The organism is Sporofaciens musculi (assembly GCF_009830285.1).
Taxonomy (GTDB): domain Bacteria; phylum Bacillota; class Clostridia; order Lachnospirales; family Lachnospiraceae; genus Sporofaciens; species Sporofaciens musculi.
Map to the genome: position 1 here is coordinate 3,765,473 of NZ_WUQX01000001.1, position 461,373 is coordinate 4,226,845.

At 45.6% G+C, this 461,373-nt stretch carries 441 protein-coding genes, 6 tRNA genes, 3 rRNA genes, 30 pseudogenes, 1 riboswitch and 1 other annotated feature (1 of these 482 running past the window's edge); of the genes and pseudogenes, 137 read left to right on the plus strand and 343 right to left on the minus strand.

From position 1 onward, the window contains the following. Positions 1-108: 108 nt before the first annotated feature. From GN277_RS19150 to ald, 16 genes are all read right to left on the minus strand, one after another. Positions 109-3,017, minus strand: a 23S ribosomal RNA gene (locus GN277_RS19150). Positions 3,018-3,612: 595 nt separating this feature from the next. Then, positions 3,613-3,730, minus strand: a 5S ribosomal RNA gene (gene rrf, locus GN277_RS19155). A gap of 114 nt (positions 3,731-3,844) precedes the next feature. Further along, positions 3,845-5,375, minus strand: a 16S ribosomal RNA gene (locus GN277_RS19160). The 16S, 23S and 5S rRNA genes sit together here, the layout of an rRNA operon. A 478-nt stretch (positions 5,376-5,853) precedes the next feature. Then, positions 5,854-6,732: a hypothetical protein gene (locus GN277_RS19165; protein ID WP_159752732.1), complete on the minus strand. Its 879-nt coding sequence runs from the start codon at positions 6,730-6,732 to the stop codon at positions 5,854-5,856. Between the two features lie 176 nt (positions 6,733-6,908). Continuing rightward, on the minus strand, positions 6,909-8,321 hold the full coding sequence (purF, locus tag GN277_RS19170) for an amidophosphoribosyltransferase (RefSeq protein ID WP_159752734.1): 1,413 nt from the start codon (positions 8,319-8,321) through the stop codon (positions 6,909-6,911). A 61-nt stretch (positions 8,322-8,382) separates the two neighbouring features. Continuing rightward, a complete protein-coding gene (locus tag GN277_RS19175; RefSeq protein ID WP_159752736.1) occupies positions 8,383-10,140 on the minus strand; it encodes an ammonium transporter in 1,758 nt (585 codons plus the stop codon). A gap of 29 nt (positions 10,141-10,169) precedes the next feature. Further along, positions 10,170-10,475 (minus strand): hypothetical protein, encoded by a 306-nt coding sequence (locus GN277_RS30415; protein WP_244324790.1) that lies wholly within the window; start codon positions 10,473-10,475, stop codon positions 10,170-10,172. Positions 10,476-10,810: 335 nt separating this feature from the next. Next, entirely contained in the window at positions 10,811-13,360 is a 2,550-nt protein-coding gene (locus GN277_RS19185; RefSeq protein ID WP_159752738.1) for an ABC transporter permease, read from the minus strand. A 13-nt stretch (positions 13,361-13,373) separates the two neighbouring features. Next, a complete protein-coding gene (locus tag GN277_RS19190; RefSeq protein WP_159752740.1) occupies positions 13,374-14,039 on the minus strand; it encodes an ABC transporter ATP-binding protein in 666 nt (221 codons plus the stop codon). Positions 14,040-14,156: 117 nt separating this feature from the next. Further along, positions 14,157-15,449, minus strand: coding sequence for an ATP-binding protein (locus tag GN277_RS19195; RefSeq protein WP_159752742.1), 1,293 nt, complete (start codon positions 15,447-15,449; stop codon positions 14,157-14,159). Next, positions 15,446-16,156: a LytR/AlgR family response regulator transcription factor gene (locus GN277_RS19200; RefSeq protein WP_159752744.1), complete on the minus strand. Its 711-nt coding sequence runs from the start codon at positions 16,154-16,156 to the stop codon at positions 15,446-15,448. The genes GN277_RS19195 and GN277_RS19200 overlap by 4 nt, the downstream gene beginning before the upstream one ends. Positions 16,157-16,173: 17 nt before the next feature. Then, complete coding sequence (gene radA / locus GN277_RS19205) at positions 16,174-17,532, minus strand: DNA repair protein RadA (RefSeq protein WP_159752746.1); 1,359 nt, start codon at positions 17,530-17,532, stop codon at positions 16,174-16,176. 124 nt (positions 17,533-17,656) lie between these two features. Further along, positions 17,657-18,070, minus strand: coding sequence for an endosialidase (locus GN277_RS19210; RefSeq protein ID WP_159752748.1), 414 nt, complete (start codon positions 18,068-18,070; stop codon positions 17,657-17,659). 39 nt (positions 18,071-18,109) lie between these two features. Then, the gene (locus GN277_RS19215; protein ID WP_159752750.1) at positions 18,110-20,563 is read right to left on the minus strand and encodes an ATP-dependent Clp protease ATP-binding subunit; all 2,454 of its coding nucleotides are present in this window, start codon (positions 20,561-20,563) and stop codon (positions 18,110-18,112) included. Between the two features lie 50 nt (positions 20,564-20,613). Then, on the minus strand, positions 20,614-20,988 hold the full coding sequence (locus GN277_RS19220; RefSeq protein WP_159756951.1) for a GntR family transcriptional regulator: 375 nt from the start codon (positions 20,986-20,988) through the stop codon (positions 20,614-20,616). 205 nt (positions 20,989-21,193) lie between these two features. Next, the gene (ald, locus tag GN277_RS19225) at positions 21,194-22,312 is read right to left on the minus strand and encodes an alanine dehydrogenase (RefSeq protein WP_159752752.1); all 1,119 of its coding nucleotides are present in this window, start codon (positions 22,310-22,312) and stop codon (positions 21,194-21,196) included. Positions 22,313-22,682: 370 nt separating this feature from the next. On the opposite strand from ald, the gene GN277_RS19230 reads away from it, so the two are divergent. Further along, a complete protein-coding gene (locus GN277_RS19230; protein WP_159752754.1) occupies positions 22,683-23,540 on the plus strand; it encodes a MurR/RpiR family transcriptional regulator in 858 nt (285 codons plus the stop codon). 58 nt (positions 23,541-23,598) lie between these two features. Here GN277_RS19230 and purD read toward each other — a convergent pair whose 3' ends face one another. The 19 genes from purD to GN277_RS19320 all read right to left on the minus strand — a co-directional run bounded on the left by purD (position 23,599) and on the right by GN277_RS19320 (position 40,642). After that, positions 23,599-24,870 (minus strand): phosphoribosylamine--glycine ligase, encoded by a 1,272-nt coding sequence (purD, locus tag GN277_RS19235; protein ID WP_159752756.1) that lies wholly within the window; start codon positions 24,868-24,870, stop codon positions 23,599-23,601. A gap of 3 nt (positions 24,871-24,873) precedes the next feature. Further along, positions 24,874-25,515: a phosphoribosylglycinamide formyltransferase gene (gene purN / locus GN277_RS19240; RefSeq protein WP_159752758.1), complete on the minus strand. Its 642-nt coding sequence runs from the start codon at positions 25,513-25,515 to the stop codon at positions 24,874-24,876. After that, entirely contained in the window at positions 25,509-26,534 is a 1,026-nt protein-coding gene (gene purM / locus GN277_RS19245) for a phosphoribosylformylglycinamidine cyclo-ligase (RefSeq protein ID WP_159752760.1), read from the minus strand. Before purM ends, purN begins: the two co-directional genes overlap by 7 nt. A gap of 46 nt (positions 26,535-26,580) precedes the next feature. Then, complete coding sequence (gene purE / locus GN277_RS19250) at positions 26,581-27,087, minus strand: 5-(carboxyamino)imidazole ribonucleotide mutase (RefSeq protein WP_159752762.1); 507 nt, start codon at positions 27,085-27,087, stop codon at positions 26,581-26,583. A gap of 50 nt (positions 27,088-27,137) precedes the next feature. Next, on the minus strand, positions 27,138-29,183 hold the full coding sequence (locus GN277_RS19255) for an aminopeptidase (RefSeq protein WP_159752764.1): 2,046 nt from the start codon (positions 29,181-29,183) through the stop codon (positions 27,138-27,140). Between the two features lie 18 nt (positions 29,184-29,201). After that, positions 29,202-29,594, minus strand: coding sequence for a DUF6142 family protein (locus tag GN277_RS19260; RefSeq protein WP_159752766.1), 393 nt, complete (start codon positions 29,592-29,594; stop codon positions 29,202-29,204). Next, positions 29,557-30,042 carry a VanZ family protein gene (locus GN277_RS19265; RefSeq protein WP_159752768.1) on the minus strand — a complete coding sequence of 162 codons (486 nt, stop codon included), beginning with the start codon at positions 30,040-30,042 and terminating at the stop codon, positions 29,557-29,559. Before GN277_RS19265 ends, GN277_RS19260 begins: the two co-directional genes overlap by 38 nt. Before the next feature lie 38 nt (positions 30,043-30,080). Then, positions 30,081-30,233, minus strand: a complete 153-nt coding sequence (locus tag GN277_RS29515) for a hypothetical protein (protein ID WP_204162764.1) — start codon at positions 30,231-30,233, stop codon at positions 30,081-30,083. Positions 30,234-30,304: 71 nt separating this feature from the next. Next, on the minus strand, positions 30,305-30,982 hold the full coding sequence (pyrE, locus tag GN277_RS19270; protein WP_159752770.1) for an orotate phosphoribosyltransferase: 678 nt from the start codon (positions 30,980-30,982) through the stop codon (positions 30,305-30,307). Continuing rightward, a complete protein-coding gene (locus tag GN277_RS19275) occupies positions 30,955-31,353 on the minus strand; it encodes a hypothetical protein (protein WP_159752772.1) in 399 nt (132 codons plus the stop codon). Before GN277_RS19275 ends, pyrE begins: the two co-directional genes overlap by 28 nt. Positions 31,354-31,406: 53 nt before the next feature. Next, positions 31,407-32,312 (minus strand): dihydroorotate dehydrogenase, encoded by a 906-nt coding sequence (locus GN277_RS19280; RefSeq protein WP_159752774.1) that lies wholly within the window; start codon positions 32,310-32,312, stop codon positions 31,407-31,409. Beyond that, a complete protein-coding gene (locus tag GN277_RS19285; RefSeq protein ID WP_159752776.1) occupies positions 32,312-33,097 on the minus strand; it encodes a dihydroorotate dehydrogenase electron transfer subunit in 786 nt (261 codons plus the stop codon). The genes GN277_RS19280 and GN277_RS19285 overlap by 1 nt, the downstream gene beginning before the upstream one ends. Before the next feature lie 89 nt (positions 33,098-33,186). Next, positions 33,187-34,113 (minus strand): orotidine-5'-phosphate decarboxylase, encoded by a 927-nt coding sequence (gene pyrF / locus GN277_RS19290; protein ID WP_159752778.1) that lies wholly within the window; start codon positions 34,111-34,113, stop codon positions 33,187-33,189. Between the two features lie 72 nt (positions 34,114-34,185). Further along, positions 34,186-35,472, minus strand: a complete 1,287-nt coding sequence (locus tag GN277_RS19295; RefSeq protein WP_159752780.1) for a dihydroorotase — start codon at positions 35,470-35,472, stop codon at positions 34,186-34,188. Positions 35,473-35,547: 75 nt separating this feature from the next. Continuing rightward, entirely contained in the window at positions 35,548-36,717 is a 1,170-nt protein-coding gene (locus GN277_RS19300; protein WP_159752782.1) for a S41 family peptidase, read from the minus strand. 65 nt (positions 36,718-36,782) lie between these two features. Further along, positions 36,783-37,922: a murein hydrolase activator EnvC family protein gene (locus tag GN277_RS19305; protein WP_159752784.1), complete on the minus strand. Its 1,140-nt coding sequence runs from the start codon at positions 37,920-37,922 to the stop codon at positions 36,783-36,785. A gap of 30 nt (positions 37,923-37,952) precedes the next feature. Continuing rightward, the gene (ftsX, locus tag GN277_RS19310; protein WP_159752786.1) at positions 37,953-38,861 is read right to left on the minus strand and encodes a permease-like cell division protein FtsX; all 909 of its coding nucleotides are present in this window, start codon (positions 38,859-38,861) and stop codon (positions 37,953-37,955) included. Next, positions 38,851-39,537, minus strand: a complete 687-nt coding sequence (gene ftsE, locus GN277_RS19315) for a cell division ATP-binding protein FtsE (protein WP_159752788.1) — start codon at positions 39,535-39,537, stop codon at positions 38,851-38,853. The genes ftsX and ftsE overlap by 11 nt, the downstream gene beginning before the upstream one ends. A 16-nt stretch (positions 39,538-39,553) precedes the next feature. Next, on the minus strand, positions 39,554-40,642 hold the full coding sequence (locus GN277_RS19320) for a PucR family transcriptional regulator (RefSeq protein ID WP_159752790.1): 1,089 nt from the start codon (positions 40,640-40,642) through the stop codon (positions 39,554-39,556). 294 nt (positions 40,643-40,936) lie between these two features. Between GN277_RS19320 and GN277_RS31225 the strand changes: the two genes are divergently transcribed. Together GN277_RS31225 and GN277_RS19325 are read left to right on the plus strand one after the other, a co-directional pair. Continuing rightward, a complete protein-coding gene (locus GN277_RS31225; RefSeq protein WP_322101262.1) occupies positions 40,937-41,401 on the plus strand; it encodes an AAA family ATPase in 465 nt (154 codons plus the stop codon). Between the two features lie 2 nt (positions 41,402-41,403). Further along, a complete protein-coding gene (locus tag GN277_RS19325) occupies positions 41,404-42,369 on the plus strand; it encodes a PD-(D/E)XK nuclease domain-containing protein (protein WP_322101263.1) in 966 nt (321 codons plus the stop codon). 104 nt (positions 42,370-42,473) lie between these two features. On the opposite strand, the gene GN277_RS19330 is transcribed toward GN277_RS19325, so the two are convergent. The 9 genes from GN277_RS19330 to GN277_RS19370 all read right to left on the minus strand — a co-directional run bounded on the left by GN277_RS19330 (position 42,474) and on the right by GN277_RS19370 (position 47,454). Next, a complete protein-coding gene (locus GN277_RS19330) occupies positions 42,474-43,145 on the minus strand; it encodes a WecB/TagA/CpsF family glycosyltransferase (protein WP_159752792.1) in 672 nt (223 codons plus the stop codon). A gap of 122 nt (positions 43,146-43,267) precedes the next feature. After that, positions 43,268-43,462: a small, acid-soluble spore protein, alpha/beta type gene (locus tag GN277_RS19335; protein WP_159752794.1), complete on the minus strand. Its 195-nt coding sequence runs from the start codon at positions 43,460-43,462 to the stop codon at positions 43,268-43,270. A 178-nt stretch (positions 43,463-43,640) separates the two neighbouring features. Further along, complete coding sequence (locus tag GN277_RS19340; RefSeq protein ID WP_159752796.1) at positions 43,641-43,835, minus strand: PspC domain-containing protein; 195 nt, start codon at positions 43,833-43,835, stop codon at positions 43,641-43,643. Positions 43,836-43,895: 60 nt separating this feature from the next. Then, positions 43,896-44,711 carry a DUF4097 family beta strand repeat-containing protein gene (locus GN277_RS19345; RefSeq protein ID WP_159752798.1) on the minus strand — a complete coding sequence of 272 codons (816 nt, stop codon included), beginning with the start codon at positions 44,709-44,711 and terminating at the stop codon, positions 43,896-43,898. Then, the gene (locus tag GN277_RS19350; RefSeq protein ID WP_159752800.1) at positions 44,712-45,512 is read right to left on the minus strand and encodes a DUF1700 domain-containing protein; all 801 of its coding nucleotides are present in this window, start codon (positions 45,510-45,512) and stop codon (positions 44,712-44,714) included. It lies immediately after the preceding gene. After that, positions 45,509-45,832 carry a PadR family transcriptional regulator gene (locus GN277_RS19355; RefSeq protein ID WP_159752802.1) on the minus strand — a complete coding sequence of 108 codons (324 nt, stop codon included), beginning with the start codon at positions 45,830-45,832 and terminating at the stop codon, positions 45,509-45,511. Before GN277_RS19355 ends, GN277_RS19350 begins: the two co-directional genes overlap by 4 nt. 187 nt (positions 45,833-46,019) lie before the next feature. Beyond that, a complete protein-coding gene (gene greA / locus GN277_RS19360) occupies positions 46,020-46,523 on the minus strand; it encodes a transcription elongation factor GreA (protein WP_159752804.1) in 504 nt (167 codons plus the stop codon). A 76-nt stretch (positions 46,524-46,599) separates the two neighbouring features. Continuing rightward, positions 46,600-46,815, minus strand: a complete 216-nt coding sequence (locus GN277_RS19365) for a helix-turn-helix domain-containing protein (protein WP_159752806.1) — start codon at positions 46,813-46,815, stop codon at positions 46,600-46,602. A 150-nt stretch (positions 46,816-46,965) separates the two neighbouring features. Further along, complete coding sequence (locus GN277_RS19370; RefSeq protein WP_159752808.1) at positions 46,966-47,454, minus strand: hypothetical protein; 489 nt, start codon at positions 47,452-47,454, stop codon at positions 46,966-46,968. Positions 47,455-47,571: 117 nt separating this feature from the next. On the opposite strand from GN277_RS19370, the gene GN277_RS19375 reads away from it, so the two are divergent. Continuing rightward, a complete protein-coding gene (locus tag GN277_RS19375) occupies positions 47,572-48,267 on the plus strand; it encodes a SanA/YdcF family protein (protein WP_159752810.1) in 696 nt (231 codons plus the stop codon). A 26-nt stretch (positions 48,268-48,293) separates the two neighbouring features. On the opposite strand, the gene bioB is transcribed toward GN277_RS19375, so the two are convergent. Further along, positions 48,294-49,259, minus strand: a complete 966-nt coding sequence (gene bioB, locus GN277_RS19380; protein ID WP_159752812.1) for a biotin synthase BioB — start codon at positions 49,257-49,259, stop codon at positions 48,294-48,296. Positions 49,260-49,632: 373 nt separating this feature from the next. On the opposite strand from bioB, the gene GN277_RS19385 reads away from it, so the two are divergent. The 3 genes and pseudogenes from GN277_RS19385 to GN277_RS19395 all read left to right on the plus strand — a co-directional run bounded on the left by GN277_RS19385 (position 49,633) and on the right by GN277_RS19395 (position 53,610). Continuing rightward, positions 49,633-50,844, plus strand: a complete 1,212-nt coding sequence (locus GN277_RS19385; RefSeq protein WP_159752814.1) for an iron-containing alcohol dehydrogenase — start codon at positions 49,633-49,635, stop codon at positions 50,842-50,844. 22 nt (positions 50,845-50,866) lie between these two features. Next, positions 50,867-52,246: an aldehyde dehydrogenase gene (locus tag GN277_RS19390; RefSeq protein WP_159752816.1), complete on the plus strand. Its 1,380-nt coding sequence runs from the start codon at positions 50,867-50,869 to the stop codon at positions 52,244-52,246. Between the two features lie 150 nt (positions 52,247-52,396). Beyond that, a pseudogene (locus GN277_RS19395) lies at positions 52,397-53,610 on the plus strand (IS256 family transposase). Between the two features lie 349 nt (positions 53,611-53,959). On the opposite strand, the gene GN277_RS19400 reads toward GN277_RS19395, so the two are convergent. The 9 genes from GN277_RS19400 to GN277_RS19440 all read right to left on the minus strand — a co-directional run bounded on the left by GN277_RS19400 (position 53,960) and on the right by GN277_RS19440 (position 58,779). Further along, the gene (locus GN277_RS19400; protein WP_159752817.1) at positions 53,960-54,727 is read right to left on the minus strand and encodes a DpnI domain-containing protein; all 768 of its coding nucleotides are present in this window, start codon (positions 54,725-54,727) and stop codon (positions 53,960-53,962) included. A 333-nt stretch (positions 54,728-55,060) separates the two neighbouring features. Next, entirely contained in the window at positions 55,061-55,243 is a 183-nt protein-coding gene (locus GN277_RS19405; RefSeq protein WP_159752818.1) for a hypothetical protein, read from the minus strand. Between the two features lie 240 nt (positions 55,244-55,483). Beyond that, positions 55,484-55,759 (minus strand): DUF2442 domain-containing protein, encoded by a 276-nt coding sequence (locus tag GN277_RS19410; RefSeq protein WP_159752819.1) that lies wholly within the window; start codon positions 55,757-55,759, stop codon positions 55,484-55,486. A gap of 13 nt (positions 55,760-55,772) precedes the next feature. Next, positions 55,773-56,033: a DUF4160 domain-containing protein gene (locus GN277_RS19415; protein ID WP_159752820.1), complete on the minus strand. Its 261-nt coding sequence runs from the start codon at positions 56,031-56,033 to the stop codon at positions 55,773-55,775. Positions 56,034-56,247: 214 nt separating this feature from the next. Further along, complete coding sequence (locus tag GN277_RS19420) at positions 56,248-56,388, minus strand: hypothetical protein (protein WP_159752821.1); 141 nt, start codon at positions 56,386-56,388, stop codon at positions 56,248-56,250. Between the two features lie 65 nt (positions 56,389-56,453). Beyond that, on the minus strand, positions 56,454-56,777 hold the full coding sequence (locus GN277_RS19425) for a sigma factor (RefSeq protein WP_159752822.1): 324 nt from the start codon (positions 56,775-56,777) through the stop codon (positions 56,454-56,456). Positions 56,778-57,065: 288 nt separating this feature from the next. Beyond that, positions 57,066-57,776 (minus strand): recombinase family protein, encoded by a 711-nt coding sequence (locus GN277_RS19430; RefSeq protein ID WP_159752823.1) that lies wholly within the window; start codon positions 57,774-57,776, stop codon positions 57,066-57,068. Between the two features lie 469 nt (positions 57,777-58,245). Continuing rightward, complete coding sequence (locus GN277_RS19435; protein ID WP_159752824.1) at positions 58,246-58,476, minus strand: hypothetical protein; 231 nt, start codon at positions 58,474-58,476, stop codon at positions 58,246-58,248. A gap of 24 nt (positions 58,477-58,500) precedes the next feature. Then, positions 58,501-58,779 (minus strand): hypothetical protein, encoded by a 279-nt coding sequence (locus GN277_RS19440; RefSeq protein ID WP_159752825.1) that lies wholly within the window; start codon positions 58,777-58,779, stop codon positions 58,501-58,503. A gap of 88 nt (positions 58,780-58,867) precedes the next feature. On the opposite strand from GN277_RS19440, the gene GN277_RS30420 reads away from it, so the two are divergent. Next, a complete protein-coding gene (locus tag GN277_RS30420) occupies positions 58,868-59,146 on the plus strand; it encodes a transposase (protein WP_244324759.1) in 279 nt (92 codons plus the stop codon). A 17-nt stretch (positions 59,147-59,163) separates the two neighbouring features. After that, the gene (locus tag GN277_RS19445) at positions 59,164-60,021 is read left to right on the plus strand and encodes an IS3 family transposase (RefSeq protein ID WP_244324987.1); all 858 of its coding nucleotides are present in this window, start codon (positions 59,164-59,166) and stop codon (positions 60,019-60,021) included. 4 nt (positions 60,022-60,025) lie between these two features. Here the strand turns inward: GN277_RS19445 and GN277_RS19450 are convergent, their stop codons facing one another. The 7 genes from GN277_RS19450 to GN277_RS19480 form a co-directional block, all read right to left on the minus strand. Next, the gene (locus GN277_RS19450) at positions 60,026-60,331 is read right to left on the minus strand and encodes a hypothetical protein (protein WP_159752827.1); all 306 of its coding nucleotides are present in this window, start codon (positions 60,329-60,331) and stop codon (positions 60,026-60,028) included. A 205-nt stretch (positions 60,332-60,536) separates the two neighbouring features. Beyond that, complete coding sequence (locus GN277_RS19455) at positions 60,537-60,959, minus strand: sigma-70 family RNA polymerase sigma factor (RefSeq protein ID WP_159752829.1); 423 nt, start codon at positions 60,957-60,959, stop codon at positions 60,537-60,539. A 431-nt stretch (positions 60,960-61,390) separates the two neighbouring features. Next, positions 61,391-63,445: an FtsX-like permease family protein gene (locus GN277_RS19460; protein ID WP_159752831.1), complete on the minus strand. Its 2,055-nt coding sequence runs from the start codon at positions 63,443-63,445 to the stop codon at positions 61,391-61,393. 4 nt (positions 63,446-63,449) lie between these two features. Next, positions 63,450-64,202 (minus strand): ABC transporter ATP-binding protein, encoded by a 753-nt coding sequence (locus GN277_RS19465; protein ID WP_159752833.1) that lies wholly within the window; start codon positions 64,200-64,202, stop codon positions 63,450-63,452. A 101-nt stretch (positions 64,203-64,303) separates the two neighbouring features. Next, complete coding sequence (locus tag GN277_RS19470; protein WP_016307575.1) at positions 64,304-65,317, minus strand: sensor histidine kinase; 1,014 nt, start codon at positions 65,315-65,317, stop codon at positions 64,304-64,306. Continuing rightward, positions 65,314-65,985 carry a response regulator transcription factor gene (locus GN277_RS19475; protein WP_159752835.1) on the minus strand — a complete coding sequence of 224 codons (672 nt, stop codon included), beginning with the start codon at positions 65,983-65,985 and terminating at the stop codon, positions 65,314-65,316. The genes GN277_RS19470 and GN277_RS19475 overlap by 4 nt, the downstream gene beginning before the upstream one ends. Continuing rightward, positions 65,972-66,166 (minus strand): DNA-binding protein, encoded by a 195-nt coding sequence (locus tag GN277_RS19480; protein WP_159752837.1) that lies wholly within the window; start codon positions 66,164-66,166, stop codon positions 65,972-65,974. The genes GN277_RS19475 and GN277_RS19480 overlap by 14 nt, the downstream gene beginning before the upstream one ends. A 169-nt stretch (positions 66,167-66,335) precedes the next feature. Here GN277_RS19480 and GN277_RS19485 point away from each other — a divergent pair, with 169 nt between their 5' ends. Further along, positions 66,336-66,692, plus strand: a complete 357-nt coding sequence (locus GN277_RS19485; RefSeq protein ID WP_159752839.1) for a helix-turn-helix transcriptional regulator — start codon at positions 66,336-66,338, stop codon at positions 66,690-66,692. A 40-nt stretch (positions 66,693-66,732) separates the two neighbouring features. Here GN277_RS19485 and GN277_RS29520 read toward each other — a convergent pair whose 3' ends face one another. Continuing rightward, positions 66,733-66,978 (minus strand): hypothetical protein, encoded by a 246-nt coding sequence (locus tag GN277_RS29520; protein WP_204162864.1) that lies wholly within the window; start codon positions 66,976-66,978, stop codon positions 66,733-66,735. Then, a pseudogene (locus tag GN277_RS19490) lies at positions 66,944-67,576 on the minus strand (relaxase/mobilization nuclease domain-containing protein); the annotation flags it as partial. The gene GN277_RS29520 and the pseudogene GN277_RS19490, both read right to left, overlap by 35 nt. Positions 67,577-67,659: 83 nt before the next feature. Here GN277_RS19490 and GN277_RS30425 point away from each other — a divergent pair. After that, the gene (locus GN277_RS30425) at positions 67,660-67,938 is read left to right on the plus strand and encodes a transposase (protein ID WP_244324759.1); all 279 of its coding nucleotides are present in this window, start codon (positions 67,660-67,662) and stop codon (positions 67,936-67,938) included. 17 nt (positions 67,939-67,955) lie between these two features. Beyond that, positions 67,956-68,813 carry an IS3 family transposase gene (locus tag GN277_RS19495; RefSeq protein WP_244324963.1) on the plus strand — a complete coding sequence of 286 codons (858 nt, stop codon included), beginning with the start codon at positions 67,956-67,958 and terminating at the stop codon, positions 68,811-68,813. Positions 68,814-68,853: 40 nt separating this feature from the next. On the opposite strand, the pseudogene GN277_RS19500 reads toward GN277_RS19495, so the two are convergent. The 8 genes and pseudogenes from GN277_RS19500 to mobV all read right to left on the minus strand — a co-directional run. Next, positions 68,854-69,639 (minus strand): annotated as a pseudogene (locus tag GN277_RS19500) (relaxase/mobilization nuclease domain-containing protein); the annotation flags it as partial. 56 nt (positions 69,640-69,695) lie between these two features. Continuing rightward, positions 69,696-69,905 carry a hypothetical protein gene (locus tag GN277_RS19505; RefSeq protein WP_159756954.1) on the minus strand — a complete coding sequence of 70 codons (210 nt, stop codon included), beginning with the start codon at positions 69,903-69,905 and terminating at the stop codon, positions 69,696-69,698. Further along, positions 69,892-70,932: a PDDEXK nuclease domain-containing protein gene (locus GN277_RS19510; protein ID WP_159752841.1), complete on the minus strand. Its 1,041-nt coding sequence runs from the start codon at positions 70,930-70,932 to the stop codon at positions 69,892-69,894. Before GN277_RS19510 ends, GN277_RS19505 begins: the two co-directional genes overlap by 14 nt. Before the next feature lie 207 nt (positions 70,933-71,139). Continuing rightward, positions 71,140-72,054, minus strand: coding sequence for an IS3 family transposase (locus tag GN277_RS19515; protein WP_322101295.1), 915 nt, complete (start codon positions 72,052-72,054; stop codon positions 71,140-71,142). Continuing rightward, complete coding sequence (locus tag GN277_RS30430) at positions 72,015-72,293, minus strand: transposase (RefSeq protein WP_244324759.1); 279 nt, start codon at positions 72,291-72,293, stop codon at positions 72,015-72,017. The genes GN277_RS19515 and GN277_RS30430 overlap by 40 nt, the downstream gene beginning before the upstream one ends. A gap of 84 nt (positions 72,294-72,377) precedes the next feature. After that, positions 72,378-73,379: pseudogene (locus GN277_RS19520) on the minus strand (IS1182 family transposase); the annotation flags it as partial. An 81-nt stretch (positions 73,380-73,460) separates the two neighbouring features. Continuing rightward, positions 73,461-73,859, minus strand: a pseudogene (locus GN277_RS19525) (ParB/RepB/Spo0J family partition protein); the annotation flags it as partial. Positions 73,860-73,867: 8 nt separating this feature from the next. Next, positions 73,868-74,833: a MobV family relaxase gene (mobV, locus tag GN277_RS19530; RefSeq protein WP_159752843.1), complete on the minus strand. Its 966-nt coding sequence runs from the start codon at positions 74,831-74,833 to the stop codon at positions 73,868-73,870. A gap of 42 nt (positions 74,834-74,875) precedes the next feature. Here mobV and GN277_RS19535 point away from each other — a divergent pair, with 42 nt between their 5' ends. After that, positions 74,876-75,052: a hypothetical protein gene (locus GN277_RS19535; protein WP_159752845.1), complete on the plus strand. Its 177-nt coding sequence runs from the start codon at positions 74,876-74,878 to the stop codon at positions 75,050-75,052. Between the two features lie 193 nt (positions 75,053-75,245). Here the strand turns inward: GN277_RS19535 and GN277_RS19545 are convergent, their stop codons facing one another. The 3 genes and pseudogenes from GN277_RS19545 to GN277_RS19555 all read right to left on the minus strand — a co-directional run bounded on the left by GN277_RS19545 (position 75,246) and on the right by GN277_RS19555 (position 77,375). Beyond that, positions 75,246-76,241, minus strand: coding sequence for an AAA family ATPase (locus GN277_RS19545; protein ID WP_159752847.1), 996 nt, complete (start codon positions 76,239-76,241; stop codon positions 75,246-75,248). A gap of 152 nt (positions 76,242-76,393) precedes the next feature. Continuing rightward, a complete protein-coding gene (locus tag GN277_RS19550; RefSeq protein ID WP_159752849.1) occupies positions 76,394-76,867 on the minus strand; it encodes an RNA polymerase sigma factor in 474 nt (157 codons plus the stop codon). Between the two features lie 98 nt (positions 76,868-76,965). Continuing rightward, a pseudogene (locus GN277_RS19555) lies at positions 76,966-77,375 on the minus strand (RNA polymerase sigma factor). A gap of 544 nt (positions 77,376-77,919) precedes the next feature. Between GN277_RS19555 and GN277_RS19565 the strand changes: the two are divergent. The 3 genes and pseudogenes from GN277_RS19565 (at position 77,920) to GN277_RS19575 (ending at position 79,488) form a co-directional block, all read left to right on the plus strand. After that, positions 77,920-78,618, plus strand: coding sequence for a helix-turn-helix domain-containing protein (locus GN277_RS19565; protein WP_159752853.1), 699 nt, complete (start codon positions 77,920-77,922; stop codon positions 78,616-78,618). A 103-nt stretch (positions 78,619-78,721) separates the two neighbouring features. Beyond that, positions 78,722-78,916, plus strand: a pseudogene (locus GN277_RS32480) (IS3 family transposase); the annotation flags it as partial. A 95-nt stretch (positions 78,917-79,011) separates the two neighbouring features. Beyond that, positions 79,012-79,488, plus strand: coding sequence for an IS3 family transposase (locus GN277_RS19575; RefSeq protein WP_159752855.1), 477 nt, complete (start codon positions 79,012-79,014; stop codon positions 79,486-79,488). Positions 79,489-79,597: 109 nt separating this feature from the next. Here GN277_RS19575 and GN277_RS19580 read toward each other — a convergent pair whose 3' ends face one another. Genes GN277_RS19580 through GN277_RS19590 form a run of 3 tightly spaced genes read right to left on the minus strand, consistent with a single transcriptional unit; the run spans position 79,598 to position 80,895 of the window. Next, the gene (locus GN277_RS19580; protein ID WP_159752857.1) at positions 79,598-79,774 is read right to left on the minus strand and encodes a cysteine-rich KTR domain-containing protein; all 177 of its coding nucleotides are present in this window, start codon (positions 79,772-79,774) and stop codon (positions 79,598-79,600) included. Positions 79,775-79,783: 9 nt separating this feature from the next. Beyond that, the gene (locus GN277_RS19585; protein WP_159752859.1) at positions 79,784-80,332 is read right to left on the minus strand and encodes a flavodoxin family protein; all 549 of its coding nucleotides are present in this window, start codon (positions 80,330-80,332) and stop codon (positions 79,784-79,786) included. Between the two features lie 17 nt (positions 80,333-80,349). After that, positions 80,350-80,895, minus strand: coding sequence for a flavodoxin family protein (locus GN277_RS19590; RefSeq protein WP_159752861.1), 546 nt, complete (start codon positions 80,893-80,895; stop codon positions 80,350-80,352). Between the two features lie 138 nt (positions 80,896-81,033). Here GN277_RS19590 and GN277_RS19595 point away from each other — a divergent pair, with 138 nt between their 5' ends. Further along, positions 81,034-81,372: a winged helix-turn-helix transcriptional regulator gene (locus tag GN277_RS19595; RefSeq protein ID WP_159752863.1), complete on the plus strand. Its 339-nt coding sequence runs from the start codon at positions 81,034-81,036 to the stop codon at positions 81,370-81,372. 44 nt (positions 81,373-81,416) lie between these two features. Here the strand turns inward: GN277_RS19595 and GN277_RS19600 are convergent, their stop codons facing one another. The 4 genes and pseudogenes from GN277_RS19600 to GN277_RS19615 form a co-directional block, all read right to left on the minus strand. After that, complete coding sequence (locus tag GN277_RS19600; RefSeq protein WP_159752865.1) at positions 81,417-81,791, minus strand: TnpV protein; 375 nt, start codon at positions 81,789-81,791, stop codon at positions 81,417-81,419. Beyond that, positions 81,772-82,613, minus strand: a pseudogene (locus GN277_RS19605) (SNF2-related protein); the annotation flags it as partial. The pseudogene GN277_RS19605 and the gene GN277_RS19600, both read right to left, overlap by 20 nt. Before the next feature lie 35 nt (positions 82,614-82,648). Beyond that, a complete protein-coding gene (locus GN277_RS19610; protein WP_159756957.1) occupies positions 82,649-83,818 on the minus strand; it encodes a recombinase family protein in 1,170 nt (389 codons plus the stop codon). Next, positions 83,763-84,158 carry a recombinase family protein gene (locus GN277_RS19615; protein WP_322101264.1) on the minus strand — a complete coding sequence of 132 codons (396 nt, stop codon included), beginning with the start codon at positions 84,156-84,158 and terminating at the stop codon, positions 83,763-83,765. Before GN277_RS19615 ends, GN277_RS19610 begins: the two co-directional genes overlap by 56 nt. A 233-nt stretch (positions 84,159-84,391) precedes the next feature. Here GN277_RS19615 and GN277_RS19620 point away from each other — a divergent pair, with 233 nt between their 5' ends. The 7 genes and pseudogenes from GN277_RS19620 (at position 84,392) to GN277_RS19655 (ending at position 89,683) form a co-directional block, all read left to right on the plus strand. Then, positions 84,392-85,375: a DUF6017 domain-containing protein gene (locus GN277_RS19620; RefSeq protein WP_159752869.1), complete on the plus strand. Its 984-nt coding sequence runs from the start codon at positions 84,392-84,394 to the stop codon at positions 85,373-85,375. A 23-nt stretch (positions 85,376-85,398) separates the two neighbouring features. Further along, positions 85,399-85,620 carry a DUF5348 domain-containing protein gene (locus GN277_RS19625; RefSeq protein ID WP_159752871.1) on the plus strand — a complete coding sequence of 74 codons (222 nt, stop codon included), beginning with the start codon at positions 85,399-85,401 and terminating at the stop codon, positions 85,618-85,620. A gap of 41 nt (positions 85,621-85,661) precedes the next feature. Further along, complete coding sequence (locus GN277_RS19630; RefSeq protein ID WP_159752873.1) at positions 85,662-86,138, plus strand: PcfB family protein; 477 nt, start codon at positions 85,662-85,664, stop codon at positions 86,136-86,138. Continuing rightward, a pseudogene (locus GN277_RS19635) lies at positions 86,135-86,668 on the plus strand (type IV secretory system conjugative DNA transfer family protein); the annotation flags it as partial. The gene GN277_RS19630 and the pseudogene GN277_RS19635, both read left to right, overlap by 4 nt. A 61-nt stretch (positions 86,669-86,729) precedes the next feature. Further along, complete coding sequence (locus GN277_RS19640) at positions 86,730-88,493, plus strand: recombinase family protein (protein ID WP_159752875.1); 1,764 nt, start codon at positions 86,730-86,732, stop codon at positions 88,491-88,493. Between the two features lie 606 nt (positions 88,494-89,099). Further along, positions 89,100-89,402: a DUF6809 family protein gene (locus GN277_RS19650; protein WP_159752877.1), complete on the plus strand. Its 303-nt coding sequence runs from the start codon at positions 89,100-89,102 to the stop codon at positions 89,400-89,402. Further along, on the plus strand, positions 89,399-89,683 hold the full coding sequence (locus tag GN277_RS19655; RefSeq protein WP_159752879.1) for a DUF6809 family protein: 285 nt from the start codon (positions 89,399-89,401) through the stop codon (positions 89,681-89,683). The genes GN277_RS19650 and GN277_RS19655 overlap by 4 nt, the downstream gene beginning before the upstream one ends. Before the next feature lie 4 nt (positions 89,684-89,687). Here the strand turns inward: GN277_RS19655 and GN277_RS19660 are convergent, their stop codons facing one another. After that, complete coding sequence (locus GN277_RS19660) at positions 89,688-89,954, minus strand: hypothetical protein (RefSeq protein ID WP_159752881.1); 267 nt, start codon at positions 89,952-89,954, stop codon at positions 89,688-89,690. A 120-nt stretch (positions 89,955-90,074) separates the two neighbouring features. Here GN277_RS19660 and GN277_RS19665 point away from each other — a divergent pair, with 120 nt between their 5' ends. The 12 genes and pseudogenes from GN277_RS19665 to GN277_RS19710 all read left to right on the plus strand — a co-directional run bounded on the left by GN277_RS19665 (position 90,075) and on the right by GN277_RS19710 (position 98,379). Continuing rightward, complete coding sequence (locus GN277_RS19665) at positions 90,075-91,148, plus strand: AAA family ATPase (RefSeq protein ID WP_159752883.1); 1,074 nt, start codon at positions 90,075-90,077, stop codon at positions 91,146-91,148. Positions 91,149-91,324: 176 nt separating this feature from the next. Further along, complete coding sequence (locus GN277_RS19670; RefSeq protein WP_159752885.1) at positions 91,325-92,575, plus strand: plasmid recombination protein; 1,251 nt, start codon at positions 91,325-91,327, stop codon at positions 92,573-92,575. A gap of 308 nt (positions 92,576-92,883) precedes the next feature. Further along, positions 92,884-93,054 (plus strand): transposon-encoded TnpW family protein, encoded by a 171-nt coding sequence (locus tag GN277_RS19675; protein WP_159752888.1) that lies wholly within the window; start codon positions 92,884-92,886, stop codon positions 93,052-93,054. A gap of 30 nt (positions 93,055-93,084) precedes the next feature. Next, a pseudogene (locus GN277_RS19680) lies at positions 93,085-94,017 on the plus strand (VirD4-like conjugal transfer protein, CD1115 family); the annotation flags it as partial. A 441-nt stretch (positions 94,018-94,458) separates the two neighbouring features. After that, complete coding sequence (locus GN277_RS19685) at positions 94,459-94,665, plus strand: hypothetical protein (RefSeq protein WP_159749052.1); 207 nt, start codon at positions 94,459-94,461, stop codon at positions 94,663-94,665. After that, positions 94,649-96,475: a reverse transcriptase domain-containing protein gene (locus GN277_RS19690; protein WP_016295882.1), complete on the plus strand. Its 1,827-nt coding sequence runs from the start codon at positions 94,649-94,651 to the stop codon at positions 96,473-96,475. The genes GN277_RS19685 and GN277_RS19690 overlap by 17 nt, the downstream gene beginning before the upstream one ends. A gap of 90 nt (positions 96,476-96,565) precedes the next feature. Then, positions 96,566-96,907 (plus strand): annotated as a pseudogene (locus tag GN277_RS19695) (hypothetical protein); the annotation flags it as partial. After that, complete coding sequence (locus GN277_RS29525; RefSeq protein WP_002569167.1) at positions 96,894-97,064, plus strand: hypothetical protein; 171 nt, start codon at positions 96,894-96,896, stop codon at positions 97,062-97,064. The pseudogene GN277_RS19695 and the gene GN277_RS29525, both read left to right, overlap by 14 nt. Positions 97,065-97,160: 96 nt before the next feature. Further along, positions 97,161-97,421, plus strand: coding sequence for a hypothetical protein (locus GN277_RS29530; RefSeq protein WP_204162765.1), 261 nt, complete (start codon positions 97,161-97,163; stop codon positions 97,419-97,421). Positions 97,422-97,475: 54 nt separating this feature from the next. Continuing rightward, entirely contained in the window at positions 97,476-97,634 is a 159-nt protein-coding gene (locus GN277_RS19700) for a Maff2 family mobile element protein (protein WP_159752892.1), read from the plus strand. Between the two features lie 135 nt (positions 97,635-97,769). After that, the gene (locus GN277_RS19705; protein WP_103241946.1) at positions 97,770-98,042 is read left to right on the plus strand and encodes a helix-turn-helix domain-containing protein; all 273 of its coding nucleotides are present in this window, start codon (positions 97,770-97,772) and stop codon (positions 98,040-98,042) included. Then, the gene (locus GN277_RS19710; protein WP_159752894.1) at positions 98,002-98,379 is read left to right on the plus strand and encodes a TnpV protein; all 378 of its coding nucleotides are present in this window, start codon (positions 98,002-98,004) and stop codon (positions 98,377-98,379) included. Before GN277_RS19705 ends, GN277_RS19710 begins: the two co-directional genes overlap by 41 nt. A 39-nt stretch (positions 98,380-98,418) precedes the next feature. Here GN277_RS19710 and GN277_RS19715 read toward each other — a convergent pair whose 3' ends face one another. Next, a complete protein-coding gene (locus GN277_RS19715) occupies positions 98,419-98,745 on the minus strand; it encodes a helix-turn-helix domain-containing protein (RefSeq protein ID WP_101870687.1) in 327 nt (108 codons plus the stop codon). Between the two features lie 139 nt (positions 98,746-98,884). On the opposite strand from GN277_RS19715, the gene GN277_RS19720 reads away from it, so the two are divergent. The 3 genes from GN277_RS19720 (at position 98,885) to GN277_RS19730 (ending at position 100,133) form a co-directional block, all read left to right on the plus strand. Then, the gene (locus GN277_RS19720; RefSeq protein WP_101870686.1) at positions 98,885-99,073 is read left to right on the plus strand and encodes a hypothetical protein; all 189 of its coding nucleotides are present in this window, start codon (positions 98,885-98,887) and stop codon (positions 99,071-99,073) included. Further along, on the plus strand, positions 99,025-99,243 hold the full coding sequence (locus GN277_RS19725; RefSeq protein WP_244324794.1) for a SymE family type I addiction module toxin: 219 nt from the start codon (positions 99,025-99,027) through the stop codon (positions 99,241-99,243). The genes GN277_RS19720 and GN277_RS19725 overlap by 49 nt, the downstream gene beginning before the upstream one ends. Before the next feature lie 107 nt (positions 99,244-99,350). Continuing rightward, on the plus strand, positions 99,351-100,133 hold the full coding sequence (locus GN277_RS19730; RefSeq protein ID WP_101870684.1) for an aminoglycoside phosphotransferase family protein: 783 nt from the start codon (positions 99,351-99,353) through the stop codon (positions 100,131-100,133). Positions 100,134-100,240: 107 nt separating this feature from the next. On the opposite strand, the gene GN277_RS19735 is transcribed toward GN277_RS19730, so the two are convergent. After that, positions 100,241-101,050 carry a helix-turn-helix domain-containing protein gene (locus tag GN277_RS19735; protein ID WP_159756966.1) on the minus strand — a complete coding sequence of 270 codons (810 nt, stop codon included), beginning with the start codon at positions 101,048-101,050 and terminating at the stop codon, positions 100,241-100,243. 197 nt (positions 101,051-101,247) lie between these two features. Between GN277_RS19735 and GN277_RS19740 the strand changes: the two genes are divergently transcribed. The 31 genes and pseudogenes from GN277_RS19740 to GN277_RS19895 all read left to right on the plus strand — a co-directional run bounded on the left by GN277_RS19740 (position 101,248) and on the right by GN277_RS19895 (position 127,253). After that, positions 101,248-101,427 carry a hypothetical protein gene (locus GN277_RS19740; RefSeq protein WP_155886792.1) on the plus strand — a complete coding sequence of 60 codons (180 nt, stop codon included), beginning with the start codon at positions 101,248-101,250 and terminating at the stop codon, positions 101,425-101,427. 153 nt (positions 101,428-101,580) lie between these two features. Continuing rightward, on the plus strand, positions 101,581-101,772 hold the full coding sequence (locus GN277_RS19745; protein ID WP_031275812.1) for a hypothetical protein: 192 nt from the start codon (positions 101,581-101,583) through the stop codon (positions 101,770-101,772). Beyond that, a complete protein-coding gene (locus tag GN277_RS19750) occupies positions 101,762-102,097 on the plus strand; it encodes a helix-turn-helix domain-containing protein (RefSeq protein WP_159752896.1) in 336 nt (111 codons plus the stop codon). The genes GN277_RS19745 and GN277_RS19750 overlap by 11 nt, the downstream gene beginning before the upstream one ends. After that, a pseudogene (locus tag GN277_RS19755) lies at positions 102,094-102,388 on the plus strand (DUF3847 domain-containing protein). The gene GN277_RS19750 and the pseudogene GN277_RS19755 overlap by 4 nt, the downstream one beginning before the upstream one ends. Then, positions 102,385-102,900: a DUF5720 family protein gene (locus GN277_RS19760; protein ID WP_159752898.1), complete on the plus strand. Its 516-nt coding sequence runs from the start codon at positions 102,385-102,387 to the stop codon at positions 102,898-102,900. Before GN277_RS19755 ends, GN277_RS19760 begins: the two are co-directional and overlap by 4 nt. Before the next feature lie 2 nt (positions 102,901-102,902). Next, complete coding sequence (locus GN277_RS19765) at positions 102,903-103,115, plus strand: hypothetical protein (RefSeq protein ID WP_159752900.1); 213 nt, start codon at positions 102,903-102,905, stop codon at positions 103,113-103,115. 78 nt (positions 103,116-103,193) lie between these two features. Beyond that, a complete protein-coding gene (locus GN277_RS19770) occupies positions 103,194-103,949 on the plus strand; it encodes a GNAT family N-acetyltransferase (protein ID WP_159752902.1) in 756 nt (251 codons plus the stop codon). A gap of 139 nt (positions 103,950-104,088) precedes the next feature. Next, positions 104,089-105,201 (plus strand): annotated as a pseudogene (gene mobQ / locus GN277_RS19775) (MobQ family relaxase); the annotation flags it as partial. 82 nt (positions 105,202-105,283) lie between these two features. Next, the gene (locus tag GN277_RS30435; protein WP_244324639.1) at positions 105,284-105,526 is read left to right on the plus strand and encodes a transposase; all 243 of its coding nucleotides are present in this window, start codon (positions 105,284-105,286) and stop codon (positions 105,524-105,526) included. 52 nt (positions 105,527-105,578) lie between these two features. Continuing rightward, entirely contained in the window at positions 105,579-106,436 is an 858-nt protein-coding gene (locus GN277_RS19780) for an IS3 family transposase (protein WP_244324962.1), read from the plus strand. Between the two features lie 64 nt (positions 106,437-106,500). Further along, positions 106,501-106,953: a hypothetical protein gene (locus GN277_RS19785; RefSeq protein ID WP_244324795.1), complete on the plus strand. Its 453-nt coding sequence runs from the start codon at positions 106,501-106,503 to the stop codon at positions 106,951-106,953. A gap of 125 nt (positions 106,954-107,078) precedes the next feature. Then, positions 107,079-107,726: a CHC2 zinc finger domain-containing protein gene (locus GN277_RS19790; RefSeq protein WP_016304300.1), complete on the plus strand. Its 648-nt coding sequence runs from the start codon at positions 107,079-107,081 to the stop codon at positions 107,724-107,726. After that, the gene (locus GN277_RS19795; protein WP_204162843.1) at positions 107,692-109,035 is read left to right on the plus strand and encodes a virulence-associated E family protein; all 1,344 of its coding nucleotides are present in this window, start codon (positions 107,692-107,694) and stop codon (positions 109,033-109,035) included. The genes GN277_RS19790 and GN277_RS19795 overlap by 35 nt, the downstream gene beginning before the upstream one ends. A gap of 253 nt (positions 109,036-109,288) precedes the next feature. Further along, the gene (locus GN277_RS19805; protein WP_024728179.1) at positions 109,289-109,486 is read left to right on the plus strand and encodes a hypothetical protein; all 198 of its coding nucleotides are present in this window, start codon (positions 109,289-109,291) and stop codon (positions 109,484-109,486) included. Between the two features lie 6 nt (positions 109,487-109,492). Then, a complete protein-coding gene (locus GN277_RS19810; RefSeq protein ID WP_159752906.1) occupies positions 109,493-111,157 on the plus strand; it encodes a recombinase family protein in 1,665 nt (554 codons plus the stop codon). Between the two features lie 94 nt (positions 111,158-111,251). Next, positions 111,252-111,335, plus strand: a pseudogene (locus GN277_RS19815) (Maff2 family mobile element protein); the annotation flags it as partial. A gap of 19 nt (positions 111,336-111,354) precedes the next feature. After that, positions 111,355-112,227, plus strand: coding sequence for a VirB6/TrbL-like conjugal transfer protein, CD1112 family (locus GN277_RS19820; protein ID WP_159752909.1), 873 nt, complete (start codon positions 111,355-111,357; stop codon positions 112,225-112,227). 177 nt (positions 112,228-112,404) lie between these two features. After that, entirely contained in the window at positions 112,405-112,806 is a 402-nt protein-coding gene (locus GN277_RS19825) for a PrgI family protein (RefSeq protein ID WP_002569171.1), read from the plus strand. Then, a pseudogene (locus tag GN277_RS19830) lies at positions 112,757-115,194 on the plus strand (VirB4-like conjugal transfer ATPase, CD1110 family). The gene GN277_RS19825 and the pseudogene GN277_RS19830 overlap by 50 nt, the downstream one beginning before the upstream one ends. Next, the gene (locus GN277_RS19835; protein WP_159752911.1) at positions 115,191-116,150 is read left to right on the plus strand and encodes a DNA-methyltransferase; all 960 of its coding nucleotides are present in this window, start codon (positions 115,191-115,193) and stop codon (positions 116,148-116,150) included. The pseudogene GN277_RS19830 and the gene GN277_RS19835 overlap by 4 nt, the downstream one beginning before the upstream one ends. A 35-nt stretch (positions 116,151-116,185) precedes the next feature. Then, positions 116,186-118,254: pseudogene (locus GN277_RS19840) on the plus strand (CD1108 family mobile element protein). A gap of 42 nt (positions 118,255-118,296) precedes the next feature. Next, positions 118,297-118,574 (plus strand): annotated as a pseudogene (locus tag GN277_RS19845) (DUF4315 family protein). Beyond that, positions 118,567-119,283, plus strand: coding sequence for a DUF4366 domain-containing protein (locus GN277_RS19850; protein WP_159752913.1), 717 nt, complete (start codon positions 118,567-118,569; stop codon positions 119,281-119,283). Before GN277_RS19845 ends, GN277_RS19850 begins: the two are co-directional and overlap by 8 nt. Next, positions 119,280-119,468 carry a hypothetical protein gene (locus GN277_RS19855; RefSeq protein ID WP_159752915.1) on the plus strand — a complete coding sequence of 63 codons (189 nt, stop codon included), beginning with the start codon at positions 119,280-119,282 and terminating at the stop codon, positions 119,466-119,468. The genes GN277_RS19850 and GN277_RS19855 overlap by 4 nt, the downstream gene beginning before the upstream one ends. Positions 119,469-119,483: 15 nt before the next feature. Further along, positions 119,484-121,571, plus strand: a complete 2,088-nt coding sequence (locus tag GN277_RS19860) for a DNA topoisomerase (protein ID WP_244324796.1) — start codon at positions 119,484-119,486, stop codon at positions 121,569-121,571. Positions 121,572-121,809: 238 nt separating this feature from the next. After that, positions 121,810-123,842 (plus strand): annotated as a pseudogene (locus tag GN277_RS32485) (antirestriction protein ArdA); the annotation flags it as partial. Positions 123,843-124,057: 215 nt separating this feature from the next. Next, complete coding sequence (locus GN277_RS19870; RefSeq protein WP_159752917.1) at positions 124,058-124,240, plus strand: hypothetical protein; 183 nt, start codon at positions 124,058-124,060, stop codon at positions 124,238-124,240. Between the two features lie 54 nt (positions 124,241-124,294). After that, positions 124,295-125,727: pseudogene (locus tag GN277_RS19880) on the plus strand (YodL domain-containing protein); the annotation flags it as partial. 3 nt (positions 125,728-125,730) lie between these two features. Continuing rightward, a pseudogene (locus tag GN277_RS19885) lies at positions 125,731-126,683 on the plus strand (hypothetical protein). Continuing rightward, positions 126,680-126,891, plus strand: a pseudogene (locus GN277_RS19890) (transposon-transfer assisting family protein). Before GN277_RS19885 ends, GN277_RS19890 begins: the two co-directional pseudogenes overlap by 4 nt. Further along, complete coding sequence (locus GN277_RS19895) at positions 126,888-127,253, plus strand: cysteine-rich VLP domain-containing protein (protein WP_159752921.1); 366 nt, start codon at positions 126,888-126,890, stop codon at positions 127,251-127,253. The pseudogene GN277_RS19890 and the gene GN277_RS19895 overlap by 4 nt, the downstream one beginning before the upstream one ends. 256 nt (positions 127,254-127,509) lie before the next feature. On the opposite strand, the gene GN277_RS19900 is transcribed toward GN277_RS19895, so the two are convergent. The 4 genes and pseudogenes from GN277_RS19900 to GN277_RS19915 form a co-directional block, all read right to left on the minus strand. Continuing rightward, positions 127,510-128,070 carry a hypothetical protein gene (locus GN277_RS19900; RefSeq protein WP_159752923.1) on the minus strand — a complete coding sequence of 187 codons (561 nt, stop codon included), beginning with the start codon at positions 128,068-128,070 and terminating at the stop codon, positions 127,510-127,512. Positions 128,071-128,130: 60 nt separating this feature from the next. Continuing rightward, positions 128,131-129,473: pseudogene (locus tag GN277_RS19905) on the minus strand (relaxase/mobilization nuclease domain-containing protein). Next, positions 129,434-129,763 carry a plasmid mobilization protein gene (locus GN277_RS19910; RefSeq protein WP_004081247.1) on the minus strand — a complete coding sequence of 110 codons (330 nt, stop codon included), beginning with the start codon at positions 129,761-129,763 and terminating at the stop codon, positions 129,434-129,436. The pseudogene GN277_RS19905 and the gene GN277_RS19910 overlap by 40 nt, the downstream one beginning before the upstream one ends. Before the next feature lie 268 nt (positions 129,764-130,031). Then, positions 130,032-130,384 (minus strand): annotated as a pseudogene (locus GN277_RS19915) (transcriptional regulator). Between the two features lie 189 nt (positions 130,385-130,573). Between GN277_RS19915 and GN277_RS19920 the strand changes: the two are divergent. The 8 genes and pseudogenes from GN277_RS19920 to GN277_RS30465 form a co-directional block, all read left to right on the plus strand. Further along, complete coding sequence (locus GN277_RS19920; RefSeq protein ID WP_159752925.1) at positions 130,574-131,221, plus strand: TetR/AcrR family transcriptional regulator; 648 nt, start codon at positions 130,574-130,576, stop codon at positions 131,219-131,221. Positions 131,222-131,329: 108 nt separating this feature from the next. After that, positions 131,330-131,569 (plus strand): hypothetical protein, encoded by a 240-nt coding sequence (locus tag GN277_RS19925; protein WP_159752927.1) that lies wholly within the window; start codon positions 131,330-131,332, stop codon positions 131,567-131,569. A 255-nt stretch (positions 131,570-131,824) separates the two neighbouring features. Further along, positions 131,825-133,270: an ABC transporter ATP-binding protein gene (locus GN277_RS19930; protein WP_244324801.1), complete on the plus strand. Its 1,446-nt coding sequence runs from the start codon at positions 131,825-131,827 to the stop codon at positions 133,268-133,270. A gap of 517 nt (positions 133,271-133,787) precedes the next feature. After that, positions 133,788-134,228 (plus strand): RNA polymerase sigma factor, encoded by a 441-nt coding sequence (locus GN277_RS19940; RefSeq protein WP_159752929.1) that lies wholly within the window; start codon positions 133,788-133,790, stop codon positions 134,226-134,228. Beyond that, on the plus strand, positions 134,209-134,469 hold the full coding sequence (locus GN277_RS19945) for a helix-turn-helix domain-containing protein (protein ID WP_002569189.1): 261 nt from the start codon (positions 134,209-134,211) through the stop codon (positions 134,467-134,469). Before GN277_RS19940 ends, GN277_RS19945 begins: the two co-directional genes overlap by 20 nt. Before the next feature lie 472 nt (positions 134,470-134,941). After that, on the plus strand, positions 134,942-135,109 hold the full coding sequence (locus tag GN277_RS19950) for a transposon-encoded TnpW family protein (protein ID WP_244324802.1): 168 nt from the start codon (positions 134,942-134,944) through the stop codon (positions 135,107-135,109). 100 nt (positions 135,110-135,209) lie between these two features. Next, positions 135,210-136,744 (plus strand): annotated as a pseudogene (locus GN277_RS19955) (DUF4368 domain-containing protein). Between the two features lie 719 nt (positions 136,745-137,463). Continuing rightward, positions 137,464-137,715 (plus strand): annotated as a pseudogene (locus GN277_RS30465) (tyrosine-type recombinase/integrase); the annotation flags it as partial. Positions 137,716-138,124: 409 nt separating this feature from the next. On the opposite strand, the gene GN277_RS19965 reads toward GN277_RS30465, so the two are convergent. The 6 genes from GN277_RS19965 to GN277_RS19990 form a co-directional block, all read right to left on the minus strand. Continuing rightward, a complete protein-coding gene (locus tag GN277_RS19965) occupies positions 138,125-138,532 on the minus strand; it encodes a type II toxin-antitoxin system TacA family antitoxin (protein WP_159752931.1) in 408 nt (135 codons plus the stop codon). A gap of 220 nt (positions 138,533-138,752) precedes the next feature. After that, positions 138,753-139,145: a 30S ribosomal protein S9 gene (gene rpsI, locus GN277_RS19970; protein ID WP_159752933.1), complete on the minus strand. Its 393-nt coding sequence runs from the start codon at positions 139,143-139,145 to the stop codon at positions 138,753-138,755. A 26-nt stretch (positions 139,146-139,171) separates the two neighbouring features. After that, on the minus strand, positions 139,172-139,600 hold the full coding sequence (rplM, locus tag GN277_RS19975; protein ID WP_159752935.1) for a 50S ribosomal protein L13: 429 nt from the start codon (positions 139,598-139,600) through the stop codon (positions 139,172-139,174). A gap of 208 nt (positions 139,601-139,808) precedes the next feature. Next, positions 139,809-140,669 carry a M15 family metallopeptidase gene (locus tag GN277_RS19980; RefSeq protein ID WP_244324804.1) on the minus strand — a complete coding sequence of 287 codons (861 nt, stop codon included), beginning with the start codon at positions 140,667-140,669 and terminating at the stop codon, positions 139,809-139,811. A gap of 365 nt (positions 140,670-141,034) precedes the next feature. Next, complete coding sequence (tyrS, locus tag GN277_RS19985) at positions 141,035-142,258, minus strand: tyrosine--tRNA ligase (protein WP_159752937.1); 1,224 nt, start codon at positions 142,256-142,258, stop codon at positions 141,035-141,037. A 227-nt stretch (positions 142,259-142,485) separates the two neighbouring features. Continuing rightward, positions 142,486-143,124, minus strand: coding sequence for a DUF3267 domain-containing protein (locus tag GN277_RS19990; RefSeq protein WP_159752939.1), 639 nt, complete (start codon positions 143,122-143,124; stop codon positions 142,486-142,488). 52 nt (positions 143,125-143,176) lie between these two features. Next, positions 143,177-143,448, minus strand: a binding site (T-box leader). Between the two features lie 372 nt (positions 143,449-143,820). Here GN277_RS19990 and GN277_RS19995 point away from each other — a divergent pair. Continuing rightward, positions 143,821-144,180: a YccF domain-containing protein gene (locus GN277_RS19995; protein WP_159752941.1), complete on the plus strand. Its 360-nt coding sequence runs from the start codon at positions 143,821-143,823 to the stop codon at positions 144,178-144,180. A 42-nt stretch (positions 144,181-144,222) separates the two neighbouring features. Further along, positions 144,223-144,432: a zinc ribbon domain-containing protein gene (locus GN277_RS20000; RefSeq protein WP_159752943.1), complete on the plus strand. Its 210-nt coding sequence runs from the start codon at positions 144,223-144,225 to the stop codon at positions 144,430-144,432. Between the two features lie 58 nt (positions 144,433-144,490). On the opposite strand, the gene GN277_RS20005 is transcribed toward GN277_RS20000, so the two are convergent. The 22 genes and pseudogenes from GN277_RS20005 to GN277_RS20110 form a co-directional block, all read right to left on the minus strand. After that, positions 144,491-145,207: a DUF5714 domain-containing protein gene (locus GN277_RS20005; RefSeq protein ID WP_159752945.1), complete on the minus strand. Its 717-nt coding sequence runs from the start codon at positions 145,205-145,207 to the stop codon at positions 144,491-144,493. Positions 145,208-145,266: 59 nt separating this feature from the next. Next, positions 145,267-146,436: an N-acetylglucosamine-6-phosphate deacetylase gene (gene nagA, locus GN277_RS20010; RefSeq protein WP_159752947.1), complete on the minus strand. Its 1,170-nt coding sequence runs from the start codon at positions 146,434-146,436 to the stop codon at positions 145,267-145,269. A gap of 16 nt (positions 146,437-146,452) precedes the next feature. Next, a complete protein-coding gene (locus tag GN277_RS20015) occupies positions 146,453-147,295 on the minus strand; it encodes a MurR/RpiR family transcriptional regulator (protein ID WP_159752949.1) in 843 nt (280 codons plus the stop codon). 36 nt (positions 147,296-147,331) lie between these two features. After that, positions 147,332-148,222 (minus strand): ROK family protein, encoded by an 891-nt coding sequence (locus tag GN277_RS20020; RefSeq protein WP_159752951.1) that lies wholly within the window; start codon positions 148,220-148,222, stop codon positions 147,332-147,334. Between the two features lie 55 nt (positions 148,223-148,277). Continuing rightward, complete coding sequence (locus GN277_RS20025; protein WP_159752953.1) at positions 148,278-148,727, minus strand: YhcH/YjgK/YiaL family protein; 450 nt, start codon at positions 148,725-148,727, stop codon at positions 148,278-148,280. A gap of 91 nt (positions 148,728-148,818) precedes the next feature. Then, the gene (locus GN277_RS20030; RefSeq protein WP_159752955.1) at positions 148,819-150,324 is read right to left on the minus strand and encodes a sodium:solute symporter; all 1,506 of its coding nucleotides are present in this window, start codon (positions 150,322-150,324) and stop codon (positions 148,819-148,821) included. Positions 150,325-150,347: 23 nt separating this feature from the next. Next, positions 150,348-151,268, minus strand: coding sequence for a dihydrodipicolinate synthase family protein (locus GN277_RS20035; RefSeq protein WP_159752957.1), 921 nt, complete (start codon positions 151,266-151,268; stop codon positions 150,348-150,350). 31 nt (positions 151,269-151,299) lie between these two features. Continuing rightward, positions 151,300-151,989, minus strand: a complete 690-nt coding sequence (locus GN277_RS20040; protein ID WP_159752959.1) for an N-acetylmannosamine-6-phosphate 2-epimerase — start codon at positions 151,987-151,989, stop codon at positions 151,300-151,302. A 369-nt stretch (positions 151,990-152,358) separates the two neighbouring features. After that, a complete protein-coding gene (gene lgt, locus GN277_RS20045) occupies positions 152,359-153,219 on the minus strand; it encodes a prolipoprotein diacylglyceryl transferase (protein ID WP_159752961.1) in 861 nt (286 codons plus the stop codon). A 17-nt stretch (positions 153,220-153,236) separates the two neighbouring features. Further along, positions 153,237-154,337, minus strand: coding sequence for a redox-regulated ATPase YchF (ychF, locus tag GN277_RS20050; protein WP_159752963.1), 1,101 nt, complete (start codon positions 154,335-154,337; stop codon positions 153,237-153,239). A gap of 33 nt (positions 154,338-154,370) precedes the next feature. Beyond that, on the minus strand, positions 154,371-155,042 hold the full coding sequence (locus tag GN277_RS20055; RefSeq protein ID WP_159752965.1) for a thiamine diphosphokinase: 672 nt from the start codon (positions 155,040-155,042) through the stop codon (positions 154,371-154,373). After that, positions 155,035-155,697 carry a ribulose-phosphate 3-epimerase gene (gene rpe, locus GN277_RS20060; protein ID WP_159752967.1) on the minus strand — a complete coding sequence of 221 codons (663 nt, stop codon included), beginning with the start codon at positions 155,695-155,697 and terminating at the stop codon, positions 155,035-155,037. Before rpe ends, GN277_RS20055 begins: the two co-directional genes overlap by 8 nt. 2 nt (positions 155,698-155,699) lie before the next feature. After that, positions 155,700-156,578, minus strand: coding sequence for a ribosome small subunit-dependent GTPase A (rsgA, locus tag GN277_RS20065; protein ID WP_159752969.1), 879 nt, complete (start codon positions 156,576-156,578; stop codon positions 155,700-155,702). Between the two features lie 9 nt (positions 156,579-156,587). Continuing rightward, positions 156,588-158,747: a Stk1 family PASTA domain-containing Ser/Thr kinase gene (gene pknB, locus GN277_RS20070; protein ID WP_159752971.1), complete on the minus strand. Its 2,160-nt coding sequence runs from the start codon at positions 158,745-158,747 to the stop codon at positions 156,588-156,590. Next, a complete protein-coding gene (locus tag GN277_RS20075) occupies positions 158,744-159,484 on the minus strand; it encodes a Stp1/IreP family PP2C-type Ser/Thr phosphatase (protein WP_159752973.1) in 741 nt (246 codons plus the stop codon). Before GN277_RS20075 ends, pknB begins: the two co-directional genes overlap by 4 nt. Further along, positions 159,462-160,530: pseudogene (gene rlmN, locus GN277_RS20080) on the minus strand (23S rRNA (adenine(2503)-C(2))-methyltransferase RlmN). Before rlmN ends, GN277_RS20075 begins: the two are co-directional and overlap by 23 nt. A gap of 66 nt (positions 160,531-160,596) precedes the next feature. Next, on the minus strand, positions 160,597-161,898 hold the full coding sequence (gene rsmB, locus GN277_RS20085) for a 16S rRNA (cytosine(967)-C(5))-methyltransferase RsmB (protein ID WP_159752975.1): 1,302 nt from the start codon (positions 161,896-161,898) through the stop codon (positions 160,597-160,599). An 18-nt stretch (positions 161,899-161,916) separates the two neighbouring features. Then, the gene (locus GN277_RS20090) at positions 161,917-162,612 is read right to left on the minus strand and encodes a zinc metallopeptidase (RefSeq protein ID WP_159752977.1); all 696 of its coding nucleotides are present in this window, start codon (positions 162,610-162,612) and stop codon (positions 161,917-161,919) included. A 101-nt stretch (positions 162,613-162,713) separates the two neighbouring features. Further along, positions 162,714-163,652 (minus strand): methionyl-tRNA formyltransferase, encoded by a 939-nt coding sequence (fmt, locus tag GN277_RS20095; RefSeq protein WP_159752979.1) that lies wholly within the window; start codon positions 163,650-163,652, stop codon positions 162,714-162,716. Continuing rightward, entirely contained in the window at positions 163,653-164,126 is a 474-nt protein-coding gene (gene def / locus GN277_RS20100) for a peptide deformylase (protein ID WP_159752981.1), read from the minus strand. A gap of 51 nt (positions 164,127-164,177) precedes the next feature. Beyond that, positions 164,178-166,406 (minus strand): replication restart helicase PriA, encoded by a 2,229-nt coding sequence (gene priA, locus GN277_RS20105; RefSeq protein WP_159752983.1) that lies wholly within the window; start codon positions 166,404-166,406, stop codon positions 164,178-164,180. A gap of 34 nt (positions 166,407-166,440) precedes the next feature. Continuing rightward, the gene (locus tag GN277_RS20110; protein WP_159752985.1) at positions 166,441-167,898 is read right to left on the minus strand and encodes a UDP-N-acetylmuramoyl-L-alanyl-D-glutamate--2,6-diaminopimelate ligase; all 1,458 of its coding nucleotides are present in this window, start codon (positions 167,896-167,898) and stop codon (positions 166,441-166,443) included. A gap of 207 nt (positions 167,899-168,105) precedes the next feature. Here GN277_RS20110 and pepT point away from each other — a divergent pair, with 207 nt between their 5' ends. Beyond that, the gene (pepT, locus tag GN277_RS20115) at positions 168,106-169,323 is read left to right on the plus strand and encodes a peptidase T (protein WP_159752987.1); all 1,218 of its coding nucleotides are present in this window, start codon (positions 168,106-168,108) and stop codon (positions 169,321-169,323) included. A gap of 64 nt (positions 169,324-169,387) precedes the next feature. Here pepT and GN277_RS20120 read toward each other — a convergent pair whose 3' ends face one another. Further along, positions 169,388-170,251 (minus strand): YitT family protein, encoded by an 864-nt coding sequence (locus GN277_RS20120; protein WP_159752989.1) that lies wholly within the window; start codon positions 170,249-170,251, stop codon positions 169,388-169,390. A 123-nt stretch (positions 170,252-170,374) separates the two neighbouring features. Continuing rightward, positions 170,375-170,614, minus strand: a pseudogene (locus tag GN277_RS20125) (GxxExxY protein); the annotation flags it as partial. Positions 170,615-170,761: 147 nt separating this feature from the next. Here GN277_RS20125 and GN277_RS20130 point away from each other — a divergent pair. After that, positions 170,762-171,622, plus strand: a complete 861-nt coding sequence (locus tag GN277_RS20130) for a pyridoxamine kinase (RefSeq protein ID WP_159752993.1) — start codon at positions 170,762-170,764, stop codon at positions 171,620-171,622. An 84-nt stretch (positions 171,623-171,706) separates the two neighbouring features. On the opposite strand, the gene GN277_RS20135 is transcribed toward GN277_RS20130, so the two are convergent. Next, positions 171,707-174,760: a glycoside hydrolase family 2 TIM barrel-domain containing protein gene (locus GN277_RS20135; protein WP_159752995.1), complete on the minus strand. Its 3,054-nt coding sequence runs from the start codon at positions 174,758-174,760 to the stop codon at positions 171,707-171,709. Between the two features lie 125 nt (positions 174,761-174,885). On the opposite strand from GN277_RS20135, the gene GN277_RS20140 reads away from it, so the two are divergent. From GN277_RS20140 to GN277_RS20185, 10 genes are all read left to right on the plus strand, one after another. Continuing rightward, positions 174,886-175,692, plus strand: coding sequence for a helix-turn-helix domain-containing protein (locus tag GN277_RS20140; RefSeq protein WP_159752997.1), 807 nt, complete (start codon positions 174,886-174,888; stop codon positions 175,690-175,692). A 39-nt stretch (positions 175,693-175,731) separates the two neighbouring features. Next, a complete protein-coding gene (locus tag GN277_RS20145; RefSeq protein ID WP_159752999.1) occupies positions 175,732-176,244 on the plus strand; it encodes a hypothetical protein in 513 nt (170 codons plus the stop codon). Positions 176,245-176,497: 253 nt separating this feature from the next. Further along, on the plus strand, positions 176,498-177,835 hold the full coding sequence (locus tag GN277_RS20150) for an extracellular solute-binding protein (RefSeq protein ID WP_159753001.1): 1,338 nt from the start codon (positions 176,498-176,500) through the stop codon (positions 177,833-177,835). 110 nt (positions 177,836-177,945) lie between these two features. Beyond that, a complete protein-coding gene (locus GN277_RS20155; RefSeq protein WP_159753003.1) occupies positions 177,946-178,839 on the plus strand; it encodes a carbohydrate ABC transporter permease in 894 nt (297 codons plus the stop codon). 16 nt (positions 178,840-178,855) lie between these two features. Then, the gene (locus GN277_RS20160) at positions 178,856-179,662 is read left to right on the plus strand and encodes a carbohydrate ABC transporter permease (protein WP_159753005.1); all 807 of its coding nucleotides are present in this window, start codon (positions 178,856-178,858) and stop codon (positions 179,660-179,662) included. Between the two features lie 163 nt (positions 179,663-179,825). Next, the gene (locus GN277_RS20165) at positions 179,826-181,658 is read left to right on the plus strand and encodes a hypothetical protein (protein WP_159753007.1); all 1,833 of its coding nucleotides are present in this window, start codon (positions 179,826-179,828) and stop codon (positions 181,656-181,658) included. Beyond that, complete coding sequence (locus GN277_RS20170; protein ID WP_159753009.1) at positions 181,631-181,849, plus strand: hypothetical protein; 219 nt, start codon at positions 181,631-181,633, stop codon at positions 181,847-181,849. Before GN277_RS20165 ends, GN277_RS20170 begins: the two co-directional genes overlap by 28 nt. A 149-nt stretch (positions 181,850-181,998) precedes the next feature. Beyond that, positions 181,999-182,073 (plus strand) — tRNA-Pro (locus GN277_RS20175). A gap of 7 nt (positions 182,074-182,080) precedes the next feature. Further along, positions 182,081-182,151, plus strand: a tRNA-Gly gene (locus tag GN277_RS20180). 31 nt (positions 182,152-182,182) lie between these two features. Beyond that, a complete protein-coding gene (locus GN277_RS20185; RefSeq protein ID WP_159753011.1) occupies positions 182,183-183,130 on the plus strand; it encodes a D-2-hydroxyacid dehydrogenase in 948 nt (315 codons plus the stop codon). Positions 183,131-183,188: 58 nt separating this feature from the next. On the opposite strand, the gene GN277_RS20190 is transcribed toward GN277_RS20185, so the two are convergent. The 9 genes from GN277_RS20190 to GN277_RS20230 form a co-directional block, all read right to left on the minus strand. Then, entirely contained in the window at positions 183,189-183,665 is a 477-nt protein-coding gene (locus GN277_RS20190; protein ID WP_159753013.1) for a signal peptidase II, read from the minus strand. A gap of 13 nt (positions 183,666-183,678) precedes the next feature. Further along, a complete protein-coding gene (locus tag GN277_RS20195) occupies positions 183,679-183,969 on the minus strand; it encodes a hypothetical protein (protein WP_159753015.1) in 291 nt (96 codons plus the stop codon). Positions 183,970-184,004: 35 nt separating this feature from the next. Then, complete coding sequence (locus GN277_RS20200) at positions 184,005-185,708, minus strand: S8 family peptidase (protein WP_159753017.1); 1,704 nt, start codon at positions 185,706-185,708, stop codon at positions 184,005-184,007. 99 nt (positions 185,709-185,807) lie between these two features. Then, positions 185,808-187,241, minus strand: a complete 1,434-nt coding sequence (gene clpX, locus GN277_RS20205; RefSeq protein ID WP_159753019.1) for an ATP-dependent Clp protease ATP-binding subunit ClpX — start codon at positions 187,239-187,241, stop codon at positions 185,808-185,810. Between the two features lie 118 nt (positions 187,242-187,359). Next, the gene (gene ligA / locus GN277_RS20210; RefSeq protein WP_244324805.1) at positions 187,360-189,324 is read right to left on the minus strand and encodes an NAD-dependent DNA ligase LigA; all 1,965 of its coding nucleotides are present in this window, start codon (positions 189,322-189,324) and stop codon (positions 187,360-187,362) included. Further along, positions 189,272-190,018, minus strand: a complete 747-nt coding sequence (locus GN277_RS20215; RefSeq protein WP_159753021.1) for a pseudouridine synthase — start codon at positions 190,016-190,018, stop codon at positions 189,272-189,274. Before GN277_RS20215 ends, ligA begins: the two co-directional genes overlap by 53 nt. Beyond that, complete coding sequence (locus tag GN277_RS20220; RefSeq protein ID WP_159753023.1) at positions 190,011-191,183, minus strand: DHHW family protein; 1,173 nt, start codon at positions 191,181-191,183, stop codon at positions 190,011-190,013. The genes GN277_RS20215 and GN277_RS20220 overlap by 8 nt, the downstream gene beginning before the upstream one ends. 25 nt (positions 191,184-191,208) lie before the next feature. After that, positions 191,209-192,591, minus strand: coding sequence for an MBOAT family O-acyltransferase (locus GN277_RS20225; protein WP_159753025.1), 1,383 nt, complete (start codon positions 192,589-192,591; stop codon positions 191,209-191,211). Beyond that, positions 192,591-193,388: a GDSL-type esterase/lipase family protein gene (locus GN277_RS20230; RefSeq protein ID WP_244324806.1), complete on the minus strand. Its 798-nt coding sequence runs from the start codon at positions 193,386-193,388 to the stop codon at positions 192,591-192,593. Before GN277_RS20230 ends, GN277_RS20225 begins: the two co-directional genes overlap by 1 nt. A gap of 191 nt (positions 193,389-193,579) precedes the next feature. Here GN277_RS20230 and GN277_RS20235 point away from each other — a divergent pair, with 191 nt between their 5' ends. After that, on the plus strand, positions 193,580-194,059 hold the full coding sequence (locus GN277_RS20235; protein WP_159753027.1) for a DUF5721 family protein: 480 nt from the start codon (positions 193,580-193,582) through the stop codon (positions 194,057-194,059). Positions 194,060-194,201: 142 nt separating this feature from the next. Next, positions 194,202-196,166, plus strand: a complete 1,965-nt coding sequence (locus tag GN277_RS20240) for a methyl-accepting chemotaxis protein (protein WP_159753029.1) — start codon at positions 194,202-194,204, stop codon at positions 196,164-196,166. 90 nt (positions 196,167-196,256) lie between these two features. On the opposite strand, the gene htpG is transcribed toward GN277_RS20240, so the two are convergent. From htpG to GN277_RS20270, 6 genes are all read right to left on the minus strand, one after another. Further along, entirely contained in the window at positions 196,257-198,326 is a 2,070-nt protein-coding gene (gene htpG, locus GN277_RS20245) for a molecular chaperone HtpG (protein WP_159753031.1), read from the minus strand. A 178-nt stretch (positions 198,327-198,504) separates the two neighbouring features. Beyond that, positions 198,505-200,919, minus strand: a complete 2,415-nt coding sequence (locus GN277_RS20250) for an ABC transporter permease (protein WP_159753033.1) — start codon at positions 200,917-200,919, stop codon at positions 198,505-198,507. Further along, a complete protein-coding gene (locus GN277_RS20255) occupies positions 200,895-202,094 on the minus strand; it encodes a coiled-coil domain-containing protein (RefSeq protein WP_159753035.1) in 1,200 nt (399 codons plus the stop codon). The genes GN277_RS20250 and GN277_RS20255 overlap by 25 nt, the downstream gene beginning before the upstream one ends. 9 nt (positions 202,095-202,103) lie before the next feature. Continuing rightward, entirely contained in the window at positions 202,104-202,808 is a 705-nt protein-coding gene (locus GN277_RS20260; protein WP_159753037.1) for an ABC transporter ATP-binding protein, read from the minus strand. 24 nt (positions 202,809-202,832) lie between these two features. Next, on the minus strand, positions 202,833-203,351 hold the full coding sequence (locus GN277_RS20265; RefSeq protein WP_159753039.1) for a HEPN domain-containing protein: 519 nt from the start codon (positions 203,349-203,351) through the stop codon (positions 202,833-202,835). Further along, positions 203,344-203,715, minus strand: a complete 372-nt coding sequence (locus GN277_RS20270; protein WP_159753041.1) for a nucleotidyltransferase family protein — start codon at positions 203,713-203,715, stop codon at positions 203,344-203,346. Before GN277_RS20270 ends, GN277_RS20265 begins: the two co-directional genes overlap by 8 nt. A 133-nt stretch (positions 203,716-203,848) precedes the next feature. Here GN277_RS20270 and GN277_RS20275 point away from each other — a divergent pair, with 133 nt between their 5' ends. Continuing rightward, entirely contained in the window at positions 203,849-204,373 is a 525-nt protein-coding gene (locus GN277_RS20275) for a GNAT family N-acetyltransferase (RefSeq protein ID WP_159753043.1), read from the plus strand. Positions 204,374-204,473: 100 nt separating this feature from the next. On the opposite strand, the gene GN277_RS20280 is transcribed toward GN277_RS20275, so the two are convergent. The 4 genes from GN277_RS20280 to GN277_RS20295 form a co-directional block, all read right to left on the minus strand. After that, on the minus strand, positions 204,474-205,916 hold the full coding sequence (locus GN277_RS20280; protein WP_159753045.1) for a beta-N-acetylhexosaminidase: 1,443 nt from the start codon (positions 205,914-205,916) through the stop codon (positions 204,474-204,476). Between the two features lie 47 nt (positions 205,917-205,963). After that, complete coding sequence (locus GN277_RS20285; protein ID WP_159753047.1) at positions 205,964-206,902, minus strand: helix-turn-helix domain-containing protein; 939 nt, start codon at positions 206,900-206,902, stop codon at positions 205,964-205,966. Positions 206,903-207,247: 345 nt separating this feature from the next. After that, positions 207,248-208,030, minus strand: coding sequence for a type 1 glutamine amidotransferase (locus GN277_RS20290; RefSeq protein WP_159756980.1), 783 nt, complete (start codon positions 208,028-208,030; stop codon positions 207,248-207,250). 62 nt (positions 208,031-208,092) lie between these two features. Continuing rightward, the gene (locus GN277_RS20295) at positions 208,093-209,424 is read right to left on the minus strand and encodes a Mur ligase family protein (protein ID WP_159753049.1); all 1,332 of its coding nucleotides are present in this window, start codon (positions 209,422-209,424) and stop codon (positions 208,093-208,095) included. Positions 209,425-209,615: 191 nt separating this feature from the next. Between GN277_RS20295 and GN277_RS20300 the strand changes: the two genes are divergently transcribed. Next, a tRNA-Ser gene (locus GN277_RS20300) sits at positions 209,616-209,701 on the plus strand. Here GN277_RS20300 and GN277_RS20305 read toward each other — a convergent pair. Genes GN277_RS20305 through GN277_RS20325 form a run of 5 tightly spaced genes read right to left on the minus strand, consistent with a single transcriptional unit; the run spans position 209,683 to position 215,927 of the window. Next, on the minus strand, positions 209,683-210,660 hold the full coding sequence (locus GN277_RS20305; RefSeq protein ID WP_204162766.1) for an ABC transporter permease: 978 nt from the start codon (positions 210,658-210,660) through the stop codon (positions 209,683-209,685). The genes GN277_RS20300 and GN277_RS20305 overlap by 19 nt on opposite strands. Before the next feature lie 32 nt (positions 210,661-210,692). Continuing rightward, the gene (locus GN277_RS20310; protein WP_159753053.1) at positions 210,693-212,030 is read right to left on the minus strand and encodes an efflux RND transporter periplasmic adaptor subunit; all 1,338 of its coding nucleotides are present in this window, start codon (positions 212,028-212,030) and stop codon (positions 210,693-210,695) included. 2 nt (positions 212,031-212,032) lie between these two features. After that, a complete protein-coding gene (locus GN277_RS20315) occupies positions 212,033-212,881 on the minus strand; it encodes a carbohydrate ABC transporter permease (protein WP_159753055.1) in 849 nt (282 codons plus the stop codon). 3 nt (positions 212,882-212,884) lie between these two features. Continuing rightward, a complete protein-coding gene (locus tag GN277_RS20320) occupies positions 212,885-213,724 on the minus strand; it encodes a carbohydrate ABC transporter permease (protein WP_244324807.1) in 840 nt (279 codons plus the stop codon). Further along, positions 213,714-215,927 (minus strand): ABC transporter substrate-binding protein, encoded by a 2,214-nt coding sequence (locus GN277_RS20325; protein ID WP_159753057.1) that lies wholly within the window; start codon positions 215,925-215,927, stop codon positions 213,714-213,716. The genes GN277_RS20320 and GN277_RS20325 overlap by 11 nt, the downstream gene beginning before the upstream one ends. 158 nt (positions 215,928-216,085) lie before the next feature. Here GN277_RS20325 and GN277_RS20330 point away from each other — a divergent pair, with 158 nt between their 5' ends. From GN277_RS20330 to GN277_RS20340, 3 genes are all read left to right on the plus strand, one after another. Continuing rightward, entirely contained in the window at positions 216,086-216,778 is a 693-nt protein-coding gene (locus tag GN277_RS20330; protein WP_159753058.1) for a response regulator transcription factor, read from the plus strand. After that, positions 216,775-218,085 (plus strand): sensor histidine kinase, encoded by a 1,311-nt coding sequence (locus GN277_RS20335; RefSeq protein WP_159753060.1) that lies wholly within the window; start codon positions 216,775-216,777, stop codon positions 218,083-218,085. Before GN277_RS20330 ends, GN277_RS20335 begins: the two co-directional genes overlap by 4 nt. Positions 218,086-218,209: 124 nt before the next feature. Then, positions 218,210-219,271, plus strand: a complete 1,062-nt coding sequence (locus tag GN277_RS20340) for a helix-turn-helix domain-containing protein (RefSeq protein ID WP_159753062.1) — start codon at positions 218,210-218,212, stop codon at positions 219,269-219,271. On the opposite strand, the gene GN277_RS20345 is transcribed toward GN277_RS20340, so the two are convergent. From GN277_RS20345 to GN277_RS20355, 3 genes are all read right to left on the minus strand, one after another. Then, on the minus strand, positions 219,251-219,991 hold the full coding sequence (locus GN277_RS20345; RefSeq protein WP_159753064.1) for a nitroreductase family protein: 741 nt from the start codon (positions 219,989-219,991) through the stop codon (positions 219,251-219,253). The genes GN277_RS20340 and GN277_RS20345 overlap by 21 nt on opposite strands. 15 nt (positions 219,992-220,006) lie before the next feature. Next, complete coding sequence (gene proC, locus GN277_RS20350) at positions 220,007-220,801, minus strand: pyrroline-5-carboxylate reductase (protein WP_159753066.1); 795 nt, start codon at positions 220,799-220,801, stop codon at positions 220,007-220,009. 101 nt (positions 220,802-220,902) lie between these two features. After that, positions 220,903-221,892, minus strand: a complete 990-nt coding sequence (locus GN277_RS20355; RefSeq protein ID WP_159753068.1) for an ornithine cyclodeaminase family protein — start codon at positions 221,890-221,892, stop codon at positions 220,903-220,905. A gap of 184 nt (positions 221,893-222,076) precedes the next feature. On the opposite strand from GN277_RS20355, the gene GN277_RS20360 reads away from it, so the two are divergent. Beyond that, entirely contained in the window at positions 222,077-222,745 is a 669-nt protein-coding gene (locus GN277_RS20360; RefSeq protein ID WP_159753070.1) for a GntR family transcriptional regulator, read from the plus strand. On the opposite strand, the gene GN277_RS20365 is transcribed toward GN277_RS20360, so the two are convergent. The 5 genes from GN277_RS20365 to GN277_RS20385 all read right to left on the minus strand — a co-directional run bounded on the left by GN277_RS20365 (position 222,722) and on the right by GN277_RS20385 (position 227,756). Then, complete coding sequence (locus GN277_RS20365) at positions 222,722-223,414, minus strand: anaerobic ribonucleoside-triphosphate reductase activating protein (RefSeq protein ID WP_159753072.1); 693 nt, start codon at positions 223,412-223,414, stop codon at positions 222,722-222,724. The two genes, GN277_RS20360 and GN277_RS20365, sit on opposite strands and share 24 nt — an antisense overlap. Before the next feature lie 35 nt (positions 223,415-223,449). Further along, positions 223,450-224,034: a TetR/AcrR family transcriptional regulator gene (locus GN277_RS20370; protein WP_159753074.1), complete on the minus strand. Its 585-nt coding sequence runs from the start codon at positions 224,032-224,034 to the stop codon at positions 223,450-223,452. A gap of 32 nt (positions 224,035-224,066) precedes the next feature. Then, on the minus strand, positions 224,067-224,336 hold the full coding sequence (locus GN277_RS20375; RefSeq protein WP_159753076.1) for an acylphosphatase: 270 nt from the start codon (positions 224,334-224,336) through the stop codon (positions 224,067-224,069). A 129-nt stretch (positions 224,337-224,465) separates the two neighbouring features. After that, positions 224,466-226,841, minus strand: coding sequence for a trans-4-hydroxy-L-proline dehydratase (gene hypD / locus GN277_RS20380; protein ID WP_159756986.1), 2,376 nt, complete (start codon positions 226,839-226,841; stop codon positions 224,466-224,468). Between the two features lie 6 nt (positions 226,842-226,847). Beyond that, complete coding sequence (locus tag GN277_RS20385; protein WP_159753078.1) at positions 226,848-227,756, minus strand: trans-4-hydroxy-L-proline dehydratase activase; 909 nt, start codon at positions 227,754-227,756, stop codon at positions 226,848-226,850. A 318-nt stretch (positions 227,757-228,074) separates the two neighbouring features. Here GN277_RS20385 and GN277_RS20390 point away from each other — a divergent pair, with 318 nt between their 5' ends. Both GN277_RS20390 and GN277_RS20395 read left to right on the plus strand, forming a co-directional pair. Beyond that, positions 228,075-228,281, plus strand: coding sequence for a transposase (locus GN277_RS20390; RefSeq protein ID WP_244324808.1), 207 nt, complete (start codon positions 228,075-228,077; stop codon positions 228,279-228,281). Further along, entirely contained in the window at positions 228,250-228,504 is a 255-nt protein-coding gene (locus tag GN277_RS20395; RefSeq protein WP_159753080.1) for an IS66 family transposase, read from the plus strand. Before GN277_RS20390 ends, GN277_RS20395 begins: the two co-directional genes overlap by 32 nt. Positions 228,505-228,588: 84 nt before the next feature. Here the strand turns inward: GN277_RS20395 and GN277_RS20400 are convergent, their stop codons facing one another. From GN277_RS20400 to GN277_RS20445, 10 genes are all read right to left on the minus strand, one after another. Beyond that, positions 228,589-229,092 carry an RNA polymerase sigma factor gene (locus GN277_RS20400; RefSeq protein ID WP_159753082.1) on the minus strand — a complete coding sequence of 168 codons (504 nt, stop codon included), beginning with the start codon at positions 229,090-229,092 and terminating at the stop codon, positions 228,589-228,591. Then, positions 229,085-229,273 (minus strand): hypothetical protein, encoded by a 189-nt coding sequence (locus tag GN277_RS20405; RefSeq protein ID WP_159753084.1) that lies wholly within the window; start codon positions 229,271-229,273, stop codon positions 229,085-229,087. Before GN277_RS20405 ends, GN277_RS20400 begins: the two co-directional genes overlap by 8 nt. Continuing rightward, entirely contained in the window at positions 229,270-230,667 is a 1,398-nt protein-coding gene (locus tag GN277_RS20410; RefSeq protein ID WP_159753086.1) for a radical SAM/SPASM domain-containing protein, read from the minus strand. The genes GN277_RS20405 and GN277_RS20410 overlap by 4 nt, the downstream gene beginning before the upstream one ends. Positions 230,668-230,722: 55 nt before the next feature. Then, positions 230,723-231,052, minus strand: coding sequence for a hypothetical protein (locus GN277_RS20415; protein WP_159753088.1), 330 nt, complete (start codon positions 231,050-231,052; stop codon positions 230,723-230,725). 143 nt (positions 231,053-231,195) lie between these two features. Further along, positions 231,196-233,397 carry an NHLP bacteriocin export ABC transporter permease/ATPase subunit gene (locus tag GN277_RS20420; RefSeq protein WP_159753090.1) on the minus strand — a complete coding sequence of 734 codons (2,202 nt, stop codon included), beginning with the start codon at positions 233,395-233,397 and terminating at the stop codon, positions 231,196-231,198. A 19-nt stretch (positions 233,398-233,416) separates the two neighbouring features. Beyond that, entirely contained in the window at positions 233,417-235,597 is a 2,181-nt protein-coding gene (locus GN277_RS20425; RefSeq protein WP_159753092.1) for an NHLP family bacteriocin export ABC transporter peptidase/permease/ATPase subunit, read from the minus strand. A 15-nt stretch (positions 235,598-235,612) separates the two neighbouring features. Next, a complete protein-coding gene (locus GN277_RS20430) occupies positions 235,613-236,095 on the minus strand; it encodes a hypothetical protein (protein ID WP_159753094.1) in 483 nt (160 codons plus the stop codon). A 189-nt stretch (positions 236,096-236,284) separates the two neighbouring features. After that, entirely contained in the window at positions 236,285-237,259 is a 975-nt protein-coding gene (locus GN277_RS20435) for a DUF1848 domain-containing protein (protein ID WP_244324809.1), read from the minus strand. A gap of 27 nt (positions 237,260-237,286) precedes the next feature. Beyond that, entirely contained in the window at positions 237,287-237,838 is a 552-nt protein-coding gene (locus GN277_RS20440; RefSeq protein WP_159756992.1) for an HD domain-containing protein, read from the minus strand. A 22-nt stretch (positions 237,839-237,860) separates the two neighbouring features. Next, on the minus strand, positions 237,861-241,691 hold the full coding sequence (locus GN277_RS20445) for an efflux RND transporter permease subunit (protein ID WP_159753096.1): 3,831 nt from the start codon (positions 241,689-241,691) through the stop codon (positions 237,861-237,863). Between the two features lie 173 nt (positions 241,692-241,864). Here GN277_RS20445 and ymfI point away from each other — a divergent pair, with 173 nt between their 5' ends. Then, complete coding sequence (gene ymfI, locus GN277_RS20450) at positions 241,865-242,599, plus strand: elongation factor P 5-aminopentanone reductase (protein WP_159753098.1); 735 nt, start codon at positions 241,865-241,867, stop codon at positions 242,597-242,599. A 58-nt stretch (positions 242,600-242,657) separates the two neighbouring features. Here ymfI and xth read toward each other — a convergent pair whose 3' ends face one another. From xth to GN277_RS20615, 34 genes are all read right to left on the minus strand, one after another. Continuing rightward, complete coding sequence (gene xth, locus GN277_RS20455) at positions 242,658-243,410, minus strand: exodeoxyribonuclease III (protein WP_159753100.1); 753 nt, start codon at positions 243,408-243,410, stop codon at positions 242,658-242,660. A gap of 16 nt (positions 243,411-243,426) precedes the next feature. Beyond that, positions 243,427-244,161 carry a tRNA pseudouridine(38-40) synthase TruA gene (gene truA / locus GN277_RS20460; protein WP_159753102.1) on the minus strand — a complete coding sequence of 245 codons (735 nt, stop codon included), beginning with the start codon at positions 244,159-244,161 and terminating at the stop codon, positions 243,427-243,429. A 200-nt stretch (positions 244,162-244,361) separates the two neighbouring features. Beyond that, a complete protein-coding gene (gene nrdR, locus GN277_RS20465) occupies positions 244,362-244,811 on the minus strand; it encodes a transcriptional regulator NrdR (protein ID WP_159753104.1) in 450 nt (149 codons plus the stop codon). A 108-nt stretch (positions 244,812-244,919) separates the two neighbouring features. Next, positions 244,920-246,698 carry a sensor histidine kinase gene (locus GN277_RS20470; RefSeq protein WP_159753106.1) on the minus strand — a complete coding sequence of 593 codons (1,779 nt, stop codon included), beginning with the start codon at positions 246,696-246,698 and terminating at the stop codon, positions 244,920-244,922. Beyond that, positions 246,695-247,378 (minus strand): response regulator transcription factor, encoded by a 684-nt coding sequence (locus GN277_RS20475; protein ID WP_159753108.1) that lies wholly within the window; start codon positions 247,376-247,378, stop codon positions 246,695-246,697. Before GN277_RS20475 ends, GN277_RS20470 begins: the two co-directional genes overlap by 4 nt. Before the next feature lie 275 nt (positions 247,379-247,653). Beyond that, positions 247,654-247,818, minus strand: coding sequence for a hypothetical protein (locus tag GN277_RS20480; RefSeq protein ID WP_322101265.1), 165 nt, complete (start codon positions 247,816-247,818; stop codon positions 247,654-247,656). Positions 247,819-247,900: 82 nt separating this feature from the next. Beyond that, complete coding sequence (locus GN277_RS20485; protein ID WP_159753110.1) at positions 247,901-249,196, minus strand: hypothetical protein; 1,296 nt, start codon at positions 249,194-249,196, stop codon at positions 247,901-247,903. A 14-nt stretch (positions 249,197-249,210) separates the two neighbouring features. After that, a complete protein-coding gene (locus GN277_RS20490) occupies positions 249,211-249,582 on the minus strand; it encodes a hypothetical protein (protein ID WP_159753112.1) in 372 nt (123 codons plus the stop codon). Between the two features lie 24 nt (positions 249,583-249,606). Beyond that, a complete protein-coding gene (locus GN277_RS20495) occupies positions 249,607-251,049 on the minus strand; it encodes an FkbM family methyltransferase (RefSeq protein ID WP_159753114.1) in 1,443 nt (480 codons plus the stop codon). After that, complete coding sequence (locus GN277_RS20500; protein WP_159753116.1) at positions 251,027-251,944, minus strand: hypothetical protein; 918 nt, start codon at positions 251,942-251,944, stop codon at positions 251,027-251,029. Before GN277_RS20500 ends, GN277_RS20495 begins: the two co-directional genes overlap by 23 nt. Positions 251,945-252,042: 98 nt before the next feature. Further along, on the minus strand, positions 252,043-252,249 hold the full coding sequence (locus GN277_RS20505) for a hypothetical protein (protein WP_159753118.1): 207 nt from the start codon (positions 252,247-252,249) through the stop codon (positions 252,043-252,045). 24 nt (positions 252,250-252,273) lie between these two features. Then, positions 252,274-253,236, minus strand: a complete 963-nt coding sequence (locus GN277_RS20510) for a hypothetical protein (protein WP_159753120.1) — start codon at positions 253,234-253,236, stop codon at positions 252,274-252,276. Continuing rightward, the gene (locus GN277_RS20515; RefSeq protein WP_159753122.1) at positions 253,184-253,477 is read right to left on the minus strand and encodes a hypothetical protein; all 294 of its coding nucleotides are present in this window, start codon (positions 253,475-253,477) and stop codon (positions 253,184-253,186) included. Before GN277_RS20515 ends, GN277_RS20510 begins: the two co-directional genes overlap by 53 nt. 23 nt (positions 253,478-253,500) lie before the next feature. Next, positions 253,501-255,198, minus strand: coding sequence for a nucleoside-diphosphate sugar epimerase/dehydratase (locus GN277_RS20520; protein WP_159753124.1), 1,698 nt, complete (start codon positions 255,196-255,198; stop codon positions 253,501-253,503). A gap of 151 nt (positions 255,199-255,349) precedes the next feature. Then, on the minus strand, positions 255,350-256,468 hold the full coding sequence (locus GN277_RS20525; RefSeq protein ID WP_159753126.1) for a glycosyltransferase family 2 protein: 1,119 nt from the start codon (positions 256,466-256,468) through the stop codon (positions 255,350-255,352). Further along, a complete protein-coding gene (locus tag GN277_RS20530) occupies positions 256,434-257,699 on the minus strand; it encodes a methyltransferase domain-containing protein (protein ID WP_159753128.1) in 1,266 nt (421 codons plus the stop codon). The genes GN277_RS20525 and GN277_RS20530 overlap by 35 nt, the downstream gene beginning before the upstream one ends. A 5-nt stretch (positions 257,700-257,704) precedes the next feature. Next, positions 257,705-258,637, minus strand: coding sequence for a WavE lipopolysaccharide synthesis family protein (locus GN277_RS20535; RefSeq protein WP_204162767.1), 933 nt, complete (start codon positions 258,635-258,637; stop codon positions 257,705-257,707). A gap of 95 nt (positions 258,638-258,732) precedes the next feature. Continuing rightward, complete coding sequence (locus GN277_RS20540; RefSeq protein WP_159753132.1) at positions 258,733-259,026, minus strand: hypothetical protein; 294 nt, start codon at positions 259,024-259,026, stop codon at positions 258,733-258,735. Next, on the minus strand, positions 259,023-259,592 hold the full coding sequence (locus GN277_RS20545; protein WP_159753134.1) for a hypothetical protein: 570 nt from the start codon (positions 259,590-259,592) through the stop codon (positions 259,023-259,025). The genes GN277_RS20540 and GN277_RS20545 overlap by 4 nt, the downstream gene beginning before the upstream one ends. Beyond that, positions 259,573-260,850, minus strand: a complete 1,278-nt coding sequence (locus tag GN277_RS20550) for a hypothetical protein (RefSeq protein ID WP_159753136.1) — start codon at positions 260,848-260,850, stop codon at positions 259,573-259,575. The genes GN277_RS20545 and GN277_RS20550 overlap by 20 nt, the downstream gene beginning before the upstream one ends. A gap of 63 nt (positions 260,851-260,913) precedes the next feature. Further along, positions 260,914-262,554 (minus strand): radical SAM protein, encoded by a 1,641-nt coding sequence (locus GN277_RS20555; RefSeq protein WP_159753138.1) that lies wholly within the window; start codon positions 262,552-262,554, stop codon positions 260,914-260,916. Beyond that, positions 262,551-262,985, minus strand: coding sequence for a dTDP-4-dehydrorhamnose 3,5-epimerase (rfbC, locus tag GN277_RS20560; RefSeq protein WP_244324810.1), 435 nt, complete (start codon positions 262,983-262,985; stop codon positions 262,551-262,553). The genes GN277_RS20555 and rfbC overlap by 4 nt, the downstream gene beginning before the upstream one ends. A gap of 150 nt (positions 262,986-263,135) precedes the next feature. Continuing rightward, positions 263,136-263,909, minus strand: a complete 774-nt coding sequence (gene rfbF / locus GN277_RS20565) for a glucose-1-phosphate cytidylyltransferase (RefSeq protein ID WP_159753140.1) — start codon at positions 263,907-263,909, stop codon at positions 263,136-263,138. Continuing rightward, positions 263,906-264,817 (minus strand): NAD-dependent epimerase/dehydratase family protein, encoded by a 912-nt coding sequence (locus tag GN277_RS20570; RefSeq protein ID WP_159753142.1) that lies wholly within the window; start codon positions 264,815-264,817, stop codon positions 263,906-263,908. Before GN277_RS20570 ends, rfbF begins: the two co-directional genes overlap by 4 nt. A gap of 2 nt (positions 264,818-264,819) precedes the next feature. Further along, a complete protein-coding gene (locus tag GN277_RS20575) occupies positions 264,820-265,557 on the minus strand; it encodes a glycosyltransferase family 2 protein (protein ID WP_159753144.1) in 738 nt (245 codons plus the stop codon). Continuing rightward, a complete protein-coding gene (locus GN277_RS20580) occupies positions 265,557-265,868 on the minus strand; it encodes a cupin domain-containing protein (protein WP_244324811.1) in 312 nt (103 codons plus the stop codon). The genes GN277_RS20575 and GN277_RS20580 overlap by 1 nt, the downstream gene beginning before the upstream one ends. A 31-nt stretch (positions 265,869-265,899) precedes the next feature. Next, positions 265,900-266,535: a PI-PLC domain-containing protein gene (locus GN277_RS20585; RefSeq protein WP_159753146.1), complete on the minus strand. Its 636-nt coding sequence runs from the start codon at positions 266,533-266,535 to the stop codon at positions 265,900-265,902. Beyond that, positions 266,516-267,256 carry a glycosyltransferase family 2 protein gene (locus GN277_RS20590; RefSeq protein ID WP_159753148.1) on the minus strand — a complete coding sequence of 247 codons (741 nt, stop codon included), beginning with the start codon at positions 267,254-267,256 and terminating at the stop codon, positions 266,516-266,518. The genes GN277_RS20585 and GN277_RS20590 overlap by 20 nt, the downstream gene beginning before the upstream one ends. 16 nt (positions 267,257-267,272) lie before the next feature. Then, complete coding sequence (locus GN277_RS20595; protein WP_244324812.1) at positions 267,273-267,893, minus strand: HAD family hydrolase; 621 nt, start codon at positions 267,891-267,893, stop codon at positions 267,273-267,275. Positions 267,894-267,910: 17 nt separating this feature from the next. Next, a complete protein-coding gene (rfbG, locus tag GN277_RS20600; protein ID WP_159753150.1) occupies positions 267,911-268,987 on the minus strand; it encodes a CDP-glucose 4,6-dehydratase in 1,077 nt (358 codons plus the stop codon). A 23-nt stretch (positions 268,988-269,010) separates the two neighbouring features. Further along, entirely contained in the window at positions 269,011-269,604 is a 594-nt protein-coding gene (locus GN277_RS20605; protein ID WP_159753152.1) for an SIS domain-containing protein, read from the minus strand. Continuing rightward, positions 269,601-270,023, minus strand: coding sequence for an aminoglycoside phosphotransferase family protein (locus GN277_RS30470; RefSeq protein ID WP_244324813.1), 423 nt, complete (start codon positions 270,021-270,023; stop codon positions 269,601-269,603). The genes GN277_RS20605 and GN277_RS30470 overlap by 4 nt, the downstream gene beginning before the upstream one ends. Before the next feature lie 27 nt (positions 270,024-270,050). Continuing rightward, the gene (locus GN277_RS20610) at positions 270,051-271,112 is read right to left on the minus strand and encodes a nucleotidyltransferase family protein (RefSeq protein WP_244324814.1); all 1,062 of its coding nucleotides are present in this window, start codon (positions 271,110-271,112) and stop codon (positions 270,051-270,053) included. 560 nt (positions 271,113-271,672) lie between these two features. Beyond that, a complete protein-coding gene (locus GN277_RS20615; protein ID WP_159753154.1) occupies positions 271,673-272,986 on the minus strand; it encodes a zinc ribbon domain-containing protein in 1,314 nt (437 codons plus the stop codon). Between the two features lie 331 nt (positions 272,987-273,317). Between GN277_RS20615 and GN277_RS20620 the strand changes: the two genes are divergently transcribed. Further along, positions 273,318-274,367 (plus strand): TylF/MycF/NovP-related O-methyltransferase, encoded by a 1,050-nt coding sequence (locus tag GN277_RS20620; protein WP_159753156.1) that lies wholly within the window; start codon positions 273,318-273,320, stop codon positions 274,365-274,367. Positions 274,368-274,480: 113 nt separating this feature from the next. Here GN277_RS20620 and GN277_RS20625 read toward each other — a convergent pair whose 3' ends face one another. The 5 genes from GN277_RS20625 to GN277_RS20645 form a co-directional block, all read right to left on the minus strand. Continuing rightward, positions 274,481-274,969: a superoxide dismutase family protein gene (locus tag GN277_RS20625; RefSeq protein ID WP_159753158.1), complete on the minus strand. Its 489-nt coding sequence runs from the start codon at positions 274,967-274,969 to the stop codon at positions 274,481-274,483. 101 nt (positions 274,970-275,070) lie between these two features. Further along, complete coding sequence (locus GN277_RS20630; RefSeq protein WP_159753160.1) at positions 275,071-276,021, minus strand: ArsR/SmtB family transcription factor; 951 nt, start codon at positions 276,019-276,021, stop codon at positions 275,071-275,073. A 28-nt stretch (positions 276,022-276,049) separates the two neighbouring features. After that, positions 276,050-276,838, minus strand: a complete 789-nt coding sequence (locus GN277_RS20635) for an ABC transporter permease (RefSeq protein ID WP_159753162.1) — start codon at positions 276,836-276,838, stop codon at positions 276,050-276,052. Next, complete coding sequence (locus tag GN277_RS20640) at positions 276,783-277,871, minus strand: ABC transporter ATP-binding protein (RefSeq protein WP_159753164.1); 1,089 nt, start codon at positions 277,869-277,871, stop codon at positions 276,783-276,785. Before GN277_RS20640 ends, GN277_RS20635 begins: the two co-directional genes overlap by 56 nt. Positions 277,872-277,887: 16 nt before the next feature. Next, entirely contained in the window at positions 277,888-278,694 is an 807-nt protein-coding gene (locus GN277_RS20645; RefSeq protein ID WP_159753166.1) for an ABC transporter permease, read from the minus strand. A gap of 244 nt (positions 278,695-278,938) precedes the next feature. On the opposite strand from GN277_RS20645, the gene GN277_RS20650 reads away from it, so the two are divergent. The 5 genes from GN277_RS20650 to GN277_RS20665 all read left to right on the plus strand — a co-directional run bounded on the left by GN277_RS20650 (position 278,939) and on the right by GN277_RS20665 (position 283,104). Beyond that, positions 278,939-279,658 carry a LytR/AlgR family response regulator transcription factor gene (locus GN277_RS20650; protein ID WP_159753168.1) on the plus strand — a complete coding sequence of 240 codons (720 nt, stop codon included), beginning with the start codon at positions 278,939-278,941 and terminating at the stop codon, positions 279,656-279,658. A 248-nt stretch (positions 279,659-279,906) separates the two neighbouring features. Continuing rightward, positions 279,907-280,953 carry an ATP-binding protein gene (locus tag GN277_RS20655; protein ID WP_204162768.1) on the plus strand — a complete coding sequence of 349 codons (1,047 nt, stop codon included), beginning with the start codon at positions 279,907-279,909 and terminating at the stop codon, positions 280,951-280,953. A gap of 148 nt (positions 280,954-281,101) precedes the next feature. Further along, positions 281,102-281,272 carry a hypothetical protein gene (locus tag GN277_RS29535; protein ID WP_204162769.1) on the plus strand — a complete coding sequence of 57 codons (171 nt, stop codon included), beginning with the start codon at positions 281,102-281,104 and terminating at the stop codon, positions 281,270-281,272. A gap of 1 nt (position 281,273) precedes the next feature. Continuing rightward, entirely contained in the window at positions 281,274-281,981 is a 708-nt protein-coding gene (locus GN277_RS20660) for an ATP-binding cassette domain-containing protein (RefSeq protein ID WP_159753172.1), read from the plus strand. Then, positions 281,965-283,104: a hypothetical protein gene (locus GN277_RS20665; protein WP_159753174.1), complete on the plus strand. Its 1,140-nt coding sequence runs from the start codon at positions 281,965-281,967 to the stop codon at positions 283,102-283,104. Before GN277_RS20660 ends, GN277_RS20665 begins: the two co-directional genes overlap by 17 nt. On the opposite strand, the gene GN277_RS20670 is transcribed toward GN277_RS20665, so the two are convergent. Beyond that, the gene (locus GN277_RS20670) at positions 283,101-286,244 is read right to left on the minus strand and encodes a hybrid sensor histidine kinase/response regulator (protein ID WP_159757001.1); all 3,144 of its coding nucleotides are present in this window, start codon (positions 286,242-286,244) and stop codon (positions 283,101-283,103) included. The genes GN277_RS20665 and GN277_RS20670 overlap by 4 nt on opposite strands. A 466-nt stretch (positions 286,245-286,710) precedes the next feature. Here GN277_RS20670 and GN277_RS20675 point away from each other — a divergent pair, with 466 nt between their 5' ends. Beyond that, positions 286,711-288,087, plus strand: a complete 1,377-nt coding sequence (locus GN277_RS20675) for an IS66 family transposase (protein WP_159753176.1) — start codon at positions 286,711-286,713, stop codon at positions 288,085-288,087. A gap of 288 nt (positions 288,088-288,375) precedes the next feature. Then, positions 288,376-288,678, plus strand: coding sequence for a DUF4253 domain-containing protein (locus GN277_RS20680; RefSeq protein ID WP_244324815.1), 303 nt, complete (start codon positions 288,376-288,378; stop codon positions 288,676-288,678). Between the two features lie 74 nt (positions 288,679-288,752). On the opposite strand, the gene GN277_RS20685 is transcribed toward GN277_RS20680, so the two are convergent. From GN277_RS20685 to GN277_RS20705, 6 genes are read right to left on the minus strand one after another with little or no spacing between them, the layout of a single operon-like run. Then, on the minus strand, positions 288,753-289,112 hold the full coding sequence (locus tag GN277_RS20685; protein ID WP_159753178.1) for a VOC family protein: 360 nt from the start codon (positions 289,110-289,112) through the stop codon (positions 288,753-288,755). A gap of 2 nt (positions 289,113-289,114) precedes the next feature. After that, positions 289,115-289,903 carry a nucleotidyltransferase domain-containing protein gene (locus tag GN277_RS20690; protein WP_159753180.1) on the minus strand — a complete coding sequence of 263 codons (789 nt, stop codon included), beginning with the start codon at positions 289,901-289,903 and terminating at the stop codon, positions 289,115-289,117. Further along, the gene (locus GN277_RS20695; RefSeq protein ID WP_159753182.1) at positions 289,900-290,937 is read right to left on the minus strand and encodes a nucleotidyltransferase domain-containing protein; all 1,038 of its coding nucleotides are present in this window, start codon (positions 290,935-290,937) and stop codon (positions 289,900-289,902) included. The genes GN277_RS20690 and GN277_RS20695 overlap by 4 nt, the downstream gene beginning before the upstream one ends. A gap of 21 nt (positions 290,938-290,958) precedes the next feature. Further along, positions 290,959-291,891, minus strand: a complete 933-nt coding sequence (locus GN277_RS20700) for a hypothetical protein (protein WP_159753184.1) — start codon at positions 291,889-291,891, stop codon at positions 290,959-290,961. Between the two features lie 18 nt (positions 291,892-291,909). Beyond that, the gene (locus tag GN277_RS31000; RefSeq protein ID WP_280178622.1) at positions 291,910-292,035 is read right to left on the minus strand and encodes a hypothetical protein; all 126 of its coding nucleotides are present in this window, start codon (positions 292,033-292,035) and stop codon (positions 291,910-291,912) included. Continuing rightward, a complete protein-coding gene (locus GN277_RS20705) occupies positions 292,022-292,495 on the minus strand; it encodes a Panacea domain-containing protein (protein WP_159753186.1) in 474 nt (157 codons plus the stop codon). The genes GN277_RS31000 and GN277_RS20705 overlap by 14 nt, the downstream gene beginning before the upstream one ends. A gap of 211 nt (positions 292,496-292,706) precedes the next feature. On the opposite strand from GN277_RS20705, the gene GN277_RS20710 reads away from it, so the two are divergent. Genes GN277_RS20710 through GN277_RS20725 form a run of 4 tightly spaced genes read left to right on the plus strand, consistent with a single transcriptional unit; the run spans position 292,707 to position 296,048 of the window. Further along, entirely contained in the window at positions 292,707-293,267 is a 561-nt protein-coding gene (locus GN277_RS20710) for an RNA polymerase sigma factor (RefSeq protein WP_159753188.1), read from the plus strand. 24 nt (positions 293,268-293,291) lie between these two features. Beyond that, positions 293,292-294,086, plus strand: a complete 795-nt coding sequence (locus tag GN277_RS20715) for a hypothetical protein (protein WP_244324816.1) — start codon at positions 293,292-293,294, stop codon at positions 294,084-294,086. Next, entirely contained in the window at positions 294,074-294,976 is a 903-nt protein-coding gene (locus GN277_RS20720; RefSeq protein ID WP_159753190.1) for an ABC transporter ATP-binding protein, read from the plus strand. The genes GN277_RS20715 and GN277_RS20720 overlap by 13 nt, the downstream gene beginning before the upstream one ends. Next, positions 294,945-296,048 carry an ABC transporter permease gene (locus GN277_RS20725; protein WP_159753192.1) on the plus strand — a complete coding sequence of 368 codons (1,104 nt, stop codon included), beginning with the start codon at positions 294,945-294,947 and terminating at the stop codon, positions 296,046-296,048. The genes GN277_RS20720 and GN277_RS20725 overlap by 32 nt, the downstream gene beginning before the upstream one ends. A gap of 53 nt (positions 296,049-296,101) precedes the next feature. On the opposite strand, the gene GN277_RS20730 is transcribed toward GN277_RS20725, so the two are convergent. From GN277_RS20730 to GN277_RS20800, 15 genes are all read right to left on the minus strand, one after another. Further along, positions 296,102-297,067, minus strand: a complete 966-nt coding sequence (locus tag GN277_RS20730; RefSeq protein ID WP_244324817.1) for an acyltransferase family protein — start codon at positions 297,065-297,067, stop codon at positions 296,102-296,104. A gap of 94 nt (positions 297,068-297,161) precedes the next feature. Beyond that, positions 297,162-297,530, minus strand: coding sequence for a DUF1667 domain-containing protein (locus GN277_RS20735; RefSeq protein WP_159753194.1), 369 nt, complete (start codon positions 297,528-297,530; stop codon positions 297,162-297,164). A gap of 4 nt (positions 297,531-297,534) precedes the next feature. Then, on the minus strand, positions 297,535-298,824 hold the full coding sequence (locus tag GN277_RS20740) for an NAD(P)/FAD-dependent oxidoreductase (protein ID WP_159753196.1): 1,290 nt from the start codon (positions 298,822-298,824) through the stop codon (positions 297,535-297,537). Between the two features lie 20 nt (positions 298,825-298,844). Further along, complete coding sequence (locus GN277_RS20745; protein ID WP_159753198.1) at positions 298,845-300,287, minus strand: NAD(P)/FAD-dependent oxidoreductase; 1,443 nt, start codon at positions 300,285-300,287, stop codon at positions 298,845-298,847. Next, entirely contained in the window at positions 300,280-300,438 is a 159-nt protein-coding gene (locus tag GN277_RS20750; protein WP_159753200.1) for a hypothetical protein, read from the minus strand. The genes GN277_RS20745 and GN277_RS20750 overlap by 8 nt, the downstream gene beginning before the upstream one ends. Continuing rightward, positions 300,420-301,916, minus strand: a complete 1,497-nt coding sequence (gene glpK / locus GN277_RS20755) for a glycerol kinase GlpK (RefSeq protein ID WP_159753202.1) — start codon at positions 301,914-301,916, stop codon at positions 300,420-300,422. The genes GN277_RS20750 and glpK overlap by 19 nt, the downstream gene beginning before the upstream one ends. A 46-nt stretch (positions 301,917-301,962) precedes the next feature. Beyond that, positions 301,963-302,532 carry a glycerol-3-phosphate responsive antiterminator gene (locus GN277_RS20760; protein WP_159753204.1) on the minus strand — a complete coding sequence of 190 codons (570 nt, stop codon included), beginning with the start codon at positions 302,530-302,532 and terminating at the stop codon, positions 301,963-301,965. 180 nt (positions 302,533-302,712) lie between these two features. Further along, entirely contained in the window at positions 302,713-304,266 is a 1,554-nt protein-coding gene (locus GN277_RS20765) for a tetratricopeptide repeat protein (RefSeq protein ID WP_159753206.1), read from the minus strand. Between the two features lie 233 nt (positions 304,267-304,499). After that, the gene (locus GN277_RS20770; RefSeq protein WP_159753208.1) at positions 304,500-306,020 is read right to left on the minus strand and encodes a DNA methyltransferase; all 1,521 of its coding nucleotides are present in this window, start codon (positions 306,018-306,020) and stop codon (positions 304,500-304,502) included. A 12-nt stretch (positions 306,021-306,032) separates the two neighbouring features. Continuing rightward, positions 306,033-306,983: an AvaI/BsoBI family type II restriction endonuclease gene (locus tag GN277_RS20775; protein WP_159753210.1), complete on the minus strand. Its 951-nt coding sequence runs from the start codon at positions 306,981-306,983 to the stop codon at positions 306,033-306,035. 218 nt (positions 306,984-307,201) lie between these two features. After that, positions 307,202-308,470: a 6-phosphofructokinase gene (locus GN277_RS20780; protein WP_159753212.1), complete on the minus strand. Its 1,269-nt coding sequence runs from the start codon at positions 308,468-308,470 to the stop codon at positions 307,202-307,204. Between the two features lie 75 nt (positions 308,471-308,545). Further along, positions 308,546-308,695, minus strand: a complete 150-nt coding sequence (locus GN277_RS20785) for a hypothetical protein (protein WP_159753214.1) — start codon at positions 308,693-308,695, stop codon at positions 308,546-308,548. Between the two features lie 118 nt (positions 308,696-308,813). Then, a tRNA-Arg gene (locus tag GN277_RS20790) sits at positions 308,814-308,887 on the minus strand. 96 nt (positions 308,888-308,983) lie between these two features. After that, the gene (galT, locus tag GN277_RS20795; RefSeq protein WP_159753216.1) at positions 308,984-310,474 is read right to left on the minus strand and encodes a UDP-glucose--hexose-1-phosphate uridylyltransferase; all 1,491 of its coding nucleotides are present in this window, start codon (positions 310,472-310,474) and stop codon (positions 308,984-308,986) included. Between the two features lie 48 nt (positions 310,475-310,522). Then, the gene (locus GN277_RS20800; protein WP_159753218.1) at positions 310,523-311,689 is read right to left on the minus strand and encodes a galactokinase; all 1,167 of its coding nucleotides are present in this window, start codon (positions 311,687-311,689) and stop codon (positions 310,523-310,525) included. A 144-nt stretch (positions 311,690-311,833) separates the two neighbouring features. Between GN277_RS20800 and GN277_RS20805 the strand changes: the two genes are divergently transcribed. Next, positions 311,834-312,736 carry a helix-turn-helix transcriptional regulator gene (locus GN277_RS20805; RefSeq protein WP_159753220.1) on the plus strand — a complete coding sequence of 301 codons (903 nt, stop codon included), beginning with the start codon at positions 311,834-311,836 and terminating at the stop codon, positions 312,734-312,736. Here GN277_RS20805 and GN277_RS20810 read toward each other — a convergent pair. The 8 genes from GN277_RS20810 to GN277_RS20845 all read right to left on the minus strand — a co-directional run bounded on the left by GN277_RS20810 (position 312,731) and on the right by GN277_RS20845 (position 322,133). Beyond that, positions 312,731-313,159 carry a 4Fe-4S binding protein gene (locus GN277_RS20810; RefSeq protein ID WP_159753222.1) on the minus strand — a complete coding sequence of 143 codons (429 nt, stop codon included), beginning with the start codon at positions 313,157-313,159 and terminating at the stop codon, positions 312,731-312,733. The genes GN277_RS20805 and GN277_RS20810 overlap by 6 nt on opposite strands. Further along, the gene (locus tag GN277_RS20815) at positions 313,143-315,248 is read right to left on the minus strand and encodes a molybdopterin-containing oxidoreductase family protein (RefSeq protein WP_159753224.1); all 2,106 of its coding nucleotides are present in this window, start codon (positions 315,246-315,248) and stop codon (positions 313,143-313,145) included. Before GN277_RS20815 ends, GN277_RS20810 begins: the two co-directional genes overlap by 17 nt. Before the next feature lie 12 nt (positions 315,249-315,260). Then, a complete protein-coding gene (locus tag GN277_RS20820) occupies positions 315,261-316,931 on the minus strand; it encodes a DUF4091 domain-containing protein (protein ID WP_330587389.1) in 1,671 nt (556 codons plus the stop codon). Positions 316,932-316,978: 47 nt separating this feature from the next. Continuing rightward, complete coding sequence (locus GN277_RS20825) at positions 316,979-317,815, minus strand: carbohydrate ABC transporter permease (RefSeq protein ID WP_159753228.1); 837 nt, start codon at positions 317,813-317,815, stop codon at positions 316,979-316,981. Then, entirely contained in the window at positions 317,815-318,693 is an 879-nt protein-coding gene (locus tag GN277_RS20830) for a carbohydrate ABC transporter permease (protein ID WP_159753230.1), read from the minus strand. Before GN277_RS20830 ends, GN277_RS20825 begins: the two co-directional genes overlap by 1 nt. 60 nt (positions 318,694-318,753) lie before the next feature. Then, complete coding sequence (locus tag GN277_RS20835; protein WP_159753232.1) at positions 318,754-320,082, minus strand: ABC transporter substrate-binding protein; 1,329 nt, start codon at positions 320,080-320,082, stop codon at positions 318,754-318,756. Between the two features lie 177 nt (positions 320,083-320,259). Next, a complete protein-coding gene (locus tag GN277_RS20840) occupies positions 320,260-321,066 on the minus strand; it encodes an acyltransferase domain-containing protein (protein WP_159753234.1) in 807 nt (268 codons plus the stop codon). Next, a complete protein-coding gene (locus GN277_RS20845) occupies positions 321,063-322,133 on the minus strand; it encodes a uroporphyrinogen decarboxylase family protein (protein WP_159753236.1) in 1,071 nt (356 codons plus the stop codon). The genes GN277_RS20840 and GN277_RS20845 overlap by 4 nt, the downstream gene beginning before the upstream one ends. A gap of 214 nt (positions 322,134-322,347) precedes the next feature. Between GN277_RS20845 and GN277_RS20850 the strand changes: the two genes are divergently transcribed. From GN277_RS20850 to GN277_RS20860, 3 genes are read left to right on the plus strand one after another with little or no spacing between them, the layout of a single operon-like run. Then, the gene (locus GN277_RS20850; protein ID WP_244324818.1) at positions 322,348-323,676 is read left to right on the plus strand and encodes an ABC transporter substrate-binding protein; all 1,329 of its coding nucleotides are present in this window, start codon (positions 322,348-322,350) and stop codon (positions 323,674-323,676) included. A 9-nt stretch (positions 323,677-323,685) separates the two neighbouring features. Beyond that, complete coding sequence (locus GN277_RS20855) at positions 323,686-324,573, plus strand: carbohydrate ABC transporter permease (RefSeq protein ID WP_159753238.1); 888 nt, start codon at positions 323,686-323,688, stop codon at positions 324,571-324,573. 12 nt (positions 324,574-324,585) lie between these two features. Then, positions 324,586-325,395 carry a carbohydrate ABC transporter permease gene (locus GN277_RS20860; RefSeq protein WP_159753240.1) on the plus strand — a complete coding sequence of 270 codons (810 nt, stop codon included), beginning with the start codon at positions 324,586-324,588 and terminating at the stop codon, positions 325,393-325,395. Here the strand turns inward: GN277_RS20860 and GN277_RS30475 are convergent. The 18 genes and pseudogenes from GN277_RS30475 to GN277_RS20945 all read right to left on the minus strand — a co-directional run bounded on the left by GN277_RS30475 (position 325,328) and on the right by GN277_RS20945 (position 342,330). Further along, positions 325,328-325,660, minus strand: coding sequence for an Rpn family recombination-promoting nuclease/putative transposase (locus GN277_RS30475; RefSeq protein ID WP_244324988.1), 333 nt, complete (start codon positions 325,658-325,660; stop codon positions 325,328-325,330). The genes GN277_RS20860 and GN277_RS30475 overlap by 68 nt on opposite strands. Then, a complete protein-coding gene (locus GN277_RS30480; protein WP_244324819.1) occupies positions 325,572-325,907 on the minus strand; it encodes an Rpn family recombination-promoting nuclease/putative transposase in 336 nt (111 codons plus the stop codon). The genes GN277_RS30475 and GN277_RS30480 overlap by 89 nt, the downstream gene beginning before the upstream one ends. A 293-nt stretch (positions 325,908-326,200) precedes the next feature. Then, positions 326,201-327,076 (minus strand): nucleoside hydrolase, encoded by an 876-nt coding sequence (locus tag GN277_RS20870; protein WP_159757013.1) that lies wholly within the window; start codon positions 327,074-327,076, stop codon positions 326,201-326,203. Positions 327,077-327,086: 10 nt separating this feature from the next. Then, positions 327,087-328,019 (minus strand): ABC transporter ATP-binding protein, encoded by a 933-nt coding sequence (locus GN277_RS20875; RefSeq protein WP_159753242.1) that lies wholly within the window; start codon positions 328,017-328,019, stop codon positions 327,087-327,089. A gap of 42 nt (positions 328,020-328,061) precedes the next feature. Continuing rightward, on the minus strand, positions 328,062-328,874 hold the full coding sequence (locus GN277_RS20880; RefSeq protein WP_244324820.1) for an ABC transporter permease: 813 nt from the start codon (positions 328,872-328,874) through the stop codon (positions 328,062-328,064). Between the two features lie 20 nt (positions 328,875-328,894). After that, the gene (locus GN277_RS20885; protein ID WP_159753244.1) at positions 328,895-329,764 is read right to left on the minus strand and encodes an ABC transporter permease; all 870 of its coding nucleotides are present in this window, start codon (positions 329,762-329,764) and stop codon (positions 328,895-328,897) included. After that, complete coding sequence (locus tag GN277_RS20890; protein WP_159753246.1) at positions 329,764-331,005, minus strand: ABC transporter substrate-binding protein; 1,242 nt, start codon at positions 331,003-331,005, stop codon at positions 329,764-329,766. Before GN277_RS20890 ends, GN277_RS20885 begins: the two co-directional genes overlap by 1 nt. Before the next feature lie 29 nt (positions 331,006-331,034). After that, a pseudogene (locus GN277_RS20895) lies at positions 331,035-331,706 on the minus strand (TIGR04283 family arsenosugar biosynthesis glycosyltransferase); the annotation flags it as partial. Between the two features lie 3 nt (positions 331,707-331,709). After that, positions 331,710-333,914 (minus strand): TIGR04282 family arsenosugar biosynthesis glycosyltransferase, encoded by a 2,205-nt coding sequence (locus tag GN277_RS20900; RefSeq protein WP_159753250.1) that lies wholly within the window; start codon positions 333,912-333,914, stop codon positions 331,710-331,712. Next, a complete protein-coding gene (locus GN277_RS20905) occupies positions 333,911-334,339 on the minus strand; it encodes a hypothetical protein (RefSeq protein ID WP_159753252.1) in 429 nt (142 codons plus the stop codon). Before GN277_RS20905 ends, GN277_RS20900 begins: the two co-directional genes overlap by 4 nt. 96 nt (positions 334,340-334,435) lie before the next feature. Beyond that, positions 334,436-335,572 (minus strand): sulfurtransferase, encoded by a 1,137-nt coding sequence (locus GN277_RS20910; RefSeq protein ID WP_159753254.1) that lies wholly within the window; start codon positions 335,570-335,572, stop codon positions 334,436-334,438. After that, entirely contained in the window at positions 335,569-336,294 is a 726-nt protein-coding gene (locus GN277_RS20915) for a TVP38/TMEM64 family protein (RefSeq protein ID WP_159753256.1), read from the minus strand. Before GN277_RS20915 ends, GN277_RS20910 begins: the two co-directional genes overlap by 4 nt. Positions 336,295-336,310: 16 nt before the next feature. Next, on the minus strand, positions 336,311-337,084 hold the full coding sequence (locus GN277_RS20920; protein ID WP_159753258.1) for a rhodanese-like domain-containing protein: 774 nt from the start codon (positions 337,082-337,084) through the stop codon (positions 336,311-336,313). 178 nt (positions 337,085-337,262) lie between these two features. Next, complete coding sequence (locus GN277_RS20925; RefSeq protein WP_159753260.1) at positions 337,263-337,826, minus strand: energy-coupled thiamine transporter ThiT; 564 nt, start codon at positions 337,824-337,826, stop codon at positions 337,263-337,265. Then, a riboswitch (TPP riboswitch) is annotated at positions 337,824-337,930 on the minus strand. It overlaps the preceding gene by 3 nt. Before the next feature lie 28 nt (positions 337,931-337,958). Beyond that, positions 337,959-338,969, minus strand: coding sequence for an aminoglycoside phosphotransferase family protein (locus GN277_RS20930; RefSeq protein ID WP_159753262.1), 1,011 nt, complete (start codon positions 338,967-338,969; stop codon positions 337,959-337,961). 55 nt (positions 338,970-339,024) lie between these two features. Next, positions 339,025-340,620, minus strand: a complete 1,596-nt coding sequence (locus tag GN277_RS20935; RefSeq protein ID WP_159753264.1) for an ASKHA domain-containing protein — start codon at positions 340,618-340,620, stop codon at positions 339,025-339,027. 11 nt (positions 340,621-340,631) lie between these two features. Next, positions 340,632-341,648: a uroporphyrinogen decarboxylase family protein gene (locus GN277_RS20940; protein ID WP_159753266.1), complete on the minus strand. Its 1,017-nt coding sequence runs from the start codon at positions 341,646-341,648 to the stop codon at positions 340,632-340,634. 31 nt (positions 341,649-341,679) lie between these two features. Next, positions 341,680-342,330: a corrinoid protein gene (locus GN277_RS20945; RefSeq protein WP_159753268.1), complete on the minus strand. Its 651-nt coding sequence runs from the start codon at positions 342,328-342,330 to the stop codon at positions 341,680-341,682. Between the two features lie 199 nt (positions 342,331-342,529). On the opposite strand from GN277_RS20945, the gene GN277_RS20950 reads away from it, so the two are divergent. Next, positions 342,530-344,002, plus strand: a complete 1,473-nt coding sequence (locus GN277_RS20950; protein ID WP_159753270.1) for a DDE-type integrase/transposase/recombinase — start codon at positions 342,530-342,532, stop codon at positions 344,000-344,002. A 39-nt stretch (positions 344,003-344,041) separates the two neighbouring features. Further along, positions 344,042-344,245 carry a hypothetical protein gene (locus GN277_RS30490; RefSeq protein ID WP_244324821.1) on the plus strand — a complete coding sequence of 68 codons (204 nt, stop codon included), beginning with the start codon at positions 344,042-344,044 and terminating at the stop codon, positions 344,243-344,245. Between the two features lie 47 nt (positions 344,246-344,292). On the opposite strand, the gene GN277_RS20960 is transcribed toward GN277_RS30490, so the two are convergent. The 13 genes from GN277_RS20960 to GN277_RS21015 form a co-directional block, all read right to left on the minus strand. Next, on the minus strand, positions 344,293-345,159 hold the full coding sequence (locus GN277_RS20960; RefSeq protein WP_159753272.1) for a uroporphyrinogen decarboxylase family protein: 867 nt from the start codon (positions 345,157-345,159) through the stop codon (positions 344,293-344,295). Between the two features lie 102 nt (positions 345,160-345,261). Beyond that, the gene (locus tag GN277_RS20965) at positions 345,262-346,362 is read right to left on the minus strand and encodes a uroporphyrinogen decarboxylase family protein (RefSeq protein WP_244324822.1); all 1,101 of its coding nucleotides are present in this window, start codon (positions 346,360-346,362) and stop codon (positions 345,262-345,264) included. A 47-nt stretch (positions 346,363-346,409) separates the two neighbouring features. Continuing rightward, entirely contained in the window at positions 346,410-346,679 is a 270-nt protein-coding gene (locus tag GN277_RS20970) for an AEC family transporter (protein WP_159753274.1), read from the minus strand. 126 nt (positions 346,680-346,805) lie between these two features. After that, positions 346,806-347,672, minus strand: a complete 867-nt coding sequence (locus tag GN277_RS20975; protein WP_159753276.1) for a MetQ/NlpA family ABC transporter substrate-binding protein — start codon at positions 347,670-347,672, stop codon at positions 346,806-346,808. 68 nt (positions 347,673-347,740) lie between these two features. Further along, positions 347,741-348,409: a methionine ABC transporter permease gene (locus GN277_RS20980; RefSeq protein ID WP_159753278.1), complete on the minus strand. Its 669-nt coding sequence runs from the start codon at positions 348,407-348,409 to the stop codon at positions 347,741-347,743. Beyond that, positions 348,409-349,413 carry a methionine ABC transporter ATP-binding protein gene (locus tag GN277_RS20985; RefSeq protein WP_159753280.1) on the minus strand — a complete coding sequence of 335 codons (1,005 nt, stop codon included), beginning with the start codon at positions 349,411-349,413 and terminating at the stop codon, positions 348,409-348,411. The genes GN277_RS20980 and GN277_RS20985 overlap by 1 nt, the downstream gene beginning before the upstream one ends. Positions 349,414-349,647: 234 nt before the next feature. After that, the gene (locus tag GN277_RS20990) at positions 349,648-350,808 is read right to left on the minus strand and encodes a double-cubane-cluster-containing anaerobic reductase (protein ID WP_159753282.1); all 1,161 of its coding nucleotides are present in this window, start codon (positions 350,806-350,808) and stop codon (positions 349,648-349,650) included. Positions 350,809-350,918: 110 nt separating this feature from the next. Beyond that, positions 350,919-352,142 carry a PucR family transcriptional regulator gene (locus GN277_RS20995; protein ID WP_159753284.1) on the minus strand — a complete coding sequence of 408 codons (1,224 nt, stop codon included), beginning with the start codon at positions 352,140-352,142 and terminating at the stop codon, positions 350,919-350,921. A gap of 158 nt (positions 352,143-352,300) precedes the next feature. Then, positions 352,301-352,423, minus strand: a complete 123-nt coding sequence (locus GN277_RS31005) for a hypothetical protein (protein ID WP_280178623.1) — start codon at positions 352,421-352,423, stop codon at positions 352,301-352,303. Then, positions 352,407-352,829, minus strand: a complete 423-nt coding sequence (locus tag GN277_RS21000; protein ID WP_159753286.1) for a potassium channel family protein — start codon at positions 352,827-352,829, stop codon at positions 352,407-352,409. Before GN277_RS21000 ends, GN277_RS31005 begins: the two co-directional genes overlap by 17 nt. 13 nt (positions 352,830-352,842) lie before the next feature. Next, complete coding sequence (locus GN277_RS21005; protein ID WP_159753288.1) at positions 352,843-353,361, minus strand: HdeD family acid-resistance protein; 519 nt, start codon at positions 353,359-353,361, stop codon at positions 352,843-352,845. Positions 353,362-353,403: 42 nt separating this feature from the next. Continuing rightward, the gene (locus GN277_RS21010) at positions 353,404-354,645 is read right to left on the minus strand and encodes a chloride channel protein (RefSeq protein ID WP_159753290.1); all 1,242 of its coding nucleotides are present in this window, start codon (positions 354,643-354,645) and stop codon (positions 353,404-353,406) included. Then, complete coding sequence (locus GN277_RS21015) at positions 354,623-355,426, minus strand: hypothetical protein (RefSeq protein ID WP_244324823.1); 804 nt, start codon at positions 355,424-355,426, stop codon at positions 354,623-354,625. Before GN277_RS21015 ends, GN277_RS21010 begins: the two co-directional genes overlap by 23 nt. A gap of 290 nt (positions 355,427-355,716) precedes the next feature. On the opposite strand from GN277_RS21015, the gene GN277_RS21020 reads away from it, so the two are divergent. Both GN277_RS21020 and GN277_RS21025 read left to right on the plus strand, forming a co-directional pair. After that, on the plus strand, positions 355,717-356,478 hold the full coding sequence (locus tag GN277_RS21020; RefSeq protein ID WP_244324990.1) for a LytR/AlgR family response regulator transcription factor: 762 nt from the start codon (positions 355,717-355,719) through the stop codon (positions 356,476-356,478). Further along, entirely contained in the window at positions 356,475-357,800 is a 1,326-nt protein-coding gene (locus GN277_RS21025; protein WP_159753294.1) for a GHKL domain-containing protein, read from the plus strand. The genes GN277_RS21020 and GN277_RS21025 overlap by 4 nt, the downstream gene beginning before the upstream one ends. Positions 357,801-357,807: 7 nt before the next feature. Here GN277_RS21025 and GN277_RS21030 read toward each other — a convergent pair whose 3' ends face one another. The 26 genes from GN277_RS21030 to GN277_RS21155 form a co-directional block, all read right to left on the minus strand. Beyond that, positions 357,808-358,014 carry a helix-turn-helix transcriptional regulator gene (locus tag GN277_RS21030; RefSeq protein WP_159753296.1) on the minus strand — a complete coding sequence of 69 codons (207 nt, stop codon included), beginning with the start codon at positions 358,012-358,014 and terminating at the stop codon, positions 357,808-357,810. A 10-nt stretch (positions 358,015-358,024) separates the two neighbouring features. Beyond that, positions 358,025-358,342 carry a DUF6442 family protein gene (locus GN277_RS21035; protein WP_159753298.1) on the minus strand — a complete coding sequence of 106 codons (318 nt, stop codon included), beginning with the start codon at positions 358,340-358,342 and terminating at the stop codon, positions 358,025-358,027. An 86-nt stretch (positions 358,343-358,428) separates the two neighbouring features. Then, positions 358,429-359,832 carry an ATP-binding protein gene (locus GN277_RS21040; protein WP_159753300.1) on the minus strand — a complete coding sequence of 468 codons (1,404 nt, stop codon included), beginning with the start codon at positions 359,830-359,832 and terminating at the stop codon, positions 358,429-358,431. A 175-nt stretch (positions 359,833-360,007) separates the two neighbouring features. Further along, positions 360,008-360,565 carry a hypothetical protein gene (locus tag GN277_RS21045; RefSeq protein WP_159753302.1) on the minus strand — a complete coding sequence of 186 codons (558 nt, stop codon included), beginning with the start codon at positions 360,563-360,565 and terminating at the stop codon, positions 360,008-360,010. A 3-nt stretch (positions 360,566-360,568) separates the two neighbouring features. Next, a complete protein-coding gene (locus tag GN277_RS30495; RefSeq protein ID WP_159753304.1) occupies positions 360,569-362,752 on the minus strand; it encodes an ATP-binding protein in 2,184 nt (727 codons plus the stop codon). Between the two features lie 29 nt (positions 362,753-362,781). Beyond that, positions 362,782-364,731: a hypothetical protein gene (locus GN277_RS21055; RefSeq protein ID WP_204162770.1), complete on the minus strand. Its 1,950-nt coding sequence runs from the start codon at positions 364,729-364,731 to the stop codon at positions 362,782-362,784. A gap of 33 nt (positions 364,732-364,764) precedes the next feature. Beyond that, positions 364,765-367,476, minus strand: coding sequence for an adenylate/guanylate cyclase domain-containing protein (locus tag GN277_RS21060; RefSeq protein ID WP_159753308.1), 2,712 nt, complete (start codon positions 367,474-367,476; stop codon positions 364,765-364,767). Between the two features lie 15 nt (positions 367,477-367,491). Next, the gene (locus tag GN277_RS21065; protein ID WP_159753310.1) at positions 367,492-367,875 is read right to left on the minus strand and encodes a DUF4280 domain-containing protein; all 384 of its coding nucleotides are present in this window, start codon (positions 367,873-367,875) and stop codon (positions 367,492-367,494) included. Between the two features lie 25 nt (positions 367,876-367,900). Then, positions 367,901-368,641: a hypothetical protein gene (locus tag GN277_RS21070; RefSeq protein WP_159753312.1), complete on the minus strand. Its 741-nt coding sequence runs from the start codon at positions 368,639-368,641 to the stop codon at positions 367,901-367,903. A gap of 1 nt (position 368,642) precedes the next feature. Next, complete coding sequence (locus tag GN277_RS21075; RefSeq protein WP_159753314.1) at positions 368,643-369,221, minus strand: DUF4255 domain-containing protein; 579 nt, start codon at positions 369,219-369,221, stop codon at positions 368,643-368,645. A gap of 31 nt (positions 369,222-369,252) precedes the next feature. Continuing rightward, positions 369,253-371,058: an MORN repeat-containing protein gene (locus GN277_RS21080; RefSeq protein ID WP_159753316.1), complete on the minus strand. Its 1,806-nt coding sequence runs from the start codon at positions 371,056-371,058 to the stop codon at positions 369,253-369,255. A 24-nt stretch (positions 371,059-371,082) separates the two neighbouring features. Next, on the minus strand, positions 371,083-371,964 hold the full coding sequence (locus tag GN277_RS21085; RefSeq protein WP_159753318.1) for a hypothetical protein: 882 nt from the start codon (positions 371,962-371,964) through the stop codon (positions 371,083-371,085). Between the two features lie 5 nt (positions 371,965-371,969). Then, positions 371,970-373,697 carry a phage tail protein gene (locus GN277_RS21090; protein ID WP_159753320.1) on the minus strand — a complete coding sequence of 576 codons (1,728 nt, stop codon included), beginning with the start codon at positions 373,695-373,697 and terminating at the stop codon, positions 371,970-371,972. A 5-nt stretch (positions 373,698-373,702) separates the two neighbouring features. After that, positions 373,703-374,848 carry a phage tail protein gene (locus tag GN277_RS21095; protein ID WP_159753322.1) on the minus strand — a complete coding sequence of 382 codons (1,146 nt, stop codon included), beginning with the start codon at positions 374,846-374,848 and terminating at the stop codon, positions 373,703-373,705. Positions 374,849-374,863: 15 nt separating this feature from the next. Continuing rightward, entirely contained in the window at positions 374,864-376,993 is a 2,130-nt protein-coding gene (locus GN277_RS21100; RefSeq protein WP_159753324.1) for a baseplate J/gp47 family protein, read from the minus strand. Between the two features lie 24 nt (positions 376,994-377,017). Continuing rightward, a complete protein-coding gene (locus GN277_RS21105; RefSeq protein WP_159753326.1) occupies positions 377,018-379,933 on the minus strand; it encodes a baseplate J/gp47 family protein in 2,916 nt (971 codons plus the stop codon). A gap of 6 nt (positions 379,934-379,939) precedes the next feature. After that, positions 379,940-380,353, minus strand: coding sequence for a GPW/gp25 family protein (locus GN277_RS21110; RefSeq protein ID WP_159753328.1), 414 nt, complete (start codon positions 380,351-380,353; stop codon positions 379,940-379,942). Positions 380,354-380,366: 13 nt separating this feature from the next. Further along, entirely contained in the window at positions 380,367-381,146 is a 780-nt protein-coding gene (locus GN277_RS21115; protein WP_159753330.1) for a phage baseplate assembly protein V, read from the minus strand. Next, the gene (locus GN277_RS21120; RefSeq protein WP_159753332.1) at positions 381,143-382,204 is read right to left on the minus strand and encodes a phage late control D family protein; all 1,062 of its coding nucleotides are present in this window, start codon (positions 382,202-382,204) and stop codon (positions 381,143-381,145) included. Before GN277_RS21120 ends, GN277_RS21115 begins: the two co-directional genes overlap by 4 nt. Positions 382,205-382,233: 29 nt before the next feature. Then, entirely contained in the window at positions 382,234-382,899 is a 666-nt protein-coding gene (locus GN277_RS21125) for a CIS tube protein (RefSeq protein ID WP_159753334.1), read from the minus strand. 34 nt (positions 382,900-382,933) lie between these two features. Further along, a complete protein-coding gene (locus GN277_RS21130; RefSeq protein WP_159753336.1) occupies positions 382,934-386,749 on the minus strand; it encodes a hypothetical protein in 3,816 nt (1,271 codons plus the stop codon). After that, the gene (locus tag GN277_RS21135; RefSeq protein ID WP_159753338.1) at positions 386,739-387,179 is read right to left on the minus strand and encodes a phage tail protein; all 441 of its coding nucleotides are present in this window, start codon (positions 387,177-387,179) and stop codon (positions 386,739-386,741) included. Before GN277_RS21135 ends, GN277_RS21130 begins: the two co-directional genes overlap by 11 nt. A 33-nt stretch (positions 387,180-387,212) precedes the next feature. After that, on the minus strand, positions 387,213-387,392 hold the full coding sequence (locus GN277_RS21140) for a DUF6760 family protein (RefSeq protein WP_204162865.1): 180 nt from the start codon (positions 387,390-387,392) through the stop codon (positions 387,213-387,215). Positions 387,393-387,394: 2 nt separating this feature from the next. Then, positions 387,395-387,763, minus strand: coding sequence for a phage tail assembly protein (locus GN277_RS21145; RefSeq protein ID WP_159753341.1), 369 nt, complete (start codon positions 387,761-387,763; stop codon positions 387,395-387,397). A 101-nt stretch (positions 387,764-387,864) separates the two neighbouring features. Continuing rightward, positions 387,865-388,290: a phage tail protein gene (locus GN277_RS21150; protein WP_159753344.1), complete on the minus strand. Its 426-nt coding sequence runs from the start codon at positions 388,288-388,290 to the stop codon at positions 387,865-387,867. A 44-nt stretch (positions 388,291-388,334) separates the two neighbouring features. Continuing rightward, positions 388,335-390,071, minus strand: a complete 1,737-nt coding sequence (locus tag GN277_RS21155; RefSeq protein WP_159753347.1) for a phage tail sheath family protein — start codon at positions 390,069-390,071, stop codon at positions 388,335-388,337. Between the two features lie 270 nt (positions 390,072-390,341). Between GN277_RS21155 and GN277_RS21160 the strand changes: the two genes are divergently transcribed. From GN277_RS21160 to GN277_RS21175, 4 genes are read left to right on the plus strand one after another with little or no spacing between them, the layout of a single operon-like run. Then, the gene (locus GN277_RS21160) at positions 390,342-392,225 is read left to right on the plus strand and encodes a MalT transcriptional regulator family protein (RefSeq protein ID WP_159753350.1); all 1,884 of its coding nucleotides are present in this window, start codon (positions 390,342-390,344) and stop codon (positions 392,223-392,225) included. A 40-nt stretch (positions 392,226-392,265) separates the two neighbouring features. Next, on the plus strand, positions 392,266-393,075 hold the full coding sequence (locus GN277_RS21165) for an AfsR/SARP family transcriptional regulator (protein WP_159753353.1): 810 nt from the start codon (positions 392,266-392,268) through the stop codon (positions 393,073-393,075). Continuing rightward, a complete protein-coding gene (locus tag GN277_RS21170; RefSeq protein WP_159753356.1) occupies positions 393,068-394,984 on the plus strand; it encodes an ATP-binding protein in 1,917 nt (638 codons plus the stop codon). Before GN277_RS21165 ends, GN277_RS21170 begins: the two co-directional genes overlap by 8 nt. Beyond that, on the plus strand, positions 394,968-395,768 hold the full coding sequence (locus GN277_RS21175; RefSeq protein WP_159753358.1) for a hypothetical protein: 801 nt from the start codon (positions 394,968-394,970) through the stop codon (positions 395,766-395,768). Before GN277_RS21170 ends, GN277_RS21175 begins: the two co-directional genes overlap by 17 nt. Positions 395,769-395,808: 40 nt before the next feature. Here GN277_RS21175 and GN277_RS21180 read toward each other — a convergent pair whose 3' ends face one another. Then, positions 395,809-396,399, minus strand: a complete 591-nt coding sequence (locus tag GN277_RS21180; protein ID WP_159753360.1) for a hypothetical protein — start codon at positions 396,397-396,399, stop codon at positions 395,809-395,811. Continuing rightward, positions 396,389-396,871, minus strand: a complete 483-nt coding sequence (locus tag GN277_RS21185) for an RNA polymerase sigma factor (RefSeq protein WP_159753362.1) — start codon at positions 396,869-396,871, stop codon at positions 396,389-396,391. Before GN277_RS21185 ends, GN277_RS21180 begins: the two co-directional genes overlap by 11 nt. A 146-nt stretch (positions 396,872-397,017) precedes the next feature. On the opposite strand from GN277_RS21185, the gene GN277_RS21190 reads away from it, so the two are divergent. After that, positions 397,018-397,713, plus strand: coding sequence for an L-2-amino-thiazoline-4-carboxylic acid hydrolase (locus tag GN277_RS21190; protein ID WP_159753364.1), 696 nt, complete (start codon positions 397,018-397,020; stop codon positions 397,711-397,713). A gap of 63 nt (positions 397,714-397,776) precedes the next feature. Here GN277_RS21190 and GN277_RS21195 read toward each other — a convergent pair. The 3 genes and pseudogenes from GN277_RS21195 to GN277_RS21205 all read right to left on the minus strand — a co-directional run bounded on the left by GN277_RS21195 (position 397,777) and on the right by GN277_RS21205 (position 400,116). Continuing rightward, positions 397,777-399,018, minus strand: a pseudogene (locus GN277_RS21195) (ATP-binding protein). Between the two features lie 266 nt (positions 399,019-399,284). After that, positions 399,285-399,905 carry an NUDIX hydrolase N-terminal domain-containing protein gene (locus GN277_RS21200; protein WP_159753366.1) on the minus strand — a complete coding sequence of 207 codons (621 nt, stop codon included), beginning with the start codon at positions 399,903-399,905 and terminating at the stop codon, positions 399,285-399,287. Further along, complete coding sequence (locus GN277_RS21205; RefSeq protein WP_204162771.1) at positions 399,895-400,116, minus strand: hypothetical protein; 222 nt, start codon at positions 400,114-400,116, stop codon at positions 399,895-399,897. Before GN277_RS21205 ends, GN277_RS21200 begins: the two co-directional genes overlap by 11 nt. A gap of 189 nt (positions 400,117-400,305) precedes the next feature. Between GN277_RS21205 and recQ the strand changes: the two genes are divergently transcribed. The 3 genes from recQ to GN277_RS21220 all read left to right on the plus strand — a co-directional run bounded on the left by recQ (position 400,306) and on the right by GN277_RS21220 (position 407,253). Beyond that, entirely contained in the window at positions 400,306-402,168 is a 1,863-nt protein-coding gene (gene recQ / locus GN277_RS21210) for a DNA helicase RecQ (RefSeq protein ID WP_159753368.1), read from the plus strand. Positions 402,169-402,465: 297 nt separating this feature from the next. Further along, positions 402,466-404,877 (plus strand): hypothetical protein, encoded by a 2,412-nt coding sequence (locus GN277_RS21215; protein ID WP_159753370.1) that lies wholly within the window; start codon positions 402,466-402,468, stop codon positions 404,875-404,877. A gap of 348 nt (positions 404,878-405,225) precedes the next feature. Next, complete coding sequence (locus GN277_RS21220) at positions 405,226-407,253, plus strand: methyl-accepting chemotaxis protein (RefSeq protein WP_159753372.1); 2,028 nt, start codon at positions 405,226-405,228, stop codon at positions 407,251-407,253. A gap of 53 nt (positions 407,254-407,306) precedes the next feature. Here the strand turns inward: GN277_RS21220 and GN277_RS21225 are convergent, their stop codons facing one another. From GN277_RS21225 to GN277_RS21345, 25 genes are all read right to left on the minus strand, one after another. Beyond that, complete coding sequence (locus GN277_RS21225) at positions 407,307-407,813, minus strand: methylated-DNA--[protein]-cysteine S-methyltransferase (protein ID WP_159753374.1); 507 nt, start codon at positions 407,811-407,813, stop codon at positions 407,307-407,309. A gap of 93 nt (positions 407,814-407,906) precedes the next feature. Beyond that, the gene (locus GN277_RS21230) at positions 407,907-410,087 is read right to left on the minus strand and encodes an ABC transporter permease (protein ID WP_159753377.1); all 2,181 of its coding nucleotides are present in this window, start codon (positions 410,085-410,087) and stop codon (positions 407,907-407,909) included. Between the two features lie 5 nt (positions 410,088-410,092). Further along, the gene (locus tag GN277_RS21235; RefSeq protein WP_159753379.1) at positions 410,093-410,770 is read right to left on the minus strand and encodes an ABC transporter ATP-binding protein; all 678 of its coding nucleotides are present in this window, start codon (positions 410,768-410,770) and stop codon (positions 410,093-410,095) included. An 84-nt stretch (positions 410,771-410,854) separates the two neighbouring features. Next, a complete protein-coding gene (locus tag GN277_RS21240) occupies positions 410,855-412,051 on the minus strand; it encodes a sensor histidine kinase (RefSeq protein ID WP_159753381.1) in 1,197 nt (398 codons plus the stop codon). Next, positions 412,036-412,719, minus strand: coding sequence for a response regulator transcription factor (locus GN277_RS21245; RefSeq protein WP_159757025.1), 684 nt, complete (start codon positions 412,717-412,719; stop codon positions 412,036-412,038). The genes GN277_RS21240 and GN277_RS21245 overlap by 16 nt, the downstream gene beginning before the upstream one ends. A gap of 24 nt (positions 412,720-412,743) precedes the next feature. Beyond that, on the minus strand, positions 412,744-414,252 hold the full coding sequence (cobA, locus tag GN277_RS21250; RefSeq protein ID WP_159753383.1) for a uroporphyrinogen-III C-methyltransferase: 1,509 nt from the start codon (positions 414,250-414,252) through the stop codon (positions 412,744-412,746). 62 nt (positions 414,253-414,314) lie between these two features. Further along, complete coding sequence (hemC, locus tag GN277_RS21255; RefSeq protein WP_159753385.1) at positions 414,315-415,208, minus strand: hydroxymethylbilane synthase; 894 nt, start codon at positions 415,206-415,208, stop codon at positions 414,315-414,317. A gap of 19 nt (positions 415,209-415,227) precedes the next feature. Next, a complete protein-coding gene (locus GN277_RS21260; RefSeq protein ID WP_159753387.1) occupies positions 415,228-415,806 on the minus strand; it encodes a biotin transporter BioY in 579 nt (192 codons plus the stop codon). Between the two features lie 70 nt (positions 415,807-415,876). After that, complete coding sequence (locus GN277_RS21265; RefSeq protein WP_159757028.1) at positions 415,877-416,605, minus strand: NAD-dependent protein deacylase; 729 nt, start codon at positions 416,603-416,605, stop codon at positions 415,877-415,879. A gap of 20 nt (positions 416,606-416,625) precedes the next feature. After that, the gene (locus GN277_RS21270; RefSeq protein WP_159753389.1) at positions 416,626-417,081 is read right to left on the minus strand and encodes a MarR family winged helix-turn-helix transcriptional regulator; all 456 of its coding nucleotides are present in this window, start codon (positions 417,079-417,081) and stop codon (positions 416,626-416,628) included. Between the two features lie 55 nt (positions 417,082-417,136). After that, the gene (locus tag GN277_RS21275) at positions 417,137-418,198 is read right to left on the minus strand and encodes an NAD(P)H-dependent flavin oxidoreductase (RefSeq protein WP_159753392.1); all 1,062 of its coding nucleotides are present in this window, start codon (positions 418,196-418,198) and stop codon (positions 417,137-417,139) included. A 32-nt stretch (positions 418,199-418,230) separates the two neighbouring features. Then, on the minus strand, positions 418,231-419,958 hold the full coding sequence (locus GN277_RS21280) for an acetyl-CoA carboxylase carboxyltransferase subunit alpha (RefSeq protein ID WP_159753395.1): 1,728 nt from the start codon (positions 419,956-419,958) through the stop codon (positions 418,231-418,233). Next, complete coding sequence (locus GN277_RS21285) at positions 419,955-421,304, minus strand: acetyl-CoA carboxylase biotin carboxylase subunit (RefSeq protein WP_159753398.1); 1,350 nt, start codon at positions 421,302-421,304, stop codon at positions 419,955-419,957. The genes GN277_RS21280 and GN277_RS21285 overlap by 4 nt, the downstream gene beginning before the upstream one ends. A gap of 9 nt (positions 421,305-421,313) precedes the next feature. After that, positions 421,314-421,742, minus strand: coding sequence for a 3-hydroxyacyl-ACP dehydratase FabZ (gene fabZ / locus GN277_RS21290; protein ID WP_159757031.1), 429 nt, complete (start codon positions 421,740-421,742; stop codon positions 421,314-421,316). 16 nt (positions 421,743-421,758) lie between these two features. After that, on the minus strand, positions 421,759-422,271 hold the full coding sequence (gene accB / locus GN277_RS21295) for an acetyl-CoA carboxylase biotin carboxyl carrier protein (protein ID WP_159753401.1): 513 nt from the start codon (positions 422,269-422,271) through the stop codon (positions 421,759-421,761). A gap of 15 nt (positions 422,272-422,286) precedes the next feature. After that, positions 422,287-423,525 carry a beta-ketoacyl-ACP synthase II gene (gene fabF / locus GN277_RS21300; RefSeq protein ID WP_159753404.1) on the minus strand — a complete coding sequence of 413 codons (1,239 nt, stop codon included), beginning with the start codon at positions 423,523-423,525 and terminating at the stop codon, positions 422,287-422,289. Between the two features lie 74 nt (positions 423,526-423,599). Beyond that, positions 423,600-424,340 carry a 3-oxoacyl-[acyl-carrier-protein] reductase gene (gene fabG, locus GN277_RS21305; RefSeq protein ID WP_159753407.1) on the minus strand — a complete coding sequence of 247 codons (741 nt, stop codon included), beginning with the start codon at positions 424,338-424,340 and terminating at the stop codon, positions 423,600-423,602. A 19-nt stretch (positions 424,341-424,359) separates the two neighbouring features. Further along, a complete protein-coding gene (gene fabD, locus GN277_RS21310) occupies positions 424,360-425,280 on the minus strand; it encodes an ACP S-malonyltransferase (RefSeq protein ID WP_159753410.1) in 921 nt (306 codons plus the stop codon). After that, a complete protein-coding gene (fabK, locus tag GN277_RS21315; RefSeq protein ID WP_159753413.1) occupies positions 425,273-426,211 on the minus strand; it encodes an enoyl-[acyl-carrier-protein] reductase FabK in 939 nt (312 codons plus the stop codon). Before fabK ends, fabD begins: the two co-directional genes overlap by 8 nt. A gap of 27 nt (positions 426,212-426,238) precedes the next feature. Then, positions 426,239-426,466 (minus strand): acyl carrier protein, encoded by a 228-nt coding sequence (gene acpP / locus GN277_RS21320; RefSeq protein WP_159753416.1) that lies wholly within the window; start codon positions 426,464-426,466, stop codon positions 426,239-426,241. Between the two features lie 61 nt (positions 426,467-426,527). Beyond that, on the minus strand, positions 426,528-427,550 hold the full coding sequence (locus GN277_RS21325) for a beta-ketoacyl-ACP synthase III (protein ID WP_159753419.1): 1,023 nt from the start codon (positions 427,548-427,550) through the stop codon (positions 426,528-426,530). Positions 427,551-427,728: 178 nt separating this feature from the next. Further along, positions 427,729-428,472 carry a metallophosphoesterase family protein gene (locus GN277_RS21330; protein WP_159753422.1) on the minus strand — a complete coding sequence of 248 codons (744 nt, stop codon included), beginning with the start codon at positions 428,470-428,472 and terminating at the stop codon, positions 427,729-427,731. Positions 428,473-428,624: 152 nt separating this feature from the next. After that, entirely contained in the window at positions 428,625-429,776 is a 1,152-nt protein-coding gene (locus tag GN277_RS21335; protein ID WP_159753425.1) for a double-cubane-cluster-containing anaerobic reductase, read from the minus strand. 141 nt (positions 429,777-429,917) lie between these two features. After that, entirely contained in the window at positions 429,918-431,666 is a 1,749-nt protein-coding gene (gene mutY / locus GN277_RS21340; protein WP_159753428.1) for an A/G-specific adenine glycosylase, read from the minus strand. 52 nt (positions 431,667-431,718) lie between these two features. After that, a complete protein-coding gene (locus GN277_RS21345) occupies positions 431,719-432,585 on the minus strand; it encodes a radical SAM protein (RefSeq protein ID WP_159753431.1) in 867 nt (288 codons plus the stop codon). A gap of 234 nt (positions 432,586-432,819) precedes the next feature. Between GN277_RS21345 and GN277_RS21350 the strand changes: the two genes are divergently transcribed. After that, positions 432,820-433,248 (plus strand): MarR family winged helix-turn-helix transcriptional regulator, encoded by a 429-nt coding sequence (locus tag GN277_RS21350; protein WP_159753434.1) that lies wholly within the window; start codon positions 432,820-432,822, stop codon positions 433,246-433,248. Beyond that, complete coding sequence (locus GN277_RS21355) at positions 433,241-434,101, plus strand: NmrA family NAD(P)-binding protein (protein WP_159753437.1); 861 nt, start codon at positions 433,241-433,243, stop codon at positions 434,099-434,101. Before GN277_RS21350 ends, GN277_RS21355 begins: the two co-directional genes overlap by 8 nt. A 109-nt stretch (positions 434,102-434,210) precedes the next feature. Here GN277_RS21355 and GN277_RS21360 read toward each other — a convergent pair whose 3' ends face one another. From GN277_RS21360 to GN277_RS21405, 10 genes are all read right to left on the minus strand, one after another. Next, on the minus strand, positions 434,211-434,747 hold the full coding sequence (locus GN277_RS21360) for a flavodoxin family protein (protein ID WP_159753439.1): 537 nt from the start codon (positions 434,745-434,747) through the stop codon (positions 434,211-434,213). 478 nt (positions 434,748-435,225) lie between these two features. Then, the gene (locus GN277_RS21365) at positions 435,226-435,732 is read right to left on the minus strand and encodes a DUF3368 domain-containing protein (RefSeq protein WP_159753442.1); all 507 of its coding nucleotides are present in this window, start codon (positions 435,730-435,732) and stop codon (positions 435,226-435,228) included. After that, positions 435,722-436,015: a UPF0175 family protein gene (locus GN277_RS21370; RefSeq protein WP_159753445.1), complete on the minus strand. Its 294-nt coding sequence runs from the start codon at positions 436,013-436,015 to the stop codon at positions 435,722-435,724. The genes GN277_RS21365 and GN277_RS21370 overlap by 11 nt, the downstream gene beginning before the upstream one ends. 153 nt (positions 436,016-436,168) lie before the next feature. Then, positions 436,169-436,242: transfer RNA gene (locus GN277_RS21375), tRNA-Pro, on the minus strand. A gap of 62 nt (positions 436,243-436,304) precedes the next feature. Further along, positions 436,305-436,375, minus strand: a tRNA-Gln gene (locus GN277_RS21380). A 212-nt stretch (positions 436,376-436,587) separates the two neighbouring features. Beyond that, positions 436,588-437,802: an LL-diaminopimelate aminotransferase gene (locus tag GN277_RS21385; RefSeq protein WP_159753448.1), complete on the minus strand. Its 1,215-nt coding sequence runs from the start codon at positions 437,800-437,802 to the stop codon at positions 436,588-436,590. A 23-nt stretch (positions 437,803-437,825) separates the two neighbouring features. Continuing rightward, positions 437,826-438,746, minus strand: a complete 921-nt coding sequence (dapF, locus tag GN277_RS21390) for a diaminopimelate epimerase (protein WP_159753451.1) — start codon at positions 438,744-438,746, stop codon at positions 437,826-437,828. Positions 438,747-438,765: 19 nt separating this feature from the next. Further along, the gene (locus tag GN277_RS21395; protein ID WP_159753454.1) at positions 438,766-439,314 is read right to left on the minus strand and encodes an ANTAR domain-containing response regulator; all 549 of its coding nucleotides are present in this window, start codon (positions 439,312-439,314) and stop codon (positions 438,766-438,768) included. Positions 439,315-439,333: 19 nt separating this feature from the next. Further along, positions 439,334-440,665 (minus strand): type I glutamate--ammonia ligase, encoded by a 1,332-nt coding sequence (gene glnA / locus GN277_RS21400; RefSeq protein ID WP_159753457.1) that lies wholly within the window; start codon positions 440,663-440,665, stop codon positions 439,334-439,336. A gap of 245 nt (positions 440,666-440,910) precedes the next feature. Further along, entirely contained in the window at positions 440,911-441,123 is a 213-nt protein-coding gene (locus GN277_RS21405; protein WP_244324824.1) for a hypothetical protein, read from the minus strand. Between the two features lie 172 nt (positions 441,124-441,295). Here GN277_RS21405 and GN277_RS21410 point away from each other — a divergent pair, with 172 nt between their 5' ends. Beyond that, entirely contained in the window at positions 441,296-441,940 is a 645-nt protein-coding gene (locus tag GN277_RS21410; protein ID WP_159753461.1) for a PduL/EutD family phosphate acyltransferase, read from the plus strand. Here GN277_RS21410 and GN277_RS21415 read toward each other — a convergent pair. From GN277_RS21415 to GN277_RS21425, 3 genes are all read right to left on the minus strand, one after another. Next, positions 441,927-442,175, minus strand: a complete 249-nt coding sequence (locus GN277_RS21415; RefSeq protein WP_159753464.1) for a TM1266 family iron-only hydrogenase system putative regulator — start codon at positions 442,173-442,175, stop codon at positions 441,927-441,929. The genes GN277_RS21410 and GN277_RS21415 overlap by 14 nt on opposite strands. A gap of 15 nt (positions 442,176-442,190) precedes the next feature. Further along, positions 442,191-442,964, minus strand: coding sequence for a polysaccharide deacetylase family protein (locus GN277_RS21420; protein WP_159753467.1), 774 nt, complete (start codon positions 442,962-442,964; stop codon positions 442,191-442,193). A 108-nt stretch (positions 442,965-443,072) separates the two neighbouring features. Then, the gene (locus tag GN277_RS21425; RefSeq protein ID WP_159753470.1) at positions 443,073-443,897 is read right to left on the minus strand and encodes a Fic family protein; all 825 of its coding nucleotides are present in this window, start codon (positions 443,895-443,897) and stop codon (positions 443,073-443,075) included. A 210-nt stretch (positions 443,898-444,107) separates the two neighbouring features. Here GN277_RS21425 and GN277_RS21430 point away from each other — a divergent pair, with 210 nt between their 5' ends. Both GN277_RS21430 and GN277_RS21435 read left to right on the plus strand, forming a co-directional pair. Further along, a complete protein-coding gene (locus tag GN277_RS21430; protein ID WP_159753473.1) occupies positions 444,108-445,160 on the plus strand; it encodes a sensor histidine kinase in 1,053 nt (350 codons plus the stop codon). 98 nt (positions 445,161-445,258) lie between these two features. Continuing rightward, positions 445,259-445,979: pseudogene (locus GN277_RS21435) on the plus strand (response regulator). Between the two features lie 156 nt (positions 445,980-446,135). Here the strand turns inward: GN277_RS21435 and pepI are convergent. Then, the gene (gene pepI, locus GN277_RS21440; protein WP_334296663.1) at positions 446,136-447,023 is read right to left on the minus strand and encodes a proline iminopeptidase; all 888 of its coding nucleotides are present in this window, start codon (positions 447,021-447,023) and stop codon (positions 446,136-446,138) included. Between the two features lie 561 nt (positions 447,024-447,584). Between pepI and GN277_RS21445 the strand changes: the two genes are divergently transcribed. After that, positions 447,585-448,796 carry an IS110 family RNA-guided transposase gene (locus GN277_RS21445; protein ID WP_159753482.1) on the plus strand — a complete coding sequence of 404 codons (1,212 nt, stop codon included), beginning with the start codon at positions 447,585-447,587 and terminating at the stop codon, positions 448,794-448,796. 156 nt (positions 448,797-448,952) lie between these two features. Here the strand turns inward: GN277_RS21445 and GN277_RS21450 are convergent, their stop codons facing one another. The 12 genes from GN277_RS21450 to GN277_RS21505 all read right to left on the minus strand — a co-directional run. Further along, a complete protein-coding gene (locus GN277_RS21450) occupies positions 448,953-450,191 on the minus strand; it encodes a hypothetical protein (protein ID WP_159753485.1) in 1,239 nt (412 codons plus the stop codon). A 13-nt stretch (positions 450,192-450,204) separates the two neighbouring features. Continuing rightward, a complete protein-coding gene (locus tag GN277_RS21455; RefSeq protein ID WP_159753488.1) occupies positions 450,205-450,564 on the minus strand; it encodes a hypothetical protein in 360 nt (119 codons plus the stop codon). Positions 450,565-450,620: 56 nt separating this feature from the next. Next, positions 450,621-451,205 (minus strand): SIS domain-containing protein, encoded by a 585-nt coding sequence (locus tag GN277_RS21460; RefSeq protein WP_159753491.1) that lies wholly within the window; start codon positions 451,203-451,205, stop codon positions 450,621-450,623. Next, a complete protein-coding gene (locus GN277_RS21465) occupies positions 451,202-452,758 on the minus strand; it encodes a sugar phosphate nucleotidyltransferase (RefSeq protein WP_244324826.1) in 1,557 nt (518 codons plus the stop codon). Before GN277_RS21465 ends, GN277_RS21460 begins: the two co-directional genes overlap by 4 nt. A gap of 5 nt (positions 452,759-452,763) precedes the next feature. Next, positions 452,764-453,897, minus strand: a complete 1,134-nt coding sequence (locus GN277_RS21470; RefSeq protein WP_159753494.1) for a glycosyltransferase — start codon at positions 453,895-453,897, stop codon at positions 452,764-452,766. After that, the gene (locus GN277_RS21475; RefSeq protein ID WP_159753497.1) at positions 453,898-455,277 is read right to left on the minus strand and encodes a radical SAM protein; all 1,380 of its coding nucleotides are present in this window, start codon (positions 455,275-455,277) and stop codon (positions 453,898-453,900) included. Positions 455,278-455,317: 40 nt separating this feature from the next. Next, positions 455,318-456,346, minus strand: coding sequence for a 3-deoxy-7-phosphoheptulonate synthase (locus GN277_RS21480; protein WP_159753500.1), 1,029 nt, complete (start codon positions 456,344-456,346; stop codon positions 455,318-455,320). 15 nt (positions 456,347-456,361) lie between these two features. After that, complete coding sequence (locus tag GN277_RS21485; protein ID WP_159753503.1) at positions 456,362-457,543, minus strand: Gfo/Idh/MocA family protein; 1,182 nt, start codon at positions 457,541-457,543, stop codon at positions 456,362-456,364. A 15-nt stretch (positions 457,544-457,558) separates the two neighbouring features. Beyond that, positions 457,559-458,737 (minus strand): ATP-grasp domain-containing protein, encoded by a 1,179-nt coding sequence (locus GN277_RS21490; protein ID WP_159753506.1) that lies wholly within the window; start codon positions 458,735-458,737, stop codon positions 457,559-457,561. Between the two features lie 35 nt (positions 458,738-458,772). Continuing rightward, positions 458,773-460,059 carry a glycosyltransferase family 2 protein gene (locus tag GN277_RS21495; RefSeq protein ID WP_159753509.1) on the minus strand — a complete coding sequence of 429 codons (1,287 nt, stop codon included), beginning with the start codon at positions 460,057-460,059 and terminating at the stop codon, positions 458,773-458,775. A 95-nt stretch (positions 460,060-460,154) separates the two neighbouring features. Further along, the gene (locus GN277_RS21500) at positions 460,155-461,246 is read right to left on the minus strand and encodes an FkbM family methyltransferase (protein WP_159753512.1); all 1,092 of its coding nucleotides are present in this window, start codon (positions 461,244-461,246) and stop codon (positions 460,155-460,157) included. Between the two features lie 60 nt (positions 461,247-461,306). Next, on the minus strand, positions 461,307-461,373 hold the final stretch of the coding sequence (locus GN277_RS21505) for an FkbM family methyltransferase (RefSeq protein WP_159753515.1). 143 nt of this gene lie beyond the right edge of the window; only the last 67 of its 210 coding nucleotides appear in the window; the start codon falls outside the window, past its right edge; its stop codon occupies positions 461,307-461,309.

A 461,373-nucleotide genomic window follows, 5' to 3' on the forward strand; every position in this document is an offset into this window, starting at 1 on the left:
AATTACCTTCTCTTACATATCTATATTATGTACCCTCAAAACTGCACACAAGAAACTCTATTCTAAGCTCTATCTGATCTTCCATCTTCTTCCTTTACCTATCCACCTTTGGTCATGCCCTCGACCGATTAGTTGCGGTCAGCTCCATACATTACTGCACTTCCACCTCCGCCCTATCTACCTTGTCGTCTTCAAGGGGTCTTACTACACTTGGTAGGGATATCTCATCTTGAGGGGGGCTTCACGCTTAGATGCCTTCAGCGTTTATCCCCTCCCGGCTTGGCTACTCTGCCATGGCCTTGATTAGCCAACAGATCCACCAGCGGCCAGTCCATCCCGGTCCTCTCGTACTAAGGACAGCTCCTCTCAAATATCCTACGCCCGCGCCGGATAGGGACCGAACTGTCTCACGACGTTCTGAACCCAGCTCGCGTACCGCTTTAATGGGCGAACAGCCCAACCCTTGGGACCTACTTCAGCCCCAGGATGCGATGAGCCGACATCGAGGTGCCAAACCACTCCGTCGATGTGAACTCTTGGGAGTGATAAGCCTGTTATCCCCAGGGTAGCTTTTATCCGTTGAGCGATGGCAATCCCACTTTATACCACCGGATCACTAAGTCCTACTTTCGTACCTGCTCCACCCGTCGGTGTCACAGTCAAGCTCCCTTCTGCCTTTGCGCTCTGCGAATGGTTTCCAACCATTCTGAGGGAACCTTTGAGCGCCTCCGATACCCTTTCGGAGGCGACCGCCCCAGTCAAACTCCCCACCTGACATTGTCCCCAGACCGGCTTACGGCCTCTGGTTAGAAATCCAATACTGCAAGGGTGGTATCCCAACAGCGGCTCCATGGCAACTGGCGTCACCACTTCCTAGCCTCCCGCCTATCCTGTACATGCAATACCGAATCCCAGTATCAAGCTGGAGTAAAGCTCCATGGGGTCTTTCCGTCCTGGCGCGGGTAACCAGCATCTTCACTGGTACTTCAATTTCACCGGGTGCATTGTCGAGACAGTGCCCAAATCATTACGCCTTTCGTGCGGGTCGGAACTTACCCGACAAGGAATTTCGCTACCTTAGGACCGTTATAGTTACGGCCGCCGTTTACTGGGGCTTCAATTCTAGGCTTCGCTTTCGCTAACCTCTCCTCTTAACCTTCCAGCACCGGGCAGGCGTCAGCCCGTATACTTCACCTTTCGGTTTTGCACAGACCTGTGTTTTTGCTAAACAGTTGCTTGGGCCAATTCTCTGCGGCCAGTCTTACCTGGCACTCCTTCTCCCGAAGTTACGGAGTCATTTTGCCGAGTTCCTTGACAATGCTTCTCCCGTCGGCCTTAGGATTCTCTCCTCATCCACCTGTGTCGGTTTACGGTACGGGCACAATTCAAACTATAGCGGCTTTTCTTGACGCATGGCTCACATACTTCCCTACTCTTAATTCGGTCCGCATCACGTCTTCAGATTGATACACGGATTTGCCAATGTACCTCCTACCTCGCTTGCGCCGGTTTCTTCATTCCCGGCTTATGCTTTCCACACGTGTCCCCACAGTTCTGTTAAATTGTGGTACAGGAATCTCAACCTGTTGTCCATCGGCTACGCCTCTCGGCCTCGCCTTAGGTCCCGACTTCCCCAGGGCAGATCAGCTTTACCCTGGAAACCTTGGATATTCGGCCGGAAGGATTCTCACCTTCCTCTCGCTACTCATTCCGGCATTCTCTCTTCGATACCGTCCACAGCTCTTTTCAGTACTGCTTCCTCCAGTATCCAATGCTCCTCTACCAATCATTTCTGATTCCTAAGCTTCGGCAGTATGTTTCAGCCCCGGACATTTTCGGCGCAGGACCTCTCGACTAGTGAGCTATTACGCACTCTTTGAATGTATGGCTGCTTCTAAGCCAACATCCTAGTTGTCTTTGAAATCCCACATCCTTTTCCACTTAACATACATTTTGGGGCCTTAGCTGTAGGTCTGGGCTCTTTCCCTTTCGACTACCCAACTTATCTCGTGCAGTCTGACTCCCATACATCATCTACGCGGCATTCGGAGTTTGATATTCTTCGGTAAGCTTTGACGCCCCCTAGGAAATTCAGTGCTCTACCTCCGCAAGACTTGTATGAGGCTAGCCCTAAAGCTATTTCGAGGAGAACCAGCTATCTCCGGGTTCGATTGGAATTTCTCCCCTATCCACACCTCATCCCCACCCTTTTCAACGGATGTGGGTTCGGACCTCCATTGCCTTTTACGGCAGCTTCATCCTGGACATGGATAGATCACCCGGTTTCGGGTCTACTCCGACTGACTCTTGCGCTACCCTATGGGTATCGCTTGCCCTATTAAGACTTGGTTTCCCTTCGGCTCCATCCCTTAAGGACTTAACCTCGCCAGCCGGCGTAACTCGCCGGACCGTTCTACAAAAAGTACGCGGTTCATCTCATATGGATGTTCCACAGCTTGTAAACATATGGTTTCAGGTTCTTTTTCACTCCCCTCACGGGGTTCTTTTCACCGTTCCTTCACAGTACTATGCGCTATCGGTCACTAAGGAGTATTTAGCCTTACGGGGTGGTCCCCGCATATTCCCACAAGGTTCCACGTGTCTCGTGGTACTCTGGATCCCGCCATGTCATTTGTCTTTTCGCTTACGGGGCTTTCACCCTCTTTGGCCGGCTTTCCCAAAACCGTTCTGCTAAGACTCATGAATCAATTACGCGGTTCGAACCCCAGCGTGCACGCACACTGGTTTAGGCTCATTCCATTTCGCTCGCCGCTACTTTGGAAATCGAAGTTTCTTTCTTTTCCTCCGGCTACTTAGATGTTTCAGTTCACCGGGTTCCCTTCCTTAACTTATGAATTGGGTTAAGGATACTTGAGGTTTGCTCAAGTGGGTTTCCCCATTCAGAGATCTCCGGATCGTAGGATATTTGCTCCTCCCCGAAGCTTTTCGCAGCTTATCACGTCTTTCATCGGCTCTTAGTGCCAAGGCATCCACCATACGCTCTTTCTAGCATGACCAACTGAACTTGCGAAAACGGGATGTTTTGCTTGTTCTCACCGGTATAGCGTTACCGGCGTTGGCTTATAGGTTGTTTTTTGAATTCGTTTTCTCGAATTGGATATAATCTAAATGTATTTGGCATAACTGCCAAACATCATTCACACTAACACCTTTGCTTTTGCATTTGTGAAGTGTTCATTTAAATTACCTCGGATGTCTTGATTAAGATATTTATCTTATCATTTATTTCTTGTATGCGGTTTTCAAGGTACATGTTGACTGCTTTTTATCAGTCATTAGAAACCTGAATACTTAGCGAGGTCCCCCACGAGCTTAGTATGAAGATTGTTCTAAAGCCTCTGCTTTAAAACTTCCTCTATTCAAATCTCTAATCACTGGTAAAACCAGTTATCAGAACAGCACTGCCCTGCTGATTGGGTTGGCGTTGATAAGTTGTTGCTCATCCTTGCCTGTATCTATACCTAAAGACTCGGCGTAATCTTATCTTACGCACTCTGTCGTTTCAGGATGTTCACCTTACCTTTGCTTGGTGAACCACTTAAAAATCCAAACTCGACCTGCGCTTCGCCTGTTCTCATTAAGATTTTTAAAGTCTGGCGGCCACCTGCTCTCCCACACCGTCTCCAGTGCAGTACCATCGGCCGCTTAAGGCTTAACCTTCGTGTTCGGGATGGGTACGGGTGTTTCCCTCAAACGCGTCGCCACCAGACATTGCCATCATGGCTTTTAACAGCCTTGACAACTAAACAATAGACAACAATCCCTTACTCCTTTTCCGTTTTAGTTGGATTGCTCCAGACGAAAAAGTTTCTCTTTTCCTTAGAAAGGAGGTGATCCAGCCGCACCTTCCGATACGGCTACCTTGTTACGACTTCACCCCAGTTATCGGTCCCACCTTCGACGGCTCCCTCCTTTCGGTTGGGTCACCGGCTTCGGGCGTTACTGACTCCCATGGTGTGACGGGCGGTGTGTACAAGACCCGGGAACGTATTCACCGCGACATTCTGATTCGCGATTACTAGCGATTCCAGCTTCATGTAGTCGAGTTGCAGACTACAATCCGAACTGAGACGTTATTTTTGGGATTCGCTTGCACTCACGTGTTCGCTTCCCTTTGTTTACGCCATTGTAGCACGTGTGTAGCCCTGGTCATAAGGGGCATGATGATTTGACGTCATCCCCACCTTCCTCCAGGTTGTCCCTGGCAGTCTCTCCAGAGTGCCCACCCGAAATGCTGGCTACTGAAGATAAGGGTTGCGCTCGTTGCGGGACTTAACCCAACATCTCACGACACGAGCTGACGACAACCATGCACCACCTGTCTCCCCTGTCCCGAAGGAAAACTCCCATTACGAAGCTGTCAGGGGGATGTCAAGATCAGGTAAGGTTCTTCGCGTTGCTTCGAATTAAACCACATGCTCCACCGCTTGTGCGGGTCCCCGTCAATTCCTTTGAGTTTCATTCTTGCGAACGTACTCCCCAGGTGGACTACTTATTGCGTTGGCTGCGGCACCGAATGGCTTTGCCACCCGACACCTAGTAGTCATCGTTTACGGCGTGGACTACCAGGGTATCTAATCCTGTTTGCTCCCCACGCTTTCGAGCCTCAACGTCAGTCATCGTCCAGCAGGCCGCCTTCGCCACTGGTGTTCCTCCTAATATCTACGCATTTCACCGCTACACTAGGAATTCCGCCTGCCTCTCCGACACTCTAGCATGACAGTTCCAAATGCAGTCCTGGGGTTGAGCCCCAGCCTTTCACATCTGGCTTGCCAAGCCGTCTACGCTCCCTTTACACCCAGTAAATCCGGATAACGCTTGCCCCCTACGTATTACCGCGGCTGCTGGCACGTAGTTAGCCGGGGCTTCTTAGTCAGGTACCGTCATTTTCTTCCCTGCTGATAGAGCTTTACATACCGAAATACTTCATCGCTCACGCGGCGTCGCTGCATCAGGGTTTCCCCCATTGTGCAATATTCCCCACTGCTGCCTCCCGTAGGAGTCTGGGCCGTGTCTCAGTCCCAATGTGGCCGGTCACCCTCTCAGGTCGGCTACTGATCGTCGGCTTGGTAGGCCGTTACCCCACCAACTACCTAATCAGACGCGGGCCCATCTTACACCACCGGAGTTTTTACCACCAAACCATGCGGTTTTGTGGTCTTATGCGGTATTAGCAGTCATTTCTAACTGTTATCCCCCTGTGTAAGGCAGGTTGCCCACGCGTTACTCACCCGTCCGCCGCTCAGTCACAAGAATCCTCATCCGAAGAATCGTATTCAAGTGCTTCGCTCGACTTGCATGTGTTAGGCACGCCGCCAGCGTTCATCCTGAGCCAGGATCAAACTCTCGTCTAAAAAGCTTAGGTTTGGTCTTTCACAAACCTTAGCGTTTAGACGCTACACAGTTCTTAGCGAGGTTTCCCACGAGCTTAGAGCTGTGTAGCATCCTTTTCGTTTAATCTCGGTCAAGAAAAATGCTCGCTTTTTCTTTTCCCGTTATTACTGTTTATAAGGTTGGTTTTAAACTTCTGAACCATCCGGCTAAGCCAGACTTTTTCTTTCATTTAAAACCACGTTCTGAAATTTCTCTCAAGAAATTTTCAGGGTTGTTGTCTATTGTTTAATTATCAAGGTTCTTTGCTGTTCGTTGTTCTCTTGCGACAGCTATATTAGATTATCACATCTTTCGTCGCTTGTCAACAACTTTTTTCAAGTTTTTTCAAACTTTTTTTGCTGTCGTTCTTTGTATTTCTTTGCTCACCTGACAGCTCAATTAGATTACCATATATGTCATATATTGTCAACAGCTTTTTTTAATTTTTTTAAATATTTTTTATCTACCCGCCGGATAAGCAATTTCTTCCCCATATTTTGCGTACAAAATCCCGTCTATACTATAACAATAGGGATTCTCGTCTGCCACTTCAATGTACATAAGATTGGTAAAACCGTCAAAAGCTCCCTGTTCAATTTCGCATATATTCGCCGGAATATAGATTTCAAACACATCTTCTCCCACACCGCAAAATGCATCTGCCTTGATTCCGACACATTTTTCGTCTGAGGCAATCGCCAAAATCCCATCCATTAATACAAGAGAATCCGTAATTCCGACAATATATCCCTGACGATCTACAAGAAATCCGCCAATATCTCTGATTTCGTCAACTATATCCGTAACCTCCCCATCTTCTTGAATTGGCGGCGCATCAACAAGCGGAGCATCAACAGCAGCATTATCCTCCGGTTCTGCTATCCCTGTATCCCAGGAATTCTCCAGTGACCATATATCCTTTTCTGGCCACAGCTTCTCCGTCCAGCCAAAGTTCCATGAATCTACTTCTTCATCCTTTATATCTACCGTGTTCATCTGCTCTGGATACTCCACCCGACCTCTGATTCCTACGATCTGCCGATACTCCTCTATCATCTTCCCTGTCACGTTTTTCGAGTCCTGTCCACACATCTCCATGGGCGTATTGCCTGCATTTCCAACAATGGGTTCTGCCTCCCCATAAACCAAACCACAGCTTTTCATCATCGTCCCGCCATATACTCCAGTATCCTCTGACATTATTCTGAAATCTACCCCATAGCTTCTGATACAGCAGTACAAAAGCACTGAAAACACAATGAGCAGGCTTGCTCTGGCAACCCGCTCACAGTGTACAGTACTCACACCAGGCATCCTAAGTCTGAGAACCATCTCCATAACAATCTACTCCTCCAAAACTCACTTTTTTTGATTTCCGTTTACCATCTCCTTCTATCTTGATACTTCTTTCTGCTATATATGTCAAGTTTTTTTCCAAATTTTTCCAAAAAATATGTAACAGTTCAGCCTTCTGGCTTCACTGTTACTCATATATGCACCTCTTTATCCCAAACCTATTCAGACAGTTTCCTCTCAAAACGGTCCTTACGCGGGTCTGCCGGAATTTTAGTCGGATATTCCCCCTGAAAGCAGGCAGCGCAATAATCCTCACTGTCTATCAGTTTATCCAGCTTTTCTACTGGTAAATATCCCAAAGAATCTACTCCAATGATCCTTGCAATCTCGCCCATACTATGATGGCATGCAATCAGTTTTTCCTCTGAATCAATATCCGTACCGTAATAACAGGGATATAAAAATGGAGGGGCAGAGATTCTCATATGGATCTCTTTCGCTCCGGCATCACGCAAAAGTTTTACAATACGTTTGCTGGTCGTCCCTCTGACAATGGAATCATCAATCAGTACAACTCTTTTTCCATCAATTACCTTCTTGACAGGACTCAGCTTAATCCTGACCTTATCCAGACGTTCATTTTGTCCCGAAGAGATGAATGTCCTTCCGATATACTTATTTTTGATCAGCCCGATCCCGTAGGGAATACCGGATTTTTTCGCATACCCCAATGCCGCGTCCAATCCGCTGTCTGGAACGCCGATCACGATATCCGCGCATTTTGGATAGCTCTCTGCCAGTAATTCTCCGGCTTTCATCCGGGATTCATGTACGGATATGCCGTCTATAACAGAATCTGGTCTTGCAAAATAGATGTATTCAAAAATGCAGATTCTCCGTCTCTGTTTTTCACAGTGTTCCCGCCTTGATTCCACACCGTTTTCCGTAAATACCAGAATCTCTCCCGGCAGCACATCACGGATAAACTCTGCTCCTACCGCTGACAGAGCACAGCTTTCAGATGCAGCCACATATGCCCCGTCCGCCGTCTTTCCATAGCAAAGCGGCCGGAACCCATATGGATCTCTTGCCGCAATCATCTTTGTAGAAGAAATCATCACCAGCGAATAAGCGCCTTCCAATAAATTCATGGTATTGCTGACTGCTTCCTCAATGCTTGGCGTCACAAGCCTTTCTCTCGTAATCACATAAGCGATGGTTTCTGTATCACTGGTTGTATGGAAAATGGCTCCCGATAATTCCAGCTTATCGCGAAGCTCCAATGCATTGCTTAGATTCCCATTGTGCGCCAGCGCCATCTTTCCTTTCTGGTGATTGACTTCAACAGGCTGGCAGTTATTTCTTGTATTTCCTCCGGTTGTTCCATATCTTACATGTCCCACCGCCATATTTCCCATCGGAAAATGGGTGAATGTATCTTCAGAAAATACTTCACTGACAAGTCCCAGATCTTTATAAGAAGAAAATACGCCGTCATCATTCACAACAATCCCACAGCTCTCCTGTCCTCTGTGCTGCAGGGCATACAGCCCATAATAAACAATGCCTGCCACATTTCCTTTTTGGGTACCCATCACTCCGAATACACCGCATTCTTCATGAATAGCCATAACCTCATTCCCTCCTGCTATATAGAGTATTCTGCACAAAAGTCGCAAAATGTCCTGACTTTTATTCCACATCCTGAAGGGCGTCAAAACCTTCTTCACCGGTTCTTACTTTTACCACATTTTCCACATCATAAACAAAGATCTTTCCATCTCCAATGTGTCCTGTGTAAAGTACCTTCTTCGCTGTGTCAATCACCTTGCGGACCGGAACGGCGCTGACTACGATATCCACCTGTACTTTTGGAAACAGATTCGCCTCAACCTGTACGCCGCGGTAATATTCCGGTTTACCTTTCTGAATCCCGCATCCTAAGACATGGGATACTGTCATACCAGTAATCCCAAGCTTCATAAGCGCATTCTTTAATGCTTCAAATCTGGATTCCTTACAGACAATCTCAATCTTTGTAAACTTCGGAGTTCCTTCTTCAAATGCAGGAACTTTCTTAACAGGGATCGCTTCCGCAACCGGAATATCACCGGATACCGCCACAGGATCATTTCCCTCTTCAATATACTCTGGAAGCATTGCAAAACCTGCATATGCAGAAGGGAGACCATGTTCTGCCGCATCAAGGCCGGCCATCTCTTCTTCTCTGTCTGCACGAAGACCCGCAATCGCTCTGATCACAAGAAATGTAATCGTTATAGTAACCGCCGTCCATGCTGCGACACTGACAAAACCGATAAGCTGAAGTTTTAATAACTCAAAACCGCCGCCATAAAACAGACCAGTTAAAGTTTCTCCCGAAGCATTTGCAATACTGTATCCAGGAGCCGTATCTGTAGCAAATAATCCGACTGCCAGTGTACCCCAGATCCCATTCATGCAATGCACTGCAACTGCTCCGACCGGATCGTCAATACGAAGTACATGGTCAAGAAGCCAAACACCAAACACGACCAAAAAGCCTGCAACTACTCCAATCACAACCGCACCGAATGCATCCGTCACATCACACGGCGCTGTGATTGCCACAAGTCCTGCCAAAGATGCGTTCAGACACATGGAAACATCCGGCTTTCCATATTTTATCCATGTAAAGATCATACAGACAACTGTTGCAACAGCCGGTGCGACTGTTGTTGTCAGGAATATAGAACCAAGCTGCGCAATAGAAGTTGCAGCCGCACCATTAAATCCATACCAGCCGAGCCAGAGAATAAACACTCCAAGCGATCCAAGTGCAATGCTGTGTCCCGGAAATGCATTTACTTTCAAAACTTTTCCGCTCGTATCCCTGGTAAATTTTCCGATACGGGGACCAAGAATTTTTGCACCGATCAATGCGGAAATACCGCCTACCATATGAATCGCACAGGAGCCGGCAAAATCGTGGAAGCCAAGCTGCGAAAGCCATCCTCCTCCCCAGATCCAGTGTGCTTCGATCGGATAGATCAGCGCAGAAATCACACCGGAATAAATACAATAGGAAAGAAATTTTGTACGTTCTGCCATTGCACCGGAAACGATGGTCGCCGTTGTAGCACAGAATACAAGGTTAAATACAAAGCTTGAAAAATCAAACTCTGCATATGCCGTAAACAAATCGAATCCTGGCTTTCCGATAAATCCAAACAAGTCTTCTCCCATCAGCAAACCAAAGCCAATCAGTATAAATACTACGGTTCCAATACAAAAATCCATCAAGTTCTTCATAATGATATTTCCTGTATTTTTTGCCCTGGTAAAACCTGCCTCTACCATTGCAAAACCTGCCTGCATCCAGAACACTAATGCGGCTCCAATTAAAAACCAGACTCCAAACACTTCGCCGGATACTGCTTCCTGCACAAGTTCTTTCATAGCTTCATCCATATTTTTTTCCTCCAATCAGGTTAAATTTATCAACTTATTTTACGCCAAACAGTAAATTCTACGTCTTCCGCACCTGTAAGCCGCATCGCTGTTTCTTCCAATTCATCGGTCTTGACCGCAATCTGTTCTTCCAATCTTGCAAGTTTTTTTAGAAGTCCCTCCCATCTGGACTTAAGCTCCGGCATCCGTACATTCTTTTCATCCAGCAAATGCGGCATACAATCCGGTGTTGTACGGTAAAGCGGCTGGAATACTTTACATCCAAAAAATCTGATACATTCTTCATAATCCCACTCCTTCCAATTTGAAAATAAAAAGGCAAGGATGGCTTTCATGACGCTTTTCCCTGCGCCGCAAAAGACCCCCTTGCCTTTTATATCAAATCGTGTATTTTCATTTGTAAAGTAAAAAGCGTCTCTGAGAACTTCATCTCAAAGACGCCCTTGCCTTTACATGTTGGATGATACACCCTTTAAAATCATTTGTCAATCCTTTTTTAATTTTTCTATCGTTTTTAAGTAACAGTTCAGCCTACCGGCTGGACTAACTGGTATTACACCGGCTAAAATATAGCCGGTGTACCCATAAATAATTTCTTCAGCGCGTCTATGGACTTCCGTTTCATGGCACCTTTTGACTATGTGAAGGCTGAACTGTTACAAAAATATTATTAATCCGCCATTCGCAGCCGTTCCACTACACTCTGCTTCTCAAGATTTTTAAAACAGATATATGGAATCAAAACTGCAAGCGCCAGTAAAAAGGGCGTACATCCAATCAGCGGCAGCAAGGTAAACCGGAACGTAGAATAACCATCCGCCACCAGCGCCCGCACAAGCACACCGACCACAACGACGCTCAATACATAAGAAACCGCCAGTGTCATACCTGCATAATAAAGCCCTTCAAAGGTCAACAGCCTGCGAAGCTGCCGCTTCGTCATTCCCACACTCTGAATCATGGCAAATTCCTTCTTTCTGGAAATAATCGCTGTAACCATGCTGTTGACAAAATTCAATATTCCTACCAGCGCAATTACAACACTGATTGCGTACCCCGTCACAGCAGAGGAACGGGTTTCCGCTTCGTACTGTTCTTCGATGGACTTCCTTGAGACAATGTTCATTCCCGCTGCCTTTGTCTGCTGGTATTCCTTAAGAAGCTCGGACGCACTCTTTGTCTGACTGTCGGCTACATTGAAATAAAATTTCCTCAGATTGCTTTCCTGCCATAACTGGGTAAATGTATCCGCCGGAATCACCAACGGAATATCGAAGACTGCCCTGGTTCCCTTTACCATCGGACTTAACGGAAGCAATACTGCCATGACCGTAAATTCTCTGCCTTCTATCTGAAGCTTTTCTCCCACAGAATAAGTGGGAAGGAGTTCTTCTCCTTCTGCCGACGGACCAATGGCAAGGACATATTCTCCGCCTGCGAATTTCTCTGCATCATATTCTCCTGCCGCCACATACTGCTTGTCAACAGCCGCCTCAAGAATCAATCCGTCAGCTCCGTAGACCGTATGAACAGCCTCGCCGCCAGAGAGCATCTCGTCGTATTTCTTCTTCCATTCCGAAAATGTAGGGTCAAAGGAAGCAAAATCCTCCAAAGTTTCCTCTGTATAAAAAGTCTTGAAGTTCTCACAAGCCTGTTGGCTGACAGGCATACTTATCTCGCGGCTGTACAGGCGTCCGGTTTCCTCAAGTCCCTCCAGCTTTGAAATATCCCCAATCAGGCTAATGTCAATCGTAGGGCTTGCCGGGTCATAACCGCTCACACGTTCATTTGTCGCATCGTCAATCTGAAAATCTGCCGCCGCATATTCAATTAAATATTTCTCCATATCAAAACTTGCATTTTTTGCATAGAAGAAGCTCATCAAAACCATCCCAAGGGTCAATGAACCAACCACTAGAACCGTCCGCTTCCGGTTGCGCCAGAGATTTGCCCACGCCATCCCAAAAAGCGACGCGCCGTTTTCACTCTTTCTGCTTTTTCTCTTAGAACCACCGTCCCGATCCGTATACCTAAGAGCCTCCACAGGGGAAACCTTTCCCGCCGCCCGCGCAGGCAACAGGCAGGAGGACAGTACAGTGGCCAATGCAAACAAGGCCGAACCAATAAAGATGATGGGATTTGCGGAAACCAACACATCCATCTCTGGACTGGAAACCAATATTGGAAACAGCCGAATCCCAAGCAGATAACCAAGGAGTAGCCCCGCCGGAATCCCTGCCAACGACACCAGGCACCCTTGTCCAAGTATCATCCTGCGAAGCTGCCTCTTCGTCATACCCAGAGTCTTTAGCTTTCCATAAAACTGAATATCCGAGGCAACGGATATTTGGAATATATTGAAGATAATCAAATATCCGGCAATGAATACCAGCGCCATCCCTCCATACATAGAAAGATTTTCCGTCAAAATACTCTTCTGGACCTCATCAGAGTATGCCAGATTCATATTGAACTCAAGCTCATTTAGCCCGCAGTCTGAAAGAACCTTTGCCGTTTTTTCCTCAATATTTTTCGTATCACTGAAGGAAATACCCGTCATACGCATACCGCAGAACTGACCGTCCTGAGGTTTTTCGGCGCCGCCGCAGGCTTGTAGGGCGAATTCCTCACTAACCCACGCCATACTTGCATAGGTGGAAAGGTTTCCCTCCCAGAAGCCGCAGAGGGTAAAGGTACTCTCCGTCATTTCATCGGACTTATAATCCTTCTTCCACATAAGGGTCACCTGTTCTCCCAGCTCACAGTCGCCCCCAAGCCTTTGAAGGGTCAAGGTGTCAAGGGCAATCTCCCCGCTGTTTTGCGGCATCCTTCCCACAGACGGATAAGCGAAATCATCCCTTGCATACTGTTCGCTAGCATAGCGAATCTCCACCTGTCGTCCGGCAATACTCTGATTCTCGGCTACCCCTACCACAATACTCCTTCCAATTTTCTTCACATCCGGATGCGCCGCGATTTTTTCAATCTGGTCGTCTGTAATCTCCTTGCAGGTTGCATGAGCGCTGGTGCCGGACTGGTGCAGATACATTTCCGTCATAGTCTTTCCCAAACTCTGGGTCAGAGTAAACAATGTGGTAAACATCATCGTTGTCATGATAACCGCCAGTACTGCCACCAGATTCCTGCCTCGGTTCTTTTTAAGGCTTCGCATCGTCAGTATTCCTACCATTCCCTGCTGCTCGTTTGCTGTCTTTTTCATATTCTTCACCGCCTTACTCACAAATCCTGCCGTCCTCAATCCGGATACAACGGTCTGCCTGGGCCGCAATCTCCGGATTATGGGTAATCATAACGATTGTCTGGCTGTATTTCCTGCTTGTAACCTTCAAAAGCTCAATCACCTCGTCGCTGGTGCGGCTGTCTAAGTTTCCAGTCGGCTCATCCGCCAGCACAATCGCAGGCTTCCCTGCCAGCGCCCGCGCAATCGCCACCCGCTGCTGCTGCCCGCCGGACAGGGTGTTTGGCATGTTGTAGATTTTTTCATCAAGACCAAGCAGGGAGATAATCTCTCGGATGAATTTTCTATCCGGTTTCTTACCGTCAAGGCGGATCGGCATGGTAATGTTTTCATATACATTTAAAACGGGAACCAGATTATAGTTCTGGAAGATAAAGCCAATACGCTGGCGGCGGAAAACCGTCAAATCTTCGTCGTTTAGCTTCCCAAGTTCAAAATCGTCCACTCGTACGCTTCCAGAGGTTGGGCGGTCCAGACCCCCAAGCATATTGAGAAGAGTAGATTTTCCGCTTCCGGAGGTTCCGATAATCGCCGCGAATTCTCCCTGCTCTATGGAAAGATCGATACCCTTTAAGGCGTTTACCACATTTGGCTCTTTTCCGTATTGCTTCGTAAGATTTGTTGTGCTCAAAATACTCATAACAGATTCCTCTTTTCTATATTTGCTATGCAAATATCCTACGTCATTTCCCCGATTTCCGCCACATGAAATGATTAAACTAATATCTATGAGGTAAAATCTATTATGTAAACCTATTTACTCCGGAATCGGAATCATAACCTTAAGCACGAATTTCCCGTCCCTTGCCTTTACCGTACACTGGCCGTCATATTTTTCTACCGCCTTCTCAATATTGGACAGTCCAAACCCATGAAGGAAGGCATCCTCCTTGCTGGTCTTACGTTCCCGCGGCAGCTCCATCATCATATTATTCTCCACAGCCACCACCAGCATATCGTGAATTCGGGACGCCTTTGCCGTAATAAGCCGCATACTCTCAGAGAGCTTCTCACTGGCTTCAATCGCATTGTCCAGGGCATTTCCAAAAATAGCGCTGATATCCAGAGGCTCCAGAAAGTCACTTGCCTCAAAGCGGATAACTGCCTGAAAATCAATCTGCTTCTCTCTTGCTTTTTTCATCTTATCTCGGATAATGATGTCCAGGAAATCATTTCCCGTATGATAGTAGGCTTCATAATCCTCTATTTCCTCCCTAAGCTTCTCTATGGACGCCCCCACCTCCTTGGAATGGCCCTCCTGGGCCTCAAGCACAAGCAGGTGGTTCTTCATATCATGATAAATACTCCGCACCCGTTCTTCTTCGCTGACTTTATCGTGCAAGTATGCAAGCTTCATCTCCAACTCCCTGGCTCCGTATTCGGTTTTCAGGGAATTGCTGATATAAGCCGCCAGATAAATACCCCCAAAGCTGGAAAATATGGCCGCCCCGCAGATAGGATATACGATGGCCATCTCCTCCGGCATAAAATAGATAATCGTGAAAATAGATACCACAGGGGCAAGCAGCAGGATATCCACCAGCATCCACATGCGCGGAGTAAGCTTCTTCATAATCTGAAGCAGATATTTCCGCAAAACTATTGACGCAGCCAGCCAGAACAACATCCTAAGAAGGAGAAAGCAGGTATGGACAAAGGTACTTACAAGCCAGGTTTCTCTAGTCCATCCGTCATAGGTATAACCCGGCGCATCAGTCAGCCTAAAAAACAGCCTTGACCCTGTATCCTCCATGAGATAATTCACTGCGATCACAGCCGGATAGAATACCATCACAGCCGTCAGCTTTTCCATCCATCCGCCCTTATAAAACAGTGCAATATACAGGATAAATCCAACCAGAGGCCAGAGAAGCCCCGCTAGATCGTTGGAATATACCACAACATTAAAAAGCATAGGACATATCAGAAATGCCCCAATCTCCAATACAAAAGGCTTCCTCATAGGCAGAAAAGTACGAAGCATCCGGAAAATGACCAATGCATTTCCCCACAGTAAGAGAAAAGAAATCAAATCCAGTAATCTAATCATAGCCTGTCACCCCAGTATTCCGTCAGTTGCTCCATAAATTCCTTTCGTTTTGGCTGGCTGATGGTCAGTGTCTCTCCCGTTATCAGAGAAATCTCCAATTTTTTTACCCCCTTCACATAGGACAGATTCACCAGACAGCCGCTGTGGCACCGCACAAAGCCATGGGGCGCCAATTCCTGGGCCACCTCCTTCATACTCTTGTAGCAGATAATATTTTCCTGTTCCGAATAGAACAGTAGGTTTCGGTTAAATGTCTCCACATACCGGAGGCTATTCAGCAGGATTTTGTATTTACCTGAGTCATTATTTACAACGATAAACGGGCTTTCCTCCTTCTGCCGGCGGGAAAGGAATCTGTCCAACTCTGATTTCAGGCGGGCGTATTTCAAAGGTTTGATTATGTAGTCCAACGCCTGGTACTTGTACCCTTCCAGACCATACTGGGTTAAGGTGGTCAGAAAGATAATACCCACTCCCTCATCCAGCTTACGAAGCTGCTTTGCAGTCCTAAGCCCGTCTAAGAGCTTCATCTGGATATCCAGGAAAATCAGGTCGATGGTGGTATCGTATTTCTCAATCAGCTCAAGTCCGTCGTAATAAACGGTAATCTTAATCTCCACGCTTTTTTCCAGCCCGTATTGTCTGATTAATTCCTTTAAGGAATCCACCAGCGCAGATTCATCGTCACAGATTGCTATGTGTATCATAATCTTTTATCTCCTTACTACAGTCCGACGCTGATTGCCTCCCCCACGCTCTTTACGCCGATTATCTTTACTCCGTCCACCTTCCCTACTGTTTTCACGGATACCTCTGGAATCACACAGGTAGTAAAGCCAAGCTTCTTCGCCTCCGCCACCCTTTGCTCAGGCATGGATACGGCCCGCACTTCGCCGCTCAATCCCACTTCCCCAAATACGATTACCTCCTCCGCAATGGGACGATTCTTGTAACTAGAGACAATGGCCAGCACAATTCCTAAGTCCGCCGCAGGTTCGTTTAACCGGATTCCTCCGGCAATATTTACATAAGCGTCATAACCGGACAGAGGCAGCCCAAGCCTTTTTTCTAGTACTGCCATCAGAAGATTAACTCGATTATAGTCTAATCCTGCCGCCGTCCTTCTGGGCATCCCAAAATTCGTCTTACACACCAATGCCTGAATCTCCATGAGCATGGGCCTGGTTCCTTCCATGGCACAGGCCACCACAGAGCCGGACGCGTACTTTGGCTTTCCGCTTAACATGAACTCAGACGGATTCTTAACCTCTGTAAGCCCCTCCTTTCGCATCTCGAAGACGCCAATCTCATTGGTAGAGCCAAAGCGGTTTTTCACTCCCCGCAGAATCCGGTAAGAGGCATGGCGGTCCCCCTCAAAATACAGGACCGTATCCACCATATGCTCAAGCACCCTGGGGCCTGCAACCGTTCCTTCTTTTGTCACATGCCCCACGATAAAGATGGAGATATTCAATCCTTTCGCAAGCTGCATGAAAATATTAGTGGACTCCCGCACCTGGGATACACTTCCCGGCGCAGAACCTACTTCTTCGTTGTACATGGTCTGGATGGAATCGATTACCACCATATCCGGCTTTTGCTGCTCAATGATTCCCCGTATGATATCAAGGCTGGTCTCACACAGAAGATACAGATTCTCCGTAAACTCTCCCATCCGGTTTGCCCGAAGCTTAATCTGTTTTAAAGATTCCTCGCCAGATATGTAAAGAAGCTTCCGCCCTGCCCCAGAGAGACGCTGACAGACCTGCAATAGCAGGGTGGATTTGCCGATTCCAGGATCGCCTCCCACCAATACCAGAGATCCCTTTACAATCCCCCCTCCCAAAACCTGATCCAATTCCTCGATACCGGTTATCATTCGGTCGTCTTCATCCGTCTCAATACTTGACAAGGTTACAACTTGGGCATCCCTTCTCTCTTTTACCGTCTTCGCTGCCGCCGGCGTTACCTTTTCCTCCACGAAAGTATTCCATTCCCTGCACGCCGGACACTGTCCAAGCCATTTCGACTCCTCGTGTCCGCAATTCTGGCAGAAATATACGTTTTTCTTTGCTTTTGCCATGTCTGCTTCTCCTTTATATCATTAACGCTCAAAAAAGGGCCGCTTTACGCAGCCCCTATTTCTTAAATTTTACTCTTAATGCCTGTATCTACAGTCATTATGCATTATTTTCAGTCAATCCAGATTACTTTCTGACTACTTTAACTGCTACCCGACGATTGGGCTCAAGCTCCGCACTGACGCTTAACTTCCCGCTTAAGTTCGTCTTCATAACCCCAACGTTCGCCTCATCCAGATATACCTCGTATTCGCTGTCTGCCCCAAGCTCCAGCGTAAACTGTGCATCCTTCATACCAGATACCTGAAAAGAAACCTTATCTTCATCCGCCTGAAAATTCTCCACAGCGGTTCCCGGAACCGACTCGTATACAAACATGCCGTTCTTTTCTAACTTTGTAATCTCAGCAAAAGTCTTAACTTTGTATATGTCGCCCTGAAACTCGTATCCGTCCAGCTTCGTCTTGCTTGCCAGCGTATAGTCTCCAAAACTAAGGGTTCCATCTTCTTCAGTCTTTAACAATTCTTTTACTGCTGCCATATTTATCTCTCCTCCTGAGGTTCTTCTTTTGTACCCCTATTATATCTCAATTTCGTCTGAATTTGTAGTCTTTGGCATAAATTTTATTTCTTTTTTAGACAGTCCGATCACCACTTCCGAATCCCTTAAAATCTGGCCGTTTAGGATTGCCTCAGCCAGTCCGTCCTCCAACTGGTTCTGGACTGCACGGCGAAGGGGACGTGCGCCGTACTTTTGGTCTGTCCCTGTCTCTACAATGTGCTTCTTCACAGAATCACGGATGTAAAGTCGAATGCCAAGCTGTTCTTCCGCCCGCGTTGTAAGCTCCCTGCACAAAAGCCCCACAATCTTTTTCATCTGCTCTGTGTTCAGCGGATGGAATACCAGAATCTCGTCGATTCGGTTTAAAAACTCTGGCCGGAAGATTAATTTAATCTCCTTCATGACATTGCCTTTCATCCGCTTATAGTCTCCAGCCGCATCCTCCTTAACATTAAAGCCAAGCTTCTTCGGGTCAATAATCGTCTGGGCTCCTGCATTGCTGGTCATAATAATCACTGTGTTACGGAAATCTACCTTTCGCCCCTGAGAATCCGTGATATGCCCGTCATCCAGCACTTGCAGAAGAATGTTGAACACATCCGGATGGGCCTTCTCAATCTCGTCAAATAAGATCACGGAATAGGGCCTGCGCCTTACCCGTTCGCTCAACTGCCCGCCGTCGTCGTGACCGATGTATCCCGGAGGCGCCCCAATCATCTTGGCGACGCTGTGCTTCTCCATATATTCCGACATGTCTACCCGTATCATAGACTCTTCATTTCCAAAAAGGGCTTCTGCCAGCGCCTTTGACAACTCCGTCTTTCCTACGCCGGTTGGCCCAAGGAACAAAAAGGAGCCAATCGGACGTTTCGGGTCTTTCAGTCCCACTCTCCCTCTCTTAATCGACTTCGCCACCGCAGTTACAGCCTCATCCTGTCCAATCACCCTCTGATGCAGTACCTTCTCAAGCCGGTTAAGCCTGGCGCTCTCGGTCTCTGCAAGTCTCTGCACCGGAATCTTTGTCCATTGGGAAACGACTTCTGCAATATCCTCCTGCGTCACTGCAAGCTGCCTTTCCTGATTCTTCTTTTGAAAACGCTTCTTTATCTGGGAAAGCTTCTTCTCTGCTGCCTCCTGCTCTCTGTGAATACGGGATGCACAAGAAATATCTCCGCTGCGGATTGCTTCCTCCAAGGCATTAGTCAATTCCTCAATCTCCGTCTCCATCTCCACAATATTCTCCGGAATCTTAAATCCTCTAAGGCTTACCTTTGAACATGCCTCATCCAGTACGTCAATGGCCTTATCCGGAAGAAATCGGTCATTCACATACCGGTTAGCCAGTTTTACCGAAGCCTTAAGCGCATCATCTTCAATCTCTACATGATGATGAGCCTCATATCGCTTCTTAAGTCCCTTTAAAATGTCAAGACAATGTTCTTCTGTAGGTTCCTCCACCGTGACAGGCTGAAACCTCCGTTCCAGAGCCGCATCCTTTTCAAGATATTTGCGGTATTCTGTAATCGTAGTCGCACCAATTAACTGCACCTCTCCCCTGGCCAGGGACGGCTTCATGATGTTGGACGCATTGATGGCCCCTTCCGCGCCTCCTGCTCCTATAATTGTATGCACCTCGTCCAGAAACAGGATGACATTGCCAGAAGACTTTACTTCCTGCAAAAGCCGCTTCATCCGTTCCTCAAATTCCCCTCGGTATTTTGAGCCGGCAATCATTCCCGCCAGGTCCATCGTCAGAATCCTCTTATCCTTCATTCCCTCCGGTACGTTTCCCGCGGCAATGCGAGCGGCGAGTCCCTCGATTACAGCCGTCTTCCCAACGCCTGGCTCTCCCACCAGACAAGGGTTATTCTTAGTCCTTCTGCTTAATACCTGGATTAGACGGTTAATCTCCTCCTCTCTTCCGATGACAGGGTCAAGCCTTCCTTCCTCCGCCTGTGCGGTCAAATCTGTTCCGAACTGCTCAAGCATTCCTTCCCGCTTCCTGCCGCCCTGAAGCATCTCATCCTGATACTCCTTGGGGTCGCCTCCCAGGACTGAAAAAATGTCCTGATATAGCTTCTGCATATTTATGTTCAGTGTCAGGAGTATGCGGGTCGCCACGCAGTCCGAATCCCGCATAAGGGCAAGCAGCATGTGCTCTGTTCCAATCTTGTCTGAGTGAAAATGGGCTGCCTCCACCTTACTCTCCTCCAGAATATACTCAAGCCGCGGACTGGTCTCAGGATGATGGGCTAAAGCTGCCTCCCCCACCGGACATACCAGCTCATCCACCACTTTGCGGATACTTTCCTCCTCTACCCCGTTCATTGCCAGCACCTGCCCTGCAACACCGGTATAGACCTCCCTAAGCCCAAGGAGGAGATGCTCTGTTCCGACGTAGGGGTGATTGAGCTTCCTTGCCGTATCCCTCGCTATCTTCAAAACCTTATTCGCCTGTTCCGTATAATTCATGAATGTTCTTTCCTTTCCTGCCGTTTGCACTGTTTCTTCTATTCTTAATTTTACAGTCTGCCATATTCCTCGTATATCTCGTCTACCAGGGCATGCACTTCCTCTTTGGAAATGTTCTTACACCTTCCCCTTGCCAGCAGCACACGAAGCTGCTCCTTCATCTCAATCAGAGCCCTTGCCTGGTCCATGTCAATAGCTATGACCGCGCCTCTCCTGCGGTCAAGCTGGATAAAGCCCTCCTGCTTTAAGACCGCATAGGCTTTGTTCACAGTATGCATATTGATTCCCACCGTATTCGCAAGCTGCCGGACGGAAGGCAGGGAATCCCCCTCTCGAATCAGGTTCATGGCTATTCCCATGATAATCTGGTTCTGAAGTTGGACGTAGAACGCTTCATCACTGTTAAAATCAATCTCTATCAGCATTAGTATCACCTTTTCTTCTATGTCTGATTCTTTTGTTATAGGCATACTATAACATAAATAGAGAGAGCTTACAAGTTATTTTCTTACATTCACAACAGGCTCTCCTAATATCACTGTATAATATTTCAGGGTATATTTAAAAATATATTTTTAAATATACCCTGTTATACTGTTATGTCTAATCTAAAATGAATTTTTTATTTCTTTAGTTTACAAGACTTTTCACATCCACGTACTCATATCCTTCAAAACTATCCGCCACATTCTTACATGTAAGCTTCCCGTCATAGGTATTGATCGCAGAATAAATCGTCTCGTTCTCCCTGCAGGCCTGCTCAAGCCCCTTATTTGCAATCTGCAATCCGTAACTTAATGTTGCATTGGTCAGTGCAATGGTAGACGTCCGCGGAACTGCCCCCGGCATATTACCCACACAGTAATGCACCACCCCATCTACAATATAGATGGGAGCATCATGGTAAGTCACCCGCGTTGTCTCGCCGCATCCGCCCTGGTCAACGGCAACATCCACAAATACAGCGCCCGGCCTCATCTCTTTCAGATACTTCTTCTTAAACAGCTTCGGAGCAGCCTTTCCCGGAATCAGCACTGAACCGATTACAAGATCCGCCTCTTTGACCGAATTCTCAATGTTGGCGTCATTGGAAGCAAGGGTCTGAATTCTCGCTCCGAAAATGTCGTCCAGATACGCAAGCCTCTGAAGATTCACATCCAGAATGGTGACATTGGCTCCCATACCTACTGCAATCTTGCAGGCATTGGTCCCCACAGAGCCTCCTCCAAGGATGACCACATTCGCCTTGGGGGTTCCGGGAACTCCTGCAAGAAGAACCCCTTCCCCGCCATAGATCTTCTCAAGGTACTTAGCTCCCTCCTGCACGCTGAGGCGTCCGGCAATCTGGCTCATGGGCGCAAGAAGGGGTAAGCCGCCGTTTCGATCCATCAGCGTCTCATAAGCGACTCCCTTCACCTTTGAGGAAAGCAAAGCGTCGGTCTGGGGCTGGTCAGCCGCCAGGTGAAGATAGGTGTAAAGAATCAGCCCTTCATGGAACAGAGGATACTCGTCTGGCAGCGGCTCCTTCACCTTAATCATCATCTCTACCGTGTCCCATACTTCTTTCGCCGTATCAAGCAGCGTCGCGCCTGCGGCTTTATATTCCTCATCCGTAAAGCCAGAACCTGCGCCTGCACCCTTCTCAATATAAACCTGGTGTCCTGCATTCACATAGCTTTTCACATTGTCCGGTATCATCCCTACACGGAACTCATTGTTTTTAATCTCCTTAACGCTTCCAACTTTCATCTTTGTCTACCTCCATACCATAATCGATTTAACCTGCTCTCGGAGTTGGTCCTTCACACCTGTCACAAATTCGATCGAAATGCTTCCTGCTCACAGGCATACTCCGTCCGCATATAGAATAATATTTTTCATTAAAAATAATAATGAAGAATATTATTCATTTTCTTTTCAATAATACTAACATACGTCAGAAGATTATTCAACAAAAGTTATTTTTTTCACAGACTCTTTTAACTTTCTATAAAAAAGCTAAATTGTATTTACAATTTCTCTTGCATATTTCTGCCATTCATGCTTAAATCATAGTATGATTCCTTTTGGAATATTTAAACATATATTTACCAAATCGTGAAAACTTCGGAGGTACTCTATGAGCGAACTGAGTGAATTAATCCATAATGCCAATCTGACCAAGACCCAGAAAATGATAGCCAAATACATTCTGGACCATTCTGCCGACGCCTGTTTTATGACTTCTACCGAAATTGCCCTGAAACTAAACGTCAGTGAATCCTCTGTCATTCGTTTCAGCAGGTCCTTAGGCTTTGGCGGATTTATGGATTTTCAGAAAATGCTGAGAAAAGAATATCAGGACAAAGTCTTAAGTATATCAAGCTCCATCACCGTCCCCGCCCAGCGTGTGGCCAAGCGTGCGAAGCTTGAGAGGAATTCAGATTATATCAACCGCCATTTTAAGAACGCCGTCCAGAATCTGGAAACTTTGTTCACCACCAATACATTAGCGGCCTTCGAGGATGCCGCCGACGTGATCGTTGCCGGCAAACGCAAGTATATCGCCGCCTCCCGCGGCAATGCATGTCTTGGGGATTATTTTCTCCTGTACTTAAAACATATACTGCCTCATGTGTCCTCCACCAACACCGCTGCCTTAAGTCCCATTGACCATATGTGCAACATTACAAAGGAGGACTGTCTGATTGTTTTCAGTTTTCCCAGGTATTCCTCCCTTGACAGAGTGACTACGGAGATGGCAAAGGAAGCAGGCGCAAGTATTGTAGTAATCACGGATAAGCCCAGCGCTCTTTTGGCCCAGTATGCCACTGTGCTGATTACCGTTCCGGTTGACAGCAACGCATTCTTCAACTCCCTGATTGGCCCCCAGTTTGTGGCCGAGATTCTGCTCGATACCATCAGCCATAAGGTGACTGGTATTGAAAAGCGTTTGAAGAAGATTGATAAATACCTTGATAAACTGGGAATATACTAAAAATCGGGGTTGTCGGGCCATGACTGATTCCTGTCATCTCCCAACAACCCCGTTTTTCCTATGCCTCATCAATCGCCTTTCCAATATCATGACGCATATATTTATTGTCGAATTTCACCCACTTCGCCGCCTCATAAGCGTTGGCCCTGGCTTCCTTCAAATCCTTCCCTTTCGCCGTAACGCCGAGCACACGGCCTCCGTTTGTCACAATCTGTTCCCCGTCAAATTTCGTCCCTGCATGGAAGCAGTAATATCCCTCATGCTTCTTAAATTCCTCCAGCCCGCTAATCGGAAGTCCCTTGTCATAAGCCACAGGATACCCTTCGCTGGCAAGAACAACGCAGACTGCGGCATTGTCTTCAAACTGCAGGTCCACCTGATTAAGAGTACCGTCGATACACGCCTCCACCACTTCGATAATGTCGTTCTTCATTCTAGGCAGGACAACCTGAGCCTCCGGATCTCCAAACCTGGCATTGTACTCCAATACCTTAGGCCCTTCCTTTGTCAGCATCAGCCCAAAGAAAATCACTCCTTTAAAGGGTCTGCCCTCTGCTTTCATTGCGTCAACGGTAGCCTGGTAAATATATTTGTTACAGAACTCCTCCACCTCCTTGGTGTAGAAGGGGCTTGGCGAAAATGTTCCCATCCCTCCGGTATTTAGCCCTGTATCTCCATCGCCTGCGCGCTTGTGATCCTGAGCCGAAGTCATGGTCTTAATGGTATCTCCGTCCACAAAGGACAGCACAGACACCTCGCGGCCCGTCATGAATTCTTCGATTACCATCTCATTTCCTGCGTCGCCAAATTTCTTGTCCAGCATGATGGTTCTGACGCCCTCCTTCGCCTCCTCAGGGGTATTGCAAATCAGCACGCCCTTTCCAAGAGCCAGCCCGCAAGCTTTCAGGACAATGGGGAATTTTACCGTCTCAAGATACTCAAGCGCCTTGCCCGCATCGGTAAAGTTCTCGTATGCCGCCGTAGGAATCTGGTATTTTTTCATCAGGTCTTTGGAAAATGCCTTTGAGCCTTCCAGAATCGCCGCATTCTTCCGCGGTCCAAACGTACGGATGCCTGCTGCCATAAGCTCGTCCACCAGTCCGCCTACCAGCGGGTCGTCCATACCTACAATTACAAGGTCTACTTCCTTTTCTTTGGCAAATGCAACGATTTTATCAAATTCCATGGCGCCGATAGGAGCGCACTGGGCATACTCTGCAATTCCTGCATTTCCAGGAGTACAGTATATCTCGTCCACCTTCCTGCTCTTCGACACACAATAGGCAATGGCATGCTCTCTGCCGCCGCTGCCCACAATCAACACCTTCATCTTTCACTCTCCTCCATTCTCACATGAAATAACAGCCAATCCATCTCTTACCGACACCCTCCCATTGGCAATCAGATTAATCGCTTGCGGCAGAAGCTTCCACTCTGCCTGCTCCATCACCCGTTTCTGAAGAACCTCTGGGGTATCTTCTGCCTTTACCTCCACAGCTTTCTGAAGAATAATCGGACCAGTATCCGTTCCTTCGTCTACAAAATGAACGGTGGCGCCCACTACCTTGACGCCTCGTGCAAGCGCTGCCTCATGTACCTTCAGCCCATAGAACCCTGTTCCGCAAAAAGAAGGAATCAGCGACGGATGGATATTAATAATCCGGTTCCTGTATTTTTCAATCATAGCCGGCGGAATCACAACAAGAAAACCAGCCAGGACAATCAAGTCCGGCTTCCATGAATCCACGGCTTCCATAAATTCTTTGTTAAATTCTTCTCTGGAAGCAAAATCCTTGGGTGAGATGCATCTACCGGCAATCCCGTGTCTTTTTGCCCGCTCAAGGGCAAAGGCATTCTTATTATTGCTGAGCACGCCTGTGATTCGAGTATTCGTAATCCTACCCTCCTCAATAGCATCAATGACTGCCTGTAAGTTCGTTCCGCCTCCTGATACAAGTACCACTACCTCTAGCATAACGTAACTCCCTTTTCTCCTGCCTCAACATGGCCTACCACATACGGCTGCTCGCCTGCCGCCTTGATTGCCTCCAAGGTTTTCTCCACATCCCCAGACTCAACAGCAACAACCATTCCCAGACCCATGTTAAACGTGTTATACATCATCTCCTCTGAAATCTCTCCCTTCTTAGCCAGAAGTTTGAAAATAGCGGGGACTTCGTAACTGCCCTTCTCAATAACTGCCCTCGCGCCCTTTGGCAGCATTCTCGGAATATTTTCATAAAAACCGCCGCCTGTAATATGGCTTACGCCTTTGACCTTAACGCCGCAGTCCTTAATGCTTTTTAACGCCTTCACATAGATTCTGGTAGGCTCAATTAACGCCTCTCCCAGCGTCTTGCCCAATTCCTCATAATATGTATTAAGGGACTCCTTCGTCATGTCAAACACCTTGCGCACAAGGGAGAAACCGTTACTGTGGACGCCGCTTGACGCAATACCAATCAGCACGTCCGAAGGTCTGATATTTTCACCATTAATCATCTCCTTCTTATCCGCAACGCCAACCGCGAAGCCGGCTAAATCGTATTCCTCCTCTGGCATAAGTCCCGGATGCTCTGCGGTCTCACCGCCAACCAGCGCACATCCGGACTGCTTGCAGCCTTCTGCCACACCGCTTACAATGGCCGCAATCTTCTCTGGATAATTCTTCCCGCATGCAATATAATCCAGAAAGAATAATGGCTCGCCGCCTGAGCACACAATATCATTCACACACATTGCTACCGCATCAATACCGATGGTATCATGCTTGTCCATAATAAACGCAAGCTTTACCTTGGTTCCGCACCCGTCTGTTCCTGACAGGAGAACCGGCTCGTCCATCTTCTTGATTCCGCTTAAATCAAAGGCGCCTGCAAACCCCCCAAGACCTCCTAAAACCTCCGGCCTCATAGTCTCCTTTACATGCTTCTTCATCAATTCTACTGATCTGTATCCGGCTTCGATATCCACTCCAGCATTCTTATAATCCATATCTTTGTCTCCTTATCCCTGACTTATGAAATAATCCCAATACCAGCTATCCCAAATACGCCTCATATCCAATCTCATCTAACTTTGCTGCCTTCGCCTGGACCGTCTCCTTCATCTCCCTGGAATAATCCTTAAGCTTGTTCAAAAGTTCATCGTCCGACGTGGCCAGAATCTTCGCCGCAAGTATGGCTGCATTCATACCTCCGTCAATGGCAACCGTTGCAACGGGAATTCCCGGCGGCATCTGTACGATAGAAAACAGAGCGTCCTCTCCCGCCAGATTCTTCCCCGACATGGGCACGCCGACTACCGGCATAGGGAATAATGCCGCGCACATCCCCGGCAGATGCGCCGCCATACCTGCTCCTGCGATAATCACCTTCATACCTTTTCCTTCCGCAGCCTTAGCCCACTCAAAAAATACATCCGGCTCACGGTGGGCAGAGATAATCGTCATCTCGTAATCAACCCCTAATTTCTCCAGCATCGCAGCCGCCTTGCTCATGACCTTAAGGTCTGAGTCGCTGCCCATTACAATTCCTACTCTTGGCATACCTTTTCATCCTTTCTTATTTCTGTATATTTTTATGGGTTCATAATACCTTATTTGTCTCCATTAATCAATGGTTCATTTAGAATCTCCGTCCCTGCAAGCACGAATCTTCCGTCTTCAAGAATGGCAAGCTTGCAGCCATCCCTGGTAATTACATCAATCCGCTTCAATTCTTCATAGGGAATGGTAATATCCGTGTGGCACTGATAATAGGCTTTTGACACATCTTCTTTGCGCAGGATGGACACCGAATTATCCTTGGCTATAATCTCCTTGCCGTTGGGATTAAACACCCTGACCTCCTCACTCCAGCTATAGCAGGTATCTCCTACTGCAAAATGGGGACCCATTTTCTCAGCAATGAGGATCGTAAGCTTCTCCTCAATCCCATACTTCTTTGCCGCCACATATGCCGTGGTATTCGTTCCAATGGCAAACTCACCCAGAGGCAGCGTGGGATGCTTATGGAGAATATTGTCGTAAATATATTCCCTGTTCTTATTCTCCTCGTCAAAATTGGAGCAGCGGTAATCCTGAATCATCCCATCTTTAAATGTAATCTCCAAATCCTGATACTGTAATTCATGCAGATATACCTTACTGACATGAAGGACTCCGTTCGTCCCCTCAAGCACAGGAGATGTGAAAACCTCTCCCACTGGAATATTTACATCCGCTACACAATTTTCAAACGCCGTCTCCTTTTCGGGATTGTCAATCTCATGAATTCTGACCTTAAGGTCCGTCCGATTTTTGCCTCCTCCAAGGATATGGACGTATTCCCCTTGATCCAGCGCATCAATCATCGCCTGCTGCACCTTCTCATAAGTCTTGGAATCCAGGGTATTGATTCGGATAATTTCGTCAAAAATCTCCTCATACTTCTCCCCAATCTCCGGCACAGGATAGGATATAATGGTAAAGCTGCGTTCATCCCCTCGGATATACTGGTTCATAATCTGGCCCTGGCGGCTGTAAAACTGAACCTGCAGCTCCTCCTGTTTCTTCGTAAGCTTAATTACCTCCTCCTTCTGTTGGGGTATAAAGGGTTCTTCCCCAAACATGTCTATACATGCGGGTCCGGCATACTTGCCCGCCATCTCCTTATGATGCTCAAAGGTTGTCTTTATTACCTCAAGCTTCCTTTCCACGAACTTCTTATCCAGGAACAGTGCCTGGTCATTTCGGTGGTCATACTCAAACTGCTTGTTGGCGATTGCGCCGTAATAACCCACCTTCGACTGTCCTCGCTTTGTCAGGACACTGACTCCGGCACGATAGAGCACCGGCTGTAAGCCCATTACTTTAAAATTCTGGATCGCCTGTCTAACCACACGCTCAAACCCAAGGACATAACGGATATCTACAACCTCTTTTTTTGACAGGTCCTTACCCGTATTGACAAAGCCCTTCCGGTAGCCTTCTGTGTAAACGTCTGCCATCTTCTGGATTACCTCTTTCGGAAGCTCTAACAGATGCCTTGCGGTACGCAGTTCATTTTCACTGATATATTCTCCAAACTGATACAGATAGCGCAAATCCTCAAGTTCACAATTCTGAACCATGTCAACGGCAAAGGATTCAGACGGGTCAATCTGTACCCTAACTCTGTCCGCGGCAAATACATCACAGTAATCACTGGCATACCAGTAGATACTCTCCTTAATCCGGTCCGCCTCCGGCTCTCCTGCCTCAAACTGATTATAAATCTCAATCAATAGTTCAAACAAAATATCAAGATATTCTGTCTTCTGCTCAAATACGTACGCAATGCATCCCCGAAGCTCTGTATAGAGAAAGCTTAGAAGCTGTCCATACTCCTCTCCCAACTGACTGACAGCGTATGCTGGATTCCCATAGCTTGTCCCGTATGCATCGGGCAAAATATCCTCATACAGCCGATGATTCCATTCTTCAAGTTTGGCAAGCTCAAGCTTCTTGTAAGTTCCGTCTGCAATCAGAGCCTTAACCTCATGAATCATCAAAACAAACTCTGCCGTCTTTTGGAAGAATTCCCGAAAGGGAGCCTCCACTGTATCCTCAACCATCATCTGTCGGATACGTCCCACCGCCAACTCGTATCTTTCGTCTATCATAATGAATACCCCCTTACGTCATCTGACCAGCCCTCTTGTGAAAATGGCTGCAAGTCCCAGAAACACCGTCATATTGATGCCAATCCCAACCTTACATGTTATGTAATTCTTCTCCCGCTCTTTTAGCCCGCGGCTTCCAAGCCAGACGCCGATTCCTGCAAGAGCGATGGTACCCAGGCCCACGAACCCAAGCAGCATACCAATCTCTCCCTTTTCTCTGTAAGAGATGGATACCATCAAAAACAACAGAAGAAGAACCACAAAAGCATAGCAGCAGGAGTAGATTCCCTTCCTCGCATGGCGGGGCTTTGCCTGCCCGTACTTTGTAATTCTCTTTCGCTGCTTCTCCCTGGCTTTCGCCAAAGCTTTTGCCCTATCTTCTTCTGTAACAATCTTTCTTCCTATTAACATATCTTCTCCTTACTGCCGCACAGACTACAAACATAACATAACCCGCAAGCCCTCCTATGGTATTCAGCAGAAGGTCATCCACATCGAAGCTTCCTACCTTCGTGATTAGCTGGAATGTCTCCACGCAAAGACTCAGTCCAAAACTATAGAACACCGTAGAAAAGAAGCTTCTGTACCTGCTGGCCATAGGCATAAAGAACCCAAACGGCATAAAGATGATTACATTTCCAAACAAATTCGTAAACATGGCGAACATTCCTACTTGATCCCGATAATTCCAGAATCTCTTAATCTCCTTAAAGAGCACAAGGTTATAGTGGTATTCCTCCATCTCCCCTGTTCGTCCGTACCAGTCCGAAAATATCAAAAAATAAATGATAAATGCAATATATAATACAAATAATATTTTCCCTAAAAATCGGATTCTCTTATTACGCTTAAAACTCAAATATCAGGCTTCCTTTCTATCCAAACTTTAACTCAGGCTTAAAAAGTAAGTCCCCGCTTCTCTTTCAGCAGACGCGCACCGCCTACAATCGTAATAACTCCTGCCGTAACTCCCACCAGCGCTACAATAATGCCAACCACAATACCTGATATTCCGGCAAAATTCATCGCCTTATATGCCTTCTCGTTCATAGATTGCCCCTCCTGCTTCCTTTGACTCAATCTGTACAGCAGACAGATTGACAAGCTTATCGTCACATTGTTTATCTTACGCCATACGTTTTATAATATGCGTCGATTGCCCTTTTTAATGTATCATCAATGATAATTCTTCCCTGACATTGCCTATTATACAGATAATCCACCACCTCGTCCATGGTTACAATCGCCTTTGCCGAAAAACCGTACAGCTCAGTAATCTCGTCCAGAGCACTCTTCTTACCGCCCTTTCCAACCTCCATACGGTTCAGAGATACCATCAGCCCCTTAATCTCTATATCGCCCTGAGCCTTAAGTATTGGAAATGTCTCCTCGATGGACTTCCCTGAGGTGGTTACATCCTCAATAATTACCACCTTGTCCCCGTCCTTAAGACTGCTTCCAAGCAGGATGCCCGTATCGCCATGGTCCTTCACTTCCTTGCGGTTTGAGCAGTATCGAATGTCTTTGCCGTATAATTCACTAATCGCCATCGTCGTCGCCACACTCAATGGTATTCCCTTATATGCCGGCCCGAACAGTACGTCAAAATCAAGCCCATAATTATCGTGTATCGCCTTAGCATAGTATTCTCCAAGTCTGCGAAGCTGGGTGCCGGTCACATATGCACCGGCATTCATGAAAAATGGGGATTTTCTCCCGCTCTTTAATGTAAATTCACCAAATTTTAATACATTGGATTCTACCATAAATTCTATGAATTCCTGCTTGTATTGTTCCATGATGTAAAATCCTCCCTTATCTCTATTGCTTTTGCGTATATCAGATTCTTCTGATATTCCGGCAAATCAAAATCTCGCCCATTAGCCGTGTTTATCATATGCATGGAGTTATCCAAAGCTCTGTAGAAGTCGTCTTGACTCCCTTTCATCTCAAACCTGCCAAAGAGACACGCAAACATTTTTGATTCCCCATTCAACAGATACAGCCTGTGGCAATCCTCTATATTCTCATCTACACACGTGATATTCTCTGGGTTCTCTGCGTGAAATGCTGTACTCCACTCCTTAAGCGCCTTCTCCCGCTCTCTTAACAGAACCTCTAATTCTTCATTGACCTTAGATAACTTTACTTCTGCTTCCTGTAATGTCATTCGTCCTCACCCCCTAATCTTAAGAATCTGAATCTTAACTCTAAACCCTTTTATTATGCCTGAACTGCGCCCACCAAGTCTTTCACATCTTCCATATGATTTTCTTTCAGATACGCCTCAATCCCTTCTATAATCTCCAATGTGACTGTAGGATTATGGAAATTCGCTGTACCCACTGACACGGCGCTTGCCCCTGCCAGCATCATCTCAATGGCATCCTCGGCGCATGCAATCCCGCCCATGCCTATAACCGGAAGCTTCACCGCCTGGGCCGCCTGATAGACCATGCGTACAGCAATGGGATGGATGGCCGGTCCAGAGACGCCTCCGGTCTGGTTCGCCAGCGCAAATGTCCTCCTTCGGATATCAATCTTCATTCCAGTCAATGTGTTAATCAGCGATACCGCGTCTGCACCGCCTGCCTCCACAGCCTTCGCCATCTCTCCAATATCCGTCACGTTCGGGCTAAGCTTCATGATTACCGGCTGCTTCGCATACTTCTTAACCGCCCTGGTAATATCCTGGGCCGCCTTGGGATTCTGTCCAAAAGCAATCCCACCCTCCTTCACGTTAGGACAAGAAATATTAATCTCCAACATATCCACGTCTTCGTTTCCAAGGCGCTCTACCACCTCACAGTAGTCCTCCTCGGACCTTCCGCAGACATTTACAATAATCTTCGTATCATACTTCCGAAGAAACGGTATATCTCTCTGACAGAAAAGCTCAATTCCAGGATTCTGCAGACCTATGGCATTCATCATACCGCCGCAGGTCTCCGCCACCCTTGGCGTTTGGTTCCCCTGCCATGGAACACTGGCAACCCCCTTCGTCGTCACGGCTCCAAGCCTGCTGATATCCACGAAATCTGCATATTCCGCGCCAGAGCCAAAGGTTCCCGACGCCACGGTTACAGGATTCTTCCACTCCACTCCCGCTATATTCACTGTCATATTCATCAGATTTCCACCTCCGTTGCCAGAAATACCGGACCATCTTTACAGATTCGGGCATTATGCACATTCGTGTGATGGTCGCGCTGACTCGTACGACAGACGCACCCAAGACACGCCCCGATTCCACATGCCATCCTCTCCTCCAAGGAAATATAGCATACTATCTTTTTTTCTGCGGCATATTCCTTAATTGCCCGTAACATAGGAGTCGGACCACAGGCGTAAATCACATCCGCACTCAAGCCATTTTCACGGATCGCGTCCAATACATTGCCCTTCGTTCCCACGCTTCCGTCCTCCGTGGAAATGTAAAGCTCGCCGTTTTGCTCAAACTCTTTCTTTAAAAATGTCTGTGCATCCCGATATCCTGCTACAATCTGCTTCTTTTCGCACTCAATCTCCTTGGCCAGCTCTAAGATTGGGGGAACGCCAATCCCCCCGCCCATTAAGAACACCTTCTTCCCCTTTGCTTCCTCCACCGGAAATCCATTTCCCAAGGGCCCAATCACCGAAATCTTATCACCAGCCTTCATCCGAGAAAACTGCTCGGTTCCCGTGTTCTCTCCCGTCACACGATACACCACACGAAGTCTTCCATTCTCCTTATCAATCTCACAAATACTGATGGGTCTTGGAAGCAGCCTGCCAGAATCGTTGGTATACATAGACAAAAACTGTCCGCATCTTGCACACTTAGCCGCCTCTGTCTCAATCCACATACTAAAAATCCCATCCGCAATGGATTCCTGGGACACTACCTTCCCAATCTCTTTCTTCATCTTCGCCATGTCTGTCTCTCCTGCTTATACTCCACTGTCAAATTCCTGTCCTTTACTGCTATTTGCGGCACAAATATCTATCGCCAAACATAAAAGGCTTAACGAAGGTTAAGAGCCTCTATGATATCTGCGGCCATGTCCTCGACTGCTGCCCGTGAGGCTTCTGCAAATCCTTCCTCCCCATACTTTCCATACTTCTCCTGCTTGTATGCCGCGATAATTCCACGGGAGGAATTTACAATGGCGCCCAGTCCGTCTTCATTAAAGAAATGTGCCAAATCCTTGCCCTTTCCGCCCTGGGCGCCGTATCCTGGTACAAGAATGTAAGCCTTAGGCATAATCTTCCTGAGAACTTTTCCCATCTCTGGGTAGGTAGCTCCCACGACTGCACCCACATAACTATACTCGTCTCCCATCAGCTCGTCTCCCCAGGCGGCAACCTTCTCGCCCACCAGCTCATATAAAGGTCTTCCGTCAACTGGCTGGTCTTGGATTTCCCCACTGGACGGGTTTGACGTCTTTACCAGCACAAAGATTCCCTTCTTTTCTTCCCTGCATACCTTTATAAACGGATTTATTCCGTCAGAGCCCAAATATGGATTCACCGTGGCAAAATCCTCTCCAAAAGGAAGGCAGGACTTACTTCCAACCTGGACGTGTCCCAGATGGGCGATTGCATAGGCCGCCGAGGTAGAGCCAATATCCCCGCGTTTGACGTCCCCGATTACCACCAACCCTTTTTCCTTACAGTAGTCCACCGTCTTTTTAAACGCCCCAAGTCCTGGAAGCCCAAACTGCTCATACATGGCAATCTGGGGCTTTACCGCCGGAATCAAATCATAGGTCCCGTCCACGATTGCCTTATTAAACTGCCAGATTGCTTCTGCCGCGCCCTCAAGCGTCTCTCCGAATTCCTGAAAAGCTTTATCCTGTACATGCTTTGGCACATAATCCAGCATGGGGTCCAGACCAACCACAATGGGGGCTTTTGTTTTCCTGATATTTGCTACTAATTGATTAATCATATGCTAATCCTCCTGTTTTTGCATACCGTCCGTTATAACCATCGAATCCCGCCATTTATATCCCTACTTGCATTAATCCGACAAAGTATCGTATACCACCTTACCGTCCACAAGGGTACACACCACCTCGCCCGTCACTTCAAACCCGTCAAAAGGTGTATTCTTCCCCTTTGACACAAAGGTATTCTTATCAATCTTATAGGTTCTTGTCGGGTCAAAAATCACAATGTCGGCCGCCTTCCCCTGGGACACGCTTCCTCTGTCTGAAAGCCCAAGAATCTTCGCCGGATTAGCGCTCATCTTCTCCGCCATATCCATCATACTGAGAACCCCCGTTTTTACCAATGAGGTAAATGTAAGGGCGGCAGACGTCTCAAGACCTACAATCCCGAAGGCTGCTTCTGCCATGGACTTGTCCTTTTCTTCCCTGGCATGAGGCGCATGGTCTGTGGCAATCACATCCATTACCCCGTCCTTTAATCCCTGACGCAGCGCCTCCACATCCGCCTTGCTGCGAAGCGGCGGGTTCATCTTGTAATTCCCGTTATCCTCTTTGATATCGTCTGAGGTTAAGATAAAATGATGAGGACACACCTCCGCTGTCACAGAAAGTCCCTCCTCCTTGGCCAGACGCACCATCTTCACACTGTCCGCCGTAGAACAGTGGCACAGATGAAGCTTAACGCCCGTCTCCTTGGACAGCAAAATATCTCTGGCAGTAATCACATCCTCCACAGAATTGGTGATTCCTCTTAGTCCAAGGCGTTTGGCGTTCTCATCTGCATTCATGACCCCATTCTCTACAAGGGTCTGGTCCTCACAGTGGGCAAACACCGAGATTCCACACTCCTTGGCAGCTTTCATTCCCTGCCGGTATAGAGAAGTATTCATCACAGACTTGCCGTCCTCGCTGACTGCGTGGCAGCCTGCCTTAGCCATTCCACAAATATCCGCCAGTTCCTCTCCCTTCTGCCCTTTCGTGACAGCTCCCAACTGGATTACGTGGGTAAGCGCTTCTCCTTTGGCACGTTCATGGACACTGGCAACCTTCTCCCCGTCGTCAATGACAGGATTCGTATTTGGCATGGCGCACACAGTCGTCACACCGCCCTTTACCGCAGCCCTCCCCCCTGTAGAAAGCGTCTCTTTGTATTCCAGTCCCGGATCTCTGAAATGCACATGCAGGTCAATAAGACCCGGCAGCACATAACAGTCCTTGGCATCAAGCATCCGGTCTGCATCTTCATCTATATGTTCTGCGACCTTTTCGATTCTCCCATCCCTAATCAGCACATCGTAACAACCGTCCATTCTCGTAAGCGGGTCAACCACATGCCCGTTCTGAATTAAAATCGTCATATTCCCTGTCCTTTCTTTATATTGTATCTTATTTTATCATATAGGGCCAAAAAAGGGAATGATAAATATCATTCCCTACATCTTCTCCCGCAGTACCTCCATGGCTTTATCAAGCTGGTTATCCGCCTCAGGTTTCTCCTTATTTTCCTCGTACTCAACCTCCACGTCCGGCGTAATCCCCTTGCCATGAATATTTCTCCCCTTAGCCGTAAAATATTCGGCAATGGTCAGCTTCACGCTGGTTCCGTCTTTTAAATCGAAAATCTGCTGCACAACTCCCTTGCCGTAGGACTGCGTTCCTACAATCGTACCAATCCCATAATCCTGGATTGCACCTGCATAGATCTCTGATGCGCTGGCGCTGTTTCCGTTCATCATCACAACCAGAGGCAGCTCAAACTGATGTTCATCATCCGAGAATTTCTCATCCTTGTTTCCAGCCTTATCCTTGGTGTAAACGATAAGCCCCTTTGGAAGCATTAAGTCCAGAATATCACACACTGTATCGTAGTTTCCGCCCGGATTATTCCTAAGGTCTACGACAAGACTCCTCATCCCCTGACTCTCAAGTTCTTCTAGCGCCTGCTTATATTGGTCATAAGTCACAAGGTCAAACTCGGAGACAGCTATATACCCAATACCGTCATCCACCATACGGTGCGCCACAGTCTGGGCCTGAATCGTATTTCTCACAGCCGTAACCGTAATCTCCTCATGGTCTTCACCCCGATATACGGTAAGCCTCACTTTTGTACCTTTATTACCTTTAATATGGGTCACGACTTCTGACAAGTCTTTCCCTGTCACCTCCAGGTCCTCTACTTTATACAAGATATCATTGTCCTTAAGCCCCGCCTCCATGGCAGGAGAACCTTCATAGATTTGTACTAGGGTCACGATACCTGTATTGATATCTTGGCTCAGAACAGCGCCGATTCCGTCATACTCACCCTCTGTCGCCTCAATCATCGCCCTTGTCTCGTCTTCATCATAGTACACGGAATAAGGATCCTCAAGTCCGCCTATAAAGCCCTTGTAAATCCCTTCCCGCAGTTCCTCCTCCTGAACGTCTCCCATATATGCCTGGTCAATCAATTTCTTAAGCGTCCCAAGCTTTCCTGACGTATTCTCAGAAGTATTCTCGCGGCTGTATGCCTTAAGCCCGCAGGACATTAGCCCTGCAATCAATAATATAGCAAGGGCGCCGCAAAGCGCCCCCTGCATAAAACTTTTCTTATTCTTCATGTGACCTCAACCTTTTTGTTTTGCTGCATCCCATGGACTCCCCAAAGAATGGAAACCCTAAATCCCTATAAATAGTTGCGCGGATTCACCGGTGTGCCGTTTTGCATAACCTGGAAATGCAGATGAGGGCCTGTGGACTGTCCTGTAGAGCCTACGGCAGCAATGTTCTGTCCCTTGCTCACCGTCTGCCCTTCCGACACATACAGCGCGCTTGCATGCATATAATAAGTCTGCAATCCGTTACCATGATTGATTACGACCCAATTTCCTGCACTGTTACTGTACCTGGCAGTTGTGACTGTTCCGGCTGCCGCCGCATAGATGGGAGTACCTGTAGGCGCCGCCAAATCCATTCCCTTATGGTTATTGCTTGCTCCGGCAATGGGCGCCTCACGCCATCCAAATTCACTGGAAATCCGAGAGTATCCAGGACATGGATGAGTAAACATTCCATTCCCCGATACCACTGAAGCGCCTGCGCCGCCGCTTACGTTCCCACCGGCATTGGACTGAGCCTTGGCAAGCCTTGCCAGTTCCTCTTGCTTACGCGCCGCCGCTTCTGCCGCTTCCTTCAACTGCTTAAGCTTCTCCTGAGTCGCACCCAGATCCGCGCTAATCTTCTCAAGTTCTTCTTCCTTGCCCTCAACCAGCTCATTTAACTCCTCCTGCTTCGCAATCAGGCTGTCCTGCATGGTTTCCAGCTCTGCATATTCCGCCTTCAGCGTTTCCTCCTGCTCGGCAACCGCCTGAACAATCTGCTGGAACTCTGTCAGCATATTTCTGTCATACTGAGAGATCGTCGTAATGTACTCCGCATTGTTCAGAAATTCCCCAATACTCTTGGACTCGCACAGAATCTCAATAAACTGTGAATTTCCATTCTCATACATGTACTTGATTCGCTTTTTCATGCTTTCGTACTGATCATTCTCGTCAATCTTTGCCTGGACAAGTTCTTCTTCCTTCTCGCGGACCTCGATCTCCTTGGCCTCAATCTTCGCCTTCGTCTCATCCATCTCCGTGAGAATCCCATTCAACTGCTTCTCAAGAGACTCCTTCTCCCCTTCTGCCGCCTTCTTCTGCTCCTCCAGCTCCTTGGCTTTCTTCTCTGTCTCACTGATCTCTGATGCATCCGCGTTGACCGCCATTCCAAAGCAAAGGATAAATACCATCAGAAGACTGACAATCTTCTTTCTAAGTATCATATGTCCCCTCCAATTATTTTATACATGCTCTTATACTTTCAAATGCTTGCGAATCGTAAAGAAACTTCCTATAAAACCGATTCCCACTCCCAGCGCAATCCCCACAGGAAGCAGCGTCTTGTACACGTCAAACACCGGAAGAAAATCTACAATATTGTTCAGGAGGCTGAACTTCGTCATAATATATGTAACAGCCTTATCATACATAAAGTACAAAAGTAAAAGGGGAATCACGGCGCCAACCACACCAATCAGCAGACCTTCAATTACGAACGGCGCCCTTACAAATCCGTCCTTTGCCCCTATATATTTCATAATCGCAATCTCCTCACGCCTTACCGTAATACCCATGGTAACCGTATTACTGATTAGGAACACAGAGACAGCAAGCAAAATGGCGATAATTGTAACGGAGACATATCCCACCAGCTTATTCACACTGGTCAATGTCTTAGCCACAATATCTGACTTATTCACTTTACGTACCCCCTGGAGGCTCTTGGCAAACTCAACCACATCCTTCTGCTTCGACACATCAGCCATGTATACTTCATAGTTATCTGAATTGCCAAGAGGATTATCAGACTTAAATCCATCTGCAAGGTCTACGGACTCTTTAAAATAATCGTCCTTAAACGTCTCCCACGCCTTCTCGGCGCTGACATAATTTACCTCAAGAACACCTTCCGCATTCCTTAACTGATCACCAATCTTGTCCTTTGCCGCCTGTGTGGTCTCCTCATTAAAAAATACGGTGATGGCCACGCCTTCCTCCGCCTTCTTCACAATGTAGTTAAAATTCACCACAATGGAAAAGAACAGTCCGAACAAGAAGATACATGCCGACATGGTCGCGATGGACGCGATGGAAAACATCTTGTTTCTTCCTATGTTCTTAACCCCTTGTTTCATAGAATATCCGAATGTACTAATTCTCATTTTTATACCCACCTTTTTTCTCGTCGCTTACAATGACTCCCTTTTTCATTGTAACAACCCGCTTCTTCATTGCGTTCACAATCTCCTGATTATGTGTGACAACCAGCACCGTTGTCCCTCTGTCGTTAGCCTCCTCCAGAAGCTTCATAATCTCCCATGAATTCGTTGGGTCCAAGTTACCGGTCGGCTCATCCGCCAGAAGAAGGGCAGGCTCATTCACGATGGCCCTGGCAATGGCAACCCTCTGCTGCTCTCCACCTGACAATTCCTTGGGAAATGACTTATATTTCTGTGCAAGACCCACCAGTGACAGCGCCGCCGGAACCTTCTTCTTGATGATTCTGGTAGGCGTCTCCGTAACGCGTTGTGCAAATGCAATATTATCATAAATATTCCTGTCCTTCAACAGCCGGAAATCCTGGAACACAACTCCAATTCCCCTCCGGTACATGGGAATCTTACGCCGCTTCATCCGGTTTAAGTTCTGCCCGTTGACAACGATTGAGCCGGACGTAGGCGCAAGCTCCTTCATTATAAGACGGATCAGCGTAGACTTTCCAGAACCGCTGTCCCCCACGATAAATACAAATTCACCCTGCTCTACCTTAAGATTCACGCCGTTTAAGGCGGCAACCCCTTTTGAGTATTCTTTCGTTACTTCTTTTAATTCAATCATACTTTCCTCCTGGTGATTAATACTCCATCGATTCCATATATTTCATGTATCTGACAACCATTAGCGCAATCTTAAATGTAATGGCGTCTTCAAACACTCGCAGATCAAGCCCCGTACTCTTCTGCAGCTTGTCGAGCCGGTATACCAGCGTATTCCGATGGATATATAATTGTCTGGATGTTTCAGATACGTTCAGATTATTCTCAAAGAATTTGTTGATTGTGGTCAGCGTCTCCTCATCGAAATCATCTGGCGATTTCCCCTCAAAAATCTCACGTATGAACATCTTACACAGTGGGATTGGCAGTTGATAGATTAAACGCCCAATTCCCAAAGTACTGTACGCAATCACGCTTCTGTCCCCAAAGAAAATCTTGCCAACATCCAGCGCAAGCTTCGCTTCCTTGTAGGACTTTGAAACCTCCTTAATATCATTCACAATCGTTCCATATGCAATCAGAACGCCCTCCTCTCCGTCCTCCAAAAGAAGGGTATATAAGCTCTGTGCTGTCTTCTCTAACTCTGCATGTCCATCACTTGGCTCTAACTCCTTTACAACTATAATATTCTTCTCATCCACCGCCGTCACAAAATCCTTTGCCCGATTCCCCAGAAGATTGCGTACATTGTCAAGGGCATTGCTGTCTTTTTCATGCTTGGTCTCAATAATAAAGATAACACGTCTGACCTCAGTGTCAATATGTAATTTTTTGGCGCGGTTATAAATATCCACCAACAGCAGATTATCAAGCAGAAGATTCTTAATAAAGTTGTCCTTGTCAAACCTCTCTTTATATGCAACCAGCAGATTCTGAATCTGGAAGGTTACGATCTTCCCCACCATATAGACATCATCGCTGCCGCCATTGGCTAAAAGTATATATTCTAACTGGTGTTCATCAAAAATCTTAAAAAACTGATTCCCCTGCACAACCTGGCTGTCTGCCGGGGAGTCAACAAATGCGACCACCTCTTCCTCATAATTACGCTGCTCTGAGAATGTCGTTGCGAGAGATTTGCCGTCTGTGTCCATGACACAGAAATCAATCCTTGTAATTCCTTTCAAGCCTTCAATCGTATTTTGAAGTATTTGATTAGATATCATATTCTATATCCTCCCCTCATTTCAATATGCATAATTCACAACAAAAAAAGGGCGTATCTGGCTAAAATGCATATCACTAGACTCTATATTAATATATATAGACAAAAAAATAAAGAGGAAATCACACATTTTTGTTAATTTACTCAAGTTTTAAGAAATTCTTTCGATTTATGTTCATGTACATAGTGACGAAAACTTATCCGGCGTCCTCTCTTGCCAGAATAAAATATTGCCGATATAATTATAGTAAAACAAGTAAACCCTGCATCGATTTATTTTAGGAGGAATATAGGCATGGGACTATTTTTAAACACCACAATTCCATATGATTCCTACAAGATTACCGCATCTGACAGATACTTTGTTGATAAAACCGAACTGCTTGCAGAGCTTATTCCTGCTCTCGGTACAAGTCAGCGTTTCTTATGCATCACAAGGCCCCGCCGATTCGGAAAAAGTGTCATGGCGAATATGGTGGGAGCGTTCTTTGGAAAAGCTGTCGATTCCTCAGATTTATTTAGCAAACTAAAGATTTCTTCACAAGAGATTTCAGAGAAGCTAAAAAAATCCGCCTGTAAAAACTATCAGGAGTATCTAAACAGCTATAACGTCATATATATTGATTTCAGTGAGATACCGGAAAACTGCGCTTCATACCTTACTTATATTAACCGTATTCTCCATGGGATTAAAAAAGATTTAAACCTGCTATTTCCGGAATCCTGCCAATCGCCAAATACTCAGACGGCTCTGATCTAAATATGTTTGTTGAATATAATATGGCGACTGCCAAGCGCTTCAGCAAATACTTTGGCTTCTCCGACTTTGAGGTGGACAATCTCTATGCAGCCTATCTGCAAACCTCAGAAGGGCCGGAGTTTACCCGCGACGACCTGCGTATCTGGTACAATGGTTACCATACTGCCGGCAACGAACAGTTATATAACCCCCGCTCAATCGTATGTGCGCTCACCAATCATCAGTTAAGGAATTACTGGACCAGCTCTGGAACCTATGATTCCGTATTCCGTTATATTAAGGCTAACATCGATGGGGTTCAGGATGACCTTGTTCTTCTTTTTGCCGGCGAGGGAATCTCGTCAGACATTCAGGAGTACGCCACAACCTCCATGCGGCTTAAAACAAAAGAGGAAATCTACTCCGCTATGGTTGTCTACGGCATGCTGACTTATAAAGACGGCAAAGTATTCATTCCAAACCGTGAGCTGTCAGAAAGTTTTTCTTCTATGATGAAAAAAGAAGAAGCTCTGGGATACATCTACCAACTGGCAAATGTTTCAAAAAAGATGCTTACTGCCACATTGAAGGGAAATACACGGGAAATGGCTGAAATTCTGAAATATGCACATGATACAGAGTCTCCTATATTTTCTTATAACAATGAGCTTGAATTGTCCGCAGTCGTGAACCTTGTCTATCTGGCGGCGCGGGACAGCTACCGTGTCAAACGCGAAGATAAAGCAGGGGAAGGTTACGCAGATTTTATTTTCTATCCTGACCAGAAGGATATGGACGCCCTCATTCTTGAATTAAAGGTTGATGGCACTCCTGATGATGCAATTCAACAGATTAAAGATAAAAAATATGCGCTTCGCTTCAAAGGCAAGTTGGGCGAGACTCCCAAATATACCGGCCGTCTTCTTGCGGTGGGAATCAGTTATAACAAAAAGACAAAAGAACATTCCTGTAAAATCGAAGAATTATAAAAAGGGCAGACGTTCTGGTATACACAGATGCCAAACAGCAAATCGGGGCCGCTGGAAAATCTCTTTCTCCAACAACCCCGATTTATATATATCTTGCAGAAGTCTTATCTGCGTTTACTCTTCTCAATCTCTTTTTTGAAGATTCGCTTTATAAAAAACTGGGCCAGCCGGCACTGTCCAATCCCCGTCCGCGTCACAGGAATGTATTCTTTCCCAAGGCCAAGCCACAGTCTGACATCCAGAAGGCTTCTGTTCTTCACAATGAACTCCTCCTGAAGAGGAGAGCCAAGAGCTGCAAGGATGCAATCCGCCTCTGTGCCGTTAATGTCATTCACCAGCATATCATCCGCCCGATTCTGTGCGGATACCTTGGCTAACCCCACTACCTGCTGGCCATAGTAATTCCGCTGCAGATAATCAAAAAATGTCTGCCCTTCCTCCTCGGACTCCACCAGAAGATAAATCCGCTTGTGGTTCTTATGCAGATATCTCATAAACATCCGCAGAAATACACGTCCCTCCGTCTCCTGGAGACACTTCCTGTCTGTAATGTCCGCAGCCTCCAGAATCGTCTTATCCCCTGCAAGAACCATGTCAAACCTGCAGATATCCTCCTTGAGCTGTTCCATGCTGTCCATCTGCATTAAACCGTTGACCGTCGCCATCTCCACAACGTTCACCGGATCTGTCCCCATGTATTCCACGGTCTTTTTCATCGCTTCTTTTGCTGAACAACTATCTATATTAATATCCAAAACTCTAATCTTACTGTCCATATTCTCACCTGTCAATGATTATTACCAGTTTTTCGATTATAGCAAATGGATCTTTTCTTTTCAACCTTTATCGCTAAATGTTCACACTAATTAATATATTTAATATTTTTGTTACTTTTTCGTCAATCGTTGTTCATCTCCTTTTTCTTCTTTGTCATAAGTCCGCCGATTCTGCCCGTCTCTTTCGATGAGAGAGATTTCCAGCCGTCTGTCATCACTCTGTCAAGAAGTCCTAATTCTTCGGCAATTTCGTACTTTAATTTTTCTTCCTGTGTCAGTTCCTCTAATTTAATCGGCTTGCTTTTCTTTGCTGCCATGAATATACCCCTTTCCTGTCATTGGATTAAGTAGTTTCCTATTCAGTATTGACAGGGGTATGGGAAAATATACAAAGGATTTTTCCAGTGATTTTATGAGTCTGTTTGGCAGACCCAGTTATAGGGATATGGAAAATCATATCTCTCCATATCCCTATAGCTTTCCATCCTATTCAGACTAATATCTTGAGGGCGCATCCGGAATAATAATAGCGGCAAGAATGTATGCAAAGATTCCGGTTCCTGTGAACGCGAAGATTGCCAGCACCAGCCTGATTAAAGTTGCATCTACATTAAAGTACTCTGCTACCCCTCCGCATACTCCGCAGATCATGCGATTTTCTCTTGAACGATATAATTTTCTCGGTTCCATACTGTCTCCTCCTGATTCATATTCATAAATAATATAGTTTCATAATGTTACGGCATATGCCTATTCTCTGCTAATGTCAAAGTCTATAATCACAGAGCCCACGCCGCCTTCGATGGATATATCTTTATCTGCATTATTGTCGATATGCCTGTCTTTGCCAAGCCCTGAGTAGGAGTTATCTCCGCATATAACCTCACCGACACCGCACTCGATATCATAGTTGTATTCCTCCTCGCGTCCAGACGCGGTATATGCGATGCTTCCCACCCCACAGTGGATATCCGCCAAGCTTCGGACGTCTCCGCTGGCCGTAATACTTCCGGCACCACATTCAAATTCCGCCTCGTCAGCCTGAAACTTGTTAATCACTACTTCTCCAGCGCCAATCTCCACAGAAAAGTCTCTGGCATAAATCTCGTATACCTCCAAGCTTCCGGCGCCCATGCTCAAGGAAACCTCCTCAAACGTCATCTCCTTTGGTATATAGACTGTAATCGTCCCTCTACCTATATTATTAACGCCGGAAAATCTTTTTTTGCTGGTAAGTTTTAACTCATTGCCGTCCATATAGCACTTGAAGCCAAGACGCTGACTTAAGTTATCTGTATCCACACGTACCTCGCTGCCTTCTCCCTGTACGAAATACACCTCTCCGGCAGCCAAATCCATATCAATCTCCGTCACACCGGTAAAAGTCTCATGTATATTCTCCGCTGTCGGCCCTCTGTCATCGCTGACCCAGCCAATCCCGTTAGGAAACCTGTTATATATCATATCTGTCGTTATCCCCATGACCCATGCGATTGCACAGAATAAAAAACCGATTGCTATCGCTGCGCCGCACACAATCCAAAATATCTTCCATCCTCTCCTCATCTAAACCACCGCCCTTCTCTGAAATGGCTTTCTTAAAATCCATACACATCCACGGCAGATTCCTGGAAGAACGATGATACACAGTCTTACGCTGGCCACTGTCGCCACAACTCCAATAACCGTCAGAATAATTCCTGTCCCAATCAGGGCTAAGCCTACCGCCAGCTCTGGCACCAGACTTACCAGTCCTGCAATGAACACACACACTCCGGCAAATGCAACTGCCACAGACGCAATCACTAATGATCCGAATACCGCAATCAATGAAATGATTCCTGCGAAAATGACTACAATAATTGCTATGGAAACCGGAAGTACAATAGGCAGACCCACGATCACAAGCATGATAATCAGAAATACCTTCAATACATTATTCGTCCTGGGCGGTGTCTGTCCGGCACTTTCATAACCGTGTCCCTGATATTCTTCATTACTGTAGCCTCCCTGATAGCTGTTATCCTGATAATTATGTCCACGGTAGTTATTCTCCTGGCTGCTGCCATAACGGTAACTGTTCTCCTTATCTTCTCTTCCCACTGGCATCTCTTTGTGCTCGAATCTCGAATCACTGTAGCCCTTCTCCGTAAATTCACCGTGTTCCTTCGATGAGCTTTCAAGATCTGCCTTAATGGTGGCCGCTACCTTTGCCGGACTTTCCAATTCTTCGACTACCTGGGACTCATTTTCTTCTCCGGCATCGTCAAAATAATCGTTGTAATACTTCATCGCATCTCTACGTTCCTCTTCCGGAACATCCTGTAATAATGCTGCCAACTCTGTCATAAACTCTATGCGATTCATACAGATATCCCTCCCTCAAATAAATCATTAATCTTGACCGAATAATTCTTCCACTCTACCCGATATAGATCCAGTTGTGCACTGCCCCTCACCGTTATCTTATAATAACGCCGGTTCCGTCCGTCAATCTGCCTGTCGTATACCTCCAGGCATTCATCCTTCTGGAGCCTTCGCAGCACAGGGTACAATGTGGATTCTGATACTTCGATGGTCGTCCTGACATCCTGAGTAATCTTGTATCCGTAAGTCCCTTCTTTTTCACGGGATACAACCGCCAGTACGATAGCATCAAGGAGGGCTGCTCCGGTGTTAAATACCATGTTCTCACTCCTTTGCTTAAAATATAATAATATATGTCTTAACTATATTGTTTTGATGCTTATATTATATTCCGTATAATATAATTTGTCAACCCATATTATTAATAAAATTTTATATACCAGTCAGGGGGTGAGGAAAAGCAAAATTGCTTTTCCTCACCCCCTGAAGAATACTCTCTTTCCGGCATTAATATTTACGAAGTGTATCATTGGAGTCGTCCGTAGTCTTATCAATCCTTTTGATTACCACATAATATCCGTTCTCACCGTTGGTCTTTACCTTCACACGGTCACCCGCTTTATGTCCCCGAATCGCTTTTCCAAGGGGGGATTCGATACTAATTAATCCTTGCAGCGAATTCCCGCGCACGCTGGTGACAAGTCGATAAACTTCCGTCTCATCATCATCCTCAAAATAAACCTCCACAGTATTATTGATTCCCACCTCATCATCTCTGGAAGCATCTGAGACAATCCTGGCATTTTTAAGCATCTTCTCCAGATAGCGGATTCTGCTCTCATTACGATTCTTGTCCTGCTTTGCCGCCTTGTATTCAAAATTCTCACTTAAATCTCCCTGGGCTCTTGCCTCCTTAACCGCCTCAAGCTCTTTTTTACGCACCACCAGTTTCCGATATTCAATTTCTTCCTTTATCTTCTGTACGTCACTCCTAGTCAGTTGTTCTCCCATGCTCATTTCACTCCCCTTTCATTACGCATCTTTCTATATTCTACTCTGTATCCTGATTTTCGTCCAGTATAACATTTCACAGCTTTTCTTCCCGCTGGTACTCCAATATATCTCCCGGCTGGCAGTCTAGCACGTCACAGATGGCGTCCAGAGTCGAAAAACGGACTGCCCGCACTTTTCCAGTCTTTAGATTGGAAAGGTTCACATTCGATATGCCTACTTTCTTTGCCAATTCATTCAAAGACATCTTGCGGTCAGCCATAACTCTGTCAAGCCTTAATATAATTGCCATTTCTGTACTCCTCCTGTCTTTGAGCGCTGTATGAAGCCTTCTACAAAGTTTCATCTGAAAATTCTTGAAACTCACAGCCCTGCTTTAAAATATCCCCTGCTAGGAGTACGACCACTCCGGAAAATATTAAGGAGAATTCTAAGGGATTCATCAGATATGGTCTGTGAAAAGCCAGAAGCCCAATCCCCATTTGCAAAATCCCTGTCCCGAAAACCCTGTCAGAAGCAGTAACCGCCCGATAAGCTGTGTATCAATTACACTCTGAGGGACAAAGGGAGAATGTGAATTCCTAATCCCATTCAGCATCCTCCTAAGACAGAGCAATATAATCAAAAACGGCAAATCCTTCGTCAGATATGACAGCAGCGTAAAAGCAATACAGAAGGCTTTATTACTCACAAGCTCCATTCCTGTCATAAGCTCATCATAACGATACTGGCCATATCCCAAAGCCATTTCAAAACGATAAGAATATCCTGTATCTACCAATTCTATCTCCGATTCGGGCAATGCACATAATCCAACAACATTTATAAGCATTAACACAAATCTTAGAATCATGAATAATAATGCCCCCGTCACGAGCAGCCGGCATATACGGCTGTGGGCTAAATCTTTCTTTTTACTGCTCTTGTACACTTTTATAGGGCAGACAAATTGCTTAATATTCTCTTAACCTGGTTGCACCCTGCCTGGAAATCTTCTATACTACTCACTATAATAAAGAACATCAGATATAAATACGGGGAGAAAAATATGTTCAAAAAGAATACCAAAAGTTTCATCAAATATGGGTGTTTCATTGCCATAATCGGCGCAGTTATTTTGTTCGGCACAGATATCTATGTGAAGCATAAGGCTGGAGATGCCATCTCATCAGAAGAAGCGCTCCTACAATCCAAGGAGAAGGCTGACGCTATTCTTGTATTGGGTGCTCAGGTGAAGCCTGACGGTACTCCATGTCTTATGTTAAAAGAAAGGCTGAATACTGGAATTCAGTTATATAAGGAGGGCGCAGCGGACCGAATCATCATGAGCGGAGATCACGGAAGCGACGACTATGACGAGGTCAATGCAATGAAATCCTATGCCATAGACCAGGGAGTGCCATCTGAATGTATTTTCATGGACCATGCAGGTTTCTCTACCTATGACAGTATATACAGGGCAAAGGAAATCTTTCAGGCAAAGAGCCTGGTTGTGGTGACTCAGGAATACCATCTGTACCGCGCTGTCTATGACGCCATGGCATTTGACCTTAATGTACGGGGCGTTCCATGTGATACAGCAGTCTACAAGGGGGATACCTATCGGAAATCCAGAGAAGTATTAGCACGCTTGAAGGACGTAGGCTTTACTCTGGTGAAGCCAGAGCCGGCGCTTCTGGGAGACACAATCTCTCTAAGCGACAGCGGAGACGTGACGAATGATAAAGGCAATACTGACAGCTAAGGCTGTCAGTATTGCCTTCTTGCCTGTCAGATCAGGCCTACTTCATATCCCAGCCGGTGCAGCATCTCCATATCCGTCTCGATCGTATACCCTGCCGTCGTCAGCATATCTCCGGAAATGGCAGCATTTGCTCCAGAGCCAAAGCATCCCTCTCCCTTATCCTCCATCAATCCTCTTCCTCCTGCAAGCCGAATAGACCCATCCGGCAGGATAAAACGGTAGACTGCCACAATCCTTCTCATATCCTCCACGGTCAGTCGAACATTTCCCTCATAGGGCGTCCCTGATATTGGATTCAGCATATTAACTGGAACACTCTTGATTCCAAGCTCTCTTAAGGTAAACGCCATATCAATCCGGTCCTCCACCGTCTCGCCAAGCCCCATGATGCCGCCGCTGCATACGCTTAATCCTGCTGCCATCGCTGCCTTGATGGCTTGAACCTTATCCTCGAATGTATGGGTGGTACAGACATTCGGGAAATTCCTGCGGGATGTTTCCAGGTTGTTATGTACTCTGGATGCGCCTGCTGCCTTTACTGCGCCAAACTGCTCCTCGTTAAGCAGCCCGAAGGAAACGCAGACCTTAATATCCACCTGCTCTCTGACCACGCGAATCGCCTCGCACATCTGCTCTAATTCTGAAGCCTTTAAAGCCCTGCCTGATGTCACGATAGAATAACGAAGCACACCTTGCTGTGCATTATATTTTGCCTGACGCACAATCTCCTTTGTGTCAAGGAGAGGATACTCCTTAGCAGAGGTGTGGTAGTATGCTGATTGGGCGCAATATTTACAGTCCTCCGAGCATTTTCCACTCTTTCCATTGATAATCGTACAGATATCAAATCTATTTTGGCAAAAATGTTCCCGAATCTCATTCGCTGCCTGGCAAAGCTCCTCCAAAGGCTCCTGGTACAGCAATATTGCCTCCTCCTTTAGAATATCGTCGCCACTCCATATTTTTTCTTTCAGTTGTTCAATAAATGTCATATTCTGATCTACTTCCTTATCTTTATTTTATAATCTGAGATAACTATATCGTATACTTTCCCCGAATGTCAACCTATCTTTTGATATATGTTTACATTTTAGTAACAGTTCAGCCTGCAACCGTGCACTTGCTGCGCGGTTAGCAGCCAATGAATTGGAGCAGCTGGGAATCCGCCTCTTTGCCGCAGGCAAACTTTAAAATGGGCGGATTCCGTAACAGTGAAGCCGGAAGGCTGAACTGTTACACATTTTGACCTTACATTTCCATTCATACTTATTATAATGAAAGGTTTTCCAGCGTTTCTTATTGACAAATCAAGGTTTCACTGGTATAAAATTCAATATGATTATTCCAGAAAGGATGCTGTCTACCATGAATCAACTAAGAAAACTCTATTGCAGAACATTTCAGGCAGGACTTAAAATTGCTCTGCCCTTTCTCCCCTACCGGAAACCGGATATTGTGGGCAGCGTGAAAGCGCTTCCAGAAATTTTACGAAAACACGGATGTGAACGTATTCTCATTATCACAGACTCCGGAATCATGGGCCTTGGGCTAACTCGACGCCTTGAGAGAGTCCTTACACAGAACCAAATCTCCTATTATATCTACGACAAGACTGTCGCCAATCCTACCACTGTAAATGTCGCTGAAGCGCTTAATATGTACCAGACAAACGACTGCAGCGGCATCATCGGGTTTGGAGGCGGTTCCAGTATGGACTGTGCCAAGGCAGTTGGAGCACGTATTGCCAAGCCTAAGCAGTCCCTTGCCAAAATGAAGGGAATCCTGAAGGTACACAAAAGGCTTCCTCTCCTGATTGCTGTCCCAACCACCGCCGGAACTGGAAGTGAGACAACCCTCGCTGCCGTTATCACCGACGCTGAGACGCGATACAAATATGCGATTAACGATTTTCCTCTGATTCCGCGGTATGCTGTCCTTGACCCTAAAGTGACTTTAAGCCTGCCGCCATTCATTACTGCAACCACAGGAATGGATGCGCTGACCCATGCGGTGGAGGCTTATATTGGAAGGTCCACCACCTACGGCACAAGAAAGAATGCATTGATGGCAGTCAGCCTTATTTTCCAGAATATTGACAAGGCTTATACTCAGGGCAATGATATGGACGCACGGCGGAATATGCTGCACGCTTCCTTCTATGCCGGATGCGCATTTACCAAATCCTACGTGGGATATGTCCATGCAGTGGCTCACTCCTTAGGCGGAGAGTACAACGTGCCTCACGGTCTTGCAAATGCAATCCTGCTTCCATTTGTGCTGGAGGTATACGGTTCACGCATACATAAAAAATTATACCATTTGTCAGTGGCAGCGGGTATTTCTGTTAAAGGCACACCCTATGATGTAGCTGCCAAAGAGTTCATTGAGGCAATTAAGGATATGAAGAAACGCTTTGACATTGGAGATACCGTGAAAGAAATTCGTGAAGAAGACATTCCCAAGCTTTCCCACTATGCAGATAAAGAGGGAAATCCTCTCTATCCTGTACCTGTACTGATGGATGCAAAGGAGTTGGAAAAATTTTACTATATGATGATAGAAGATTTGTCAATGTAAAAATTTCAAAAGGAGACACGCTATGAATGAACAGGAAATTAAAAATATCGTAACCAATCAACGTAAATATTTTTACACAGGCGCTACTCTTGACGTTGACGCAAGGCTTCAGGCATTGAAGAAATTACGGGCAAGCATTTTGAAGCATGAAGATATGATCAATGAGGCACTGAAAAGGGATCTTGGCAAAAGCGGTTTTGAGAGCTATATGTGCGAAATTGGACTCGTTCTCAGTGAAATCAATTATATGCTGAAGCATGTCCGCTCCTTTGCAAAGGAGAAAACTGTGCCAACTCCCCTTGCACAATTCTATTCCAGAAGCTATAAGAAGCCCTCTCCTTATGGGACGGTGCTGATTATGAGCCCCTGGAACTACCCGTTTCTTTTGACTCTTAGTCCTCTTGTGGACGCAATCGCAGCAGGGAATACGGCTGTACTGAAACCAAGTGCATATTCGCCATGTACCAGTAAAATTGTAGACTCTATGATTAAAGAATGCTTCGATGAGAAATATATCTGTGTTGTTACGGGTGGACGGGCTGAAAACACCTGCCTTCTTAGGGAGCATTTTGATTATATTTTCTTTACAGGAAGCCAGTCAGTGGGTAAGGAGGTTATGAAGCATGCTTCCTGTCGTCTCACTCCTGTGACTCTTGAGCTTGGCGGAAAAAGCCCCTGCATTGTGGATAAAAGTGCAAACCTTAGACTTGCCGCGAAAAGGATTGTCTTTGGCAAATTCTTAAACTGCGGGCAGACCTGTGTTGCACCGGACTATATTTACTGCGACAGGACGATAAAGGATAGGCTGGTCAAAGAGATAAAAAAACAGATACAAAGACAGTTTGGCAAACAGCCTTTGGAAAGACCGGATTACGGGAAGATTATTAATGAGAAGCATTTTGACAGAATTACCGGACTGATTGAGCCCCAAAAGGTAACCTGGGGCGGAAAATCGGACCGCGGGACGTTAAAGATTGAACCGACTGTAATAGATAATGTTACGTTTGGCGATCGGGTGATGCAGGAAGAAATCTTCGGGCCGCTTATGCCGATTCTGACCTTTGATTCTCTGGATGAAGCGATTCGCAACATTCAGTCTATGGCTCATCCTTTGGCCCTTTATATTTTTTCAAACGACCGGCAGGCGGTAAAAAAGGTGACTTCTCGGTGTGGGTTTGGCGGCGGATGCGTCAACGATACCATTATTCATCTTGCTACCTGCGAAATGGGCTTCGGCGGATTTGGCGAGAGCGGTATGGGGGCGTATCATGGGAAGGAGGGCTTCCGAACATTTACACATGAGAAAAGTATTGTGGATAAAAAGACATGGCTTGATCTGCCCATGAGGTATCAGCCTTATAGGAAAATCAATGGGCGGTTGATTAAGATGTTTTTGAAATAGATCTAAACAAAAAGGGGAAGCTTTAACATTTATTGAAGCCTCCCCCCAAATGATAAGGTAGTGTAGAATAATTTGTGTCTTTGGAAAAAAATACCTCTTTTTTGGTAAGAATCAAGATATGACAATTCTTATCGAAAAGGAGGATTTTTTATGCCAGCAACAAAAGAACAGATTCGACAGATTATTGCAGATAACAACCTAAACAGCGTAGCTGATGTCTACAGCCTGCTCAGAGACAGCTTCAAGGATATCCTTCAGGAACTCATGGAGGCAGAATTGGATGCGTCTCTCGGTTATGAAAAGAATCAGAAAAGAGAGGCTCCTACATCCAATAAGAGAAATGGACATACCCCTAAAACATTGAAGAGTCAGTATGGTGAGTTCCAGATCGATGTCCCAAGGGACAGGGAAGGGGAATTTGAGCCAAAACTGATCCCAAAATACCAGCGGGATATTTCCGGGATAGAGGAAAAAGTGATATCCCTCTACGCAAGGGGCATGAGCACAAGAGACATCCATGACCAGATACAAGATCTTTACGGGATGGAACTGTCAGCAGAAATGGTCAGCAAGATCACAGACAGGGTCCTGCCGGAAATAAAGGAATGGCAGTCACGTCCGTTGAATCCGATCTATCCTTTTGTGTTCATGGACTGCATCCATTACAAGGTCAGGGAGGATGGGCGCATCTTAAGCCGGGCGGCTTATATCGTGCTGGGCATCACAGCAGATGGTTACAAAGATATCCTGAGCATCACAGTAGGAGCTAATGAAACGAGCAAGTTCTGGCTGGGCATGTTAAATGATCTGAAAAACCGCGGTGTACAGGATGTACTGTTCTTCTGCGTGGACGGGCTTCCCGGTTTTAAGGAAGCGATAGGGGCAGTCTATCCGGATGCCCAGATCCAGAGGTGTGTCATCCATATGCTACGCAATTCTTTCAAATATGTCAATTACAGTGACCTGAAGAAATTTTCCTCAGATTTCAAGGCAGTATATAATGCCCCCAATGAAACATCTGCTCTTTCAGAACTGGAAAAGATCAAAGAAAAGTGGGGAAGGAAATACCCCTATGCGATAAGTAACTGGGAGAATAACTGGGAAGACATCAGTTCCTTCTTTCAGTTTTCAGATGATATCCGGCGTATCATGTATACTACAAATATCATAGAAGGACTGAACCGCCAGTATCGGAAAGTGACAAAGACAAAGAGTGTATTCCCCAGCGACAGCGCGTTGGAAAAGATGCTTTATCTTGCCAGTGGAAATGTGATCAAAAATGGACACAGCGTTACAGAAACTGGGACCAGGTGCTGAACCAGCTGATCGTCCTGTACGGGGAGAGGCTTACCCGGTACCTGTAAAATGAAAAGCCGGAACGACATATCGCATCAAAACGTTCCGGCCTTATTTCATCGGCATTAGCAGTATTGCCAGAAATTCCCGGTCTTATTCCGGAGGCCGGGTGTGGGCAGAGCCCACGGAAAGAGTTTCTGCTGCTAATGTCTGATTGGTGTGCCAAAAATCAATAAATATGTATAAAACCTGACTATCTGGTAATACTATTATCATAAAAAGAATTCGACAACATAAAAGTAATGATATTCGACAGCAGATTTCTACATATCTGATTCCTACCAGTAAAGATTATTTCTCCAAAGACACAAGATTATTTACAGTCTCAATGATAATTATACACCATTTCTCATCATACTAACATTTCTTATAATGACCGCTTCCTTTAAATTCTATAATTCCTTTATCTCTTAAAATTTGCAGTTGTTGCCTTATTTTATCCTTGATATAATGATTCTCCGGATGTTTTAATGCCAAGCTTTCTACAAAATGATATATCTGATTCAATGTAAATTCATCCCCATCTATTTTATTAATGCAGTTTAATATATCAATTATCCATCCTCTTGCATCTATTTTAAATTGCTTTATAAAAATTGTTTTCTTAACATTTGCAATAATACTGTCAATGGGCTGCTCAATTTCATCCTTGATGATGTATATTCTTCCCTCGCAAGGAATCTGTCTTAAGACGATATTACACCCTACCCACCCTGCTCGTCTCGCTGTATCAGCTAACGGATTCCTCTTTTCTATTATACTTGGCACAAAGAAATGCTTTGGAACCATTATAAAATTTTTCACTTTAAGATCTTCTTTTCCATAATGCAAAAAAAAGAAATTTGGATTGTTAATAGAGTTAATTCTCTCTATCATTGTGTCATATGCCCCACCTGCAATCTTGTTATTAATAGAAGCCTTTTTACTTTTCAATTCATATTCTTCTAAACAATTCGGACAATAAAAATCTGCCACAGGCCTATTATTCTCAAATTGTCTTATATATGTATTTCCACAATATGGACAAAATAAATTGTTATTCACCCAAGATTCTGTAATAACTCGTATCTTTTGCGCATTACTATGATATTCCCAGGCAACTCTATCATCCATTTGCAAATTCATATTTTTACACCATCTACCTTTCACACTCTATCTAAAACCAATATAAATATATCACATTACCCTCATAAAAAAGAGGTAAGAAAAGGGAAATAGGAATCTTTCATTCTGTAACAATAAAAATAGCATTGCAGTACTTTTTCACAAACACACAGACACTATATAAGCCAAGAAATGGCTAATCAGACATGGAACAGCCGCTTCTCCCTTTTCACTCATTTTATTTTAATCATCCCATTCAAAATATGATTTATGTCCGTCAAAACAATTCGGATTCCTCTTTTATTTAGCCTGATCACCTTTCTCACAATACCTTTTATTTCTGCTGACAGTTTATCATTTAAAGAGATTCCTTTCTATTACCTGTCTCTGCCTCTTTTGCAGAAGAAAATCACCCACCATTTCATAAAAACTTCTTTGTTCTTCTGTTTCGGCCTCCAATACAAGCTGTAAAGTGTCTTCCGGCTGCAATTTTTGTATATCCTCATAGATTTTTTCATATTTTTTAACATCACACATAATATCACCTCCATAGTACGTTGCATTTATTATACCCCTAATCACCTGAAAAGTTAAGATAAAAACTCCGCAGGATAACCTGCGGAGTCCATATTCTTGCATCTGTATAATTGTTCTGCTTATCTCTTACATAATTTCAAAGCCTTATTTTCCGGCATTTTCAAGGAATGTGTCAGTTACCTGTCACTTACCCGTATGATTTCATAGCGCCACATACTATCCACTCAAGTATTCTATGCTCTATGCAATGGCATCTTTGGCAAGCGGCAGTGCATACAATGTGTCCGGATCAATATCAAGACATGTTGTATTATCCCAATTTCCACTGATATCCCAAGCAAGTGTATCATTCATTACGGTACACCTGTCCATAAATAATTCAACATCCTTTAAGCAGCAAAAAGCCTCTTTCTCAATCATCTGTAACATATCATAATATACAATTTTTCCATCTTCAAAATATACATATACCGAGTAATCCCGCATTGGTATCACCTGTACCACCTTTGGAAACATACCATCACCTCCGTTACACCAATGGATTAATTCTGTTCAAAGGTTTCCCATCCTTCGATAGTTCCCAATTCTGCATCAATTCATCCTGATGCAGAACACACCATGCCAAAATCAATTTTAACTGTCTTGACGGCAGTGCTCCCTTTATCACTCTTGCTTCATCAATTCCAATAATTGCTTTATTCCCATTATATTCAGCATGAAAATGCGGCGGGTTATGGTCGTCATAATACATGGTCACTCGTATCCCATAAAACAATGAAATTTCCGGCATTTCTTGTTCCTCCATTCTTTCCGATTCTAAAATAAATATACCACAGTTTATTCTATAAAAAAACCCACAAACAAAATCTGTCTGTGGGTTTTCCATATCTTTTCTGTTCGTAAAAGATTGCTTATCTCTTACATAATTGTGTACCCTTGAAAATAAAGGCTTTTCAGCTATATATGGTGTTACAATAGAGTTACGCTTTACATTTAACCGCTATTTACAGACACTTTCTTTTTCTCTGCTCAAGCATAATTTCTACCTGTCTTTTGTGCTTTTCATACTCTGCCTGTAATGCTGCCCTGCGTAAAGCGATATACTCCACCGTAGAAGTAAACCCATGCTCATTGAATTTATTCATACTGTTTCTATATGCCCCGGCTTCCACAATATCAAATTTTTCTAATAATTCACGCTTTGCCTTGCCTATCCGTAACCGCCGCAGTCCTTTTCCTTTATCTGGCGTATTCTGTCTATGGTTACGCCCTGTTCTCTGGCTACTGCTGCCATTGTCCGATTATTTATGAATATCTCTTTTATTATGCTGTTCTCTCTGTCGGTTGTGTAACGCTCCACAATACCCCATAATCCGAAGTAGGCTTCCTGTAATAAATCCTCCATAGGCTCATAGGCGGTATATGGCTTTATGAATTTCTTAATCAATGGCAGATTGCTTTCATACAGTAATTGCATAGAATCCGTTACAGAATAACCGTTCCTAATTTCAGAAACAATTTGCTCATTCGTCATTGCAATGCACCTACCCATTTGCTATAATTTCAGTAGATGCAGGATATAAAGAGAAGTCAGCCCACAAAAGCAACGACTTCTCTTCTATTTTATCACAAAACCGCCTTTTTGAAAATTTTAAAATATTTCAGAATGGCAACAAGACTAAGTCTTTTTGAAAATGCCCGGCAGAAAAAGGCACTAACTACCCCTATGCGACGTTTCCCTATAAGACTCCCACGGCATGATATTTAATGCAAAACAAAAGGGTATCTATGTAGCCGATATCCTCAATAGGTTTATGTGTTATTAGGCTATTTCTTCTTTCAATTCTTTCTTGTATTTGTAGTATGTTCCTTTTGATGTGTTATGCAAATATTCCCTCAATATCTTAGCATCGGAATACTTACCGTCAAAATCCTTTGATAAATCCCTTATAGTTTGCTTTATATGATCTGCTTTATCTGTCTTTATATTGCAACTTCCCTCTGGCCTGCCCTGCCTCTTACTTGAAGTAGCCTTACCCTCTGTCACTCGTTTAATAAGAAACTGTCTCTCATGCTCTGCCTGTTCAAACGCAAGCCGGATATTGTCTTTCAAGTTCTCCTGCTCAAACGCTGCCACAAGTTCCAGTATTCCGTTTATGAGGTTATCCATTTTCTTATTACTGGATGATACTTTCTCTATATGCTTTTGTGTCCGGCGTTTGTATTCGTCTGTATCTATATGCCGCTCTTTCAGAAACACAAGGGAAATACCCTTACTCAAAAATTCCATATACAGAGAAAAGCCTTCATCAGCATTTCTTGACATTCTACTGACCTCATCAAATATTATTGTATCTCCCGGCTTTACCTTATTCAGCAGTTTTTTAAACTCTGCCCTGTTATCTATGTCTTTGCCAGATTGCTTTTCGGATATAATGATTGCATCCCCATTGAATCCTATAATATTGTTTATCTGCCTTTCTACTTTCTGTTGGATTGTAGAAACTCTTACATAACCGTATATTTTACACATAAGCCGTTCCCTCTCATTCCCTAAAATAGTCCAAAAATAATTATAAATAAATTTATACCAAAATCATACTTGTTGTTGCTGTTATTGTCAACAGAAAATGGTATAATTTAATTAATAATATTTTTAGACTATTCAAAAGAAAAATAATACATGTGGGGAATCTGGGAATTGTCATAAAAGAAAGAATATGATAGAATATCAGAGAGGAACAAGCGAAAATAAATAAGCCTACCTTGTCACTTGGCTGGTGAAGGTAGGCTTATAACCTAGTCGGAGGTCAACCACTTTGTGGGCGGTTGTTTCCTCTTTTGTATCTATAATATAGCATAATCCCCAGATAAATTCAAGAATAAATTCCGTTAATGCAAACCGTTTGGGAAGTAATAGACTGCTGCCCTCTGTGGCTCTACAGGCTTGAAATACTCGTCCGGGTTTTCTCCGGCTTCTATCAATTCCTGTCTGCATTGCTCTATCCGCTGTAAAAGTTCTTCCCGGTTATCGCCACCACATCATCTAAAGAGAAATACTCATGCTCATTAAATGCAAATGCAAGGCTCATTCTCAAACCGCTGTAAATAACTTCTAATGACAAATCATAGTTCTGTATACCATCATCTATAATCGGTTCTAATTCGGCTCTGGTAACGCCATATTTGCCATAATTCGCAAGCAAATTATCTATAAGTGTGTCCTTATCCATAATGTGATCTACCTCGTTTTCTCTTTATCGTCCAAACAGAGCCATATTTTCAGCTATCGCCTTATGCCTTGCCCTTATGTCTGGAATTGCCAAAATTTCACTGCGTTTTTTCTTTTCTTCTTCTAACCACTTAATATATTGCTTTTTCGCTGGATTTTTACGTCCAAAACCCGCTCCCATCTGTTCAGCATAATAGGCATATCTTTCAGGATTGTTTCGCCTGAATTTAAAAAGTATACTATTTTCCCCACATCTTAACGCTTTTATAAAATCCTCATAGCTTGTAATCTTCTTTTCGCCCATTGTATCTACTGGTGTTAGTATATAAGTGTGGACAGGAAAAGTTGAACAACCTATACTATCAAGTGAAAAAGCAAAGGAGATGTTTTACATGGCGAAAAACCAGAAATCTTACACTCCGGAATTCAAGCAGCAGATCGTGGATCTGTATAATGCCGGAGGAACCTCGTATCCGCAACTGGAGCGTGAATATGGCGTAAATCGAAGCACACTCAGCAACTGGGTAAAACAGCTCTCCCCCATCAAAGTATCCGGGGAGGAGACGGTCACCCTTAAGGAGTATAAGGCTCTCCAGAAAGAAATCCAACGCCTTAAGATTGAGAATGAAATATTAAAAAAAGCGACCGCCTTATTCGCGAAAGAACTATAGCCGAGATTGTTTCCTTTATCCAGAACAACTTAACCCGCTACTGTGTATCTCAGCTTTGCAGCGCTCTGAAATTCCCAAGGAGTACCTATTACAAGGCTCTGGTTTGTGTACCCTCGAATAAGCAGAAGGCATATGCGGAATTCGGCAGGAAAGTGAAACAGGCATATGATGACTCAAAACAAAGGTATGGGGCTGTCAAAATATGCCGTGTGCTGAATGATAATGGTACACCTTGCAGCGTCAAGAGGGTGCAGAGGCATATGGCAGAGCAGGGACTGCGCTCTATCGTAGTAAAGAAGTACAATCATCATGCCAACCATGGCAGCATCCCGGAGGATAAGAAAAATATCCTGAGGCGTGATTTTGGGACGGAGACCATCAACCAGAAATGGTGTACGGATATCACTTACATCCATGTACAGAAAGAAGGATGGACCTATCTGGCTTCTGTCATGGATCTGTGCAGCCGAAAGATTATAGGGTATGCCTATGGCACATCTATGACGGCGGAACTGGCGGTTAAAGCGGTAGAAAACGCATGCCTGAATGTCAGGGATACCGAGGGGATCATCCTTCATAGTGATCTTGGAAGTCAGTATACGAGCCAGACATTTGAAGACTGCCTGGGCAGTAAAGGAATCCTGCATTCATTTAGTCGTAAGGGAAATCCATACGATAATGCCTGTATGGAATCTTTCCATTCCGTACTGAAAAAGGAAGAAATCTATCTTCATACTTACCAGGATTTAAAGGAAGCTCGCAGAGCAATCTTTAAATACATAGAGGGCTGGTATAACCGTAAACGGATCCATAGCTCTATCGGTTATCTGACACCACAGCAAAAGGAGGATGAGGAACTCAAAAAAGCAGCATAATCTTTCAACTTTTTTTGTCTAAAGTATTGACATAGATCCAATCTGACTTTGAAAAGAAAGCTGTATCCACATTGCGATCTGCTGTTGCTAACAGTAAATGGGTACAGCTTTCCTGATCTAATCGGTTATTTTTCGCCACATTTGCCACGCACCCCTGACGATGGGGGCACTTCTGGTCTCCGCTGGCGCGGCTGTCATAACTCCGCAGCGTCGTTTTACTCGTGCGCCGCAGGGTTCCTCCCAAGTCTTTAGGAGGCCGTGAAGAAGTATCTTTAAGCCCCCATGCAGTCACCGCGCCCTGAAGTGCCATCTCCAGGTTCCAGGCTTACGTTGATCGCTCAAGACAGCCGATTCATCACCTCCTTGGCTTGTCCTTCTTGGCGGCGCGCCTGATTCGCTCATACATGGGTTATGTACCAGAAATGCCGTCTATTCAGTTGTCAATGTGCCAATGAAGGGGAAAAATTGTCCTTCTAATAGTAGTGAAGAAAACAGCGATATTTTGGCCATGTAAATTAAACTTTTTCCATTTTCTTGGCCAGATACTTTAAGCCGCGCTTGATGCTCTTATATACCCAGCTGAGATCAACACCATCAGCCTGGGCAATTTCCTTGACGGTCATGCCCAGGTAAAACCGGGCATAAATCCACTTGGCCTGTTTGTCCGGTAGCTCCATCACCGCAGCATAGAGCTGATCACGGAGCTGCTTGTCCTCCAGAATTTCTTCCGGGGTCGGTGGGTACTGCACCACTGCCTTCTCAATGCCATTGTCGCAGTCAAGAGAGTAGTGCGCTTTGTAGTTATACATCTGGCGCAGGTATCGTGCTTCAGCTCGTTTATCTGCCAGGAACACAGCTTGTACTTCATCGGTCACTTCCAAAAAAGTATCTGTTTTATAAATATCGGGATACAGCTCCCGAAGATTGATTTTCTGCATTATGTACCTCCATTTCGGTTCACGGGTCCAGTTGGCGAGTGAGCCGAAATGGGGCGGAGAACGGCACCGGCACAATTCGGGGCTATTCCACAAAAAACGACAAAAGAAAACGCCAGTCTCCCAAAGCTGGAAACTGGCGTCATATTTATTCCATACCTTCTGATTGCCGATTAACCAGTAGGATGCTGCCGGTGGTGGTGCGTAAGAGGTCGCTGCATGAGAAAGGCTTTTTTTGATGAATTACATATTACTGCTCTCATGGCGACTCCCTTTCTAGGCCGCCAATCTTGGTATCACACTCCTTCGGGCATAATAAAGCGGCGGCCTTGATTCCTCAAAGCCGCCGCTAGTCATATAGGCGTGTCAAAAAAGTTGCTGTACGACGGCTTTTTTCTTTTGCCGTCGTCCGGCAGATGAAGTTTTTATTCTGTTTATTTCTCCAATGTCATGGGGATTATTTCTTTCCTCATAGTTTGAGAAGTGATAAACATATAAAGGAAATAAATGAGTGTAAAAATCAGTAAAGCACTTATAACAACAGACGCTATCAATGCGACTAGATTATCAAATACAGGCACATCATAAGAAGCCACAAAAAGCGCATCGCTCATTGATTTTAATAAGCAGCTACCTACGACCAAAGCAGGAACAAGTGGCAGAGTAAAATAAAGGAAAATATGCTTTCTCAACATTTTTTCAAGAACAACCACTTCATTTCCCATTGTTCGTATTACATCATATTGACGCTTTATTGTTTTAACTTCCGTCAAAAGCTGGACAGCGAGTATTACAATGCTAATTATGCCGATAACCAGCGACAAGTAGCACAATGGCAAAATAATTAAAATAGCTTGGCTGGTAGGTGTACTTGCTAATTTGCCCGTGTAATAATAGTTTCCTTTATCGAGGATTTTTGTTGTGTATCCGTTTTCCCCGGAAGCAACCACATTGGAGTTCAATGACATAACTTGCGGAAATTCGTTTTCCAATTCAGACATATCAATCACTGTTTCGGATTGGGCAACATAGAGGCTGTACATTGCTTCCATATTTTCAATATAGTGATCCGGGACAACGATTACAAAATCTTGGCCATTACCATATCCACCATACTGTGAGAACGCCTCAGTAAAAATATCCTTGCAAACCAGAGTGCCTTTTTCAATCTGAAAATTTGCAAATGTATCTTTCAGATATGGCAGACAATGAATGATGTACTGCTCTTCTGACAATGGTATTTGAGGCAGGCCCAACATTGCCCGCAAATTACAATAATCACTATATTTCATAAAGGCATCGTACTGGTTTTCTGCAATAACATAGTCGTTGATTGACACGGTTTTGCCTGCCCTGTTCCAGTATTCTGTTAAGACTCGATTTCTAATGTCAGTAAATTGTGTGCTTTTATCCGTATATAAGCAATAGGAATATTGGTTGTCTACATCAATGCGTTCATTCAAGAATGAGGAATATTGGCTATAATCACTGTTCTCACCTACATGAACAATCTCAAGGCCGAATGGCTGCATAACAACTGCTTTCTCCATCACTTGATAAAAAGCATTTGTCATACCGATACAAACGATGGTGCAGGTGAATAAGATTGAGATCACACCTAATGAGAAACTCATTTTATTGGATTTTGAAAGGAACATTCGTAAGGTAACTAAACGACTTCCTTTGTATTTCCAGTTTCGAGATTTATTGAACATTTCGTGTATGATATAAATAAATCCTCGAAAGAAGAACAACAGCCCCAACATTGCCGAAACTGCACCTGCGGTAATGCTTGCCACTGTCTGTTTTGTTCCCGCAAACAAATAGAAACTTACAATGAGCATTACCATAGAAACCAGCAAAAACATGAAGCCAGTTTTAGATTGGTGTTCACAAACACTACTGTTATTCCGACTGTAATTCAACAGATCTATCAATTTAATCTTTTGCACTTTTCTATTCGTCTTAATCAGTGCGATTATATAGACAATGCAAAATTCGATGCAAGTCAAGCCGACTGCTGATACAGAAAGAAAAGCTAATAATGCTTCTTGAAAGTGGAATAAATTTGAAACAAAACTTTCTAATATTTTAGAAACTAAAATCCCAAAGCCAAAGCCCACAATAACAGCCATAAGGCCCAAAAAAGCATTTTCCTTAAATATCATTTTGCAAATGTCGCTTTTTTCTACACCCAATATCATATAAGTGCTAATTTCCTTGCTGCGACGCTGCAAGATGAAGTCCATCATGTAGCTGATAAACCACCCAAATGCAAATACAACGACGGCAGAAAAAAGGGTGGCAATCACGCCAATATCACCGTTTCCACTCTCGGCAAATAGACGAAAAAGCTGTTGCATAGTACGAGAAACAATAAGAGAATTGAACGCATACATAAGGGCAACAACGCCGATAAGGGAAAACCAAAAAATCTTGTATTCACTTAACTGCCGTTTCATATTACGATGTGAAAGACTTGCAAGCATAATTTCAATTCCCTCCCATCATGGTGAGGACATCCAAAATCTTGTTAAAGAAAGTCCTGCGAGAATCGTTGCCTTTGCGAACTTCCGTAAAAATCATGCCGTCGCGCAAAAAGAGAATACGATTTGCGTAACTTGCGGAAAAGGCGTCGTGCGTCACCATCAGAATGGTTGCTCCTAGGGTTTCATTGATACTCTGAATGGTGGAGAGCAGCATCTGGGACGAATGGCTGTCCAGTGCGCCGGTGGGTTCGTCCGCCAGAATCAGCTTGGGATTGTTGATGATGGCTCTGGCGCAGGCGCACCGCTGCTTCTGGCCGCCGGACACCTGATAGGGGTATTTGTCCAGAATATCTGTGATGTTCAGCTTTCTGGTTATTTCCCGCACCCGACCATCGATCTCGCCTGCGGAGACCTTGTTGATGGTCAGCGCCAGGGCGATATTTTCGGAGATGGTCAGGGTGTCCAGCAGGTTAAAATCCTGAAACACAAAGCCCAGGTTCTCCCGGCGGAACCGGGCAATCTGCTTTTCGTTGATTTCGGTCACATCGGTTCCATCTAAATAGATATGTCCCGCGCTGACGGTATCAATGGTGGAAATGCAGTTGAGCAGGGTGGTCTTGCCGGAGCCGGACGCGCCCATGATCCCCACAAATTCCCCTTCCTCCACGGAAAAGCTGATGTCCTGAATGGCTTTTGTGACATTCCCGCCGTTACCGTAATATTTCTGGATATGTTCCAGCTTCAATACTTCTTTCATAACTATCACCTCTGCTCTCTATTGTAAAATAGTGCGAACGGCGTTTGTATCAAGTTTTCTTACAAAGTTCTAACAAAAATGTAAGAAGTGCAGGACTACAATCAGCCCTGCACTTCATGGATCAGACAGTTGATGTGAAACGCCAGGGAAATGGCGGTTCCTTGTCCCGATGATTCCGCCGCAATGCCGATGCCCAGCTTGTCACAGAGCCGTTTGCACAGGTACAGGCCGATGCCCGTGGACTGCTGGACCATGCGCCCGTTCTGCCCGGTAAACCCCTTCTCAAAGACGCGCGGCAGGTCGGCGGGAGAAATCCCGATGCCGTTGTCCTCCACCACGAGGATTACCTGATCCTGCTGCCTGCGGGTGGAAAAGCGGAGAACCGGCTGTCCGGACCGATACTTGACTACGTTGGCAATCAGCTGGTTCAGGATAAACCGCACCCATTTTTCATCGGAATAAACCGTATCCGCCATTTCCTCTACTTCCAGCCGCACCCCGCTCTGAAGCAGCAGGTATTTGTTGTCCGCAATCGCCTGATGCACCACTTGGGACAAGGACATTTCCCGGACGGAATAATCCTTCTCGGTGTGTTCGCTGCGGGCATAGTAGAGCGCCTGTTCGGTAAAGCGGTTGGTCTTTTCCAGTTCCAGAAGAAGTTCCTTTGTCCAGTCCGTCCGGTGATTTTCGCATAACAGCTTCATGGCGGTGATAGGCGTCTTGATCTCGTGAATCCACTGCTCAATGTACTCCTTGTATTCCAGGCGCTCCCGCCGAACCTCCCCGATCTGCTCCAGCATAGACTTCCCGGCCATTTTCAAAAGCTGGTAGTACACCTGATCCTCTGCCTGCTCCGGCAGCTCCATCACTTCGGAAATAAGATAGCGTTCCGACAGCCATCCAGCCATATCTAAAAGTTTTTGCATCTGCTGTTTCCGTTTCCAGTAGGTGAGGAACAGTCCCGACAGCAGAACCACCGCCCACACCACGAGAATCAGAAGCACCACCGAGATGGAGTTACCGCACACCAGCAGGAACACGATGAGGGCCACCATGCAGATCAGGTTGGTTAGCAAAAACGGGATTCTGTTTTTCCAATATCGTCTGCTATTCATATCATGTACCCTTGCCGGTGCTTGGTCTTAATAAAATCGGTTAGTCCAATGCCCGCCAATTTCTCCCGGATGCGGTTGATGTTGACGCTCAAGGCGTTGTCATCCACATAAAGTTGGTTGTCCCACAAAAACTCTACCAGATCTCCGCGGGCGCAAATTTTCCCCGCATTTTTGAACAGGTAATAGAGGATTTTCAGTTCGTTCTTGGTCAGCTCCACACTCTGCCCGTCATAGTCCAGACTGCTGGATTCCAAGCGCAGCACCGCACCCCCGCAGGTCATTTGCTCGCTTTGCTGTACCGGATATGCTCGCTTGAGCAGGGAGGCAATCTTCGCCAGCAGGATGGCCGTATGATAAGGCTTCGTAATAAAGGCGTCGCCGCCCAGCATGATACTATTGAGTTCATCCATATCGGTATTGCAGCTTGTCACAAAAATAATAGGGATATTTGAATTGCTGCGAATTTGAGAACAGATAGAAAAGCCGCTTTCATTTGGCAATTTAATATCTAATAAGACAAGGTGTGGTTCTTCTGTTCTAAACGTATCGTTCACCTTTGAAAAATTCTTTACTGAAACAGCAGTATAGCCATTGCCGCGCAAAAGAGTTTCCAATTCACCTTGAATAACAGGATCATCTTCAATGATCAATATTTTATATGGTTTCATGTTTTAATTCCCTTCCTTGTTTCGTTCGCATATCCACAGGCTTTTCTGCCTCTTTTGGAATTAGCCAGACACCGGCCATTTTGACAGTACCAGGTATGCGTCCATCGGTACAGTAATAATTGATCTGTCGGGATGAAACTCCCCATTTTTCGCTAGTTTCTTTTAATGTCATATAGTCCATCTTTGCACCTCCTGCAACCCATTTTATTATATTTCCATTGCTCGAAGAATACAAGCCTACAGCCATGCTATCAATAAGAAAATCGGTATAATCATACCGGCAAACCGGAATGATAAGGTTATTCCTCAAATTAAACCGGAACGATACAATATTATTGAGGTGAACGATAATGCCGATTGACGATTTGACCGCTTTGGGAGATGCGCTCCGAGCAGCACGAAAACAAAAAAATCTGACGCAGGAACAGCTTGCAGATGAATCCCATGTTTCTACCAAACAGATTGCTGATATTGAGAAAGCCAGGAGAAATCCTTCCTATCTGATTTTGAAAGCATTAGCAAAGGTGGTTCATCTTTCACTGGATTCGCTTATATGCCCGGATCTTTCGCCGGACGAAGCAGGGCAGAATGAGATGAAGCTACTCTATATGAACTGTCCGCCAGAGATGCGTGAAACATTGTTGCGCCACACTCGTGGATTTGTAGAGGAACTAAAGGAACTCTCCAAGAAACTTGAAACAAAGTAGGCCAGTGAGCGAAATTTGAAGGTTTCGTCACTGGCTTATTTTATTCCTGCGGGAAAGAGGCAAGCAATGCCGGTGTTAATACACACCGGCCACAGAGCGGAAAATCCCTGCCGGGATTTCCGTTCTGTTTGCTTGTTGAGGGCAGCGCCCCCAAGCCCCTTTGAACACAGAATTTCATTCTGTGGCTGCGCGTTCCTGCGGAACGCTTTTCATCTGCCTGCGGCGGTGAGAAAATACGAAAAAACGGAGCGTCAACGGTCCTGCCCTTGTTCTTTTTCCCGGTCATTCTGACGTTCCTCCCCGTATCCCATCAGCCGGTCCACATTGGCTTTCGCGGTCAGCAGTTCCCGCATTTCCTCGCGGGATCGCCGGTACTCGGCATAGTCTTTTTTCTTTCCTTCCAACAGCTGGGCATACTCGGCCTGCAAGCTCTTGACAGTAGGCAGCTTCTTGATACCCAAATCGTCAAATGCCTGCTTTGCCGCCTTGTGGATCAAAATCTCCGATTCATGTTCTGCTAAAAATTTCTTGGAATACCCAGCCTTGCGATAGGCCGTATAGACCTCGCGGGTTTTAACGTAATTGACGATGTGGGTCCGCAGTACGGCGATTTCCGCCATGCGGGTTTCCGCCGCCTTAATCTGGGCCGACAGCTCATTGTGACGGGCCGTAGCCGCTGCCGCTTTTTCCTCCAAAACTGCGTATTCCAGCAAACCATGCTCGGTGAGATAGTTCATTGTCTGCGCCATCTGTTTGAGATTAAATACCTTTGCCCAGCGCGCATAGCCAGCGCCTTTTCCGGCCTGCAATTTTGCCTGAATATCCACCAGAAGATTGACCTTCGGAGTGGGAGTTGAAACTGCATCTTTTCTGCGGGGTGTATGCTGCTGGTGTTAGTATATAAGTGTGGACAGGAAAAGTTGAACAACCTATACTATCAAGTGAAAAAGCAAAGGAGATGTTTTACATGGCGAAAAACCAGAAATCTTACACTCCGGAATTCAAGCAGCAGATCGTGGATCTGTATAATGCCGGAGGAACCTCGTATCCGCAACTGGAGCGTGAATATGGCGTAAATCGAAGCACACTCAGCAACTGGGTAAAACAGCTCTCCCCCATCAAAGTATCCGGGGAGGAGACGGTCACCCTTAAGGAGTATAAGGCTCTCCAGAAAGAAATCCAACGCCTTAAGATTGAGAATGAAATATTAAAAAAAGCGACCGCCTTATTCGCGAAAGAACTATAGCCGAGATTGTTTCCTTTATCCAGAACAACTTAACCCGCTACTGTGTATCTCAGCTTTGCAGCGCTCTGAAATTCCCAAGGAGTACCTATTACAAGGCTCTGGTTTGTGTACCCTCGAATAAGCAGAAGGCATATGCGGAATTCGGCAGGAAAGTGAAACAGGCATATGATGACTCAAAACAAAGGTATGGGGCTGTCAAAATATGCCGTGTGCTGAATGATAATGGTACACCTTGCAGCGTCAAGAGGGTGCAGAGGCATATGGCAGAGCAGGGACTGCGCTCTATCGTAGTAAAGAAGTACAATCATCATGCCAACCATGGCAGCATCCCGGAGGATAAGAAAAATATCCTGAGGCGTGATTTTGGGACGGAGACCATCAACCAGAAATGGTGTACGGATATCACTTACATCCATGTACAGAAAGAAGGATGGACCTATCTGGCTTCTGTCATGGATCTGTGCAGCCGAAAGATTATAGGGTATGCCTATGGCACATCTATGACGGCGGAACTGGCGGTTAAAGCGGTAGAAAACGCATGCCTGAATGTCAGGGATACCGAGGGGATCATCCTTCATAGTGATCTTGGAAGTCAGTATACGAGCCAGGCATTTGAAGACTGCCTGGGCAGTAAAGGAATCCTGCATTCATTTAGTCGTAAGGGAAATCCATACGATAATGCCTGTATGGAATCTTTCCATTCCGTACTGAAAAAGGAAGAAATCTATCTTCATACTTACCAGGATTTAAAGGAAGCTCGCAGAGCAATCTTTAAATACATAGAGGGCTGGTATAACCGTAAACGGATCCATAGCTCTATCGGTTATCTGACACCACAGCAAAAGGAGGATGAGGAACTCAAAAAAGCAGCATAATCTTTCAACTTTTTTTGTCTAAAGTATTGACATAGATCCACTGCTGTTCTCCGGCAAGGACCGCCCGTATTTCATCTTCACTGTATCCCTTGCCCAGCTTTCCATCCATGCGGGCAACATTCTTCCAGCCGGGGGCTTTGAGCCGGATTGCCTGTCCCCGGCGCGACACTTCACAGCCCATTTCCGCAAGCAGTTTTAACAGCCCGTCAAAGTCTGCCGGTTTCTGTTCCAATGCCTGGTCAATCATCATACGGAGCTGTTCCCGGTGGGAGGGCTTTGCCTGATCCCCCAGCCACTTGTTATAGCTTTTTCCATGCGGTTTTGGGTCCTCTACAATGGAATAGCCGTTCTCAACGCAGATGGTATCGTTGAGCCGCCGGACCGCGCGGGTGCTGCCCCAAAAGTTTCGGAATTTCCGGTCACAGTTCACATTGACCGCGTTCCAGATGATGTGATTATGGATATGGGACTTGTCGATATGGGTGCAGACCACAAAGGCGTGATTACCCTTTGTGAACCGTTTGGCAAACTCCACGCCCAGCCGGTTGGCTTCTTCTGGGGTAATCTCGCCGGGGACAAAGGACTGCCGGACATGGTAGGCCAGCACATCGTCCGCGCCGCGTACCCGGCCAGTGGTGGAAATGTACTCCCGTTTTGCCAGCAGAAACTCGGCGTCGGCTACCCGGCTGTCACACGCAAAGCCGGTGACAAGCCTGCCGTTATCTGTCTTTTGCGGGTTGGCTACATAGTCGATAATGTCACTGACCGCTTGACTTTCGGTGCGGTCCTTGCCGATGTGCAGCGGCATGATGCGTGTGGTTGCCATGATAGAATCCTCCCTTCATAACAAAACGGCCTGCATACGCAGACCGCTTGTTTCTTTTATTCACCATTTTTATATCGGATGACCGGAATTTGTTTGACCTTTTTTCCAATGGTCCGGCGTTCTAACGCAAAGACCATATCACTGGTACGCTCAAAAAATCCGATGTCCTTTTTCCAGCTTATCCCGCATTTACAATGCTGTAAGCCGATGAATTGCTGTTTCATTTTTCTGCCGCAGTCGGGGCAGACTTTATTACTGGTTCCCATCGTTTTTGTCATGCCATTTTTTCAGAACCGCCTCTACCTGTGCGACCAGCTGCTCCTTGTCTGGCATATAGAGGACATAGCGGGATGCAAAGATATTGTTGGATAAACCGCCCAGCGCATATTCTGCCGCCACACCCTCCTTATCGGTACAGAGGATAATGCCGATAGGCGGATTGTCATCATGGTCATTGACTTCCGCCGCATAGTAGTTGAGGTACATATTCAGCTGTCCGGCAGCCTCCGGCGTCAGTTTTTTTGTTTTCAATTCAATCAGCACATAGGCTCGCAGGATTTTGTTGTAGAAAACCATGTCCACATAGTAGTGGGTATTGTTTAAGGTGATCCGCTGCTGAGTTCCTACAAACATGAATCCCCGGCCAAGTTCCAGCAGGAATTTTTCAATCTGCATCACAAGCGCCCGTTCCAGATCACTTTCCAGGTAAGGCTTGTTTTCTGGAATCCCTAAAAACTCGAATACATAGGGATCGCGGATAATATCGGCTGGCTGTGCGATTTCAATTCCCTTTTGTGCCAGCGAGAGAACCTTTTCTTTGTTGGCGTCGCCACTGGATAATAAGAGGCGTTCATACAAGGAGCTTTCAATCTGCCGTTTCAGCTCCCGTACCGACCAGCCGGAATTGACAGCCTCTTTTTCATAAAAGCTGCGTTTGCTCTCATCGGAGATCGTCAAAAGCTCGCAGTAATGGGACCATGACAATTTAACAGACGCTGTCTGTTGAATTGGGTAAGACTGATAAAACCGCCTCATAAATTGAATGTTGGAAACAGAAAAACCCTTGCCAAACTCCCTTGTCAGTTCTTTGGAAAGTTCTTTTAAGGTCTGCCTTCCATACTCTGCGCGAAGCTGGCTTTGCTGCTCATACTCCACGATAATCCGGCCAATGTTCCAATAGGTTGTAAGCAGCTCAGTATTGACCTGTTGAGCGATATTATTTCTTGCGTTTTCCAGTAATTTTCTGATTTCCAAAATCATCGGATTGTCCGGTGATAACTGATGATTATCCATATATACACTCCTCTATGAAAAAGCCCGTCCGTTTGCGGGGGGGTCTACACTTTGACCTTTATCAGTATATCCTATTTCATGCCGAAAGTAAATCGTCAAAGCTATATGGCGTTTCCTTTTTCCCACTTCTCCAAACGGGATTGGCACAGTGCGGCAATTTCAGCTTGTGGATCTATGTCAATACTTTAGACAAAAAAAGTTGAAAGATTATGCTGCTTTTTTGAGTTCCTCATCCTCCTTTTGCTGTGGTGTCAGATAACCGATAGAGCTATGGATCCGTTTACGGTTATACCAGCCCTCTATGTATTTAAAGATTGCTCTGCGAGCTTCCCTTAAATCCTGGTAAGTATGAAGATAGATTTCTTCCTTTTTCAGTACGGAATGGAAAGATTCCATACAGGCATTATCGTATGGATTTCCCTTACGACTAAATGAATGCAGGATTCCTTTACTGCCCAGGCAGTCTTCAAATGCCTGGCTCGTATACTGACTTCCAAGATCACTATGAAGGATGATCCCCTCGGTATCCCTGACATTCAGGCATGCGTTTTCTACCGCTTTAACCGCCAGTTCCGCCGTCATAGATGTGCCATAGGCATACCCTATAATCTTTCGGCTGCACAGATCCATGACAGAAGCCAGATAGGTCCATCCTTCTTTCTGTACATGGATGTAAGTGATATCCGTACACCATTTCTGGTTGATGGTCTCCGTCCCAAAATCACGCCTCAGGATATTTTTCTTATCCTCCGGGATGCTGCCATGGTTGGCATGATGATTGTACTTCTTTACTACGATAGAGCGCAGTCCCTGCTCTGCCATATGCCTCTGCACCCTCTTGACGCTGCAAGGTGTACCATTATCATTCAGCACACGGCATATTTTGACAGCCCCATACCTTTGTTTTGAGTCATCATATGCCTGTTTCACTTTCCTGCCGAATTCCGCATATGCCTTCTGCTTATTTGAGGGTACACAAACCAGAGCCTTGTAATAGGTACTCCTTGGGAATTTCAGAGCGCTGCAAAGCTGAGATACACAGTAGCGGGTTAAGTTGTTCTGGATAAAGGAAACAATCTCGGCTATAGTTCTTTCGCGAATAAGGCGGTCGCTTTTTTTAATATTTCATTCTCAATCTTAAGGCGTTGGATTTCTTTCTGGAGAGCCTTATACTCCTTAAGGGTGACCGTCTCCTCCCCGGATACTTTGATGGGGGAGAGCTGTTTTACCCAGTTGCTGAGTGTGCTTCGATTTACGCCATATTCACGCTCCAGTTGCGGATACGAGGTTCCTCCGGCATTATACAGATCCACGATCTGCTGCTTGAATTCCGGAGTGTAAGATTTCTGGTTTTTCGCCATGTAAAACATCTCCTTTGCTTTTTCACTTGATAGTATAGGTTGTTCAACTTTTCCTGTCCACACTTATATACTAACACCATTTCCTCCGGGACAGATGAATCTGTCATCCTTTTCATCATACTGAAAATCTTTCCTTTGAAATTCTGTAGTTCCTCTTTTTTGCTCCGTTCTTTCAGGCGTATAAAAATTTATGCCTCTTTCTGATAACTGTTGGTTGATAAGGTTTGTGTCATAGCCACTGTCGGCACATGCTTCCTGTATTTTCAAACCCAGGTTTTTCTCAATATAATCAATCCTTTTGATATACGGCTGGCTGTCAGGCACATTACCGGCTGTAGCTGCCACATCGATTATAATTCCGTTTTTAGAGTCCACGGTTTCATGCGACAAGTAGTGCATCCCCTCCGCTTTCCCTTTCCTCTTGTAAAATCCAGATTCGGGGTCTGTCCTGCTTTCACGGCGGCGAATGGTTTCCGTTTTTTCCTTCCGTTTCTTGCATCTGATGGGCTTGATTTTCCCTTCTGATTCCAACTGGGCCCGTACCGTTTCTTCATACTGGTCTAGTTCTTTGAGGTATTCATTTGTAACTTCTTCTGTTTGCTTGATGTATTCTGTTTTCCGGGATGCGTTTGCCTTTATGTGTGTCGAATCCGTAAAAACCAGCTTGCCGTCTGCCAGACCCTTTTCTATGCATATGGAAACAATTTTCTGAAAGATATTCCGAAAAAGATCGCTGCCGTTGAAACGGCGGCGTCTGTTCTGGGAAACCGTAGAATGGTCTGGAACTTTATCCATGACATCAAGACCAAGAAACCAACGGTATGCCATGTTCACCTGAATCTCTTCTGATATTCTTCTTTCGGAATTGATGCCATAAAGAAAACCGATGAGAAGAAACTTGATCAAGACCACTGGATCAATAGATGGACGCCCATTGTTATGACAGTACATATTTTCTACTTCGTTATATATGAATGAAAAATCAATGATATCATTTACTTTCCGAAGCAAATGATCCATAGGGACTAAATCTTCAATTGTTATCAAATGCATTTCTATCTGTTGGTTTTCTCTTTTCGTCATCATAATGTATCACCTCAAGGATTCATCTACACATATATTTTCTTATATGCAAATCTTTTTGGCAAGAGGTTTGTCAACAGCTCGAACTTGTGACGAGGTTAAGTCTGTGCGGAAACCCTGCCGCTTCATGGCTTCGGATTTCATCTTGTAGGCAAACGCCCGCTCGCTCGGCAGGATATTTTCTCGTTGCAAATTGCTGTCTACAAGGGTGATGATGGCTCGGTCACGGTCTAAGGGCAGGACAAAAGCGGGGATTGTGTTTATCCCTGCAAGCTCCGAAGCACGGACACGCCGCTGTCCTGCAATGATTTCATAACCATTCCCGTCCTCTTTCGGGCGTGTGATGATTGGCGTTACGATTCCAAACTCTTTGATGCTCTCCGCCAATTCTGACAGCATTTCATCCTCCACTACATGAAACGGGTTATCGGGAAACGGATATAAATCTGCGGTCTTTAATACCTTAAAATCCTGTTTCATCATTCACATCCCTACCTTTCTTTTGGTCTGGTTCTGCCTGTTTTCTGTAATTCTTCCAATACCTCTGGCGGTATTTTTTTCAATAACCTTTCCATCTGCTGATTGGTTTTCTGCAATTCAAATATCCTCTGGTTGGCTTTCTGTACCTTTAATTCCTGTTCGTACTTTTCATCACGCATACGCCCCGCATAGTCGGATTCCTGCCCGATTCTCTCTTTCAAGCTGTCGATATACACTTGCTGTTTCCCGATTTCCTTAGAGAATTTCTCCACGTCTGGGAGCCATGCCGCAATCAGTTCCAGAGCCTTGTCACGCTTCTTTCCTGCGTTAAAGGCGTTAATGTCGGAGAGGGCAGACACGATTTCTTCATACTGTTTATCCAGTCTGCCGCCTAACTTGTAGAGCCATGTGGGGATGTGCTTCCGCTTCGTTTCCATTGAGGACTGCCCACGTTCAAGCTGATTCCACCGTGCGGACATACGCTCATGGTAGGCAGTCTGCCACTCGGATAAGGATTTTTGGTTGCCTAAAATAGATTTTGCTGACAGCTTGTTGTTGGGCGTAAGCGGCACAAAGCACAGGTGCATATGGGGCGTTCTTTCGTCCATGTGGACGACTGCGGAGAGGATATTCTGCTTCCCTACACGCTCCGAAATGAAGTCAAGAGCCGTCTGGAAATAGGCTTTTTGTTCTTCTGGCGGTAAGCTGTTCATAAATTCGGGCGAAGCGGTGATGAGCGTTTCCACCATCATCACGCTGTCCTTTCTTACCTTACAGCCTGCTTCTTTTACCATTTGGTTTATCTCTTTCTTGTAGGTGTAGCGGGGCGGATTCACAAGATGGTAGTTATCTTTGGAGCGTTCCATATCAATATCTGGGTTGCTTTTATAGGCTTCTTTCTTCCGCTCGTTGTGGCGTTCGCAAGCCGCAACGCCGCCTGCCTTGCGTTTCTGGAAACGCAGGATTGCATAGGACATAGTTCATCATCTTCCTTTCTTCGGCGGGTAATCTCCCAAAGGGTGACGGTTGGTGACGGTGGTGACGGTGTTTTTGGGATACCCCCACGGAAGCCGCCGACTGTCACCGCACATTCTTCCATCCGAAGCCGCAAGGCAGAGGATGGGCAGGGCGTAAGCCCTGCTTTAAGGGAGTCCAGAGGGAACGTCTGGCACACGACTTTGCAGGGCAAAGTGTAGTGTGTTACACCCTGTAAACGCAGTCGGAAAAATCTTTAGATTTTTCTGACCGCAGGGGTGGATAGACACGCCGCAAGCGGCGGGGAAATCCCACGCCTGCATTTTGCGTTTACGGGGTGTTCTCCCGAAGGGCGGAGCCGCCGACTTCACATACATTTGCTATGACGGTGACACTAGCAGGGGGTATCCCAAACTAACCGTCATCACCGTCACCACCGTCACCCGACTGCCTTGTGAGGGAAATCTCCCTGCACCCTTTCTTCCTGTGGTAGCCGTAACGGATGTTGTTTTCGCTTAGGAAACTGGCACGGTATTCGTTGAGCCGCTTCGTCATGATGTTGGGCGGCGTTCCCGTTTCCCCCATCTGTTCCAGAAGCTCCGTTGCCGTCCCAGTCCATCCCTCCCTGCCCTGCATGAAATCCACCAGCCGAAAAAGGACGTCTGGTATCGCTTCTTTTGCAAGCTGTTCCTGCTCCTTACGCTCCACCAGTTCCCAACTGCAATCATGGAAACGGAGCGTAAACTCCTGATAGGGCGTGTCCCTGCCCGTCACATACAGCTTTGCGGCATTGGACGCACGGCTTTCCTGCTGAAGGACAAAGGTAGCATCTGCACTCCCCGTCAATCCCGTCGTGCCAGACACTTTGTTGAACACGTCGCTGTCGTTCTGCTTTCGGATGTGGTGTACAACAATGACCGCCAATGAGTGCCTGTCGGCAAAGTCTTTGATAAGAGAGATGTCCCCATAATCGCTTGCATAGGCGTTGTCTTTGGATGCGGTGCGGACTTTCTGCAAGGTGTCAATCACAATGAGCCTGCTGTCGGGATATTCTTTCAGATAATCTTCCAACTGCACGATAAGACCGTCTGACAGCTTGTCGCTCGCCACCGCAAAGTGAAGCCGCCCGCTCGCTTCGTCCGTCAAGCGGAACAATCTGTCCTGTATGCGGCAGAACGTGTCCTCAAGGCAGAGGTAAAGCACGTCGCCCTCCTGCGTGGGCATATCCCACAAGGGGATTCCCTGCGATACGCAGAGGCAGAGCTTTAGCATGAGCCAGCTCTTGCCGATTTTCTGTGAGCCGCAGAACAGGGTTAATCCCGTGGGTATCAGACCGCCCACCACAAAGGACGGCTTCTCAAGCGGCTCATAAAGGAGCGTGTCGGCGTTGACCGTCTGAAGCTTATGCATGGGATTCCTCCTTTCGGGCGGTGTCTTTGGTTTTGTTGCACATAGATGTGACCTCCTTAAAATAGATTTACTCCCACGAAAAAGAGTGAGAGTATGTAATGCCGCCAGTCCCCACGCCGATAAAAATGGATTTCTTTTTCGGACAGTAATCGTTAAGGTTGGAAATACTTCCTCATTTCTGCCTTGACCTTTTCCCTTGCAACCGAAACAGACTTTTGGACAGCGGAAGCGGTGCAATGCTCCATTTCCCCGATTTGGTAAAAGTTAAAATCATACTCGTAATAGAGCAGGAAACGCCGCCTTTGTATCTCTGGCAGTCGGGCAACCGCTTTATAAAACAGTTCATTCCGTTCTTTCTCAATCATTCTTTCATCAAGCGATTTAGGCACTCTCAAAGCACGTCTGTAAAGCGTTTCGTCCCACACCTCGTTAAACTCCCTGTGCCGCTGGTTCCATTGCTGAAGGTTTCTGTTTTTCCGCTCCATCTGCCGAAATTCAACAAATAGCTGTTCTGACACTTCCAGTTCGTGGTGTTCCCCCTGCCCGTCCTTAAAGCTGATAAAATACCTTTTGCCGCTTTCCGTGGATTCCTCCCGAAGCGTGTATGTCTTTGCCCCGTATGCCATTTCCTTTCCTCCCGAAAAAAATTGAGCGGGAGGATTGCCCTCCCACCCAATAGCCCGTGGAAATGGTTAAATTTCCCCGAAAGGATAAAAAATAGGCTTTAATTTTTGCGTAACCGTTCAAGGCGTTTGTAGACCGCCCTTTCGGTAAGCCCTGCCACCGCCGCAATCTCCTTAGTGGAATACCCCTGCATTTTAACAGGAGAATGAGCAGGGTATGCTTGTCCACCGTAAGCAATGCCTGATACAGCTTCTCGTCCTCAATCTCGTCCAGTAAGTCCGCAACGGTATTCGGCTCTGCCTGCTGTTCGTTGTCCGCCATTCCCTCAAGGTATTCGCCGAAGTCGCTCGTCCATCGGTAAAACCGCCTATTGGAATTAAAGTCCGCCCTGTCCTCCATGCGGATTTGCTCAATGACCGCTTCATCAACGCCATGCTCACGCAGCACTTTTTCCTCGGCTTCTTTCCAGATACGCCATTTCCTGTCCTCACGTCCGTGGTTGTATGCCATTCCTTATTTCCTCCAATCCGAATTTTTGAAAATGTAAAAATCCAGATTGGAAAGGCGGCGAACGGCAGCCAACAGCAGAAACAGCACTGCGGCACATTCCGATAAAAAACGACAAAAGAAAAACCGCAAAGGCTCTGTGACCTCTACGGTTATAGGAGATATATATTCTGTTAAGTGGAGATTCTACTTCTTGTTTCATGGTGAGAAGTAGCGTTGCATAAACAGGAATTTTTTTAACTGACTTCCTGCCATTCCCCAATATGCTATGTATGGATTAACTCTGCGTTGCATGAGCAGATGGATAACTGCCCGAAAAAAGAACATAAAAAAACCTCCAAACTTTAAAACAGGTCTGGAGAGTGTCTGTTAAGTCTTTTCGGGTATAGCAATACCGCCCACCAATACACCGTTTTTTTATATGGTGGGCGTTTGCCTTAAAACCTTATGAAATGAAAAAGAGCCAATAAACTGTGATTTTGATATGCTCCCCTTATGGTAGACAGATGAAATAATAAAACTGTCACTATAAGGAGGAGCATATTTTATGGGACAACATTCAAAATACTCTTTTGAAATGAAATTAGATGCCGTTACAAAATATTTGGAGGGAAGCTGTTCAACAGAAAGTATCGCCCGAAGCCTGGGAACAAATGGAACACGTATCGTCGAGTGGGTGACCTTGTATCAGTCTTTAGGAATAGAGGGGTTAAAAACAACTCCAAAACTCCGTATCTATTCCGCCGAAACAAAACAAAATGCTGTTGCCGATTACCTTTCCGGCAAAGGAACATTAAGGGAAATCCAGAAAAAGTATGGAATCCGCTCAGATAAGCAGCTTCGCAACTGGATTATGAAGTATAATGGTCATGAGAAGTTAAAGACTTCTGGAACAGGAGGAACCAGCGTCATGACCAAAGGAAGAAAAACCTCATATGAGGAACGGGTGGAAATTGTAACATACTGCATAGAGCATGGAATGGATTATGCCCAGGCAGCAGAAAAATACCAGGTATCCTACCAACAGATTTACCAATGGACAAGGAAATACCAGTCAAACGGCGTAGAAGGGCTTATTGACAAAAGAGGGAAAAGAAAATCTGAAACAGAAATGTCGGAACTGGAGAAGCTGCGTGCGGAAAATAAGCTTCTTCAAGCGGAAAAGCGCAGAGCCCAGCTGGAGGTTGCTTTCTTAAAAAACTCGACGAAATCGAAAGGAGGCGGTTCTAAGCCAGACACAAAATGAAACGGTTTATCTGGCGATACAGGAAATATATGACGAGCAGGGATGTTCAATATCAGAACTCTGCAGATTTGCGGGAATTTCGCGTTCTGCTTATTATAAATGGCTGAACCGAAAACCAAGTGAAAATGAGAAATTCAACCAGAAATTATGTGTCCTTATCAGAGATGCGTACGAGGAAAAAAGCGGGATTCTGGGTTACAGGCAGATGACGATTAAATTAAACCGTGAAAATGAATTTCAAGTCAACGCAAAGAGAATCTTGCGCCTTATGCGGATTTTACATCTGAAATCTGTGTGCCGGCGCAGGAGAAGAAACTATGTAAAATCAACGCCAGAGGTTACTGCCGAAAACATCTTAAACCGGGAGTTCCATGCGGAACGTTTTGGGGAAAAATGGCTTACGGATGTAACGGAGATGAAATATGGAGCCAGTGGGAAGGCATACCTGAGGCCATTCTGGACTTGTCAGATAAAAGTATTGTTTCCTTTGTCATTGGACATTCCAATAATAATGCCCTTGTTTTTGAAACCTTTGACACTGCCCATGAAAACCATCCAGATGCAAGGCCTTTATTCCACAGTGACCGTGGATACCAATACACCTCAAAATACTTCCGTAAAAAGCTTAACAAAGCGGGAATGACACAAAGCATGTCAAGAGTATCCAGATGTATTGATAACGGACCAATGGAAGCGTTCTGGGGGATGCTGAAATCAGAAATGTATTACCTGAAGAAATTTCAAACATATGAGGAGCTAAAGGAGGCTGTATCAGATTACATAGATTATTATAATAATCATCGGTATCAGAAACGCTTAAACTGTATGACACCGATAGAATATAGAAACTATTTGAAAGATGCTGCATAAAAGCTCTGCCAGTCCTCTTTGCGACTGGCAGGTAAAAATTTTTATTTTTTTAACTGTCTACTTGACAGGGAGCGGTTCATTTTATTTCACAAGTTCATCGGCTCCGCATCTATGTGTCTGGCTCTGTGATGACTATTGTATGTAAATTTTTTACTTCAATTAGCGTTTTCTTCTTACACTTTGGACAATAGAGAGGGTAGTTCTTCAAAACGGTATCTTTTCTTATTCTGTCACGGGTTTTGTTACCGCAAACAGGACATAACAGCCAAACGGTATCTTTATTCATTTTCTAATTTTATTGAATGGACACACCAAGCTGATATGCTTCATCCAATTTTTCATTCTCTGAAATATCACCAACATTCATAACCCCGCCACAAAGAACCTTTCCTATACTTTTCCATCCAAGGTGCTTTTCAAGACGGTCATACCAATATTCGCTTTCTTCAAAACCATACCCTTCTGCCGCCATAATCAGAGCCATATCCTTTTTAGGGTTTCGATAATTAGGATTACACTCCGCAACAGCAAACAGCCTGTCAAATGCAGTTTTTAATTGCCCGCTAATTGTCCAATAATATAAAGGCGATGCAAGAATTACAATATCCGCTTCTTGATAAACAGGATAAATTACGTCCATATCATCCTTCTGCACACAAGGACTGTTACAATCTTTACCACCGCCGAAACATCCTTTGCAACCATTGATATTCATTTCTCCAAGGAAAAATTCTGTAACCTGATTTCCTGCTTTTTCTGCTCCCCTTTTAAATGCAGCCGTTAATGTAGCTGTATTCCCTTTTTTACGTGGACTTCCATTCAGTATTATTATTTTTTTGCTCATATACCCAACCTCTTTTCTTATATGCTTTTTGCAAGAGCGATTGCTTTTTTGCAACCATCCGTTTTTTCAATATCACCAACATTTAACACTCCAGGCACAAGTACTTCGCCTACCATATTCCATTTCAGCAAAGCCGCCGAACGCTCGATTGGAATACGGACACCATCAAAAACAGACATATCATCTTCTTCACAACAAGCAATCAAGGCACACTCTTTTCCTGCTATATCTTTACCGCCTACCACGAAAGAAAACAATTTATCAATCACGCATTTAATTTGTGCAGGAATGGAATACCAATAGACGGGCATTGAAAAAACAATCATATCTGCATGAAAAATATCAGTTGCAATTTTATTAAAATCATCATCAAAACTGCAAGCTTTTCCCGAATGATAGCAGGTTTCACAAGCGTGACAGCCTCCAACATTGCTTTGTGCTGCATCAAACCTTATAATGGAATGCCCATTTTTAGTCGCCGCTTCAATAAATGCTTCAGTCATACTTAAACTATTCCCTTTTTTACGCGGACTTCCAGTAATTACTACAATTTTTTTACCCATTCTACAATCTCCAATCTATTTTATAATTTGTGGAACACGTTGACTTCCGTGTCTCTCCATATTATAATCATAGCAAGAATTATCTTTTAATCAAGTACGCACATTATTGTTATATACTTACCAAAAGGAGAGTGTAAAATGAACGAACATTGTATTTCAAAAGAATGTTTAGCAACAACAGGTTTCAGTTATACATTATCGTTGATAAATGGAAAATACAAAATGACAATTCTATATACACTAATGGAATTTGGCGTTGTCCGATTCAATGAAATGAAAAAATATATCGGTGGAATTTCTTTTAAAACACTAAGTTTGTCTTTAAAGGAACTGGAAGCAGACCAACTTGTACATAGAGAAGAATATCCCCAAATCCCTCCAAAAGTTGAATATAGTTTAACTGAACGTGGAAAGTCACTCATTCCTATTTTAGATGGTATGTGTGAGTGGGGTGATAAGAACAGAATAATAAAATAACACTTAAAACGGCGGTAGTTCAATCCCTACCGCCGTTAGTCTGTCTATTGATAAATCAATTCCCTCTCAACAAGCTCCCTCGCACAAGCTCTTATGTTATTCATTCTTCCAACCCATTCTAAGGCATTTTCTTCTTTTAGTCGTTCCGTTATGCCCTGTGCCTGTTTCATGCCCTCTATGAGCCTTTCAAAGCGTTCCTGCGCCTGCCTGTCAATGTCGGCAAGGTAAGTATTCAGCCTGCCGCTTGTGAGAAGATTGGTGTATGTAACCTTGCGGTACTGTTTCAGATAGTCCAGATGCCGCTGTCCCCATGTGCCTATCGGCTGTTCTTCTTCGGCGGGTAAAGCTATACATGGAATTAAATAGTCACCTTGCCTTTCGTATCTGCCACCCATTTCCTCAAAAATCGTCTTTGCCATTGTCTGTTACCTCCACATTCTTTTTATTTTGAATGTCCGCAAAATCCGTCCTACATCTCCGGGCCTCCAGGGGCAGTCCAGATCGTGAAGGGCCACCAGCAAATCCTGTACGTTGGTTCCGGCCCCCATCTTCTGGGTAGAGCCTAACAGGACGCGCACCTGGCCGGAGCGGACTTTGGAAAACAGCTCCTTTTTGCGGACTTCGGTATTTGCTTCATGGATAAAAGCAATCTGGCTGGCGGGCATACCCTGTGCGATGAGTTTCTGCCGGATGTCCTCATAGACCGTAAAGGCCAGCGGTTTCTCCGGCTCTGGAACCGCTTGTTCCAAAGCATGAAGTATCGGGTTATCCAGCGTTTTAGCCACCTTTTTGGAGCCAGCCGCCTGGGGTGTGGAAATATCGCAAAACACCAGCTGGGTCAGCTTTTCCGGCTGTCCGTCCCGCCAGATTTGCAGGATATTGTCCACGCACTGGTTGACCTTGGTGCCGGGTTCGTCCGGCAGAATGGGATTGATAATGCGCTGGTCCAGCCCCAGCTTGCGGCCATCCGAGGTGATTTTCAGCATATTGTCCTCCGATGGGTCAACGGTTCCCGAATGGACTCTGGCGGCGCGCTCGGAGAGGGCCTTCACCATATCCTGCTGGTGTTCGGTGGGCTTTACTACGATGTTGTGGTATTCCACCTCCGGGGTGGGCAGGTCCAGCTGGTCGGCGGTCTTGATGTCCGCAACCTCTTTGAACAGGTTCATCAGCTCCGGCAGGTTAAAGAATTTGGAAAACCTTGTCCGCGCCCGGTAGCCGGTCCCCTCCGGGGCCAGTTCCCTGTCCCCAGTTTTATAGATACATAAATGGATTTTTAATTGATTTCCCCAACAAACTTGTAGAAAATCCTGATATTCTGGACTTTCTCTCCATTGATGGTCTGAGGTTCCGAAACCTCAATCTTTTCGATCAGACGGTTGACGATCTCTGTGGTCAGCTCCTTAATCTCGGCACACTCCGCCATTTCATTGGCAAGGCGTTCCGCTTTATCTGCACTGTCCTCCAGATTTTCAGCCATCGCTCTTAACTTTTCGATTTGCTCCGTATAGTGTTTCTTTTCCTGCTCAAAATGTGCAGACAACAGCCGGAACTGCTGCTCTGATATTATCTGCTTTGACCAGTCCCCATACAACTTGATGAATTGATTATCAGATTCTTTTAATTTTTTCTCTAAGACAGCCACTTTCTTGTCAATATTTGCCCTGCTGTTTGCCGATGAAGTATTCATCTGACCAAGCACTTTCCGCATGAATTTCTCCCGATCCTTTATGACCTTTCCTGCATGGAACTGGATATCGGAAAGCACCAGTTCCTCCAAATCTCCGGCGCTGATGCGGTGCTTACTGCAGAACTTCGCTCCCCTTACACGGTAAATCCGGCATAGGTAATACGTCCTTTCAAGCAATGGTCTGTCCGGATTCCTTCCATCCGTATGGATTGTCAGGTTATTACCACAATCGGCACATTTTAAAATTCCACGGAACTTATTGTCATAACCAGAAGTGCAAGGTTTCACCTTTGTATGCCTGTCAAGGATTTCCTGAACGGTATTCCATGTATGCTCGTCCACAATGGCTTCATGGTCGCTGGGTATGGTTACACGTTCCTTAATCGGGATATAACCTCTTGTCTGCTGTTTAAAATGCTTCCTGTCATACCTCTGTACCCAAAAATAACCTTTATACAGAGGATTCCGGAGTATACGGATTATCGTAGACTGTTTCCAATTATAAATATCATCCTCAGCGATCAAAAACTTTCCGAAAACTTCCTGATTGTAATAAGCTGGCTTCGGAATTTTTTCTTCATAAAGGATTTTCCCGATTTTATTGTTTCCGTAGCCTTCCAACGCAAGCTGGAAAATATAGCGGACAGTCGGCGCTGTTTCTTCATCCGCAATCAGGTGGTTCTTGTCTGCCGGGTCTTTTTTATAACCAAACGGTGCATAAGCCCCCCATAAATTTCCCCTGACTGGCTCGGATATACCTTCCCGTCTTTACCTTTTTTGAAATATCCCTCGAATAAAATTCGTTCAGGATATTCTTAAATGGGGTAATGTCCATCTCACCGGTGTTTGCCGAATCTACGCCGTCATTGACAGCGATATAACGGACATGGTGATTCGGGAAAAATACCTCGATATATGCCCCGCTCTCCAGATAATTCCTGCCGAGCCTTGATAAATCTTTGGTTATGACACAATCCACATGCCCCGCCTCGATATCCCCAATCATTTGTTGAAAAGATGGTCGATTGAAAGCTGACGTTAGATAACGATACTTTTGAAAACACTGGAAAATCAAGGTTTTTCGAGCGACGGACAAGCAGGGTATTGTACTAAAAACTGAATACGACGCAGAAGCGGCGTTTCTTACTCTCTATACGGGAGAACAGGAACGCCGCTTTTCATGCCCTTTGTTACGCAGTAGGGGCAGAAAAAGCCTTGCTACAAGCGGTTTTCCGGGCGCGTATCTGGCGCGGCAAGGGATTTATACCTTATCCCCCCGAAACCGCGCTTCTACTGCGTAACAAATCCAAAGCAAAGGAGCTATGAACTATGGCAGTTTTCAGAGTGGAACGAAACAAGGGCTACACTGTTATGAGCAACCACCACCTACGCAACAAGGAGCTATCCCTAAAAGCAAAAGGGCTGTTGTCGCAAATGCTGTCACTCCCCGAAGATTGGGACTACACCTTGAAAGGCTTATCCCTTATCAACCGGGAGAAGATAGACGCTATCCGCGAAGCCATTAAGGAACTTGAACGCGCCGGGTATATCGTCCGGTCAAGGGAGCGCGACGAGAAAGGACGCTTGCGGGGCGCGGACTATGTGATATTCGAGCAGCCGCAGCCGCCTACGCCGGATTTACCTACATTGGAAAATCCAACATTGGATAATCCAACGCAGGAAAAACCAACATTGGAAAAACCTACGTTGGAAAATCCAACGCAATTAAATAAAGATATACAAAGAACTGACTTACCAAAAAAAGAAAAATTAAATACAGATTTATCAAGTACCCATTCCATTCCTATCCTTTCCCCTAACCCCTCACCTTGCGGGGAAGCGGCTGCGCCGCCAGAACGGAAAGGAACGGAAGCGGCAGCACAGAGCGCAGTAGAGATATACCGGGAAATCATCAAGGACAATATCGACTACCACATTCTCAAACAGGATATGAAGTTTGACAGTGACAGGCTTGACGAGATTGTAGACCTCATGCTTGAAACGGTATGCACCGCCAGAAAGCGGGTGCGGATTGCGGGGGACGACTACCCGGCAGAGCTTGTGAAATCTAAGTTTATGAAACTGGACGGCGAACATATCCGCTTTGTGCTTGACTGTATGCGGGAGAACACAACCAAAATCCGCAACATCAAGCAATATCTGAAAGCCGCCCTTTTCAATGCCCCGTCCACAATCGGCAATTATTACACTTCCCTTGTCGCCCATGACATGGCAAGCGGCGCACTGTCACCGAAAAAGCCGCAGTACGGCGACCCGGACTATTATTCATACAACGAGGGCGAAAGCCTGTAAAACAACAAAAGGAGGATTTTATTATGGCACAGAAAATGACAGGAGCATTGGTATTTGACGAGCGCACCGACCGTTACGACATTCGCTTTGACTTAAACAGCTACTATGGCGGGCTGCATTGTGGAGAGTGCTTTGACGTATTCGTGCGGGGCAAGTGGAAGCCGACCCGGATGGAGTACGGCGACAACTGGTATCTTGTGGGTATCAGAGCCGAGGACTTGAACGGGCTGCGGGTGCGTATCTGACCGCCGCCCTATAAAGAAACGAGAAAGGAGGACGCGAGGAATTGCAGGACGAAGTAAACGAAAAGACCATAGCCCTTTACATCAAGACCGGGAAACTGACCGCGCAGACGCTCCAAAAGGCAATGAAAGCCATACTGTCAAAGGGCAAAAAGCAGCTTGCAAAACCGCCACAGGGAAAGCAGAGCTTAAAGCAGCTTATGAAGCAGAACGCGGGCGTTTCCAACATTGAGATTACCGAGGGCAATATCAAAGCCTTTGAGGGTACGGCGAAAAAGTACGGTATCGACTTTGCGCTGAAAAAGGACGCGACGGAAAGCCCGCCCCGCTATCTGGTTTTCTTCAAGGGGCGGGACGCGGACGTGCTGACCGCAGCCTTTAAGGAGTTTTCCGCAAAGAAGCTGACACAGGAGAAAAAGCCCTCTATCCGAAAGCTGCTCTCAACCCTTAAAGAAGCCGCACAGGGCAAGAACGCGGAACGTGCGAAAGTCAAGAACAAAGACAGGGAGGTATCGCTATGAAGCCGGAAATCAAGAAGCTGCTTATCCTAAATCTCCCGTATCTGCTCTTTGTCTGGCTCTTTGATAAAGTGGGCGCGGCTGTCCGTCTATCCCCCGGCGCGGACGCAAGCGCAAAGCTGCTACATCTTGGGGACGGTTTTACCGCCGCCTTTTCCAGTATCGCGCCGAGCTTCCACCCGGCAGATTTAGCTTTAGGCATTGCGGGGGCGGTCATTGTCCGGCTGATTATCTACACCAAAGGCAAGAACGCGAAGAAATACCGCCGCGGGACAGAATACGGTTCGGCGCGTTGGGGCGGGGCTGACGACATAAAGCCGTACACCGACCCGGTATTTGAGAATAATATCCCCTTAACGCAGACGGAACGGCTTACCATGAACAGCCGACCGAAGCAGCCGAAATACGCAAGAAACAAAAATATCCTTGTAATCGGCGGTTCCGGCAGCGGCAAGACCCGGTTCTTTGTGAAACCGTCGCTCATGCAATGTACGTCAAAGGATTTTCCAACGTCGTATATCGTCACTGACCCGAACGTGATAGTGTTATAAGGAACTAAAAAGCGTTACATCATAACAGAACGGGGGTTATATAATGAGCAAACAATTAAACAGTATCAAGATTACCGCCCTGTATGAAAGGCTCTCCCGCGACGACGAATTACAGGGCGAATCCAACAGTATCACGAACCAGAAACATTTCTTAGAGGACTACGCAAGGAAGAACGGCTTTGTCAATATACGCCACTTCACCGACGACGGAGTGAGTGGGACGACATTCGACCGGGAAGGTTTCCAGTCCATGATAGCCGAAGTGGAAGCCGGAAACGTGGCTGTCATTATCGTAAAAGATATGAGCCGGTTTGGGCGCGACTATCTGAAAGTAGGGTTCTATACCGAAGTCATGTTTAAAGAAAAAGGTGTCCGGTTCATAGCAATCAACAATGGCATAGACAGCAGCAATCAGCAGGACAGCGATTTCACGCCGTTTTTGAACATTATGAATGAATGGTATGCACGCGATTCCAGCCGCAAGATACAGGCTATCTTTAAAGCCCGTATGCAGGAAGGGAAGCGGGTTTCTCCCAGTGTCCCCTACGGCTACCGACGTGACCCGGACGACAAGCAGCAGTTGATTATTGACCCGGAACCGGCGGCAGTTGTCCGGCGCATTTTCAAGCTGGTTCTGGAAGGGAATGGAGTCAATCGGATTGCCGATATTCTGTACGCTGACAAGATATTGATTCCCTCGGCATATGCTGAAAAATACTATCCTGAAAACCAGCATAGCAAGAGTTTCCACGACCCTATCCGCTGGACAAATCAAACAATCATTCATATCTTGGAAAAGCGGGAATATATGGGGCATACGGTACTCGGCAAGACTATCAGTGAATCCTATAAAACCAAAAAGCGCCGGAAAGCTACAGAGGACGAATTGATGATATTTGAGAACACCCACGAAGCAATCATTGACGAAGAAACATGGAATAATGTACAACGCCTGATAGAAACAAAACGCCGACCGAAAAAGAACGGCGCTCCCCCTTGCCGTTTAAGTGGATTGCTCTACTGCGCGGACTGTGGCTCGAAGCTGTCACACCGGTATAATTCCAGAAACAAATATGACGCTGACAATTCTTATGGCTGCTCCAGCTACCGGCAGTATACCCGGAACTGTACCATGCACTATATCCGGGTATCTGTAGTAGAAAAATTGATTTTGGAAACTATCCGGGAAGTCAGCGCCTATGCCCTCTCAAACGAAAAGGAGTTTGTCAAGAAGGTACGGGAAGCGTCAGACGTTCAGCAGGAAGCCACTATGAAAGAATACCGCCGAAGATTGGGAAAGGCAAAGCGGCGGCATGAAGAACTGGACGACCTGGTGAAAAAGCTATATGAATCTTTTGCTACCGGGAAGATTCCAGAAAAGCACTTTGACCGTCTGCTATCCGGGTATGACAACGAACAGACCACACTTGAAGCAGAAATGCAGGAATTACAGACCGGGCTTGACCGTTACGGCGCGGACAGTGTGAGGGCTGACCGGTTCCTTGAATTGGTGAAAAGGTACACGGATTTTTCAGAACTTACCACTCCTATGTTGAATGAATTTATAGAAAAAGTAGTTGTCCATGAAGCGGACAAATCAACCGGGGACAGGGTGCAAAAGGTAGACATATATCTAAACTTTATCGGGGCATTTACTGTACCAAAAATGGAAGCTGCCCTGACCGCCGAACAGGAAGCAAGGGAACAAAGGAAGCTGCAAGCCCGCAACAGGGAACGCGAACAAAACCGGCTGCGTATGCAACGGTACAGGGCGCGACAGAAGGAACTGGCAGCGGCGGCAAATTAGCATAAGGGGAACCAGAAAGAGGACGCAAGGCAGAAAGCAGCGTCCTCTTTTATGCGCCACGCCAACGGCGGGCGTAAACCCTCGGAGAGCCCACGCCGGCACTTTGCAACGCGAAGCGGTGAAAGTGTCAGAGTGGGTCATATACTTGATAAAAGTATATGAAAATATCCTCGGCAATCGAAACAGTTACCCTTCTATGAAAGAAATATAGCTTGCATATTGACTTAATGGCTGACATCAATTATACTATTATTGTCAGCCAACAATCTTACAAGGGGGTGATGTTATTACTAAGAAAGTTGGACGACCTTATTCTGAAAATCCAAAAGAAATACGGCTTACAGTTCGCTTGGATAAAAAACATAATGATATTCTTGAACGATATTCAAACGAAAATGGCATTACAAAAAATGAATCTGTAAGGCGGGGAATTGAAAAATTGGAGGATAAGGAAACGGAATAAGTAAGAAGTGGCGTTACCCTCTCACAAGCAGCCGCCACTTCCCACCTTGCAACTACCACAAGGGCAGACCGCGTAAATATTATACACTGCACGGAACCGTCTTGCAAGTAGTTGTTAAATCCATAAGGAAAGGACGGAAACGAATGGGAAAAATTTTAGAGGCAATCGCAACAGACCACCTTTGCGTTGAGCCAGTGATTTATGAAGGGGATTCCAAATTTAACCGGGCAAGAAACCGGTACTGCACCCTCGGAGAAAAGCTGATGGCGAAACTCAATGAGGAAGAACGAAAAATGCTGGATGACTACAGCGCGGCACAAAGCGAAGAAAGCGTTCTCTATGGGATTGACCGTTTTGTTAAAGGCTTCCGGTTAGGGGTACTTATGATGATTGAGGTCATTTCTGATGAAGATGATTTAATTCTCCATGAGGGGGAAAGCGTATGAGCATTTTAGAACGCCTTTACGATGGGAAAGTCTACCCCTGTGAAGAAATCCTTCCACAAAACTACGCGGAGTACCGCGCTATTTCTGGACAAGTGGGAAATGATTATGAATACTTCCTAAAAGAATTATCACCAGAACAGCTTAAACGGTTTGAGGAAATGGATAAAGGAAGGACAAAGCTTTCCACTATACAAGCCTACGCCAACTTTGAGTACGGTTTCAAGTTGGGTGCAATGCTGATGAATGAAGTTTTCAGCAATCATCAAGAAGAAAAAGAATAGACAGTCAGACAGAAGAAACGGTGCGCCTGACCGTGCCGCTTCTCCTATCCAACCGGTCAAGGTACGGGTCGTATTTCCGCCGCTCTGCTCTGGAAATCTCCACCCTTTCCCCCTTGACCGTCTGGATTTTTGCCGTGCTATGGCTGCGCCGAAAACGGGGAACAGGAAAAAGAACTGTTTCCCGTTTTTCGTCCCAACCATTGTACGGCAAAACCGGCTCCGCTGGTGTACTGGCGGCGGGAGTTTTCCTGCGGTGGCTCTGCCCCCACACCCCCGACCTCCTCCAAAGAACAGAATAAAAGACGATTCAAGCCCTGTAACGGTTGCTAGCGCTGTTATAGGGCTTTTTATATAGATAACTGAAAGCAGAATGAAAAGGAGTGAACAACTTATGAAAGAAATCAAAACCTTGTCCGTCATTGACGGGAAAAGCCTGTTAGGGCTGGACGTGGAACCGCCTAAATTTATCATTGCCGGGCTTATGCCGGTGGGGTTGCATATCTTATCCGGCAGCGCCAAAATCGGGAAGTCATGGCTTTCTTTATGGCTCTGCCAGCAAGTATCCACCGGTGGGAAGGTATGGGAGTTTGAAACGCGCAAATGCGGGACGCTCTACCTGGCATTGGAAGATACCATTGACCGGCTCCATTTCCGGCTCTCCCACATCACCGACGACGGCTCGGAACAAAGCTATTTTGCCACGGAAGCGGATAACCTGTCCGGCTCCCTGATACCACAACTTGAAACCTTCATGGCGGCTTATCCAGACACGGGGCTTGTGGTGGTTGACACGCTCCAACGGGTACGCGGGGCGGTGAATGATAAGAACGCCTATGCCAATGACTACGACGAAATCGGGCGAATCAAGTCCTTTGCCGACCGCTTCAAGATTGCCGTGCTGCTGATTCACCACGTCCGCAAGATGCCGGACAGCGACCCCTTCAACATGGTTTCCGGCTCGGTAGGGATAATCGGCGCGGTTGACAGTATGTATGTGCTGGAAAAGGACAAACGGACAGCCAACAAAGCGACCCTTCACGTTACCGGGCGCGATATAGAGGATATGCAGCTTTTACTGGAATTTGACCGGGATATGACCGTCTGGCGGTTCGTGTCCTACCTTTCCGGGGAACCGGCAGCCGATACACTCACGCCGGTTCTGGTGAAGTTCCTTTCCAGTAAGAAAACATTCAGCGGGACAGCTACGGAACTGTTAGACAGCCTGAAAGGGATAGACAGCAGCGTTTCCTGTTCTCCCAACAGTTTAACCCGGCTGCTGAAGGAACACGCCCTGATACTGGAAAAACAGCACCATATCTGTATGGGCTTCACCCGGACAAAGAGCGCCCGCCTTGTTTCCCTCTCTATGGGTGACGATGACGATAAAAATATATATAGGGGTGCGGAAGGAATACCGTCATCTACGGCGGGTGACGATACCCTCAAAACAGGGGTACATAGATAAATACCGTCATCGTCATCAGACAGGCGGCAACAGGGGGCATATGTTACGCAATAGGGGCTTGAAAAGTGCCTGTTTACAGGCGTTTCCAGCCCCTTTTCCATGCCCGGCGGGGGTTTATACCAACTGCCCCCAAAACGGGTTTCTAAAGCGTAACATAGCCCCGGAAAGGAGCATTTATGGGAAAGACTGACCGCTGTGTTGTGCGGAACAAAGCCTACCGCAAAGCCGGGCTTGGAATCCGGGAACGGCACAACGAACGCAAGAACAGCGGATATGCAAACACGGACATTGACCGGGCGCGCGCTGCCCTGAACGTGCATTTCAAGCGCTGTGAGGGAAGCTATGCGGAAACATTTGAGCGTATGGTGGAAAACGGCACAATCAGCACAAGGGGGCTGAAACAGGACGCTAAAGTAGTTGACGAAATGGTGTTTGACGTGAACTCCGCATATTTTGAGCGGAATGGCGGCTATGCGTATGCAAAGCGGTTCTTTGAGGAAGCCTACCGGCTGGCAGTGAAGGAAGCCGGGGGTGAGGAATATATCCTCTCGGCAGTCATGCACGCGGATGAACGGAACCGGGCGCTCTCTGAACAGCTTGGGCGCGACATCTACCACTATCATCTCCATGTGGTGTATGTGCCGGTGGTGGAAAAGGAAGTCAAGTGGACAAAGCGCTGCAAAGACCCGGCTCTTGTGGGGACGACAAAGGAAGTGATTCATCAGGTCAGTCATAGCAAGAAATGGGCATCTGAAAAGGCGCTGGATAAAGAAGGGAACATTCAGCGGGACGAAAACGGGAAAGCCCTCCTAATCAACGCTTATTCCCTCCTACAAGACCGTTTTTTTGAGCATATGCAGGCGGCAGGGTTTAAAGACTTTGAGCGCGGGGAACGTGGCAGTACAGCGGCACATCTGGGCGTGCTGGAATACAAGATAAAGCAGGACAAGGAGCGACTTGCCGGGCTTGCCGGTGACGTTGCCGACAAAGAGGAACAGGCGGCGGCTCTGGATAAAACCTTGAAGCAGAAAGGCAAGCAATTAGCCGGGCTGGACAAACAGCTTACGGTCACGGAGAAAGCCAGCGCAATGTATAGCGAACTGGAACGCATGGGAAAGAAGAACCTTTGGGGACACATGGAACTACTCCCGGAAGAATTTAAGAAGCTGCTGACCCTTGCAAAGTCCGGGCTTGCGTCACAAGGGAAACTCCTTGAATTGCAACGGCAGCTTACCGAAGCGGTGAAGGGGCTGGAAATCTACCGTACCCGCTGGCAGGACTTGAAGGGCAGGACAAAAGACTACATGGAACTGGAACGGCTGCACCCAGAACAGACAAGGAAGGCACTGGAAAGCCTGAAACGGCTGGAACCGGAAACCTCCGCGCCCACGCAATCCCCCAAAAGGAAGCGGCAACAGGAACGCTGACCCTCCCTCCTGTTCTTTGGATGAGGTCGGGGGTGTGGGGGCAGAGCCACCGCATAGCACTAACGCCGCCGGTACACCAGTGGAGCCGGTTTTGCCGTAGAATGGAGCGGACGACAGCGGGAAACAGTTCTTTTTCCTGTTCCCCGTTGTCGGCAGCGCAATGGCACGGCAAAAATCCAGACTGTCAAGGGGGAAAGGGTGGAGATTTTCAGAGCGGAGCGGCGAAAATACGACCCGACCCTTGACTGGCTGGATAGGCGGAACGGAAGGGAAAGACAAAAACTTGAATCAGCAGAAAGGAAATCTAAATGAATAGAGCAGATACAACAACTATCACCACAAGACAGGAAGCGCCGCGACTTATCCGGCGGATAGGCACGACCACTTATGAGGTATCTATACATTTCAGTGATACCAGCAAGGAAACAATGGCTGATAAAATCAAGAGATTGATTGAACAGGACATTCAGCTTGTGTAACGGTAAATATGTCCTTGACACACCGTCCGAAAAGGAACACTGATTTTGGAAACCGGGAAAATGTTGCAGCGGTACAAATACCGTATCAAAGTGTTAAATACGATTAACTTCAAAAAATCCATGAAATACAATCCCTTTGCCTATCTGCGGAGCGAAAAGGACATTTTGAAGTTAGTCAATACCATTATCGCCAACACCAAAGGCGACGGGGAAAAATCCGGCGAGGATTTCTGGGTGAAAGCGGAAAAGCTCTACTACACCGCACTAATCGGCTACATCTGGTATGAAGCCCCGGAGGACGAGAAGAACTTCACGACGCTGCTTGAAATGATAAATGCGTCGGAAGCCCGCGAGGACGACGAGGATTTCCAGAACCCGGTTGACCTCATGTTTGAACGTCTGGAAGAAAAAGACCCGGAACATTTTGCAGTCAAGCAGTACAAAAAATACAAACTGGCGGCGGGCAAGACCGCAAAAAGCATACTTATCTCATGCGGCGCGAGGTTAGCCCCATTCGACATTAAGGAGCTGCGGGAACTGATGGAAACCGACGAAATGGAGCTTGACACCATAGGCGACAGAAAGACCGCCCTTTTCGTCATTATCAGCGACACCGACGATACCTTTAACTTTGTCGTGAGTATTCTCTACACACAGCTATTCAACCTCTTGTGCGACAAAGCAGATGATGAATACGGCGGGCGGCTTCCCGTCCATGTTAGGTGCTTACTTGATGAATTTGCGAATATCGGGCAGATACCAAAGTTTGAAAAGCTCATTGCAACGATACGGAGCCGGGAAATATCCGCGTCAATCATCTTGCAGAGCCAGTCACAGCTAAAAGCCATTTACAAAGACAACGCCGATACCATAGTCGGCAACTGCGACACCACGCTTTTCTTGGGCGGCAAGGAGAAAACCACCCTTAAAGAAATATCGGAAATTTTAGGAAAAGAAACCATTGTGCGCCCGTTAGGGTGTATGCCATAAACCGCCTTTAGCAAGCGGTAGACAAAGATATCAAAGAAAGGACGGTGAAAATTTATAGTCTATCATTCCACGACTTATCCGTGAGGGGAAACCCTCTGGGGAGTGTAGCATGTCGTTGTTATAGCCGCCACTATTAACGCTATAACTGGCATAAAACGGCGCAATCTTCTAACCGCTGTTTTATGTGGGGATGAAAATCCGTGTATGAGGATGAAAGCTAAACTGCTTGATTGGTAGCCGGAGCCTGGGAGTATCTGGCCTACGTGCGAAAGAAGATGAAACGCACGGTGCTTTGGCGTCTGTCGCTCAATCGTCGGCAGACGTGCGATATCCAAAGCAGGGCAAGCCTTAGATTAGGTTGAACGGCGAACGCCACATATCTACAAAGATTACCGACAACACGGAACGCTAAGTATGGCATACGCTACCGGGGATGACCTAAACCCGCCCATATGCGGGCATGGTTACACAGCTCCCATAGTAGCCCGTGGACTCTGGATTTACAGGGATAGCCGTAAAAACGGAAGCGGGAGAGCCGCCCACATGACGAAGGGGAGCAGTATGCTTTTAATACAGAGAAAGAAAGGAAGGTGCGTGAGGCATCATGAGAAATCCAACTGATGTATTGAATAGCCTAAACAAACAGTCTAAAGATTTATCGTATAGGTTCCAAAGGCTCTACCGGAACCTGTACAACCCGGAGTTTTACCTTTTGGCATATAGAAATATCTACGCCAATGAGGGAAGCATGACGCCGGGTGTGGATGGTGAAACACTGGACGGAATGAGCAGTCCGAGAATAGAGCGTATCATCAGCGCATTAAAAGACCGTTCTTACCGCCCAAAACCTGCACGGCGTACATATATTGCAAAGAAAAACAGCAGTAAGAAGCGTCCGCTTGGGATTCCTTCCGGGGATGACAAGCTGGTGCAGGAAGTAGTCCGAATGATATTGGAAAGCATTTATGAGCCAACCTTCTCCGACTATTCCCACGGATTCCGCCCGAAAAGGAGCTGCCATACAGCCCTCGAACAGATACAGCGGACATTTGCGGGGGCAAACTGGTTTGTGGAAGGTGACATTCAGGCATGTTTTGACAGCTTCGACCACCATGTTATCATTGATATTCTGCGCAGGCGCATTGATGACGAAGCTTTTATCTCATTGATGTGGAAATTTCTGAAAGCCGGATATATGGAACAATGGCAGTACAACAGGACTTACTGCGGCACTCCGCAGGGTTCCGGTATCAGTCCCATATTGGCAAATATTTACCTGCATGAATTGGATATGTATGTGGAGGAATACAAAGAAGGCTTTATAAAAGGGAACCGGGTAAACCGTAAAGTGAACCCGGAATACGCCAGACGGAACCGTGAAGTGCAGAAGTTCATGCGCCAGAACAGGGAAGTATGGGATACGCTTACCGAAGCCGAAAAGAAAGAACGTGCCGGGGAATTACGCAGACTGCGGGAGAAACAGAGGGAAATCCCGTCTAAGCAGTTCAGGGATGAAACCTATAAAAACCTGCAATACGTCCGTTATGCGGATGACTTTATCATAAGCATTATCGGGAGCAAAAGGGATGCGGAAGAATTAAAAGCAGACCTTGCTGTATTCCTCAAAGAAAAATTAAACCTTACGCTGTCAGTGGAGAAAACCAAAATCACCTATGCTACTGACCGGGCGAGATTCCTCGGCTATGATATCTCTATTTCAAAGAGCCGGGAAATCACAAAACGCCAAGGCAGGAAAGTGAAGGGGTACAGCGGCGCAGTAAAGTTATACATGCCGCATGAAAAATGGGAATCAAAACTGTTGGAGTATGGCGCAATCCGTATCAAGAAGGACAAAGTTACACAAAAAGAGCATTGGAAAGCCATTCACAGACCACAGCTCATTAACCGTAAGGATATCGAAATCCTGTCAAAGTACAACTCTGAAATCAGAGGTTTGTACAACTATTACTCACTGGCATGTAATGTATGCGCAATGAGCAAGTATGCGAGTTTAATGCATTATAGTATGTTGAAAACATTCGCAAATAAATACCGCACAAAGACCAGAAAAATCAAAAAGAGATATTTCAGAAATGGACGGTTTACAGTCATTTATAAGACAAAAGGCGGTATGAAGGAGAGCGTATTTTACAGAGGGCCTTTTATCCGCAAGGACAAGCCTAATGTGCCGCAGGCAGATATCCTGCCCGCCTATAAGCGGTATGATAAACCGAACCGCATAGCGGCAAAACTGCGCTCCAAAACCTGTGAACTCTGCGGACAGTACACAAATGACGTGGAGATTCATCAGGTGAAACGGCTGAAAAGCCTTAGCGGTAAATATGAGTGGGAAAAAGTTATGTTAAAGAACCATAGGAAAACGCTGGCAGTATGCCCGGCGTGCCACCGTGAGATACACGGAAAAGACTGATTTTGTTAGTTGATGGCATATGGAGAGCCGTGTGCATCGAGAGGTGCCCGCACGGTTCGGGAGGGAGCGTCCACGAGGCGCTTACCTCATGACAGCTTCAACACTTCCGAAACCAGAGGGCGGGAGCTTTCGCATGGGCTGAACTATCAGAAATTGGGAAAGCAGCTTATGACGGAAGATGAAATCGCAGTCATGGACGGAGGGAAATGTATCTTGCAGCTACGCGGGGTGCGCCCGTTCTTTTCGGACAAATTCGACATAACGAAGCACCCGAAATACAAGTACCTGTCCGACGCAGACCCGAAGAACGCCTTTGACATGGAAAAGCACCTTAAACGCCGCCCCGCCATTGTCAAGCCCGACGAGGTTTTTGACTATTACGAGATTGACGCGGCAGACTTACAGGAGGACGCAGACCATGAGGAAACGTAGCGCAGAGGAAAAACAAAAGCAGCTTGAACGGTTTTTAATGAATGTTGCGGAAGCCGCCGACGCTGCATTATGGGAGTATTGGCGGGAAAAGGAAGCGGAACACCGCCGTTTTGCAACGGAGTATGTCACGCGCCGGGGGCTTATCCCGCAACAGTGACAGCATGGCAGACCGCCGGGAGACAGGGGAAGCTACACTTCCCCTACGCTGCCTTGCGGCAGCTACCCCTTTGTGAACTTGCGGGAAGCGAACACCTTGCTACGCAAGCTATTCACTTCCCGCAAGTCTGAAAAAAACGTCCGGCAGCACAGCGGGACACAGAAAGGAGCGATTGAAGCAATCACATCTATCCATACCGGCTACATGATACGCGCCCCCACTTTCCGGCGCAGTACACAGCGGCAGGAGCCGCACCCCTTACAACTGAATACCGCCGCGCCGCAGAACTTACGCAGCGCGGGGACAGCCGCCTTTACCAGAGGGCGGTTTTTTTATGCGGCGGCGACCATACGCTGACCGCCTTTTGTCCGCTTGCCGGACAGCCGCAGACGCGGCAGAAAGGATATATTTATGGCATTTTTCAATAGCGCAGTAGACGTTTTGCAGACCCTTGTTGTAGCACTTGGAGCCGGGCTTGGTATCTGGGGCGTAATCAATCTGATGGAGGGCTACGGCAATGACAATCCGGGTGCGAAAAGCCAGGGCATGAAGCAGGTCATGGTTAATTAGATGTAATCAAAAGAGGAAAGGAAAAGCACAATCCAGACGGAACCGGCGATACCGTCAAGAAATATTTGTGAGTTAGCAAGAATCCTGATATAATGGGGGCAAGCGCCCATCCGGGGCAGAAAGGCAGGGAGAAAAATGCACATCAGCTACAAACCGCTCTGGCACACACTGATAGAGCGAAACATGAGGAAAGAGGATTTAAGGCTTGCCGCTGGACTGACCACAAATATGATAGCCAACATGGGCAAAGAAGGGAAACATATCAGCATGGACACGCTGGCACGAATCTGCGAAACGCTGGATTGTGGCATTATGGATGTGATTGAGCTGGCCAGTGACGAGCCTTCCACCACAGGAGGGAACGACAATGGAAAAACTGAAAGAAAGAATCACAGAGAACGGTATTGACTATATTCTGGCAGGCGATTACTATATTCCGGACTTGAAGCTGCCGGAGGAGAACCGCCCCATCGGACGCTATGGGCGGCTGCACCGGGAATATCTCAAACAGGAACACCCGGCACGGTACAGCTCCCTTATCCTGACCGGGAAATTATGGACGTACCTTGCCGACCTGAACGAGCAGGCAGAGAAACGGCGTGACTTAATCATAGAGCAGATGAAAGCCGCCGAGGGAGTGACCGAGGAACTGAAAGCCCGGAACCAGCTTGAATGGGTAGGCCGGATGAACAATATCCGCAACCGGGCGGAGGAAATCATAAACAGCGAGTTGATTTATATTTGATTGGATATGCAAAGGCCAGCCGATTACCGGCTGGTCTTTCTAATCTTCCCTGCGCTCCAATACCGCCCGAATCATGGCAACGGCGATTTCCTGTTGGCTGGGCGAAGTGCTTTCCCACAATGCTGCCAGTTCTCGTATTTTACTGACCTCATTATCTTCCAGCGCATCCCGCAGCAGATAATCCGGAGAAATTTTCAGTGCGTTGCAGATATTGATAAATACAGGCAGGCTGGGAATCTTTGTCCCGCCTTCAATCTGCCGGAGGTAGGTTGCGTTTATACTGCATAATTCTGAAAGCCTGTCAGCCGTGAATCCCCGGTCTTTCCTCACCATGTTGATACGTTTGCCCAATCCTTTTGTTTCCATAATGCCCACCCATTTCATAAGCTATTAGCATTTATTTTGTTAACTTTTAGACTACATCACACATAGGGATTGCAATAGCTTCTAAAAGACTATATAATATTAGTCTATAGACTATAAACTATGAATGCGGAACAACACAATGGAACTGAACTATTTTAGGGACAAACTTTTTGATTTGCTGAATGACAGCGAAGGGATGAGGATTGCCGATCTGAACACAGACGAGCGGAACAGCCTGCTCAATGTCAGGACAGAGGACGGGGATGTATTTGAAATCGTATGCCGGCAGGCAGCGGGGAAGGAGGACGGATGGACGACCGCAAACTGACCGTTTATAATGGGCGAGGTGCTTTCAAGAAATCGCCGCCGCAGATTCTTTTACAGGGAAACTGGCTGGAGCAGGCCGGATTCTCCGCAGGGGATAAAATCACCGTAAAATGCCAGCAGGGGAAGCTTATTATCACAAAAGACGGAACAAGAGCGGATTCAGTGGGATAATATCTATTGCAGCTAAATGAATTTTTTGTAAAGTCTATTCCATCAGGAAAGTTATTGCGATATAATGGAGCCAGTGACAAATCGGAATATGAATGGGAGAAAAATATATGATTCAAAAAGAAGTTTTACATGGCGGAAGAAGAGGTAAAATATCAAAAGAAGAAGATAAAGTAATTCGCCCAGGAAATAAATGGACTTCGCATGTACAGTCATTTTTATCGTTTATGCATGAAAACGGGTTTAATAATATTCCTAAACCATATGGAATTAACGAATCTGGAATGGAAATGGTTTCTTTTGTGGATGGCACTGTTTATAATGACAGTTTACCGAATGAGATTCTAACAGATGAGATTTTGGTTGAAGTGGCAAAATTACTTCGTCGGTATCATGATATTGGCGAAAAGTATGTTCATCGATTAACGGGAGAAGAAGTTTGGATGCTGCCCAAACAATTACCAGTAGAGGTTATGTGTCATGGGGATTTTGCACCTTATAACATAACTTTTGTTGACGGGTGTGTGCATGGGATAATCGATTTTGATACATTACATCCAGGACCAAGAATTTGGGATGTTGCATATGCAGTATATAGATGGATTCCGTTTGTTTCACCGAAAAATCCTGATTATTATTATAATTTATATGAACAGATTCGTAGATTAAAGTTATTTGCAGACGCCTATGATTTAAAGAATAATGAAAGAGAACAGTTGCCCAATATGATAATTCAACGGATAAACAGTCTTGTTGCATATATGAGAAATGAGGCAGATTCTGGAAATGAAGATGTTCGGAAAAATATAGAAGATGGACATTTGAATTTGTATTTGGATGATATTCAATATATAAAAGAGTCTCAAAAGAATATACTGGAAGGAATATTGTAGCCTTGTTAGCAAACTTCCTGTTTATCGAGCCATGTTCTCAACTAAATACCGCCAGCACGAAACCGCTGCTGCATGGAAACATACACAACCATGCAGCAGCGGTTTTCCTATTTCCGTTTCTTCCTCTGGCCGACATAGCTCTTGAAGTATTTGGACTTTTCAAGGATATGCACAAGCTGCCGGAATTCCACATCAGACAGCTTGTTATAATTGATACCCAGCCGCTTGCAGTAAAGCGCAGCCTGTTTTTCAAGAGGGCTTCCCTTGAAATTTGCAACATCCTCCAAATCCTGTTTCAATTCTTCGGCAATGGTAGTTGGCGGCGCACTCTCACTGTCAGACTTATGTGCAGCACGAATATCCCGGACGATTACGCTTATATCGTCCTGTATCATGTGGCTGAAATATTCGTCATCCTCAATGTGTGCAGCCTGTAAAATCCGCAGGTACGGGTCATCTTCTCCGGGGCGGTGGCGTTCTATAATTTCGTGCCGGACAGTATCGACAAGGGAGTTGAGGTTTTGAATCTGCATGGAAGCAATCCCATCCACATAAACCTCAATATCAGCCAAAAACTTTATAAAATCCTTGTGGGTGGCAAGTTCGCACAGCAGACGGTTGTTAATCCGGCCACTTTTCAGAAGAGCAACCATTTCATCACTCAAATGCAATTCTGTTAAAGGCGTGTTGGCCTGCTCCCTGTTTTCTGTCCGGCATAGCAGATAATCAATGGACACTCCATAGAAATCCGCCAGCGTGATAAGATTGCCATGATTGATTTCTTTATTGTCCTTAGATTCATAGCTGGCAAGGGCAGATTTTGAAATCTTTGTCAGTTGTGCCAGTTCTTCCAGATTCAGCCCTTTGTCCTTGCGCAGTTCCCAAAGGCGTTCCTGTATGGTAGTCGCTCCTTTCATGGGCGCACGCTCCTTTCTGGCGGCTGCTTCCCTGCCGCTTAACTGGATTATACCATACTTTCCACAATCGTGGAAATTTCCGATATTTGCCCTTAATTCCTTTTTTGTGGACATACGGCACAAGGCTCAAAAATGTTCTATGATACAGGTAGTTCATCGATGGATTATTCCAATCGAATGACCGGCCTGTATGGGATATGCTCCCCGGCGATGTAGCGCAACGACTTCCGGCAGGGAAACGGAGGAACCCTGACCGGAACGAGCGTACCAAGGAGAGCGAAACGCCGCCAAAGACGGGGGCAGGAACGACAGCAGAGGGAACCGGCAAAAATGAACACCAAAACGATACCGAAACACAACAATATCACAGGGCATAGTCTGCCCTGTCCGTAATAACAAGGGGGATTTTGGGGCGGCTCTACGGCTGTATTTCCCCTGAAAATCGCCCCGAAACGATACACAAAAAACCACTGTCCGCCCATTCCGGCTGTTACTGCTGAAACGGGCGGTTTTTCTATGAAGGAGGCACCATGCCGAGAATGTCAAAAAAGTTGAAGAAAGAACTTGCTTTCTTCCTGAATGACCGGGGGCGCAGAAGCCACAATGAACTCTGCCGGAAATGCCAGCATGAATGTAAGCAGAGTTTTCGGGCTGTCATGATCGACTGCCCCCGCTATCTATCCAAACGAGCCAAAAGGAGGACACCACCCAATGAATTATGAATTTATGATAGCCAGTACACCCCTGCCGCCCTGTATGCCGCTCCCAAAGGCAATGCTCCGGCTTCCGGTCAGCAATACAGCAAAGGTCATGTATGCCCGCCTGCTGGATGAAATCCTGACAAAAGGAACCGAGGACAGCAACGGGATTCTGTTCATCCGCTTCCCCGTCATGGAGATAGCGGCGGCACTCTCCCGAAGCCCCCAGACCTGCAAGCGTTCCCTGAACGAGCTGGAACAGGCCGGGATGATTATGCGTGTCCGTCAGGGAATCGGGGAGGTCAGCCACATCTATATCCTGCTCCCCAGGGGAGGACGCTGCCCATGAATGAGAAGCTGGAAAAACTGAACCATGAGATTGAAAAGACCGAAGCCAGACTGCGGCGGGCGCAGCATAAAGAAAAAAATGCTGGAACACCAGATAAAGACCCTGAACCGGAAGGAACGGACGCACCGGCTATGCACCAGAGGGGCAATGCTGGAAAGCCATCTCCCCCACCCGGAATCCGTGACGGACGGGCAGGTCAGCACCATCTTAAAAGTCCTGTTCTGCCGGAGCGACACCAAACGTCTTGTGGAACAGGTTCTTGCAGAAAACCGGAAGGAGGACGCAGAGTGAAATTTTCAAAAAGTGAACTGGACATCATCTATCAATATGCCGCACCGACCAAGGCGGAAACCCTTGCGGGCATGAAGGAAATCGTGCCGGTAATAAAAGATATATTGACAAAGGCAATCGTGGAGAACGCCGTCCGAAAACTGGAACGGATACCGGAGCCGGAGTGCAGCCAGTTTATCGCCGCCACAAAAGCACGGTTCCTTGCAGAGCGTGACAATTCCATACGCCAGCGACTTGCGGCAGCAAAGTTGCAGGAGCCAATCATGCAGGGGCATGACCTGTCAGGAAAAGAACGGTTCCACCCGGAAACCCGCCATATGATTACGTTGGAAGTACAGAAGGATTGTTTTGTTGGCTTTAAGGGGGAGCGGTTCCGTTTCTATCTCTCTGATGGGGGCTACCGCAACGCAAAGCACAGCGAACAGGATGGGGAAATCAAGATAAAAAGCCATGCAGCCGTTGTTGCCGGGAAGTTATATCCTGATAAGAAACCCAGACAGCAGGAGCGGTAAAAATGCCAGAAAAACGGAAACCCGGAAAATCCCCCTCTGAAAGAGGGCGCAATTATACACCACTTGGGGAAGTGGTGCATTGCGCCCTGCCGGGGGCGTCCTGCGGACAGCGGATGATTTCCGTAGATTTCCAATCTACTCCAATCATCACAGGGGAAGCTACCCTTCCCCTGCGCTGGCTTTGCCAGCTACCCCTTTGTGGGCTTGCCACCTGAAAATCTTACAGAGAACCTATTTCATTTAGCAAGTTAAAGCTGTATAATAGTACCAGTTTTGTTTGGGAGGTTGTAGGAATGAATATGAAAATGATTATTAAGAAGAAAATGGAAGAATTATTATCAAAGGAATTTTATTGCAGTCCGAACGAACTAAATGGAAAATCAACGGTGTATACTGTTAACTTCAATGCAAAACAACCATATATTAAAATACTAGCCTATAGAAATTGTATTGTGGTTTGTACATCAGAGAATTTGCATTATAAAGTTCGAGAACTTTTACAAAGCAAGAATAGAGATGAAATATTTGAACTTCCTTTGGTTTATGGGCAGACAATACATTATGTTCCTAATGACAATTATTCAGAAGATGTATTGATTTCATCGAATTGTGAGTGCGAGTATCTTTTTGGCAGAGATATTTTATCCCTTACGGGCTTGACTGGTTTTGAAAATTCCTTAGCATATGATGAAAATGGTTCTACATCAACAAAAGGTGTTTATATTGCAAAGGACAATAATAAAATTATTGGAGTAGCAGGTGCCGCAGAATCATCAACAGATGGTGTATGGGAAATAGGTATAGATGTTATGGAAGAATATAGAAATGCCAAATTGGGAACGTATTTAGTGAGGGGATTGACAAAAGAATTACTGGCACGAAATATTATTCCATTCTATTCTGCTTCTATAACGAATATTGGTTCGCAGATGGTAGCAAGTAGATGTGACTATATACCGTTATGGGTTGATACATTTGGAACTATTCTTGATGGGAGTTCAGTATACAATGATATGGTTGAAGGTTTATCATTGGAATTTGCTGAATGAAAACTTCCTGTTTGTCGAACTGACAATCCATCAAAAAACTAAATACTTGCCGCTATCCAACGGCACACCCAAGCAGGAAACTGAAAAAGTTATCCTGCTCTTTTTTTGCCCGGAATCCGGGAGAAAGGAGGGCGCACACTTGCCATGCCCGCACTGTAAAATCACCATCATCAAGCGGAGCAACAATGAATCCGCTGTTTCTGCCGCCGCCTACCAGAGCGGCGAGAAGCTGTTCTCTGAATACGACCAAGAGCAGAAATATTATCCCTACAAGAATGAAGTCACCCACAAGGAAATCCTGCTCCCACCCCATGCGCCGCCAGAGTTTGCAGACCGCAATACCTTATGGAACTCTGCCGAAGCGCAGGAAAAACAATGGAACTCCCAGCTTGCCCGGAGGTTCGTGCTTGCCATTCCGAGGGAAATCCCGCCGGAACAGTATGCCGGCCTTATCCGTGACTACTGCCGGGAGTTTTTTGTTTCCAAAGGCATGATAGCCGATTTTGCCATCCATGACAAAGGGGACGGGAACCCCCACGCCCATATCCTGCTCACCATGCGGGCGATGGACGAAAAAGGGAAATGGCTCCCCAAGAGCCGAAAAGTATATGACCTTGATGAGAATGGGGAACGCATCCGGCTCCCGTCCGGCAGATGGAAAAGCCACAAGGAGAACACCGTAGATTGGAACGACCGGAAATACGCTGAAATCTGGCGGCAGGGATGGGCGGACACGGCCAACCGCTATCTGGAAGCCAACAGCCGCCCGGAACGGCTTGACCTGCGCTCCTATGCCCGACAGGGGATTGATAAAATCCCCACCGTCCACATGGGGCCTGCCGTCTGTCAGATGGAGAAGAAGGGAATCCAGACCAACATCGGCAACCTGAACCGGGACATCAAATCCGCCAACTCCCTCATGCAGTCCATCCGCCAGATGGTGCGCCACTTAAAAGGCTGGATTGCCGATTTAAAAGAGAAAAAAGCCGCTCTGATGGAAGCATTGGAGCAGACGAAGGAACCGACCATACCGGAGCTGCTCTCACAGTATTTAGAACTGCGGAGCGGACAGCGTGCCGACTGGACTTCCAGAGGGAAGCTCAAAGGCACAGTTGCCGACTTCAACAAGGTACAGGCGGCAATGGATTTTCTGCGGAAAAAAGGAATCTCCACCGTGGAGAGCCTTGACACCCGGCTGGACGAAATCAGCCAGACCGCCGTTTCTGTCATGGAGGGCGTGAAAAAAAGCGAGAAGTGGTGTTAGTATATAAGTGTGGACAGGAAAAGTTGAACAACCTATACTATCAAGTGAAAAAGCAAAGGAGATGTTTTACATGGCGAAAAACCAGAAATCTTACACTCCGGAATTCAAGCAGCAGATCGTGGATCTGTATAATGCCGGAGGAACCTCGTATCCGCAACTGGAGCGTGAATATGGCGTAAATCGAAGCACACTCAGCAACTGGGTAAAACAGCTCTCCCCATCAAAGTATCCGGGGAGGAGACGGTCACCCTTAAGGAGTATAAGGCTCTCCAGAAAGAAATCCAACGCCTTAAGATTGAGAATGAAATATTAAAAAAAGCGACCGCCATATTCGCGAAAGAACAATAGCCGAGATTGTTTCCTTTATCCAGAACAACTTAACCCGCTACTGTGTATCTCAGCTTTGCAGCGCTCTGAAATTCCCAAGGAGTACCTATTACAAGGCTCTGGTTTGTGTACCCTCAAATAAGCAGAAGGCATATGCGGAATTCGGCAGGAAAGTGAAACAGGCATATGATGACTCAAAACAAAGGTATGGGGCTGTCAAAATATGCCGTGTGCTGAATGATAATGGTACACCTTGCAGCGTCAAGAGGGTGCAGAGGCATATGGCAGAGCAGGGACTGCGCTCTATCGTAGTAAAGAAGTACAATCATCATGCCAACCATGGCAGCATCCCGGAGGATAAGAAAAATATCCTGAGGCGTGATTTTGGGACGGAGACCATCAACCAGAAATGGTGTACGGATATCACTTACATCCATGTACAGAAAGAAGGATGGACCTATCTGGCTTCTGTCATGGATCTGTGCAGCCGAAAGATTATAGGGTATGCCTATGGCACATCTATGACGGCGGAACTGGCGGTTAAAGCGGTAGAAAACGCATGCCTGAATGTCAGGGATACCGAGGGGATCATCCTTCATAGTGATCTTGGAAGTCAGTATACGAGCCAGGCATTTGAAGACTGCCTGGGCAGTAAAGGAATCCTGCATTCATTTAGTCGTAAGGGAAATCCATACGATAATGCCTGTATGGAATCTTTCCATTCCGTACTGAAAAAGGAAGAAATCTATCTTCATACTTACCAGGATTTAAGGGAAGCTCGCAGAGCAATCTTTAAATACATAGAGGGCTGGTATAACCGTAAACGGATCCATAGCTCTATCGGTTATCTGACACCACAGCAAAAGGAGGATGAGGAACTCAAAAAAGCAGCATAATCTTTCAACTTTTTTTGTCTAAAGTATTGACATAGATCCAAAGCGTATCAAAGCCATCGACACCATGCTGTCCTACATTGACAAATACGAAGCCAACAAGCCAGTCCATAAGGAGTACGCCGCCATCGGCTGGAAGAAGAAAAAGGAGCAGTTTGCGGAGAGCCACCGGGAGGAACTGGACGCTTACAATGCCGCCATCCGGTATTTGAAAGCCAACCTGAAAGGCAACTCTTACTCCCGCAAAGATTTGGAATCCGAACGGGAACAGCTTGCTTCTGCCCTGCCGGAACAGGGGGAGGAGCTGGAAGCGGTTCAGGCAGATGTAAAAGTGCTGCGGGATGTGCGCCGCTGGCTCAATCAGGTATTGCCGTCCGAGCAGTACCGCCAGACCGCCGAGCCGGGGAAGAAACCGTCCGTACAGGGGAACCTGAAAGGGCGGCAGGAACGCATCCGGCAGGAGCAGGCAGAGAAACGCCAGCCACCCCGGACACAGAAACAACAGAATATGGAACTTTAAACAGGCACTTGTTTTGTGATTGGAAATCGCTGGCAGGTGCTTTTTCATTTTAAACAAGATGGATTTACAGACAACGTGAACGACATTGTGTCGCTCACGTTGGGATTATCAGGAGGAAACGCCTATTGAACGTATTTGAAGCCGTGAAGCAGTCCGTCACCACAAGGCAGGCTGCGGAGCATTATGGAATCCATGTAAACCGGAATGGGATGTGCGTCTGCCCGTTCCACAACGACAAGAACCCAAGCATGAAGGTTGACCGCCGCTTTTACTGTTTCGGCTGCGGAGCCACCGGGGACGTGATTGACTTTGTTTCCCGTTTTTATGGAATCGGCAGTAAGGAAGCCGCCCTCATGCTGGCGCAGGACTTCTCCATCCCCTATGAGGACGGGAGGAATGCCGGGAAGCCGCCCATCCGGCCACGTCTGCGGAGGGAAACGGAGGAACAGAAATTTAAGCGTATGGAGCGGCATTGTTTCCGGGTGCTGTCCGACTATTACCATCTCCTGCGCCGCTGGAAGGAGGAATACGCCCCACGCCAGCCCGATGAAGCATGGAACCCCCGGTTTGTGGAAGCCATGCAGAACATGAGCCGGGTGGAATACCTGATGGACGTGCTTCTCTCCGGGGATATTCAGGAGCGGGCGGCGCTTATAACAGGACACGGAAAGGAAGTGAGGAACCTTGAAAGACGAATGGCAGAATTTACCGCCCCAGATACGGCAGGAAATAGTGAACATGACAGACAGCACCGAACCGCCCCGGAGCGTTGAAGAAGTAAAGGCTATGCTGGAAACCACCGAAAAAGGCGGCTTCCGCAACAGCATAAGCAACTGCCTGACCGTGTTCCAGTGCGACCCGCTCCTGTCCGGGGCGGTTGCCTACAACCTGCTGACTGACCGCACGGATATTTTAAAGCCTGTCGGCTACAAGAGGAATCAAGGCAGCCCCATGACCGATACGGACATGAAATATATCCGTCTGTATCTGGAAGAAACCTACGGCCTGACAAGCGAAAAAAAGATACAGGATGCCGCCGACCTTGCCGCCCACCAGAACAGCTACCACCCTGTCCGGGAGTATTTAAACAGCCTGACATGGGACGGAACCGAACGGATACGCTCCTGCCTGCGGCATTTTTTAGGAGCCGGTGAGGACGAGTATACTTTCCAATCCCTGCGCCTGTTCTTGTTGGGAGCCATCCACCGGGCATTTTCTCCCGGCTGCAAGTTTGAAGTCATGCTCTGTCTGGTAGGCGGGCAGGGAGCCGGGAAGTCCACCTTCTTCCGTCTGCTGGCAATCAAAGATGAGTGGTTCTCCGATGATTTGCGGAAGCTGGACGATGACAATGTATACCGGAAGCTACAAGGTCACTGGATAATCGAAATGTCGGAGATGATTGCCACCGCAAATGCAAAGAGCATAGAGGAAATCAAGTCCTTTTTGAGCCGCCAGAAGGAAGTCTACAAAATACCCTACGAAACCCACCCGGCAGACCGCCTAAGACAGTGCGTGTTCGGCGGCACATCCAACGCCCTTGACTTCCTGCCCCTTGACCGTTCCGGCAACCGCCGCTTTATCCCCATACAGGTATGCCCGGAACAGGCGGAAACACACATTTTAGAGGATGAAGCCGCTTCCAGAGCCTATTTAAACCAGGTATGGGCGGAAGCGATGGAGATTTACAAAAGCGGCAGATGGAAGCTGACATTCAGCCCGGAAATGGTGCGCTATCTAAAGGAACGCCAGCGGGACTTTATGCCGGAGGACACCAAGGCCGGGATGATTCAGGCTTTCCTTGACAGCTGCCCCGGCGATACCATCTGCTCCAAACAGCTTTACAAAGAAGCCTTAAACCACGCTTTTGACGAGCCGAAACAATGGGAAATCCGGGAAATCAACGAGATAATGAACCAGTGCGTCACCGGCTGGAAGTATTTCTCCAATCCCCGGATGTTCGCCGGGTACGGCAGGCAGAAAGGATGGGAACGGGAAAAATCGGCAACGGACACTGGCAACGGGGCGGGAAAAACCCCAGAAGGATTTACGCCTGTGCCGGAGCAGATGGAGCTTCCTTTCTGAAAAAATCCGGCAAATGACAGCCCGTTGCACACTTCGTTGCTATCCCGTTGCCGGGCCGGTTGCCGGGGAAAATCCCGTAACTGTCGGCTTTTCTCCCCTTTAACAACCAAAGCAACAGAAAAATAAAAGAAAAAGTATAAAATAACCCAACCGCCAGACAAGGATTAGTTCCAAGGTTTTTTGAAGCCCGTTGCCGGACTTCGTTGCCGACCTTCCCTGTCTGGCTGTTTTCATGTATGGAGGACAACTGCCTATGGCGAAAAATAAAACAGAGATTCATGTCACCACAGTATTTGACGGCGAGCTGGACGCTACGGACGTTTTCGTGAGCCTTATCGCACAGAAACACAGCAGAAAAACAGATAAAGATTATCTTGCTAAATCACAAGAAATAGGATATAATAAAGGTGAGGTTCCAAGTGACCGTGTTCCGTCTGGATTGTGCGGGTAAACGGTTATGATGAACACTTTTGGATATACAGGAATGGACACACTTCTTGCCGGGAGCTTCCGGGCAGCTATCTATTGCAGGCTGTCCAAGGACGACGACCTTGACGGGACGAGTGCCAGTATCGAGAACCAGCGGGATATGCTGGAAAAGTTCTGCCAGAAGCAGGGATGGGAGGTTACGGCAGTCTATCAGGACGACGGCTTCACCGGTTTGAACATGGAACGCCCCGACCTGAAACGGATGTTGAAAGCCATTGAGCGGAAACAGGTAAACCTTGTGATTACAAAGGATTTATCAAGATTAGGACGGAACTACTTGCAGACAGGGCAGCTTATCGAGGACTTCTTCCCAAGAAACGGTGTGCGCTACATCGCCATGAATGACGGTATCGACACCATGCGGGACAACAACGACATTGCGCCCTTTAAAAATATCCTGAATGAAATGTACAGCAAGGATATTTCCAAGAAAGTCCATTCTTCCTATGTGCTGAAGGCGCAGAAAGGCCAGTTCACCGGCTGTATCGCCCCGTTTGGCTACAAGAAAGACCCGGAGGACAAGAACCACCTTCTCATTGACGTGGAAACCGCCCCGGTTGTCCGGCTGATTTTCGGATATGCGCTGGACGGCCACGGCCCCAACTACATCCGGCGCAGGCTGGAGGAAGGGAAGCACCCCTGCCCCACATGGTGGAACCGGAAGCGGGGACACCGGAACATCCGCACCAAATGGGAAAAGAAAGACCCGGAGAACGGGCGGTACGTCTGGGACTTCTCCGTGATTAAGGAAATCCTGATGAACCCCGTTTACACAGGTGCAATCGCTTCCCAAAAGACCGAGTACCGCTTTAAAATCGGCACTATCCGGGATAAGAAGCCGGAGGACTGGATTGTGGTGGAGGGGACGCATGAGCCACTGGTGGACAAAAAGGACTTTGCGATTGTGCAGGAAAAACTGAAATCCCGCCAGCGACCGGGCAAATCCGGGGAAATCAACCTCTTTGCAGGGCTGATAAAATGTGGGGAGTGCGGAAAGGCTCTTACTATCCGCACCACGCATGAGAAGTTCCCGAAGCGGATTTTCTCCTGCAAGACCTACAATGCCTATGGGAAGCAGCACTGCACACAGCACCGGGTTGAGTTTGACACGCTCTATTCCCTTGTGCTGAACAAAATCCGGGAGTGCGCCGCCGCTGCCCTGACAGACAGTGAAGCAGTAGCCGGACGGCTGACCGATACCTGCCATGCCAGACAGAAAGACCAGCGGGAAGCGATGGAGCGCACCCTTGCCAAAGACGAAGAACGGATTGAAGTGCTGGAAAAGATGGTATTGCGGCTCTATGAGGATATGGTAGCCGGACGAATCACAGAAGAAAACTTCAATCTCCTGCTGGAAAAGACACAGAAGGAACAGGCGGAATTAAAAGCCAAGGCTGAGGAAGGCCGGAAACGCCTTGCCGATGAAATCCGGCTTGCCGTGGACGCAAGGCAGTGGGTGGAATCCATACAGGAATACCGGGACATCACCGAGCTGGACGCTTCCACCTTAAACCGCCTGATTAAAGAAATCGTTGTCCATGAAACCATAGACAGCGACAAAACAAGACACATTTCTATCGAAATTCATTTTAATCTCAAACCCATACCGGAAGTGGAGCAGGTCACAGGCTGACCGCTCCCCTGCTCCGGGGGATTCTTTAAAAACTCCATATATATTTCTTGACGTGCCGCCGCCCGCCAGAAAGCTGTATTGTTCCTACTAATTGGGGATAACACAGCTTATGGCGGGCGGCGGCGTTGCCCTTATCGGCATGACCCTTGTACCGCTGCTTTCCGGCTTGTTCGGTTAAGAAGCGCGGGTAAAGGCTTATGCAGAGCATACTTGACGCGATTAACGAATGGATAAAGGAAATCCTCATAGGAGCCATAAACGGTAATCTGTCAACTATGTTCGGGGACGTAAACGAAAAAGTCGGCACTATCGCCGCAGAGGTAGGGCAGACCCCGCAAGGGTGGAACGCAAATATATTCTCCATGATACAGACCCTTAGTGAGAATGTAATCGTACCCATTGCGGGGCTTGTCATTACCTACGTCCTATGCTATGAGCTTATCAGCATGGTAACGGAAAAGAACAATATGCACGACGTTGACACTTCCATGTTCTTCAAGTGGGTGTTCAAGGCGTTTGTGGCAGTCTACCTTGTGACGCACACCTTTGACATCACTATGGCGGTGTTCGATATGGCGCAGCACGTTGTTTCCGGCGCGGCGGGGGGGGTTATCGGCGGCAGCACAGAGATTGATGTTGCCGCCGCCCTTGCTTCCATGCAGGACGGGCTTGACGCTATGGAAATCCCCGAACTGCTCTTACTTGTCATGGAAACAAGCCTTGTGAGCTTGTGCATGAAAATCATGTCCGTACTGATAACCGTTATCCTCTACGGAAGAATGATAGAGATTTACCTTTACTGTTCGGTATCGCCTATCCCGTTTGCAACTATGACGAACCGGGAATGGGGGCAGATAGGAAACAACTACCTCAAATCCCTGTTCGCTATCGGTTTTCAAGGCTTCCTCATAATGATATGCGTCGGCATTTACGCCGTACTGGTGAACAACATGATAATAGCGGACAATCTGCACAGCGCGATATTCTCCCTTGCAGCCTATACCGTTATCCTCTGTTTCTCCCTGTTCAAATCCGGCGCACTGGCGAAGTCGATATTCTCCGCGCATTAGCGGCGTGTCAAGGATAGGGTGGAGATTTTCAGAGCGAAGCGGCGAAAATACGACCCGACCTTGACGCGGATAACCCCCATAAAATACGGGCGGGCAAAGGGCATAAATTGACCTTTGCCTTGATTACCCTTATGGGAGATTACAGCAACACCAAACCCAGAGAAAGGAGGTTTTCACTTGGCGTATGTACCCGTACCCAAAGATTTATCCAAAGTCAAGACAAAAGTAGCGTTCAACCTTACCAAACGGCAGATTGTATGTTTTGCGGCGGCTCTCCTGTTCGGCTTGCCGCTTTTCTTTCTGCTCAAAGACAGCACAGGCACAAGCCTTGCGTCTATGGCTATGATTGCCGTCATGCTGCCCTGTTTCCTGTTCGCCATGTATGAAAAGCATGGACAGCCCCTTGAAGTGGTGGTGAAGAACATAATTCAGACGAAATTCATAGCCCCCAAAGAACGACCATACAGGACAGACAACTTTTATTCCGTCTTAGAACGGCAGAGAAAACTTGAAAAGGAGGTATCAGCGATTGCAAAAGGAAACACGAAGAAACAGCGCGGCGGGAAGCGCAAAGCCTAACCCGCCCCGCAAGCTCACCCGCGCCGAGAAAAAGCAGATTGCGGAAATCATCAGACAGGCAAAGGGCGACGGGAAAGCGCACACCGCGCAGCAGACAATCCCCTATATCCAGATGTACCCGGACGGTATCTGCAAGGTTACGGGACGGAAATATTCAAAGACCGTCGCCTTTGAAGATATTAACTATCAGCTTGCACAGGCAGACGACAAGACCGCCATTTTTGAGAACTGGTGCGACTTCCTAAACTACTTTGACGCTTCCGTTTCGGTGCAGCTCTCTTTCATCAATCAGGGGACGCAGCGGGGCGAAGCGGAAAAAGCGGTCAATATCCCGGCACAGGAGGACGCTTTCAATTCTATCCGAACAGAATACCGGGATATGCTGAAAAACCAGCTTGCAAAGGGCAACAACGGGCTTGTCAAAGCAAAATATATCACCTTTGCCATTGAAGCCGACAGTCTGGGCGCGGCGAAATCCCGCCTTGCCCGTATCGAAACGGACGTACTGAACAACTTTAAGCTCTTGGGCGTAGCTGCCCGCCCCATGACAGGCTATGAACGCCTTAAAATGCTGCATGGCATTTTCCACCCGGAGGGCGGGCAGTTTGCCTTTGATTTTTCATGGCTTGCCCCGTCCGGGCTTTCCACAAAGGACTTTATCGCCCCGTCCTCTTTCCGTTTTGGCGAGGGGCGGTATTTCCGCATGGGGCGCAAAATCGGCGCGGTTTCATTCCTTGAAATCCTTGCGCCGGAATTAAACGACCGTATCTTATCGGATATTCTGGACTTGGAAACGGGCGTTATCGTCAATCTGCATATCCACAGTATCGACCAGACCGAAGCCATAAAGACAATCAAGCGGAAAATCACCGACCTTGACAAAATGAAAATCGAGGAACAGAAAAAAGCGGTACGCAGCGGCTATGACATGGATATAATCCCGTCCGACCTTGCCACTTTCGGCAGCGAAGCGAAAAATCTCTTACAGGACTTGCAGAGCCGGAATGAAAGAATGTTCCTTTTGACGTTCCTTGTGGTGAACATGGCAGACACAAAAAGGAAACTGGAAAATGACGTGTTCGCGGCGGCGGGTATAGCACAGAAGAACAACTGCGCCTTAACCCGCCTTGACTACCAACAGGAAGCGGGGCTTATGTCCTCTGTACCGCTTGGGGAGAACCTTATCCCCATTCAAAGGGGCTTACCACGTCAAGCACCGCTATCTTTATCCCCTTTATCACACAGGAGCTTTTTCAATCTGGCGCGGCTTTATACTACGGCTTAAACGCCCTGTCTAACAACATGATACTCTGCGACCGCAAGCAGCTTAAAAACCCCAACGGCTTAATCTTGGGTACGCCGGGAAGCGGGAAATCCTTTGCAGCCAAACGGGAAATGACAAACGCTTTCCTCATTACAGACGACGACATAATTATCTGCGACCCGGAAGCAGAGTATTTTTCCCTTGTGCAGCGGCTTGACGGGCAAGTGATACGCTTGTCGCCTACGGGCAAGGGCATTGACGGGAAACCCCAGTATGTAAACCCTATGGATATTAACCTTAATTACAGCGAGGACGACAGCCCCCTTGCGCTGAAATCCGACTTTATCCTCTCCCTCTGCGAGCTTGTCATAGGCGGCAAGGAGGGCTTGCAGCCCGTCGATAAGACCGTCATTGACCGCGCCGTTAGGAACGTGTACCGCCCTTTCCTTGCAGACCCCGCCCCGGAGAAAATGCCGATTTTGGGCGACCTCTACGACGAGCTTTTGAAGCAGCCGGAGCCGGAAGCGGCGCGTATCGCGGCGGCATTGGAGCTTTATGTTTCCGGGAGCCTTAACGTATTTAACCACCGTACCAACGTGGAACTGAACAACCGCCTTGTCTGCTTTGACATCAAGCAGCTTGGGAAGCAGCTCAAAAAGTTAGGTATGCTCATTGTGCAGGACCAGGTATGGAACCGCGTCACCGTCAACCGGGCAGAAAGGAAATCCACCCGGTATTTTATGGACGAATTTCATCTTCTCTTGAAAGAGGAACAGACCGCCGCCTATTCCGTTGAAATCTGGAAGCGTTTCCGTAAATGGGGCGGCATACCCACAGCCATTACGCAGAACGTCAAGGATTTGCTTGCTTCCCGCGAAGTGGAGAATATCTTTGAAAACTCTGATTTTGTCCTCATGCTCAATCAGGCGGCGGGCGACCGGGCTATCCTTGCAAAGCAGCTCAACATCTCCCCGCAGCAGATGAAATATGTCACCCACACCGAAGCGGGCGAGGGGCTTATCTTCTACGGGAACGTGGTGCTGCCCTTTGTAGACCGTTTCCCGAAAGACACCGAGCTTTACCGGGTAATGACGACGAAGCCGGAGGAAGTGGGCGAAGCATGAACGGGCTGAAAACTGACACCATCATCAACCGGGACGCGCTCTATGCCTTGCGGGAGCTTCCAGAGGAAAGCGTACACTGTTGCGTCACAAGCCCGCCCTACTACGCACTTAGAGATTACGGGCTTGATATGCAGATTGGGAGGGAGGACACGCCGGAGCAGTACATTGACAGGCTGACCGAGGTTTTCCGCGAGCTGCGCCGGGTACTGCGTTCTGACGGCACTTTCTGGCTGAATATCGCGGACACCTACTGCGGCACAGGGAACAAGGGCTACCATGCAGACCCGAAGAACCCGAAAGGGAGGAACGGACAGCAGATTGCAAGAAACAACCGCGTTTCCGGCTGCAAACAAAAGGACTTAATCGGTATCCCTTGGCTTTTAGCTTTTGCCCTACGCGCTGACGGGTGGTATTTAAGGAGCGACATTATCTGGCAGAAAGAAAACCCCATGCCGGAGAGCGTGAAAGACCGCCCTACCCGCTGCTATGAACATATCTTTCTGCTTACGAAGTCAAAGAAATATTTCTATGACGCAGCCGCCATAGCCGAGCCGTTAGCCCCCACAACGGCGGCGCGGTACCGCACCGGGCGCAGCGCGGGACAGAAATATGCGGACGAAGTACCCGGACAGGGGAACGTACAGGGGCTTAACCGGGCGAGAAGCGGCAGCTACTACGACGAAGCCCTCATGCCGACCATGCGGAACAGGCGGGACGTGTGGCTTATCAATACCGTTCCCTACAAGGGCGGGCATTTCGCCGCGTTCCCGCCAAAACTTGCCGAAACCTGTATCAAGGCGGGCTGTCCGAAAGGCGGCGTTGTGCTTGACCCCTTTTTCGGCAGCGGCACGACGGGGGCAGCCGCAAAGCAGCTTGACAGGCATTATATAGGCATTGAGATAAACGCCGAGTATTGCGCCCTTGCAAGGGCGCGGATTGGAGGGACAGACACATAAAACAATATAAAGCGCGTGAAAAAGTCACGCAGAAAATGACCCGCGAGGGGGCTGTCGAGGTAAACGCCGCCACCGGGAAAAAGAAACGTATCAGCAAGCGGATAAGGGACGCGGACTTTGCAAAGACCGAAGCCCCGCCGCAGCCGGAACAGGCAGCGCAGCCCCTACCGGGCGGTGCAACTTCCCCGCCCTTAACCGACACGCCGCCGCTTCCCCATGTGCCGGGGGCAGAACGGGAACAGGACACCGCCGCAGCCGAGCGCGTCTTGGAGCGTATCGACGGGGCGCGTACCAGAAAGGCGAGCAAAAAGGCGGCGAGGAAGGCACAGGCAGAAGCCACAGCAAAAGAAAAATCTTCCCGTTTGCAGTTTACCGACGAGGAACGGGCAACGCCGGAGCTTGAAAAGTATATCCGAAAATCGGACAAAGCAGCCGACCGTCTGGACGCTGCAAAGGCGGCTATCCCCAAAGAAAAGAAACTTGTACGGGAGCGCACCTTTGATGAAACCACCGGGAAAGGCAAGACCCGCCTACGCTTTGAGGAACGGGAAAAGCCCATAGGAAAGAACAAACCCCACCATAACCCGCTATCCCGCCCCGCACAGGAAGCGGGTATTTTCGTCCACAACAAGATACATTCCGTTGAAAAGGACAATTCCGGCGTTGAGGGGGCGCACAAATCCGAAGAACTGGCAGAGCGCGGCGCAAAGTACGGGGCGCGGAAAGTCAAGGAGGGCTACCGCAGCCACAAGCTGAAACCCTACCGGGCGGCGTCAAAGGCAGAGAAAGCGGCGTTCAAGGCGAATGTGGATTTCCAGTACCATAAAGCCCTGCATGACAATCCGCAGATTGCGGGCAATCCCCTTTCCCGCTTCATGCAGAAGCAGCAAATCAAGCGGCAGTATGCAAAGGCAGCGAAAAAAGGGGGCACAGCCACAGCAAAAAAGGCAGCGGAGAATACAAGGAAAGCGGCAAAGAAAACCACCGAGGAAACCAAACGGGCAATCGCTTTTGTAGGGCGGCACCCGGCGGGCGTATGTATCGCCGTTGCCGCGCTGCTCTTATTCATCATGGTATCGGCGGGGCTTTCCTCTTGCGGTTCCATGTTCTCCGGCTTGATGAACGGCATACTTGGGACTTCCTACACGTCGGAGGACAGCGACCTTGTGGCGACGGAAAATAATTACGCCGCAAAGGAAAACGAGCTTCAGCAGCAGATTGACAATATCGAAAGCACCCACCCCGGCTATGACGAATACCGCTATGACCTTGACAGTATCGGGCATAACCCCCATGAGTTAGCGTCCTACCTCACCGCCCTTTTACAGACCTACACCCCGCAGAGCGCACAGGCAGAATTAAACCGCGTCTTTGCCATGCAGTACACTTTGACGCTGACGGAAGAAACGGAAATCCGTTACCGCACAGAAACAAGCACCGACCCGGAAACAGGGGAAACCACCACCGAGGAAGTACCCTACGAGTACCATATCCTCAACGTGAAACTGACGAACAAGCCCATTTCCGAGATTGCGGAGGAACTTCTAACGCCGGAGCAGCTTGAAATGTACCGCGTCTATCTGGAAACAAGCGGAAACAAGCCGCTGATTTTTGGCGGCGGCTCCCCCGATATGGGCGCGTCCGAGGATTTAAGCGGCGTACAGCTTGTAAACGGCACACGCCCCGGCAACACCGCCGTTGTAGACCTTGCGAAGCAGCAAGTCGGCAACGTGGGCGGGCGACCCTTTGGAGCTGGTACGGATTTAACAGCCGCGTGGAATGGTGCGCCTGTTTCGTTTCATGGTGCTACAATCAAGCCGGAAAGAGCGAGCCGCGCTTTGCCGGGTGCCAGTCACAGGGCGTACCCTGGTTCCAGTCACGCGGGCAATGGGGCGCGAGGGGCTATGAGAATATCGCCCCCGGCGACGCTATCTTTTTCGACTGGGACGGGGACGGGAGCGCAGACCATGTGGGGCTTGTTATCGGAACGGACGGGGAGCGCGTCTATACCGTCGAGGGCAATTCCGGCGACGCCTGCAAGATAAAGAGCTACCCCGTTAATTACTCCTGTATTAAAGGCTACGGGCTGATGAACCGGAACTAAAAACAAACATAACACAGAAAATCTGAAAGGAGAAATTTATTGATGGCTATGAACAAAATTGAACGTATCGACAAGGAGATTGCAAAGACCCGCGAGAAAATCACCGAGTACCAGAACAAATTAAGGGGCTTGAAGCGCAGAAAACCGAAGCGGAAAACCTGCAAATCGTACAGCTTGTGCGCTCCATGCGCCTTTCCCCGCATGAGCTTTCCGCTATGCTTTCCGGGGGCGGTATTCCGGGCATGGAAGCCGCGCCGGGCTACCCCGCAGAACCCGCAGACCACGACAACGAAGAAATGGAGGACACCGAGAATGAATAAGAAAATCCTTAGACCACTGACCGCACTTTGCGCCGCCCTTGTACTTATGGGCGGCTTTTCCGTTACCGCTTTTGCACAGACCCCGGAGGGAGAGGACGACACCAACGACAGCGGCGTTGTCTACGAGGAACCCCAAAAGGAAGAACCCCTTACCCCGGACGGGAACGCGACCCTTGTAGACGATTTCGGCGGCAACAAGCAGCTTATCACCGTAACGACCAAAAACGGCAATTACTTTTATATCCTCATTGACCGGGACGACGAGGGCGAGGACACCGTACATTTCCTTAATCAAGTGGACGAAGCCGACCTCTTAGCACTTATGGAGGACGGAAGCACCGAAGCAGCCCCGCCCGCCGTTTGCAGTTGTACCGAGAAATGCGAAGCCGGGAAAGTGAATGTGAGCTGCCCCGTCTGCAAGGACAACATGACCGCTTGCAGCGGCAAGGAAGCGGAGCCGGAAACCGAGGAACCAACAGAGCAGCCCAAAGAGAAAGGCAATACAGGCGGGCTTGTGCTTTTCCTTGTCGTGGCACTTCTTGGCGGCGGGGGCGCGTTCTATTATTTTAAGTTTATGAAACCGAAGCAGAGCGTCAAGGGCGACACCGACCTTGAAGATTTCGATTTTGACGATTACGACGAGGACGAGCCGGAGCCGGACGAGGGGGACGGGCTTTCTGATGAAGAACAGGAGGACGAGGAAGCATGACCCTGTTTACCGACAATCCCTTTGAAAAGATGATGATACAAAGACCGGGCGGGCGGCGTGACAATGCGCCGCCCGTTCCCCATTCCCCGGCTTGCGCTTCCTGCCCGTACAAAGGGCAGCTCCCTTGTGTGGGCTACTGTCTGAAACAGATACAGGAGAAAAAGGCAAGCGAGCCGGAACGCTGAAAGGAGGATTTTTTCATGGCACTTAGACTTGTGATTGCAGAAAAACCGAGCGTGGCGCAGACTATCGCCGCCGCGCTTGGCGTTAAAGAAAAGAAAGACGGATATATCGAGGGCGGCGGCTACCTCATTTCATGGTGCGTCGGGCATTTGGTACAGCTTGCGGAAGCTGCCGCCTACGGGGAACAGTACAGGAAATGGCAGCTTGACAGCTTACCCATTCTGCCGGAGGAATGGCAGTACACCGTTGACCCGGACAAGGGGAAGCAATTCAAAACCCTAAAAGAGCTTATGCACCGCGCCGACGTTTCCGAAGTGGTAAATGCGTGTGATGCGGGGCGCGAGGGTGAATTGATTTTCCGCTTTGTCTACGAAACGGCGGGCTGCAAGAAGCCCATGCGCCGCTTGTGGATTTCCTCAATGGAGGACGGGGCGATTAAGGCGGGCTTTGCTTCCCTCAAAGACGGGCGGGACTATGACGCGCTCTTTGCGTCTGCCCTCTGCCGCGCAAAGGCTGACTGGCTTATCGGCATTAACGCCACCCGGCTTTTCTCCTGCCTGTATGGAAAGACCTTGAACGTGGGGCGCGTCCAGACCCCGACCTTAAAAATGCTCACCGACCGGGACGTGGCTATCTCCCATTTCCAGAAAGAAAAATATTATCATGTTCGCCTTGATTTATCCGGCGCGGAAGCGGCAAGCGAAAGGATTTCAGACAAGGCAGAAGCCGACGCGCTGAAAGGAGCTTGCGAAACAGAAACGGCGGTATGCGTTTCCCTTACCAGAGAGAAGAAAACCGCAGCCTCGCCGAAGCTCTTTGACCTTACCTCTTTGCAGCGGGAAGCGAACCGCATTTTCGGCTACACCGCAAAGCAGACCCTTGACCTTGCACAAGCCCTTTATGAAAAGCGGCTCCTTACTTATCCGAGGACAGACAGCAGCTATCTTACTGACGACATGGGCGGCACCGCAGCGGGCATTATCGCGCTGCTTTGTGACAAGCTCCCCTTTATGGCGGGCGTAAATTTCACGCCGGAGGTTGCAAAGGTATTAGACAGTAAAAAGTATCAGACCACCACGCAATCATTCCCACTATGGAGCTTGCAAAGGCTGACCCGGACACGCTGCCGGAAAGCGAAAAATATCCTTACCCTTGCGGGGGCGCGTCTGCTCCTTGCCACCGCCGAGCCGCATATTTATGAAGCGGTTACGGCGGTTTTCTCATGCGCCGGGACAGACTTCACCGCAAAAGGAAAGACCGTACTTGCGGAGGGTTGGAAAGAGCTTGAACGCAGATACCGGGCGACGCTGAAAGACAAGCCCGAAGCAGAGGACGGGGAAAATGCAGACGTGACGCTGCCGGAGCTTTCCGAGGGACAGGGCTTTGAAAACCCCGCCGCAAAAGTAACGGAGCATACCACAACGCCGCCGAAGCCCCACAGCGAAGCAAGCCTTTTGTCGGCTATGGAACGCGCCGGGAACGGGGACACTGACCCGGACGCGGAACGCCGGGGGCTTGGCACTCCCGCCACCCGCGCCGCCGTCATTGAAAAACTGGTAAAGGGCGGCTTTGCGGAGCGCAAGGGGAAGCAGCTTATCCCCACGCAGAACGGAGCCGCCCTTATATCAGTGCTGCCGGATATGCTCACTTCCCCACAGCTTACCGCAGAATGGGAAAACAATCTGACGCAGATAGCAAAGGGAGCCGCAGACCCCGGCGAATTTCTGTCCGGCATTGAAGCTATGGCGCGGGAGCTTGTGCAGACACACGCCGCAGCACTGGACGGGAAAAAGGATTTGTTCCGGGAGGAAAAGCCCTCTGTCGGCAAATGCCCCCGTTGCGGCTCTCCCGTCCATGAGGGGAAGAAAAACTATTATTGCGGCAACAAAGAATGTGCCTTTGTCATGTGGAAGAACGACCGCTTTTTCGAGGAACGCAAGACCGCTTTTTCCGCGAAGATTGCCGCCGCGCTCCTTAAATCCGGCAAGGCGAATGTGAAGAAGCTCTACTCCCCGAAAACAGGCAAGACCTACGACGGAACTATCGTTTTGGCTGACACTGGCGGGAAATACGTCAACTACCGTATCGAAGTACAGAAGAACTAAAAACTTGAATAGCAAGCATAGGAAGCGGGTACCCACTTCCGTAAATCCCTGTCCTGCCGCTGACGCGCCGGACGGGGATTTTGCTTGTTGGGAAGTTTCCCAAACCCTCTTTTTGCGGAGGGCTTCACCCTCTGAAAATTTTCATAAATCTTTGGCAGAAATGCGGGTGTGCCGTAGTAGGCTATGCAGCCAAAAATGCAGCTTGTGACGCTGACGCAGAGAAAGGAGGTTTTCATTTATGGCAAGTTTACGGGACACCGTAAAGGACTATCAAGACGAGCTTAGGGACGGTATCGCATGGGTAGCGTTCTGGAAACAGGGGCGTTCATGGAACGCGGAATATTTTCATCTTGATATGGACGACACCCTCTACCCGGAGGACAGGAGCCGGTTAGAGGAAATCAAAGCACCGACCCCGCCGCCGTTATCTTAAACGGCTATTACTGCGGGCATTTAGGCGAGGACATGAGCCTTGACGAGCTGACCGCCGGAGTGCGCTACCACTACGAAAACAGCATGAACGACATTGACGGTTTTATCGGGGCGCATGACGACAGGCTTCCCCCGGAGGTTATCGAGGAAGCGAGAGCCGCCGCCCATGAAGCGGGGCTTCCCTTTTCCGAAAAGCCCTACCGGGACGGTGAGGATTTTAACCCCTATGTATTTGACGGGAGCACAGAGCATTGAAGATTACGAGCTTATGCACCGCATGATGAACGAAGAAAGGAGCAGAACAAATGGCAGAACCGATTTTAAGCGGCTATCTTTCCAATCTTGGAAAGTACACCGAGGGCAGACCCGCGGGCGAATGGGTGACGTTCCCCACGACTGCCGAACATCTGAAAGAAGTCTTTGACCGTATCGGGATTGACTTCAAGCACTATGAGGAATGGCATTTCACAGAATTTCAATCCCCTATCCCCGGCTTGACGGAACATTTAAGCGAGTATTCCCACCCCGACGAGCTGAACTATTTAGGAAAGCTCTTGGAAATGCAGTTTGACGACGACCGGGAGAAATTCATTGCAGCCATTGAATACGGCGACCATGCCGACAGCTTACAGGACATCATCAACCTTGCACAGAACCTTGACTGCTACTGGCTTTATCCGTCCGTCCACAGTGAAGAAGAATACGGGCATTATCTGGTTGACGAACTGGAAGAACCGGAGCTATCCGACGAAGTGAAACGGTATTTCATGTATGAGGAATACGGGCGGGACGCTTCCATTAACGACGACGGTATGTTTACCGAAAAGGGCTATATCTACAACAACCGCAACACCTTTACAGAATGGTACGACGGGCGCGACGTGCCACAGGAATACCGGGTAACGCCGCAGCCCCCGCAGCCAGAACGCCCCGACCCGGAAAAAGAAGATTTTGACGCTGCCGCAATGCAGCCCGCCCGCTGCCGAACCGCGCCCGGTTATCCCGATTATCCCTACCGCCGACACTTCCGACGGGAAGCTGAAAGAGATTGCCGCCCACCTGGAACGCGGCATTACAGAACTGTTTGACAGTGAACGCTATGCGGACTATCTGCGCGTCATGTCAAAGTTTCCAACGTACAGCTTGCGGAACACCGTCTTAATCGCCATGCAAGCCCCCGACGCTACCCATGTCATGGGCTTCAACGCATGGAAAGACCCGCTTATCAACCGCCATGTAAAGGCAGATGAAAGGAATACGGATTATCGCCCCTACCGAAAAGACCATACGGAAGCAGGTAGAAAAACTTGACGGACACGCAGCAGCCCATAATCGGCGCGGACGGAAAGCCCGTCACCGAAGTACAGGAAATCAAGATACCAAAGTTTATTGTCGTTTCTGTCTTTGACGTGGCGCAGACTTGGAAAGAACAACTTGCCGCCGAGCTGACGGGCAATGTGGAACAGTACCCGGATTTTTTTGCCGCCCTTGAAAAAACGTCGCCCTTTGCCGTTGGCTTTGAAAACAGGCAGCATAAAAGGACGCCCTATGAGGAAAGAAAAAATCATCAACGAGGGCATGAGCGAATTACAGAATATCAAGACTGCTATCCATGAAATCGCCCATGCAACGCTACATGATACCGCTATCGACGCGCCGGAACGCCCCGACCGTCGCACCCGCGAGGTACAGGCTGAAAGTATCGCCTTTACCGTCTGCCAACATTACGGGCTTGACACGTATTATTCCTTCGGCTATTTCGCCAGGTGGAGCAGCGGACGGGAGCTTGCCGAGCTGAAAAGCTCTCTTGAAATCATCAATTGCACCGCTGCAAAGCTGATTGAAGCCATTGACGGACATTTTGAAACCAAAAGGAACAGGCAAAAGGACATTTTTTCGCAGCCCTTGAAACAGACCGGACCCCCCGTTCCTATCGCCTTTGAGAACAAGCGGACACAGGCGGAAACCCGCAGCGAAGCCCTACAGGAAACCAGCACAGGAGGACAAGCCGCCCCATTTCTATCAACGAAACCGCCGCCCGCCGCGCAAAGGATATGAGCAGCTTTTACGATTACAAACCGGGCAGCGCAACGGCAGAATACCGCAGCTACATTGACGAAGCTGTACAAATCGCGGAACGGCAGAAAAAACGTGTTGACCCTACGTACCATGAAAAGATTGACAGTCTGCTTGACACATTGACCGGAAACTGGCGGCGAATATGTCAAGGGCTATGAAAGCGGCGCCTCTATCTTGATTCGGAGGTGCCAACAAAAGCAGGGCCACCGACCGGAATACAGGTACCGGACTACAGGGCTTCTTTAAAATCCGGCTATGGCGCCGGGTGGATTAGCAGTCGAGGAACTTCAAAAGAAACTTGCGGAGCTGAAAAGCTCAGGAAACCTTGAAAGCAGATACGCAGCGCAAGCCGCCTTGAGATTTATCAATTCAATAGACGAAAATCTTGCGAGAGCTGGAAAATGGGCGTTATAGAACAACAAGCAGACCGCCGGTCAAAGAGCAGCCCACAGAGAAAGGAAAGGCAGTTGGGAGCCGGAGCAGCCGCAGCCGGAAGCCCCAGCCAAAGGCAGATGCAGCCGGGAAAGAGAAGCGAAGCGGCCGCACGGGAAAATCCGGCGCACAGGAAAAGGCGGTGCCGCCCCGAAAGAAGCCTTTACCCCGGAAACGATTTACAAGGTGCGCCGGAACCCTTACAGCGACAGCCGGGAAAACAGCTACCTCTTGCAAGCCTATGTGACACAGGAGAACGGGCGGGCGAAAATGGGCGACGTTCTTTATACGGGAACGCCGGAGAAATGCCGCGAGCTTATGGGGCAGCTCAAAAGCGGCGAGCTGACCGAGGGCGACGTAAAAGCAGCTTTACGCAAAGGCACAGGAAACGGCGCAGACCGCCGGACAGGACAAAGACACCTTTTCCATTTACCAGATAAAAGGCGGGGACGAAACAAGGGATTTCCGCTTTGAGCCTTACGACCGCCTGCAGGCGGCGGGGAATGTGGTTGACAGGGCGAACTATGAGCTTGTCTATTCCGCGCCCCTTGCGCCGGAAACTTCCCTTGAAGATATTTACACCCGTTTCAATATCGACCACCCCAAAGATTTTAAGGGACACAGCCTTTCCGTTTCGGACGTGGTAGTGCTTCATCAGGACGGACAGGACGCGGCGCATTTCGTTGACAGTGTAGGTTTCCGGGAAGTGCCGGAGTTTTTACAGGAGCAAAAGCAGCTTACCCCGGACGACTTGGAAACGGGCGAAACTGTCAAAACACCGAGAGGGACTTTCCATGTAACCGCCATGAGCCGGGAGCAGATAGAAGCCGCCGGATATGGCTTTCACCACCAGTCGGACGACGGAAAGTATCTGATTATGGGGAATGGGACGCGGGCGTTTGCCGTTGCCGCAGAACAGGCGCAGCGGGACAATCCCTTGAAAACCGCCGAGCAGACCACAGAGCAGAACGGGAACATGATTGACGGTATCATCAACAACACCCCCACCGTTGACGAACTGGAAGCAAAGGTAAAGGCGGGCGAGCAGATTTCCCTTGTTGACCTGGCTAACGCTGTCAAAGCCGACAAGGAGCGCGGCAAGGGAGCGAAGCCGGAAAAGAAGCCCTCTATCCGGGCGCAGCTTAGAGCCGACAAGGAAAAGGCACAGAAGAAAAACGCAAAGCAGAAGTCACAGGACTTGGAAAGGAGCTGACCCATGCCGGAACAGAGCAAATTTGAAAACGTGGATTTGTTCGCTTCCCTTGAAGCGATTATGAAGCAGAACACAGGCTTTTACCAGAGCGACTTAGACATTGACAAAGAGATTATCGCAAAGGCGGCGGCAAGCCCCCACAGGGAGGACAAGACCCTTTTGTGGTTCTGCCGCCCGTCCGGGACGCACTGTTTCCGGGAGCGCGACGTTTTCCTCAAAGACACCGCGCCCCACAACACATGGCGTTTCTACATGGAGCAGACAAGCGACCGCGTTCTTGCCTATGCAATCGAGCTGACGGGAAAGGAGCGCGGGAAAATCAAGGGCAATCTGTACGAACTGGACTACGCTAAACATTATGAGCGTGTCAAGGAAAAGGAGCTGCCCGCCGATACGGTGAAGCTGATTTATGAGCATGGGGAAAGGGAGATACAGGAAGCCGGACGGTTCTTCAACGGAACCCAGACCCGCAGCTTGGGAAGTTTGAACGCTTTGAAGCCCTACCCAACGACCCGGACGCGCTGCAATCTATTTTACAGGAAGAACGGCGCAGCCGGGAGCAGCTTTCGCCGGGGGACTTCAAGGCGCATATCACAGCCTTGCGGGACGGGCTGATTGAAACGGAAGCGCGGCGCATTGTGCGGGAAATGAAGCGGCACGACGAGCCGAACAGCCCGAACAAGACCCATTTCATGGCAGAGCTTTCCCCGGCGTTCATGCGGCTTGGGGACAAAGGACACTGACCGCCTTTTCTCCATGCTGCCCTACAAGACACTTTCCTTTTCCAAAATCGAGGGCAGACATGGGACGTATGCGCTAATTGACAAGGGGGAGAACCGGGACAGAGAGATAAGGAAGCCCCGCCCCTCTATCCGGGCGCAGATTAAAACGGACAAGGCAAAGACCGCCCCGAAAAAGGCGGTGGCGAAAACAAAAATCACGATATGGAGGTATGAGCATGATTAGACTGACTGTTGAAGAAACAAACCTTTTGAGCATTTACAAGAGGGCGGCAAGCGGGCTTTGATTGATGAACGTCAACGCGCGCTGCCCTACATGGACGCGGATATGCGGGAGCTTGCAAAGCGCACCCTTTCCAAAGTGGACGCTTTGACCGAAGCGGAATTTGCAGAGCTTCCCATTTACGCCGCTGATGAAGCATGAGTGGGGTTAAGCGGCTGACGCCGCCCCAAAGCCGGAAAGTAAACGCCCTTGTGCGCCGGACGTGCTGCAATTATGATAACGGGAACTGTATCTTACTGGACGACGGGGACGAGTGCGTATGTCCGCAGCTCATTTCCTATTCGCTTCTCTGCAAGTGGTTCCGGGTTGCGGTGCTTCCCGCCGACAGGCTGCTTTATGCGGAGCTTTACCAGACAGGGGATAAGAAGAAATGTACCGAGTGCGGCGCGTTCTTTGCGTCAACCTCTAACAGCGTCAAATACTGCCCCGTCTGCCGGAAACGTATCACCCGCAGACAAGCCGCCGAGCGCATGAGGAAAAGACGCGCCCCTGTTACGCAGTAGGCGCGGAAAATCCCTTGATTTACAGGGCTTTCCGGGCGTGAAAATCAGAAAGGCGATACTTTATACCTTTACCCCCGAAAATGGCGTTCTACTGCGTAACATTCACGAAAACAGCACCCACAAAAAGACAGGGCGCGGAAGTCATATACTGGCTTCCGCGTCCTGTTCTTTTATTTGGGAAACATATAAATGTATTGAACCACTGGATAATCATGTTTTGAATTTGGCATCCAAAAATTTATGTAGTATACGGTTTTTAATATGTCTGATAGAGAAAGGCTTTCAGAGTATTTAATATCATCTGTTTTTCTTCAAAATCATTTATTGTGCCTAATTCATATCTTCCACTTCGATTGTTTATAAGATACAATTCGCATATCTCTTGTAAAGTTTTTTCTTCTAATGGAAGATGTAAATTTAACTGAAAAGCATATGAGGATTGTTCTGGTATATTAACAGGTAAATACAATTTGTCACCCGATATTTCATATATCTCATTCCATTCATAATCACTTTTTGAGGTATCAGCAATTTCAACATCTATCCTGTCTACTGGCTGTACTAAATTTGATTTATTAGTTATTGTAATAATTAGAGGTATATTCAAATATGCTTCATCTTCATTTATGACACATTCAATCATCCTATTCTTTTCAAATCCCTCTGAAAGAATTATGTTGATTTTATCGTATTTTACTTGATTATATACTGTAAAAATAAGTGTAGAAAATGATACAATCAGTGCAATTAGACTTATTACATTATAAAAAACTTGTGAACGCAAAATGTTTAATACTTTTTTTCCTTGATTTTTCACGTTACCCCTCTTTCCTAAAATCATTATAATGAATTTTTTTAAAAAATCTACACAAATATATCATCGTTCCGTTTCTTTTTCCCGTTCCGGCTGTCTGTCTGCCTGTAAAATGCTGTCAATGTTCTGCTTGATAATGTCATATTCCCGGACTTTCTTTTTCAGCTTCCCATAGTCGGCGTAAAGGGCTTCTTTCTGCGCTTGGAGGGCTTCATACTCCGATTGCAGCGCGGCGAGGTTCGGGAGCTTTGCAATGCCCGCCGCTTTCAGCGACCTTGCGGCGGCTTCATGGAGGATAATTGCCTGTTCCTGTCTGGCGCGGTATTTCTCCCTGTTCCTTGCCTTGCGGTATGCGTCATAGACGGGCTTTGTCTTTTGGTAGGTGGAAACATTCTTGATAAGCACCGCCATTTCCGCAAGCCGCTTTTCGGCGTTCTTCAATGCGTCTGCCGCCTGTCCGCTTTCCGCTGCCATTTCCTCTATCCGGCTGACTAAATCTGCGTACTGCTCAATCTTATGTTCCGTCAAGAAATTCATTGTTTTCGCTGCCTGTTTCAGATTATGGATTTTCGCCCACTGTTCATAGCCCTTACTCTGCGCCGCCTTGATACTGTTCTCAATGTCGATAAGCAGCGACACGCCGCGCTGTTCTCTGGGAGCTTTCACCGCTTTTGTCCGTCTGCCCGCTATCCGTTCCCTTATGGCTTCCTCTGTATAGTCTGCGCCGAGGGTTTTAAGGCGTGTGAAGCGTTCCTGTCCGGGGCGCGGCATGACACATATTTCCCCGGCTTTATCTCATAGCCCGCCGCCTGTAACCGCGTTAGCAATTCCTCAAAACTGGAAACTTGGGGGATAAGCGCGTCAAGGGCGGTTTTCAGTTTGCCTTTCCAACTGGTACCCGTCTTTTCTGCCTGGTACTCCGCATAGCTCTTTCCCTTGCTGCCCTTGCCGGGAACGCCGACGGACAAGCCATTCTCCCGGCACAGCTTGTCGCTCATGTTCCGTATGCCGTAATAGCTCCTTTTGTTGGAATTGTATTTGTGGTGGTCTACGAAATTTACGGCGCAGAAAATAATGTGATTGTGGACGTGTCCTTTGTCAATGTGCGTCGTGAGTACATATTCATGCTGCCCCTTTGTTACCGCGTCGGCAAGCTGCTTTCCGATTTCATGGGCTTTCTGATAATCTACTTCCCCCGGCTCAAAGGACTGTATCAGATGAAAGGCTAAATTGTTCCCCTTTTGGAGTGCTTGGGACAAGGTATATTCAAACTCAATATCTGCCGTTTCATAGGAGCAGCCGAAAGAGGACACAAGCATTTTCCCGTCTGTCTTGTCCGGGTTTTCGATATAGTCAAGGGCTTTGCTTAGAGTGCTTTTAATAGGCTTAATCTTTGTAACCGCCATATCTCCGCAAGCACCCCCTTTATTTCCTCTATGTCCTCTTGGTATGCGTTCCCCGTCGCGTTTACGCGGCGTGCTATCTGGTTGACGTTGACACCGATTTTCTGTATCTCTGCGGTCATTGCCTTAATGTCGCTATGGTCTATCTGAATGATGTACCCGTCAATGGCAATCTTCCGCAGATATGCCGCCATGTTCCGGGTGGGTACGAGCTTCATTTTTTCCAGTATTAAATCCCGTTCCGCTTCCGTCACTCTGAATTTGATTTGCACCGTCCTTTTCCGTCCGTCCATGTATTCGCTCCTTTCCTTTCCGTTCCGAGGGTTTGGGACACTTCCCAACAAGCCATTTTCAACCGACGCGCCGCAGCGCGGGAGGGGGAAAATACGGAAGTGGGTACCCGCTTCCTATGCTTGCTACGAATGTTTTTATCCTTTAGGCTCTTATCCTCTACTACGGAGAAAAAGCGATTTTGCCAAACTTCCACAAAAGAAAAACGCTGCAATCTCAAAAAAGATTACAACGCTCTCTAAATCCTGTTCAGTTTTAAGCCGGACATTCCTATTCGCCCTCTTTTTCGACTTCGGAAATCTCTTTTGCTGTTGCGGTCACAATCCGTATGCCCGTATCGCTCATACCGTCAAGGAGCGCGTCAAGCTGCCGCCGCTTTGTATCCTTTGCGGCGGGCGTGTCTAACAGGAATTGGTCTACGGATATATGGTAACGCTGTATCAGCTCAAAAATATCTGTAAACTTGGGTGTTGCCCCTTGTTCTCAATGTTCGCAAGATAGCGCGGTGAGATAAACATTTCGTCGCCTACTTTCTTGCGGCTCTCCTTGCGCCCCTCACGCGCTGCCTTTATCGCTGCCCCAAAAGCCTTGAAGTCGTATTTTGGTACTGGTCTTTTTGCCATAATTATTCACCCTATTACATTCTACTGTTCACCTTTGCTTTTGGATATGCCTACACAGTTCTATTAGTTAGCCAAAATAAAACATATTATTCTGCTTTACAATTAAATACCGTCTGAATGTATCTTGACAAGCAGACGCAAAAAGAATATAATACATACCAAACGAATGAAATGGGAGGTGGTAGATACATGGCGCGTAATAAATATCCTGAAATAACCGTTGAAAAGATATTAGAAGTGTCACAGCGGTTATTCATGGAAAAAGGGTACGACAATACAACTATTCAAGATATTGTAAATGAACTTGGTGGATTGACTAAAGGAGCAATTTATCATCATTTCAAATCGAAAGAGGAAATTATTGACGCATTAGGGGGGAAACTCTTTTTTGACAACAATCCATTTGTTACCGTACAAAATCAGAAGAACCTAAATGGTTTAGAAAAAATGCGTGAAGTCATTAAGTTAAACCATGCAGATAATGATAGGACTGAACTTGGAAAACAGAGTATTCCTCTTTTGAAAAATCCCCGCTTGTTGGCTGAACTGGCTGATACAAACAGGAAATTGATTGCCCCTCTTTGGTTGCAACTTATTCAAGAGGGAATAGAGGACGGCTCTATCCAAACCGAGTATGCAAAAGAACTATCTGAACTTTTGCCATTACTTACAAATTTTTGGTTAATTCCCTCTGTCTATCCTGCAACCCCGGAAGAACTGCTTTCAAAGTTTGCATTTATTAAATATTTGTTAGATAGTATGAACTTGCCGATTATTGATGATGAAATTTTCGATATGGCACAGAATTACTTTGAACACTTAAACGTAGGCGAATAGATAAAATTGCCTTGCAAAAGGCAGTTTTATTTTCAAACTATACATTCATTCGTAAGGTATTATTTTTCGACAGATACATACCGTCTTAATGTATGAAAGGAGAATACTATGTCAAATTTAGACCAAAAAATCGAAAATGCTGCAAACAAAATTGAAGTTGTCGCAAATGAAGCATGGAAAAAGCGGTCATTCCGCATTGTATCTAAGTCTATATCTGCTGCGGCAGAAATGGGTCTGATGATAGGGGCTGCACATTTATCCGAAAAAGGCTATAAATCAGCCGCCACCTGTCTGTTTGGTTTAGGGGCAGTAGGACTTGCCTGCGATTTACTTTTTAACAGAAAATAGGAGGACACCGCTATATGATACGATACTTAAAACAATACAAATTTTTGCTTTTTCTTACCATATTATTTACTGCAATCAGTTCTCTATCTTATGTATTTATTGCTATCTTATTGCAACAAGTTATGGATATTGTAGATATGGGCGATATGGACGGCTTTATCAGAATACTACTCTTTTCTTTAGCCTACTTTGCACTTATGGGAGTATTCATGTACCTACAATCTTTGTTTAGCAAAAAAATTTGTCTGTAAAATTATGAAAGCTGTCCGTTCTAAAACCTTTATAGGAATTGAACGGCACACGATAGAGGACTACTCTAAAAATAATACTGCTGATTATTTATCCGCAATTACGAATGATGTAAAAATGATTGAAGATAACTATTTACTTCCCCTGTTGCAAGTTATCCAATATACGATTATTTTTATAGCTTCCCTTGCTGTAATGATTTATTTTGACATTATCGTTACAGTCTGCGTGATTATCGCAATCGCTATCATGCTTATTGTACCCAGTCTATTCGGAGGACTACTCTCCAAACGACAGGATAAATATTCTGATATGCTATCCGATTTTACAAACCATGTAAAAGACCTGTTATCCGGTTTTGAGGTTATCAAGTCTTATCGAATGAAAAAATATGTCCTCTCACGATTTGAAATAAGTAACGAGGACACTATAAAAGCAAAATATTCTGTTGACAAGGCGATTGCAGCAAATGAAGCGGTTTCTATGGTGCTTGCGCTTCTTGTTCAAGTGGTTGTTGTTTTTCTTTCTGCATACTTCATTATTATTGGTCGTATCAGTGCAGGAGCCTTGTTAGGCATGGTACAGGTAAGCAGTAACCTTGCAAATCCATTACTGATTATTTTTAGCAATATTCCAAAAATCAAGAGTATAAAACCAATTACACAGAAGTTAAATAACCTTTCAGATTACAAAGAACAGGACACAAATACGAAAAAACCACCCTCTTTCAAAAAAATGATTTATGTAGATGATTTGCATTTTTCCTATGATAAAGAAAACGAAGTCATAAACGGTATTTCACTATCCATTGATAAAGGAAAAAAATATGCTTTTGTCGGTAAAAGTGGGTGTGGAAAGTCTACGTTTATTAAGTTGATTGCCGGATATTACTCTAATTTCAAAGGTAATGTACTATATGACACAGATAGTCTTTCCGTTTTGGATATTGATAAAATAACTGCGCTATCGTCGGTCATTCATCAGAATGTTTATATGTTTGATGAGAGCATTTTTGATAATATTTGCCTACACGAAGATTTCAGTAAAGAAGAATTGCAATCCGTATTGTCTGATAGTGGTTTATCACAGTTTATTGAGCAAGTACCAAACGGACTTAAATATCACGTTGGAGAAAATGGAGATAACCTTTCCGGCGGACAGAAACAAAGAATTGCCGTAGCAAGAGCTTTAATTCGCAAGAAGCCACTGTTGATTTTAGACGAGGGTACGTCTGCTATTGATATGCAAACTGCGTATGATATTGAAAGTAGGCTATTGGCAATATCTGATTTAACGCTACTTACTATCACTCATAATATGAGCAGCGATATTCTTACACTCTATGACGAAATTGTATTTATGGCAGACGGAAAAATAATTGAACATGGCACATTTGAAGAACTTATTACTAAACACGCTGCATTTTATGACTTCTACCAACTAAAGAAGTAGGTATCTTTAGAGGAAAGTTTTTTTGAACTGTACACAATCCTTAAATAATATTATCTGCTCCCTTAACGGGGAAAGAAAAAAACCGTTAGAGGAGCAGATGTTTTTGTATGCCTTTTTACGCAATATCTAATCTATCGGCGGTTTTGAAATATCAAATCCGCCGTTTCTTTATCTTCTCAAGGAATGACGCGGTATCACTGTTGAAATCGGCGGCTAAAGGAGGTAGCCGCCATGAAGCAAAAAGCATATCGACAAAATCCGACAGTTATTGACTTATCAAAAAAAGCCCGCCCACCACCGGGGGAAACTACGCTTATATATATGAACTGTCTAATCATCTGAATACTGCTTACAATGCCTATGCGCCCGTCCGGGCTTTTCGGACGGGCGCATTTTGTACGTTCAAAAAATTTTTGAAGAAATTTCAAAAAATCTTCGGCGTTTTTGAAAAACGCCGTATTGCCCCGCGAAAAGGGGGAAGCACCACCAACTTTCCAACGAGAAAGGAGGTGAGAATGTGGAACCTAACAGCAGGGAGTTTTACAAACAGTGTGCTTTTCAGAAGTTTTGTAATACGGTATTGCACAATGAAGCGTGCGACACTCATAGAGAGCTTCGCAGACACAAGGCAAAGGAAGTGACCTTTTCCGACATGACCTTAGACGAAGCGCGACAGCTTCATACGTTTGATGAATATTTCAAACGGGAAACTGCCGAAACCGCCTTTGAGAAAGCCGGGAAGAAAATCACGCCAAAGCTGCTTCTTGAAGCAATCCGTACTTTGCCGGAAGAAAAGCGCAAAGCCATATTGCTGTATTACTTCGAGGGAATGAACGATACCGAGATTGCAGAACTGTTCAATACGTCGAGAAGCACGATACAGTACAGGCGGACAAGCTCTTTTGAGCTGCTAAGAAAATATCTGGAGGAAAATGCTGATGAATGGGACGAATGGTAACGAACCCGGCTACCCGGAAAACGCCCTTGTTCCCTATCCTGTCATTGTGGCAGCGACAAAGGGCGACCCGGACGCCATGAAGATTGTCTTGCAGCATTTCAGCGGCTACATAGCCCGCCTTTCCATGCGGAAGCTGTACGACGAGCGCGGGAACGTCTATTTCGGCGTAGACCACGACATTCGGGAACGGCTGCAAGCAAAACTGATGATGGCTGTCCTCACCTTTAAGGCAGAGGAATAACCGCAGCGGCGGGACGCTTTCTCTAACCCCCTTTTCCGTTCCGCTGCTGACGCGGCAGCACAGCCATTTTGAACCTTGAAAAAGAAAGCGGCGCAAGATAACGGCGGCGCAGCATAGGGCAAATCGGATACGTTCCTTTTGCGCCGAGCCATACGGCGGGTGCGCCATGACGCTATCCGGGTGAGGTTATCCCCGCCCGGACAGCCGAGCGACCAACACCGCGCCGGAAAGCAAGTGTAGCGGCTTGCGGGCGACGACACGCAGAATATACAATGATACTTCCTTACAGCCACAGTCCGAGCGTTAAGAGCGTCGCAGGCAATGGGTAGGGCTGCATGAGAACCATGCGGGGTGCAATTCCCATGAGGTTATGCTGATAACCGTCCGATTAAAGCCTTTGATTTATTGAATAGTGGACTTGCTGCTATTCATAGACTGTATTATATGTTTGCGAAAGAAAGGGGGATTTTCTTTGACGCAAAACCAAACGCCCGTTACCACAACGGAGCATAAAATAGGAAAAGTTACTTACCTTGTATGTTCGTCCGCAAGTGAACGCGCGACGGACACACTGGATAAAAAGATAAAAAAGCTCATTCGCAAAGACATGGAGCTGAACCCCACAAACGCCCGAAAATAGGGCGTTTCTTCACATTTTATACATGACACAGGCAGCGGTATGTGGTATAATATAGACAGTACAAATACCATGCTTGTCTGTCGTCGGAAAGGAGGACAAAATGTTACAGACAGACAAGATTACCGCTTTATATTGCAGATTGAGCCAGGAAGATATGCAAGCCGGGGAAAGCGAGAGCATACAGAACCAAAAGCTGATTTTACAAAAGTACGCTGACGAACACCACTTTTTCAATACGCGCTTTTTCGTAGACGACGGATTTTCCGGCGTGAGCTTTGAGCGTGAGGGGCTTCAAGCCATGCTGCATGAAGTTGAAGCCGGAAACGTGGCGACCGTCATAACAAAAGACCTTTCCCGTCTGGGACGTAATTATCTGAAAACCGGGAGCTGATAGAGATTGTCTTTCCCGAATACGAAGTGCGCTACATTGCCATTAACGACGGTGTAGACACAGCAAGGGAAGATAACGAGTTTACCCCTCTGCGGAACTGGTTCAACGATTTTTATGCTAAAGACACAAGCAAAAAGGTGCGGGCAATCAAACGGGCGCAAGGACAGGCGGGGGAACACCTGACAAAGCCGCCCTATGGCTACATAGTAAGCCCTACGGACAAAAAGCAATGGATTGTAGACGAGGAAGCCGCCGCTGTGGTGAAACGGATTTTTGATTTATGTATCGGTGGGAAAGGTCCCATGCAGATAGCAAAAATCCTCAAAGAAGATAAGGTACTGACTGCCAAAGCCCACTACGCAAAGAAAAAGGGAAAAGCTTTTTCCGAAAATCCCTATGATTGGAGGGATAGTACCATTGTTGGTATTTTGGAGCGTATGGACTACTGCGGACATACCGTAAATTTCAAAAGCTATTCCAAATCCCACAAATTGAAAAAGCGGATTCCAACCACAAAGGAGCAGCAGGCTATCTTTTTCAATACCCATGAAGCGATTGTAGAGGACGCCGTTTTTGAACGGGTGCAGGAACTAAGGGCAAACAAACGCCGCCCCACAAAGGCAGAGCGGCAAGGTTTATTTTCCGGCTTGGTATATTGTGCGGACTGTGGGAGTAAGCTACATTTCGCTACTTGTAAAAGTTTTAACGGTTCACAAGACCATTACCGCTGTGCAAAGTACAAGAGCAATACGGGAAGCTGTACGGCTCACTTTATCCGCGAGGAAGTGTTGAAGCAAATCGTATGGAGCAGGATATTTGACGTGACTGCCCTTTTCTTTGATGACATCATGGCTTTCCATGAAATGATGTATCATCAACGCTCCGCTGAAACAGAAAAGGAAATGAAGCGCAGGAAACGTGAGGTCGGACAGGCGAGGAAGCTGTCCGCAGAATATGAAGCGGAACAGCGGGAACTGGAAGAAAAGGTCAAGGCAGACCAGCAGGAAGTGGATACCTACGAACAGAACAAGAGCGATTTTGACAGCTTCGCCGCAATTATCCGCAAGTATGTGGGGATAAAGGAACTCACTCCCGCAATCGTCAATGAATTTATCAAGAAAATCATAGTCCATGCACCGGAAAAGGTGGACGGGAAACGAGTACAGAAAGTAGATATTGTTTTCAACTTTGTAGGGGAAATCAATTTCCTTTCTGCCACGCAACCGAAACGGCAAGGCGCATAGGAACTCGAAAAGACGGTACAGCCCCTGTAATTGGGGCTATACCGCCTAATCCGAAATTACTTCCCTCTAACCGTAAACATTTGATTTTCCGGGCTTTTTGAGCCGTTTTGATAAAATTTAACTCTTACATAGTTTCAAACCCTTATTTTCCGGCATTTTCAAGGCATTTGTTTATTACCTGTTTATTACCGGAAAAGTCTCATATGCTCCGCTATTGTTTTATTATACATCGGAATCATGATTTTTGTAATACTTTTTCCGGATTTTACAACTGTTCAAACTGAACGTGTTCAGACAGTCCAGAGAGATAGTGGTCGTCAATCGTCCTCACCATCTTCATTGTCAGTCAAGCCACCGACGACCACTCCGTTTTCATCCCATACGGTGAGAACCTCGTCTTTCGCTGCTGCCAGTACATTTTTTAATGTCTTTTATTCTTTGCACTCCTCTTTCTTGAACTCCGTTCCCTTGCCTAAATAGTATAACATGATTTCGTCCTCCTTACTTTTTCAGATATTTACATCCTCATGTTGATATATTCCGGATGCCGTATCTCGGAACTGCTCGACCTAAAGAAAGAACATGTCAACCTTGAGGAACGCTATTTCAATATCGTCTAGGCGAAAACCGCAGCCGGAATCCGTGTTGTTCCGATTGCTGACAAGGTTCTCCTATTTTTTGAATACTGATATGTACATAGCAAATGTGAATACCTCCTCTGCACCCCGGACGGCGGACATTTCATATACCGTAATTATTATGATTCGTACTGGTCTTCTTTGGTTGAGGTTCTAAACATCGACCACACGCCACACTTCACCCGGCACACCTGCATTTCAATGCTGACCGTCGCAGGTGTCGATGATAAGGTCATCAAAAAAATTGTCGGTCATAAAGGGCAGAGTGCGACGGAGGTTGTATATACCCACTTTGAAATTGAGGAACTAATCGACGCAATCAACAAGATATGACAACAGGCAGGTTCAAGCCTGCCTATTGTATGTTCTCACATTATCTCATATCGCCTCACACTATCCCACAAACGATTTTACCCTTGAACTCTCCGCCTTCTTATGGTATATTATAAATACAAAAAGACAACCGCCCACAAGGTGGGTTGACCAAATGAATAAAGATAGAAAAATCCACCCTTGCACTCGGTCAAAGTTTTGGGGTGGTTTTTCTATGTAGACCTACTTACAAAACGTAAAAACGAATGTAAGCAACGCCAAAAGGAACAGACCAAAGGTCATAATGTCCTTAAAATCAAAATGATTTTTCATAGGCATCACCCCATTCTATAAAAATGAGAGGTCAGCCCACCCTGCAACACGGTTGTCATGTCGTATTTTATCATATTTTCTTATGTTCTACAATCTTTTATTTTTTATGTGTCTTTCCAATTACCCGCCGAACCTCGGAAGTCTTTTCACAATGGATGCTCCTGCTGCCAGTCACATCATTTATGAATCCATCCTTGAGATATATGAAATATCCCTCCTCCTTTGAATAGGACATATCCTCAATCATATCATAATATTTTTTCGGAACTTGCCACTTTTCCAACATGCGACGCTGCTCCTCATTGAATCCCTGCTTTTTCTTCCCGAACTTACTTTCCCCGGATGCAAGGTCATTACATATCAGTGCATAGAGATATTCGTTGACCGACATCCCGATTGCGGATGCTGCTGCCCGTATTCTTTCTTTTTCCCCTATTGGTATTCTGAAATTTATCCGGTCGTAATGCTCTTTTGCGTGTTGGTTCTTATACTCTGTCCGGTTCACTGATACCGCCTCTTTTCCTGTTTTTTTGCATTATAACATTGTCGTGCGCACGACACAAGAAAAAGATTTTCTCATTTGTCACTTACCTGTTACTTACTTGTTACTTACCGTTGGAATTTTGTGTGATTTTGTGCTGTCTCATAAGAATTTCAGAATACAAGAAAACCCCGGAAACGCGCTGTTTCCGGGGAATGTCTCTCTTTTGCAATATTCGCTTGAATTATCGCTTGCTGAACTGCGGAGCGCGACGAGCCGCCTTGAGGCCGTATTTCTTACGCTCTTTCATACGTGGATCACGTGTCAAATATCCTGCCTTCTTAAGCACCGGCCTGTAATCTGCATCTGCCTGAAGAAGCGCTCTTGCGATACCATGACGGATTGCGCCTGCCTGTCCTGTATATCCGCCGCCCTTTACATTAACAATAACGTCAAACTTGCCGTCTGTCTCTGTTGCAACCAGCGGCTGACGAACAACAACCTTCAATGTCTCTAATCCGAGATAATCATCGATATCTCTTTTATTTATCGTAACCTTACCTGTTCCTGGTACTAAATACACTCTTGCGATTGATTTTTTTCTTCTTCCTGTTCCGTAGAATCTTGCATTAGCCACTTTAATATCCTCCTCTCAACCTTCTCTTACAGTTTCAGTTCAACCGGCTTCTGAGCCTGCTGATTATGCTCTGGTCCGGCATATACATGAAGCTTCTTGATCATGGATCTTCCCAAAGGTCCTTTTGGAAGCATACCCTTAACAGCAAGTTCAATCACTTTCTCAGGCTTCTTGTCCATCATCTCTGCCAATGTAGTCTCCTTCATGCCTCCTACATAGTCAGAGTGATGGTAATAGATCTTCTGCTCCATCTTCTTGCCTGTTACCTTAATCTTTTCAGCATTGACAATTACTACATAATCGCCGGTATCAATATGCGGAGTAAATTCCGGCTTATTCTTACCTCTTAAAATCTTAGCCACTTCTGATGTGAGACGACCCAACGTACATCCCGCAGCATCAACTACATACCATTTTCTTTCAATCTTATCTGGATTCGCCATATAAGTTTTCATCGGTCTACCTCCTGTGAAACATTAACATATTCATGATAATTATACGAAGACAATCTGCCCAAGGCAATTCTTACGCATATTATGGTATCGAAATCAATAAGGCTCCGGGGCTTTGGTTCCTCACTGTTTCTCTTTTTGTCATACTGTTAAATTATATTATACGGTGCCGCGTGTGTCAACCATTTTCTTCTATTTTATCAGCAGAATTTTACCCCAAATTCTTCTCAAAATGCTGATAATCGATAGGGTCTGTCCAATCCCCGCCCCATGTAAAGCCATACCTGGTAAAAATCTGATAGCAGACATCCTCATGCCCAATCATATGCGGCTCTCCGTTTGCCCTGTCGATAAACCGTTCCATCTCCGGATAGATTTCTCTGAAGCTTCCATCTGCATTGTACGCCACATAAGGATTCTGGAGAGGATTAATGTCGATTGCATATCCCAGGGCATGGTTCGACAGTTGGTCCGTTCCTGCAATAGTCCTGTAGTTAAATGCCGACGTATTGTTATTTTCAATAGAACTCCGATCCGATGAGCTGCCGTCCCCTGTCCAGAAACGCTCGATTAGGTACATAGATTGTATCTCATACTCCTGCTCAAACAGTTCACGGAAAATATTCCTTACATCCTCCGCTATGTTTGCATTCACAATCAGCTCGCCCACCTGTACCTCATGGTTAAAATTATAGTGAAGCACCTTGATATAGCGTAGCTGCTCTCGACTGATGTTCGGATTCTCCACATAAGACATACCATTAATAAATTGGAAAATATCTTCGCTAATCTCATTTGCAACAAAATACTGATCAAGCTGTCCCATGTCTACCAAAGCTCTGTCAACAATAGCCCCTGCTTCCATATTCGGAATTAACGGCATGTCAACAGGAACATCCGAAGCCGGCTCACCGTCGGCTGTCTGCTCTGACTTCGCTTTACTCTTGGCATCGTCGGAATCTTTCTTGTCACTGTCCTTCATTTTAAAATAAATCACGGCTGCAAGCACAATAATCAACACTACAAGCACCGCCGCCATGATCCGTGTGATGGTACGTAATTTTCTCTCCACCCTTCCCCGCCTCCTTATTACCTTACTTATAAGGTAATATACTACGATTTTCATCTTTCTGCCATATATTTCTAAAAAATTTCTATATTCATTGTGCATATTGGTTACTGGTTTACACCTTGTCGCGCACTTGCTGCATGACATCTTTCCATAATAGTGATGGGGCGGGAATCCGTCCCCTTGCCCTCAGACAACGTTCAATGGGTTGGATGCCGTTACTGTGAGCACACTGTCAGAGTGAGATCAGCAACGCATATTGCGTAACAGTCTCAAAAATAATCAGGCATAGTACGCCGAGCATATTAGACTTTCCTCTGCACAAATCAGGGGCACGGCAAAATAAATTCAGCCACGCCCCTAAATCACTATTTTATAACTACTTTCCTAAAGTTCTTCTTACCCTTTTTCAGCACGACTCCCTCTCCCGACAAGTCCTCTGCCGAAAATTCCGTATGAATATCGCTGATTTTTTCTCCATCAACTGATACACCTCCCTGGGTTACTGCACGGCGGGCGTCTGACTTACTGGAAACCAGACCTGATACTGTCAGCATTGTCAGAATGTCGATTTTACCATCCGTAAGCTCGCCTTCGGTAAGCTCTGCGCAAGGCATATCTGCCGCAGCACCTTGGCTAAACAGTGCCTTCGCCGCAGCCTGCGCCTTCTGCGCTTCCTCCTCACCATGGACCATCCTGGTCAGTTCAAACGCAAGGATTTCTTTGGCCTGGTTCAACTGAGCCCCTTCCCAGGAAGCCATCTTGTCAATCTCCTCAAGGGGAAGGAAGGTCAGCATACGGATACATTTTAAGACATCGGCGTCAGCCACATTTCGCCAGTACTGATAGAACTCAAATGGGGAAGTTTTGTCCGCGTCAAGCCATACCGCACCCTTCTGCGTCTTGCCCATCTTGTTTCCCTCGGAATTCAGAAGCAGAGTAATGGTCATAGCGCATGCATTTTTTCCCAGTTTACGGCGAATCAGTTCAGTTCCCCCTAACATATTACTCCACTGGTCATCGCCGCCAAACTGAAGGTTACAGCCGTATTTTTGGAACAGTGCGTAGAAATCGTAGCTCTGCATAATCATGTAGTTAAATTCTAGGAAGCTTAATCCCTTCTCCATCCTTTGCTTGTAACATTCCGCGGCCAGCATACGGTTCACACTAAAATGGGCGCCAACCTCCCGCAGCACCTCGATGTAGTTCAAATCATTCAGCCAGTCTGCGTTGTTGACCATTATCGCCTTTCCTTCTGAAAAATCGATGAAACGGCTCATTTGCTTCTTAAAACATTCACAGTTGTGCTGGATTGTCTCCTCTGTCATCATCTGGCGCATGTCCGTTCTTCCGGATGGGTCGCCTACCATCGCCGTACCTCCTCCAATGAGGGCAATAGGCTTATTTCCCGCCTCCTGAAGACGCTTCATCAGACACAATGTCATAAAATGTCCTACATGAAGGCTGTCCGCCGTAGGGTCAAAGCCGATGTAAAATACTGCCTTTCCGTTGTTAATCAGCTCTCTGATTTCATCTTCGTCTGTGACCTGTGCAATCAATCCTCTTGCCTTTAGTTCTTCATAAATTCCCATACTAATATCTTCCTTTCTTTTTATACCTTGCTGGACGTAGTCCACCCACCCGAAGGGTATGCTTTACGGTGTGCCCTTGGGTATACCTTGCTGGACGTAGTCCACCCACCCGAAGGGTATGCTTTACGGTATGCCCTTGGGTATACATAATGAAACGATATCTACCTGCCCCGTCAGGGGCGTCCTTTAGCATACGCAAAAGGCAGCCTCTCTTTCTTCTGTCATACTTACTTTAAAAATGCCACAAAACCACACTTCTCAGGATGGTCCAAAATATAACAGTCCTTCCTGCCCAGATATTTTGCCAGCATATTCATAATCATTGTATCGCCGCCGGCGCTTGAGACATTACTTACGCTAAGTACCAAAAGCATCGGGCTTCCTGATATAATTGCTGCAATAAAGAAACCGATTCCCAAAACTAAAAACGGTGCAGCGCAGCCAATCAGATAATGCACTGGCTTAAGCGGCTCCTTACAGTGACAGTAGGGGTTCATATATTCCTGCATGATTCCCAGATGTATGCTTTTAAAGCCCTGTTTTCCCCAGACCATCCAGCCTATGCCATGCAGAAGTTCATGAATGAATATACACAGCATAAACAAGACTACATAGCAGGTAATATCCCACATTGAAAAGTCTGCTGAAAAAATATTTCCTAACTTTATCCACACAATGAGTTCCACGAGAACAAACGGACCTGCCGTCACAAATGCCATGACATTCGCCTGCTTAATAGAGATTGTCTCCTGCGTTTCTTTATAACCTGCCTGCAGATAACGCTGCTTCTGCAACTCATAATTCTCCAGAATCTCTTTCGATACAGCGGATTTATCGCCTTTTTCTTTTCTCAGATCTTCCGGCATATACATCCCCTCCTTTTATTCAGATATAAAAAAACCGCCCCTATCATTTTCAGATAAGGACGGATATTATATCTCCGTGGTACCACCTTGCTTCACCGACAACTCTCATTGCCAGCCTCATTCGGTTGCGTATTCACAACCTCTGCACAGTAACGTGTGCCTTCCGTCACAGCCTACTCGCTTACACTCTTGTAACAAAACGTAATCTTTCGGTGTGCAGCTCAAAGATGTATTCATAATCCATTCCTTCATGCGCCTCTCATCAACCGGCGGCTTTCTGTATGGGTGTATGGGATTACTACTTCTTCTTTTCAAAGCCTTTCCTCTATACTTGCCAACGTCAGACTAATCTTTATCTGTTGCTTACATAAAAGCCTAACGTATTTTAAGGATTTTGTCAAGATAAATTTATATTGACATTTCTCTCTCTTTGTAGTATATTAGTTTTAGCAGATAAAGGGGAGTAGCCGAACACCATTTAACAGGTGTATTTGAAAGCGTCACCCGATACCGAGAGGTATCCGTATCAAATGAGAAGTGCAAGACTTTTATCGTGGCAGATGTCATGGTAAGAGTCTTTTTTTATTATTTCATGACTGCATCGGCTAATTATTGCCGACATATAAATATGACATCAGCCCCAAACGTTATACTCACATAAGTCTGTGGCACACAAAAGAAAGGAGGAATGATATTATGGGATGTCTTGGCAATCTACTATGGTTTATTTTCGGAGGCTTTCTAAGCGGCCTTAGCTGGGCGTTTGCAGGCTGCCTCTGGAGTATCACCATTATTGGTATCCCCATAGGAGTACAGTGCTTTAAACTTGCCGGCCTGTGTTTCTTTCCCTTTGGAAAGGAAGTCACTTACGGCGGCGGGGCAGGGTCCTTCCTGCTGAATCTGGTATGGCTTTTGGTCTCTGGCTTCTGGCTCGCCCTGGAATCAGCGGTAATCGGAGTCCTGCTCTGTATTACAATTATCGGTATCCCCTTTGGTCTGCAGCAGTTTAAACTTGCCAAGCTGGCATTAATGCCTTTTGGAACGACAGTTTATTAAGAAATCTTATCAATTTTCAAAAACAGGAAAAGGAGAAAAACTATGGAAAGACAGCAATATGTATGCCCCAAATGTGGAAATATGCACTACGAAAGCGATCAGTTTCAGGCAACCGGCGGAAATTTTGCCAAGGTTTTCGATATTCAGAATAAGAAGTTCGCTACTGTTACCTGCACCCGCTGCGGTTTTACAGAATTGTACAAACGAATGAATTCTGACGGATGGGATATCATTGATTTTCTGATTGGATAAAAAAGAATGAAAGACAGAGCTGGCAGGACAAAATTACAACCTGCCGGCTCTGTCTTTTTCATTTGTAATATGGACAATGCTTCTTCAAACACTGGTGGTTCTCACTGGAAAAATCGCACTCAAGCTTCTCATCAAGCTCCATCTCCACCCCAAGTTTTTCCTTCACAAATATCACTGCCTCCTTAGCCGCCGTAAAGGAATCCCGCTTACAGCATCTGGGGCCTCCCAATTCTGCAACTGCACCTAAGGCACGGGAGGTCATCTGATTAGAAAGCCGCCAAGAATTACCCGTAAGCGGCGTTGCCTTGGTAATAATACTCATAAATATACCGGCGCTGACCGCTGCGCCGCAGCATCCCCACAGCCCGCATGCGCCTCCCGGATATTCGCTTCCCCGCGCCCGCATCTCCTCTAAGGCCTCCTCAAATGCCTCCTGACCGCCACAGTTATCATATCCCTTGCAGTTCTTATACGCCGTAAGCAACGCTGCCCCCACCATAACATGATGCTCAGGACCGTGCATATATATGTAAGGATTTTCCATTAATTCCCGCATGATGGCAAGCGGATTCTTCTCTCCGCTTGCCCTGCATCCCTCCATAATAACCTCTATCCCACGTCTGGCGTGACAGTCATCACAGATATAATGGCCGTCCTCACAGCTTGCATGACTCTCAAACTCTCCATGGCACATGACACATTCCATCTTCTGGGCCTTCTCATAATACACAATCGGTTTCCCGCATACCAGACATGCCCCTTCATCTCTTGCCATCTATTTAACCTCCATACACGAAAATTCTCTGGTATATCGAATATTAAGGGTTCAATATACTACCGGATTCTCATCCCGTCCTTCACAACCGCTTTCAAATTCAACTCCTTATCAAGCAGCACAACATTCCCTTTCTTTCCTGGCGTAAGGGAGCCGTACGCATCATAGATTCCCAGACATTTTGCAGGATTCATAGTCGCGCAGGCAACTGCCGTCTCAAGGGAAATTCCCATCTTCTGAACCACAGTCTTCATACATTCCATTAGGTTAGTGGCTGAACCTGCCAGCGCGCCGTTTGATACAAGCGTTGCCCGACCGTCCGCCACATTAACATCCAAGCCGCCTAAAGTGTACTGTCCCTCCGGCATCCCTGTGGCCCGCATACTGTCGCTAATCAGGACAATCCGGTGGGCGCCAAGCATCTTAAAGGTCGCCCTCACCACGGAAGGATGAATGTGGATTCCGTCACAAATCATCTCTGCATTAACATGGGTGCTGTCGGACACAGCTCCCACGACTCCCGGCTTTCTGTGGGTAAATGCAGGCATAGCATTATACAAATGAACCGCATGATCCGCCCCTGCGTCAAAAGCCGCCATTGCCGTATCGTAATCCGCATTGGTGTGGGCCAGAGAAATGTGTACCTGATCCTTCATCTTCCGGATAAACTCGGATGCATCCTCGTTGCGCTCCGGCGCAATTCCTACGAATTTCACAAGCCCTTCAGAAGCATCCAGAAAACGCTGGCAGATATCCGAATCACAGGTAATAATGTTCCTCTCATCCTGCGCTCCCTTCTTCTCCTCACTGATAAAGGGCCCCTCCATATTCACCCCTACCAGGTCTGCCGCCACGTCTGTGCCTATTGCTTTTTTCTTGGCCTCTTTCCTGTAATTGGCCGCAACTGCAAGAATCTCCTCCAGTTCATTGACCGGAAGAGTCATGGTTGCAGGAGAAATGGCAGTCACGCCAATAGATGCCTCATATTCTGCAATCTTCCTGATGGCTTCTTGCGTACCGTCGCAGAAATCATATCCTTTACATCCATGGAAATGAATATCAATCAGACCAGGAAGCGCATAACAGCCCTCCCCGTCAAGTATCGTATCATCCCCAGTGACCAAATCCGCCGATGGGCCTACAGACTCAATCCGCCCGTCTTGAATGGCAATCTCACCATCCACGAATCTCTTATCCTCTGTATAAACCTTTACATTTCTGATAATCATTGATTTACCTCCTAAATTACTCTAATACCTGCCGGCGTCTTTTGCTGCCTTCCTCCAATGCCCGCAGCGTATTGTCATGCAGGATTTCCTTTGCAAATTTATCCTGTTCCACATAGTAAGAATAGATGATATCAAGCATCACCAGAATCGGAAACTGAGGAGAAATCACATTTCCATGGTTCAAGTGGCGAAGGGAGGGCAAAAGGACGATCTCATCACAGAATTCCTCAAAAACTCCTTTATTCTTTGCCGTCAGGAGTACCGTCTTTGCGCCTCTTTTGTGAGCCTCATTGAGCAGATACAGTACATCCTCCTTCTCGCCGCTGATACTGATTCCAAACACCAGGCTTTCCCTATCCTGGAATACAGCCTGCATACGCATCAGGTCCGCATCCTTTATTGAATCAATATCAACGCCGATTCTCATAAACCTAAACTCCATCTCCTCTGCCGTAAGGCCAGAGCTTCCGATTCCGCACACAAAAACCCGATTCGACTGATTCAGATATCTGCCAATTCGGGCAATCTGCGTCTCATCCACCAGATTGTAGGTCTTGTTAAGCAACTCCTGGTATGCGTTCAGAACCATTCTCGTATTGCCAGTCATGGATTCCTGCTTCTCCACAAAGGTTTCTTCATACTGGTACATGAATTCACGATATCCCCGATAACCGCACTTCTTGGCAAAACGGGAGAGAGACGCCTCCGAAACATACAAAAGCTCAGAGATCGCTTTTGCGGAAAAATCCAATCGTTTGCGGTTCCGTATGAAAAAATCCGCAATCGTCCTCTCCACCAGCGTAAAATTATCATAATTCGATTCAATCATCGGCACTACAGATTTTACATAGTACTCCATCGTATTTCATCCTTTTTCTGTTTCCGATTAAGAAAATTATTGAAGCGACTGACGCTGCATGAAATGATAGAACGCCCCCAACATCCCTGCATTGTTCCTATGCTTCGCAAATGCAATCCTTGTGCGGGATGCGATGCTGGGAATCAGGTACTTCTCCACTGCCTTCTCTACTCTGCCCTTCAGGTATTCCTCCTGTGACATAATTCCCCCGCCAAGCACCACAACCTCAGGATTTAGCACATAGCAGATATTGGCAATTCCCTGCCCCAGTACGTCAGTCATCTCGTCGATTGCCCGTATACAGAGGATATCCCCTTTTAAAGCGTCGTTAAAGATACGGTATCCATTCCACTTTTCCGTTGGCTCATTCTTCCACTCTGCCACCTTTCTTGAAAGGATGCTTGCCGCCCCTAGTGTCTGAAAATCGCTGCCTGCCATATGCATATAGCCTACCTCGCAGGCGCTGTTGCTGAAACCGCGAAACACCTTGCCGTCTATAATCGCGCAGCCTCCAATGCCTGTCCCCACAGTCAGCATGAGAGAGGAGGTGCTCCCCTTCGACGCACCGGATACAGCTTCAGCAAGCCCTGCGCAGTTGACGTCATTCTCCACCTCACAGGGAATATGAAACCGGTTCTCCATAGTCTCCTTAAACTTGATTCCGGCATACCTGGGGATTAGAGGAGCCGCATGAAAAATCTCCCCCTTATTTGTATCCACCATTCCTGCCGTAGAGATACAGATGCCGTCCACAGCCTCGGTCTCGCAATACCGCTCCACGATCCCCACTGCTTTCGCCAGAATGGACATGCCGCCCTTATAGCTCTCTGTGCGCATTTCTTTTCGACATACCAGCTCCCCGTTTCCGTCCAAAACCCCGTATTTGATCGCCGTCCCGCCTATATCTATGCTTACATATCTTTTCATATCTGTACCTTTCTATTATAATATATTCCTGCCATTTCCGCAATCCGTACAAAAATTATATCTGCAGCTTGAAAATGGCCTTTTTAATCTTCTCTGAACCGTCCACTGCCACCGCCGTACGGTGAGCGTCACTGGGATAACAGATTAGAAAATCCCCTTTCCCCAGTACCACAGAACCATTTTTTCCTCCCTCCATCGGCAGAAAATCCTCCTCCGGCACGTAATCCTTTACATCCATATTCTGAATGAAATTCAAATCAATCTGCTCTGCGCCGTCCAGCATCAAATGAATATCCAGGTAATCCTTGTGAGCCTCCCAGAAACGTTTCTCTGCCTCAACAGTCTCATACTCCACTATGTTGACAAACAGACGTTTTCCGTCTATCTCATGGCTGCCCTTTTCATATTTACTTAAATCATTCTCCTTGGCATAACGGAAGCACTCAAATACTCCGTCCTCCAGAAAAAAATATTCCTTAAGGTTCTGAATATTGCCGAATATCATACTCTTTTACTCCTTCTTGCATTAATATATTTCCTGGGTTAAATTCCTTCTTCACGGCAGGACATGTATTCCCTTATGTCCTGCCTGTGACCTAATTTTTATAGATCGTCGTATAAGGAGCCGGTACGGAAGCGTCCCCCTTTGCTTTCCTGTAAATAATACTTGCCGGTATCCCCACTGCCAATGATACTGCAATAGAAATCAGTGAGTAAGACCAAATGGACACCGCCTGCGCCGGAACAAAATACTTAATCCCCACCATAACCAGAGACGCCGCGATAAATGCCAACGTTGCCCCAAACGTATTAGCCACCTTTGTAAACGCCCCCAAAATAAAGGTTCCGATTAAGATTCCAAGCACCAGTCCCATAAATCCGTTAAACCACTCGTATGCAGATTTAACGCCGCCATTTGCAAGCACCATGGCTACCGCGATAGAAAAAATTCCCACAATCAGGGACACATACTGACCAATCTTCGTCTGTGTCTCAAAGCTTAACTCCTTCTTCGTCAAACGGGCCTGAATATCAAGCGTCCAGCTTGCAGCAACAGAGTTAAGACCTGTTGAGAGCGTAGACTGAGACGCCGCATAAATCGCCGCCAAAAGCAGTCCTGTGATACCTACAGGCAACTCAAAGGCAATGTAGGATGCGAAAATCTGGTCCTGAGCCGCTGCCGGCGGAAGTGCGTTCTGCTGGTAGAATACATACAGCCCTGTTCCAATCAGGTAAAACACGGTTGCAATAAAAATGGACAGCGCTCCGTTTGTCAGCATCATCTTATTTAATTTCTTTGTATCCGTCGTCGTCGTAAAACGCTGCACAATATCCTGACTTGACACATAAGAGCCCATCGTATTAAAACCAGCGCCCACAATTAAAATAAACACGCTGTCTTTGAAAATGTTAATGTTAAAAATCGGCTGATCTGTGGCAAGGAATTTATGCTCCGTCGTAAATGCAGAGAATACCGCTCCGATTCCTCCGTCAATATGTGCCAGAAGGAATACCAGTGAGAAGGTGACGCCAATCAGCAGCACAGAGCCTTGAATAAAGTCAGTCCAGAGTACAGATTTTAATCCCCCTGTGTACGAGTAGATAATCGCAATCACTCCCATGATAATAATCAATATGTTTACGCTGATTCCTGTCAAGCTTCCTAATACCATACAGGGAAGATACATGATGATAGACATGCGCCCTACCTGGTACACAATGAACATCACAGCGCCCAGAACTCGAAGCCCTTTACTCCCGAATCTAAGCTCAAGATAATGATATGCTGTATCAATATCAAGCTTGCTGTAGATTGGCAGGAAAAATTTAATGGTCAGCGGAATGGCAAGCAGCATACCGAGCTGTGCAAACCACATAATCCAGGTTCCCGCATAGGAATTTCCCGCAAGAGATAAAAAGGAAATTGGGCTAAGCAGGGTGGCAAATATGGATACGGAGGTCACCCACCAAGGCACAGTTCCGTCGCCTTTAAAATATTCCTTCCCTTTCATATCCTTCTTTGCAAAATGAAGTCCGGCAAATAATACTGCTGCCAGATATACGATTAATATAACCAGATCTATTACTGTAAATCCTTGCATTTTTTATCCTCCATCCAACTTTTTCAGACTTGATACTTCTCCTTTGTATCACGAATCATCTGTGCAGCTTCTTTCACAATTTCCATGTCACTCTTAACCAGCGACGGCAGCGGTTCTCTTACTCCTCCGAGCTCAAGACCTTCATTCATCTTTAAGACTTCTTTGATGACCCCGTACATATTTCCATGTGCTGAACACATTTTATAGATAATCTCATTAACATCATATTGGAGTTTTCTTGCCTCTGTCATCTTGTTTGACTTCACATATTCCTCAAGCTTAAGGAACAGCTTGGGCATTGCTCCATAGGTTCCGCCGATACCTCCCTCTGCCCCAATCGCAAGACCGCTGATAAACTGCTCGTCCGGTCCGTTAAATATAATGTAATCATCGCCTGCCGCCTGTTTAAACATCTGAATATCCTGCACTGGCATGGAGGAATTCTTTACGCCGATGACTTTTGGATTCTTGCGCATTTCCTCGAACAAGCCCATGGTCAGGGCTACGCCCGCAAGCTGAGGAATGTTGTAGATTACAAAATCTGTATCCGGCGCAGCTAAACTTATGTCGTTCCAGTATTTCGCAATCCCATACTCCGGCAGCCGGAAATAGATTGGCGGAATAGCAGCGATCGCATCCACTCCCAGGCTTTGGGCATGTCTGGCAAGCTCCATACTGTCCTTAGTATTGTTACATGCCACATGTGCAATGATTGTCAGCTTTCCTTCTGCCGCTTCCATGACATTTTGAAGAACAAGCTTCCGGTCCTCCACGCTCTGATAGATACATTCTCCGGAGGAACCGTTTACATAAAGTCCCTTCACTCCTTGTTCTACAAAATATTTGGTCAAAGCCTGCACTCCCTTGGGACTAATATTGCCCTCCTTGTCATAACATGCATAAAATGCGGGGATTACTCCTTTATACTTAGTTAAATCTCTCATTGCTTCTTCTCCTTTTCTTTCTTTTTGAGCCTTATTTTGCCATACCTTCTACAAATGCTTTTGTGATTAGCTGCGGTCTTGTAATGATGGAGCCTACTACCACACAGAATGCCCCAAGCTCAATAACCCGTTTTGCTTTTGCCGGCGTATCAATATTGCCTTCTGCGATCACCCGATGTTTTACCTGCGCCAGTATCTTTCTGATAATCTCAAAATCATTTGCCTCAATACGATCCCCTCTGCTCTGTTCGGTATACCCGACCATTGTTGTCCCGATAAAGTCAAATCCAAGCTCGTCCGCATGAACCGCCTCCTCAATGGTGGAACAATCTGCCATCAAAAGCTGGTTCGGATACCGTTCCTTCACCTGCCCGAAAAATTCGTCAAGTGTGAGCTTTCCAGGTCTCAAGCCTTTGGTGGCATCCATGGCGATAATCTCAGGCTCTACTTCCATTAACTCGTGAATTTCCTTCATCGTGGGGGTGATGTATATGCCGCTGTCCTCGTAATCACGCTTAACAATCCCGATGATAGGGAGGGTCGTCTGTGATTGTATTTCACGAATATCCTCCTTGGTGTTTGCCCGTATTCCTGCTGCCCCGCCCTGCTTCGCCGCCAGCGCCATCCTTCCCATGATAAAAGATGAGTGAAGAGGCTCTTCTGGCAATGCCTGGCATGATACCACCAGCTTTCCTTTTAGTTGTTCTATACATTCCTCCATACTTTTCTCCTTTCCTGTGTGTTTCCTTGTTTCTGCCACTCAGTATACCCACAGTTGATTTTATTTTCAATAGTTTCGGAATGTTTTGAAACTTCTTTCAAAATTTTCAAAACAGACCATTTCTTTAGGTTGATTTTATAGGATTTTTTGGTAATATTGCACAATTATAAGTTACTTCTTTCCATCTATGAAAGTACCCTCAACGTACTTACTTGAAATACATTGAGGGTACCTTAGTTATTTGTAATTTGCAAAAAAATATACGTAAGAGGGACTGTCAGGTGTACATTCATGTTTACATCAAAATACACCTGACAGTCCCTCTTACGTATATTTTTAAAGCTTGAAATTTTTGTAATATACAAAGACTTAGTCAAAATATCTTTCCTTATGCCAGTGATACAAAATGAGAAGCACCGATGCCGCCACCAACACTCCTGCTAAAAGCTGCGATACCGGAAGCCCAATCCCAGGAAGCAGAAGCTGGTCCGTACGAAGCCTTTCAATCCAGAAACGCCCGAAGCCGTACCCTGCCAAATAAATCAGAAATATCTCGCCGTTGAATTTCTTATGCTTGCGGTACAAAAGCAGAAGAATCAGAATCAGCAGACACCACAAGGACTCATAGAGAAATGTAGGATGTGCCTGAATATAGGATACCCCGTCCTCTGTCTCCATATGCTTACGCATAAGCTCAGTAATGTCTGAGCCCCGAACCGCGTCCACAGGCAGCCGCATGGCAAGAAGTCCGTCCGTATATTCCCCGAATGCTTCGCGGTTGAAGAAATTCCCCCACCGTCCAATCATCTGGCCTGCCACCAGTCCCAGCACCGCTGTATCCAGAAGCAGCGGCGCGGACAGATGCTTTTTATTGGCGAATACGAATACAGTTATGACTGCTGCAATCACTCCTCCGTAGATTGCAAGCCCGCCCTGGCGAATATTAAAAATACTAAGCAGATGATCCTTATACATATCCCAGGAAAAGATTACATAATAAATCCTCGCCCCGATAATCGCAAATATTACAGCATAAATTGCCAGGTCATAGTAATCCTCCGGATTCTGCTTTGTCCGCTTTGCCTCCAATGCTGCAATCAGAATCCCCACCAAGATTCCGAGTCCAATAATCATACCGTAATAGGCAATGTCAAACCCAAATACCGTTATATGGTCGCCAACCGATTTCAGATGAATTCCGATATTTGGAAAATCTATAGTTCTGTGCATGTTTCCAGTCTTCCTTCCTATACATTAAACCTAAACAGCATAATGTCCCCGTCCTTCACAACGTAGTCCTTTCCTTCCAGCCTGATAAGCCCCTTCTCTTTCGCTGCGCTGTGGCTTCCACACTCCCTCAAGTCGTCATAGGATACCACCTCTGCACGGATAAAGCCCCTCTCAAAATCAGAATGAATCTTTCCCGCCGCCTGAGGGGCTTTGGTTCCTTCTGTTATAGTCCATGCACGTACCTCTGGTTCTCCCGCTGTCAGGTAACTAATCAGCCCCAGCAGACGATAGCTTGCCTTAATCAGCTTCTCAAGTCCTGACTCGGATAGGCCAAGGTCCTCCAGAAACATCTTCTTTTCATCGTCCTCAAGCTCTGCAATCTCCTGCTCAATCTGTGCGCAGACCACAAAAACCTCACTTAGCTCCTCTTTTGCATATTCACGGACAGCCTGTACACCTCCATTAGAAGCGCCGTCATCTGCCAAGTCATCCTCTGTCACATTTGCAGCGTAAATCACAGGCTTATAGGTCAAAAGATTATAGCCCGAAAGCCATGCCGTTTCTTCCTCATCGTCTACGCCGGCAAATGTTTTTGCAAGCTTTCCTTCCTCCAGATGCGCCTTAATCTTCTCTAACAGCGCTAACTCCTTGGCTGCCCCCTTGTCATTCCTGGCCATCTTTACCGTCTTGGATATCCTTCGCTCAAGTATCTCCAAATCGGAAAAAATCAACTCCAGGTTAATGGTCTCGATGTCGCGGAGTGGATTGATACTTCCGTCCACATGGACAATATTGCTGTCCTCAAAACATCTGACTACATGGACAATGGCATCCACCTCTCGAATATTGGCCAAAAATTGGTTCCCAAGTCCCTCACCCTTGGAAGCACCCTTCACCAACCCTGCGATATCTACAAATTCAATAGCAGCCGGAATAATCTTCTTTGTGTGATACATCTCGCCCAGCACCCCAAGCCTCTCGTCCGGCACAGTGACCACTCCCACGTTAGGGTCAATGGTACAGAACGGATAATTGGCCGACTCTGCACCCGCCTTAGTCAGCGAATTGAACAGCGTACTTTTTCCTACATTGGGTAATCCCACAATCCCTAGTTTCATTTTTCAATACTCTCCTATATAATCTTATCTTCTCTATTCTTCCTTATCCCGTGTCTCCATCAAAATCACCTTTCCCGACATGAAGCTGATTACAGCCTCATCCGAGTCCTCTGCAATCTGGTTGCTCACACACAGACTATTATACGGCGTCAGCGTATGGTTTTTAAGGGGATATTTTGCGCCGCTGATATTGAAGCCAAACACATCTTCTCCAAAGGGAAATACGGAAAAATACGTTCCAAAGGCCTCATCTCTCCGGATATAAGTTTCCCCGTCCCCTATAATGGTAATCATATTCTGACTGTCAAGAATCTTCGCGTCTATCCCTGCCTTAAAAGGAATCATAAGACTCTGGACATTGGCCCAGAGATGGTCAACCCTGCCTCCGGTAGCGCCAAGGATTAACATCTCACGGCTCCCTAACGTCATGGCGAGCCTGATTGCAATCTCCGTATCAGAGGCGTCCTTAACCGGATTATACTCCCGCACAGGAACATTCGTTTCATTCTTATAATAATCTCGAATCTCCTCCTTCGTGCTGTCAAAATCACCTACGATATAATCCGGCATAATCTGATGATAATACAGGAACTCTACCCCTCTGTCTACCCCGATTACACATCTGTCCTCCTTATCATTCAGGACTGACAGTGTCAACGCCTCGTCAAGCTCTCCACCGCTGATTATGATACTTCTCTTACTCATATTCTCTCAATATCTCCATAAAATCACTCGTGTTCTTCTCTGGATCTCCTCCGAATACAGCAGACCCCGCTACAATAACATTGGCTCCCGCGTCAAGCACCTGACGGACATTGGTAAGATAGATTCCACCGTCCACCTCAATATCCACTGAAAGTCCCTGTTCCTCTATCATCTGACGGATACTTCTAATCTTATCCAGTGATTCCGGAATAAACTTCTGTCCGCCAAATCCCGGATGAACACCCATAACCAGTATCATATCCACATCCTTCAGATAAGGCTCTACCGCCAAAGCTTCCGTCTCCGGACAGATGGACAGTCCTGTCTTCAACCCACAGGAATGTATCTTCTCTATGGTGGCCTTCACATCCTCACATGCCTCAAGATGAATCGTCACCAAATCGGCGCCGGCTTTTTTGAAATCTTCAATATACCGGATCGGCTCTTGCACCATCAAGTGTACATCCATCACCTGTCCAGTCAAACCCTGAATGGACGCAAGCACCGGCATACCAAAGGAAATGCTCGGCACGAACATTCCATCCATCACATCAAAATGAAGATATGCAGCACCATGCTGCTCTGTCTTTTTGATCTCCCTGCCCAGCTCCTTGAAGTCTGCCGCCAAAATTGACGGTGCCAATATGTAGTCCATATTCAATACCTCCTTCTATTCTTCAACTCTTTGTACATCTCTATATAACTCCGATACCGAATGGAATGGATTCTTCCATCCTCCACCGCCTCTTTCACCATACATCCAGGTTCATGCACATGGTCGCATCCCTGAAAACGGCATGTTCCCTCATATTCGATGAATTCCGGAAAATACTTCTTAAGCTCTTCCTTCTCAAAATCATTGACATACAGCGAGCTAAATCCCGGCGTATCCATAATATAGGAAGCTTTGTCTATGGGAAATAACTCCGAGTGTCTGGTTGTATGCTTGCCCCTCTCAATCTTCCGACTGATGGAGCCAGTCTCCATATTCGCCGTCGGCGTAAGCACATTAATTAGCGAAGACTTCCCTACACCGGAAGGACCGGCTATGGCCGTAGTCTTTCCTTCTAAAATCGTTCTGACATAGTCTATATTCTTCCCTTCCAGAGCACTTGTAAATACCAGAGGATAACCACACTTTTCATATATTGCCTGAAGTTCTTTAATCTGTTCTTCTTTCGCAATGTCTGCTTTATTAAAACACAAGACCACTGGAATCCCTTTTCTCTCCATCATCACCAGAAAACGATCCAGCAAGTTATAATGGGGAGTCGGACGAAGTACGGCAAATAGCACCAATGCCTGGTCAATATTGGCAACTGCCGGACGTACCAGCTCATTCTCTCTCGGAAATATATGGATAATATTCCCCTGCTTTTCTGCCTCCTTTAACACTTCAATCTCTACATTGTCTCCAACCAGAGGTTTAACCTTCTCTTTACGAAATATTCCTTTTGCCTTACATTCATAAACACCGGATTCTACTACATGTACGTAGTAGAATCCGGCAATTCCTTTCACAATCTTCCCCTGCATAAGCTTCCTCTACTCCCAAGATGTAGCGTCATCGTCGTCCGGCTCAGGAGTTGTAGGCTGCTGGTTTGGTCCTCGGCTCACTACCATATCGACAGCCGTTCCTTCCTCCACGCTGCTTCCCACGCCAGGGCTACAGCTTATAACACTTCCTGACGGTATCGAATCATGATTCTGATAACTTACGTTACCCGTCCGAAGGCCCGCGCTGCTTAGAAGCTGCTTCGCATTATCCAGAGAAGTATTAGTTACAGGCGGCACGCCCACCTTTTCAGGCGGTTTTGGTCCCTGGCTTACCACCAGCCCCACAGAAGTACCTGCTGATACCTTCTTGCCTCCATCAATACTCTGGGATACAACCTGTCCTTCCGGTACGCTGTCATGATAATCATAGGTCACGGTGCCTACGTTAAGCCCCGCCGCCAGAATAGCATTCTGCGCATCTGCATCTGCCTGTCCGATGACATTAGGAACCGTCTTCTTCTCCGCACCCTTGCTGACCTTCATTACAATCTGCGTATCCTCCGTTGCTTTTGCATGTGCGGCAGGAGTCGTCTCGATAACATCCCCCTCTGCCACGGTGTCGCTGAACGCAAACTCAGATGATATCTTTTTAAAGCCTGCCTGAGTCAGCATATTATGTGCTTCGCTCTCATTGTGACCCTTGACATCCGGTACCTCGATCTCGTTGCCCACCAAACCGGAGCTTACCACCACCAGAATGGTGGTATTCTTGTCAACCTTCTTTCCTGCCTCAGTCTTCTGCTCTGAAACCGTTCCTTCTTCGTATTTATCGGATTCCTTACGGGCAGTAACCCTAAATCCAAGCTTAAGAGCATTCAGCTCCTTCTTCGCTTCCTCCTCCGTCTTTCCAACTACATTTGGAACCTTAACCTGTTCTTCTTCCTTCTTCTCAGTCTTAATGCTCGGCGTGAATTTGAACACTCCCGCAGCCTTTCCAATCACAAAAATCAATATAAACACAATGATGACAGCAACCACAATAGTGAGAATCTTCATGACCTTATTCATACGTGGATTCACATCGTCAGAGTCTCTCCTCCTTCCGCGTGAATCGTAATCATCATCATCGAAATCATAGTCATAGTCACTATCTTCATCTTCATCGTCGTCATCATAGTCATGATCCTCTCCGTACTCGTCGTCATCATAACCATGGACGTCGTAGTCATCGCGGTCGTCATACCCATCGTCACTGTCATAATCACTCCCGCCATAGTCGTCATAATCATCCTCATCGTCATAGCTTCGGATATCATCCAACTCATCACCGGTAATGATCATAGTATTCATGCCGTGAAGGGGCGGTATTACGACAAAATTCCCGTCCGGATCAACCAGGGAACGCTTTAAATCCTGAATCAGTTCATCCGTGTTCCGATATCTCCTCTCGCTGTTCTTCTGGGTACATTTTAAAATAATCCGTTCCAGACTGTAGGGGATATCCGGTACTAACTCTGAGGGCGGCGTAATCTCCTCCTGGAGATGCTTGATTGCCACCGAAACCGTAGATTCTCCGTCAAAGGGTACCTGTCCGGTCACCATCTCATACAGTGTGATACCCACAGAATAAATATCACTCCTCTGGTCACTGAAGCCGCCTCTCGCCTGCTCAGGGGATGTATAGTGAACAGACCCCATGGCATTGGAGCTCACTGTATTGGACGTAGTCGCCTTTGCAATCCCAAAGTCCGTCACCTTCACCTTGCCGTCTTTGGAAATAATAATATTCTGGGGCTTAATATCCCTGTGAATAATGTCTGAAGCATGGGCGATTCCAACCCCTGTACACATCTGGATTGCAATGCTGATTACCTCTTTATGGGACAGTCTGCCCTTTTTCTCTATATATTCCTTAAGCGTAATCCCCTCCACCAGCTCCATGACCATATAGTACAGTCCCCGATCCTCACCGACGTCGTATACATTGACAATGTTTGGATGAATCAAGCCTGCCGCCGCCTGGGCTTCCGAGCGGAACTTACGCACAAAATTCTCATCTTCTTTGTATTCCTTCTTCAAAACCTTGATGGCCACGTAACGGTTCAGCATGCGGTCCCGACCCTTGTACACGTCTGCCATCCCGCCTGCTCCCACCTTACTGAGCACCTCATATCGCTTTCCAAGAATAATACCGTCTTTCACACTCATACACTCACCTCGTCTGCAAGTGGCTCTGCTATAACAACCCCTATGTTATCTCTCCCGCCATTGCTGTTTGCCTTCTCAATCAACATCTGCACAGCCTCCACCACATCCCTGGAGCCACGCACGATATCAAACATATCCTCATCCTCCACCATATTACTCAAGCCATCTGTACACATCAGAATGATGTCGCCCTTCTTCAGTCGAAATTCGTAGATGTCTGCCTCCACGCCTTCCTTTACTCCGATTGCCCTTGTAATGATGTTCTTGTCAGGATGGTTTCTGGCTTCCTCCGCCTTGATGCCTCCAAGCCTTACCATCTCCTCCACCAGAGAATGGTCTTTGGATATCTGACGAATCTTATCATTAATTAAGTATAGCCGGCTGTCTCCCACATTGGCAAAATACAAGGTATTGCCAACAACCGTTGCCACTACCAAGGTAGTTCCCATTCCTTCCAGTTTGATATCCGCAGATGCGACTTCGATTAATTTATCATTTGCAATGCTGACTACATTACGCAGAATCTCTTCCGGCTTATTAAGAGGGGTACTCTCCAATTCCTCCCTCAATACGCCCACCGTATATTTTGACGCAAAATCTCCTGCCTTGTGACCGCCCATACCGTCGGCTACCGCAAGAAGATTCGGAAACGGCCCAATGGGCTTGTCCGTCACATATACATAGTCTTGATTGACTTCACGTTTTCTCCCTACATCAGTCATTGCAAATATCTTCATCTGGTTCTCCCGTCCGCGGCCGCATAACGTCTCCGAAGCTGACCGCAGGCTCCGTCTATATCTGAGCCTCTTTCCCTTCTTATAGTAACATTAATTCCACTTTTTTCAAGTTTATTTTTAAAAACAGAAGCATTTTTACTGTTTGGCTTTCTATATTCCCTCTCTGTAACCGGATTCACAGGAATCAGATTCAGATGGCAGTTTCTTGGCTTCAAGATTGCCGAAAGCTCCCTTATATCCTCCGGTTGGTCGTTCACACCCTCAATCAGACTGTACTCAAAGGTCACCCTTCGTCCCGTTTTGTCAAAGTAATCGTCACAGGCTCCAAGCACTTCCTCAAGGTCATACTTTTCTGCCACTGGCATCAGCTTCCTTCGCTTCTCTTGGTTAGAGCCATGGAGGGATAAGGCCAGCGTAATCTGAAGCCCTTCTAATGCCAGCTTGTGCATATTGGGGACAATTCCGCAAGTGGATGCTGTGATGTTCCTCTGGCTGATATGTAAGCCGTGTTCATCGCTTATCATTCGGATAAATCTGACGAAGTTCTCATAATTATCAAGAGGTTCTCCGGTTCCCATCACAACTACATGAGAAACCCGTTCTTTCGTTACTCTCTGAATCTGATAGATCTGCCTTAACATCTCTGAGGGAGCAAGACCGCGCTTAAGCCCACCGATAGCGGAGGCACAGAAACGACACCCCATCCGGCATCCTGCCTGGGATGACACGCATACAGAATTGCCATAAGGATGACGCATCAGTACACTCTCAATCATATTGCCGTCTAAAAGTCCGAACAGGAATTTCTCCGTGGAGTCAGCCTTCGATATCTGACGCTCTATTAGCTCTACCTTGGGAATTACATACGCTTTTGATAATTTTTCCCTTAAAGCCTTAGAAAGATTCGTCATTTCTTCAAAATCAGCGGCCAATTTTACATGAAGCCATTGGTAAATCTGGCGGCTGCGAAATGACTGCTCCCCAATACTGCAAATCTCCTCTGCCAATTCGTCATAATCAAATGAGCAGATATCTTTCTTAACCATCATATTATCCATTGAATCTCTTGCCATAAATCTATATCCATCCGTTCTATTAACCTTTTCCAATTCCTACGTTCTTCTGAACATTGCAATATAGAAACCGTCGCCCAAAGAACGATTGGGTAAGTTCTGACACTCACGAAGCATATGGAATTGGGGAAACTGTCTTTCAAACCACCGGGCATTCCTCTCATTTTCTTCTCTGTGTATTGTACATGTACTGTAAATAAGCGTTCCGCCGGCCTTCACATATTCTGCCGTCACAGACAGAATCTCCTGTTGAAGCTTCACCAACTCCCGCTGTGTCTCCTGAGTCATCTTGTATTTTAAATCCGGCTTCCTGCCCAGCACGCCAAGGCCGGAGCAGGGCAGATCCGCAATTACAATATCCGCCTTCCCCACAGACGCCTCGTCCCTTACACGAGCATCCCTCTGTACTGCTTCTATGTTCGTCATACCGCTTCGCCGGATATTGTCCCATATAAGCCCTACTTTATATTCTGTCAAGTCCCGCGCCTCCACGTGACCGGTTCCCCGAAGCATCTCCGCAAGATGAATCGCTTTGCCGCCAGGTGCTGCGCAGACATCAATGATGTAGTCGCCCTCTTTTGGGGAAGCCCACATTGCCACCTGCATAGAGCTTTTGTCCTGTACCTGGTAGTACCCTTTTTTAAAACTTTCAAGCTTCATCAGATAGTCAACATCCGAAAGATAAAGAGCACAGGATATACCTTCGACCTCCCTGACGCTGACTCCTTCTGCCTTTAGCATCTTAAGAAGTTCCTCTTTTGATATCCTGTCTGGATTAAACCGGACTGTCAAAGGTCTCTCATTCAGGAACTCCTCTGCCATGGCGCATACCGTCTCCTCCTCATACTCCAAAAGCCATTCCTTAAGTATCCATTCCGGTAAGGAGTATTGCACAGACAGCGCGCGAAGCCTCTCCTTCTTTGGAGGCCCTTTGACATCAGACAAGTTTCTGGCAATATTGCGAAGCACTCCATTGACAAAGCCCCGAAGACTGCCAAAGCCTCTGTTGACCGCCAGCTTGACCGCCTCATTACATGCCGCGGAAGCCGGAACGCTGTCCATATATTTTAATTGATATACCGCACTCCTTAGTATTGTCCGAATCACTGGCTTCATCTTGTTCACCTTGACCTTGGAGAACTGGTCGATGATATAATCCAGCTCAATCATACGCTCTAAGGTGCCGTTCACCACTCTCGTGATAAATGCCCTGTCCTGCTTTTTTAGATACTGATACTGGTCTAAGGCATTCTTAAGCGCAATATGGCTATATTCCCCGTCACGGGTAATCTGAAGCAAAATCTCCAAAACCAAGTCACGGGTATTTGTGGACTGTGCCATAAAAAATCCTCCGCCTTATTATCGTCTCCGATTATTTGCCAGCAAAATGATACGCAAAAGCTGTAATGCCGCAGAAACAGCACCTGCCACATAGGTAAGCGCCGCTGCAAACAGCACCTTCTTCGTAGCGTTGACCTCGTCCTCATAGAGAATTCCGCTGCCGCCTAAAATACGGATGGCACGGCTTGACGCATTAAACTCAACCGGAAGCGTCACAATCTGGAATAAGACTGCCAGCGAAAATGCCAGAATCCCCAGATTCAAAAACAACATAGAGGACTGACTGTTAAAAAACAGTCCAATCAAAATCAAAGGCCATGCAATGGCGCTTCCAAAATTCACCACCGGCACCAGGGCGCCTCTAATCTGAAGCGGCGCATAGCCTGTATCATGCTGGATTGCATGTCCGCACTCGTGAGCAGCCACTCCAAGAGCCGCAACGGACACAGAATTGTAGGTTGCATCCGACAGTCGCAGAACCTTTGACCGCGGGTCATAGTGGTCCGTCAAATCTCCCGCAATATGCTCGATCTGTACGTCATAGATACCAGCCTGCCTCAAAATCTGCTCTGCCGCCTGCCGACCGGTTATGCCAGAATGATTCCTGACCTTGGAATACTTGCTGAAGGTAGACTTCATCTTCGCCGACGCCAGCAGACAGATTACAAGACCAATCACTACCAAAATATATGTGGGATCCATTCCATAATACATTAAGCTACACCTCCTAGACTATTACCATTCAACAACATATACAAAGTATTATATATGAAAAACAGGCAAATTACCTGTTTTTCATACAAATTTAACAATTCTTAATGATTTCCTAAAATCGTCCCCTCTTTCATTGTATACCCTCGAAGGAACGCTCCTGCCTCCATCCGCTTCTTTCCTGGTATCTGTAATGCCAGCACTTTAAGAAGTCCACATCCGGTCTGAACGAAGAAGCCATCCTTTTCAACCTTAACAACCGTTCCCACAGCCTCTTTCGTCTCCTGCCCCTCTATCACCTGGGCTTCCCAGAGCTTCATCACCTTTCCGTCCCAATCTGTGTAAGCGCTTGGCCAGGAATTCAAGCCCCGTATCAGCCTCTCGATGGATACGGCATCCTGATTCCAGTCGATCTCACCCAGACTCTTATCTAACATCCTGGCATACTCCGTTGGGCTGTCTCCCTGAGCCTCAGGCTTAACGGTGCCCTCCTCCAACTCTTTCAGCGTACGCACGCAAAGCTTGGCCCCCGCGTCGGCAAGCTTATCATGAAGGCTGTCTCCCGTCTCCTTTTCGTCCAATACAATCTCTGTCTTAAGCAGCATATCCCCCGTGTCCAGCCCCTCGTCCATCTGCATGGTGGTGACACCGGAAATCTTCTCTCCATTAATGACCGCCCACTGAATTGGGGCCGCCCCACGATATTTGGGGAGCAGCGACGCATGGACATTGATACAGCCGTAGGGCGTCATCTCCAATATCTCCCTGGGCAAAATCTGGCCGAAGGCAATTACAACGATTACGTCAGCCTGATATTTTCTCAATTCCTCAATACACTCAGAAGCCCGCACGCGTTTTGGCTGAAACACTGGTATCTGATGCTCAAGGGCCTTCTCCTTAACCGGCGTATACTGCATCTTACCGCCTCGTCCCTTGGGCTTGTCGGGCTGCGTTACCGCAAGCACTACCTCATGTCCCGCATCAATCAAAGCTTTTAGCGTCCCCACGGAAAAATCAGGAGTTCCCATGAAAATAACTCTCATCTACTCTTCCTCCTCGTAAACCGCGTCATGAAGACCGCCTTCCACCATCTCCACATACATTTTTCCCTCCAGATGGTCGATCTCATGGCAGAATGCCCTTGCCAGAAGCTCATCCCCTTCCATCTCGATCTCCTCCATATCCTCGGTCAGCGTCCGAATCCGGACATAGTTAGGCCTGGTCACGGTTCCAGCCTTGCCTGGAACACTCAAGCAAGCTTCTTCCCCCGTCTGCTCACCGGACACCTCCAAAATCTCCGGATTAATCAGCACAATCGGGCCATCACCGATATCAATAACCACAATCTTTTTCAGAACTCCCACTTGGGGCGCAGCAAGCCCTACACCCTGGGCCTCATACATGGTATCCAGCATGTCGTTGATTAAAATCCTGTTGCGCAGCGTCATCTTCGTTACATCCTTACATTTCTTAGTCAGAACCTCGTCTCCAAGCTCCCGAATCTTCCTTATTGCCATAATCTGTCTCCTCTCGGTTTTCTTCTCAATCTATATTCAACTTAAAGTCTCCTAAAATACGTTCATGGGATTAAAATCAAACTGAATCCTCATAGTCTGAAAGCCTTTATTAATCTCAATATATTTTTCCATTCGGTTTTTCACCTCAATCAGAAGCCGATTGTCTCTCCCCTTTAAATACAGCACCCTTCGGTACACGTCGCTGACCTTCGCCACATAGGGACTTGCCGGCCCGATCATCTGTAGTATTCCCTTCTTATCAACCCTAATCGCAAACTCTTTTAAATATTTTGCGGCTGTCTCAAGGTTGTTCTCGTCAGGCCCTGTCATCAGGACTGCCAATAACTGTTCTACAGGCGGATAGCCCATCATCTTACGATACTCCATCTCGGCTGCATAGAAGCCTTCATAATCCTGTGCCGCCGCAAGCTTCACACTGTAATGATCGGGACTGTAGGTCTGGATTACAACCTCTCCCTTACTCCTTCCCCGTCCGGCACGGCCCGCCGCTTGGGTCAGAAGCTGGAAGGTCCTCTCTGCGGCCCGATAATCGCTGGAATAAAGGGACATATCCGCCGCCAGAATTCCTACTAACGTCACATTGGGGAAATCATGTCCCTTGACGATCATCTGGGTTCCAATCAGAATATCCGCATCTTCACTGGCAAATGTTTCCAGTATCTTCTCATGCCCGTCCTTCGTCCTTGTGGTATCCATATCCATCCGAAGAACCCGCGCAGCCGGAAACTGCCTTTTCACCAACTCCTCAATCTGCTGGGTTCCTGCCCTAAATCCTCCGATATACAAAGAACCGCAGCAGGGACAAATATTTACAGCAGGTTCCTCATACCCGCAGTAATGACAAATCATTCTGCCGCCTTTGTGCGCCGCCAGAGAAACATCGCAATGAGAACATTTTACTACATATCCGCAAGACCTGCAAGAAACAAAACCAGCATATCCCCTGCGATTCAAAAATAACATAACCTGCTCATGCCTCAAGAGCCTTGAATCTATCAGATTTTTCAGCCGATCACTGAGAATCGAACGGTTTCCTGCTCTTAGCTCTTTTCGCATGTCCTCTACGTAAACTTTGGGAAGCTCTCCCTCCCCAGCCCGCTGCTTAAGCTCTAAAAGTTGAAAATGCCCGCATTTGCAGGCATAAAACGATTCCAGGGACGGTGTGGCAGAGCCAAGCACCACGCTTGCCCCCTCCCTTTTCGCCCGTTCGATGGCCGTATCCCTGGCATGATACCTGGGCGTCTGCTCGCTCTTATATGCAGACTCATGCTCCTCGTCAATCACAATCAGCCCTAAATGGGGAAAGGGGGTAAACAGTGCAGAACGAGGGCCAATCATCACATCCACCTCGCCTGACTTCACCCTCTCCATCTGGTCGTAACGCTCTCCCGCCGACATCCTGGAATTAAGGATAGACACTCGGTCCCCAAATCTTCCATAGAAACGCATTACCGTCTGATACGTAAGCGCAATCTCAGGAATCAGGACGATGGCCTGACTGCCTGCTTCCAGCACTTCAGCAATCATCTCCATGTAAACCTCCGTCTTGCCGCTTCCCGTAATTCCGTATACCAGATAAGTTTTCCGAAGCCCTTTCCTATAGTCTTCCCTAAAACTGTTGATTGCATGTTGCTGCTCCACAGTAAATTCCGGCGACTCTGTCCCCTGGCTCTTATGATGGATGGGATTGCGAAATACATTCTCGGAGTTAAGAGAAATCATCTTCTTTTCCTCCAAGGCGCGGATTACGGCTCCTGTCACATTCAGTTTCTTTGTCAGAAGCTCATAATCCTGCTCCGGCTGTTCAAGAAGCGCGGCCAAAAGCCTTGCCCTTGCCTTCTGGTTCTTGTGAAGAAATATTTCAAGCTGCTCCTTCCCTGCATCTTCACTCAACAGAAGGCGAACACGCCTTTTCCTTCGCGCTTTTTCCTGCTTCTTAATAGGAATTACCGTTTTCAATGCCTGAATCATGGTCCCGCCATAATATTCCTTCATCCACGCCGCAAGGGCCACTAGCCTTGACTCAATGGCTACGCTTCCCTGGGCTATACATAGAATCGGCTTCATCTTTTTTTCGTCATATCCTGGCTTATGGGAAAATCCGGTCACATAACCTCTGATTTCTTTATTTCCCTTTCCAAAGGGAACAACGACCTCCATCCCAATCTGAAGCGCGCCCTCAAGCTTTGGCGGAATTCTGTATTGAAACACCTTATCAAGTTTCTCATGTGTAATATCTACTATTATATCCGCGTACATGCATCTCCCCTAATCCCATCTGCCTGCCCTATCCTTAAAGTTCTTCCAACACCTCTTTAATCAGATTGCGGTCGTCCATATCATATTTTACACCCTTAATCTCCTGATAGGTTTCATGGCCTTTGCCAGCCAGAATAATCACATCTCCCGCCCTGCCGTGTTCAATGGCATACCGTATGGCCTCTTTCCGGTCACAGATGGAAATGTATTCCCCGTCTGTCTTCTTCATTCCTGTGATAATGTCGTCAATGATTACCTGTGGCTCCTCAAACCGAGGGTTGTCTGACGTGATAATCGTTAAATCCGACATCCTGCCCGACACCTCGCCCATCTCATATCGTCTGGTCCGCGATCGATTCCCTCCGCATCCAAAAATAGTCACAATTCTCTCTGGATGATAATCCCGCAGAGTGTGAAGCAAGCTCTCAAGACTCATGGCGTTATGCGCATAATCGATCATCATGGTAAATTCATCCGACACCTTCACCATCTCAATACGTCCTCTCACCTTCGCCACCTTAAGCGCATTTTTTATGTTCTCCACAGGAACGTTAAAATGCCTGCACACCGCAATAGCTGTCAGTGAATTGTATACGCTGAAATCCCCAGGAATGTCGATTTCCACATCAAAATCCATAAGCCCGTTTACATGGTAACGGACGCCCAAATATCCTGGTCTTGTAATGTGCTCAATGTCTGTGGCCCGCAAATCTGCCTCCTTAGACATTCCAAATGTCTCTACTTGACATGTGGCATTCCTGAATACATCCTGATACCAAGGGTCATCTATATTGGCAATGCCAAGCCTGCACTGGGTAAATAAAATCCCCTTGCAGCGTTTGTAATCCTCAAAATCCTTGTGCTCATTCGGTCCGATATGGTCCTCCCCCAGATTGGTAAAGATTCCAATCTCAAAAGGAATTCCGGCTGTCCTGTGAAGCATAAGCCCCTGTGAGGAAACCTCCATCACAACACTGTCGCACCCTGCCTTGACCATTTCCGCAAAATACTGATGAATCGTGTAGGATTCCGGCGTTGTGTTGTTAGCAGATATTGACTTATCGCCAATAATTGCCTCGATAGTACCAATCAGACCTACCTTGTGTCCCACGCCCTCCAGAATGGATTTTACCATATAGGTGGTGGTGGTCTTTCCCTTGGTTCCGGTAATTCCGATAATCTTAAGCTTATCTGCCGGATAGCCGAAGTACGCCGCAGACATCAAAGCCAAGGCGTAACGGGTATCCTTCACACGGATCACCGTCACATCCTCCAAAGCCTCCACCTCTTTTTCTGTAATCAATGCTTTCGCGCCTTTTGCCCCAACCTCTCCTGCATACTCGTGACCGTCGGATACCGCGCCGCTGATGCAGACAAATACACATCCTGGCGTCACCTTTCGGGAATCGTTAATAAGCTCTGTGACTTCAATCTCATGGTTTCCCTTTACGACTTCATATTCTAAATGTTCTAACAACTGGGTTAATCTCATTTTATTTAACTGCCTCCTGTTATCAAATCAATGATTTTCGCCAAATGAATTGTATCACACTTCGGATTATTTTTCTACAACAGAAGCATTTATTAATGCAATCGAAAAATATTTATGCTATACTGAAAAACACATGTATGTACTTTAACTCCGCCACAGTATATGCGGCTGTCTGCGGAAATATATTTAGAAAAGAGGAAAATATTTATGAAAGCATACGAACGTTTACTTAAGTATGTGGTTGTACGCACGCCAAGCGATGAGAACAGCGACACGGTTCCGTCTTCCGACTGTCAGTTTGACCTTGCGCGCCTGCTTAAAGCGGAGATGGAGGAATTAGGTCTTACAGATGTCCGACTTGACGACCAGTGCTACCTCTACGGAAAACTGCCTGCAACCGAAGGACTAAAGGATAAGCCTGCTATTGGTTTTATCGCTCATATGGATACAGTGGCAGATTTCTGCGACCATGAGATTAAGCCTGTCCTCACAGAGAATTACGATGGTAAAGAGCTGGCTCTGGGAGACAGCGGACTGGTGTTAAGTCCAGAGAATTTCAGCCATCTCACCAGCCTTACAGGGCGCACGCTGATTACCAGCGACGGGACCACTATTCTGGGCGCAGACGACAAAGCAGGAATCGCTGAGATTCTCACCATGGTTGAGAGGCTTGTAAAGGAAAATATTCCACATGGTCCCATCTGCGTTGCATTTACACCGGATGAGGAGGTGGGTACAGGCGCGTCCCATTTCGACGTGGAGGCATTTGGCGCAGACTATGCTTACACACTGGACGGCGATACAGAGGGCGAGATTCAGTATGAGAACTTTAATGCCTGCAAGGCGCGGTTTGACGTGAAGGGCTTCAACGTCCATCCTGGCTCCGGAAAGGATACTATGATTAACGCAAGCCTGGTTGCCATGGAGATTAACTCTCTCCTGCCTGGCATGGAGACCTCCCGCGGTACAGAAGGCTACGAGGGCTTCTATCACCTTATGAGTATGTCTGGGGAATGTGCAAAGGCGCAGTTGAATTATATTGTCCGAGATCACGACAAGGACTTTTTCGAGGCAAGAAAAGGGACCCTTCGGCTGATTGAGAAGAATCTGAACGCAAAATGGGGCGAGGGAACGGTCACCCTCACCATTACGGAACAGTATAAGAATATGGCGGAGATCATCGCGGGATGTATGCATCTGATTGACAATGCCAAGACTGCCTGTGAAAATGCGGGCGTGACGCCCCTTGTCATTCCCATTCGCGGAGGTACGGACGGATGCCAGTTAAGCTTCAAGGGACTGCCCTGCCCCAATCTTGGAACCGGCGGGCACGCTTACCATGGGCCTTATGAGCACATTACGGTAGAAGGAATGGACAAGAGCGTGGATGTTGTATTGGAGCTGGTAAAGCTGTACGCTAAGTAAGACATTGGCTTATACCCTATTTTGAATATGAATGAGTGGGCTGTCTAAGTAAACAGCCCCCTTTTTATACTTCTTCTTTAAAGCCTTCGCCCACCACCTCATTTGATTCCATGATAATCGTAAATGCCCGTGGGTCAATCTGGCGCACCATTTTCTTGATGGTATACATCTGTTTGTTGTTACAGGCGCACATGACAACGTCTTTGTGCTGCTTGGAGTAGCTTCCTGTTCCTTTAAGGATTGTCGAGCCTCTCCCTGAGTATGCATCAATCGACTCTGCAACCTCTGCTCCATGCTCTGTCACAATCAAAGTCATCTTCCCTTCGTCAACGCCATACAGGATACGGTCCATCACGATTGCCATAAGGTAGGTCACGATAATTCCGTAGATAAAACCGTCTATATCTTTAAACACAATCAGGCTTCCCATGATGATTGTGGTGGTATCCAGCACAAAGGTAATGATTCCCAGTGAGAAGTGAGGCTTTACTTTCTTGATCGCAACGCTGATAAAGTCCTGGCCTCCTGTGGAGGAGCCGCGCATGAACACAATCGCATATCCCGCGCCGCAAAGGACGCCCATACACAGAGCCGCCAAAAGGCGGTTGCCGTCGTACACCGGAAAACAGGGGGCAATGTAATCCAGAAAGACGGAAGATATAATCATGGTCTTGACTGACTTTAAGAAAAATGTTCTGCCAAGGAATTTATAACAGAATATGGCAACCGGAACATTTAACAGCAGGGTTCCCGCACCCACAGGAAGCCCGAACAGGTGGTAGAGGATAATGGCGATTCCAGAGAAGCCTGCCACCGGAAAATTAGCATTCAGAGCAAAGTTGTAGATTCCGACTGCAATCAGCATACTTGCCGCAATATCCACCAAAAGGTCGATTCCTAATTCTTTCCATTTAATCTGATACTTCATTTTACAAAACCTCCTGTGATATAAAAATAAAAAAGCAGCTGCAAACTATAAAATATAATTCGCAACTGCTCTTATGATTATTAGTATATCCGGCAAAAATGATTTTGTCAATATGTGAGAAAATTACACTACCGCTTCTATCAATGTCTTATCGCCTACCTGAATCTCCTTTATGCCAATCTCTTTTTTCTTGTTAAAGTTAAAGCTGAGCATGTATCCTTTCTTCAGATGAAAATATTCCAGGTAGTTAGCCAACTGGTCCTCGCCTCGCTCGTTATAGGCATTTCCCCGCCATATTTTAAGTTCGATTACATTCTGCTCTCCCTTGTAATAAATCACCAGATCCATGCGCTCATTATTTCTCCAAACCACTGGACTGGTTAATTTTTGATAATCTGGACTTTTTAATCTATCCACTCTGGTGATACCATGTATGAAAGATGAATATTGATGCAGCTTATTACAGCAATATTCCAAGACTACAACAACATATAAGGAAAATAGAACTCTATGACTAAAAAAATAGCAGTAATCAATGATCTATCCGGCTTTGGGCGGTGTTCCCTTACTGCGGCAATCTCCGTCCTGTCGGCAATGGGCGTACAGGCATGTCCCCTCCCCACAGCTATACTGACTGCCCAGACCGGGTATCCCAGCTACTATTGTGACGATTATACAGACAAAATGGAATATTTCCGCAGCGAATGGGAGAAGATGGGACAACATTTTGACGGAATCTATACAGGCTTTGTTGCAGGAGAAGCGCAGATTAGCCAGATTTTTTATTTCCTTGAGACCTTCCAGCGTCCAGACACCTTCCTTCTGGTAGACCCTGTCATGGGTGACGATGGAAAGCCTTATCCATTTTATACGCCTGCTCTCCTTGAACAGATGCATAAACTGGCTTTACAGGCTGACATCATTACACCGAATCTCACGGAATTATGCCTTCTGACAGACACAGACTACCAGTCTCTAATGTCAAAAAATAATTTTTCTGAGCTAATTCAGACAATTCAGGATATAGGGCAGGAATTTTGCAGAAAAGGACCAAAATATGTGATTGTCACAGGAATTCGTTTCCACGACCCAGATAGGATCCAAAAAATGGGCAATCTGCTGATTGACTTAAACGGCTCCTCTCTGTTTTCTTTTCCCTACATTGGCGGCAGCTACTCCGGCACCGGCGACCTGTTCGCCTCCTGTATTGCCGGCGGATGCGCACAGAAGAACTCTTTATCTTCTACAATAGAAAAAGCAGGACAATTCCTGGAGATGGCCCTAATTGACTCCGTCAAAGAGCAAGTACCACGCAATGACGGGGTCAACTATGAAAAATATCTGTCCCTGCTTATACCTTCATCACTTTAAACAAAAATATACAAGATATGGCGAAATTCACTTTTTATAAAATAAAATGCCATATCTTGTATATTTTTTACTTAATGGATCAGTTTATATCCCACAGAACCAGAAGCTAAACTCCATCTTCTTACTCGTATCAAGCAGATACTCTGGATGGGTCTTTGACCCCCAACTGTCGTCTCCCGCAATTCCCATCTGCGCTTTAGAAGCCCGAATTACCGTATAGTGTACCTGTGGCAGTTCAAAAGGATGCATAGCATTCTCAAGTTCATGAGGCGTATAAGGCAGCGCTGAGAAGCACATAGGCCCATTCTCGGACGTCGCCTGAAACCTCATGCCCTGGCCCTTACTGTCTGTAACCTCCGCATAACGCACATCCTCCTTATTCCCACACTCCTGTGGAACAATATACTGCGCCATATTGTCCTCCACCAGATTCTCATAAATTCCAAGCTTTCCACCCATCTTACGGTCCCCATAGGTTTCCGCAGGACCAAGACCATACCACTTCACATGGTTGTAATCTGCATCCAGCTTGAACATCATACCGAATTCTGGCATATCTCCCAACTCTTTGACCGGATCATAGGAAAGAGTGGTCTTCACACGTCCATCCCCAAATACCTCGTATGACACCTGGCACTTGGCCTTTGGTATGGTGCACAGATGATAGGTAAATGACACCGTGGCGCTGTGTTCTCCTTCCTGAGCCTCCAAGAAACTCATCTTAAACAGCTCGTCTCCCATCGCCTTGTCGGTAAGATACATACTGGCAATCTTCCACTGTGCATAGCGGGCTGGCATCTGATTTCCCCAGTCATTATCCACAGGCGCTCTCCAGAAGTTAGGCTTCGGAATGGACCTAAGCATCTCTTTTCCTGCAAATTTATAGGAAACCAATCCGCCTGAAAGGACAGAGAACATTACCTCAAAATGAGTTCCTCTCACACCGATATTGTGCGTACTCCTGATTACCTTCACGCCGTTACTGCATACCTTTTCTGCCTTCTCAATCTGATATACATACTGTCCAAACGCCACCTCATGGCCTTTTTTCGCCCAGATTTCATCCTGTCTCAGATGGAAGGATACGGTAACAGCATACTCGCCTGCCAAAGTCTCCTGGGGAATCGGCAGATTATATGTCTCATTGCCAAGGGGCTCTACATGAGTCTCCAAAACTGCCCGTCTAATTATATGTCCATCCCTTGCCACCGTGACGCGACACTCAAAAATATCCGTATTGACAAACAGGTTCTTATTGATGACCTCTACCTCGGTCCTTCCTACCTTTGCCGTAATATTCTGGTAATTGAATTTAACCTCCTGCATCTTGGGGGAAGCCTCTCGGTTTCCATAGACGATTCCATTTGCACTGAAATTATAATCTGTTGGACGCTCTCCAAAATCTCCGCCGTAAGCTTGGAATTCCTTCCCATATCTATCCTTCTTGCAAATAGTCTGGTCAATATAATCCCAGATAAATCCGCCCTGGTACAACGGCTCCGTATCCGTCAAATCTGTATACTTATGCATCGCTCCACAGGAATTCCCCATTGCATGGGTATATTCACAGCAGATAAACGGTTTACTCCTGTCATTGGCCAGGAATTCCTTAATTCCCTCCACTGGTGTATACATCTGACTCTCCATATCGCTGGTGTCATTATAACGGCGGTCATGGTGCACCCCTTCATAATGAACCAGGCGGTTGGGATCTAACTTCCGGAAAAGCTGCGACATCTCGTAGATGTCCTTTCCGCCGTAAGACTCATTTCCGCAGGACCAGATGAGAATTGACGCATGGTTCTTGTCCCTCTGGTATATGGAATTCACACGGTCAAGCATCATGTCAAGCCATTCCTGTCTGTCATTGGGCACAACGCGGGATTTATCTCCTGTCATCATCGCCGTATCCCAGGTTCCATGGGATTCCAGGTTCGTCTCGTCAATCAGATAGAGACCATACTCATCACAGAGACGGTAGATGAGAGACCCGTCCGGATAATGGCAGGTGCGAATCGCATTGATATTGCTGCGCTTCATCGTCTCAAGATCCTTGCGAAGCTCTGCCTCGCTTACATAACGTCCGCTCACAGAACTGAACTCGTGACGATTCACACCTTTGAATACAATCCTTCTTCCATTCAGAGTCATGATATGGTCTTTCATCTCAAACCTTCTGAAGCCAACCTTCTCCGGTATCACCTCCATAAGCTCTCCGGCGGCATTATAAATCTCGATCGTCAGGTCATAGAGCTTCGGCTCCTCTGCACTCCAAAGCTCAGGCTCGTCCACAGTCCAGGAATGAGAAACCTCCGTCCCCAAGGCCAATTCTTCTTCTATAATCTTGCTTCCATCTTTTGTAAGCCGGATAACCGCCTTTCCCTCTGGCTTTTCTTGGGAAATCATCTCCATACGGATATCAAACGCCGCTTTCTTCAAAGTCTCATCCGGAATCGCGCAAATCTTTAAATCACGCACATGTACATCCGGAACCGTATAAAGATACACATCCCTGTAGATACCTGAGAAACGATAAAAATCCTGATCCTCGCACCAGCTTGAGGCTGTCCATTTGAATACCTGAGCGGAGAGCTTGTTCTCACCCTCCACCAAATAATCCGTTAGTTCAAATTCTGACGGTGTGAAGGAATCCTCGCTGTATCCCACAAACGCCCCGTTCAGCCACAAAGCCAGTCCGCTCTCTGCGCCCTGGAAGGAGATAAAAAGCCGTCTCCCCTTCATCCTCTCCGGTACATTGAAATACTTTACATAGCTTGCCACAGGGTTGAAATACTCTGGTATCTCGCCCGGCTCAATCTCGTCATGCCCTTCCCATGGGTACTGCACATTGGCGTACTGAGGCACGTCGTATCCCTCCATCTGGATATGGGCAGGCACATGGATATCATCCCAATCCTTACAGCAATAATCTGTTTTCTCAAATCCCCTGACTGCGGACTTATAATTTCTGGCATAATGAAACTTCCACAGCCCATTCAGACTCTCCTTAAATTCTTCATAATCTGCCTCCATATCCAATACAGACCCATAGTATCTGTGATCAGAATGTGCGTCAAGTCTTCCGTCACGGAAATACTGAGGGTCCTTTAATTTCCCATAATCGAATTCTCTCTCCATAGCTGCTCCTCCTTACATACTCATGAATAAATTTTCTCTGCATGCCCTTATTATATTACGGATAGACAAAAGAAAGTGTAATATGTTAAACTATATAATATAACTTTTTGAAACAGGTGATTATCATGGCGATACATTACAGAAATTTTCCGGTCATCGAGCCTTTCATCTTCGATTCCATCGGCTGCTGCTGGAGTCAAGACCGCGTACTAAGGCCCAAGGGGTTTCCCCTCTATCATTATCTCCAGACAGAGCAAGGGTGCGGAACGGTCAAAGTCCAGGGGACTGAATACGTCCTAAATGAAAACGAGGGGCTTTTAATCTCTCCATATCTCCATCATTCCTATGAGAGAAACACAGAAGAATGGCTGACCGCCTTCGCCACATTTACCGGTACCATCCACAGCAGCATTGATAAAATGGTGGGAAATAAACCAATTATATTCATAGAGAAGGAGCAGGGAGCTATGATTAGCGCCTTAATCAACGAAATCATGGAGAACTGGGACCTTCTGTCCGCAGATACCCGCGCCCTTTCTCTTAAATGCTACGATTTGCTGATGCATTTTACCAACAGCCGGCATCCCCGCCCCTTGACCGACGAGCCCTTATATTTGCGCTATGTTGCACCAATAATAAAAGAGATTGAAACCCATTACAACTCAGAGCTCACAGTATCTGACTTAAGCGGCAGGGTCTATGTCACGCCCCAATATTTGTCACGCCTGTTCCGGCGTTTTCTCGGATGCTCTGTTTATGAGTATCTGACCACCTTTCGGATTAACAAGGCCAGAGAGCTTTTGGTTTCCAATCCCCGTATGGAGGTGCAGCAGATTGCCGCAGAGACGGGATTTTCTGACGCCAGCCACTTTATCGCCATGTTTAAAAAGATAACCGGCGTTACGCCCCTTGAGTTCCGCAGGCTAAACTGATATGATATGAAAAGTTTTAATTACAGGAGGAAACATACTATGTACAACTATAAAATTGTAGAACAGGTAATACGCAAACCTAAGCCCATGACAGGTTTTCTTCGTACAGTCATGCTCGTTTTTGCAGTAATCCTTCTGCTGCTGGGCATCACAATCTCCCAGGGGTTCATGCTGCCAGGCTTTCTTCTGGTAGTTCTCTACTACTTCTATAATACCTACAGTCAGAAGGAATACGAATATATTCTGGAGGAAAATCATCTCACCATTGATGTCATATTCGGCAAAAAACACCGCAAAGCCGCCCATTATCTGGATATGGAGGCATTGGAGGTCCTTGCTCCCAACTGGCATGACGCTGTGGCCAAATACCGAAAGGAGGGCGGAAGCATCAGACTTACCAAATATGACTATACCTCTTACGAGGAGGATACTCCCTTCTATACCATGATTATCACAGAAAATCGGGAAAAGATTAAGCTGCTTCTGGACTTAAACGAAGATATGCTTATGACCATCAAGCGAAGATATCCAGAACGGGTATTTCTGACATAATAACTACATATCTTGACCTCCTGCCCCAAAGACTGGCGCTATCATCAGAGCGTACTTCTGATTAAAGCCTGCTTTGGGGCTGTTCTTTTTCATAATTATTACCAAAAAAGATGACGCTTCTTGTCGAATCTAATGCAATAGCACTAGACATAGTTGATTTTGCACACTATACGATTGATAATGCAAACTTTTGGCGCGTTTATATTGATATAATACGAGCATAAAGTAATTTATCAAAAGGAGGACAAAGATTATGAAGAAAAAGTTACTTTCAGTATTACTCGTGGGAGCAATGGCATTCTCACTTGCAGCATGCGGCGGCGGTGGCGGCTCCGATGACAGTGGCTCTGGCAGCGGCGGTGATTCTGGTTCTGATGCAGGCGGCAGCTCAGGTGGGGACAAGCTGGTCGTATGGACATGGGATCCGGCATTCAATATTCCGGCAATCGAGGAGGCTGGCAAGATTTACAAAGACACTGTAAACGACAAGTTTGAGCTTGAAGTTGTTGAGACTTTGTCAGATGACTGTGAGACAAAGCTACAGACATGTGCAGAATCCGGTGATTTCGGAACTATGCCGGACATTGTTCTGATGCAGGACAACTCCTATCAGAAGTTCGTTTCCTTCTATCCAGAAGCATTTACAGACCTGACAGACAGCGGAATTGATTTCTCACAGTTTGCAGAAGGTAAGTTAAGCTACTCTACCGTAGACGGCAAGAACTATGGCGTACCGTTCGACAATGGCGCGGTTGTTTCCTGTTATCGTACAGACATTCTGGAGGAGGCAGGTTATTCGATCGACGACATCACAGACATCGACTGGGACAAGTTCATTGAGATTGGTAAAGTAGTTAAGGAAAAGACCGGTAAATACATGCTGTCCGGACAGGCTAACAGCCAGGATATCATCATGATGATGCTTCAGTCCGCCGGCGCTTCCCTGTTTAACGAGGACGGAACTCCGAACCTTGTTGGCAACGATCCGCTGAATGAGTGTATCGATATCTATCAGAAGATGGTAAAAGAAGGCATCTTCTATGAAGTAAATGAGTGGGATGAGTACGTATCTTCTATCACCAATGAGCAGTGTGCAGGAACCATCAATGGTAACTGGATTATGGCTACAATCATGGGTATGGAAGACACAGCAGGTAAGTGGGAGATTACCAATATGCCTAAACTGGTTAAGACCGCAGATGCTACGAACTACTCCAACAACGGTGGTTCTTCCTGGTATGTAACTTCTAACTGCAAGAACACAGACCTTGCTTTCGATTTCCTTGCTAAGACATTTGCAGGAAGCGAAGACCTGTATGCAAACATTCTTCCTACTACCGGTGCAATCGGTACATGGGGACCTGCTGGCGAGTCCGAAGCTTATCAGGCTCCACAGGAATTCTGGAATGACCAGCCAATCTACTCTACCATCGTTGAGTATGCTGAGAAGACACCTACCAACAACACAAGCGCTTACTACTATGATGTTCGTGAGGTTATCTCTACAGCAATCCAGGATATTATGACCGGCGGCGACAAGGAAAAGACCTTAGAGCAGGCTCAGGCAGATGCTGAATTCTATTATGAATAAAACATACCCGGTCTGATTTACGCGATAATATTTTCGGGGGGACCGTATCATGGTTCCCCCGAACTATTATACAAACTACATATAGCTTAAGGAACGAAGGGGGTTTTTCTATGGAACCTAAAAAGAAAGGTATGAGCCTGATTGCGAAGCAGAAAGCCGCCGGCTGGGCATTCCTCACTCCGGCAACTATTATGATCGCAGTCATGAGCTTCTACCCCATGATCAGGGCTTTTATTCTGTCTCTTCAGACAGGTAAAGGTGCCAACTACAGATTTACTGGTTTTTCCAACTATGCCCGAATGTTTGAAGACAGAGTATTTCTTCGGTCAGTGGGAAATACATTCTTCTATCTGGCAATTCAGGTGCCGATCATGCTGGTGCTTGCAATCCTGCTGGCACAGCTTCTGAACAACAAGGATCTCCGGTTCAAAGGATTTTTCCGGACCTGTGTATTTCTGCCTTGTGCAACGTCATTGGTTTCCTATGCGATTATTTTCCGTTTCCTGTTTGCACAGGATGGACTGGTTAATAATGCATTAGTCAAGATTGGACTACTGGATCAGGGTTATAATTTCCTTGGAACTGCTTGGTCGGCAAAGATGGTAATCATAATCGCTCTGATTTGGAGATGGACTGGATATAACATGGTATTCTATCTTGCAGGACTTCAGAATATTGAGTATTCCGTATATGAGGCAGCAAAGATCGACGGCGCCAACGGCTGGAAGACCTTCTGGGGAATCACAGTACCGCTTTTGAAGCCAACGATTATCATGACCTTTATCATGTCCATCAACGGTACTTTGCAGTTGTTCGACGAGTCTGTCAACCTGACCAACGGCGGACCCGCCAATGCGACAATTACAATGTCCCATTATATATACAATACCTGTTTCCTGCGTGCCCCGAATTTCGGTTACGGAAGCGCCATGGCATTCTTCGTATTCATTATAGTTGCTATCTTAGCATTTATTAATCTGAAAGTAGGTGATACACGTGACTGAGAAAAAGAACAAATCTATGATTCAGCGCAGGCTGATTCCTACCTACATATTTTTGACGATTTTTTCTATCATCTCAATATTTCCGTTCCTGTGGATGATATCTGCTGCCACGAATAACTACATCGACATCTCAAAAGGACGTCTGATGCCTGGTTCTTTTGCGGCAGAGAATTTCCGGAACCTGGTTGCTCAGCAGCCGCTGGCACGTGCGATGACCAACTCCTTCGTTTACGCCATCTCAGTGACGATTATCTGTTTGTTTATCTGTTCACTGGCTGGTTACGGATTCGAGGTTTACCATGACAAATGGAAGGATAAATTATTCTCCATCTTGCTGCTTGCGATGATGATTCCTCAGGTGGCAACCATGATTCCATTGTTCCAGATGTTTTCCAAGGCAAAACTTCTGAACACGACAATCGGCTTCTTCCTTCCTATGATTTCAACGCCGTTTATGATCATGATGTTCCGGCAGAATGCCCGTGCATTTCCGGTTGACATCATCGAGGCAGCAAGACTTGACGGGTTGACCGAGATTGGAATCTTCTTCCGCATGTTCTTCCCAACCATGAGGTCTACGTATGCGGCGGCTGCGGTTATCACCTTCATGAACGCATGGAATGCGTATCTGTGGCCAAAGGTAATCATGACAGACGGTAAGTCATTGAACATGGTTATGTTGATTGCCAATACCATTGGCGGTTACAAGATTGACTATGGTATGATTATGATGGGCGTATTGTTCTGCTCTATTCCTACGATGATCGTATTCTTCGTATTGCAGAAGCAGTTCGCAGAAGGTATTACCGGCGCTGTTAAATAATTAACTGAATGATTATAGCTTACGGATGTCCGGCATGTTTTCCCGCACAGGCGGGCATACATGCCGGATATATTATTAACCGGCTCACAACCATATGCTTCCCAAATCCTACGGGGGATGCCCGTGTATTGTGGCCTATAACAATGATAGGAGTATTTTGAAAATGAGTGAATTTATTCTTAATGTAATCCACCGTCCTGAGATGGTTCCAGAGTATTCTGCAACCGTCACAGGACACGGCAAAGAGGAGGATATTGGAGACAAGAAGCTTCTGACGGAATCTTTGGATATCTTCAAGACCCAGCAGAGGCTTGCCCATGAAAATGGGTTGAAGGTTACGATTCACATGACCTATGCCGCGCTTTTTAATGCGGAGGCTGTGGCAATCGCCAAAAACGACCATGAGGCATACGGGGACGAGATTGCCCTGTCCCTTCTTGGGCTTCCCTGTGAGGAATTCCGTGAAAAGTATAAGACTAAGGACTTCTGTATCTGGATGTTCTCTATGGAGGACAAGAAACGGATTGTGGACGACGTGTTCGGCAAGTTCCACGATACCTTTGGCTTCTACCCTGAATCTACCGGTTCTTACTACATGGATGCAGATTTGACCAACTATATCAAGGAAGCCTACCCTTCTGTCAAATGTGCCATTGCAACCTGTTGGGAGGAGGGCCCAAAAGCATATCATACCTGCAACAACTCCTGGTATACGCTTTTCGACGGCGGCCCGTGGGCGCCCTGGATTCCCTCTAAACAGAATACCCACGCACCCGCTTCAGACGAGTCTGAGGACAGCGGTATCGTTGCCATCCCCCACTTATCCAGAGATCTTCTGGCATGTTATGACGGGAACGGCTCGAACTTCGGCACCCATCCCCAGAATGTACTGCGGGGCATGATTTATGATACAAAGACCTGGGAATTCCCCTATCTCTACAATCTGATTGACCAGTATAGGGCACAGGAGAAGTATAATAACGGATATGCCTACAATATGATGTTCGTTGGACCTGGCTGGATGAACAAAATGGGACGGTGGGAGGCGCCTTACGAGCTTCTGCTGAAATCCTACTCGGACGGATGTAAGTATTACGGTGATTTGAAGAAAGAGGGCAAGCTTATTGATATGACCATGTCTGAATTTGCTGACTATTACCGGAAGAAAAAAACCTACAAAGAGCCGGAATGTGCGCTCTGGCGAGATATCCTCTATGGTTCTGACAAGCAGGTGTTCTGGTATACCGACCCCTATATGAGAGCCGGCGTCAGCATGGACCAGGGCGGCGCAATCTTCGATCTCCGTCCTTATGCCGCGAAGCTTAAGTGGGAGGTGGGCATCGGAACAAAGCATGTGCAGGATGCCTCTTATCCCTTCTTAATTCAGGAGAAATATCGGGCAGGATATTTTACCCACTATGCGGGAGAGGGAACCATACGGAGTGCGAAGCTAAGCTATCAGGGTGAGGAGGTTGACCTGTGCCTGTGCCGTACCAAGGCCCATTTCTCACAGGAGGGAACGACCAGGGTTCTGACACTTGACCCTGTGACCATTGAATTTGCCGACCTGTCCCTGACGTTGCAGACCAGGGAATATTTTGAGGAGGGAAGCGGCTCTATTAAGATTGAGCGTACTGTCCTTGAAATGAGCAATCCAAAGGCTCAAGTCGAACTGAATGAGTATATGGTGGCTTGTTACGGGACGACGGAATATCCGGAGGATATGACGGGGATTACGCTGACCTGTGAAGGCGCCGAGACGAAAACGATTGCGTATGAGTACCGCTGCCGTGAGGAGAGCCTTAACGGCGCGTCCGCTGTTTCCGCCGTGATTCCGGCCATTGAGACAAAGGTTTCTATGACTGCATCTGCCGAAGCAAACGGGTATGTCAGGGAAGGATATGCGTTCTCACCTATGTTTACGCTGGGATATAAGAAAAATATAAGGGATAAGGAGATGTTTGCGACATGGCTCAATCTGGAAAAGGCAAATTAAATTATAGATGTCCTTCCTGTTTTATGCGGGATCTGGATATTGATATGTTTTATGATAAGGATAAGAAGGAGTATTACTGTATCCGATGCCAGTATACTGGGACTGAAGATGATGTGCTGGCGAAAAACGAGATGGTACGGACGCGGTATGGGGCGATGAATATTAGGTATACGAAGTTTGATTTTGACTAGGACAGATTCTAAAAGAGAGGTCATGGTATTTCCAATATTAAACCTCTCTTTTTTAATAATTTTTTAATTCATACTAAATTAGCACTTGATATTTCTTCCAAAAGATGTTATTATAGAACACGGTTAAAGAATTAACAAGAATATTGTATCGGGGTGTGGCTCAGCTTGGCTAGAGCGCCTGGTTTGGGACCAGGAGGTCGCAGGTTCAAATCCTGTCACCCCGATAACCATGCGGGTGTAGTTCAATGGTAGAACACTAGCCTTCCAAGCTAGATACGTGGGTTCGATTCCCATCACCCGCTTTTTTATGTTTTATTTTCAGGAGGGCTTCTGATGAAGATTGTATTCTTAGACGTCAAGACAATCGGTGAAGATATTGATTTGTCCGGCTACGACCGGTTAGGCCAGGTGGTAAAATACCCCTTCTCCACTCCCGCCCAGGTTCCTGATCGGATTGCGGATGCAGACGTTATTGTCCTTAACAAAGTACGGATTGATGCCGAAACCGTGGGAGACGCCCCGAAGCTGAAGCTGGTCTGCGTAACCGCCACTGGAACCAATAATCTGGACAAGGAATTTCTTGACAAGCGCAAAATTGCCTGGAGAAATGTGGCCGGATACTCTACGGAGTCCGTGGCGCAGCATACATTTGCCATGCTGTTCTATTTACTGGAAAAACTGCGATACTACGACGATTACGTAAAAGACGGGCGTTACGCATGTGATACGTCATTTACCCACTTTGAAGAACATTTTTATGAATTGAACGATAAGACCTGGGGAATCATCGGACTCGGCAATATCGGAAGACGGGTTGCGTCTATCGCGAAAGCCTTTGGCGCCCATGTAATCTATACCTCCCCCTCCGGCAGTCCTAAACAGGAGGGATACTGTCAGGTAGATATGGATACTCTGCTTGCCTCCTCCGACATCATATCCGTTCATGCCCCGCTAAATAAATATACCGAGAATTTGATTAATGCCGCTGCATTTAAGAAAATGAAGAAATCCTGCATCTTTCTGAATCTTGGCAGAGGACCGATTGTGGTTGAAGATGAGCTTGCCGAAGCTCTTGAACAGCACGAGATTGCCGCCGCAGGGCTGGACGTGCTCTGTACAGAGCCCATGAGTCCCCAAAACCCTCTTCTTCAGATGAAAGACAGCAGAAGGCTGTACATCACCCCTCATATAGCCTGGGCCAGCGTAGAAGCCAGAACACGGCTGATGAAGATTGTTCTGGGACAGATTCATGAATTTTTCGACATAAAGCACAGCAATTAAACATAAAAAACACTCAGGAATATAGACTGTATTAAGGTATCCTATATTCCTAAGTGTTTTATTTTTTCGTCTTATCTCTATGCAATACCACCGAAAACATCTCCCCTGCCATCACCAGCACACCGCCGCAGACAAGATAGATATCCCCAAGATTCGCCGTAATCCTTCCAAGAAACTTCGTCTTAGTTTTGAATCCGATATAGTCAACCACCTTCCCCTTTGCCAGCCTATCAAAGAGGTTGCTCGCTGCACCGGCGCTCACAAGGGCCATTCCCAATTTTTTTACATAGCTCCTCTTTTTCGCAAATGTGAGAAAATCCCACGCCAGTACTCCTGCGCCGGCAAACACAGACATGCCTCTCACAGCCTTTGGGCGCTCGTCAAACAGATTAAGCAGAAATCCCCTGTTATAGACTTTCCGGAGAACAAGCCCTCCGCCTGGGAGTTTCCTTTCTTCTCCCTGGTTCAGCTCATCCTCCACCCATCTCTTAATCATCACATCCGCGCCCAGCAGTATTGCAAATATCACCAGCATAACGGAGAACATCCTATATCTCCTCTTTGATCTTTACAATCTGTTCTTCCTGCTTCTCAATCTCCTCCTCACGCTTCTCCACCTCTTCACACAGGGAAATGTACTCCGTATCGTCTACCTCGCCCTTCTGAAACTTTTCATAGACCATGCGTCCGATATCCCTTAAGTCCCTCTCATTGGCACGCTTCATAGAACGGATATCGCTCTTAATCTTCTGAATCTCCAGCGTATCCTCCGCCTTCTTACTAAAATCACTTGCCGTATCTGAAATCTTCTTTCCCAGTTCACCAAAAAAATCTGCCATTTTATCTTCTCCTTTTCTCTTTTCTTGTCTGTCTGCTACAACTGACGCAAAATATCCAAAGAGCGGTACAGGTTCATGGCCCCATATCCCCACTCTCTGTTCGGGCTCTCCATTCCCGGCCTCTGCTCTGCGCCAAGTAAAATGATGTTCCGAATCTGGCTGGAATTGACCCCCCAGGCCTCCGTATTGTTCAGAACCCACTCCATCAAAAGCGCCGCAGCCCCAGTGGCAATTCCTGCCGCTACGCTAGAGCCGCTTCGCACCACGAATTCATTGTTAAGCCCTGCACCGGACACCAGAACGCCAGGGACAGCATAATCCGGCTTTACCCTTCCATCTCTAGTATACCCCCTGCCGGAATTAATATCAACTGATTTATCCACCCCATTATAGAATGCAACCGTCATTGCCACCAGACTGCTTCCTGGCTCTGCCAGCGTCGTATCCGGATTCGCCTCTAAGAAATACACCTCTCCGGTGAGAAATTCTTGAACCGGAAGCCATATATGGAACATTCCGTCAGAACGCCGCACAGGTTTTACACTAATCTTCCAAATACCCGACGCAGGATTCCTAATCCGCATAAAAATCAATTGTGAATCATTATTTTCCAGAAGCAGTCGGTATTCTACCTCCACATCTGTCTTATCAAACACAAAGGTTTCTCGGTATTCACGCCCCTGCTTTAGCGTAATGTATCCTGTCCGTTCTCCGGAGGGTGATGTAAACGCAACAGTCATCACATTGGGAACAGTCGTCCACAACTCCGCTACAAAGCCCTCTACCCCTTCTTCCACACGTATCTCGGCATCCACAGTCTCATCCATACTTCCAAGCTGCCGTGAAAAATGATGCCTGTGTACCGCACCGTTTCCCGCGCTGATTACGACGCTTCTATTCAGCACCGACGAATAGGCATCAAGCATGTTAGACAGAAGGGAAGTCCCATTATGCCCTCCCAGGTTCGTTCCCAGCGCAATACACAGAACCAGCGGCATGTTCCTTTTGCGGGCAAGGTCATTAATATATTTCATGGCCAGCATGATATCATTTTCCTGAAAACATTTTGCGTCCTGACGAATAACATAAAAATCCTTCAAGTATGCTTTTGCAGGCTTTAACTTTACCACCGCAAGCGTCGCCTCTGGCGCGGCTCCAATAAAACGGTGCTCAAGATCTGCATTTCCCGCCGCTACGCTGGCGATAAACGTACCATGCCCGTCCGTATCCATGCTTGGCACAACCTCAAGGGGATTTTGTGAACGCAGCGCCTCATTAATCATTTCCTCTGTATATTCACTTCCGTAATCCAGTCCCTCCGGAAAGGGACCGTCCTGTATAGTCTGGTCCCAGATGCCTGCAATTCTTGTAGAACCGTCAATATTTTGAAAAAGAGGATTCCGGTAATCAATCCCTGTATCCAGGATACCCACCATCACGCCATTCCCCTGAAGATTAAGCGTCGGATAACTCTGAACCACACTGATTCCCGCCTCATCCATGGCCTCCAAATCCATCAACTGATAGCAGTTTGGAATGGAATTATAGCGATAATATTCCAAAGACACAGGGTCTGTCAGGGTCTTATCCACATAGATGGCCTGAAACCCAAAATCCATAGACTGGACGCATGCCCTCGCCCGTTCCGCCTCCTCTGATGTGATTTCTCTGTAAATTGGGGCAATAAAATCAATAAAATCCTCCGACATAATCATCCTTCGGCAGGTTTCTCTATCCATAACCAAAACACCTCATATACTTTTTTCTAAGTATATGAGGCCTTCCATCCATTCTAGTACTCCTTCTTCATTCCCGAAAATCATTATAAGACACAACGTCTATGGCAAATCAGCGCCGGTAAGCCGCGGCACCTCCTGGCCCCTTAGCATAATTAACGGCCCGCCCGTACCTTCTATGTATTCTTTGGTAATCGTCACCTGTCCGATATTGTCATCCTTTGGAATTTCAAACATAATATCCAGCATGAATTCCTCAATAATCGCCCGAAGAGCCCTTGCGCCTGTATCCTTTTCAACAGCCTTCTTTGCGATTGCAAAAAGAGCGCCCTCATCAAAAGCAAGCTTCACCTCATCCAGCGCAAGCAGCTTCTGATACTGCTTCAATATCGCATTCTTTGGCTCCGTCAGGATCTTCACCATCATTTCCTCGCTTAAGCCCCGCAGGGTAAATACAACCGGAAGGCGCCCCAAAAACTCCGGAATCATGCCGAAATTGCGCAAATCCTCGGTGGTTACCTTCTCAAGAATCGTCTGGTCCTTATTGTACCGATCCTTAAGCTCTGCCCCGAACCCAATGGAAGACTGCTTCGTCAGCCTCTCCTTAATAATCTTATCCAGATCGGGGAAGGCGCCGCCGCAGATAAACAGGATATTCTTTGTATTCACCGTGGTAAGAGGCACCATGGCATTCTTACTGTTGGCCCCTACCGGCACCTCCACGTCGCTTCCCTCCAAAAGCTTCAGCATCCCCTGCTGGACAGACTCCCCGCTTACATCCCTCTGGTTAGTATTCTTCTTCTTAGCAATCTTGTCAATCTCATCAATAAAGATAATTCCCTGCTCAGCCTTCTCCACGTCATTGCCTGCCGCGGCCAGAAGTTTTGAGACAACGCTCTCGATATCATCACCAATATACCCTGCCTCTGTCAAAGACGTGGCGTCCGTGATGGCAAGGGGAACATCCAAAAGCCTCGCCAGCGTCTTAACAAGATAAGTCTTACCACAACCAGTAGGTCCGATCATCAGCATGTTGGATTTTTCAATCTCAATCTCATCCATGGTATCCGTGGCTACACGTTTATAATGGTTGTAAACTGCCACAGAAACAGCCTTCTTTGCATACTCCTGCCCTACCACATACTCGTCAAGCTTACCCTTAATCTTATGGGGCGCAGGAATATTTTGAATGTCAATCAGGGGCTTTTTCTCCTCCCCCTCCTTCTTCTTCTTAATCTTCTGCTTCTTGGGGACATGCTGCTCCATGTCAGCCATATTGAAAATCTGCACCCCCGGAATGTTCATATTCATCAACTGGCTGTAATCAACCTGACCGTTCATCATTGCGTCAAAGCTTTTCTGCATACAGTCACTGCAGATTGAGATTCCATTCGGAAGATCGATCATCTTACCTGTCGCAGTCTCCGGACGTCTGCACACAAAACAGATCTTCTCATATTCGTCCTCATGCTTCTTCGTATCCTCCACCTGTCCTTCTCCCACTTTCTCTATATTGTTCTTATCCTGCTCGGACATCTTGCCTTCCCTTCCTTCTTCTGTAGCGCTAAATATTATGTCATGGTATCAGCCAAATTCTTACAAATACTGCCCTCTACCACAGATGAAACCGATTCCGGTACAGAGGCAAAAGCTCTTACCCTTCCCTCACCATCTCAAGGAAGCTCTCCTCCGAGATAATCGGAATCCCCAATTCATTCGCCTTCTTATTTTTAGACGACGCAGACGTCACGTCATTGTTAATCAGATAATTCGTCTTAGAAGTAACCGACCCTGTCACCTTGCCTCCCAGACTCTCTATCAACTCCTTCACCTCACCACGGTTGGAAAAATGCGTCACACTGCCGGTAATCACAAAATTTATTCCCGCAAATATCTGCTTTGTCTCCTCCACTGTCTCCTTGGGAAGCACCAGCTCATTCAGCAAATCGAGGAACTGCTTCACATGCTGCCTGGAGGAAAAATAATCGACAAACGCCTTGGCAATCACCCCGCCAACCCCTGGTATCTCATTTAACTCCTCCTCCGTCGCATGAAGCATCGCCTCCACATCATACTGAAATTCCTTACAGATCACCTTCGCATTGGCAAGCCCGATATTGGCAATTCCCAATGCATAAATCACCCTCGGCAAAGTGGTAGTCCGCGCCTTCTCGGCATTGGCAGTCAAGTTTCGGTAGGATTTCTCGCCAAAGCCTTCTAAGGACTGAATCTCTTCCTGATATCGGTCCAAATGGAAAATATCCGCAAACTCCCGAATATAGCCTTTGGAAATAAACTTCTCCAAAGTTGCCTCCGACAGCCCTTCGACGTTCAATGCATCCCTGCTTACTAACAGTGCAAAAGACTTAACATGCTTCGCCTGGCACTCCGGATTCGTACAGTATAAAGCCTTCGCATTGGCAACCTGCTTAATTTCCGTATCCCCCTGACACACAGGGCACTGCTTCGGAATATCCTTCACACCGCTTCTCGTTAGATTTTGTGCAATCTGGGGAATAATCATGTTTGCCTTATACACCTCAATCTTATCCCCAATCCCAAGCTCTAACTCCTCCATGATGCTGATATTGTGGACGCTGGCGCGGCTGACCGTGGTTCCCTCTAACTCCACAGGCTCAAAAATGGCCACAGGATTAATCAGACCCGTCCGAGACGGACTCCACTCAATCTCCATAAGAGTCGTCTTTCGTACCTCATCCGCCCATTTAAACGCATAGGAATCCCGCGGAAACTTCGATGTCCGCCCAAGAGACTGACCATACGCTATATCATCATATATTAGCACAAGTCCATCGGACGGAAAATCATTCTGTGGAATTTTTTCTGAAAATTTAATAACTTCTGCCTCCACAGTCTGTGCAGTCACTTCATGGAACTCCACCACCTCAAATCCCTGCTCCATAAGCCAGTTCATCTGACAACATCTTGAGTTCCTGAAATCGACTCCTTCTGCCTGCACCAGAGAAAATGCATAGAATCTTACGTTCCGCTTTGCCGTAATCTCGTTATTCAACTGACGAACCGAGCCGCTGCACAGGTTCCTTGGGTTCTTATATTTGGCATCCGCATCCTCAATCTCAGAATTGATCCTCTCAAATTCCCGATAACTAATCACAGCCTCGCCCCGCAGGATTAACTCCCCCTGATAGGCAATCTTAAGGGGAATATTTTTAAAGACCCTGGCATTATTGGTAATCACCTCGCCAACCTCTCCGTTTCCCCGCGTAACTGCCTTAAAAAGCTGTCCCTCTCGGTAGGTAAGAACAATGGTAAGCCCGTCAAGCTTCCAAGACATAAGGGCCTTCTGTTCCCCTAAAAAACGTTTCAGCTCATCAATTTCCTTCGTCTTATCCAGAGAAAGCATGGGACTTTCATGTCTCTCCTTGGGTAATTCGCTAAGCACCTCATAGCCTACGTTCACCGTCGGACTGTTGGCAAAGGTAATTCCCAGCTCCTTCTCAAGCTCATCAAGCTCATCATACAGCTTATCGTACTCCCGATTGCTCATAATCTCTCTGGATTCCTGATAATAGGCGCGTCCCGCATCATTCAGCAGCTTCACTAACTCCAACATTCTGGCTTTCTTCGATTCGCTCATACAACTCCTTTAACTCCTGCTCTGTTAATTTTCTGACTGCCCCTGGCTTTAATCCGCCAAGCTCAATATTCATAATCCGGACCCTGACAAGCCTTGTCACCTGATATCCCAACGTCTCGCACATCCTGCGTATCTGCCGGTTCAGTCCCTGGGTCAGCACAATAGAAAATGTATATTTCCCTAACATTTTCGTCCTGCAGGGCCTTGTCAATGCGTCCAACCCTTTCTCCCTGTCGCGAATTCTTACCCCTTCGGCCATCTGCCAAAGAAACCTTTTCGTCACAGGCTTATCCACCGTAACCCTATACTCCTTCTCATGTCCGTATCTCGCCCGCATCATCCCGTTAATCAGTTCTCCGTCATTGGTCATAAGCAAAAGACCCTCCGAATCCTTATCCAGACGGCCCGCATAGGTAATCCTCTCCGGATAGTTCAGATACCGGATAATACTCTTTTTCTCACGTCGTTCCTCTGTGCAGACGATTCCCACCGGCTTATTCACCGCCAACACAATCCTCTCACGCCTGCGTCCAACAACCTTCCTTGCGACCCGTACCTCCTGGTCTTCTCCTACCTTCATGCCGCAAACGCCGCGCACTCCGTCCACAGTAACCTGCCCGCTCTCAATCAGACGGTCCGCCTCCCTGCGGGAGCACACGCCCGCGTCACTTAAAAACTTGTTAAGCCTAACCATCCTGCAATACTCCACTTATCTTGTCATCCTGTACAAAAGTATTTCCACTATATAAAAATAATACCCTGGAAATCTTCTTTTCTCCCATAATATCATTAAGATTCCCTTCATAGAACTCTGGGTCTATCACAATAATCTCCCTGAAATAAGGTACCAGAAAAGGAATCAGACAGTTTGCATAGGAATCCTTCACCAGAAGCAGACGGTCTGTTGTATCTGCCGTGGTACGGATATTGACCATTCCCTTGCTGCCTCCCAGGAACAAATCGTACGCATCCATCTCCTTTAGCTTCGTCCGGTCATACAGAGTGGAAATCTTCCCTTCTCCGGCATCCACTACAATCTGCGGCATCTCCTTGTCACTTTTAGCGGTATAGATGTAGATGGACTCTTGATATCCCGTCTGATAACCACTCTTTAGAGACAAATCTCCCGTAAATATATTCGTAACCACGTATTTCTCCCACTTCGGCGTCTTTGCTTCGTCAAGCTGCATTGACTCTACCAACTGCTGACTGGCATAATAGGCCCCAAGGGTGGTCCAGTGGGAATCTGTACGGTAGAAGATTTCTTCCTTCTTATGGGCCGCCAGTGTCTTGCTCAAGTCCACCCAGGCAACCCTTTCTGAAAGCTCCTGGGATATTTCACGAAACATTCCGTTCTGATCTTTTGTAACGGCAAAACGAGGAAGCTTATCAGAAAGGATATTCGCCGCATTGGGCGCCAGCGCCAGATAAATTGGAACCTTCTCATAGCTTTCGCCAAAATCTGCCATCGCTTTCAAGTTCGCGTGAAGCTTCTCCTGATCCGCCTCTTTAATGTCCTCAAGCAAATAATCGTCCTTCCCCTTAAAGACACCGTTGGATTCCCGCTTGCCCATCAGCAAATCTATTCGATTCTTAAGGGACACCCATAGATTCCGCCCAAGAAACTGATCCGAGCGAAACGCCTCATATTTATCCATAAAAGAGCCATCAGCCACATCTTCCCATGCCAGTTTTGGCCGTGTAGCAAGCGGACGATTCTCCTTATCAGAGAAATCCTGTTCTAAGGGTATCAGCTCTAACAGGGAAATCAATATCAGAAGTCCGAAAAACAGCAGAGCCGCCGTCTTTCTCCTATATGCCCTTCCCGATTTAAACTCCTTCTGTTTCTTCTGCCTCATAAACTCTCCTATACATATGAGCCCATCAACATACAATATATGTCATACATAACACAAACATTACGCCATATATGGCACAGTTGATTAGCGCCAGTCCTTTCCCTCCTCTGTCCATAATAGTCTCGTATCCCTTATGGACAAACGGAAAAAGCCCGATTATCATGACAATCAAAAGCGCAAGATTCGTAACCAGCAGGTACATCCCTCTGTCATCAGACAAGCCGACAGCGCCTGCTCCGAACATATTTCCCAGATAAACAAACGCTGCTGCCGGCCTTGACTGAAAGAAGAATACCCATCCAATCATTACCATGAAAACGCTGTAAACATGTCCCAAAAAGGCCGGCATCTGATCCAGCGCCCTCCACAAAAAAAGCTTCTCCGCGACCATCAAAATTCCACAGTACACGCCCCATACCAGGTAATTTAGCGACGGGCCGCGAAACAGCCCCACCAAAAGCCAAATCAAAAGAATATTTCTCACCTGCTTTGACTCTTCTGTGTCTCCCCCTCCAAGGGGGTGATACACATACTCCCGAAACCACACCCCAAGGGACATATGCCATTTGTACCAGAATTCTGTTGTGCTTCCCGCCGCGTAGGGATATTGAAAATTCTCCGGAAAATCAAAGCCTGTCATCTTCCCAAGCCCTATTGCCATATCCGTATATCCACTCAGATTATAATAAATCTTAAGCGCAAATGCAATGCACCCAAGCCATGCGCTAAGTACAGACATCTGACCGGTCTCCAGCGCCATGACCTCATCATAAAGAAGCCCAATATTATCTGCAAACAGCACTTTCTTGGAAAGTCCACGAATGAAATACATCGCCCCTTCCCCCACCTTGCCCGAAGAAATCTGCCTTGCCCGAAGCTGCTTTTCTATCTCTATGTATCGTACAATTGGACCGCCCGGCATTTTGGAAAACATAAGCACATAAAGGGCGAGGTCAGCGGGATTTTTCTGCACCTTTACATTTCCCCGATAAACGTCTATAATGTAAGATAACATCTGAAGCGTGCACAAAGACATTCCCATAGGCAGGGCAAAGCCCTGAAAAGGAAGCTTTACAGGCAGAAGCGCCTCAAGCCATCCAAGCACTGTTCTCCCATACAAAAAGAATGAAAGAAGCCCCAGATTGATTGCTACGCAGAATATCATGCCCGACCTTGCCCGCCGCCGGTTCTTCAATACTCCGGCTAAATGGAGTCCCCAAGCATAATTAAACAGAAGCATTCCCAACAACAGGAATATGGCCACAGGCTCACCCCATGCATAGAACACAAGGCTTGCTAAAAGAAGCAGTATATTCTTCAACTGTTCCGGCATCAGATAATACAGAAACAGTACAATCGGTAAAAATGAAAATAAAAATACAACACTGTCAAATAAACCTGCTACCATTACAACTCCGCCACCTCCGCCATGTGATTCACCCATTCCCCATAGTAATCTGACGTCATATGGATTCCGTCCTCGGTGTAGTATTCATCCTTTACCAGACTTCCGTTATCAATAAAGGTCACGCCTTCTTCCTCACACAATTCCATGAGTTTTTTATTATATTTTGATATGTTCCCATACAGCTCGTTCTCGTCAACCACTTCCTGGGTGACTGGCAAGATACTGTTTACATAAATCTTTGTATCCGGCAGTTTCTCCTTAAGCTCGTCTATCACATGCCGATATGCGCTTATGAATATTCCCGCATCTCCGGACGCAGCCTTAATATCATTCAGCCCATAGGCAAGGAACAATACCTGGGGGCCTATTTCGATTGCCTTGGAAACATGATTCTTAATCATGCTCACCTCTGTCTCACACACGCCAGTATCCCGTTCTGCCGTGACAAACGACTTGTCAAGAGCCTGGTTCTCATACAAACCCTGGGCAATGGAATCCCCAAGCACATATGAATTGGCAAATTTCTCGCTCACAGTCCGGTTCGCCCAAGCCTCGTCCGCCGCACGCTCTGCCTCCTCAAGCTCTTGAATCTGCGCGTCAATCTCTGCCGTATCCGCTTCCTCCATCTGGGCAAGCTTCGCAAGCCCCTTGCGGGGGTCCTCCCTGGGATTCATCACTCCAACAGCAAACACAATCCCTCCAATGACCATCCAGATAATCATAGCCGCAACAGCCAGACGCAGGACGACGTCTCTTTCTTCACTTTTCTTCTTCGTCTTCTCTTGTCCTCTGCTCACGGAACCTCGTTCTCCTTAAGCCGCTGTTTACACCCCTGCCATGACACTAGTGTTCAGAACACCATTCCAACACCAGGAGAAAAAAATGCATATATGAGAATATTGTACTGTTTTTCCCTGTAAAAGTCAAATATATGCTATACTATTCCTAAATAACTACGATTTTAACAATAAGCAAAGGAGTTTTTCCCATGAATATGTTCACATTATCAGCCAAATCCTGTATGTCCCACCTTCTACTTAAGGAGACCTTTGACCAATTCTCATTTATAGAGGGAGAGATCACAACCTTTAACAAATTTACTCTGAACGGATTCCTTTATAAAGACTTCTTCGACGAGAAGCCTGAACGAAGCTACTCCTACTGGCGCGAGCTTCGGGATTTCTGTTTCAATATTATTAAGGGGAAGCGCACGCCCCTTAACTTCAAAATCATTCTCTCCCTTGCGCCGGAGCATTTCGGAGACTTTCTGAAAGAACATCAAATCCAAACCTTTTCCCCTAACGACATCACAGGGCTGTACCTGAATTTCCATTACGACGGTACGATTCTGCAATGTATCACGGGGATTTCCATGCGCACCTTCACTATGGATAAGTCCCTTGAAAAAGAATGGGATGCCTATGTGGAAAGCTTTTTAAGAAAAGCAGGGATTGAGCGGGAAAAATAGACATAATTTTGTCAGAAATATTGTATTTTTTGTACAAATCAATTATAATTTATTTAGACTTTTTGTTAGATGAACTTAAAAGGAGATAAGAGAATGAGAAGTAAAAAAAAGAACAGATGAGAGACCGGCATCACGGTCCCTGATGCACAAATGGGGCATCACGGGAAAACTGGTCATAGCAATCGTGGTCACCATAGTGATTATGGTTGGCGCACTTCTGCTAATCGTCCGCAGCCGTGTATCCGATGCGCTGTTGGCCAAAAGCGAGAACCTGCTGGAGGAGACTACAGACAAGGCGATTCAGGAGGTTAATGCATGGATGGGCAGAATATTGGCAACCTTGGAGATGCAGCGGGACACGATTCAATATGAAGATATGGATATCCCACGCATGGTAGAATACATCAAACATACCACCAATACAAATGACGCTTATCCGGCGGGATTATACGTTGCAACAACGGACGGTACCCTGTACCATGCATCCTTTGTACCAGGGCCAGACTACAACGCACTGGAGAAACCATGGTACAAGGATGGTATTACCTCCGAAGACTTTATATTTGGAGACGCATATTTTGATGAAGACAGCCAGTCCTATGTTGTGGGCGCATCCGGCGTATTAAAGAGTGGATCCGGAGAAGTCAGGGGCGTTGCAGCAGCAGACGTATATCTGAATTCCATATCCGATATCGTAGCTGATATTCGTCTGGAGAAGACAGGAGGAATCTTCCTCGTGGACACCAGGACCAATACCATCATCGGTCATCCGGATAAGGAGATGAACGGAAGGTCCATGGGGGAGTTCAGCGGGGATTTGTATGCCTATGCTTCCACAAAGATACAGGAGAAGGCGACAGGGCTAAGTCTTTACAATGACGATACATACATAGAAGTAACCCAAATACCCAACTGTGACTGGATGGCAGTATCCTATGTATCCAGAGACGAGGTACTTGCTGATTTGAATACTCTGACCGGCATCATGTCGTCGGTAGCCGCATTTGCAGTCTTAATCATGGTAGCGCTGATTATCATCCTTGTAAGAAACATCATCGGAAAGCCGGTAGCTGAACTGAACAATGTAGCGGCAAGAATTGCAGAAGGCCAGCTAGATCAGTCCATTAACCACACCTCTAACGACGAGCTTGGCGAACTGGCGTACAATTTCGGCAAGACTGTGACACGTCTTCGTGATTATGTAGACTATATTAACGAAATTTCAGAAAAATTATATGAAATCTCTCAGGGCAATCTTGCATTTACCCTCACCCATGAATATCTGGGAGAATTTGCGAAGATCAAAGACTCCTTAGATCGTATCTCCTGGTCCCTCAACGAGACTTTGGGACAGATTAATGTAGCGGCAAGCCAGGTAGCTACTGGTTCTGAGTACGTCTCCGACGGAGCGCAGACTCTCTCACAGGGCTCCTCACAGCAGACTAACGCGGTGGAATCCCTTGCCTCTCATATTTCAGAGGTTTCTGACGGAATTCAGAAGACTGCACAGGGAGCAAAGCAGGCAAGCCAAATATCACGGGATGTCAGGACGCGTATTCTGGAAAGCAATGATAAGATGCAGCATATGAATGAGGCAATCCAGAAGATCAGTGATAAATCAACAGAGATTCACAGTATTATCAAGACGATCGAGGATATTGCATTCCAGACTAATATTCTTGCACTAAACGCCGCCGTAGAAGCGGCAAGGGCAGGAACGGCAGGCAAAGGCTTCGCTGTAGTGGCAGATGAAGTACGCAACCTTGCCAGCAAGTCCTCCGAGGCGGCCAAGAATACCACTACACTGATTGACCAGACAGTAGAAGCCGTGACAGAGGGTACAACCATGGCTGAAGATACAGCCGCATCTATGATGGAGGTTGTTGCCCAGGCTGAAGAAGTAAGCAGGTTAATCGAAGGAATTGCCGAATACTCTGCACAGCAGGCAGAGGCCACAGAAGAGGTTACCCGTGGTATCGCACAGATTTCTGATGTAGTACAGTCTAACCTCTCTACGGCAGAAAAGAGCGCTTCTGCCAGTGAAGAGTTGTCAGGTCAGGCAAGTATGCTCAACGAACTGGTATCAAAATTCCGACTGAAAAAATAATAAACAATTCGTATCCCCAAGGAATCATGTCCTTGGGGATAAATTTTATCTAAAAAGAGGGCTGTCCTAAGCCCCCTTTCCATTTACCAATTATTTTGTAAGCAGCATCATAACTTCATTGCTTCTCTGTACAAATGCCGTCATTTCTTCCGGATTCAGCGGCTTATGCGCCAGCATAGCCAAATCATACAACTGCTTGCAGATGATAGACACATTCTCATTTTCCTTATTGTCAACCACAAACTTAACCAACGGATGATTTGCATTCAGGATTAATGTGCTTTCTTTGCCCATATCCATGCCGCCCATATTGCCCATGCCGTACATCTTCATCATTTCCTGCATACGGCGGTTCTGCTCAGACAGTGTAATCATAGACGCAATCTTCTCATCCTTCAGCTTCTCAATCTTCACATCCAGCTTGTCATTGCCAAGCTCCTTGCGGAAAATCTCAATCAGGCTGTCAGAAATCGTCTTAAATGCTTCCTTATCTTCCTCTGCCACTTCTTCCTTAACATGGTCCGTTACATCAGCGTCAATCCTCTGGAAGCGGATGTTTGGATTCTTCTGCTCTAACTGAGTGATGAACGGAGAATCAATGTTATGGTTCATGATGACCGCATCCTGTCCCTGATTCTTGAACATATTGATGTACTGGCTCTGCTGAACCTGATCCGTTACATAGTAGATGGTAGTCTTAATCTCCTCTACCTTGTTCTCGTCGCTATTCTCGCCTTCAGCGTCCTCTTTCTTGTCGTTGGCCTCAACCACCTCGCCGCCGTTCTCCTCGATGCAGTCCTTAAGGGTCAGATACTTCCCGTCAATGTTCTTGAATAAGATGACATCCTTCATCTTGTCACAGAACTTCTCGTCTTTCAGGCATCCAAACTTGATGAACGGGCTGATATCATCCCAGTATTTCTCATAGTCTTCTCTCTTTGTCTTACACATTCCGGAAAGCTTGTCAGCCACCTTCTTGGAAATATAGTCTGCAATCTTATTGACAAATCCATCGTTCTGCAGCGCGCTTCTTGACACGTTTAGCGGAAGGTCTGGACAGTCAATCACGCCCTTCAATACCATCAGGAACTCTGGAATGACTTCCTTGATATTGTCTGCAATAAATACCTGGTTGTTATATAACTTAATCGTTCCCTCAATGGAATCATATTCTGTATTAATCCTTGGGAAATACAGGATTCCTTTCAGGTTAAACGGATAATCCATGTTAAGATGAATCCAGAACAGCGGCTCTTTATAATCTAAGAATACCTTGCGGTAGAACTCCTGGTAATCCTCGTCTGAGCAGTCGTTGGGATGCTTGGTCCACAGCGGATGAATATCGCTTAAGGAAACCGGCCGCTTCTCAATCTTAACCTTCTCCTTAGCCGGCTCTACCTCAACCATCTCTTTTACGCCGTCTTCGTTCTCCTTCTCCTCCATCTTGGCTTCTTCGTGGATATGCTCAACGACAACATCATCCTCCTTCAAGTCTGCCTCGTCAATGGTCTCGTACTCTGGCTCTGCATTCGCCTTGGATAAGAAAATCTCTACCGGCATAAAGGAGCAGTATTTCTCAATCACTTCCCTGACACGGTACTCATTGGAAAATTCCAGGCTGTCATCATTCAGGTACAGCGTAATCTCGGTTCCCACGCCTTCTTTATTTCCCTCGTCCATCTCATACTCTGTTCCACCGTCGCTGACCCAGTGTACCGGTGACGCCCCTTCTTTATAGGACAGCGTATCAATATGCACCTCGTCTGCTACCATGAATGCAGAGTAAAATCCAAGTCCAAAATGACCAATCATATCATCTTCTGTGGTCTTGTCCTTATACTTCTCAAGGAATTCAGTCGCACCGGAAAATGCAATCTGGGTAATATATTCTTCTACTTCCTCGGCTGTCATTCCAAGTCCGTTATCTATGAACTTTAAGGTCTTCTCCTCTGGGTTCACCTCTACCTTAATAGAAGGCTTGTAATCATCTGGTAACTGGTACTCTCCCATCATGTCCAGCTTCTTTAATTTTGTAATTGCATCGCATCCATTGGATACCAGCTCACGTGCGAAAATGTCATGATCAGAATATACCCATTTCTTGATAATTGGGAATATATTCTCGCTGCTGATTGATAGATTTCCTTTCTTTGCTGCCATCTTTATCACTCCTACCTCATTTTTTAATTTCTACTTCAATATCGGGCATGTCCCTCGCCTAACAGATATGATAATACCTTCGATTTTAAAAGTCAATAGAAAATTAGCACTCTTTTAGATTGAGTGCTAACAAATTTCTTAAAAATATAAAAATTTTATAAAATGGTCTATTTGTATATTACTCTATACTCTTAAGGGATTCCACCATATCAATCCTCTTAAGCTTAAAATACATCACCCCATTAATCATCAACGAGAATACCACCGTCAAAATTAAGCTGTAGACGAAGCTTGGCCCATTAATATTCCTTCCAAACATAGCGGAATCCACCTCAACCGTCTCGATGATAAACAGATGCAGAAGTTTTCCAAGTACAACACCCACAGCAGAGCCCAAAAGCGTCAATAAAACATTCTCACGGTACACATATTCCGCCACCTCCATATTGTAGAACCCTAAAACCTTAAGGGTGGCCAGCTCACGTTTACGCTCTGCAATATTAACGGTATTCAAGTTATAGAGCACCACAAAGGCCAGCATTCCCGCTGAGATGATTAAGACAACAATAACCAGATTCAAGCTTCTAAGCATATCGTCCAACTGTTTTTCAATATCGTGAGTGTAGCTGACATTCAATGCTCCCTCCTGTTTCAGTATATTCCTTCCCAACTTCTCCAAATCTGTATTAGTGGCGGAATCTGCCACTTTGAACAGAATACTGTTGTATTCCGGTTTTTCGCCGTATGCATTTTCATAACAGGCGGGTGTAAAATATATGTAATGACCCATATAATTCTCACAGATCTGCCTAATCTTCACTTTTTTATTGCCGTTTTCCTCATCCTTAATCTCAATAGTATCGCCTTTTTTCGCATTCAAAAGCTTCGCCGTCTTCTCGCTTACGATTACACCGTCGTCTGTCAGCTCATACCCTTCCTTCGTCTTCCGGTCATGAAAATCTACGAACTGCAAAATATCCTCCACATTACCGAACACACATGCATATGCTGCCCTCTCCTTCTTTCCATTTACAAGTGTAATATTCTGCATGTATGCGTCCATGTACACGTCAACCTGACTCTCATCCTCCAGCGCTTTCTCAATCTCTCCTTGCTGTTCCTTCGTGATATCCTCCGTAAGATAGATACTCCCGTCATAGAACTGAATCTCGGCAAACTGTAAATTGGCAATTTCATAACAGGAATCCTTAAGTCCGAAGCCTACCAGCATCAAAGCCATACATCCTCCAATTCCAAATATGGTCATGAAAAACCGCTTCTTATACCGCATCAGATTCCGAATCGTGGATTTCCATGTAAAATTTAGATGCCGCCAGATGATGCCAATCCGTTCCAAGAATACCCGACGTCCATTCTTAGGCGCTGGCGGCCGCATCAATACAGCAGGCTGTGCGTCTAATTCTCGATAACATGCCATGACCGTGGCAAATATGGTACAAAACATTGCAGCACCAGATGCCATTGCAGCATATTTCCAGTCATAGGGCACGAGAATCTTAGGTAAATGCTGGTACAAAATCCCGTAAGCATAGACAATAATGTATGGAAGAATCTTTTCCCCAATCAGAACGCCTAAAATACTTCCTCCGGCAGTAGCCAACAGTGCATAGCCAATATATTTGGAAGCAATCGCACCTTTGCCGTATCCAAGGGCTTTCATTGTTCCAATCGACGTACGCTGTTCTTCTACCATACGCGTCATACTGGTCAAACTGATTAACGCTGCCACAAGGAAGAACAACACAGGAAATACCCGTCCAATCGCACCAAGCCGTTCTGCATTTTCTCCAAATCCACTGTACTCAATCAAAGTGCTTCGGTCATACACGTACCACTTTGGCAGCTCAATATCTTCAATATCTGCTTCTGCTTCGGCAATTTTCTCCTCCCCGTCTGCAAGCTCGGCCTCTGCTTCTGCCTTGCCGTCCTCATATTCCTGCTTCGCTTCAACAAGCTTTGCTTCATTGGATGCGATTTCTGCCTCTCCGTCGGCAAGCTTCGCCTCCTGTCTCTTAATCTCACTCCATCCCTCATTAATCTGCTTCTGGCCTGATGATAGCTGTGCAGGCACAGACGCTAGCTCTGACTGAGCTGCCGCAAGCTGATTTTTAGTGGCGGCAAGCTGTGCCGCCATATCGTCCAACTGCTTCTGGCTTGCGTTAATCTCAGCCATTCCAGAGTTATATGCCTGCCTCTGCCCCTCAATCTTCATCATAAGCATCTGAGCCGTTCCTTCCAGCTCGGCAAGCTGCTGCGTAAGCTCAGGAGGAATCTCAACCGAACCGCCTGGCGGTGTGTCTCCCTCGGAATCACCTGGCTCATTACCGTCTCCATCACCGCCTGACGGCGTGTCTTCCTCGGAACCATCTGGTTCATTTCCATTCCCAGAATCCTCTGGCGGATTGCCACCCTCTGGCTCGTCCGATTCATCACCGCCCTCGACCGTCTCACCTGTCCGGCTGATTACTGTCCCGCCTGACTGCCTCGTTCCAGTTCGTCTGACTCCAGCCAGGCTTGTCTGAGACTTGATGGCTTCAATCTGTCCTTTTATGGCTTCAATCTGTCCAAGCACAGTCTGGTAGCTCTGTTCATCCGCCGCAAGCTGCGCCTCAAGACCGACAAGCTGCTGCCTTCTGCTGCTTCAATCTGGGCCTCTGCATCCGGCCTTGCCGCCTCGTACTGCGCAAGTCCCTGCTCATAAGCCGACTTACCGTCATTTAACTGGGCAAGACCAGAACGGTATTCAGCTAACGCAGAATCCAACTCCTTTTGTTTGGAATTCAAGGTTGACTTTGCTTCCCCAATCTGTCTCCTACCGTCCTGTATCTGTACCCTCGCATCTGCAAGCTGTCTCTCTGCATCCGCGATCTTCTCTGCCGCATCTAAAAGCTCCCTCCTGGCTTCTTCCTTCCCTTCCTCAAGCTCGGCCTTCGCCTCCTCAAGCTTCTCTTTGGCCTCGTCTTTTAAGCTGTCTTTGCGGACCACAGCCCGTTCGTCCACAAGCTCCTCCACTCTCTCAAGAACTTCCTCAATCCGTTTATCATAGGCATCGGTAAATGCCAGCAAAGCCTTCGCGCCCTCCACCTGGAGGTAGACCTCTGTGAAGACCTCCATAGCAAAGGTATCCTCCGGCACCACTAGAAACGCCTGGATACTGCCGTCCCCTACCGTTGAACTCCCTCTCCCGTAGGACAAATAGCATGGGCTGTTCCCAAGCCCCACCACCTCAAATGTATCTGTCTTTAACGTATCCGAAATCTCGTCATCCGTTCCTGACTTAAGCTCTATCTTATCCCCAATCTGAAACTCTGAATTGTCATCTGCAAGACACTCTCCCTTTTTTTCAGGAAGCCGCCCCTTGCTGACCGTCACCTGATTCATCTTCTCCTGCAAAGACATGACATGGAGAACCTGCTGCTCATCCTGGGTAGTGTAGAGAAAATCCCCACTGTACGCTCCTTCTGCATATGCAATTCCTTCCCCTTTTTCCATGACGCGGACATCCTCCTCTGTCACACCATAGGTACAGACTGCCTTGATGTCCATAAGCTGCGCCTCATCAAAATAAAAGTCCCCGCTCAGTCTCATATCCGGCTCAGCGGCACGTATACCTGAGAAAAATGCGACTCCAAGAGCAACAATAAACAGAATCGACAAAAACCTTCCTGGACTCTTTTTGATTTCCATATAGAAATCTTTTCTTGTGACCTTCTTTCTTCTTTTCGTTGTCTGATTCGTCCTATTCATCTGATCGTCCTACCATTCTATCGTTTCCACCGGCACCGGATATGGATTCCTTACGATATCCGCCACCCGTCCGTTTTTAATCTTAATTACACGGTCTGCCATAGGCGCGATTGCCGAATTATGGGTAATGAGAATAACCGTCATACCTTTTATCCGGCACGTATCCTGCAAAAGCTTCAGTATGGACTTTCCCGTATTGTAGTCCAATGCCCCTGTGGGTTCGTCGCACAAAAGAATCTTAGGATTCTTTGCCAGCGCCCTTGCGATCGACACCCTCTGCTGCTCTCCTCCGGATAGCTGCGCAGGAAAGTTATTAAGCCGTTGTCCCAAGCCCACTTCTTCCAATACTTCTCTGGCATCCATAGGAGCTTTGCAGATTTGCAGAGCAAGTTCTACATTCTCCAAAGCTGTCAGGTTCGGAATCAGGTTATAAAACTGGAACACAAAGCCAATGTCATCCCTGCGGTAAGCCGTAAGCTGCTTCTGGGAGTAGGCGGTAATATCCTGTCCGTCCACAATCACCCTTCCCTCTGACGCTGTATCCATTCCGCCCAGAATATTCAAAACCGTGGTCTTTCCCGCTCCACTCGGTCCTACCACAACGGCAAATTCTCCCTGACTAATCTGGAAGTCGATTCCATCCGCCGCCATAATCTCTACCTCTCCCATACGGTATCTTTTCTTTACTTCTTCTAATGTGACAAACCCGCCCATATATGTCCTCCGTAAAAGTGCAATTTATTTTTCTATCTTTTTTCTATAGATTTGATAATAACAATTCCATTCAAAATCATCTGCCGGTCTAAAATTTTTCGGAAAAAAAGAGCGCAATATTTCTTTGGTTTCTTCCCCCTTAAGCTCTGCTCGAAGTTCTTCTTTGATACCATTTGCTTCAAAAAAACGCTGAATTTCTTCGATACCCTCCTTAACCTTCTCTGCCTCAACAGAATAATCCATATTGTATCGCGTATCCATCTCCCATCGAGTCAATGTATCTGCTCGGTCCTCAATCCATGCGGTTAAATGGATATTTGAACCATTGTCCCTGGACATACGGACTAATTTGTAGATATCATGGGTATTAGGTACAGTGACTCCTTTACATTCCAGAAACGCCTTCAATAGCTTTTCTGTGGATTGCTGTAAATGGTAGGCCACACCGTTAAGAAATGCCTCGTCATTCCTTGGAATCCTATAGATCTCTCTTGCAAGCTCAAACTCGGTATAAGCAGACCTGAATAAACGAATATCACACATAAATTCCCTCCCTGTCAAAAACAACTATTCCCTTTTTTTCTATCTCCTCTTTTAATCGTGCTCCGACTGCATCCAAATACACAATATCTGTTTCTTCCATATATTCCTGAGGATAATTCCTGAAGCCCCGCTCCGTATCATAGCGTTCAATACAGATATCTAAATCACTAAAACTATGGCAGCCAAATTCCACACTGCTTCCAAAGATAATGGCCGCCTTTATGTTCGGTTCCTGCTCAAAACATATGACATAGCTGTGTACAAGCTGCTGCTTCAGTGGATGGATATATTGTATATTCTGAAAATGAATTCCTTCTTTCGTCTCAAAACGAAAATGTAAATCATAATTGTTATATTTCTTCAAATATCATACCTTCTTTTAAACTTTCTTCTTGTACGAAGCTATTATATCACGTATAATACCAGAATAGAAATCTAATATTTAAAAACTATACTAAAAGATACAGCCAAAGCACTGTACAATGGGAGGCGAACATATGAACACGGTAAATATATCACTTGCACAATCTGACTCTGAGCTCTATGAAATTGCCCAACTGGCGGAAGAAATCTGGCATGAACATTTTACCCCGATTATCGGTGAGGCACAGGTAAACTACATGGTTGAAAAATTCCAGTCCTATCCTGCTCTGCAAACACAGATTAAGCAGGAGGGTTATGAATACTATCAGCTATACAGCTCACACACCTTTGCCGGCTATATAGGCATTCATCCAGAGGATGACGCGCTGTTTTTAAGCAAGCTCTACATAAAAAAAGACTGCCGCGGTCAGCATCTTGCGACAGCAGCCTTAAATTTCCTGATTGAGCTGTGTAAAAAGAGGGGGCTTAAGAAAATATGGCTGACCTGCAACAGACATAATAACAACACGCTGGCAGTCTATGACCATCTGGGCTTTGTAATCACCGACGAGCAGGCCGCGGATATCGGAAATGGTTTCGTGATGGACGATTATATACTAACCTATACCTTAATGGACACAGTCCACCAGCCCCGCTAGGGGCATGTATTGTAGTGTGCCCTTGGGTATACATTGTAGAACAAAGGCCATGACAAAAGGAAGGCCCATCAGCTAAGCTGAATAAGCCTTCCTCAATACGTTAAATATCATTCTGGGCTCTTCTGGCTTCTTCCCTGTCCTCTTTCGAGAAATTCATCTGGAATTCCTCCGTCTGCTTTGCCGCCGTCTCATCATCTGGGTCCCAGCCTTCCAGCTTCGTGGCATGGACCCCATACTTCTCAAACAAGGCAAACAGCTTCGTCAGCCTCTCACGGAAATCCTCATATCCAAGACATTCTTTTTTGCACCACCCAACTTCCGCCAAAGCCGCGAACCTTGGCCAGCACAGTTCCTCCAGCCTCTCATTGTCTCTTATAAACTCTGTCCAGACCAGACATTCCATCCCCAATACAGAAGCCTCTCCATGCTCGCCAAATTCTGCTGGGGCAGTCTCAAGGTCATACATATCCTTCAAAGAATGCATTCCATAAGGATAATCACAATAGCAATTCTCTACCATTGCAAGAATTGCCGTTCCTCCCTTATAAAGATGGGCCTGAATCTGGTTATCCTTATCCTCTGTCCATAACTGCACTACAACCCCTTTGTCCAGGTTGCCCCCATAGACCGCCTCATTCCAGACAATGGGAATTCGTCCCTTTGATTGCAGATAGGAAGCGATTCGATTACAGAAATACCCCTGAAGCTCCTGAGCATTCTTAAGCCCTTCCTCCTTCATACGCTTTTGACAGTTCTCACATCCATTCCAACGCTCCTTGGGCGCCTCGTCGCCCCCGATATGAAAATATTTTCCTGGGAAAAGGTCCATAAGATCGTCCAGAAGCTTCTCTATAAATGTAAACGTCTCCTCCCTGCCTGCGCAGAACAACTCCTTGAATATCCCTGCCTTCATACCTACCTCAACAGGCTGGCCAAGGCAGGACAGGTTGGGATATGCCGCCAGAATTGCCGTCACATGTCCGGGCATGTCAATCTCAGGCACCACCTCAATCCCAAGCTCTTTGCAGTAGTCAACAATATCCTTGACCTCATCTCTGGTGTAATACCCGCCTGACTTCTGGTCAGAGTGGTAGTTTCCAAAATGATCCCCCGCCCGCACAGAGCCAATCTCATGAAGCCTGGGATAGCATTTGCTCTCAATCCTCCACCCTTGGTCATCCGATATATGCCAGTGGAAATGATTCAACTTAAACTCTGCCGACATCCGAATCATCTTCTTCAACTCATCTACAGAAAAATAATGTCTTGCGCAATCAATCTGGAATGAACGGTAGGAATATGCCGGTCCGTCCTCAATCTCCATACAGGGCAGGTCCTCCCCATATATCATCCTCAACTGCTCTAATGTGGTACGGGCATAGAAAAACCCTGTCTTTCCGCTGCCATCAATCAAAATCTGTTTTGGTGAAATATAGATGCGGTATTCTTCCACACCCAATTGGGGACAGAGCCTCTCCTTTACCGGAACCTCCGATGGCGCTGTTCCTTCTGTAAGCTTCATTTTTCTTGGTCTAGGTATCATAATTATTCTCCTTCTCTATTGGTCCATTGCCTTGCAGCACAAGTAACCTACCACCCTTCCTCTGAGTGTATCCAATATTTTAACAACTGCTGTTCATAATTCTCCGGCCGCTTCCTCCATTCGCTGGGTGACACGCCCGTAACCTGCTTAAAGTTCCTGTTAAATGTTGACAGCGTCGTAAAACCACATTTCCCCGCAATATCCGCCATGGACTCATCCGTATTCTTCAGATAATTGCATGCTGTCTGAACTCGCACCAGATTAATATATTCCAACGGTCCCATATGCATATATGTAGAAAAAACTCTCCGGAAATGAGTCTCACTGATATGGCACCATTTTGCAAGCTCCTCCACCTTCAAAGGCTCCATATAATGAAGCGTAATGTAATCCAGCGCCCTCGAAACAGGAATCGTAATCTTCCCGCTTATCTCTACCGGACCTTTATCATCAGGATTCTCCCTTGCGATACACACCAGAAGCGCCACCATAAGACCTTTGGCCTCCTCCAGATAAAATTCCTTTGTGTCCCGCATAATATCAAGGATTCCCCGAACCATCTTCGCAATCCCCGGAGCCTCCTCAATCCCCCTGAAAATCGCCTGAGAGTTAATCCTGTGAAGAAGATATTTCATACGCTTTACGTTGCCGCCCTTCTGATACAGCTCGTCCAGAAGCCCCTCCACATCCACAAACACATACTCCCATTTGCTGACCGTCCCTGGGTCGCTGTTGGTCGTATGAGGATAGTTCTTAGGAATAATCGAAATCTCTCCCCCTGTATACCGATAGTCTCTCTCCCCCAAAGTAAGCGTTCCTTCCCCCTCATAGCAATACCCAATCTCCAGGTAATTATGGAAATGCAGATAATCAATATCCCGCCCGTATGTCTGTACCCATCTCTGGCCAAGCAACGCAAGGAGCGGACTTCCCTCTGGCATCCTGTAATACCTAAATTCTATCTTTGGTTTTCTTTTCTTAGACATAATATGTGTTTCTCATCTCTCATCTTTCCATACCTTATTTTATATTTACTTTACCAATCTATTTCTTTTCCGTCAACCTATTTTATTTTTATACTCATATCCACACAGAAAAAGATTTTTTATGCCATCTTATGTTTTTCTTAAGAAATTTTATAAACATTTCCAGTTTTTGACATACTTGTGTCACAATTACATTATATAATAAACTCATCACTTAAAAGAAGACGGTAGTTGTACTTCACATTACATACAGTAGAGCATACCCAAGGGGCACACCATAATATATGTCCTTTACGCATGGGAACTTTGTTCAGTAAGGTATGATTACCGGACTTCGACTAACAATTAGTTAAAATTTAGATAGATTTTTTCATCCCCCTCCAGAGACCTATGCAAATGCATAGGTCTTCTTCCTTTTACGAACCTTCGGAAGATATATTCATTTGCCGCACTCTCCAGCCTGTCATCCAGCTTCTTAAGACTGACTGCCCCATATTTTCTCTCAAGAGCCTTTTCAAGCAAATAATCACAGATTCGGGGATTCTTTGGAAGCAAAGGTCCATGGAGATATGTTCCAATCACATTTTTGTAAATCACTCCCTCATAGCCGCTTCTTCCGTCATTGCCAGCGCCGTACAATACCTTGCCCAAGGGCCGATATCCATTAATATAAGTGCGTCCTCTATGGTTCTCAAACCCCACCACCGGAAGCTTGGACAGCTCGCTTTCAAGAATAATATTTCCAATCAGCCGCCCCTCATCCTGCTCTGTATAAATATTCAGCAGCTTCAGCCCCTCTATTACCCCCTCGTCTGTCTGATAATATTTCCCAAGAAGCTGATAGCCGCCGCAGACTGCTATCACAACGCCCATATCCTCCACATAGTCCTGAAATCTTTCCTTTATCTTCTTAAGCTCTTTACAGACAATCCTCTGCTCCCTATCAGAGCCTCCTCCAAGGAGAATGATGTCAAGTTTTGAAAAATCAATGCTGTCTCCCATATTAAACTCTATGGTTTCTGCCTGGATGCCGCGCCACAGACATCTGCGCATCATACACGCAATATTCCCCCGATCTCCATAAAGGTTCAATAAATCCGGATAGAGATGCCCGATTGTAATTTTCATATCTGGTGTTCTTCTCATTTCTTGTCCTCACATGATGTATCATAATATTCTGATTGGATATCTTAACATATGCGCTTCAAAATATTTTGGGTATGAAACAACGCCGTATAATTCACCAGCACATACAGATTCCTGCTTCCCTTCTCTATGTATCTGCTTACCGCCTTCTCTACATCTGGCTCAAGCTCTGACGGAATTCCTGCATATTTCAGCCTCAGCATCAAATCCTTGCAGCGGATTCCACTGACCGTAACAGAGCCTGCCTCCATCCCTTTAAGCCTTTCAAAATCAACGTCCCACAGCCAGGAAATATCCGCGCCGTCCTGGTCATTGTCGTTAATGACAACCACCAACTCCTTTGGTGCTTCATCCTGCATCATCACGTCAATATTCTGGTTGAAGCCGGTGGGATTCTTCGCAAGATTCAGCAAAACTCTTGAATTCCTTATCCAAAATTCCTCCATCCGCCCATTTTTAGGATTAAAATCTGCAAGCGCCTCCTGAAAATGCTCTGCCTTCACTCCTGCTGTCCGAAGCCCTGCGTATGATGCCAGGATATTGTATACATTATAGAAGCCTTTCTGGTCTGAATGGAAGCATCTTACGCCTACCGTAAACCTAATCCCATCCCCAATCTCAACATTCTGCCCGTCAAACTTTATAGGGGGCCTTCGGAAGCCGCATTGAGGGCAGCAGTAATCGCCAAGCTGTCCGTAATGATAGAATTCATACCCAAGCTGTGTGCCGCATAATCTGCAGAAACGCCCCTCCCGCGTCTCACAGGCAGAGCTCTTTATATTTACAGGCTCACTAATTCCGTAAGTGACATAATCGCTGCCGCTGTCCATGACAAGAAACGCCGACAGGGGATCGTCCCCATTGAAGATAACCTTCATCTGAGGAGCAGCCTGCATCCCATGTTTCAGGATATCTATAATGGTGTCAATCTCCCCATACCGGTCCAACTGATCCCGAAACAGATTCGTAAGAATCATATAATTGGGGGTAAAATGTGGGAACACTTCTCTGGTTGACGCCTCGTCAATCTCGATACAGGCATAATCCGCCTTCAAAGTTCCGTCTCCTTCTGCCCCCAGGACAAATGCTGCCACAACGCCATTTAACATATTCGAGCCTGTGCGGTTACAGATGACCCGCTCTCCCTCCGTCTGAAGCGCTGCGCACAGCAGATTATTCACTGTAGTCTTTCCGTTGGTCCCACACACTACAAAAACTGCCTTTCTCACCTGCCCTGCAAGTTCACGTAAAACAGACGGACAGATCAGAAGGGCGATCTTCCCTGCCCATGTTACTCCCTGCCTGTGGAAGATATGGACGCATATCTTTTCTGTAATTTTCGCTGCCCAGACAGCAAACATTCTGCGTAATCTCATAATTACAGTGATTCCTTTGCCTTTCGTATTTTTTTTCATTCTAACACAGGTATATGTGATTCGTATTTGTAAATCTCATGCGATTTCGTCACATAAGTAATGAAAAACAATCACAGTCATCCCTAATATATAGAAATTTATTAAAATAGGTATTCCCTCATGGCAGGTAAATGTGTTATAATATAGAGCATGCAGCGGTGGTCGAGTTGGCTGATGGCATCTGCCTCGAAAGCAGAAGAGCCGCAAGGCTCCGGGGGTTCAAATCCCTCCCGCTGCGTTTTTTTCTTTTCTGACAGGATTTATCCTGCATTTCGGCAGAATCGTACATATCACAACCGTCGTTGCCAGTATTCCCGCCAAGCTTCCAAGCATTCGTGAATCCGCATAATAGAGCGGATGGTTCAAAAGGGCAAGGAACGCCTGCTGTTTTTCATCAAAGAGCTGCACAAAGAACTGGAAATCTGACCATGCAGTCGGTACATAGTCATCGGAAAAGCCCACGCTTAAAAGCAACAGAGCGCATACGCCTGCAAAACCCGTGACAGGCACCAGGAACATAAGCATTTCCGGCAGCACTTTCCCTATACATTTTAAAAGATAAAGCAGCATTACCCAGAGGGGCAGATATAAAAGAAGTCTTCCGATTCCCAGATACAAGTCACACTCTGAGCTCCATCCCTTTCCTTCTGGAAGAATCCCCGTCAGACGCTGCCGTACCACCGACAAAGGAATACCCGCCGCTTCAATGCGGATGCAGGGGTACGTCCTTCCCTTCTTTCCTTGCAGCATACACAACTGGCCTTTTGTATCCACAATCCCTCGCACAATGTATGTGTTTCCTCCCATTGTTACCTGCTCTCCCGTCACCTCATAGTCTCCGAACAATGAATCCGCCGTCTTTTTGCTGAGCACGCACCCTTTCTCGTCACTGTCCGTCACATATGCTCCCGCCATCAGCCTGTAGGGTGTGACCAGATTCATGTTGCCCGCAGTCTCCACCAGCTTTACCTTACTTTCACGCCCCAAATCCTTGTTTTTCAAAATCTTTCCAGTTGTCTCCCGAAACAGCGCGATATCCTGTATTTCCCGCTTTGCGTCATCGGAAGCATTTTCCCAGAAGCTCTTAATCTGCTCTCTTGTCAGTATATTCTCCGGATAGTAGAAGCCGCTCTGTCCCTTAAGCTTAGTCAGCCTGACATAGAACCCTGCCTCTGCTCCGATTACGCAGCCAAGCAAAGCCAATAGAAAAAATCTTACCAGATATGGCCTTATTCGCTTATACGTACTCTGTCACCTTCTTTCACATATTTGTTGGATTCTGTGATGAGCTTTGCCTCCTTTGGCAGATTTGTTTCCACGGCAGCCGAACGGTCATCTTTTTCAAGAACCGTAACATTGACCTTCACGGCAGTATAGGATTCCCCCAGAACACTGGGCTTCATCTCTGCAATCAGTACATAACTGCTTCCTGCCGCCTCACGAAGGGCTGACAGGGGAATCAGCATGTCATAGCTGTTCTCCCACTTCTGGCTGTACTGATAGGTCAAACTTGTTCCCACACGGTAGGAGCCTTCTGGAAGTTCTGCGTACCAGACGTATCTTCCTTCTTCGTTCTGAGCGATTCGCTCAATCTCAAGTGTCTTAGGCTTCGTCTCTCCCTGGAACACCGCCTCAATCTCGTCTCCTGCCTTAACCGCTGCGATTTTATCGTCCGGAATAAGGCCGCACGCTTCCATACTTCCAACCACCAGAACAATCTGTTCTTCTCCTGTCGTAATACTTCCTTCTGCAGCTTGAACAGTTTCAAATACCCCGTCAGCCTGAGACGTTACAATCCCTCCTGCTTCCTTCAGCGCGGAAATCTTATCCATTTCATTCTGTAATGCGGTAAGCTCTACCTGCATCTCATTTAGCGCCATCTGGGATGCATTCTGTGCTATTGCATCGTTTGCCTGGCTGTTGGCATCGTCCTGCTGTGCAATCTGATAGACGCCCTGAGCCGTCTGGTACGCCCGTTCAGCCGCCTTAAGCGCAGCGTAGGCCCCATCCATGTCAGACCTTAAGCGTTGCTTTTCTTCTTCCAGCAAAGACTCATCCTCCTGGGACTCAGAGGGGAGCCTGGCCGCTACTCGGTCATACTGATTCTTTGCCTCCTGATAATTATTCTGCGCTTCTGTAAGCGCATCCGCCGCCTCCTCAAGTGAAAGCCCTGCCTGGGCGGTTGCCGGCGTCCTTGCCTGAGCTAACCCTGAAAGCCTCTGCTGCTCCATGCGGTATCTAATCTTTTCTATCTCTTGTGCCTGCTTTGTCAGCCTCTCCTCCAGAAATCCTAAGTCAAACTGGAGTATTCCTTCGCCTGCCTGTACGGTACTGCCCGTATCTTTCAAGATATCCGCCAGCTTCTGTCCCTTTGGCAAGGACTGATAGACCTTATCCTTAGCGCAGATACTGCCTTCTCCCTCAAATTCCTCCACAAGACTGCCGCGGCTGACTCCTTCTGTCTTAACCTTTGCCACAGTCATGGAAGCCGCGCCGCGGGCAATCAGTGTACAGCAAATCATGGTGATAAAAAATGATAAGATTATTTTTAATATTTTTCTTTTCATAATCACTCCTTAAGCCCCGATGCCTCAATCCCTTTCTGTAGATAATCCCTTCCCCACATGAAACCAAGTACAGCCGGCAGAAGCATCACCACAGACGCAGCAAAGGCCACGCTCATCTGCTCTGTCGTAATCTCCGGAAGATACAGAGAAAGAGGAAACTTCGACTTTGTTCTCAAAAATGTCATTGGCGCCTCCATCCCGTTCCAATATTCCAGGAAATTCAAAATCAATGCGGCTATGATTCCTGGGCTGCCAAGAGGAATCCCTATTCTCAGAAAGCATATAAATTCTCCTGCTCCGTCCATCCTGGCTGCCTCAAACACTTCCCTTGGAATTGCCCGAAAGAATTTTTCCATAATAAATACCGGAAATGTGGAGAAAATTGCCGGAAAAATTACCGCCAGATGTGTATCCAGAAGGGCCAGCTTTGACAACACTAGATAGCTTGATACCATTGTCACCTGAAAGGGCATGACCATCAGAATCATATAGAGAAGAAACAAAGGCTTTCTTCCCCGAAACTCGTATCTGGCAAATGCCCATGCCGCCATAGTCCCTACAATGGTCTGACCAAGCAGGATCGAAAACACCTGTTTGACCGAATTCCAAAACATCACAAAAAAATCCGGAGAATCCAGCAAAAGCTCTACATAAGGCTTTAACGTCGGATACACAGGGAGAAGCCTTGCTGACAGCTTCTCCATATTCCCTCCTAAGACTGCGCCGTAGGCCTCCTTCATTTCCTGGGGGCCCATAAGTGAGTTTAAGACCATCATAAACACAGGCAAAATCATAATCAGCCCTAGGGCGCATAAGATTACATATATGGGGATTGATTTTCTCCACTTCATTCTTTAGTCTATCTCCTGCTTTTCATTCCAGTGTTCCAGTATATACAAAAGAATACTGACTGCTGCTGCCATCATGACTGCCGCCGCACTCATTTTCTGGATATCCAGCTTCGTGAACCAGTTATTAAAAAGATGCTGTAACATATATATGCTTTCATGGGGATAATCTCCGGCAATTAGATATGCCTCCCGAAATACCCGAAATGCATTGACAAACGACAGCACGCCAATCATGACGATTCCTGACTTCATCTGGGGCAGAGTAATATAGAAGAAACACTCTTTATTGCCTGCCCCGCTGACCTTTGCCGCTTCATACTGCTCCTCACCTATCCCTGAAAGGGCTGCAATCCACAGCACAACATCATAGCCCAGGTTCTTCCATATATAAGAGAACACCAGTATCCAGAACGACGCCCTTGTATTCATCCAGTCCATTCCATGGAGATGGACAAGCTCCAATACCTCATTCAGAAGTCCATTTCCATGGAACATGATTTTCCAGAATACTACCAGGGACGCTACTGGTACAGCCATAGGGAGAAGAAACACTGTCTGGAAAAGCGCCTTTCCCGTGGGGATATGATACAGCAGCAGCGCAGCGCCGAAAGACAAGGCCAAAAGCAGCGGAAGACAGATGCTTAAGAACTTTAAGGTATGCAAAGCCGCCTGTTGAAACGCCTTATTTTCCAGTACGTCCTGATAATTCGTAAGTCCTACAAATGTATTTCCCACAGCCTTAAAGAAAGAGCGGCGTATTACGTCAGCAAAGGGGATCAGCACAAACACCGCCGTTCCCACAAGGCTGGGGAGTAAAAAAAGATATGCTGTTCTATTCCGCAAGGTAAGTGTCCACCTTCTGACAGATTGCTTTTGCAGTTTCTTCCACAGACTGTTTCTTGCTGTAACAGTTTTCCATTTCCATAAGGACTGTATTTGCAACCATATCGTCCATCATAAACGGTACATTCAGCCCCTCTATCATCTGTATCAGCCCTTCTACTTCATCTCTTACAGGATACATAGCGCCTATTTGTACATCTTCTCCGGTTTCCGGATTGCGTGCGCCGGTACTGATACTCAAATTCTGGGCCTCAGAGGTCTCCACATATTCTGCCATATAGGAAAGAGCGCTCTTAAGAACTGGAAAACCATCTGAATTGTCAGCCTTCTGGACATCTTCGTCAAACAGACACTCAATAAATTCTGCCGCCAAATCCTGCTGTTTAGAAGAAGCGTTAATACCTGCAATTACCTGTGGTATATAATATTGCTTCAAGCTCTCTGGCATCTTTGCGCTGTCTCTTGCCAGCGTGTATGGAACCATGGTTGATATCAGACCGTTAATTTCTTCAATCATCACAGGATCATTCCTTAACCCCATACCAGAGCTGAAACGAGTATTCATCTGATTCCAGACGCCTGACGAAAATTCTTCTTCGATAACCCCTGTATTTTGTATCTCGCACAGCTTCATCCAGTCATCCAGAAACTGTGCAAGCTTTTCTTCATCCAAACCGCCCTGCTCATTCATAAGGTCTTCGTAAAAGGTATTGAATAAGGTCATTCCCGCAAGGTCGTGGGTCGTGGTTCCAAACAGCCTCTCTGTGGGATTCTTCTCCAGATAACTATGGAAAGCATCCGGATTCTGACAGGCATCTGCCTTTGCATCCTCCCCGAAGATAACTGGCAGGCTGACTCTTGCCGGAATTGCATATATCTTCTCTGAAAGAACGGCTGTATTACCCACCACATTCATTAGAACGCCTTTTTGGGACAAACGGTCCGCCAAATCCGATAAATCCATAAGAATCCCTTTTTCCATATAGGACGTTATAGGCAGTCCATCCAGAATCAGGACGTCAGCGCCTCCTTTGTTCAAAAGCTCCGCATTCAGCGTACGGATGGCTTCAGATGCAGGCGTATCTTCACTTCCTTTGGCAGTATGGTAATCTACCTTGACTTCTGGGTGCATATTCTGAAATACATAAATCGCCTGGGATACAGTCTGGTTTTCCTTTAGACCGTAGATGCTCAGTGTTTCGTCTCTGACAGCCTTTACATTTTCGTCATACTGATAGCACATCAGCCTCTCGCCGCCTCCGGAAATGCTGTACAGTCCATAGAATTCATTGTCATTTCCGCAAAGAAAGCTAATCAGATATGCCGAATCCATACTCATCAATACGCCTGTCCCGTCCATTACCGTCTCCACGATACTGCCCTGCTCTGTAATCCTCTGAATTCCTTTGGAGTTTACGAGATACCAGATTCCATCTTCTGCCGGCACAAGCATCGACTCCTCAAGCTCTTGCTTTACCTCCACATCTTTCGTTTTTTCCAAATTCTCTATATCGTAGAAATCAATACTCTTTCTATTCTTTCCGAAAATCGCAATACTCTGGTCTGATATCCCCATCACATTCTGGTGGTCTGATAGGACGGGGACGGGCTGCGGTATCTCGGATACCTTCTTTTCATCCTTGTAGAATTGCACCATTCCGTCCATACTCGCAAGGATCATGGTTCCGTTTTCCATTACCGCCATGTCCACGATTAGCTCTGTCCAGCCTTCTTCGTTTACTTCCAGACACGGCCCTGGAGTACAATCTTGCGCAGTCCCGTCTCCTGCATCTTTTAAAATGTGCTGCCCGTAGGGAACATCCTCTGAAGCGGGAATTGCCATTCCGTATATTCCCCCGTCTTTTCCTAAATAGATATGTTCAATCGGAAGTCCAAGCCTGTCACGGGCGTCCGTCATCCAGACAACGTCTCCTAAATCCGCCCATGTTTCATTCTGATAGCTGTAAATATGGTAGCCACTCTCATTTTGAGTATAGAGTTTTAGCTCGTTTTCCTGGTTTATGATTCCGACTGCTTCTCCTGCCCCTTCCGGCAGAGCGATTTCCTGTTCTACATAGCGTCCCTTTGCAGAAACATTACCGTCTTTTTCGCCTTCCTTATCACTGTGCTTCCCGCATCCGGCGCTAAGCCCTGCTGTGAGCGCTACAGCCATGAGAAGGCTGATTATTTTTTTCATTTTCATAAGCATTACTCCTTATATTGGTTTTCCATATTATCATACCAGCTAAATCTTAGAAAATCTTTGAGGACCTTATGAAATTTTTAAAGATTTTTTTGAGATTTTCATGGTATAATAGGGAAAATTTATTGTTATTGAAAGGTAGAAGGGATGTTGAAATCATGCGGATTTTAATTATTGAAGACGATGAACAGCTCTGTGAGACTTTGCAATTACAGTTTGAACATCATGGAATAGAATCGGACTGTGTCCATAGCGGACTTGATGCACTCTATTATGTTATGCAGTCAGTCTATGACCTGATTATTTTAGACCGGATGCTTCCTGGTATGGATGGAATTGCCCTGCTTAAGATTATCCGTGAGAATAACGTTCATACCCCCATCATCCTGGCAACGGCTGTGGATTCTGTGGAGGAGCGGATTGCCGGACTGGACAACGGGGCGGACGATTATCTTGTGAAGCCCTACGATATCGGTGAGCTGCTTGCCAGAATCCGCGCCCTGTGCCGCCGTCCAGATACTCTGGAGGATAAGAGAACCCTAACTTTTGAAGACTTGGAATTTTCCCTAGCAAACCTTGAGCTCTCCCTTAAGGGTACGGCTTCTGTGGATACAAAACTTCATCTCTCCCGCCGAGAAGCCGTTCTGCTTGAATATTTTCTCCTTCATCCCAATCAAACGCTGGCCCGTCAGCTTATTTATACGCGGGTCTGGGGGCCTGACGGGGAGGTGGAGGACGGGAATCTGGATACCTACATCTATTATCTTAGGAAACATCTGCGTACCATAAAAAGCAGAGTTCATATCCAGACTGTCCATGGAATCGGCTACAGACTGGAGGCAGAAAAATGATACAGAAACTTCGCAGGCGCCTGACCCTTCTTTTTGCCATCCCTACCAGTCTAATCTTATCGGTGATACTCTGCGTTCTTTTCCTCTGGCAGTCCTCCATAACCAAGAATGAGCAGATGGTATCCCTGCAGAATCAGATTCTAAATCTGACCTACCAGCTTGAAGGTGCATATTTCTTCTCGGACGACTGGCTTGCAAGCTTAGAGCAGGACCACAGCCTAATCATCCATATCGAAGAGAATATGATTCCTCTGTTCTTCTCCGGCTCCTGGGCGCCTCGTACAAAAAGAAGCACTTTGATTGAACTGGCCAAAGAACAGGCGCGCAAGGAGCATATAGATACCTCCATGCGTCCCTATTCCTCCACCATACAAAAGTCTTCCATTTTTACTGTACAAGGCAAAAATCATGATATTTATCAGGGAACCGTGGTCATTCTTGCAACAGAAGACGGATTCCGCTCTCTGACCCTCCTTTGCGACATTACGCAGATAAAACGCCAGGAATCCTTAAAGCTTCTGTTCTTCCTGATCTTGGACATATTGGGAATTCTGGCCCTTTTTCTCGTGAGCCGTTTTGTGGCCGCAAAAGCTGTAATGCCGGTTGCCGAATACCATAGGAAACAGACAGATTTTATCGCCGCCGCCTCTCATGAGCTTCGTTCTCCCCTGGCTGTGATTCAAAACTGTGCTACCACTAGCCTGTCCATGCCTGAACAGACAGAGAAAATGAACCGGCTCATCCTAAGTGAATGCAGCCGTTCGGGAAACCTAATTAAGAATCTTCTCTGGCTGACCCATGCTGACACAGAAAAAAAGCCACAGAAAATGGAGCCTGTGGAAATCGACCTTCTGCTTCTTCACCTGTTTGAAGCCTATGAGCCTCTCTGTAATTCAAAAAATATTCGGCTTTTACTTACGCTGCCGGAAGATATGCTTCCCTCTATAACCGGCAATGGTCCATGTATCCAACAACTATTTTCTATTTTTCTTGATAATGCCATCGCATATGGTTGTGAAGGTATGGGAGATTCCTGTAGTCAAAAGCCTTTCATTGAAATTAAGGCCCAGATAATAAGAAAGATGCTTTACGTCTCCGTCTCGGACCATGGCGTGGGGATACCGGATGAACAGAAAGCTGTGATTTTCGACCGATTTTACCGAAGTGACGCCTCGCGGAAGGAAAAAGAACATTTTGGACTGGGACTTTCCATTGCGCATTCACTGGCAAAACAGTTAGGGGTAAAGATTAAGGTTTTGGATACCCCAGGCGGGGGCTGTACCTTTCAGGTGGGATTTGGAATATAACCGCTGGTTAATTTTAAGAAGAAAAAATAGACAATATCTCAATGGTTCTTTCTGTCTCATACTGCTATACTCAAAGAGTATAAAGAGGACCCAAAAGGAAATAAGAAACAGGAGGATAAATACCATGAAGATTAACGAAATCATCCGTAAAAAGCGACTCGAAAAAGGCTACACCCAGGAGCAGATTGCTTCTTTCCTGGGAGTCTCCCCGCCGGCAGTCAACAAATGGGAAAAGGCAAGCTCTTACCCTGATATCACTCTTCTTCCCCCACTGGCACGGCTGTTGGGCACAGACCTTAATACCCTACTTTCCTTTCAGGAGGAGCCCACAAAGGAAGAAATCGAACATTTTATAAATGAACTTGCTTCTGCTGCCGAGACAGAAGGCATTGACCATGCGTTTCGTATGGCCCTTGACAAATTTCACCAGTACCCCGCAAGCGACAGCCTGCTGCTTCATACGACGCTGGCTCTCGAAGGGCTTATACTCACCCACGTCGGAAGTACCAAAGATAATCCATATATGGATACCATAGAAGATTTATATAGACGGGTTTCAAAAAGCAATGACAAAGAAGTGGGGAATCTAGCAAAATCCATGCTAATCTCAAAACATATTGGGCGAAAGGAGTTTGAAGCCGCCGAAAAATTACTGAAGGAGCTGCCTGATAAAAAAGATGCATTTGACAAAAGACAACTAAACGCCAATCTCTATCTAGCACAGGAGGAGTGGGCAGCGGCCGCACAACTAATTGAGCAGAAAATACTGTCTGAAATCACCGTTGTAGTATCTTCTCTGTACACGCTGGCAGAAATCGCCTTCAAAGAGAACCAGATATCAGATGCCGAAAAACTGACCGATATTGCCAAACAGACTACAGGGCTCTTTGACTTGTGGGAATGTAACGCACACATTGCAGATTTCCTACTTGCCGTAGCCAAAAAGGACACCGACAGAAGCCTTGACGCCCTGCGTAAGCTCATTACGACTCTTGACAAAGAATGGAAGCCAAAGGAGTCTGTCCTGTACCGCCATCTTTCATTCAAGGATACGAATAAAGGGACAGGAATCGGACAAATGATGCGTCTTGGAATTGTGAGTGAACTGGAAAATCCGGAAAACCACGCCTATGATTTCCTGCGTGATCATCCGGATATACAGAATCTACTTGGAAAATACCGTTAGGAATTCCTTGAGATATTCCTCCATAGAGCGGTTCATCTCATTAGAAAAGTCCGACTCATACTTTCTTTTCCAGAAAGCCTCCATCCACTCGTCATAGCCCATGCCTGACGTTCTTCCCTCAAACATGGCGCGAATCTCCTGACCGCTCTTATCCTGGTAGTCATTCTCGCAGACGATATCGGAAAGAGCGAATCTTTCCGGCTTCTTCCTCTCCTTCTGCTGGTCTGTCGGATACCCAAAGACCAGCATACATGCCGGATATACGTAGGAGGGAATGCTTAAGAGCTCCTTTATATCTTCTGCATTTTCCATTACGTCTCCTATGTAGCATGAGCCGATTCCAAGGCTCTCAGCGGCTGTCACGGAATTCTGGGCGGCAATCACGGCATCCTCACAAGCCAGCATAAGGTCTCCTGGGCCGGGTCTGCGCGGCTCTAAGCCTGCCTCCCTGTAAAACGAAAGCCATTTCCGGCAATCTGCACAGAACACAAGCACCATCTTTGCTTTTGCTATAAATGGCTGATGATCGCAAAGCTCTGCCAGCCTCTCCTTTTTGCTCTGGTCCGTAATATCGAGTATCGTATACAAAATCTGGCATCCCGCAGTTGGCGCCTGCAGAGCAGCATTTAGAATCATCTCTCTGTCTTCTTTTGAAATCTCTTGCTCAGTATATACACGCATGGATTTTCTTGCGTACAACCCTTTTATAATCTCATTCATCAACTCGACTCCTAATTACATGCCCTTGGACATTTCTTCGCAAACCTTCATTGCCTCAAAAACTGCACTCCTAAAGCCCAGCTCCTCCAACACGCGGACTGCTTCGATTGTCGTTCCTGCCGGAGAACATACCATGTCCTTTAACTCGCCTGGATGCTTTCCTGTTTCCAGTACCATCTTCGCACTTCCAAGGACAGCCTGGGCGGCAAACTGATAAGCCTTGGGCCTTGGCATTCCGCCGGAAACCGCCGCATCAGCCATAGCTTCAATCATCATAAATACATAAGCAGGTGAGCTTCCGCTTACGGAAACTACAGTGTCCATCAGACGCTCAGGAACAATCTCCACACGGCCAAAGCTCTCCAGGAGGGTGCACACATATGCAGTCTCCTCCTCTGTCATATACTCGTTGGGGCATGCCGCCGTCATCCCTTCTCCCACCATTGCAGGCGTGTTGGGCATTGTCCGAACGATTTTAACGTTCTTGCCAAACTGCTCTGCCAGCCAGGCAAGTGTCTTACCCGGCGCAATGGTAATTACAATCTGATTGTCACGAATGTCATCGCGAATCTCATGGATTACATCCTCATAAAACTGAGGCTTCACGGATAATACGATGACCTCCGCCTTCTCAACCACCTCTTTGTTGCTGTCGGTTACGTGGATTTTGAACTGTGACTTTACCTTCTCTCTTCCCGGCGCAAATAAATCAGCGCCGATCATTTCATCTGCTGAAATAATCTGCTTCTTGATGATTCCTCCCATAATAGCTGACGCCATGTTACCGGTTCCGATAAATCCTAATTTCATATGAAACACCTTCCTTATTTTTTGTATACAAATAAATAATTTGTATACAATTTTTATTTATACTGACTATAACATGGGATTTGCCTTAAGTCAACCTGTTTTTAAGAATTCCACACAGTCCCGATTCCGGCCTTGACTGCCTTGTCGTAGATTTCCCTTGCAGCCACCAAATCCTGGGTTGCAACGCCCACCGACTTAAACACAATAATCTCGTCATCATTTTCACGCCCTGTCAGCTCACCCTTGATCACCTTCCCCAAATCGCCGGTAAAATCCTCCTTTGTAATCGTGCCATCCTCCAGCGGAATCAGGATGTCGCCTGCCTCAGACAACACCGCCTCCTCTGAATCAAAATAAATCTTGGATGCCCGTCTCAAGATAGCAGGGTCCATCTCCTGCATATGATGTTGATAGGAGCCAATACAACTGACGGTAGCCCCTTTCTTGATCTTCTTCCCATCAAACACAGGTTTTTCTGCCGGAGTTGCGGTTATTATAAGGTCCGCGTCTTCGATTGCCTCATCCGAGGATGCCGCCGGTATAAGCTTGACACCGTAATGTGCCATCTCTTTACCCATCTGCTCTGTAAATGCCTTCGTCCGTTCATAATGCAAGCCGCAGATTCGCACCTCCTCAAGCTTTCGGGCTTCCAGCATTGCTTCAAGCTGAGCCGCCCCCTGACCGCCTGTCCCAATCAGCGCGCCTACCTTACACTCCTTCTTTGCCAGAACGTCGAAAGCCGCCCCTGACGCCGCGCCGGTGCGAATCTGCGTCACATAGCTTCCGTCCATTAAGGACTGTACAACTCCCGTCGTTCCGTCAATCAACATAACCTGGGCAGGCAACGCAGGCAAGCCCTGGTCAATATTGTGGGGGAACACGTTGACAATCTTGAGAGAGGCGGCAGCCATCTCCTCTACGTAAGCCGGCATAAACAGAAAACAGCCATCATGTACCGGCGCCTGGATATTGGTGCGAAGGGGAGCGTTGCATTTCCCATCCACCAACAACTGAAAGGCTAACTTGTTCGCTTCTATTGCATCCCTCATTGTAAATACTTTGCTTATATCCTCTCTTGACAAAAGTAACATGGTTTTTCCTCCTTGTTAATACACATGATTTTCCAAGTAGGTTTACTATAGCAAAAAATGATAGTTCAGACAATAGCATTGAATCAAATTTGGTTGCTCATTTCAAACTTTTATAGTATGATGAACATGAATGTCAGTCATAATATTATACCAGTTTTATTTTTAACAAAATGGAGGAACCCTCATGACCGAAAAGACCGTATCCCTTGCCACACAGGCATACGATAAGATAAAAGAAAATATCCTGAATCTGACCTATCCCCCCGGCATGCCCCTCACTGAAGCCATGCTGGCCACAGAGCTTGGCATGAGTCGAAGCCCCATACGGTCAGCCATCCAGATGTTACAAACAGAAGGGTTAATCGTATCCGACTATTACAAGTCCATGACCGTACGGGAGATTACCGACAAGGACATAAAAGAGCTCTATCAGATTCGAGAGCTGTTAGAAGGCGCTGCATTCCGGCTCATCTTCGCCTCCGGACGCAGCGAAGAATATTCTTACCGCCTTGAGGAGAAGATTGTCCGCATGTTTGCAACTGCGGAGAACACCTATGAGTGGGAAATCGCTGATACCGCCATGCACATGGAGATTATCAGCATCTTTGAAAATGAGCGTATTAACAAAATCTATGAAAATAACCTGTGCGAACTAATCCGCATCGGACAGTATTCCGTCAGAAATGGAATGTTGATCTCAAAGACAAATGAGAATCTGAAAAAGATGATTGAGTACATGCGAAAGGGCGACGTTAAACAGTCCTTCGCAATACTGAAGGCTGACCATTTTGAGATTGGGCGAGACAGCGCGTTAAAGGCAAAGAGATATCTACCACCCTCGAAGCTTCGCTGACGGAACCTTTTTCCTGACGATTGCCAACGCCTGTTCCATAATATTGTCATTATACTTATGGAGCCCCTTCTGTATCACATGCTCTGAGTTTAGGAATCTCTGGAGATAGTATTGCTCTGCCTTTGTAATCCATTTTCCAATAGACTCAAAATCCGACCGCTGATGATATTCCAACACCACAGTAGTACAGAACTCATAGGGTACGGCGTTGCTGAGCAGAAATTCCGCGCTTTTCTTGACATTTTCCACATCGTACCCTTCAATCCCCACTGTCTTACCATAGCTTTCCAAAGAATTCTTGATATCCATGGCAACATAACTGATAAGTCCCTCAGAGACAATCCGCTTTAACTTATCCGGAAAACTTCCATTGGTCTCCAGTTTTACCGCATATCCTAATTCTTTCACACGTCTTAGAAATTCCTCTACCCCATGCTGAATCAACGGCTCTCCGCCGGTTAAGCAGACTCCGTCCAGGATTCCCTGGTATTTTTCCAAAAACGTATAAACATCCTCCACGGGAATCCCTGTATTCTTGTGGGTATCTATCACTAACGGCTTGTAATAACAGTACGGACAGCGAAAATTACAGCCTGCCGTGAATACGGTACAAGCCATCTTTCCTGGATAATCTAACAGTGAAAACTTCTTCAGGCCCTGTATTACCATACTTATAGCCTCCTTTTTGGCTCTGGCATAACCGTCTATGCCTTAAAGTGCTCCAGCATATACGGCATACACTCCCTGCTGTACTCCCCCAGCGAATATCTTCCTTTGTTCAGGCACCAGTCCGACACCAAGGCACGCTCACACATGGCATAATACCGCGTTACTTCGCTTACCGCCACATCTGTGCGTATCTGGCCGCGCTTCTGGCCCTCCTCAACGATCCGATCCAACAGCCTATAATAATTGCGGTTCCGATCCAGCAAATGACTCTGCTTCTCTGATACAAGCTGTGTGGAATACAGAGAAGCCAGCAGGTCGATGTTAATCTTCTCCTCCATCATAGTATGCATCTTATAATTCAGATATAATAGTTTGGAGAAACTATTCATCTCTGGCTCCATATTTGCCTCAAGTTCTTCATAATAATCGTCCAGAATCATGGATAACGTATTTAAAAGTTCATCCTTTGTGCTGAAATAATAATAAAAGGAGCCCTTAGACGTTCCCGACATCTCAATGATATCATCCACCGTTGTACCATTATATCCCTTTTCATAAAATAGCTGCCATGCTGACGAAACAATCCTGCCTTTCACACTCTTTCTTGCATCTTTTTCCATGTTATTCTCCCATTTTGCCCTATTTTTATTTTCTACTTTACGCTGAAATGTTTTTCTTCAATCAAAGGAATCTCCTCATCATCAATCCAGTCAATCGAAATATACATTCCCCTGTTCAGCCCTTCCATCAGCTTATAAATCATATCCTTTCGTCCCTGGACTTCCATCCTTACAGTACCGTCATATTCGTTCCTGACCCATCCTGTCAGTCCCAAAGAGCCTGCCAGATGTTTCGCAGTATACCGGAAGCCTACGCCCTGTACTCTTCCGTGGAAAATCAGCCGTTTTCGTATCTCTGCCATCAAATCACCACACTTTACATCATTGTAATTGTTTTTTGTCAGAAAAGCAAGCAAAAGGTCAGTTCAAAAAAAGGCAAAACCAGGATGGGGAACCCTCGATTCCCTATCCTGGTCAAAGAAATACTATATTTAATTAAAATTCTGCTCTGTTCTGTCAATAATCTCATCCTGAAGCGGTTTGCTTAGATTACGGAAGAAATCACTGTATCCAGCCACACGTACAATCAGGTCTTTATACTCCTCAGGATTATTCTGGGCATCAATCAAGGTCTGCCGGTCAATTACATTGAACTGAATATGATGTCCGTCCATGGAGAAATAAGAGCGAATCAGACTCGCCATATTGTCAAGCCCTTCCTCGCCTGCAACAACATCCGGTGTGAACTTCTGGTTCAGAAGGGTTCCCGCTGTCGCAAGGTGATCCATCTTCGCACAGGACTTGATAACTGCCGTAGGCCCGTTGGTATCCGCAGATTTCTCTGGAGATATACCCTCTGAAACAGGCTTATGAGCTTTTCTTCCGTTAGGTGTGGCAAGGATTACGTCGCCAAAGTATACATGACAGGTGGTTGGCAGCATATCTACTCCGTACTTTCCGCCCTTCATGTTAGGACGGCCTGTGATTGAGCTTCTGTAAAGCTCGAACACCTCCTGCATAATATCGTCAGCATAGTCGTCGTCATTGCCGTATTTCGGAGTCTTGTCGTGTACCATGCGGTAGATTGCGTCATACCCTTCATAATCGTGCTCCATTGCCTCAATCAGTTCTTCCATAGTGAAGTTCTGCTTGTCAAACACATTGTATTTCACAGCGGCAAGACAATCCGTAACCGTACCGATTCCCACGCCCTGAATATAATTTGTATTATATCTTGCGCCGCCTGCATTATAATCCTTTGCATTGGAAATACAGTCATTGGTCACAACAGAAAGACAAGGCGCCGGCATCTCCTGTGCATAAAGCTGCTCAATTACGTTATTGCCGCGAATCTTGATGTCAACGATATGGGCAAGCTGCTTCTTAAACGCCTCCCACAGCTCATCATAGGTCTTAAAATCCTTGGCATAGCCGAGCTTAAGACCGATTTGTTTACCGGAATACTGGTCAAATCCATTGAACAGTGTAAGCTGGAACACCTTCGGAATATTCAGATAACCGGTCAGGATATAGGCCTCGCTTCCCCATGCGCCCGTCTCCACACATCCGGAGGAGCCGCCGCGTCTTGCATCCTCTAGGTTCTTCCCTGCGTTAATTAATTCCATAATCTGGGCTTCCGTGTTATAAAATGCAGGCTGCCCCCATCCTCTCCTGGAAACCTCGCAAGCTCTCTTTAGGAACTTCGCCGGAGTCTTCTTACTGATGGTCACGTTAGAGTTTGGCTGAACCAGCTTCATCTCATCCATGCAGTCCAGAATCAGGTAGCTTACATTGTTCACGCCGTTACGACCGTCCGGCGTCACTCCGCCTGTGTTGATATTTGCAAAATCTGTATAGGTTGCACTCTCCTTCAAGGTAATGCCCACCTTAACAGGAGCAGGCTGGTTGTAGAACTTCACCCACAGACACTCTAAAAGTTCAAGGGCTCTCTCGTCGTCCAGAATACCAGCTTCTACATCCCTCTCATAATACGGATTCAAATGCTGGTCAAGCCTTCCCGGACTGAATGCATCCCAAGGATTCAGCTCTGTAGTAACTGCAAGATGGGTGAACCAGTACAACTGAATTGCCTGCCAGTATGTCTGGGGCTTGTGAGCCGGAATCACCTCAAGATTCGCCGCAATCTGGAGAAGCTCAGCCTTTCTTGTCTCATCCGTCTCCTTTTCTGCCATCTCAAGGGCAAGCTTGCGGTAACGCTCCCCAAGGATTATAACAGCGTCACAGGAAATATCCATTGCCTTTAATTCTTCGCATTTATTTACCGCCTCTGGGTCATTGATATAATCCAGGCTATCCATGGTCTGATGAATCTTCTCTTTATAGTCCATGTATCCCGTCGTAAATACCTGCTCGCCGCCGCAGGTATGTCCCGGCCCTCTCTGTTCCATGAACTCTGTAAACATTCCCGCGCTGTAGCACTCATGCCACTCTGGAGTCATTCTTGCAAGAATCTTCTCCCTCATGCTTCTTCCCGTCCAATATGGAATAATCTCCTCTGCCTGCAGCTTCCTGTCCTCCTCCGTGGTGTGGAAGGATACCAGTTCTCGCTCACTCATAACTACCATATCCTCTACGCTGTGGCAGCAAAGCTCTGGAAACGTTGGGGATGCCTGAGGGTCTCTTCCCTTCTCTCCGATAATCAGCTCGCCTTCACCCAAATACAGCGTCTTCTTAGAGAAATACTCCTTAAGAACCATTGCCCGCATTACAGGGATGGAATATTTCCCGTCGTTTTCTTTGTAAAAATCCGTCTCAATCTTTGCTCTCTCAAGGTCAATGTGAACTGGTGTCGTCACACTAAGCTCACGGAGTTTCTGAATTCTTTCGTTCATGCCACGCTTTGCCATGTCCATTTACCCTCCTATTTTTGTGTTCTGGAATCCGGCTTCCTGAAAGAGCCGGACAAACTCTTCCATTTCCGCCCGTTCCGGTGCATGTAAATCTGTTCCCTTATATTCCATATCCAGCTTCGGATACTTGCCGCTTCCCGTATCATGGTAGGGCAGCAGGTTAATCTGAGGCGGATGAATATCATGTTCCTTCAGAAACGCTATGGTTTCCTTCATATTCTTCTCATTGCCGTTTACTTCTTTGATTACCGGAATCCGTATGTAAATCCTTGCTCCGTCTCCTGCAAGACGAATGAGGTTTTCAAGAATCAGTTTATTGTCCACACCCATATATTGGTTATGAAGCTTAGAATCCATCACCTTCACGTCGTAGAGAAATGTGTCCACATAGGGGAGTATCGCCTTAAACCTCTCATATGGAACGTATCCACAGGTGTCGATGGTAAGGGTCACATCCTGACGTCTAAGCTCTTTAGCAACTGCCAGAAGATACTCCAAATCCATGGTCATGACCTCGCCGCCGGAAAATGTTACGCCGCCGCCGGAATCCTCGTAAAAAATCTGATCCTTCATCAGCTCTTTTACTAACTCCTTCACCGTATACTCACGTCCCACCACCTCACGGATTCCTGCTGGACAGTAATTCTCACATCTGCCGCACAGAGTACAGACTTCCCGATTCAAAACAGGCTTCCCATCCTTCATAACAAGAGCCTGGCTTGGGCAAACCTTCACACATGCCCCGCAGCCCGTACATTTCTCTGAATCGTACTGCATCTCCCTGCCATAACGCTGAGTCTCCGGATTGTGGCACCACGCACATTTCAAAGGGCATCCCTTGAAAAACACAGACGTCCGGATTCCGTCTCCATCATGAACCGAAAACTTCTGTATATTCGTAATATTCTTCATCTTATATTCCTCTCATTATTACAACAGCTTCAAGTGGGAAATCTATTGTCTGCCCGTCGTCCCCATAACAACATTTAATATTTAAACTACAGTTTAGACTATGGTTTAAATATATCACTCTGTTACTATTTTGTCAATGAACTTCCCTCTTATCTACGGATTAAAAACAACATTTCCCTTAAATTCTTCAAAAAAGCTCATAGGTATACTCCTTTGACACTTAAAACTTTTATCTGCTACATACGTAAAGTTTTTGCCCAATTCCTCTCCTGGACATAATACTACCCCTTTGCTTTACCGTCAAACAGGGTCTTTGATTTGGAGATGCAGACGACAGATAAGAGGAATTTGCCGAAGCGAAACCGTTACTATCAAGGGATGATAGACTTGAATACAGAGGTAATAAGAGAATTTCTTAAGTATGTAAACGGTGAAAAGAGTGATAGTGCGTTTGTAAAAGAGATTGAAGACAGGGCAGCGCAGATAAAATTTTGTGGAATTCCCACAGGCAGGGATCCTGTATAAAAAATACGATATGGGAATTCCTTTGGCAAGGCAGGAGCGGGACTGGTACCGTCTGGGACTGTGCCTTTCCCGCTCCACAATGGCAAACTGGGTGATACGCAACTGGCGGGAAGATGCAGTACAGCCAGTGATCTTCCATTATGCAAGGAGCCGGGCAAGAAAAGAGGCGGAGAAGCTCTACAGGGGATTCCATGGGTACCTGTTCCAGATTGAAAAAAACTGACGCAAGGCATGACTGTTTGCGAACTCACCGGCATCTTCCAGATGCTTATTCCTTGCTATGTTTGAGCTCCTCCTAGTATGTTTGTCAAGATGTTTGATCATATATCATTTCGCGCAGAACTTTCAAAGCCTTTGTATGAAGCAGCTTTACATAGCTGTATGAAATATCCATTATTTCTGCGATACTTTTCAATGTTTTCCCGCTATAATAGTGCAGGATAATGATATCGCGCTCCCGCTGGGAGAGTTGTTCGAGAGCGTCCGCAAGACTTTTGAGTGTTTCCTCGTTAAGCATTTCCTCATCAATGTTTCCTTCAAAGCAAAGTTCCTCCGGAAGCCCGTAAACAGACTTCGTCGTCCGATAATAGTCGATAACGGTATTCTGCGTTATCCTATATATCCATGTTGACAGGGAAGCCTTTGTCTCATCAAATCCCGAAAATCCCTTAAATACTTTGACGAACACGTCCGAGATCAAATCCTCCGCGTCGTGTTCGTTCGGTATTTTCCCATATATATATTGCGCCACCTTATCCTTAAACTTGGCATAAATCTGCTCAAATTCGGTGTTTTTGTTCAGTTCAATCATCGGAATTATCCTCCCGGCTTTCAAACGGAACAAATTCGCCCGCAGCATTCACCTGTTCCAGTTCTTCATCTGAAAGCGTCTCGCCGTAACGTTTCTCAGTTTCATCCATCATTTCGGCAAGACGCAGATTTTCCGAAAATTTCTGGAAGTCAAACAGCCGCCGTAATTTCTCCTCCATCATTCGCCCTCCATAGGCGCTATATTTTTCCACCCCCGGAGCGTTTCCTTGATTTTCCTGTGCCAACCTTTTTGGAAAAATAGACATTTTGCAGGATCAATGCCAAATTTATCACCCGTAATCGCCAGTGCCAGCGCGCGGCAGCCACCCCCGCAGTGTTTAAAATAAGGACACACTGCGCAGGTTTCATTGTTCTCCGACAACTGCCCCAGTGTAGTGCAGACCTCGCTCAGATATCTCCCTTCTTGCAGAATTGGCTGCAACCCCTCTTTTTTAACGTTGCCCAGGAAATTATTCTTCGCGCTATAATACCCTGACATCTGCATACAAGGGTAGACATTTCCGTCTGCTGCAACCGCAACCATCCCCCGGTTCCCACGGCATACGGGCATACTGTCCCGGTACTCTCCTGCAATGTATTCAACGGGGCGCAGACGGTAAGATTCTGTTCGTGGAAACACCGCAAGAAACTGCCAGATATCTATGCTCATATTGTGTTTCTTTTTAACATATCTGTCGGCAAATTCCAACATACTTTCGTAATATTCCTCAACCTCTAAGCAGGAACCATCTGCATTTTCCTTCCAACGCGGCGATTCTGAAGTGCGGATTACCCGCATTTCGTCCACGCCCATTTCATCTAACATTTCCGCTGTAGGCAACATGGATTCGATATTGAGCCGATGAACGTTCGTCTGCACTTTTACACGAAACCCCTTCTCCACGCACAGGCGAATTGCCCGAAGCGCGTCCGTCTCCGCCCCCTTGCGGTTTCTGAGCCAGTCGTGATGCCCGATTCCATCAAAGGATATTTTAATCAGCGGATTACAGCCGATTTTCCTAAATTGCTCCAATGCTGTCTCGTCAAGGAAAGAACCATTCGTGTTCAGATCCCCAAGGTGCATTCCGTGTGCGTAAATACTCTCCACAATCTCAAAAAAATTCTTATGGAGCATAGGCTCGCCGCCTGTAATCGTAAAAGCATTGATTCCACACTTTTGCGCCTGCTCAATCAGTCTATTTGCTTCCTCAAGCGTCCACTCACTCATTATGGGAGCGTTATCGGCAGCGTTGAAGCAGTGCAGGCAGTTATAATTGCATTTCCCTGTTATCATCCAACTCATTGCAGGAAAATAGCGGTTGTCACAGCCGAGGTATTTTTGCCATTCAGACAGGTTACTCTCATCCTTTGCAGGAGCAATAAATCCCATATCCAAAAATTTTTCCGCAAGCGGCAGTTCTCCCTCAAACTCCGTTTTACCATCGCACTTCAAAAGAAATTCAAACTCTTCCTTTTTCAATCCTTTCGCGTAACGGACGCCCTTTCTGTAATACGCGTACGGCACCAGCCGCCATGAGCGCAGGGCGATGTCTGGATTTAATATGTACCGGCTCATCTCAATTCACTCCTTATCATTATTTGCGGAAACTGCCGCAAAATACGGATATTACCTAGAGATCCCCCCACTGACCGCAGTATGGGCAAATCAAATTTGGAGGATACGTGTGGTTTTCGACGGCGTTAAGGTCACCTCCGCAGAATTTACAACGATTGGGACCGCATCCGCCTCCTGCTACATTGTCAAGCTCATCATCCGATAACTCGCCCGTCTTGTGAAGCTTTTTAAAATAAAACTCTGCCTCCTTCTCGTCCACCGGATAACCATTTTCCCTTCCGAGAGCCATAAGCTCTTCGACAGAGTTTACCTGTTTTGCCTTTGCAATAACTTCTTCGTCAATTTTTGTCTGTGTTGTCTTTGCAGTAAGGTCTTTTTTTTCCATAGCGCTTTCCTCCTAATATTAAGTTACCTTTACATTTTGTTACAGATTACAATATAAAAACTGATAATCATAGACGTGATTTACGCCCTTATTCTTTTATACGAATCAAAACCGCCGAGAGCCAATAAATTTCCAAAAAATTTTCATGCCCTCAATTCTGCGGTATCGTCAACCCTTTGTCTGGCCACTAGTTCTGCGAAAAAACCTCCCCTTTGTATCAACTTTTCATATGTCCCGTCTTCGATAATCTTTCCCTTATCAAGCACCAGGATCCTGTCGCACTGTTTGATGGTAGATAGCCTGTGCGCGATAACAATCCTCGTGCATTTCAGACTGTCCAGCGATTCCGAGACCGTTTTCTGCGTGAGATTATCAAGGGCTGAAGTCGCCTCGTCAAACATCAGTACTTTCGGTTTCGGTGCGATAGCACGGGCAATCATCAGCCGCTGCCGCTGCCCGCCCGAAATTCCGCCGCTGCCCTCGGAAATCATTGTGTGCATCCCCATCGGCATACGGCGAATATCCTCTGCAATGCCTGACAATTCAGCGGCATGCCAAGCCTCATCCATAGTAAGCCACGGTGCAGATATGATAATATTCGAGAAAATATCTCCCGTAAACAGCTTGCCATTTTGCATTACCACGCCGATATTGCGCCTTAAAGACTTTAAGTCCACCGCCGCAATATCCTTGCCATCAACGTAAACGGCGCCCTTCTGCGGCGACTCAAAGCCCAGCATAAGCCGCAAAAGCGTGGACTTCCCGCACCCGGTTGCGCCCACGATTGCCACATACTGACCCGGACGGATTTTCAGCGACAGATCGTCAATCACAAGGGGCATATTTTCGTTGTAACGGAAGGAAACGTTATTCAGCTCGATGCTGCCCGAAAGCCGCGTAATCATCTGCTTTCCCTCGGAAATCTCAGGAACTTCCTTCAAAATCGGCTCTATCATATCCATAACCGGCTTAATCTGCGCCACAGTCAACGCGATTCCCGCAAGCGAGATAAATGCCCCGGAAACCATTCCGTAAGCGGTATTGAATGCATAGTAGTCCGCTACGGACACGCCTGACGATACTGCAAACCAATACATCATAAGCGTTCCTGCAAGCGAGATTCCGCTTGAAATAACGCTGTTTATTTTCAGGAACATCGGAGGGTTGTAGGCAAGCCGCGCTTCTTCGGCATAAAGATTTCCCCACCGTGCGAACGCACGCATTTCCGCTCCCGAAAGCTTAATCTTCTGCACACCCGATATCAGTGCATAGGACATTCCACTCTCTTTTGAAGACAGCTCCATCTTTTTTTTGCTGACCTTCATCTGTACCAATGCCGATATCACTGTAAACGCCACTGTAGCAAGCATAATGAAAAGCGACGGTATCACCAGCGCGGGCGCGTACACAAAAATCTGCGATATGTATACAAGTGAAAATACAGACGTAAGCCCTGTCGTCAGCGCTACAGACACCAGCATCTCGCACAGCGAATTGCTGCACGCCGCCCGCGCAGATAATTCTCCTGAACTATAATTCTTGAAAAAACCTGCAGGCAGCGACATTAAGCGGGACATGACTGCAGCCTGAACCGAAATACTCATTTTGGTGTTTATCCGCGCTATAATCAACGACTTTACGCCGTTTATCAGCAGGGAACTGAGTGTCACGCAAATCATAAACACCGTAATCGCAAGCAAAATCTGTGTGCTGCCGTCCTCGATAACACGTGAAAACAGCAGGTTATTAAGCTTCGGCGATAACATTCCGATCAACGTCACCGCCAGCGCTGACGCGCCTGTCATCACAAAATCAGCGGGGGACAGCGTTCCCAGAATATACCGCATCAAATCCGAAATTCCAAGTGTTTTCAGCGGCAGCGGCTTGTAAAAAGCTATCGCTTCTTCCTCGAAAAGCTCCTGGTTTTTGCCGTTTATTTTCACATGTTTTCCTGTTTCCATATCCCTATAACGATAACCTGAAAATCCCGTGGGGATAAGCGCAACAACCATCCCATCGCTTTTACGGATTCCCAGCATTGCTCCGATTGCATCTTTGTACCAGCCTTTTGAGAGCGTTACCGTGCGGCGCATGATTCCATGAGGGCGAAGCAAGTATTCAAGCTGTTCATTTCTGTCCGTGATATTGTCGGGAATTTCTTTGGTATTTATATGATAAAATCTTAATATCTCGTCAAAGGCGTTTTTCATCTGCTGCCGTTCATCATTGAGCGCGGTTGAAACACGGCTGCCCATCACTGCGCCGGCAATGTTGATAAAGGCATCTGTAAAAACATCCTGATCGTTTTGTTTACGCTGTTTTATTTGTTCGTCAAACCATCCCATTATCCAATTTTCACCACCTTTATTCGTTTGTTACAAGCTGTGCGTAGATGCCGCCTCTTGCGTACAGCTCATCATGTGTTCCGCGCTCTGCAACTTCCCCGTTATCAAGCACGATGATTTCATCGCAGTCGCGTATGGTCGATAACCTATGCGCCACAACAATACAGGTAATCCCGCGGTCTTTTATGGATCTTACAACCTCAAATTCCGTTTTTGCATCCAGCGCAGAAGTGGCCTCGTCAAGAATGATGATGGTCGGATCTTGGGCTAAAACACGGGCAATCTCCATTCTCTGCCGCTGGCCGCCCGAAAAGTCCTTGCCTCCCTCGGTGATTTTGTAACTGTAGCCCCCGTCACGCTGCATAATATCCTCATGGAGCTGCGCATCCCGCGCAGCCATGATGATCTCAAAATCCTCTATCGAACCATCCCACATTTTGATATTGTTTGCAATTGTATCCTCAAACAAAAAAATATCCTGATCGACTACCGCCAACGATCCGGTAAAAACACTTCTGTCAATTTTTTCTATGGGTTTTCCGTCAAATAAGATTTCGCCTTCCCAGGGCTTGTAAAGTCCCGAAATCAGCTTTGACAGCGTGGATTTTCCACAGCCTGACGTGCCGACAAACGCCACGCGGCTGCCGGTTTTAAGCGTTAAATTAAAGTCCCTGATTAAAGGCTCTGCAAGGCGCGAATAGCCGAACGTGACGTTTTTAAGTTCCACGCTGCCCGATAATTTGCTGTACTCCGCATCCTCTGAAAGCTCATCTCTGTCACAATTCACATCCGTTGGGTATTCCATCACATCCTCAACGCGCTCCATCTGCGCGCGCATTTCCTGGAGCGTCTGTCCCGCCGAAATCAACGTCTGCGCGGGCGCGGTAAAAGAACCTAAAAAGCCCTGAAACGCCATGATCATACCTACTGTAAACTTTCCATTTATTGTAAAATAAACTCCGAGTATCAGCACGGCGATATTTGCCAGTGACGACACAAGCTCAGGAATCATGCCAAGATACTGATTTAGGCGTTCAAAACGCACCTGCTGGGTATTTACGCTCGCCTGATAGCCCGCCCATTTCTCAAAAAATCCATTCTCTGCGCCGCTTGCCTTGATTGTTTCGATCATTTCAATCCCCGCCACAGTAGCTCCGGCGAGTTTTCCCGCGTCGCGCAGCTGTATCCGGGTAATGTTCATGCGCTTATTGGATATAATCCTTGAGACCACAAGATTGATTACGATGGAAGCCACCCCCACCAACGTGAGAATCAGGCTGTAGCGAAGCATCACAACAAGATAAAACACCAGCATAACCGTGTTTAACGCCAACGGCGCGAAAATCTCTACCAATGACTGTGCAACCGAAGCGTTCATTCTCTGCCTCTGCTGAATATCCCCCGCCATGCGCTGGGAGAAAAATTCCATCGGCATATGAAGAACCTTCCACATATAAGCGGTACTTCCGACTGCCGAAAGCTGACCGTTTATTTTCAGCGAATAAACAGCCTTAATCCATTCCACAATGAGCTGTATCACGCTTATTCCTCCAAGCGCGAAAATAAACGGCAAAAACCATTCTGGGTTTTCACCGGTAAGCAGCCTATCCATGAAAATCCGTGAGAATGCCGGGGTGATAATCCCCAACAGAGCAGTTATCAGCGTTGTCAGCGCCACAAACACCATTGCTGTTTTGGCCTCTTTCAGCCGTTTTTTCGCAAACTTCAGTATGCTCTTGGGGGCTCCGCCCGGCTCAAAGTTCTCTGAAGGCTCGAACATCAGGCAAATCCCCGTAAAGGACTTGTCAAATATTTCCATCGGCACGGAATAACTCCCTTTTGCAGGGTCGTTCAGGTACGCCTTGCTGCCCTTGAAGCCATCCAACACTACAAAATGATTGAAATTCCAATGAATGATACAGGGAAATTTTCCATTCTCTTTTAAGCCCTCCGGCTCATAGCGATATCCCTTTGCTGCCAGCCCATAGCTGCGTGCTGCTTTTAGGATGTTTTTCGCGTTGGAACCGTCACGCGATACGCCGCAGTCAGCGCGTACCTGCTCAAGGGGTATCCATTTCCCGTAATATGCAAGGATCATCGTAAGAGAAGCCGCGCCGCACTCCAGCGCTTCCATCTGCATTACCACAGGAACTTTCACCTTACCGTTTCTGACAGGCTGCTTTATCTTTTTCGTACCCATCTTCAGACTCTCCTCTCAATTCAATATAAACGACATCGGCGATACGCTTTCTGTCACGATTTCAGTCTTGTATGTACCGTCTGGAATATCCACATCTGCAATTACCTCATACATCCACTCACCCTCGGAAAAACCTCCGAGATGTATCAAATAGGGATCCATATCCGCGTTTACGGCGATCGGCCTTTCGGCAATTTCAGAAACAGCGAAATCATTGCCGTTTACCTTTACCAGCATTCCCGTTTTAACCTTATCTGCGTCTTCCTCTGTAACATAACAGATAAAAATGCCGTTTTCGCTCGTCCCCGCAGAAAGGATCTTGCTTTCAAGACGCCCAAAAATCCCCCAGACACATACCCCCGCCAACAAAACAATCACCGCCGCCAGTATCATCCAGACACTCGGATTGGATACGCGGATATAATCATTTAGCTGTTCAGGAGAAGAAACACGGTCAATACTTGATTTCCGAAAAATTTGTTTTTCATTGTACTTCATGTCAACCTCCAGCTTTGCTTTACTATAATATATCCCATTTTTCCCCAAAAGGCAACTTCGTAAAGCACATATGATTGAAGTTGACAATGGTGTGTTTTCTTACATAGCTTACAACGCTATGTACAGATAAATCGAATAGGGCTTTCCTAAAAATATTATTTAGAAAAGCCCTATCTAAACTATTTTAACTTAAAACCCAGTATACATCTCCGGCAAATCAAACAGAGATATCTGAATATCCCTGCCCGACACAGCCGCCCGTTCGGTAATCACTTCATCCCCACGCACATGCCCCACCAAAAGCGGAGAATCCGGATCGTGCTGCTCATACTTATTGCGGGCGTTCTCCTGACTTCCTGTGGCATAACAATACCTGCACCCGTGAATACAGGTATGGTACATCCCAATATCCACACTCTCCACACACCGACACTCCTTACGCTGTACGCCATCCTTTTTAAGATCCAGACGGTAACCAGTCAAACTCCTTATCTTCGCCTTATCGATACACGCACTATGCCCGATGCCGAACCGTTCAAGATTTATCTTCTCCGCACAGGTATACAGGGGAAGATTATAGCTTCTGGCAATCTTACTTAAGCCGCAGGCCAGCTTCAAGATCTCATCCTCTGTAAGCTCCCGAAACGGGCTGTCCTTATAAGCATCCACAAAACTGATAATACACCTGGTAGTCGCCTTTGCAAGCCATCTGCACATCAGCTCAAACTGCTCAAGATGGTAGGCTATGGTATATTTCTCCGAAAGAAGCAGCGGGTCAAAACGCCAGTCCATACGCTCTTTGCCAAGGCGCTCGCTCATCAGCAGAAATGATGCCATAACATCCGACGTGTCCGCCAGATTCACCTCCATATCCTCCTCATAGTCCGTAATCGTTACCTGGAAATAATACTCATATCCCATATCTTCAATCTCCCGAAGATACGGCAGCATAGGCGTTGGGTTCTTCGTCCAGAACACAATACAGTCCACTGTCTCAGGAGACAGAAAAACTCGTTTAATCTTCTTACGGTTATACGGATTCGGAACCAGTACTTCCCCAGCTTTCAGACGGTTCACAAACCACTCCGGATACAACGCCGGAATATCCGTTCTTCTGCTTGCACTGATTATCATCTCACATCCGTCCTTCTCACTGTATTCCAAAATCCCTCTCTTTGCCCCACTTCTGCCCTATATGGATGAACCGCTGTCAAAATTCTTCTCAATCAGCCTGCAATATTCTTCAAAGGGCTCGGCCCCCTCAAAGGGTATTCTAAGCACATCCCGAACACCCTTGTAATACCAGCCAATAATATACTTGTCCTTCATACGGAACCGCTTCCACAGTTCCTCCCCCAAAACAGGATAATCCCTGTCTATATCCCGCATATTCGACAGCTTATCTGCAAGCCCGATCATCTGTACATCCCTTGGTGCATTGCGAAGATGCTCAATCGTACTGAGCTTCCTGTCCATCCAGGACTTAGACTTATCCTCACTCTCCTGGGCAACCATTCTGGCCACCCTCTCTGAGAACTCCTGGGCAAGTATTCTCTGTGTTACCCCTTCACAGTCTTCAATCGTGTCGTGCAGCACCGCTGCACTGATCACCTCCTCATCTCCCGTCATCGTTGATACAATGTCCTTCACTTCTACCGGATGAACGATATAAGGACGCTTTGTACCCTTCCTGAATTGCCCTTCGTGTGCCTTAAATGCGAATTCGACTGCTCTGTCAATCATACTCTTACCTCTCTTAATGCCGCTATTCATCTAACAGATACTCTTCCTCCTCAATTCCTTCACGAAGCCTCGCTTTTTCTTTTTTATGGAATAAGTTAAATATACAGGGAACGACGAACAAAGTCAATACAGTTCCGTATATCAATCCGCCGATTGTTACAACTGCCATAGGCTGAACCATGTCCGCCCCCATGCCCACACCGACTGCAAGGGTCGATAAGCCAAGGATTGTAGTAAGCGCTGTCATAATAATTGGCCGAAGTCTGGTCATTCCTGCCTCAACCAGAGCTTCCCTCTGCTCCATTCCATTTTCTATTAGCTGATTCGCATAGTCAATAAAGACAATTCCGTTATTTACAATAATACCTGACAGCATCACGAAGCCAATCATAGCAATCACACTGACCGGCATCTGAGCGATATAAAGCGCCAAAAGTCCTCCGGTAAACGCAAGAGGTACGGTAAACATAACAATAAAAGGTGAACGCATGGACTGGAACTGTGCCACCATGATAAGGTACATGAACACTAACGCCAAAGCAAGCATCTTGAACAGTTCAACCATTGCCTCCATAATCGTCTCATCCTCACCGGTCATCTTAATCTCATATCCCTCTGGTGCACTGTAACCGCCCAGGGCTTTCTTCACCCTGCTGCTCACCAGGCCGATATTATCCCCGTCTTTAATCTCCGCCGTCACGGACATATAGCGGCTCTGGTCCATACGGCTGATGGCCTGCAAGCCGGATGCATCCTCAAACGTGGCGATATCCGCAAGCTTAACTTCCTCCTTCGTCCCGTCCTGCTTCTGCGCCGTAATCGTAAGGTTCCTCACATCCTCACGGGTCATGCTTTCATTTGCATCGTCCAGCACATAAACATCATACTCGTCCGTGTCCGTTGACAGGGTCGTCGCCGTCTTTGCCTGGGAAAGCTTTCCGGAAATCTCCTGATACACCTGTGCCACCGTCAGGCTGTGCTGCGTGGCCTTCGCCTTATCCACAATGACCCGAAGCTCCTCCTTGTTATCCTCGGTTCCGTCTGATACGTTCTGCGTCCCCTTGATATCCTCCACGATTTTCTTAACATCCTTTGCAACCTTCTGCAGACGATCCAAATCCTTTCCTTTAATCTGAATATTAATCCCCGCGCTGCCAAGGGCGCTCATATCCATATTGGACATATTGATCGTCAGCTCACCGTCAAGGTCCTTTGTTACCTTCTCGATTTCCTTCTTAAGCTGCTCATTGGACAAGGATGGTTTTTCCTTAGTCGTGGCATAGAAGGAAATGCTGTTGCTCTCCGACTGGCCGCCTCCCATCATGGAAGCGGAGGCCACCAGACCGCCCACGTCCTCGATATCCTTGATTCCCCCTACACGTTCCATCACTTCATCTGCAATCTTTGCCGTATCTTCAAGGCTGGTTCCTTCCTCCGTTTCCAAATCCATACTAATCTGTGTGCTCTCCATATCCGGCATGAACTGGGTTCCTCTTGTCAATTCCAGGGCAATACTTCCCACGAACAACAGCAATGCGCCAAGAATAACCAAAATTTTATGCTTCAATGCGCCTCTGAGCATATTTCCATAACTAGAACACACCTTAATAAAGAATCTTGACTCCTTGCTTTTCGTTTTCTTTAGCAATCCTGCGGACATCATCGGAACCAGGGTCAGGGCAATGAGAAGGCTGGCAAGCAGAGAATATGCAATGGTCAATCCCATATCTACAAAGAGCTGCCTTGTGACTCCTGATGTAAATACAATCGGAAGGAACACGCATACCGTCGTCAGCGTTGACGCCGCGATTGCTCCGCCAACCTGTCTCGCCCCTTCGATTGCCGCCTGTTTTGCAGATGCGCCTTCTTCGTTTCTCATCCGGTAAATATTTTCTATCACGACGATGGAGTTATCCACTAGCATACCTACACCCAGCGCAAGTCCTGACAGAGAGATAATATTCAGTGTTACTCCTGAAAAATACATGGCAACCAGCGCCGTCATAATACTAATGGGGATAGAGCATGCAATTACAAAGGTGGGACGAATACTCTTTAAAAATACCAGAAGAATAAAAATCGCCAAGACTGCACCATAGACCAGGTTATCCAATACGGAATTCACGATTAAATCAATATAGACTCCCTGATCCATCAGAACAACTGTATCAATGTCTGCATTATCCTTCTTCACCTGCTCCAAACGTTCCAATACCCGATCGCTCACATCACCTGTAGAGTACCCTGTCTGCTTCTGAATCATCAGCATGACTCCGGCATCGCCGTTAATCTTCGCATACGTTTCGTCTGCATTAGTGACCATCTCAACACTCGCCACATCCGCGAGCTTTACAGGGTCGATTCCCTCCATATCTACCAGAACCAGATCTTTCAGTTCTCCAATGTTCCTAAACTTCTCACCGACACGAATCAGAAAATCGATCCCTGCCTCTTTTACGTAGCCTGCCGGCATACTAAAATTCTCCGCAGTCAGAATGGTCTTTACCATGTCCGCAGTCAGCAGATTGCTCATATCGGCTTTGGCAGACGCTTCCTCCATAGCAGACTCCATCTGAGCCTCTTGCATCTGCAATGCAGACTCTCCCGCCGCAAGCTGCGCCGTTCCTTCTCCAATGCCCACTGCTGCCTCAAGCTGTGCGGACGCAAGCTCGCCTCTGGCCTGGGCAAGAGTCATAGCGCCCTCGTTAATCTGCTGCTGCATAGTCCCAAGCTGGCTCTTGCCGGCAGCTAACTGGTTCTTGCCCTCCATAAGCCCTGCTTCCTGCTGTTCTAACTGCTGGATGGTTGCCAAAAGAGCCTCTCGCGCCTTCTCATAGGCACCGTCGCCTACGGTGGCCTCCAGCTCTGCCAGCTTCGCCTCTAGCTCCGCCTTCTGTTCTTCCGTAAGACCGATATCAGGCAATTCCAATGTTCCTTTGATTTCGTCATACTGAGCCTTCGCAGAATCAAGCTGTGTAAGCTGCGCCTGTGCCTGTGCTTTTCCGGCCTGAAGCATGGCAAGGTTCTGCTGAAGCTGCGTCTCGGCAACATTTAACTCCGCCATCTTCTCCGTAATTTCTAACTGCGCCTGCTTAATCTCCTCACTTTTCATGGAAATCTGTGACTCAGCCTCTGCTAACCCCAAGGAGGCTTGCGCTTTCCCTGATTCCAGTGCAGCCTTTCCGCTTGCCACCTGGGCTTTCGCCTCATCCAACGCACTTTTGGCGTCGTTCACCTTCCGCTCCATTTCTGCCTTGATTTCATCATTTAATTCTGTGACCTTCTGTTCATTCACCGTAATCTCAATCGTTTCTTCAATGCTTCCCGTTACCGTGACAGAAGCCACGCCTTCCACGCTCTCCACTTCGGGAATAACCTGTTCATTGATAATCCTGCTGGTATTTGCCGCATCCTCGCCTTTTGCGCTGACCGCAGCCACCAGTACCGGCATCATGTCCGGATTCAGTTTCATAATAATAGGATTTGACACTTCATCCGGCCAAAAGCCTTGAATCTGATCCAGGCTCTCCCGCATCTCAATGGTAACAGAATCCATATTCGCGGTCTGGTCGAATTCCAGAACCACTGTGGATGCATTTTCGTTGGAAATAGACTGGACAGACTTGATATTACTGACCGTCGCCATAGTCTGTTCTACAGGTTTTGTCACAATCTGCTCTACTTCTTCGGGGCTTGCGCCTATGTACGTAGTCATGACAATCGCATAAGGGAGGTTCATGCTGGGTAAAAGGTCTACTGTCATACTGCTAAAAGAGACCACGCCCAGAATAATGATGAGCACTACGCCTACTACTACTGTGTACGGTTTTTTTACGCTGAATTTTGATAGCATATGGGGCCCTCTTTCTCTGTGTTTCATTGATTTACATATTATTAAATAATATGTAAATCATAGCACTTGAGCCTTTAATTGACAAGAATTCTGGAGTATAATGATACTGTAGGCCTTTGATTTAATAGATAATTTATAAACATTTTATAAAGCTTTTTACTAGGGGAATTACAATGAATAGAAAAAATATACTGGTTACAGGGGCATCCCGTGGAATCGGACGTGCCGTTGCACTTAAGTTTGCATCAGAGGGGTATCACGTATTTTTAAACTGCCGTACTTCGGCCGCAGAGCTTGAGCAGGTGCAGCGTATTATTGATGAGGAATACCACGCTTCTAGCGAAACGCTTCTGGGGGATGTAGGCAATCCGGAGGACGTGGCATCTATGTTTGAACAAATCTACCGTTCCTGCGACTGTCTGGATGTTCTGGTCAATAATGCGGGTATCTCACATATAGGGCTTTTGATGGATATGGAAGATAATGAGTGGCAGCGTGTACTTAACACCAATCTTTCTTCGGTCTTCTACTGCTGCCGCAAAGCAATTCCTCCCATGATTTCAAGAAAATGCGGAAGGATTATTAACATTTCTTCCATGTGGGGAACTTCTGGTGCCTCCTGCGAGGCCGCCTACTCGGCTTCCAAGTCAGGGGTGAACGGACTTACGAAGGCCCTTGCAAAAGAGCTTGCACCAAGTAAGATCCCAGTCAATGCTATTGCCTGCGGGGTAATTGATACAGAAATGAATAACCAGTTGTCGAAAGATGAACGCCTAAAGCTTGAGGAGGAGATTCCGGCGGGAAGATACGGTACAACCGGTGAGATTGCACAGATTGTATGGGATGTTGCACACGCGCCAGAGTATCTGACAGGACAGATCATTGGGGTGGATGGAGGGTATCTGTAGACATCCACCCTTTTACTCTAACATATCTTATGAGTATCTTATAGACAGTATATTATATCTATTCCATCACAAGCTCTACCGGACAATGATCTGAGCCCATCACATCCGTCAAAATCCTGGCATCCTTTAATCTCTCTTTCAGACCCTCCGACACACAGAAATAGTCAATCCTCCACCCTGCATTCTTGGCTCTTGCACTGAAACGGTAAGACCACCAGGAATAGATTCCTTCCATATCCGGATAAAAATACCGGAACGTATCCACAAATCCAGCCTCAAGAAGCTCTGTAAACTTCCCACGTTCTTCATCTGTAAATCCTGCATTCTTTCGGTTTGTCTTTGGATTCTTAAGGTCAATCTCCTGATGCGCCACATTCAAATCTCCGCAGAAAATCACAGGCTTTTTCTCCTCCAGTCCTTTTAGATATGCCAGGAAATCCGTTTCCCACTGCATCCGGTAGGGAAGCCTTGCAAGTTCATTCTGGGAATTGGGTGTATACACGGTAATAAAATAAAAATCTTCAAATTCCAGCGTAATCACTCGCCCCTCTCTGTCATGCTCTTCTATCCCGATTCCATAAGAAACAGACAACGGCTCCTTCTTCGTAAAGATTGCCGTTCCTGAATAGCCTTTCCGCTGGGCGTAATTCCAATATTGGTGATACCCTGTCGTCTCAAGGGCAAGCTGCCCCTCCTGCATCTTCGTCTCCTGAATACAGAAAATATCTGCATCTGTCTCCTGAAAAAAATCCAGGAATCCTTTCTGCACACATGCCCGAATTCCATTTACATTCCATGATACAAATTTCATCTATAAAATCCTCCAATCAATAATACACTTTCCGAAGAAACAGCCCTCTGGCCGGTGCAAGAAATCCTGCAAGGCTTCTGTCCTCCGCCGCAATGACCACCGGCAGCTTAGACGCGTCCCTCTTTCCCGTACCAATCTCTAACAAAGTACCTGTCAGAATCCGCACCATATGATATAAAAATCCCGTACCATAATAGGTAATTCTGACCTTCTCTCCGTTACTTACAATCTTGATATTCGTAATGCGCCGGATCGAATCCTTACATTCCTTGTCGTCGGTAAAGCTGATAAAATTCTTCGGCCCAATCAGATATTTGACAGCGTCTCGCATTGCCTCAATGTTAAGCTTCTCTGGATAATGATAACAGTATCTCCGAGAAAATACATCCGGCTTCTCCCGACAGTCAATATAATACTCGTACTTCTTCCCTTTCGCACTCTTTCGGGCATGGAAACTATTCCTTACAAGCTCAACCTTCACGACCCTGATATCCTCCGGAAGATACCGGTTCAAGGACTCTTTAAATTCATTAGTGTCGTATAGCTTCGATAACTTTACACTCACCACCTGCCCGCGGGCATGAACTCCCGCATCCGTTCTTCCAGAGCCGTCCACCTGGACGCGGTAGCCAACTAATTTGCCGATACTCCACTCCATCACAAACTGGATTGTATTATCCGTCGTAACCTGACGCTGCCATCCCTGATATCTGCTGCCATCATACGCGATGGTTAATTTGTATGTTCTCATATATCTCACCCAATCTAAAAATATCTTCCTGATACTCAACAATTCCGACATTTATGCATCCCGAAGCCAAACTTTTGGGATACTGCTCTATAAAAAGGAAGAAGCAAACGTTCCTACTTTGCTTCTTCCCCTATTCTACCACTTAATTCACGTCTTAGCAAATATCTTCTGCATCAAATATCTTCCAATTTTCTATAAGGCTATTTCAATATCTTTTTCAGCTCATCCATAAACGTATTTACATCCTTAAATTCACGATAAACCGACGCAAATCTTACATATGCCACCTCGTCCAGCTCCTTCAATTCCTCCATGACAATCTCTCCCACCCGACTGCTTGGAATCTCCTTGGCCTCTAAGCTGAATACCTTAGTCTCGATTCTGTCTATCGTGCGCTGAATGTCCACCGCAGATACCGGACGCTTATAGCATGCCCTCAGAATTCCGTTCTCAATCTTGCCGCGGTCATACTGCTCACGGTTATTATCCTTCTTTATAATAATTAATGGAATCGTCTCAACCTTTTCGTAAGTCGTAAAACGCTTGCCGCAACTGTCACAGGAACGGCGGCGGCGGATGGAATTGCCATCCTCTGCAGGTCTTGAATCTATCACTCTTGTATCTAATTGGCTGCAATACGGGCACTTCATCTTGCATTGTTTTCCTTTCTCTCATCTTGGTAAACCTAGTATACAACGCAATAATATAAGAAGTCAAACTGTATTTTGATTACTGCAGCAACATTTTATTAACCGTCCTTACTTTTTTACAACAACCCTTATACCGTCAGCCCCATTTTCAAGAATAACCCTCATTCCATGATGTTCTGCAATCTTCTTTACCAGAAATAGCCCAATCCCCATATGATTCCCCTTCTTCCCCCTGCTCTTATCTCCTGTAAAGAACAAGTCGAAGGCATGAAGAAGCTCGTCTTCCTCCATCTGCTTTCCAGTATTCTCAATCACACACTGTCCCGCTTCTGTCCTGACCAGTATCCTGCCATCCAACACATTATAATCCACCGCGTTAGAAATCAGATTAAAGACCGCTTTCTCCAGATATTCCCTGTCACCTTCCACCAGAAAATCAGCTTTCTCCTCGTATTGAACCTGGATATTCTTTTCATCAATCATCGGCGCAAACCTCTCCATCTCCTCCCTGACCAACGCCCCGAAAGATATGGTCTCCTTCTTAAGCGCCAGTCCTTCAGAGTCCAGCTTCGATATTTCAATCATTTCCGCCACCAGACGGTCCATCTCCTCCGTCTGCCCGATAATCTGGGTAAGGTAATACTCCCTTTTCTCCTCCATATTGTGCTCTATCAGATTCTCTGCAAAATTCCGGATAATGCCAAGAGGCGTCTTTAGCTCATGGGCCATGGCATTGGTGAAATCCCGCCGGGTTTCCTCCAGCACCTTCTCTCGTGCGTAAATCTGGTTAAACCGATCCACAACCAGAAACATACAAACAAGCGTCAGTATCAGCCCCGCCATATAGAGATGCTTCATATAGTCAAACGCATCAAACCAAGGCCTCTCCTCTATCCGGAATAATATATAACCAGACGGGTCCTCTATATTCCCAATTTTTAGCTGATATCCGGCATTGAACTCCCATACACCCCCTTCATAAATCCCCGGATGTTCCGCTTGGTTATCCCATGAAAAACTGCCTTCCATCGGGAAATCATGGAGGTATTTACTGCTAGTCCATCTGTGCCATCTTTCATAGGAAGTCATATAAGGAAATACTACATTAGGATCGCGAATCTCTCCTTTTTCCCGCTTTTCCTCGCTGATTTTTGAATTCGTCCACTCCCATACTACCTCACTGTCCGTCATATAAAAAATCTGTTCTTCTCCAGTAGCATAATCTGTCCTCATACCAAGGCTGCTGCTGGTAATTGCCCCCGTCAGAGGATTCTTATACTGCTTTTCCTTCCCCTCCTGTCCTTCCTCCCAAGTCATCTCCTGGACATAGATATGGTACAACTCCTTACCGTCAGGAGACGTTTGTATTAAAATTCCATATTTCCGCGGCAAGGTATAATCCGCGGCAAGCTGCCTCTCCTTCTCCTTCCAATAATACTCTGCTAACTCCTCCTTTTGTTCAAACGTCAGATAATCATCCAGCACATAAGGCCCATATCTTACCTGGGAAGTATCCTCTGAATACATAGTATCCCCGACTGCATCATAGCTTTTCGCCAACAACTTCATTTCTTTGTCATAAACGGCAACAGAAAGATTCAACTGCGGATTCGTCTCACTCCAGAAATACTCATTCACTAAGCACTTATAATATTCCTGCCTTTCTGCCCCATCCTCAGACAGCGTATCCCCCATGGCGCTCTCCATTTCTGCCGCTTTTCTGTAGATAGATGTTGCCACCTGCTCGAACATACGAATGTAATCATCCTCGAATTTCTCTTTCACCACCAGCGTTGCCAATCCCATTGTCACCAAATACAATATGAGAAATCCTGCCACTATAGGTTTCCAAAAGCCTTTCTTTTTCCTGCTTAACGCGCCTTTCATCGTACCACCTCCATCTTTGCTTCGGATAAACGATACCCGAATTTCCGTACAGTTTCTATGGTACATCCGCAGGAGCCCAGCGCTTTGCGCAGTTTTTTGATATGATTGTCCACCACCCTCTCGTTTCCGTCAAAATCATATCCCCAGAATCGAATCAATAGCTGCTCACGGCTGTAGACCCGCCCTGGATTCTGTATAAGAAATAACAGCATCTCATATTCTTTCGGCGGCAGCACAAGGATTTCTCCAAACCTCCAGACCTTGCGGCTTCGGGTATCCACCTTAAGTCCGCCCAGCTCCACGAATGAATGGAGTCCTTGTACCCTTCCCGTCAGCGCCATCGCCTTGGCATATAATACCGGCAGGGAAAAGGGCTTCGTCACATAGTCGTCCGCCCCCAGGGAATAGCCATTTAGCTTGTCCTCCTCCAGCACGCGTGCAGTAATAAAAATAATCGGCACATCACAGTCTTTGCGAATCTGACGGCACACGTTAAAACCATCCAGCCCCGATATCATCACATCCAGTAAAACCAGATGGAAGCATCGCACCTTAAGCAATTCTAAGACCTGTAACCCATCCTCTGTTGTCTGCACAAGCCATCCCTTGCCTGTAAAATAATCCGCGGCAGCTTCCGCAATCAGGCGGTCATCCTCCACAATTAATAATCTAAGCTCCATATGCGTTCTCCATATTCAATCTGTGTATCGCTTACAGAAAATGTCCGGACACTTTATCTGTATGATGATACAATATCATGTAAATATATCTTTTCTGTATCCTTTTGTAAATAAAGGGGCTGTTGCTTTGAAAAAAAATCTACAAGATATAGTAAAATTCGCTTCTCACGAAATATTATATCCTGTACATTTCTCACTAAATGCAACAGCCTCCACAAACGCTATGTTCTGCAGCTTATAGTTATTTTATTCAAAAAGAAACTATAAGCTGCATCTTAAATCGTTCTTCTCCAAATACAGCATGGGGTACATCCTAAAGAAAAAATCGTCATACTGACGGAGGAATTCTGAACCAATGTCCTGCTGACCACCTGGCCAGTCTGGTACTCCACCATATCCTTAAGTTTCAAACACTTCTGTTTTTCGATATTCTTATACATCTATTCCCTCCTGAATCATTAGCGCTTATGTTATTCAGTATAACACGAAGAAGCTGTTTTACAACCCACTCTATCCAAATTTTTATTCCCGTATATTCTGCAGGGTTTCCCCATCTGGATGGATGCAGACCGTATCCCCTGTGCGCAGTCTTTCTAAATATTCATCTCCTACAACAAGATTATTCCATCCTTCTATGGCGTACATATCTATTGCTTTCCATTTCGTATCGCAATAATTATAATCCGGATACAATGCTGTTTTTTCACATCTTGCGTACTTTAATATATCACAGAGTCCGCTCCTGATTCCAATAAATGTACCTGCATACTCGGCTACAGACTGTAGCTCTGAAATCTGAGGGCTTATTGCCTCAGTACCATCCAAGGGCTGTTCATCCCCTGCTACGTTGGTAAGGCATTGATACCCCTTTCTCTTATAATCCTGGACAACTTTATCCCAAAAATCCTTGGACAGTGTTGTGACAGATTTTGCATAAGGCGAAAAAACAACTGCGCCTCCTTTGTTAATATCACACAATTTGGGATACGCCTTCATCCCTGTAGGCATGATTGGCCTGGTATCCTCCAAAAGACCAAACACTCCGCAGCAATAGATTTTCTCTAAGGGAATACATTTTACATATAAAGCTTTGTGGAGATTTACCACATACGGCCTATCCTGATGGGCAATAAAAAAATGGGAATCCTGCGTATAAAGACAGGCTTGTACCAACTCGTCCATATCCTTCTGGTCGTATTTCTCTGCCAAAACTCCATCAAATAGAGACACTGCTTCAGCACAGGCATTTCCTATAACACAAACAACATATCTTTCTATGCTTCTTTTTTTCAGGAAATGGGGCAGGTATGACATGGCAAAAAAAACATCTCCCAGCGCAGAAAAAGGACACAGTATTTTGAAATGCTCTGGGTACTTCCTTTCCAGTTTCTGCTTCAATGCAAGACCACGCTCAATACGCTGTCCTTTTCTCCTGATGGTTTCTTCTGATAGGGAATATTCTGCATATGAATTGTAATCTACCAGCTTTTCTATACGTCCTGTAAACCCAAGGGTTTTTAGTTGTTTTGCCATGGACGAATAAGCCCTTGCCGCAATGAAAACTATTGTATGCTCTGTATTTGCTTCCAATACGGTATCTGGCGGCAATATAGGAATATTTCTGTAGCTTGTTCCGTGCTTTGATATATTATTGTCCAAAATGCCATGGATTTTATAATCCCGTTCTATGAGCAAATCAATCAAAGCCTCCGTTGCATTACAGTGGCCAAACAAATATATGGCTTTGTCTTTCAACAAAGCCTCTTTTTCCAGATTATCCAAATTCCTGACCATTTCTTCATAGTGCATCTTATCCATGAATTGTTATCCCTCTAACTAAGCAAGGCCTGCCATGCTTCCTGAAGCGTCAGCAGACCTGTTTCTACATAATTGAAAATATTGGGGAAAGATGTATTGTCATCTGTAATCATAGAGAAATTATCTGTAAATTCATACATATAGTATAATCTAATTAACTTCTCTGTATTTTCTTTAGAAATCCTTTTTATAAAGGGTGCGTCACAGCATGAACAACAGTTATTGCCTGGTATAACAAAAATATTCTTCTCTATATTTTCTAAACATATTCCCTGCTGCAAAAACTGTATATCTTTTGTATGTAGGAAAAAAAGCACAAAATCTACTGTTAATATTAATTGCTCTAATCGCTCCATTTTCTGTCTATTATAAACTGGTACTAACATAGGAATCCTATCACCTTCTTAAAATTAACACTTCGGCTCACAGATAAGAAGTGTTTCCTCAATAAAGGAATATGGTAAAACAGGTCTGAATATTTTCATATCATATTCACTATATATACTTTCAATTAATGGTTTAATTGTAAACAAATCATCTATACTATGATAAATGCTAATCATAAGCGTAGGATGCTGTTCCTTAATTGTGTTTACCGCCCCCAATATCAACTGCTTCTCACAGCCCTCTACATCTGCTTTAATCAGACCGACCTCTAAATTGTTTTCATACACAAAATCATCCAGTGTAATACAAGGAACTTTTTCTTTTTTATATTCTAATCCTCTCCCAAAATTATTAATTGAATTATAAGAACAGTTAGACACTGTCCCTATAAAAACCTCCATTTCTCCGGTCTGATCTGTAAGAGCCATATCAACCGGAATTACATTTTTTAGACCGTTCCACTCAATCACATCTTCTATACTTAAGAGATTATTTTTTTCAAATTCAAAGCAATATATCTTTCCATCAAAATTCTCAGAAAATATCAAGGAGCTGTCACCTATATATCCACCGGCATCTATGATTGCCTTCTTCCCCACCTTTTCCTTATATCTCAACTGTTCAATACCATTTTTATAGTAAAATACAGCAGGTTCGATATGTATTCCTCCTGGCAGAATATATTTCCCACAAACAATTCTGTTCCCCAGTTCAAAAGTTTCATTATCCAAAGCTTCCCGCATTTCTTCCGTATATTGTTCCTCATCCTTTGTAAGAAAAATCTCTTTTTCATCACATAATTGATGTAAACGATGAATAATTCGATAAACTTCACAACGACTTTCTGTATCTAACTTCTTAACTAAAGCATTTATCATATTGTCAAATTCTTCATTTTCTCTAAGTATTTTAAAGTCTTTCACATAACTTTCATTATGATACGCTCCATTTTTTTCAAATAAGATCGGATTCTTCCATAATTTAATCTCTATTTCACGTAATTTTTCCGCCATCACCTGCATGTTAAAAATCATTTGCTGTTGATTTAGCAAAAGCTGCTGTTCAGCGATTAATACCTTATGAGTGCTAAAAAGAACATCTGCATCAGTATCCGGATTTTTCTGCCTTATTTTTAAGTATTCCTCATCTTTCAAAACAAATATATTTTCAAATCCGTATTGAACAAGCAGATGGACAATTTCTTCATGCAGCCATTCAAGTGTACCGACAATAACAGGAATCTCTTTACCCTGCTGACATTCATCAAAGGACTTTACCGGTATTCCAAAGCATCCTGAAATATTAACGCTTTCATCAGATACCATAAAGCACTCGACCGTAAACTTCTTATGATTGTTCAAAATATCTCTTGCTAAATAATAGGCGCCAATTCCTGCGCCATATATTCTCAGCGGGCCTTCATAATGTTTTTTTATTAACTGACTATATTCCAACAAGCTTCGCATATATTTCCTTTCCTTCTGCACCTAAAAATTTATCTTCATCATTCCTCAATCTATGCCGTTCCTTTATATATTCTATAAACATACAACTATCGAAGGGTTCGCTTTCTCCAATCAAATCACACTCCCATAAGCTCAGGTTTCCTAATGAAAGAAATCGTTTTTGGGGATATACATTTGTTGTATAAAACTCAGTTTTGTAAAACTCTCCAGTATCTATATTGACCCTGTAAAAGCTGTAATCTTTACCTGACATAAAAGATATCGTTTTGCCGTCTATCGAATATGCCATTGTATTATCGAAACCATATGTATCTTCTATCTTATCTCCACTGATTAAATCAGACACATGTTTTATATTCTCCATCTCCCCAGTCTTAATATTCAGTAATATAAATTGATCTGATAAATTAGGAAATAAAATAATCCCTTTTTCACATTGATATAACGTGTGAAAAGGAACATAGCTCGCTGTAAAACCATCTGGGTATTTTTCATATAAAGTTACAGTATTTCTCTTAATACAATAACATACTACACCGCCTTTTATCCGTGGCGTTAGCCAAATATGAGTTCCTAACTTCAGTATTCCGTTAAATCCATTCCCACAAATTGGGATCTTACAAATTGTAACATTTCTACTTTTCATATTAATTTTTACAATAATTTGTGCACATCCGCAAGAACAGTACGCAATTTCATTTTCCACACACACATCCGTTATATATGCTTCATTGTTCACACTCTGCAATTCCAATTCATTAATAAAATTAGACACATAATTAATTTCTAATGTACGCATATTAATGATTACCATAGCAGGATAGTTATGCGGAAGCAAAAAAAGAAAACCGTCATAAACTTCACTACACCAAAATTTGGCGTTCTCATTTGCCAACTTTTTCTGACCGAATTCGTCGATTTTTTTCAAAGGAAGTTTTGTAAAAATCTTTGAAACAGTATTATAAACAGCTATTTCATTAGCAAAAAAAGGAACTAAAAAAATATTATTTCCATATTTTTCATAGATGCATATAGTCGAAGAGCATATCTTCTTTCATAAGGAACTATGCCCACTAAAACAGCATCTTTATTCCCACTCCGTTTGCAATACAGTCCATTATGATCATATGTAGTAAACCATATTTTATCAGCTTCTTTAATATAGGTTTCAAATGATAACTTAACTTTATTTTTATCCATCTTCTTTCAATCCCTGCTATACTTTTAAACGATCTTTTTAATATGCTCATCTAACATACAGGTAAATGCTATTGCTCCTGAGTAGTTTAGATGAGCAGGATCCATATAGAAATGTGGATTTTTTGAAATAGCTTCTACACTCTTAAAATCCCATAAAAAAATATTATTATCTGTTACTGTTTTTACTGCTTGTTCAAATTCATCTTTATAGGAACTTAGCATTATTCTATGATATTCCTCCAACACTATATATCTTGGCATCAACAGCAGTATAACTTTTATACCTGGATTAATACCTTTTACTGTATTAATAATTTGATGAAAATGGTATATATTCTCTTGAATCGTTTCCTTATATCTCTTACTTGGTATAGAGTATAAATTTGATGGAAGAAAAGGGAATTTTTCTATCGACATATTTATCTGCGGTGTTAAAGGGTAATCCTTATATCCTAAAACACCAAATTCTCGTTTCACAAAAAAATTATCCAATTCTTTATAAATTACTTCTTTATTAAACAGTTCATCTCTTATTTTTAGTAAATACTCATCATTCACTGGAACATAATATCCACTTTTCTCCATTTCTATTTCGGCATCTTGAACAAAATTTATATTTTGTTCATAGTGGTGCCTATCCTCCATAATTCCTCCATTTCCCCAATATTTTATAATCGCTGTTGATAAGCTGACATCATAATTGAATATTGTATAATCGTATAAATCTAATATTACATATTGTAAATCCTGAATTATTCTCGGATAAGCATTTATACATTTTTCCAATACTTTCTTATGATAGTAAATATCCTCACTTCCTACTGCCAGATTATACCATTTTCCACTTAAGTACTCAGGATTAATTCCACATAATGCATGACTGATACCTAATATAATTCCAGTACACTTTTTTGTGTTTGCAGTTAGTATTTTATCAACTTTTTGTTCTGTAAAAAGTTGGGAAAAAATCAATAATTTTGCTTTCACTAATCAAATGCTTTGTAATTAACTCATTTTTGACCTTTTCAGAAGCAAATCTATTCTTCAATGCAATAATTATAAAATCAAAGTTTATAATCTTAAGTTTTTCATTTCTAATATATCTTACCCCTCCCCATCTATTTATATCAGCATAACTATCTGTAAACCCCACTATTTGATGATTCTTCTTTAATGCCCTTTTTACTAAAATTCCTTCTTCCCCAAGTCCATATATTATAATTTTCATGTATTGCCTCTTCAAAAAAATATCTATTCGTAAATCACATAATCATCCGACGTAAATCCCAAACTTTCCAGTTTCTCTTTTATCTCCTTAAAATAAGTACTTGCAATAACAACCTGCGAAAACTCTTTTCTTCTCGTCACTAATTCCTGCGGCGCTGCAACCGGTATACCCTCAATATATTTTCCCCACTTTTTAGAATCGGTATCTACAAAGAATATAGCTTTTGAATTACTTTCCCGTATTTGCTGCAATGCAGAATATCCTGTTTTACCAGCCCCATAAACTGCATATACTTTGTCATTTTGTATACGCATAACCGAAGTATCCTCAATCATTTCAAAAGACATCTTTATAATTTTCTCAGGATTCCAAATCTTTAGTATCTCATCAAACCCAGCCGCATTTGAAATAAAGTCAATTCCAGCTTCTTTCAATGCCTCTGCTTCTTTGTGATACATTGCAATACACCCAGAGTTTGAATCTGTTTCTAAGATATCACTACTATGTTTTTCCAAATTTATATAATGTAGCGTCCCTGGATTAATCACGGAATTTCTGATATCCTCATAAAATTCTTCTTTTAAATATAACAAATCTGAAAAATACCAAATAGGCTGAAAATCATGGCAATGCCGTATTGCATATGCAAAAGAATTTCCCCAGATTTTATGACTTTTCAAAACATGTATCTGCTGATTTTCAATGTATAACTTCTGAAGTTCCCTATATATATATTCAGAATCCGTAATAAAAAATATCTTCTTAAACTGCCTTCCCTGTTCTTTTATCCACTTCTCTATCTCACCTATTTTTTGATTATGCTCTAATACTACAACTGTATCAAATCTTTCTGGAAACAGAACTGACTTCTTTCCGTCAAATCTTGACGCAAAGCTGTCGTAAAAAAGTTCCTTTCGTATCTCTTTTACCCCTACTTTGCTTTCTTGATCAATGATTCCGTCTTTCATTCTGACTAAATTAATCCTTCCTGGCTTCTTTAATTTAGGACTTCCTATTTCTTCCAGTTTTTTATACATACTCTCTGATACGTCATCAATCCAATCATTGGCATCCCTTGTATATGTCTCGATTGCTATGCCGCAATATTCACACCACCGAAGTTGATCTCCAAACTGTTCTGGTGTGCGTTTCCACCATCCTTTTTCAATAGGCCAGCCACCCGGCCCGTCAAACAACATATCTAACGCCCCTGCAATTTCACAAAAAAATGCTCCCTTGGGCGTAATCGACGCACTCCAAATATCCTGTGCCCAACAATGATCACGGATCTCCAACCACTGTTCATCTGGTATCCCCAAATCTTTACGGCTAATTAAAATCGGAGAATGATACATGGTATTTCCATGATCATTAACCGCCTGCATTTTAAATACATCCTGTATTAGCTCATAATACTTCTTGTACGTTGGGACCATTGCAGACCAAAGCCCCGCTCCAGCTACTGTCTCCCTAGCTCCAGTTTCATATTGGTATACCTCTGAATTTATTTTGTTTTCTAATAAGACAGACTCAATAAAATCTTTTTGCGGTCTCGTCAAAGAAAGTTTTTCTTTCCGAACCCCTTTCGGAAGATGTGCGTGTAAATACCTTGTAAATCGCTCAAATTCCGGATGCAGCGTAGGCTCACCGCCCATAACGCCAATCGTTCCATGATATCCTTCCATTGAATCAACCGCACGTATAAAAGTTGTGAAATCCATAAAAAAATTTTTTTTATGATGGCCGCAAAACCTTGTACAATTTGAGCACTGATATAAACACGCATTTGTAATATCTATCTGAATAATCCTCATATCCTTCGGTGACTTCATCTCAATTTACCTCAAGCAATTACTCTAACTACCAAAATTTTTAATCATTTGGAAAACTTTGAATCGTAATAAAATCTATATCTGACTTCATGCCTAAATCAAACAAAGTTTGTTCCATTTCTCGGAAATATGGAGATGCAATGATAATTTTGTGAAATTCACTACGCTTTTTCACTAATTCATCAAAAGAGATCACAGATATATCATTCCATAACGTTCCCCATTTTTTCGGATTTGAATCTACCATATAAAGGCACTTTCCTCCCAATAGTTTCAGATATTTCTGTACCTTGTAGGAGTTGTTTCCAGCACCAAATATCACATAATTTTCTCCTTCACGAATATCTGCCTTAGGATTCGCAATCGCAAAAGCCTGTTTAAAATTTTCTGCATTTAAAGGAGGAATCACTTCTTCTCCACGTTCCTGCAATACACAGTTAATATCCCGGAAAACTCTGTCATAAAGCCGTTCCACAAATTGATTAAGCTTAAGAAAGTTATCAAAAGATAATGTTTCCTGTAAATCATGAATACGATAAAAGGTTAATGGTTCATTCAAATATTTAATGTTACTGTAATACTGCGCCATAACCTTTACATAACAGTCTGCAAAAGTAATATAATCTTCCTCTGGCATAGGCAAAATCTTAGTGAGCAGTTCCCTCTTTGCGGATATACAGGAAGTAATCAAATTATAAGTATAGATATACCCATATTTATGAAACAGCAACGGCCTCTGTTCGTATTCATCAGCCGGTGCGATCACATCCGTAAGTTCTTTACGGTAATTTAAAGCTTTTCTGGCATTACCTACAAAATCATACTGTTCGTGCAGCGAGACAATCCTCTCCAGCTTATTTTCATAAAAGTAATCATCGGAATCCAGAAATGCTATAATATCTCCTCTGCTAAGGTGAAAACCAACATTTATTGCTGCTGCTTGTCCGCTGGAAGGTTTAAAAACTGCAGTAATCAAGTCTGGAAACCGTTCTACATAAGACATAATAATTTTTCTGGATTCGTCTGTAGATGCCCCATCTACAATAATAAGCTCAAAATTCCTATAACTTTGATTTAATACGGATTCAATTGCATCTCCTATATATGTACCATAATTATGGTTATTAATTAAAACTGATACTTTCGCTTTTTTCTGCATAGATATATACCCAATCGGTTGCCCAATATTCTGAATGTTTCCGTCCATTTAAATTATTATAATAATTTCTCACATTGCTGAACCAAACTGTGACATTTGAAAAATTCCTTGAAAAATCCTCTTTTATTTTCGGCAAATCATTCTCTCCGATTCCAACATCGTATAACCCATTCGTCTTTTTAGCATCAAAATCATTTCCAAAATAATCGGCCATATCATCCTTTTCATATATCCGGACTTGTTTATCATTAATCAGATACTGTTCTCTTTCCTTCACATATGGAAAAGCTGGATTATAGGCCATTTGGAGTACTATTTTCCCTCCTTTTTTTAATGCCTGATTCATATTCTTCAAAATACATTGTCTGATTTGATAGCTGGCTATATGCTGCATGGATATGGTACAATAAATATAATCATAATGATTTAAAGGGACATCTCCTAAGTCGTTTCCATTCGTCACATAAAAATCAGCTTCTGGAACTCTTTCTTTTGCCTCCTGTATCAGTCTGCTGGAAATATCACATCCATCTACCTTTTGAAACACTTTCATCATTCGTTTTACCATTCTTCCAGGTCCGCATGCAAAGTCAAGCGCTGCCTTATCTTTGGTATTTTCAAAAATGGGTTTTCTGATATCTCCATTTTTATATAACAGAAAAGTTTCATATGGATATTCTTCATGCCATTCATATTGACCCACGATATCTTCCGGGGATACCTCTGGATTTTCGTATGCCTGTTTCTGCATTTGTATATAATCCTGCTCTGTCTTTTCAATCCCATCCCCATCTTTAGTTCCAAGGTATGAAAATTCCAGCAATCTGCCCATTATATTTAATATTTTTCTGACGCTCTCTGCATCGTATATCCGTTGTAAATTTTGCCCTCCTTCAGTGACATCTTGTAAATCCACATATACTTTATCATTCTTTATGCCTGGTAACGTCATCATGACGATTCTGGAGGTTTCCAGTGCCTCTATGGAAGATATATCTCCTGGCTCCATAACGATAATATCTTCTTCTACCCATTCTTTTTCAAACATTCTCAGCCTGCCGGACAAGACCACAATAACTTTTGCTGCAACACGATGCAAATGCCTCTGTTCACAATATCCCTTTTCCAATACTCTGACCGCAGCCTCCACATCATTTGTTTCATACGCAGTTGGTTCAAAATTGCCTACAAACCATCCTCTTGTCATATCACCGATTTTTTTACTGTACATGTTACTTATTCTCCTTCCAAAATAACCTGCCTGCTAAACCAATCTGCTGCTGTCAGCCGATTGGTACTTACCTGATACAGAACACTTCCCTCATAAGAATACTTTTTCCAATAGTATTTATAGACAGATGGATCCACAATGATAAATTCCCTACAAAGCATGTCTACATAATCCTTCAAATTCTCTAATGGATTATCTACATAACTGCCAAGACTTTTGATATAACGCGTAAACATCAGCATTTCTGGATTCATGCCATCTGTATGATTCGGATAAGGTGTTCCTGTGTCCCAGAAGTTTAGCATATCCTCAGTATCCCCAAATAAAATATAATCGGGAATATAATATGCAATATCAAGAAAAGGCTGTAAAACTGCAATCCTTTTTCGCGAAATCCCTTTTGCCGGAAACATCTTTGTCAGTGTATAAAGATATGAAATACAATCATCTGCATATAGTCGAAAATCCGTTCTTGTTTTCATCACATATCTATATCCAAGTTCTTTCGCACGCATAATCCCTGCATAAGAAGATTTCACCTGATAGTTTACGTTCAAGACTCCCTTTTCCTGCGGCGGCTTACTAAGCACAATGTCGATTGGAAGTTTGTAAAAACTTTCAAATTGGGAACATTCTTTTTCTTCTTCCCATGTAGATAAAATAATCTTTGCTTCTGGAAATACGATACTGTACCAACAAATTGTCCTAAACGTAAAATCATCTTCATATACAACCGGACCCTGAATAACAATTGCAGTCTGACGATTAGCCTCACCGTAATTCTTTTCTTCGATTACTTCCCGTTCATTTTTATTATGAACAACCCCTTCGTCTATAATCTGGTTTTTAAGTAGATTATACGTCACCAGATACTCGGAATTTTCTGATAAACTTCCGGATGACCACTCGACAGAAGCGTAAAGATCTGCCATAGACATTCCATTTCGGGAACAACTAAATGATGCTGGTATATCTGGTGCGCAAACATTAGGTGCTTCATAAAAAGTTCCAGTATCCGACATGTCATATAATTTTACAATTTTATCTTGCATTCAATGCTAATCAAATATCTTTCAATTTCTGACTGAAATCCAAAAGAAGAAATTATGATATAATCAATATCTTCAAAATTCTCTGCTGTAACATTACGTACATTTACACCGCAGAAAGATCGCTCTTTGCGGTCGGCAAACGCTACTACATTCTTATATTTTATATCTGTATATTCAAACAGGCATCTCGTATGACCGCCTACACAGTATACCAATATACGCCCATCACCGCATTTATCTAAAATATTGTTTATCTTATCAATTCTTTCAATCATTCCAAACCAATATTCTTCCGGAAGACTGCACACCTCTCTAAGAACAGATTTTGCAATTTCATTTGTAAAAGTCCCATTTTTCTTAATATCGGATTCTGAATACAGAAAAATGGTATTACCTCCTTTTCCTCATAAAGATAAAAAATCTTTCCTTCATATCCATATTCTTTCAGTTCCTTTCCTAAAGAACAATCTTCAGAGGCTGTTATCAAAACACATTCTGACTGTTTCCATTCTGGTTCTTCGAGAGAAAATACTGGATATCTCTTATATTCTCCAAAAGAATCGTATACATTCTTATTTTCATATCCATCTATAAATCCAAAAATATTTTTTTCCGCAAGTTTGGTAAAACGGAACATATAATGAATATGTGCATCATCTGCACATATTAAAATAGTCTTATCATCAGGGAGATCATTGATAAATTCACGTGCTTTCAAAATTCTCTTCGTCAATTCTACCTGCTTTTGAGAAATGCCTATAATTTGCTTCACCCGCATCCTTCTTTCTCCTAGCCAGGAATTTATACCATCTTTCCTCATTTTAATATGTTTCTGATTCATCTTTTTCCTGCTTGTCTGCCTTTCTTAAACATTCATTTACAACGTCATCCATACTGATTAATGGAAAAGGTACCTGTCCGTATAATTGTTCTTCTATATCCCAGAAATCCTTTAATGCTGTAATTAACATGGCATCTACCATGGGCGCACCTACTGGATGATGAAAAAATGGTACGCTAACCTCTCTGGAAATATCCCTGCGGTCAATGATATAAGAAACGTGAACTGATGTATTTTCAAGCAGCGTATATAACAATTTCCCCGCAGCCCCCCAACCAAAGATTGCAACTTTCTTCCAACCATTCTCTGAAAAATATATATCAAAGACTTCTCGTCTATCTACATCTTTTTTTGCCAGTAGTCGAGATAATCCATAGTACATATTCAAATACATGGTATTCCTGTCAAAGTTTGTTTTTTCATATGCCTGAACAACAAATTCTTCTTTGCGAAATTTGAAAAAATAGTTCCTATCGCTGTCAATATCCAACTTCTCTTTTGATAACGCAAAAACTGTAGTACTATCTTTTGGATCAAAGTTTTCATTACAGTAAGTACTACATTCCAAAGTTGTAAGTCCGTTTCCATCCATACCAATATTATCGCAAAGAGACTTTTTTGAATAAATGACAGTCTTCCTAAGAGCCATCTGTTTTCGTGTAAGTCTATAGTCCAAAAATTTTATAAAACCATTCTCAGGATATGGAATATCCCTCTGGAAACCGCAGGTATACATCATAGCTTCGGTGTGCGCTTTCCTTAAATCAATTTTTGATATAATATCTTTGTCTTCCACCATAGAAAAAGAATTCCAACATCTTTTCCATGTTGCCCATCCCCAACTGCGGAACACATCGTAGCTAAAACTATCTCCCTGTAATTGACTCTCCATAGTTACCGGATTATAACCACAGATGCTGAACACTTCCTCATCATCTTCAAAGCGTTCAAGCGCCTGATTCATAAAAGGAAGGAAGGCTGGAGCGGTCACAATATCATCTTCCAGCACGATAACACGCCCATACTTATTGATCACCTGACAAATTCCATCATACATATTCGTATTGGAACCTTCATTTTTTTCTCTGTATATTACAGTATATGTATGAAATGAATTACAAAATTGTCCTAACCCATCCCTTATCTTTTGGACCTTTTGGTAATCACCTTTTACTTCTGAAACAGGTGCATTGGAAAAAACATAAACATCCGTCCTATCTGCACCAATATTTTGGGCAAGGGCTGCCATTACCTTCATTATTTCCTCAAATCGATTATAAGTAAATACCACTACCGGAGAATACATATGAATCCCTTCCTTTTACATTATCATTAAGCTGGTAACAATCTGTTCTTCCTTAAACCCAAGTTCCATTAAATACGTCTTTATCTCATAAAAGTAAATACTACTTACAAAAATCTTATCAAACTCCTGTCTTCTTGCCCATAATTCTTCTGGTGAAACAATCTGATATCCCAGAAAATCATTTCCCCATTTATTACAATCAGAATCGCATATAAATTTAATCTGTTCTTTCACAAAGGAATCATAAATATTTTTAGCGCTTTGTCCTGCACCGTAAAGAGCATACGTCACATTTTTTTCAATCTTATATTCTGAACTGTCAAAGCTTTTTTTAATTAATGGAATCTGTTTATTTTTATCATAAAGCTCTACAAACTCTGTCACCCCATTTATATCCCGTAATATCGGATATGTAGCACGTTTTACTGCACTGGCCTCTGGTGAGAACACCGCCAGTATTCCGTCTCCCAATTCTTCCTGTAAATCATATCTGTCATCAGTAATTAAAATACTGCCTGGATTTAATACATACTGCTTCAGATAATCATCAAAAGAATCTTTTAATTCTGCTGTTTCCGTCATCAAAACAATAAATTCACCTTTTTTCGTCTGAGAAATCGCCTCAACAATTTTCTCTCCAATCTTATCCTCTTTAAGCAGCGTACATTTGATAAATCCTTTTGGATTTAACCAGTCGTTTTTTTCATTGAAACGCGCAAAATAACCGTCTAAATAAGACTGCTTTCTCACAGGTTTTACACCGAACTTGCTTTTTTCCAAAATATTCCCTTCATCAGATATCTCTAGTACATTCATCATGCCATTTTCAATCTTAGGACTTCCCAATTCCTTCAATCTATCATGCCACCATGCAGACATATCATCCATTTCTTCATTCGCATCTCTGGTAAAGGTGTTCAGCGCAATTCCGCACAATTCACACCATTGAAGCTGATCTCCAAATTGCTCCGGCGTGCGTTTCCACCACCCCGGCTCAATTTTCCATCCTCCCGGCCCGTCAAACAGCATATCCAACGCACCGGCGATCTCACAAAAAAAAGCCCCTTTCGGAGTAATTGTTGCACTCCATTCTTTCTGTGCCCAACAATTATCCCTTATTTCCATCCATTTATCATCCGGTATATTCATATCCTTACGTCTTATCATAATCGGCGCATGATACATGATATTCGTATGGTCATTCAATGCCTGAAAATTAAACGTATCCTGTATTAACTCATAGTACTCTCTATATTTATCACTTAAAGCAGACCACAATCCATATCCAAGCACACAATTTCGTTCAATTCCATGCTCTTTATTGATAAACGTACTATTCTGCTCCATCTGAGCAACCACTTTCATAAAATTTTTTGCTGGTCTGACCAATAGATTCTCAGATTTCGGATAATATTTATGCTCGTTTAAATATTCCAAAAAGCGCGAAAACTGCGGATGGAGTGTAGGCTCGCCTCCCATAATCCCTACGGTTCCCCGATATCCCTCAAAAGAATCTACTGCTCTCTTGAACGTTTCAAAGTCCATAAAGAACGGTTTTTTATGATGGCCGCAAAAGCGTGTACAATTTGAGCATCTATGAAAACATGCATTGGTTATATCAATCTGAATAATCCGCATATCTTGTGGTGATTTCATACAACGAATCCTCCTTCGTTCTGTTCTTTAAAATCCTTAAATGATTGTAACTTCTTGTCTTTTTCAGACAAAATAATCGTTTCTACTTTTTCAATGGGCCATTCAATTCCAAGCTCCGGATCATTCCATATAATTCCATCGTCATATTCTCCATAAAATTTTTGAGCACATTTATACGATACAATGGATTCTTTTATCACAAGATAACCATGCCCAAATCCTGCCGGAACAAACACTTCTTTTTTATTTATTCCCGACATCCAAACTCCTTGCCATTTCCCAAAAGTATCAGATTTTTTTCTTAAATCCACAATCACATCAAATACTTCTCCCGACACACAGCGAACTAATTTAGGCTGCTGCATAATTTTTTGAAAATGAATTGCACGAATGACTCCTGGCTTTGAATATGTATAGAAAACTTCCTGCAAATCGTGTTTAATATTATTTTTTCAAAAATCTCTTTAGAATAATCTTTCAAAAATACCCTCTCTCATCATCTGCTTCAAAAGGGTTTATTAGAAAGGCACCTTCAAGATTGAGCTTTTCAAAGCTAAACTTTTGACTCATATATTTCTCCTTCAAACATTCCAATTTTTCCAAGGGGGTTTTCCAGTTTCCCACATTTTTTCCAAAATTTCTTTGTCCCTTTGAGTATCCATACAACGCCAAAATCCATTGTGTTTATATGCTGCCAGTTTATGCTCATACGCTGCCTTTTCCAATGGTTCTCTCTCAAAAACAGTCTTATCATCTTGGATATAACGGAATATCGTCTTATTTAATACCATAAAACCTCCATTGATCCATCCCATATCATTTGACGATTTTTCTCGAAAATCTGTAATCATTTCTTTCTGTATATCAAGAATTCCGAAACGTCCTTCCGGCTTTACAGTCGTAATTGTCGCCATTCTCCCATGTCTCATGTGAAAATCAACTAAACTGTTAAGGTCAACATCACATAAGCCGTCGCCATATGTAAGCATGAAATTGTCACTGTCTATAAACTGTTCGATTCTTTTAATTCGGCCGCCTGTCATAGTATTTAAACCGGTATCAACCAGTGTCACTTTCCAGTCTTCATTCGGTATTTTATGCATAGTTAGCATGTTATTTTTCAGTTCAATGGTAAAATCAGAATTATACGACTGGTAATTTACAAAATAATCTTTAATTAACTCGCCTTTATATCCACAGCAAATTATAAATTCATGAAACCCAAAACTGGAATAATATTTCATAATATGCCAGAGAATAGGCCGTCCTCCGATTTCAATCATAGGTTTTGGCCTGAACTTGCTTTCTTCTGAAATGCGAGTGCCAAATCCTCCTGCAAGTATCACCACTTTCATATTTTTTTCCTCATTTCCAATTCGTGTTTCAAGATATTCTCTATGGTTTTCTCCAATGTTTCTTTTGGTTCCCATCCTATCTTGCGCAGCTTTTGAGAAGAAACTGTAAAATCCTTTATGCTTTCTACTTCCTCTTTGCTTACTTCTGGAAGGCTCAGTTTTGCTTCCTCTCCGGTCATCTTTTGATAAATCTCTTTTACCATAAATGCAATTTCCCTGATACTCACTGTTTTTTGAGAACTTATATTGTAGACTCCAAATTCTTCCTCTAAATTCAGCAAAAATTTAATTGCACTACAGATATCAGGAATTGCTATAAAATCTCTTCTTGGAAGTCCGTTGGACTTTAATACAATCTGCTTTTCTCGTACAATAGTCCTGCAGAAATCATTTACTGCAAGATACCATTTATCCACTTCATTCCCAGGAAGCCCAATCCCGTTTGTAAGTCTGAGAATTGATGTCTGCATTGTGTTACTGGCATGTAACTGCCTGATATACTGTTCCGCAAATAAATGCGTTAGGGCATAGTCCGAAATCGGAGTTGTCCTGCTTTCTTCTGTAACCATCTTTTCCACCGTTCCATACACATGAAATGTAGAAAGATATAAAAACTTCTTCACTTTACATACTGCCGCATCCAGATATAGCTCTCTTGTTCCAAAAGCATTTATCAATAGTGCTTCTTTCGGTTTCTTCAAAATCTCCCGTTCATCCATAGATGCCGTATGAATCACAACATCTATTCCTTCACAAACACCTTTTATTGTTTTTTCATCAGAAAGAATCATCTTTCTTTCTAACGCAGTTCTGGGAGTTCTTGTTGTAACAAACACATTTTCATTTGAAAAATACTGTGCAAGATACTGTCCGATATATCCCTTTCCGCCGGTTATCAAAATGTTCATCACTATATCCTCTTAAATTCCGGGTTACTCAAAAAACGTTCCAAATCTTCCGGTATGCCTAATCCGTACATCCCTTTATCTTCCCTTCCAACATTGAAGAAAGAAACTTTTCCTCCACTCTTAATATAGCGGTTATATACCGGCGCAACATAAAATTCACCATTCACTCTCTCCCCGGCATCTATCATTTCATGAGCGAACTTTACATAATCACATCCTCTAGTAAAATTATAAATACCGACTGTGGCCTCATTGGATATCACTTCTTTTTCTCTGACTTCTTTTACTAAGTTCTGTTCGTCATAATTTATATAAGACCATTTGGGATCGTCTGCCTTCATAGTCATGATGAATCCATCATAGTTCTTCCCCGAATTCAGATATTCGTTAATATCTATATCTACATATTGATCTGAATTCGCAATCATCAAATTATCTTCATTGTCAATGTATTCTTCTGCCAAAAGAACCGTACATGCTGCTCCTTCTGTTACCTCTTTAACTGGGATAATAAGACACCCCGGAGAAATCTGTTGCAGATAACTTTCCAATTCAAACTGTTCTAAATGTTCCTGCAGACATAAATATATGAACCGATGCTCGCATTCGGGCATAATGTTTTTTGTTACAACCTCAATCATATATTTCCCATGAACATCAATCAGTGGTTTCGGCATCTTATATCCGGCTTTTACAAATCGACTTCCTCTCCCTGCCATTGGCACTACAATATTTATCATTATTCATCTTCCTTTTCTGCAAAATATTTATCATTATTCATCCCCGGAATTTTAACAACAGTATTTACAGTGTCTTCTAATGCTGTAAAATCAGTAATATCTCCAGGCTCTGCAATTACGATATCCCCTGCCTGCCATTCTGTTCCAAACATCTTTGCCCGTCCGGACATAATGACAGTAATTTCCGTGGCAATCTTGTGATAATGTGCTTCTTCATAATCACCTGTACTGTATTTTTTTACTGCTACTTCAACGTCATTTGTTTTAAAGAGAGACGGTTCAAAATTACCTACGAACCATCCTTTTTTCATATTTTCGATTCTTTCACATCTCATATTCTTATTATTCCTTTTCAAAAAAATATTTGGCTTCTTCTGGATAATCTGTGCAGAGATAAAAAGCTTCTTCCGTGTTCATGTGCTCCTGTTTAATCCTGTCCCACATTTTTTGCCTGGACTTTCCATGCAATTCCGGTGATACAGCCGCAACGCACTTTCCGGCATTCAACCCCTCCTTAGCCGAATCAAATAATTTCCAGTCATCGTCATAAAAAGTGTCCATCCATATTCCTGAAGCATCCTGATATAATACACATTCCTTTTCAATGTCGCTGCTTCTCGTAAAAAACTGAAAATTTTTTTGTTTATAAATCACCATTTCTGGAACAGACATATCAAACACAAAGTAATTGGTAACTTTATACTTTTCTAGTTGTTCTCTAAGAATATCCTGAATACCATCAGACTTAATATTTAATGCCAATGGAACATTATTGCCATATTGCCGATATAATTCAAATAATTCCTCACTAAGCACACTATTACAATCTGCAACATTATGCGATATTACCAGTTGACCACAATAATCTCGTAAATCTGTTTCTACTCCATATCCGTTTAAAAATGCTTTCTGAAACGAAATCATACTGTTTTTTTCTTTATTATTCTGCCACCATCCCCTATGTGCAATAATTCTCATTTCTTCGCATCTCCTGTTCGTATTTTTTGATTTGCTTTAGCTCATAAAAAGTATGGTATTGCTCTTTTTCTACCGTATAGCTGACTACTTTTTTACCTTGCAGGATTATCTCATTTATAGCTGTAGATATAAAATATCTGCCATCATATTGCTGTCCTTTTAATATCGTTTTCTTAGCAGTCTCGACAAAATCTTTTCCTTTTTTAAAGTAATAAACTCCTGCTATTGCCTTTTTTGAGATAGGCCTCTTTTCAGCGGTTTCTATTACAAGATCATTTTCTACGCGCACAAATGACCAACGTGGGTGAATACACTCAAAACAAACTACACCACAATCCGCATCTTTTTGACGAAAATCCTGTATAATCTCAAACAAATCACAGTCAAATTTTTGGTCATTGTTTGATATTAACAGCTCGTCATCATTATTTATAAGCTCTATTCCCATCAAACAAGTACATAATGCTCCTCCTGTTTCATTCTGTAGTGTAATAATATTGGCATTTTCTTCTGACAACAAAGAAACCATATTGTCCGTATGAAAACGAATACATTCTTTTTCATTTAATATAAATATAAATTTCTTATCTGGAATAGAGTTAAAATTTTCTACTGCATATTGTATCATTACCTTTCCGTTCACTTCTGTTACATTCTTCGGCCAGTAATTTTCAAGAAACTTCTGGTCATTTCCACATGCTGGAATCATAATATGTATCATCTGTTCTCTCCATATTTCAAATACTTTGTAGTTTTGTTCTAATATTTGTATAATTTACATCATAAACCGTATCTATTTTCAGTAAATGCCCGCCTGATGCTATTGCAGCAGCTATTCCATTTTTATTGTCCTCTAAAATCAGACATTCTTCAGGCTGAAGATTCAATTTTTTCATTGTTGTAATATAAATCTCTGGATTCGGTTTCGCCTTTTCAACATCCTCATTTGACATAATAAGATCTAAATATTCCAGCAGTTCTGCTCTTTCCATCATTTCAATAATGGTTTTTCTTTTAGAATTGGAACATACCGCCAAAAGGTAGCCTTCCCTTTTTAACCTTGACAACGCATACTCATGCTGAAATAATGGCTTGCACTTTTGTGTAATGATTTCCATTGTGTATTGCTGTTTCAGTTGATTTATAAATTCATGCAGCTCTGTTGGCAAATAGGAAACTCTTCCAAGGAGTTCTAATTTATCTTTTGTTGGCAGCCCATCAAATGTATGAACATGGTCAAATCTGGAAATCTCACACCCAAACAGCTTTAATGCTTGGTTTAGTGCTTCATAGTGCCACTCTTTTGCATCAATCAACACCCCATCCATATCAAACAATATAGCTTTAATCCTACTCACTATTATTTAGCACCTCCTTATATGCATCCTACTTTTTCCTTAAATAATAAATCCTGATACTCTGTAATCTGTTCAATCATCCTATCTTCTATCTGCTTTCCATCTGCAATCAACTTATATAAATCAACAGTCCTGGAGACCGCTTCATCAACATCCCAGATAGGCTTCCAATGAAGAACATTTTTAATTTTAGAACAATCCAACCTCAAAAACTGTGCTTCATGCGGCATATCTCTTTCAATATATTCTGGTTTGATTGAACCCCATTTGCGACAAAATAATTCCACAATTTCAAGAGTCGTAACACAATTTTTGTAATCAGGTCCAACATTATAACATCCAGCAATTTCAAAATGTCTTGTTTGCTCTGCTGCAAGTGCCAAATATACAAAAACAGGCTCCAGTACATGTTGGTATGGTCTTACGGAATATGGTGAACGTATAATAACATTTCTGCGTTCACAAGCTGCCCTGTATGCATCTGGAAGAATTCGGTCTGCCGCAAAGTCTCCCCCGCCAATTACGTTACCAGCTCTTACGGTTGATACTGCAAGATTTTTCTCAGAAAAAAATGAATTTATGTAGCTTGACGTAACCAACTCTGAGCAAGATTTTGAATTTGAGTAAGGATCAAAACCATTTAATACATCGTCTTCTCTATACCCCCAGTACCATTCATTATTTTTATATACTTTATCTGTTGTAATATTAATAACTGACTTTACACTATTACAATTCCTTACAGCTTCCAGAATATTTACAGTTCCCATCACGTTCGTTTCATAGGTGTAAACAGGATTTTTATATGCTTCCAGTACAATTGGCTGTGCCGCAAGATGGAATACAATATCTGGCTCAAATGCTTCTACCGCCTTTAATACCTGAACCCTATCGCGTATATCGCCTGATACAGATTTTATATGTTCAGAAAGTTCCAACAGTTCAAATAGAGAGGGGGATGTTGGAGTCCCTATGGAAAATCCACATAATTGAGCCCCCCATTCCAACAAAACCTTGCATAGCCAAGAACCCTTGAAGCCTGTATGTCCCGTAATAAAAACTTTTTTTCCTTCATAAAATTTTTTTAGTTCCAAATACTATCCTCCATACTCCTAAATTATTTAATGACGTTTTCATATAACGTCTTTCCAATATACCCACCCGGATGATTCTGTCTGAAGCTCTCTATATCCAGCCCAAGCATATCCGCAATCTGCATTGCCAAGCCCTGCAGAATAATCAAATTTAATGTAGTAGAATTATTAGGCATGATATTCCACAAATCTCCCTCATGTTCCAACTCAACTATGACGCTGTTCTCAATTTCCTTCGTCAACGTACTTTCTCCGGAAAAAGTCAACAGCCACATATTCACCTTTCGCTTTTTCAGAAGCCTTGTAAGCAGAATAGATTCCTCCGTCTCGCCACTTTTTGAAAGCAAAATCACCATATCCCCCGCTTTTACCACTCCCATATCGCCATGTATAGCTGAATTGGTATGTAAAAAGCACGCGTCAAGCCCGATTGAAACCATTGACCCTACAAACTTCTCACAAATCGGAACATTTTTCCCCAAACCTGACACCACAATTTTATTGTCTCTTTTTAATACTTCTACCGCTTCCCTCACCCACCGGTCAAGTATCTGCCCATCCAAAGAGTGGACAGAGTGTTCAAACTCTTTTAACTGCTTCTCAAAATAGCGAATCATAATATATCCTCCAGGTACCACAATCCATTATAAAAAGCCCCGCAGACAGAATCGTAATCTTGCCAGGCATATGTAGTCAGCGACAGCCAAATCAATGCATGAAGCAGTTTGATTTCCCCAGGCTTTGTACCAGTCATTTTAAAAAAGGAGCTCTCCATATCCTCCCAATGATTGGATACAATATCAAGACACACATCCCTTTCCCTAATTTCCAACCGAAACTCTTTTAAATTAAATCTGTCATAATTTCCCACAATGGAATAATACAGCTTTGCCCAATCATAGCGCGGATCACCATAAAATCTAACATCTCCAAAGTATCCCCGCGGATCCAGCAATACTGGATTTTCATCCTCTCTCAGCATCAGATTTGAAAACGTGCAATCTCCATGAATAAAACTAAATTTTTCACACCCCATCTGTTCAATCAGGCATTCAATATCTTTTTATATAAAAAAATACATTCCTGCATCTTTTTCCATTAACCACAATATTTTTTCATTTGCAAAAGGTAAAAGATTCCTAATCTTATCGACACGATAAAATGTTTTATTCAAATAAACTTCCCTGCAGGCAGATAAATCTGCGGGAACCTGTTCTTTACTATGGAGGATTTGTAAGGTTTCCACCAATTTTTTTAGGACTTTTTTCTTCTCCTCATAAGACAACTGATATTCATAAATATTTTTCCCCTGAATCAATTCCATTTCTAATGGCTCTGTTCCGTAAATCTTTGGAAGCGCAGTAATTCCCAATTCTCCCGCCTTTTTATACCATTCCCGCTCTCTCTTTGCCAGCTTTCTGCCATGCTTGTCAACAGCCTCTTTGATAAATCGGTCTGCTCTGATTGTGATTCTATTGAATGGACGGCACTTATTTTGTTCTAATCTGCTATATTCCTCAAGCAGTCCAAATTCTTTTGTTCCATCTAAGCCTATTTCACAAAATTTCAATTTACTTTTCTGCATCCAACGTACCAACTCGCCATTTTCAGGAACTGCTTTTATTTTCTCTTTATCCGTAAACAAGAAAAAACCCGCCACACCATGATCATAAGATTTTTTTTCTTCAAATCTCCCGGCAAAGTAAGACCATCGGCAGGGAAATGACTGAGATATACCAATATAATCTTCCGTAGGATTTGAGTATTCGCCGTCCTCATATCCTGACGGCAATTTCAAATCCATTGGGAGAAGCAAATCTGACCATATTAACAGAAACGGCTCCTTTTCCGGCAATAAATGAATTGCTTGCTTTATACCGGCACAAGTTCCGTTTCCCCTTGCTTCTACAATTTGATATTTCACATCCGCAAATACCTGTAAATATTCTTTCATAACTTCCTTTTTATAATCTGCGATAATTATAAAATGTTTGTCCTGGTATTTCCGAAAAAGATGGAATAGCATTGGAAGATTATTCACCGGCACAAGCGCTTTAGGCTTATTTCTTGTCAAATATTCCAGACGTGTTCCTCTTCCGCCTGCCTGCACAATAATATAATTCATTTAGACACTTTTATCTCCTGATTTATATTAAATAAGATACATATACTTTATTAAAACCAAATACTATACCTTGAATCATGAATACTACTTACATGTTTTAATAAAATATATTGGTCATCTTTTACTAAAAGATGATGCAGAATTCTCCGCTTCGCTCCCCGCTACCTCATGACATGTCACCAACCTCTGGTTGATGACCTTCTTGTGCCTCAGCACACTTCCTCTTATACATGTCACCAACCTCTGGTTGATGACCTTCTTGTGCCTCAGCACACTTCCTCGTTATACATGTCACCAACCTCTGGTTGATGACCTTCTTGTGCTTCATGTTCACAGGGTCTTGGCATACCCAATACGCAGGTTTAAGAATTCACTTATCTCCTGCCTTCTAATGCCGTAAGTTATTTTTATATTACAGGTACATATCATACCCGCTTTATCATGAACTTGCCCCTTAGTCCTGAAACCCCTTCGGGAATTTCCATAATTCCCTAGTGATCCATTTAACGGTAAACTCCCGGCTCATCACCGAAACTTATCTAAATGGCTGTTCTTATGACCTAATATAGCTTCCCATCTCCCTGCCCCCGCTTCTTCACATTACGGGCAGTATTAATCTTATCCTCCGACTGATACCCACACAAGGAGCACAGAAACTTCCCCTTTTCTTTGCTTCCAAATTCGCCGCACTCGCTGCACACCTTACTGATATCTTTCCCCAGAACTTCCACAATATCAATCGACTGCTCCCTGCATTTCTGCCACAGACGTTTCCGAATATATCCTCTCTGCCACTGGGCAACGGAATAATTAATCTCCTTATTGTATCCCCCTGCCTGTGGTTTCGCCAGCCTCACTATGTAGACCGTCTTCGGTTTCTCTGTAATAAGGAAACGATTCAGTTCCTGATTAATATAACTGTGCAGCCGTTCTTCCAGACGCCGCTTTTTGTCATAATACTTTTTACGCCCTGGATTATTGTCTTTATTGCGGCGATAACTGCTTGTCTGTATCCGCACCCATTCTGAATACTCCAACTGGTATCTGCCTAATTTTTCCCCATAGCGATGCCCCTCATCTGTAGTCAGCATCGTATAGAATCCAGCAGCCACACCTACCTGATTAATATAATCCTTATGGCTTTGGACAGTTACATTTACAGGCGCCTTAATCTCTATGCGGCTTTCCTCTGGATACAGCTTAATCCGTAATTGACTTTGATACTGATTATTGTCTGTCAGCAGAATAAAGACGCGCTTACGCTTCTCCTTGGTGGAGATATAGATTCCATGGTCTGCATAACGATACGCCCTCTCTGCTATGGAAAATACATCGGCTGCATCCGTATTGAGCTTCACATGATATTTTCGCACCTTTCTGCACAGATATCGGTGTATTCGTTCCACATCAACCTGCCCTGCCAGCTCACAATACTGCTTCTGAATCTTCCCAGTCAACTCTATGGGCTTCTGATTCAGTACCGCCTCAAACGCATTATTGACCTTTAACAGAAAGCGAAGATAATGCTTATCTTCTTCCGTAAAACTACCATTCTTGTTGATCAGTTTTCCAATCTTCGTCTTTGTCCTGGTCCACTGGCTCTTAATGTCCGCCAACGCATCAAAGACCGCAAGATAAAAATAGACTGAGGGCAGTCCTACAACCTCCCTGTAACCGCTGGCTGTCATCTCGTTCTGAACCGTATATCCCGGATATATTTTAGGCAAACTACCAATTCCACCATACCGGCTATATACATAGTTCTTAACCTTTCTGTAGCCCTCGGCAATATCCAGAAGTTTCTGCATATCTCCTTCTGACACTGGCTTCTTATTATACTGATGGACTGTCTTGCATATCTTATCCGGCGGCATCTTTACTCCTTCATACTGAATGATATGAAATCTGCAAGAATACGCTCTTTGCTTATAAAACACAACACATTACGAATAAGTATACTTTTTCGTAAGAGTTTTTTGGAAAATTTTTAGACATATATTACAAAAAATAGATGTTAAGTTTATTGACGAATTGTCGATAATATATTAGAATGTTTAAGAAATCAATGGGAAATTGCCATTACGAAAAAGTATACTTTTTCGTAATGTAATCTATTTTGCATAAAAAGTACGGAAAATTCTTTGATTATGTAGAATTTACGTCGATTCATTAGATTTCTAAACTTAAAAAGAGAAGGTTGATTATATGAAGCTTGTTTTATGGGGGAGAGGCAGAGACTTTAATATTTTAATGATGGCTGCAAGCTGGAAGAAGGACGTACAGATTGTAGGTGTTATTCAGAGCGAGTGTAATGGAAACGAAGAATTTTTATGTGGAAATCAAAGATTTATTTTGTATAATAAAGATATTTTGGACACATTGGAATTTGACTATATCATAATTGCAAATTCACATTACAAAGATATAATTGTAAATAATCTTCATAAGAAATATATAAATCAGATGATTATTCCCTATGCATGCGATTGCCAAAATAAGGAAGCTGCAATAACCAAGATGCAGATGTTTGTTGACAATCCAAGAGATGTTGTTGTGAGACTATCAGGTTTGCACTGGGGATATGAGATACTGCCAATGCATTTTGATTTAAAAGATACCTCTGTATTATATGAACAAGATGTTTTTGTTGAGCTGGCCGACTATACAAGAGTTAGGACCACTGAACTAATTATTAAAGAATTAAAGGAAAATAATATAGACGGTGCAATGGCGGAAGTTGGGGTATTTAGAGGAAGGTATGCAAAGATTTTCAGCCATTATTTTCCAGAGAAAAGCTTATATTTATATGATACTTTTGAAGGCTTTGATTCAAAACAATTAGAAGATGAAATCAAAGAGAAACATGCGAATGTCACATGGGCGCAATTATTTTATAATACCAGCGAAGAACTTGTAAAGAATTATATTAAAAATGAAAAAAATACATTTATACGAAAAGGCTTTTTCCCAAATACGATCGAATTGAAAGAAAAAGATGATAAGTTTTGTTTGGTTTCTTTGGATGCAGATCTATATGAACCTATTTTAGAAGGATTACGTTTTTTTTATCCCAGACTGGTAACAGGAGGGTATATTTTAGTACACGATTATAACGGACTGGATATAATAGGTAATGAATATATCACCTTAGCAGGAGTCAAAAAAGCCATAAAAGATTATGAAAAAGAAATAGGGAAAGGTTTATGTAAAGTTCCTATTTCCGATATGAATGGTTCTGTTATTATAACCAAATGACATATTTAAACAGAAGGTTTTTGGAAAATGAATGACAGCGTCTGCATGGCATATAGATAAAATTATGCCGTGCAGACGCTGTCATTCATTCTAATATCTCTATTTTACAACTCTCAATCCCTACGGCAAAAATCTGGACTCCAGCTAACAATCTCCCCACATGCAATCATTTCCCCCGCATCCCCCGAAGGCTGGCTGTGAAAATCATCCGCATTCTCATGTATAATAACCGTACGTCCAATCACATCCTCCGGATAAAAGCGGCTTGTATAAACTGCCATCCATGCTGTTCCATTGTTACTTAATAATGGCGGGAGGTCACCGTCATGTTCCGGATGTGGGAAAACTCCTGGGTTATAATGTCCTTTAGCATCAGCAAATTCATTCTGTACATTTCCAGAACATGTGCCGCCTTCATGGATATGAAAGCCATGGAAGCCACCATTGTTCTCTCCTCTTTTTTGTGGCAGGCCGTAAACAGTCGCCACCACCACTGTTCCTCCATATGTATCATAAAAGGCAGCCCGCCCTTTAATATCCGGATATTTCTTACTTCCTTTGATTACTGCATAAGCTGCAGGATTTTCCTTGATATCTATCATACGCCATCACACTCCTCCCATCATCTTATGCAACTCAAAGTTCAATTATTCCATCCATTTATTCCGCCCCATTGCAAGTTAGGGCCATTTTTATCGACAGGTCACATCATCATTTCATAAAATGTATACGGAATAAAATCAATCCTTTCCGTAAGAAAATGATACTCTACATAATGCCCCTTCATAGACTTACGAACCAGCCCCGCCTGATTCAAAATCCTCAGATGCTTCGACACGCCTGCCTCACTTATCCCCATTTTCAGAGAAATCTCCTGCGTAGTAAGCGTCCCCTGCATCAACAGCTTAATAATCTTAAGCCGCGTATGATCGCCTAAAGCCTTAAATACCAGAACACAATGATTGGGAATATCATCCTCTGCCTGCTCGGTCAGAACCTCCTTTACCATCTCCAATTCCCCATCCCCCTTATACAGCCAGAGATGGGGATTCACAAACGTACTTGCCATAGCGTAGATTCTACGGACATGCGCTTTTTGATAGCGATATTCCCTGTCTTTGCGAAACACCAGACAATCCCCCTCCACCAACAGACGTGGATGAATACCTTCACACCACCTCCAGATGCCAAGCCTCCTACACACTTCCCTCTCCTTCTGCATAATGCGCGCCAGGTAGGGTCTAAGCAGCCTCTCCTCCCTCATAAAAACTCGTTCATAGTATTCCTTTATCACCCTAATTACAGCATCCCGTCCGTCAATTTCCATCCTTTGTCCAGTATATTCTATCATATCGTTCCATTGGTAAATGTTCATCTTCTGCAAATTGGAAATCAACTCCTCAATCTCCATCTGCCGCATCTGACTCCACTTGGGGCCATCAATTACAAACAGCCATTTCGCCGTAGCCTCGTTCAGATCTATGATACTCTTTACCAAATCCGGCTCTTTCTCGCTGATTCGCTTTGCCCACCTCCTCTGGTACAAATGATGCTCCGAATCGGCAAGGACATGCATGGAAAAAAACATTTCCCACACAGGAAGATAAACAAAAACAACCTCTACATTATCATCCTCAAATTTGTCTAAAACCATGATATCCCCCGTTTCTTCAAAGAAAACCTTAATAAAATTGAAGCTTTCCTGTTTCCCTATTATGCTTCTCCACCTTATCGAGCAAATATTTCGTGATAAACAGCATGACAGCCAGACAAATAATAAGCCCCGCCAGGCTAACGAACACATCATTATCCTGTTTTTGAAGCCCCAGAATAAAACGAATCATATTCAGGCAATAGGTCAGTGGAAAAAATAATGAAATCACCTTTGCCCATTGGGGAAAACAACTGACAGGTATCCTTGTCCCTGCAAATAAGGTCATGGGAGCGTCGAATAAATCCATCAGAATCGAAGCATCCCTGGAAAACAGAAATACAGCGTTCAGCATTCCCCCCCAGACGGTAGACGCTGCTAACAAAAGCATAAGAAACAGCGGCAAAAGCGCCAAGTTATCCCATCTCAGTGTTTTCGTATAGAATAGCACAAAGATGCAAAAGCAGCAAAACATCCACACTTCCTGCAAAAGCGCCCCCAATGCCTTTCCGTAAACCATAGCCAATCTGTTCGCCGGAGTCAAAAATGCGATTTCCAGGGTTCCGTTCTTTCTCTCTTGATTCGACATGGACCATGCATTCTGCACCATTGACCAGAAGCAGGTGTAAGCCATAAATCCAGTCCCCAGAAAAGCCAATAACTCCCTTCCCTGTGCCTCAAACGGCCGATACGTATAGTAGATTTCCCAAAAACCTAAAATGGGCCATACAAGTAATGAAAAGTACACAAAATAGGAATGATAATCATTCTGCTGTTGTTTTTTTATCTCCGCCTTCATTACTAACAGACTCTTTCTCATACTTTTCCTCCCTCGACTGACTTATAATTTTCATCAATATTTCTTCCAGATTCGGTTCATGAATACTTAAGTTCTGAATCTGGATTTGCTGTTCAAATAATACATTTAGGACGTCTGACCAGTCCTTGGATGTCCCGCTTATGTGAAGCACCCGCTCCAGTCCATTTTCAATCCGAATCTGGTCATGAAAATGCTCTCTCAACTCGTTTAGTATTGCCATATTGTTGTCCAAATATGCCCCGTTCATAGATTGAGATGGGGCCTCTGATGATATCACGACAGACAATTCCGGCTGATACATAAATAATTCCTTTAATTCTTCCTTCGTTCCCTGGGCAATCACCTCTCCTTTATCCAGCACATAGATGTAATCGCATAACTCCTCTGCCTCACTGATATAATGTGTGGTCAACAGCACTCCTTTTCCCCGCTCTTTTGCCAGTTTTGAAATAAGCTCTCTGATTTCCTTTGCAATCATAATATCAAGCCCAAGAGTCGGTTCGTCCAGGAATATATACTGTGGGCCATTAATAAGCCCTCTGGCAATCTGGAGGCGCTGCTTCATCCCTTTTGAATACCGCTCTACAGGGATATCCTGGGCATTTTCCAAACCAACGATACCGATTAAATGAGAGATACGCTCATTTAACTCCTTTCCGCTCAATCCGTATAAGCTTCCAAAATATCTTAGATTCTCCCTTGCAGTAAGTCTCCAATACAGATTTCGTTCGCCTCCTGAAATAACATTGATACGCTCCTTCACCCACAAATGATTCGTAACCGCATCCACTCCATCCATTGTCAAGACTCCGGAGGTAGGCGTAATAAGAGATGCCAGCATCCTGATTGTCGTCGTCTTTCCAGCGCCGTTAATACCTAGAACACCAATGATTTTCCCTTTGGGTATCTCCAGCGTAATATTTCGTACCGCATGAACTGTCCTTTTTGTTTTTCTCTGAAACAGCCTCTTTTTTTCATATAATATATAATCCTTCACTAAATTCCTTGCCTGAATCTTTTCTTCTGGTTCCATCACAAAGCCTCCCGCCTTATCCAAATATACTCTCTATCATCCTTCGTTCCAGACTTTTATTCCACAGCAGCCCTACCGCCAAATAGATTCCTGAAAGAACAAAGACATGTAAAATAAGCCAGATATTATCCACCATATACTGACGCCCTATGACGATATTCCGAAACAAGGTTACCGCCGGGGTTAATGGAAATATTTGCGCAAAACACTGTACCCACCTTGGTAAATACTGAATCGGATATGCGATTCCACAAATCAGGCTCATCGTAATAAACAGCGTATTCTGTGTGATGTATGTATCCCGTGTATACAGCATAATTCCTGACAAAAAAATCCCCATGCAGAAAAAGCCAAATACTGCCAAAAGAATTGACAAAAAAGCGCTTAAGGATAATAGAGCGCGCAGCTTAGCGCCCAGAGCTACCCCGGCCAATATTACCGTCACGAATTCGATTAACGCTCTTGTTGTCTGTTCTAACAGACAACCCAGGAAATATAAATTACGGGATGCCGGCGCAAGAAGCAACATTTCCAGCGTTCCTTCTCTCAATTCTGTAATAAGCGCTCTCCCTATATTCATCAGGGTTGACACCGCAAGTACATTCAAAGCAGACCCCAGGACAATATAGGTCATATAATCTGCGCCGTCTGCATATTGGCTAAATTCACTGTTAAGATTTCCCTTCATAAAATAAACATAGATAAAATAAGGAAAGACAATCTGCGTGACTCCGGTTGTAACCCTGGACACCATGAAGGACCACGGGACTGCCCGCAGTATCCCGATCCGGATTTTTTTATACGTGGACCAAATTACTCTCATACTTTCACTCCCATTTCTTACACTAGCAGACCACCTCTGCACGTTCGGTTATGGATTATCCATCCGGTTAATCTTTCTCATTTTCCCTTAAGGTGGAGACATTATAGAGAAAGACTCATTTTTTGTCAATCCCATTTTTCATTATATTTCTAAATGAATGACATCTATTGCCAAATCAGTCGATAAAATGGTAAAATACTCTGGAAAGTTTATATTCACGTTGTCAATACCAGGAGGTGATGCTATGTTACGCATAGCGGTTTGCGATGACGACAAAGCGGCCGTCCAAGCCCATACAGAAATTACAGAAAGTTGTCTAAAGCAATGTGAGAGCGCCGGCAAAATAGATACTTATACCTCTAGCGAGGCTCTGCTTTATGATATTACCAAGGATGGTTTTTATTTTGATTTGATTCTTCTGGATATAGAAATGCCAGAAAGTACGGGCATGGAAATTGCAGAGAAAATCAAGCCTTATCTTCCTAATGTGAAAATTATCTTCATTACCTCGCACATTGAATATGCTATAGATGCTTTTGAATTGTCCATTTTTCGATATGTGCCAAAAGATGATATAGATAAACGGCTTCCCCCCGCTATTCTGGACGCCGTTAAGCTGCTTGAGCTAGAAGATGGAAAATCCTATACAATACAAACAAATAGCCGTCTTGAAAAAATCCCTTACAGAGGCATTTACTATATAGAGAGGGACGGAAAAAATGCGGCTATTACAACTGCCGGCAAAGTATCTAAGGTACGAAAAAGCTTACAGCAAGTATATGACGAGCTTGGGGCAGACGAATTCATTTACATTGACCGAGGCTGTATCGTGAATATGATTCACATTATGCAGATAAAAAATGGTACGGCAGTATTAAAGAACGGTAAGGTTCTTCCTATCAGCCGCTCTCACTTACAAGAGGTGAAGGAAATGATTAACAGTTATTGGGGGATGCATATATGAAAGTCCTCTTTATCCTATTCTCAAATATTATGTCAGCAGATGTGAGAATTTTCGTATGCCTGTTCCTGATTCACCGGTTCCTGTCAGCAAAAAAGCCTGACAGGAAACACATTTGCTTTATATTCGCTGGAATCGCTGTTATTTCTGCCGCTCTGTCCCTATTACAGTGCTCCCCCCAATGCAGCATAATATTAGAAATCCTGTGGATTGCTGTCTGCGCCAGCCACTTTCAAGGCGCAGATACCCGAATGAGCCTGTTTATCGGAATTTTTTATGAGATAGCAGTTTCCTTTTGGCTATTCCTGGCTGCTGCGTGGGCAGGCGTATTATTCCATGCCCCCAGTTTTCTTGATTATAATACCAGAAACGGTCAAATTACCCTCTGGCTGCTTCATATACTTTTGGTTGCTTTTGCGCTCTGTCTCAATAAGCATCCGAATATAGATAGAAAAGAAGGGGTTCGTTTGGGCGCGATGATTGCTCTCACAGGATTCCTTGCAGTTGTAACCTTATCACAGCAGTCCATTCTCCTGATTCCAAATGATACTGTCTATATGTGGACGATTTTATCCGTCCTTTTGATGATGTCTGTTCTTGTATTTAATATGAACCGTCAATATGAGGTGGAAAAGGAATTTGCACTGTTAAAATCCCACCAGGCAGAGTTGTTAGAACAAAACTACACTACATTGAATCATGCCTATTCCATCAACGCCAAGTTGTTTCATGACTTTCATAACCATATCGGCGTGCTGCAGCAGCTCCTTACTCGCAGAAAATTTGATGAGGCCATACAATATCTGGAGGAGCTTAACGCTCCTGTACGGGAAATGGCCCACTCTATATGGACCGGTGACGAAACGCTGGATTACCTTATTAACAGCAAGGCCCAGGCCGCCGAAGCCAACGGCATACAGTACCAGGCACAGGTTGAGTTCCCCCGACACACAAACCTGGGAAGCGCTGATTTGTGTGCAATACTGGGAAACCTTTTAGATAACGCTTTGGAGGCAGCGGGACAGGCAGCGGAAAAAGAAGGACGGTTTATACGGCTTACGATTCGCCGTATCAATCAAATGTTGGTCATTAAGGTTGAAAACAGTTTTTCCTCCCATCCTGTTGTAAAAGACGGTATTCTGAAAACATCAAAAGAAGAAAATGGATTGCATGGATGGGGGCTGAAAAGCGCCCAAACTGCCGCCGAGAAATATGACGGAACGGTACAGACTTCTTATGCAGGCAATACATTTCGGGCTGTCGCGACTTTGTCCTTTCAAAGTGTTTCAATCGAATAACTTATTTCGGGCTGTAAAGTGTTTCAATCGCTTTACAGCTTTTTCGCGGTCAAAAACCTGCCATTTACAGACATTTTCGCACATAGCATTTTTCTTAGTTATAATACAAATACAATAAATCAAAGAACAATGCAAGGAGGTAATGATTATGCGGCATGTTTATATTCGAGGGATTATGGGTTTGATTTGGGTGGCAGCAACGATTGTAAGCGTCATGTCTGGTAATTTCATGATGGCTGTCCTCTATGTTATTTTGGGCGGTGCATTCTTTTTCTCTGCTTATAAGACATGGAAAAAAGATAATAAAGGGGGCAGGTAAAATGGAAAGACCTCTCTTGACTATTAAGAATTTGAGCGCATGGTATAACAGTAAGAAAATGGTTCTGTCTGACTTTTCGTTAGAGCTTGCCGAACATGAAGTGGTAGGACTGATTGGGCTGAACGGCGCCGGCAAAACCACATTTCTCAAAGTATTATCCGGCATGCTGACTTCCTTTTACTCTAATGGCATCTGGCTTTATGACCGCCATGTCAATCTGAGAGAACAGGATTTCAAATTCTGCCGCTATACCGTATTCGCCGAGGACAATTCCTTTCAGTATTTCACATTTCGTGAATACCTGTCCTACGTCTTCTCTGCTTATAGAAAGGAATTGCCAGATGTATCAGAACTGCTACGTGGATTTCATTTTGAAAATTATACGGATGTTCTTTTAAAGGATTTGTCAACCGGCAATCATAAAAAAGTATTTTTGATTACTGCCTTTGCACTAAAGCCGACGCTGCTTCTCCTTGACGAGCCGGTCAATGGATTGGATTTTCAAAGCACTGAATACTTATATCAGCAGATTGCTGGATACAAAAAATACGGAACTGTCCTATTTTCTTCTCATATTTTGGAAAGTATTACCCTTACTTCTGACCGGATATTCATCCTAGAGGACGGCAAAATCCGGCAGACATTTGAATGCGGACAAATAGACGCCGCTAATATTCGGGAGGCTCTGCGCTATGAAAATGACCTTTAAGGCTTTTGCCAAAAAACTGTTTGGAGTAAACTATGACCGATTGATAAGAACCTTTTTCATCTATCTAATCATATTCTGGGGATTATTTATTGCTGATTTAAGGATGCAGATTGCACCGTTTATTCTGTATTTGATGGTAAGCGCCTTTACCGCCGGTATGATGTGGCAGGCCCTTTCATCAGCGGACAATGCCGCTAATATGCAGAATATGTTTATGCTTCCCTTTGACAGCCGGAAATTTGTTTTTTCCTATACTGCCGCATTAGGCGCCTATATTCTTCTAACAAAGACAGCGGCGCTTCTGACGGTCGTATTAGCCGTATCAAAACGGAGCATTTTAGAAATCCTTGGAAGTATTCTCTGCGCGGTAAATGCAGTCCTTATGACTGCTGCTGCTTATTCATTAAAGAAATATTTGTATGCGGTTGGGTTTTGGGGAGCCGGCCTGATTGCTGTTATTCTATTTTGGGGAAATAGTCCCTGGTTTATGCCGTTTCTGGTTGTCAACAGCGCTCTTGCAGTTCTTCTATTATATGGAGCGGATGCCTATTCTTTTTATCTGTTGGACTCCAAAAACAGCCACGCAGTAAAGAGCTGGAAACATCATTCTGTATGGAGGTATCTTCTTCGATACTTAATTTGCCACAAAAACTATATGATGAACACAGTAGTCCTATGGTGCGCAGCCTGTGTATTACCCTTGTTTTTCAAACAGACAGAAGGTCAGTTCATTGCTCCAATTGGTTTTGCTATTCTCTCCCTGAATACGCCTATTTGTATCCTGTTATCCTGTGATCCGTCTCTTTTACAGGCGGTCCACTTTCTTCCTAATCAAGAGAAGGCATTTTGCATCCCTTACGCTTTGTTCATCTTTGTATGCAACATGTCCGCAGATATGATTTTCCTTTGCAGCCTGCAAATACAAAACGGCGGTGTGACCGTCTTCACGATAATAACCGCCGTTTGCTTTGCTATATTAAGCTCCATTAGCTCTGTCCTGCTGGAATGGTTTTACCCCATTAAGAGCTGGAAAATCGAAAATGATTTATGGCACCATCCGCGAAAATATGTTGTTCCTGTGGTTATGCTCTTACTTGCAGCAGCTTTAGGGACATTGCCCTAAGCCAAAATCTTTTCCAACACTCCAAACAGAAGCCCCACGTCAATGGGCTTGGCAATATGCCCGTTCATCCCGCTCTTAAGCGCCTCCTGCTTATCCTCCTCAAATGCGTTGGCGGTCATGGCAATGATGGGTATATTAGCCAGCTCACACTCATTAAGCTTCCGTATTGTCCTTGCCGCCTCATAGCCGTTCATGTTGGGCATCTGAATATCCATGAGAATCAACTGATAATATCCCACTCCCGCGTTTCTTAGCATATCCACAGCCTTCTGGCCGTCTTCTGCAACCTCCACAGTAAATCCTGCTTCCTCCAGAATAACCTCGGCAATCTCCTGGTTCAGCTCATTATCCTCTGCCAATAGAATCCGTCCTGTATGGCATTTTGCCTGCTCCTGCGACACTCTCTCCATGCTCACTTCTTTTGAATGAACCAGGGTGTACAGACACCGTCTTAACTCTGACAAAAACATGGGTTTATCGCAGAATGCCATGACTCCAGCCTCTCTCGCTTCTTCCTCAATCTCTGCCCAGTCATAGGCAGTCATCAAAATAATCGATACGTTCTCACCCATCTCCTTGCGAATCCGCCGTGCCACCTCGACGCCGTTCATATCCGGCAGCATCCAGTCAATGATATATACGCTGTAAATATCATTGCGCATAACCGCCTGATGGGTACGCAGAATTGCCTCTTTTCCTGATAACGTCCACTCGGCACGCATACCAATCTGCTCCAGCATATAAGATACGCTGTCACAGCTATCGAAATTATCATCTACCACCAGCGCCCGAAGTCCCTTCAATTCCGGAATATCCTGAGGTTCTTTTTCTTTGGAGGGCAGGCGGAAGGTAAACGACACCGTAATCTCTGTTCCCACGTTCAGCTCGCTCTTAACAGAAATGGAGCCGTTCATCATATCCACAATATTTTTGGTAATCGCCATTCCAAGTCCGGTTCCCTGGATTCTGCTAATCGTGGAATTCCTCTCTCTCTCAAAAGGCTCGAAAATATGCTCCACAAACTCCCGGCTCATGCCGATTCCGTTATCCTTAATGTTAAATTCATAATTCGCGCTGCCCTTAGGTGCGCCTGGTCTTTCCGTAATCCTCAGACTGATAATTCCACCTGGTCCCGAATATTTTACTGCATTGCTCATCAAATTCAAAAGCACCTGATTCAGCCGAAGTTTATCACAGAAAATCTCCTCGTCAAACACATCCACTGTGTCAATGTACAACTCCAACTGCTTTGCGTGGATATCTGCCTGCAGGATGTTGCGCAGCCCATGCAAAATCTCTGGAAGGCTGCATTTCTTCTCATCCAGACGAATCTTTCCGCTCTCAATACGGCTCATATCCAGCACATCATTGATTAAGCTAAGCAAATGGTTTCCTGACGTCATAATCTTCTGCAGATATTCCTCCACCCGTTCCCTGTGGGCAATATGGGTAATTGCCAGGGCAGTAAAACCAACGATAGCATTCATCGGAGTGCGTATATCATGAGACATATTAGACAGGAAAACACTCTTTGCCTTGCTGGCCCTGTTGGCCTGCATCAGTGCATCCTCCAGCAGATTCTTCTGCTCCATGGCCTCCCGAATCTCACCGTCCACATTGCGGAAGCCCATAACAATTCCTTGGCTCTCCTCCCATGAACCCGTACGTACAACCTTCATCTGGAAATATTTCTCCTTGCCCTTCCAGATGACACGATGATTTACAAAATACATCCCTTTTTCCGCCAGCTGCTTTTTCAGGTTCTCCCGTGAGGACTCCTGCCGGAGCATATCTCGGTCCTCTTGGCAGACATAATCTTTTATGTAACGCTCCATACTTTCTTCCATGGAAATCTCGCCATGGAAAACAGAATCAAACATCTCCTTATGTTCCTTTGAACCCTGAAGTGGAATTCCCATTCCTGTATTGAGGTCAAAATAACACACTCTGTTATAATCAATACTTAAAGCCTGAACCAACTCCTGATTATGCTGCTCCTTCTTCTCCTCCTCCAGCTTCTGCTTTGTACAATCTAAAAGGAAACGCTGATAGAATTCTTCTCCATTTTCCTTCAAAAGCTTGATATTTCCCATCACATGCAGAAGCTTTCCATCTTTATGCCTTACGCGGTATTCCACACTGGCGCTGTCCCCTTCTTTCTTAAGGGAGGTGATACTATCCCGAAGCTTAGGCTTATCCTCGTCCAACACAGAGTCCGCAACCATACGAAACCCTGCCTCCATCATCTCCTCCTGGGATTCATATCCCAAAATATTAAGGGCAGCCCTGTTGATACTGACGATGTTGGAGCCGTCCACAGTATGGCACAGGATTCCGCAGTCCATGGTCGTAAACACAGTCTCCAGTGTACGGTTCTTCTCTACGATCTCCTTCTCATAAGCGCGCTCCTGGGTCACGTCGATTGCAACGCCTACCGTCCCCATCACGCTTCCATCAAGATCATACAAGGGTGACTTATATGTAGTAAGAAGCCGCGTACCCTCTCCTGTCATGATGGTCTCCTCAGAAACACAGGTCTGCCGCCTGCTCATGACCTCCCGTTCAGACTCGATACATGCCGGATCATCCGCCTCTACATCCCAGATATAGGCATGACCTCGTCCCTCTACCTGTTCCTTTGTCTTATTCACAGTCCTGCAAAAACTGTCATTTACCTTCTCGTGGATTCCGTCCTTGTCCTTATACCATATCAGGTTGGGAACATTGTTGATCGTAGCCTCGAAAAACTGGCTGGTCTGCCAGTAATCCTTCTCCATCTTCTGCTCATACTGTAACTTCTGAAAACGAAACTTCGCCTCCGCGTCCGACATCGGCATCACCCAAACGTCGCACACCTCTCCCAAACTATCTTCTATCGTCAATATCTGCTCTTTGCTCGCAAGCAGGATAAGACGGGCTTCTGTCTTTTTACCGGCAAGCAAAGCCTGCAATGTCCTTTTGCAGTCCTTCTCCATAAGGTTCGCCAGGATTATATCTGCCCTGGCAGTCTGTTCTGAGTCCAATTCCTCACTTTCATAAAACTCATGTGTAAAGTGCTTAAACGGAAGTATTTCCTTCATACTCTCAAAGGCGCTACATGGACGACCTGTTAAATAGAAACGTAAGCAGCAATAATACATGGTCTGTTCTCCCCTCTTAATTCTGCAAATATAACTCTGATGAATGCGGTACTCCCGTGTCAACACACGAAACTGATAGCTACGCATATTATATCTCATATTCTATCAACTGTTAAAATTTATGTCAATATGCATTATCGGACTAAGTCGGGCAGCTGTAACAGTTCAGCCTTGCGACTGGCAAAAGAGAGAAATTGAAAAAGTTTTTTCTTCTGATTATCCACATGGAAACACGTAATTTCACGAATTTAATTGCTTTGTGATTAGTATGTGGATAACTTTTGAACAACATGTCTGTTCAGAATCCCATTTTTCATAGTTTTTGTGACCGGTATTCCACAGAACCTCTGGAATACACAAAAATAATCCACCGTCATTTTGACGAACCTATTCTAAAGAGGATTTTTCTTTTCTATTCATTTCTGATAAACTATGGTTATCAGAAATGAACGGAAGGAGATGCCCCATGGGAAGAAAAAGCAACTATGAAAATGGAATGTACCAGCAGCTCATGGAAATCATGGGGCGTCTGGATACGGTTGAAAAAGAACACAAACAGGAAGTTGGGGAATTGAAAGCGGAAATCGCAGATTTAAAAGAAGAGAACCAGCTCTTACGTCAAGAAAACCGACTGCTTAAAGACGATAATGCACGTCTGAAAAGTATTATCAATCATGACAGCTCCAATACTTCCCTTCCACCATCTACCGATCAAAAAGGCGGAAAACCTGCAAATACCTATAACGGAAGAAAGAAAACAAAACGTAAAGCAGGCGGACAAAAAGGGCATAAAGGAACAACGCTTACAAAAGCAGAGATAGAAGTAAAAATTGCTTCCGGCAAATGCAGACATGAAGTAAAAATGATTGGTAATGCAGCCGGACAGAAATACGTCACAAAATATGTGGTTGATCTAGCTGTGGAACCGATGATTACAGAAATCCGTATCTATGCAGATAAAGAAGGGGTTTTACACATTCCAAAAGAATACCGCAGTGATGTTACCTATGGAGCAAATGTAAAAGCGCTGGCTGTATCCCTGTATAGTGAAGGGGTTATGTCAAACGACAGGATTGCTTCTTTTTTAAATGCAGCCGGTAACGGAGAACTCGAATTATCAGAAGGGAGCGTCTATGGATTTTGCAAAAAACTGGCGTCGGTTTCTCAAACAAGCATTTCAAATTTGGAAAACGAACTGTTGAACCAAAAAGTTGTTGCAACCGATGCCACAGTGGTAACAGTAAATGGGAAACAGAATTATATCCGGAATTTCAGCATAAAAAACAGCGTGGTATACCATGCCATGGGCGGCAAATCCATAGAAGCACTGAAGGGACTGTATTTTTTGAAACACTATACAGGGATTCTTCTCCATGACCATGAAACCGCATTGTACCACTTTGGCACGGATCACGCAGAATGCAATGTCCACATCATCCGTTATCTCCGAAAAAATACGGAGGAAACAGGGAATGCATGGTCCGGGGAGATGAGTGCGCTCCTGTGTGAAATGAATCGGGAACGGAAAGAATTACTAGGGCAGGGGTTCCCATCATTTCCGCCTGCAATCCTAAGGGAATATGAAGAAAAATATTTTTCCCTGATACGAAAAGGAGAGGCAGAAAATAAAACGACCAGACATAAATATGCGAAAAAAGAGGAAAAGACATTACTTAACCGTATGGATAAATACAGTCATAACCATCTTTTATTCTTGCATGATTTTTCCGTGCCCTTTGATGACAATATTTCGGAACGAGATTTACGGAAAGCAAAAATCGCCAGAAAATGGCTGGAGGTTTTCGCAAGGAAAGCGGCAGTGAAATGTACTGTTCCATTATGACAGTCATAGAAACCCTTAAGAAAAGGAAAATGGGGATTATAGAAAATATAAAAATGTTATTTATGGGCACACCGGCTATATTTTAGCCGGTGTAATACCCGTTAGGTCAATCGCAAGGCTGAACTGTTACGGGCAGCTTTGCTTAGATATTGCTTTCTTATTTTTTTATATGTGATATAATGTAAGCAGCTTTACATTTCATAAAATCATGAAAAAAGAAAGGAAAAAGAAACCGAAGGAGAGATTGTAAATCATTTTATAAGCTATATATCATTTCACGACAACAAATTGGCAGAAGATACCCTTCTCCTTGAACTTCCTGTCAAGAATCCCTGGGAGATTATTGCCTACCTTCCCATGGGCGGCTGGAATGACTGTCCTGCGCCTGAGGAGATGATCTCTATCTGTAAATACTGGTATGAGAAGTATCAGGCTGTTCCTGCGGCATTTACCAGTGATGTATTGGAGTTCTATGCGCCCGCCGGACTGAACAAAGAGGACAGCCTTGAGGCCGCCAAGGAGCACTATGCCTTCTGTACAGACAGAATCGACCAGGGAACCAGGACATGTAAAGTGTCAGAATTGGCTTGAGGAATCAAATGTGTGGTATTTTTGGTGGGATTAATATCTTTGAGCTTTCTGTACGGTGTTTGTTCACAAATGCCTCAACAGAAAGCTCTTTTCACTTCGATTACATGCCTGTCCGGATCATAAAATCGAATCACTTCGTTCTCATCCTCATCCCGCCCGACTAAAAACTCCACATGAAAATCCGATGCCGCCAATCTTTCCCGCAATGCCTCCACATCCAAAGTCTCAAAGTATAGCTCCATATCATTGCCGCCATATACGGCTGAAATCTCCAGGGAATCCTCCCAGGGCGGACTCTCCTCCAGAACAATCCCTCCGGCAAACAGAACCTTCCTTCCCAAATCAGCCAAAACCATAAGCCCCAACACCTCCTGATAAAACCGGCGTGACCGATCTATATCTTTCACTATCAATAATACATTCTTTAATACCACTTTTATCCCTCCATACACAATGATTGAAGCCCCAACACCCTGTCCATAAAAATCCGGTTCAGCACATCCCAATCCTTCAGATGGTCGTCCTCCATCAAATCAGCAATCTCTTTCTGTCTCTCAAGCTCTGACGCTATAAAATCAATCACTAAGGGAAGCTGCGGATTGAGCTGTCCCTCCTTTGTCGTCTTCTTAATTCTAAGAAGTTCTTCTACTTGGGTGCAAAGCCCCTCCGGCAGCTTAAGCTTCATCAGCTCATCAAACAGCACCGGAGGCGGACAATGATTTTCTTCTATATACCGGCATGCCAGCAACGGGCGCAGGGCATAGAAGTACTTCTTATACTTTACCCTGTCCGTCTGTAAATGACCGTAAAATGTATTGGCAGCCGTCCCCCGATAATGATGTACCGCCGCCTTCTTAGAAAAATATACCTTGGCTTCTCGATAAATCTCATCCCATTCCGGACGTTTACGATAAACCACAGGAGAATTACTCCATTCAAACAGCGTGGCATTGCCTTTATAGAACTGTCTCAGCGCCTTCTTTAAATCCCATCCATTGATATCCAACACTTCATCCAACTGCCAGTCAATCGTATCCTTCTTTTCATCCAGTCGAAGATAATCCTTGCGCACTCTCTGATAAACGAACCGCACGTCATAATCGCTGTCAGGAGACGATAATCCCCATGCCCGGCTGCCAGATTCCACAGCCAGAAGTATCCTTACATTCTCCCTTTGCTCTATCTCGTCTAATTTCACCTGAATCTCGTCAAATATATCTCTCATGAAAACATCTCCTGAACTGTTCCTGTCTCGATACTTTTCCGGTTCACATACTCTACGAACGCCTCAACCTTCTCCATGTCCGGCCCAGCCGGAAGCGTACAGTTTTCTGCCGCTTCCTCCAGACGCCTCTCATAGTCCGCCACAATCTCATAGAACTCTGCCTGAAAAGTCCCGTCTGCTTTCTGGAAGCCTCCCTGGCGCACCTTCATAAGCAGCTCTAAGTCTCCTCGCCTGTTAGTCCGAATCTGCCCGTGTTCCAGGATATCGAATGCCATCATAAAGAGGCGAAGCAGATGCATGGCATGTTTATTCAGGTGGTTATCGTCCTTCTTCTTATTCCGTTTGCCAATCTTATCGTAATCTCTCACCACATTACTCATCGTCGCCCACATACCCTCGTAATCCCGCAGCGGCAAATGCGTATAACTGGCGTCCACAAAAATCTCTGTCTCCAACTCAGGATTCAAAGCCTCGTCAATATACAGCCGGATACTTCCATTAGAAAACGTCCCATATCTCCGGTTGAAATCGTACAATGCATTTTTCACAGAAGTTAAAATATGCCTCTCCCGTTCCGTCTGCTCCATGTTATCCCGCGCAATAGCATTCTGCAGGCGGCGAAGCTGCGCCCCCGCATAGCCCCCAAAAGATTTCACGGCACGCTTTGTCAAAAACAGGTCTGTATGGTCAATCAATTCCTGTCCAAGCCTCGTCTTGATTAAATACTGGTCTTCATCCAGCCCTAACAGTTCGCAGGTATTCGGATTACATTCCAACAGCAGGCGTATAATCTTGTTGAAGGAATAAATCACCGTATCTGTCTGCCGGTCCTCATACTGCTCGAACCGAGTAAGGCCAAGCAAATCCGAGGGCAGGGAGAGTGTGACCCCGCGAAAATCAACATCACTGTTCTCATTACTGGTGCCATAGGCATGGCTGCCGCCCAGTCCGAGAAGGATGATACGGCTGCCAAGGCGTTCATTGGTTCTGAGAAAATCATATTCTTTTGTCATCATCAAAGCTCTGAAATTCATGGAAATCACCTTCTTCTTACATTAAAACGGCACAACCGTATGAGGTTTTTGACTCTGCTCTACCTGTCTCCAGATATGTCTTACAGAAGAAAAACTAGCCCATATTGCAAGAGCGTATCCTATAACCAAATCCTTTGCCACACCTTGAATGACCTCTGGTTCTTCTAAAAAAGCAGGAACAAGGGCCAGGGAATCCACCAAAGAAAGATAATACATATCTCCAAGTTCCTGATAAATCACAATTCCAAGCGAAGCATATTCCGCCGCCATAATCATCAGGCAGGCGGTTACAATACAGATTACGATTCCCTTTCTTGACAACCTCCTGCCAAGCATATCATAACCTTTTATTCCGCAAAATACCATCGCAAATCCGGCAATTCCGGCAATGAAGCCAAACATACCAATCACCACCCACAAAACGGCGCCGAGTAAAGTTCCTAAAACCGCCCCAAGAAGCCCCAGAAATATATTCTCCTTCTGTCCGTTTTGCCCGCTTGTGCCGTTTATCTCCTGCGTAAAGCAATTCTCACAGAGCAAGACCGGCGTTCCGTCTAAGGCCGCGGCACGCAGAGGCAGTACATTTCTACATTGAGAACAGCAGTTGCGTATTCCACATTCCAGACATTTGGAAGTAAGCTCTGAAACAATGAGCGTCAGATTGTCCTTGTCGTCTCTCTCGGTTGACTCTACATTGAGGGTAATCGTATCATTACCGTTATAGCCCGTATATTGTATGGTTGAATGTCTTTGTTTCAGTTCTTGAAGAAAGGCTAAAAAGTTATCTTTTACTCCGCTTTTTTCTATGTCTGCATGAAGCTGTATCCGAAACTGATTCAGCGCCTTCACCGGTATGATCAGCAGCGCAATCCCATTCACAGCCCCATGCATTACATCGTAGGTTTTCTCATACACAAAGCCTTCTGGCATATGATTTTCAATCTGTATATCCATAATTTTTTCCTCCTTCGATTAAAAAACTGCATATTCTTTGTAAACTGTTCTAATAGAAATATTCTTTTCTTCGCCTGCACGCCTTAAACGTTCTTCTACCTGCTTATCTATATAATCATTCTGATTATCCTTAATTCTTGACATAATTCTCCTTAAAATATTCGACAATTGACTGTCTTGAAATCTCTGAATTAAACTTTCTGCCTCCGCTAGTTGCATCAAGCCATGGACTTTCTGCATGTGTCTTATTTCTCAGGCCAGAAGCAGAATATTTCCCAAAAACCGAATAGACATCTTCAAGTAATTCTTTATCTTCGCCCCTGATTTTGGACAAACTTTTCACCATCTCTGATTCATCAGTGTGCAGGTCATAGGCATTATCAAAACTTCTCCACACTTCTTCCACCACTGGTCCATGTTCCCATGCCACAATCTTTTCGTCAAACAGCGACCCCTTATCTAATGCAAGCGAACATCCTTCTGCATAATATAAAAGCTTGAGAAGTTTAAGAAGTGTCATCCTTTCATCCTCTCCATTATTAACATCTTCACAATTCCTGAAAATAAACCATCTAGCAATATCTATTGCCTTATATCTTCCCATAGCAAGCTCCTTCTTAAATCCACTGTCAATGCTTCACAAAAATTATACCATGATCTAATTCAATGTGTCAACCAAATCAGAACAAACGTTTGTATTTTCTGTCATTAAAATCCAAAAAATAAAAATTTCTTTCACTCCTTTTTCCCACAAAAAGGTTATATTTATTGTAAGACGTTTTACAGGACAAAGCCCCAAAGAGAGGAGAAGCATTTTGGAGGACAGAGAGCTGATACGGCGGATTCAAAACGGACAAACAGAATACTTAAACGAGATTGCCGTCAAATACTACGATGACATCTACTATTTCTGCTGTTACCAGACCGGCAGCCCAGAGGATGCTTACGACTTAGCTCAGGACACCTTCCTGCGTTTCATAAAATATGTAAACAATTATCAGTATCGCAATCTAAAGGGATATCTCCTGACCATCGCCATGAACCTGTGTCGAGATTATATACGGACGGCTTCGCAGACACCGGCAAAGGCTGATCCTTTAGAATACATGGAGTATGCGGCCACGGCAGACAACACAAAAGCCCCAAACCCTGCGGGCGATACACAGACCTCGGAAAACACTCTGATGCTTAAAGAAGCCCTCGCAAAGCTTCCGGAGAATCAGCGGGAGGCTGTGCTTCTCCATCATTTCTACGGATATAAAAACCGAGAAATCGCCCGAATAACAGGTGCCTCTTACGATGCTGTCAAGTCCCGCCTCCGTCAAGGTATGAAACGCTTAAAAGAACTGCTTCACCAGAGTGATTTTAACCAATAATTGCAGAAAGGAGACTTAAATACCGTGACATCACAAAAAAGAGCAACGCCTCCTGCCGGAAGGCATGAACACCAGACCATAAATCTCACAGAATGGAAATTCCCGCTGGATGAAACAAAAAAATCCCAAAGTCTGTCCGTAATCAGGATGGCGGCACAGCAGAAGCGTATCCGCCGCTGCCCTACATTTACAGAGCTGCTCTTTAACCAGCTTCGCTTCCAGTCATGGAGGTATCGAATACTAGAAGGCATTATTTTGCTAACCGCCATGGCTTTGGCGCTTACCCTGCACAAACGACAGACAGACCGCATAGAAACTCTTGCCGCCTGCTCTGTATTCCTTGTGTTTGCGGGAAATATTTTCCTCGGCCATGTGGCAAGCCTGTTCTCCTGGCATATGGCAGAACTTGAGCAGACCTTGTACCTGAACCTGAAACAGATGGTATGTATTCGGATGATGCAGGCAGGCATTGCCGATCTGGTCATACTGACATTGTTCCTAATCATCACTGGCAGCAAACAGCCCTCAGAAATCGGTACGTCCCTCATCTATATGCTGGCGCCGTTTCTGTGGTCAGACACCCTGTATCTGCACATGCTGACAAACCTAAGGAATATTTCCCAGGGGTTCCGTTCCCTTGCCTTTGGCCTGCTTAGCGGCACTCTTGCGCTTTTCCCTATATTATGGGAATCCGTCTATCAGCCGAAGTATCTGGTCATTTGGCAGATATTGACGCTTGCAGGACTGGCTCTGCTGATTGCAGAAGTCTACGGCCTTCTTGGCAAAATAGAAAATGGAGGTGACATATGCCTGAATTAAAATTAGATCGTATTACAAAACAATTCAAAAATAAAATCGCCGTGGATAACGTGTCCTTAAACCTTCACGAAGGTGTGTACGGATTTCTCGGCGCAAACGGCGCAGGAAAGACAACCCTTCTGCGCATGATCTGCGGCGTACTGAAGCCGACCTTTGGAGAGATAAGATGCAACGGCATAGAGATTGGCAGACTGGACGGCGATTACCGCTACCTTCTGGGATATCTGCCCCAGGACTTTGGCTATTATCCTGATTTTACCGCCAAGAGGTATCTTGAATATCTGGCGGCATGTAAAGCAGTCCCAAAAGACCTTGTAAAAGAAAAGGTGCAGGAGATGCTTCGCCTGACAGATTTAACAGGCAGCCAGAAAAATAAAATAAAGACATTTTCCGGCGGAATGCTTCGGAGGCTGGGAATCGCCCAGGCACTCTTAAACGATCCTGAAATCCTAATTATGGATGAACCCACCTCTGGACTTGACCCCAAAGAGAGGATACGCTTTCGCAATATGATCAGCTCATTATCCAAAGGACGAATCATCCTTTTGTCCACCCATATTGTCTCTGATGTAGAATTTATTGCAGATGAAATCCTCATCATGAAGCAGGGACGGATTATTGAACATGGCACTGTGGCAGAGGTCACCAACAGCGTAAATGGCAAGGTATGGGAATATCTTGCCGAACCCGCCAAAGCCCTTCAGATGAACGAAGCTTTCCCAGTCAGCAATCTGAAAAACGAAGGAGAAAAGGTTCGCCTTCGCCTGGTGTCAGACTCATGCCCCATTGAGGGCGCAAGCATGGCTTCTCCAGGATTGGAGGACGTATATTTATATCACTTTGAGGAGGTGTCAGAACATGTGGACCATGTGGAAAGAAGAACTCTGTAAGATGATATCCAGAAAAATCGTCTGGCTCGGTATATTTCTTCTGCTTGCTTTCGTAACCGTACGTCTGTATGAAGAACGTTACCACTATACAACCATCATAGACGGAAGGATTTACCAGGGACAGGAGGCCATTGTGAAGGACAAAGCCTTAACCAAAGACTATTGCGGAGCTTTGACCCTTGAAAAAGTCAACAAGATATATAAAAACTATGGATTTTTTTATTATAATGAAGAAAGCAGCAAGCCGGCGGGAAACTACTGCAGCCGCTTTGTCACAGAAAACTTTACCAACTTTCGACAGACCGACGGATACGACCCCACTCAAATCCATTTTTATAAAGGAAAAGAATGGGAATACAACGCCCAATACCTTCTGGATAACGAAGTACGGTTTGATTATGTCTATGGATGGAATGATTTCGCGGAAATGTACGTAGCCGCCATACTGGCCTTGTTTGTCATACTGCTTCTGGGATTATCGCCGGTCTTTGCCGAGGAATACCAGCTTAAGACGGCAGACATCCTTTTAACGACGCGGCGCGGAAAAGGAAGCGGCATCTGGATGAAAATTCTCGCGGCATTATGCTTTGCCGTCGTCCTGACCTTGGGGGTCTGCGCTTATATGTGGAGCATCTACCTTGTTATATACGGCGTACAGGGACTAAACGCCTCTGCAATTCTTCTGAGCTTTGTCACACCTTTTGGCTTTTGTCCCGAAAGTGTCCTGGGCTTCCTCCTGTATATTACGTTTTTAGGCTTTATAGGCGCCCTTCTCCTGACCGGCATTGCCATGGGAATCTCGGCTCTGTGTAAAAGCCCGTTCCTTGCGCTGATCCTCTCTGTTTCGATATACTTTTTTCCCGTCGTCTGGGTTAAGGTGCTTGCACCTATGTGGATTTTCGGAGCATATGCCAAAAAGATCTCTCATTTTATGACCTCCATGCCAGTGTACCTTCCCATGAGCACAGGATTTGCATTTTCCACAGAACAGATGGCCTTACATGTATGTATCGCCCTGGCTGTCGGAATCGGCGGGATGTATCTGGGATACCACCGATTCCGGCGCTGCTGATCACTTTAGTACTGTCAGGCTGGTTCTGAGCCTGGCAGTACTTTTTTGCTGTCTCAGACCAGATGGGCTATCTTATTTGTAACCTGTACAAAAGGCTTCCGCGACACAAGCCACACCACAGCCAGACAGAACGCCAGCAGCAGGATACTCTCCCCGTTACTCTCTACCGCCCATAGAGCCGACGACCGATGCTTCATCCAACTATATATAAGCCCATGGAAAATATAAATCGCCATCGTTCTCTCCCCCAGATAGGAATAGCACTTCTGCTCTGACGGAAGCACCAGCATAAACAGGTAAATCAGCAAAAATGATATCCCATAGCAGACGATGCGTATCAGTATTCCTTCCACAGAGGATAACTCCAGTTCCTCATAGGAATAACGCCCATAGAAAATTTTCACCGACAAGCGGCGGTGGTATCTGTCCCGAAACAGAAACGCCGCCATACCCCCAATGATTCCAAGGGCGCCCAGATACCCCTTCCGGTTACGGAAGGGAGTAAGCCATCCGCTGTCAAACTCCATCCCCGCCAGAAAAAAAGGAAAGAAAAATATAATCCTCGGAATGGACAGAAAGTTGCCGATACCAAACAGCCCCACAGCAAGTCCTGCAATCAGTGATAAGATCAGGTGGCAGGGAAGCCTTTTCACAGCAGGCGCCGCCAGCCTCCAAACGCATAATGCCAGGAGATACCACAGTGTAAATTTGGGTCTGGTAAAATATAGCTCGGTTTCTTTGTCCAGTATATATGTATATAGCAGGTAGTAGATTATTTCATACACGAAGTAAGGGATTACCAGTCCGCTAATGAGTTTTTTCACAGATGGGATTTTCTTTGAAAAATATCCCGATATAAAGATAAACGCCGGCATATGGAACGCCACAATCCCCCATTTCAGCTCATACAAAAACGGATTCTGATCATAGCAGGGCTCAATGAAGTGACCAACCACCACCAGCACAATCAGAAGTACCTTGTAATTGTCAAAAAGATACTCTCTCTGTCTTTTCTCCATTTTCATCACCATCAAATATTTTACTTCTGATATTCCGTCATTTCAATTCGCATTTCAGACAAAAACAAAGCCATTTCAGAGAGATATTTATGAATTATTCTGCCGCCTCTACATTTTTAGTGGCAACAATATCCACCCCTGTTCCTAAAATATTCTCGACAATCACATCACCAATACGAACCGGCGCTTTTGCAGTTACGTCCTTTAATGCCCGCACGCACTCCAAAACCTTTTTTTTCGGGATATCCTCTCTTGTCTTAACTGAAACCATCTTCTCCCTTCCCCTGGATACCTTTACTGTAGACGTCACAATCCTGGTCGGGTTCGTCAGCTCCCGTCTTGCATAAGAATCTCCACGCATACAGGTATTTCCGGACACACCCAAAATTGTCTCCCCATCCATTGTAACCGTAAGCCTGCAGCCCAGAGGGCAGTTGATACAGATTAGTTTTTTTTCTTCCATCGCCTTATGCCTCCTCTATTTTTACGCTGATTGTCTCTAAGTCAGGATATTCCAAAAGCTGCTCCTTCATAAGTACAAGCTCCTCCATCTCGCCGGGGGCTGCCACCGCCTTTTTTCTGTGGAGAACCCTGTCTGCGTCAAAATAAACGCTTATATAACAGTTCTTGTAAATATTTCCTACACGGAAGCGTACCGTCAGCCGTTCGTCCATGCGTTTCACACAGACAGACTCCGGAACCGTGTAGCGCACCCCTTCTCCTGGGATAAGAGAAATAATCTTATTCTTTTTGCCGGCGCTTTCCGTGTGCATATTTTTGTTGGACAAATTCTGTATATACCCAGCCGCCTTCTTCCCTGCCGTCTTTGCCTCCTCCGACACAAAATCCACCAAATCATGGACATGAAGTACATTTCCACATGCAAATACTCCCTCAATATTCGTTTCAAGGCTTTCATCCACCCTCGGTCCGGATGTAACCGGATTCAGCTTAACTCCCATTCCGTCTGAAAGTTCATTTTCCGGAATCAGCCCCACAGACAAAAGGAGAGTGTCGCAGGAATAGAATTCCTCTGTTCCAGAAATCGGTTTCCCTTTTTCATCAACCTTTGCAAGTGTGACTCCACGAAGCCGTTCCTTTCCCTTAACGTCCACCACTGTATAGCTTAATTTAAGCGGAATTCCATAGTCGTCCAGACATTGAACAATATTTCGTTTTAATCCGCCGGAATAGGGCATCAGCTCGGCTACTACCTTCACATTGGCCCCCTCAAGCGTCATTCTCCTTGCCATAATCAGTCCGATATCGCCGGAGCCTAAGATTACGACTTCCCTTCCTGGTAAATATCCTTCCATATTCACCAATCTTTGGGCTGTTCCTGCGGAAAAGATTCCTGCGGGACGATAGCCTGCAATATTCAGCGCGCCCCTCGCCCGCTCCCTGCACCCCATAGCAAGGATAACCGCCTTTGCCTGAAGCTCAAATAACCCCTCCTTGGGATTTACGGCTGTCACCACCTTCTCTGGACTAATATCCATAACCATGGTATTTAACCGATACTCGATTCCTAAATCTATTACCTGCTCAATAAACCTTCCGGCATATTCCGGTCCGGTCAGTTCTTCCTGAAAGGTATGCAGGCCGAACCCGTTATGGATACACTGATTCAATATCCCCCCAAGCTCTCTGTCGCGTTCCAGTATCACAATCCGGCCAATTCCGTTTTCCCTTGCCGAAACCGCTGCCGAAAGCCCCGCGGGACCTCCGCCGATAATCACTATATCATACTTTTCCATACTGTCTCCTCCTCCCACTTTTAAAAAACATCCTTATTCGTTCCCAAAACCAGATAGGAATCTCCTCCGGATTTCGTCACCTCACGAACCTCCATCTTCCATTCCCTTGCCAGAATCTCCATTGTCCTTGGCGAACAGAAGCCTGACTGGCAGCGTCCCATCCCTGCCCGCGTCCTTCGCTTCACTCCGTCCAGGGACTTTGCGCCAAGAGGCCGCCGGATGGCGTCTATAATCTCACCCTCTGTAATCATCTCACAGCGGCAGATGATATTTCCGTACGCAGGATTTTCACGAAGCAGCGCCGCCTGTTCTTCCTTAGGCAAATTTGCCGGCCTCAGGATTCCTTTTCTTGTGGAAATGAAGTCGTCCTTTTCAACCAGCCCCATTCTTTCCCTTAAGATTCCTGCAATCCTTTCCCCTATGGCCGGACAGCTCGTAAGGCCCGGCGACTCGATTCCAGCACAGTCGATGAAGCCAGGGGCATCCGCCAATTCTTCTATGATAAATTCATCTCTGTCCTCATGAGCCCGAAGTCCTGCAAAGGATGTAATCACCTGACGCAAGGGAAGATTTTTCACATTCATTCCTGCTTTTTTCAGCACCTGGTCAAGCCCCTCTCTGGTCGTATTGGTTCCCTCCTTATCCTGGATATCTATGGCTGTCGGTCCCAAAATCAGATTGCCGTGAGCCGTCGGCGCCACCAGAATCCCTTTGCCGAATTTCCCCGGCAGGGTGAATATAGTGCTTCTCACATGGGCTTTTGCTCGCTTATCCAACAGACAGTAATCCCCTCGCCTTGCCGTAATGTTAATCTTCTGTTCACTGACCATGTTGTGGAGGCTGTCTGCGTAAACTCCTGCAGCATTTACTACGTATTTTGTATCATAAACGCCCTGATTTGTTAGGAGTCGATACCCCTCCTCCTGCCTCTCAATACCTGTCACTTTTGTACAGAACTTGAAATCTACGCCGTTTACATTTGCATTTTCCGCCAGGGCAATATTCAGCTCAAAAGGACATACGATCCCTCCTGTGGGCGCATAGAGAGCCCCATACACATCATCCCCAAGATTTGGCTCTTTTTCCAACAATTCTTCTTTGCTTAATATTTGAAGCCCTTTTACACCATTAGCATTACCCCTGTCGTACAGCTCCTCAAGCCTTGGCATATCCTCCTTACTCTTACCAACTACCAGCGAACCATTCCGTATGAAAGGAATATCCAGCTCTTTTGACAAAGGCTCCATCAACTGGTTCCCCCGCAGGTTCATCTTTGCTTTCATGGAACCTGTAGGGGCGTCATAACCAGCATGGACGATTCCACTGTTCGCCTTGGAGGTTCCGCAGCATACGTCTTCTTCTTTTTCCAACACGCAAACATTTACCTTGTAGCGGGACAATTCTCTTGCCACGGCACAGCCGCACACTCCCCCGCCAATAATGATGACATCATATTTATACATAAACCAATTCTCCTTTTTCTGAATTAACTGCAAAAGAGCAGAACAATAAACGCATATGTCTCAATGCGGTTATTGCTCTGCTCTTTTCTCCTGCAAATCCTCTATTCACAATTACTGTTATGAAGCCGGCTCCTATTCTTCCTTCGCCCATCCATAAGCGTACTTGACTGCCTTGTTCCACCCGCGAATCTTCTTCACCCGTTCCTCCTCTGGAATAGACGGCTCAAATGTCCGGTCAATGGCCCAATTCTTAATCACATCCTCCTTACTCCCCCAGTAGCCAACTGCCAGACCTGCCAGATAAGCGGCCCCCATTGCCGTCGTCTCGACGCACTGTGGGCGCTTAACCGGTGCATTGATAATATCCGCCTGAGTCTGCATCAGGAAATTATTGGCGCTTGCGCCTCCGTCCACCTTAAGAGATGCCAGTGAAATCCCTGAATCTGCTTTCATTGCCGTCAGCACGTCGCTGACCTGGTAAGCCAGAGATTCCAGAGTCGCTCGGATAATGTGATACTTATTCACCCCGCGGGTAATTCCCACAATGGTACCTCTGGCATACTGATCCCAATGGGGTGCGCCAAGTCCTGTAAACGCCGGAACCACATAGCACCCGTTGGTATCCTTCACCTTCTTTGCCATATACTCGGAATCCATGGCAGAATCGATTAGCCGCATCTCATCCCTTAGCCACTGAATTGCCGCGCCAGCAACGAAGATGGACCCCTCAAGCGCATAATAAACCTTCCCGTCCAGCCCCCATGCAATGGTCGTAACCAGCCCGTTCTTTGAAAACACCGGCTTCTCTCCTGTATTCATCAGCAGGAAACAGCCCGTACCATATGTATTCTTGGCCTCCCCTGCCGTAAAGCAAGTCTGTCCGAACAACGCCGACTGCTGGTCGCCTGCCGCTCCCGCGATGGGAATCGCTCCTCCAAAGAAAGATGGGTCGGCCTCACCATAGACACAACTGGAAGGCTTAGCCTCAGGAAGCATACATTTGGGGATATCCAGTTCTTCTAATATCTCGTCGTCCCATTCCAATGTATTGATGTTAAAAAGCATGGTACGGGAGGCATTGGAATAATCTGTCACATGTACCTTTCCCTTAGTGAGCTTCCAAATCAGCCAGGTCTCTACCGTACCAAAAAGAAGCTCCCCCCTCTTGGCCCTCTCTCTTGCGCCCTCCACATGGTCCAGAATCCATTTCACTTTCGTGCCTGAGAAATATGCATCAATCACCAGCCCGGTCTTCTCACGAAACTTGTCCGTAAGCCCCTTCTCCTTTAAGGAATCACAATACTCAGACGTCCTCCGGCATTGCCACACAATCCCATGATAGACTGGCTCTCCGGTATTCTTATCCCACACAATCGCTGTCTCCCGCTGGTTCGTAATCCCGATTGCCGCCACATCATCTGCCGTGGCGCCAATCATGCTCATCGCCTCTACAGCCACTCCCATCTGGCTTGCCCAGATCTCACCTGCATCATGCTCTACCCAGCCCGGCTTAGGAAAATACTGCTTGAATTCCCGCTGTGCAACGCTTAACATTTCGCCTGCCTCGTTAAATAGAATACACCTGTTGCTCGTCGTCCCTGCATCCAACGCCATTACATATTTTGCCATCCTCACATCCTCCTGATTTATATGATTCGTATTTATATATATTGACTTACATCTGCCATACGTCCTGATTTGTGCTGGACACCGCAATCACTCCGGCAGACAGCACATTCATCACATCCTCTTTATCGTTCAGCAGCCCTCCGGCAATGATTGGAGTCCTGGATATCTGGCAGATCTGCCCAATTACCTTAGGCATAAGCCCCGGAAGCACCTCGATAAAGTCCGGCTTTACCGTATGCTGTTGATTCCTGATATTCTCTAACGCCATAGAATCAATGAGAAAATACCGAAGCACCGTACACAGGGACAGCTCCCTTCCCCGTCTGATAAGCGCAGGCTTTGTGGTTATAATTCCGTCTGCCTCTGTATACTGCTTAATATAGTCTACCGCCACCTCTTTTGAGCCTAATCCTGTGATCAGGTCTATATGGACCATCGCCATCCTTCCAGTGTCTTTTACCTTGTTCACAATATCTCTGATGGTGCAAATATCCCCAAACAGGATAAAAACGACTCGGATATCTTCCAATTCGCAGCATTTCAAAAGACCTTCCATATCCTTTACTGCTGCAACAACGGGATTACTTTCGATTGCATCATAATATTTTCTGTCCATCCCTTTCCCCTCTTAAAATATATAAGAACTATTATATAAGAAAAAGAGCAAACCAAACAACAACATTCCTGTTGTAATCATTCGCTCTCCCATCTCAATACGTTCATGAAACTGTTATAACTATACCATATTGCTGCCAGTAAATCAATCCCAGTATCACAAACAACTCAACAATATTTTTTATCGTCCTACCCATACCTGCTCTCCCTCCACTTGAATCTCGTATTCTCTCATAATCTCCTGAAATCCTTCATTTTCCAGAAGCTCTGGCGACTGTGCCAGATACTCCTGTATGGTCTGGGCACACAGGTCGCGTCCAATGGCTGCATCCTGACATAAAAGCCGCATATGGGCGATTTTTAACTTCTCTGCTTTGTCCAGTTCCCCGATTCCCTGAACGCATATCTCCACCGCCCTGTCATTGTGTCCGCTGTTTTCATATAGTGTGACCAGCCTGCCATACATTTCCTCCCGCCTTGCGGCATCTGTTTCCAAATCCAGCATTTCCTCATAAAGCTGGGCTGCTTCATTGAATTCTCCCGTTCTCTCGTAAGCCAAAGCTAAGTATTTATGAATCTCTTTGGTTTCCTCTCCATCATCCGTCTTATCCAGGCATCTTCTGCCAAGACGAAGAATGGCTTCTGCGGCGTCTTTTGTATCCAGCAGGCTGTAACCTTTCATCAGGCAACGGTCATACTGCCCTGTAGAATCTTCCTGTCCTTTCTCCTCCAGATAGCGCAGACTTTCCTCCAGTACCTCCGGCTCTTTTTCCTTCCCCATAAGCGCCTCCGCAACCTCTCTCAGATTCACAGCCATAGCATACTCCTGAATCTTGTCCAGATAATACAGGCTTTTCTCATAGTCCTCCAAATCTAAGATATATGCCAAGGCCAGCTCCATATACGCTTCGCCGCTTCCCCGCATTAATATTTCAGATTGAAAACCAAATTCCTCTAAATCCTCCCCATTTTTCTGTGACAAGTCTTCCTGAGCTTCTCTTTCCTGCCATGTATCTTCCTGAAATATATGTTTCTGTGTCATGTCAGAAAGTTCTTCTGTATCAGCTCCATATAAACCTCCTGTTTCCTGCACCTTCCATGCTCCACCAAGAATAACTGCCGCACCGGCAGATAAAAGCAGCCGTCTGCGAAGGACAGGATTATGTTCTGTTTTTTTCTTATATTGTGGGATATTCCTTCGGATATCCGCCGCACTTTGATAGGCGGAGTTTGATTGATCATTCAGACATTTTGAAATGATTTTTAGAAATCTTCTTTCCTCCCGCCCGCTAAGCGGAGGCATCAGAACTGCCGCGTCAAGAAGATACTGGATGGTCCTCCCCATCCCATAGATGTCAAGCTTTGCGCTTCCTCTCTGATAATAGGCTTCCTCCTTTGGAAGAAAGCACTCTCTGACAACACGCCTTTGCATGAACCGAAGCCGCTTTTCATTCGAGCCGGCCTCCAAATCCAAGAAATAGGGCTTATCCTCGTCCGTTACCACAATACTGTAAGGATTCACATACTGATAATAGGGCTTCTTCCTGCACTTATGAATCATACTCAACTGATTGACAATCTCCCGCATCAAAGAAAATAACTGCTCTTTTGTAACCTTCGGGCGGGACTTAAGCCACCCTGCCAGTATGCTTCCTTCCACATACTCTGAACTGATATAACATGTCTGCCCGTGTTCGATTAAACGCAGTACGTCATACCCCTCTTTTCCTGTCACGTACATCACCTCTTCTTTATAAAATTTAGATAAACTAAAACTACCTTGGGAATATTAATGTGAAAACACTGAAGATTCTTTTGAGTATTAGAGTGATTTATATATTACGCGATTTCGCCTAAAATTGCAAGTCTATTTTTGTAAAAATATAAAATATAACCAAAGGTGCCATACTACCACGAAACAGCCACTTAAGTGGCTGTTTTAGGCTCGTTCATAAATTACGCTTCTATCTATTTTTTCCAAATAGTAATACTTTTCCGAAGAGGTACTCGTCCATATTTCTTCATCTGTTGGCTGCTGTTTCCCTTTTGCTGCTTCAGACAAAATACTTTTACAGGAGTAAAACCAAATTGTTCAGCAAAGCTCGTTGACAGATAATCGACTGGTATCACTTCACCGCCATATCGAACATTATCATTCACAAATGCTACAAAAGCACCTTTTTTGCATATGCGATACAGTTCTGCATAAATAAATGCAAGCTCTGTAAAATACCCCTCAACCATTCGCAGTACACCCTTATTATTCAAATCACCGTTGGATTTACGCCTTTCCATAGCTGTAATAATCTCTTGAAATGCAGCATTGGTTTTAATGGCATCATAGATATAATGAAATCTATCCAACGCGCCAGTTTTTTCATAATATTCCTTAAGCGCTTCCACCTTAGACTTATTTTCAACTGTACACGAAAGCAAAGCCTGACGCATCTCTTTAATGTTTTCTTCACCGCTACCTAAATAGACCAGTTCAAGAGCATATGTTCTGGTATAGTCATATCTATTACAATAGGGCGGTGATGTTATTACCCCCGTAATACTTTCTGATTGTACCTGAGGCAGCTCAAACAGAGCGCTGCTTTGCTTAAAACAAATATTTGCAGACGATTCCATATATCCATTTGACTGTATCATTTTTATATCGGATAAAACATGTTCTAATTCTTCCTGTACCGCTTCCCTTATATTTCCAATCACTTCTCGGCAATAATGCTTAGGTAAAAGCTTTCGTCCAGCTTTTTTGCGTGCTACATTAGCATTAAAAACCTTTTTTGAACGAGAATCCCAACTTAGATATTGTCCGCTTTTTGATGTATAGCTGCATCTTTCAAGAGAGTTTATCATGCAAAGAGTAAAAAGATTCTTTGCCTCATTTGAATAATCAGACTGAAAAATCCATTCTTTCGCATACTGAATAAATTTCTCATTTAATTCTGGATATGCAGTATCTGTGATCGTAATATACGGAGTTTTACCTAAATAATCTTTTGGCATGACCAATGAAGTAAACGTGTCAGTCATTCTTTTTATTTCCTCTATATCATACCGCATCACATTGACCTTAGCCTTTATTGCAATTTCGGATAACGGCATAATGTCATAACCAATAGTATGAATTCCACGCATCTGACATACTAGCGCTGTCGTTCCCGACCCCATAAAAGGATCCATTACTGTATCGCCTATTCTTACATCCATGTCATCCAATAACGTATTCACAAGATCTGCTGAAAATCCCTCTTTATATTTTAACCAGCTATGCAAAGCATCCTTTTTGCTCAACTGATAGCTAACGCTTCGTCTGTCAAATTTATTTGTTATCTCAAGTATAGGTTCATATTTTTTTTCCAGAGCCTGCCGGGCATCCTCGCAGCAAAAACCATCGGCCGAAAAGCGCTCTACAATGTAATTGGCTTTATCAGCAAATTCCTGTGTCATTTCAGGCATTTCAAACAAAGTTAATTGTTCCATATTCATCCCCCCTCATAGCTCAATTAACCAATTACAATATTCTATTAACTGATTGTTATTTGTCAGATTCGACGCGTTGGATAATGTTCCATCTTCCAATTGTTTATATATCTCCTCTGCCATAGAATGTTGAATCGCCGCACCGATAAAAGACGTTTTTATTTTAGGATATCCCGCTTTAGTAAAACTTTCACGAATTCGATTTAAAGCAGAATTTCCAGTCTTCCAATGTTCATCTGCGCCTGCTGGATCAATTCCGCCTTTTAGCTCGCCAAACATAATTGCGCGTTCATCATGGCGTACTATTCCATCATAGTCAGCTATGCCGCTGGAAAACAAGCATATATCGACGTTTTTGTTTACTGTCGGTATTTTGGAATTAAAGACAAGGATTCGTTCTCCCCTCGTATTCCTCCAATGTAATGCCTTAACATTTGTCTCTGTTCCTGCATCATTACCGTCTATTTCTCTCCAATATTTTGAATTTGTAGAAACGCAATCACATACCATTCCTCTGACACTCATACTTGAATAGATGGCGCGAATAAACCGCTCTTGCCCAAGTACGCCGATCTTGTTGCGCATTGCTCCGCCGACTGCATCTCCTTTGATGAGAAGATAACGAAAAGTCGCCTCATCAATATACGCTTCGCCAGATGGCTTCAAGAACTTATCGATAAGCTCTTTTATTGCCATGGTTTGATCATCTTCATCCAAATATGACAGCGATTTATCAGATAGACCTGCTGCTGTAATTAAAAATGGCCGAACTTCCGGAAGATTAAGTAAGTCTTCAGCCCTACAAGTATGAGCTGCCATTGCCTTAAATGCAAGGGCATTTTTCACAAATGGATCTCCAACCCGATTCTTTTCTAATGCAATGCTTAAAAAACCTGCTCTTGTTTCTTCATGGGTTGTCACAAGACTCTCTGCCGAGGTAATAAATCTATTGTATATCGACATATAACGCATTCCTCCTGCTATCTATTTATAATCACTGTACTCAATGGTATACCCAAAGGGCACACCATAATACCTACCCTTCGGGTGGGTGGACTTTGTCCAACAATGTATACCCAAGGGCACACCGTAATACATGCCCTTCGGACTGGTGGACTTCGTCCAGTAAGGTATACAAAAACCGCCGCACGCCTAACCGTGCAGCGGCCATATTACATCTATTATTCTATATTACCCTTCTTCTGTCTATAGCTTAACTCTCTCGGTGTATACAGATGTCTCGGAATACCGTCAACCATAACCGGAGAAACATCCCCCTGAATCAACGGTCTTACATAGGAAATGAACTCGCTTGTCACATAAGTTCCCTCCTCATTCACCCACTCTCTCGGAACCAGCTTCTCGTCGTTGGCAATCTTGTGAACATCCTTCACCTCAGTTCCGCACTGATAAGGATCATCAGACAATCTCTGAAGAACTACCATCTTACCGGTATCTCCCTCGTCTGCTGCCTTCACAGCCGCGCCGCCAACCTGGTAAGCCTCCAGGATATCTACACGAGACGCTGCATGTGACGCAGAACGCTGCAGGGTACTAAGCTCAATGGCACGGGTCTTGCATCCAAGCTCGCCTGCAATAAAGCTTGCAAGATAAGAAGCTGTACCTGACAACTGCTTATGTCCGAACGCATCTACAAAGTCAATGCTGTTTCCAAGCTCACATACATAAGTTCCGTCTGCGGTACGGATTCCCTCTGATACAGCAACCACGATAGACGTCTTCTTCTCCAAAAGCTCTCTGACTCTTCCTCCAAAAGCCTGAAGATCAAATGTCGTCTCCGGCAGGTAAATCAGATCTGGACCCTCGCAGTCCTCTCCCTCGGACAACGCCGCTGAACCTGTCAGCCATCCCGCATTACGTCCCATAATCTCTACAATCGTAACGATTCCGTTCTCAGTCTCCAAGCAGAAACTGTCACGGATAATCTCCTTCATGGAGGTACCGATATATTTTGCAGCGCTTCCATATCCAGGTGTGTGATCTGTCAATGCAAGGTCATTATCAATCGTCTTCGGACATCCGATGAATCTTGTTGAAAATCCTGTAATAATTGCATAATCGGATAACTTCTTAATCGTATCCATGGAATCATTCCCGCCGATATAGATAAACGCTTCAATATCCAGCTTCTCAAGAATCTCAAAAATCTTATCATAAACCTCTCGGTTCTCGTGAATCTCCGGAAGTTTATAACGGCATGAACCTAAAAATGCCGCCGGCGTTCTCTTAAGCAGCTCTACATCCAATTCTGTCTTGATATGATCCGCCAGGTCAATATAATTCTCCTCCAACAACCCCTGAACGCCATGAAGCATACCATATACCTTCTGCGCCCCACGGTCCTTTGCCGTACGATAAACTCCCGCAAGACTTGAGTTAATCGCTGCTGTCGGTCCTCCTGACTGCCCTACAATAACATTTCTTTTCATAGTCCATATTCCTTTCTCTCTTAGATAAATTGTTGACGATATTACAATCTTAATATATTCCGATGTAATTGTCTACTATTGCTGTTCCCTGGCTGCGTTCTGTGCAAAGATATATCCCTTCATACATCCATTGCCCGTAACCTCCACAACCTCGCCGTCTTCCATCTCGACCTCCATCTCACACTGGTTACGGCAGACTTCACACGCAATCTTTTTCTTCTCCATCCACGGACTCCTCCTTTAAGGAACTGTGTAAATTAACGCCCCATCGTCCCCGATACATCAAGCCCATATCGCCATGGTACGATAAAAGTCCTTACAGAGAAACTGCAAGGACTTTTAACGTGGGCGAGAGGATTCGAACCCCCGACCTTCTGGTCCGTAGCCAGACGCTCTATCCAGCTGAGCTACGCCCACATATTGACAATCTTTTTACAACGATATTTATTATATATCAGTTGTCCAAGATTGTCAATAGAGTTTTACGTTTATTTTTAGATTTATTTTCAGGTTTTACAGAGCAGCAATAAACCGCATAAACGCCTTGCGTCCTTCCTCTGTACACTTATACACCCCTGCATCCTCCAGCACATGGGTAAAGGTAATGCCGATCTCCTCCTTGAGCACCTCCATCACATTCTCCCGCGTAATGCTGTCATGCTTGGACAGGAACGCTTCCGCCCAATTTGCATGTTTTTCAATCTTCTCGTTTTCCCTGATGTCCTTGCCTTCCACCAGGTAATCTGCAAGAAGCTCCATCTCCTCTTTCAATCTGGAGGGCAGCACCGCCAGTCCCATAACCTCAATCAGACCAATATTTTCTTTCTTAATGTTATGATACTGAGCATGTGGATGATAAACGCCCAATGGATGTTCTTCTGTCGTAATATTATTTCTCAGAGTCAAATCAAGCTCATAAGTATCGCCCACTTTTCTTGCAATCGGCGTGATTGTGTTGTGGGGTTCCCCGTCCGTCTCAGAGAAAATAAACGCTGCCTCGTCCGTATAGCCTCTCCATGCGCCCAGGACATGGTCAGCCAGCTCAATCAGACGCTTCTCGTCCTTGCTCCTGATGCGAAGCACAGATAAGGGCCATTTCACAATCCCTGCCTCCACATCCTCATATCCTGGAATTGTCACAGCCTGCTCGATTGGCGCTTTCGCCATGGCAAATGTATAATTGCCGCCCTGGAAATGGTCGTGACTTAAAATCGAACCGCCCACAATCGGAAGATCCGCATTGGAGCCCAGGAAATAGTGGGGGAACTGCTTAATAAAATCAAACAGCTTAATAAACGCTGACCGGTCAATCTTCATAGGCACATGCTGTCCGTTAAATACGATACAGTGCTCATTGTAGTACACATAGGGAGAATACTGGAAGCCCCATCTGCTGTCATTGATCGTAACCGGTATAATCCTGTGGTTCTCTCTGGCCGGATGGTTCAGGCGTCCCGCATACCCCTCGTTCTCCATACAGAGCAGGCACTTAGGGTAGCTGCTCGCCTTCGCATTCTTTGCCGCCGCAATGGCCTTGGGGTCCTTCTCCGGCTTGGATAAGTTGATGGTAATATCAATCTCGCCATAAGGAGAAGCTACCTTCCACTTCATATCCTTTTTCACACGATAGCGGCGGATATAGTCGCTGTCCTGGCTGAGTTGATAGTAGTAATCCGTCGCTTCCTTGGGAGATATCTCGTATTTCTTCGCAAATGTCTCCTGCACCTGGGCCGGTCTTGGAACCAGGCAGTTCATTAACTTTGTGTCAAATAAATCCCTGTATCCAATACTGTCTTCAATAATTCCGCGCTTTACGGCTTCATCCAACAGCTCCTTCAACACAGACTCCAACTCAATTCTGTCTGAATCCACCGCAACATCTTCGTAGCCGTCTTCATGAAACATTTCCAGCAGGAGGTTCGTCGTATAGATTCGCTCAGTCTCCGGAACCAAACCAGTCTGAATACCGTATTCTACTAATTTTTTGATATTTTCATTTAACATCTTCTTTTTTCCTCCACATTATATACTGCCGTATCCCCAAAGAGCTAATTAGATTACCCCTGCGCCGTCTCCGATATCTACTACATAAAATTCTGCCTCATGCCCTACCTTTTCCTGATAGGTCCTGCCGATCTCGCTGATAAATGCATCCACAGCGTCATTCTTCACAATACTTACCGTACAGCCGCCGAAGCCTCCTCCCGTGATACGTGAGCCAAGCACTCCCGGCATTGCCTGAGCAAGATCTACAAGAATATCAATCTCCTTACAGGAAACCTCGTAATCATATCTCAGAGATTCATGAGAAGCATTCATAAGCTTCCCGAACAGCTCCACATCCTGATTCTTCAACGCCTCCACGGCACGGACGGTCCTCTGGTTCTCATAAACCGCGTGTTTTGCCCGCTTCTGCCTTACCGCATCCTTGATTGCATCCTTATGCGCCTCATATTCTTCCTCTGACAATTCCCCAAGAGAGGATATCTTTGTCACAGCCTTAAGCTCTTTTAACGCAGTCTCACACTCGCTGCGCCTGTCGTTGTAAGCAGAATCCACCAGACTGTGCTTTACCTTGCTGTTGGTAATTACGATTTTCGCATCCTCAAGCACAACCGGTGCATACTCATATTGAAGTGTATTGGTGTCCAAAAAGATTGCATGATCCTTCTTACCCATAGCGCTGGCAAACTGGTCCATGATTCCGCAGTTACAGCCATTAAAGTTATTCTCCGAATCCTGGCCGATTAATGCAATATCTACCATAGATACCTGGTCAAATCCAAAGGTATCCTTTAAGATCACCCCTGTCAGAACCTCCAACGACGCAGATGAGGAAAGACCAGAACCATTGGGAATATTGCCATAGATTAGGATATCCATGCCATGGCTCAGCTTATATCCTCGCTTCTCAAACGCCCACATCACGCCTTTCGGATAATTCGTCCAGTTCGCCTTCGGGTCCGGAACCAATTCGTCAAGGCTAGTCTCAATGACGCCCAGCTTCTCAAAATTAGCCGAATAGAACCGAAGCTTCCTGTCGTCCCTATCTCTCACAATTCCGTATGTCCCCAAGGTCAATGCACAGGGAAATACATGACCTCCGTTATAGTCCGTATGCTCTCCAATCAGATTCACACGCCCTGGCGCGAAATAAGACCGGATTTCGCCTTCCCCCTTGTATAAATCTTTGAACTGCTGAATTAATTTTTCCTTCATAGTCGTATCCTCCGTTCTTTATTTTATAACCAATCTCCATTGCATATCTGCCTTATCTAATTTATAATTATAATGAGATAAGACAGTGGATACAATAAGAATATTTGAGAATATTATCAGTATATTGAGGAAAAGAGGTTCGCTATGCAGTTACACACCGAAAAAGACCAGAAAGAAATCAAGAAGCATGGAAACTATGAATTTCCTGTTCATATCAGCCTGGAAAAAATTCAGGCATATGAGCAGAATTCTTTCCCCTGGCACTGGCATCCAGAGATTGAGCTTACATGGATTATGTCCGGACAGATTGAATATCTGGTAAATGATAAGAAATATCTCCTGTGCGAAGGCGAGGGACTGTTTGGCAACAGCAACTCTCTCCACTCCGGCTATATGGTAGACAAAAAAGACTGCACCTATCTCTCCATCACCTTCCATCCCAGATTTATTTATGGGTATGAGAACAGCCTTCTGCAAACGAAATATGTGGACTTTATCACTACAAACGAGAGCTGGCATTCCCTGAAGCTTCAAAAAGAGATAAAATGGCACCAGGATATTATAGACCAAATCAAAAATATTCATCGGATTTCGCAGACGCCTTTGCCTGATTATGAATTGCAGGTGCATCTCATTCTCACCATCATCTGGCAGAAGCTTTACCAATATTACAATTCCCTTCCTGCCAGCGAACAACAGCCCCAGAAGCACCTGACAAGGCTTAAGGACATCCTGTCCTATATTCATATTCATTATTCTCAGGAGATTACGCTGGATGAGATTGCAGACCATGTAAATATCTGTAAGAGCGAATGCTGCCGTTTTTTTAAGAAATATATGAAAATGACTATATTCGAGTATATCTTGTTCCTTAGAATACAGAACAGCCTGCCGCTTCTGCGGGAGGGAGAAAGCGTCACCAAAATCGCAAGCATGACCGGCTTCTCCTCTCCCGCATATTACGGGCAGATATTTAAGCGGTATATGGGATGTTCTCCAAGCCGCTACCGCAAAGACCACATGGAGGACGCAACAGAGCTTTTATAAGACAGGCAGTTTAGACTCAATGGCCCCCACGCAGCATACTCTGACGCAAGCGGGCTGTCTTCCCTCATAAAGCCGCCCTATACACCCGTCGCATTTCTCCATTCTGCCCTCTGCGTCAAAATGGATGACTCCCTTGGGACAGACGGATTGGCAGACGCCGCAGCCTGCGCATTTTTCCTTCTCTACAAGAATCAGGCCGTACTGCGCCTCTTTGTAGATTGCCCCCTTCGGACATTTCTCCATGCAAAGGCCGCAATGGATACAGCCTACACAGATATTCTTCTGGAAATCCTCCTTAACCACCTTTTGAATGACTCTGTGGCTTTTCGCGTCCTCCTCCTCAGGAGAATGGTGAGCCGCGATACATGCGGTATAACATGCATAGCAGCCTACGCATTTTTCTTCATCAAACCTTATCTTCATCTTGTCCTGTCCTCTCGATTCTGCAGAAATACCCCTTAAAGCCCGGAAATCCGGAGATGGGATCTACATAATCTTTATGAATCAGTTCATTCGCGTCCCCGTTCGGGCTTCCGTGATAGATATAAACGACTCCTGGCTTCCCCTGGTTATTGTAAGCGGCAATCCCTGTAACCGAACCGGCAGGAGACGTAATCCGGACATTTTCCCCGTCTGCAACGCCGTACTTTCTTCCATCCTTTGGATGTATCTCAACTAGTGGAACATCTTCAATCCCTCCAAGCCAGGACATCCGGTACAACCGCGAATGAAACAACTGAGGCTTCCTGCTTCCTGTATTTAAAATCAGGGGATATTCCTCTCTGCCGATTCCAAAGTCGTTCCAATGCTCTCGGTAATCCCCATATCTTGGCAGCCCGCTGTATCCATGGCTGTCCCTGTAACGCTCTAGTATCAGGGATTTAAACTCCACCTTGCCGGACGGGGTATGAAAGGGCTCCTTCTCATAGGTCTTTACGGAAGGCTGATACAGGTTCCTGCCCTGCATCCCTTTGGGATGGCTCTTAAGCTCGCTAAGGGTAAGTCCGGAGGGCTTCAGGATATACTCCATATAAGCCTCGTATCCGCCCTCCAGAATCTCATCTGCAATCCCAGGCTCTCTTACTTTCATCCTCCTAAGTACTTCCATAATAATCTCAATATCGTTCTTCGATTCCCCCACCGGCTCAATGGCCTTATTGGAGAAGAAGAACCTGCCGCCTCCCCCTGTATGCACCTGCTCACGTTCATAAGAGGTACATGCCGGAAGCACCAGATCGGCCCCATCGCAGGACTTTGACCAAAACAACTCTGCATTTACATAGAAATCCAGCTTCTCAAGGGCCAATTTAAGCCGTTCTGGCTTCGGCCACATCCGATGATTCAGCCCCATGGCGAATACTGCCTTAACGGGGTAAGGCTTCTCGTCTAAAATGTAGTCAGCCAGCCTGATACACTGTGCCTCGTCGCAGGGCAGGTCAAACCACGCCGGAAACTCCCTCTGTCCAAGGGCCTCCTCCCCGTCAAACCGCCTGACCCTGCCAAATTCATTTGCAGGCGAAAAGGGGCCTGGCTGTGTCCGGTTCCCTCCCTCGATATCATAGTTGCCGGTGAGGGCAATCAACGAGAACACCGCCCGATAATTCTGCACCCCATTGATATGGTGTACCACCGGAGACGCCGAAAACATAATGCCCGCCGGACCGTTTCCGGCATAGGTTCTGGCTGCCAGGCGAATCAATTCTGCCGGCACTCCGGTAATCTTCTCCGCCTTTTGGGGCAAAAATTCTTGTACATACTCCCGATACTCCTCAAACCCGTAGACATATTTCTCTACAAACTCCCTGTCATACAGCTTCTCCTCAATGATTACCTGGGCCATGGACAGGGCAAGCGCACCGTCTGTCCCTGGAATCAACTGTAAGTGAATATCGGCGTCGTGGGCTGTCACCGTATGGCGCGGGTCAACGTCAATCACTTTGACACCCCGTTTTTTCAAATCCTTATACATCGGGCTCATGGGCGTGTTCGAGTGATAGAGATTGGAGCTCCACAGGATGAGGGTCTTTGTATTCTTAAGGTCCGGTCTGCATATCATGTTCCCGTACAGAGAACGCCATGCAAGGGCCGCCGCCTGAAAGCATGTGCTGGATTCTGTACAGAAATTCGGCGTACCGTATGCGTTTGCCAGACGCAAAAGCGCAGGACGGTACCATTTGGCGTAACCCGCATAGAATACCGTTGATTTTGCCCCATAGGTACGGCGCACCCGAAGGAGATTGTCGGCAATCATATCATACGCCTCGTCCCAGGAAATCCGTTCAAATCTTCCCTCGCCCTTTCTGCCCGCACGCTTCATAGGATACAGCACGCGCTCTTTGTTATAGACATACTGACTGGCTGCAACTCCCTTGGCACACAGCCCGCCGGACTGCATGGGCGTGTTGCGCGCACCCTCCACAGAAATCAGCTTACCGTCCTTTACGTATGCGTCCACCTCACAGCATGGGCCGCAGGTAGAGCAGGTGGTTTTTACAATCTTTGTCTCAGACATGTTTTTCTCCTGTTAATCCTGTTTGCCTTCTGACATGCGCTTTCCAATCTCACGGTTCACACGGTTCCTAAGGGTAATCAGGTACATATCTGATTTGGGATACCGCTTAAATGTCAAAGGCTCGCAAAGCTCGCCTTCAATTAACTCCATCACATACTCCTTGCTGGTCAGAGATTCTAAAAGCCGAAGAGCTCTTAAGTCCGTAAGCGCCTCATAGTGAACCATCATCCGGATGGATTCCTCTGGATGCCCGTCGCTTCCCGGATACACCAGGAAGGGGTCTCCAGACGGGAAGGCATTGCCCGAATCCGTCACCTCATATGGGTTAATATGCTCAATGGAGAACTGGCTGTTGTAGAAATTATATCCCCAATGCAGAATTCCGACGATATCATATTTAAACAACTGCAAGCCATAAATTCGGTTTCTCGCTGACGGCATGGACATAAACCGATTGCTCACCTCATAGAACTGACCCGTACAGTAATATGTCCACATATCCTTAAGCCCGTGGGACAAGAACTCCTCAATCTCATTGTTTCCTGGAATGGGTTTGTCGATTAAACCGTGGCGGTAGAATTCATAGCTTGAGAGGGCGTCAAAGGTATGGAACCCGTCAAGCAGATTTCCAAGAGACTCCTTGGCCGCCTTAAAGCTCTCCAAATGTTCTTCCCTTGGCTCATCAGAAATGTGGAAATATGTAACCCCTGCAATATCCCACTCCCGCAGTCTTTCAATCAACGCAGGCAGGAAGCTGTGGAGAAATCTAGTGTATTCCCCTACTGCCGGCGTATGCCATCCAAAAATCTTTTCTTCCTTTCCGTCTACAACCGCCACTACCTTCGGCGCATACTTTGCCCCCCACTGTGAGAAAAGGTGGGACATCTCGTAATATTCAATGCCGCAGGCTTTACACAGCTTGACCCAACGTTCTAATTTGTCGAATCCAAACTGGTATTCCCCGTCCTTCACGTATACGTCCACCAGTTGGGTGGTTGTGCGCTCAAGTCCCACCGCCGTGTCCAGGGGCGACGTAAAGAGGGGTACAAGCATCATGTTGCAGCCTCTGTGCACATACTCGTGGAAATAGTTTTCAAGGAGTTTCCAGTGCTCCTCAGAGAAAACCTCCACATGATAATAGTCCGCAAGGCAATCCGCATGAAGCCATTCTGTATGCATGATTCCAAGCTTAGGCAGCGCCGCTGGGATAACCGTAATCTTCATAACCCCAGAACATACGACCTCAGCTTCTTTTACCAACTGAATCTCAATCTCATAGTCGCCGGCTTCGATTTCTTCGGTCACCTCCACGTCAATCCAGAGACTTCTCCACTGGTGAGAGCATACAATCACCTTATTATCCTTCAAATCCCGCAGTAGATCGGGATACAGGCCGGAGGTGGTTTTCAGATAATTGTCATCCACGATCCTGTTGGTTGCGCGGCCCACCGGAACCTGTTCAACCGTCCTTACACGAACCTGTTTTTCAATAGGCGATAGGACTCTGACCTCCAAACGCTCGCGCATAAAATAGTCGCCAGTGTAGGCTGCCTGGAAGGATACCGTTTCTCCCCACAGTGCGCTAAGCTTTAAACACTCAGGCCGGTATACTGGAGTCTCATCCTGAAACACCTTGGCCAGAGAGCTTAACAGCTTCATCTCGTACTTTACTTCTTTTTGCATAAACATGTTAATCTTACCTCTCTTTTATTTTTTTATTTTTCTTTGGATCACTTTATCCCGCTCATGGTCATTCCCTTGATAAACTGCTTCTGGAAAATCAGGAAGATCACGATCATAGGCAGCATAATCAACGTTGCCGCCGCCATGGTCGCTGACAAATCCATGGACCGCTGGTTATCGAAAATCACAAGCCCAAGGGGCAGCGTCATTTTCTCCATATCATTCAGCATCAGAAGTGGATTCAGATAATCATTCCAGTGCATCATTGCCGTAAAAATCCCAATAGAGCCAATCGCAGGCCGGATATTAGGAAGAATCACGTTCCAGTAAATCCGAAACGGGCCTGCACCGTCAATCTTTGCCGCTTCACACAGGCTATCTGGTATGTCTGCAATAAACTGCCTCGCCAGATAGATGGAAAACGCACTGACAAGCCCTGGAACCACCAACGCCCACCTTGTATTAAACAGGTGCATTTTCTGAATCATCAGATACCTGGGAATCATGGTGACCTGAGGCGGAACCATCATGGTTGCCAGCAAAAGCACGAACAAAATCTTCTTTCCTCTGAACTCATACTTGGCAAATACGAAGCCAATCAATGTGCTGGTGAGAATCACCGCCGCCGTGACACAGACGGTCACAAACATACTGTTCACAAACCAGTTTGCAATCGGCGCCCGTTCAAAGGCGCTCTGATACCCTTCTAACGTCCACTCAATAGGCAGAAACTTTGTCCGATAGGTACGAATCTCCGCATTGCTCTTAAAAGAAGTCAGGAGCATCCATACCATAGGATACATCATAATACCAGAAAATACTACCAGAAATACAATAATGACATAATGATATTTCTTATATACTGATTTCTTCTTTCGTCCCATTACTCATAACTCCAATCCATACGCATCATTTTATTCTGAAGCATTGCAACCGCAAATACCAGCACAAACAATGCCGCCGCCACTGCCGAGGCATAGCCCATATCAAAGCTGTCAAAGCTCATCTTATACACGTAATTCGTCAGCACCATGGCAGAATCATTCCGTCCTCCGCTGGCTGCAAATACACGGAACTGTGCAAACATCTGAAAATAATTTGCCATAGTCATAATCGCAACAAATGCAAATGTACGTCCCATAAGCGGCAGTTTAATCCAAAGAAACCTCCGCACAGGCCCCGCCCCGTCAATGGCGCCCGCCTCCTCAAATTCCTTGGGCACGCCCTCGATTCCCGCGGTAAAGAGCACCACATTATATCCAATATCTGCCCATAATGTAAAAACAATAATCAGAAGCATAAACTGCCATGTGGTCAGAAACCAGTTCTTCGGCGCGGCCCCAAAGAGTCCGGCTATCCGGTTCAGCGCGCCTCCATCCGTACCAAAGATGCCGTACTTCCATACTGTAGAAGTCCCAACCATAGGCGCAATACAGGGAATAAACAGAATTGTCCGAAACATGGTCTTCATCCATTTTGACGGAAGGATACAGATCATCTCAGCAAGAAACAGTGTAATCACAATATTCGCCGTCACCGCTACAACGCAGAAAAAAATCGTATTCTTGACGGCAATCCAAAACACCTCGTCATGAATCAGCCGTTTATAATTCTCAATCCCCGTGAACGGGTTCTGAGAATTGGCCGGATTGTAATCATAGAAAGAGATTCCCAACCCATACGCCACAGGAAACACCACAAATACAAGCAAGAACAGGAAACCAGGAACCAACACTATCGCTACAAATCGATTATTTTTCATACCATTCTCCAAAAATGGCAGAGAATACAAGCCGTATCCTCTGCCGTCTTATATTATCCTTTATTTCATTGAGTAGCTAATTTGGCACCCTTCCGTAATCTGAGCCGACGCATCTTTAAGCGCGCCCTCTACATCCGGACTGTCAGACTGGCACAAATCTATAAACATCTGGTTAAAAATCTCACGCATATCTGATGTATTATACGGTCCCATCCACTGTCCGCTTGGAAGAATGTCGAGCAGGAACGCCACATTGGGCATAGCCTCTTTGTATTCTTCGCTGTCTAACAGAGACTTCCGCGGCGGAAGCTGATTACATGCAATGTTATGCTGTACCAGATTCTCAGGCTCACTGAAAAACTTCACAAATTCCCATGCCGCCTCCTTGTTGGCGCCATTCTCAGGAATAATGATACCCCATCCAGTCTCGGAGGCAAAGGCCATCTGCTCGCCGTACTGCGGCACTGGTACATACTCGTAATCCTCACCGTAGGTCAAATCATAAGAGCCTGACCCCTCGCCGATTGCCCATGAACCCACGGACGCCATGTAGCCTTTATCCTGATATACATCATTGTAGCAATATTCGCCTGCCGTCAGATTCTCAAGGTCACACTCTCCGTTGTTATACATGTCCAGAATCTCCTCCATGGCTTTTACACCCTCCGGAGTGGCAAAATCAATAGAGCCGTCGTCCTTAAGGTACTGGCCGCCCTGCTGAAGAAGCATGGCAAGATAATTACAGATCAGAGAATCTGTATCCATCATCTCGAACCCTTTCATCTCTACGATGTCGCCGTTCTTCTTGGACACTTCCCCTGAAATCTTTCTTAAGTCTTCCCATGTCTTGGGATAAGGGGTATCGCCAAACAGTTTCTTATTAACGATCATCCCGCCGTATTCCAGGTTAAACTCCATTGGAACGCCGTAATACTTTCCCTCCTTTTGGTAAATGCCAAGGGTTGGAGCCAGGTAGTCTTCTTCTAACTCTTTTACCATATCCTCCGGCACCTCTGCCAATGCATCCGACTCGATAAATGAAGGCGCGGTTCCGCCCCAGACCGCCACAATATCCGGACCTGCCGTTGATGACGTCAGCGCTGTCTGTATCTTGTCATTGTACACCTTGAAGGGATAATCCTGAACTTCTACCTTGTAATCTGGATTCGCATCCTCAAATTTCTTTGCCATCTCCTTGTAAGATTTTACCCACGGTTCATTCTCATGGCACCAGAAGGTAAGAGTTGTCTTTCCGTCAGAAGATTCACTTTTTGTCTCGCCGCTGCCTGAGCCTGAATCAGAGCCTCCCCCCGCGTCAGAGCCGCATCCCGCCGCCAATGCAGCCACCATTGACGCACACAGTAATACACTTAACCATTTCCTTTTCATACTACTGATTTCCTTTCTTTTGTAATTTTCTCTTACATTATAATCCAAATATTTCCCGTTGTTAAATCAGTAATATCAATATATTATGTCTGTTTATAGACAATCTCTATCGCAAATCATTTACTCAAGATTAATCTCGATCTTGCGAACCGAGATTTCCTCCAAATAAATATATATTTAACGTGAAAAAAAGCCAACGCCGATTCCAAGGTCCCTGCCGGACAGCACGTACTCCTTTGCTTTTCTTTGAAGCGACGTATCCTCCGGATAATTTCTCTTATCCTCAAGCGCCTCCCCAAAGATTCTCTGCTCTGCCTGAGGATATGGATAGCCAACCTCTGTCACACAAAAAAGCTTCTGGAAACGGAGGATATTGCTTGTATCCGGAAGAATCTCCTGCAAATGAGGAGATAAAAGCCAGGAATCACAGACGAACACCCTGTATTCCTCCCCGAAAAATTCTAATGCCTGGTCAAAAGACTCCTGACATTCCTCATACCCTAAGGGCTCTCCTGCGGGAATATGTACGTTCAACGCTTTCGTCCCCGCCAAAATCTCCTGCCCCTCCCCCTTCATGTTCTTCTGAACCAACATTGGCTCAAACTGCAGCCTTCCAAGCCGGAATAACCCCATTTTTACCGACAGCCCAAGCCACCAGAGCTCCTCCAGACCATAGACTCCATGCTTTTTGTAACATTCATCGCACCAGATTGTAATGTCGTAGAAGGTCTGGTCAAACACTTGGTCTGCGTACCCTTTCCTTTGGTATTCTTCATAGGTATCGACTGCCAGCTTCAGATAGAACTCTAAAGCCCAGGCAAGGCGTTCATCTATTTCTTTCCATTCCCTGATAAACTGCTTGATATCCTGATAGAACTTATCTTTCCAGACCTTGTATTCCTTCTCGCTGATTCGTTCCTCCCAAAGCGTCTCACATGCGGCCTGCGGCAAATGAATCCGCTTCATTAATTCTTCTAACGTCATATCGTTCTCTCTCCTGTTTTCCCATATTCCCTGGCCGCCTCCATCACCCAGTCAATCTTTTGCGGGTCTGTCGTATCCGGCACATCGCATCCGGTAGCCAGCACGTACCCTTTCTTTGCCTTTTTCCCAATCTCAATACAACTTTTTACCGCCTCACAGATTTCCTTTCTGCCGCCGTTCATCACGACCTCCACAGGGTCCACGTTTCCCGCGATTGGAATCTCATTCCCCAATTCCAATACAGCGCGCTCAAGGTCAATAATATTGTCAAGGCTTAACTCGTTTAACTCATACTGGCATAAATATTTCCAGATACTATAAGTCTTCCCGCACATATGAAGGGATACCCTCTCATTTGTCTTAAGAAGGGCATAATCCGTAATCTCCTTCGTATATGGAAACACGAACTTCTCGTACATCTTCGGCCCAATCAGCGCCGGATTGGCAACCGGATCTGCCATCGCTATTCCAAAGCCAAACTCTGCCGCCATGTCAATACACGACTTCTGGCTCTCCGTAATCAGCCTCAACAGCCCATGAATTTCCTCCGGATATTTCCGGCAGTCTCTAAGCAGAAGCTCAACCCCTCTGAGATTCGACGCAATGGTAAAGGGCCCCCCGATGCTGACCTCTATTGGAACGATACCTTCGGCTTCTTTTGCCATAATCTCTGCTTCTCTTGCAAATGTCAGGATTCGCTCATTCTTCTTCGCATCCGCACTCTCTATATCATCCAACTGGCTATATTCTTGTATCAAGGGTTTGTCGCTAAAGGGAAGCCCCTTTTGAGGATAGATGAACCTTCCCCCTAACGCTTCCGTAATCCCTCTAGTGTTGGGGCCAATTACAATCCTGTCATAGCCATATCGGTTAAAAGCTGCAATCTCTGCCTCTGCCATCTTCTTCGGGTCATGCCAGAAATCCCATACACTGACTCCCGAAAGACCGCATTTGAACTCACCCATAAACGGGACGCAGGGAATCCGGTCATAATCCCGCCCTTCCCGAATCGCCGTTCTTCTCTCCATCGGCGTCATCTGATCCGCCTTATGCTTCTGAAGCTTCATATCCTGCCTCCCATATAACAAATATACAGATTAATCATATCACATCATTTCTGTATTAGACAATCATAATAATCAATGCTATTTATAGATTTATTCTATTAATAAAGTTAATTATAATTTTTATCAATTTGAAAATACCCCCCTATAATATACTTACACTGAAACAAAGTACACGAAGATATCGAGTAAAATATCACAGAGGAGGAAAAGGATTATGATGAAAAAGAAATTGTTGAGTACCTTGTTATGTACATCCATGATTGCTGCCCTTGCAGCCGGATGCGGTGGTAACGGCAACAGCGGAGGCAGCGAAGGCGGCGGCGACTCAAAGGATGATTCCGGCAAGACCACTCTGACAATGTGGCTCCCGCCGCTGGACGACGACACGGAAAACAATTTCAAACCCTTGCTTGCAGATTTTGAGGAGGAGAATAACTGCGAAGTAAAGATAACGCTGATTCCGTGGGATACCTACGAAGAAAAATGGTCTACCGCCATCAGCGGCGGAGAAGGTCCGGACATCGGATATATGTATGCGGAAATGTACCCAACCTATATTTCCTCCGGTGCAGTCATTGACTTGACTGACATGGTAGACGACGCCGACTATGATGAATATCTGTACTTAGACCGAGGAGAGATGATGGGCGGATTATACGGAATGCCGATCGTAACCGGCGTCCCCTTTGTCCTTTACTATAACCAGGATATTCTGGACAGCCTTGAGGAAACCGCGCCTGAAACATGGGAGGATTTTGCGCGTATCTGTGAGAAGGCCACCCAGGATACTAACGGAGACGGCAAGATTGACCAGTATGGATACGCCGTAGGATTAAACAGCGGTAACATGAGCAACCTGTATATGATGAATTCCTATATTTACAGCCTCATCTGGCAGGCAGGCGGGGACATTTACGCAGACGACCTTAAGAGCGCACGTTTCAATGACAAAAACGGCACAGAGGCAATCGAATTTTTCTTAAGCCTGAAAGACTATATGCCGGAAAATCTCCTGTCCTTATCTGGCCAGGATGCATTTTCCACTGTATTTGGCGCAGGAAAGGCAGCCTTCGGCGTGACCCGTTCCTCTCAGTCCCATGAAACGATGTTTAAAGAGTCTTATCCTGACTTGAACTGGGATTATGTGACCTCTCTGAAAAATGAGGACTATGGAACCTTCGGCGCTGCCGATTCTCTGTCTATTATGTCAACCTGCGAGAATCCAGAGCTTGCTATGGACCTGATCAAATACATTTGCAGCTCAGAGTTTATGAACGAATACCACAAAGTAGCGCCTGGTGCGCCTCTGACTAAATCAGAGAGCTACAACGGCGATCCAAAGATGGAGCGCATTGTTACCGAGGACCGTGACAAATGGCGCCCGTTGCAGGTGGGTCCTTGTGGAAGTGAGATTCTGGAAAACCTTGCCGCCCACATCCAGTCTATAATGGAAGGAAAGATGGAGGTTCAGGAGGCATTGGATGAATCTGCTGAATTTGCAAATGACACCTTAGATGAATACTGGGCAGATAACGAAGAATAGGACAAAAAAATGAAGAAAAAGAAGAACATCTTGTCCGTTCTTTCGCCTTATGCTTATATCACGCCGATATCATTGATCCTGCTTACGTTTGTGGCAGGATCTTTGATCATTGCAGTCTGTTTCAGCTTCACGAAATACAACATCATTACGCCGGCGAAATTCAACGGACTATTCAATTATCAGAAATTACTTCGGGATGACAAGCTAAAGCTGTGCATCCTGAATACGGTAAAGATTACCGTGATGGCAGTCCCCTTACAGATTATTATCTCCACAGCGCTGGCCGCGCTGATTGCCTCCAGGAAGGATACATTTCTGGGAAAATTCGCCAAAGCCGCGCTATTTATTCCAGTACTGTCCTCCAGCGCCGTAGTCGGCACCGTCTGGAAAGCCATCTTAAACGGCGGGCATCCTGCGGTCAGCTTCCTGTTCGGCCTTTTTGGAATTGACCCCACTATGCTTCTCGGAAGCAGTACCACAGCAATTATTACCCTGTCCATGATCATTGTTTGGAAAAGCATGGGTTATTACATGATTATTACCCTGTCCTCCCTGATGTCCATACCAGACAACTACTACGAGGCAGCACGGGCGGACGGCGCCAATTCCTGGTGTATTTTCTCTCAGATTACAATTCCGCTTTTAAAGCCAACGTTGATTCTAAACACATTTCTGGCCGTCATCAGCTCCATGCAAGTGTTTGAAATCGCGTACATCACCACAGGGGGCGGGCCCTCCATGTCAACCACTACCATGGTAATGTACGCCTATCAGCTTACCTTCAAGGGCGGCAAAGCCGGATATGCCATGACGGTTTCCAATGTCCTGATGCTGATGGTTCTGGTGGTGGTATTGTTCCAGCAGCGTTTTATGAGACGCGAAGCTTCAGAGATATAGGAGGTGGCTGCGATGAAGAAATTATCACATATATTGGGAAATGTTGTACTGCTTTTTACAGCCTTGCTCTGTATCCTGCCCTTTGTATACATGATACTGATGTCCCTGAAAAGTACGTTAAATGCATATGATTTCAGTTTTTCCTTATCCAATTTAACGTTTGCCCATTATCAAAACATTCTCTCAGGCGGTACCATCGGACGTTATTTTCTGAACAGCGTCATCGTCGCATTTGCAGGAGTGGCCCTGACACTTTTTACGAGCTGCACCGCCGGCTTTGCATTTGCGAAGCTGAAATTCAAGGGGAATAATAAGATTTTCCTGTTATTGATACTGACCATGATGGTGCCTTCCGAAGTAATTCTGGTACCGCTGTACATCGTGGTTCGGGGAATGGGATGGGTTAATACCTTCAAAGCCCTGATTCTTCCCCTTCCTACGGCGTTCGGCGTCTTTATTATGAGGCAGGCGATTCTCGGTATCCCTGATGAACTGCTGGAATCCGCCAGGATCGACGGCGCCTCCAACCTGAAGATTTTGTGGTCTGTCATTCTGCCTTTGGTAAAATCTGCCATGCTGACCCTTTCGATTTTTACATTTATCGGAGCATGGAATAATTTCACATGGCCGCTAATCATTACTACCAATGATACCATGCGTACGCTGCCGTTGGCATTGACTACAATGAAAGCACAGTATGATGTGGACGTGGGGCTTTCCATGGCGTGTGCCGTAATTACGTTCCTGCCGCCGTTTATATTCTATCTTCTGTTACAGTCAAAATTCGAGGCAGGGGTTGCGTTAAACGGATTAAAAGGATGATAAAAAGAAGTGAGAGGCCGTTGTTTATACGGCTTCTCGCACTGTCCATCTGTGAATTATAGTCTTTCAAAGCCTTATCTCGTTGCTCATATTCCAGACGTTTCCGTTCGTCCGCACTCAACCGCTGTAACGCTTCATACGCTTCTCCAAAATATTCGCTCGTCCCTGCCATACGCTCAAACTCCTCCCTGGTCTTTCCGTTCAAAAAACGCATCCAGTCTACAATGTCTTCCCCCGTCCTTAATTCCTTTGGCAACTTCTCCATAATTAATCCTCGTTCCATCCTTCAGTTTTACCAGGACATCCAGAATTCCAAGCTTATCGTGGGCATTCTCCCTTCGCATATGTGTAGGCAATAACTCAGTCTCCCCTATCATATCCGGCGAGATCCGCATAATAGCTGCACAAAATCCTTTCCGAACGATGGGATTTTCCATAAGTCCGCAAAAACATACGTCAACTGTCGGGGACATGATAAAATCAGTCTGCGTTCCATTCTGTGTACGAGTCATAAAAAGTCTCCTTTCATTTACAGAATACGTCCGTTCCGATTAAGAAGACTTTCAATGTATAGATTTATCATATCATAAATCAAAAGCATAGAGAAGCAAAATTTCTACATTGCGGCTAATGGCAAAATCTTCGATGCTAAGAACCTCATACTCTGTATCATTCAAATAACCAGCGAGTAATCCGGTGAACTACCGGACAGAAAATAAAAGATGAACATCTTTTAGAATTCTTAGCAAAAAGTATACCATATAAAAAGGAATGGCGCAATACCCACACACTCTATATATACTGTTTATACTAGTATCTTAACTTTCATCCATGTATCATAAATATTTCTTTTAAATGCTTCTGCATCTCCAATCTCCGGAAGATTACACTGCCACATACCCTCCAGCGTCTTTCGCAAATATCCCGTCTTCAAATCTTCTTCGGAAAATGCAAATCTTCCTCTTTGCTCTGTAAACAATTCCGGATGCATCAGATACACAGCCGCCGTTACATCCCAGTTATAGAAGCCTTTGATACCATAATCCGCCTCATTATACCCAAACCAGTAATCCGTCCGTTCCCTAATATATCTGGCAATGGGCTCCTTACGTGAAAACAGCTCTCTTTTATATTCCTCCTTGGTAAACAAGACCTTAAGACAATGATTCCCCGTAATCACTGATACATTGTTCCCATATTTCAGTACATTACAGGACGCCAGAGGGTCGCAGGAAAAATTAAGCTCATCCATAACCTTTTTTTCAAAGACCAACGGCTCTGTAATTCCGCCCATGAGCACAATTTCCTTTACCTTCTCAAAAAAATGAGCGTCCCTTTCATACGCGCCCTGGAGGTTCGTAAGAGAACCAGTTGCCAAAATAGATAACTGCCCCTGAAGCCGGTTAGCCATCTCTGCCAGATAATCCGCCGCCTCGCTGTCATAGTCTCCCTCTTCATATCCCCCGCGCTTTACCGCAATATCCTCTCTCCCTAAGTCTTTTAACATCCTGTGGATGGTCTCATACACAACCTCCAGGCGATTGTTTCCATAGGTTGCCGTAATCCCATGGATTTTTGCAGCTTCTTTACATCCAAGAAGATATAGAAGGGCAAGTCCATCATCCACATCACAGTCCTTCACCCCAAAAGTATTATCACAGTCAAATATAATGTGCTTCATCTTATTCCTTTCAGAAAACTCTAAATCCCACACGTTCTCCAACCTCAACTCCCATCTCATCCAGTTCCTTACTCATCATCACACAATACACCATCCCCTGGGGAGTGCCAAGCCGAATCTCTACAGTCTCCCCCATGAACACAATCTCCTCCACAGTACAGTCATTCCCAGACGGCAGGATACGGATATCAAAAGGACGGACTCCGATTTCCCGTTCACCATCCCTGATATAATTCATCCTTCCAAAATACTCAGCCACCTCTCGGTTTACCGGATGTCTAAAAATCTCCTGAGGCGTGTCATACTGTAGAATCCTCCCTTTGCTCATCAGCGCAATCCGGTCTGAAAACTTAAGAGCCTCCTGCTTATCATGGGTCACAAGCACAGTGGTCAGCCCATTTTCACGGTGCAGCTTTCTCACCAGCTCGCCCATCTCCATGCGAAGCCTCATATCCAACCCCGAAAACGGCTCATCCAAGAGCAAAAGCCTCGGTTCTGCCGCAAGGGACCTGGCAAGAGCGACGCGCTGCATCTGTCCTCCGGACATCTCCCGAATCCTCCGGTTTTCATATCCTGATAGCTGCACCTGCTTAAGAAGCCGTTTTACGGTTTCTTTCTGCCGTTCCTTGGGAACCTTCTTAATACTCAAGGGAAATGCAATATTCTTCCCCGCCGTCATATGGGGAAACAGCCTCAAATCTTGAAACACAATCACAGTCCCCCGCTTTTCCGGCGAAATATTGTCCATAGCCTTCCCGTTCATCTCAATACTTCCCGACTCCGTCTCCAGGAGCCCCGCTATGCTCTTAAGCAGCGTACTCTTTCCGCAGCCTGAAGCCCCCAGAAGCGACACGAACTCTCCGTCTCCAATCTCCATGCTAATCTCTTTTAGAACCCTGGTTCTGCCAAACGATACGCTCAATTCTCCAATCCTTACGCCCATATCCACACCTTCCTAAATACACGAAAACACTTCCATGCCAGTTTACGTATAAAATTCCGTATCTAAATTCCGGCTCCATCTGTCGGCAATCTTCTCAAATATCCCAAATACCGCCAGCGTGACCCCAAGGAATATCACACTGTACGCACATGCAATGTTCCTCTCCCCACTTAGCAGATAAGGCACCATCACCACCGTAAATGTCTTGACCTGCCCTCCACCAATCAACAGCGTCAGAAAATACTGGCTGAATGACACAATATATGACATACTGAAGGCAGATAAAAGCACCGGAACCAGAAGCGGAAGCGTCACGCGCACAAACGCCTGCACCGCCGACGCCCCCAAAACCCTTGCCTGCTCCTCAAGCCTGTCCCCCACAGCCGCCGTTCCATCCATCATTAGGCGCACCGCATACGGAAGGGAACAAATCAGATGGGAAACTGCCACACCCATTACTGTATTATTTAGTCCCATCTTAATGAATGTAATCTGGATTCCCATCGCAAATACCGTTGCAGGGACCATAAAGGGAAGCACCGTCAGGAAATGGATCAGCCCCTTCCCGCGAAACTCATACAGTACCAACGCCCTGGCCGTAAGCGTACCAATGATCACCGACAACACGGCCACCACAGAAGAAATCATAATACTGGAAAGAAATATCCTTGTAAGCGTCCCGCCCTTTTGAAAGATTCCCGCAAGTGCACGCATAGAAAACACCTGTGGAAACAAATCCGGCCATGCCCATCGCTCTGTAACCGTCCACAGCAGCATCACCACAACCGGCAGTATAATAGTAAATACAAAACATGACAAAACCATGTTTGTAACTGTAACCCTCTTTTTTCTCACCTTTTTATCATCTCCAGCTCTTATTCTCTACTTGTAAGGTTTTTCAAATTTTTCCTCATCAGCACAAAATACACCCACGCACTGACCAGAGAAATCACAATAATCATCCCATTTAACGCCATCGCATAGGGTCTGTTTCTAAGGTCTGGATGCGTATACTGTATATACGCCTGCACAGGCAGAGCCTTCGGCGCCGTCGCCCCCAGGATAAACGGAAGTTCATAGGCCCCCAGCGCAAAGACAAAGATAATCAGAAACCCGCTGCATATGGTATGTAAACACAGGGGAAGGGTCACTCGAAAAAATGTCTGGAACCGGTTTGCCCCCAGATTCACTGACGCCTCCCCAAGTTTTCCATCAATATTCGCCATCAGCGCAATCACAAAATAAACGATAAACGGAATCTCCTTCCACAAGTACGCAAAGATAATCCCAAGCCCGTGTGAATCATAGATAAGCATAGGAAATTCCTGCTGCTCGCCAATCATCCCCAGACGGTAGCAGACTCTTGCAAGAAGCCCGTTCTGCGAACAGATGTTAATCACAAAAAGCGCCACAACAACATGAGGGACTATAATTGGAAGCTGCACGATTCTCATCATTTTCCCTTTCGTCCTGCGGCTTAATACAAGCATTGCACATAGCCAAACCCCTGCCGCCGTGGACATAAGCGCCGAGGAAAATGCAAGCTTAAGACTGAAAAGCACAGATTTCAGCAAGTCCGGCTTTGTCAGAACTTCTCTATAGTACATAAGCGTCGGCTCAGTCAATCCAAAAGCCGGAATCATCCCAAGACTCTGGGTGATTCCGGTTACTAATCCAATTAGAAACAATATGGTCAATAGTATCTGAGGAACTAACAGTAGATAGGGCGTCAGCTTCCTTTTCATTATTTCCCCACTACCTCCTCCAACCAGATTTCCTCTATAATCGGCACAAGCTTAGCAGGCATCTCCGGAAGGCGCTTAGATAACAGCTCGTCCTGGGGAATATTTCCTTTTCCAAGTTCAACTTTGTCAAACGCCTCCTTCTGCTCATCCGACAGCTTATCATAGTCCACCACCGGAAGCACCTTCATGGTATCATAGCGGTCTGCCTGGATTTTTGGCGACATCATCTCATTGATTGCCACCATAGCCCCCGCCTTATTTCCAGAATTGGCCGCAATGGCCATAAAATTTGTATTTCCGATGGTTCCCTTGTCAAACTGGAAGGATTGGGTCGTCTCTGTATAAGTTCCGTCCTCAATCTTAATCGAAGTGCCGAAGGCGTCATAGGTCATGTTAAGTACCAGCTCTCCGTCCGCAAACATATTGTCCATTGTAGTCGAGGAATCCGGAAATGTCTTTCCCTCGTTCCACAGGTATGGGTTTAACTGCCTCAGATACTCAAGCGCCGGCTCGATTGCCTCCTTCACCGTCTCCTTATTAGCCTCCATATCAAGGAACTGCTCATAACCACAGATATCATAGATAACATTTCTCACAAATACACTTCCGGTAAAGTCCGGAAGCGCCGGATAGGTTACTTTTCCCTTATTATTTTCCGCGAACTCCTTAAGCTCATCCGTATTTTTCGGAAGGTCCGGCGTCACAGCTGTATCCGCAATCATAACCATCTGCGCCTTGCCGTAGGGCGCCTCATATCCCTCGATTGGATACGCAAAATCCAGTGTTACATCCTCTGATTCTGTGTCAATGTATTCCTCAAAATTAGGAAGCTTCTCGACAAACGGGCCATACAGCATGTTATTTTCTTTGGCAGACTGGAAGTTTTCACCATTAATCCAGATCATGTCAATACTTCCGTCCTTCTCCCCTGCCTGAAGCTCGCCTAAGAGCTGGCTTAACACCTGGTCAATATCCATGGGGACACGCTCCATCGTAATATCATATTCCTCCTTCATGGCAGGCGCAAACACATCGTCCAGCCACTCATTGAGAAGCTCGTCCCCTCCCCATCCGTAGAAGGTTACCGTACTTCCCTTTGCCGCCTCCTTAAGCTCGTCAAAGGTCATATCCGACTCTTTTTTGCCGCCTGCCGTATCCTCCTTCTGACCATTATTACCACAGGCTGCAAGCCCGAACATCATAACTACTGTCATGAAACATGCAGCGATTCTTTTTTTCATCTTCTTTCTCCTTTTCTCTGATCCCTTTATTACCTGACGTCTCTGTACAGCTTAGCTATCTTCTCAATCTCAACGCCTCTCCTGTACATTGCCCGCAGACGGTTCATTTTCCACATAACCTTAAGCCTTCCTCCCTCAGCAAATCTTCTGTCCGAGGTATAAATCCGCTTCTTCGCAATTCCAATCTTGACCCCCATCTCCTTAAGCGTAAGGGAAAACTGGTAATCCTCCATAATCGGCAGCTCTGGGAAACCTCCCATCTCAAAAAACAGCTTCCGCCTGATAAATATGCCCTGATCCCCGAACATGACCTTTCTGTCCTTAATCCTGTGGTTGGAAATAATCTGGCAGCATTTCATCCAGATATTTTTAGAATGAAATGCAATCCCAAAACATCCCACACGGTATTTCCTCATGACTGCCTCAATCTGCTCGATGGCATCCTTAGGAAGCTCACTGTCACAGTGGAGAAAAAACAAGACGCTTCCTGTGCTCTTTTCGGCTCCCAGGTTCATCTGCCATGCCCGCCCCTTCGGCCCCTTTATCACCGTATATTCTTTCGGTATCATGCCTAGCGTTCTGTCGGTACTTCCACCGTCCACGAATAAAATCTCCGCCTTCCCCTTCACCGGCTCAAGGGTATGAAGCAGCCGCCCTATGGTCTTTTCTTCATTATAAATCGGAATAATGATTGAAACCTTCATTTACAATAATTTTCTCCTTGCTCGATTCATAAATGGCTGTATCCCAAGGGGCACCTTCTCCTCAACCCCCAAAATCAAGGGCAGAATATGATAGGCTCCCTCCATGCCCTTTCTCCTGAAATTGCTGATACAGGAGGCGCAGTAGGTATACAGCTCATCATTGTATTTCATAGCCGACTCTGCCATTCCCTTTGAAAGCTCTGGTTCCTTCACACCTGCACAGCCGCCAAGCCCGCAGCACTGTACCTTCCCAAAGGGCTCTGTCACCTCTCCTGCCAAGTATTGGAAAACCTCCTGAAACATCTCCTTCTTCTCTCTGTCTGGGCATGGATAGTAAATGGGAATTCTATCCTTTTTTACCATTTGTCCTTCGCCCAGTTCCTTAAGCTTCTGATAAATGGTCACCATGGGGATCTCAAGTCTGTCCTTAAGAAAATGATAACAGTTGGGACAAAGGACGATGAACTCCTCTACCCCCTGCTTTTTCAGACGGGAGTTAATCCTGTCAAGATTCTGATTAGAAGCACCCTTAAGCCCAAGCTCATAGACTGGTTTCCCACAGCAGTCATAGATTGTCCCTATGTCATATCTGCTCATAAGATGTTCCAGATATCCTGTGGTCTTTGGATAAAAGGCCGTGAAATTGCACCCTGGAAACAGGACTGACTTTTTCCTTCCCTTCCGGTAATTCGCGAACTTATACGGGCTTTTCTCCCACAGAAGACCTTTATAGGAGGCTCTGTCTGAGCGCATCTGCCGCATAAGCACCGCAATGCGGGCGCCGTCAATATCCTTCGGGCATACCGCCTTACACCTGCCGCATAAGAAACAGGAGTAAGCAAGCTCTGGTCGCCTGGCAAATCCTGCCAGATTAATTCCATATTTTTCAAGAAAATTGCAGCTCTTTGTACATGCACCACAGTGAATACACCTGTCGGCGCCGTACCATGCCATCAAATCCTCCTTTGTATCAATATCTCTTAACATCTGCCCCGTAGAGACACGAAGCTCCGCTTCAAAAAGCTTACTGAGCGTATCCTCGAATACGGTATTCGTCCCATAATGAGGCACGTCCCAGATATCGTTTCTTGCGCTTTTCAATCCAATCAGATAATAGCCGCCGTCCTCGGTAGGATTTATTACAGCGTCACAACCCTGCAAATCCTGAAAAGACTGCCGGAAAATATCTGCGGTTATCTGCGGGATATCCGTTCCCACAAGCAGCACTCTCTCATACCCAAGCCCAAAGACTTCGTTAAACGCCTGAGACATTCTCTCTCCCAAGCCTTCTCCTTTCTGGGGATAAAAGCCTCTGGCGCCTTTGACTAACTTCTTGAGGCTGTCTGCCTTATCGGTATACTCTTGGGTATAATATACCAGCAGGTCAGCGTCCACTCCCTGACACGCCAAGGAAGCATTGCGGATAAATTCACTGTGCAGAGCCGCGCAGTCCTCCCCCGTCAAAAACGGCATCAGCCTCGTCTTTGTCTGCCCTGGAATGGGAACTCTGGTAAATAAAATGATCGCGTCTTCCTTTTCATTTCCAAGAAATTTTCTCTGAATCAGAATTCCGGCTGCTGTAACCAGCGCTGCAAGAACTCCGGCAGTTAAAAAATATTTCCACTTATCCCCTTCTGCTGTAAGCCCTGCCGAACCGATCGTAAAAAAGGATACCCCTGGCAGCATAAAAATAAATGTAAATATGGAATATTTCCAAAACCCGATATCTGTAATCCCATAAGCAAAATTCTGCAGATTATAGGGAAAAAGCGGAACCATCCTTGTAATCATAAGCACAATCATATCGCTTTTTCCGTCCTCTGAAAACAGCAGCCTTTTTAACAGCTTGTTTTTCTCAAGCATGGGCTTCACAGATTCCTTGAGGAAAAACCTTCCCACAAGGAACGCAAGCATAGCGCCGAGAGTCGTAGCAATCAGACACGCGAATATTCCCATAAACGGCCCAAAGAGTATGCCAGCAGCAACGGCAAAGGTAATTCCCGGCAAAGCCAGCACGACACAGCCAATAATAGTAAGAACAATATATATACAAAGAGCCCACAGAAAATTTTCTTCCACCGTCTTTTTCAGGAACATCAGGTTATCCGTATCCGACAGATAATCCGACCAGCCGAAATAATGATTCAAGACCAGTATCAGTATGATAATTGCCGCAAATATTATTGTTTTGATATATTTTTTCATAGCTTTCTGACCTTACATAGCTTCATAGCAGTAAAAGTCTTTATCAACTGCACCACATTTGCCAGTCCAATCAACGGAAGCGCAAGATAATAGGCGCGGATTTTTTCCTGGGAAAAACAGAACGTAAATCCAAGGTAGAATACCGCAAGCACAACCGACACAATCACCATGTAAAAAACAATCTTCTTATATTGCTCTCTGTTCTTTCCATACAATATCACAAGCAGTACTGCCAGTACCAGCACAACCGCCACCGCAGCATATCGCAGTATATCGATTGGTAATACTTGTTTTACTTTTGAAATCTTAAATACAATCCAGCGATTCATCCCTAGCTTACGCTTCGCAAAATACTGGAGTACGTATGCCCCTGCAAGCAATGCCGCTATAAGCAAATCTGAGATGATATATAGTATTTTTTTCATAGATTCTCCAATACCTCTATATAAAACTAATAGTGTTCTTAGCACACTAGGGGCATGCTTAAAAAGACATGCCCCCAATTTTACATCCCTGTTTGATTAATCTGCCGCCGCCTTATCAGTCGGAAGCTCACCTACCGTAGTATGCTCGCAGTCGTCGCTTGCCGGATCTCCTACCTGAACCGGATAATCGGACTTCATCTGCCACTCATACCAGCCGCCGTCATAGACGGAAATATCATCATATCCATTTTCATAAAGTACTAAGAACGGAACCGTAGCGCGCCAGCCTGTGCCGCAGTAGAAGGAAAGATGGTTGTCCAGCGTAAAGTCACAGTCTTCCCATACCTTCTTAAATCCCTCTAAATCCTTGACTACTCCGTCTGCATCCGTAAAATCAGCAACATCGAACGCAGTCTTGGCGCCTTTGCCCCATACCGCGCCTTCCGGCTCGCCGCCTCTTTCAATATAATTATACCCGCTTGTCTTTCCAAGCCACTCGTCTTCACTTCGGATACTTACCAGCTTAAAGTTGTCGTCATTCTCAAGCCTGTCCTTCGCATTCTCAATGGATACCCAGAATTCCGGATGTGCCGGAACTGTGGTTCCAAAGCTGTCTGCCTTTGTTCCTTCATTGACATCCGTTTCCAAATCATATCCAGCCTTCTCCCACGCGTTCAGGCCGCCGTTCAAAATCTTAACATCCTCAACACCTGCCCAGAGATAAGCATACGCTACACGGCCCACGCCTGAAACATCCTCGCCGTACAGGATTACCTTGGTATCCTTGGTAATACCGTGGGAAAGCATATAGGTCTCAACCTCCTCTGGGGTCAGAAGATTATATGGCTTCTCCTCTGTGCCTTCCGCATCCTCCACCTCTGTATCCCCTACAAGGATTGCACCTGGAATATGTCCCTTTTTATAGGACTCGCTGTCATCCAGTTCGCCAGTGTAAGTGACTTCTGCAATCACCGCATCCTCATAGCCTGCCTGATTTCCGTCAATGGCGCTTTTCACCCACTCTGGCGTAACATAAACCGTTCTCTGCTCTACTGGCTCTACATCCGCCGTATCTTCTGTCTCACCGTCTGAGGAGTCTGTATCCTCCTTCTGCTCATCCGCAGTATTCTCCTGAGTTTTGTCTGTGGCATCATCTGAGCCAGAGCCACACCCCACAGCAAGAGTCGCTACTACCGCCATGCTTAATAATACACTCAATAATCTCTTTTTCATTTTGAAATATCCTCCTTTTTCTTCTGCCGTTCCACATAAAGCTGTCTAAAAAGCACAATCAATGCAGACAGGGCAAACAGTATCAAAAGGGCTGTCACAAACATCTGCGCGCCTCCGGTCAGCATACCGCCCACATACGAGTAAATAATCGTTGCAGGTAGCTGCCCGATTCCCGTGGCTACAAAAAAACTCCAGAATGACATAGAGGTAAGTCCCGCCGCATAGCTTACGATATCAAAAGAAATAAACGGAAGCAGCCTTGCAATCAGAATACTTAACCTCCCATGCTTTTCAAAGAAAATATCTATCTGTTTAAGCCCTGCCTTACTGGTAATCTTTTCCACCACGTCACGGCCTAAAATCCTTGCAATGTAGAAACAGACCGTCGCCCCTGCCATTGCGCTTGACCATGAAAGGATTGCCCCCTGCCACCATCCAAAAAGATTAGCATTGGCAAAAGTCAAGAGAAAGGCGGGAAGAGGCGCCGCGATCGACTGTAAGATCATCAGCGCAAACGATACTGCCGCCGCATAAGCGCCGTAGGATTCCACAAATTTCCGCACCACCGTAAAATCACCGCTGCTAAACATTCGCGCAATCTCATTGTACAGGCTGTGCACAGAGGGAACCCACATATACGCCAGTATTGCAGCAGCAAACAGCAATATTATTACTGCTTTCCCTATCCAGTTCTTTTTTTTCTGCTCTGTTTTCTTATCCATCTTTATCTAGCTTCACCTATTTCGCGAAAATATATTCTACCTCTTTAGCGCCGTCCAGGCAGTTGTAAACATTCGTATAACCCATCTCCACCAAAGCCTGTGCCGCTACCGCAGATTTATTGCCGGAATAACAATGAGTAATAATCTTAGCGCCTTTATCGGAAGGAAGGCTTTTCTCAACATCTCCCATCTTCTCTGGGTCTGCGTTGATTGCATTCTTAAAATGGCCTGCCTCGTAATCCTTCGCATCCCTCAAGTCAACGATTGCTACGTCGCCTGCATCTCCGGCCTTTTGAAGCTCGTCCGCACGGATATTCCCCCATGTAACCAGATTATATACTCCGTCCTTCACGCCTTCTGCATTGGTAACATCCGTAAATCCGTTCTCTACGAGGATGTCTGCCGCCTCTCCACTCTTTTTACCGGTGTTGCATACCGTAATCACAGCTCTGTCCTTCCATTCCTCGATAGAAGAAAGATTATCGGCAAATGTATCAATAGGCATGTTGATTGCGAACTTCACATGGCCCTCTTTGTATTCTTCTTCACTTCTCACATCAATGACAAGACATTCCTCCTTCTTGTCCTTATCATCCTCGATTTTCTGAAGCTCTGCGGCATCCATAGTCTTAATTTCAGCCTTTTCATCCCCAGTGTCCTCGCTCCCCACATCCCCTGAAGTCTGGGCCGCCGGTTCCTTCTCCTCTGGTTCTGAACTGCTGCACGCTACAACTGAGAACATCATCATTGACGCAAGCAGCGCTGCAAAAAATCTTTTGCAATTTCTCATAACTTATCACCTCCTGATTTTATAAAATGTTTGCTTTTCTATATTATCATGAGAAAATAAGCCCGTCTAATCAATAATAATGATATATTTACTCTTTTATAGTTTTTATAAATATGCCCTTCTAACCTAAAAAGCTGTCGGAAAACAGCGTTTCCTGACAGCTTTTTCTAAAATTCATCTACATGGCCTGCCGCTTCACGGTATCCAACGCCTTAGCCACAGGCGGAATGGATATAATAACCAGCGTAATAATCCCTTCCGCCCCAAGATAACTTCCCTGGTACAAAGAGGAATACACCCATGGGTTCATCCCCTCCGGCGCATAGGCTGCAAAAAAGAACACACCGGACAGCGTTGAGAATACGAATCTTCCCACTACGCCTACAACATAACCTACATAAAGCCCGTATTTTCGCCCCTTAAAAAGCCCTGACAAGCCCAGTGCGCCGAAGGCAAGAGGATAGTCAAAGAGCACCTGGGGAATTGACATCATATACGGGTCAACAATGAACTGCAAGAAGCCGTATCCGACTCCCGTAAGAAGTCCATAGCCCACTCCAAACCAGTTACCAATCAGGCTGATAAACAACATGGATAACAGTGTGACCGAACCGCCCATAGGCATCTCCCATACCTTTATGTAGGAGGTGACCATTGCAAGCGCGATTCCCATAGCAGAAAAAACGAGTTTTTTGACAGCAGAAGACGTACTCCTGCCTGTGACAGAATTAATTTGTGACATTATGAAGTTCTCCTTTCCTTACGCCGGCATTACCCGGATCAAGTTTTAAGGGTCCGTATGCTTTGCATACATCTCAGCCATTTAAAGCACCCCTGTGTGACATATTAAGAATAATTCCATATTTAAAAAATGTCAAGAAAAAAATGAATTCTCTATTTTCTCAAGAAATCCATCCGACAAATAGGCTTCTATTTTGCGAAATGTCCCTTCATTGCGAATCAGACGGTTAGGCTCATGATATTGCACCCATGCCATGGCGCACCAAGTAATGCCCCGAAGGCAGGTAATCGGAATAAAAAGACCCAAACGTTCTTCGATTCCTGACACATCATACCTGCCCGCCGAGGCTTCCTTATACTGCCTCATAAACTGCTGTATTTCTTCCTTGTCCAAAATAACGTCTGTCTTCCAGAAGGTGGTTGTCGGTGCAATAAAATGTCCCAAATCCTGCACAGGATCGCCATACAAAGGCTTCTCCCAGTCAACCAGATAGTTATTCTTCCCTTCTCCATTAATTAAAAAATTACCAGAGTTCAGCTCTGTATTAATGCAACATCTGTATCCTTCATAATTTGAAACCTTTTCTAACATCTGCCGTCCTCTCTTTAAGAGCCCCTCTATCCTTTTTTTCTTCTGGATATGGCCTAAAGAAGATTGATAGTAGGTCTTAGCCATCTCATGACATTCGTTAAGGATTGCCTGAAGGGGATTCTCTGGCATAATTAGACCGTCATTCCTTGACACCGCGACACTGTGAATATCCGCAAGACACTGAGCCGCGTATTTCATCTCCTTCCGGTAATCAAGGGCATGTCCTTCAAGGAACTCCATTACCATAACTCCATAATCCAGATACTTTTTACTTCCGTCCACATAGATTGCCCGCGGAGTTCTTCCTGAAGTCTCCAATAATCTCAGAGCATGGTATTCGTAGCCAATCTGATCCTCTAAATGCATCTGGCTTCCTGTATTCACCCTGAGAAGCAGCCTTTTCTTTGACACTGGATGCCGGAATTCATAATTAATGTTGTACTCTCCCTGTGCAAGCATATGACATTCGATCTGCTCATTGAGGGGAATTTCTAATTTTTCATTAAATTCCTCTGTCTGAACATACTCTCTTAAACCTGCAATCCTGTCCATATATAATCACCCTTCTTCCCAATCTGGGTATACCCATTCTATTTTTCTAATACAGCTACCCAGGGAATATCATACTTTCTGCAAATATTCTCTCATAATTCTCCGTCTCCGCCAACTCCATATACTCCATCTTTCCGGCCAGCAATTCCATTTCTCTTTTCACCTTCTCAGACATCAGAGCCATATAGGCGCCCGTCTTGGAGGAATTACCCACATAGACTAATTTTTCCTCTACCTCTCCTGGCAGGATTCCCGTTCCAATTAAGGACTCGGCAGGCAGGTGCGCGCCAAACTGTCCGGCAATCATAACCTTGTCAAGCTCATCCATCCGGATTCCCGCTTTCTTAAGAAGGGCTAGGAAGCCGGACAGAATCGCCCCCTTGGCAAGCTGCACATGGCGTACGTCTCCCTGGGTAACCACAATCTCTGGCTTCTCGCACAGGATAAATTCCCGCTTCGTCCCATCCATACGAATCATAGGATATCTGTAATCCTGCTCGCTTAACTTCTCCTTCTTCACAAAAACGCCGGTCTTTTTCACAATCCCTGTGCGAAGCAACTCCTTCACCACAGCCAGGATTCCGCTGCCGCACAGACCCACAGGCTCTGCCTTTCCGATTACCTGATAATGAATACCCTGCTCTGTAATCTGAACCTCCTCAATCGCCCCTTCTGCCGCACGCATCCCAGAGCTGATATTCATACCCTCCAACGCAGGCCCCGCTGCACACGAGCAGCACCAGAGCCGTCCCCTGCTTGCAAGAACGATTTCTCCATTAGTCCCGATGTCGATAAAAAGTACATTTCCCCTCTCCTTTTCAAGCTCGCACACATAAGCGCCCGCCACAATATCCGCACCGATATAAGCCGATACCTGGGGAAGACAGTACAACTTGGTATCCTCTGCTGCATTGATTCCAATCTCACCTGCTAAAAGCTCTTTCGCCTCTGTAAACTCCGGCTTATACGGGGAACGTCCAATGGCCCTGGCATCAACGCCTAAGAGCATATGCATCATGGTGCAGTTGGCCGCCACATCAATTTCCCGAATCTTCTGTGGGCTTACCTTAGCTCTCAGACACACTTCTTCAAGCATACCGTTGATGGAATTCACAAGCGCCTCCTGAAGCCTATGGATTCCGCAATCTGGATGCTCGTATTCATACGTAATCCTTGTGAGTACGTCAAGACCATAACGCTTCTGCGCGTTAATCATAGAAGCGTTTGCAATCTCCTCCCCTGTCTTAAGGTCAATCAGAGCCGTAACAACAGTGGTTGTTCCGATATCAATGACTACGCCGTATCCGCCGTCAAATGAATCTCTCTCAAACTCAGGCATGTAACCCTTTGTCAACACCTTATGCTTTCGTTCCTTCAAAAGCAGCCCGATTTCCATATCCCCTGTCACTTCCACCATACAGGAAAGGCGTACTCCCGCCTCAATCTCCTCTGGTTTTAAGAGTCTCTCCTTGGAAGCCGCCATTTCAGACACTCCTTCAGACAGCACCTTCACCTTACATTTCCCGCAGATTCCCTTGCCATTACAGGGATTATCTACAAAAATACCAGCCTCAAGCAGAGCGTCCAGAAGGTTCGTCCCATCCTGACACTGAATTTCCCTTCCAGTCTGCCTAATCTTAATCTTTGCCATCTGTCACAACCTCACTCAGCATTCGTCAAACCCGTCAAAATTGACTGTACATTCTGAAGCGGCGACTTCATCCCAAGGCCGCACGCCGGAGAAATAATATCGGAGCCACTTTTCACACAGCTTCTTGTCAGCAGCTTCACCCTGTCGGGATCACCGAATTCCAGCGCATAGGTACTTACATTCCCCATCAGCACCCTGTCCTTCAGATGCTCTCTTGCCTCCTTCATAGGTACGACGGAATCAAAGCTCAATACGCTGCTTCTCACCTCGTCCACCTCCTTATACACCGGACTCATCTGTCCGCAAATATGTACGATTGTCCCCATCTTCTCATCCTGAAGGGCATCTAAGAGCCTGTTGATATATGTTACGGCAAACTCTTTAAAATACTTAGGCCCCAGAATCTCACCAGTGCCGCTTGGGTCCGAGATTGCAATCAAATCTGCGCCTGCCTCAATCTGCGCCCGCCCGAAGGCGATTAACTGCTCTGTGATAAATTCCATGTAGTCATGGGCCTCCCTATTCTTCTTACGCAACTCCTTATAAAATATGACCGGCTCCATCACAGAGCTTGCCGTACTGATTGGCCCTGTCAGATTGCCCACAATCGGCACATCCTTTGTCTCCTCCTTCAAGATACGAAGGGCGTCCAGCACCACCTTTGCCCTGCCCTTTGTCACATCCACAGGATGCAGGCGACGATACTCGCTTACGGAATTAATCACATACCCTGTCACATGAGGCTCATACACACAGGTGCCCATGTCAACCTTTGCGCCCATCTCCTCCGCCTCTACGGTCATACAGAAGGGAACCCCATAATTCTCAAAGCAGCCTTCTTCATACACAGCTTTCGCAAGGTCAGCCATCATCCTTGCATCCTTATGCGCCTTTGGCATATAGACCTTGACCCTCTCCATGAGCTCAGAGGTCACCATATTCATCATTCCTCCAGGACAGATACAGGCAGGCCTGTCCGCCTGCTGCCCTTCTATAATCATTCTTAATCTTTCTTTCGGTGTCAGCATTTTTCACTCCTAATATATTTGTTGGACACTATTAAGCGATATTCAGCAAACGCTTCGCCAGCTTCACGGCCTCTACTGCATTCTGGGAGTAGCCGTCCGCGCCAATCCGGTCCGCATATTTCTGAGAGATGGGACCTCCTCCGATCATCACCTTTACTTTCTTACGCAGTCCGGCCTCGTCAAGCAGCTTAATTACCGTCTCCATTCCTCCCATGGTAGTGGTCATCAACGTAGACAGACAGATAAAATCAGCATTTTCCTCCTGCACCGTCTCAACAAATTTGTCCAGCGGAACATCCCTTCCAAGGTCTATCATCCGAAAACCTGCTGTTTCCAGCATAATTTTTACCAGATTTTTCCCAATATCATGGGTATCTCCCTCAACCACTCCAATCACTCCTGTCACCTTTTCCTCATTTGAGGTTTCCGGCAGATAAGGACGCAAGATATCAAGTCCCGCATACATAGCGTCAGAGCACAATAAAACATCCGTCACAAAATACTCCTCTGCCTCGTATAACTCGCTGGCCCGGTTCATGCCGTCCACCAGTCCCTCCATAATCCCGTCAAATGCCGGATATCCTGCATCCAAGTATTCCTTAGCCGCCTCGGCAACGTCATCCTCCTCCATGTCTACGACTCCGTCCGAGAGACGCTTTAACAGTTCCTCTTTTGAACTCATCTTAAATTCCTCCTGCACATTTTCCTACTTTTTTCTTCTTAGAATTAAAAGGTAGTGTCAAATCTACCCCTATGTTTTTTATTACAAACCTTATATTTTCAAGGATTACATCACTTTTTTATAAGAAAAAGCAATGACCTCCCTTTTTTGTGTAAATACTATTACCAACCCACAAACACTGAAAGGAAGATCATTGCTTATGGATATTATTCCCTATTTACTCTCTCTGATTCAATCTCTTTACCAGCAAAACTGCTGGCTGATCAATTTTATCTGCAGATATGTCCCTCTTAAACAGTGGGCTTTTGATGATTCCCATTCCCCAAAATATCAGAAATTCAAGATTGACGAACTCCCCTTGGTCACCGACTTCCGGCAGGACTGGACTTACAAGGAACTCCTCCCTTACTACCAAAATCGCTACGGTAAGAAGATCCGCCCTGTCAGCCGGCGTTCTGAATGTGACATCCCGGAGGATTGCACATGCCCACGCTGTGATGCCCCAAAGCCCTTCCTTTATAAAAACAACGGCTCCAAAGGGCAGCTCCTGTGCAAGGTCTGCGCCGCCAGGTTCTCACCCGCCGAAAGCCGCTTCTCCTCTGTAAAACTGCGCTGTCCTCACTGTGGCAATGCCCTCGTCCCAAAGAAAGAACGCAAACACTTCATTCTTCACAAATGCGTGAATCCTAAATGCCCTTACTACCTCCACAACCTGAAAAAGGTGGATAAGGAAGATCTTCGAGAGGATTATGGCAAAAATAAATATAAACTCCACTATATCTACCGCGAATTCACAATGGATTTCTTCCGTATGGACTTAAACTCCTTGCCTAAGAACGCTTCCTCCCTGAAATTCAGTAAGCATAATGCACATGTCATGTCCCTGTGCCTGACCCTGCATGTCAACCTCGGACTCTCCCTGCGCAAAACTTCACTGGCTCTTAAAGACCTGTACAATATCAGCATCTCACACCAGCAGATCGCCAACTACTGCAAGACTGCCGCTGTCTGCATCAAGCCTTTCGTCGATCAATATCCTTACGAAAAGGGGGATGTGTTCACCGCTGATGAAACCTACATCAAAATCCGCAGCATCAAAACCTATGTCTGGCTCATCATGAATGCGGCAACCCGCTCCATCATCGGCTATCAGGTATCCGATAACCGGGGCGTCGGCCCCTGCATCCTCGCTATGCGCATGGCTTTCCGGGGACTTACAAAGCTGCCTGAAAAGTTCAAGTTCATCGCTGACGGCTACAGCGCCTATCCCCTTGCCGCTATGGAATTCGTAAAAAAGCTCGGCAAAGACTTTGCCTTCAAAGTCACCCAGGTCATCGGACTTACCAATGATGATGCCGTCTCAACAGAACACCGCCCGTTTAAGCAGATGATCGAGCGGCTCAACCGCACCTACAAGGCTTCTTACCGTCATACAAACGGCTTTGACAACATCGACGGGGCCAACTATAACCTGGCACTCTGGGTCGCTTACTACAACTTTCTGCGCCCACATAAACACAATAACTACAAAGTCCTTAACAAGGTGGAAATGCTGCAGGGCGCCGACAACATGCCGGGCAAGTGGCAGCTTCTCATCTTCCTTGGCCAGCAGACCATTCTGAATATGCAGAAAAACGGTACTGCCACACCGGAGCGGAGCTGTTGTCAATAGAACCGTGGAATACCGGAACCGTCGCCAGGCGGTGAGGATATGCCGCGAAAGTCTATTGACATAAGGCTCACGGATTATCCTGTTAAGCAGAAAAGGGGCATCTGCGCCCTTTTCCTGCCTTCCGGCGAGGACGGGTTCGGGCAGAGTCCGAAAATGGGTCAAGGGACTGGTCCCTTGTGGGGGTTGGGGCAACGCCCCAAGGTCTTAAATCACCAATATCTGCAGTTTTCAAGGTTCGGGTGAGCCTATTTTTCTGGCTCAGTTTTTCATAGATTACTTGACACTACCAATTAAAACACAACTTCTTTAAATATCCCGTTCTCCAACTGGTACCCCACATTCTTGATACACATCTGCCCCGCCACCTTTACTTTTCCAACCGTCTCGATACATCCCTCCCCGTACGACATCGGACGAGAAAGCTTTATATCGCGGAATCTGGCCTTTCCTGTACCTGTCAGAGCAAAGGTCGTTTTGGGACACAGCAATAGCATCGTCTTATCGTCTGCCAGTTCTGCCGCCTTTTTAATGAATTCGTATGTAAAATCCTCCACCACTTGTTCCCAAAGCTTCGGTCCCAAAATGTTCACACCGCCGGAGGAATCCGCATAACTAATCAGCTCTGCCCCGTATTTTTTCCCTTCCTCCATGAACCTAAGTATCTCAGTCCCAAGCTTCCAAAAGACCTCCTTCATTAATTCCGGCTTCTTGCGCATTGCCTTAAACACATGCTTTGCATCAATCAGTACATTCAGTATAGTAAACGGTCCTGACACTAAAAGCACCACATGCTCTCCCGCTTCCCGCAAAGCCTTGCAAGCCAGCAGAACCTGGTGAATCCTACCCGCTGAAAAATCAATCGCCGGCAGCTTCAAAATCTCCTCCGGCGCTGTACAGATGTACTCCTTAGCCCTGGGGCCTGCCACTTCATTTCCATAATTAACAATGCCGCCCATTGCCTCCGCCTCTACCGTATGGCAGAAGGGCAGTTCACAGAACGCCGCCTTGTCGAACTCCTTCAATGCTTTGGAAAGGGCCGCCATGGTATCCCAGTGAAGATACGCCTCCGGAAACTTAAGTCCCAAATTTTTCGTCACCTCGCCGCTGATTCCGGCAGAATTGTCATATGTACATTGAAAATCCTTAATTTTCGCCAATATCCTTCCTCCCAGCCTCTTTTTTGTACAAGCTTCTATTCTTTCAGACTATGTTACTATGTCTATGGTATCATAGATACTTCACTTATCCTAATAAATATTTTAAATAATCTTATAGTTTTTTTCTATACCTTTCGGCATATATCCTTTTCTTGCTCCCCTCCCATAAATCGCGGCAGCATTCATAAAAGCAATCATGTTCTCTTTTGACGTACCCACTGGTGTGGTACAGCCCGGACACAGATTGTAGCCGCAGGGATTGTCTCCTGCCTGCTCAATGCAAAATCGAACATTTTCTGCAATCTCCTCTGGGGTTCCATCCCGCAGCACCTCCACAGGTATGACATTTCCGCTGATGGCAACTCTGTCTCCAAAGGCTTCCTTCAATTCCTTTAAGCTCTCACAGTTATCCACCCAGAAGCCGCTGACTTTTGCTTCAACCACCTCCTCCCATCGGTCCTTCGTATTCCCGCAGATATGGATTGAAGTCCCTCCCTGGAATTCATTCATCCGCTCTACAGCCTGCTTAAGATATGGCAGGAAAAATTCATTGAACTGCTTCTTACTCAACAGGTTACGCGCTGCCATTGGCTCTGACAGCATAAAGCCTATTCCCAGTTTCCGGTTCAGGTCTTTTAAGCACTTAATAATACAGTCCGTACTATACTGCAGTAAGCGATGTACGCCTTCTTTGTTCTTTATGGTTGCCTTTAAGAAATTCTCCGTCCCAATCAGGCTCGCCGCCGTGGTCAGAGGCCCTGCAAGCCCGCTTCCCAGAATTCTTTCTTCTCCAAACTGTGCTTGAAGCCTCTCAAACGCCTCTATGATAATGGGAAACCGTCCGTCTTTTTCCACATTTACCAATTCCATATTCTCAATATCCCCAAACGACTTAAGGGCTGGCTCTGCTATATAAGATACATTTTTCCGAGGATATATAAGCTTCGTGCCAAGAGCCTCCACCAGCGTACGAAGCCCAAGCCCCACCCCCATATTATCCGCCTGAAAATCATTTGCCAACCTAGTCTCAACCTCCACCATTGCATCGGCAGAAAAATAATAGTCTCTGATATCAATCCCATATAAAGGCGGGGCAGTCTCACCCGCGCTTAAAGACGTTGGTATCCGGTCAACCTCCTCCCCTCTGGCATAAGCAAGCTTCCTTTCCTTTGGGGTCATTTCCAATCTAATTAATTCCATCATCTATCTTCCTTCCTCTCGTGATGAGCCGCACAACTCTGGCACAGCTCTTAACAAAACAACATCATAAACGGCACTGTAACGATTGAAATAATCGTTGACATTGCAAACAATTCGGATGCATACACAGCATCTTTTCCATATCGAAGCGCAAAGAGACTCCCTGTCACTCCTACGGGACAGGATGCGGCCAGAATCATGACTGTTTTTACTTCATCTGACACAGGAATCAGATAAAATAAGCCGGCCATTGGCATGACAATCAGCTTCACAAAACTTAACCAATACAGGCGGCGTTTGGTAATCGAGGCTAATTCCATGCGCCTCCTCCTTTTCATCTTCACAGACTGTTTCACAAAAAATCTCTGGATACTACAAAAGGGCAGCATGCGCCTGCCCTCTCCTTATAATGTAAAACTGTCTAAAATACTCTGTCTGCCGCTCTTTTATTCCCAACAAGGAATCTGTGTGCCTGCCTTTTCCGTCTTAAAATATTCTGCCAGCTCGTCACACTGTACGGCTTCTGCAATCTCTTTGGCCCATTTGGCGTCCTTGTCCTCGCTTCTTACCGCAAAACCAACCGCATATACATCATTATCGTCGGACTGACACAGATATCCTTCTGCGGAAAGCCCTGCGTTTACCATATGTCCCGCTGCAAGGCAGATTGCGTCTGCATCACCCAATGACTGGGGAAGCACCGACATCTCAGCTTCAATGAATTCAAAGTTATGGGGATTCTCTTTTACATCATACATTGTAGGAACCTCCACAGCTTCATCAAGCTCTATCAGCCCCTGTGACTGAAGCATATTTAATCCGCGGGCCTGATTGGTCGCATCATTACAGAGCCCTATGGTTGCCCCGTCCGGAAGTTTATCAACAGAATCCCATTTATCTGAATACATAGCGAACAATGGATAAAAGGTCTTTGGCTCAATCATCACAAGGTCTGTACCGTTCTCTGCATTGTAGCTCTCAAGATACGGTCCATGCTGATACCAGTTCATATCAAGGCTTCCTTCTGCCAAGGCAACATCCGGCTGCACGCTGTCATCGAATACACTTTCCTCCACCGTATATCCAAGCCCTTCGATCTTCGCCCTGACTGATTCTAACTGATTCACCATATCCGCACGGATACCAATTTTAATCACTTCTTTTTTCTCATCAGAGCTGCCGCCCTCAGAACTGCCCTGTTCTTCGCTTGTCGAACTGCTCCCGCCGCTTTCTGATTCGGATTTCCCGCATCCTGCCAGCATAGCTCCTGCCAGTACTGCCACAAGTAAGGTACTTAATAGTCTTTTCTTCATGATAGCCTCCTGTTATATGTATATTTATCTAAAAACAGGCTTTTACCCGTTTTTATTCCTGTGCTTTTCTACTTTAGCTTCTTGTAAATCCAATCCCCAAAATACTGTATGACTGCAACCAGAATAATCAAAATCACACAGATTGTATACATAATCTCCTGATTGAAATTCTGATATCCATATGTAAGGGCAACTGCTCCCAATCCTCCTGCACCCACCGCGCCTGCCATGGCCGTAGCGCCTAACAGGTTGATAATCGCCAGACACAGTCCGGAGATAATTGAAGGTACAGACTCTTTTAGCATAACCTTGAACACAATCTGCCACTTAGACGCCCCAAAGGACTGCGCCGCCTCAATCAATGCGGGATCCACCTCTTTAAAGCTGTTCTGGAAGATACGCGCCATGAACGGGGTACACGCTACTGTAAGCGGAACAAGGGCCGCCGTATCTCCAATAGAGCTTCCCACAACCAGCCTCGTAAATGGTATGATTGAAACCATCAAGATGATAAACGGGAAAGAACGAATGGTGTTTACGATAAAATCAAGCAGTCTGTTCACCACAATATTCTCATATAGCCCGCCTTTTTCTGTTATGATCAGAATCACGCCGAATACAAACCCAAATACAGTTGACAGGATTCCTGATATCAGAAGCATTTTTAAGGTATCAAAAAATGCAGGTACAATGATCATCTGACAGATCTGTGCAAAAGTAAAATTTTTTAATGACATTACTTCTCTCCCCCCTTCTGCCCATGCTCTTTTACGCTCATCTTACGCCAGTTCATCCTGCGCTCATCCAGATACCGTGTGACCGTCTCAAGATGAGCGTCGTCTACATTGATTACAAAGATTCCCATATGGTCACCCTGGTATTCCTGAATCTTTCCGTCCAGGATGGGGAACACATAATCTAACTCCTTAGACATTTTTCCAAAAAGCTCGCCGTCATGAATATCATTTACCATGTGAGCGATCTGGATATTATGTCCCTGCGCTGGAAGACGGATTTCTTCTTCTCCAAGAAGCCTCCTTAGGGATAAGGGTTGTTTGATGAAAATATCCCTCACAGTCCCTTCATCAGCGATTCGTCCCTGTTCTAAAATACAGGCTTTATTGCAGGCTTTTCTCACCACCTCCATCTGGTGGGTTACGATGACGATGGTAATCCCAATCTTCTTATTTATCTCCAGCAGAAGCTCTAAGATCGAGTTTGTGGTTTTAGGGTCCAGTGCAGACGTGGCCTCGTCGCATAGAAGTATCTTCGGCTCCATAGTCAGCGCCCTTGCGATTGCAACTCTCTGCTTCTGTCCTCCGCTTAAGTTCCTTGGCTTGGCGTTCATCTTATCCGACAAGCCTACAAGTTCAAGCAGTTCTTTAACTTTTTTATCTGTATCCGCCTTTGAATATTTCCAGCACTGCATAGGAAGTGCAATGTTCTGGTACACCGTTTCCCTCTCCAGGAGAGAAAAATGCTGGAATATCATGCCAACATGCCTTCGGAACTCTCTTAACTCCTTATCTTTTAAGTCCTTAATCTCACACCCATCCACCGTAAGGCTGCCGCCCTGATAAGAAGTCAGACCATTAATACAACGAAGCAGCGTTGATTTGCCTGCCCCGCTTCGTCCTACCAGCGCGTAGATATCTCCGTCTTCGATTGTCAGGTTGATATCTTCGAGAACGCTGGTTCCATCGTCCTCCCAGATCTTCTTTAGGTTCTTTATCTCAATCAATTTCTTCCCTCCTCGTACAATCCTTTTGATATTCTAATAAATATTTATCAAGATTTCATCATCTACAATTCCAATATTTTCTATACCGATTGTGCACCGCGCACAAATTGTTAGATACTGTCTATAAATGGCAATAATTCATATATTTTATCTATAAATATCCCTGATTCTTTTCTCTGTACGACAAAAAAGACTGCCGGAAAAAGATATTCTCTTTTCCAAACAGTCTCATTTTTAATGTGTCTCAAGCATCTCAATAAATGCCGATATTCTTGTATTCAGTTGCCCCACATCCCCCGCTGAATAATCCGTAACAACGTCTGTATATGGTATATGCTTTTCTTCGCTGACGAAGTTACGCACACTGATGGATTCCATATGTACGGAGTGGCATCCTGAGAGAATCATCTCTACCACCCCATCCACATGAAATTCATCGATTAACCTGCCAAGCAGTTCAATTCGTTTATCATTAGGGGTCATGATGGCACATCCAATATAAAAATACTTTCTTGCAATCGCACCGTAGATGTCAGGATCATCTTCGTCCACTAATTTGTCAAGCACTTTTGCACCGGTACAGTTCTCAAATGCGACTACAATGCCGCCATTATCTTCGATTGCCCTTACAATCTTCTGCGTATCTCCCCCGATGGGGCAGCCCGTAACCAGTATCCGAGGCCTTTTTTTCTTCTTCGGCTTCTGTCTGTATTCTTCCAGTATTCGGTCCGTCAGAAGGTTCAGTTCTTCTGCCACTTCTTCCTTATCCAGCCGGTATTTGCTTCCATACAGAACGTTCAACAGCTCCATCCCCATAAGTGGAGCCGGCTCTAATTTCATGACTTCGTACAGCCTCTTTAATGCCTCTCTGCGGCGATTCTCCTGACGAATCGCCCTTTTAACATCCTCATCCGTTATCACAACCTGGAATTTTTCTTCCAGATAATCCTTCAAGCGGATAATCTCCTCCCGCCACAGCCTAAGCCCTTTATGGGACTGGATGTTTGGAAGCTCCATAATAAAGACGTCTTTAAACTCCGCCATCATCTCATACATCTTCTTTTTTCCGTCACAGGTGGTTTCGCCCACTACCAAATCTGCAAAATGAAAATATGGGCATCTGTCTGAAACAGCGAAACCATAGCTGGACTTAATCAGCGGACAGACATTCTTTGGCAGTACCGTCTCCGCAATCTTTACCGTCTCCTCCGACGACGAACAAAGCCCAATGGGAATTGCGCCCATCGCCGCAGCTAGTTCTCTTGGAAAGTATGAACAGTACGCACCGATCACCGGAATATGGCGGTCTTTGCACTCCTTCACAAGTAAAAACGACTGCTTCTTCTGCTCTGCAAATTCCTCGAATATTTCGGGCAATTCCTTTATTATATTCATATAACGCTCTCCTCTTACCTAAACATCCCTATTCTACCACACTCCTTCTGCAAAAAACAATTATTCTTAACACAAACATTCAACTTTTCATTATGCATCATGCACAATGCTCAGCATCTTCGTTCCTGCTCCTGCAAAATGATACTGATCATGAGCCGCTTAGAAACAGCCGGCTCATTAATATCCACCCCCAGAATCTCGTTAATCTTCCCCAGCCGGTAGATCATCGTATTGCGGTGAATAAATAATTTCTTTGATGTCATACTGACATTATTCCCGTTCAAAAGATATTCTTTTAATGTATTGTAAAAGCAAGTCCCTTTCATACAGTCTTCGTTTTTCAGCTCTTGAAGCCCTTTCTCTAAATACCTTGCTCTCCCTATATAGGATACCGCACATGAACAAACCGTCTGGATATAATAGTCGTATTCCATATAGATGTCCTTCTCCGGCTCTGACGCCCTTCCAATCTCAAGGGCCTTCCTCACCAGAAAATGCTTCTTTTCCACCAGCTCAACATCGTCAAAGGGTTCGCTCATCCCACAGTAAAAACCGTATTCGCCGCACAGATCTTCTAATACGGAGCCAATCATGTTCCTTTGACGCTTCACCTGTACCCCAGAAAATAGCACATACACTCTGCCTTCTTTTATATAGATAAATGAATCAGGGAATTCATCTGCAAGACTATTTGCCGCTTTCTGTAGCTGGAACATATGATAATCCTTCATCTCTAAAACGGCTACTATAAAATCTGGAAGCACATATGTATTGTACATAGACCGAATCTCTCTAATCTTTAATACATTTCCCGCATCTTCATCAAAGAAGCTTCTGGCTATCATACGTCGGAGTGTGGAAGCATGATAATAGACTCTGTGGCCGTAACGCTCCATCAGTATACCAAGGGCCTGGCAGAGAATGTCATTGGCCTGACATAATAACTGCTCTGTGGCAATGGCAGGCTCCTTGTCTGGCTGCGTCTCCATAATACTGAATCCTTCCGTATTACCTTTTACCATAATCCTGCTGACTGCCTTGAAGCCCTCCCCCTCCTCAATCAGCATAGAATACTCCAACGCTTCTTCCTTCTGCGCCTCAATGTACTGTGCAGCCAAACACAGGAGATGCTCTTTCCAGTTTCCGCCGTTCTCATACCCTCCGTCCTGTCTCTCATCCGAGGAAGAAAGTATCTTTCCTCCGATATCTATGACGGTAATCCTTGTATTGGTGTATTCTGCAATATCATTTACCATCTGATCAATCGTACCTTCATTCCCCAACATCCTGAATACTTTTTTATAACAGACATTTATATCGAAATTATCCTTCATGCACATCTGCCCTCATTTCTGCAATACCAGTGTACTGACATACTACTTTTTATTATATTAGCAGGAAAAATCTCTGTCCAATCGTTAATGTCGATAAGCGTGCCTATTTATAGTTATTTTCAATTTTACCATAATCGAGTAGGGAAGATTCATTTTCCCTACTCGCCGCGCGACCTGTGCGCCGCCTTAGCGGCATATTTCATCTGCACAGGTCTGCGCATAAAAATACAGACGCCGAACAATATTTCCGACGTCTGTACCTTCTTATCTTTTATTCTCAAATTCCTGTATTTTTTGGGATAACTGCAAAAGCTCGTCGTCAGACAAGTCTGGCAGTCTCTCTAACTTTTCCAGAAAAACTGAAATAGTCTCCTTCTCCCTCACCTTCAAATACTCCATATAATAGCTCACGACAACCCCAGGCACCATTGCCGTCATAAGAATCCCATATGCTGACACAAGCACCGTTATAATCCGGCCGGCTCTGGTAACAACGCAGATGTCGCCAAACCCTATCGTGGTAGAAGCGACGAAGCAGTACCACATAGCATCGCCCCAGGTATGAATCCCAGGCTCTACAACTGCCAATACTGCCGCCGCCCCACTAAGGAACACAAGGAAGCTAACGAAAATCTTCAAGGTCCCCGTCCGCTTCAGAACACGATAACAACGCTTCCATGCTTTCATCCTTGGCTACCCTTTATTCTTCATCTCCCTGGATATACTGAGCCATAACAATCATGCTGATACCGCTTTCGATAAAGTAGACTCCTACTAGAATTCCAAAGGTCAGCGCAAGCAGCATTGGGTGTACCACGGAATAGATACCTACCAACACCCCCAGAATCCCAAGTGTCAGCGTCCAGACCCATCCCATGCCCTTTGTGATCTTCTTCTGCTTAAACGCCTGAAAGATGTTGATTACCCCCTGAAGCATAAACCAAAACGCCATGAGATAAATCAGCATACCGTCTGTCATCAGCTTAAGACCAGGCACAACCAGAATCACGATACCCAGGATGATGCTTAGGATATCAAAAACAAAATCAATTCCGTAAGTCTTATTGGAAACAGAACGGATAATCCCTACCGTCCCATAGACGAACAGCAGTATCACCAGAAAATAGCCTGCCTCCAGAAACGTAATCAACGGAGTGAATATGCAGGAAAACCCACAAATCGCAATCAACACCCCAAATACAATGGAAAAAATCTTCATAAATAAAATCCTCCTGAAATTTATTTTATTATTACAACCCGCTTATGCAGGCAATAACAAGCCCGTAAGCTTTGAACAAAACATACTCCCCGCCGCTGCCGCAAGGAAAATCCATAGGAACAGCTTGACCGGAAAACACAAAAACAACAATACAGTCACAGCCAGAGGCTTTTTCATAATCCCTCCAAGCAAGGAAGCCGTCACAGTTGCCGCGGCAAATACCATATGGCCCCCGCTATACCCAAACACCATCGCCCCCGCGGAATAACCGAGACATACCCCTGCAAATATAATCGGAAAGAAATGTCCTCCTTTTAGACCTGACTGGATACAGACATTCGTAAGCAGCACCTTTAAAAATGCAATGGCGGCAAGAATCAGCGGCGCATACATCTCACAATCTGCAGCCAACTCCCCCATTGCATCTTCGCCTGAAAACATCAGCACAGGCATCAGCATCCCCATAGCGCCAAGGCAGGCACCGCCCACCGTTTCTTTCAAGATAACAGGTAACCCTGTCAAAACCTTCTCTGCCGCCAGATGCGTAAGGAAATAAAACTTTGCCAGCACACAGCCAAGCAGAATGTACACAACCAGCATCAGGTAATCCCAAAGCTCTGGCTCCATTTCCGGAAAAGACGGCAACGCCCCAAGACCTGCTCCGAAAATATCTGATAACAGCATATAACATCCGGTTCCTGCAGCGGCGGCAAGACCGTACAGGAATACCTTCAACGTTGCCGGAAGCGTTATAATCTCCTTGTCTTTGTTCTCCTCCTCCACCGCAAACACGCCGAACAGAGGCGAACGAAACAGTACGCCAAGGGTCACAGCCACTCCCACCTGAGAATACTCCTTCGCATTCTGCCTTGCAAACGAAAGGTTATCCCCAATCCAGTAGCAAAGTCCCACAATTACGCCCGTAAGCCCAGCCTCCGGACCGATACTGCTTCCTAAAAGCAACGGAAAAAGCGCACTCAGAAGAAGCACCAGCATATTGGAATAATCAAAAGTTTTCTCTGCTTTTACCTTTGCCATGACGGCATCAAGTTCTTCTGGATAGTCTCCAAACCTCCTCCGGAAACAACCGATTAATACTCCGCCGACGGTACACACAAGCAATGTATAACACGGAATAGAGTAATTGGCCGGAAGCCATTCCCACAGGAAATGAATCCCAAGAGACATAATTTTCAGGAATGCCCAGATAACCCCTCCTGCCACAGCGCCGATGATACAGCAGAATAAAATTAGATATACGTTATTTCTTACTGTTTTGCCCATCAACACCTGACTCCTTCTTATCATCTGCCCCGTATGCTTCATTTACCTGTGGAATCAGCGACGAAGCAAGCTTTCCTTTACCCCTCTGCTTCAAATAAATGATTCCGATAATCGAAAATACAACTGCTCCCACAAAATTTACAATCAAATCCTTCATGGTATCTACAATTCCAATATCAAGATAGCCGCCAAAATTCCACTCCTCGCCGTTTACGACAAGGGACTCCACCGTTACCTGTATGGGATTGTTGGCCCCCAAGGGGTCAAGCTTCACAGAGCTGATTGTGGGCAGAATCCAGTCCTTCTGCATATCTGTGTGGAAGAACCAGTCCATACTGAACTCAAAAAATTCCCAGACTACTCCAACCGTCATAGAAAAACAGAACGCTACAAATGCCACAAAATATGGGGACATCTTGATGGAAAACTTTTCACTCCTGTTAAAGAGGTCAATCAGCGCAAAACCGATTGCCGCCATCAGAAATCCATTGGTTGTATGTAGGATGGTATCCCAGATAGGGATCTTGATATAAAATGCATTGATCTCTCCCAGAATCTCTGCCGAAAAGATAAAAATTAGGATTACACCTTTTAAACCTGCAGGAATGGTTACTCCCACCATCTTTTCGATTAACTGCGGCACCATAAAAAGGATTAATGTCAAAATCCCCAAAAACATATTATGGTAACTTCCCAGGAAAAACTGCCGGACTATGGACAGCACCACCAGGGAAATCAGCACAAGCTCTATTCCTGTTTTCTTTTTCTTTTTTTCACTCACACAAACTCTCCTCTCTTTAGCGCTGCTATTTATGTTAGTTAAAGTTCCCCATTTTTTGGGGATTTACATCAATTATACAGATTTTGCACCAAAAAAACAGATCTGTGGGCCTCTGTTTGTCCCCAAAAATCCACAGTTTATCCCATGGTATGGAATTCACGACATAAAAATCTTATAATAATCTTACCCCTCACACATACATCTATCCGGACAGGCTGCATGGATGGACAGTCTGTCAGCTCGAAATACCTGAGCCATGTCTGGATAGATGGGGGTATCCCTTAATTTTGATGAAAGAGGTACATAAGATGTTACGCCTTGCCATTTGTGACGACGATAGTACAGACCTTGCTAAAACTTCGGAGACAATTAAAGAATGGTGTCAATATCAGAATCATCCGGAGATCAAAATACATTCATTTCGCTCACCTTATAATCTGCTCGACTCTGTTTCAGGCGGGGAAGCCTATGATATCTTTCTACTTGATATTCTCATGCCCGATATGACAGGTATCAGTCTGGGTGAACAGCTTACCAGACTGCTTGCAGAGCCGCTGATCGTTTACGTAAGCTCAAGTAACGATTACTATCCTGACGCATTCCGTCTGTTCGCATTTAACTATATCTGTAAACCGGTATCTAAGGACAACTTATTTCCTGTGCTTGACAAGCTTTCCTATCGCTATGAGCAGCAGAAAAATAATGTATTTCTCCTCAAGACGTCCGACGGAATCCGGCAGATACCTCTGCATACTATTGTCTATGCAGAGCTGCTTTCCCATGTGTGCCATCTTCATCTTGCTGACGGCACACATTTAAAAAGTCTGTATCTACGTTCCGGCTTCAACCAGTTTCTTGCGCCGGTTCTGGAACACCCAAATTTCCTCAAGACACACACCTCCTTTGTGGTGAATCTGGATTATTCCAGCCGCCTTACCACCGGTTTTCTTTCACTGACTACTGGAAACAAGATTCCCGTTGCACGCTCATTTGCCGCAAAGGTACGGCAACGCTATATCGATTACTGGCTTCAGGAGGTAAAAGAGCCATGACCCTGTCAAATTTCCTTGAAAACAATATGATCGCCCATTCCATTAAGATACTTTTAATTACCTGCTTTACCCTGGGTATGATGACAGCCCTTACTTCATTCAAATATCCTGCTCGGAAAATACTTACGTTATTCGGGTTCTATCTTGTATGGGTATTTATGTCCTCCTGGGTAATCATTTCTATATTTGGTTATTTCTTCTTTACGAAGGTAATGCTTTTTACGATTTCTCTGCCAGCCATTGCCCTGGCTTATAAAATGGACTGCAATTCCCCCGCGCAGTCTGTGTTCAACTATGCAACGCAGGTGGGTTTTTCTCTTATATTTGCCATGACCGTCCTGTTATTGAATACTCTGCTTCATGGCAATCAGTTTACCTATTTCCTTCTCCTTATTGCCGTCTATTCCATCGTAATCTATCTGGAATATCGGTATTTAAGGAAACCCTTCCTGAATCTGACCAGAACCGTACATATCGGCTGGGGTTCGCTGTCTCTGATTCCGATTTGCTTTTGCGCGCTGATTGAATTAATTGGAAATGTTCCGTTTTATTATATCAGGGAGCCCATACGGGTCGTATACATCTATGGGCTTTTGGTACTGATGATTATAGTTTATTTCGTAGTTTACCAGAGTATTCTGCGCCAATATCAGCTTCAGATGGTCTCCCACGAAAAGGAGCTCCTGATGCTTCAGGTATCTTCTATGGAGAAGCAGGCCAAGAATATCCTTACATCGGAAGAAAGGCTGAAAATACTGCGCCATGACATCCGGCATTTTTCCATTATCATGAATACCTGTCTGAAGGACGGCGCCATGGAGGATGCCAAGCACCTGCTGTCCGGCTTAGAGGATGCCCTGCTAAAAAGCGAGACGCCTCATTACTGCCAGAACTATATCATTAACTCTGTACTCACGTATTATCTGGATGCTGCCAAGAACGAAGGTATACAAGTACAGGCTGATTTCACAGCGCCTCCGAAAGATACGATTGATTCTACCTCCTTCTCCGTAGTTCTTGCTAACGCCCTCGATAATGCGCTAGTTGCCTGCCGGAATGAATCCATTGAGCGCTGTATCAAATTAAAAAGCCGCATGAATGGCAGTCAGTATCTCATGGAGATTGCCAATACATGCAGCACAGATATTGTATTTGATGAAGACGGGCTACCTATTTCACAGAAAGGGATTGAACACGGCATTGGAACCAAAAGTATCCTCTCCTTTGCCAGACAGACCCACTCCAGCGTAATTTTTAGGCAGGAACACGGACAGTTCATCCTGCAGATGATTACTAACACATCGCTATGTAATCAATCATAGTATATACTTAGAAGTAAAACAAATCCTCAAATTTTTTATCTAACGCAATACACAGAATTAATGCTAACTTTGCAGTCGGATTGAATACACCTGTCTCAATAGAACTGATTGTCTGGCGTGATACGCCTACCAGCTTAGCAAGTTCATTTTGAGACAAGTGTTTTTCCAGCCTTGCCTGTTTTAAATTGTTTTTCAAGATCAGTTCTGTATCCATACAGCCACCATCAGAAAATTTCAACTAAATAGCCGATGAAGAGCCCTGCCGCCGTGATACACCATAGTATTCCATAGCATAAATCATGTCTCCTTTTAAGACGCGCCCATCTATAGAACCATTGTCCGCCGGCCATAAAGCAATATATTGCATATACATCATAGTATGGCACATCTGCGAGCATCTTTGTAACCATAGCAATCAGACAGGCTATAAGACCTACCATTAATCCCACCTTACAGCCCTTATTCAAAATATCTGCTTCCATCTCATCCATCTGATTTGGCTTCCTATCCTGTACTCTGCGCAAAACTTCATCCCTATCCATATATGGCGCCTCCTTTTTAAAATTGTCAAGTTTTCTTGTCACTTTTAATTATAAGTACGCCAAGTTTTCTTGTCAATACATTTATTTTACTTTTTAAACAATACATTCAGAATATCTTCATATGTGACCAACAATACGTTTCCCATCTTATCCGCGAGATCAATACACCCCTTAGTAAACCCATTCTTTGCAAACAGATAAAAATACACTTTATGGTAATGGAACAGCTTACTTCTCCCCGCCAGTTTTTCTAATACTCCCACATCTATTTTTTCATTCGTCCACTTACACTCGCCGAACAGCGCCGTATCTCTATCCTGTTCTCCCATGATATCAATCTCTGTCTGTCTGCGGGTAGTCGGATCATTCCCCCACCAGCGGCCAACCTCTCTAAATTCAACGGGACATTCGCCCTCCAACAATAATTTCCAAAGATACTGCTTACATATATCTTCAAATACTTTTCCCATATAGTCTGACAAATGGGGCTCAATCCGCTTATATGCCAGCTCTGACGCCCCGCGGGCAATGATGGAATTATTCTCAGGGACAAACCGATACCAGAACCGAAACATGTTATCCTCAATCCTATAAATTGATTTTCGAGACATCTTCTCTCCATACGGCGTTTCTTTTTGAATCAATCCCAATGCTGTCAGGTTTTTCAAATAGGCTGCGCAGACGCTTGTTTCCTCACCCACCTTTGTGGAGATTTCCGCCATACGGGAAGCGCCCGTCGCAACGGCCGTCACAATCGCATTATAAAGCGCCGGTTCCCGAACCTCCTGCTTCAACAGATTCTCAGGTTCTTCAAAAAGAGAAGATGCGGAGTTTAAAAATGTATTCTTAATATTATCCTCCACGCTTAGTCTGTCATCCATCTGCAATAGATACTGGGGCGTCCCTCCTGCAATGCCGTAAATCAATGCCTTATCCTCATCAGAAAAGCTTTTGAAATACCGGCAGGTATCTGCAAACTCAAAGGGCAGAAGCTTCATCTGTGCCGTCCTCCTGCCATAAAGAGGGGCCTTATATGCCAGCACATGATCTTCCATATAGGACATAGATGAGCCGCAAAGTATCAACATCAACTTAGAACTGTCTTTGTTCTGATCAATCAAAAGCTGAAGCGTGGAAGCAAGGCTTTCAGAGGCGCGGGCTACATAGGGATACTCGTCAATCGCCAGAATCAATCGCTCGTTCCTTGCTAATTGAAACACATACTGAAGCGCGGCCTGAAAAGACAAAAAAGCTGTATCCGCCTGAATTCCTGTCCCATATTCCAAAATATTTTTACTAAAGTTTTCGAGATTCTGCTTGTCATTACTCTCCACTCCCATAAAATAGATGGCCTTTTTATCTCTGATAAAATGATTAATCAGCGCTGTTTTTCCCACACGGCGGCGTCCATAGATGACTACAAACTCAAACCTTCCAGACATATATAATCGGTTCAGGGAATCTATCTCTCGCTCTCTGCCAATAAACATACTCCTGCCTCCAATCTACTATACCCAATAGACAAATATTACATTTATAATATATCATTTTGCAAATTTTTAGTCAACTATATCTTACTAATCTATATCTTACTTATTTATATATTACGTGTTTTATCTTACTAAAAAGGCCCTATGCAGCATATCAACCACATAGAGCATTCTTCTAATCTTCCTCCAAAATCCTCGACAGCGTCTCCATCGCCTTCTCCAGAGAATCGCCCTCCAACAAAAGATACAAGGTACTGCACAGGATTTCATAGATATTCATCAGCATCTCGATAATACTGACGCATTTCCTAAGCTCGTCCTCCCCCGAAAGCCCTGTCAGCATCGTATAACGAATCCCGATAACCTTCTGAGATTTTCCTGTACTGTCCTCCGTAAGGTAAACAATCTGCCCAATAGGCAGGCTCTTGTTCAGCCCGTTAATCATTTTAAGGATGACTCTTTCCGAAAAGGCATCCGGATTCTCCTCAAGCAGCGGCTCCAAATCCAGTTCCCCATAGAAATGCAGGATATCCCCAAACTCCGGCGCATGGGCAAAATTACAAGAGATATCCATACTCAGTTCCTCCCCTATTGTAACGCCAAGCAGAAGCGTATCCATAGGAACCCCATTCCCTTCCTCCAGAAACACGCTCTTATAATCCAAGGGGCTTACATATTCGTACAGCCTCTTTAATCCTTCTCTTAATTCTTCTTTGTTCATCTTTATCTCCATTCTCTATACTTTATATACATAATACTCCTGCAATTCCGCTTTTCCAAGTATTTTTCCTGACTTCTCATATTCCTGCTGCAAAGCTGTCATAATATGGGCCATCCCTGTGACCTCCTGTCTTGAAGCCGCAAGAAACGCCGCATTGAGCGCTATATTTTTAATACTTGCGCCGGAAAGCTCAAAATTATCCGCCAGATAGTCAATGTCAATATCACCCTCCAAGGGCATTTTCGACGGAAACACCTTCTCCCAGAGCTTAGCTCTTTGTTCCTTCTGTGGAAATGTAAACCGGATAATATATTTCATCCTTCTCTTATATGCATCGTCAAAATTCTGCATCAGATTCGTGGCAAGAATCGTAATCCCATCGTACTCCTCCATCTTCTGTAACAGATACGCCGTCTGGGCATTGGCGCTGATATCCCTGGAATCCGTAACATCCACCCGCTTACCAAACAGCACATCCGCCTCGTCAAAGAAAAGAATACTCCTGCTTTTCTTCACCTCGTCGAAAATCTCACGCAGGTTCTTCTGTGTCTCCCCAATATATTTAGACAGCACGCCGGAAAGATCCACCTTATAGAGCTCAAGATTCAACTCCCTTGCAAGCACCTGCGCCGCCATGGTCTTTCCTGTTCCCGGAGGCCCCGCAAAGAGCAGAGAAACTCCTCTGCCATATGCCATCTTATCTGCAAATCCCCATTCTTCATAGACTTTGCCCCGCTGGGTAATCTGCCCGCACGCCTGACGCAAAAGCTCTTTCGGGCCCTCCTCCAACACCAGGTCATCCCAGGTATACGCTGCATTGACCCGATTGGCACGTTCCCCCAGCTTATGGGAAATCTTCTGCTGGCATGCCTGATACAGATATGCCGTCCCAACCGTTACTTCCCCCTTCACGGCCGCCTTTCTGCACGCCAATCTTGCAGCCTCCTGTATCACTCCTGGCGTAAAATCAAACTGCGCTGCCAACGTATCACAGACCTTCTCCTCCTCTGCCTGCAAGCCCTCCTGTGCGAGAAACGTCCTCCAAAGCATACTTCTCTCCTGTATAGAAGGAAAGCGAAGCCAAAATTCCTCGATTCTGTACCCGTCTGGATATTCTCCTTCTAAGACGTCCTCCCCGGCCCCTTCTTCCACAGTAAAGAACACGTCTCTAAAGAATAAGGATGCCCTCCTAAGCATTGCCTGCGCCGCCTGACGGTTCCTCCTTTCTCCCCTCCAGACTGCTTCCCAGTGGACGAATACCAAAAACGCGTTACTAAGCAATGCCCGAACCACCGCGTCACAGGCGATTTCCTGCATCTGATCTGTCTTCTTGTGTACCAGTCCATTCATATCGAGAAACAAAACCGCATGTCCCTGCCTCTTTGCCGCCAGGCTGATTTGGAGCTTTTTTCCGCTTCCAAAGGGCCCCCGTAGGAAAAGAAGGCGGACTTCGTCCACCAGAGAGTCGGCCTCCCGAATACGGCGCTCAAGGTTCCTGGCAGTCCGGTTGTTAATATTGCACGCCGGTTCCGTTTCCCCGTCCGAAAACTTCAGACAATACTCTCCCTTTCTCCCCTGTAAATCCGATTCATGGAAGAAGATATACTCCACCAGATTTTCCCGCAGCTTAAACCGCCATGCCAGCTCGCTCTCCTGGGTGGCAGGCTTTGCGCCAAAGGCGCAGCATAACAACTCTCTGCAGGCAAAAGTCTGATGAATAAGGGTATTTTGCTCTTGCTCATCCATGGTGTACATCTTGATACACAAATCCAGAGTAGGATATCTCCACGCCAGGTCGTCCTGTAAGAAGCTATACATCCTTTCAAATTCTCGGTTCAACTCCGGCGCCATGGCAAGGCAGGCGATATACTTCTGGAACGCATTGAAGCCAAGCTTTATGAGCATATATTCAAAAGCAAGAAACACACCGCCCTCCTTCATGGTACGGTACGCCTTCTCATGAAACTTCTGCCATTCTCCAAAGAGCGCCTCCCTCTCCATGCCGTAAGACCTCCGGTCCATATGCGCGAACGCATCCTCCATCACGTTGGAAAGCTCGTCCCTGAATAGTTTCGTATTGTAGATATGCCGGATTCCTCCGTTTTCCTTGAGGCGCACGGCATATTTTGTATACAGGCCAATCTCCTTTTTTACCAGAACCAAAAGCTTCTGAAAATATTCCTCCTGCCCAGAAAACATTCTTACACCATCCATTCTCAGTCAAAGAACTATATCCCTGCAATTAAAGCCTGCTCAAAATCTTTTTTCTTGGCTGATTTTAAAAGCACCCCATAATTCACGCCAAGGCTCTGAAGATTCTTATCTGCGGCGGCATATTTCCCCAATGCAGCCTTCGCATTATTTTTTTCTTCATCCCCCGGATCGTGCGCCAATGAAGCCGCAATCCCTTTCAAGCCGTACTTCTCGTCCTTGAGTTCATTCAGGATTCCCGTTGCCCGATTTCCAAGAGCCGATTCAACACTGGAAGGCTTTTTCGATTTGTTGATGATTTCCCCGACCATATTCTTGGAGGCGCCGAGTATAACGGCAGAATTCGCAAGGGTCGCCCCAACCTTATTTGCAGTCTTTGCGGCGTCTCCCCGCTTTTTCTGCTCATCGGTTGCCGTTTCCTTATCAAAATTATTCAGCCCTGAGTTTACACTTCCGGTTATGGTGGAAATCAGGCCCGTAGCAAGAGTAGTCAGGCCAAATGCTCCGCTACGCACCTGCGCGTTTATTTTTCCGACTTTCCTGTCAAGCATCAGATACCTGACCACTATCTCCTTATCTTCTTCTGTGATATCGTCCTGTTCCAACATATCCAATGCAAGAGCCGTCCGATCTACTCCCCCCGTGTCACTATAATATTTGAAGATAAGATCATTTAAATCCTTACGTGCATCCTCTCTTTCTGCTTTCGTTTTGCTCATTTGGTCTTTTAACTTGAGCATCTGATTCACAGATGTGGAAAGCCCCGCAATCTGCGCGAGGCCGCCAAGAGCCTGTGAAACATACCCCGTCACCTTTGCAAACATGCTCTTGCCCTGCCCCGCGAGGCCCGCAATGGCCTTGGCAATCCCGCAGACCCTGAGCAATATCGTAGCGGCATCGGCAACCATACCGATTACGGCAAATGTGTCATTCCTTACGATATCCTTCTTTTTATCAGGCGCATCCTTTAATTTGGGCGAATTCCGGAATGCTCGTATCTTCTTCGCCAAATCACGGAGAGAACCCACCATGCCGATTAGATTTACCACCAGTGAAATCCCGTTTCCGACCTTGGACTTGGCATAATCCTCATCAAAGGTAGAGATTATTCCATTGACACCCATTCCTAATTTGTTGGCGTCAAAGATTCTATCTACCTTAGAAGAATTCATAAAACGAGAGAACCTGCCGCTGGCCAATGGGTTGGATTCGTTCCTCTCCAGTCCCTTTGCCAGCACAACTGCCGCGTAAATATTCCCTTTTCTGGCTTCGAGAACCTTTTCCAACGTCTCATTTGCATCGCCGGCATTATCAGTATCGTTGTTTTCGCCATTTTCGTCCGATTTTTTTTCTTTCAATGCCTTTAAATCCTTCAGACTGTCAAAATTGCTGTCCTGATTCTCCCCGCGTCTAGCAGCCTGATTCTCGTCCAGGTTTTCTAAGGCCATATCCCGCAAGTCTTCGTTTATTTCTTCATTTACTAAATTGCCTCGTTCTGGCGCCTCCGGCTGCGGTTGGGGGTGGGGGTGTTCAGAGCCGCCATTGTTCCCTCCTTCATTCTCCGGAGTTTCCTCTTTTGGAAGATCCTCCAGACGGGGATGGACAATCACATGCCCGTCCATATAAACTTTGCTTTTATTCTTCCCTCCTTCGTTCTCTGAAGTTCCCTCTCTTTGCTCACCCTGCGCTTTGGGCTTCGCCTCCACAGTACTGGGGGGATTCTCTAAGTCCTCATCCTCCTCCTCACTCTCCGAAGACTCGTCGCTGTCAGAATCCATCTGCAGATCAACATGCGGAAATCCCGCGCTACTGTTTAATGTTTCTTCTTCCGATAATCCGCTGTCTTCCTCAATAGGGATATGTTTCACATTCTCGTCCACATCCGGTTCTGAATCCGTTCCCTCGTTTTCCGTCTCACTGGTTTCCAAGGGTTCATCATCCTTATTTTCTAAAATCTCATCCAACATTCTCATTTCACCTCGTTTCTAAAAACAGCAGCGTCAGAAGCTCTCTATAACCGTCTCCTTCGCCTCATCCTCCGCCATCTTATAATACCGGTCACACCGGTACAGATACTCCTTTGCCGCCTTATCCTTCCTGTGCTGCTTTAACACCTCCACAAAGATAAGCCTGGCCTCATAGAACCTCCTTGCCACAAACAGTCCCACGCCCTTCTCGAACATCTCCCTCGTCAACTCCTTGTAGTAAAATTCCTCCTCCGAATCCCCGTCATAGACGTCATAGACACGCTCGTAAGCATGGCTGGCGGAAAGGTAAATATTCCCCAGATATCTTGCATGATAATGCTCGTCGAAATCCGGTATCTGCTCGTAGACCAGATGCGTAATCAATATGTGCGCGCCGTATTTGCCGCCCCTTAATCGCAGCATCTTCGCCAATTCAGAGTGTGCGGAGATGGCGGTAGCCTCCATCCTCTGCTCGTGCCCGATTACGCCAATCATCACACGCCCGTAGCTGATCGCAATGGTCCTGCCCTTATCCGGCATCCGTTCATCCAAAAGCTGCTGAATCTCAATGGCCGCGTCAAGAGCCTCCTGGCTGCTGACCGTGAAGAACGCCGACAGCCCAATATCGTCAAAATGCTCGACTACCCCATTATGCCCGTTGATCGGCTCAACCAACTGGGACAGGACACGGTTAATCCTTGTATACACCTGCTCAGCCGACAACGAAACCTTATGCCTGGAGTAATCCATGGCATGGAGAGATAAAATCGTAAAATCTCCTGTCATCTGGTCGCCGAGCTTTACCTCTTGAATGGACTCCTTATCTAACAAATCTAGGATTTTCGCCGGAATGAATTTATAGTAGCCATCCGATATCCCCCGAATGTCCTCCACGTATTTCGCAATCTCCAGTGACATCTGGTTAAATGCCGACGATATATCCGCCACCTCGTCATGCCCATGTACGGCAACGGTTACGCCCAGATTCCCCGCCGCGAGCCTTAAGGCACATTCCTTCAGGGTTTTCAGAGGCTGCAGGAAGATATGAAGCACCACCATCAGAACCACCGTCAGAACTAAGAGAAGGGTGGAGGAGGCATTTTTCAGATTCCACTGATAATACCAAATCTGGTAATCCTGTATGTTCCCATCACCGGAAACCCTCAGCACACCATATTTCGTCCCGTCGCTCAATACCAATGGAATGAACTGATTATTGCGTTTTCCATTACGGTTCTCATCACTCTGGTTCACAATCTCACCTGATTGATAGGAACGATACATCGCATCTATGACCTCTGAACCATACATCCACTCCACAGGAACGCCGCAGTATTCCGACATAGACTCGCTGACATACAGATGTCCCTCCTCGTCTGCATGGAAAATACTGTACACATATATGGACAGCCCTCCGAATCCTTTTCCATTACCAACAGAAGGATGGCTTACACGCAAAGCTCTGTCTCCGGACGGGAATTCATACGCATCCGTCTCGATATTATGTACAATATCCTCCCGAAGAATTTTTCCCAGAGCTGACAGCGCTATCGTCTGGTTGGACTCCAACTGCTGACGCATGGACTGTTCAATCCAGTATTCCAGGAATCCGTCCATAACCAGGAGGCTTAGAAGGAAAATCACACATAGCCGTACTAAGATGGTCTGGACATGGTATTTCATACACGCAATCCAGTAGAGACACAGAAGCGCCGCCACAAGAAGAATACCGGCATAGACCCACCGCATCCTGTACATGACTGTCGAGGAAGTAAGGGTACATTCCTCATAATCCCGATAGACGCCGTCCTGATAGGTACAGACGGAAGTTCTCCCTTCTTCATTCTCTACCCCTGCACAGAAGCCCGTCTGGGTGCAGTCCGGCCATTGAAGCTGCTGGAAGGTAAAGTCCGGATACTTTTTGCGGATTTCTTCCGCCGAGAACACCACTTTAGAAGTCGCGTCCGCCAGGTCAACGCTTCGGATACATTCTGCCTTATAGTCAAGCAGATACGCCCTCTCTCCGTCATCAGAAAGACTCTTGAATACGCCACTCCTGCCAGATACTCCTTCAATTTCAAGGTAACTCTCCGTCCCCACCTCCTTAGCGAACACCTCTCCTACATAATTCATCCACAGGAGAATATTCTCCTTGCTTAAGAAAAACTGCGAATTAAGATGTGGGTACTCCAGTGTCACCTGGTCCAAAAGCTCCCGCTTTCCTTGTGTGTCCTTGGCAAATAAGGAAGCCGGCGCCGATCCTTTCTCCGTTTCCGGTATACCGATATAATAAAGCTTTCCATCTCGGATACATTGTACCGAAATCTGCCCGTATTTTGCCTTATCCTCCGTCAAGTCATAATCCGTCTCTGCAAGCCTTCTCCTTGCGAAGTCACACCGATAGATTCTACTGCCCGCACCGTCCCATGATTCCACGTTTGTTTCTTCCAACAGTACGTATGCCTCGCCTGCATCATCAAAAAAAATCTGACGGATGGTTCGGTACTGTTCACGCACATGCTTTTGGCATACAATCAGCTCCCCCTGTCCGCCGTCAGGGTTTGACCGGATAATCCGAAGCTTTTCGCCCTCATCCCGATCCACATAATACAGATAGTCGTCCTGCAAGTGTATCTGCTCGATATAATTAATCTTAATCGTCTTCCCAAACATACTCGCCGCCGCGAAAATAATAACAGCGGCAGCCAGGATTCCCCATATGCCATATAAATTTTTTCTACTCATATTCATTCCCTTGTCCTACAACTGCACCGTCTGGCATCCTGAATTGGTAAACTGTATCATTCCCCCGTAGGCGCAAGTCAGCTTACACTGGTTATTAAGGGCAGGCTTGCCTCCCACCAACACCTGGGGAACCCCCGGCGCCCACGGGCCTGCCGGAACCGGCGTACAGGGCATAGGCGTCAATGCACCCATAGCCGCCGCAGTTGCTGCCGCCACCATAGGATTGGCCATACTCTGGCACATCCCAAAAGGCGCGATATTTACAAAAGGAATATTATCCGAAATCGTCGCCAGAGGCATTGCCGACATCGTCTTTGCCGTCGGCAGGACATTTAATACAGAGGGCGTCATACCAAACGAACAGGTCATAGACGCGCCTCCCGTCACACATAATCCCATAATCCTCACTCCTTGAATTTTCTGCTTATGAAAGCAGGATATAGTTTTCCCGCCCCTTAAAAATCTCTGCCTCTCCGTCTGTCACCTTGCCTTCACTTTCACAAGAATACTTAAGGATACATGTATCCTTTGGAATGTCTGCAAGCAGCAGATAGAATTCACCGCCCTCATCCGCAATACATTCCTGAGCCGGACAGATGACGGAATCCTTCTTTTGGTAGTCCTCCTTAAGCGGACGTCTCAGCCTATACGTCTCGCTCTCATCCTCTGGGTATTCTGTACAAAAATACTCTCCCTTCTCCTTCTGTTTCTTTCGGATATACCAGAACACACTCTGAATTTTACCTTTCAGATAGAAGGAAATTTCCTCCTGCCCTCTCTTATAGTCGCCAATCATCCGGCATCCGGCCTGAGCGTCCCCTAAATGAAACTTAAGTACGCTCTTTGGCTTCGCCCTGCCCCGCACAGAAGTTGTCCCCTGACGAAAGGGATAAGCAAAAGAGGGGTAAAGAAGTATCTCCTTAACAACCTCCCCTCTGTCCGCCTTAAGCACAAGCCTCTGCCTTTGGTAGACGGGGGACTTGACCTCAATCTGAAATTCGTCGTTTCCCACGTCCAGAAGCAGGAAATATCCTTCCCCCTTTTTCTCCACCCCTCCTCCTGCCAGAGAGCGAAGCTCTATTCCTGCCGACACAGGCTCGCCAGTAAACGCATCCCTTAGCCGCACCACTTTGGACAGCCGTATCTTTGTCTCCTGTAATACCATACTACCTGTCCTTTCCTGTAAAACGATAGTCAATTTCCTGTACGCGCCTTACCGAACGTTTTCTGGTAGACAGAATCTCCACCGGCCCCGCCGTGTAAAACAGAGACGTCCTGTATGCCGCGTTTGGCACAGTCCACAGCCGCACCTTCTCCTCAATATTCATTTCACGCATCTGCAAACGGATGTTGGCTCCTCCTGACTCACCTGTGGGCGCAAATGTGTCTGGATTAAGAGCCGCCTTATCGCGAAATGCCTGAATAATCCTTCCCATAATCTGATGCTCCTGTACGGCCCGATACTTCAAATCACTCTGTAAAAAGAGGGTAATCATATAGTAAAGAGTCAGATAAGCAGAGGGATACCGCTGTGTATTCCTTCCGATATTCGCCATCTCATGTGCCTGTATGGAGGAATCCTCCTTCACGTCATAAAGCCATACTCCCACCGCATAGTCCCCGTGCTCATCGGGAGAACACAGGCCAATCTGGTCCGGACTGTTCAGAAGTTCCGGAATCAGAGCTTCCGTAAGCAACGCCAATATGCCGTTTCCCGTATCCGCAATCTTCGTATAATCTGCCAAAGTATCTTCCTCCTTTTATCAATTTCAGGAATCAATTCGGGGACGTCTGATTCGCAGAGCCCGTATTTCCCCCGAAAACGCTTTCGGCTGGGTCCGGCTGCGTCAGCACCCCATACTTAAACTGTCCGGATTCCAGAACCATTCCGGAGTATGGGTCATAACGGACGCCATGCCCGAAATACTGACCGTTGATAAAGTCTCCTTCATAGAGAAGATTCCCCGACTCATCCCACAGCTTCCCAGGGCCATAATACAGGCCATTAAGGAATCCTCCCTCGTAGATTAATCCACCGGTTGCAGGCTGATATAGCTTCCCTGCTCCGCTGTACTGTCCCTGATAAAACTCACCGTCATACAACAGCGATTCCGTCTCGGAATCCGTCAGCTTCCCCGCCCCCTGGTACAGACCATCCACAAAAGTCCCGTCATAGATTACCAGCACCTTGTTATCGTCATAGAGCTTTCCTTCTCCGTTATAGACGTCCGACTTAAAACTGCCGTCATACACAATGTCTCCCTTGCCGGTATAGACCTTGCCAAGCCCCTCTCTTTTTCCTTTCTCAAACGCGCCCTCATACATGAATGCGCCCTCATCGTAGAACAGGGTTCCCTTGCCGTCATACTCGCCCTTTAAAAAGCCGCCGTCATATACAAGGATACCGTCCTCATAGAGCTTTCCTTCTCCTTCGTACTCATCCTTGGCAAACTCGCCCTCATAGACCACATTTCCTTCGGCGTCATAGGAGGCACCGTCCCCCTCTTTTTTTCCTTTCACGAAGCCGCCCTCATATGCAAGCGCGCCGCTTTCATAGAGCTTTCCTTCTCCCTCATATTTATCCTCAACAAAATCGCCCTCGTACACAGTCTCTCCCTTGTCATTGGAGAGGGTTCCCTCGCCGGTCTTCTTGCCGTCTACAAAATCACCTTCATACGCAAGGACTCCGTCCTCATAGAGCTTTCCTTCTCCTTCATACTCGCCGTCCGTATTGACCGTCCCTTCATAGACCACATTGCCTGCCTCGTCCGTCAAGACCACCTCTGAAAGCAACGGCTCCCCGTTCTCAAAGGTTCCCGTGGCGATCACATTACCCTCCTCGTTATAGAGGGTTCCCTGCCCCTCCATCTCGCCCTTTAAAAAGGTTCCCACATACTCCTTTTGGCCGCTTGGAAAATACAGCGTTCCACTCCCTTCATACAGACCGTTCTTAAAGTCGCCCTTGTACTGAAGGTTACCCTCCTTGTCATAGAGCATTCCCTGTCCCTCATACTGGTTCAGGAGGAATGTTCCCTTATAGCGGAGAGTCTCGCTGTTCTCATAATACAGCTCTCCTTCGCCGGAGTACGCCTCCATCTCAAAATTCCCCTCATACAAAAGCGCGCCTGAATAGGTATAGAGCTTGCCGTTTCCGTTGATTCTTCCATCCTCCATCTTACCCTTGAAGATTAACTCTCCTTCATCTTCGGACAGAAGCTCAACCTTACCGGAATATCCCACCATGTCAGAAGAATTGACCACCATGGTCTTGGTGAAGAAATGGGATACCAAAACCGGATGCACAAGCTTGATATACAGAACCGGAAGGATAAGCGCAGCAAGCAGAATGAAGAATACCATCCTTTTCAGTACATAATATTTCCCAATGGAATAATAATCCCCAATCACTCGCTCTTTTTTATTCTTTTTCTGATTAATCCCCTTACGGACATCGGTTATGACCTTGGAGGCAAAGGAATCCGGACTGATTGTCCTCTTTGCCTTGCGGATCACCACCTGAACCGGCGCCATCAATATATGGGAAAGCCTCCTGGCTGTACGCCCGATCAGACCGCCCTGCATATCTCATACCTCCTTACCCTTATACTACGGCTTATCTGCCTTCTCCTTAATCTCAAGCGTACCAATCTGACCGAAGGTCACTCCGTTATCCGTAAGCGCCGGATTAGGAAGATTCCACAGCAGATAAATGGCCGCCGACACAATCAACGCCGCCGCAAGCGCCGTCCTGATTGTGGGAAAAAACCTTTTAAGCTTCTCCCACGCCCGCCACCAGATACGCCCCGGCTCCGGCTCACGCTGTTCGGTCTTTGCAAGCACTGTCTCATAGACCTCGTCATAAGCCACATAACAGTCCCACAGATACCCGTAGCATCCCTCGTCCAAATCCAAGGCAAATTCCATCAGCTCACGTGAGCTTTTCTTTTCAAGCTCGCGGGCAAACAGCTCATGCACCAGCCCGTTGACCCGATTCATCAGCTCCTTTTCCTGTACCTGCCAGTAATAGTCAATCTCTGTAAAAAAGTAGTTGAACCGCACCCCCAGAGAATCATCCACTATGATATTCTCCTTGCGCAAAGCCTCATACAGAAAACACTCCGGCATATTCAACAGAAATATCTGGGCAAATATGTTTTTCATAATCTGCAGCCGTTCCCGCAGATTAAATTTGCCATCCTCCAACGCCTGCTGAAGCGTCCTGCCCTGAGCATAGTTGAAAATGACATAATATTTGCCGTCCGCATTAAAGCTGGCATGAAGATCCCGAAACGAAAGGCTGACGTTCTGCTTGGTCGTAACCATTATCAGCTTCCTGGCAATCTCCATGTCCCTTACACAGGCCACTGTATACAGCCCCTCCTCCCTGCGTTTCACATCGCAGGCAAGATACAGATCAATATTGCCGGAAACCGTGGTCTTGATTTTGGAAATCAGCTCATACTGCATATCCTGAAACTTAATTATCATATGCCTCACTCTTTCTGCCGCACCACCACAAAGGTAGACGCCTGCACCTTCGGATAAGTCACGCTGGAAACCATAATATGATAAATCCCTGCCGTCTCCGGCGCAGTATATTTTCCGTTCTTGTCAATGACGCCGCCCTCAGCATCTCTCACCGTCCATTTCAGCCTCTCATCCGTGAAGCCCTCAAGAACGGCGGTAAATACAACGCTCTCCCCAACGAATACATTGGGGTTATCCGGCTGGATGAAAATATGCTTCTTCTTGGCAGACTCCGGCCTGCGTATCTCATTGCGAAGGGCCGTCCAGTGAACCCGCACCTGCTTCGCATCATCATTTCTTAAGACCTTAAGCCCAATCTCAAACGTCCCCTCCGACGGCATCAGCTTCGCCCCCAGAGAGCCCACGAACCCGTGGCTGCTCTCAAACAAAGACGCGTCCCCGAACATCATCTGGGCGTCGTCCTCAAAGCCGTCGTCCACCTCATAACCAAGCATAATCGTAACCGAACCAAATCCCAGACCATGGACAATCTCATCCGAATACAGCACCTCTCCCCCACGGGTATTTCCAAGCTCAAACACCATCTCTCCATAGGCCGCCCTTAGAGGCTTTTCCTCGCTCTGAATCTTCTGATTCTCAATCTCCTGCCGTTTATCCTCCATAAGCCGCCTTACATCCTCGGACAGCTTTCCAATCATGGCGGACGCAATCTCACAGTGCATAATCTTCTGGTCAAAGGGAAGCGGCTCAATCCTCTCAATCAGGCAGACGTCGCCCGCCCGAACCACAAAAATCTTCGCCAGATAAATCCCCTGCTGAAACGTATTTCCTGTAATAAAATCCATGGCGGTCCTGTAATACTCTGCCTGCATCGCTTCATATATGTCCATACCGCCCACATAGGCCCGGCTCACGCATTGCCTTGCGCCTGTATACTCCCTGCCGCCTGCCAGAAGTTTAAAACTTCCCTCCACCAGAGAAGCCTCTGCCTGTACATCCAAAACGCCCGCCGCCTTAAGCGGAATCTCAAGCCGGTAATTCTTATCCTTGACGCCGTCCTCATCTCCAAAGCGGACATGCACCCGATTTCCTTCCCCACTGGTAAGAAAAGCCAGTTCTAACTCATACTCAAAGGAAAACTCCTGCTGTCCCGAATGTTCAATCTCAATTCTTAAGACCGCCTCTTTCCCTGCCTCCAGAAATTTTGGCATCACTTGGGACACGCGGATTCCCTGCCCATGATAGACCTCGCACCGTTCCTCATAGAAACTCGCAGGAGTACAAATCTCCCTCTCCGGTTCTTCCTGGGTTACATAAAGGCGGTATCCCTCTTTATACTTATTGAACTCACTTCCGTTCTTTCCCGACGTCCCCGCCACGTTATGCATAAGCTCTGCAGCCTCCTCGCGGTACTCCAGGCAAAGATAGTAAAATCCCGTATCCTCTCCGCCGCCGTATCCGTCCAATTCCGACACTTTTCGGATGGCTGGTTCGTCCAGCACAATCTCACGCCCTGCAAAATCCAGGGCAAGACCTCTCTCCACGGAAATGCTCTCGTCATCCACCTCCACGACCCCAAGCCCGCAGACTACGCCAGCGCCAAAAAGGAAACGGTTGATGGTCCTGCGCTTATCATTAAAATATTTCTGCTCTGTCTCAAAGTCCTCCACAGACAAAAGCTTCCCATAAAAATAACGGTTTCTCTCAAATGGAAAGCTCTTTAAGTTCTTCATATCTATCATTCCTCCTTTGCCTTGGCTTCTGCCTCGCCCACGATAGACGGGATGGCAGATACTCCGTTCAGATTCGCACGCTCGTAAGTCACAAGCATGCTGTTTACCCCCGCGTACACATTCTGCCCCAGGTAAATCCCCGGACGCAGGATGACCAGATGCACCCTGATATGCGCAGGCTTCATATCCTCAATCATTCTTTTCAAAGCATGCTGCTCTCGAAGGGAGGAGACTGCCTGCTCACGTACAAACACACTCACCTCATAGGGTCCATACGCATACGATTTTCTCAGACAACGGTAAGCAACAGGATTTTTCCTGTAACGCTCAATATCTGAATACTCCAGAAAGAAAGGTCGCTCTCCCGTAAATGTCCCTACCATATACTCCATATACTCTCTGGTTCCGCGAATCAGGTTCTTCTTCACAATTCCCTGAAGCAGAAGCCTTAATTTATCCTCCTGCCACAGATGTGCATTAGAAACTCCCACCCATTTTGCAAGCCAATGTAAAAATTCCGGCAAAGCTGCAATAGGGTCAAGCTGCCTTTTTGAATCCCCGATCTTCTCGTCAAGATCCTGGTAGACCGACTCGAACAGTCCGAGAAACCTGCCCAGGAAATCCTCCCTTCCCCCTGTCTGGTAGATTGCCGGCATATAGGAAAGAAAATTTCGGTTACCGGCATAGATCTTCATATGACTGATCTCAGGAAGAAACCCCGCCTGGCAGAATAACTGCACCTCTATCCACAGATACCTCCCCCTGGCGTGATACAAAAGGATATCCGAGGGATTCTGTACGATATGCGCCAGATATGGCTCCATTACCCTACGCTTCTTCTCAATGGGAACCTCTGTATCGCGAATCAGCTCCTCCCACAGCCGGATACGTCCATCCACTGCAACCCTATCTCTGTCGCAGCAGTAGATATAAAACTTGATGGAATCATCCCCATAATCCTCGCTTTGAATCACCGCCCTGTGCCACTGGTTTTCTTCCTCCCCGCTGTCAAGCAGACGCGAAATGAAGGTTCCGTTTTGAGACTCCCCTTCCATTAGGGCAATTCCCTTTGGGGTAATCTGAATCCCGTTCCTGTATCCGGATTCATAATCCTTTCTTTTATTGAATACGAAATATCTAAGCTGATCCACTTTATCGCCTCACTTCTATATCTCAGTTTCCCCTGCCGTAAAAATCCGGATATCCGTCTCCTTCAAATACGGCAGCCCGTTGGGAGGAAGCTTAACGTCCCCGTTCACAAGATGGCGGTATCCCCGTCCCTGCGCCTCCACGGACACGGACCTTGCCTGCCACACACAGGGCAGCATATCAATAATTCCATACAACACGCTGCCGGACACCGGCTTTCCAATCTCCCACGACTGGTCGTCCACGTAAGCCCTCACAGCCTCCTCAATCATCGCCTCCGCATCGGTAAACTGAGGCCGAATCACAATCTCTGCAAAAACAGCAATGCCTACAAACTCTGGATTTAAAAGCCTTATGGAGGTACCGAGCAGCTTTCTTTGTTCAAGCATCTGCTCAAGATTTTTCCTGTATGGGAGACTGAGCCGCGTATCTAATTTCCTGTAACTTAAGGGACGTACCACAATCGCAATCTCGTTTTCCCGAAGGGAACCTCGCTCCTTCCCATCTGCCGTTACAGGAACCACCTTGCAGTCCTTAATCAAAAGCCCCGGCGTTTGGCGGACAAGCTTTTCATAGTCAGAATACGTAACACCCCTGTTAATCTTCTTCAGTTCACGTCGCAGGCGTTTATAACACGCCTCCACAGTCTCATTGTCCCTTCCTCCGTAAGTCTCGCGGTATTGGCGGACAAGAAGCGTCGGATATTCCTCACATTTCCGAATCCTCCCCGCCTTGATGTTGCCCGCCTGCCCGCTGCTCACCCGAAGACGCAGCAGACGAATCTCCCCGTCCGGCGCCATCCCGTTTTCGCAATTACCAAACAACAGCCTGTTCTGTGCAATCTCCAGAACATACGCCATATCCTCAGGCGTACAGTCGTCGAAATCCTCCACCCTCCGAAATGGATAAAATCTCCCGTCCTGCCTGTCACAGACCATAAGCTCGAACTCATCATACAGCAGATTCGGAATATCCAGACGGTACTCCTGGTTCGCATATCCCTTGCCTACGCCGACCAGCCGCTTGGAAAAGAACTCCTTCTCATAGGCGGCAAGGCGGCAAGTTGGACAAGCCTCCCCTTCCGTCTGCCAGAAAAAAGAGATGATGACGTCACCGTCGGGCGCCAATTCCTTCCCCGCCACTGTAACCGGAATAAAACCGTCGTCTTTTCTGACATATAGCTCTGTCTGCCCGACTTTTGCAAGATACATCCCACTTTTAACCGAATACTTTCCTTCCTCCCCCTGGGAAACAACCGCATCTGCTTCAAAATCCTCATAATCACAGTAGGAATGATGCTGCCGCACCTCAATCTCATTAAAATATATATTTTGAATCAAAGGCGCCACATCATAATCATTTCTCATGAGGGTCACGCGAATCTGCCATGCCCCATACTCCTTATCCAACGCCATTTCCTTCGGTAAATGAAAGCCAATTCTTCCGTTCTGCAATAAACCATAGGTGGTATCAAAATCAACAGGCAACTCCTCCCACCCGTTCTTGGACTGATATTCCCACTTAAGCTCTGAGAGGGGAATAAAATCTTTGCAGATGGGATTGCGGGTCACTTCATAGTCCGTTCGTATATGGAAATAAACCACGGTCTGCCCTCTGGTATCAAAAGGCCGGTCCAGCACAAAGCAGCATCGGTTCCCCGCCTGGGGCTCCTCCCCGAAGGGATAAAGGCGCATCCGTTTTTCCAGGTCGTTGCCGATGTTGAAATACTGCTTCGGCACCTCCCCGTTCAGGATGTAGGCTCCGATTAGCCTGACCGGATGGGGCACTTCTTTCTTAAGCGTCTCAAATATCATATTTTCGGCAAAGAAACGAGTCCCTCTAAGAAGCGCAAACTGGCTGCCGGACAAGCCTGCCGGCGCCTCCACGCTCACAGCTCCGCAGGCGGCCTTCGCATGAAGCATGCTAATTCCCACAAGCTTCAGATATTTCTGCCGTTTCCATCCGCCAATCTGGCTGATATGGTACTGCTGAATCTCCCCAAGCCAGGAGAGCAGGCTAATCAGCGTCATCCCAGGGTCAGACTGGTTATAGTTGGTCCAGTCCGGACATTTTGCCGGTATCCGAAAAATCGCATCTGCCTCTATCTCTTGGTAAGATTTGTCATCCAGCTTCAAATCATAGAACATTTCCTATCCACCCTTATCCCTAATCTATCGAAAATCTGCCACCACTTCATGAAAGCCGCTTTTAGGCAGCCGGTAAAATGGCAGCAGCCGTTCTTCATTGACCTCATACTCCGTAAACCGTCCGCTTCTGTACTTACGCAGGGACAACTGACTGATATATTTCACACCTTCCACCTGCTTCAATGCATGAATGATCTGGTTCTTATTTGGAAGCACGCCAATCTCCCATCCGTCCCCGTAGAAATTACCGTGAAGCGCATTAAGGAAACGCTCTAACTCCTGCCGCACCCGTTTTGTAGCTGCAAAAATCTCCCCCTCCTCCATAAGCTCTAAGACCACCTTCACATCCATCCGTATCAGCTCTGGCTTCACGATATGGAACCGTCCCAGGTTGACGATATTCTGGTCCATATGCGTTGACAGATAATGATAGATTCTCCTGCGTGTACGTTCAAAGCTGTAAGCGCTCTCCCCGTAATCGGCGGGAAGCACCACAAGGGTCACAGCCCCGTCCTGCCTTTTGCCGTTTTCGTCATAACCCGCAAAACATTTCACCTTACGGATGTCCCGCGCCGCCTCCCGCGCCATATCCTCATAATCCTCGGCGGAAACGCATCTCCTGCCATGGCGCAAAAGATTGGCATTTCTGGCCACCGACGCCATCACATCCTCGCCGTCAAGCCCGCACACCGTCGCCATAGGATTAAACACCGTATTGATGAAGCCAATGGTCCTATCAAGCCTGTCGATGCCGCCGGAGAGTACGTTTCCTTTTGCCCCCTGACAATGAGTGTACCGCACATGGATTTCAATCTCGTTCAACTCATTAGGCTTTGCGCTTCCTATGTATTTGGGTAATGTGATTCTTCCCTCACGCCAGCTTGCCGTATACTCCTTCCTGTCTCCATTGTCCGAGGCAAGCTCCTCCACCTCTGTCCACAACTCCCACTTTTCCTCAAGGCTATGCCGGTAATCCGGCCTTTCCAACACACGTACCTCAAGACTTGAGAGGTCGCCATAGGCAAGCCGTATCTCCTTTTCCTCTGCCCTTGGCGCAAGAGAGAACGCCTCCTCTACCGTCTCCACTCCAAGGATACTGGTAGCGTTGGGGTAAATGCCTTCAATCTTAGGTTTTACCTCCTGACTCTGCCCGTCCCCTTCACTGAGCCGAAGCCAGTACAGGTCCTCCCCAAACAGCTCGCCTTTCCTACTGTCATTACGGCCATACCAGGAAATCAGCCCTGTATGGGCGAAGCCCTCCGTCCCGTCGGCAGGATGCATTTCTCTCCACCCCTCCTCTGACAGATACTCCCATCTAAGCCCTGTAAGATTTCCCCGCACCGTATCATGCATGACAAACAAAAGCTTCAAAGGCCCTCCCACAGGAGGCTGTGCAAATCCAAAATACAAGGTCTTTCGTTCCTCCGTCCTTGCCTCACAGGCTGGAAATGCAAAGCCGGCGCGCTGCATCTCCTTTTCACCGTGAACCGCCGACTCCATATTATTCTCCCTGAACATCATCAGGGGCTTAATCGGATGTTCAAAATAACTGTAACTCAAGGAAAAATTCCCCGCCACAGGCGCAATGTACGCCCCTCTTGTCTTGAAGGCGTTATTCATCCGGATAATCCTTGCACGGATACAGTAATTCTCCGCCGAACTCACAAGCGCGCGCTGAATATCCGCCGGACAGGTAAACTCCATCTTCCTTCGCACGCCCCGAAGCTCTTTGTCAACCGCAAACACATCCCTGTACTCTCCGGATACCGGAAGCCTTTTCCACCCGTAGCCATTGTAATACTCCCAGATAACCTCACGGATGGTAATATCATACTCCTCCTCCGGTACAAACTCCTTCTTCCGCATAATCCGTTTCCATGAAATCTTCATACCAGAGGCTGCCTCCTCGATAGGGATTCTGACAAAATCCAGGTCAAACTCCATACGGACTCGCGCGCCTGCCTTGCCGAAAATCTCTCCGTTTCCGATATAACATTCATCATACACAGACGGCCTCTCCCCAAATGCCAGAAATTCCTCCACCTCCTGGTCAGTCCCGTTTACATTGATGAATTCCGGTCTCTGCCCCAGACATTGTGTTCCGACGCTAACCTCACGGAAATAAATGCCGGAGAAGAAATCCGCATCCAGTATCTCTGCCGAGAGCACATACATAGAGCCATATTCCTCCACAGGAGAAAGCCCTGCTTCTCTCCCCTGTAATTGGAAACATAGACTGCCATTTTCATAAGTGTACTCTGTGATATCCCAAAATCCCTCCTCTGTCCCATAGCGGAAACGAATCCGCGACGAATCCAGAAGCGCCTCCTTAAGATCCTCCTCTTTCCTTCCGCCCTCCGGCACAAAGGAAAGCCTGACATCCGCATAGCTTGTAATCTCAAGCTCTTGCCCGAAGCAAAAGAACAATAGATGTCTCTGAAGATTCTGTACTCCGTCCTTGAACAGAAAGAAGGAGGCTTCGGAATCCCTCTGCCTGCAAAACAGCTCATAGATTTCATCCTCCTTGGGCTTAGCAAGAAAGATCCGTTCAATATCCATGGTCCGGACCAGAACCTCCTCCTGCGTCTCAAACACAAGCTGTTCATCCTCTCCCTGACCAAACAGCGTCGTCCCCTTAGGCACCTCCGCCTCGCTGACGAGCCCCTCCGGCAAAGCGAAAACCACAAACCCTTCTGCCGGACTGGCCGGATAGAGCTTTGCATTTACCCCGTCAAAAAAAGAAAACAGATCTCCCGCCACGGACATATTAAATTTTTTTATATTGTCATACATCATATCGGCAAAAATGGACACCAGCGCCGTCCCTGCATCCGGCTTCTCCTCGTCGTACCTCCATTCCGGTACATACTGCTTCGCACAGCTTCTCATATAGCCGATAATGTCCTCCTTCGACATTTTCTCCATCTGCGGAATATCCATAACAAACTACTCTCCTTCATTGATATAAAACGGGTACACCAGATTATACTGGTTATTGGTCGCCCGTACCACGTAGTTTACCTGAATCGTCAGTATTCCCTGGTCAATCCGTTCGTCGCTGACCTTAGCCTCAATCTCCGTAATCCTCGGCTCCCATCGAATCAACGCGCGCTCAATCTCCGATTTCATAGAATAAAGCGTGGTGTAATCCGCCGTCTCGAACGCATACTCTTGTATTCCGCAGCCGAAATCCGGATGCATAGGCAGTTCTCCCTTCCTGGTTCCGATAATGATACGCACAGCCTCGCGGATGCTGTCCTCATTGGAGGACATCTGAATCCGCCCCGTAGCGCCGTCAATCCCCACAGGAAATTTCCATCCCGTTCCAAGAAATGCCTTCACGCCTCCCATTTCTTCCATAACTGACCGCCTCCTAATTAATCTTCACCATACTGCCCTTAAGCTGTGCCATTCCTGATGCCTGAAGCCCCAGCTCACCGTCCGCCTTCACCTTCACGCTGCTTCCTGTCAGGGACGTGCTCTGTCCGCTAAGCTTAAGGCTCTGCTGGGCATCCAACTGAACGGTGCCGCAGGCCACCTTCACCGTATTGGCATCTGCCTTCACCACTTCCTTTGTCCCAATCACCAGAGAAATCTCCTTCTTTGCTTTCACAGTCACGGCGCCGTTCTTACAGTCCATGGACAGGCTGTTATCCTTCCCCTTGTCTTGTATGAAAACAGCTTCCTTCTCGTCATCCAGAAGAATCTCCAGACCCTTAGGCGTATTGACTATAATCTTCTCCTTATCCTTCGTCTCCGTAAACGTAATCTTATGCCCGCCCTTGGTGATAACCGTTTTCGTCTCGTTTTTCTCATCCGCAGCACCCTCCGGCAGCTTGTCCTTGCCGTTCCACAGACATCCAAGCACCACAGGCATATTCATGTTGCCGTGGATGAAGCCCACCAGAACCTCTGTCCCAATCTCCGGCAGCCAGTAATTGCCGAAGCCGTTGCCACAGTATCCGGTCATGACCCGTACCCAGTCAGAAGTCTTCTTATCCTTCTCCCCCATCATGTACTCCACCTTAATCATGCCCTGATGTTCTTTATCCCAGATTTCCTTCACAATCGCATTCAACAGCCCCGGCGCCGTTATCTCCGGATAAGTCTTATCCTCTGATTTGTTATCCAGCAGCTCATCATAAAAATTCAACGTGTCCAGCCTCCCACTTCAAAAGTCGTCCGATAACCGTCGCTTCCAAAAGAATGTTTTGCCTCCATGATGTCATAGGTTCCGTCAATCAGTTTAGCGTCGCCCTTCTTAATCTTCACACGCCCGCCTGCCTGAATTTCTGGAACTCCGATACACACCCCTGTTGCCTGCCGCGCCTGCTTCTTCATCTCATCCGCCTTGTGCTCGGCAACCTTCTTCGCGTCGCTGTTATCCTCCACGGCGGCGTCCATCTGGGTATTCTCACTCTGTACCAACGATTTCTGGCTGTCGTCCGACTTCACCTTTACCTCTGCAGATACCTCCTCCTTCTTGTCCGTATCCTGTCCCATAATCCTGATGACAGCGTCCTGAAAAGAAGCCCGCCTCTGAAATGAAATAAAATCCTGCCCCCACTCCATCTCCACGGTGGAAAACAGCTCTGCGTCTATCTTCTTAAAATAAAGCTTTCCGGCATGTACAAAAAAGTCTCTGTTTGCCTTCCGGCACAACTCCTCGGTAATGAACTCATAGTCATTGCCGTTCTGGATGATACACTCTCCCTCCAGCTTTTCCGTCGCATCCACATCTTTAGACTTATAGGCAGGTTTATATTTCTTCACCACCTCGTCAAACGCGTCGGAATAACTGGTTACTTTATGGGAAATATTGCTTTTCTTACTTCCCATCATCATTCTGCGGACATCCACGGCCGTCACTCGTACGGACGGGCTGTCTGACAGCTCATAGGTAATCTCATCCACATACCCGTAAAACATCGAGGTCAGGGACGACCCGTACCCCATCTCGATATCCACCAGCTCTCCCAGAATAAAATCCGATCTGACATCACCTACGAAGCTTCGCTTTTCCAAATCATATACACTGACAAGCTTAATCACAGCCGCGCTTGCCGCAGTCTGGGAGAGCGTTACCTCCACAGACTCAACGGCATATTCGCTGGCACCGATTACATCAAAGCCGCCAACCTTGACTTTCAGTGCAGGCACCATGAAATCCTTATATTTTGCCGCCAGACTTGACATAGTAACTTTTGCCATCTGTTATTCTCCCTCCAGCCTGGAATCTGCTATAAAGCGGGCAGCTTCACCACCTGCCCCGGTCTTACCTCCAAGGGATTCAGAATCCCATTTTCACGGGCAATCACCTTCCACATATCCGGATCGCCGTACTCCATATTGGCAATATCCCACAATCCCATCCCCTGACGAAGTGTGCGGTACTTGGTACGGTCCGGTGATTCAAAAGGAGACTTCCGTTTCGTGTCCTTAAGCGATATCAGGGATTTAAAGGTCAGACTCACCTTGGCGCGGACTGGCATCCCACTCTCGGTAAACATGGTGTAGGTGTGGTTCATCTTCGTCACCACTCCCTCGAAATTCAGCGACCCCCATCTGAAGGTCACCTTCGGAGGACGGTGCATACTCCCGTCAATGGAGGTTGCATCCGCAATCTGCTTCGTAATGTTTGAAACATCCGTGGACTGTTTAGGCGTACCGAAGGAGATTAGCGACGATGCTGCCGGCGGCACGTAAGTATCCAGAAAAAGGTTCAGCGACAATTCTGTTGCGTCTCCGGAAATATACTGGAGAATTGGCCCGTCAAGGCCAGGTATCTTTTTCTCGGAATAGCTCGCTCCGTCTGTCAACTGGTACTCGGAAGGGTTGAACAGCACTTCTATAATGCTCATCCCCACTTCTTTTTCAATTTCCAGCTTCGCCTTCGTAAGTCCCATAAAGAATCCTCCCCTTTATAAAAAATGTGGCGCGTTAGATTAATCCCCTGCGCAGCTTCTCTACGTGAAGCTCCTCGTAGAGCTGCCTCTTAACCTGGTCTGCCAAAGACCTCACATCCTGCCGCGCCTTTGCGGCCCCCTCAAGCCCCCTTAACTGCTTTTCTACTTCTGTGAGCTTTCTTCCAAGCTGCTCTTGGGCTGACTTGATCTGGGTATTCTCCTCCTGCAGACGCATCTCGGTTCTCTGGTGATCTTCTCTGGAGGTATCAGGGTTTTGAACGGTAAAGGCAAGCTCAGAGGCAGGATAACCTATCTGGAAAGCCCTTAGTTTTCTCTCTGGCAAAGCCTTGTCAGGCTCAGAAGCTTTATCCATAGAAGCAAACGCTTCAACCGGAATAACCATATCTGCCCCAGTGAGCTTTGTATTCAGAAGCTCTGTCTGACGACGTCCTGTCTCATATTGCCAAATACGCTGTGACAACTCCGGATATGTCAATACTGGCGGCTCCTGCTCCGTCCGTACTTGCTTCAAAACATCTGGATACGCCTTTTCCTCTCCGGCAGACAATTTTTTCTGGATACTTGTAATCTGTGTCAATTCTTCTACAAGAATTCTGTACTGCTCTTTATCCAGTCCATGAATATAACTGAGTAAATTCTGAACCTGAGGCTGCTTAAGCTGATCGCCCTTATGTAAAAGCCAACCGCTTCGCCCGGCATATCCATCCCTTACTTTTTTTATATCCTCACCCTCGTTGAGTTCAGATATTTTTTGCACTTCTGATGTCCCAGGTAATAAAGCCATGTGGTTGAGCTTATGTATCATCTGTTGAAGATAATCTCTGTCACTGTCCTTCTTACCTGTATATTCTAAATCTGCCGACTGAACGGAACCTGAAGCCTCATAAGCCTTCTTCCACTCCTGCCTATGCTCAGGCACGTCAGGCGCATCAAGCAATGCCTCTCCCCACTCCCCTGCCTTACTGCTCTGAATCTTTGTAACCTGTGATAATTCTTTTACCAGGACTCCATACTTCTCCTCGTCCAGAGTTTGGATATGATGAAGCAGATTCTGTATCATCGGCATTTCAATCTGACCTTCTGCATAGTCTAGCTGAACTAACTTCTCTGTATCTGATTCCAACGACAGCGTATGGTTAATCTGACTAATAAGCCGCCTTAGATTGCTCCGGTCTTTCGATATCTTTATCTGACGGAGGATTACCTCTGTCTGCGGTATCTCGTGATTTCTGTCCTCTGCTGATAACATGACTTCATTTATGCCGTCATTTAAGAAAATTCCGGACTCCTGGTTCTTGGCTTCTGATATCATTTCCTCATCCAACGAAGCGGCAGCCTTTGGATAAGACAATAGCGCCTTTCCCCATTCCCATAATCTTGACTTCTCCGCTATCTTAGTCCTGTTCATCTTTTCCGGCTCTTTTGCGGCCTCCTCCTTTCGTCCTCCGTCGTCGAAAGAAATCTTAGAAGCCTGGCCCATGACTCCTGATATGGGCACACCCTCCGAAGAACCTTGAGCTTTCGGATAAAATAAAAGCGTCTCTCCCCATTCCCACAACTTCTGATAAAAGTCCTTCTGCTCCGGCCCTCCTACTGCTTCCTCTCTCAAACCATCGCTATGAGACAACATACTCTGAACCTTTATAACCTGTGATAATTTTCTAACCAAAACCCCATACTGTTTTTCGTCCAGAGTTTGGATATAGCGAAGCAGATTTTGAACCGTCGGCGTTTCGGCCTGACCTTCTGCATAGTCTAGCTGAGATATCTCCTCTATATCCGCTTCCACCGACAGCACATGGGTGATTTGATTGATCAACTGTCTAAGATTATTCCGGTCTTTGGATATCTCTATCTGGCGGCGTATTATATCGTTCTGCGACCTCTCGTCTATTGTTGTCGTATCTAAAGATGCGGCGGTCTTTGGATAAAACAATAACGCCCCTGCCCATTCCCACAACCTCTGAGGCGACGCCTCGTCTCTCTTAGTCCTGTCCGGCAGGGATACCTCCTGGTTCTCTGACTCTGTCGCAGACTGCCCTGCTTCTTCATCCGTCCCCTCCGAAAAAGACAGCGTCCGCTGAAGACGCATAACTTCAGAAAGCTCCTCTTCCCTGTCTCTTTGCTCCTCACCTTGAAGCCCCTGAGATATAGAGAACTCTCTCAGCGCATCAATAATGTATATTATTTTCTCCTCAGATATGGGTTCTTTTTTTTCATCCAAAAATGCCATATCCACATCCATCAAGGCTTCTCCCCACTCCCACAATTCTTGAACGGACACATCCTCAAGCCTTGTAGTTTCAGGCAAGAACCGCCCCTTTACAGTTTCCGGTTCTGCAGCCTGTAAAGACGTACCAACCTGATACCAGATATGGATAACGTCGGCCAGATTTCTGATGAATTCTGTCCGCTTATCTTCACTGAGCTCAAAGAGCTGCTCTAACATCTCACGGCTTCTTTGCTCCTTCAGGGGATCTTGCAAATCATTCTCTCTCCATTCCACAGAAAATGCTTCCAGCCCCTGCCCCTTCATCTCCATCTGCCGATTAATTTCCTTAAACAACAAATCCAATTTATCATTCTGCTGTTCTGGGAATGAATTTAGAAGCTTAATAAACATTCTGCCATATTCACAGATATTTTTAAGCTCCTCCTGGCTCATTTCTCCCTGACGCTGCTTCCGATACCTTTCTTCCACAAGCCATATTATGTCCTCCTGGCTTTGTGGTACAGCTCTCACTGAATCAAGCGACTTATAACGCTGCCTCTTATCCTTCTGTGAAACAACATCTTCTAAATTAAGAGCCTCCTGATACAACTCTCGGTACGTCTCAAACGCCAAAACCTCCCGCCGTTTTATCCTCTCCTTCTGATCAAAAAGCCGACGCTGTACATCCTCCATCATCTGCATAATATCGGATAAGCGATACGTCTTTTCTTCCGAAAGCTTCTCCATATCATCCGGCATCCGATAGAAGTTTTCATTGTTTATAAAAGAAGCCTGTTCAAAGAACCCTCTGACAACCTCACGCTCATACCGCTTTTGAACCTCTGAAAATTTCTCTCTGAAAATACTGTCTGCCTGCCCATCTCCAAAGTCTACGACAAGACTGCCCTCCTGCTGTGCCAGTCCTTCCATCTGTAACCATAAGCGGCGGATTTCCTCCTCCCCCATTACGTCTATATATTGAAGCATGAACTCCTTAGACTCTGCCATATTGTCAAGCTTTTTGGCCAAAAGCCCATATTCCCTTTCTGTCATAGCAAGAAGCAATTCCTTCTCCAACGTCCGAGCCGTCTGCGCAGAATATTCTGTCAGAAAATTCTCCATATCAGAACAAAAAGCAGAACACAGCCGATATTCCTTCCACTGTCTCTCAATCGTCTGATTCTCTTTCTGCCAACTTTTAAAACGCCTGCCGTCCTCCTCCGCCTGTCTAAGTAAGGTTATGGTTCTGCTCACATTCCGATACAGCGTCAGGTTACAGCATCTCAACTGTGTGAGAAAACATTTTTCCAAACGCCGCAGATTATTTTCCATAGGCTTTTGCCCTGCTATCGTTTTCACAGGAGAACCTGAAAGCCCTGCCCGTATCATCCTATTGTGCAGCACAAGCTTGACCAGCAGTTGGACCCGACGAACCTGCCCCGTCTCCTGTCCGTCCTTTTCGCCCAGATAGATTAACTGGATGCGCTCATACTCCGCCGAAGCCGACGGGACATACTTGTCCCACAACTGTTGTAATAAATCCTGTCTGATATGCAGCCGTACTTTTCTTGAAAATGGTTCTCGAAGCCTTAACATTGCACTCACCTTATAATCCAATCTTATTGATTGTCTCCGTCAACCCATTGTGGGAAATCTCAATCTTTTTAATCAGCAGCCCACTGTTGGTCGCATCCAGAGTATCAATCTCCCACTTGGTCACGATTCCCCAATTTGCCTGATAAGTGGCAGTAGGAACCATACCCGAATCCGACATGACCATAATGATAATTCCCTTGGTAAGCTCATATCCCGCCGTCAGGGTAGTTCGGGTAAGCTCTCCGCTGGCAATCCCGTATTCCAGCACCAGTTTATCCATAGACTGTCTGGGCTTCGGCAAATAATGAACCCTGTCATTCACCCCGCCCTCCACCACAGTCTCGAACTCCATGGTGGCAGAGATATTCGACACTTTTGAGAAGCCCAGGGGCATACCGTTTAAAATTACCTTAAATTTTGTACTTTTCGCAAGATTATCCTGCATTGACATGTTATTTCACCACTCTATCTACCGCATCTTCGTTTAAATCTTAAAAATGTCATTCTTCGGCGGCTCACGGCTAATCTTCCTGTTGATTTCGGAAATCTCTTTGCACCAGCGAATTCGCTCGCTATGGGTGAGATTCATCACCTCGTCCCTGCTCCAATGCACATAATAGGCCACAAACGCCGCTTCCTCGTAGATTTTGTCCGCCGGATACAAATTTATAGTCCGGCTTCCATAAAATTTATCGGTACAGTAATCTCCTCCCCACAGTGGGGGCAAACGGTACGGTAGACGGGAACCTCCGCCTGATTTATGCGTTCATAAAGATCCTGAAGATATGCCAGATCCGGCGTATAAAGTCCTTCGATTACCTTTGTATCCACAGCCGGCATTGTCCCCAGGCTCGTGATTACACGGGAAAGAAGGATCACCACAAGATATCCGGGATTCTGCTGCACCCTTGGATCACGGAGAGGTATAATCTCGTCCGCCGCTGTCGCCAGACGCATTTTTCCTTCCTTGTGGAGATTGCCGTCCCTGTCCATATAACCCTTAGGCAGTACAAAAGAAAATTCTGTTTCAAACATCCGTCTTTTACCCTTACTTTCCGGCCCTGCCTGCGGTACAACCTATGCCGCAGGCAAAGCCATGTTACTTTAACATTAACAATTCTGATTCTGCTTTATCTCTATGAAACTCTCGTCATTCCCTCGTGGGCAATCTCAAGAGTCTCAATGGCAACCTCTGAAGCAGTCGCATTGAAATCCGGCGCCGTATACTTCGCCGGCCATGCATTGATTACCTGCCAGGAGGCAGTCGCAGTCTCCGTCTCATCCAGAATCGTAATGGTAATCGTCTTGCGCTCTACCTCGCCTTCCACGCCTGCGATCATCCACTCATACATCACCATGGAATCCGCAACGCCCTGCTTCAACGTAATATTTCCATACTTTTTAAGGCCAGGGAGTTTCATAGGCGTCTGCACCATGTCGCCCTCACGGTACTCGATTACGTCAATCGACGCGTCGAAGCCGGATGCCTCAGAGAAGCCTCCTGCCTCCAGGCCGTCAATTTCTACCTTATATCTAAACTTTCCATATGGAGTACTTGCCATCTCCTCACTACACTCCTTTCTGACTAATTATTTTTAGATCGCGTTTACATAGAATCGCCCGTCTTCTGTGAAATCCTGAAGATTACAAATTCAGCCGGTTTAACCGGTGCAATACCAATCACGCAGATTAGTCTTCCATTATCAATATCATCCTGGCTCATGGTATTTCTGCCGCAGTTGACGAAAAATGCCTCTGACGGCGCCGAGCCTGCCAGCGCGCCTGACCTCCAAAGTCCTGTCAAAAATACGTCTATCGTCCGTTTCACACGTACCCACAGAACCTCGTCGTTGGGCTCAAACACAGCCCAGTTGGTGTTCGCCTTGATGCTCTCCTCAATGAAGATAAACAGACGGCGGACGTTGATATACTTCCAGCTTGGGTCGCTGCTGGCCGTACGCGCCCCCCAGACACGGATTCCCTGTCCTGGGAATGAACGGATTAAGTTTACTCCCTTCGGGTTTAAGATGTCCTGCTCGCCCTTGTTAAACTGACAGTCCAGACCAACGCAGGCCCGCACCGTCTCATTTGCCGGCGCCTTATGTACGCCTCTGGAATTGTCGCTTCGCGCGTAGATTCCAATCACAGAGCCGGACGGCGGAATCGCCATGTTCTTCTTATCCAGCGGGTCGAAAACCTCAAGCCACGGATGGTACATAGCGGCATAGTTGCTGTCAACAATCTCCCTGTGGCCGATGATGTCGTCCATCTTCTTTGCGTTTCTCGGCATATCAAGAACCGCAAACCGACTGGCCAGGTTCTCACAGTGGGCAACCAGCATCAACTGCACATTGGGGTCTACCACGCCCGGAACCGCCATGATGGATACCGTATCATTATCCAGAAATGACTGGATACCGGTACGTTTGCCCGCGCCCTTATCCACACCGATAAAATCTGCCGCGCTGATATTGGACACAGAGCCGTTACTGCCGCCCTTTAATGGGATAACGCAGAACGCCTTCTCCGGATCCTCTCCGGCAATCTCATCAAACGGAGACATTACCTCAGCCTTCCTGCTGCCGATATAATTAACAATAATCAGGTCTGACTTTGCAGTCTTCTTCTCAACGTAGTTGGGTATGTTCACGTTAAAGGACAGGTTCTCGTAGAACTCTACAATGTCGTCGTACTTCACCTCCAGATTAAACTCACAGGTAGAAATCACCTTGGTTGGAAGCAGGTTCTTGTCCACAACATCCTGTTCAAATTCCTTCTCAAATACAATGATATTGTCCTGACTCTTTACGACACGGTTGTATACTACGTTTGTCATGTCCTTATATACAACCACGTCCCCCTCATTGAAGCCCACAGAGCTTTTTACCGAATACTGCTTGCCGTCTGCCGTCTCAAGTTCTTCTAAGATCTGTGTCTTCGCCTTGCTCGCAGGCGTTACGACAACGCTCATGCTGTTGCCCCACATTCCCGGATTCTTCGCCCGCACCCGAAGAACCGACTCCATTGCCGGAGTCTTTGCATGCGCCGGTCTTGCGTCGCTGGGAGCCACACGGGATATGAAACAGCGGGAGCCGCCGTTTACAAAGAAATGCTCTACGGCATAAGCCAGAAACCGATATTCCCCATACTCATTTTCAGAAAGATACCCGCCAAACTTCCTCTTAAAATCTGCAAAATTGGTTACAAGCTGCGGAACCCCTTCCGCCGGCCCTCTCTCCGCTAGTCCGATGAATCCGGCTGTACTTGTACCAACGCCTTCCATCGGTTTTCCGCCCGAATCAAATTCCTCTACATATACGCCTGGTGATAAATATTCAGCCATAATCTCCCAACATTAGCCGCATTTTATACTGCTAATGCCGGCTACCTCCTTTCCTGGTTAAAAACTTCACTTCTCTATGCAAGTATAAAACAGGACACTAAACAAACTTCTAAACAATTCGACAAATTATTATAAAAAATGCTATCAAGCTAAACCTGTCCCTCTGCACCGCAAATTTGGTGTAAAATCCTCATAATTGGTGTCTAAATCAGTATATATTTTTAAATAGTATATAATATTGGGCAAATTTTAAATAAGGACTGATCACAGATGAAGAATGAAAACAGCAAAATCCAAATACCAAACGTAGATAAAGGATATACGGAACGGACGGCAGACGCCCTTCTTTCATCTCTGCCGGAGAACATCATCCTCCTTAACGCAGGGGCGGGGTTTGGAAAAACGCAGGCTCTGGCAAACTACGTGCGGCGTTTCTCAGGGAAAAGCGCATGGTACAATATCAGTGATACAGACAATGATCTAATATCCTTTATTCAAAACTTTACGAAATCAGTCCAATACTCACTGGGCAATCCGGAAGAGGATTTTAACTTCTCCGTACCCCTTCTGGAAAATATTGATATTGTCATGGAGCAGCTCGTGGTATGGCTGGACGAAAGAATTGATTTCTTAAACATAATACTGGATGATTTTCAGGAGATTACGAATCCGGACATCTTCAATCTGATAGATATCTTAATCGAGACAATGGAACAGAAAATCCGCCTGTTTATCGTGGAAAAACGCTCTCTCCCCCCTTTTTTTGATAAATACACAAAAAACGGTCGCGCCGTGTGCATCGGAATGGAGGAGTTGAAATTCAAGCAGGAGGAAATCGCAGGGATGCTTGGGGATATAGGTGAAGACGCCGGACAATGTGCAAAATTAATCTATGACTGTACCGAAGGATGGCCTGTGGGAATCGCACAGATCATGCTGCAGTTGAAACAGAGAAAAAAAGGGTCTGTCGTAGAAATCCTGAAAGAAATCTGTGACAAGCTGGAGGTCTCCGACTATTTTATGACGCGGGTATATAAAATGCTGCCCTTCGATATCCAGACTTTTTTGAAGAAAACGGCTGTGCTGGACTATATGACTCCCCCTATCTGCAACAAGGTGACAGCGATTTATAATTCAGAAAGTATGCTTCGCTATCTTGTCAGTGAAAAACTGTTTGTCCAAACACTGGGGGAGGGAAGCAGCCTGTACCGCTACCACTCTATTTTTCAGAGATTCCTGCTGTCCCAGGCGACTGTTGAAGAACAGCAGGAGGCCCTTCGGTCTGCCGCTTATTTTCTTTTAAAGACCAACGACAAGATTCAGGCGGCGGAGTACGCCTGCCGTGGAAATGCGTCTGACATTGTCCAGGCAGTCATCGAGGTCTCCGGAGATTCCATGCTGGAGGAACGGCTTTACGGAACTCTTGAAAGGTGGTTTTCTCTGCTGGAGGCAAACCGCTGCGAGCTGACGCCAAAGGCAAGGTTTATCTACGGGAAATACTTAATGACCCTTGGGCATGTTACAGAGGCAAACAAGCAGATCGCACAGGCAGGAAAAGATTTTTACGAAGCAAACCGGATACAGGATTATAAGAAAGTTCTGCTTTTTGCGGCAGCGGCCAAGCGAAGGGCAGGAGAACTTCTGCAGGCGGACGTATATCTGAAGCAGGCGAAGCAGGATGGAGAAATGGTCTGGAACGAGACTTTAGAGGCAATATTGACTGAGCAGGTCAAGATTAAGTGCTGCATGCACCAGCTTGAGGAGGCTCTCCTGCCGATTAATGAACAAATCAAAAAAGGGGTGCGTTTTCAAGAGGATACGTTTTTACATACCGCCTGGCAGGTACTTATAATACTGACCCAGACGCAGCCTTCAGCGCCTGCTTTAGAGCAAACTCCTAAGATTGAGTATATCCCCGATGGATTTCTTCTGCGCAACTGTATCCTTGCAGAGAACATGAAGTCAGCCTACCAGTCCGCCGATTACCAAACCGCAGAACGAAACGCACAGAAAATCATTCAAAACTCGGACTACGAGACATTACAGACTGCGGTTGCCTGGGAAATGCTTGCCGTCCTGTCCTGGGATGAAGGGAATTACCGCAAAGCATTCGAACAATCCCGCACAGGAAATACTTTTTTTACAGAAAAATAAGATAGGGCTTCTGGACCTCTCCTCCAAGCACAGGCAAATTTTGACGGAGATACATTCCATCCACAGGAATACTGTGGACTCCCGCCATCTTATTTCCCTAAAGGAGGATCGTCCAAACAAAAGTCAGAAAGAAACCGGAAAACTCCGAATACAATGTCTGGACGGATTCTGTGTATTCCTGCCTGACAAAGACGGTAAAGAGATGAAATGGCGCACCAAGAAGGCGCGGGAATTATTCGCATACCTGTTCCACCTTCAGGGAAACAGCGTTTCCCGCGAAGTCCTAATCGAGCTTTTATGGCCGGAATCCGGAATGAAAAGCGCTATTGCTTTGTTTCATACTACCCTTTACAGCATCCGTCAGTCATTTGTTCCGGAAGGGCTGGACGAATTGATTTCCTATGAAAACAAAAAATATTCTTTAAATATGCAGCTTGTAGCTTCTGACCTGACACAGTTAAATGCGTATATGAAAGATTTATCGGCGTGTGAGAATAACCCCGAACAGATCATAAAGCTTTATACTGGAAGTTATATGGGAAACAGCGGTTATCTGTGGTCCTACGGTATGGCAAAGGAGTTGGAAAATCAATATCTTACCATACTTCGCTCTGGCGCCGCCAAAAGAACCGCCCAGAACCGGCACGAAGCCGCAGTTGTGTTTTTCCAGAGAATCCTAGAGGCAGACCCTTATAATGAGGACATTGTAAGGCAGCTCATTATCAGTTTATATAAAAGCGGAAAACAGGCCGAGGCAAAGCAGCAGTACGACCGGATACAGAAGTTATACCAGGAAGACCTGGAGTTGGATTTCACCAGCAGTTTTCAGGAGATTGTGGCTCATGTTTGATTTGAAACCGGACAAATATTTATTATATATGAATTACCAGGAATTTCTGGAGGATTTGGTGAGATGGGGAGACGCATCACGTAAAAAGCAGGACGGATTTCACCCCTTGAAAGCATTTCAGAATTTACTTCAAAAAGCCGCCAAAAGCGCTGACCATGAAGTATTTTCTCCTTTTCTCTATCTGTCGCTTTCCGCGCGTTTGGAGAGGGAGGATATGATGCTGTTGGCAGCGGCGCTGTATACAGGACTATGCGGAGAGGATTTAAGTCCTGCCTTGTGGAACGCCTTCTGCGCAGAAGCAGAATGGTATTATCATTCCTCCTGCCTCTTGTACGAAAAGGAGTGGGATGAGAGAGGCATTCTCTCCCAAATTAGGATTTCTCCCCGTCTCTTTTCATTTTTGTGCGGAATCATACCAGACCTTCGGCATATTGCCGGCATGGACTGGTATCATTTGGCGGGGGCTGCGCTTCCCTTCCTTGGCTCAGGCATCCGTCTATATCCAAGGATTGAGAAATGCCTTCACAAAATTTCGGGCAAAAAACTGATATATATTAAGGGTCAAAAGGGCTGCGGAAGGAAGCTGAACTACGCTTATCTTGCCGCCCAGTCACACAGAAGCCTTGCCGTGATTCCCTACGAGACGCTTAAGACGGAAAATCAGCTTCGGGAAATGCGTCTGGAATGTCTGCTGCACCACGCAATGTACGTAATCGAACTGACAGATGAGTCAGAAGATCTGGCTCCCCTCCTTCACTGGCTTAAGGATGAGGAAACCATTTTCCTTCTGGGCGGACGTCGTGAAATCACTCTGCCCCATTCCCTTTTGCGGCAATATCTTCCTTTTTCCATCCATACAGAGGAGGTCCTTGGCGACAAGGCATTATTCGAGAACCTGACCCTTGCGTATCCCTGGGAATGTGAAAAAGACCGGACAGATTTCCTCGGCAGGTATAATTTTCTCCCTGGCAAAATGGAAGAAATACTGGCGCTTGCCAGCTCATATTCTCTCAGTGATGGAAATGGACGTATTACTGCGGATTATCTGCGGCAAGCCGTTCTGCACGTTTCTTCTCACTCTTTGGATAAATATGCAAAAAAAATCAAGGGCGTTTATCGATTTCAGGATTTGATTCTCCCTAAACTACAAAAACAGCGCCTTTCCCACATCGTCAGTCGGGTTCGCAACCGGAAGCTCGTCTATGAAGAATGGGGGTTCCTTAAAAAATCAGCCTACGGCAACGGTATATCTATGATCTTCGCCGGACCGCCTGGCACGGGAAAAACCATGGCGGCACAGGTTATGGCAGCCGAGCTTGGAATGGAGCTCTACCGCGTAGAGCTGCCCTCCGTGGTGGACAAATACATTGGCGAAACGGAAAAGAAGCTGAACCGTATCTTTGGGGAGGCAGAGAAAAGCATGGCGATCCTCTTTTTTGACGAGGCGGATGTTCTATTTTCCAAACGAACCGAAATCAAGGAATCCAACGACAAATACAGCAATATGGAGATTGCGTTTCTGCTTCAGAAAATGGAGGAATATGAGGGTATCAGCATCCTTGCCACTAACTACCTGCAGAATTTTGACAGCGCATTTAGGCGGCGCATCAGCGATATTATAGATTTCCCGCTGCCTGACGCTGATTTGCGCAGGCAGATGTGGCAGTCTATGATTCCGTCTAAAATGCCAGTGTCAGAGGATATTGATTTTGATTTTCTCGCAGAGCAGTTTGATGTGTCGGGCAGTATGATTAAGAATTCTCTTATCTATGCCAGTTTTCTTGCCGCAGAAGAAAAAGAACCGCTGCTTACCATGGAACGGATACTGAAAGGAGTCAGCCACGAGCTGGAAAAAAGCGGTAAAAAACTCAGCCGTGACGAGTATGGAGAATATGGGCATTTATTTTAAAGACGAACAGAAGAAGGAACGATGGGAATCCGGACAGGCGATTCTGCACAGGGAGACTTGTAAAGACATAGGAAACGACAAGGACGGCAAGGTCTATGAAGTTAAAAATTCTTTTGGGAAACTGGATTATGTGAAGAAGGACGGAAAACGGGGACTTGATAAGGAGGGGATGACACTGGAGGCTTTTGAGGCTCCTGGTACTCCCGTGCATACAGAGAAGGAAAAACATCTGGACCCATCGACCATGAAAAAGGTTAATAACAACGACCGGAGAAAGCTATATACGTCCGAGGTCCCATTTCACAATCAGGCATTTTTCTACGAGATGTCCGGACCCAAAAAGAGCGCTGTATTTCTCAAAAACATGAAAATGCTTATCCACAAGCAGGGACATCAGACATTACAGGATGCCTTTGGTTTTCTGGACCAGGAGGCTGAACGCTCTGAGCTGAAGCGGATGAAGGAATGTCAGAATGAACTTCTGCCGGAGGAGTTCGACCGAGAAAATAAGAGGATGGATGCTTTAAATAGCCGCCTGCTTAGGAAAGAGGCGAAAGAGAGGCAACTGTGCAATGAACTGCAGGTCATGTTGGATATGCGTACCAGAGAAGACGCGATGGATGAAAAAATCCGTCAGACCCAGGACGAAGCAGAAAAGCAGCGTGATGATAACTTCTTGCGAAGAAGGCTTCAAACGGAGGGATCGCCCTTAGGGAGTCAGGAAACAGAAGATACGGAAGATGATGCGGGGGACGAAAGGGGTGTCGAATATGACAACGTCTGATTATTAGGGCTGTCCGTTTTTCCATAGACAGCCCCTTGATTTAGTTAAAGGAAGCCGGACTCTGATACTTATGCGGGCTGGAGCACCATCCATCCTTGTACTTAATCGTCATATATAGCGTTTTGTCGCCATTTGAAACCTCCACATAGCATACCCCGTCTTCAAACCGATCGGTAATCTCAATCTTCTGATCATAATAATATACCCAGACCTTACCGTCGTCCTCGTAGACCACCTCAGGATCATTCAGGCTCTCCAATACCTCATCTTCCGTCAATGGCCGTTCGCTTCCGTCTCTTTCATACGCAATCCCGCCGCCTCCGCGTTCCCCCATAGTACCGTCCTCCAACGGATACGATATCACATAATTTCCGTCGGAATCAAATTCAAATGTCGCATTCGTCATCTCCCCGTTAAGCCAGAACTGAATTGTCCTCTGAATCCCTCCAACATCCGTCGCATACGCCATTCCTCCCGCGCATACCATCAGCAGACAAACCGTCACAAATGCCGCAGCCGTCTTAAAGCTTGCTTTTCTACTCATAATAGCCATCCTTTCCACCTCCAGGCAAATGTCTTCGGAGGGATGTAACACCGAAAACGCCTGTTTATATTTTTCTTTATTCGTCATCGTTCCATTCCTCCTGTAATCGTTCTTTGAGCAGCGAACGTCCCCGTGACAGCCTGGCCTTGACATTGCTTTGAGATATCTTCAAAATATCCGCAATCTCATTTACATTATAATCCTCATAATAAAACAGATGAATCACAATACGGTATTTCTCCGGCAGCTTCATAACTGTCTCGAACAATTCCTCCGATTCCGAAGTTTCAAATACCAACGTCTCCATGTAATCCTCTAGGGACTTTTTATTCCTTCTCCAGAATGTACGGTTCATATTCTTTGCTCTGTTAATCGCCACTCTAAAAAGCCATGCACGTATGTGCTGCTCGCTGTCAAAATCCTTTTTTAATGAGTAATATTGAATGAAGGTATCCTGAACCACATCCTTTGCATCCTCTGCGTTTTTGCAGACATTAAACGCAGCCGCATAGAGATTATTCTGATAGTCTCCAAACAACTCTTGAACCGGTCGTCTCATGAGCTCTCCTTTTATTATTGGGTAAAGTTATTTGAAAAGCCTTTCACTAATAGTACAACTCGGACAACAAAAAGGTTACAAAAATATAGAAATACTTGAAAAAAAATGCTACACTCTATATTATAAAGAAAAAGGAGACGATTTGAATGGGAAATGAATCTGTTTGCTGCAAAATAGAACACCACGCCGTACTTTTCGCATTTCTCGCAAAACGCGCCATTGAAGCATGCGGCGACGCAGGACGTAAGGCAATCCTTTCCGGCATGACCATTTACGGAAATGAACGGGGCAGGCGAATGGCCGCCAATGCCCTTGCCCACGGGGACGAGCTTACCACAATGACCAATCAGGCTTACGGTGAATGGAAGCCCGATTATGACGGACAGATGGAATTTGGACAGCTTCGGACAGAACCTACATTGCAGACCTACATATCCAGATGCGCCTGGTGCGACGCATGGAAAAAGCATGGATTGACCGAATACGGCAAACTCTACTGCGTCAATGTTGACAATGCTGTCTACCAGGGCTTTCGCTCTGACTTTGTCTGCACGCCCACAGCTACGGCCCTGAGTTGGGGCGGAGAACGCTGCGAGTTCGACTGGGGGTATCCCCTTACCCCTGAGGAAAATGCCATGCTTGCGGATAAAAAGAAAAAGCTTGGAGCCTCCTGCATGAAAGACTTTAATTTCCATACAGCACACCTGAAGTATACCATCAGTAAGACTCTGACAGAGACATTGGGTAAGGATGGAGAAAAAGCAGTAGAGCTGGCGCTTAAGGACTTTACGGATACTTTTGGCTCAGAATATCTGGATGCACTGACAGGCATCTATCCATAAAAAGGTATCAATGCTAAGCATATTCTTTATGCCTGGGAATATGCTTAGCACAAAATTAGCAAATTATAATTCCAGGCTATTGGGGCTCAAAAGGAAATCCATAATCCCCATTACCACAATTCCTTCCTCATTTCGCCATAATTTAATTCTATCCTTAACCACAATGATTTTCTTGAAAGAATCACCAATATGCACCAATGAATTCTGCTCCTGATGCATTTTGCTGCTGTCCGGAATAGCAAAAGCAGATTGGATATAATATCTCTGATTGCCACGATTACAAACAAAATCAACCTCCAGCCTCTTGCGCACAACTTTACCATTCTCATTCCGTTCGGAATGCTCCACAACGCCAACGTCCACATTAAAGCCTCTAACCAGCAGTTCGTTATAAATAATGTTCTCCATAATATGGTTTTCTTCCTGCTGTCTGAAGTTAAGCTGGGCATTGCGCAGCCCCACATCAGTGAAATAATATTTAAAAGGGGAAGCAATATATTTTTTCCCTTTAATGTCATACCGCTCTGCTTTACTGATAATAAAAGCATCTAACAGATATCCGATATAAACTCCTATGGTTTTGTCGCTGACATTCATCCCATTACTGCCAAAAGTATTTGCCAGTTTAGTCGGATTGGTCAGGGAACCCACCGCCGATGCAAGGATATTTACCAATGCTGTCATACAATTATCTCCACGCAGTCTGTGACGATCTTCAATATCCTTTAAGTACAATTCTCTGCACAAGTCCATTAAATACTTTGACTTCAATTCATCTGTTTTTCTGCTGAGTATCAGCGGCAGTCCCCCATAGGTATAATAATCCATCCATGCATCATATTTATCTCCAGAATACGCTGAAACATATTCCGAAAAGCACAGCGGATAAACCCGAATTTCGTCTCCACGCCCTCGAAATTCCGTCAGTACATCAGTGGAAAGAAATTTTGAATTACTTCCTGTCACATAGATGTCCAGGTTCTCCCTTCTGTTCAAACCATTAAGTACCGACTCAAAGCCTTTGCACATCTGGACTTCATCCAGAAAGACATACCATCGTCAGTTATATGCTCTTTATATAACGACTCAACCTCCTGTTGTTATGCAATTCGCAGTAATCATCATCATCTAACGGAATCCTGATGATCCTGGATTCCTCTACGCCAGAGTCCAAAAGATACTGATAATATAACTTAAATAGCAGGTAAGACTTTCCGCATCTCCTAATACCAGTAACCACTTTGATCAAACTTCCCTGCGTTCAATCAGCCTTTTCAAATATAAATCCCGCTTAATCGTCTCCATCTTTCTCTCCTCGCTTCGGATTATTGTAAAATGTTGCTTTTTTCCGTAATTTTATTGTACTAAATCAAATAACTCACTTAATATATAATAATTAGTATACGCCGAATTTCAAGAAAAATATGTTTTTTCCGAAGTAATGTTCCATTGAAAAATTTCCATTCATTTTCGGAGTTTCAACTGTCTATATGATTCTCCCACAAGCCGTATGCTCTGGGTTCACATACAGACTTCCCGCACCGCCAACCACCGGCTGCCGGCTCTAACAGCTAATCAAAAAGGGTTTTCCAATCCCTGGATTGGTATGCGTCAAAACACATCCTCACTTGTTCTTCGTTATTCTTTTCCTCTGCAAGCGTCGGTAATTCGTCAATCCCAAAATATCTACTCTCTACAGTCTCAATATTAGGTTCAAATTTACCGCCGATTACGGTGCATAATATAAAAATCTTACACACCTTATATGCATAAACAGGCAAATTATGCTTCTCCCTGTCCTGGACGGCAATCACCATATCCGCGGTAACATCTAACCCTGCCTCCTCTTTTACCTCTTTAATCGTATTCTCCTTCACAGATACATTGACGTCAACCCATCCGCCAGGCAGCGACCATGTACCGTTTTTCTCCTTCACAAGCAGAATCTTATGATCTTTAAAAATCGCCGCACGACTGTCAAGTTTGGGCGTCTGATATCCAATTTCGTTGCAAAACAAGGATTTCACTTTATCAACCGGAATTGCCGACTTATAGGAAATCATTTCCGCTGCAATACCTCGGATTCTCTCATACCGTTCCTTGTCAAACATATCTTTTCCATAAAAAAGACCCTCTTGGGCTATACTCTGTAATTCTACTGCCCATTGCAGCCATATCTCATTACTCTCCATGCTCAATTCCTCTTTCCCACTCATTTATAAAGCATTTGATTACCTTACATAAAAAGAGCTCAACCGCTTTGTGCCAGTGCCAGGGTACAAACTGTCCAATATATTTATCTAATTCCGCACAAGACATAATATAAGGAAAGTCACTATCAAAATTGGGAAGGCGTTCTTCCCTGCTCTCTGCATGAAACTCAAACTTCTGTATCATTTTCATAAACTACCTCATTTGCATCCAGCCAGGAAAGAAGGCCCCACTTCGCCGCAACTGTATACTTTACCGTTTTCGAGAACATTTTACCCTGTTTTCATTGTAATATCAATGTTTTCGGCTTATAATATTCTAATGATAAAAAATGAAACATGCCCGCATTGAGCAAAGCTGAAGCTTTTTAAGGAGATGTACATGAACCCATCAGATATATTAAAAAAATATTTTGGATATGATTCTTTCAGAAATGGCCAGGAAGAAATTATAAAGTCCATCCTGTCAGGAAAAGATGCTCTGGCCATTATGCCCACCGGCGCAGGTAAATCCCTGTGTTACCAAGTCCCTGCATTATTGCTTTCTGGAATCACACTTGTAATATCACCTCTGATATCCCTGATGCAAGATCAGGTGAAATCTTTAAACGAAGCGGGGATTCATGCCGCCTTCATCAATTCCTCTTTGACAGAAGCTCAGATAACCAAAGCGCTTAACCTGGCGGCAAAAGGCACCTATAAGATCATATATGTGGCGCCGGAGAGACTGGAAAGCAACCGGTTTATGGATTTTGCACTGAACAGTGAAATCTCGATGGTTACGGTGGACGAAGCTCATTGTATTTCCCAATGGGGACAGGATTTTCGTCCAAGCTATCTGAAAATCATTGAATTTATCAATCATCTGCCAGTCAGACCTGTTGTGAGTGCATTTACCGCCACAGCAACCAAGGAGGTGAAGACAGATATTGAATGTATCCTTAAGCTAAACCGTCCAAATGTAGTTGTCACAGGATTTGACAGGGAAAATCTGTACTACAGCGTTGAGCATGCGGCGGGGAGGAGGAAGGATGCCTTTGTAATAGATTATATTGAGAAGCATCCCGGTGAGAGCGGTATCATATACTGTACAACAAGAAAAAACGTGGATTCTCTATATGAGATGCTGTTCAAAAGGGGAATTCCTGTGACCAGCTACCATGCGGGGATTGATAACAATACACGGAAGAAGAATCAAGATGATTTTATCTATGACAGGGCACAGGTTGTAGTGGCAACTAATGCCTTTGGTATGGGGATTGATAAGTCCAACGTCAGGTTTGTCATTCATTACAACATGCCTCAGAGCATGGAGAACTATTATCAGGAAGCAGGACGCGCAGGACGCGACGGTGAGAATTCCCAGTGTATCCTTCTCTTCTCGGCCCAGGATGTGATAATCGACAAGTTTCTGCTTGATAATAAGAATTTTGAGGAAATGGATACGGAAGACATAGAGCTTATCAAACAGCGAGACTCCTACCGTCTTCAGGTCATGGAAGGCTACTGCAAAACCACATCCTGTCTGAGAAATTACATATTGGAGTATTTTGGTGAGAAAACATTTTCTCCATGTGATAATTGCGGAAATTGCCATCGCGACTATACAGAGGCTGATATGACGGCTGAAGCAAAATGGGTGATAAACTGCATTGCGGAAACCAGAGGGAGATATGGACGGAACATTGTGACAGGAACTCTGGTTGGAGCCAGTCGTGCCAGATTAAGGGAGATTGGAGCAGATACATACAGATCTTATGGAGTTCTGTCAGATATCAGTGAAAAGGATATCCAGATATTAATCGACCAGATGCTAAGAAAGGGATATATTGTACAGACAAACGGGGAATATCCAGTACTTCAGATGGGTGATATCAGTGCATTAAAACAAGAAGATACCCGCGTCCTGATACGTAAGTTCGGGGACAAGGAGATACCTTTTTCTGGCAGCAGGAAGAAGGTAAGAAGCACAGATGCGCTTACCAGTGCAGGTTACAGGCTGTTTGAATCTCTGCGCCGGCTGCGTACGGCTATCGCAAAGGAGGCTGGAATCCCGCCGTACATTATCTTCAATGATAAGACTCTAATTGAGATGTGCACCAAGATGCCGCAGGACAAGCAGGAGATGCTTGCGGTAACAGGCGTCGGAGAGAACAAATATCACAAATACGGTCAGAGCTTCATTGATGCAATCGCAGAATTTATCAGAGCCAATCCCAAGTCAGTTATTAGTACGAAAAATTAGATATAAGCAGGCTAAAGAAACATGGAACGGGTTAGAATAAATATAAATGGGCGACATTGTATTCACATACCGGTGACTGCCTCGCAGCAAAGCTGCGAGGTAATTTATTTGAAGAAAATATAAATATTGTATATTATTTACATGTATGTTATAGTGTAAATTATAGTGATGTTTATTTTAACTAAAATGATGATCTGCGATGTAAGGTACAAACAATAAATGGGGGTAGGAATATGTCGCAGCAAGGTCAGGAAAGGTACAGGAATGAGAGGAAAAAAGAATTTATTTTGCACGCTTTTGGCAATAGGCTTAATGTGGGTTTTTCAACCGGAAGCAGCATCCGCAGACAGCGGAACGATAGCAATAACTGAAACAACAAATAACTTTAACGTACCCTGTGGGGAGGGTTCGGCAAATTACGACTCTGATACAAAGACGCTGACATTGGAGAATGCAGTTATTAGTCAGGGTTCTGCTGCAAGCCCCCTCTTATATGGTATTACGATTGAAAGAGAAGGTGTCACTGTTGAATTACTTGGGAAGAATTCCATCGATGCTTACACAGGGATATGGAGTAGAAATCCATTTCAAATATTAGGAAACGGCGGCGGCAGCCTCTCAATCCGCGCAAGCAGGAATCAGGATGTTAATTCTGTTGCATGTTTTGGTATCAAAATTGAGTCCGGCGGGCTGACTGTTCAGGATGCAGACCTTAAGGTTACACTAGATGATTTAGGGAATGTGAACGGTTATGCAATAGATATCTGCGGAAACGACAACCTTATAAGCAATTCCCATATAACACTTACAATGCCGCCAGGCTCCACTACAGCATACCCCAAAACAACAGGAATCAATGCAACTATGGCAGATTCCCTTACAATAACAGACGGTTCGAGTATTACCATGAATACTGTTGATGCGGGAATCGCTGTTACGGGGAATCTGAGTATATCAGAGAGTAATATTGTAATAGAACGTGCGAATCAATATGCCATTTCCTGTGGGAATCTGGATATATCAAATAAATCTAACTTAGAGCTCATTGCAGGCAGCCACCAGGCAATCGGGACAGGGAATCTTACGATTTCCAATTCCTTTGTTCGAGCAGAATCAGAACAAAACAACGGTTTACTGTGCGCAAACCTTGAAGTGACTGCTTCTTCGGAGGTGATTGCCAAAGGAGGAAAATACCCTGCCTCTTTTGTAGAGAATCATATGGTTATCAGGGAATCCACTCTAAACGCGCAGTCTAAGGAAGACGTTGGGCTCTACTGCTCTAATGGAGATATCGAAATTATCAGTTCCAAAGTAGAGGCAGGCTCAGATAAAGAGCTCCCTGGTATCCTTACGGAAAAGAATCTGACATTGACAGATTCTGAGGTGATTTCGACTGGGAAGGCTGGTGAAGCCTCTATCCTAGCCAGAGCTGACATCTATGTGACAGGAGGCACGACAGAGATTGGAGCCGGAAAGATAATTTCAGGAAATAATATTACGATTGCTGGTATTGTTACTTCAGATGGGAGTCCGTCTTATAATAATATAATCAGTAATAATCCCAACGGAATCCTTATTTTCCCAAAGGCAGACTACAGTGCAGTAAATGCAGCGATTGAAAAAGCAAACGAGTTGAATAAAGACGATTATTCAAATTTTGATATAGTAGAAAAAGCGATTAATGCTGTAGTTCGTGACAAGGATATCAGGGAGCAGGATATCGTGGATGGATATGCACAGGCCATCAATGCGGCAGTGGACGCATTGAAGCCAGTGCTTTTGCCGCCAATTAACTACCCGATTATCGAAGCTGACCAGACAGTCGTAAAAGACGGTACAAGCAGCGTAACCATTAAGATAGATGCTGTTTTTAATGACTTTATCGGTGTATCAGTTGATAATAAAGAAGTTGGAAAGGACCAGTATACAGCTAAAACCGGTTCAACGATTATTACGCTGAAGCCAGAATATATTCAGACTTTAACGGAAGGAATTCATGATGTCACAATTCATTTTGTAAATGGAACAGCACAGATGAATCTGACAGTCACAGAGAAGGCGAATCCAGACGACACGGATAAGCCAGATGATACAGACAAGCCTGATAAGCCAGACACTCCGGATAAACCAGATGATACAGATAAGCCCGATACTCCAGATAAACCGGACACTCCGGATAAGCCGGATGATACAGACAAGCCCGATAAGCCAGACACTCCGGATAAACCAGATGATACAGATAAGCCCGATACTCCAGATAAGCCAGATGATACAGATAAGCCGGACAATACAGACAAACCGGACACTCCGGATAAGCCAGACGATACAGACAAACCGGACACTCCGGATAAGCCAGACGATACAGACAAGCCCGATACTCCGGATAAGCCGGATGATACAGACAAGCCCGATACTTCAGATAAGCCGGACAATACAGACAAGCCCGATACTCCGCCAGAAAAACCTGGAGATACCTCAAATAATGGACAGCCACAAAGGCCTTCAGGTTCTTTAAATAATGGACAGACGCCGAAGCCTTCAGGTTCTTCAAATGCACAGACAACGGGACAAAGCACTCAGACCAAAGCGCCTAAAACTGGCGATCATTCACCGATTGAAGGATTATTGCTCCTTATGCTCGTTTCTGGTGTGGGAATGACAGCCGCAAAGAAATATGAAATGCATTTCAAGAGGTCAAACCACAAATAAAAAAAGGAAAACCAGATATAACCAACTTAAAGGTTGTTTACATCTGGTTTTTATTAAGATAATGCTAAGAATTCCCATTTTGTTATTGTTCACACCCATGGTGTTCACAGTAACAAATCCGGCCTATTTAAAGTTGTCTTACGGCAAGAGGCCGGATTCTGCCCCATTACTGTACTGACCTGTAGCCGTGCAGCGTAGTGCACGGCTCAGGAGTGAACAGTAAACCCATTTTTCTAAAATAACCTGCAAAAAAGAATATTGAAAAACAAGTAAAGCCATGATAAAATAATTGTGCAAAAATATGGTCATACGTGTTGACCCGTGCGAAATATTTACAGGGGGAATCATATGAAGTTTTTAGCAAACCGTAAACTAGCAACAAGAATCGGTATAATCACCACGGCAATTACTTTTACAGGCATGATTCTGCTATGGTTCATCGTGTCCAGCCGTATCTCTTCCATGGTGGAAAACAACGCCACCAACCAGATGATTGACGCCGTCGAATCCAGGGCTGCCATCATCAACGACTATGTCTCCTCTGCCGAAGAATACATGTCGGCATTCGCCCTAAGCAGTGAAGTCCGCAACCTGTTAATGAATCCGGAAGATCCTGCCCTTCTGCAGGAAGCACAACGGTATACCGAAGACTTTGCCGCAATCAAGGGAATCTTTGAGGGATTATACATCGCCACTCCATCCACATACGTCCTGACACATATCTCCCCGGATGCAATCGGAATCACCACTCGGACCGGAGAATCATTAGAAATGTTTCAGGAAACAATCCTTGCACAGCCTCAGCTAACCAATCTGGGCATCATGGAGTCTCCCGGAACCGGTAGTATGATTTTGTCCATGTACTATCCGATTTTCGACGGGCAGACCTGTATCGGCTATGTCGGCGCAGGCGTCTATGCCAGCCACCTGACAGATGTGTTGCTGAATCTGGACATCAAAGGTATGACTCACAGCGAGTATGTATTTTTAAGCGTAGAGAACGGAACATACCTCTATCATGAAGACGAATCCATGCTGAACACAGAGACAACCGACAAAGGTTATCTGGAAATCATAAACCGTATCAAATCCAACGGCAGTACAGAAGCGGGTACATATTCCTATCGGGATGAAAACGGAGTAGACCAACTGGTGGTCTACAAATACCTGAAAGATCGTAACTGGGTCTTCATGGTGCGCGACAATTCAGCAGAGGTCTATGAGCGCGTCACAATCGTGCGCGTCACGGTAGCAATCCTCTGTGCAACCGTAGCAGTAATCATCATCCTTGTTACGCTGCTCATTCTGTACAGGGAAGGCAGAGAACTTATGGCAATGGAGCGGGCGATCAGCCGCCTGGGCAAACTGGAGTTATCCGCTGACCGTGATCTGGAACCATTCTACGGCAGGACAGACGAGATCGGTATGATTGCGGAAACAATCCATCAAGTCTGCAACTGTCTGCGGAAGACGATTGAAGATATCGGACGGATTCTGGGTGAGATGGCAGCCGGCAACATAGCCGTAGACGTGGTAAAAAACGAAGACTATTATATCGGAGATTTCCGAGTCCTGGCAGAAAGCCTGAAAAGTATCCGCACCCACCTGACAGACGTAATGTGCGACATTACCCATATCGCCAATCAGGTAAACAGCGGCGCAAACCAGGTGTCCGCAGGCGCTCAGGCGCTGTCCTTAGGAACCATGCATCAAAAAGATTCTATGAACGGGCTGGTGTCCAACGTTACGGACATTACCACACAGATTCAGAACAGCGCTGTCCGGTGCGGCGATGCCAGCAATCTGGTTGACAAAGCAACCGGCTATGCAGCCGAGGCAGATACAAAGATGGAGCAGCTCATTACAGCTACAAGGAACATTGACGAGTCCTCCTCCCAGATCGGCAGTATTATAAAAACCATCGAGGATATCGCCTTCCAGACCAACATTCTTGCGCTGAACGCCGCGGTAGAGGCCGCCCGCGCCGGCGATGCAGGCCAGGGCTTCTCCGTAGTATCGGATGAAGTCAGAAACCTTGCTTCCAAGTCCGCCGAAGCTGCAAGAGACACAAGCACGTTGATTGGACGTTCACTCCAAGATGTACAGACTGGTACAGAGTCTACAAACCTTGCCATATCCGCGATGCAGGTTATTAATGAATGTATCCAGTCCATTAAAGCTCTGATGGATGAGATTTCTCTCGCCAGCGTCCAGCAGTCAGAGATGATCGTATCTGTTGAAAACAGGATTAAAGAAGTATCAAAAGTAATCGAAGAAAATTCCGACGCTGCTGAAGAAAGCGCGGCAATCTCCAACGAACTGTCCGACCAGGCTAAGACACTGAATCACTTGATCAGCCAGTTCCGCATAAAATAAAACAAAGGGGATTTTCCATCTGTCAAAAACAGAGGAAGATCCCCTTCAAAAATCTATTCACCTGATTTATTCCCTTTTTCCAAAATCAACAGCTTCTCTTTTATGTGGATACCTCCGGCATACCCTGTCAGGCTGCCATTCGCCCCGACCACCCTATGGCATGGAATCATCAACGAAATAGCGTTGCGTCCCACCGCCCCGCCAACTGCCTGGGCTGACATCTGAGAAAGCCCCTTCTGCTCTGCAATTATTTTAGCTATCTCTCCATATGTCATAGTCTTCCCATATGGAATCGTAAGCAGAATCTCCCATACAGCTCTTTGGAACGGGGTAGCCTTCATGGATAGGGGCGGAGTAAAATCTGGTTCTCTTCCGCTAAAATAAATAGAAAGCCACCTGTCTGCCTGTTCAAAAACAGGCATTTCTCTCTGCTCATGCTCCTTAGAAAGCCCAGCGCCAAAATACTTCTGACCGTCAAACCATAAGCCCGTCAGCGATTCTTTGTCGCTCGCAAGCGTAATTCCACCAAATGGCGAAGCGTAATGGTGCGTATACTCCATGGTCTGATACCTCCCCTGTCCCTTCACTCTTTTACTTCTGCCAATACTGCCAGATCTTATCCTACCATAATCCGCCTTTCTTAGTCAATGAAGTCAAATCATTACGTCGTTTCTCAACGCCTCATTTAAATCGCATTTCAGAATCCGTTTTCCACCAATATAATAAGCCAGTGCAACAAAGCCCATCATTGTCAGGCCAAAGAACAGAATTGGCATTATGGGAGCCTCTGCCCAGAATACCCCAGGCTCTAAATGGCTGGCTCTTACAGAAAACTGAATAAACAGAGCCGTAAGGGGCAGGGTGACCAAAAAAGGTCTTCCCGCAATCACAAATCCCTCGATACAGAATATTTTTTTCATCTCCCGCGGCGTTACTCCGATAGACATATAGCGGGCAAATTCCCGCTTTCTCTGGCCCAGGAAGCCCAGCGTATTAGAAAATACGTTGGCAATCCCAATCACAGCAAGAAGTACAGTAAATCCCCCAAAAATCACCTTCATTCCCCTAATCATTCGGGCATTAGCCAGCTTCTCCTGGATACGATTCTCACTCTCCGCCATATATGACGGCTTAAGAACCGCCATCACAGCCTCCTCCAAAACCTTCAATTCTTCAAGGGCTTCCTTCTGTTTTGCCAAAATCCGAATCATACAGTCCGCTTCTACACTCCCCAACTGATGGGAAATATTTTCCCAGACAGACACAGGGATGAAATGCACCAGTCCATAATCCTCATATTCTTCTCTCAGCGCTGGCGCTTCCTGGGTATAAGCTAAAACAGAAAGCTCTGCTCCATTTTCTGTGTTCCCCAAACCAAACAGAATACTTTCTTTTGTATCTTCCTTTACAAAAGGCACATAACTCCTGTGACGATAATCACTGTTTACACTGTCCCAGACTTTATTTAACACAATTCCTCCCTCAAGGCTTGGGGTAATCCCAATCTGTGAACAATACTTAAGAAAACTTTCATTATCCAATACCACAATGGGCGCTTTCACCTTAATCTCCCCTAATTCTCCATACTCTGCCGCTTTGTCAACGGCTCTTAGTCCGCCAAGGGCAAGCAGCTCGTTACTCTGACTATCCATTGGAATAATCGTCGTCCCCTGAGCCTTCTGGTATACAGTAACCTCCCCTATACTCTCTATTTTTCTCAGTTCCTTTGTCAATTCAAAATCTTCGATTGCAGTATCCTTTACCGTAGCCATAATATCCCATGCATCCTGATAGCGGGCAAAATAGGTCTCCCTGGTACTAATCTCAGAAAGAGTCGTAAAGCAAAGCATTATGGAAAACCCCAAAAACGACAGCAGCAGAGACAAAGAAGATATACGCAGAGCTTTTCTTTGGGCCTTCAATGCATTTCCTGCAAGCTCTCCCTCCATACCAAACAGCCAAAATAAAAAGGGAGAGTGTTTCTCCTTCTTAAGCTGCAAGCCTCCGCTGTTCCCAATGGCTTCAAGAGGCGTTATCCTGCTTAATTTTACTGCTGGTATCCAGGCAGAAAATAACACGGTCACAGCAGAAGCCACCAGCGTAATTGCCAAGATGGCTGGATGGTACTGAAAAACAGCCTCGTAACGTCCAGGCAAATCCTTCGCGAACAGATTGACAGCTCCGATTATGCAAAAGCTTACTCCCACGCCTGCCAGACTGCCAAGCAGCATCGGTAAGGCGCTTAAATATACTGCTTCCTGTAAAAGACAAATCTTAATCTGTCTCGGCGTTGCCCCAATTCCGGATAAAATACCAAACTGATGAAGCCTGGCGTTCATGGATAATTCAAAGGAATTCCGTATAATCAGAATCAGCGATATTGATACAAGTATCAATATTCCCAGATATAAAGTCAGCAATAACGGAGGCTCATCATCCTTGGGATCATGGACCAAATATCTGGACAACAGAAGGGAATGATAGAAAACAGCCTCATCTCCCAATCCGAGCTGTTCTGCAATCAAGGGCATATCCTCATAAATGGTCCGTATATCCTGAAAATAAATGTCAGCCTCATCTCCATTCATTACAATGCTCTCTACATTTTCAAAATTTTGAATCAGCGACAAATCAGCTTCATCCATCCCGCCTACCATGCGCCCCTGCCAGTCCCCTTCCTCCCTGACAATCTTTTCCAATTCATAGACCCAGAAATTATATGCCGTACAGCACAAAAGAGACAGGAACATGGTGGCAATAAAAGAGGCCGCCATCACAGACACACAGGAGGACCTGTTATTTTTCAGATAACTCTTAGAGTAATCCTTCCACATGCTACTCACCTCCTCTGGTCACTGATGATTCTGCCGTCTTCTATGGTCAGGATTCTATCCGCCTCCAACGCCACTTTTTCATCATGGGTAATAAGCAGAATTGTTTGATTCATATCACGGTTGGAGAGCTTCAACAAATCTATAATCTCAACGGAATTCTTTCGATCAAGATTTCCCGTAGGCTCGTCCGCCAAAAGAATTGCCGGCCGGTAGATGAGCGCTCTGGCAATGGCGGCTCTCTGCTGCTGGCCGCCCGATAATTGACTAGGCAGTGAAGATAGCTTATCCTGGATTCCCAGCCTGTTTACAATTTCCTCAAAATAATCCTTATCTGGCTTTCGTTTATCAAGAAGAAGCGGCATAAGAATATTCTTTTCCACAGTTAAGGTAGGAATCAGATTATAAAACTGATAGATAAGCCCCACCTTCCGCCTCCTGAAAATGGCAGCCTCCCTGTGGTTCAGTCCTCCAATGTCTACGCCGTCTACAGTCACGCTCCCCGCTGTAGGCTTATCAACGCTTCCCAAAATATGCAGAAGCGTTGACTTTCCAGACCCTGACGCACCGACGACCGCAACAAAATCTCCCTTCTCAAAAGACAGGTCAATTCCGTTTAAAGCAGCCACCTGATTATCACCTTTTCCATAAATTTTTGTAACCTGGCTACATTTCAATATTTCCATGGCAACCTCCTGATTCTATTATTTGTCCACAGGAAAAACCTGTGACAGTTACCATTATAGCAAATGAAAGTGACAGCTCAGTGACTAGCGCAAGCCTTCCCGTGGGGGATAAAAACGTATCTCAAAACAGGCTCCGCCCTCCATAAGATTATATGCGCTTAGAACTCCCTCCTGCATCTCCACAATAGCCTTTGCAAGCGGCAGCCCGATCCCAATACCGTCAGTCTTCCTATTCCTCCCCCGATAGAATCTCTCAAACAGCCGTATAATATCTTCCCTGGCAAATCCTTTTCCCTCATCCCATATCCGTATCTGCACATAGAGGGGATTCTTTTCATAAGCGCAATGAACCACAGCTTTGGCTTCAGATGCCTCTATGCAATTCTTCATGAGATTCATAATAGCTTCCATCGTCCAATCCAAATCCACAAAAATATCTGCCCCACCCATTTCCGGAATATCCACATTCACTTCTGACTGTACAAAAAGCTCTTGAAGCTGATCAGAAGCTAGGGTTAATACAGTAAACACATCCACATGGGTCCTTTTAAGCATAAGCGTCCCTGAATCAATGCGGGATAAAAGCAACAGCGACTCCTCCAGCCTGGTCATCCTGTCTAACTGGCGTTTCATCCGTTCAGGATAATCAGCAGAAGGCTGTTCCTTCATCATCTGAACAGCCAAAGAAAGCGCCGTAATGGGCGTCTTTAGCTGGTGGGCAATGTTGGCAAGATTTTCTGCATAGTTATTCCTTGCCGCCAGAGCCCTATCCCTGGTCTGGTAAAGCATAGTCACAGTTTTATAAATCTCGTCCTGCAATCCAGAAAATTCATCCTCCCACCTGTCCCAAAGCAGACCTTTGCCTCCTGTATTGATTTTCGCCAGATAGCCTGTCAGCATATTGATCCGTTCTTCCATTTTCCTTCTACCGTACTGAAGCCTGTAAAGAAACAGAAAAATGCCTGCCCCTAATCCCACGGCAGCGCCCCCAATCGCCATGGGACCCACAGTTAGAAAATCCCATGAACGATAACCGAAGGACGTAAGTATATTTTCACTTACAGTTACCGCGGCAAATGCTTCTCTTTTTTTTAACACCTCCAAAATTACATGCTTCGAGTCCGGACAACGTTCCATTACCTGTCCACAGACATTTCCCAACATCTGAAACTGCTTTTGAGCAAAATAATGACTTAGAAAAATCGCTGTCAGTGCAGTTATCGCAAAACTGACTGACAGCGCAAGCATAAGCGTCATTCTGCCTTTTACTCTTGTATCCATGCATCCTCCTCCATGCGATACCCAAAACTGCGAATCGTTTTCAAGCAAGACGGCTGGTGAAGCTTCTCCCGCAAACGCTTAATCGCCACCGTCAGCGTATTGTCATTTACATAGTTCCCGTTTTTGTCCCATACTTGCAAAAGAAGACTCTCCCTTGTAACGGTCTTCCCCTTGTTCGTCATCAAAAGCAGTAAAATCTGATACTCTGCCTGGCTTACGGAAATCTCCTCCCCCTGGTAAAAAACTGCCATTGCTTTTTTATCCAGGGAAATACTGCCGCAGGACAGATAGCGTCCTGACACCTCCCTTGTCCTGCGAAGCAAAGCCCGAACACGTGAATACAAAACCTCCAGCTCAAAGGGCTTCACCACATAGTCGTCGGCCCCCTCCTCGAATCCGGCTACAATATCACAGGTATCATTCCGTACAGTCAGAAAAATAACCGGAACCTCCACCCATCTGGAACGAATCCACCTTAACAGGTCATTCCCCTTCCCATCCGGCAGATTCCAGTCAACCAGCGCAAGCTCTGGAACCTGACGCATAAATCCCCTTTTTCCTTCCTGAAGCGTCCGAAACACAGAGACAGAATACCCCTTTTTTACCAGATATTCCTTCACCATTCTCGCAATATTTTCATCATCTTCAATGTAATAGATTTCCGTCATTTCAACGCCTCCCGCCAGTTCCATCTATACACACGCAGCTAACGCCTCCACCGTCGCATTCTTAGCAACGTCCGTTTGCATTCCTGCTTCTATTGCCGCCTGCTGCGTCTTCTCTCCGATACACACGGCGCGCACCGTTTCATATGGGAAATCCCCCAACATACGGCAGAAGCCCTCCACTGTTGAACTGCTGGTAAAGATTACGCCGGTAACCGAACCATTTTCCATAAATGAGCGAAGCATCTCCCCTCTTTCCATGGAAAATTCCGTATCATAAACAGCAAGCTCCCGATAACTTAACTTCGGATTCCTCTCTATCTCTTGAAGAAGCTCAGCACCTCCCCGCGAGGACCTTGCAAGCAGAAGTCTTGTCCCGTCTGTAAGCTTTCCTGCAAGCAGTTTTCCAAGGGAAATCCCGTCATAATGTTCAGGTACATAATCTGCCTGGATACCTCTTTTCCTTAATTCCTCTGCGGTGCCCCCTCCAATCGCTGCGAACCGCATATGGGATAACGCCCGTACATCCCTGCCATTTTCCAGCAGTAACTCAAAGAATCTTTCAACGCCATAAGGGGATGTGAAAACCAATACCTGATACTTAAAGAGCTCTTTCATCTCTGCCTCAATCTCCTTAAGCCGGCCTTCATCCTGGATTGGTACTGTGCGAATCGTCGGCACAGTCAGCACCTCAGCCCCCATCTCCCTTAACCTCTCCTGTAATCTGGTATCCCGTTCTTTTGGACGCGTGACGATAAGCTTTTCCCCGAACAATGGAAGCTTATGGTACCATGCAAACTGCTCTGCCAGTGCGCATACCTCTCCCACAACAATCGTAGAAGGAGCTTTTATCTGCCTCTTTCGCGCCGCCTTGGCCAGCGTTCCTACTGTTGCCACAATTCTTCTCTGTCTGGCCGTTGTCCCTTGCTCAAGGATTGCCGCCGGCGTATTCTTATCCATTCCCCCATGTTCAAGACCTTTCATAATATCCTCCAATGCACTCACACCCATGAGAAATATCAGGGTTCCCTGGGTCTTAACAAGGGCCTCATAGGGAATCGTCTGGCTTTTTCCTGCCCGATGATGTCCGGTGACAATATGTACATCCGACACATAGTCTCTGTGTGTCACAGGAATCCCATTGTAGGCCGGTACTGAAAGGGAAGATGAGATTCCCGGAACCACCTCAAAGGAAATTCCCGCCCGACACAGAGCCTCCGCCTCCTCCCCGCCGCGGCCGAACAAGAAGGGATCGCCTCCCTTCAGACGCACAACCTTTTTCCCAAGCTTTGCCTCTCTAATCAGTATCCGGTTAATCTCCTCCTGGGGCGCCCCATGTTTTCCCGCAGATTTTCCAACGCCAATCATCTTCTTGCCTGCAGGTATCATACTCAGCACCTCATCGCCCACAAGCCTGTCATATACAATACAGTCTCCTTCCCTCAAAAGCCTCTCTGCCTTCACCGTCAAAAGCTCGCATGAACCGGGACCGGCCCCCACAAGCCACACCTTTCCTGCTTCTCTAACATCTCCCATTTACTACCCCCGTTATACATATAATTGAAGCCGTATCTCTGACGACACAGCCTCCCGATACATTAAAATATCCAATCTACATTCCGCTTCAATTCCTGTGCCAAAGAAACTCCCAGGCCTTCCGCCTGGGACCTGTCACCAGATATGCACATTTTCCCATACTCGCCTGTCTCATCATTATAATACAGCCCTCTTACGCGCATCCATTTCTCATCAAGATGCTCCGCATACACTCCAATGGGGCAGGAACAGCCGCCGTTTAAGTAGGCTATATATGCCCGTTCTGCAATGGCACATTCCTTCGCCTTCTCATCAAAAAATCCCTGCAGAAATCCATAGTCCTCCTCTGCTCTCCCCTGGATGCAGAGAATTCCCTGGCCTGCTGCCGGAACCATCTCCTTTGTGGTGAAATACCTGCTAATCCTTCCTTCAAGTCCCAGCCTTTTTAACCCCGCCGCCGCCAGAACCAACGCGCCATATTCTCCGCCATCCAGCTTCTCAAGTCTGGTTAAAACATTTCCTCGAATCGTCTGAAGCTCTGCATTGGGATAAATCTTCTTAAGCTGCAGGCTCCTTCTGTTGCTGGAGCAGCCAATAGGCCCGCCATATTCATATTCTGTTGTCCCCTCTGGCAGAACAAGCACATCCCTTGCATCCTCCCGCGCCGAATATCCAATAATGGGAATATTCGGCGCGATTTCCATAGGCATGTCTTTCAGAGAATGTACGGACAAATCTGTATATCCCTCCAGTAAAAATGTATCCAATTCCTTGACAAACAGCCCTTTGCCCCCAATCTCATCAAGCCTCTTAGACAGAATCCTGTCGCCGGTCGTCATTACCGTCACCAGCTCGGCCTCATATCCCTCACAATGAGTTTCGATATAATCTGCCACCATCTGCGCCTGGATACAGGCAAGTCTGCTCTTTCGTGTCCCAATCCTGATTTTCCTCATACACATCTCCCCTAATCCCTTAGTATAGCGTCCTCCTGATTAGCCCCCTCAGCTTCGCCGCCACACTCACCGCTGCCACACAGAGAATAAAATCCTCCCCCACAGTCAGCAAAAAGCATTGAAACAAAAGAATCTGCCACGTAACCTCCTGAGAGATTAAAATGCGGCAGACCAGCCAATAATACAGCATCCCGATTCCATAATACACCAATAATCCTGCTGTCGAAACCAGCAGTAATTTCATATAATTCAGAATCCGAATGTTTTCACACATCCAGGCCATCATATACGCTGACACAGCGAAACCAAGCAAATATCCGAACGTAGGGCGAAGCAGATAAGACGGCCCGCCCCCTGCTGCAAATACAGGCACTCCTGAAAGTCCAACCAGAAGATATACCCCCACGCTGGCCCCCGCCAGCCTCTTATTCAGCAGAAGCCCTGCCAGCAGAACGAAGAACCACTGTAACGTAAAATGCATGGGAAAAGGTTCTGTGGGCAGCGTTACCTTAATAAAGGCTCCGGAGGCAATGAGCGCCGCAAATAAACCACCTGCGGTCATCTCCCGAATCGATAAAAACTGTCTCTCATTTAACATATTTTTCTCCAACGCACAGATGATTCACCCGTCTTAGCATCTTCCAAGACAGGTGAATCATAATCAAACTTTATCTTACCGTAATCTGCTTCAGCACTTCCCCAATCGGCGCCCCTATCGTAAGCTCGGCCCCGACCTCCCTTGCCGTCGCGCTCTTATTGATTACAACCAGATGTTTTCCACGGAAATAATCAATAAAGCTCGCCGCAGGATAAACCACCAGCGAAGTTCCTCCAATAATCAGCGTATCCGCGCTGCCAATCGCCTGGATACTCCTCTTTATCACTGTAGAGTCAAGCCCCTCCTCATAAAGAACAACATCCGGCTTCACCACCCCGCCGCATGAGCACTTGGGAACCCCTTCAGAGTTCTTCACATATGCCGCGTCATAGAAATGACCGCACTTCTGACAATAGTTACGAAGGATGCTGCCATGTAATTCCAGTACGTTCCGACTGCCCGCCGCCTGATGAAGCCCGTCGATGTTCTGGGTAATCACAGCCGATAATTTCCCTGCCGCCTCAAGCTCGGCAAGCTTTAAGTGAGCCGGATTGGGCTTCGCCTCCAGAAACATCATCTTCTCTTTGTAGAATTCATAGAACCCTTTTGTATTCTGGACGAAAAAGCTGTGGCTTACAATCTGCTCTGGAGAATACCGATATTCCTGGTGATACAGACCGTCCGCACTCCTGAAATCCGGAATATTACTCTCGGTGGATACGCCTGCCCCTCCGAAAAACACCATATTGCTGCTGTCGTCTATAATCTCCTGCAGCTTTTTTACTTCTTCCTCATACATGGCTCTCCCTCTCTTTCCTCTCACCGTTCTTTTTTCTTACTATAGCCGGCAAAAAACTCCGCCAATGCGTCCAGGGTCTTTAAAAGCACCGGCATCTCCGTCTCGTCCAGCTTATCCACTACAGCCTGGGTCATCTGCCTGTGATAGTCCTCATGATGCCTGAAGGCTCTAATTCCCTTCGGAGTCAGCTTCACGAACACCACCCTTCTGTCTTCCTCGCTTCTGTGGCGTTCTACATATTTTTTATTCACAAGGCTATTCATGGCGGTCGTCAGAGAACCCACTGTAATATTCAGCTTCCTGGCAATGGAAGACATATTCTTACCGTCTCCTGTGCCGACTGCCTCGATGACATGCATATCATTATTGGTCAGATCCTTGAATTCCTCCGTAATGATCGCCTTCTCCTCAAGCTCCCAAATCTCGTTGATAAGATTTACCAGGACATTATTAATCGTCACATATGCCTTATCCATTCCTAAACTCCTTAATCTGCCAAGTTCACAGTCTCGCTATTCTCTATTATACCCTCTAGGGCATCAGAGAATCAATAACTTCTTTTACAGTTTCCAATCCTTTTGCTTTATAAGCATAGGCGCCGCAGAACAATAACGCATCATCCACCTCACCTTTAGCCCCATGAATCAGAGCATCCGTAATACAGTAGGGAATATCTGCCGGATTACAGTGATTCAGACAGCGATGACATGGACTGTGGGAAATTCGTTGGCCTGCCATAACCTTTTTCATAAATGGATTCATAATCGCCCTGCCAGGCATCCCAACAGGACTTTTTACGATAGCGATATCCTCTTTTTTCGCGTTAATATATGCCTCCTTGTAGCGGATATCGGCGTCGCACTCCTCTGTAGTAACGAATCTTGTGGCTACCTGTATAGCGCTGACTCCAAGGGAAAAGGCATGCATAGCCTGTTCACGATTCTCAATCCCGCCTCCAAGGGCAACGGGTATGCTGCATTTAAATTGTTCCTCGTACATTTTCACAGTATCCAGAACCTTCCGTACTTCTAAATCGTACGCCTCATCCTTTCCATAGTCTGTAAGCTGCTCCTTTGAAAATCCCAGATGACCGCCTGCTTTCGGCCCTTCCATCACCAACAAATCCGGCATACGTCCGTACTTCTTCCCCCAATATTTCAAAATAACCTTCGCGGATTTCTCCGTAGATACAATCGGAGCCAGCTTCACATCAGACTCTCCCGCAATCTTCGGCAAATCCATAGGCAGTCCTGCTCCGGAAATAATCATGTCTGCCCCTGCGTCAATCGCCGCCCTCACATACTCCTCATAACATCGCATCGCCACCATGAGATTGAACCCGATGATTCCCTTTGGCGCGATTGCCCTTGCCTTCTCATATTCTTTCTTAATTGCCCTTAGATTGGCCGCTTTGGGGTCCGTATCAAAATCCGGCTCCCGAAAACCAATCTGGGCGGCAGAGATTACCCCAATGCCGCCCACTTTCGCAACTGCTCCTGCCAGATTTCCAAGACTGATGCCTACTCCCATTCCTCCCTGCAAAATCGGAACCTCTGCTTCTATATTTCCTATTTTTAACCTATGCTCTTTCATGGTTATTCTCCTACTCTCGCAAGCCATGCACATCACATCTTGCGGAATCTGTCATATCTGTGTTCCATAAGCTCTGCCTCAGACATTTTACCGTATCGCTTCAAAAATTCTTCTATCTTATCTGCCAGCCTGCATGTTACCTCTTTCAGATTTTCAATGGTATAGGGGGCTGGTTCTGCAAACACCTGCTCCACGATTCCCATCTGATACAAATCCTCAGCCGTCAGCCTCATTACATCCGCCGCGTCCTTTGCTTTAGAGCTGTCTTTCCAAAGGATACTGGCGAAGCCCTCCGGAGACAGAATGGAATAGACGGAGTTTTCAAGCATCCACACTTCATCTGCCGTCGCCATGGCAAGCGCGCCGCCGCTTCCCCCTTCTCCAATAATAATAGAAAGTACCGGAGCCTTTAAGCCGGACATCTCATAAATATTTCTGGCTATCGCTTCTCCCTGCCCCCGTTCTTCTGCCTCAAGCCCGCAAAACGCGCCCGGAGTGTCCACAAAGCAGATGACCGGCCGGCAGAACTTTTCTGCCTGCTTCATCAGCCGCAGGGCTTTTCTATATCCGTCCGGAGACGGCATACCGAAATTACGCTCAATATTCTCCTTAGTGTTCGTTCCCTTCGCCTGTGCAATCACCGTCACCGGAAGTCCCCGAAACCTGCCAATACCTCCGATAATGGCCTTGTCGTCCGCAAAATACCGATCACCATGGAGTTCTATAAAGTCTGTGAACAATTCCCTGATATAATCGCTTCCCACCGGACGGTCCTTCATACGTGACAACTGGACCCGATCCCAGGCTTTGGCAAGTTTATTATTGACAGCCGCATCGCCCAAAGAGGCTTTTTCACCTTCCTCCTCAGCGCCTGCCGCTTCCCTATCATTCCAGGCTTTTCCATCTTCATGCAGCCTCAAAATCTGCGAAAGTGTTTCCTTCAACTGATGCCGTTCTACAATACCGTCTATAAAACCATGCTCCAGAAGAAACTCTGACCGTTGAAAGCCCTTCGGCAGCTTCTGTCCAATGGTCTGCTCAATCACTCTGGGTCCCGCAAATCCAATCAATGCCTTTGGCTCAGCCAGAATCACATCACCCAGCATGGCGAAGCTGGCCGTCACGCCGCCGGTGGTGGGGTCCGTCAAAACACTGATGTACAGAAGCCCTGCGTCGCTGTGCCGCTTAAGCGCAGCCGAGGTCTTTGCCATCTGCATCAGTGAGATGATTCCCTCCTGCATCCTTGCTCCGCCGGAGCAGGCAAACAGAATGACTGGAAGCCCTTCTTTTGTGGCTCTCTCTACTGCTCTGGCAATCTTCTCGCCAACCGCTTCTCCCATGCTGGCCATAAGAAAACGTCCATCGCAGACACCTAATACCACTTCTGTTCCGTCAATTTGCGCCTTTCCTGTGACGACTGCCTCCTTAAGACCTGTCTTCTCCTGAAGCGTGCTTAACTTCTCCTCATATCCCTTATACTGAAGGGGATTCGGGGCTGTGAGGCACTCATCCCATTCCTCGAATGTTCCGGCGTCTACCACCATCTCAATCCGGCGGTATGCGTGTACCCGAAAATATCCTCCGCATTTAGGGCAGATATAATAGTCGTCCTTCACATCTTTTGCAATGATTGCGCCGCCGCATTTATTACATTTCCGCAAAAGCCCCTCCGGCACCTCCGGTTTTGTCAAATTCAACGAAATATATCCTTTTCTTCCAGACGAAATCCTGGTCTTTTTAAACACATTGTCCAGCTTCATAAAATGTTCCCTTCATTTTCCGCTATAAACTCAATATCAAAATTACCTGAAAGATAATCCGGCTGACTTAAAATCTCATACTGGTAGTCCACATTGGTTTCAATTCCCTCAATGATTACCTCTCCTAAGGCGCTTTGCATCTTTCTGACTGCTTCGCCCCGATTCTTCGCCCATACAATCAGCTTTGCCACCATAGAGTCATAGTAGGGTGGAATGGTATACCCGCTGTAAATAGCAGAGTCAATGCGGATTCCTTTCCCGCCCGGCAGATACATATCCGTAATCGTTCCGGGAGACGGCCTGAAGCCCTTGGCTGGATTCTCTGCATTAATCCGACATTCGATGGCATGACCTGTCAGGCGAATATCCCTTTGGGTAAACGGAAGCTTTTTTCCAGATGCAATCCGAATCTGTTCCTTGATTAAATCGATTCCGGTCACCCATTCTGTCACCGGATGCTCCACCTGTATACGGGTATTCATTTCCATAAAATAAAAGTTCCCGCTTTTTTCCAGAAGAAACTCGATGGTTCCGGCATTCTGATAGCCTGCCGCCTTGGCCGCCTTAACCGCCGCCTCTCCCATCTTCTCCCTAAGCTTTTCTGATAGGGCGACGGATGGCGACTCCTCTAACATCTTCTGGTGATTACGCTGGATAGAACAGTCGCGCTCGCCTAAGTGCACCACATTCCCGTAATGGTCCGCCAAAATCTGGAACTCAATATGCCTTGGATGCTGTACAAAATGCTCGATATACATGGTGTTGTCACCAAAGGCCATCTGGGTTTCCTTCTGTGCAGTCTGGAAGCTCTGCTCAAATTCCTCTGGCCCGTTGGCAACGCGCATCCCTTTTCCGCCGCCGCCAAGCGCTGCCTTTACAATGACCGGATAGCCGATTTCCTCTGCAATCCTGGCCCCTGTTTTGGCGTCATAGATTGGCTCTGTGCTTCCAGGAATGACCGGAACGCCAGCCTCTGCCATAGTGTTCCTTGCCTCCTGCTTGTTTCCAAGCTTTCCAATGACTTTAGAATCCGGACCGATAAATGTAATGTTACAGTGCTCACACAGCTCTGCAAATCTGCTGTTTTCCGACAGAAAACCAAAACCTGGATGTATGGCGTCAGCGCCTGTTATAATAGTTGCGCTGATGATGCGGTCCATACTCAGATAGCTTTCCGAGGATGGAGCCGGACCGATACAGACTGACTCGTCCGCAAGCTTTGTATGGAGTGCTTCCCTGTCCGCCTCTGAATATACTGCAACCGTCTCGATTCCCATTTCCCTGCAGGCGCGGATAATGCGCACAGCAATCTCGCCGCGATTGGCAATTAATACTTTTTTAATCATGTATTCCACCTATCCAATCATAAATGTCAATTCTGCTGCGACAACTGTTTTTCCATCCACACTGGCAACGGCCTCGCCTATGCCTACGGGTCCTTTCTGCCTGATGATGCGTGTTTCCAGACGAACCTTGTCGCCCGGTACGATTTTGCCCTTAAACTTACATTTATTGATTCCGCCAAAGTAAGCCGTCTTTCCCTTGTTTTCCTCCACACTCAGGATTGCGACCGCTCCCACCTGAGCCAGCGCCTCCACGGTCAGAACCCCTGGCATCACAGGCTCCTTTGGAAAATGTCCGGCAAAAAATTCCTCACGGTAGGTGACGCATTTGTATCCTATGGCAAATGTTCCTGGCTGGTAATCCTCAATGTAGTCAATGAGGAGAAAGGGATGTCTGTGAGGGATAATTTCCTTAATTTGATTAATATTTAAATGCATGATAACCTCCCTGCTTGGACTAACGGATTCGGAACAGGGGCTGACCGTATTCTACCGGCTTCCCATTCTCCACCAATATCTCCGCAACCGTTCCATCATACTCGCTCTCAATCTCATTCATCAGCTTCATTGCCTCGATAATTGCCAAGGTCTGTCCCTTCTTAACGGTATCACCCACCGTCACGAACGGAGCCCCATCCTCAGAAGGGGCGGCATAGAAGGTTCCCACTAACGGAGATTCCACAATTTTTCCTTCCGGAATTCGGTCCCCATTTTCCAAGGCGCCGCCGGCTTTCGCTTCTTCTGTCCCAGACGGGGAATTCATCATATTCCCAGCAGCCTGAGGCGCCAGGCTCATGACAGAAGCCCCATCCTCAGAACTGTACATATTCGTCCCTGATGCCGCAACCACCTGAATCTGTTCCTTTTTCTTCGTAAGATGCAGCTTCATTCCATTTTCTTCATATTTCATTCCGGTCAGCTCAGATGCAGACACGGTTTCTATTAATTTAATCAGGTTTTCTATCTCCATATGCTTTTGCATCTCCTACCCGTCATATTTTTTCAAAAGCAGCGTAGCATTATGTCCGCCAAATCCCAGAGAATTGGTGAGGGCATAAGTTACGTCCTTCTCAATCGGCGCGCCAATCGCATAATTTAGGTCGCATTCCTCGTCCGTCCTCCTGGTTCCCACAGTCTGATGGATAAATCCGTCTTCAATGGTCTTCACACAGGTAATAAACTCCACTCCGCCGGCAGCTCCCAACAGATGTCCAATCATGGATTTGGTCGAATTAATAACCACATCCTTGGCCGCGTCGCCAAAAGCCAGCTTGATTGCCCTTGTCTCGAACAAATCATTGTGATGGGTCCCTGTTCCATGGGCGTTGATGTAATCCACCTGGGACGGCAGAATCCCGCCTTCTTCCATAGCAAGGCTCATTGCCTTTGCCGCGCCTTCCCCGTCCTCTGCAGGAGAAGTAATGTGAAATGCGTCTCCGGTGGCGCCGTATCCCCTAACCTCTGCATAAATCTTTGCGCCTCGCGCTTTGGCATGTTCAAGTTCTTCTAAGACCACCACTCCGGCTCCTTCTCCCAGTACGAAGCCGCCTCGTTCTTCGTCAAAAGGCAGAGACGCCCGCAAAGGATCGCTGGAGGTGGACAATGCCGTCAGACTTGTGAAGCCGGCAACTCCCGTAGGGCAGATACAGCTCTCCGTACCGCCGGCAAACATAATGTCCGCATCACCGTACTGAATGGCGCGCAAAGCGTCTCCGATACAGTTAGTACCTGACGCACAGGCTGTCACCACATTCGTACATTTTCCCTTCAGACCTAACTGAATGGAAATATTTCCCGCCGCCATATTGGAAATCATCAGAGGCACCATCAGAGGATTTACCCTTGCGGGACCTTTCGTCAGAATCTTTTCATACTCACGCTCCACCACCTGCAGGCTTCCTATCCCAGAACCGACAATTACACCTGCCCGATAGGGGTCCTCCTTGTGAATGTCAAGGCCGGAATCCTGATACGCCTCCGCTGCCGCCACTACCGCATACTGTGAAAATAACTCCATACGCTTTGCCGCTTTGAAATCCATATGGTCTTTCGCAGAAAAGTCTTTGACCTCCGCCGCCAACTTTACCTTGTAATCAGAGGTGTCAAACTTAGTTATCTCACCGATTCCTACTTTTCCCTCTTTTACATTATTCCAGAACTCTTTCACAGTATTACCGATTGGCGTTACAGCGCCAAGTCCGGTCACTACAACTTTTCTTTTCATACTCTGTCATTCCTTTCCAAGACATAAGACAAAATCCTGCTGCCGTTCATATCCTCTCCATAATAAACCAGAGATTACATCACCATACCACCGTCTACATGAAGCACCTGTCCGGTAATATACCCTGCATCCTCTGACGCCAGAAATACGGCTGCCGCTGCTACCTGCTCTGGTTTCCCAAATCTGCCAAGAGGAATCTGTGCTACGGACGCATCCCGCACCTGTTGGGACAGAACATTTGTCATATCTGTCTCTATGAAGCCTGGCGCTATGGCGTTCACCGTAATGCCCCGCGAAGCAAGCTCCCTGGCGGCCGCCTTGGTAAGCCCAATGATTCCAGCTTTTGATGCGGCATAATTCGCCTGCCCTGCGTTCCCCGTCACTCCCACGACAGAGGACATATTAATAATGCGCCCGCTTCTCTGCTTAAGCATCTGGCGGCTTGCAAACCGTATCGTGTTAAACGTGCCCTTCAGATTCGTATCAATCACCCTGTCGAACGCTTCCTCAGACATCTTCATCAGAAGCCCATCCTGGGTAACACCAGCATTGTTGACGAGGATATCAATATGCCCATATTCAGTAACCACATCCTTAAGAAATGCTTCGCATTTCTCATAGTCAGACACATCGCACTGATAAACTGCCGCGCTGCCGCCCTCTGCTTCAATCTCCTGCTTCACTTGCTTGGCCCGTTCCGTTGAACCGTTATAATTAATGACCACAAATGCACCCATTGCAGCCATTCTTCGGGCAATAGCTCTGCCGATTCCCCGTGATGCGCCTGTCACAACTGCTACTTTTCCTTCTAACATACTTTACCCCGCCCCTTTCTTAGAATATACTTCTTGTTTTCTCCATATCTTCCCATGAGGAGATATTGTAAACCTTCACCTCACGATTAATCTTCTTCAGGAACCCTGCAAGGGTCTTTCCCGGACCAATCTCTACGAATGTGTCCACACCCTCCTGAAGCATGTATTCCATGCTCTGCATCCAACGGACCGGAGAGCTCACCTGCTCCTTAAGAAGTCCCTTTGTCTCTGCAATGTCCTCAACCTTCTTTGCCGTCACGTTGGTCACGTAGGGAAGCTTTAGAGCATGAAGGCTGACCGTATCAAGCTCACTTTCCAATTCTTCCCCTGCTGAAACAAGCATTGGAGAATGGAACGGACCGCTTACATTGAGCATCATTGCACGCTTTGCCCCCGCCTCTTTAAGCTTTACAGACGCATTTTCTACCGCCGCCAGCCTTCCGGTGATTACAATCTGTCCCGGACAGTTATAATTAGCAATAGTCACGTCGCCTTTCATCTTCTCAAGAACTTCCTCAATCTTACCTGCATCAAGTCCCATTACTGCACACATGCCGCCCTCGCCTGCCGGCACTGTGTTCTGCATCAAAATTCCTCTCTTACGCACCAGGCGGACAGCGTCCAAATCATCCATCCCTCCCGCCGCGGCAATGGCGCAATACTCGCCAAGGCTTAGGCCCGCCGTTATATCCGGTCTAAGTCCCCCTTCGTTTACAACCCGCGTCATGGCAAGACAGGTGGTGACAAGGGCCGCCTGGGTATATTCCGTAAGGTCAAGCCTGTCGTTCTCCTCAAAACAGAGGGCTTTCATATCCAAATCAAGCCTCTTGCTTGCTCCATCGAAGATTGCCCTTGCAGTCTCGCTCTTTTCATAAAAATCTGCACCCATGCCTGCCTTTTGGGCGCCCTGCCCTGGATAGATAAATGCAATCTTAGACATAGAATCCCGCTCCTTTGATTAACGTGTCTGTCTCTTTTACCAACTTCTGGATTAACTCTTTACAAGACAGCTTCTCCTTCACCATTCCTGCAATCTGACCCGCCATTACGCTTCCGTTCTTCACATCGCCTTCCACAACAGCCTTGCGAAGCCCGCCAAGGGTCAACTGCTCAAGTTCCTCAAAACCTGCACCTTTATTTTCCAATTCAATATACTTCTTCGTCATTTCATTGCGAAGGGCACGAACTGGATGTCCTGTGGTTCTTCCTGTCACCCGTGAGTCAATATCCTTTGCGCTGATGATTCGATTCTTATAATTCTCATGGACCTGGGCTTCCTCTGTCACAACGAAATGTGTGCCCATCTGCACGCCTTTCGCACCTAACATAAATGCCGCCGCAATTCCCCTTCCGTCTGCGATGCCTCCTGCCGCAATGACAGGTATGCTAACGGCGTCCACAATCTGGGGAACCAATACCATCGTCGTATTTTCTCCGATATGTCCTCCGGCCTCACAGCCTTCTGCAACTACGGCATCGGCGCCGCAGCGCTCCATACGTTTCGCCAAAGCGACAGAGGCAACCACTGGAATCACCTTTATACCTGCTTCTTTCCAAATCTTCATGTATTTCTCAGGATTTCCCGCACCTGTGGTCACTACCTTGACGCCTTCCTCGGCAACAATCTTCGCCACCTCGTCGGCATATGGGCTCATTAACATGATATTGACGCCAAAGGGCTTATCTGTCAGCTTCTTTGCCTCACGAATCTGCTCGCGCACCCACTTGCCAGGCGCGCTTGCGGCGCCGATTAATCCAAGCCCGCCGGCATTGGATACGGCTGACGCCAAATGATACTCTGCAACCCAAGCCATGCCGCCCTGGATAATGGGATATTCAATCCCTAATAATCTGGTCACTTCTGTCTGCATTGCTAAAACCTCCGTTTAATTTCTTACTTACTCTTTATGGGCGCTGATATAATTCACAACATCCCCCACTGTTGCAATCTGCTCAAGATCTTCTGTGGGAATCTCAATCTCATACTCATCCTCCAGCGCCATTACCATCTCAAACAAGTCAAGGGAATCTGCTCCCAGGTCATCCTTAAATGAGGACGCCTCTGTAATCTGTGCACTGTCAACTCCCAAATTCTCTGATACGATTTCTTTGATTTTTTCTAACATGATTCATTCTCCTTAATCTCTTTTTTGATTTTTTGGGCCGTATCCATACGGCTTTTGGATTCTATCTGCGCCACTCAACAATCGAAGCCCCCCAGGTCAGCCCTGCGCCAAAGCCTGCCAGCACAATTTTCTGTCCTTTTTTAAGCCTTCCCTTACGGTTCATCTCATCCAGAAGAATCGGGATACTGGCAGAAGATGTGTTGCCGTATTCCTTAAGGTTCATGGGGAATTTCTCCATCGGCTCTCCCAGACGCTTGGCAACAGCTTCCACAATCCGTTGATTTGCCTGATGCATAATGTAATAGCTGATATCCCTAGTGTCCACTCGGTTGAGCTTAAGCACTTCTCCAATAACTTCCGGCACACTCTTCACCGCAAATTTAAACACAGCCTGTCCATCCATCTGCATGTAATATGAAGCATCCATCATATCCTCCGGACAATGCCGGTGCTTCTCGCCTGTCAATCCGTTGAAGTCATGTCTGCTCTTACAGGTAAGGGCCTCTCCTCTGCCTCCGTCGGAATGTGTGACTGGAAGATAGCTTCTGCCATCCGACTCTAATACTGACTTGTCAGAAGCGTCTAAGCGAATCACGGCCGCACCTGCACCGTCTCCGAACAGGATGCAGGTTCCTCTGTCCTTCCAGTTCGTCAGATTCGACAGGCTCTCACTTCCAATCACCAACGCTGTCCGGTACATTCCTCCCAAAAGATAAGCCATTGCCGTGTTGTAGGCAAGGACAAATCCCGTACACGCTGCGCTTAAGTCAAAGCAGGTAGCATTTACCGCTCCAAGTTCTTTTTGAACCTCGCACGCCGCACAGGGGAGAATAAGATTGGAGGATATAGTGGAAACCAGAATCAAATCCACTTCTTCTGCTGACACGCCCCCATTCTCAAGGGCCCTTCTTCCTGCTTCTGCCGCCATGGAAACAGTGGTTTCGTTCTGAATGATGTGCCGCCTGACAATTCCGGTCCTTTCCTGTATCCACTCATCACTGGTGTCCACCATCCCTGCAATTTCATGATTATCCATTGTGTATGACGGTATGTACGAACCCGTCCCGCATATTGTCGCTGTCATATGAATCCCTCTGATTTATTTTGAAATTAAATTATTTTGACATTCAAAGTATATAGCACTTTATTTTGTTTGTCAAGTATTTTGATTATCAAAATATTTGATTTAATTACGATAATGAAGGGGCGCCAAAAGATACCTGTCTTCCAGCGCCCCCCCACATTCATTTTGGTCCCATCTTCTAGCAAATCCTTATAATCTGCTCATACAACAATATTTCCTTATTCCCAATATTTTTATTGTCATGATAATGACCAAAGAACCATTTTCGATACCGGCACATCTCCTTTATCTTGTCAAAATATCTTGTCAAAATATTGGGCTGATACATCTCACCTGCAATTCGCTCCTGGGTACTGCCTGCACAACAGTGGGAGAAAATGAAATCAACGTCCCAATTATTCCGAATCAGATTACGAAGCCCCTCCGCCAGTTCTTCCTCGGAAGGCATTTCTTCTTTCCACCAGCTTACATGGTTAATCCGATACAGCTCATTCTTCTTCTCCAGCTTCCTGCGCTTTGCCCTGAGATTCGGGTCTGACGCCTCCAATACGCCGCCTGAAATATCATGGCTTTTTGCGCCGCCAAAAGTAAAAACTCTATACCCCTGAAGCTCATAAATCTGCCCTCGCATTAGATGAATCACCGACGGCATGATATACTGTACTTTCCCGCCATGCCACTGTGTCACCCGATGCTTTTTTAATAAATCATAGTTCTCGTGGTTCCCATCAACCCATAGGGTTGTGAAGGGCTTACCATCCAGCCATTTCAGCCAATACTTCTGCTCCTTTGATTCATCCCAATAACCGAAATCTCCACATATAATGACGTAATCGTCTTTGTTCATTTCCTTCTGCTCTGGAAATACTGCTGTGTTAAATCTCCGGTAGTCCCCATGGCAATCTCCGGTAACATAAATCATATACCCCAATCTCCCTGCCTTCGCCTATATCATCTTCTATCTTCTTTCTTCTAATCTAAGATTTTACCATCTTTTGTCTCTACAAGCAACGTATTTCTTTGCCCTAAAAAAGCGAAAGCAGGAATATGAAAAATCCATAAAAACTTATGGTATTACAGCATCTCAATAAATGCCGCAATCCTTGTATTTAACTGACCGATATCCGCCTGTGAATAATCTGTCTCTACATTAATATACGGAATCCCCTTCTTCTCATTCACAAATCTGCGGATTGACAGAGACTCAACATTATAAGTATGGCACGCCTGGAGCGTCATCTCAACGACCCCGTCCACCTGATATTCGTCAATCAGCCTGCCAAGCAACTCCAGGCGATTAGGGTTGGGAGTCATGACAGAGCATCCGATATTCAGATACCGTCTTGCCAGGGCATCGTAAATATCAGGATTCTCCTCATCCACCAGCTTGTCAATGGATTTCGCTCCGTTGCAGTTCTCATAAGTAACTACAACGCCTCCGTTGTCCTCAATAGCCCGTACAACCTTCTCCGTTGCGCCGCCTACGGGACATCCACTGACCAAAATACGCGGCTTCTTCTCAAGCATCTTTCCTTCTGCATACTCCTTCTCAATCTTCTCCACCAGAGCTGTCACCTCTGCCGGAATCGCCTTCCTGTCAAACTTGAACGTGCTTCCGTACAATACCTTAAACAAATCCTGTCCCTGAATGGGCGCCGGATCATGCTTCATAACCTCGTACAGCCTTTTGAGAGAATTCCTCACCTCATTATTGGTCTTGACAGCCCCGCGGATATCCTCCTCTGTAATCGTAACATCAAACTTCTTCTCCAGGTATTCCTTGAAACGGATGACCTCGCTTTTCCACAGCTTCAACGCTTCTTCACTCTGGGTATTGGGCAGCTCCATTAGGAAAACATCCTTGAACTCTGCCATGTACTCGTACATCTTCTTCTTACCGTCACAGGTGGTCTCCCCCACAACCACGTCAGAAAAATAGAAGAACGGACACTTATCCGTCTTGGCAAATCCATAGCTGGACTTAATGAGCGGACATAAGTTCTTCGGCAACTCCTTCTCCGCCTCTGCAATCGTCTCGTCAGACGTAGAGCATAATCCAACTGTGGCCGCCCCCATAGCCATGGCAATCTCCTGGGGAAAATACGTACAGTATGCTCCCACAACCGGCACTCCCTTATCCTTCAACTGCTTTACTGCAAGGAAAGAGTTCTTCCTCTGCTCTGCAAATTCTTCAAATACTTCTGGTAAATCCTTGATAATCTCCATGTGTTTCCTCCTTAGCGTTTTGCTGTAATAATCCTGCTTCTTATCATACCACTTCTAAGGAGTATCATAAAATTGAAAATGCTTATAAACCGCTCTATATATAGCAGTTATCTATATAAAGGCATGTCCGTTGACAGATTGTTATTTTCTTAATACGATATCAGCATAATATCCATATGCCGACGGAATCGGATACTCTTTCTCAATCTCCTCTGGACGGATAAATAAGAATCCTTTCTTATTCGTCTTCTCCAACTCGTCCACAAGAATCTCATACCCTGTCATATGCCACTCAATATGACTGAAAATATGCTTCGACTCCCCAAGCTCCTTCACCCGAACGGGCATCAGACCAATCTTCTTACTGTAAGCCAACGCTTCCTCAAGGCTCATACGCCCCAACTCGCTGGGAAATTCATATAACCCTGCAAGCAATCCCCTCGACGGCCTCTTTTGAATCGCAAGCTGCTTCCCGTCTCGGAATACAAACACGGTTCTCTCCTCTATCTTCCTTGCTTTTCCTTTACTCCTGACAGGAAGCATTGCAATACTTCCCTGCTTTCTTGCCTCACAGAATCCAGCAACGGGACATTCCCCGCACTTAGGCTCCCCGTTAGGCACGCACACAATGGCTCCAAGCTCGATTAGTCCTTGATTAAAATCGCCTGGGGCATTTGGAGGGATTATTCTCTCTAAGGCTTCCTCTATCTTCTTTCTGACGCTCTGCTTCATGATGTCCTCACGGCTGCCAGTAAGCCGTGAAACTACTCTCAACACATTGCCGTCTACTGCAGCCTTGGGAATACCATAGGCAAACGCGCTGATTGCGCCGGCCGTATAGCTCCCGATTCCTTTTAATGACAGAATTTCTTCATAAGTGTCCGGAAAATTCCCCTGATAATCAATCACAATCTGCTGTGCAGCTTTCTGCATATTCCGCACCCGATTATAATATCCCAGACCCTCCCACAGTTTCAGCAGCTTATCCTCCTTGGCTTTTGCCAGGTCCTTCACAGTCGGCAGTTCTTTTAAAAAACGCTCATAATATGGCTTCACCGCCTCAACCCGTGTCTGCTGCAGCATAATCTCCGACACCCATACCCTGTAGGCATCTGGATTCTTTCTCCAGGGAAGCTCCCGCTTATGCTCACGAAACCAGGAAACGATGGGCTCTGCAATTTGATGGGGCACAGACAATTCAGACTGTTCTTCAAGAACAACCTTCACTGGCTTTGCAATATGAATCGAAGCCTTCTCCACCTCACAGTCATAGGCCAAAACATGGACGCCGCTTTTCGCCGCGCTTAAAAGAGCCTCTCCAAAAGCCGGATGGGTGTCCATATTCGGCGTAAAATACTTGACGCCCCTCATCTGCACCACAAAAAATACATAGGCTTCATAACCTTCTCTCACAGCCGATTTTAATTCCTCCACGTGCTTGACTGCCCGCTCACTCGGAGCATCCGGAAAACGCACCACACCATTTTCCTCCAGGGTAACCCCTTTTACCTCGATAAATATCTTTTTTCCCTCTGCCTCCACATACAAGTCAAAACGGGATTTGCCGTAAGTATATTCCGGCTGAATTCTGGTTATATTCTCAAAAAGGTTCCCTTCTTCCAGCCATTCCTTTACCAGCTTATTGGGAACCTGAGAGTCTATATTCACAATACGGCTTCCTTTTTCAACTGCAATCATATCCCACCGCGTCTTTCTCAAAGGATTGTCCGCTTCCTGCACATACACCACAGCGCCTGGGAGCAGTAATTCGGCGCAGCGCCCTGTATTCTTTACATGAACTGTCTCCTGCTTTCCAGCTATATCAACATATGCAATAAACCGATTCGGACGTTCCTTGAATGTCCCCTGTCGAATCCTGCTGTAATTCATCCTGCTTTTCTCCTTCTCTAAAAATATCTTGGTTTATTGCCGGATATTACTTTTATCCTTCCGCCAGGCTAAGCAGATACTTCATAGCCCTAAGGAGCTCCCCCTTTTGATTGGGCAGTATCCCCTGAACCGTAAACTCATCCAGAACTGTAGTATCCTCAAACAAACAATTCTCTACTGTAAGATTTTCTAAAAGAAGATATTCTTCTCTTAGAATTTCTATTGGCGTCATCTCGTCAAACGTCCCTGCCTTCGCTTCTTTATAAAGAGGGGTATCCTCCCAGAGTTTTAATTTCAAACACCAGATGTTGCGAGGATGCACCCGATTCAAAAGCCGCGCCGTCTCTATGGCATGCAGCCGCGAAAAGCTGCGCCCTCCAAGCCCTGGAATCACGGTCAGATAATAATCAATGCCCACTTTATCAAGACGAAGCAAAGCCTTGGCAATCTGCTCTGAAGTAACTCCTTTATTTCTCGCCTCAAGGATGGAATCACTTCCGCTCTCCACCCCAATATGCAATGCCTGTACCCCTTCCTTTGCAAGCTTCGTAAGCTCATCTGGCGTCTTACGCAGGATATCGTCAATACGGGAATACATGGCGTACTCCCGAACCTTCGGCATATACTTGCGACTCAGTTCTATAATCTGGAATAGCTGGTCTGCACTCATGAAAAATCCATTCTCTCCAAGAAAAAACAGACGGGTATCCTCTGGACGCAGCTTTCCCAGAATCTCTAAATCGTGCTCAATCTTCTTAAGCGGATGGATACGAAACGTATCCTTTGCAAAGTCACAGAAGGTACATTTGTGCCAGCTACAGCCAAGGGCTACCTCCAAAGCTGCCGTCCTCTGCTCATGGGGCGGCAGATAAATTGTATCATGGGAGTAAAGTGATTGGTATAATTCTTCTCGCGTCATAGTCAATCCTCCTTATAAGAGATATAAAATTCTGCAATCACGGAAACCATCGCGTAGAAGGATACCGCCAGATTTAAATTTAATAAATATATGGTAACATCATTCCTTTGTTCCGGCAACAAAAAATATTTAACTATTTTGAAACAATCATATGCTGCCCATTGACAAAGTACACCTAATATACTATTGTAATATAGTACATCTGATGTACTTTATGGAATAGGAGTATAAATTATGGATAAAATGGTAAAATCGTCAAAGCAGATTTCTCTTTTTTGCAGGCTTAATATTAATAAAAAGCAGAAATTGCCCATTCGTTCCAGTGAAATGGGAATGCTGATATACCTTGTTAAAACAGATGGAGAAAAAAACCCTAATGCAGTTGCAAAGTTTTTCAAGGTTACAAAATCTATGGCAACTAATATGGCAACCTCTTTATTGAAAAATGGATATATCGAGAAAAAACGGTCTGAGACTGACAAACGCAGTTTTTGCCTGATACCGACGAACAAAGCTGTACGTCTGGTAGAAGCCACTTATGAAGAATATTTTAAGACAATGTCTATACTGGAAGCTAAAATGGGAGAAAAAAATTTTGACACCTTAATCAGTTTGTTGGAAAAAGCAAATAATATTTTATTGGAGGAAAAACACAATGGGTAAAATTTTAATTACTGGGGCATCTGGAAATGTAGGAAGATATGTTGCTCAATATGCGCTTGAAAACGGACAGGAAATAACCGTTGCTGGTACAAATCCAGACCGGCTTACCAAAATGTTTAAAGATAGAGCTGAAATAGTCTATTTTGACTTTACTGATTCCGCAACCTTTCATGACGCTTTAAAAGATGTTGACAGGGTATTTATTATGCGTCCTCCACACTTGGGAAAGCCGGAAGATTTGAAGCCTTTTATTGAAGCTTTGAAAGCAAAAGGCGGAATAAAACTTGTCAGCTTCTTATCCCTGATCGGCGTTGAAAATAATCCATTCCCTCCACACCATAAAATTGAAAAGTATATAGAACAGGGGAATCTGCCATACTGTCATATACGTCCAAGCTTTTTTATGCAGAATATCAGCGGTGTTCATGCTTTTGAAATTAAGTATTTCAATAGGATTATTGTCCCTGTTAAAAAATCATTGACCAGCTTTATCGACGCAGAGGACATTGGTGAAATCACAGCTAAAGTATTAAGTGAACCAGAAAAACATCAAAATAAAGGGTACTCTATAACAGGCGCTGAAGCAATCGACTACTGGCAGGTGGCAGATATTTTATCAAAAGAATTAGGTCGGGAAATCATTTATACTAACCCAAAGCCATCATTTACTCAAAAATACTGGATAGAAATTCGAGGGATGGAAAAGGAATACTGCACCGTTATGGGAATACTATACTTGATGACACGCTTAGGAACTGCAAATAAGGTCACTTCTGTTTTTGAACAGATTATGGGAAAGAAACCCCGCTCATTTCAGCAGTTTGTTGAAAAAAATATAGCCTCCTGGCAATAAAAATGAAAGGAGTTCACCCACCCGAAGGGTATGCCTTACGGCGTGCCCTTGGGTGTAACCATGTGCTAACATGACTAAAGAAAAGACAATAAATATATCTCCATTATTCTTATAAACTCTTTCCCAACTCATACGCCAGCTTTGGATATTCTGAGTTTATAACATCATCAAGTACATAACAGCCTTTCGCAGAAACAATTCCTACATTTTCCCATTTCAAATATTTTACCATGCCTTTATAGGATGCAATGGCTCCTTCTGCTGATTCTTCCGTTTCATCACCATAGGTAACCATCAAAACTGCTTTTTTATCCGCACCCCTTAATACAGAATTATTTGCATAAAACCTATCAATAACCGCTTTTATCTGTGCATTCATATCATAATAGTAAATAGGTGAAACAAACACAACGACTTCCGCTTTTAAAAGTTCTGGATTCACTTCCTGCATATCGTCTTTGAATACGCAAACCTGATCCTTCTTCTGACAAGAATAACATCCAATACAAGGATGAACGTTCTTAAACGCTGCATCGAAACGACGAACCTCGTGTCCCGAATCTTCTGCTCCCTTAATAAAAGAATCTGCCAAATAGGATGATGTTCCTTTTTTGTGTGCGCTTCCAGTAATTACCAAAATATTCATTTTACAATTCCTCCAATTCTATTTTATCCATCGTTTTTCCATCCCGCGTTGTATGTAGATATGGAAACAATGCCGCCGGTATTTCCACACCAACAATATTCTATGCCATATCATCTGCCTCGCTTTCCTATAGGATTTCTATATAATTTAGATTATCATAAAAAAGAACGAAACAAAAGAGTATAGAGCAAAAACACTCCAAAAACCAACCAGACTTTCTCACTCTTAAAATCAAAAAATCCTCCATATTTATGGAGGATAATCGGAGTGACGTGATTCAAACACGCAGCCTCTACGTCCAGGACAATTTGACAGGGTTATACTCCTTGATTCCCCATTTTCCTGTATATCCCTGAAAATGCCCAAATTACGGGCGTTAGAGCCTTCCTAAAATAGAATTGCCAAAATCCAGTCACTCCACAAAAACGTAAACTGTTAGAATAAGTGTTAGAACGGGCAGATATCAATCACGTTCTAACTATTCTTCACCCGCCTTAGCGAGAATCTGTATATACAATTCATCAGAAATACGATACCCATTCATACGCAGCTTGTCAACATCTGGCTTTATACACTTCACGAATCCCCTCTGCTTTGCTAAAATCAAAATGCCCAAAATTCCAATCGTGTCAACCAAAAATTCTGACGCCATCTTTCTTGCCGCTTTTTCGTCAATGACCGCCATCTGTAATCCCAGTTCTTTTGCAGCAACAATTACTTCCAGTTCGCCATAATGGAGTTTTCCATACATACTCTTAACCATGTCAGAATTTTTGACACTATAAATCTTGAAATATCCTTTTCGTACACAATCTTTGATTTCATCAATTTCTTTCTGGTGTGATGATGAATCTGCGCAAAGTTCTCTATATACAGCCTCTGGCAAAATCAATTCGTCAAACAGCTCTCCTAAAAGAGACAATTTTCCGATTGATATTAGCCCTATGATTGGGCTGGTATTACATATAATTCTTTTACTGTTCATTTAAGCCTCCCAGTAAATCGTCAATCGCATGTTCATCCATTTTAAATTCATCCTCTGTATAACTTCCCCATGGAATATCGTGTGCTTTCAAAAAATCAATGAAATCCCAGATACTTTTTCCTGCCAATTCGGCAGCTTTTTCTAATGTAACAATCCCTGACACAAACAAACCTGCAACAATAAAAATTGTTACTTTGTCATCCATCGTCTTTCCATCCTGCGTTATATGCAGATATGGAACCAATGCCGCCGGTATTTCTACACCAACAATATTCTGCGCCATATTATCCACCTCACTTTCCCATAGGATTTCTATATAATTTAGATTATCACAAAAAAGAACGAAACAAAAGAGTATAGAGCAAAAACATTCCAAAAATCAACCAGACTTTCTCACTCCTAAAACCAAAAAATCCTCCATATTTATGGAGGATAATCGGAGTGACGTGATTCGAACACGCGACCTCTACGTCCCGAACGTAGCGCTCTACCAAGCTGAGCCACACTCCGACAATATTAATTTTTGTCTGGATGCCTTGTCCATCAAGACATCCAGCGCCCCTGCCAAGGAACTACGGATAGAGGATTTGAACCTCTACTAACAGAGTCAGAGTCTGCTGTGCTGCCGTTACACCAATCCGCATCATTACCAACGAACAAATTATATTATAACAGCTTTTTTCCAAAAATCAACCCTTTTTTTGAAATTTTTTCATTTTTTTCTGTTTTCTGTTTTTTCAAAGTCGATTCTACATCCTTCCAACTATACCTCACCCCAAAATGCAGAGGCTATCACAACAAGCTTAGAATATACAGATATAATATTCTTGCTTTACGCAACAGCCTCCAGCCTTCCTACATCTTGCGAATCCTCTCGATTGCCTCCACAGTAGTTTCATAAGAGCCAAACGCCGTAAGCCGGAAATACCCTTCCCCGCTGGGTCCAAACCCTGACCCCGGCGTTCCCACCACATTAGCACGTTCTAACAAGCAGTCAAAAAATTCCCATGAAGTCATTCCTTTTGGAATCTCAAGCCAGATATACGGCGCATTCACACCTCCGGACACATTGTATCCGGCGCCCTTCAGCCCCTCATAGATTACCTTTGCATTCCTCATATAATAGGCAATCTGCTCTTTAAGCTCAGCCTTCCCCGCTTCGGAATACACAGCCTCCCCCGCCTTCTGCACGATATACGGCGCGCCATTGTACTTCGTGCCATGCCGTCTCGCCCACAGGGAATGAAGCATAACCTCACCACATTTCACTTCCTTGGGAATAACCGTTGCCCCAAGCCGTACCCCTGTGAAACCGGCATTTTTAGAAAAACTCCGAAGCTCAATGGCACAGGTTCTTGCCCCGTCGCATTCATAGATACTATGAGGTACATCCTCCTCGGAAATATAAGCCTCATAAGCAGCATCATAGATAATAACCGCCCCGTTTTTGTTGGCATAATCCACCCATGCCTGTAACTGTGCCTTTGTAATCGTAGATCCAGTGGGATTATTCGGAAAGCACAGATAAATAATATCCGGCGTCTCCTTCGGAAGCTCTGGCGCAAAATCTGTCTCCTTTGTACAAGGCATATAGATTACGTCACTCCACGTCTCTGTGACAGCATCATACACACCTGTACGTCCCGCCATTACGTTCGTATCCACATAGACCGGATACACAGGGTCACATACGGCAATCTTACAATCTCTGGAAAATATTTCCTGGATATTTCCTGAGTCACATTTCGCCCCGTCAGAAATAAATATCTCATCTGCCTCAATGTCACATCCTCTGTTCTGATAATCGTTCTTCGCCATAGCGCTTCTCAAAAACTCATATCCTAAATCTGGCGCATACCCATGAAAGGTCTCCTCATGTGCCATCTCCTCCACAGCGCTGTGAAGGGCTTTGATAATAGACGGCGCCAAAGGCTGCGTCACGTCTCCGATTCCAAGACGAATTATACCCTTATCCGGATTCGCCTCCTGAAACGCAGCCACCTTTTTGCCTATTGTTGAAAACAGATAACTTCCCGGTAATTTCAAATAGTCCTCATTAACCTTAAACATTTACTTTCCTCCTATTCACAAGCTTATGCCCCCTCCTCAATCACACCCTCAAACACCGTAACCGCCGGCCCTGTCATATATACATTTCCGGTTTCCTCCTCCCACTCGACCAGCAGATCACCGCCAAGCAGCTTCACCGTAACCTTACGTTCTGCCAGCCCGTTAAGGATACTGGCTACTGCCGCGGCACAGGCGCCGGTTCCGCAGGCAAGGGTCTCGCCAGACCCTCTCTCCCAAACACGCATCTCAATGGTTTCTCGGTCGATTACCCGAACGAACTCCGTATTAATTCGCTTGGGAAATCTCTCGTGGTTCTCAAACCTCGGCCCAAGCTTTTCTATATCCATCCCTTTCACATCCTCCAAAAAGACTACAGCATGGGGATTTCCCATAGAAACGCCGGTAATCTGGTACTCCATCCCATCAACTACAATCGGCTCATCGATTACCTTTTTACAGTTTGTTTCTACCATATACTCCGAGACAGCTTCGTCGCCCAACAAACTATCCTCGTCTACAACGCACTCCTCTGTCCCCCTTTCACAGACAATCGGAATCGCCTCTGCCCGAAGCTCAGGCTTCCCCATATCCACCTTAACCATAGAAACCTTTCCATCCTCCACTGTCAAATCCAGGTACTTGATTCCGCCAAGGGTTTCCACAGAAATGCTGGTCTTATCAGTCAATCCGTAATCATAGACATACTTTGCCACACAGCGAATCCCATTTCCACACATCTCACTCCTTGAGCCATCCGCATTATACATCTCCATCTCAAAATCAGCCGAATCAGACGGACGAATCAGGATCAACCCGTCCGAGCCAATCCCGAAATGCCTGTCGCTGACCCTTCTCGCCATCTCCGGCGGATTTTCCACCTGTTCCTTTAGACAGTTCACATATACATAATCATTTCCCAAACCTTGCATTTTTGTAAATTTCATCCTTAAAACTCCTTTTTCCTTACTCTGCCATCACACTCAGCACCATCTCTGCTGTCTCCACCATATTCGTCCCGCTCTCCATACTACATTTTTGTAGATATCTGTGGGCCTCCTCCTCCGACATATGGTTACGGTACATTAGCAATTCCTTTGCCCTCGTGATTACCTCCCTCTGCTTAGGGCTTCGATTCTTTTTCTCTGCTTTTTTCCTCCTTCGCCTTCTCTCCATGGTTTGAAGCAGCATTTCCATGGTATTCATAAGGTCGTACACCTTAAGCGGCATGGACAGACATACCACCCCATCCACGCCATCCCCCGCCCATTTGTCCGGCGAGGCAATCAAAAGCATTTCAAAATCCTTCGGCAGATATTCCCTCAGCTCTGTATACATCATATCTTTCATCTTGTATCCGCACAATACAATCCCCTCATCCACCGCATCAGCATACTGCAGCGCCTTAGCGCCCGTCGTACAGACTCCCGTGACATCCATCCCGTACCGCACCAACAAGTTGCGGATATTGACCGCATCATCCTTACTGGGAAATGCAACGATAATACCAACCAAGCTCACCCCTCCTGACAATCTACATCCGATGCAGGTATCTGCCAATCTCCCAATCCGTAACCTGTGTACGGTATTGCGCATACTCCTTCTCTTTAGCCTGAATATATTTTCTCGATAAATCCTCTCCAAGCACAGCCTGGATATATTCATCCTTCGCAAATTCCGCTGCAGCCTCCCGAAGACTTGCTGGAAGGGCCTCAATCTGCGCCGATTTTCGTTGCTCATCTGTCATCTCAAAAATATTGCAGTCAATACTCTTTGGCGGCGCAATCTCATTTCGGATTCCGTCCAATCCTGCCGCCAGACATACCGCCAGTGCAAGATAGGGATTTGCCGACGGGTCCGGACTTCTCAGCTCTACCCTGGCGCCAAGTCCTCTTGCCGCAGGAATCCGCAAAAGAGGCGTACGGTTCTTAGCAGACCAGGCAATGTATACAGGCGCCTCATACCCCGGCACCAGCCTCTTATAGGAATTTACAATTGGATTGGTAATAAAACTGATTGCCTTCATATGCCTCATAATACCACCAATAAAATAATAGGCCTCTCGACTTAATCCCCTCTCATCCTCCCCATCCGAGAATGCATTGATTCCATCCCTGGCAAGCGACATATTGATATGCATGCCTGAACCGCTGACCCCATACTTTGGCTTCGGCATAAATGTAGCGTGAAGCCCGTGGCGTTTGGCAATAGTCTTTACCACCAGCTTAAACGTCATAATATTATCTGCCGTCTTAAGGGCTTCACCGTACTGAAAATCTATCTCATGCTGGGCCGGCGCCACCTCATGGTGGGACGCCTCAATAACAAATCCCATATCCTCCAGTGTAAGCACCATATCCCGACGGGCATTTTCCCCCAAATCCAACGGTCCCAAATCAAAATACGTGGCGCTCTCATGGGACAGGGTCGTTGGCCTGCCATCCTCATCTGTATGAAACAGGAAAAACTCACACTCCGGCCCTACGTTAAAATCATACCCCATAGCCTTTGCCTCTGACAGCACTTTTTTCAAAATATAACGCGGGTCGCTCTCGAAAACCGTACCGTCCGGCTTATATACATCGCAAATCAGCCGAGCCACCTTTCCCTGCTGCGGTCTCCATGGAAAAATAGCAAATGTATCCAGATCCGGATACAGGTACATATCCGAATCCTCAATCCTCGCAAATCCTTCTATGGATGAGCCGTCAAACATAATCTGATTGTCCAGCGCCTTCTTAAGCTGGCTGGTGGTGATGGCTACATTCTTCATCATACCAAAGATGTCTGTAAACTGTAATCGAATAAAGCCTACATCTTCCTCCTCCACCATTTTCAAAATATCCCGCTTTGTGTAATGATTCATCGAATTCTACCTCCTAAATCGGCATAAATCGAGTAAGGAGGATTCCTCCCCTACTCGCCGCGCAACCCATGGTCCGCCTTAGCGGCATATTTCCTCTGCACAGGTTTGCGCATAAAAATGGGCGTTCTCATGCCTGGATGAAAACGCCCTTGTTTCGCTTGTTTCATTATAAAATAAAAACTGGCACTTTGTCAACGTGACAAAATGCCTAAGTTTCATCGGGTATTACACCTTATTACTGTTCACTACGCTTCTTCCTCTGCCCAACATCCGTCCTCATTCTGAATATAAGAATTGCCGTTATTATTGCCGCAGTTAATCCCCTTCTTAATCGGCGCCAGGAAGAAGCCCTTGATTACCCCAAGCAATACACAGCACAGAATCACCAGTACTTTCTCCGCAGGCGTCCAGTCTCTCCAAAAAAATTCCTTAATGCTTTCCCATACGTCTCTCATCATCAAATCCTCCTGTTTGTTTTATTCTCCACACAGCATATCAAAAAAGACTGCCGCCGGCATTTTCGTATACCGTTATTATATTCTATTTTCCAATAAAATGGAAGTCATGCGTTGAAAAAACACTCCATGTTTGCTAAAATAAGTTATTATTTACGAATGAGGTGATTAAATTATGGGACTCGCTATCCCAATCGAGACAAGCGCACGCCACATCCATCTGTGCCGCGAAGATTTTGATATTCTATTCGGAGAAGGAAAGGAGCTGACTTTTAAGGCAGACTTAAGCCAGCCAGGACAATACGTCTGCCAGGAACGTCTCGCTATCAGAGGCCCCAAATCCTCCTTTGAAAATGTTGCCGTTCTAGGCCCTTTCCGCAAGGAGACTCAAGTGGAGATCTCCATGACTGATTCCCGCAAGTTGGGAATCCCAGGCATGATCCGCCAGTCCGGAGACACGGCGGACACCCCTGGCTGTATCCTGGAAGGTCCAAACGGAAAGCTTGAGCTTGACCACGGTGTCATTGTCGCCAAGCGTCACATTCATATGACCCCTGTACAGGCAATCCAATTAAATGTCAAAGACAACGACGAGGTGTTCGTGATTATGGAGAGTTTTGAACGCTCTCTGATTTTTGCCGATGTAGTAGTCCGCGTCCATCCGGATTTCGCTCTGGCAATGCATGTAGATACTGACGAGGCCAATGCATTTGCCAACGAAAATAATCCTACAGGCGCGCTTCTTAAGCTGTTCGGCGGACGTACCTACAACCTTCAGAAATGGGCGGAGGAATTACAAAACGGAATTAATCGGTTTTAGCGGTCAATGTCTTAGCGCTGACCCCTTTTAACATTCCCAATTTTCCAGACAGAGAGCTGGTGGCATCCTGGGGCGCATCCAAAACCACGCTAATGATGGATATTCCACGCTCTCTGTAAGGAATTCCCATACGTCCCACCACATACTGGCGGAATTGGTGGAGGAGTTGGTTGACCTCCCCCGCCGCTTTTTCATCCTTGACCATGATACTAATAACTGATACTCTGCTTTCCATTGACTTTATCCTTTCTTATTTCTTTTTTAATTGACGTCCCGCTGCGTCCAGATAAAACCCCTTCTTATAGATGAGCTTCGACACCGGAACCATTTGATATCCTTTCTTCTCAAGCTCTGTCAGCAAATCATCCAACGCCTCCGCCGTATACTTCGTCCCATTGTGCAGAAGGATGATTGCCCCATTTTTCAACTCTCTGCTTTCTAATACTGTCTCAACAATATCTTTAACACCGTAATCCTTCCAGTCAAGGCTGTCAACCGACCACTGAATGGGATAATAGCCGCACGCCTGAATATTACGGATAATTTCGTCGTCATAGTTATCATAGGGGACGCGAAACAGCCGCATCTCCTCCCCCGTAAGCTCTAAAACCTTCTCGTGCACAGACAGTATCTCCTGCCTCTGCTCCTCCTTCTCAAGCCCAATCATACTCCTGTGGCTGGCGCTGTGGTTGGCAAGGTCATGGCCAGCCTCTTTGACTGCCTTAACCTCCTCCGGATATTTTTCCACCCAGTCGCCTGTCATGAAGAAGGTCGCCTGAACCTTGTGCTTCTTGAGGATATCCAGAATCCGCGCGGTATCCTCGTTTCCCCAGGCAGCGTCAAAGGTTAGCGCCACCTTCTTTTCCTCTGTTTCCACAGAACAGATGGGCATCTCTTTTCCGTTAATATTTCCGGAAACCGTAGAGTAACTGGAAATGTATTGAAATGAACCAAAAAGAGCGGCCCCAAGAGCCAGCGCAATTATTCCGTAATTCCTCCACTTTTTCCTTTTTTCTACATTCATAGACACAACTCCGGATATAGTCTTTACTGACAGTATATGCCGCAGCGTGATGGGAAATCATCTATTTCTCAAATCATTTGCCAAACTCCATGTCTGCTCATTCAAACTTTAAAGCAATGCATGACAAACCAAATCCATCTGCGAAAGATCATGCCCCGCATTACAAAATACATTATCAAAAAAAGCCTCCAGGTAGGAAAAATCAGGATAGATTCCCTTTGGAATATCAGAGAAATTACTTCTTACCAGTGCGTTTCGGAAGAACATGGCATTTTCTCGAAACGGCTCATTCGTAATCTTTAATCCCATACTCCCTGCGTATAACTGAATAAATATTGCGGTTGTCCGAGTATTTCCCTCTCTAAATGGATGGGTCTGCCAGATTCCTGATATAAATTGGGCGAATCTTTGAATATCCGTGTCCCTAAAGGGATATTGATACCGATACCCTCTTTCTTCACCGAAATCATACTGCAAATAATCCTGTATCGAATTCCAATCTCCATACTGGACACTCCTTCCACCGAGAACTGCTTCTTCTTTTGTAAGATTGCAGGTTCTCCATTCACCAACGTATTCATCCGGCAATACACCGAAAAACAACTCCCGATGGATAGACTTTAACATTACCGGTGAAAATTTGAATGTCATCTTCTCCAAGAGCCGAACCATTCTGGCGCTGACTTCGTCCGCTTCCCGTTCCCCTCTGTCGTAATCTTTTGAAGCCTCGTTATAGTACCTTCTCACATGTTCTAACGCTTCATCTGATGTATATCTCCCCTCAATATGCTCTTTTGCCACAGCTTCCAGGAATTGTGAAGTCAAAAGCCCGTCTACCTTCTGAAGCCCTTTTGCCACCTCCCAATATTCTTGGCGCATCTGGCGTGTGGATTCTGATGTTTTCTCCTTGTATGGAATCTCCTCATTATACATTCAATTCTCTCCAATCCAAGATAATCCAACTTAATTAAATAGAATTATACTACAATATTTATGGGCGTAAAAGCACTAATCCGCTAAAATATCTCTTTTCATGCATCCTTCCTATTTTATCTCATGAATTTTATGGTATACTAATATGTATTATCACTATTAATACCCAAAAGGAGACGAGGGATTCCTTTCCCTTTTATTCAAATACCTATGAAAAACTTTCTGCGCAACATCTCGTACACACTCATACTGCTTGCTTTCGCAACCGGTTTGGCATTCATATTTTTTCATTTTGTAAAGGATAATTCTGCCAATATTGCGTTCGTCTATATTCTTGCCCTTATTCTCATCGCAAGATGGACGACCGGATACCTGTACGGCATCCTATCTTCCCTGTTTTGCGTAATCTTCATCAACGGGTTCTTTACCTACCCGTTTTTTGAGATTAACTTTACCATGAGCGGATACCCTGTCACCTTCGTCTGTATGCTGATTATTACCATCACCACCAGCGCCATGACTACTAAGCTCACCCGACAGGATGAAATGATTGCAGAACGGGAACGGAAACTAAATGATGCGGAGAAAGAACGGATTCGTGCGAATCTTCTGCGGGCTATTTCTCATGACCTGAGGACCCCGCTGACCAGCATTATCGGGTCCTCTGCCTCATATATTGAGAACCATGACGAATTGGATTCCGGTGAAAAACTAGAGCTGATCACCACCATCCACGACGACTCAATCTGGCTTCTGAACATGGTGGAGAATCTATTGTCTGTCACGCGAATCCAGGAGGACAGTCACAAAGTTTCCAAAGAACCAGAGATTGTAGAGGAGGTTGTCTCTGAGGCAATCGACAGACTGCGAAAAAGACTGCCTGACGCATCAATTATTGTGTCCGCCCCTAATGAAATGCTGATGATTCCTATGGACTTCCTGTTAATTGAGCAAGTCCTGATTAATCTTCTGGAAAATGCACTGGTTCATTCCGAGAGCACACAGCCAGTGGAGCTGCACATTACGAATGACCAGGCTTACGTCACTTTTCACGTTATTGACCATGGAAAAGGAATTGATACGTCCACACTTCCTGACATATTCAGCGGGCAGTATGACAGCTCTCTTGCCTCGGATACCAAACGGGGCATGGGAATCGGCCTGTCCATCTGCCGTACTATTGTACAGGCACATGGAGGAACAATAACGGCCCATAATCACGAAAATGGCGCCGAATTTGCATTTTCCCTCCCTGTTTTGTAAAACCTACAATTATTCAGGCAATTTTATAAATAAATATTTACAAAAAGCAACGGATTTTGAAGCCGAGTGCCCTACAGAAATAAAGGAGAAAAAAGAGTATGCCGACTCCAAACTATACAGTATTAATCATCGAAGACGAAAAAAATATCTCTGACTTTATGTCAAAAGCATTAAAATCCAACGGTTACCGAGTCATTACAGCCCTTTCAGGCAAAGCAGGGCTGTCTCTAATCAGTTCACAGTGTCCGGATATCATACTGCTTGATCTTGGTCTTCCCGACATTGAAGGAAATGACGTCATCATTTCCGTACGCAAATGGACGAGCTGTCCAATTATCGTAGTTTCTGCCCGAACAGGCGAACGGGATAAGGTGGAAGCTCTGGATCTTGGTGCAGACGATTACATTACTAAGCCCTTTGGCACTCCCGAAATGCTGGCAAGAATCCGCGCCTCCTTACGTCACAGCAATCGGATGGACTCCAATTCAGCGCTGTACATCCGCCCTTATCAGTGCAGGGGGCTTCTGTTGGATTTCGATAAGAGGATTCTTACCGTGAATGGGGAGGAAATTCATCTGACACAGATTGAATATAAGATTGTTGCCTTCCTTGCCAGAAATTCCGGAAAGGTCATGACATATTCTGCCATCATGTCCAACGTGTGGGGGCCGTTTACAGGAGACAACAACCGAATCCTACGCGTTAATATGGCTAATATACGCAGAAAGATTGAACAGAACCCTTCACAGCCCCAATTTCTGTTCACAGAGGTGGGGGGTGGGATATCGGATGCGGGAGGACGAGAATGAATTATGCTAAGTTTTTGTTAAAAATATATCTATATACTGTATAATTCATTCACTATCTGTTAGAATATATTGGAAGGTGGCATATCGTAATAAAGCCTCATTCATTATTCTCTCAAAAGAGGATGCGCCTCTTTAAAGGCTGCATCCTCTTTTACATTTTTACAGTCTAATCGTTGGCGTTCAGCCACTCCTTCATCAACTCCACATACTTGTCCGTATCCTCCACGAAGCACATATGCCTGCAGGTGCGGAACAGCTCCCACCTGGAGTTCGGAATCCTGTCATACATATATTTCGCAATATAAGGCGTACACAGATCATTGCCCCCGTTAATCACCAGCGACGGCTCTTTAATATCCTTCAACTGCTCTGTCACGTCATAATCCTTCAAAGTCCCTACCGGTGTAAACTCATTAGGTCCCCAGCCGACGATGTAAGCCTCGCTGCCTGGCTTTCTGACACGTCTCAGGCACTCTGGAGACTCGTCCGTCACCGCCCCTGCGGCATGACGAAGCATATATTCCTCCTCTGCGGCCTCATAAGCAGGATCGCTGTATTCATTGGAGGAGGTTGCCTTGTCAATGGCATCCTGCATCTCCTGGGGCAGCTCTTTAATCATACGGTGCTGTTCAATTCCCCACATCCAGGAAGCTGGAAGCGTACTGGAGAGAATCAGGCTCTTAAGCCCCTCTGGCTTCTGGTTGCAGACATAGTCCAAAAGCAGCATTCCGCCCCAGGACTGGCCCAGAAGATGTATCTCGTCAAGGCCAAGGTGTTTTCTAAGGGCAACCAGCTCATCAACCCAGGTCTTCGCATTCCACAAATCAGGACGGTTCTCAACATAGGATTCTCCGCAGCCAATCTGGTCATACATCACCAGTTCACGCCCGTCCTCCTCTGCCAGACGGTCAAGCACCTCAAAATAATTATGGGTAGAACCTGGCCCTCCGTGAAGTAATACCAGCGGCTTCTTGTTTCCTGTCTTTTTTCCTACAATGCGATAATATGTCTTATACTCCAGATAAGGCATATATCCTTCTCTAATCTCCATAATTGCATAGCCTCCTTTTTAGACTTTACTGTCTTTTTTTCTATTATAAAGAAACTTTTGGCAATTATCAATCTTTATCCTTTATATATCCACATGAAACACAAGTTTTAATTTATTTTCAGGATTTATGTATATCTCGATTTTACGCAGTCAGCATCCGTTCAAACATTTCTTTTATTCCCCGCTTTGCTTCCCACCCTAAATCTCTTAATTTTTCTCCCGACAGTTTAAGTTTTTTATAGGGAGGATTATAGGGAAGCATGTGACTCGTCGAGTCACATGCCTCCCTGTTCATGACTATCTATTAACCAACAGACAATCATGAGAGGATCTCACCACAATCAATGAAAACTGGGGATTGGTAGATTCCTGCAAAGTGGTATACTAAAGGTGCCGAATAAAGTTGTAAGGGGATTGAAGCTATAAAGCTCGTCCGACAGACTGATTTTCAACCTCTTAGTGTACCACATATTGTTTCCATCGCTTTTTGATGAGGACGCAGGACAGCCAACATTTTTGGAAGAGGTTGCATCGGCTTGTAAATGATTCTATGGAGGTGTTGTCATGGAAATACTATATAAGCGATGCTGTGGAATTGACGTACATAAAAATATGTTAATTGCGTGTGTTTTTATGGGAGTCAGAAAAAAAGAAATTCGCCAGTTTGGTACAATGACTGACGATATTTTACAATTGACGAAATGGTTAAATGAAGTTGATTGTGAAATGGCTGCTATGGAAAGTACCGGCAATTATTGGAAACCGGTGTATAACATTTTTGAAGATGAGGAAATCCCAATCATGATAGTAAATGCCCAGCACATAAAAGGTGTACCAGGCCGTAAGACCGATGTGAAAGATGCGGAATGGATTGCCGATTTAGTACGCCATGGGCTGGTAAAAGCAAGTTTTATTCCAAACCGGGAGCAAAGAGAACTCCGGGAAATAACACGCTACCGGCAGGAACTAATCGAAGAACGTGCGCGGGAGCTGAATCGGATTCAAGGTGTTTTAGAAGGATGTAACCTGAAATTAGGCTCTGTACTTACTGATATAAGCGGGAAAAGCGGGATTGCCATTTTAAGAGCAATTGTATCTGGTGAAACGGATCCTGTTATCCTAAGCAAGTTTGCAAAGGGCAAAGCCAAAAATAAATTAGCAGAACTTCAGCGGGCGCTGAAAGGAAGCATTCATCCGCATCAGCAGTTAATGCTGAAACACCAATTGGAACATATAGAAACCCTGTCCAGAATAATTGAGGATCTGGATTCTGATATAGATGAAAAAACAGAATCTATGAAGAAACAAATTCAGTTATTAGATGAAATTCCTGGAATTGGCAGAAAAAGCGCAGAACGGCTGCTTGCAGAAATAGGAACGGAAATGGAACAATTTAAAAATCAGTCTCATTTTAGTTCCTGGGCCGGGTTAGTTCCTGAATGTAAAGAAAGTGCAGGCAAAAAGATGAGTACTCGGATTCGGAAAGGAAATAAGCATGTAAAATCAGTACTTGTGGAGTGTGCACGCTCTGCAATACGGAATAAGAAGAGTTATTTTTATTCACGCTATCAACGGATTGCTGCACGCCGTGGAGGAAACAGGGCTTTAATTGCAGTTGCCCATTCTATGTTAACAGCAATTTATCATGTCTTAAAAGATCTGCAGCCCTATAAGGAACTTGGATGCGATTACTACAGTACTTACAACCGTGAAAAAAGCATACAGAGAAATATTCGTTCACTAGAACGCATGGGGGTAACCGTAGTGATCAAATAGATGATTCTGAAAGAGAAAGCCCACCTTAATTGGTAGGCTTTGTTATGATGCTTGTTATTAAGGTATCGAGAAGTTAACGTTTTCAGGACAGCCCCTTTTTTACTATTTCTAAAGTCTTTTTTATTCCAAATTGTCCCCCGCTTGTCGCGGACAATATCAATTTTTTTCCCATATAAAATCCTCATTCACTACTATATTTTTCCATCCATCTAAAAAATATATATCAATCGCTTTCCATTTCGTATCACAATAATTGTAATCTGGATATAGTGCTATTTTGTCACATTCTGCATACTTGATCACATCACACAGACCGCTTCGTATCCCTACAAATGTACCTGCCTGTTCTACTACTGACTTTAATTCGTCTATCTGCGGACTAATTGCTTTCGTTCCTGCCAATGGTGTCTCATCGCCCACTACATTTGTAAAACACTCATATTCTTTTGCTAGAAAATATGCTACAATATTGTCCCATACTTTTTTTGAAATTAATGTCACAGATTTTGCGTATGGTGAAAATATTACCGACTTTCCTATCCTAATTTTTTCTAAATTAGGATAGCTACTCCATAATACAGGTCTCACCGGTTTTGTGTTTGTAGGAAGTCCAAATACGCCGCAACAGTATATCTTTTCTAACAGTATGCACTTAATATATAATGCTTTATGAAGATTGATAACGTATGGCCTGTCCTGATGAGCAATGAAGAAATTTTTATCCTTCGTATACAAGCACGCCTGTATCAGTTCGTCCATATCCTTCTGTTTATATATCTTTACTTTATACATTCCGAATAAAGAAACTACCTTAGCGCATGCCGTTCCAATTACACATACAACAATTCGAGGAATCTTTCTTTTTTCTATGAAATGAGGCAAATATGACATTGTTAAAAAAATATCCCCCAGCGCAGAAAAAGGACATAGTATATTAAAATAATCTGGATATTCCTGTTCCTGCTCCCGCTTTATAATAATTCCCCGACTCACTCGTTCCTGCATCCGTCTTATTGTTTCATCTGAAAGGGAATAATCTGCAAAACTATTGTAATCTACAAGCTTTCTAACCATCCCCTTATACCCCAATCGCTTAAGCTGATCAGACATCGCAGCATATGCACGCGCCACAATACATACAATTGAATTCTCTTGCATATCAGATAAAATATCTTGAGGCAGTACAATAGGTATCCCCTTATAGTTATTTCCACATTTAACAATATTGTTATCCAATATAGCGATTGGTCTATATTGGTGTTCCAAAAGCAGATCTGCCAACTCTTCAGTGGCATTACAATGACCAAAGAGATATATTTGTTTTCCCTGAATAGCCTCTGTGTTCTCTAATTCTTTGAAAGATTCTATCATTTTGGCATAATATATTTTATCCATAACTGCTTTTTCCTTAATATAATAGTGCCCTGCAGAATTCTTCTTCTGTCAGCAGACCTGTCAGCAGATAATTCAATAGGCCAGAGTATTGACCAGAATCAGAAATCAATGTGATTCGATCGGAAAATTCATATGTATAATACAAGGTAACAAATTCTTCCATTTCCTGGTAAGACCAAAACTCCATATTCCTTAGATTCTTAATTTCCGAAATATATTTACTGCATATAATCAACTGTTGATAATTCAAGAAATCGGTTATATAACTAATCAATCCATGAAAAAAAAATCTATTATTATTTTCTTGTAAATCAAATATCAATATCTTTTCATATTTTTGTACATATGTTTCGACTCTTTTTTTCATCTTCATTGCTCTTTATGTCAATCTAATATTCTCAAATAACCTTATATCTAAATCTGCAAATCCTAATGGTTTGAAAGTATCTCTCCAATGTGTCCACCCGGATGATTTTTCCTGAAATCTCTTATCTGAATTCCCCTCTTTTTTGCGATCTGCATACATAGTCCCTGCAGAATGATCAGGTTGATTGTAGTGGAATTGTTTGGCATAATATTCCACATATCCCCCTCGTTATTCAGTTTAAGAATAATGCAGTTAGAAATCTCCCTCGTAAGCGTGCTCTCTGCTTCAAAAGTAAGCAGCCACATATTCACCTTTCTTTCCTTCAGGAGTCTCGCAAGATAAATAGATTCAGATGTCTCGCCACTCTTCGTGAGGATGATGACCATATCGCCCTCCTTTACAATCCCCATATCGCCATGTACTGCGGAATTCGTATGAAGAAATGCCGCATCCATACCAACACTTACCATAGAACCAACAAACTTTTCGCATATTGGCACATTCTTCCCTAAACCTGATACAATGATTTTATGACCTGTATTAATCGTTTGCATTCCTTCCTCCACCCAACGTGCGAATACATCTTCATTAAGGGAATGGATAGAAGCCTCTATTTCCTTTAGCTCATTTTCAAAATAAGCAATCATAACACTTCCTCCAAGTAATATAATCCGTTATAAAATGCCCCACAAATTGAATCATAATCCTGCCATGCATAGGTTGTAAGGCTGAGCCAGATGACAGCATGAAGCAGTTTAATCTCATATCTGACTGCACCAGTCAGTTCAAAAAACTTATCCTCCATATCCTCCCAACCGTTAGATTCTATGACAAGTTTCACCCCCTCGTCAGCATTTTCTCCAATATCCAAAGAGAACTTCTTTAAATTGAACCTATCATAATTCCCGACAATGGAATAATATAATTTCGCCCAATCGTAGCGTTCATCTCCATATAACTCCGTGAAACCAAAATACCCTCTTGGATCTATCAGTATCGGCTCTCCGTTTTCTCTCAGCATCAGGTTTGAAAAAGTGCAATCACCATGAATAAAAGAAAAATAGCTGCATTTCAGTTGTTCCAACGCATATTCCAATTTACCCTTATAAAAAAATATATTCCGGCACACCCGTCCATTCACACGAATGTATCTGTCCCGTCCAAATGGAATAAGTTCCTCAATCCGTGACAGCCGAGCCATTGTCTTGTTAAAATATGCTTCCTTTATACTAAAACTATCTTCTGGAACACCCCCAGATGTATGCAGTTTCTTCAAAATATCCACAAGGTCACTTAAAATCCGATATTTTTCATCATTTTCTACGCCCGTGTCATAAATGTTCTTTCCATGTATAACTTCCATCATCAAAGGGTTTATCCCATAAATATTCGGAATTCCTTTTATATGCTTTTTCTGAGCTTCTTCATACCAGGCACATTCTCTTTTAGCAAGATATTCTCCTTGGGTGTCCACTGGTTCTTTCGTCAGCATGTCACCATTCACTGTAATATGGTTAAATGGTCTCGTCTTAATATTATCAAGTTTTTCATATTCTTCCAGTAATCCAAATTCTCTTGTTCCAGCAAGATTGACTTCTTCAAAGCACATTCCTTTTCCCTGCATCCAGCGAACCAATTCTCCGCTTTCCGGAATGCCTGATAAGGCTGATTTATCATGAAAAAGAAAAAGACCTGCCACACCATACTCAACAGAACATTCCTCCACAAATCTACCGTTTTCATACTTCCACCTGCAAGGGAAAGTCTTGGAAATACCGATATAATCATTCAGCTGCGCTTCACAATCCCCTTTTATACTTTTCCGCCTTGTAACGTTTTCCGAATTCAGATATTCTTTAGGAAGTTCAAATTTATCCGGCAGGATAAGATCCGACCATATCAGCATAAACGGCTCATAATCCGGAATAAGCTCTATTGCCTTTCCCACTCCCGAACTTGTCCCTGTTCCGCTTGCTTCCACTATTCTATATTTCACATCAGCGAAGCATCCCATATACTTCTTAAGAACTTCTCTCTTATAATCCGCAATGATTACAAATCTCTTATCCGGATACTTCCGAAAAAGATGAAATATCATTGGCAAATTCTCTACCGGTACAAGTGCCTTAGGTTTATTTTTTGTTAAATATCCCAGCCGCGTTCCCTTGCCGCCGGCCTGGACAATGATATAATCAAACATAATTATTACCCATAGGGCATATATTGTTGAAAATCAATGATATTTCCTACAAAATTCATTTTAATAAGATCTTCGTATGCCCATTTCGTTGAAGCGAGAATCACTTTTGCATTATTAAGTACATCTTCCGTATGGAAAATTTTGTTGCCATACTCTGTGTTTTTTCCTATATCAGTATTAACACTGTCACATATGCCGTCTATTTTTACACTATGTCTGCTAAAGAAATCTTCAAGGCTCTTTCCTCTTCTTCCCATTCCCCAGATATAACATTTAGAGTCATACTTCCGCATAAGCTGCAATATCTCCTGTTGTCTATATTCCATTTGTTCTTCAAATGGAATATAAGCCTTCATTCTCTCTGTGATAATTTTATGGTATTTTCCATTTGTATCAAAATCCAGTGCTTCAAGCAGTTTCTTTTCTATATCCCATTGAACCTTTAATTTTTCTTTATTTTTCAACACATCATTCGTCCATGACCCTGTGGCATATCTTCTGTAAACAGCCATCTTTTTATCAATATAGAATATCCCACCGCGCAGAGAACCTTTTATCTGTATCACATAGTCCAACGGCGTGATCTTTTCAAATTCCAACAGGTTCTCATACATCTGTCTCCTAAAAAAAATCCCAGCTGTTACAAGATATTGTCCTCCGCCCAAAATCACGTTTTCTGTAGATAAAATACCATTTCCTGTCCTGGGGCGAATTTGACTTATCTCTCTTTTTCCATCCTCTGTAACTGTACATCCCCAACATGCGCACATATCACATTCAGGATGATTTTCCAAGGCATCTCGCTGTAGTTGAAGTTTATTTTCATCAATCCAGAAGTCGTCCCCTTCACACATAGCAATATACTTCCCTTTTGCAATATCCTTTATCACCTCCGTGATAAAATCCGCACCCTGGGAATATTGATTCTTCTGTTCATAAATTACCTTGATTTTTTCCGGATAAGCGGTGACATACTTTCTTATAATATCAACTGTACCATCTGTCGATACATCGTCGTGAATGATAATTTCGTAATCAAAGGATGTTTTTTGCACAAGCATACTCTCAATAGCCTTTTCCAGATAGGATTCCTGATTATATGCGTTGCATATTATACTGACTTCATATGACTTTCCCACTTATCTTTCTCCAATCAAATCCATAATTTTCAATATGTTACCTCTGTAGCCCGCTTTGACAAGCATCGCTTTAATCACATCCTCACTCCAATGTAATGCAATAATCACCGTTACATCCTTGTCAAGATCCCCAAAATGGTTAATCCCATAAATAGGGACGCCTGCATATTTTAGTCCGTCCATCTTTCTGTCAAGACAATATACGATTTCATAATCATTTTGAAGGCGGCTTACAAGAGCTTTCCCTACGACTGTCATTCCGTATATGGCAATTTTTGTTCCAGCACAATATTTTTCAACCCTGCTTAAAAAAAACTCCTCACAAAAAATTCTGGTCATAATGGAAAACATTGTCCTTGTTTTCACATATGGCTCTGGTCCCAGCCCACTTTCTCTTCCTCCGCCCCAATCATGAACCTTCGGATGAAAGAATATGGGATCCTTCATCACTTCCAAAAAGTCATTATGATGTGGATGATAAACATTACGCACATCCATGAGCCATTCTCTCATACCAGCTTCACTCCATGGATCAAAAGGACGCAGGCGGACACTGTCCGCTCCAAATTCTTCAATACATCGTCTGGCAAATTCCGGCAGCTGTTTATAATTTTTATCCTGATAAACGGTTGCTAATTCCAAATAATTGATGACTCCTTTTTCTCGAAGTGATTTGACATATCGTAAATTATCTATCAGCTTATCTATTGATTGTTTAGTTCCCGACAATTCCTGATATATATCATTCTCAAAACTAAGCACCGTAATTGCTACCGAAAGCTTATATTTTCCAAGATTGGCTATTTGCTTCCAGTGTGCTTCATCAAATAGGGAACCGTTTGTTTCAAGTGTTACGGATACTTCATCGGGATCGGCCAAGGGACGCCACTCAGAAAGAAGCTTGAGTATATGCTTGCTTACAAACAATTCCCCAAGTCCATTTGCACTTATATGTTTCACATGAGGCAATGCCTTTTTAAGTTCCATATCAATTTTTGTATACTTATCTTCCAGCAATTTGGCATCCAATTTTGCCATGCAGTCAGGAATACCACACATCTGACAATGATAATTACATACATTTTCATAAGCTAGATACAAAGCTTCTGGAAATCTTGGAATTTCATCAATATCAATGGAAACTGTATCAACCGTATCGTTAGCGACATAAGGACACTGATTCGGATTACAATTAGAATGATCACCACAGGCATGCATTTCCTGTATCAATCTCGCTTCTTCACTATGATAAATCTCATCCAATGAATTTTTAGTAAGATAGCCTATGACACCGCCATCTCTGAGCCAGCTACATAATCTTACTGCACCATCCTCATTCATTACCTGTATAAATTTAATTGCACGTTCACATAACCTCATACGTATTTCTCCCAATAATATCACTTTGTATTTACATTCATCATGCTATTTTATCCTGCAAATTTAAGATTAACGACTTCGTTCTTTTCCACCCAAGGCATGGATCTGTTATAGATTTTCCATAGACCCCCTCACCCACCAGCTGCGCGCCATCCTCAAGATAGCTTTCAATCATAACGCCTTTAACCAACTGATTAATCGACTTACTTCGTCTGCATGACTGAAATACATCCTCAGCTATCCTACATTGTTCCATATACTGCTTATTTGAGTTAGAATGATTGCAATCTATAATAACCGACGGATTCCTGAGATTTTGTCTGTAGTATGCATCATGCAGTCTCATCAAATTTTCGTAATAATAATTAGGCACATTTTCTCCTGCAATATTGATATACCCGCGTAATATAGCGTGGGCATATCTATTTCCCTCAGTTTCTGCTTCCCAACCATTAACCAAAATCCTCTGGCTTTGCTGTGCTGCTGAAACAGCATTCAACATCACAGAAATATCTCCGCTAGATGGATTTTTCATTCCAACCGGAATCTCTAAGCCACTTGCTGCAAGCCGGTGTTCCTGATCCTCCACCGACCGTGCACCAACAGCCGCATATACGAGCAAATCTGATACATATGAACATAAACTTGGGTATAACAATTCATCCGCAGCATACATCCCCGCCTCTTTAATTATGCGTTGATGAAGTTCCCGAACTGCTATGATTCCTGACACCAAATCATCATTCCTGCTGGATGGTTTAGGACGATGGATCATTCCCTTATACCCATCGCCTCTTGTTCTTGGTTTACCGGTATATACTCTCGGAATTAATAAGAATGTATCTTTAACACGAGTTTGAAGTTCGCTCAGCAAATATACATATTCAATAACAGCATCTTCCCTGTCTGCCGAACAAGGACCTACAATTATTATTTTTTTTCCACATTTTCCAGCAAGTATTTCACGCATCTCAAACAGCAGGTTTTCTCTCTTCCTCTGCTCCTCTTTAGAAATACAATATTTACTACATAATTCTTCAACTTGCGGTATCTTCTGAATCAGCTTCATTCCATATGTATCCTTTCACAATTCTACCGGTGCTTTTAATTCCGCGGACATATATGCGGCATATATGATTTTCACGGTATCATAAGCCAGTTCAAATCCTGATTTCGGCATCCTGTGATAATATGCAGATTCTATAAAATCTCTCATTTCGTCCGTGTACCCACGAATAATTTCATCTTCAAGAAATGGATAATTCCATCCACTCTTTTGCGGCAGCATTTCTGACAAATAAACATCATTAAGGTTGTCTTCATCCAGAAAATATGTTTCCATCAAGTTAGACATTGTAAGCCTGCAATTAATAGCGGCATCATTACAATACAACTCAATATAGTTTTTACTGCCGCCTAGCAAGGTATCAGTAGCCATGACGACTGCTTTTGATTTATCTGAAAAAGATAATATTATTGTTCCAAAATCTTCAACATCATTCGGTCTTGCTGCAATATGACGATGTTCATATTCAGACAACTGTGTTGTAATCGTTTCCATGTCGGCGTAAACGCTTTCAACCTTTATTTCCATATGTCTTGCCTCGGCTTCAACTGATTTAAGCCATAGAATTGCCGTAAGCGGATGCGCTCCCGTACGTATGAATGTACCGCCTCCTGTTTTGCTCCATTCTCCGGCCACAGGCGAACTGGATCCTTTCAGGCTTTCCTCACCTTTTGCAAATAATATCCTGCTTTTTTTCTTCTTTATAATTTCTGCTGCTTTAACAACTGCGGGGGCGTAAACAAAATTCTCAGCATACATAAAACAGCCTTCTGCATTATTAACTATATTTTGGAGACGATTGAGCCTTTTTATAACAGCATCATACATCTGCACCTTCGATACAGTTTTTCCTATAGGTGCCAGATCCCCTTCCACTCCAAAAGATCCACTGAGCGGTTTCTCACAGATTACATGTTTCCCTGCCTTCATCGCCCTCTCTATCATCTCCTCGTGGACATAGGGAGGAGTACATATATCAATTACGTCAATCTCAGGATCTTCTATTAAATCATTGAAATCAAGGGATGCATTTATAAAACCATACCTATCCTTCATTCCGTTCACCTGTTCAAAACGCCTTGCTGAAATATGCTTATAACAAACGGGCACACCACTGAAGCGCTTCAAAGCATTCATATGTAACTCGGTAGCTCTTCCTGCACCGGCCACGCCTAGACATATTTCTCCCTTTGCATTCATTATTTTTCGCTCCTTCTAATTAACTTTGCAATTTATCAGTTCATCAATTCTTCTGATGTATCTTTCTTTTTCTTCAGCATTGTGAAAATAAAACTGTATCAACCCAAACTTTTGATACATATAATCATCAATAACCGTCCCGGAATCATCATACTCCATGATATCAATTATATTTTTCTTAAATTCATCCGCCACATGATACCCCTGATAAATTCCGTTTCGATTGCTCATGATTGCATGGTATCCATATATTTTATCTGGTATTTTGGGGACAGGAATTCCACGGCAATCCTCTCCCGCTTCCGCACGTATAATCCAATCCCTCCAATCAATACCTGATGCTCTCGAAGCCGCTGTTGTACAATTATTCCCTGGCATCCTGCGCATCATCTCTATAATCCAGAATTCACCCTGACATTCTATGTATTGCAAATGCAACAAACCGTCCACCAATCTCAACTTCCGAGCCACCTTTTCCACTTCTGGAAGCAGCCATTTTATTGCTATTTCCCAGTTGTCAGCCGGAGATACACCGGTATTGGTAAGGTATTTATTTACATAGGAATAATCGTTCAGCGTTGCATAGGCCACTACGCGCTGATCAATGATAAATGTGCTCAGACTATGTAGTGTGCCTTTTATATAAGGCTCCACAACAATCCTTCCATCCCTTGACATTGTGAATGCCCTCATAACTGCTTTCTGATAGGCTTCCGAATCACAAACAGTTGATACTCCTTTCCCACCCGCCTGGTCTGACGGCTTGACTATGAGCGAAATACCATCCTTTATCCCCTGTCCCAGCGCCTCCTCCACGCTCTCATAATAATGAGCAGCAGGGGACTTAATACCGACTTCTCTCGCAAACTGCTTAAATCTATCTTTCCTGTGAATGATCTGTGCATTCTCATAAGTATCATGTCCTCCCAGGCCCAGCCTTTCGCCCATATATGCTGCAACAAGCGCACAATTATCCGAACAGCCCTGACTGATTGCTTCTATTTTCAATTTCTCTGCAAGTCTTACTATACCTTCATAATCAGAATAATCAAACGGGGCGTATTCATCTGACGCCTTATGTCCTGGAGCAGCCGCATTATTTCCGGTGGTTATCACATAATAACCTTGCTCCTGAGCAGCCTGGATCAATGGTATTTCAAAAACACTGGCGCTCAACATTAACAGTTTTTTCATAAATAAATACCTTTCGTAAATCATTTCCCTTTCCATCAGGATTTAAATATTGGTTCATACACACTTTCATACACCCACACATAATTCTGAAAATTTACCGAAGCCAGTTTTTCCTTTATTTCAGAGACAAATTCATCTTTTACAGCAATTACAATAAAACTATCCGCTTCATGGTTATTGATAAAATCAGATAAACACATAACATTTAATCCTCTCAAAGAATTTTCTCTCCGCTGGCCATCTGAAACAATCACACCATTTATTTTCATTTTATCAGGAGCTATTTCAATCAGAAATTTTGCCGCAAGTCTTCCTGCACCGTAGATATATACTAATTTTCCCTTTGCACACTCCCAATACGCCCCTTCTGGATCCCAAAAATAGAATCTCTCTCTTTGCTGACTCAATATATAATCCTTCCACTCATCGCAGCATGTATCTGCTAATTGCTGTAACAACTTTCCAGCCTCATAATATGATTTAGAATTAGATAGAATATATATAGATGCTCTCCTTATTCTTTCTCTGATGCAGTCACTAAAAAAAACATGCTTCGTATAACTAGTATACCTGTCGATTTCACGAAACAAATCTATGTATCCGCTGTAGTACATAGCCATTTTCAGGAAATCATTTTTCAGGAATCTAACTGACCACGATTCTGCTGTCATTTTATTATAGACCGACATCACACGATTCAAAAAGTATACATTTCCCCTTCCTGCTAGATAAAATTCTAACGGTTCATCTCCTGTTGGAGCATTTCTGAAGAACGGAGGCATTTCCATATATAAGTCTTTCCTAAACAAAAAAGAGCTGGTAGGAATCTCCCATTTCTTGAACATGGATTCATATGGAACATTGCCTTCATATCCATAACCCATGGATCTGGCGTCTCTTTCTCCAGTCCAATTAGGAGGATACTGAAGAAACGCCTTGTGACCTATGAGAGAACACTCTGGATGTTCTTCCATATAATCAACCTGAAGTTGTAATTTATCTTCATCAACCCATGCGTCATCACCTTCGCAAATAGCTATGTATTTCCCTTTTGAAAGAGGAGCCAAAATATCATACAAATAATCAATTCCCTTACCGTATTTATTTTCCTTTTCATAGATCACTTTTATTATTTGGGGATGATGCTGTTCATAATCTCTTAATATTTCTGCAGTACCGTCCGTTGATGCGTCTTCATGAACAAGAATCTCATATGTAAAATTTGTCTTTTGCATCAAAAACCCTTCCAACGTATCCCTGATGTAATTTTCATGGTTATATGTCATACAGAACACAGAAACCATAATCTCATTATCACTCATAATACTTCCTCATTTATCATTCTGAAATTTTGTTATCTATTCTTGGAACTCTTGCAGCTGAATTGATTGCTTGCTTCCGAAGCAAATCAACCATATTAATATACATATAATATGGTTTCATCACCAGTTGAACTATATTGCCGTAATGCGTATTTGTATTCTACGTCACATTTCAGTAATAATGATGGAATTTCAATAATATCTTGAGGCTTATGATAAATGCTAAGAGCCATCCTTGGTCTGTATTTTCTAATCGTCTCTTTTGCTCCCAACAGTGCCTGATACTCTGCCCCTTCAATATCCATCTTAATAAAAGTGGCTTTCCTTCCATTCAGCACGTTATCAATAGTATCAAGTTCAACTATCTCATTTCCATCATCCGCCGCAAGTCTGGAAGTTTTAGAATAGTCACCTGCAAATCCCAAGCTTAACTGCTTATCCCACATGCCTTTTTCAATCAGTTCTACATCATGTATGCCGTTATCCGCATAAAATCTCCTACATTTTTCAATGCAGTATGGGTTTGCCTCAAATCCATATATAGCCTCATATTTTCCATTCGCCCACCTAACAAAATCTCCAGATGAAGCGCCATCATAAACACCGCCATCTATAAAAACTTCATTTTCTCCGGGACTGAAATAATCAAAATACTGCCAACCGACAATTCCATCCAATATCCCCATACAACCAGGGTATAATATACGCTCTTTAGGAAAACCTTCCTCTAAAAGTTGTTCAAGTATATCCTGACGGTACTTGCTGCTTCCAACTATACAGATATAGTCTCTGTATTGAATTTCAAGTTGGTGCGGTGATATTACCCTGCACCCCATTATTTCCTTTCCCCAATTAGCCGCTTTATTATCGCAAAAAAGCAAAGGTATATCTCGATACTCGGACATCTTAATAAGACGGCAGGTCTGTCTCCCCTTAACACCACATCCAAATATTATTATTCCCGCCTTATCAGTAATGGACTCACACATTTTATCCAATTTTGAAATTTTCCACAGCCAATTATATTTTTTACTGAGGTCAAAAATGTCATCAATCAGCTCATTTTCATTTCTATAAAATAGATGTTTTAATCTGATATAAAACAATTCTCTGGACAGTTCATCTGCCAATCTATTTTCAATTTCTGCTATCATCTTAGAAACTTTATGCATGTCCTGTAATTCCATACCTTTTTCTCCTCAATTATATTTTCCGGTCATACCAAGCGTCAGAAATTCATTTATAGTTTAATATGCATATAAAACCGTCTCCCAATTGCAGGTAGTATAGTGTCTTATTGCCAGTTTATAATCA

Bases quoted from the DNA above. Each gene is read 5' to 3' on its own strand.
- GN277_RS19165 (WP_159752732.1), bottom strand. From the start codon at position 6,732: ATGGAGATGGTTCTCAGACTTAGGATGCCTGGTGTGAGTACTGTACAC.
- purF (WP_159752734.1), bottom strand. From the start codon at position 8,321: ATGGCTATTCATGAAGAATGCGGTGTATTCGGAGTGATGGGTACCCAA.
- GN277_RS19175 (WP_159752736.1), bottom strand. From the start codon at position 10,140: ATGGATGAAGCTATGAAAGAACTTGTGCAGGAAGCAGTATCCGGCGAA.
- GN277_RS30415 (WP_244324790.1), bottom strand. From the start codon at position 10,475: ATGAAAGCCATCCTTGCCTTTTTATTTTCAAATTGGAAGGAGTGGGAT.
- GN277_RS19185 (WP_159752738.1), bottom strand. From the start codon at position 13,360: ATGAAAAAGACAGCAAACGAGCAGCAGGGAATGGTAGGAATACTGACG.
- GN277_RS19190 (WP_159752740.1), bottom strand. From the start codon at position 14,039: ATGAGTATTTTGAGCACAACAAATCTTACGAAGCAATACGGAAAAGAG.
- GN277_RS19195 (WP_159752742.1), bottom strand. From the start codon at position 15,449: ATGATTAGATTACTGGATTTGATTTCTTTTCTCTTACTGTGGGGAAAT.
- GN277_RS19200 (WP_159752744.1), bottom strand. From the start codon at position 16,156: ATGATACACATAGCAATCTGTGACGATGAATCTGCGCTGGTGGATTCC.
- radA (WP_159752746.1), bottom strand. From the start codon at position 17,532: ATGGCAAAAGCAAAGAAAAACGTATATTTCTGCCAGAATTGCGGACAC.
- GN277_RS19210 (WP_159752748.1), bottom strand. From the start codon at position 18,070: ATGGCAGCAGTAAAAGAATTGTTAAAGACTGAAGAAGATGGAACCCTT.
- GN277_RS19215 (WP_159752750.1), bottom strand. From the start codon at position 20,563: ATGAATTATACGGAACAGGCGAATAAGGTTTTGAAGATAGCGAGGGAT.
- GN277_RS19220 (WP_159756951.1), bottom strand. From the start codon at position 20,988: ATGCTGATAGAGATTGATTTTAACAGTGATGAAGCGTTCTACGTCCAA.
- ald (WP_159752752.1), bottom strand. From the start codon at position 22,312: ATGAAAGTTGGAAGCGTTAAGGAGATTAAAAACAATGAGTTCCGTGTA.
- GN277_RS19230 (WP_159752754.1), top strand. From the start codon at position 22,683: ATGAGCGAACTGAGTGAATTAATCCATAATGCCAATCTGACCAAGACC.
- purD (WP_159752756.1), bottom strand. From the start codon at position 24,870: ATGAAGGTGTTGATTGTGGGCAGCGGCGGCAGAGAGCATGCCATTGCC.
- purN (WP_159752758.1), bottom strand. From the start codon at position 25,515: ATGCTAGAGGTAGTGGTACTTGTATCAGGAGGCGGAACGAACTTACAG.
- purM (WP_159752760.1), bottom strand. From the start codon at position 26,534: ATGGATTATAAGAATGCTGGAGTGGATATCGAAGCCGGATACAGATCA.
- purE (WP_159752762.1), bottom strand. From the start codon at position 27,087: ATGCCAAGAGTAGGAATTGTAATGGGCAGCGACTCAGACCTTAAGGTC.
- GN277_RS19255 (WP_159752764.1), bottom strand. From the start codon at position 29,183: ATGATAGACGAAAGATACGAGTTGGCGGTGGGACGTATCCGACAGATG.
- GN277_RS19260 (WP_159752766.1), bottom strand. From the start codon at position 29,594: ATGTTAATAGGAAGAAAGATTGTTACAGAAGAAGATAGGGCAAAAGCT.
- GN277_RS29515 (WP_204162764.1), bottom strand. From the start codon at position 30,233: ATGAACGAGAAGGCATATAAGGCGATGAATTTTGCCGGAATATCAGGT.
- pyrE (WP_159752770.1), bottom strand. From the start codon at position 30,982: ATGGAACAATACAAGCAGGAATTCATAGAATTTATGGTAGAATCCAAT.
- GN277_RS19275 (WP_159752772.1), bottom strand. From the start codon at position 31,353: ATGACATTACAGGAAGCAGAAGTAAAGTTATCTAAGGTCAATGAAGAA.
- GN277_RS19280 (WP_159752774.1), bottom strand. From the start codon at position 32,312: ATGAATATGACAGTGAATATAGCGGGAGTGGAGTGGAAGAATCCTGTA.
- GN277_RS19285 (WP_159752776.1), bottom strand. From the start codon at position 33,097: ATGGCGAAGATGAAGAAAGAGATTGGGAAGGTAGTGTCCCAGGAATCC.
- pyrF (WP_159752778.1), bottom strand. From the start codon at position 34,113: ATGATTAATCAATTAGTAGCAAATATCAGGAAAACAAAAGCCCCCATT.
- GN277_RS19295 (WP_159752780.1), bottom strand. From the start codon at position 35,472: ATGACGATTTTAATTCAGAACGGGCATGTGGTTGACCCGCTTACGAGA.
- GN277_RS19300 (WP_159752782.1), bottom strand. From the start codon at position 36,717: ATGAAGAATAAGAAAAGTTTTATGCAGGGGGCGCTTTGCGGCGCCCTT.
- GN277_RS19305 (WP_159752784.1), bottom strand. From the start codon at position 37,922: ATGATACTTAGAAAGAAGATTGTCAGTCTTCTGATGGTATTTATCCTT.
- ftsX (WP_159752786.1), bottom strand. From the start codon at position 38,861: ATGAGAATTAGTACATTCGGATATTCTATGAAACAAGGGGTTAAGAAC.
- ftsE (WP_159752788.1), bottom strand. From the start codon at position 39,537: ATGATTGAATTAAAAGAAGTAACGAAAGAATACTCAAAAGGGGTTGCC.
- GN277_RS19320 (WP_159752790.1), bottom strand. From the start codon at position 40,642: ATGATATCTAATCAAATACTTCAAAATACGATTGAAGGCTTGAAAGGA.
- GN277_RS31225 (WP_322101262.1), top strand. From the start codon at position 40,937: ATGGGACTATTTTTAAACACCACAATTCCATATGATTCCTACAAGATT.
- GN277_RS19325 (WP_322101263.1), top strand. From the start codon at position 41,404: ATGTTTGTTGAATATAATATGGCGACTGCCAAGCGCTTCAGCAAATAC.
- GN277_RS19330 (WP_159752792.1), bottom strand. From the start codon at position 43,145: ATGGACAGTAAGATTAGAGTTTTGGATATTAATATAGATAGTTGTTCA.
- GN277_RS19335 (WP_159752794.1), bottom strand. From the start codon at position 43,462: ATGGCAGCAAAGAAAAGCAAGCCGATTAAATTAGAGGAACTGACACAG.
- GN277_RS19340 (WP_159752796.1), bottom strand. From the start codon at position 43,835: ATGGAACCGAGAAAATTATATCGTTCAAGAGAAAATCGCATGATCTGC.
- GN277_RS19345 (WP_159752798.1), bottom strand. From the start codon at position 44,711: ATGAGGAGAGGATGGAAGATATTTTGGATTGTGTGCGGCGCAGCGATA.
- GN277_RS19350 (WP_159752800.1), bottom strand. From the start codon at position 45,512: ATGAATCGCATAGAGTTTATGACAGAGTTGGCAGCATTATTACAGGAT.
- GN277_RS19355 (WP_159752802.1), bottom strand. From the start codon at position 45,832: ATGGTATTTAACACCGGAGCAGCCCTCCTTGATGCTATCGTACTGGCG.
- greA (WP_159752804.1), bottom strand. From the start codon at position 46,523: ATGGGAGAACAACTGACTAGGAGTGACGTACAGAAGATAAAGGAAGAA.
- GN277_RS19365 (WP_159752806.1), bottom strand. From the start codon at position 46,815: ATGGCAATTATATTAAGGCTTGACAGAGTTATGGCTGACCGCAAGATG.
- GN277_RS19375 (WP_159752810.1), top strand. From the start codon at position 47,572: ATGTTCAAAAAGAATACCAAAAGTTTCATCAAATATGGGTGTTTCATT.
- bioB (WP_159752812.1), bottom strand. From the start codon at position 49,259: ATGACATTTATTGAACAACTGAAAGAAAAAATATGGAGTGGCGACGAT.
- GN277_RS19385 (WP_159752814.1), top strand. From the start codon at position 49,633: ATGAATCAACTAAGAAAACTCTATTGCAGAACATTTCAGGCAGGACTT.
- GN277_RS19390 (WP_159752816.1), top strand. From the start codon at position 50,867: ATGAATGAACAGGAAATTAAAAATATCGTAACCAATCAACGTAAATAT.
- GN277_RS19400 (WP_159752817.1), bottom strand. From the start codon at position 54,727: ATGAATTTGCAAATGGATGATAGAGTTGCCTGGGAATATCATAGTAAT.
- GN277_RS19405 (WP_159752818.1), bottom strand. From the start codon at position 55,243: ATGTGTGATGTTAAAAAATATGAAAAAATCTATGAGGATATACAAAAA.
- GN277_RS19410 (WP_159752819.1), bottom strand. From the start codon at position 55,759: ATGTTTCCAAAGGTGGTACAGGTGATACCAATGCGGGATTACTCGGTA.
- GN277_RS19415 (WP_159752820.1), bottom strand. From the start codon at position 56,033: ATGCCGGAAATTTCATTGTTTTATGGGATACGAGTGACCATGTATTAT.
- GN277_RS19420 (WP_159752821.1), bottom strand. From the start codon at position 56,388: ATGAATAAATTCAATGAGCATGGGTTTACTTCTACGGTGGAGTATATC.
- GN277_RS19425 (WP_159752822.1), bottom strand. From the start codon at position 56,777: ATGACGAATGAGCAAATTGTTTCTGAAATTAGGAACGGTTATTCTGTA.
- GN277_RS19430 (WP_159752823.1), bottom strand. From the start codon at position 57,776: ATGTGTAAAATATACGGTTATGTAAGAGTTTCTACAATCCAACAGAAA.
- GN277_RS19435 (WP_159752824.1), bottom strand. From the start codon at position 58,476: ATGGATAAGGACACACTTATAGATAATTTGCTTGCGAATTATGGCAAA.
- GN277_RS19440 (WP_159752825.1), bottom strand. From the start codon at position 58,779: ATGGGCGAAAAGAAGATTACAAGCTATGAGGATTTTATAAAAGCGTTA.
- GN277_RS30420 (WP_244324759.1), top strand. From the start codon at position 58,868: ATGGCGAAAAACCAGAAATCTTACACTCCGGAATTCAAGCAGCAGATC.
- GN277_RS19450 (WP_159752827.1), bottom strand. From the start codon at position 60,331: ATGGCACTTCAGGGCGCGGTGACTGCATGGGGGCTTAAAGATACTTCT.
- GN277_RS19455 (WP_159752829.1), bottom strand. From the start codon at position 60,959: ATGCAGAAAATCAATCTTCGGGAGCTGTATCCCGATATTTATAAAACA.
- GN277_RS19460 (WP_159752831.1), bottom strand. From the start codon at position 63,445: ATGCTTGCAAGTCTTTCACATCGTAATATGAAACGGCAGTTAAGTGAA.
- GN277_RS19465 (WP_159752833.1), bottom strand. From the start codon at position 64,202: ATGAAAGAAGTATTGAAGCTGGAACATATCCAGAAATATTACGGTAAC.
- GN277_RS19470 (WP_016307575.1), bottom strand. From the start codon at position 65,317: ATGAATAGCAGACGATATTGGAAAAACAGAATCCCGTTTTTGCTAACC.
- GN277_RS19475 (WP_159752835.1), bottom strand. From the start codon at position 65,985: ATGAAACCATATAAAATATTGATCATTGAAGATGATCCTGTTATTCAA.
- GN277_RS19480 (WP_159752837.1), bottom strand. From the start codon at position 66,166: ATGGACTATATGACATTAAAAGAAACTAGCGAAAAATGGGGAGTTTCA.
- GN277_RS19485 (WP_159752839.1), top strand. From the start codon at position 66,336: ATGCCGATTGACGATTTGACCGCTTTGGGAGATGCGCTCCGAGCAGCA.
- GN277_RS29520 (WP_204162864.1), bottom strand. From the start codon at position 66,978: ATGACCGGGAAAAAGAACAAGGGCAGGACCGTTGACGCTCCGTTTTTT.
- GN277_RS30425 (WP_244324759.1), top strand. From the start codon at position 67,660: ATGGCGAAAAACCAGAAATCTTACACTCCGGAATTCAAGCAGCAGATC.
- GN277_RS19505 (WP_159756954.1), bottom strand. From the start codon at position 69,905: ATGGGAACCAGTAATAAAGTCTGCCCCGACTGCGGCAGAAAAATGAAA.
- GN277_RS19510 (WP_159752841.1), bottom strand. From the start codon at position 70,932: ATGGATAATCATCAGTTATCACCGGACAATCCGATGATTTTGGAAATC.
- GN277_RS30430 (WP_244324759.1), bottom strand. From the start codon at position 72,293: ATGGCGAAAAACCAGAAATCTTACACTCCGGAATTCAAGCAGCAGATC.
- mobV (WP_159752843.1), bottom strand. From the start codon at position 74,833: ATGTCCTATGCAATCCTGCGTTTCCAGAAACGCAAGGCAGGCGGCGTT.
- GN277_RS19545 (WP_159752847.1), bottom strand. From the start codon at position 76,241: ATGCATAAGCTTCAGACGGTCAACGCCGACACGCTCCTTTATGAGCCG.
- GN277_RS19550 (WP_159752849.1), bottom strand. From the start codon at position 76,867: ATGGCATACGGGGCAAAGACATACACGCTTCGGGAGGAATCCACGGAA.
- GN277_RS19565 (WP_159752853.1), top strand. From the start codon at position 77,920: ATGGGACAACATTCAAAATACTCTTTTGAAATGAAATTAGATGCCGTT.
- GN277_RS19575 (WP_159752855.1), top strand. From the start codon at position 79,012: ATGGCTTACGGATGTAACGGAGATGAAATATGGAGCCAGTGGGAAGGC.
- GN277_RS19580 (WP_159752857.1), bottom strand. From the start codon at position 79,774: ATGAATAAAGATACCGTTTGGCTGTTATGTCCTGTTTGCGGTAACAAA.
- GN277_RS19585 (WP_159752859.1), bottom strand. From the start codon at position 80,332: ATGAGCAAAAAAATAATAATACTGAATGGAAGTCCACGTAAAAAAGGG.
- GN277_RS19590 (WP_159752861.1), bottom strand. From the start codon at position 80,895: ATGGGTAAAAAAATTGTAGTAATTACTGGAAGTCCGCGTAAAAAAGGG.
- GN277_RS19595 (WP_159752863.1), top strand. From the start codon at position 81,034: ATGAACGAACATTGTATTTCAAAAGAATGTTTAGCAACAACAGGTTTC.
- GN277_RS19600 (WP_159752865.1), bottom strand. From the start codon at position 81,791: ATGGCAAAGACGATTTTTGAGGAAATGGGTGGCAGATACGAAAGGCAA.
- GN277_RS19620 (WP_159752869.1), top strand. From the start codon at position 84,392: ATGGCAGTTTTCAGAGTGGAACGAAACAAGGGCTACACTGTTATGAGC.
- GN277_RS19625 (WP_159752871.1), top strand. From the start codon at position 85,399: ATGGCACAGAAAATGACAGGAGCATTGGTATTTGACGAGCGCACCGAC.
- GN277_RS19640 (WP_159752875.1), top strand. From the start codon at position 86,730: ATGAGCAAACAATTAAACAGTATCAAGATTACCGCCCTGTATGAAAGG.
- GN277_RS19650 (WP_159752877.1), top strand. From the start codon at position 89,100: ATGGGAAAAATTTTAGAGGCAATCGCAACAGACCACCTTTGCGTTGAG.
- GN277_RS19655 (WP_159752879.1), top strand. From the start codon at position 89,399: ATGAGCATTTTAGAACGCCTTTACGATGGGAAAGTCTACCCCTGTGAA.
- GN277_RS19665 (WP_159752883.1), top strand. From the start codon at position 90,075: ATGAAAGAAATCAAAACCTTGTCCGTCATTGACGGGAAAAGCCTGTTA.
- GN277_RS19670 (WP_159752885.1), top strand. From the start codon at position 91,325: ATGGGAAAGACTGACCGCTGTGTTGTGCGGAACAAAGCCTACCGCAAA.
- GN277_RS19675 (WP_159752888.1), top strand. From the start codon at position 92,884: ATGAATAGAGCAGATACAACAACTATCACCACAAGACAGGAAGCGCCG.
- GN277_RS19685 (WP_159749052.1), top strand. From the start codon at position 94,459: ATGGCATACGCTACCGGGGATGACCTAAACCCGCCCATATGCGGGCAT.
- GN277_RS19690 (WP_016295882.1), top strand. From the start codon at position 94,649: ATGAGAAATCCAACTGATGTATTGAATAGCCTAAACAAACAGTCTAAA.
- GN277_RS29525 (WP_002569167.1), top strand. From the start codon at position 96,894: ATGAGGAAACGTAGCGCAGAGGAAAAACAAAAGCAGCTTGAACGGTTT.
- GN277_RS19700 (WP_159752892.1), top strand. From the start codon at position 97,476: ATGGCATTTTTCAATAGCGCAGTAGACGTTTTGCAGACCCTTGTTGTA.
- GN277_RS19705 (WP_103241946.1), top strand. From the start codon at position 97,770: ATGCACATCAGCTACAAACCGCTCTGGCACACACTGATAGAGCGAAAC.
- GN277_RS19710 (WP_159752894.1), top strand. From the start codon at position 98,002: ATGGAAAAACTGAAAGAAAGAATCACAGAGAACGGTATTGACTATATT.
- GN277_RS19715 (WP_101870687.1), bottom strand. From the start codon at position 98,745: ATGGAAACAAAAGGATTGGGCAAACGTATCAACATGGTGAGGAAAGAC.
- GN277_RS19720 (WP_101870686.1), top strand. From the start codon at position 98,885: ATGGAACTGAACTATTTTAGGGACAAACTTTTTGATTTGCTGAATGAC.
- GN277_RS19725 (WP_244324794.1), top strand. From the start codon at position 99,025: ATGCCGGCAGGCAGCGGGGAAGGAGGACGGATGGACGACCGCAAACTG.
- GN277_RS19730 (WP_101870684.1), top strand. From the start codon at position 99,351: ATGATTCAAAAAGAAGTTTTACATGGCGGAAGAAGAGGTAAAATATCA.
- GN277_RS19735 (WP_159756966.1), bottom strand. From the start codon at position 101,050: ATGAAAGGAGCGACTACCATACAGGAACGCCTTTGGGAACTGCGCAAG.
- GN277_RS19740 (WP_155886792.1), top strand. From the start codon at position 101,248: ATGCTCCCCGGCGATGTAGCGCAACGACTTCCGGCAGGGAAACGGAGG.
- GN277_RS19745 (WP_031275812.1), top strand. From the start codon at position 101,581: ATGCCGAGAATGTCAAAAAAGTTGAAGAAAGAACTTGCTTTCTTCCTG.
- GN277_RS19750 (WP_159752896.1), top strand. From the start codon at position 101,762: ATGAATTATGAATTTATGATAGCCAGTACACCCCTGCCGCCCTGTATG.
- GN277_RS19765 (WP_159752900.1), top strand. From the start codon at position 102,903: ATGCCAGAAAAACGGAAACCCGGAAAATCCCCCTCTGAAAGAGGGCGC.
- GN277_RS19770 (WP_159752902.1), top strand. From the start codon at position 103,194: ATGAATATGAAAATGATTATTAAGAAGAAAATGGAAGAATTATTATCA.
- GN277_RS30435 (WP_244324639.1), top strand. From the start codon at position 105,284: ATGGCGAAAAACCAGAAATCTTACACTCCGGAATTCAAGCAGCAGATC.
- GN277_RS19785 (WP_244324795.1), top strand. From the start codon at position 106,501: ATGCTGTCCTACATTGACAAATACGAAGCCAACAAGCCAGTCCATAAG.
- GN277_RS19795 (WP_204162843.1), top strand. From the start codon at position 107,692: ATGACAGACAGCACCGAACCGCCCCGGAGCGTTGAAGAAGTAAAGGCT.
- GN277_RS19805 (WP_024728179.1), top strand. From the start codon at position 109,289: ATGGCGAAAAATAAAACAGAGATTCATGTCACCACAGTATTTGACGGC.
- GN277_RS19810 (WP_159752906.1), top strand. From the start codon at position 109,493: ATGATGAACACTTTTGGATATACAGGAATGGACACACTTCTTGCCGGG.
- GN277_RS19820 (WP_159752909.1), top strand. From the start codon at position 111,355: ATGCAGAGCATACTTGACGCGATTAACGAATGGATAAAGGAAATCCTC.
- GN277_RS19835 (WP_159752911.1), top strand. From the start codon at position 115,191: ATGAACGGGCTGAAAACTGACACCATCATCAACCGGGACGCGCTCTAT.
- GN277_RS19850 (WP_159752913.1), top strand. From the start codon at position 118,567: ATGAATAAGAAAATCCTTAGACCACTGACCGCACTTTGCGCCGCCCTT.
- GN277_RS19855 (WP_159752915.1), top strand. From the start codon at position 119,280: ATGACCCTGTTTACCGACAATCCCTTTGAAAAGATGATGATACAAAGA.
- GN277_RS19860 (WP_244324796.1), top strand. From the start codon at position 119,484: ATGGCACTTAGACTTGTGATTGCAGAAAAACCGAGCGTGGCGCAGACT.
- GN277_RS19870 (WP_159752917.1), top strand. From the start codon at position 124,058: ATGAGCAGCTTTTACGATTACAAACCGGGCAGCGCAACGGCAGAATAC.
- GN277_RS19895 (WP_159752921.1), top strand. From the start codon at position 126,888: ATGAGTGGGGTTAAGCGGCTGACGCCGCCCCAAAGCCGGAAAGTAAAC.
- GN277_RS19910 (WP_004081247.1), bottom strand. From the start codon at position 129,763: ATGGACGGACGGAAAAGGACGGTGCAAATCAAATTCAGAGTGACGGAA.
- GN277_RS19920 (WP_159752925.1), top strand. From the start codon at position 130,574: ATGGCGCGTAATAAATATCCTGAAATAACCGTTGAAAAGATATTAGAA.
- GN277_RS19925 (WP_159752927.1), top strand. From the start codon at position 131,330: ATGTCAAATTTAGACCAAAAAATCGAAAATGCTGCAAACAAAATTGAA.
- GN277_RS19930 (WP_244324801.1), top strand. From the start codon at position 131,825: ATGAAAGCTGTCCGTTCTAAAACCTTTATAGGAATTGAACGGCACACG.
- GN277_RS19945 (WP_002569189.1), top strand. From the start codon at position 134,209: ATGAATGGGACGAATGGTAACGAACCCGGCTACCCGGAAAACGCCCTT.
- rplM (WP_159752935.1), bottom strand. From the start codon at position 139,600: ATGAAAACTTATATGGCGAATCCAGATAAGATTGAAAGAAAATGGTAT.
- tyrS (WP_159752937.1), bottom strand. From the start codon at position 142,258: ATGGGAATTTATGAAGAACTAAAGGCAAGAGGATTGATTGCACAGGTC.
- GN277_RS19990 (WP_159752939.1), bottom strand. From the start codon at position 143,124: ATGCCGGAAGATCTGAGAAAAGAAAAAGGCGATAAATCCGCTGTATCG.
- GN277_RS19995 (WP_159752941.1), top strand. From the start codon at position 143,821: ATGGGATGTCTTGGCAATCTACTATGGTTTATTTTCGGAGGCTTTCTA.
- GN277_RS20000 (WP_159752943.1), top strand. From the start codon at position 144,223: ATGGAAAGACAGCAATATGTATGCCCCAAATGTGGAAATATGCACTAC.
- GN277_RS20005 (WP_159752945.1), bottom strand. From the start codon at position 145,207: ATGGCAAGAGATGAAGGGGCATGTCTGGTATGCGGGAAACCGATTGTG.
- nagA (WP_159752947.1), bottom strand. From the start codon at position 146,436: ATGATTATCAGAAATGTAAAGGTTTATACAGAGGATAAGAGATTCGTG.
- GN277_RS20015 (WP_159752949.1), bottom strand. From the start codon at position 147,295: ATGGAGTACTATGTAAAATCTGTAGTGCCGATGATTGAATCGAATTAT.
- GN277_RS20020 (WP_159752951.1), bottom strand. From the start codon at position 148,222: ATGAAAAGATATGTAAGCATAGATATAGGCGGGACGGCGATCAAATAC.
- GN277_RS20025 (WP_159752953.1), bottom strand. From the start codon at position 148,727: ATGATATTCGGCAATATTCAGAACCTTAAGGAATATTTTTTTCTGGAG.
- GN277_RS20030 (WP_159752955.1), bottom strand. From the start codon at position 150,324: ATGCAAGGATTTACAGTAATAGATCTGGTTATATTAATCGTATATCTG.
- GN277_RS20035 (WP_159752957.1), bottom strand. From the start codon at position 151,268: ATGAGAGATTTAACTAAGTATAAAGGAGTAATCCCCGCATTTTATGCA.
- GN277_RS20040 (WP_159752959.1), bottom strand. From the start codon at position 151,989: ATGGAGGAATGTATAGAACAACTAAAAGGAAAGCTGGTGGTATCATGC.
- lgt (WP_159752961.1), bottom strand. From the start codon at position 153,219: ATGCACAGAACTATAGATTTTCCAAATATCGGAATTCATCTGAAATCG.
- ychF (WP_159752963.1), bottom strand. From the start codon at position 154,337: ATGAAACTAGGGATTGTGGGATTACCCAATGTAGGAAAAAGTACGCTG.
- GN277_RS20055 (WP_159752965.1), bottom strand. From the start codon at position 155,042: ATGAGTAAGAGAAGTATCATAATCAGCGGTGGAGAGCTTGACGAGGCG.
- rpe (WP_159752967.1), bottom strand. From the start codon at position 155,697: ATGGACTACATATTGGCACCGTCAATTTTGGCGGCAGACTTCAAGGAG.
- rsgA (WP_159752969.1), bottom strand. From the start codon at position 156,578: ATGCAGGGGAAGATTGTGAAAGGAATTGCCGGATTCTACTACGTACAT.
- pknB (WP_159752971.1), bottom strand. From the start codon at position 158,747: ATGAGTGTGAAAGACGGTATTATTCTTGGAAAGCGATATGAGGTGCTC.
- GN277_RS20075 (WP_159752973.1), bottom strand. From the start codon at position 159,484: ATGAAGATATTTGCAATGACTGATGTAGGGAGAAAACGTGAAGTCAAT.
- rsmB (WP_159752975.1), bottom strand. From the start codon at position 161,898: ATGGCACAGTCCACAAATACCCGTGACTTGGTTTTGGAGATTTTGCTT.
- GN277_RS20090 (WP_159752977.1), bottom strand. From the start codon at position 162,612: ATGTATTATGGAATGGATCCCACATATATTTTGGTAGTGATTGGTCTT.
- fmt (WP_159752979.1), bottom strand. From the start codon at position 163,652: ATGAGAGTTATTTTCATGGGAACTCCTGATTTTTCCGTGGGGACGCTA.
- def (WP_159752981.1), bottom strand. From the start codon at position 164,126: ATGGCAATAAGGAAGATTCGGGAGCTTGGAGACGAGGTTCTGACTAAG.
- priA (WP_159752983.1), bottom strand. From the start codon at position 166,406: ATGTACGCGGATATAATAGTAGATATTACACATGAGAAACTTGATAAG.
- GN277_RS20110 (WP_159752985.1), bottom strand. From the start codon at position 167,898: ATGAGATTAACCCAGTTGTTAGAACATTTAGAATATGAAGTCGTAAAG.
- pepT (WP_159752987.1), top strand. From the start codon at position 168,106: ATGAAAGCATACGAACGTTTACTTAAGTATGTGGTTGTACGCACGCCA.
- GN277_RS20120 (WP_159752989.1), bottom strand. From the start codon at position 170,251: ATGAAGTATCAGATTAAATGGAAAGAATTAGGAATCGACCTTTTGGTG.
- GN277_RS20130 (WP_159752993.1), top strand. From the start codon at position 170,762: ATGACTAAAAAAATAGCAGTAATCAATGATCTATCCGGCTTTGGGCGG.
- GN277_RS20135 (WP_159752995.1), bottom strand. From the start codon at position 174,760: ATGGAGAGAGAATTCGATTATGGGAAATTAAAGGACCCTCAGTATTTC.
- GN277_RS20140 (WP_159752997.1), top strand. From the start codon at position 174,886: ATGGCGATACATTACAGAAATTTTCCGGTCATCGAGCCTTTCATCTTC.
- GN277_RS20145 (WP_159752999.1), top strand. From the start codon at position 175,732: ATGTACAACTATAAAATTGTAGAACAGGTAATACGCAAACCTAAGCCC.
- GN277_RS20150 (WP_159753001.1), top strand. From the start codon at position 176,498: ATGAAGAAAAAGTTACTTTCAGTATTACTCGTGGGAGCAATGGCATTC.
- GN277_RS20155 (WP_159753003.1), top strand. From the start codon at position 177,946: ATGGAACCTAAAAAGAAAGGTATGAGCCTGATTGCGAAGCAGAAAGCC.
- GN277_RS20160 (WP_159753005.1), top strand. From the start codon at position 178,856: ATGATTCAGCGCAGGCTGATTCCTACCTACATATTTTTGACGATTTTT.
- GN277_RS20165 (WP_159753007.1), top strand. From the start codon at position 179,826: ATGAGTGAATTTATTCTTAATGTAATCCACCGTCCTGAGATGGTTCCA.
- GN277_RS20170 (WP_159753009.1), top strand. From the start codon at position 181,631: ATGGCTCAATCTGGAAAAGGCAAATTAAATTATAGATGTCCTTCCTGT.
- GN277_RS20185 (WP_159753011.1), top strand. From the start codon at position 182,183: ATGAAGATTGTATTCTTAGACGTCAAGACAATCGGTGAAGATATTGAT.
- GN277_RS20190 (WP_159753013.1), bottom strand. From the start codon at position 183,665: ATGCTGGTGATATTTGCAATACTGCTGGGCGCGGATGTGATGATTAAG.
- GN277_RS20195 (WP_159753015.1), bottom strand. From the start codon at position 183,969: ATGGCAGATTTTTTTGGTGAACTGGGAAAGAAGATTTCAGATACGGCA.
- GN277_RS20200 (WP_159753017.1), bottom strand. From the start codon at position 185,708: ATGGATAGAGAAACCTGCCGAAGGATGATTATGTCGGAGGATTTTATT.
- clpX (WP_159753019.1), bottom strand. From the start codon at position 187,241: ATGTCCGAGCAGGATAAGAACAATATAGAGAAAGTGGGAGAAGGACAG.
- ligA (WP_244324805.1), bottom strand. From the start codon at position 189,324: ATGAGCGAATCGAAGAAAGCCAGAATGTTGGAGTTAGTGAAGCTGCTG.
- GN277_RS20215 (WP_159753021.1), bottom strand. From the start codon at position 190,018: ATGGTTAGGCTTAACAAGTTTTTAAGTGACGCGGGCGTGTGCTCCCGC.
- GN277_RS20220 (WP_159753023.1), bottom strand. From the start codon at position 191,183: ATGAGGCAGAAGAAACAGAAGGAGTTTAAATCGGGAAGGGCATATAGG.
- GN277_RS20225 (WP_159753025.1), bottom strand. From the start codon at position 192,591: ATGGTAGCAGGTTTATTTGACAGTGTTGTATTTTTATTTTCATTTTTA.
- GN277_RS20235 (WP_159753027.1), top strand. From the start codon at position 193,580: ATGAATATGTTCACATTATCAGCCAAATCCTGTATGTCCCACCTTCTA.
- GN277_RS20240 (WP_159753029.1), top strand. From the start codon at position 194,202: ATGCACAAATGGGGCATCACGGGAAAACTGGTCATAGCAATCGTGGTC.
- htpG (WP_159753031.1), bottom strand. From the start codon at position 198,326: ATGGCAGCAAAGAAAGGAAATCTATCAATCAGCAGCGAGAATATATTC.
- GN277_RS20255 (WP_159753035.1), bottom strand. From the start codon at position 202,094: ATGAATAGGACGAATCAGACAACGAAAAGAAGAAAGAAGGTCACAAGA.
- GN277_RS20260 (WP_159753037.1), bottom strand. From the start codon at position 202,808: ATGGGCGGGTTTGTCACATTAGAAGAAGTAAAGAAAAGATACCGTATG.
- GN277_RS20265 (WP_159753039.1), bottom strand. From the start codon at position 203,351: ATGTGTGATATTCGTTTATTCAGGTCTGCTTATACCGAGTTTGAGCTT.
- GN277_RS20275 (WP_159753043.1), top strand. From the start codon at position 203,849: ATGAACACGGTAAATATATCACTTGCACAATCTGACTCTGAGCTCTAT.
- GN277_RS20280 (WP_159753045.1), bottom strand. From the start codon at position 205,916: ATGATACCTAGACCAAGAAAAATGAAGCTTACAGAAGGAACAGCGCCA.
- GN277_RS20285 (WP_159753047.1), bottom strand. From the start codon at position 206,902: ATGTCTAAGAAAAGAAAACCAAAGATAGAATTTAGGTATTACAGGATG.
- GN277_RS20290 (WP_159756980.1), bottom strand. From the start codon at position 208,030: ATGAAAATTACAATCGGGCATCTCTATCCGGATTTATTGAACCTTTAT.
- GN277_RS20295 (WP_159753049.1), bottom strand. From the start codon at position 209,424: ATGAGATTACGCAGAATGTTTGCTGTCTGGGCAGCGAAAATTACAGAA.
- GN277_RS20310 (WP_159753053.1), bottom strand. From the start codon at position 212,030: ATGAAAAGAAAAATATTAAAAATAATCTTATCATTTTTTATCACCATG.
- GN277_RS20315 (WP_159753055.1), bottom strand. From the start codon at position 212,881: ATGAAGTGGAGAAAATCAATCCCCATATATGTAATCTTATGCGCCCTA.
- GN277_RS20325 (WP_159753057.1), bottom strand. From the start codon at position 215,927: ATGAAAATGAAAAAAATAATCAGCCTTCTCATGGCTGTAGCGCTCACA.
- GN277_RS20330 (WP_159753058.1), top strand. From the start codon at position 216,086: ATGCGGATTTTAATTATTGAAGACGATGAACAGCTCTGTGAGACTTTG.
- GN277_RS20335 (WP_159753060.1), top strand. From the start codon at position 216,775: ATGATACAGAAACTTCGCAGGCGCCTGACCCTTCTTTTTGCCATCCCT.
- GN277_RS20340 (WP_159753062.1), top strand. From the start codon at position 218,210: ATGAAGATTAACGAAATCATCCGTAAAAAGCGACTCGAAAAAGGCTAC.
- GN277_RS20345 (WP_159753064.1), bottom strand. From the start codon at position 219,991: ATGAATGAGATTATAAAAGGGTTGTACGCAAGAAAATCCATGCGTGTA.
- proC (WP_159753066.1), bottom strand. From the start codon at position 220,801: ATGAAATTAGGATTTATCGGAACCGGTAACATGGCGTCAGCTATTATG.
- GN277_RS20355 (WP_159753068.1), bottom strand. From the start codon at position 221,892: ATGTTACTTTTGTCAAGAGAGGATATAAGCAAAGTATTTACAATGAGG.
- GN277_RS20360 (WP_159753070.1), top strand. From the start codon at position 222,077: ATGACCGAAAAGACCGTATCCCTTGCCACACAGGCATACGATAAGATA.
- GN277_RS20365 (WP_159753072.1), bottom strand. From the start codon at position 223,414: ATGGTAATACAGGGCCTGAAGAAGTTTTCACTGTTAGATTATCCAGGA.
- GN277_RS20370 (WP_159753074.1), bottom strand. From the start codon at position 224,034: ATGGAAAAAGATGCAAGAAAGAGTGTGAAAGGCAGGATTGTTTCGTCA.
- GN277_RS20375 (WP_159753076.1), bottom strand. From the start codon at position 224,336: ATGGCAGAGATACGAAAACGGCTGATTTTCCACGGAAGAGTACAGGGC.
- hypD (WP_159756986.1), bottom strand. From the start codon at position 226,841: ATGGCAAAGCGTGGCATGAACGAAAGAATTCAGAAACTCCGTGAGCTT.
- GN277_RS20385 (WP_159753078.1), bottom strand. From the start codon at position 227,756: ATGAAGAATATTACGAATATACAGAAGTTTTCGGTTCATGATGGAGAC.
- GN277_RS20400 (WP_159753082.1), bottom strand. From the start codon at position 229,092: ATGATTGAACTGAACAAAAACACCGAATTTGAGCAGATTTATGCCAAG.
- GN277_RS20405 (WP_159753084.1), bottom strand. From the start codon at position 229,273: ATGATGGAGGAGAAATTACGGCGGCTGTTTGACTTCCAGAAATTTTCG.
- GN277_RS20410 (WP_159753086.1), bottom strand. From the start codon at position 230,667: ATGAGCCGGTACATATTAAATCCAGACATCGCCCTGCGCTCATGGCGG.
- GN277_RS20415 (WP_159753088.1), bottom strand. From the start codon at position 231,052: ATGGAAAAAAAAGACCTTACTGCAAAGACAACACAGACAAAAATTGAC.
- GN277_RS20420 (WP_159753090.1), bottom strand. From the start codon at position 233,397: ATGGGATGGTTTGACGAACAAATAAAACAGCGTAAACAAAACGATCAG.
- GN277_RS20425 (WP_159753092.1), bottom strand. From the start codon at position 235,597: ATGGGTACGAAAAAGATAAAGCAGCCTGTCAGAAACGGTAAGGTGAAA.
- GN277_RS20430 (WP_159753094.1), bottom strand. From the start codon at position 236,095: ATGAAGTACAATGAAAAACAAATTTTTCGGAAATCAAGTATTGACCGT.
- GN277_RS20440 (WP_159756992.1), bottom strand. From the start codon at position 237,838: ATGATTGACAGAGCAGTCGAATTCGCATTTAAGGCACACGAAGGGCAA.
- GN277_RS20445 (WP_159753096.1), bottom strand. From the start codon at position 241,691: ATGCTATCAAAATTCAGCGTAAAAAAACCGTACACAGTAGTAGTAGGC.
- ymfI (WP_159753098.1), top strand. From the start codon at position 241,865: ATGAATAGAAAAAATATACTGGTTACAGGGGCATCCCGTGGAATCGGA.
- xth (WP_159753100.1), bottom strand. From the start codon at position 243,410: ATGAAATTTGTATCATGGAATGTAAATGGAATTCGGGCATGTGTGCAG.
- truA (WP_159753102.1), bottom strand. From the start codon at position 244,161: ATGAGAACATACAAATTAACCATCGCGTATGATGGCAGCAGATATCAG.
- nrdR (WP_159753104.1), bottom strand. From the start codon at position 244,811: ATGAAGTGCCCGTATTGCAGCCAATTAGATACAAGAGTGATAGATTCA.
- GN277_RS20470 (WP_159753106.1), bottom strand. From the start codon at position 246,698: ATGAAAGGCGCGTTAAGCAGGAAAAAGAAAGGCTTTTGGAAACCTATA.
- GN277_RS20475 (WP_159753108.1), bottom strand. From the start codon at position 247,378: ATGGAGCTTAGATTATTAATTGTGGAGGATGACCGCCTGATTGCGGAA.
- GN277_RS20480 (WP_322101265.1), bottom strand. From the start codon at position 247,818: ATGTATAAGAATATCGAAAAACAGAAGTGTTTGAAACTTAAGGATATG.
- GN277_RS20485 (WP_159753110.1), bottom strand. From the start codon at position 249,196: ATGGATAAGATGCACTATGAAGAAATGGTCAGGAATTTGGATAATCTG.
- GN277_RS20490 (WP_159753112.1), bottom strand. From the start codon at position 249,582: ATGTTAGTACCAGTTTATAATAGACAGAAAATGGAGCGATTAGAGCAA.
- GN277_RS20495 (WP_159753114.1), bottom strand. From the start codon at position 251,049: ATGCGAAGCTTGTTGGAATATAGTCAGTTAATAAAAAAACATTATGAA.
- GN277_RS20505 (WP_159753118.1), bottom strand. From the start codon at position 252,249: ATGGATAAAAATAAAGTTAAGTTATCATTTGAAACCTATATTAAAGAA.
- GN277_RS20515 (WP_159753122.1), bottom strand. From the start codon at position 253,477: ATGAAAATTATAATATATGGACTTGGGGAAGAAGGAATTTTAGTAAAA.
- GN277_RS20520 (WP_159753124.1), bottom strand. From the start codon at position 255,198: ATGGATTTCACAACTTTTATACGTGCGGTTGATTCAATGGAAGGATAT.
- GN277_RS20525 (WP_159753126.1), bottom strand. From the start codon at position 256,468: ATGCAGAAAAAAGCGAAAGTATCAGTTTTAATTAATAACCATAATTAT.
- GN277_RS20530 (WP_159753128.1), bottom strand. From the start codon at position 257,699: ATGTACAGTAAAAAAATCGGTGATATGACAAGAGGATGGTTTGTAGGC.
- GN277_RS20535 (WP_204162767.1), bottom strand. From the start codon at position 258,637: ATGTCTATGGCAGATCTTTACGCTTCTGTCGAGTGGTCATCCGGAAGT.
- GN277_RS20540 (WP_159753132.1), bottom strand. From the start codon at position 259,026: ATGATTGAAAGAATTGATAAGATAAACAATATTTTAGATAAATGCGGT.
- GN277_RS20545 (WP_159753134.1), bottom strand. From the start codon at position 259,592: ATGAATCAGAAACATATTAAAATGAGGAAAGATGGTATAAATTCCTGG.
- GN277_RS20550 (WP_159753136.1), bottom strand. From the start codon at position 260,850: ATGAAGGTAATGGCAGCCCTTGCCCAAAATATTGGTGCAGATAGGACG.
- GN277_RS20555 (WP_159753138.1), bottom strand. From the start codon at position 262,554: ATGAAATCACCACAAGATATGCGGATTATTCAGATTGATATAACCAAT.
- rfbF (WP_159753140.1), bottom strand. From the start codon at position 263,909: ATGAAAGTGGTGATACTTGCAGGAGGATTTGGCACTCGCATTTCAGAA.
- GN277_RS20570 (WP_159753142.1), bottom strand. From the start codon at position 264,817: ATGAACATTTTGATAACCGGCGGAAAGGGATATATCGGACAGTATCTT.
- GN277_RS20575 (WP_159753144.1), bottom strand. From the start codon at position 265,557: ATGATAAATATTGTAGTGCCAATGGCAGGGAGAGGAAGTCGATTTGTA.
- GN277_RS20580 (WP_244324811.1), bottom strand. From the start codon at position 265,868: ATGAAAAAAGGATGGTTCGTAGGTAATTTTGAACCGTCTCTCTTTAAA.
- GN277_RS20585 (WP_159753146.1), bottom strand. From the start codon at position 266,535: ATGAGAATTATTGCACATAGGGGATGGTGGCAGAATAATAAAGAAAAA.
- GN277_RS20590 (WP_159753148.1), bottom strand. From the start codon at position 267,256: ATGATACATATTATGATTCCAGCATGTGGAAATGACCAGAAGTTTCTT.
- GN277_RS20605 (WP_159753152.1), bottom strand. From the start codon at position 269,604: ATGATTCGCTATTTTGAGAAGCAGTTAAAAGAGTTTGAACACTCTGTC.
- GN277_RS30470 (WP_244324813.1), bottom strand. From the start codon at position 270,023: ATGGGGTGTGAAAAATTTAGTTTTATTCATGGAGATTGCACGTTTTCA.
- GN277_RS20610 (WP_244324814.1), bottom strand. From the start codon at position 271,112: ATGAATTATATTATTGTGCAGGCAGGCGGAAGAGGAACACGTCTGGAA.
- GN277_RS20615 (WP_159753154.1), bottom strand. From the start codon at position 272,986: ATGCCGCCGGATAAGATATGCAAGACAGTCCATCAGTATAATAAGAAG.
- GN277_RS20620 (WP_159753156.1), top strand. From the start codon at position 273,318: ATGAAGCTTGTTTTATGGGGGAGAGGCAGAGACTTTAATATTTTAATG.
- GN277_RS20625 (WP_159753158.1), bottom strand. From the start codon at position 274,969: ATGATAGATATCAAGGAAAATCCTGCAGCTTATGCAGTAATCAAAGGA.
- GN277_RS20630 (WP_159753160.1), bottom strand. From the start codon at position 276,021: ATGGTTTTAGACAAATTTGAGGATGATAATGTAGAGGTTGTTTTTGTT.
- GN277_RS20635 (WP_159753162.1), bottom strand. From the start codon at position 276,838: ATGAGAAAGAGTCTGTTAGTAATGAAGGCGGAGATAAAAAAACAACAG.
- GN277_RS20640 (WP_159753164.1), bottom strand. From the start codon at position 277,871: ATGGAACCAGAAGAAAAGATTCAGGCAAGGAATTTAGTGAAGGATTAT.
- GN277_RS20645 (WP_159753166.1), bottom strand. From the start codon at position 278,694: ATGAGAGTAATTTGGTCCACGTATAAAAAAATCCGGATCGGGATACTG.
- GN277_RS20650 (WP_159753168.1), top strand. From the start codon at position 278,939: ATGTTACGCATAGCGGTTTGCGATGACGACAAAGCGGCCGTCCAAGCC.
- GN277_RS20655 (WP_204162768.1), top strand. From the start codon at position 279,907: ATGAGCCTGTTTATCGGAATTTTTTATGAGATAGCAGTTTCCTTTTGG.
- GN277_RS29535 (WP_204162769.1), top strand. From the start codon at position 281,102: ATGCGGCATGTTTATATTCGAGGGATTATGGGTTTGATTTGGGTGGCA.
- GN277_RS20660 (WP_159753172.1), top strand. From the start codon at position 281,274: ATGGAAAGACCTCTCTTGACTATTAAGAATTTGAGCGCATGGTATAAC.
- GN277_RS20665 (WP_159753174.1), top strand. From the start codon at position 281,965: ATGAAAATGACCTTTAAGGCTTTTGCCAAAAAACTGTTTGGAGTAAAC.
- GN277_RS20670 (WP_159757001.1), bottom strand. From the start codon at position 286,244: ATGTATTATTGCTGCTTACGTTTCTATTTAACAGGTCGTCCATGTAGC.
- GN277_RS20675 (WP_159753176.1), top strand. From the start codon at position 286,711: ATGGGAAGAAAAAGCAACTATGAAAATGGAATGTACCAGCAGCTCATG.
- GN277_RS20690 (WP_159753180.1), bottom strand. From the start codon at position 289,903: ATGAGAGATATATTTGACGAGATTCAGGTGAAATTAGACGAGATAGAG.
- GN277_RS20695 (WP_159753182.1), bottom strand. From the start codon at position 290,937: ATGAATTTCAGAGCTTTGATGATGACAAAAGAATATGATTTTCTCAGA.
- GN277_RS20700 (WP_159753184.1), bottom strand. From the start codon at position 291,891: ATGGATATACAGATTGAAAATCATATGCCAGAAGGCTTTGTGTATGAG.
- GN277_RS31000 (WP_280178622.1), bottom strand. From the start codon at position 292,035: ATGTCAAGAATTAAGGATAATCAGAATGATTATATAGATAAGCAGGTA.
- GN277_RS20705 (WP_159753186.1), bottom strand. From the start codon at position 292,495: ATGGGAAGATATAAGGCAATAGATATTGCTAGATGGTTTATTTTCAGG.
- GN277_RS20720 (WP_159753190.1), top strand. From the start codon at position 294,074: ATGCCTGAATTAAAATTAGATCGTATTACAAAACAATTCAAAAATAAA.
- GN277_RS20725 (WP_159753192.1), top strand. From the start codon at position 294,945: ATGTGGACCATGTGGAAAGAAGAACTCTGTAAGATGATATCCAGAAAA.
- GN277_RS20730 (WP_244324817.1), bottom strand. From the start codon at position 297,067: ATGGAGAAAAGACAGAGAGAGTATCTTTTTGACAATTACAAGGTACTT.
- GN277_RS20735 (WP_159753194.1), bottom strand. From the start codon at position 297,530: ATGGAAGAAAAAAAACTAATCTGTATCAACTGCCCTCTGGGCTGCAGG.
- GN277_RS20740 (WP_159753196.1), bottom strand. From the start codon at position 298,824: ATGGAAAAGTATGATATAGTGATTATCGGCGGAGGTCCCGCGGGGCTT.
- GN277_RS20745 (WP_159753198.1), bottom strand. From the start codon at position 300,287: ATGTATAAATATGATGTCATCATTATTGGCGGGGGAGTGTGCGGCTGT.
- GN277_RS20750 (WP_159753200.1), bottom strand. From the start codon at position 300,438: ATGGGCGAAGGAAGAATAGGAGCCGGCTTCATAACAGTAATTGTGAAT.
- glpK (WP_159753202.1), bottom strand. From the start codon at position 301,916: ATGGCAAAATATGTAATGGCGTTGGATGCAGGGACGACGAGCAACAGG.
- GN277_RS20760 (WP_159753204.1), bottom strand. From the start codon at position 302,532: ATGGACAGAAAATATTATGATGCAATCGAAAGTAATCCCGTTGTTGCA.
- GN277_RS20770 (WP_159753208.1), bottom strand. From the start codon at position 306,020: ATGGAACAATTAACTTTGTTTGAAATGCCTGAAATGACACAGGAATTT.
- GN277_RS20775 (WP_159753210.1), bottom strand. From the start codon at position 306,983: ATGTCGATATACAATAGATTTATTACCTCGGCAGAGAGTCTTGTGACA.
- GN277_RS20780 (WP_159753212.1), bottom strand. From the start codon at position 308,470: ATGAAAAGAAATGTTATTGTAGGGCAGTCAGGAGGACCGACAGCAGCG.
- GN277_RS20785 (WP_159753214.1), bottom strand. From the start codon at position 308,695: ATGGAGAAGAAAAAGATTGCGTGTGAAGTCTGCCGTAACCAGTGTGAG.
- galT (WP_159753216.1), bottom strand. From the start codon at position 310,474: ATGTTAAATGAAAATATCAAAAAATTAGTAGAATACGGTATTCAGACT.
- GN277_RS20800 (WP_159753218.1), bottom strand. From the start codon at position 311,689: ATGAAGGAAAAATTAATTCAGCAGTTCAAAGATTTATACAAGGGGGAA.
- GN277_RS20805 (WP_159753220.1), top strand. From the start codon at position 311,834: ATGCAGTTACACACCGAAAAAGACCAGAAAGAAATCAAGAAGCATGGA.
- GN277_RS20810 (WP_159753222.1), bottom strand. From the start codon at position 313,159: ATGAAGATAAGGTTTGATGAAGAAAAATGCGTAGGCTGCTATGCATGT.
- GN277_RS20815 (WP_159753224.1), bottom strand. From the start codon at position 315,248: ATGTCTGAGACAAAGATTGTAAAAACCACCTGCTCTACCTGCGGCCCA.
- GN277_RS20820 (WP_330587389.1), bottom strand. From the start codon at position 316,931: ATGCAAAAAGAAGTAAAGTACGAGATGAAGCTGTTAAGCTCTCTGGCC.
- GN277_RS20825 (WP_159753228.1), bottom strand. From the start codon at position 317,815: ATGGGACGAAAGAAGAAATCAGTATATAAGAAATATCATTATGTCATT.
- GN277_RS20830 (WP_159753230.1), bottom strand. From the start codon at position 318,693: ATGAAAAATAATCGATTTGTAGCGATAGTGTTGGTTCCTGGTTTCCTG.
- GN277_RS20835 (WP_159753232.1), bottom strand. From the start codon at position 320,082: ATGAAAAGGAAATGGTTAAGTGTATTACTGTGTGCGTCAATGGTGGCT.
- GN277_RS20840 (WP_159753234.1), bottom strand. From the start codon at position 321,066: ATGACGTTAGAAGAATTAATGAAGCGGATTCATTTGCCGCAGGCCGCA.
- GN277_RS20845 (WP_159753236.1), bottom strand. From the start codon at position 322,133: ATGAAGCTTCAGAAGCATAAGGCGGATCAGATGACGCCGATGGAGAGA.
- GN277_RS20850 (WP_244324818.1), top strand. From the start codon at position 322,348: ATGATGAAAAAGAAATTGTTGAGTACCTTGTTATGTACATCCATGATT.
- GN277_RS20855 (WP_159753238.1), top strand. From the start codon at position 323,686: ATGAAGAAAAAGAAGAACATCTTGTCCGTTCTTTCGCCTTATGCTTAT.
- GN277_RS20860 (WP_159753240.1), top strand. From the start codon at position 324,586: ATGAAGAAATTATCACATATATTGGGAAATGTTGTACTGCTTTTTACA.
- GN277_RS30475 (WP_244324988.1), bottom strand. From the start codon at position 325,660: ATGGAGAAGTTGCCAAAGGAATTAAGGACGGGGGAAGACATTGTAGAC.
- GN277_RS30480 (WP_244324819.1), bottom strand. From the start codon at position 325,907: ATGACTCGTACACAGAATGGAACGCAGACTGATTTTATCATGTCCCCG.
- GN277_RS20870 (WP_159757013.1), bottom strand. From the start codon at position 327,076: ATGAAGCACATTATATTTGACTGTGATAATACTTTTGGGGTGAAGGAC.
- GN277_RS20875 (WP_159753242.1), bottom strand. From the start codon at position 328,019: ATGGGCGTAAGGATTGGAGAATTGAGCGTATCGTTTGGCAGAACCAGG.
- GN277_RS20885 (WP_159753244.1), bottom strand. From the start codon at position 329,764: ATGAAAAGGAAGCTGACGCCCTATCTACTGTTAGTTCCTCAGATACTA.
- GN277_RS20890 (WP_159753246.1), bottom strand. From the start codon at position 331,005: ATGAAAAAAAGAATCGCTGCATGTTTCATGACAGTAGTTATGATGTTC.
- GN277_RS20900 (WP_159753250.1), bottom strand. From the start codon at position 333,914: ATGAAAAAATATATCAAAACAATAATATTTGCGGCAATTATCATACTG.
- GN277_RS20905 (WP_159753252.1), bottom strand. From the start codon at position 334,339: ATGAAAAAAATACTATATATCATCTCAGATTTGCTTATAGCGGCATTG.
- GN277_RS20910 (WP_159753254.1), bottom strand. From the start codon at position 335,572: ATGAAAAAGAGATTATTGAGTGTATTATTAAGCATGGCGGTAGTAGCG.
- GN277_RS20915 (WP_159753256.1), bottom strand. From the start codon at position 336,294: ATGGATAAGAAAACAGAGCAGAAAAAAAAGAACTGGATAGGGAAAGCA.
- GN277_RS20920 (WP_159753258.1), bottom strand. From the start codon at position 337,084: ATGAGAAATTGCAAAAGATTTTTTGCAGCGCTGCTTGCGTCAATGATG.
- GN277_RS20925 (WP_159753260.1), bottom strand. From the start codon at position 337,826: ATGTCACAAATTAATTCTGTCACAGGCAGGAGTACGTCTTCTGCTGTC.
- GN277_RS20930 (WP_159753262.1), bottom strand. From the start codon at position 338,969: ATGGACAGGATTGCAGGTTTAAGAGAGTATGTTCAGACAGAGGAATTT.
- GN277_RS20935 (WP_159753264.1), bottom strand. From the start codon at position 340,620: ATGGCAAAGATTAAGATTAGGCAGACTGGAAGGGAAATTCAGTGTCAG.
- GN277_RS20940 (WP_159753266.1), bottom strand. From the start codon at position 341,648: ATGCTGACACCGAAAGAAAGATTAAGAATGATTATAGAAGGGCAGCAG.
- GN277_RS20945 (WP_159753268.1), bottom strand. From the start codon at position 342,330: ATGAGTTCAAAAGAGGAACTGTTAAAGCGTCTCTCGGACGGAGTCGTA.
- GN277_RS20950 (WP_159753270.1), top strand. From the start codon at position 342,530: ATGGATATTATTCCCTATTTACTCTCTCTGATTCAATCTCTTTACCAG.
- GN277_RS30490 (WP_244324821.1), top strand. From the start codon at position 344,042: ATGCCGCGAAAGTCTATTGACATAAGGCTCACGGATTATCCTGTTAAG.
- GN277_RS20965 (WP_244324822.1), bottom strand. From the start codon at position 346,362: ATGATGGAATTAATTAGATTGGAAATGACCCCAAAGGAAAGGAAGCTT.
- GN277_RS20970 (WP_159753274.1), bottom strand. From the start codon at position 346,679: ATGGAATTAGCCTCGATTACCAAACGCCGCCTGTATTGGTTAAGTTTT.
- GN277_RS20975 (WP_159753276.1), bottom strand. From the start codon at position 347,672: ATGAAGAAAAGACTATTAAGTACCTTACTTGTGGCAGTACTGGCAGGA.
- GN277_RS20980 (WP_159753278.1), bottom strand. From the start codon at position 348,409: ATGTCATTAAAAAATTTTACTTTTGCACAGATCTGTCAGATGATCATT.
- GN277_RS20990 (WP_159753282.1), bottom strand. From the start codon at position 350,808: ATGAATATAATAAAGGAATTGCCCGAAATATTCGAGGAATTTGCAGAG.
- GN277_RS20995 (WP_159753284.1), bottom strand. From the start codon at position 352,142: ATGAAGGATAATTTCGATATAAATGTCTGTTATAAAAAAGTATTCAGG.
- GN277_RS21000 (WP_159753286.1), bottom strand. From the start codon at position 352,829: ATGAAAGCATGGAAGCGTTGTTATCGTGTTCTGAAGCGGACGGGGACC.
- GN277_RS21005 (WP_159753288.1), bottom strand. From the start codon at position 353,361: ATGAAGATTTTTTCCATTGTATTTGGGGTGTTGATTGCGATTTGTGGG.
- GN277_RS21010 (WP_159753290.1), bottom strand. From the start codon at position 354,645: ATGGGCAAAACAGTAAGAAATAACGTATATCTAATTTTATTCTGCTGT.
- GN277_RS21020 (WP_244324990.1), top strand. From the start codon at position 355,717: ATGAAAGAGGTACATAAGATGTTACGCCTTGCCATTTGTGACGACGAT.
- GN277_RS21025 (WP_159753294.1), top strand. From the start codon at position 356,475: ATGACCCTGTCAAATTTCCTTGAAAACAATATGATCGCCCATTCCATT.
- GN277_RS21030 (WP_159753296.1), bottom strand. From the start codon at position 358,014: ATGGATACAGAACTGATCTTGAAAAACAATTTAAAACAGGCAAGGCTG.
- GN277_RS21035 (WP_159753298.1), bottom strand. From the start codon at position 358,342: ATGGATAGGGATGAAGTTTTGCGCAGAGTACAGGATAGGAAGCCAAAT.
- GN277_RS21040 (WP_159753300.1), bottom strand. From the start codon at position 359,832: ATGTTTATTGGCAGAGAGCGAGAGATAGATTCCCTGAACCGATTATAT.
- GN277_RS21045 (WP_159753302.1), bottom strand. From the start codon at position 360,565: ATGGAGATAAAGATGAACAAAGAAGAATTAAGAGAAGGATTAAAGAGG.
- GN277_RS30495 (WP_159753304.1), bottom strand. From the start codon at position 362,752: ATGTTTTCTGGGCAGGAGGAATATTTTCAGAAGCTTTTGGTTCTGGTA.
- GN277_RS21055 (WP_204162770.1), bottom strand. From the start codon at position 364,731: ATGTTGGATGAGATTTTAGAAAATAAGGATGATGAACCCTTGGAAACC.
- GN277_RS21060 (WP_159753308.1), bottom strand. From the start codon at position 367,476: ATGAGTAGAAAAAATTTATATGGCATATGGGGAATCCTGGCTGCCGCT.
- GN277_RS21065 (WP_159753310.1), bottom strand. From the start codon at position 367,875: ATGGGATTATGTGTGACGGGAGGCGCGTCTATGACCTGTTCGTTTGGT.
- GN277_RS21070 (WP_159753312.1), bottom strand. From the start codon at position 368,641: ATGGTATTACAGGAGACAAAGATACGGCTGTCCAAAGTGGTGCGGCTA.
- GN277_RS21080 (WP_159753316.1), bottom strand. From the start codon at position 371,058: ATGCAGGGCGGTCTGATCGGGCGTACAGCCAGGAGGCTTTCCCATATA.
- GN277_RS21085 (WP_159753318.1), bottom strand. From the start codon at position 371,964: ATGATAATTAAGTTTCAGGATATGCAGTATGAGCTGATTTCCAAAATC.
- GN277_RS21090 (WP_159753320.1), bottom strand. From the start codon at position 373,697: ATGAAGAACTTAAAGAGCTTTCCATTTGAGAGAAACCGTTATTTTTAT.
- GN277_RS21100 (WP_159753324.1), bottom strand. From the start codon at position 376,993: ATGTTCTATGATTTGAAGCTGGATGACAAATCTTACCAAGAGATAGAG.
- GN277_RS21105 (WP_159753326.1), bottom strand. From the start codon at position 379,933: ATGGATATTCCGCAGATGGAGAAAATGTCGAAGGAGGACATTATCGGC.
- GN277_RS21110 (WP_159753328.1), bottom strand. From the start codon at position 380,353: ATGGAAGAAATGGGAGGCGTGAAGGCATTTCTTGGAACGGGATGGAAA.
- GN277_RS21120 (WP_159753332.1), bottom strand. From the start codon at position 382,204: ATGGCAAAAGTTACTATGTCAAGTCTGGCGGCAAAATATAAGGATTTC.
- GN277_RS21125 (WP_159753334.1), bottom strand. From the start codon at position 382,899: ATGGGACTTACGAAGGCGAAGCTGGAAATTGAAAAAGAAGTGGGGATG.
- GN277_RS21135 (WP_159753338.1), bottom strand. From the start codon at position 387,179: ATGTCAATGCAGGATAATCTTGCGAAAAGTACAAAATTTAAGGTAATT.
- GN277_RS21145 (WP_159753341.1), bottom strand. From the start codon at position 387,763: ATGTTTGAAACAGAATTTTCTTTTGTACTGCCTAAGGGTTATATGGAC.
- GN277_RS21150 (WP_159753344.1), bottom strand. From the start codon at position 388,290: ATGGCAAGTACTCCATATGGAAAGTTTAGATATAAGGTAGAAATTGAC.
- GN277_RS21155 (WP_159753347.1), bottom strand. From the start codon at position 390,071: ATGGCTGAATATTTATCACCAGGCGTATATGTAGAGGAATTTGATTCG.
- GN277_RS21160 (WP_159753350.1), top strand. From the start codon at position 390,342: ATGAAGAATGAAAACAGCAAAATCCAAATACCAAACGTAGATAAAGGA.
- GN277_RS21170 (WP_159753356.1), top strand. From the start codon at position 393,068: ATGTTTGATTTGAAACCGGACAAATATTTATTATATATGAATTACCAG.
- GN277_RS21175 (WP_159753358.1), top strand. From the start codon at position 394,968: ATGGGCATTTATTTTAAAGACGAACAGAAGAAGGAACGATGGGAATCC.
- GN277_RS21180 (WP_159753360.1), bottom strand. From the start codon at position 396,399: ATGACGAATAAAGAAAAATATAAACAGGCGTTTTCGGTGTTACATCCC.
- GN277_RS21185 (WP_159753362.1), bottom strand. From the start codon at position 396,871: ATGAGACGACCGGTTCAAGAGTTGTTTGGAGACTATCAGAATAATCTC.
- GN277_RS21190 (WP_159753364.1), top strand. From the start codon at position 397,018: ATGGGAAATGAATCTGTTTGCTGCAAAATAGAACACCACGCCGTACTT.
- GN277_RS21200 (WP_159753366.1), bottom strand. From the start codon at position 399,905: ATGGAGAGTAATGAGATATGGCTGCAATGGGCAGTAGAATTACAGAGT.
- GN277_RS21205 (WP_204162771.1), bottom strand. From the start codon at position 400,116: ATGAAAATGATACAGAAGTTTGAGTTTCATGCAGAGAGCAGGGAAGAA.
- recQ (WP_159753368.1), top strand. From the start codon at position 400,306: ATGAACCCATCAGATATATTAAAAAAATATTTTGGATATGATTCTTTC.
- GN277_RS21220 (WP_159753372.1), top strand. From the start codon at position 405,226: ATGAAGTTTTTAGCAAACCGTAAACTAGCAACAAGAATCGGTATAATC.
- GN277_RS21225 (WP_159753374.1), bottom strand. From the start codon at position 407,813: ATGGAGTATACGCACCATTACGCTTCGCCATTTGGTGGAATTACGCTT.
- GN277_RS21230 (WP_159753377.1), bottom strand. From the start codon at position 410,087: ATGTGGAAGGATTACTCTAAGAGTTATCTGAAAAATAACAGGTCCTCC.
- GN277_RS21235 (WP_159753379.1), bottom strand. From the start codon at position 410,770: ATGGAAATATTGAAATGTAGCCAGGTTACAAAAATTTATGGAAAAGGT.
- GN277_RS21240 (WP_159753381.1), bottom strand. From the start codon at position 412,051: ATGGATACAAGAGTAAAAGGCAGAATGACGCTTATGCTTGCGCTGTCA.
- GN277_RS21245 (WP_159757025.1), bottom strand. From the start codon at position 412,719: ATGACGGAAATCTATTACATTGAAGATGATGAAAATATTGCGAGAATG.
- cobA (WP_159753383.1), bottom strand. From the start codon at position 414,252: ATGGGAGATGTTAGAGAAGCAGGAAAGGTGTGGCTTGTGGGGGCCGGT.
- hemC (WP_159753385.1), bottom strand. From the start codon at position 415,208: ATGAGGAAAATCAGGATTGGGACACGAAAGAGCAGACTTGCCTGTATC.
- GN277_RS21260 (WP_159753387.1), bottom strand. From the start codon at position 415,806: ATGTTAAATGAGAGACAGTTTTTATCGATTCGGGAGATGACCGCAGGT.
- GN277_RS21265 (WP_159757028.1), bottom strand. From the start codon at position 416,605: ATGTATGAGGAAGAAGTAAAAAAGCTGCAGGAGATTATAGACGACAGC.
- GN277_RS21270 (WP_159753389.1), bottom strand. From the start codon at position 417,081: ATGGATAAGGCATATGTGACGATTAATAATGTCCTGGTAAATCTTATC.
- GN277_RS21275 (WP_159753392.1), bottom strand. From the start codon at position 418,198: ATGAAAGAGCATAGGTTAAAAATAGGAAATATAGAAGCAGAGGTTCCG.
- GN277_RS21280 (WP_159753395.1), bottom strand. From the start codon at position 419,958: ATGAAGCTGGACAATGTGTTTAAAAAGACCAGGATTTCGTCTGGAAGA.
- GN277_RS21285 (WP_159753398.1), bottom strand. From the start codon at position 421,304: ATGATTAAAAAAGTATTAATTGCCAATCGCGGCGAGATTGCTGTGCGC.
- accB (WP_159753401.1), bottom strand. From the start codon at position 422,271: ATGGAGATAGAAAACCTGATTAAATTAATAGAAACCGTGTCTGCATCT.
- fabF (WP_159753404.1), bottom strand. From the start codon at position 423,525: ATGAAAAGAAAAGTTGTAGTGACCGGACTTGGCGCTGTAACGCCAATC.
- fabG (WP_159753407.1), bottom strand. From the start codon at position 424,340: ATGTTAGAAGGAAAAGTAGCAGTTGTGACAGGCGCATCACGGGGAATC.
- fabD (WP_159753410.1), bottom strand. From the start codon at position 425,280: ATGTCTAAGATTGCATTTATCTATCCAGGGCAGGGCGCCCAAAAGGCA.
- fabK (WP_159753413.1), bottom strand. From the start codon at position 426,211: ATGCAGACAGAAGTGACCAGATTATTAGGGATTGAATATCCCATTATC.
- acpP (WP_159753416.1), bottom strand. From the start codon at position 426,466: ATGTTAGAAAAAATCAAAGAAATCGTATCAGAGAATTTGGGAGTTGAC.
- GN277_RS21325 (WP_159753419.1), bottom strand. From the start codon at position 427,550: ATGACAGCGACAATATGCGGGACGGGTTCGTACATACCGTCATACACA.
- GN277_RS21330 (WP_159753422.1), bottom strand. From the start codon at position 428,472: ATGATTTATGTTACCGGAGATTGCCATGGGGACTACCGGAGATTTAAC.
- GN277_RS21335 (WP_159753425.1), bottom strand. From the start codon at position 429,776: ATGGAGATTATCAAGGATTTACCAGAAGTATTTGAAGAATTTGCAGAG.
- mutY (WP_159753428.1), bottom strand. From the start codon at position 431,666: ATGAATTACAGCAGGATTCGACAGGGGACATTCAAGGAACGTCCGAAT.
- GN277_RS21345 (WP_159753431.1), bottom strand. From the start codon at position 432,585: ATGACGCGAGAAGAATTATACCAATCACTTTACTCCCATGATACAATT.
- GN277_RS21350 (WP_159753434.1), top strand. From the start codon at position 432,820: ATGGATAAAATGGTAAAATCGTCAAAGCAGATTTCTCTTTTTTGCAGG.
- GN277_RS21355 (WP_159753437.1), top strand. From the start codon at position 433,241: ATGGGTAAAATTTTAATTACTGGGGCATCTGGAAATGTAGGAAGATAT.
- GN277_RS21360 (WP_159753439.1), bottom strand. From the start codon at position 434,747: ATGAATATTTTGGTAATTACTGGAAGCGCACACAAAAAAGGAACATCA.
- GN277_RS21365 (WP_159753442.1), bottom strand. From the start codon at position 435,732: ATGAACAGTAAAAGAATTATATGTAATACCAGCCCAATCATAGGGCTA.
- GN277_RS21370 (WP_159753445.1), bottom strand. From the start codon at position 436,015: ATGGCGCAGAATATTGTTGGTGTAGAAATACCGGCGGCATTGGTTCCA.
- GN277_RS21385 (WP_159753448.1), bottom strand. From the start codon at position 437,802: ATGTTTAAGGTTAATGAGGACTATTTGAAATTACCGGGAAGTTATCTG.
- dapF (WP_159753451.1), bottom strand. From the start codon at position 438,746: ATGAAATTTACAAAAATGCAAGGTTTGGGAAATGATTATGTATATGTG.
- glnA (WP_159753457.1), bottom strand. From the start codon at position 440,665: ATGAATCATTACACAAAGCGGGATATTTTGAAAATGGTGGAGGAGGAA.
- GN277_RS21405 (WP_244324824.1), bottom strand. From the start codon at position 441,123: ATGATGAGAGACGTATGGGAAAGCATTAAGGAATTTTTTTGGAGAGAC.
- GN277_RS21410 (WP_159753461.1), top strand. From the start codon at position 441,296: ATGGGACTCGCTATCCCAATCGAGACAAGCGCACGCCACATCCATCTG.
- GN277_RS21415 (WP_159753464.1), bottom strand. From the start codon at position 442,175: ATGGAAAGCAGAGTATCAGTTATTAGTATCATGGTCAAGGATGAAAAA.
- GN277_RS21420 (WP_159753467.1), bottom strand. From the start codon at position 442,964: ATGAATGTAGAAAAAAGGAAAAAGTGGAGGAATTACGGAATAATTGCG.
- GN277_RS21425 (WP_159753470.1), bottom strand. From the start codon at position 443,897: ATGTATAATGAGGAGATTCCATACAAGGAGAAAACATCAGAATCCACA.
- GN277_RS21430 (WP_159753473.1), top strand. From the start codon at position 444,108: ATGAAAAACTTTCTGCGCAACATCTCGTACACACTCATACTGCTTGCT.
- GN277_RS21445 (WP_159753482.1), top strand. From the start codon at position 447,585: ATGGAAATACTATATAAGCGATGCTGTGGAATTGACGTACATAAAAAT.
- GN277_RS21450 (WP_159753485.1), bottom strand. From the start codon at position 450,191: ATGGATAAAATATATTATGCCAAAATGATAGAATCTTTCAAAGAATTA.
- GN277_RS21455 (WP_159753488.1), bottom strand. From the start codon at position 450,564: ATGAAGATGAAAAAAAGAGTCGAAACATATGTACAAAAATATGAAAAG.
- GN277_RS21460 (WP_159753491.1), bottom strand. From the start codon at position 451,205: ATGATTGCTTATTTTGAAAATGAGCTAAAGGAAATAGAGGCTTCTATC.
- GN277_RS21465 (WP_244324826.1), bottom strand. From the start codon at position 452,758: ATGTTTGATTATATCATTGTCCAGGCCGGCGGCAAGGGAACGCGGCTG.
- GN277_RS21475 (WP_159753497.1), bottom strand. From the start codon at position 455,277: ATGAGGTTATGTGAACGTGCAATTAAATTTATACAGGTAATGAATGAG.
- GN277_RS21480 (WP_159753500.1), bottom strand. From the start codon at position 456,346: ATGAAGCTGATTCAGAAGATACCGCAAGTTGAAGAATTATGTAGTAAA.
- GN277_RS21485 (WP_159753503.1), bottom strand. From the start codon at position 457,543: ATGAATGCAAAGGGAGAAATATGTCTAGGCGTGGCCGGTGCAGGAAGA.
- GN277_RS21490 (WP_159753506.1), bottom strand. From the start codon at position 458,737: ATGAAAAAACTGTTAATGTTGAGCGCCAGTGTTTTTGAAATACCATTG.
- GN277_RS21495 (WP_159753509.1), bottom strand. From the start codon at position 460,059: ATGAGTGATAATGAGATTATGGTTTCTGTGTTCTGTATGACATATAAC.
- GN277_RS21500 (WP_159753512.1), bottom strand. From the start codon at position 461,246: ATGGAATTACAGGACATGCATAAAGTTTCTAAGATGATAGCAGAAATT.